Genomic DNA, 457,164 nt, shown 5'->3' on the forward strand with positions numbered 1-457,164 from the left:
TGCCAAAGCGAACATAGCTCATGGCGATCTCCCTTCCGTCGGCCAACGACCGCAGACGAGGATGGTTCAGATCGTGATCTTCAGGTTTGTCGCTCAGGAAATTGCTGGCGCCGCTTCTAGCGACTTGAACAGGACGCCTGTTAGTCTTGATCGAGCGGCGGCCAATGGCAGCTTTGGGGAAAGGGAGCAGTAGGACTTAACGACCGGTATGGGGTCGTCAGGAGACCGGCGGCGTCGGGGTGGACAGCGGACTGTCAGCTATTGGCAATCTTTCGGCAAAAGCCGCCATTAGCCTAGCCGGGCTGACAACCCGAACCGTTGTCCGAACGCTACTGAAGCTTGCAAATGCCGTTCGCGCGCCCCGGGCCGGTGTAGGAAATGTCGAGCGTACCGTCCGCCATGCTCATCACCGAAACGGTCACCTCGCCCTCCTTGGCCTCGAAATAGCTCTCACTGTAGGAAGTGAATTCAGCCTCTTTCCCGTTCAGGTAAACGGGCCCTCCTTCGTCGGCATGGACAGAGATGCCTCCGGGGCATTCAGCATTGAAGAACAGAATTTTGGCTGATCCTGTAGAGGCCGCTTGATCGCCTGCAGCCGGGCTGCAAATGCCATTCGCGCCGCCTGGACCGGTATAGGACACGCCAGCCGTCCCATCGGTGTTGATCGCGATAGAAATAGTCGTGCCATCAAGGCTCGCTTCAGAATAGTCGTCGTTGAAAACTTCGAGTTGGGCTTCTTCGCCGTCGATATAGACTGGCCCGCCCTCGTCGGCATGAACCTCTATGCCATCGGCACACGTGACATTGAGCTGCGGCACTGCTGCCATCGCCGGTGTCGCTGCGCATGCCATTCCGGCCAATCCGACTGCGAGAACGATCTTTTTCACTAAACTTTCCTTTCTTGTCGCCGCTGTGACTGCCGTCAGTCGCCGAAGACCACGTCGGCAATGGTGTAGGTCTCTTTGCCACCATCTAGGACCACGGTTGTCAGGTCATCGTTTCGGCTCGACGTCATCGTCGTGCCAGTCGGTGTCAGCGGCGCCTTCTCACGAAATTCAATGAGCCGCTCCGAGCCATCTGGCAGGGTGATAAACACGCTTGCAAGTCCCGTTGGGGCCCGAATGACGCCGAAAGGGCACTCGGTCGTGCCAGGATAGTCGATCAGGATGCATGGCAGCGTGCCGGTGGCGTTGTATCGTGTCCCAGCTACAAGGGCATCGGCATCGGGCGGTGCGCCGGACTCTCGCAAATAAGCACCGCTAACCCAGCCGGCAATCGCCAAACCGTCTGGGAATTCCACCCGACACCAACGCGCGTCGCCTTTGCCCTCGCAGCCGAGATTGCGAAGGATTGTGCCTTCGGAAATCTGCAGGGCAATATCGGTCGATGACGACGGACTCACGCGGACATTGAGGCTGCTGCCCGGCTTGAGGCCGGTCACTGCCCAAAAGTCAGGACCGGACGCGGCATCGTCCTGTGCGAACGAAACACCGGACAGAGACGCCAATAAAGACGCAATGAGAACCGGCCTTGTTGTGTAATGGCTTACCATGCATGCACCCGCTTCTCTGGCGCGAGCCACATGGGATCGCCCTCAACGATGCCGAAGGCATCGTAGAAGGCGTCCAGATGCTGAAGGGCGGCGAAGGAACGATAGTCACCTGTGGCATGCACGTCGGTGCCGACGAGATAGGCCGTGTACTGATCGGTGCTCTTGCTGGCCCACATCTGACCGAAGGCAACGAAACACAGCTGGGCAGGCGTGAGGCCATCGATCTCGACATTCTCTTCGGGATGTTCGTCGAGATAGGTCATCAAAGCATCGTAGGCCAAGGTAATGCCGCCATAGTCGGCCATGTTCTCCTTGACGTTGAGCGGGCCGTTGGCCATCAGCCCCGGCAGCACCTCATAGGCATTGGCCTGATCGACGAGTTTCTGCGCTTCGGCTTCGAAGGCTGCAGCGTCGTCGGGGGTCCACCAATCGCGCAGATTGCCATCGGCATCGAACAGGCGCCCGCCGCTGTCGAAGCCATGCGTCATTTCATGGCCAAGCACAGCGCCCAGGCGACAGAAATAGACCGGCGCTGGCTGAGTGATGTCGAACATGCCCGGCTGCAAGATCCCCGCCGGCACGTCGAAACCATTCATGGCAGGGCTATAGGCAGCGTTGATGCTCAAGGGCAGTGTGGCATCATCGGCGAAATGCTCTTCCACCACCGGTTGTCCCATCTTGGCCACTTCGACATCGATCGAGTGTCGGTTGAGCCGGGTGATATTGCCGATGAGGTCATCTGGCTTGATCTCCACATCGGTGTAGTCGAGCCATTCATCGGGATAACCGGCATAGTAGGTCAGCTTCTCAAGCTTTTGGATCGCAGCTTCGCGTGTCTCCTCGCTAAGCCACGTCCTCGTCTTGATGCGATCGAGAAACGCCGCCATGATCCGGTCCATCATGTCGAGGGCTGTCTGCCGCGTTGTCTCTTTGAAATAGGCGTCGACATATAGTCTCGACAATGGCTGCCCCAGGTTCGATTTGAGAAGCGCCTGCGCCTTTTCCTCTCGTGGCTTGGACTGTGAGATACCGAGGATGGACTGGATCAGGGCATCCGTGGGCGCTTCGAATTCAATATCAAGATAGCCGGCATAGTTTTCGATCAGCCGGAAGCGCAGGTAACTCTTGATGTCATCGAGGGAATAATCCTTGAGCACCTGCGAAAGCACACCGAGATAGCGCGGCTCCGTTTTGACCACATTTTCCTCAGGCTCGAGCCCAAGTCCGCGTGCCAGTCGCGTCAGATCGAATTCCGGGATTTCGTCTTGAAGGTCCTTAAACGAAACAGGATTGTAAACATTTCGAGGATCGACCCGCTCTACAGGTGTCGCCTTGCCGGCATGCAGCTTGGCTTCAAGTTCGAAGACGAGATCGGCGGTTTTGGTGGCGTCTTCGGAGCTATCGCCGGCAACCACGAGCATATCCCGAACGAAGGTCTTGTAGGCGATTGCCCTCGCAGAGTCTTCGCCCTCTTCGTAGATCGCGCCCAGCGCGATCCCCAGATCTCCGCTGAGAAACCACAAGACCATCTTCTTGGAATCGGCTCTATCGGCATTGGGTACGATCGCGGCGAGCACGAATGAGCCGGTGTCTCGGCCTCTTTCCCCAAGATAGGTGGAAAGGTCATCAAGGGAATCTACCGCTTCAAGTCGATCGAGAGCCGGTTGCAACGCGGCCATACCCTCGCCATTGATGCGATCAACGTCCATGTAGGAATTGTAGAGATCACCAACCTGTTGCGCTGCGGTACCAGGCTTGGCCTGATCGGCGTTGGCAGCGGCTGTAGCGATGACGGCGGCCATCTGCTTGGTGACATGGTCTCCCATGAAGCTGAAGACGTTCACTTCGGGCAGCGTCGGTGGAATGACTGTCTTGTCCAACCAGCTACCGGCCACATAGCGATAAAAGTCATCGCGCGGTGACACCGACTGGTCCATATTTTCAATGGAAAAGTTGAGTTCTTCCGGCCCGGGAGGCGGCGGTGCCAGATCCTGCGCCAGGGCCGAAACTGCCCAAGCCGAAGTCGACAAAACGAGAGCCACGCCAAGATTGAGATACATTCAGAATCTCCCGAGCCAGGCCCGTCACGCTCTTCCGACGGCCATGCAGTCTCTGTACGCTTAACCTATGATAATAGGGAAAACGCTTTGGTGGAAGCGAGATAAGGTGTTCGCGACGAGCTCCGTCCCTTCTGCTCCCGAAGCGTTCACGCCCCCGAGATGCTTGGAGACGCAGCATGGACTTCATGAAACTGCTCAAGTCGATCGAGGAATTGCTCTACGAGCTCATCACCTGGTTCGTCTTCTATCCGCTCACGCTTTGGCGCATCGACGCCATGAACCCCATGCCATCATTTCTCTTGGCCACGTCCCTCTTCCTTGGTGCGGTGACCCTCGTGATCTTAGTGACCGTGGCATCCTCTATTGCAGCGCAAGCTCTGCCAAGTTCGCCGGCAGTCTAGGGTTCAACTGTGATTGGGCAGTGCCTGAGAAGGAGCCGGGTCATGATATTGTGGGGCAGGCTGTCACAAAAGGGCCCCATCGGAGACGCTCAACCTCGTATACTCGACATATGAGTAGAAATGTCCGGGAGATGTACCTCACCCCCGGACTTTATTGGTTGTTGCCCTTTTGGATCAGTTCACCGACTGGAAGCTGCCGTCCTTGCCGAAATAGCAGTTGAAGAACTGGCTGCTGCCGTCGTCCTTATCGAAGTAACCTTGGGTGATGAAATTGGCGCCGACATCGAGCACCGGATTTACGGTGATCTCCGTGGGTCGAACTCCAAACTTCGCCGAGGCTTCACCGGCGCAGAAGCGCGGCAACTGATCAATCGAGACTGCTGCGGGAGGGGGCGTGTAGGGAACAGCAACCGGGCGAGGCTGTGAAGGCACGGGGCGCGGATTAACTGAAGGCAGCGTCGAAGGCTGGCCAAATGATTCATGCAGATAACGGCCGGCAACCCAGCCTTGCTGGCCGTTCGGAGTTTGCACCTGGCACCAGCGCGTGCTGCCGTTCATGGTGCAGCCGAAATTTCGTAACGTGTCGCCGTTTCTGACTGTGGCGATAACGGAATTGCCGGTGGAAGGGCCAGAGCGAACGTTCAGCGTATCGCTGCCCAGACCCTGAACCTGCCAGAAATCGGGGCCACCATCCATGGAGGCAACGGGCCTCGGCGCCACGGGGCCGGACGGCAATGTTGTTGGACGAGGAGCCTGGGCGGCGGTGCCATCGACATATAAGGTCAGATCGAAATCTGCGCTTTCGCCCCGCCGTGCCGCATTACGCATCAGGTAGACGCTGATGATGTAGTTGCCGGACGAGGGAATGGTCAGATTAGTCGAGTTGCCCGAGATCGAGCCGTTGAACACGGACTCCGACGCGCCAGGCGCGTTGATGTTGAAATAGTTGCTGGGATTGTCGGTATCGAGCTGCACCGACATGTTCTGACCGGCAGACACGCCAATGCGATAATTGATCGCCTCGTACCCGACGATGGTGTCGGAAATGGTGGTCCCGCTCGTCCCTCAAGGAAAACGCACATCAACAGTACGCGTTTCTTGCGCCATGACCGCTAATGGCGTCACAATAGCGGCAAGCGCAGCGAAAGCAAATGAAGCAAGTCGTAGCCTGGAAACTTGAAGCATAGAATACTCCTGAAACTCAGATTATCGGCACCCAGCAGAATTCATGGTCGCCTCAACCATCGCCGTCAATCCAGTTATCTTTTGACCTCAGGGAAAATCTGACTTCGTTCAGTGTGGAGATGACACCGATCCTGGTCTAACCCACACTATGCATGGCCGTTTCAGGATCGGGTCGCAGTGCTTCTACGACCGAAAAGGGGGCGAGTGCCGCCGGTCCGTGCTCGCAGTCCCACCTTGCCCTGCCAGCCTAGGGTAATAACCGGCCAGACAGCTTTCAGCATTGCATCGTTGAAAGTTGGCTGCCGATGACGATCAGGACCTGCGAAGGCGAGCGGCCGTGTTGCACTTCAAGTTTGCGAAAGCGAAGCGTTGGTCAGCTCGAACAGTAAACCCGGTGCAACAGCTGTCCAACGCAATTGGCTTACAGCCCGTAAGGTCGAGACGATTGGCGATGAGCCATAAAGGGCGGCTATCGGCCCCCACAGTTGCTGGGCCTGCTCAACCGTCAAAGACTGAGTATTTCCAGCCCCACCGACAGCGATGCTTACCGCCTCGGCAAGCTCTCTCATGAAGACTGTCTCACTGACCAAATTGTAGACAGTGCCTGCTTGTCCTAACTCAAGGGCAGCGACGAAAGCTTCGGCAATGTCCTCGATGTGCACGACCGAGATAGGCGTTGTTCCGTCCCCGATGTAGGAGCCTATCCCTGTCGGTTTTGCCGAAGCGATCAGCGTCCGTACAAATATGCCGCCTGTGGCTTGGCCATAGACATGCCCAGGGCGCAAAATCAGACTGCGCACGCCCCTCTTTGAAGCCGCTAAAACGGTGTTCTCGATTCGAACGCGCAGCGCCTGCATCGGAATGGCTGGGGACAATTGCGTACTCTCGTCTACATAATGTGCGGTTGTGCCAGCGTAGACACCGAGGCCACTGGTGAAAATGAGAGGTTTGCCAGTTCCCTCCAGTCCATCGATGAGCGCCTCGGCAAAAACCGCATCGGCCTCCGTCACACCACGTGGCAGTCCAACCGCCGTATGGATTACGGCATCGACCGTCGAAAGGATGCCGGGCAGATCCTGCGGCTGAGAAATATCACCGGCATAAATATCTAGCCCCTTGGCCGACATCAGCTTCGCTGACTGCTCTGATCGAGCCAATCCAACAATCTTGTGGCCCTGTGCAACAAGCTTTTGAACCACGGCACCACCTACATAGCCCGTCGCGCCCGTCACAAAAATACGCATAGCCGGCCCTTCCTCTATCGCTTCGAAAGCTGTCGCTGTTGAGCCTGGATCAGCTCATCGATGCCGTTTCAATCAAGCATTTTGCGTGTATAATGCACATATTAGATCTAAGGAGATCAAGGTCAATGGACAATGTGCAAAATACACATATTGATGCGTTTCTGCCGGAGCTCCTCCGCTCTGTCATCGACATCGTCGGCCTCTTCAACGAGCCGGAGCGTGATGCGGCAATGCTGGGCAGGGCCGGTCTTTCGCTAGAACGGGCTCTGTTTCCACTATTGGTATTGATAGACAAGTTGGGACCGGTTGGCGTGGTGGACCTTGCTGACCGTATCGGCCGCGATCACACAACAGTTAGCCGCCAAGTGGCGAGACTAGAGCAGCTGGGCCTGGTTTCGCGTCAGCCAAGCCTGGTAGATAGGCGCGTCAGAGAGGCGACCATCACCCCCTTAGGCAGGAACAGCACGGCAGGCATCGATGCCACTCGCCATGAGATGGCGCATGAACTCTTTGATGGTTGGTCGCGGCAGGACTTCGACGACTTGGTCAGACTGACCAGAATGCTTGCCGACGGGATGAGGGTAACGAAGCGACGGGCAATGCGGGATGAATCACAGCTCGACATGCCAGTATCTAAATGATCACGACTGTCAGAACTCCCTCTGACTTCAACCAATCGTTGAAGCAGATGTTCAGTTTTGAGGCTCCAAGGTGCAGTCTGGCGGTGTGATGGCGAGCAAGAGCGACCATTGGGAACAAGCAGGGAGTTATCAGGATCGTCGTTGAATCCGTTCCTCTAAGGAGCGAGTGATCGCCTCAAATTGCGCCGGCGTATCGAAATCTCGGATCACGCCGGAGTTGGACGATGCGTAGGTCCTAACAGGCGTCGTCGCGTCCCTGATCAAGACCGCGCCCCCGTTTACGCCGTTAAGGTTGCGCAGGTTCTGAAAATGGGCGCTGCCGAACAATACTGGATGGCCGGGACTTTCATTGTAGGTTGGGCGGCACAGGCTGCTTCGGTCCTGGAAAAGCGCCCCGGTTTCCCTGAAGTCCTCCGCGCCAATATCAGGCATGTCGGCTGGGCAGATGAAGACGCCGCGATGCGCTCCAAGCTGCTTGGCACCGGCCGCTATGGAGGTACCCATTCCTTGCAGCGCGTTCGGATTGAGGCATTCCTGCCATCCATGATGAGCGCATAGCAATTGCTTGACTTCATCGGCATAGGGTGGACCGGTGACAACAAGGCGCAGAACAACGTCAAGTTGTTCGACCGCGTGCAGAATATGGCTCATCAGCGGCTTGCCGCGATAGGGCTGCAATAGTTTGTTCTCGCGTCCAAACCGTCGGGAAGCGCCCGCCGCAAGAATGATGACGGCGAGGCCACGCAGAACACCAGGATGATCAACCATGCAATCGCGTGTCCGTATCGGCGTTGCGCCGGCTGATCGCGATTTCCGCGAGAACGGAGATCGCCAAAGTCGTTGGGTCGCGTGCCTGGGAAATGAGCCCGATGGGCCCGACGACGCGATCCACGAGTGCGGCATCGTGCCCGGCTGCCAAAAGTTGCTGGCGGCGCGCGGTCTGCGTTCGCTTGCTTCCCAGCGCGCCGATATAGAAACCTGGCCCGCTCAGGGCCATCTTCAGGATCGTATCCTCCCATTCCCGCTCATGAAAAAGCAGCACGGTTGCGGTCCATGGGTCGGTCGGCACGCGGCAGATGTCGGAAGTGCTCCTGAGGTGCTGGGCGTACGAGACGGTGCCTCCAATGCGATCGATGATGTGCAGATCCGGGCTCGCAACGTCGACACCAAAACCGCTCGCAACAGCCAGCCGCACAATTGCTTCCAGCTCGGGGCCCCTCCCCGCCAGCAATAGTCTGGTTGCAGGCAAATAGGGCCTGAAGAAAGTGCCGTCGACCCAGCCGAAGCGCCTCGTATCTTCAATTATGCTGACCCCTTCGTCAGCCGGCGTGATCGCGAGCGAAAAGGGCTCGCGCCGTCTATGGTGCTCCAGCGCCTGCCTCAGTATCGGAATGGAAATGCCTGGGGAAACGAGGACATCGATCCCGCCTCCGCAGGGAAACTGGATGTCGAAGATGGGCGACCCTCGACCGAAGCGCAGGACCCGACTGCTGCGCTGCTCGATGACGCTGACCACTTCACAAGCGATAGCGGCTTCGACGCATCCCCCAGACAGGTAGCCATTGAAGCTCCGAGCGCTGACGACAGCCATATGCGTACCGATTGGCCGCGGGGAACCGCCATGCAAACCGGTTATGGTCAGCAATGCCGCATCGTTTCCTGCCTCCAGTTGCTGAAGAAGCCACAGGAGTGGAGCAACCTCCGAATCCAGAGGCATTGTCTCGGAAAGGACCTGTGTTTCCATCAGGCTGCCGGTAGGACGCGGCGTGTGCGGCGTTCGCCGGTCGTTTGGGTGATTGCCAGGGGCAGCGAGCGCAGCCGTCGGCCGGTAGCGTCGTAGATCGCATTGGCCAGGGCCGCTGCAACCGGAACGATGCCCGGTTCACCGGCACCGCCGGGCGGCTCGTCGCTCCGGATTATATCAACGATGATCTCGGGTGAATCAGCGATGCGCAGCATCGGGAAGTCATGAAAATTGGACTCCTGCACCGCCCCGGCCTCGAGTGTGATCGAACTCATGAGCGCGGTCGTCAGGCCAAAGATGATCCCACCCTCCATCTGGGCGATAACGGCGTCGGGATTAATCACCATGCCGACATCGATGGCGCAGAATACTCTATCCACCCGTAGCTCGCCGTCGGCGACGACACTGACCTCAACCACCTGAGCGACCACGCTGCGATAGCAATCTTCAATTGCGACACCTCGCCCGCGGACGGGAGGCATCGGAGTGTCCCAAGCCGCCATCTCTGCCACGCGGTTCAGCACGGCGAGATGACGAGGACTATCGCGCAACAGAGCACGACGATAGGCGAGTGGATCGGTGCCGGTCGCGTGGGCACATTCGTCGACAAAGCTCTCGGTGAAAAAGGTGTTGAACGAAAAGCCGTTGGAGCGCCAGAAACCGATAGGCATATGACTGGGCACGTTCTTGCTGCGCAGGCGCCGACTGGGAATTGTGTAGTGTCCCTTGTCGAGACCCTCTGCGGTGAGCATGTCGCCATCGGGACTTGGCGTGAACGGCAGATTACGACTGGCGATCGATTGCATGGCCGATTGAGCTGCCACCAGTGCGTCGTAAGCGAGCGGCTGGCCATCGCGACCCAAGGCAATCCGCAATTGCGCAGCAGCCTGGCTACGGAAGAGACCGCGGCCGATATCTTCCTCGCGCGACCAGATAACCTTTATCGGACGGCCGCGATGACGCGCGGCCAGAAAGGCTGCTTGGGCCACCACATCCTGATCGCTGCGGCGGCCGAAGGCGCCGCCATTCATGGTCACATTGCACGTGACGGAGCCGACCTGCACATCGGCCCAGCCAGCCCCGCGCTGCACGCCCTGGCGCACGGCGATAGGCGATTGCGTTGGCACCCAGGCTTCGGCCGTGCCATCGGAGCGGATGAGTACCGTGGCGTTCATCGGCTCCATGCAGGCATGGGCGAGGAACGGAGCGGCGTATTGCGCCTCGACCACAGGACCGGCCCCGCCGGCAAACACAGCCTCGACATCGCCCTCGTCGAGGTAGGTATGCGGAGCTTCGCCGGCGAGGCCGGCCTCCAGGCGGCCTGTCATCACGGCGCTGTCGACGTCATCCGCATCGGTCGGGGTCCACTCAATGTCGAGCTGGCGTGTGGCGAAGTCGGCCTGCCACCAAGTTGAGGCCACCACGGCAACCTGGCGATCATTGATGACGACGACATCGAGAACACCTGGCTCGGCGCGCACCATGGCCAGGTTGCGAATGCCGGCCACCATGGCGCCAAAGACCGGCGCGTGAACAATGGCGGCATGGAGCATATTGGGCAGGGTGACGTCGATGCCGAAGACGGGTTCGCCCCGCACCTTGGCTGGCAGATCGACGCGGGGCTGCGAGCGACCGATCAGGCGCCATTCGCTTTCTGGCTTGAAGCTGGGATTTTGTGGCGGGGGCAGCACGGCCGCCTCGCGCGCTAGCTCGCCATAGGAGAAGGCGCGGCCGGAGGCTTCATGCCGAACAAAGCCTTCGACTGTAGTGAGCTGATCGGCAGGCACGCCCATGCGGGCGGCGCCAGCGGCGAGCAGCATCTGACGGGCGGCGGCTCCGGCGACCCGCATGGGGTGCCACATGGCCATGGTGGAGCCGGAGGCGCCGGTGGAAATGAAGCCTAACTGCCCGAGGATGCGCCGGCCGAGCCAGACGGCAGGACCGCTGGCATATTCGGGGCGGACACCGAGCACGTTGAACCAATTGGCATAGGCCGGCAGCGGTTCGGTGGGGAACACCACGCTGATGCGATCATCGAAAGGAATATCGAGCTCTTCGGCAACAACCATGGCGAGGCCGGTATGGATGCCCTGCCCCATTTCGGTGCGTGGCACATTGACGACGACCCGCCCATCCTCGCCGATGGTTACGAAAGCATTCAGCGCAGCATGATCGCCATCGACAAAGCCAAGTAGACCTTCGACATCAACTGTGGCGAGGTAGCCAACGCCGCCAACGGCGGCGACGAGGGCCGTGCCGCCGATGGCAGCACCGGTGAGCAGGAAAGTGCGACGGGACAGCAGACGTGGCATCGCGAGCTCCTCAGCTGCGGGCGCGCGAAGCTGCGGCGCGATGGATTGCGCGGCGAATACGCGGATACGTGCCGCAACGGCAGATGTTGGTGATCGAGGCATCGATATCGGCATCGGTGGGCTCTGGAACGCGTTCCAAAAGCGCCGTGGCAGCGACGAGAAATCCTGGCTGGCAGAAGCCGCATTGCGGCACCTGCTCGTCGATCCAGGCCTGCTGCACTATGGAAAGCGCACCATCGGGGCCGGCAAGTCCTTCGACCGTCACTATGCTGGTACCCTCGGCATCAGCGCAAGGCGTCACGCAGGACGGCGTCGAAACACCGTCGATGAGCACGCGGCACGCACCGCATTGGGCAACGCCACATCCGTATTTAGGTCCGAGAAGGCCAAGTTCGTCACGCAGCGCCCAGAGTAACGGCTTATCGTTCGGGACGTCGATATCGGCGGACATGCCGTTGACTATGAAGCGGACCATCATAAACTCCCGTAATGTAGTCTATACGGTGTAGTATACTTTTAGGGTTGTCAATGGCCTGCACATGCGTTCATAAGGAGCAGGATCGGGGCGCAGATGAAGACCATTGACGGAAAACCCTTGCCGCAGGTGATCGTGCGGGTGGCGATCGCCACCTTTGTCGAGCACGGCTACGAAAAGGCCTCCATGGACGAAGTAGCTGCCCGTGCTTCGACGACCAAGCGCACGGTCTATTCCCATTTCGGCAGCAAGGACGCGCTGTTTCGAAGCGCGCTGGCCAAGGCTGTGGAGATGTTCCACAGCGAATTGCCTCGGCTCGAGGATGTCAGCGATCCCGAGGCGGAACTTTCCGCCTTCGCTCTAGGCTTCAGCCAGCTTTCGACCTGGAAAGGCGCGGTCCGCCTCCAGCGGGTGATCATGAGCGAGGCAGAGCGCTTCGTCGATCTTGGCGCCATGCTGCACCGCAACGTGATCGAAAAAGCCGAAGAGCTCATTGCCGACTATCTTCGCGCGGTCGAACGACACCGTGCCCCCAAAGTGCAGCAGAGGCCGGACGAAGCTTATGTCATGCTGGCCAGCCTTTTCCTCAACATGACGACCGCCCGGCAGCGCTTCGCCACGCTAATGCAAGCACGCCAACCCCTGCCCGACCATCCGCTTGCCAAGACGCCGCCCGATCTGGATGTCCCGGAGATCCGGCATGCCGTCGCTGTGTTTCTGCGTGGCGCAGGTTTTGCCCAATCCGATGATCGCACGTGACTGGAGATTTTGATGACCTCACCGCTGCTTCGTGCCGTCACGGAATTCATCGACAGTCAGGGCGGTGGTGAGGGATATTTCCCCCTGCCCATGACTGGCGCGCATGTCATTCGCGCGTTTCGGGAGGTCGAGGCCAACCATTCGCTCTACCGCCCTTCACTCTGCGTGGTGGTGCAGGGTGAAAAGCAGTTTATGGTCGGAGACGAGAGCCTGCACTACGGCACCATGCAAGCGCTGGTTGTCAGCGTGGACCTGCCGGCCTGCGGGCGCATCATCGCGGCCAGCCCGGAGTTGCCATTTCTCGGTGTGACCGTTGAGTTCGACCCGGCAGTCCTGCGCGACGTGCTCAACAGCATCGACGATCCTCCGCGCATTTCCGATCGCGACGGGCCGGCCATGTTCATCGCCGATGTCGAGGCAGCGCTGGCCGATTGCATCGTCCGGCTCGTCGGGCTCGCCGCCAACCCGCGCGCCATTCCGGTGCTCTACCCCGCCATCCTCAGGGAAATATACTATTGGCTGCTCACCGGCCCGCATGGCAACGATATTTGCCGGCTGGCCCTGCCCGAAACGCATCTGGCCCGCGTGGCCAAGGCGATCTGGCTGCTGCGCGAGAACTTCGCGCAGGCCCTGCCGGTCGAGCGTCTGGCCTCGACGGCCGGCATGAGCTTGTCCTCTTTCCATCACCACTTCAAGACGTTGACCAGCATGAGCCCGCTGCAGTTCCAGAAGAAGCTGCGCCTGCTCGAGGCGAGGCGCCTGCTGCTTTCAGACGCCGTCACTGTCACCGATGCCGCCTACCGCGTCGGTTATGAAAGTACCTCGCAGTTCAGCCGCGAATACTCCCGGACGTTCGGCGTACCGCCCAAGCGCGACAGCATGAACCTGCGCGCAAGCGAGGTAGAACAGGCCTCAGCCTGACGGCTGGAGGATCAGGCAAGTTTTCTCGAAGTTTCGGCATGGAGAGCCGACGCTTTGCCGGTCAAGTTGTCCTCACCAACACGGCCCGGCCCATTGCGGATAGGGTCTCGCACCCCAGGAGTGAGGAAAGACAATGAGCAAGTGGACCACACAGAACATGCCCTCGCAGGCCGGCCGCACGGCAGTCGTGACCGGTACGGGCGGCATCGGCTTTGAGGATGCACTGGCCCTCGCCAAGGCCAAAGCCAATGTCATTATTGCAGGCCGCAATCCCGACAAGGGCGCTGAAGCCGTCGCCCGCATTCGGCAGACCGCGCCGGGCGCTAGAATCCGGTTTGGCCAAGTGGATCTGGGGAACCTCGTCTCGATCGCCCGCTTCGCGCAACAGCTGGCCGCCGAGGAAGACCAGGTGGATCTGCTCATAAACAACGCTGGCGTGATGATGCCTCCCAAGCGGCAGGTGACGAGCGATGGTTTCGAACTGCAGCTGGGTACCAATCACCTAGGCCATTTCGCCCTTACTGCCCACCTGCTGCCCCTGCTCAAGAAGGGTAAACGACCTCGTGTGATCAGCCTGGGCAGTGTCGCTGCCCGCAACGGCGCCATCGACTTTGCGGACCTGCAGGCCGAGCGCGCCTATAACCCGATGAAGGTCTATAGCCAGTCCAAACTCGCCTGCATCATGTTCGCTTTCGAACTCAGCCGGCGCAGCCGGCAGGCGGGCTGGGGTATAGAAAGCCTTGCCGCCCATCCGGGCATTTCCCGCACCGATCTCATCCCCAACCAGGCGAGCCGCTGGAGCTTCAACGGCATCATGCGCCACGCCATGCCCTTCTTGTTCCAGCCGGCCTCGCAGGGCGCCTTGCCGACGCTTTACGCCGCCACCGATCCGCAGGCGCAGGATGGCGGCCATTATGGACCCGACGGGCTCGGCGGCACGCGTGGCTACCCCACTCTCGAACGTCCACCCGAGCGAGCCCAGGATATCGCCGTTGCGGCCCGGCTGTGGGAGATCTCCGAACAGCTCACTAAAACAAGCTTCCGTTAAGGCGTAACCGCTTCACCAGCGCGAGACCTGGGCTTCGTGCTAGGCCCGGCCATAGCGCCGCAGCGGCATGGCGAACCAGTTCCTCCAGCGCGACACTTTGGCGCGAGCAATGTCGTTGCGGTTGCACGCGATGCGCATAGGCTCGATCCTCTCGATGGCGACGTCAAATTGCGCTCGCGACAATGCCTATGTGGTCCTGTGCAAGCACTTCGATACGGGGATCGATATCGTGATCGACTTCGTCTCGGGCGCCCTCGCCAACCACGTACTGACCGTCGCGACCAGCGAAGGAGGTTCGCGCCTAAGCGAGCCGCGCTTGCGCTATGTACAGCCTGGCACGATGCCGGGTTATGAGATCGCAATCCGGGCTCGATCCACTCCCCGCCCTTCACTCCGAGCGTCTCACCGGAGAAGAGTTTTTTCGGCCCGCTCAGTGTTTCCCCATCGATATTGGAACTGTCATATTTCCGAAACACGACTGTCACGGGGGCTACATAGCGTCCGCCCGACCCGAACCCCGGAGGCAAAATGTTTCGTCGCACCTTTACGTCAACTCTTGCTGTCGCGCTCTGCGCAAGCACGGCAATGGCCCAAGACCTGCCGCAGGCCAATTCGGAATATTTCACCGCTGCTCAGGAGCTCCTCGCCGAACGTATCGCTGCGGAAAATAACACCAGGCCCGCCAAGAACGTGATCCTGTTCGTCGCCGACGGTATGGGCGTTGGCACCAATTACGGCATCCGCCTCTTCGAGGGACAGCAGCAGGGAATGCTGGGCGAAGAGCACAATCTTCCTCACGATCTTTTCCGCCACTCGGCTCTTATCAAGACCTACAACATCAACGCCCAGACCCCTGACTCGGCCCCGACTGCCGGCGCAATGAACACCGGCGCCAAGCAGGTGTTCAACACCATCAACCTTGATGAAACCGCAGTCTTCGACGACTGCTCCAGCGAGCAGCCGCTGGCGCTGTTCTCGGAGATGATGTCGGATGCCGGGCGTTCCGTCGGCTTCGTTGCCTCGCCGTCGGTGGCTCACGCCACTCCGGCTGCTGTTTATGCCCGAACTGCGAACCGCAACTGGTTCCACGATGCGCCTGAAGGCTGCCGCGACATCGCGACCCAGCTTGTTGACCAGATGGAGGCTGGCGTCATCGACGTCGCGCTCGGTGGTGGCGCCCGCGACTTCGCCGGTGAAGGCGTAGCCGTCGAAAAGGGCACCGGCCGCCGCCCCGATGGTCAGAACCTGCTCGAGCGTATCGCAGGCCTTGACGTGCAATATGTTTTTGACGCTGAAACCCTTGCGGCGTCTGATCGCAGCCAGCCCGTGATCGGGCTTTTCGCTAATGCCGACATGGCTTACGAGCATGACCGTCCGGACACCGAGCCATCGCTGACCGACATGACGATTGCGGCCATCGAGCATCTGTCGACCAATGAAGAAGGCTACTACCTCATGGTGGAAGCTGGTCGCGTCGATCATGCGCTGCATGGCGGCAACGCCTACCGCGCTTTCGAAGACGGCGTGCAGTTCGCTGAAGCAATTCGCGCTGCCCAGGAAATGGTCGACGAGGACACCCTGATCATCGTGACCGCCGACCACGAACACGTCATCAGCTTCCAGGGCTATTGCGGCCGCGGCAGCTCGGTGGTGGGCCTTTGCATGGACATCTCTGATGATCAGATCGAGCATTCGGGTGAGCCTGTGCTTGCAGCGGACGGCCTGCCCTACACCGTCGTGACCTTCGGCAACGGCGCCGGTTCGGTTCTGATCGAACAGGAAGATGGCACCTATTCGGGTTCACGTCCGGAACTGACCCAGGAAGAAGTCACCGATCCCGATTACCTGCAGCAGGCCCTGATCCCGATGACCTCCGAAACCCACTCGGGTGTCGACGTTGCCCTTTGGGCCACCGGCCCTTGGGCGCACCTGTTCGGTGGCACCATGGATCAGGAAACCATCTTCCACGTCATGCACCATGCCGTTTTCGGTGCACAGGACGCCGCACAGTAAACTTTGTTCTCACAACGTTTAGAGGGGCCGCTTTGCCGGCCCCTTTTTCATCCAACTGTCACAAAACTCGACAGCGCTTTTGGTAGAACCCGAGCCTAAACCGGCAAAGGAGTGTTTCATGAACCGACGCGGATTTCTTGCTACCGCCAGCGGCGCGGTGCTGGCAGCCCCTTTCCTCACCAGAACAACGCTGGCTGCAGAGCCGCGAGTACGCCTGCGCGAACTCTACAATAACGATATGAGCTTCACCGAATTTGCCACTGAGAACGAGGGCATCCGCGTTGCCATCGAGGGCTTCATGGCGCCCCCTCTCAAGGCCGACTCGAGCTTCTACGTTTTGACTAACCGCCCCATGGCAGTGTGCCCCTTCTGTTCGGACGCGGCTGAATGGCCCAACGACATTCTGGCGGTTTATGCGCAGCGCGTGGTCAACGTGATCCCGTTCAACGTCAAGATCATCACCCGCGGCACCCTGTCTTTGGGGACTTACACCGATCCTGAACTGGGTTTTGTCAGCCGCGTGCGCTTGATGGATGCGGTGCAGGAACGCGCCTGACGCCAGGCCAACTCGAACCTAAGCAAATGGCGGGCGCGCTGCGATGACCCTGGGCCTCACGATCAACGCGCTTGCAGTCACCGCTGCCTCCGGGCGCATGCTGCTCGATGTGCCTAAGCTCCACCTTGCTCCCGGCTCCTGCCTTGGCGTGCGGGGCCCGTCCGGCGCCGGCAAGTCCACCTTCTTGTTCTCGCTGGCTGGCTTGATCGAGAACGCCAGTGGCGCCGTCACCTGGGGCGAAACAAACCTGCTGCAAATGCCGGCCGGAGCGCGCGCCGCCTTTCGCCGCCGATCGGTGGGCATGGTGTTCCAGGATTTTCTTCTTTTTGAGGAATTGTCTGCCTCGGCCAACGCCGCTCTTTCCGGCGCCTATTCTGACCCCGCCCACCAAAAGGCGATCGAAAGCAAAGCAGAAGAGGTGCTGACCCGGCTCGGTATCTCTCATGGCGCGCGCACCGTGGACAGTTTTTCCGGCGGCGAGCGCCAGCGCGTCGCCATCGCCCGGGCGCTTGCATCAGATCCGGCCGTTATTCTGGCCGACGAGCCGACCGCGAGCCTTGATCGCAAAACGGCTGATGCGTTGATCGACGATCTGCTTGCGCTGGTGCGCGACACCGGCAAGACGCTGGTCGCCGTCAGCCACGATCCGGCCGTCTACACCCGCATGGATCGCGTTATCGAGATCGTCGACGGACGCATCGCTACCGATGAGGCGGCCCGATGAACCCGCTTGGCCCTCTATACCGCGCTATTGAATGGATGCCCATCGCCGCCCAGGATGCGGTAGTGCTCCTTGTCCTGCTTCTGCCGGCGCTCGTGGTCGGCGGCCTGGTGATTTTTGGCTACCGCCCGTTCTCCCTCGTGCGCGCCATGCTGTGGCGCTTCCGCTGGACCAATCTGCTCTTCATCGGCCTGATTGCCGTTTCCGTCGGTATCGGAGTTGGGCTGATCGCGCAGGAGCGCGGCTTGCGCCAGGGCACCGCCCGCGCTGCCGATCCGTTTGATCTGATTGTCGCAGCCCCGGGCAGCGAAATTACCATGTTGTTTGCAGCCGTTTACCTGCAGCCTTCAGATGTGCCTTTGCTGTCCGGCGACACCTATCAAAGCATCGCCACGGCGGAAAACGTCTCGCTCGCCGCACCGATCGCCTTTGGGGACAGCTACAACGCCTATCCCATTGTGGGATCGACCCCTCAATTCGTGACGCATATGTCGCCCGCGCTGGTCGAGGGTGCGATGTTCAGGGGCCATGCCGATGCGGTGATCGGCTCGGGCGTCGATCTGACAATTGGCGCGACTTTTACGCCAGCTCATGGGGTGGGTGACGCCGTCGAACACGACGCCCATGCGCAGTTCAAATACACGGTTGTTGGCCGCATGCAACCCACCGGCAGCCCTTGGGATCGTTCCATCGTGGTGCCGGTGGAGGCCGTTTGGGAAGTCCATGGCCTTGCCAACGGCCACGCGCCCGAACGGGCCGATCAACTCGGCCCGCCGTTTGATCCGGACTATTTCCCGGGCACACCGGCGGTGCTAGTTTCCGCGGAGCAGCTTTATGCCAACTACGCGCTGCGCGCGCAGTTTCAAACCGCCGAGACAATGGCGTTCTTCCCCGGCGCAGTCCTCGCTTCCCTTCATGGCCTCATGGGCGATGTCCGCCAGGTGATGAGCGTGATGGCGGTAATCACCCAGGTACTGGTCACGACGGGCGTTCTTGTCGGGCTCGTCATTCTGATGCGCCTGTTTGCCCGGCGGCTGGCACTCTTGCGTGCTCTGGGCGCTCCGTCGCGATTCGTGTTCTCGGTGGTCTGGTCCTATGCGGCAACGCTGATCTTCATTGGCGCAGTCGCCGGCGTCGGCGTCGGCTTTCTGGCCGCTGCCATCATCTCCCGCGTCGTGACGGCGCAAACCGACATCCTGGTCAACGCCACGCTGTCATGGCCTGAATTTCACCTTGTGGCAGGATTCATCAGCCTCACGGTGCTGCTGGCCCTGGTGCCGGCCTTCATCGCCCTGTCGCGCCCGGTCATTACGGACCTGCGCAGCTGATTTCCTATTTTATATGAGACTCTACATGATCCGAGCTTGCCTGATCGTCCTCGCCTTACTCGCCACCACCATCATGGCGCAGGGTACATACGCCCATGGCGAGGCACACCAGGATCATGACGATCATGTTGTCGAGGCAGATGGCGTTCGAGCGACCCACGCCTGGGCAAATGCCACCACAGGTTCCACCGCGCTGGTCTATGTGGAGCTCGAGAACATCTCCGAAAGCGCCGTTACACTGACCGGAGCGGAGACCGAGCTTGCGGCTTCCGCGCAGCTGGTCGGACTTGAGAACACCGGTGGTGAATTGGTCTATACCGTCATTCCTCAGATGCCGATCGCTGCAGGCTCGAAAATGGTACTTTCGCCCAATGGTCTGGCGATCCGGCTGGAGGGCCTCACCGCGCCTTTGGTGCATGGCGAGCACTTTCACATCGAGATCGCGTTAGGTGACGTGCATCTCGATACGGCCGTGGAAATTGAATCGGCAACGGCCACCCAGCACAGCCATGCCGGCCACCAGCACTAAAGGCGACAGCTAAGGCGATAGGAGCTCTAGCAGGTGTGCGGCTTGATCTGGATCTCCCCAGTCCACCGCACCTTGCTTCCGAAACAACACCGCCCCATTGACGTCGACCACGAGAGTGCTTGGATAGCCAAGGATCGTCAACGCGGTGCCCACATTGCCCTTAACCTGCCGATAAGTTGGCAGATCAACGTCCAGATCGTCCAGGAAGGCGTCGATATTGATCATGCTCATGGTGTCGATGGAGACCAGCACCAGCTGTTCTTCGAGCCCATAAGCATCTGCAAATGCCTCAAGCTCGGGCAACTCCTCGCGGCACGGCCTGCACCATGTTGCCCAAAGGTGCAGAATGGTCTTTGCGCCGATCAAGCGATCCAGGCGCGTAGTCTCTGACCTATCGTTTTCAACCCTAACTGTCGACAGATCAACCTGAGTTGGCTGCGCAGATGCCCCTATGGGCAGCGTCAAGAGAGCGAAGGCGAGTGTGCTGTATCTGAGCATGCCCTTTTGTACTTCACGCGTGAGTCCCCCTCATGACAGCTTGTGCCTCAAGCGAACCCGCCATGTGCGCTCCGGAAGACGGCTCTTCTGGAGTCAATGGCGTCAGCAATAACCGGCGTTGCCATTTAGAGCAAAGATGCCCTTTTAAGAGACATTGTTGCGCGGGCGCTGGAAACGAGGGCCTCGCCGAAATTTCCACCTGACCGGGACACCTACGGCTTCGCGGCCGAGGCCGAGCGCGCAATGCGGAATGTCCTCAAGACCATCATCAACCTACCACGCTCAACGACGAATGGCAGTTTTACCGCCGCTTCACGGCGACCCGGTTTGATGGACTGAGTCCGCGAGGCGGCGCCGGCGTCGTCACCGCTTCCATCGCGGCCGCTTCTGGTGCCACGTACAATCCACAGATTAGACTTCAGAAAGTGCCGCTGGCAGCCGCCCTGTCGCAATAGAATGTAATGCTTCGATGTCCCTGCAGCGCTGAAGCCGGGGTGTCTGGGGAGACCGCATTTTTAGGGCTTTTTGACCGCTCTCGATTTGTTTTCCCCGATTGCAATCAAGGCGATCTGCTTCGCTTCGAGGGCAACTTTCCCGCACTGGGCTACAAGGAAAAGGATGTCTGACGCGCACTGGGGTGGGAGATCAAAGATGGACGAACAGCGCCCGCCAATCCTCCCTTTCACCGCTGAAACCGCAGCGCTCAAGGTACGCCGTGCTGAGGATGCCTGGAACGGGAAAAACCCGCTCCACGTATCACTGGCCTACACGCCCGATCCATGGTGGCGGAACCGCTCCGAATTCCTGATCGGCCGGAACACCACTGTTACCTTTCTCACGCGCAAATGGCCCGAGGAGCACAACTACCGGCTGATCAAGGAGGTCTGGGCCTTTACCGGCAACCAGGTCGCCGTCCGCTTCGCCTATGAGTGGCACGATGCCGATGGCAACTCGTTTCGCTCGCATGGCAATGAGCAATGGCGGTTCGACGCTCACGGACTGATGGAGCGGCGCGAAGCTTCCATCAACGATCTTCCCATCCAAGAAAGCGACCGCCGCTTCCTCTGGCAAGGAGAACGGCGACCCGACGACCACCCCGGCCTCACTGCGTTAGGCTGTAAGCTAACCATCGACGACGATGCGCCCCATCCCAGCCCTTCGCGAGCCCTTGTCGCTCCCTGAAAGCGTACAACGTGCCTGCCCAGCCGATGAGCACTAGCCGCCAAAGGTAATCCTACAATTCCGAATAGCGCAGGCGCATAGGCCGGAACGCGACTTCGAATCCGGCCACGCCAGGCGAGGGCCTCTGTCTTCCGTTTACTGCGGCACTGTAACGACTACGGGCGTCCCTACGGTTGAAAAGTTTTGCGAGACCTACATCAGCTTCGGAGAACTGGTAAAGTCTGGGGTATGCCGGTGGGGCGAAAATTTGACCGCAAAATGGAAAGTAGAGATAGTTCCGGCGTATGCGCGCCCCGCATGCATATTCTACTTCAGGAGCCATTTTTCGATCGCGGCCTGAGATTTGTGGGAGGTCGAAAAGCCTGGGGTCGCGCAGTGCGCGGCTCATGCTTTTTGTCCGATGTCAGATTTCGTGAGATTGCATATCCGGCCAATGCGCCATTTAAGTCAAACCAGATGGCAAGATCGGCAAGGCTAACACCAAGAAAACCGGGTTTTTCCTACTGACTTGGCCAAAACCAATCGGAATTCAACACCCTCCTTAGTTTTTTGAACCGATCCCGCGCCGCTATCTGCACAAACGGGTTGTGCCCATGGTTAAAATGCGGCAACTTTCTGGCAAATGGGGGACGTACCGCTGGATGTAGATCTGAAGCGACCGACCATCGTGCTGTTCGATCTCGATGGAACATTGGTGCACCACGTCAATCCGCGCGTCTTGCAGGCGCTCGAATTCCTAGACGATTGCTCGCATCGCGCGGGCCGCCTCGTGGCGCGATTCCGGCTCATGCGCCGGCAGCGTTCAGGCGTGCCGCCCAAGATGCCGAAGCTCTTGATGCACCGCGCATTGCACAAGGTGCGACGCAAGTCCGTCGAGGAAATGCTCGAGCCGTGCGAAACGTTGCGTGCCGTTCTGTCGCGGCTGCGCGAGGAAGGCGTGGTACTCGGGGTCGTCAGCAACGGGCTCGGGCGGGGCTATGGCCACGACGTTCTCGAGGCCTTCGATCTCAAGAAGTACTTTTCAGCCTTTGTGTTCCGCGAAGATGTCAGCCGCGGCAAGCCTTGGCCTGACTCGATCCTTGCGGCTCTCGATGGCATCGGACGCAACGTGCGGCAACGTGATGTGATCTGGTATATCGGGGACCAGCGCAAGGATGTCGATGCGGCCCTTGCGGCTTCGGCAAAGCTGAAGCGCCCTGTTACCCCGGTCGCCTTGGGACCTCGCGCAGCCCTGCGCACCCTAGACGGAGACTGCCCCAACCTGCAGGTGATGTGGTCTGCGTCCGATCTTGAGCGGCATGTGGCAGCGCTTTTCCCGCAACCCTGCGCAGACGAGGCATTCGGCCCCTTCCCTGTGGCTACGGCCTGAGCGCAAAGCGTCTTAGAAATCAAAGCCCATCTGATTGGCCGCCGGGACGGGTGCGGGCTGCGGCGGCGCGGGTTCGCGCGAAGGCGTGGCTTTTGCCTTCTTTATCACCAGCTTGTCACTTGCCGGCTCGCCAACGGTTTTTGGCACCGGCTTGGCCTTGACTGCTTGCGGTTCCCTCAGCGCAAGCAGGTCGATGAACGACCGCGCAGCTTCGAGCTTGGCAGGTTTGAAAGCGTAGAGGTTTTCCCTGCCCTTCTTTACTTCGGCCACAAGGCCTGCCGTCTTGAGCACGCGTAAATGCCGGGAAATGGCGGGCCGGCTGATCGAGAAGCCTTCGGTCAGAACATGCACCGGTTTGGGCCCATCACGCAAAATCTCGAGAATGCGATAGCGCGTTGCGTCGGCCAGTGCCGAGTAAAGCGAAATGGGTGGCTTGGGCTTCTTGGTCATGCTGGAACGCCTACGTAACTCGCCCGTTACAGGTCAAGCGAGGCGACCATTTCTGCACCGGAATCCTCGCTCCAAAAGAGCATGCGCGGCCTTGGCCTTGATCCGCATCTATCAGTTAATCTCGCGCCGGCAGAATGCCGGCACGCAGGAGATCAGACCATGATCGAGCAAGAGCCGAAGAGCTATTGCTGGTGGAGCCGGCAGCAGCGGCCATTCACCCCAGCCGAAGTGATCGTGGATGCGGCCGTGCATATCCTGGGTCTGGTGGTGGCTGTGGCGGCAGGAGCGGTGTTGCTGACCCTGGCTTCACTGCGCACTGCACCCGAGGCACTGCCGCATCTTCTGGTTTATGTCTCGACACTGGTGGTCGTGCTCGGCGTCTCGCTGGCCTACAATATGGCGCCGGTTTCACCCATCAAGCGGCTTCTGGCGCGCTTCGACCAGGCAGCGATTTTTCTTTTTATCGCCGGGTCCTATACCCCGTTCCTGGCCGTGTTGGGCGGCACGACGGCCGGAGCGGTGATGATGAGTCTGGTATGGGGTGCCTCGCTTGTCGGCATGGCGCTGAAGCTGATCGTCCCGCATCGGTTCGGACGGCTCGCTATCGTTCTTTATCTTGCCATTGGCTGGAGCGGCATCATGGTGTTTCAGGCGCTCGCCCAGGAACTGCCCGCCTCGACGCTCTGGTTGCTGCTCGCGGGTGGGGTGACCTATTCGGCCGGGATCATCTTCCACCTCTGGGAGAAGCTGAAGTTCCAGAATGCCTTATGGCATGTCTTCGTGGTCGCCGGCGCGAGCCTGCACCTTTGGGCCGTGATCGACTGCATGGTGATCGCGCGGCTCTAGGCGCTATTCGGCTGCCGGAATCCGGTCGTGCGAGACGGTGTCGCCCGCTTCGATGCCGAGCTCGACGCTGCGTCCGCCTGGGATTTCAAGAACGAACTGGACCGGGCCATCGGAAGGGATGGATGTCACGTCGTGCGGGCGGGCATTGACGTGGACATTGGCGATGACGCCATCGGCACGGATGAACACCATGTCGAGCGGAATGAAAGTGTTACGCATCCAGAACGAGACATCGCGCTCGGCCAGAAAATCGAACAGCATGCCGGCATCGGGCGCCAGCTCCTGACGATACATCAGGCCCTTGGCGCGGCTTTCCGGGGTGTCGACGATCTCGACGGTGAACCTGTGTTCGCCAGTGTCGCTATGGACCGTCAGCTGGCGCTCGTCGCTGCAGGCAGCGAGCGGCATGCTGACGCTGAGCACGGCAAGGGCGGCGGCAAAGCCTCGCATCATGATGGTCATCTGAGGCCTATCCGTAACATTTGGCGAACGCTTGCGCCGGTTATCTCAAATCAATGCGACGAGGGTGCGTCGCCCCAGCCATCGGGCCTGATTTCGGCGACCATCAGGCCCTTGGGGCCATTGCCGTAGCGCACGAGAACGAACTGGCCAGGCCGCAATTCAGTGATGCCGAAGCGCCGCAGCGTTTCCATATGCACGAAAATATCGGGCGTGCCCTCGCCTGCCGACAGGAAGCCGAAGCCGCGAATGCGGTTGAACCATTTCACCTCGAGCCGCACCATGGACGAGCTGGGCTCGACAGTGACGTGGGTGCGCGGGCTGGGCATCTGCGCAGGGTGACGCGCGGTCGATTCGTCCATGGAAACGATGCGAAACGCCTGCAGGCCGCCCGGGCGATTGAGCGCCTCGACGACGATACGCGCGCCTTCATAGGCCGTCTGATAACCATCGCGGCGCAGGCACGTGACATGCAACAGCACATCGGCCTTGCCATCATCGGGAACGATGAACCCGAACCCCTTGCCCGCATCGAACCACTTGATCGTGCCAGCGACTTCGATCGTATCCAGACCGGCTCCGTCCTGTCTTGGTGACAGGTTTTCGCGCTGATCCCGCTCGGATTCACGCGACGGATTGGCGGAATCACCGCTCTCGCCGTTGGTATTGACCCCCATGCCCCTACGCCTTTTTGCAACTCCCGCACGGTGCGGGTACTCCGACTAGACCGGTGCACTCTGTCCGATTCAGCATCAAAAGTTAAGAAGGTGTTGCGAATTTGTTGCCGCCGGTCCGCTTGCGGGACAGTTCAGGGCTTGTTAGGGCCACAACAGAATCATCCAAGCGGAGGCTGAATTGAAATATCTGCACACCATGGTGCGCGTCACCAATGTCGAGGAGAGCCTCAGGTTCTACTGTGAAGGCCTCGGCCTTGAAGAAGTGCGCCGCACCGAAAACGAGAAAGGCCGCTTTACGCTGATCTTCCTGCGCGCGCCGGGCGATCAGGCCGGTGAAGTCGAGCTGACCTATAACTGGGATCCGGAGGCCTATACCGGCGGTCGCAATTTCGGGCATCTCGCCTATCGGGTCAAAGACATCTATGCGCTTTGCCAGCACCTGTCGGATATGGGCGTGACGATCAACCGCCCGCCGCGCGACGGTCACATGGCGTTCGTGCGCTCGCCCGACGGAATTTCGGTCGAGCTGATCCAGGATGGCACCCTGCCCCCGCAGGAGCCTTGGGCCTCCATGCCGAATACAGGCGTTTGGTGATCCCCCGGCGCTGACCTGAGCAACGGGGCGTCCCAAGCAGGCGCTCCGGGCTAGCGTTTACCTCTCGCTAACCGTGCGGGTTAGCGGGAGGTTAGCGAAACAATTCTAATTTTAGCGACTGAATCCACCGCCCCATTGTCTGTGGCTGAACTGCCACAGTGGCCGTTCGGGAAGGTCGCCATGCTTCGCCTCATTCGCCTCTGTTTCGCTATCGTCGGTCTTGCAGGAGCGATCGCCGCCTGCGTACCCATGGCCATGTTCGCCTCCGGCAGCGGGTCGGGCTATAGCGGACTGCGCTCGGACTGGGGCACCTATGTCACCTCCAGCACCGTCAATGCCTTCTGCCTGTCGCCCAAGCTGCGATTCCTGATCTGGGAATTCGAGGGGCACTTCGGCAAGAAGGTGGTGATGAACTCAGGCTATCGCGACGCTCACCACAACAGTGCAGCGGGCGGGGCCGAACGTTCCTATCACACCAAATGCATGGCCGCGGACTTCTACATCCCCGGCGTCGACAAGCAGCGGCTGATTGCCTTTGCCATGCGCACCGGCAGCGTGGGCGGGCTCGGCTGCTATCCCGGCCGCAAGTTTATCCACGTGGACGTGCGCGACCGGCCGCGCGGCTATAATCGCCCCGTCACATTCTCAGGCTGTTGATAACTTTTGGTTTTCTGAAAAAATCTCGAAAACCGAACGAGGGGGGTTGCGCAGCTCAAAAGCTCCCTCTATACGACACCCAGCGTTGAGCGCGCCCTTCGTCTATCGGTTAGGACGGCACCCTTTCACGGTGCAGAGAGGGGTTCGATTCCCCTAGGGCGTACCACGCTTCCCCCACCTTGTAGTTGGGAAAGCAGGTTGGCTCAGGCGCTCAAACTGTTCAGGCGCCCATCGTCTAGCGGTCAGGACGACGCCCTCTCACGGCGTAAACAGGGGTTCGATTCCCCTTGGGCGTACCAACAGGTTTGGCACCAGATTTCCTTTCCCTCCAGTGTTGATCGCGGTCGGCAGAGCTTTTGCGTTGAGCGCGCGACCTGACGGGTCCCCAGCGATTCCCCTCAGACGATTCGCCTTGGTATTTCTCCGCTTGAGGACGTCTGATGCCGGAGAGGCAGATTATTTCTGCCGCCAGGCTTATCTGCCCTCTTCCGTACTAACCGCAGCCCGGCCGAGGTCGGTCAGGGTATAGATCCCACGGCTTTGGCGGGTGAACCAGCCATAGACATTGCTTTGCAGGATCGTTGGTGCCCTGGGGACGAGGATTTTGAGCTGCTTGGGGCTCTGAGGGCCGTTGAGCAAGGCGGTGGCGCAGAGAATGCAGTCCTGGCGGTAGGCGGTCATGATGGGCTTGCCGCGCCCCCCGCCCACCTGCGGGTCGCCAACGCGGCGCTTGTGCTCCTCGACAAGGCGCGAACGCTTTTTTGCGTCGCGACGCGGCGTTGCGGCAAAGGGAGCGACGACAATGTCTACGGTGCCGTTGGCCGCGACGGTCAACAGGCCAAAGCCAAGCCGCCGGCAGAGATTGCGAAAGCGGGCGTCCTGCTCGCGCCCCTTGCCGGTCTTTGACAGACGCGCAGCAAGCCAGACCTCGTCGCAGAAGGCTGCCCGTTGGACACCCTGCATGACGAGTTCGAGATTGAAGGTCAGCTTCATCTCACAGATGACTACCACCTGCGGATCACCATCCCAGACACCCACGAGATCGCAGCCATTGACCTCGCCTTTGACGGTATATCCGGCCTTTTCCATGAAAGCCTTGAGGGGAAGATAAAGGTCGGTTTCTGCCATGGGCCAAATCGGTTCTGTCGTCTCGCCTGCCCTCTTTAACCGAGTCTCGGCGCGGGCGCAGTGGCGCGCCGCGGTGGGTGATCGGATGAGAATGGAACGCGTTCAATTGGAGAACGATTCTTCAGGAGATGAGGGTGACGTGAGGCAGAATGTTCGAGCATTTTCTTGAGGCGCAGGAACCCGTCTTCGAGGCAGCACTGGCCGAACTCGCGGCCGGTCGCAAACGGAGCCACTGGATGTGGTTCGTCTTTCCCCAGATTCGCGGCCTCGGCCGCTCGCCCATAGCAGAACGTTTTGCCCTCCGTGGCAGAGGCGAGGCGACCGATTACCTCGATCATCCTGTGCTGGGCGAACGGTTGCGCAGCGCTACTCAAGCGGTGTTGCGTCATCGCGGAAAGACCGCTCACGACATATTCGGCTCGCCTGACGATCTGAAATTCCGGTCGTCGATGACGTTGTTTGCGCATGCGGCGCAGGAGGAGGCGCTTTTTCGCGATGCGCTTACAGCATTTTACGCGGGCATCGAGGACGCGGAGACTGTCCGCCGGCTTCTCTGAGGATCAGGCGAACGAAACTGCGGCCTGCGGCATTGATCTGCACCGGACGAACAAGGAGCACTTCAATGACCGAGGTCAATTACGAAATCGTCGAACACAATGGCGGCTTTGCCTATCGGGTGGGCGATGTGTTCTCGGAAACCTTTGCCACTCATCAGGACGCGCGCGACGCAGCGCAGAAGGCGGCCCAACGCCAGCAGCTGAGCGGCGAAGATGAAATGATCCAGTATCAGGATAGCGAGGGCAACTGGCACGAGGAGATCGCGTCAGGTGAAGAACGTCCCGAAGCCGAGGTGACGGACGAGCTCCCCGAAACGCTTGAGGCGCGCGACAAGAACGGCGAGATCATCGACGAGCGCTCCGTCCCCGACCTCGACCGGGCTCCGATCCACCTCTCGACCAAGAGCTAAATCCGTTGGAGAGACGATGTTGGCCGTCACGCTTTAGAGCGAAGCGGCCACCTTCGTCTGTTTCCAGCAGACCGGAATGACGTTGCGGTTGGGCCGGGCCATGGCTCTGTAGGCTGCGTCGGCGAGACGCGTCCACCGCGCCGTCCCGGCAGCAGACCGGCGTACGGCGGAAGCACATGGGCAGCTGCAAAACCAGTTTGCGAGATATTGCCGCAACAGCCGCCGAAGCGCTGGACCGGACTTAGCGAGGGCGCCGGCCCACGATCTTCATAGGCGGGCATGGCCAAGATATACCCGTTACCGTGCGGTCACTTTTGCCACATGGTGGCGGCCGACGGGAATGATGAGGGGCGTGTTGGACACGGGGTCGCGCAGGATGTGGGCGGTGAGATGGAAAACGTCGTGGACGACGGCTTCTGTTATGATCTCGTTCGGCTGACCCTCGGCGATGATGGTGCCGGATTTCATGGCCACGATGTGATCGGCATAGCGGCAGGCAAGGTTCAGGTCATGCAGGACGACGACAACCGTGCGGCCGCCAGTCTTGACCAGATCGGTGAGAAGATCGAGGACTTCGACCTGATGGTTTATGTCGAGAAAGGTCGTCGGTTCGTCCAGAAGCAGAAGATCGGTTTGCTGGGCGAGGGCCATGGCGATCCAGACGCGCTGGCGCTGGCCGCCGGATAGTTCGTCGACCGGGCGGTCGGCAAAGGCGGCCATGTCGGTGGCGGACAGGGCTTGAGCGACCGCGGCATCATCTTCAGATGTCCAGCGCCGGAACCAGCCCTGATGCGGATACCGGCCGCGCCCAACCAGATCGGCAACGGTGATCGCCTCGGGTGCGATGGGCGATTGCGGAAGGACACCGAGGAGGGTCGCGACCTCGCGGGTCGGCATCTGGTGAATGGGCTTGCCATCGAGGTACACAGCGCCCCTACTCGGCTGCAAAAGACGGGCGAGGCCGCGCAGCAGCGTGGACTTGCCGCAGGCATTGGCGCCGACAATGACGGTTAGCTTGCCCGCGGGAACGGTGAGATTGAGATCGGTGACGATTTCGCGCTCGGCATAGCCGAGGTGGAGGCCGGCGGCCATGAGCTGGTGATTGCGGGTCATATGCGTTGCACCTCTAATTCACCCGACCCGAGCGGCCGGAGGCGATCAGCAGCCAGATGAGAAATGCGGCACCGAAGCCCCCCGTAACGACGCCGGTGGGCAATTGCACCGAAGCCAGCGCGTGCTGGGCGGCAAGATCGGACGCCAGCATAACGAGTGCTCCCACGAGAGCTGCCTGCGGCACGCCCCGCCCTGCCCCGCCCATCAGGCGCCGGGCTATCGGCCCAGACACAAAAGCCACAAAACCTACCGGCCCCACCGCCGCCGTCGCAAAGGCGGCAAGCGCCACTCCGACGAGCATGAGACCGAGCCGGGTGATCTCCACACGTGTGCCCAGCGCATAAGCAGTGTCGTCGCCGAGCTCGAGGCCATCGAGTCCGCGCACCAGGGCCAGGAGAAGCGGCAGCACCAGCACCAGCATCGTGGCGAGCACGATGGAATCCTCGGGGCGAGCTGCGTTGAGGCTGCCGACAAGCCAGGCCATGGCCTGCTGAACTTCGAACAGGCGCGCGCGGGTGAAGAGATAGGAGATGACAGCGCTGAGCATGGCGGCGGTGGCGATGCCGATCAGGACCACGCGATAGGCTGTGACGCCGTTTCGCCAGGCGAGCAGATAGATTGCGAGGGCGGTGAGCATAGCCCCGGCAAAGGCGCCTAGCGATACGGACAGGCCCGACCAGCCCAGGATGATGATGCAGAAGACCGCGGCTGCGCTGGCGCCATGGGCAATGCCGATAATATCGGGACTTGCCAGAGGGTTACGGAGGAGCGTTTGGAAAATGATTCCGGATAGGCCGAAGGCTGCGCCGGACAGAAGCGCGAGGCAAAGGCGCGGCAACCGGACCTGCAGCACGATGAAATCGACGCTGCGATTGGCCGATCCGGTCAGCGGCGAAAAGAGCGACTGGACGACATCAAGCGCGGGCACCGGAAAGTCGCCGAGCAGCATGGCGGCGGTGCAGGCCAGAAGAAGCGCAGACAGCAAGCCGAAGGTAACGCGGCGTGCATGGCTCAGGCGTTGGCGGCGAACGATTGCGATGGTCTCGAGCGACAAGATCGTCATCAGAGGGCTGCCAGCTTGCGGCGCCTGACGAGGGCTATGAAAAATGGCGCGCCGAGAAACGCCGTGACGATGCCGACCTGAACTTCGCCCGGAGGCGAGATGACACGGCCGACAACATCGGCACCCAGAAGAAGGATCGGCGCCATAAGCATGGAATAGGGCAGGATCCAGCGATAGCTCGGACCCGTGATGGCGCGAGCGACATGAGGCACGGTGAGGCCGACAAAGGCGATCGGACCGGCAGCGGAGACGGCCGCCCCGGCCAGAATGACGGCGGCAAGACCAGCGAGCCCGCGAGTGAGACCGATGCGTTGCCCCAGGGAGCGGGCGACGTCTTCGCCCATGCTCAGCCCATCCAGGAGGCGCGCCGTGAGGAAGGCCAGGGCGGCGCCGGCAAGGATGAAGGGGCTGACCTGAAGCGCGATATCCATGGATCGGCCGGCAAGGGAGCCCACCTGCCAGAAGCGGACTTCATCGAGGGTGCGGGGGCTTGTGAGCAGGATGGCGTTGATGATGGCCTGCATCACGGCAGTCATGGCAGCTCCGGCAAGGGCGAGCTTGATGGGGGTCGCGCCCTCCCGGCCGAGAGCGGCGATGGAATAAACGACCAGCATGGCGGCCCCGGCGCCGATAAAGGCAAGCCAGACATAGGTGGTGAGCTGGGTTATGCCGAAAACGGCGACGCCCACAACGACGAACAGAGCGGCGCCGGAATTGATGCCGAGGATGGAGGGATCGGCCAGCGGATTGCGCGTGGCGCCCTGAAGCACGGCGCCCGCAAGGCCCAGGGCTGCACCAACAAGAAGGCCGACAAGGGTGCGCGGCAGGCGCAGATCCCAGATGATCCGATGTTCGGTGGCGGCGGGATCAAAGGAGAAAAACGCTGACCAGACCATGTCGTATGGGATGGCACGCGCGCCGGTGGTCAGCGAAAGGATAGCCACTGCGAGCAGCGCCATGGCTAATCCGGGCAGACCCAGCATGAGCCAGGCCTGCCTTGTGCGCTGATGGAGAGATGGGGTTGCCATCGGTCAGGGTACGACGGAGGCGTCAGCCGCGTCGATCACCTCCGTGAGCTTTGCGAGTTCACGCGCATAGGCGGCATAATTGCGGAGCCAGAAGGCGGGCCAATCGGCAACCTGACCGGCGGCGGCGCCAGGATTGAGCGTCCAGGTCGGCTGCGCAAGGGCTGTTTCGAGCGTTGCAGCGGAGCGATTATCGACCAAGATCAGATCAGTTGGGTACTTATCGGCATTTTCCCAAGAGACGGTCTCGAAATAGTTGTTGCCGGCGCTATCGACACCCCCGGGTGTGATCAGATCGAGACCCCAGGATTGCAGATCGAGCAGTTCGGCGGCGCCGGCAGGATCGGCGAAATAGATAGCGTCGTTGCCTGCATAAACGGCGACGGCCTTGAGATCGGGTTTGGCGGCAGTAGCCGCTTCGAACGCGGCGCGTGCGGTTTCGAATGCCGCCTTGTCCGCAGCTATCGCGGGCGCATCCAGATCGGCTCCGAGGCTGGCGGCAAGAGCTTCGTAATCCTCGATCATGCCGACGATGGAATTGCTGGCGGCAACGCCGGTGATCGGTGCAAGGGGAGAAAGCGTTCTGGCGATATCGGCGCCGCCTGACCAGGCGCTGTTGCGATCCCACCATTCCGCGACGATCAGGTCCGGCTCGAGCGCTGCGGCCTTCTCGATATCGACTTCGCTCCAAGCGGTGCCGATGATCTCGATGCCGGAGAGGTCGAGACCTTCGAGCGCCTTTGCAGCTTCTATCGCGCTGTCGGCATAGATGCCGACCGGGCGAATGCCAAGGGGAATGAGGCCTGCGGCTGCATCCTGGTGGGCGATGATCCGTTGCGGGCGTGCGTCGAGGATCACCGTTTCGCCATCACCACCGGTAAAGGTCCAGTCCTGTGCATGGGCCGGCAGTGCGCAAGCAAGGAGTACGACGAGCGCGGCGGTGGATAGACGCGTGAACATGATCTCTCCCAGGCTGAAAGCGGTTTCTGCCCGGCTAAAACTGATCGGTCAAGTCATGTTTGCTCTTCGACGGCTCGGCCGCTGCACAACAGGGCTGTCAATGCTGGGTCAGGCCATGTATTGCCTGATTATGAGTGACCAGACATCCAGCGCCGGTGCAGCAACGCAGCCGAGTGGCGATCCCGAACTGCTGCTCGGGCGGGTGGCGACTTATCGTGCCCAAGGGACGCCGATGCCTGCTCGCGCTTTCGGGCCCAGGGGCGAGGGTGTACATGCTCATGCCGGTCCCCCGGGGCGCGTGAGGCGTCCATTGCAGCCGCTGTTCGCGATCTAGAATGCGAAAGGTTGCCTGGATCATCGGTGGCGGCTCGGGCATCGGTGCGGCAGTGGCGCGGCGCCTTGCGGCGGAAGGGTTTGTCGTCGCCATTTCAGGACGGCGGGCGGACAAGCTCGATACAGTTGCGCGGGAGCATGCCGATATCCGCCCCTATGTGCTCGATGTCACTGACAGGCTAGCAACTGAAAGGGTGGCGGCGCAGGTCGTTTCCGACCTGGGGCGGATCGACGTTTTTTTGTTCGGCGCGGCGGCATGGCAACCAATGCCGGCCGGGGATTATGATTTCGACAAGTTCAACGTGATCGTCGACACCAATTATCTGGGTCTTGTGCGGCTGGCCTCGCCGGTGATCGCGCAGATGCGCCGGCAAGGCGGCGGGGATTTTGCCGTCATTTCCTCGGTAGCGGGGTATTTTGGCTTGCCTCGGTCGGGAGCCTATTCTTCCACCAAGGCCGGATTGATCAGCCTGCTCGAGACGATGCGGACCGAACTGGCGGGAGATGGCATCAAGGTGCGGATGATCGCGCCGGGTTTCGTCGTATCCGAATTGACGGACAGGAACGAGTTCCCCATGCCATTCCTGATGGCCACTGACGATGCTGCGCGCCGCATCGTCGAAGGGCTGCTGCGATCGCAAAGGTTCGAGATCGCCTTTCCCAAGCGAATGGTTTGGCTGATGAAGACAATCCGGTGGCTTCCTTACCCGGTGTTTTTTGCCCTGATGAAAAGGGTATTGCCGAAACAGTAGTCGACTTAGTTCGGCTTCCGGTATTGGTAGATACCGACGTCAATGCATCCTTCTGTGAAGCCGGCTTCGCAGTAGCTGAGATAGTAGACCCATTTGCGCTTGAAGACCTCATCATACCCGAGGGGCGCGATAACGGGCCAGCGTTCGAGGAAGCGTTCGCGCCAGAGTTTCAGGGTCTTGGCGTAGGAAAGTCGGAAGTTTTCGACGTTTTCGAGGACGAGGCCGTATTGCTCGCCAAACTCCTTCATCACTGTCTTGGTCAGCAGCATGCCGCCGGGGAAGATATAGCGCTGGATGAAATCGGGGCCAGAACGATAACCGTCGAAATCGGCTTCGTTTATGGTGATCGCCTGGATTGCGGCGGTGCCGCCGGGCTTGAGACGGTCGTGCACGGTTTGAAAGTAGCTGGGCCAGTTGTCCTCGCCCACCGCTTCGATCATTTCGATGGAGCCGATATGGTCGAACTGGCCTGCGGTGTGGCGGTAGTCTTCGAAGACCAGAGTTGCGAAGGCATCGAGGCCCTGGCGGGCAAGGCGCGCCTGTCCATATTTGAGCTGTTCGGCCGATAGGGTGATGCCCCGCAAATGGGCCTGATAGTCCCGCGCAACCGTCTCGGCGAAGCCGCCCCAGCCGCAGCCGATTTCGAGAACTGATGACCCGGGGGTAACACCGGCCATGTCGGCAACACGGCGATATTTGGCGCGCTGCGCATCTTCAAGGCTCTGATCGCCCGAGGCAAACAGGGCCGAAGAATAGGTCATCGACGGATCGAGCCACTGACCGTAGAATTCGTTGCCGAGATCATAGTGTTCGGCGATGTTCTTGCGCGAGCCCTCGAGCGTGTTGCGGCGCGAAATGTGATAGTGCAGGTCTGCTGCCGCGCGCCGGAAGAACCCCTTATTGGCGCTATCAAACATCCGGCGGTTCTGGAGGAAAAACCGGAACAGGGCGGTGAGATCATCAACCTCGATATCGCCATTCATGTAAGCGGCGGCAAAGCCGACAGTGCCGCGGCGCATGGCCTGGCTGATTACCGAGAAGTTTTTGAGCCTGAGGACGGCGTGTTCGCCGGTCTGGGCGTTGCCCAGCGTACGAGTGCGTCCATTGGGCAGGATGACCGTGACAGCGCCGAACTGGGGCTTGCCTACGAGGGCAACGCCGATCTTCTCGACTGCCATGGACGCGAAGCGAGTCCAAAGCGTTGGGCCGGTATGGGTATGTTCTACTGCTAACTTACTCATGCGCCGCTACATCCAACTATCGCGATGCTGACCGACGCAGCGCATGATCTTGCGCAAGCCGAGCGTCGGAGGCACGCCCTTGAGCTAAAGCAGCAGTGCTTCCCAGTGGATGCCTACCAATACTTTAACGGTGATTAACGGATATGCAAGCAGCACTTTGGCGGGCGCGGCAACACGGATATCGTGACGCTTGCCAGAGTATTCCGGACCACATGGAGCAACAAAAAGCTGAATTGTTTGAAAGAGATGATCCGCGAAATCTCCACCAACGATTCATGCAGTTCGAGCGCCTCCAGAACGGAAAAGATGCTTGCAAGGGCAACCGAGACGATGACCGCGCGGTAGGAGCAGGCCGAGGAGAGACAGGCCCGGAGAGCAAGCGCTGAAAAATTAGCGCGGAATGCGGGCGATGTCGGTCAGGCGAAACTGGACCTGCTCGCGGCCCTGGTAATGATCCAGCGAGAGGCTGCCCGCAAAATGCAGGGGCTGGTCGTTGTCGCGCAGGAGCATATCGCCGAGCGGCGTGCCGGCAGCGCGAAAAGCAATGGCCTTGAGCTTGGCTCCGTCTTCTGAGGCCAGCGAGAAGCTGACATGGCCTCCCTTGCCCACGACTTGCGGGAAGCGGGCGCGATGGGCGGGGAAAGCAAAGACCGGCCCTGGATTGCCTGAGCCGAAGGGCCCTGCCCGCTCGATCTTGTGCAGGAGATCGACACTAGCACCACGGGCGGTGAGTGCTGCATCGATCTTGAGAGCGGAAGCAGCACGGGCAGCCCCGACGCTTTGCGCGAGGTGTTCGGTAAGAAATGACCGGAAGCGTCCGAGATCGCCTGGGCGCAGGGAAACGCCGGCTGCCATGGCGTGCCCGCCCCCCTTGGGAACAAGTCCCGCCTCCACCGCCGCGATGACGGCGCGCCCGAGGTCGACACCGGGAACGGAGCGGCCGGAGCCGGTGCCCGTGCCATCGGGATGAAGCGCGATCGCGAAGGCGGGTCGCTCGAACCGCTCCTTGAGCCGAGCCGCTATCAGGCCGACAATGCCGGGGTGCCAATTGGCGGAAGCCAGAACCAGAACGGGCGGGCCCTCCCCGCCCCCGATCTCTGCCTCTGCCACCGCTGCCGCCTCTTGAACCGCTTCGACCTCGATGCGCTGGCGTTCGGAATTGAGTTCGTCGAGCTTGGCGGCGATCACGAGGGTCTGATGTTCATCATCAAGCGCCAGCAGCTGTGTGCCCAGCGCGGCATTGCCGATGCGCCCGCCGGCGTTGATGCGCGGTCCAATGAGAAAGCCGAGATGATAGGGATTGAGCGGCCCACTGACGCGAGCGGCAAGCGCAAGGGCGGCAATGCCCCTGTTATCGCCGCGGCGGGCGACCTCGAGCCCGCGAATGACGAAGGCGCGATTGAGCCCCACAAGGGGCACGACATCGCAAACGGTGCCGAGCGCCACGATATCGAGAAGGCGCAAAAGGTCCGGCAGGCCCGTGTCACCCCGCTGGCGCAAGGCGCGATTGACGGCGACGAGGACCATGAAGGTGACGCCGGCAGCGCAGAGATAGCCGAGGCCGGAGATATCATCGGGGCGATTGGGATTGACCAGAGCATTGGCCGGCGGCAGGTCGTGGTCGGACAGATGGTGGTCGATCACGAGCACATCGGCGCCGCGGGTGCGGGCATGGGCGATGGGATCATCGCTGGTGGTGCCGCAATCAAGCGTCACGATCAGGGTGGCGCCAGCATCGATGAGCTTGTCCATGGCGCCGATATTCGGGCCGTAGCCTTCAAAGATTCGATCAGGGATATGGACCTGCGGCACGATGCCGAAATGGCCGAGATAGCGCGCCATCAGCGCGCAGGCGCTGGCGCCATCGACGTCGTAATCGCCGAAAAGCGCGATGGATTCCTTGTCGGTTATGGCCTGGGCGAGGCGTTCGGCCAAGGCGTCCATATCCGTCAAGGTGGAAGGATCCGGCATCAAGGCGCGGATGGTGGGCTCTAGATAGGCCTCGGCCGCATCGATATCGACACCACGACCGGCGAGGATGCGGGCGAGAATATCGGGAATGCCAGTGCGCTGGGCAATGGCGGTTGCGATACGGGCGCCGGCAACATCGAGCCGATCGACCCAGGCGCGGCCTTGCACCGATTGGGTCACGTCAAGGAAGTTGCGGCGAGTTTCCAGCATGAAGGTGGTGTTAGGCGAATTCGCGGGAGGGGGGAAGAGGGTGTGACACGCTCTCGATCACGCTATGGAAAGGCCCCCTCACCCGTCTTGCCTCCTGTCTCCGAGAGGGAGAGGAACAGCACCGCATTCCTGGACGAAACCTCTACCTGGCGTGCCGCGCCTTAATCCATCTTGTGGTCTGGCTCCAGGAGCGCATGACGACGGTGGAGGTTTCGATGGAGCCGCGGCGGAGGCGAACGCCTTCGACAAGGGACCCGTCGGTGATGCCGGTGGCGGAAAAGAGGACGTCGCCGGCGGCCAATTCATGCACGGAATAGATGCGGTGTAGATCGGTGATGCCCATTTCGCGGGCCTTGGCGCGCTTGTCGGGCGTATCGAGGATCAGCTTGCCCTGCATGTGTCCGCCGATGCAGCGCAGGGCCGCTGCAGCAAGGACCCCTTCGGGCGCGCCGCCCGAGCCAAGATAGATATCGACGCCGGTATCGGCCGTGTTGACGGCGTGGATAACGCCGGCAATGTCGCCATCGCTGAGGAGCTTGACGGCCACGCCGGCGGTGCGCAGTTCTTCGATCAGACCCGCATGGCGGGGGCGGTCGAGGACGATGGCGGTAATCTCGGAGATCGGAACACCCTTCGCCTTGGCGAGCGCCCGCACATTTTCAGTGGCCGACCATTCGATGCTGACTGTCTCGGCTGCGTATTCGGCGCCGATGGCGAGCTTGTGCATGTAGACGTTGCGCGCGACGTTAAGCAGGCCCCCACGCTCGGCCATGGCGAGGACGACGAGGGAGTCGGGCTGGTTCTTGGCGCAAAGCGTGACGCCTTCGAGCGGATCGACCGCGATGTCGACTGCCGGCCCCTCCCCTACGCCGACCGGCTGACCTACGAAGAGATCATCGCACTCGAATTGCTCGCCCTCGCCGATCACGATCCGCCCGGCAATTCCGACGGTGTCGAGTTCCGCCTTCATGGCACTGACGGAGGCAAGATCGGCGGCCATTTCATCGCCCTTGCCTCGCCACTCGGCGGCAGCAATGGCCGCACGTTCAGTGACGCGGACCATTTCAAGGGTCAAGGTGCGGTGGAGGTTGGCCGGCGTTCGTGCGTCGTCGACCTTGCTGAGCTTCATGTCACCAGTCCCCAAGGGCCAGACGCCCAGGGGCGTCACAGCATTTCGATGCGTATCAACTGCGGTTCGCCAACTATGAACCCATCCTCCGCGATTTGCGCAAGCGCTTCGCGCACGTATGATTCCAAAGTCTGCTGGGTGATCATGACCACGGTGCGCGTCGCCGAGCCATCCGGAGCGACGGCTTTAGCTGTCAAATCGGAACGCTGGATGACAGAGTCGATGGAGATGCCCTTTTCGCCCATGCGCGTGGCGATCGCGGCCAGTGCACCCGGAACATCCTTGGCGGCGAGGCGGATATAAAAGCCGCCTTCATGGGCGCGGGAAGGGGCAGCGCGATAGGGTAGAAGTTCATCGCTCGGCACGCCAAGCGGGGGCACGCGAGTGCCGCGGGCGATGTCGAGAATATCGGACAGCACCGAGGAAGCGGTGGGCGGGCCGCCGGCGCCGGGGCCGGCCAGAAGCAATTCGTGCACGTGGTCGGTTTCAAGCGCCACGGCGTTCATGACGCCATCGACACCGGCAATGGCCGATCCCTTCGGCACAAAGGTGGGATGAACACGCTGCTCGACACCGTCTTCGGTGCGCTCGGCAATACCCAGAAGCTTGATCTTGTAGCCGAGGTCGGCGGCGACCTGAATATCGTGCTGGGTGATGCCGGAAATGCCTTCTACGCGCATCTTGTCCGGAGCGATCTCGTAACCGAAGCAGAGCGTGGAAAGGATCGATAGCTTGTGCGCTGTGTCGAAGCCCTCGACATCGAAGGTCGGGTCGGATTCGGCGTAGCCGAGGGCCTGCGCATCCTTGAGGCAATCGGCAAAGGTGATGCCTTCATTGCCCATGCGGGTCAGGATGTAGTTGCAGGTCCCGTTCATGATGCCGAAGACCTTGGCGATCTGGGCAGAACCCAGGCCCTCGCGCAGAGTCTTGATCACAGGGATACCACCAGCCACTGCAGCTTCGAAGCCAAGCTGGGCGCCGGACTCTTCGGCAAGCTTGGCAAGGGTCACGCCGTGTTTGGCAAGAAGGGCCTTGTTGGCGGTAACCACTGGCCGGCCGATTTCGAGAGCGGATTTGACCGCCGCATAGGCAGGACCATCCTCGCCACCGATGAGTTCGACGAAAAGATCGATGCTATCGGACTTGGCGAGCGCGACGGGATCGTCGAACCACTCGATGCCCGAAATGTCGATGCCGCGATCGCGCGAACGCGAGCGGGCCGCAACCGCCGTCACCTGAAGCTGGCGTCCCAGCTTCTTGTTGAGTTCTGCACCATCCTTCTGGAGGATGCGGACCAGTGTCGCGCCGACATTGCCGAGCCCCGCGACGCCGATACGAAGGGGGCTCTGGGCCTCGGTCTCCCCGAACTCGGCCATTGCCTTGAGAATGCGGGCACGGGTTTCACTGCGCGGCTCACGCCCGTCTCGCAGGTCAAAAACAAAGAGCGGATCACCAGCGACGATGCGCCCAAAACGGGTGGGAGTCCAACCGCGTACGGAAATGAAGGATTCGACGGACTGGCGGAAGGATTGAATATCACTCATGGAGGCGACATCTGCATAGGAATTCGCCTAGCCGTCAATAGGATTTTTGGCCACGGCACGGGGAGGAACCCTTCCGCAGAGAAATGGCTGCCCACCTCACCGCCGACCTGCCGCTATTCTGCCTTGGCAGCAGCAGCCGCCCGTCCGACCTCTGCGGCAACAGTGGGAAATCCCCAGCGCAGGGACACTGGCGTAACAGCGCCGCTGACTGCCATGGTAATGTCCTCGCCGATGATGCGCGTATAGGCACCCTTTGCCACGAGTGGCGAAAGCTTGATCAGGTCCATGGCGAAAAACTCGTCTGTGGACTGCTGATCGTTGAAGAAGCTGAGCAGCATCTTGGCGGGTATGATGTCGAAATTCTCGTAGCTGACATAGTAGGCGATGCCAGTATCGTTGAGGACAGCGCCTTCCGGCGGCGGAGCGGGAACGAGGCCAATATCGGCGAAAAGCTGCACGCGCGGATCACCCTCGAGCCGGACAGCCACTTGTCCATCATTGCGGTTGACGATGTTGGCGAACACAGTGCCCGCAGCGTCGGGATATTTGCCGATCTCCGAAACGAGGAAGGTTTCCGTCTCTTCGACCAATGCTTCGGCCTCGGTCGAAAGACCAAGCGCGCGGCCAGTGAGCGTAACGATATCCTGCCAACTCGCGAACCAGGCGCGATCGGGATAGGCAACCACAGGCGCGATATTGGAGAGCAGTGCATACTCGTCGGGGGTCAGACCGGAATATGGAGCAATGATGATATCGGGAGCAAGAGCAGCGATCGCCTCAATCGGCGGCTCAGTGGCGTTGGGGAGGATCACCGGTATGTCCATGCCCGCTTCAGCCAGCGCCTCTTCGGTCCAGGGCAGGAGACCGTCGGCGCCGCCACCATAGGCAAAAAACGGCATTCCGACCGGTGCTATCCCGAGATCGATCACTACATCCTGCGCAGACCAGCCCCAGGTGACGACGCGCTCGGGCTTGGCTTCGATCACAGTGGAGCCCAGCGCGTGTTCGACCGTCACCGGAAACACATCTTCGGCAAGAACCGGCACGACAAGCAAAGTCGAAAGCAGGACAGCCGGGGCCAAGGCATGAGCGTTCATTGTGTTTCGCTTTCGGTTCGAGTGACGGCATCGGCTGCGCCGGCAAGCACGTCGAGATAGTGCGGGAAGCCCCAGCGCAGCGAGAGTACGCTGGGCGGAGAAACGGAGGCGACCAGTTCCGTACCAACAAGCGCAGCAAGTCCGCCATTGGCAATGGACGGATGATTGGCTGCGTAGGAATTGCCCAGCCAGGCGTCGAGACTGGGCTGATCCTCGAAATAGGTGACGAAGATATCGCCCTCGAGCTCATCGAAGAGCTCATAACTTAGCGAATAGTAGAAGGCGCCGTCTTGAGAGGAGAGCGCATCCACGCTGGGGTCGAGCTTCATTCCGAGATCAGTGAGAAATTCCATGCGCGCATCGAGCGGCGCGTACACGGCCATGGCGCCATCGTAGTCATTGGCGCTGGCGAAAGTCACGTCCCCCAGCGCGGGGTGCTTGTCGAACTCGGACTGTAGCCAGGCTGTCGTTTCGTCGACCAAGGCCTGTGCCTCGGCTTGCTTACCCATCGCCCTGCCGATGGTGATCGTCACATCCTGCCAGGGTGTGGACCACGGTTGGCCCGAATAGGCGACTGTGGGCGCAATTGCGGAGAGCAGCGCGTATTGGTCTTCGGTAATGCCAGAATAAACAGCCAGGATCAGATCCGGCCGAAGCGCGGCGATCCTTTCAAAGGGGATGTCCCCGGTATCTGAAAGGATGACCGGAGGCTCAGACGCCGTTGCCAGGCTATCCTCAATCCAGGGCTGAATACCGTCTTCGCCGCCGCCATAGGACTTGAAGGGTATGCCTACGGGCATGGTGCCAAGGGCGATCACCGCATCCTCATTGCCCCAGCCCCATGTGACGATACGTTGCGGCTCCGCTTCTACGGTCGTTTTGCCCCACACGTGGGTCAGGGTGACGGGAAATTGCTGCGCAGAGGCCTCATGAGGCAGGAGCAGAACGGATGTGAGCAGCAGAAGCGAGGCGAAGCGCATGGGTCATCTTCTGAATGGATATGCCCTGTCCATACAAAAGCGGAGCGCTGCTGTCATGTAATTTTGGTCGTCCCGCATGTCGGGATCAACCCGGTGGAGTAGGCGGGGGCCAGATGCCCCCTACCCTTCCCCCTCGTCAGGCCTTGAGCGGCACGACATTGCCCTGATCGCCCTTGGTGCCGAGCAGCTTCTTGATATTGCGTGCGGCCTGGCGGATGCGCTGTTCGTTTTCGACAAAGGCGAGGCGGATATATTGGTCGCCATATTCGCCGAAGCCAACGCCCGGAGCAACGCCGACGCCGGTTTCCTGAATCAGGAGCTTGGCGAATTCGAGCGAGCCGAGATGGGCGAACTGGGGTGGGATCGGGGCCCAGGCGAACATGGTGGCCTTGGGGACCGGAATGGTCCAGCCGGAGCGACCAAAGCTTTCGACCATGACGTCGCGGCGGTGCTTATAGACCTTGCGCACTTCCTCGATGACGTCGTCGGAGCCGTTGAGGGCGGCGACCGCGGCAACCTGGATGGGCGTGAACGCACCGTAATCAAGATAGGATTTCACCCGCGCGAGGGCTGCGATCAAGCGTTCATTGCCAACGGCGAAACCGACGCGCCAGCCCGGCATGGAATAGGTCTTGGACATCGAGGTGAACTCGACGGAAATATCGATGGCGCCCGGCACCTGCAGGATCGAGGGCGGCGGATCCTTCTCATCGAAGTAGATCTCGGAATAGGCGAGATCGGAGAGGATAAGGATGTCGTTGGCCTTACAGTACTTGACGACCTCGGTGTAAAAATCGAGATCGGCCGTGTAAGCCGTGGGGTTAGCCGGATAGTTGAGCACCAGCGCGATGGGCTTGGGGATCGAGTGGCGAACGCCGCGATCGAGCGCACGCATGAAATCTTCGCCCGGATCGGCCGGCATGGAGCGGACGACGCCGCCGGACATGATGAAGCCGAAGGAATGGATCGGATAGGTCGGGTTGGGCACCAGCACCACATCGCCCGGGGCGGTGATGGCGGAGGCCATGTTAGCAAAGCCTTCCTTGGACCCCAGAGTCGCGACGACCTGGGTCTCGGGGTTGAGCTTCACGCCGAAACGGCGGCCGTAATAGCTAGCCTGTGCCTTGCGGAGGCCAGGAATGCCGCGCGAGGTGGAATAGCGATGGGTGCGCGGATCCTTCACCGTTTCCTGCAGCTTGGCCACGATATGCTCGGGCGTCGGCATATCGGGATTGCCCATGCCAAGGTCGATGATATCGACACCCTCGGCGCGCGCCTTGGCCTTGATCGGGTCGATATGGGCAAAAACATAAGGCGGCAGGCGGCGGATGCGATGGAAGACTTCGCTCATTTTATTCCTCGGAAGGTCCATTTCGGACCCTGATCTGGTCGCGACGCGCGGTGGACGCTGCGCCTCAACTGAAGCGCCGATTATCGCGGAATTATGGTTTTGAACCGGTAAATGTCCCCGGAGGGACCGCAACGATCTATTCGGCTCTTCCCGGCCACCAGGGTGGCCACGCGGGAAGAGCTATCGGGCGCTTGCCGCCGCCGCGGCAAAGGTACCGGCAACAGCAATCACCTTGCCGGCGAGCGGAGCTCCAACCAATGCAACAGTGAATGGAGACACCATGTCTCTTGCCCTTCGAAGGTCATTTTTGTAAGGAATGCAACAATCGACAGGCCGTTCATAAATCCTTCGCAGGGTCTTGTAAATGGCCCCAAGGGCAACAACCTTCGGGGTTCGCGGCGTAGTGTGAGGTTGAGTCTTGAAGCGCATTGCCCTGGTGACGATCGGCACGCAAGGCGACGTTCAGCCCTACATTTCCCTGGCTCTTGCTCTGCAGGAGCGCGGTTACGCCGTGGCGCTCGGGGCGACCGAAGAGTTTGAAGATCTCGTCTCGGGCTATGGGATCGAATTCCACTCGCTGGGCCCCTCGATCCAGTCCTTTCTCAAGGAAACGCGATTCGAAAACGCGATGAGCAGTTCGATGCTCATTAACGGGCCATGGATGCTCAAGCAGGGCCAGCAAATCATCGACACGGCGGCCCGCTCGGGCTGGCGCATGTGCCAGGGCGCCGACGCCGTCATCGTGAACATGAATACGAGCTTTGGCATCGACATCGCGGAAGCGCTCAAGGTGCCCGCGATCATGACGGCGCTGCAGCCACTCAATTCGACCAGCGAATTTCCGCTGTCGATGTATTATGTGGCCGATGATCTGGGCCCGACGCTGAACAAGCTCTCCTATACTGCCGCCACCATGCAGCAGGCCTATTGGAACCTGCCGCGCAACCGGTTGCGCCGCGAGTTGATGGGGCTCGAAGCGCGTAATATGGGCGGGGTTTTCACCAATACGGACGGATCTCCGCTGACGACGCTTTACGCCTATTCGGCGGCAGTGAGCCCGCGCCCGCGCGATTGGCCGAAAACGGCGCTGGTGACCGGCTATTGGAATCTTCGCGATCGCAGCCAATGGGAGCCGACGCCGGAATTCGAGGCGTTTCTTTCGGCAGGGGAAGCACCGGTTTATATCGGCTTTGGCTCCATGCCTTTCGGGGCGGAGCGCAATACGCGCATTCTCAAGGAAGCGGTTTCGCGCTGGGGCGGACGGGCTGTCGTGGCGCGCGGTTGGGGCGGGATCGATCCGCGCGACCTGCCGGACACGATCTTTCCAATCGAGAAAGCACCGCACGACCGGTTGTTCCGTTATGTTAGTGCGGTCGTTCATCATGGCGGCGCGGGGACGACGTCGGCGGGCCTTCATCTGGGGCGTCCGACCTTTGTCGTGCCTCAGGCCATGGACCAGCCCTATTGGGGGCGCCGGGTTTACGAACTCGGCTGCGGACCGAAGCCTGTGCGCCTGCGCAAGCTAACGGCTGAATTGCTGGCTGAGGCGCTTGCGGACCTCAACAGCAACGAATCCTATCGTCGCAGCGCCGCCCAGGTGGCGGAAAATCTGCGCAGCGAGGACGGCACGGACAAGGCCATCAAGGTCATCGAGCGCGTCATGGCCAATTTCGTGCCGCGTGCCATGGCCAAGGCGCCAAGAAAGTCGCGGGCCAAGACGAAAAAGCTTTCGCTCAAGAAGGCGGTTTAGGGGGGCGGTCGCCAGACCGTCAGTAGCCCTCATCCTGAGGAGCGAAGCCTCGAAGGACGGGGGCGTGGCACGCTGCCTCCACTCTCTCGACCTCGTGGTTCGAGGCTACGCTGCGCTGCGCACCTCACCATGAGGTCTTTTCAATAGCGACCAATAAAAGGGCAGGAGACCGGTTGGTCCCCTGCCCTTCTTACATTTCGACGCGCAATTACTGCGCTGGGACGGTCTGGGTGTCGTCAAGAGCCTCGATGCTTTCGCCGCGGTTGTAGGTGGCTTGGTCGAGGATGCCCTGGCGCTTGGCGACGATGGTGGGGATCAGGGCTTGGCCGGCGACGTTGACGGCGGTGCGGCCCATGTCGAGGATCGGGTCGATGGCAAGGAGCAGACCGACGCCTTCGAGCGGCAGGCCAAGGGTCGACAGGGTCAGCGTCAGCATGACAGTGGCGCCCGTCAGACCGGCCGTTGCGGCAGAGCCGATGACCGCGACAAAGGCGATCAGCAGATAATGCTCGAGGCCCAAGGACACGCCGAAGAACTGCGCGACGAAGATCGCCGAAATGGCCGGATAGATCGAGGCGCAGCCATCCATCTTTGTCGTGGCGCCGAGCGGCACGGCAAAGGCGGCATATTCACGCGGCACGCCGAGGTTCTGCTCGGTGATGCGCTCGGTGACCGGCAAGGTGCCGATGGAGGAACGCGATACGAAAGCAAGCTGAATGGCTGGCCAGGCACTCTGGAAATAGCGGATCGGGTTGAGGCCGTGAGCCTGCAGAAGCGCGGGATAGACCACGAACAGGACGCCCAGGAGGCCAATATAGATGGCGGCGGCGTACCAGCCAAGCTGGGCAAGGGCGTCCCAGCCATAGACGGCGACGGCATTGCCCAAGAGTCCAATGGTGCCGATTGGGGTCAGGCGGATGACCCACCAGAGGACCTTGTGGATGATCTTGAGGAAGGAGCGGTTGAAAGCAAGGAACGGGTCAGCGGCGGGGCCGACGCGCAGCGCTGCAATGCCGATCACGATCGAGACGATCAGGATCTGCAAGACGTTGAAGTTGAGGCTGGTGGTGGCGCCGCTGTCGGTGACGCGGGTCGACGCCTGGAGGCCTATGAAGTTAGACGGGATCAGGCCCTTGAGGAAGTCGAGCCAGGAGCCGGTGGAGGACGGTGCGCGGGCCGCCTCCGCTGCGACAGCGGAGTTGAGACCAGGCTGGATGATGAGCCCGAGGGCGATGCCGATGACGACAGCGATGAGCGCGGTGATGGCGAACCAAAGAAGCGTCTGCCAGACGAGCTTTGCCGCGTTGTTGAGTTCGCGCAGGTTGGCGATGGATGCAACAATGGCGGTAAAGACGAGCACCGGCACCAGGGCGCGCAGCAGCGACACGAAGGACGATCCGACGGTCGAAAGCGTTTGCGTCAGCCAATTGGCGTTGCCGGCCGCATCGGGACCCATGGACCGGGCGACGAAGCCAAGGGCGAGACCGATGACCATGGCCACCAGAACCTGGAAGCCGAAATTGGCGTAGAGCGGCTTGGGCGCCTTGGGCGGGCGCGCAGCAGATACGGAAGTGGGTGACATTTTGCGACCTTTGCACTGGCAAGGTCCGCTCAAAAAGTCAGCACCTTGCCTTCATATTGGCCACAACTTACGCCTGCAGCTCCGGTTGCGCAGCGCATGGCGTTCCATTTCCGATAGAGAGAGAAGAATTTTCTATTTCTCCGCCGGGAATTGGAGGATGGAAGTTTTCAGGCGCGAGAGACGGCCAGACTCATTAGCGCGGCAAGGACCGGTAAACCGAAGAGCGCGGCGGCGAAAGACACGGCGAGAACGCCTGCGCCGGGATCGGTCCAGGCGACGTACATCAGGGCAAAACCGGCGAGGGCCGTCATCACGCCGGTGGTCTTGTGCGCCAGTGCCCAGGCGCGGTCGGAGCGAATTGTCCATGGCAGGCGCAGGCCGCCATAGCTGTGCCGCTCGGCATAAAAGAGCACCAGACCAAGCAGCGCCAGAGTGGCGCCCAGCAGAAAACCCTCGCCACGGATGAGGTCGAGATCAGAACCGACGCCGAGAAAAAGCAGGCCGAGTTGATAGAAGGCGGGAACGGCAAGGAGGAGGCTGAGGCCTGGGTCCAGAATATGCCGGGTCTTGGCGAGGTGATTTTTGGTCAGCGCGCGGCCAAGGAGCCAGAAGGCGATGAGGACAGTTGCCTGGATGGCGGGCGCGACGGACAGCGCGATGTCGCGGGGCCAGAGCCAATCGGCATTCGAGGCGTGCCAGTGGGCCTGGAAGAGGAAGGTGGGCGGGATGCGCAGAATGGCCACGACCGTGATCGAGAGCGTCACCAGGAAGATAAGGAGGTGGAAGCGGGTGACGATAGGCATCAGACGTATTTCTCGGGTGTGTTCCGACCCATCACCAACCATCGGCAGTTACCCGGGCGAAGGCCGGCAGCTACTTGAGATCTCAAGTTGGGCCCCAGCCTTCGCCTGGGTGACAGCCGAGTGTGCGATGCACAAAGCGCATGTAGGTTTTTTCAGGCAAAAGAAAAGGGCCGGTTTCCCGGCCCTTTTGCATGATTGGTATCGAACTTAGCGCTTCGAGAACTGGAATGAGCGACGGGCCTTGGCCTTGCCGTACTTCTTGCGTTCGACGACGCGGCTGTCGCGGGTCAGGAAGCCACCCTTCTTGAGCGTCGGGCGCAGGGCCGGCTCGAAGTAGTTGAGGGCCTTGGAGATGCCGTGACGAACAGCACCGGCCTGACCAGAGAGACCACCACCGGCAACGGTGACGATCACATCATACTGGTCGAGACGCTCGACAGCCACGATCGGCTGCTTGACGATGAGCTGGAGAACCGGACGAGCGAAGTACTTGGCGAATTCGCGGCCGTTTACGGTCACAGTGCCCTTGCCCGGCTTGATCCAGACGCGAGCGACGGCGTTCTTGCGCTTGCCGGTGGCATAGGCGCGACCGAGGCTATCGAGCTTCTGCACGTGAACCGGAGCCGAGGAGGCAGCGGGAGCAGCAGCGGAAGTGCCCAGGTCTTCGAGGGAGTTGATGGTTTCAGCCATATTACTTCACCCGGACGTTCTTGGGGTTCATAGCGCCGACGTCGAGCTTGCTCGGGTTCTGCGCTTCGTGGGGGTGCTCGGAACCGGCATAGACGCGCAGGTTCTTGAGCTGGGCGCGGGTCAGCGGGCCGCCCGGCATCATGCGACGCACGGCGTTTTCGAGAACGCGGTTCGGGAAACGGCCTTCAAGCAGTTCGCGCGCGGTACGGTCCTTGATGCCACCGGGGTAGCCGGTGTGCCAGTAAAAGCGGTGCTGATCGAGCTTGCGGCCGGTCAGCTTCACCTTCTCGGCATTGATGACGATGATGTTGTCACCCATGTCCATGTGAGGGGTAAAGGTGGCCTTGTGCTTGCCGCGGAGACGCGAAGCAATGATCGAAGCGAGGCGACCCACGACAAGCCCTTCGGCGTCGATGAGGATCCACTGCTTTTCGATCTCGCTCGGTTTTGCCGAGTAAGTGGTCATGTTGAAATCCCTGGAAAACTCTTGTTTGCGACCACGCTGCGGGAGCGGATCACAGGTTTCGGAAGGGTGTGTATGGGGGATTCTGCAGTTCGTCAAGCAGGTTTAAAAACCGCTTGTTTTTCATTGGGTTGTTGAAGAGGTATAATGATACCGCATATGTGGTTCCTTGTTAGAGGCCCCTCACCCTAACCCTCTCCCCAGAGGGGCGAGGGGATTTGACTGGTGGGTTTTGGATAGATCTGGTCTCAAACTGGATGGCGTTCCCTCGCCCCTTTGGGGAGAGGGTTAGGGTGAGGGGTTGCTCAGCTCTCACCTTACCCGGCGCATGTCCGCGACGTAGGCCGCCGTTGCGCCGGCGAGCATGAACGCGAGGGACTGGTGGCCTACGGCCAGCGAGATCGGAACGCTCATCAGCAGCGTCGTGATACCGAGGACGACCTGGAGCAGCACGAGGATGCCGATGCGGGGAAGCCAGCCATGGACGCCGCCGAAGCCGCCGTCCTTGGCGCGACGCCAGATCAGATAAGCGCAATAGGCGACGATAGCATAGGCGATGCCGCGGTGAATAAACTGCACCGTCAGGGCATTTTCAAAGAAATTGCGCCAGGCGGGCTCCATGACGAGGAGACCCTTGGGGATGACGGCGCCATCCATGAGTGGCCAGGTGTTGTAGCCCATGCCTGCATCGAGCCCGGCAACGAAGGCGCCGGCTGCCAGCTGCAAAACCAGAGCCAGTCCGAGGATAATCGTTGTCGTCAGGTGAAACGGCGTGACGCGGCCAAGCACCCTGCCCGGCTCGAGACTGCGCGCGACGTAAACCAACGCGGCAAAGAGCACGGCGGCGGCAGTGAGATGGGCGGCAAGGCGATATTGGGACACCGAGGTGAGTTCGGAAAGCCCGGACGACACCATCCACCAGCCGAGGAACCCCTGAAAACCCCCGAGGATGAACAGGATGAAGAGCGGCCAGGCCAGTTCGCGCGACAGGCGCTTTCGCACGAGGAACACGACGAAGGGGACGATGAAGATCAGCCCAAGTGCACGGGCTAGCAGCCGATGGAGCCATTCCCAAAAGAAGATGTACTTGAAATCATCAAGGCTCATCCAGGAATTGAGCACGGTGTATTGCGGGATCTGCTTATAGGCCTCGAATTCGGCCTGCCATTCGGCTTCGTTGAGCGGGGGGATGGTGCCCGAGAGCGGCTTCCAGCTCGTGATCGACAATCCGGATTCGGTGAGGCGCGTGATGCCGCCAACAACGACGATCAGCAGGACGAATGCCGCCAGGCCATAAAGCCAGATGCGGACAGGCCGCAACAGATCGCTCGCATAGCTGATCTGTCCGGGTGCGGCATTCTGGTCGGTGGTCACGATGAAATTTCCGGTATCGATGGGGCTGCCGGAGTGGTAGTCCCAGCTTTCGTCCATCGCAACAGCGTAGATGCCGCACATGACTCAACGCAACCGCAAGTTGATCGGCGCTTTTCTCAGCGTCTTGTCGATCGTCGTCTGGTGCGTCCTGGCGACATCGGTCTATCTGGCGTTTCCGCCGGAGCTGCCCTGGTATGTGCTGATCGTCTATTTCATTGTTGCCGGCATGGGATGGCTCTTGCCGGCCATGGCCATCATCAAGTGGATGGCACGGCCGGACGGCGCAGCAAAGAGCTGAGGCTGCTAGTACGCGCCCGTGGTTCGAGGCTCCGCTTGCGCTTCGCGGCTCGCCATGAGGGCCACGGGAAATTTATTCAGCCCGAGAGTTTTCCCAGCATTGTCATCAGTCCACCGCTGGCGAGCACGTCCACATAGCGGCCTTGCTGGAAGAGACCGTTGAGCGAGACACGTGGCAGGGCGGTGAGCTGGTTCAGGTGACGGGGATAGAGGCCGCCAGGGCGTGTGGTAACAGCTGTTCTAAAGCCAAGATCATTGGCGAGACGAAACTCGCGGGGACCACAGGACAGCGGACCACCCAGGGGATAGGAGAAATGGGCCGGTTTGAGGCCAAACTCGGCATGGATCACATCGACCGAGCGGATCATCTCCTGCCGCGCATCGTCTTCCGAGATCTTGGCAAGTTCGTAGTGATTGACCGTGTGGGCACCAATCGTGCAGAGCGGCTCGCCGGCAAAGAGGCGCAGTTCCTGCCAGGTCATGATCAGGTCGCGACACTGCCGCTCCATGTCATAACCGTATTTGGCAGTGAATTCGGCCAGAACGGCAAGACGCTGCGGCTCAGGCAATTTGCGCAAATGCCAATATAGCCGTGAGAACGCGTCCTCCTTTTGCGCGCGGGTGGCCGTGGGGACGAATTCGACCTCGTCGTTTTCAGTGAAGGCCACGGCCTCCTGACGCGCAATAATGTCTTCGATCGCCTGCCACCAAAGCTGGCCGACGCCATCGGCAAAAGCGGTCGGCACATAGAGGGTGAACGGAGCCTCATGCTTGCGCAGGATCGGCAAGGCATAATGGAGGTTGTCGCGATAGGCGTCGTCAAAGGTCAGAACGATAAAGGGACGTGGGCGAGCAGGCGCTGCCAGACGATCGATGGCTTCGTCAAGCGTCACGATATCGGCGCCAAGCGCACGAACGCGTTCGATGACATAGTCGAGAAAGTCGGGCCGGACCTGAAGAATGGCGTTCGGGGAAAACGGCTCCGGCTCCTGAGGCAGGACGCGATGCAGGGTGAAGATCACCCCGCGCGATTGCGAGAGCATGCGAGACAGCCGCGGCAAGCCGGATAGCCAGAGCAGTTCGAACGCAGCGCGAATAGCGGTGTATTTCACTGACATGGCCGCACCTCTGCCCGATCAGGCGGCAACTGCGTCTTCCAGGGTCGAGATTTCTACGCGCGACAGGCCCGCATCGAGAAGTTTACGGCGGGTTTCCTCGGCTGCGTCGGCATCGTCGGTGTCGCGCGTGACGAGGACAACCCGGCCGCCGAGATCGGCGAAGGCAGGCAAGGATGAGGAACGACCAACGCGGCCGGTGAGCACCAGCACCACTTCGTAGATATCGCCCAGCGCTTCAACAAGCGTTGCTGGCTTGGTGGAGGCGCGGTCGATTTGATCCCCCTGCCCCCAGGCAACTTCGGCAAAATTCTGGCCGGACGCCTTTTGCACTACGTCGCCGAAACCGGCCTCGCCCGTGCTGAGATCGGAAATGCCAGGAGCCGAACCGATCCGGCCGCTGCCGGCATCCACGAGCACGACGCTCAAGCCTTTGGCGAGGGCATCGGACACAAGGCTGTCGGCAAGGCTGCGGCCGGGCTCGCCGGTGCCATGATCGGCCAGCAGCAGAAGATGGGTCTTGCCGAGCACCAGATCAGCCGACAGATCGGCGAAGCGCACGGCCCCGGTCAGTGTGCGCTGCGGCTTGGTGACGGGAGCCGGCGCTACTGCGGCGCTGATTTCCACTGCCGCACGAGCGCTGTCCCGCTGGGCGCGCCGATCTGCGAGTTCCTGCAGCAGCATGCGAGCAGACTCTGAAGCGGAGCGGACGGGTTCGCCGTTGGCCCGTACATTGGCATTTGCAGGCATGGTGAAGCCGGCCTGTGGCGCTTCAGTGGATGGCTCCGGCTCTTGCGCAAGCTCGGCATCGGGTTCGGGCTCGATTGCAACGAGTTCAGGAAAGGCCGCTGTGGGCTGTTCAGCCGCAGGAACTGGAGGTGCTGCCTGAACAGCTGGCTCTGGGCGCTCCGCTGCCGCGGGTAAAAACTCGACCGGGCGCAGAGCGCGACCCGACATGAGCTCGCCAAAAATGACGCCGCCTGCCTGAATGGCAAAGGCTACGATACCGACACCTGCAAGGATCAGCGTGGTCTTGGGGAAAGCAGGGGTGACGGAGGGCGCAGCTTCCGTCACGACGCGCACATCCGGCAAGGCAGAGTTGGAGTCGACGCGGGAGGACGCTTCGCTGTAGCGGGCGAGGTATGCCTCCAGGAGGTCGCGCTGCGCCTTCGCTTCGCGCTGCAGACTATCGAGCGTGACGGTATCCTGGGTAGCTGTCGAAGCCGACTGCTTGAACCGGCTCATGTCGGCTTGAAGCGAGGCTTCAAGATCGGCCTCCACCTGCGACTCGGCTTCAAGCGCCGCGGCGACCCGATAGCCTTCCTGGTTGATGCGCGTATCGAGTTCACCGATCTGCGCGTTGAGCGCCCGCACCGTGGGATGACCAGACAGGAGCGTGGCGGAGAGCTGGGCTAATTGCCCCTGAAGACGCGCCTTCTCCTGGCTTAGCTGCTGGATGACTGTGGAGTTGCGCACATCGGCGACGCTTTCGATCGGCTGGCCACGTTCCAGAAGTCCGCGGATCACGGCAGCCCGGGAGGCAGCAGCATTCTTCCGTTCTTGGGCAGAGGTAATCTGCGCTGCGACCGTCGACAATTGCTGGTCGAGCAAGCTTGTGTTGTTGGCACCGACAACAAACAGGTCGTTTTCGACGCGATATTGCGCTACGCGTGCTTCGGCATCGCGCACGGCAACACGGAGCCGCTGGATCTCCTGGTTAAGCCAACCAGAGGCTTCGGCGGTGTCGGAGAGCGAAAGCTGGGCGCGGCGCGCGACGTGAGCATCGGCCACCGCATTGGCGATCTCGGCGGACAATTGCGGATCGGTGGTGCGCACCAGAATGGAAATGATGCGCGAGTCGCGCTGCTGGATGACCGTCATGCGGTCATAAAGGGTATTGAGCACACGCTCTTCGACACTCACCGGGCTTGAGCCACGGCCAATCAACTGCATGACAACGCCGAGAGGCGAGGAGCCGGACTGGCTGCCGTTGAATTCAGGATTGGAGCGCAGATCCAGCCGGTCGATGACGCCGAGCAGTGTATCGCGTGACTTGATCAGCTCGATCTGGCTCGAAACAACGCTTGCATCGCCGACGAGAGCTGCGGGTGCCTGCTCATTGGCGGCACGCACATAAACATTGGAGCGCGGCTCAACGAGTATCGATGCCGATGACTCATAAAGCCGCGGCATCATCATCAAAACAAGAAAGGTCGCACCCAGGATCAGCAAGGTCACGACGATGATGCGCGGGAGCTTGCGGCCTAGCGCGCCGAAGACGGCAGCTACGTCAATTCGCGCGTCGCGCAATGTCGGGGCGTATTCGGTCACGATCTGTCCTCACGATGACCGCAGACTCGCCCATCGTGGTCAACATTCAGTTAATCGGGCGCGCAGAATGAGTTGCTGTCGTTTCTTGATAAGAGAAACTTAACCATGAGGGCTAACACTAAGACCATTCAATCGCGCGGGATCATCATGCGCTGGCTATCGCTTTTTGCTTTGACATTGCTGGTGCCGCTGGCTGGCTGCAGCACAACGACACGAACCGCGAGCTATTTCGTGGAGCCCAATCAGCCTTATGTGCTGGATACCGGCGATGCCGTGCGGGTGACCGTTTATGGCGACCAGGAGTTGAGCAACACCTATCGTGTTGCCGACAACGGAGCCATCGCCTTCCCACTCGTGGGACAGGTGCAGGTGCGCGGACAAACGACATCGGCGGCAGCATCGCGGCTGGCAGGTGCGCTTGCCAACGGCTATCTGCGCAACCCCAATGTGGCCGTGGAAGTGGCGGAGTATCGCCCCTTCTTCATCCAGGGCGCGGTGCGGACCTCGGGGCAATTTCCCTATCGGCCCTACATGACCGTGCGCGATGCGATCAGCACTGCGGGTGGTTATATCGAAACGGCCGATCGCAACCAGGCCGAGGTTTATCGCCGCCAGGGCGACGAGATGATCCGTACCAGGGTCGACCTCGACTTCGCGCTTTATCCCGGGGACACGATCGTCGTTTCCGAACGCTGGTTCTAGCCGATGACTGGTTCGCTGCGCGTCCTGCAGGTCATGCGCGCGCCTGTGGGCGGGTTATTCCGGCATGTGGCGGACCTGACCCGGGGCCTGCATGCGCGCGGCCACCATGTCGGCCTTGTGGTCGATTCGCTTGCTGGCGATGCGCAGACAGGAGATCGGCTCGCAGCGCTCAAGCAATTTGCAGATCTCGGCATACACCTCTTGCCGATGCCCCGGCTTTTGGGGTCGGGAGATCTGTCGACACCATTGGCTGTGCGGCGGCTGGCGCGTGAACTCGATGCCGATATTCTGCACGGTCATGGCGCCAAGGGCGGGCTTTACGCGCGACTTGCGCGGCTCGGCAGCAACCGGACAGCTTCCCTTTATACCCCGCATGGCGGCGTGCTGCACTTTGGCGCTGGTTCTACTAGCGGCAAGCTGTTTCACTGGCTCGAACGCCGGCTGATGGCGCAAACTGACGCGCTGATCTTCGAGAGCGAATTTGCCCGCAACACCTATGCGCGGATCATTGCCGAACCCACCTGCCGGACGGAAGTGATCTTCAATGGGCTGGACCCAGCAGAATTCGCTCCGCTCTCCCAGGGGGAGGACAAGCACGATTTTGTCTTCGTAGGCGAATTGCGCGATCTCAAGGGGATCTTTCCGCTGATCGAAGCCATGACCCGCCTTCGGCGCCCGGACGGCGATGCCGCAACGCTCGTAATGGCCGGAGACGGGCCGCAACGGAGCGCGCTCGAAGCAAGGATTGCGGAACTGTCGCTCGGCGATCGCGTCAGGCTCGTCGGTTCGCAGCCGGCGCGGAGCGTTTTTGCTCAGGCGCGCTTCGCAGTCGTGCCGTCGCTTGCAGAGTCCCTGCCCTATGTGGTGATGGAAGCCACCGCAGCGCGTCTGCCGGTTGTCGCCACCCACGTGGGCGGTATTCCAGAAATCTGCGACGGCACGACCGATACTCTGGTCACCCCGGGTGATGCAGAGGCACTGCGCCGGGCTATGCAGGCCATGCTCGACCAGCCCGAGATGGCTGAAGCCGAGATGGAGAAGCGGCTGGCACGCGTGCGTGCGCAATTCTCGGTCGAAACCATGGTGGAGCGGATCGCTGCCCTCTACCGCCAGGTGCTCAGACAAAGCTGAGGGTTCGCTTCACCGAGTTTAAACGCCTTGGAGCCGATAATCTGGCCGGGATGAGTGAGTACCCGGTGGGCGTTTCATGTTTCGTGTCGATCCTAAGCAGGCTTTTGCCGAACACGCTGCGCGTCATGGCGACGGTGGCACTGACGGTTCGAAGCTTTCCACGGCCGCACTTGAAATCGCCGGGCGTCCGGTTGAACGCACCTATTCAAGCAATGTCATCGTCGGTGTGGCGCAGGCGGCGGAGGCGCTGCTGCTGGGTCTGCTGGGCTATGGAATCCATGCCGCCTATGTGGAGCCGGGGCAGGAGTGGTTCTATCTCCTCGTCGTTCTGGGCGTTTGTCTTGCCACCAATATCGGCTTTCACCTGCTGCGGGCCCATCGGATCACCACCTATCGCAAGGTGATTGGCCAGTTCGGCCGGGTGCTCGGGGTCTGGCTGGCGGTGATGGCGGTCACGACTGCTTCCATTTTCTTTTTCAAAGCCGGCGACCTGCTTTCGCGCGTGTGGCTGCTGTCCTGGTTTTTGTCGGGTTCGGCGCTGTTGATCGCGTTCCGGCTGCTGCTGCGCCAGCTGGTGATGCACTGGACGGACCTCGGGCGCCTCAAGCGCCGCACCGTGATCGTGGGCGGCGGGCACGATGCCGAAGTGCTGATCGAGCAGATCCAGGCCGGAGCGGATCGGGATGTCGAGCTGCTGGGCCTTTTCGACGACCGATATGATGCGCGCTCGCCCGAGGAAGTAGCGGGGCTGCAAAAACTCGGCAAGGTTTCGAGCCTGCTAGAGTTTGCCCGCCTGACGCCGGTCGATCTTGTGATCGTCTCCATGCCGCTTTCGGCGGAGAAGCGGGTGCTCGACATGCTGACCCAGCTGTGGGTGCTGCCGGTCGATATCCGGCTCTCGGCGCATATGAGCAAGCTCAAGTTCACCGACCGGGCCTATTCCTATGTCGGCGGCGTGCCCGTTCTCGATATGGCCGACCGGCCGATCTCGGACTGGAACCTTGTGTTCAAATGGGTTTTCGACAAACTCGTCGCGATTACGGCACTGATCCTGCTTTCGCCTATCATGATAGCCACGGCCATTGCCATCAAGCTCGAGAGCAAGGGGCCCGTGTTCTTCGTTCAAAAGCGGCATGGCTTCAACAATCAGCTCGTGAGCATCTACAAGTTCCGCTCCATGCGGACCGATATGCTCGACGCCGGTGCCGCCAAACTGGTGACGAAGGACGACCCGCGCGTGACGCGCGTGGGCAAGTTCATCCGCAAGACCTCGATCGACGAATTGCCGCAACTCTTCAACGTGCTCAAGGGGGAGCTGTCGGTGGTAGGACCACGTCCGCATGCCATGCAGGCCAAGGCGGACAACCAGCTCTACTATGAGGCGGTCGAGGGATATTTCGCCCGGCACCGCGTCAAACCCGGCATGACGGGATGGGCGCAGATTCATGGCTGGCGCGGGGAAACCGACACGATCGACAAGATCATGCAGCGGGTGAACCACGACCTCTACTATATCGAGAACTGGAGCCTGCTGCTCGACCTCTACATCGTGGTCATGACGCCGGTCTCGCTGATCGCCAAGAACGAGAACGCATATTGAGCGTCACCGGGCAGTTCGATCCTGCCCTGGCAGGCACCAGATGGCCCGGCATGGATTTCGTGCGCCAACGGGCCACAAGGCTGCTGGACGGCGTGGTGGCGCTGTGGATCTTTTCGGGCGGCATCGTTCTGATCGAGCCATCGCCCTATGAAGTGGTGTTCCTGCTGGTGCTGCCCATCGCGATTGTCGCCGGGCTGGGCCTTTATCGCTCGACTTTCGGGCTCTTTGCCATCCTGCTTGGCTTCACACCCTTTGCGCTGATCGCGTGCCTGCAGGTGCGGGTGACGCCGGTGACCGACGCGATCATCTTTACCGCCGTTACCATCTTCCTGATGCTGACGAGCTATTTTCTCGCCAATTATCTGGCAGAGGCGACTGCGCGGCGGATGCGAATCATCATCGCCGCCTACACGGCGATTGCGGTGATCCTGGCGCTGGTGGGTACGCTTGCCTATCTGCGCCTGATGCCGGGGGCCGACTTCTTTCTGCGCTACGATCGCGCCAAGGCAACGTTCAAGGACCCAAATGTCTATGCGCCTTTTCTGATCCTGCCAGCCATGTTCGCGCTTCAGCGCGTGCTTCTGGGACGCGGATGGCAGATTGTTGTTTCAGGGGCAGTTTATGTGGTGCTGATGATCGGTGTTTTCGTCAGCTTCTCGCGCGGCGGCTGGGGGCATTTTGCAGCCTCATCGCTGATCACGCTTGTGCTGGTGTTCATGCTCGAGGCAAACGCGCGCGACAAGATCCGAATTCTGATCATGTCGCTTCTGGGGCTCGGAATGCTGGTTGTGGCGCTTGGGGGGCTGTTGTCGATCCCGACCGTTTCCGACTTCTTCGCGCACCGCACCCAGTCACAGTCCTACGATACCGGCGAAACAGGACGCTTTGGCCGGCAGGGCTATGCGGTGGAACTTGCTCTCGAAAATCCCTGGGGCATTGGCCCAGGCGAGTTTCCTACCCTGCGCATCCGCGAAGAGCCGCACAATCTCTATGTCACCGTGTTCCACGTTTATGGCTGGGGCGGAGGCTTCTTCTTCTACGTGATGATAGCGGCAACGCTGTGGAAAGGCTCGGCCATGCTGCTGCGCCCCTCCCCTTATCGCCTCATGGCGATCCCGGTCATGGCAACCTTCACAATGGTCATGGCGGAATCGATCATCATCGATTCAGACCACTGGCGGCATGTCTATCTGTTGATCGGGCTCGTTTGGGGACTATCGACGGCAATCAAAAACGAGCAGAGGATCAGCGCGCCGAGGCACGAGACGCTGATCTAACCTGCGCCCTTAAGGCTTTGGCTCGTCGTCGGGATCGGTCTGCGTCTGCGCTTCAACCTTCGGGTCCTCCTTGGGGAAGGCATAGAAGAAGTTGTAAAGCGCGTAGGCAAGTGCAGCGCCCACCAGCACCATCCAGAGTTGCTCTCCGGTCCAGAACACTTCCCAGACCAGCCAGACGGCGAGCAAGATAACGACCGCCACGCGCCGCCAGAGCGGGCGAAACCAGTTCACGTCATTTTCCTTGAGTGCCATGGACTGCTTCTCCCTTGCGTCGGGGTCCCTCTAGCAAGGCTTTCGGGCAAGGAAAAGCCCTTCTCCCGCGGCGGCACGAGAGAAGGAGCCAGTGTGTCAGGCCGCAGCCAGGGTTTTTGGCGGAGCTTCCCGGCTTTCAACCAGATAGATGAAGCAAGACGCCAGCACGATCAAGGCGGCGCCGGGCCAGAACCAGACTGAAGGGACCTGTCCCAAGGCCACCCAGCCCACAAGACCGCTCAGCGGCACCTTGAGATCGCCGAAGGGCTGAAGATAGGCTGCATCTGCAACCTTATAGGCAAAGCTGAGGAAGTACTGGGCGGCGGCAGTCAGCGCGCCAAGCAGCAGCAACAGCCAAAGTCCGTTGCCGGCCGGCAGAGCCAGAGGAAAACCGGTCGCGACACCTGACGGCAAAGCGCCAGAAAAAAGCGTAGCGACAAGCAGAATAGCCAAGTGATTGGGCGTAATCAGCACCAGAAGCGACACGGTAAGCGTTTCCGGACTGTCTCCGCGTTGCGCCAGATAGCGCGTGAGAACGTCTGTGGTGGCCCAAAGCACCGCAGCCAGGATCGGCACGAATGTCTGGGGGCTGAAGCCTTCGGCTCCCACACCTGAAATGATGATTGCCCCGACGAAGCCGACAAGAGCTGCACCTATGCGAGCGGCCGAAGCACGCTCGCCAAGAAACAGGGTCGAACCGAGAATGATGAACAAGGGGCCGGTAGCCAGAAGCGTCACCATTTGCCAGATCGGAACGCCCGAAGCGAAGCCATAAACAAAGACATGAACGCCGAGCGCAGAGGCAAAAGCCCGGACTTCGTGCGCAAGCGGATAATGGGTGCGCAGGTTCTTGACGCCGATACGCAGGATGATCGGCAGCACGAGAACCGAGGCAATCAGATATTGCCAGAATGCCATGCCAGTCGAATTGAAGCCGAAGCCGCCATATTCGAGTGGGGTGGGCAAAACAGATTGGAGAGTGTTGGTGCCTGCAAAGGCAAGGCTCGCCGCCAGCATGAAAACAGCACCCGAAGCGGCACCGACATGGGAGGAAGAGGAAATCTGGTTCATCTGTCGTCCTTTCCGTAACCAGTTTCCTCAGGGTTACGAGATGACGACACGCAGCCGGGTCCGCGCGATCTGCGGACGCCCGGTGGCGCTGATCAACTCTGTCTCTTTCATCCGGACTATGACCGTCGGCTCCGGAATCACACCGGATCTGCTGACCTTCCAGCCGAAGCCGGAAGCGCTCGCGGGCTCGACGTTGCCGCCTTACCGCCGGTGGGGAGTTCCGCCCCGCCCTGAGAACATGCGAGATCGTAATCTCACGATGAATACATAGGACGGCAGGTGGCGCCTGGCAACCATGTGAGGGACGACAAACTGTCTTTGACGAGTGAACGGCGGATTGTCTGAAGAAGGGCAAGGTTTACCCCACCCGGCCTCCCCCTGAAGGAGGGGGAGGTGTGGCATCGAGTTTGGAAGGAGAGAACGGCAAGCGCCATGCCCCGTCCCCGCCCCAGTCAGAAAGAGGTGAGGCAGGCTACCTAGAGGCTGACTGAACGGCCGGTCAGCCGGAACATCAGCCCTCGAGCCACTTGACCTGCTCCGGTGTAAGCTTGATCTCGAAGGCCTTGAGGCTGTCGTCGAGTTCGACGAGACGGCGCGGTCCGATCAGCGGTACGCTGGGGAAGTCTTGCGCCAGGACATAGGCCAAGGCGACGTGGATCGGAGAGTGTCCCAGCTGCTTTGCCAGTTCGATGGCACGGTCGCGACGGCCGAGGTTCTGTTCATTGTACCAGACGCGTACCAGTTCTTCGTTGTCGCGCTTGTCGCGGCCGGCAAGGTCGGTAAAGAAGCCCCGCGCCTGGCTCGACCAGGAGAAGTTGGTCACCTGACGATCGACCAGCCACTGCTTGAACTCGGGAGTCGAAGCGGTGACGCAGCCGGCCCAGATGGGGTCGAGCATTTCGGCGAGCGCGAAATTGTTGGAAAGCGCCTGGGGCTTGGTCTTGCCTGTGCGTTCAGCATAGGCGATCGCCTCGTCCATGCGCTCCTTGGTCCAATTCGAACCGCCGAAAGGTCCGCGGATACGGCCGGCCTTGACCTCGGCATCCATGGCATCGACGAACTCGCCCACGGGAACATCGAGATTGTCGCGGTGCATGAAGTAGACGTCGACATAGTCGGTCTGCAGCCGGTCGAGAGACTGGGTCAGCTGCTTTCCGATGACATCGGGATAAACGAGCGGGCTATGGGCGCCTTTGCCGATCACCACGGCTTCTTCGCGCACCCCGCTCCGTCTCTGCCATTCGCCGAAGAGCTTTTCAGTATAGCCGCCGGCATAGATGAAGGCGGTATCAAAGATGTTGCCGCCGCGCTCCCAGAACGCATCGAGCAAGATGGCGCCCGAAGCAAAGGTACGGAAATCTTCAAAGCCAAGAGCCACTGCGGACGCAGGCTTATCGAGACCCGGAATGGAGCGTTTGGGGATGATGCCGACATTGGACCCGAGCGGCCTGTTATCAAGCGTATTGAGGCGATTGCCTGCCTTCTCGACCGAGAACTCGATGCCCGCGTCCGCGCGCCACTTGTCAAGAACGCGCAGGTTGCCGATCGTATCAGCCCAGCTCATGCCGGGCGCGGGAAACTCCTGCTGACCGGCCGCGATGGCGCGCGATGCCGCTTCCGCTTCAAAGGAATAAACATGAGCGGGTTCGTTGACGCTGACGGTTTCGGTGTTTCCGCCCTTGATGATGTCGATCTTGCCCAGGCCCTGATCGCGATTGCCGCCGGCAAACCAGAAATCGGGCACTTCGATCCGCCCTTCGGAGCCATGGATGCGCAGCACGTTGTCGAGATTTGCCATGACGGCGCAGGATACCTGCGCGACGATGCCGCTTTCAAATGTCAGAACGGCAGCTGCCCAATCGTCGGTGCCTTCCTCGTTGAGCCTTGCAGCACCAGCGATCTTGACGGGCTCGGCGAAGGCTTTCCCGGTCGCAGCACCAGCAAGAAGGCGCGCCATGGACACGGGGTAACAGCCGACATCCATGATGCCACCGCCGGCAAGAGCCGAAGCGAAGAGCCGATGCTGGGGCTGGAACTTGCCCATCGAGAAGCCGAAGCTTGACTGGATCATCCGCACTTCGCCGATAGTGCCGGACTTGATCAGTTCGATCAGCTTGGCGGTCTGGGGGTGCAGGCGATACATGAAAGCTTCGCCAGCAAACGTGCCTGCCTTCTTGTGTGCGTGAAAGACGGCGTCGGCCTCATGCGCGGACAGCGCCAGCGGTTTTTCCACCAAGACATGCTTGCCCGCTTCAGCCGCCTTGATCGCCCATTCAGCGTGGACAGTGTGCGGCACAGCGATATAGACAGCGTCGATTTCAGGATCGGCGAGCAGGGCATCATAACCTTTGACCACGCGCACGCCCGGGAAATCGGTGGCGAGATTGGGTTTGGAAGGGTCGCGCGTGGCAATGGCGCTCAGAACGCCAGAGGCCGAGCCTTCCAGGCCCCCACGGAACGCCTTGGCGATGCTGCCCGGGCCGATAATGCCCCAGCGGATCTTGTTTTCGGTCATGTCTTCTTCCTCGCGCCTAGGCCCTTCGGCGGCGCCGGGGCATTTCGATTGGCTCGTCAAGGCAAGATCCGGCCATGCCGGGGCGAACGGCCGGACCTCAGTCTGCCGCGCCTATCCTCCCTTGCTCTTGTAACGAGCGCTGCCTAAGCTAGTGCCTGGCCACAGCACGTCGCGCTTATTGGGTATTGGAAATTGGCGGATAGTAAGATGGTGGAGCGCGGCTTCTATGAGCCGGGCCTTAACGGGGTCGAGCGCCTGCCCACCGAACTGCACATGTTTCATGCCTCGCCTAAATTGATGCGTGCAGCGCATTGGCATGCGCAGGTGGAGGTGAACTACATCGTTCGCGGGTGGGCGCATTATTCCATGAGCGGATATGACGTACGCTTTTCAGCCGGAGATCTGGCACTGTTCTGGGGCGGGCAGCCGCACCGGCTGGATGATGCGTCCGAGGACGTGATTTATGCGGGCGGACACCTGCCGCTGGTTCACTTTTTCCGCCTGCGCCTGCCCCAGGATATGCAGGCTGGCCTCATGCAGGGCGCCACATTGCTTACGCGGGCCAGCGACGGATCCGATCCCATCAATTTCTTGCGCTGGAATGACTTTGTGCGCTCCGGCGATCCGCTCAAGGTCAGCATGGCGATCGATGAACTGCTGCTGCGGATCGAACGCATTCGTTTCGCCCCCTACGAGCTCTTGTCAGGGTTGCGCACAAAGCCAGGCGCTGCGGCGGCGGATCCGTATATTTCTCCGATCGTGCTGCGCATCTGCGACTTCATTGCTGAAAATTTTCGCGAAGAGATCGACTCGGTGGATATCGCCGTAGCGGCCGACGTTCATCCCAAATATGCGATGACCGTCTTTAAGAAATGCACCGGCATGACGCTGAACGATTATGTCAGCCTGATGCGTCTGTCCTTTGCGCAGGCACTGCTGATGCGCGAGGACGCCAATGTGCTGCAGGTCGCAATGGAAAGCGGCTTCGGTTCGCTCAGCGCCTTCAACAAGCTTTTTCGCAAGCTCGCTGGCATGTCACCGAGCGATTACCGCCGCGATATGCGCTCACGCCCAGGCGCGACCATTCCCCAGCGTCCCGCCGCGCGCGAACCTTACAATTGAGCCAAGCGGAACAATGGGCTGGGCACCGAGACGAACGCCCCTGTTCACAGACCGAAAAACAGGGTTGCGCTTGCGCCTGTCATTCTCTATGTCTCCGCGCAGTCGGGGCGTAGCGCAGCCTGGTAGCGCATTTGTCTGGGGGACAAAGGGTCGTCGGTTCAAATCCGGCCGCTCCGACCATTTCACCAAATGTTTGGTTTGTAGCCGCGCGGATCATAGGTCAGGCGCGGTCTTCTTGCGTCTGCGGTAAGCCGCGTTTCCTGCGGAGCTTGCAGGCACGTTACGGTGCAAGGGTTGGTTACTGAGCAATAGCCCGAGCGCTAGAGCTCGCGTGCGCGCTCCAGGATGCGCTTGCATTCCAGCAATTCGCGAAGAACTTCGGACAGCTTGTTGCGCGATTCTTCGTCGAGTTCGGGCTCGGGCGCGGCGACGGAAACTGCTTCGGGAGCCTCGGCGCCGATGTCCTCGGCTTCATCTTCGGCAAAGTCGATCAGCCCGGCAATATCGTCGGGTGCCCTGCCCTCGCCCACGGCGATGACATAGCGCGCGCCCTGATCCTTGAGGATCTTCTGCACGCCCTTGATGGTGAAACCCTGATCGTAAAGCAGGTGACGGATGCCGCGCAGAAGCATCACGTCTTCCGGGCGATAATAGCGCCGTCCGCCACCCCGCTTCAGCGGCTTGATGGTCGCAAATCGCGTTTCCCAGAATCGGAGGACGTGCTGCGGAAGATCAAGCTCCTCGGCCGCCTCAGAAATCGTCCGGAATGCGTCTGGAGACTTGTCCAAACCGCTCGCCCCTTGAGTAAGAAATCCTTACTTTTCAGCGGCAACCATAGACTTGTTGATTTTGGACTTCAACACGTTGCTCGGTTTGAACACAAGAACCTGCCGCGGCAGGATCGGGACTTCCTCGCCAGTCTTGGGATTGCGGCCGATTCTTTCGTTTTTCGAGCGCACCTGAAACGAGCCGAAGGACGACAGCTTCACATTGGAACCGGTGATCAGGGCCTCGGTGATCAACTCGAGCACGCGCTCGACCAGCTCCGCCGACTCGGTTCGCGATAGGCCAACACTGCCATAAACAGCTTCCGCCAGGTCTGCCCGCGTTACCGTTTTCTGCGCCATTCGCACCCCCGTTGTTCAAACCGAGTTTTTCAGGTCAGGACGATCTTGATCCGGCTGATCCTGTCTGCCGCCGCAGGCAGGTAAACCCGTGTCTCTGTTGACGCGACCCGATCGTTGACCGGCCTGGTCTCGACGTCAGGCTCCTCCACCCGGAGGGACACTAACGCCTTGAAACGCTTGAGGTCAATCGCCTGCTGAGAACTACCAGCGAATGAGCGAAGCGCCCCAGGTGAAGCCCCCGCCCATCGCTTCGAGCATCACCAGATCGCCTGGCTTGATCCGTCCATCGGCGACAGCCACGCTGAGCGCGAGAGGCACGGATGCTGCCGAGGTATTGGCGTGGATATCGACGGTCGTCACTACTTTCTCGGTTGGCAGGCCAAGCTTGGCACCAGCACCATCGATGATGCGCTTGTTGGCTTGGTGCGGTACGAACCAGTCGAGATCGGCCACGGTGTAGCCGGATTTTTCCAGGGTTGCGTAGACAACGTCGGTGATCTTGCCGACGGCGTGGCGGAAGACTTCAGGGCCCTGCATGTGGACATGCCCCGCAGTGCCCGTGGAAGACGGGCCACCATCGACATACAGCTTGTCCCAGTGCTGGCCATCCGAGCGCAGGGCAGATGCAAGAATGCCGCGCTCCGGTTCGTCCTCTGCCAGTTCAACGCCTTCAAGGATCATGGCGCCAGCGCCATCGCCGAAGAGAACGCAGGTGGTGCGATCGGTCCAGTCGAGAAGCCGGGTGAAGGTCTCGGCGCCGATGACGAGCACGCGCCGTGCCAATCCATTTTTGATATGGCTATCGGCGGTGGTCACCGCATAAACAAAGCCCGAGCACACGGCCTGGAGATCGAAGGCAAAGCCGTGTCGCATGCCAAGCTTCATCTGCACCAGGGTAGCAGCGGCGGGAAAAGTATAGTCCGGTGTCGTCGTCGCAACGATGATGAGGTCGATATCGTCGGGGGTCAGGCCCGCGTTATCGAGTGCTGCCCGTGCGGCGGCGACAGCGAGATCGGAGGTGAATTCTCCCTCGGCCGCGATGTGACGCTCCTTGATCCCGACGCGCTGCTGGATCCACTCGTCGGATGTGTCGACCGTCTTGGCCAATTCGTCATTGGTCAGCACCCGTTGAGGAAGGTAGCTGCCGACACCGCGTACTATGGAACGAATTCTGGTCACGCCGACTTGGCCTCGGAATCAGGCGGCAGCGGTTCTGGCGCGGCCGTGTTGACAGGGAAGCGCTGCATTGTGTCGCCGATCTTATCGATCAGGCGGCTGCGCGCCATTTCATAGGCGAGGCCCAAGGCACTCTTGTAACCGACTTCGTCGGTGCCACCATGCGATTTTATCACGATCCCGTTGAGGCCCATGAACACGCCGCCATTGACCGTGCGGGGGTCCATCTTGCGGCGGAGAGCATTAAGCGCGCCGCGGGCAAAGAAGGCGCCGAGCATGCTGACCCAACTCGCCTTGAGGGCCGATCGCAGATAGGAAGCAACCTGGCGCGCCGTGCCTTCTGCTGTCTTGAGCGCCACATTGCCCACAAAACCTTCGGTAACGACTACGTCGACCGTGCCCTTACCGATATCGGTGCCTTCGACGAAGCCATGATAGGTGAAGCCGGCCCCGGAGGCCTGCTGCAGAATCTTGCCCGCCTCGTTGATGTAGTCGAGCCCCTTGCCTTCCTCGGTACCAATATTGAGGAGACCAACAGTGGGCGAGTCGGAATCAAAGAGCGAGCGCGCGAGCGCCGAACCCAGGATGGCGTAATCAACCAGTTGTCTGGCATCGGCACCGATGGTGGCGCCCATGTCGAGCACGATGATGTCGCTGCGGGTGGTGGGCCAGATGGCTGCGATGCCGGGCCTGGAGATACCCTCCATAGGGCGCAGGCAGAAAGTGGCCATGGCCATCAGCGCGCCGGTATTGCCACCGGAAATGGCGACATCGGCATCGCCATCCTTAACTGCCTGGAGCGCCATCCACATGGATGAAATGTTCTTGCCCTTGCGCAGGGCCTGGCTGGGTTTTTCGTCCATGGCGATCACTGCCTCGCAGTGACGCACGGTACTAACAGCCTTGAGATTGGGGAATTCGTCGAGCAAAGGAGCGATCTGCTCCTCACGCCCATGGAAGATAAAGCGGGTATTCTTCCGCTCGCGCAGGGCAAGGTCTGCCCCGTGGATCACAGCACGCGGAGCGTGGTCGCCACCCATGGCATCCACGGAAATCGTTATAGAATCGGTCATTTCAGCCCGTTTTTCGGCCCGCTGAAGCAGGCATGCCAACATATCCCATCATGGGGAGGGTGCAAGCCCTGTGGGCAGGAGTTCAGTCCTTGCTTTCGGTCTTGAGCCGCGACAGCGCAGCAAAAGGTCCAGTCGGTTCGCCGTCATCGAGGCCGCCGAGTGAGCTGGCATCTTCGCCTTCGCGGCGCGGATAAGGATCGATGGCAAGCGCCAAGGTTTCCACCAGTAGCGCACTCAGATCCACTTCTGGCCCATCGATATGGTCGGGAAAGTCGTCATCTTCCAGATCGACGTAGATTTCGGCGCCCGGTGCGACCGGCGCGCCATGATCGGTCGACGGCAGGAAGACCCGGTCGATCGTTTCCCTGATCTCCTGCTCGACAGGCTCGAAGCTGACGATGGAGGGTTGCACAATGCGCGCATCGAGCTGCCCCTGCGCGCGAAGTCCGCCACGCAGCGGCACAACGCGCAACTCGGCGACAAACCGTTCGACGGAAGTAACCTTCATCGCTTCGGCAATAGCAGCGCGCGTTTTCTCGTCCGCATCTACGCGGACCGATCTGCCCCCTATGGGCAGCTTGTCGATGCGGACAACGGCGTCGAAGAGCGGTTCGGTCTGTCTGGTCATGCGGCGGTTCCGAAATTCACTGTGCCCGCAGTAATGGCGCTGACCGGCTGGCCGGCGAGCACCTTATCCTGAGAAAGGGCATAATCGGCGAGGCGACTGGCGTTTTCCCTGTCGCCGCCTTCAAAGATATTGCGCGAAATGACGCCGATGAGCGCCTCGCGGTCATTGCGATCCATAGCATCGTTGATGGCAGCAAGAAGGCCGAAGAAGAGATTGCCCATCTTCTGGATCTTCTTGGGCACGCCGAGGTCTCCTGCCCCCATCTCGCGCAGGGAACGATCCATGTCCTTGAAGAAGAGGTCGAACACTGCCTGGCTGAAGTCCTTGGATTGGGCGCGCAGGCGCCGGAAAACCAGAGCCATATGGAGGCTGATCATGTCGAAGCGGCCGGTTACCGTATCGGGCACGCCCCACTCGGCATAGAAGACCGGCTGCCGGGATTGCGCCACAATGGAGCGATAGACGCCATAAACAGCGTCGGTCGCGGTATTTTTGCGGAACAGAGACAGGATCATGGGATTGCGCTCAGCCTCGGGATGGGTCAAACACATGCAAAGCCCGCCGGCCGGATGCCAGCTTGCCAGAGAGCCAAGTTGACAGCTACACATTCCGGCGGCCAGAGGCACGCGCCTTGGTGCCCCGCCTATAGTCGAGAGCCATCGGGAAAGTCAAATTCATGCCCAAGCGTATTGCTTCCGCTCCCTTCGCACCGATTGCCGCCGCAGCTCTTGTTGCTGTCGCGCTGACCGCCTGCACGAGCAGCACCTCGCTGACCACGAAGCGGACGCAGGGCTATGAGATTTCCGACAGTGCCATGCAGCAGATCCGCCCGGGCCAGAGCCAGCAGCTTGTGACCCTCGTACTCGGCTCACCGCAATCGACCAATACATTTGGCGATCAGTCAGCCTGGTATTACGTTCAGACCAAGGTGCAGCAGACGTCCTTCGGCTTGAACACCGGACTTGAGCGCACGGTACTCGCCATCTACTTCGATCAGAACAAGAAGGTTGTGGACAAGGCTGTCTACACTGCCGCCGATGGCCGCGTGATTACGGTGGAAAGCCGCCGCACCCAGTCCTTTGGCGAGGACCGGACGTTCATCGACCAGATTCTCAATTCCTTTGGCGGCTGAACCGGCCGGACCATTTTGCGAAGGCCCTGGCTTTGCCGGGGCCTTTTTCTTGTGCTGTCGGGCTCGCGCACGGACAGCAGAGGGTTAGTCTTTCTTTTCGAACTCCACGCCGGCAGTGCGGGCGACAGAATCAAGAGCGGCATTGACCATGCCGGAGGCGTCTTCCTCGAAGAAGGCGCGCGCGATGTCGACATATTCGGTGATAACGACGCGCGGCGGGATATCGCGGCGGTGCAGAAGCTCGAAGGCTGCGGCGCGCAGGATGGCACGAAGCGTGGAATCGATGCGCTCCATCGGCCAGTCGTCGGCCAGAGCTTTATCGATGGCAGGATCGATGCCGAGCTGGTTCTTGGTAACCCCGCGCACGATCTGGCCGAAGAAATCGGCATCGGCGGGCAGATACTGCTCGCCCTCGATCTCGCGACCGAGATGGAAAGCGCCGAACTGAGCCAGCGTATCTTCAAGAGTCTGGCGGCCCACATCCATCTGGTAGAGCGCCTGAACCGCAGCCAGGCGAGCGGCGCCGCGCTGATTGGCCGGGCGAAGGGTTTGCGGGTCGCGTTTCGGAAAATCTGTCATCTATGCGTTCAACTTTGCCTTTAGGGCGGCAAGAGCAAGGGCTGCGCGGGCAGCATCGCCACCCCGATCGCCATCGGTTCGGCGTGCGCGGGTCCAGGCCTGGCCTTCATTCTCGACCGTGAGGATACCGATGCCAAGCGGCAGAGCGTCGACCACAGCCAGTTCGGCAAGGGCCCGAGTGCTCTCATTGGCAACGGTCACGTAGTGGTTGGATTGGCCGCGGACGACGCAGCCAAGGGCAACGAAGCCATCGTATTTTTCGGATTCGAGAGCCATGGCGACGCCGACAGGAACTTCCATCGCACCGGGTACGGAAATGACCTCGTGGGTAGCGCCGGCCGCTTCCAGCGCTGCGATCGCACCCTCGCGCATTTCGTCGGCGATGGCGGGATAGGCTCGCCCCTCGACGATCAGGAAATGCAGCCCTTCGGCCGAACCCGCGGCAATGGGGAAGCGCTCGCCATACGAGTCCATGTCCGACATCCTTTGTGAGGAGCCGAAGCTCCGCTGCCTTTATCCCTCACCCCATAGTCCGCCCGGCGAATCCGCGCAACTGTGGTGGTGGGCAGATGCGTCTATTCGTCTTCGGGGAGAGATGGGGTCGCGTCAGCATCGAGTTCGGCGAGGAAAGCGCGAAAATCGTTGGCCGCGGAAAAATTCTTGTAGACCGAAGCAAAGCGGACGAATGCAACGTTGTCGAGGCTCTTGAGCCCCTCCATCACATATTCCCCGATCTGATCGGAAGTGATCTCGACCTCGCCCAGGCTCTCGAGCTGGCGCACGATTCCGGAAATCATGCGCTCCACACGCTCGGGATCGACAGAGCGCTTGCGCAACGCCGTGTTGATCGAGCGGGTGAGTTTTTCGCGATCGAACGGCACCTTGCGGCCGGATTTCTTGACCACGGTCAATTCGCGCAGCTGCACGCGTTCGAACGTGGTGAAGCGACCACCGCACGCGATGCACACGCGACGGCGCCGGATCGCGCCGGAGTCCTCGGTTGGCCGTGAATCTTTCACCTGGGTGTCGTCATTGCCGCAATAGGGGCAGCGCATCAGTTGTTTTGTCCTGAAGAGGGGAAATAAGGGGCATCCGCCGGCGCGGACGCCCCTCCAAGGCTTTATCCGTAGATCGGGAAACGGTCGGTCAGGGTTTTGACCTTTTCACGCACCGCGGCTTCGACCGCTGCGTTGTTATCGTCGCCATTGGTCTTGAGGCCATCGAGCACTTCGATGATCAGTTCGCCGACAGTCTGGAACTCGGCTTCCTTGAACCCGCGGGTCGTGCCGGCGGGGGTGCCGAGGCGGATGCCGGAGGTAATGGCCGGCTTTTCCGGATCGAAGGGCACAGCGTTCTTGTTGCAGGTGATGTGAGCGCGGCCGAGAGCAGTCTCGGTTGCCTTGCCTGTGAGCCCCTTGGGACGCAGGTCAACCAGCATGAGGTGATTGTCAGTGCCGCCGGAGACGATATCGACTCCGCCCTTGACCAGCGTTTCGGCAAGAACCTGAGCATTGCTGACGACCTGCTTGGCGTAGAGCTTGAACTCGGGCGATAGCGCTTCCTTGAAAGCCACGGCCTTGGCCGCGATCACATGCATCAGGGGGCCGCCCTGGATCCCCGGGAAGATGGCGGAGTTGATCTTCTTGGCGATATCTTCGTCATCGGTGAGGATCAGGCCGCCGCGCGGGCCGCGCAGGGTCTTGTGCGTGGTTGTAGTCGCAACGTGGGCGTGCGGGAATGGGCTCGGATAGACACCACCGGCGACGAGACCGGCAACGTGGGCCATGTCGACAAAGAGGATGGCGCCGACTTCATCGGCGATGGCACGGAACTCAGCCCAGTCCATGACGCGCGAATATGCCGAGAAACCGGCAACGATCATTTTGGGCTTATGCTCGCGCGCGAGCTGGCGGACCTGATCCATATCGACGCGGCCATCCTGCTTGCGCAGGCCGTATTGAACGGCGTTGAACCACTTGCCGGACTGATTGGGCTTGGCGCCATGCGTCAGGTGACCACCCGCATCGAGCGACATGCCAAGGATCGTGTCGCCGGGCTGCACCAGCGCCTGATAAACGCCCTGGTTGGCTTGCGAGCCGGAGTTGGGCTGTACGTTGGCAAAGCCGACGCCGAAGAGCTGCTTGGCACGCTCGATGGCGAGGCTCTCAGCGACGTCGACGAACTGGCAGCCGCCATAGTAGCGCTTGCCCGGGTAGCCTTCGGCATATTTATTGGTCAGCACCGAACCCTGCGCCTCAAGCACAGCCTGGGAAACGATGTTTTCGGAGGCGATCAGCTCGATCTCGTTCTGCTGGCGACCAAGTTCGTCCTGAATGGCCTGTGCGATTTCCGGGTCGGTCTGACCGACGGCGGCGGAAAAGAACTGGGGAAAGAGCGGGGTAGAGGTGGCTGCGCTCATGGAGAAACGTCCTCGCAAGGGATCAGGTTGACCGGCATGCGGTGCCCATATCACGCCAAATGGCGCGAAACAAAGACCGCGCTGACCGTGAAAAGGGCATAGGGCTTCCCTGATCGTGGATGGGTGCCCAGGCGAGCGGCTCTCATGATGTTCGCGTTTCCCGGTGGTTCCCCACCTTTTCTCGCCAGTCGCGCGAACAGGCCACTTATGGCGGAAAACCTGGATCACGAAAAGGGCAAAGGGGAAACCAAACCGCGAAATCTTCATTTACATGTCGATGATGAAGCGCGTCCGCCCCGTGATTTAGGATCAACTTGGACGCGGAGGAGAACACCATGACCAAGTTTGTTTCCACGATCAGCGCAGTCGCAATCAGCGGACTGACCGCACTGACATCCGTTGCGCCGGCCCAGGCCTATGACGCCCCTGCCCTGACCCTCAATCAGCGCAACCAGGTGATCCAGACCTACTGCGACCGCAACCCGAGGGATCGCGACTGCCGCAGCTTCTACCGCGGCGGCTGGAATGATCGCCAATATTACAACTTCTATTCGTCGCGCCGCTCTTCAATCGACAATATTGCAGCCGGGATCTTCGGCTTCACCTTCGGCGCAGCTCTAGGTTCGATCATCGCCAACAGCAATAACAACCGCAACGACACGCTTGTTTATCGCGGCGCACCGAGCCAGGTGAACGTAGCAGCCTGTCAGGCCCGCTATCGGTCCTACGATGTTCAGACCAACACTTTCCTGGGCTATGACGGCATTCGCCATCAGTGCCGCCTCTAGGCCCAAACGACAGGACGACGTGCGCGGCTGCCTCTCGAGGCGGCCGCGTCGTTTTTCGGCGGGGAGGTAGAGAAGATCCAGCGCCTATCGCGCCGCGTTTTTTCCGTCAGGCATAGCGTCCACTCGGCCTGCTGGGGATGGGTTGTTGCTCACCCAGTTTTCGCCTGAGCTTTGCCATGGCGACGCGCTCCATCTGCAGCCGCGTTGCGTTAACGGGTGCCACGATAAACACCTCGGTGCCGGTCGCCTCGTCGATCGCGGCGACACGCATCACTTGACCCATTTGCACGAATTCGAAAAGCACGCCGCCGGACATGGGCCCTCCATCTCTAGGATAGCATAACAGCAAAGGCAGGGGCGGCGGAGTCGGAATAAGCGTGTGGCAGACGACATAGACACTGACACAAAAATCCCCGCCGGAGCGGGGATCTAATGCACGTGGCGGCCATCAGGCGAAGCTGACCTTGCCCTGCTCGTCGAATTTATAAACGTCATCACGGAAGCTGACGGTGCCCTGACGATTGGCCCAGGCGGTGATGTAGGTGGTGTGGATCGGCACCTTCGCTTTAACCTCAACGTCGAGCCGCTGCAGCGCGTCGAAGGTGGTATCGACCTTGTTCTGGTCCCAGTCGCCATTGTCACGGAGCAGCCAATTGACGAGCTGATTAACACCGTCCACGCGGACGCAACCGGACGAGTGGAAGCGCGCGTTTTCGCCGAACAGAGCCTTGCCGGGCGTGTCGTGCAGGTAGCAGTCATAGGGATTGTAGAAGTTGATCTTGCAGTGACCCATGGAGTTGGCGGCGCCGGGCTCCTGGCGATACATGTAGTTCACTTCACGATCGCTGATATTGGCCCAGTTAATCGACTGCGGATCGACCTTGTTGCTGCCATCGTAAATGAAGATGTTTTGCTCAGTGAGATAGTTCGGGTTTTCCAGCATGTACTTGGTCAAGTCCTGACGAACCAGCGATTTGGGCACATGCCAATAGGGATTGAAATTGATCTGGTGAATATTGCTCGCCATGATCGGGGTCGCGCGATCGACGCGACCCACGACCGCAGTGTGACGCTGCTCGACCATGCCGTCATTCACCGCCTCGATCGTCGCGGCCGGGATATTGACGACCACATAGCGCGGGTTGAGCTTGGCGGCCATGTTCTGGACGCGCGTATAGTTGAGGTAAAGCTGCTGCAGGCGCTGTTGTGCGGGCACAGACATCGCATACCAGGTCGCTTCATCGACCTGACCATTGACCACGAGACCGTGGCGCGCCTGGAAGGCGCGAACGCCGGCATCGGTGGCACCATCGAAAACATCGTTGACGTTTTCAACCAGCGCCATGTCCCCCGACGAGATCAGGCGGCGCTTGAGGTTGACGACGTGCTTGGACGCCTTGCCCAGATTGAGGCCATAGGCCTCCTGCGGAATCGTTTCCCAGCCGCCAGCGGCCACGAATGGCTCGTATTGCGAGATGGCAAGCTGCAGGTTGTAGACCGTGTCATAAGACAGGATGGGCTCATTGGTCGAGATGAGCGCTTCGGCAGCTGCCGTCGCCCCGCCCTGATCGACGTCGCGCAGCACGCGGTTGCGAGCGAACATATCCCAGATCGACTCGTTTTCCTGGCCGCGCGCCAAAGTCGGCAGCGCAGCGGTAGCGCCGGCAATAGCCATGGTCTGCAGGAAGGACCGTCGATTCAACCGCATTTTCGTCACCCAGAAATCTGTCGCCACCACAGGCGCGATTACCATTGTCAACCTTTGCTCCACAACGGCGGTCAACGCCTTGTGAACCATCACAGCATGCGCAAGCATTCGTCGAGAAATGGTTTAAAGCTGGTAAGCCGCTGCGCCTGGTTTGCGGCACAAATAAGAAAACGCCGGCCACTGGCCGGCGTCTGTGCAGCGGATGTGGCGCGGAGGCAACACGTACCACCATCCGCACGCCAATTTTGTTGTTCGGGGATTGCTCCCCTGCCCCTTAGAGCTTGTAAAGGATCTGGTCGACCCAGAAGCGCTCGAGGCGAGCCAGAGACTTGTTGAGGTTGTCGAACTCCTCGTCCCCAAGGCCACCGACCTTATCGATAGACTTGAGGTGACGATCATAGAGTTCGTCGATCACTTCAGCCACTTCCTCGCCCTTGGGGGTGAGGCGGATGCGAACCGAACGGCGATCCGTGCGCGAACGCTCCTGGAAAATGTAACCAGTCTCGACCAGCTTCTTGAGATTGTACGAAACGTTGGAGCCAAGATAGTAGCCGCGCGAACGCAGTTCACCTGCGGTCAATTCGCTGTCGCCGATGTTGAACATCAGCAGCGCCTGAACCGGATTGATGTCATCCCAGCCCATGCGGTCGAACTCGTCCTTGATCAGATCGAGCAGACGACGGTGCAGACGCTCCACGCGGGAAACGGCTTCGAGATAAAGTGGCTTGAGACCTTCCGGACGGTTCGGAACAAGGGCCTCAGCTGCGTTCGACTTGGTTGCCATAGTGTGCCTCACTGTTTTTCTGCGTGCGATTTTTCGCATCTCATGAGGCCAAACTACGACGGCCGGACTAAGATCCACCTAAACAGCACGCTTAATGCCATCTTACTGGAAAGCAATGAGAATTTGGCTTAACGGATCGTCACACCGGTGCATAAAGTTGTAACCTTTCCGAGGCGTAAACAGCGCTCGGCACCAGTTGCCGGTGGACTGTTTCAACACAAGGGGCGGCTCTCCGGACGGTCCGCTGCGAGAGGACGCCTTTTCGTTATCGGTTGAGCGCTGGCACAGGGTTATTTCGACCGGCCATATTTGAGCCGAATACCAGTGGAAAAGTTCAGTCCGCTGCCTGAGCCCGCGTGAAGCGGAACGCGAGCGCGAAGATCACGACGACGGCGATCAAGAGGACGACCCGCATGGCGAAGCCAATGGCTGTCATCCTGATATCGTTGCTGCCACCGATGTAGAGCGCCAGTTCGGCAGCAGTGGCGCCCACCAAAAGCACGGCGCCCCAGCTTGCCTTGAGCCACAGGCCGACCCCGGCAAACAGCCGCGCCAGCGAGAAGATCGCCAGAAGAACAAAGCCGGCTGGCCCGAGCACAGCCAGAGGGCTCGTCTCGCCCAAGCTGATTCCCAACAGCCGTGCGGCATCGTTGAGCCCAAGCGCCAGGCTCAGGAGCGCTACGATGCGGAGATAGAGACCGAGATGAGGTGACTTGGACAGCATGCCTCTCATTACGGCAAGAGACCCCGGTGCGACAAGCGGCGGCTTGGAGACGCCAGGCGCCACTGCTATGGAGCACCCGAGTCCCGACACGCGAGCGAGGAAGATATGACGCAGAACTGGCCCAAGCACGACATGTCCTTTCTTGGCGGACGCCGGCAGCGTCGCCTGCGCCAGAGTGCGTGGAGCCGCGACATGGTTCGGGAAACCGAGTTGTTGCCGCGCGATTTGATCTGGCCGCTCTTTGTCATCGAGGGTCAGAACGAAAAGACAGCGATCAAGACGATGCCCGGCGTCGATCGCCTCTCCATCGATCTCCTCGTGAATGCCGCAAAATCCGCGCGCGATGCCGGTATCGCTGCGCTGGCACTTTTTCCCAATACGCCCGACCACCTGCGCTCGGAGAACGGTGCCGAGGCCTACAACCCCGACAATCTGATGTGCCGCGCACTTGCGGCGATCAAGTCAGCGGTTCCCGACATCGGGCTTATCGCCGATGTGGCGCTCGATGAATATTCGAGTGACGGCCAGGATGGTCTCGTGCGGGATGGAAAAATCCTCAATGACGAAACGGTGTCCGCAATGGTCCGTTCTGCTCTGGTCCAGGCTCGGGCCGGTGCGGACATCATCGCGCCATCCGACATGATGGATGGGCGCGTTGGCGCGTTGCGAGCGGCGCTCGATGCGGAAGGTTTCGAGCATGTGCAGATCATGTCCTACGCGGCCAAGTATGCGTCCTGCTTTTACGGGCCCTTCCGCGAGGCAGTAGGATCGGGCAGCCGGCTCAAGGGTGACAAGCGCACCTATCAGATGGACTATGCCAATTCCGACGAGGCCCTGCGCGAGATTGCGCAGGACATCGAAGAAGGGGCAGACAGCGTGATGATCAAGCCGGGCATGCCTTATCTCGACATCGTGCGGCGGGCAAAGGACACGTTCAACGTCCCGATCTATGTCTATCAGGTGAGCGGAGAATACGCGATGATCGAGATGGCCGGGGCGGCCGGCGCGATCAATCGCGACGCGGCCGCGCTCGAGAGCCTCTGGGCATTCAAACGCGCGGGTGCAAACGGCATCCTGACCTATTACGCACTTGAGATGGCCCGCAGGCTCGGCCGCTAGCCAGCCTCCTCGGGGGTGGCGGCCGCCTCTTCGCGCGCTGGCGGCGGCCGCTTTCGCGCCATGGTGGCGCTGACGATCCCGGCAGCCGCCACGAGCCCGATTCCTGCCATGGCGATAGGGTCCGGCGCATGGCCGAAAACCAGCCAGCCGAACAATGCTGCCCAGCCGAGGTGAAGATAGTTCATCGGAGCCAGAATGGCGGCAGGAGCATAACGATAGGACTGGGTGAAGAGGTAATGTCCAAGACCGGCGGATACCCCGAGACCGACAAAGAGGAAGACCTGAAGAGGCGTGGGCACGGCGCCATAGAGCGTCCAGGGCAATAGCAGGCCAAAGAGGATCGAGCCCACGAGGGCTGTGTAGAACAGCATGGTAATCGTATGTTCGGTGCGGGCAAGAACGCGCGAGAGCAGATTGTATCCCACCGCCAGGACCACATTGCCGAGGGCGAAGGCTATGCCCCAGGGATCGAGACCGCCACCCGGGCGCGCGATCAGCAGCACCCCTGAAAACCCGAGCGCTGCGGCAATCCAGGCGCCGGAGCCGACCTTTTCATTGAGGAGCGGCCCTGAAAGCAAAATGACCAGTACAGGCGCGAGATAAACGATAGCAGTCGCCTCGGCCACGGGCATGCGTTGCAGAGCGAAGCCCATCAGCACAGAAGCGATGGCAAGGCACCCGCCCCGCAGCAACACGAGGCGTTTGCGCGTGGCGCGCACCATCGTGCGCCCATGGAAGGGCGCGACGATGGCGATCATTAGCAGCGCATGGGTGATGTAGCGCACCGCCATGACCAGCGGCACGTTGTAGTCGGTGACCAGCAGCTTGTTGGTTGTGTCGCTATAAGCAAACAGCATCGTTGCACCAACGATCAGGGCAAGTCCGCGCAAAGGCTGATCGGACAGCGGCGCAGGGGCAGCAGAAGAGGTCGACATTTTGATCCGGGGGCAAGAGCCCAGCAACAGCCGCGACTCGCCAAAAGTGGGGGGCTTGCCCATGATAGGCGTTCATGCTCCATGCGCCCAGCCGAAATGGTCCGCGCGCCTCTTGCAGTTGGCCCAGACCATAACAATCTGTGTGCCATGACCCAGAACTATGCCAACCGCCCCTATTTGCCCGATCCGGCCACGGCACCAGAACTCTTCGAAGGCGTTCTGACGCGGCGTGTGATCGCCTATCTGATCGATCTGGCCATCATGGGCTGTCTGGTGCTCGCTGCCTTTCTCGTGGGCGGCATTCTGGGCTTTCTGACTTTCGGTCTTGCCTGGGCTGCGCTGGTCTTCGTCGTGCCGGGCGTCGTCGTGGCCTATTATGCCATAACGCTTGGGTCCTCTCGGCGGGCGACGGTAGGCATGCAGATGACTGACATTGTCCTTACCCCAACGCGCGGCCAACCGCTTGATGGCTGGATGGCGATCTTGCACGCACTGCTCTTCTGGGTGACGTTCTGGATCTCATGGCCGATTTCCCTGGCCTTTGCGCTGTTCACGCCGCGGCGGCAGATGATCCACGATCTGATCGTGGGTACGCTGATGGTCCGGCACTCGCCCATGATCCGCCACTGGCAGCACGCGCGCAGCGCCCCTTCCTATTGAAACATTGCCGCGCGGGCCGAGGAGGGGTAAGCTCTCCCGATTGCAGCAACGGGTCCTGAATGACCGACCAGTCACCAGAGACGACACAGCTTTTCCTGACCGCAGCCATGCCTTGCCCGTATTTGCCGGGGCATATGGAGAGGAAACTGTTCACCCATCTCAGCGGACGCCGTGCGTCAGCGCTGCACCATGTGCTGAGCGATAATGGCTTCCGGCGCAGCCAGAACCTGATTTATCGGCCGGCCTGTGAAGGGTGCAATGCCTGCCAATCGGTGCGGATCGTTGCTGGCGAATTTGCAGCGTCCGCACGCTTCCGGCGCGTGCTGCGCACCAACTGCGACCTCTCCATCGCCGTTCGCCCGACTACGGCGACTGTGGAGCAGTACGACCTTTTCAAGCGCTATCTCGAATCGCGCCATTCGGGCGGCGGCATGACCTCGATGTCCTACCAAGACTACGAGTACATGGTCGAGGATACGCCAGTGCAATCAGTTCTGGTGGAGTATCGCCTGCGCGATCATCCAGAGGAGCCGCTTGTGGCTGTCGCCCTCACCGACGTCATGCCGGACGGGCTTTCGATGGTCTATTCGTTCTATGATCCGGATCTTGCGCATCGCAGCCTCGGGACATTTCTGATCCTTGATCATATAGCGCAGGTGCGTTCCGCCAGCCTGAGCTATGTCTATCTCGGCTACTGGGTCAAGGAGTCGCCTAAGATGGCCTACAAAGCCCAGTTCCGCCCCCTTGAGGTCCAGAGTGGGCATGCGGGCTGGCTAAGGCTTGAGGACTGAGCTTCAGACGGAGAGGTGCCTTAGTGGCACTTATGGTAAAGTGCCTTGAAGCGCCAGGCATCGAACCACAAAGAGATGACGCTGTCAGATCCTATGGGCCGCGTCTATTCTTGGGGCTGCCCTGCGCTCCGAGCGTCAGGAAGAGCGTTCACAAGAATGAGGCCCCCCTCAAACCACGATGTCAAACACGATCAGGCCGTTCCGCCCTCCGTCCAGCGCGGCAACCAGCTTCGCGCCCGCCGCCTTATGATCGGGGTGGACAAGATAGGCATCGCGGGCGACTTCATCAGCGAAGTCCATGGTGAAGCCATCGGCAAAGCCCTGATGCAGCCCTTCTAGTGACACGTTGGGACCCGAGGACATAGCGAGGAAGCCCGGCACGACTTCACGCAGTGATTCAAGTTCGGCGTAGATGGCGGTGCGCTCCTCACCTGTCACGTCAGGACGAAAGCGAACGAAAACGCAGTGGCGGATCATTTTACGAGTCCTGTGAGCGGGTTAGGGTGAAAAGCTTAAGCTTGCACATCTCTCGGTAGCCGTCACTACCCGGCTTGTCCGGGTAGTCCATGCGGAGATGAGATGGATTGCCGGGACGAGCCCGGCCATGACGGGGGCGGCGAATCATGCCCGGTGCCACGCCGATTATCCCACAAACTTATTGTTGCGCGGGAAGCCTGTGGGGGGCTGGCGGCCGGCTGAGGCGCGGTCGCCCAGCCAGTCGGTCAGCTCTTCCGTAGGTTTGGAATAGGTGCGGCCCGAGCTATCGGTCCAGGTCAAGCCATCTGCGGCATAGAAGGTCTTGATGTCGGAAATACCGCCATCTTTGTAACGCTGCAGGCGCACGCCCTTGCCGCGCGTCATCGTTGCGAGCTGGGCCATGGGGAAAACCAGAAGTTTTCGGTTCTGCCCAATGACGGCGACACGGTCGCCGTCGCACCGCACAATCAGCCTTGCTTCCTCGGGCAAAGAAACATTGAGAATCTGCTTACCCTTGCGGGTATTGGCAACGAGATCGTCCTCGCCGACAATGAACCCATATCCGGCCGACGAGGCGATGATGCGCTTGGCGCCGGGCTTGTAGACGAAGAGCCCAACGATATCCTGGCCCTCGTCGATATCGACCATGATGCGCACGGGCTCGCCCTGGCCGCGACCGCCTGGCAGCTTGTCGGCACCGAGCGTATAGACCTTGCCACCGGTCGTGAGCATCAGGAGCTTGTCTGTGGTCTCGCAATTGATGGCGAGCTTGAGCCGGTCCCCGGCCTTGAACCCCTTTTCGTCGATCGGCGCATTGTGCCCCTTGGGCGCGCGAATCCAGCCCTTTTCCGAAAGGATGACCGTGATCGGCTCGCGCTCGATGAAGGCTTCCGAGATTTCGGCGGCGTCTGCCGTTGGTGCGTCAAAGAACACGGTCCGGCGAGCACCCAGGTGATGCGGCGTCGTGTCATCGGCTTCAAACAGCGGATAGGCCTTCTTGAGCGCTTCGACCTGCTTGGCGATCTCGCCCCACTGGCGCTTGTCCGAGGCAAGCAGCGCCTGAAGCTTGCCCTGTTCGGCGGTGAGGTTCGCGTGCTCCTTGCGCAATTCGATCTCTTCGAGTTTGCGCAAAGACCGCAGCCGCATGTTGAGGATGGCTTCGGCCTGATTGTCTGTCAGGTCGAACGTTGCCATCAGACTGGCCTTGGCGTCATCCTCTTCGCGGATGATGCGGATCACCTCGTCAAGATTGAGATAGGCAACAATATAGCCCTCGAGCACTTCGAGGCGATTGGCGATCTGCTCAAGCCTATGCTCGCTCCGGCGCACCAGCACGACCTTGCGATGGTCAAGCCAGGCACGCAGCGCATCGGCAAGGCTCATGACGCGCGGCGTCGTGCCCTTGTCGAGGAGATTGAGATTGAGCGGGAAGCGCAGTTCAAGCTCTGAAACCTTGAACAGCTGCTCCATGAGTATGACGGCGTCGACCGTGCCGGCACGCGGCTCGAGCACAAGGCGAATATCATCGGCGCTTTCGTCGCGCACGTCCTTGAGCAGCGGCAATTTCTTGGCCAGCAGCAGTTCGGCGATCTTTTCGACCAGACGCGACTTCTGCACGCCATAGGGGATTTCGGTGACGACGATCTGGTAGACGCCCCTGCCCTTTTCTTCCTTGTGCCAAACGGCCCGCAGGCGAAAGGCACCGCGGCCGGTTTCGTAGGAGTGGACGATGGACGATCGGGATTCGACCAGGTGTCCCCCGGTTGGAAAATCGGGCCCGCGCACAAGATCTTCCATGCTTGGCGGTGCCGAAAGATCGGCGTGGACCAGCTCGTCCGTCGTCGCTGCCGGATTGTGGATGAGCTTCAATGCCGCGTTGCAGAGCTCGACGATGTTGTGGGGCGGAACCGAGGTCGCCATGCCGACGGCGATGCCGGTCGAGCCATTGGCGAGGAGGTTAGGGAAATTGGACGGGAGCACAACCGGCTCCTCGTCTTCCCCGTCATAGGTGGGCTTGAAGTCGATGGCGTCTTCGGTGATGCCTTCGAGAAGACGGGTCGCCACCTCGGTCATGCGGCTTTCGGTATAGCGCATAGCCGCGGCGCTATCGCCATCGATATTGCCGAAATTGCCCTGTCCATCCACCAGCGGATAGCGCAGCGCAAAATCTTGGGCGAGGCGCACGAGGGCATCGTAGATCGACTGATCGCCGTGCGGGTGGAATTTACCGATCACGTCGCCGACGATGCGCGCGGACTTTTTATAGCCCTGCCCCGGATCGAGCCGCAGCAGGCGCATGGCGTGAATGATGCGCCGGTGGACGGGCTTGAGGCCATCGCGGGCATCGGGCAGCGCACGCTGGGTGATGGTAGACAGCGCATAGCTTAGATACCGCTCTTCGAGCGCCTGCTTGAGATCGACGATGCGCTGATCGTCTGGCGGCGGAAGGGTATCTGCGTCGTCTGACATGCGGTGCTCAGTTCAGGGGGAACGAATCAGGAAGACAGTATAGCGGCACGCGCGGAAAACGACAGGAAAGCGGCGGATTTGTTGGGGATTGCCGGGTCTGAGCCTAAAGAAAGCCCCCTCACCCTAACCCTCTCCCCAGAGGGGCGAGGGGACTGGGCCGGCGGTTGCGATCAAGTCTTGCATCAAACTGGATCTAATCCCCCTCGCCACTCTGGGGAGAGGGTTAGGGTGAGGGGCGAGCATCGCGGCCGAATCCGTTTACCAAACCCTCCGGGCCACCGTCTCCCCTCAGGGGAGAAGGGAACAGCTCAGTGGCTCTCCTTGCTTAGCAATTCTACCAGCCCATCCCTTATCGCCGGATACTCCATCTGCCGCGCGCTCCAGACATGGCGATCAAGAAAATATCCGGTGAGCCGGAAGGCGTCGCGCAAGGCGTCCGGCGAGGCGTTACCGCGCGCATGGAGGAAGCTCGGCAGCTTGAGCAGACGGTCCTTAAACGGCTCCGCCGCGGCGCGGGATACGGCACGGCCCGATTTTGGCGACACATGGGTCAGATCGGTTGTCGCGCCAGTCGATGCGCAACTTGTCAGATCGAGGCCAAAGCCGAGTTCATCAAGCAGCGCCAGTTCGAAGCGTGCGAGCGCCGCGCCATCGGGAGCATGATCAAGCAAAGACAACGCCTGGCCCAAAAGCCGATCATGGGGGTCGCGTTCCGGGAGCAGCCGCAGGTGGTCGCAAACGAGTTGCACGAGATAAAGCCGCGTCCTGTCGGCCATGAGCTCGGCTGCCCGGCTTTGCAACGGCTCGACCACGAAGGTGCCGAGATGATCTTCGAGACGCGCACGCCAGGTTACCTGGATCGTATTGCCGATCTGCAGCGCTGGCGCGAGCTTCGGCGACCGGCCGCCGCGCACAAGGCCGGCATAACGCCCACGACCTGCAACCATAGCCTCGGCGATGACGCTAGTTTCACCGTGGCGGCGCACGCCGATCAGGAGGGCTTCACCGGTCCATTCCATGCTTGCCCGGCCACGCGCTCATTTCTTCTCGTGCGGGAATTCGAGCCCCATTTCCTGATAGCGCTCGGGATCGTCGGCCCACTTTTCGCGCACCTTGACGAAGAGGAAGAGGTGAATGGGCACCTCATACATCTCCATCAGCTCCTTGCGTGCTTCTGCACCGATCGCCTTGATGGTCTGGCCGCCGGCGCCCAGCACGATCTTCTTGTGGCTCTCGCGCGCAAGATAGACCACCTGGTCGATCTTATAGGACCCGTCCTTCTGGATCTTGAAGCTCTCGGTTTCGACGGTCGAGGTGTAGGGGATCTCGTCATGAACGCGCAGGAAGAGTTTTTCGCGTGTCACTTCGGCTGCGGTGATGGCCATGGTCAGATCGGTGAGGTGATCTTCGGGGAAATGCCAGGGGCCGGGCGGCACATGCTTGACGCACCAGTCGATGAAATCCTTGACCCCGTGCCCTTTGAGCGCAGACAGCATGAAGGTTGTCTCGAAGCGCAGGCGCTCGTTGAGATCCTTGGATAGTGCAAGCAGGCTTTCATGCTTGACGGTATCGATCTTATTGATGATCAACACCTTGGGCTGGCGGATATTTTCAAGGCCCTCGATCAGCAGCTCGATATCGGGCGTGATGCCGCGGTCGGCATCGATCAGGAAAGCGACGATGTCGCTATCCCCCGCCCCGCCCCAAGCACTGTCGACCATGGCGCGATCGAGCCGGCGCTTCGGCGCGAAGACGCCCGGCGTATCGACAAAGACGAGCTGGGTCTGATCGAGCGTCAGGACGCCACGAACCTGGCTGCGCGTCGTCTGCGCCTTGTGCGTAACGATCGACACTTTGGTGCCAACTAGAGAATTGAGCAGCGTCGATTTGCCGGCATTGGGCGCGCCGACCAGAGCAATGAAGCCGCAGGCAGTGTTGGCAAGGTCAACAGGTTCGGTCATTGACGGTCCTTCCAAACCTTCTGGCGCATGAGGAATTCCTCGGCAGCCTTGTGTTCGGCAATCTTCTTGCTGGGGCCAGTCGCGGAAATCCGGTCGAAACCAACGAGATCAATGGCGATGGTGAATTCGGGGGCGTGGTCGGGGCCGGTGCGTTCGACCAGCACATAAGTTGGCGGCTCGAGGCCGCGCGCCTGTGCCCATTCCTGAAGAGTCGTCTTGGCATCGGCGCGATGGGTCTGCCCGTCGGCGATGAATTCCTCGAAGTGCTTTTCGACGAACACCCGCGCCGCTTCGAGCCCGCCATCGAGATAGATGGCCCCGATGATGGCTTCCGTCACGTCGCCGAGAATGGCTTCCTTTTCAGCGCCGCCCGTGCGTGCCTCGCTCTCGCCAAGAAACATCTCCCGGCCAAGATCAAGCTGTCGCGCGATCACTGCGCAGGTTTCCTTGCGCACCAGGGTGTTGAGCGTCCGGCTCAGTTCGCCTTCATTGGCCTTGGGAAAACGAGTATAGAGCATGTCGGCGACGACGAGACCAAGAACCCGGTCTCCGAGAAACTCGAGCCGCTGATATGAGCGATCGACGCGCTTGCCAGGGGAAACCGCACTCGAATGGGTCAGCGCCCGGGCAAGCAGATCCAGATCGGCGAAGCGATGTCCGAGCCGCGCCTGCAATGCGTCAAGATTGGGCTTGTGCCGCGCCATCAGTGCACGAGCTGGAACATACGGTCCCAGCGCACATTGGCCGGCCACTGCCAGATCTGCCAAGGCGGAATGTTGTCCTGGATCGAGAAGAAGCGCGCCTCGGCCTTAGCGATCAGATTGACCGCAGGTACATAACCGACCTGAGCAAGGACACGGCTATCTGCGGAGCGATCGCGATTGTCGCCCATCATGAAATAGTGGCCGGCGGGCACGACATATTCAGGAGTGTTGTCGAGCGGAGCGTTATCGGAAATTTCCTGGATGGTGTGGCTGGTTCCTTCCGGGAACGTCTCGCGGTACACGGTGACCTGGCGCGCATCGCCATTGCTGTCGACATCGGTCGTTGTGCCGATTTCCTCGCGCTCGACCATTGTGCCGTTGATATAAAGGCGCCCTGCCTGCATCTGGATCCGATCGCCCGGCATGCCGACAATGCGTTTGATATATTCCATGTCCTGCGGAACAGGCCGGAAAACCGCGACATCGCCGCGGTTCGGGTCGCGGCCCAGGATGCGATTGCTGATCGGCAGCTCGAAATCGAGCAAGGTGAAATTGCCGTAGCGACCAAGCGAGAATGAGTGCTTGCCGTAACCCCAAACAAACTTGTTGGCGACGAAGTAATCGCCGATCATCAGCGTCTGCTGCATGGAGGCCGTGGGAATCGAGAAGGGCTGATACAGAAAAAAGCGCAGCACGATCGCAATCAGCAGTGCTTCGACAATGACCACGAAAGTATCCCACCACTCGCTCGCAGCGGACTTCTTGACGGACTTATCGGCAGGTTGGGTCATTTAGCTTCCAGGATCAGCGCTGCGGTGAGCGTTAGACGCTCGACCGGGATGGGTCAACCGGCAGTGCCTCGATGATGACGAATGCTTGGGCAAGACCTGCATCGTCTGTGATGGTGATGTGGATATGGGGCTCGTGGCCGGGGGGGACAAGGCGCTCCAGGGCGCGCGCGGCGCCATTGGTCAGTTTCATCGTGGGCTTGCCCGAAGGCAGGTTCACCACGCCCATATCCCGCCAATAGACGCCGAAACTAAGGCCGGTTCCAAGCGCCTTGGAACACGCTTCCTTGGCGGCAAAACGCTTGGCGTATGATGCGGCGCGCTGCGCCCGGCGATCGGATTTTTTGCGCTCGATCTCGGTAAAGCAGCGATTGGTGAAACGCTCGCCATAGCGCTCGATGGTGTTGGCGACGCGATGAATCTGGATCAGGTCGGAGCCGAGGCCAATGATCATGGGCGAACTTCGAGAGTGTAACATTCATCTTTCGTCACGGCGCGCACTCCTGTCGACCTTACCATCCCATTCGAGGGTGGAAATCATTCCCGCCTCTCGAAGGCCTGCCCGCTGGACTGCGGAGAGTCCGGGGCTGCGTTTGAGCGTTGCCAGAACATCGGTGAGTTGCGCAAGATCGCGCACTTCGATTTCAAAGATCATCTGGTGGAAGTCGGGCGAAATCATTCGCATGACGAGATTGTTGATATTGGCGTCGCATGCAGCAATGGCCGATGAAATCTGGGCGAGGGAGCCTGGCCGATTGACCGATTCCATCGAAATCACAGTGGCGTAGAGTTTGTCCTCGGTCGCCGCGACATCCCAGCGCACATCGACCCAGGCGACATCCACATCGTGCTTTTCGATCAGAGCATCCGAATGAATGGGATAGACCGTGAGGGGCGCGTTCGGCTCCAGAATGCCCACCAGGCGATCGCCCGGGACAACGCCCTCACCCGAGGTCGCGACAGGCGTATGGAAATCGAGTTGTGCCAATGCCGCTTTGGCATTCACACCGGCATGCTGCCCGCCCGGCACGCGGAACTTGAACTGATCGGTCGCGCGCAGAGCAAACCAGCCGTCAGCCGTGTCAGCGACCGGCAGATCGAGCTTGCGGCGACGCTTGCGGATGCCCTTGACCTTGGCCAGGGCATTGGCAAGGTCCTCGCTGCCGATTTTACCTTCGCCCACAGCCACCAGCAGTTCCCGCCGTCCAGGCTGCGCCAGCTCTTCGGCCAGAGTCTTCGATTCGCTGTCGTCGAGCATCACGCCTTCACGCTCGAGCATCATGTTCAGCACGTGCTCGCCCAAGGCATATGCACGCTGCATGGACGATTGGCGTACAGCGCGGCGAATGGCGGCGCGGGCCTTGCCCGTTGCGGCGATGCCGATCCAGTTGCTCGGCGGGCGATGGTTCTGGTCCCGCAGAATTTCGACTTCATCTCCGGAACGAAGTTGCGTCACGAGCGGCAGGATCAGGCCATTGATCTTCGCCCCGACACAGGTATCGCCAATATCGGTGTGAAGCGCGTAGGCGAAGTCGATCGGTGTCGCGCCCCGCGGCAGGGCAATGAGGCGCCCGCGCGGCGTGAAGCAAAAGACCTGATCCTGGAAGAGTTCAAGCTTGGTATATTCGAGGAAATCTTCGGCCGAGATGCCGGAGGTGAGATGGCTGATGGTCTGGCGCAGCGAGCCATAGGCCTGCGACTCGTTCTCGATACGACCTAGATTGGCAGACGAGCCGTCCTTGTAGAGTGCGTGTGCGGCGATACCGAACTCGGCGATGCGATCCATCTCTTCAGTGCGAATCTGCAATTCGACTCGCTGCCGGCTAGGGCCGACGATGGTTGTGTGGATCGAACGGTAGTCGTTGTGCTTGGGGACAGAGATATAGTCCTTGAAGCGGCCGGGCACGACTTTCCAAGTCGTATGGATCAGCCCAACGGTCGTGTAGCATTCCGGCAGGGAACTCACGATCACGCGAAAGCCGATCATGTCGGACAGCTGCTCAAGCGCTATGGATTTGCGCTGGATTTTGGCGAAGATGGAATAGGGTGATTTCACCCGCGCCTTTACCCGCGCCGTGATGCCTGCAAGAGCAAGCCTGTCGGTCAATTCGCGCGTAATGGTGTCGATCGCCTCACGATTTTCGACCTGCAACAGGTCAAGCCGCTCGGTGATGGCCTTGTAGTGCTCGGGCTGAAGGATGCGGAAACTGAGGTCTTCCAGCTCGTTGCGCATGTCCTGCATACCCATGCGGCCGGCGAGCGGGGCATAGATATCCATGGTCTCCTGTGCGATGCGCTGCTGCTTGTCAGCGCGCATGAACTGGAGCGTGCGCATGTTATGCAGCCGGTCCGCCAGCTTGACCAAGAGAACGCGCACGTCCTGACTAATGGCGAGAAGCAGCTTCCTCAAGTTTTCGGCCTGGGCCTCCTCGCGACTGACGAGATTGAGTCGCTCGATCTTGGTGAGGCCATCAACAATGGTCGCGATCTCGCCGCCGAAGATCTGGTCGATCTCGGCCCGAGTCGCATCGGTATCTTCCACTGTGTCGTGCAAAAGTCCGACGGCAATGGAGGCATCGTCGAGCTTGAGCTCGGTCAGGATCGCGGCCACTTCGAGCGGATGGTTGAAATAGGGGTCGCCGGAGGCGCGCTTTTGCGAGCCATGCTTTTGCATGGCGTAGACATAGGCCTTATTCAACAACTGCTCGTCGGCGTTCGGGTTGTAAGCCTGAACGCGTTCGACGAGCTCATACTGACGCATCATGGAAGTCGCCGCTCTCGGATAGATCCATACTTAGCGCGTCGAATGAAAATGGGAAGAGTCGGGCTTGAACTAAGTGAGGGACGAAGGACCCAACTGAAACAAAACACCCCCGGCAATGCCGAGGGTGCTTGAAACACAGTGCCAGACGACTTAGTCGTCGCGGCGCTCTGGCGGCGCCAGGCTTTCGATGCCGCGCAAGAGTTCTTCTTCGCTGATCGTGTCGAAGTTGATCGAGTCATCGTCTCCTGCGCTCTCGATGAGCGGAGCGGCGTGGCTTTCGGGCTCGTCCACTTCGACATATTTCTGCAGCGAATGGATCAGATCTTCGTGCAGGTCGTCCGGCGAAATGGTGCCGTCACCGATCTCGCGCAAGGCAACAACCGGATTCTTGTCGTTGTCACGCGCCACAGTGATCTGAGCGCCAGAGGAAATCATGCGCGCACGATGAGCGGCCATGAGCACGAGGTCGAAGCGATTGTCGACCTTCTCGATGCAGTCTTCAACGGTGACGCGTGCCACGAACGTCTCCAAACTTGTGGGGATAAAGTCTTCGCATACACTACGCTTGCAGCCAGCGCAACCCGCAACGGGAATCAGCGCACCGGCTTGCGTAATGCGTAGGGGCTAAATATACGGAACATGAATTTATTTGACGACATACGAGGGTGCAGATTTCGCGCCCAGCTCGTGACCAATCGAGATTTGTTCGGACTATTTACTTTAGAGGATATTCAGACGATGGCCGTAGATCCCCGTGAAAAGATTGCCCTCTTTATCGATGGTGCAAACCTTTACGCGACGTCCAAGGCGATCGGGATTGATATCGATTACCGTAAACTGTTGAGCGAGTTCAGTTCCAAGGCCTATCTTCTCCGCGCAAACTACTACACCGCACTGGTGGAAGATCAGGAATATTCCTCGATCCGGCCGCTGATCGACTGGCTCGACTACAACGGCTATACGGTGGTCACCAAGCCTGCCAAGGAGTTCACCGACGCGCTTGGGCGACGCAAGATCAAGGGTAATATGGATATCGAGCTTTGCGTCGACGCACTCGAGCTCTCATCCTATTATGACCACCTGATCCTGTTTTCCGGCGACGGCGATTTCAAGGCGCTTGTGGCTGCGCTACAGCGCAAGGGTAAGCGCGTCACCGTGGTGTCGACGCTATCGACCTCTACTCCGATGATTTCGGACGACCTGCGCCGCCAGGCAGACTTCTTCATGGATGTGGCCGAACTTGCCAAAACTGTCGGTCGGCCGCAGGTGCAGAGGCCGACCGAGGCTTAGTCTGGAGTGAAGGGCTTCTGAATGAAACCCAACCCTATCCCCGCCCACCTTCCTTCATGATGCGAGCCTTGTCGCGGTTCCAATCGCGATCGCGGCTTGTTGCACGCTTGTCGTAGTTCTTCTTGCCTTTTCCGAGCCCGATCAGAAGCTTGGCACGGCCTTGGTCGTTGAAGAACAATTTGAGTGGGACAATGGTGTTGCCGGCGCGCGAAACTTCCTGATCCAGCTTTGCAAGCTGCTTCTTGGAAACGAGGAGCTTGCGCGGACGCTTTTCGGAATGATTGAAGCGATTGGCCTGCAAATATTCGGGGATGTGAGCGTTGATCAGCCAGAGTTCGCCCTGCTCCGGCGATGCGTATGATTCGGCGATCTGCGCCTTGCCGAGCCGAAGCGACTTCACTTCCGTACCTGTCAGTACAATCCCCGCTTCGATAGTTTCCCCGATCTCGTAATCGAAACGCGCACGACGGTTTTCAGCCACGAGACCGTGACTGATCCACCCATTCTTGTTCTTGTCGTTCTTTTGCTGTGCCATGGCTCTCTTGAATGCAAAACCGGTGCAGAGCACCGGCCCGCATCGCTTAGGTAAAGCTTCTAGATAAGACCCGCATGGGCCATTGCAAAGTCCATGGCGTCTTGCGTGGGCTTGCTGATCGGCGTGAGGGGCAGGCGCATCTCGTTGGCGCAAAGATTGAGCCGATTGGCCACATACTTTGCCGGAGCCGGATTAGGCTCCATGAAAAGATCCTTGTGAAGAAACGAGAGCTTGTCGTTGATCTCGCGCGCTGCCTTGAAATCGCCTGCGAGGGAAAACTCCTGCATCTGCGAGCAAAGGCGCGGTGCCACATTGGCGGTTACCGAGATACAGCCGTGACCACCATGCGCGTTAAACCCTAGGGCTGTGCTGTCGTCGCCTGAGAGAAGGATAAAGTCGGACCCGAGCTTCACGCGCTGTGCGGTCGCGCGTTCGAGATTGCCCGTGGCGTCCTTGACACCGATGATATTGTCATGGGCATCGCGTAGCCGGGCAATGGTGTCGACGCTCAGATCAACGATCGTGCGGCCCGGCACGCTATAGAGGACGACCGGGATGCCGACTGCTCTAGCCACTGCAGAGAAATGCTGAAATAGCCCTTCCTGATTGGGCTTGTTGTAATAGGGCACAACCGAAAGAACCGCATCGGCGCCGGTGGACTCAGCAAACTTGGCAAGTGAGACCGCTTCGGCCGTCGAATTCGACCCCGCGCCGGCCACGATGGGCACGCGCTTGCCGGTCACCTCGATGCAGATTTCCACAACGCGACGATGCTCTTCATGGCTGACCGTGGGGCTTTCGCCTGTGGTGCCGACAGGCACGAGGCCGTGAGTGCCCTGCGAGATCTGCCAATCGACGAAGCTGGCGAAGGCTTTCTCATCCACAACCCCGTCACGCATGGGGGTGATGAGTGCCGTAATCGAACCTCGCAGCATTTTCGTCGATATTCCCTGTTGCCGGCCTCAGCCGGGTTGTCATGTCATTTGGGCCAACCGACCCTCGCGCACCATACTTTCAACCGTTGCATGTCACAAGGCAGATGGCAGTTCTGTCGCAATCAACGCTTTGCCCGAGCCGCGGCACTATGCCTGCGCTGTTCTTCGCGCTAGCTATGATGAGACGAACAGCCAGAGGGGAAAGCCAGCGTGAGAAAGCCCAGGTTTGTACCCGACGAGCACGCTGCATTTGCGGGTTTGCCAGTGCAGTATGTTGCGACGCGCAATCCGCGTGTGCGTGCTGCAATTCACCTTACTGCACCTCTCGGGGGACACACCCTGCCGCTGATTTGCCTTTCCGGGCTTCAGCGAAACATGAGTGACTTCATCGGGCTGGCTGACTATTTCAGGCGCCGCAAAGGCGAGAACTGGCCTCTGGTGCTGGTTGACCTGCCTGGCCGCGGACGCGCCGATGACCGGGAGCGGGACGCCGATTACGGCACGCTTGCCGACGCCGAAGATGTCGCTGACATTCTTGCGGCGCTCGGCATTCGCCGATCGATCCTTCTGGCTCAGGGACACGGCGGACAGGTCAGCATGGCACTGGCAGCCAGGCACCCCCTGCTGATCGCCGGCCTGGTACTGCTGGATGCCGGACCAGTCGTGGATTCACGCGGGATCGTACGATTGCGCAACAACTTTGAGCACATTCGCACCCTGCGCGGCGCAAAGCGCGTGACTGCCGGACTGCGACGAATGCTAGCGGGCGACTATCCCGACCTTTCCGGGGAGCAACTCGATGCCCTGGCGCAACGCAGCTACACAATGGACAAACGAGGACGGCTGCGGCCGCTCTTTGACGAGCGGATTCTAGCGCCCCTTGCCAAGATCGGCCTCGGCGACGTGCTGGAGCCACAGTGGCCGCTCTTTGAGGCTTTAAAGAGCCTGCCCTTGATGATGTTGCGTACCCAACTTACCGACCAGTTGCGACGAGAAACCTTCGAGGAGATGGTCAAGCGACGACCCGACGCAGAAGCGCTGACGATCGCCGGCCAAGGCTCCCCTGCCCTGTTTGACCAGCACGAGGAAATCGAGGCGGTGGCCGATTTCGTCACGCGCGTTTCGCGCGACGCAATCAAACGCGCTGCCTAGCTCTCAGTTCGGCACGCGAAGGGACACGACGATGCGGCGATTCAGTGCCTTTCCAGCCGGAGAACCATTGTCGGCGACCGGCTGAGACTCGCCATAGCCAACGGCGTAAAGCCGGTCGGGCGCGATCCCAAGATTGATAAGTACGGAAACGACGGCCTCGGCGCGCGCAACCGAAAGAGCCAGGTTCGCACCCGCATCGCCATCAGAGTCGGTGTGACCAGCCACTTCTACGCTGGCGTCCGGACACCGGGCCAAGGCATCGGCCATCGCGCCAATGATATCTGATGCTCCTTCGAGCAACACCGCAGCGCCGGAGCGGAACAAGATCGCATTCTGGTCGGACAGCTCATCGAGCACAGCGCGGCACTGATCGAGCGCCGCAGCATCAGGAGCAGCAGCTGCAACTTGCGCGACTCCCACCAACGTTTCAGCAACAATCGGCTCGCGGTCGGGCCTTGGTTCGGCTGATGTTTCCACCACAGGCCTGACAGCCGGCTGCGGCATAGGAGCCGGAGCAGCGAGCGCCAAGCTCCAGCCGTGCTCGATCAGGCGGTGCTCGGCGAGGGTTTCACGGATGGAATCAGCGTCCGCGGCCGATTTAGGCGTGCCTGAAAGGAGCCACTGCCCCCTATCAAGCCGCATCTCGCCATCAGCGAGTCGGGACATGAGCGGCAGTGCATGATCAAGAACGGAGACAAAGTCGACAGGTTCGCCAGACCCATAGCGCAGGGCTGAAGTCGTTCCTGCCCCAGCAAGATCAATGAGGGTATTCTCGACTTCAGGCGACGGGACATAGCCACTCAGCGCCAAACCCCCGCCGGAATTAAGGCGGGCGGAAAAGGTGTAGCGCTCAATCCGTGGAGCAGAAATCTCGGCCATGGCTAAAATCGTGCCCTGAGGCACTGCAGTGCGCAGGTTCTGCCGAAGATCTATGAAGTCCGCCTGCGTGTTCGCTACGCCTGAAACGGACAGGACGGTGCCGCGGAGCGCGAAGCGGCCTTCGCTCAGCCGGTTTAAGGTGGCAAGACCAAAGGCTGTCGCGGCGTCATAAAGGGATGGCGCTCCAGATCCGAGCTTCAGCCAGGATGTATCAGCCCCGTCGGCTTGGCTGAACGTGGCACGTGTCGCTTCGTCTGGCGCGTAGCCATCGAAAACCAGGGTGCCGCCAGGCTGGCGGGAAACGCTGACCCAATAGTCGGCGACCTGCGGCGGCGGAACGGTCACCACCGATCCGGTCGCGTGACCGGGCGTGGATAGAACTGGAGCAATGGTAAGCACAACAAGGCTCGCGACCATCCGAGCGCAGGAGAGTTTCGTCATATAATGTCCGCCGCATGCAAGAAACGGCAAACTAGAGGATTTATGCGGCAGCAAAAAGCCGCCCGACAAAGACTTAGCAACGGTTTTCCGCTGTCAGAACAAGAAAAGGCCCGGCGTGAGCCGGGCCTTTCAAATTTCAGAACCGAGGCTTCGATTATTCGAAGGACTTGGCAGCCTTGAAGGTGACCTTGTAGGCTTCTTCCGAGTTGATTTCGCCCTTGATGGACGAGGTGAAACCACCGCCCGGAGCCCAAGCGAGTTCGGCAGCGCCGTAGAAGACAGAGTCTTCGGTGAAGCCGTAGGAAGTCGCGGGGTAGTTGCGAGCCGAGATGCCGTCGCCGAAGTAACCGCCGATTTCACCGGTGACCTTGATGGTTTCGGTAACAGCAGCAACTACCTGAGCAGCAACCTGCCAGGTCGAGAGGTCATCGCCGAAGATCGAGGTGTCGTCAAAGAAGTAACGAGCGCCGAGGTTGATCGACACGCCTTCAGTGATGTTTGCACCGATCGAACCGCCGAAGCCGTAATCGGTGTAGTCGACGCCAGCGCCGGAGACGTTGGCAACTTCACCCGAGATAGCGATCTTGAACAGGTCGAAGCTGGCTTCAGCCGTGGCAAGGGCGTTCAGGACGTCGACGCCGCGGAACTTGTGGTTGTCCCAGTAGGAAACAGCGCCACGGACCTTGAACATGTCGAAGCTGCCGGTTGCACCGGCATGGACTGCCCAGGATTCAACGGTACCATCGAGCACGCCGAAGGCTGCGCCGGTAACGTGAGCAGTGATGCCCTGACCAGCGTAGGACACGACACCGACGAGAGTACCCTGCTGGCTCGGAGCAACAGTGGTAGCAGCTGCGACAGTGTTGTTCAGGTCGAACGCACCGCCGAGGTTTTCAAGACCGACGCCAACGTTCACGCCATTGCCGAGATCGGAAACGACCTGGATCGAGTAGCCGCCGAGGTAGTCGGTGTCGGCATCGATACCAACGCCCTTGCCGTCGATGTCATCGGAGATGAACAGGCCGAGGAAGTTGAACGGAGCATCGTCGTCGAGGTTGGCGATCGAGCCCTTCTTACCAGCCATGATGACAGTGGTGTCACCGACCGAGACGTAAGCTTCGTCGATCACGAAACCGGCAGTGGTGTCGCCGTTAACAGTGGTCGCCGGAACAGCATTGAAGGTGGTGCCCTGACGGTTGGAACGGCCTTCGTTCCAGGTCTGGAGACGCTCAACGCTCTTGAGCTTGATCACAGCCTTGGCCGGACCGAAGTCGGAATCGGCAGTGCCAACGGCCTTGAGCCAGGCTTCAACCTTCGATTCCCAGTCGTGCTCGTAGACTTCGCCGGTGACGGGATCAACCACGCTGTTGCCAGCAGGGATCTTACGGCCGTTGGCGAGGTTGCCGCCGGTCACTTCGTCGAACGTACCAGCAACGGTGGCTTCGCGGTTCCAGTCACCCCAGATGAATTCGTACGACACGCCGCCGGTGATCTGCAGGCAGTTGTTGTCGGACGAGATGGTCAGGCCCGAAAGACCGAGAGCGTCGCAGACGTCCAGCGAGGTGAGGACGCCGAGATCGGCAGCATAGCCAGCGGTCGAGAGACCGGCGGCAGCAACAGAACCGAGGATAAGGCTCTTGAGTTTCATTAATTGACCTCCAAAGTCAGTCATTTTTGTGCCGGTTACCCAGCGGTTTGTCGAAACGCGACCACACTATTCGTGGTGCAGTGTGTTGCCGTCGCGCTGCGACCGACAAACGATCCCATGCATGGATTCGCAAGACCCACTCTACGCATGGCGAAGCTTGACGCAATCTCACAAAGCGGGATTTGCCTGTGCCACAATATGGTTGGGTTTTGGATGTTGCAGATTCAGCACACCGCCGGAAACCAATTGTTAAGAGATCTGAAGAAGCTCTTAAAATCCCAGGATTCCGGGCGTTTTCGTCAGGGGCAAGGCGGGTGGCAGAGTATGACCAAGCCCTCCATACAGTACGGACCGGACTGCCCGATCCATGGCATGAGAGTGACCGGAATATGAAAACGCCTGAGTTCGACCCTTGAGATCGAGACATTCAAACTTGGCGATGGGCCTAGGCGCGAAAAACCTCTACGCCTTCGATCCAGGTCGAAAGCACCTGTCGATGATCGGACATATGGACGAAGTTCGCATGAGCGTCACGATTGAGGTGCCCATGCGTGCCCTCCATGCCGATCGCCTGTGCGGGATAGAGCGAGGCCATGCGCACTGCTTCGTCTAGGCCCAGCCCAATCGTGTCGGCCATCAGGACCACTGCATCGATCATGTCGAGATCGGCACCGGCCAGGGTTCCGTCCGCAAGGCGCAGTGCGCCATCTGCACGGGTAATCGTGCGACCGTTGAGCGTCAGGGTGTGGAGGTCGGTTCCGGTCTGCGACATCGCGTCGGTAACAAGAAAAATCTTGCCTGGCCCCTTCTTTGCACCGAGCGCGGCTCTGATGCTGGCAGGATGGACATGGATGCCGTCTGCGATGAGACCTGCAAAGATTTCAGGCCTGTCAAGCGCTGCCCCTACAACGCCGGGTTCGCGATTGCTCAATTGGCTCATCGCGTTGAATAGATGGGTGACCATGGTGGCGCCTGCTGCAAAGGCGGCAGTGGCCTGGCTGTATCCCGCATCGGAGTGGCCAATGCTGACAATCGCGCCGGCTTGCACCAGTGATGCGATCTGCGCGGGCGACACGGTTTCTGCCGCGACGGTGCAGAGAAGATTGGGCAGGCCTGCAGCTGCCGCCTCCAGGCGTGAGAGGTCGGCCGCATCCATGGGGCGGATAAGCGAGGGGTCGTGCGTACCTTTCCGCGCGAGAGAAAGGTGCGGCCCTTCCAGGTGAAGACCCAGAAAGCCCGGCACCCGCGCTGCGGCGGCAGCTAGCCCTGCATCGATTGCGGCCTCGGTTACCGCTGCCGTATCCGTGATCAGCGTCGGCAGGAGCCCTGTCGTGCCGAACTGGGCGTGTGCCGCGCAGATGGTACGAATGGCTGCGAGCGAGCGATCGTTGTTGAACAACACGCCCCCGCCACCATTGACCTGAAGGTCAACGAAGCCCGGCACGATCGCACCGCCGTCAAGAACTACCCGGCTTGCATTGGCCGGAACCTGGCTGGCAGCAACAATGCCTGCCACATGACCGAACTCGATCAGGAGCGCTGCGTCATCATGCCATTCCTGGCTGTCGAATATGCGAGAGCCGAGAACGGCAAGGAGATCGCTCATACTGTTTCAGTCACCTTCTTGAGTGCGGGAGGCACATCAGGATTCAACCCACGGTGACGCGAAAGTGCTTCCACAAATCCGTAGAAGGAAACGATCAGCGCCAACGGGTCGGTGATCGGATGGCCAGTGGTGGCGAAGGGCAGCGCTTTTGCAGCGCCGGACTTGCTGCTTGTCAGAAACGCCAGCGCGCCCTGACGGGCAAGCTTGTGCGCCATGTCTGCGACCGAGGACTCCGCCGCATCGCGGGCGGCGAGCCCAAGAACAGGATAGCCCGGGGTCACGATAGCGACCGGACCATGCATGACTTCGGCTGCGCTATAGGATTCGGCTTGGATATTGCACGTTTCCTTGAATTTGAGCGCAGCTTCGCTGGCGATAGCAAAGCCCGGCCCGCGGCCCAGAACGTAAAGCGCATTATGGCCATCGAGCGCGGAAACCATTTCGGTCCAGTCGCAGTCCACCGCCCTAGCCAGACTCTCGGGTAGCCCGGCGATGGCCCGGGCCAGGTCGGCATCGTCGCTCCAGCGAGCGAGCAGGGCCAGACCGGCAACGACGGATGTTACGTAAGTCTTGGTTGCCGCCACGCTCTGCTCTATGCCGGCGTCGAGATCAACAGTGAAGTCGCTTGCTTCTGCAAGGGGCGAACCCTTGGTATTGGTGATGGCGATCGTGGTGGCGCCACTTCTCCGGGCCGATTGAGCCATGCCGACAATGTCGGGGCTCTTGCCCGATTGAGAAATCGCTATCGCTGCGGCCCGATCGAGGCGAAGATCCTTGCCATAAATCGAGGCGATCGAAGGGCCTACCGAGGCAACTGGGATACCGAGAACGAGTTCGATGGCGTATTTAAGATAGGCCGAGGCATGGTCGGAAGATCCGCGCGCCACTGTGACGACAACTGAAGGGTCGGTCTGTCGCAATCTCGCTGCAGCTCGGTCGATTACCGGACCAGAGCTCTGGGTGAAGCGCGCGACGACTTCAGGAATTTCATTCACTTCGCGCCGCATATGTGTTTGGGATGTCATGGCTTGGTCCCTCCATTACCAGGGGCGTCGCCCAGCCGAAGCTCGGCGACAAAATCATAGGTATCGCCCCGATAAATGGAGCGGGTGAATTCGATAACCCGCCCGGAGGCGAGATAAGATGTGCGCTCGATGTGAAGGCTTGCCGAGCCTACGGGCACCTGCAGGAGCCGGGCATCGTCCTCGCCCAGATTGGCTGCGCGGATGCGCTGGATGGCTCTGATCGGCCGATTGCCGAATGTCTCGAGATATTTGTAGAGCGAGTCCGCGACTTCTTCTGGCTTGGGCAGAACGGCGCTCGACAGGCTCGCTCGCTCGACAGCAAGCGGTACGTCGCCGCTCAAACGTAGCCGCGCGATGCGCGATGCACGCTCGCCGGGAGAAAGGCCAAGGATGACCGTCTCCTCAGGAGAAGGCAAATAGAGCCCACGGTCTAGCCACTCGGCGCGAACGGACATACCACGGCGAGCCATGTCTTCAGTAAAGGATGTCAGTTGCGATAAGGATTGCTCGACCCGTTGAGTGGCGGGTGCCACGAAGGTGCCGGAGCCATGGCGCTGGACCAGCACGCCTTCGTGAACAAGCTGAGCAACGGCCTTGCGGACAGTGACGCGCGATACATCGACCTTGATGGCAAGGTCGCGCTCCGAGGGTAGCGCGTCGCCAGGCTTTATGGCGCCGCCAGCGATCGCATCTTCGATCCAGCGCTTGAGCTGAAGATAAAGCGGGCCACCGGGAGGCAGGATTACAGGTTGATCCGAGAAAAACGTTTCCGCCGTTTCAGCCACCGTGTTTTTCTGCCCCATGTTCAGTGCGGAACGCTCTTGTATGCCGATTTGATACCAATGCGATACCATTGGTTTGCAGCAGTGTCGAGGACGGAGCCCACTACCGCCATGTACCTCAACTTGCCTATCGGATTTCGCCTTTTCTGGACAAGTGGTATTTTTTTGGCATTATCGTCAAAAAAGGAGTGATCAATGGCCGAACGTCCAACCGAGATGCGACACAGCGCGGCACAAGGGCTGGAATTGCGTCCCGCTGAAGAGATCCTGGACGTCCTCGCCTCTGCTCAGGTCGATGCGGCCAGGTGCGTGGCTAGTGCCATTCCGGAGATTGCTCACGGCGCAACCGTAGCCGCCCAGTCCATCCGGGCCGGTGGCCGGCTGATCTACGTCGCTGCCGGAAGTTCAGGGCTGATGGCGCTGGCGGATGCATTGGAACTGCCGGGGACGTATGGCATTTCGCCGGGCCAGATTGTGGTGAGGCTCGCCGGTGGATTTGATTCGCTGGTTGCCATGAAGGGCGGCCCAGAGGACGATGCAGCCATGGGCCGGCAGGAGATCGAAGCGCTTGCGCTCAACTCTGATGACTGCGTAATCGCACTGACAGCAAGCGGCGAGACACCCTACCCCGTTTCAGCGATCGAAACCGCTTGTGCCACGGGTGCGCGGACCGTCGGGCTGTCAAACAATCCCGGCACGCGCATCCTTGAGCTAGCCGAAGTAGGCATCTGCCTGCCGACACCACCCGAGGTCATCGCCGGCTCTACCCGAATGGGTGCGGGCACCGCTCAGAAGATTGCGCTCAACATGCTTTCGACGCTGATGGCAATCGAGCTGGGGCACGTGCATGACGGATTCATGGTCAATGTCATTGCCGACAACCTCAAGCTCAAACAGCGTGCCAATGGCATCGTTGCCTCGATCACAGGCACGAATGCCGAGGGCGCCGATGCCGCTTTGACCGCAAGTAATGGTGCGGTCAAGCTGGCGGTGCTGATTGCGGCCGGTGCCGATGACCTCGCGATGGCCGCTTCAGTGCTAGACCAGCATAAGGGCCATCTGCGTCCTGCCCTGGCAGCCCTGCGGATCTAACGACAAAATCTCGTGGCGTGCTGTCGAAATCTCGCACTGCGCCTCGTCTAGAGGGCGAGAGCTTCTTGTGGAGAAAAGAGATGACAAACGAACCCGATGGCGACCGCGAACTGGTTCTGACCCGGCTGATCGATGCGCCGCCCGCTGCGGTATTCCGGTGCTGGACCGAGCCGGAGTTGATCACTCGCTGGTTTGCGCCAAAGCCCTGGTCGACGCCAAGGGCCAGCGTCGATTTGCGACCTGGCGGGGCGAGCCTTGTGGTCATGGCCGATGAGGCGGGCAACGAATACCCTAACCCTGGCCAGTATCTCGAAATCGTGCCCGGCAGGAAACTCGTCTTTACCGATGCGTATGTGGGTGACTGGAAGCCTTCGGAAAAGCCGTTTTTCACCTGCACACTGACCTTCGAGGACGAGGGCGGCAAAACCCGCTACACAGCGGTCGCACGGCACTGGACGCGCGAAGACAAGGAGGCCCATGAAAAAATGGGCTTCCATGAGGGCTGGGGACTATGCGCGACGCAAATGGAAGCGGTAGCCAAAGCACTTTAAGTGCTGCGGCTCACCTTGGGAGATCCTAGTTCACCCTGCTGCGACAGCGGCGCGAGGCATTTCGGAGAAGATCTCTGCCGTGCCATTGCGGATGATCACGATCTCTTCAAGCCTCAGGCCAAAGCGGCCTTGTAGGTAAATGCCCGGCTCGATGGAAAAGACCATGCCCTCGTCCAGCACGGTTTGGCTTGTTCCAGTGATATAGGGCGCTTCATGCACGTCGATGCCGAGGCCGTGCCCGGTGCGATGGAGGAAATTGGGGCCGTAGCCTGCTTCCGTTATAACGTCGCGGGCGGCCTTATCCACATCGCTGGCCTTGACGCCTGGCTTCGCCGCCGCAAGCGCTGCCTGAACGGCTCGGTCAACGACAGCATGGATTTCTTCGTAGCCTTCGGGGGCAGACTGGAAGTAGCCCATCCGCGTCATGTCCGAAGGATAGCCATCGAGGCGGCAGCCGGTATCGATGAGCACGGCATCACCCGCCTTGAGCCTGGTAGCTCCGGTGTGGTGGTGAGGGAAGGCGCCATTTGCGCCGAAGCAGACCGAACAGAATTCCGTGGTCGCACTGTTAGACTTGTAAAAATCTGAGATGAAGGCGGCCACGTCGAGTTCGCTCATGCCGGGCTCAAGCGCCGCGAAAGCAGCTTGAACCGCCCGATCATTCAAAAGATGTGCGGCCTTCAGGCGCGCGCGCTCCTCTTCGTCCTTGCGAGAGCGCAGGTAGCCTACCGTATCCTGCGTGAACCTGCGTTTGGCGCCGGGCAGTGCATCAAGCAGCAAGAGCGCGAAGTCGGCACGCATGGTTTCGTCGAGCACGATAGAGGGGGCGACGCGAGACACGCCGGTAGCATCGATCAACTGCTCCAGGGCCGCGCCTGGACCGTCGGCATCGGTCCAGGGAAAGAAAGGCAGATCGGTGTGCTGGCGCGAGGAATCGACGTTGAGCGCTGGCATGAGAAAGCCAGCAAAGGTCTGGCTCACCAGCAGCATCACAGGCCGCTCATCGCCGTGCGGCGAAAGATCGGCAAGCCATCGCATGTGGCTCGATGGGCCGATTGCGACCAGGTCGGTCGAGGTTTCAGCCATGCGGTGGCGTAGATTGGCCATGCGGGTGGTGAGCGTGGAAGTCATTGCGCTGCTCGCTCCAATAGTCGCGGGAAAGTTTGGAGAAGAGTGCGAAGCCGGGCGGGGATGCTGCCCGGCTTCGTAGGCGGCGGCACGAGGGGCACGTTGCCGCCGCAAATGGCCGTGGAGACGTTGCTCCAGGGCCTTATGGGGGTCAGTTCTTGGTCACGAGACGGTAATAGACGAAGTCCGAATTGGACCCGTTCACATAGCCTTCGACATTGGACCCCATGCCGATCTGCAAGGCGGCCTGGAACATGATGACGATCGGGCTTTCCGCCTGAACCTTCTGCTGAAGGTCGACATACATTTCGTTACGGACGTTCTGGTCGGCTTCCGCCAGGGCGGCGTTGACTTCCGCATTCATCTCGGCCGGCACTTCCCAGGCGTTCCGCCAAGTGGTGGTCGCCGTGTAGTTGTCGTCCGAATTGTCCGAGTTATAGGCGAAAGCCTTGGCGTTGGAGTGGGGATCCATGAAGTCCGGGCCCCAATACAGCAGCATGGCCTGGTGGGTCCGCTCGCGATACTTGGTGATTACCTGCGCGCCGGTGCCGGGCAGGATTTCGAAGTTGATGCCAGCTTCGGAGAACCCGGCCTGTAGCGACTGAGCGATATCGGTGAACGGGGTCGAATTGATCACGTCGAGAGTGACGTTGATCGGGGTTTCGACACCGGCATCGGCCAGGATCTGCTTGGCCTTTTCGACGTCATAGGTGAAAGGGGTTTCGTCATAGGAGCCGGGGAACCCTTTGGGCCAGAAAGCCTGGTGCTTTTCCATCTGGCCGGCGAGGAAGGTCTCGGTCATCCCGTCATAATCGACAAGATAGCGCGCCGCTTCCCAGACGGCGGGATCGGTCAGCGATTCCGTCTTCTGGTTGAACGAAAGGAAGTGGACGGCCGCCTGTGGGAAAGTCTCGACCTTGACGTTGTCGCCGAGCCCGGCAATCTGGTCCGGGGTCAGGTTCTTGGCAAGATCCACATCGCCCGAAGTCAGGAGCAGCTGCTGGGTCGCCGCTTCCGCGACGTGGCGAATAAGAACCTGCTTCATGGCAGGCGCGCCATTCCAGTAGTTTTCGTTGGCGGTCAGGCGAACCAGTTCAGCCGGGCGGTAATCGGTGAGCGTATAGGGCCCCGAGCCTGCCGAATTGGTGTTGAGCCAGGCATTGCCCATGTCGCCATCGACTTCGTTCTCCATGACGAGAACTTCGTCGACAATAGCGCCGGGCCGGGCTGCCAGCACGTTCAGCACGAAGGCCGAGGCGAAGTCGCCGGTCCATTTGACGGTTACGGCATTGCCCTCGACCGTCACCATTTCGTCGATGTTGTCAGCCGTCCAGCCCAGCTGGGTCAGGATGAAGGCAGGCGTCAGGTTCAAGGTCACGACACGCTTGAACGAGAACAGCACGTCTTCGGCACGAACCGGATTGCCCGAAGCAAAATTCGCCCCGTCGCGCATGGTGAAGGTCAGCGACTTGGCGTCTTCGTCGGCAGTCCATTCGCTGGCCAGGCCTGGCGCGAGGACAGTGGTGTCCGCAGCGTCGTACTGGACGAGCTTGTCGTAAAGATTGGCGTTGATCTCGCCGGCTGAGAATTCATAGGCCTGCGCGGGGTCGAGCGCGACGATATCGTCGATGTTCTGAGCGATGACGAGTGCATCGGCAGGGGTGGCGGCATAAACGGCGCCCGCTGCCAATGGCAGGGTGAGCGCGGTCGCCAAGAGGGCAGCGCGGAAGAGCTTCATGTGCGTTTCTCCTTTGAATTGACTTTTTTGCGAACCGGCTTGTTGGCGCCGATCTTTGGTTTTGCGGTCAGCTGTCGCGCCGGGCGCGCGGTGGAGCGGAAAAGAGCGAGCGTGCCGCTCCACAAGAGCCGGGCAGGCTCATCGGTGTGGTTTGACCAGGAATGGGGCCGGTTGCCGCGAAAGTGCAGGCTATCGCCGGCACTCATTATCATTTCCTCGCCATCGAGGCGTTGCGTGATCGAACCCTCGAGCACGTAGAGAATCTCTTCTCCCTCATGCGCCACGATTTCCGATTTATACCCCGGGGGCACCGTCATGATGAAGCTTGAAAGCTGGCTGCCCGGAAAGTCGGCACCGAGCCGCTCATAGACGATCGAGGATCCGTCGATGGAGAACCGGCTGCGGTCCCCTGCCCTTGTCAGCGCATTGTGCGAGGCGGGGGCTGCGACGAAATAGTCGATGGATACGCCCAGCGCCTTTGCGATCTGGGCAAGCGTGCCGAGCGAGGGCGTGGCATGGTCACGCTCGACCTGGCTGAGATAACCCACCGACACGGCGGCGGCAGCGCCCAGTTCCATCAGCGTCAATTGCTGCTGGCGGCGGCGTGCACGGATCAGCGCCCCGACTTTCGGGTGCCCCTCATTCAGCTCTGCCAGAGCGGTCTCCGCCATCCATCCTCACCAAAATTTTTTTGATATAAGCAAAGTTTCTTGTATGGTGAAAGTGAAATGTGAAGGTTTTGCAATCCGCAGGAAAGCCAATCTGCGGAGGCAAATCGTTGTTTAAGTAAGAGGATTTCGTGTGACGACCGAACAGCCCACGCTGGCCTCGCCTCCACCGGATAAAATTTCAGGCAAGCGCGCACGGCGTCAGCTTTCGGCGCTGGCCGGTTTCGTCATCACACTTTTCCTCACATTTCTTGGCCTCCTGGCCATCACCTTTTTTATCGGCCGGGTAATCCCGATCGATCCGGTTCTGGCGGTTGTGGGCGATCGTGCAACCCAGGCGCAATACGATGCCGCAAAAATCGCCATGGGCCTCGACCGGCCGCTTTACGAGCAGTTCGTCTCCTATGTGGTCAACGTCTTCAGCGGAGATCTTGGACGCTCGGTGTCCACGGGCCGCGCCGTTGCCGATGATCTCAGCCGCTTTTTCCCGGCAACCTTCGAAATGGCGACGCTGGGCATCCTAATAGGCGTCGCTCTCGGCGTGCCCCTCGGGGTAACGGCTGCCGCTCGCCAGGGCTCCTGGCTCGACCAGGCCATCCGCGTGGTTGGCCTCCTCGGCTATTCAGTCCCCGCCTTTTGGCTTGGCCTTGTCGGGCTCGCGATCTTTTATGCGCGACTGCGCTGGGTGGGCGGTCCGGGCCGTCTCGATATTTTCTACGATGGTCTCGTCTCGCCGGTCACAGGCATGATCCTGATCGACAGCCTCATCCAGGGCGAGATCGACATTTTCTGGAATGCGGTCTGGCACATCGTGCTGCCCGCTTCCGTGCTGGGCTTTTTCAGCCTCGCCTATATCGCCCGCATGACCCGCAGTTTCATGCTCGATCAACTGAGCCAGGAATTCGTCACCACGGCGCGGGTCAAGGGCGTGCCTGAACGCGTCGTCATCTGGCGCCATGCGTTCAAACCCATCCGGGTGCCACTGATCACCGTCATCGGCCTCTCCTATGCTGGCCTGCTTGAAGGTTCGGTGATGATCGAAACCGTCTTCTCCTGGCCCGGCATCGGAAACTACCTGACCACAGCTCTTCTCAATGCCGACATGAACGCCGTCCTCGGCTCCACCCTCGTGATCGGATCGGTCTTCATCGTCATCAACAAAGTCTCCGACGTCCTCTACCGAGTCCTCGATCCGAGGGCCCGCTGATGGTTTTGGGCGAAATTTCGGGCTTTGCACCCCTCACCCTGACCCTCTCCCCAGAGGGGCGAGGGGAAGCAAGAGGCGAAGCATTTGCGTCGGCGTCTGAACTGCAGCCGCGCCCATCGTCCCCTCGCCCCTCTGGGGAGAGGGTTAGGGTGAGGGGCCTATCCCTTTCGAATTGTGCAGGAGCCTCCTCATGACCACCCGTGACTGGCTTCTCGCCGATTCCCCCACCTCACGCCTGCAGGCCAATGTTGGGCGCGCCTACCGCGTATTCACCGCGCTCCTCCGCAACCCGCTATCCGTGCTGGGCGGGATCATCATCCTCGTCCTCCTGCTGACAGCGCTCTTTGCCCCATTGATCGCGCCCTTTTCCCCCACCGGGCAGAATCTCAGCCAGCGCCTCCTGCCGCCATCGGGGGTCAACTGGATGGGCACGGATGAGCTTGGCCGCGATATTTTCTCCCGTGTCGTCTGGGGGTCGCAAATCACCCTCACCATCGTGGCGCTGGTCGCGCTGATCTCGGCGCCGCTCGGGCTGCTAATCGGCGCCATTGCCGGCTATTTCGGCGGTTGGATCGACAAGATCCTCATGGGCTTCACCGACATCTTCCTGTCGCTGCCCAAGCTGATCCTGGCGCTGGCCTTTGTCGCCGCCCTCGGGCCCGGCATCAACAATGCCATCATCGCCATCGCCATCACCTCCTGGCCCGCCTATGCCCGTATCGCGCGGGCGGAAACCCTCACCATCCGGAATGCCGAATACATCTCCGCCGTCCAGCTTGCCGGCGCGGGCCCGATCCGGGTGATCGTGCAGCACATCCTGCCCCTTTGCACCTCATCCATGATCGTCCGCGTCACCCTCGACATGGCCGGCGTCATCCTGACCGCGGCAGGCCTTGGCTTCATCGGCCTCGGCGCGCAGCCGCCACTCCCTGAATGGGGCGCCATGATCTCGCGCGGACGCACCTTCATTCTCGATCAGTGGTGGGTCGCCACCATGCCGGGCTTTGCCATCATCATCGTGTCCTTGGGCTTCTGCTTCCTCGGCGACGGCCTGCGCGATGTGCTCGACCCCAAAAGCGAGGGCAAATCATGAGCCCGCTTCTCGAAGTTGAAAATCTCCGCGTCAGCTTCCCCACCCATTCGGGCCGCGTCGAAGTGGTCAAGGGCCTTTCCTTCACCCTCGGCCGCGAGCGGCTGGGCATTGTGGGCGAGAGCGGGTCCGGCAAGTCGATGACCGGCCGCTCCATCCTTAAGCTGATCCGCAAGCCCGGCGAAGTGACGGCCGACAAACTGCGCTTCGACGGCATCGATATCCTCGACCAAAGCGAAAAGCAGATGCGCGCCATTCGCGGCGCCCGCATCTCCATGGTCATGCAAGACCCCAAATTCTCGCTCAACCCGGTAATGAGCGTTGGCGAGCAGATCGCTGAAGCGCTGATGACGCACCAGAAGCTGGGTCGGCGGGAGGTGCAACAGCGCATCCTCGACATGCTGACCGCGGTCCGCATCAACGATCCCGAGCGCGTGGCAAAACTTTATCCGCACGAGGTCTCGGGCGGCATGGGCCAGCGCATCATGATCGCCATGATGCTGATCCCGGAACCGGAACTCTTGATTGCCGACGAGCCCACTTCGGCGCTCGACGTTTCCGTGCAGGCTCAGGTGCTCGACATCATCGACGATCTCGTCACCCGCAAGGGCATGGGGCTGATCCTGATCAGCCATGACCTGGCTCTCGTCAGCCGCTATTGCGACCGGATTCTCGTCATGAATGCGGGCCGTGTCGTTGAAGAATGCGCTGCCGGCCAACTTGCCGAGGCCCAGCACCCCTATACCCGCGGGCTGCTCGCGGCCATGCCGGTGATCGACGAAACACGAGATGAATTGCCGGTGCTCGACCGGACACAATGGGCCGGCACATGAGCGCACTTTCCCTCAAGAATCTCGACGTTTCCTACGGCGAAACCAAAGTCGTGCACGGGGTAAACCTCGAAGTCGCCGAAGGCGAAAGCTTTGCCCTCGTCGGCGAAAGCGGCTCGGGCAAGTCGACGATCCTGCGCGCCATTGCCGGGCTCGCGCCAGAATGGACAGGCGAAATCTCCGTCCTCGGCAAACCGCGCAGCCATGGCGTCGATCGCAGCGTGTCGCGCACCGTGCAGATGGTGTTCCAGGATCCCTATGGCTCCCTCCATCCGCGCAAGACCATCGACGCGGCGCTCTCCGAGCCGCTTGCGATCCATGGCATCGGCAATCGTGGCGAGCGGGTCGAGGCGGTGCTGGCTCAGGTCGGCCTCGACCAGCGCTTCCGCTTCCGTTTTCCCCATCAGCTGTCCGGCGGCCAGCGCCAGCGCGTCGCCATCGCCAGGGCGCTGATGCTCGAGCCCAAGGTTCTCCTCCTCGACGAGCCCACCTCGGCACTCGACGTTTCGGTGCAAGCCGAAATCCTCAACCTCCTCAAGCGCCTGCGCCGCGAACAGAACCTCACCTTCCTCATGGTGACGCACAACCTGCCGGTCGTGAGCTTCCTCTGCGAGCGCCTTGCCGTGATGCGTCATGGCCGGATCGTCGAGATCGCCGATGTCGCTCAGCTCAAGCAAGGCGAACTCAACGAGCCCTATTCGCGCGAACTGCTCGCCGCGACCGCAGGCGCATAAGCCAAAATTCCAAGACCAAGGACCAGCACCATGACCGACCATTCCGCAGCGCTTGCCGCGTTCGACGCCGCCATCAGCAAGGCCAAGGGCGCCGACGAGGCTTTCGCGGCCCTCCAGACGCTGACCGAAGCGACCGTGGGCGCAAAACTTTTCACCTACATGACGGTCGATCTTGCCGCCGAAGTCGCCCGCCGCGCCTATACCAGCGACGCCGCCAACTATCCCACCTCGGGCACCAAGCCGCTGCGCTACGATTCCTGGTTCGACATCGTCCACAAGCAGCACGACTATTTCGTCGCCAACACCATCGAGGACATCGCCAAGGTATTTCCCGATCATGAGCTGATCAATTCGCTCGGCTGCCAGTCGGTGGTGAACATGCCGGTGCTGCTCGGCGGCGAACTGGTCGGCACCGTCAACATGCTGCACGAAACCGGCTACTACACCGCAGAACGCGTCGCTGACATCAAGGCCGTGCTCTCGATCCCGGCCAAACTCGCCGCGGCGGTCGCAGCGCGCTGAAGCGAACACTCAGGTAATAAACCGAAAGGCACGCGACCTTCATCGCGTGCCTTATTACTTGGTGCTTTCCCCCTCATCCGGCGCTGCGCGCCACCTTCTCCCCGAGAGGGAGAAGAACAGATCGGCGACACTTCTTATTCCTCTCCCACTCGGGGAGAGGGTGGATCGCGCGAAGCGCGAGACGGGTGAGGGGTTACCCCGCCGAAGCAATCAGCGTCGCATTACCTCCCGCTGCCGTCGTATCGATGCAGACATGGCGTTCATGCTGCAACCGCCCCACATCTGCGGCGCTGGTCAACAATGGCAGGATCGCACCATCCCGGCCCGCAAGCGTATTGCGGATCCGTGCCAGCGTGGCATCGTCGCCAAACCAGGCAACGGCATCGAAAGTGGTCGCGTTGGCCAGTTGAAAATTGTCCAGCGACGCCACCATCGGAACGCACCCGGCTTGCCCCGCCATCCCCCTTTGCGCTGAAATATCTCCTTCGCTCGGACCAAGACACAGCACTGTGCCGCGCGGCAAGACATGCAGAACATTGTTTTCGCCCGTCGGGCCAGGCAGAGTTTCGGCAGCGGATTGCAAATCCGCATACCCGTCCGTGAAGCGCGGCAGATAGTTCGGCCCGCCGGCCTTCGGTCCGGTTCCCGACAGTCCTTCGCCACCAAAAGGTTGTGACCCGACCACCGCGCCGATCTGATTGCGATTGATGTAGACATTGCCGACATGAACCGCTGCCGAGACCTTCTTGACCCGGCTCGAAATGCGCGTGTGCATCCCAAAGGTGAGGCCATAGCCCGAGGCATTGATGGCTTCGATCATCGCATCAAGCTCGTCGGCCTTGAAGGTTGCCACATGCAACACCGGCCCGAAAATCTCTTCGGGAATATCGGCAATGCCACCCACCCGCAGCACGGTCGGAGCAACGAAGTTCCCGCGCGACGGCGCAGGCAGCGCGTGGATCAAATTGGCCCGATGCGCCTCGACATAGGATGCGATCTTCTTGCGCGCCGGTTCGTCGATGATCGGCCCGACGTCGATGACAAGGTCCCATGGGTTGCCAAGGGTCAGCTCATTCATCGCGCCCTTGAGCATTTCGATGGTTCGATCGGCCGCATCCTCCTGAACATAGAGGATGCGGAGCGCCGAACATCGCTGCCCTGCCGATTGGAACGCTGACGCCAGGATATCGCGGACGGCCTGTTCGGGCAGCGCGGTCGAATCGACGATCATAGCGTTGAGCCCGCCCGTCTCGGCAATAAGCGGCGCCTTCGGATCGAGGTTTTCCGCCATGGCCCGATCGATGCGATGAGCCGTCGGGAGCGAGCCGGTGAAGGCAACGCCGGCAATGCGTGGATCGGAGGTCAGTGCCGTGCCGATTTCGGGTCCGCCGGGCATGAATTGCACCGCGTCTGCCGGGATACCGGCCTCGTGCATTAGCTGGATCGCGCGGAAGGCAATCAGCGGGGTCTGTGGTGCGGGCTTGGCCAGAACAGGGTTGCCAGCCACCAGCGCCGCAGAGATCTGGCCGGAAAAAATGGCCAGCGGAAAATTCCAGGGCGAAATGGCGGCGAATGGTCCGCGTGCCGCCCCCAGCGCCTTGGCCTCGGCTTGATCGGCGTAATAGCGCAGGAAGTCCACGGCCTCGCGCACTTCGGCCACGGCGTCGGCCCAGGACTTACCAGCTTCGCGGGCGAGAAGCGCAAAAAGTTCTGCGCTGTTGGCTTCATAAAGATCGGCAGCTTTGCGCAAGAGCGCCGCGCGCGTGGCGACAGGCGTCTTGGACCAGTCGCTTGCGGCAGCGATCGCGATGGCTGCACCGACGCCCGCAACCGAAGCTGAAACCACCTGCCCGACGATATCGCTCGGATCGGCCGGATTGATCACCGGCGTCGTTTCGGCCCCTGCGCTGTCAACGGGCAGCGGTGTTGCAAGCCATTGGGTCCGGCGAAATGCCTCGCGGGCCGCATGCATCTCACCGAAAGCGACAGGGTCGGTCAGGTCGAGACCGGCTGAATTCCGACGACCATCGAAAATCGCGTCGGGGAGCGGGATTGAGGGGTTTGCGAAACCTTCGACCGCAAGCAGCTTGCTGATCGGATCTTCGGCGACCTTGGCTGCCGGAATGTCCTCGTCGGCGATCTGGTAGACGAAGGAGCCATTGGCGCCATTTTCGAGCAATCGCCGTACGAGATAGGCGAGGAGGTCCTTATGCGCGCCGACCGGCGCATAGATGCGGGTTCTTGTGCCGTGTTCGGTGCGCAGCACCTCGTGCAGTCGTTCGCCCATGCCATGAAGCCGCTGGAACTCGAAGCTGTCCTCGGATCGTCCTGCCTCGGCTGCCAGATGGAGGACTGCCGCCGCCGTGTGGGCATTGTGCGAAGCGAATTGCGGATAGATCCGGCTCGCGCCAAAGAGCTTTCGGGCTGCAGCGATATAGCTGACATCGGTCGCAGCCTTGCGCGTATAGACGGGAAAGCCCGGCAGGCCCAAGACCTGCGCACGCTTGATCTCTGCGTCCCAATAGGCGCCCTTGACGAGGCGCACCATGATCTTTCGATCCAGCCGTTCAGCTGTTGCCTCGAGCCAGTCGATCAGAGGCAGCACCCGCTTGCCATAGGCCTGAACGACGACGCCGAAACCATCCCAGCCGGCTAGCTCGGGTGTCGCCAACACCGCTTCGATGATGTCCATCGACAGGTCGAGCCGGTCCGCTTCCTCGGCGTCTATATTGAAGCCCATATTGGCGTTCCGCGCCTCGATCGCCAGTTTCCGCGTCGCCTCGACCAGCTCGGTCAGAACGCGCTCGCGCTGTGCGAATTCGTAACGTGGATGGAGGGCCGAGAGCTTGACGGAAATGCCGGGATTGTCGCGCACGGCCGCCGACGTGCAGTGGGGCGCCAGGGTCTGGATGGCTCGCGCATAAGCGGTGAAATAACGCTCTGCGTCTTCGCCCGTACGAGCCGCCTCGCCGAGCATGTCATAGGAATAACGATAGCCAAGCGCTTCGGGCTTGCGCGCATTGCTCACCGCTTCGTCGATCGTGCGGCCGAAAACGAACTGGCTGCCAAGGAGGCGCATCGCCTGGCCGACGGCTGTGCGGATCACCGGTTCGCCAAGCCGGGCAACCGCCCGATGCAGCGCATTTCGCGGCCCGACCTCGGGATCGCCCAAGACGTCGGCGGTCAGGTTAAGCGCCCAGGACGAAAAATTGACGAGCCCATTGGACGAACCGCCGAAATGGCTAGCCCAGTCCGATCCGCCCACCTTATCGTGAATCAGCGCATCGACCGTTTCTGCATCGGGAACGCGCAACAGCGCTTCGGCAAGCGACATGAGCGCCACGCCTTCGTCTGTGGCAAGGCCATATTCAGCAAGGAAGCTTTCCATCAGCCCCAACCGGTTGCCGCTGCGCACGGCGGTGACCAATCGTTCGGCATGCGCCGAAATCTCGCCGCGCGTTTCGGGCGTCAGGCCCGTTTCCGCAATCATCTGCGGCACAATGGTGGCCTCGTCGACATAGAGGCGCGAGCGCATGGCAGTGCGATGGTTTTCGGTGCTGTTCATTTCGAGGATCCCGGACGAATAGCTGATCATGGCAGTTTCCCCATAGGATTTTTGCCTGATCTGATGGCAGAATACGCCCAAATCAGAGTATTATTGCCACTTGAGAAGACGAAAGACCCATGAAAAGCGTCATCTACGAGACTTTAGACCAAATCGATCGCAAGATTCTTGATGAACTGTCGCGTGATGGGCGCATCAGTGTCGCGGAATTGAGCCGTCGCGTGAACCTGTCGAAAACTCCGTGCCAGGCACGCATCAAGCGGCTCGAAACGGACGGCTATATTCTCGGCTATCGCGCCGTGGTCGATCCCGAGCGCCTCGGCCTGCCTCATGTTGCCTTCGTCGAGGTCAAACTTTCAGACACCCGCAAGGCCGCCCTATCCGCTTTCAACAAGGCCGTGCGCGCCCTGCCTCAGGTCGAGCAAGCGCATATGATCGCCTCGAGCTTTGACTACCTCCTCAAGGTGCGGACCAAGGACATCGCCGCCTATCGCGAGGTGCTGGGAGAAAAGATATCCGCCCTGCCCCATGTGGCGCATACCAGTACGCATGTGTCGATGGAATCGGTCAAGGATGATGCGGAGTAGATCTACAGTCCGGTGCACAACACCGGGCGCCCGCTTGCCAAGCTCGTGGTTTTTGCTCAGACAATGAGCACAGGGAAAGTCCAGATGAAGTTTTCGACACGAGGGACAAAATGACTGACAGGTTTCTGGTAGGACGCCGCTTGTTCGTTTCGGCTATGGCCGCGGGCGTAACGCTGGCGATGGCGGGCGTGAGCCTGGCGCAGGACGCGACCAGGGTTGCCGCCATCTGGACTGTTCCGGTGGAGCAGCAATGGGCAAGCCGGCTTCATCTGGCGCTGGTTGCGGCCGACGAGCGCGGCGACATCGACTACGTCTATTCCGAGAACATCACCAATACCGACTATGAGCGCGTGATGCGCGAATATGCCGAACAAGGCGTAGAGCTCATCATCGGCGAGGCGTTCGGCGTCGAACAGCCGGCACGCGCCGTGGCCTCGGAATATCCCGAAGTGTCGTTTCTCATGGGCTCGTCTCTGCCTCCGGCAGAACCGAACTTCGCAACCTTTGACAACTTCATCCATGAGCCGAGCTATCTGACCGGCATCGTGGCGGGCATGAAAACCGAAACCAATATGATCGGCATGGTGGGCGGTTATGCCATTCCCGAGGTGAACCGGCTGATGAATGCCTTCATGGCCGGGGCGCAATCCGTCAATCCAGATGTGCGCTTTTCGGTCAGCTTCATCAATTCATGGTACGATCCCCCGAAGGCCAAAGAGGCGGCATTCGCCATGGTCGATGCGGGCGCGGACATTCTCTACGCCGAGCGCTTCGGAGTCTCGGACGCAGCCAAGGAACGCGGCATTCTCGCCATCGGCAACGTCATCGACACGGCGGCGGATTATCCTGGGACCATTCTGGCTAGCGCGCTTTGGCATGGTGAGCCGATGATCGAAAAGGCAATCGAAGACGTGAAGGCGGGTGCGTTCACCGCGTCAGATTATGGCATCTATGCTTTCATGGAATATGGCGGCGGCAGCGTGATCATCGACGAAACGCTTGCTGGACCGGAAGCCGTTGCAGCCGCAAACGCCAAGGAAGAAGAAATTCTCGCCAAGACATTTACGGTCGAGATCGACGATAGCGAGCCAGCGTCGTCGCAGTGATCTTGTGGGGGATCTGCGCGATCTTATCCCCCTTCACCCCTTCTGGCGTCGCGCCTTTAGGGCATCGCCGCTCTCCCGCAGATCGTCACCACCGGGCTTGTCCCGGTGGTCCATGCTGGCGGCGAGATGGATTGCCGGGACAAGCCCGTCACTGTCGACAGAACGGGGTTAAGCGGTCATTCTCGTTGCCCGGGCAGTGTCTGATTGGATAATATGGAGCACCACCCATGACCGACACCCCAGTGCTCCTCTCTTTAAGCAATATCACCAAGCGGTTCGGCGCGCTGACGGCGAACGACTCCATATCCCTCGATTTGCACAGGGGCGAAATCCTGGCGCTCCTAGGCGAAAACGGGGCGGGCAAGACGACGCTGATGAACATCCTTTTCGGGCACTATGTGCAGGATGAGGGGGATGTGCGGGTTTTGGGTAACGGTGGGCTGAGAGCCCTGCCCCCGGGTTCACCCGGCGCGGCGCTGAGGGCCGGGATCGGCATGGTTCATCAGCATTTCACGCTGGCGGAGAACCTTTCAGGGCTTGCCAATATCCGGCTCGGGACAGAGCCGCTAGTGTCGTTCGGGCGTGAGGGCGCAGCTCGGGCAAAGGTTCAGAAGATCATTGCCGAGAGTGGGCTCGACGTGGATCTTGAGCGGCGCGTAGCCGATCTGACGGTGGGCGAGAAACAGCGGATCGAGATTTTGAAAGCGCTTTATCGCGACGCGAAAGTGCTCATTCTCGACGAACCAACCGCCGTTTTGACGCCGCAGGAAGCCGAGGGACTGTTCGCTGTGCTGCGGCGGCTGGCGGCAAATGGTTTGGGCGTCATCTTCATTTCGCACAAACTCGGTGAAGTGTTGGCGGTGTCACATCGCATTCTCGTGCTGCGCGGCGGCAAGACGGCAGGCGAACTCGAAACAGCTGTTGCAGATCGACGCGCGATCGCGGACCTGATGGTGGGCAAGGCCGTAGCTGCGGTGGTGCGGACGCCGGCCAATCCGGGGGAAGTGCTGTTCGCGCTCGAGGATGTTTCTCTCCATGGCGCGGGAGGCGGACGCGCGCTGAGCGGGGTCCATCTCACTCTGCGCGCTGGCGAAGTGGTGGGACTGGCAGGCGTTTCGGGCAATGGGCAGTCAGGTATCGCTGCACTAATTTCCGGCCTTGCCGTGCCAACGAGCGGGACCATGCGGCTCTATGGAGACACGGTGACCCGGCCCGATCCCCGGGCGCTGGTGGCCAAAGGAGTAGCGCGCATGCCGGAAGACCGGCAGCATGATGGCGTCGTGGGTACGATGAGCGTGGCTGACAATATCGCAATCGAAGAAGTGCGCAGCGGTGCCTTTTCGCGAATGGGGCTGCTCGATCGCAAGGCGATGCGCGAGAGGGCCGCGTCGGCGATTTCAGCGTATGATGTGCGCTGCCAGGGCCCGGACGCAGAAGCGCGGCTGCTCTCGGGCGGCAATGTGCAAAAGCTGATCCTCGCCCGCGTACTCGAGCGCGGGCCTCGCGTGATACTTGCTAACCAACCTACGCGTGGACTCGATGTGGGCGCGCAGGCTGAGGTGCACAGGCGCATTCTAGCGGCGCGCGACCGGGGGGCGGCGGTACTTGTGATTTCAGAAGACCTCGATGAGCTCTTTGCGCTGGCCGACCGATTCGTTGTGGTGCACGCAGGGGAACTCCAAGACGCAGGACCGAGCGATGGGCTTGATCGCGGAACGATCGGGCTGATGATGGCAGGACAAGGCCCCGCGGCAGCGGAGTTGGCGTCATGAATGTACGTCTTGAACCCCGCGAAAACGCTTCGGTGGGCCTTCGCCTCTGCGTTTCGCTGGCTGCAGGCGTTGCGGCGCTGCTGCTCGTCGCCATCCCGGTGCTCCTGGCTGGACGCTCGCCGCTCGAGGCCTATGCCTTGATGATCCAGGGCGCCTTCGGTTCGATGTTTGCGCTGAGCGAAACGCTCAACCGGGCAACGCCGCTGATCCTCACCGGGCTTGCGGCGGCTGTGGCTTTCCGGGCCAAGCTCTGGAATATCGGTGCGGAAGGGCAGCTTTATATTGGAGCGCTGGCCGCGGTTTGTGTCGGCAGTGGGCTTCTGCAATTGCCCCCTGCCCTGATGTTGCCGACCGTGATGATCGCCGGGTTTCTCGCTGGCGGACTGATGATGGTCATCCCAGCGGTGATCAAGCAACGTTTTGGCGCGGACGAGGTGGTGATCACGCTGCTGCTGAACTTCGTCGTTATTCTTTTTATCCAGATGCTGGTGGAAGGCCCCCTCAAGGATCCGCTCTCCATGGGCTGGCCACAATCGGTGCCGCTGATCGCGGAAGCCAAGCTGCCGAAGCTCTTGCCGCGTCTGCGCATGCATTGGGGTTTGATCGTCGGGGTCGTTGCCGCGCTCGCGCTTTGGCTCATGGTGCGCAAGACCGTGCTGGGCTTCGAAATCCGGGCTGTGGGCGAGAACAAGGCGGCTGCGCGGTTTGCTGGCATTCCTGTCGATGCCACCATGCTCAAGGTGGCGCTGATCTCGGGCGGACTGGCCGGCCTTGCCGGGGTTGGAGAAGTGGCGGGCGTGAAGGGCTATCTTTCTGCCGACCTGTCGCCGGGCTTTGGCTATTCGGGGATTGTCGTTGCCATGCTGGCAGGGCTTTCACCTATTGGCACGGTGCTGGCAGCGCTGTTCGTTGCCGCCGTTTTCGTCGGCGCAGATTCGATGAGCCGGGCAACAGGTATCTCGAGCTATATCGCCGATCTGGTGGTGGCACTGTCTCTGCTTTGTGTCCTGGTCGGCAGTTTCTTTCTGCGGTTCCGCCTGCGGTTCGGCCAGCAAAGCGTGGGGGCGTGACATGGACGTGGTTTTCGACATCCTAAGCTCCGCCAATTTCTGGGCCGCCGCGATCCGCATCGCCACACCCCTGATCTTCGGCGTGCTCGGCGCGCTGATCTGCGAACGTGCCGGCGTACTCAATCTAGGCATCGAGGGTATCTTCGTTGCTGGAGCGATGGCCGGCTGGATGGCAGTTTTTCTCGGAGCAGGACTGTGGGGCGGCGTGCTGATTGCAGCTGTCGCCGGCGGTCTCTTCGGATTGCTTCATGCCTTCCTGACCGTCATCTTGGGGCTATCCCAGCATGTCTCGGGCATAGGCATCACGCTGCTGGCGACAAGCGCGAGCTACTTCACCTATCGCACCGCCCTGCCCAATGTGACCACTCCGCCGCGGATCGTCCCCTTTCAGCCGGTGTCCATTCCCGGACTTTCCGATATTCCGTTTGTCGGACCTGCACTGTTCCAGCAGACGCCGATGACCTTTCTGGCGCTGTTGCTGGTTGGTGCGCTAGCCCTTGTGCTTTATCGGACGCCACTTGGGCTTGCCATCCGGGCGGTGGGCGATAATCCAGCCTCGGTCGAGGCGCAAGGGCTTTCGGTGACGGGTCTCCGTGTAGGCGCTGTAGTACTCGGTTCGGCGCTGATGGCGCTCGGCGGAGCGTTCCTGACCATGTCGGCTTTCGACGCGTTCTTTTTCGGCATGGTCAACGGGCGCGGCTGGATCTGCATCGCCTTGGTGGTTTTCGCATCATGGCAACCGGGCAAGGCGCTGTTGGGTGCGCTGCTCTTTGGCGCTTTTGACGCGTTTCAGATCCGGTTGCAGGCGCAGATCGGCCAGGTCGTGCCGGGCCAGGTCTTCCTGATGATGCCCTATTTGCTGTCGATCGTGGCCCTGATCCTTGTAGCGCGACGGGCGGATTACCCGCGTGCGCTACTGCAGCCTTGGACAAAGGGGCAGCGACATTAAGGGCTGCTTCAATCGCAGTCGCACGCACTAGCTATCGAGACGGAAGACCTAGAAATGTTCGAGCTGAAAATCACCAATGCGACATTGACCGATGGCCGCAAGGGCGTCGATATCGGCGTCAAGGACGGCAGAATCGCTGCGATCGAAGCCAATCTCGCCGGGGATGCCGGCGAGGTGATCGACGCCGATGGGCAACTTGTTTCCCCACCCTTCGTCGACTGCCACTTCCACATGGATGCCACCCTTTCGCTGGGGCAGCCGCGGTTCAACCAAAGCGGGCGCCTGCTCGAGGGCATCCAGATCTGGGGTGAGCTCAAGCCACTCTTGACCCATGAAGCGGTGGTCGAGCGGGCGCTCGACTATTGCGATCTGGCGGTCGCACAAGGGCTGCTGGCGATCCGTACGCATGTCGATATCTGCGACGAGCGGTTGCTGGGAGTGGAAGCGCTGCTTGAGGTCAAGAAGCGTGTCGCCCCCTACATAGACCTGCAACTCGTCGCGTTTCCACAGGATGGCTACTATCGCTACCCCGGTGCGGTCGAGCTTTTGAATCGAGCCCTCGACATGGGTGTCGACGTGGTCGGCGGCATTCCACATTTCGAGCGAACCATGGGCGATGGCGCGGCGAGCGTCACGGCGCTATGCGAAATCGCGGAGAAGCGCGGATTGCTGGTGGACCTTCATTGCGACGAGACGGACGACCCGCTGAGCCGGCACATTGAAACGCTAACCTACGAAACGCAGCGGCTGGGACTGCATGGCCGGGTCAACGGCTCGCACCTGACCTCGATGCATTCAATGGACAATTACTATGTTTCCAAGCTCCTGCCGCTGATGGCGGAGGCGGATGTTTCGGCGACTGCAAACCCCAACATCAATATCGGCATCCAGGGGCGGCACGACACCTATCCTAAGCGCCGCGGCATGACGCGCATTCCCGAGATGCTGACCTATGGCATCACCTGCGCCTTTGGGCAGGACTGCATGATGGACCCTTGGTACTCGCTCGGGCAGGCCGACATGCTCGACGTGGCCTCGATGGGCCTCCACGTCGCGCAGATGACAAGTCGCGATGCGATGCGGCAGTGCTTCGACGCCGTGACCACCGGACCGGCCAAGATCATGCATCTCGATGGCTATGGAGTCGAAGTCGGCAACAAGGCAGACATGGTGCTGTTGCAGGCCACCGATACGATCGAAGCTATCCGCCTGCGCGCAACCCGGCTTGCGGTAATCCGCAAAGGACGTGTTATCGCGCGAACGGCGCCACGGGAAACCGCACTTGCCTTGCCTGGACGGCCGCAGCGGCTCGATCCAGCCCGGGTGGGCCCAAGCGCCGGCGCTTAAACTCGCCGTCAAGCAATGGTGGGGAGGACGATGGCCGAGTCGCTGTCCATTCTAGTGATCGATGACAATCCGATCCGCGCCTCGATCATCGAGGCGGGATTGCGCGATGCCGGGCATGCATCGGTGCAGGTGATTGCCGATATCGATGATGTCGCGCGTCGGATCGGGGAGATCGCCCCCGATGTCGTCATCATCGATCTCGAAAACCCCAATCGCGACGTGCTGGAGCATTTCTTTGCCCTAAGCCGCACGATCAAGCGGCCCATTGCGATGTTCGTGGACAAATCTGACCCCGCCGAAATCGAGGCAGCGGTCGATGCGGGCGTCTCGGCCTACGTCGTCGATGGGCTGCGCAAGGACCGGATCAAGCCGATCCTCGATATGGCCATTGTCCGGTTTCGAGCCTATTCGCGGCTGCAGAGCGAGCTTGAGGCAGCGCGCAACGAGCTGCAGGGGCGCAAGACCATTGATAAGGCAAAGGGCATTCTGATGTCGACGCGCGGGCTTTCCGAGGATGCCGCTTATGCCCTGCTGCGCTCGACGGCGATGAACCAGAACCGCAAGATCGTTGAGATTGCGCAGGCGCTGATCACGGCTTCGGAGCTCCTGGGACCATGAAGAAGGACACTGCGCCATGGGCCTGACCCAGATCGTTGCCGGATATGTGCCGCTGCTCGACAGCGCGGTCCTGCTTGCCACCGAAGAATTTGGCTTTGCCGAAAGCGAGGGTATCGCGCTCAAGCTCGTTCGGGAAACCTCGTGGGCGAATATTCGCGATCGGATTGCCATCGGCCATCTGGACGTGGCGCACATGCTCGGACCAATGCCGATCAGCGCCAATCTGGGGCTAACACCGCTCGATGTACCCGTGATCGCGGCCATGTCGCTTGGACTGGGCGGTGCGACGATCACCGTCTCGAACGCGGTCTGGGCTGCCATGGCTGAGGCGGGTGCACCGCACGATGGTGCTCCCGGACCAACAGGTGCGGCACTGCGTAGCGTGGTCGCGGCGAGAGCCGCGCGGGGCGAGGAAAGGTTGCGCCTCGCCGTGGTGCATCCTGAGAGTGCCCATAACTATGCCCTTCGCTATTGGCTCGCGGCCAGCGGCATCGATCCCGACAAAGAGGTCGAGATCGTCATCGTGCCTCCGCCTTTTCAGGCTGATGCGCTCGAGGCGCGGCGGACGGACGGCTATTGCGTAGGCGAACCTTTTGGCTCGATTTCGGTCCACCGCGGGATTGGGCGGATCGCCACTACCAAGGGGCAGATCTGGCAGATGAGCCCCGACAAGGTGCTGGGCATGCGGGCGCAGTGGGCCCAGCGGTTTCCGGAGCAGTTGGCGGCCCTTTTGAGGGCGGCGACCCGGGCCGCGCGCTGGTGCGAAGATCCCGCCAATCATGTGGCCCTCTCGGCCATGCTGGCGCGGGAAGATCGGCTCAATGTCGACAGCACAATGCTGCTGCGCGCGATCAGTGGGAAATTGCAGTTTGAGGAAGGCGTGGTGCAGACCCTGCCAGATTTCTTCGTGCCCTATTCCCGTGCAGCCAACTTCCCCTGGGTGAGCCACGCGATGTGGTTCTATTCGCAAATGGTTCGTTGGGGGCAGATCGAGCACACGGCCGAAAATGCGGTCAAGGCAATGGGCAGCTACCGGCCGGATCTTTATCGCGCGGCGCTAACTGGCATGGGCATGGCCGTACCGGGGGCGAATAGCAAGATCGAAGGCGATCTTGCCGAACCGCTTGCCGTCGGTGCCCAGGGTGGCCAGTTGATCATAGGGCCCGACGGATTTTTCGATGGTGCCCGCTTCGATCCTGATCGGCTCGACGACTATATCGCAGCCCAGCGCGGGTGATGCGGATTTGAGCAGCTTGCTGCTCTGCCGGGCAGATCACCAGCGAAGTGTCCAGCAAAGCCTGCTTCGCTGAACTTTATCAACCGGTTGAAGCAGCATGATATTTCTTGCGCTTCATAGTCTGGCACAGTTCATGCAGAGAGTTTCGCAAGCGCTTCGGCGCATCTGAACATCGGCGTCCAAGGGTGGGCGCCACAACTTTGGCAATGCCGCCAACCTCCAGGTTTCGTCTTTGGACGTGGTCTGCTGGTTGGCGGCATTTTCGTTTTGGTCTCGGATCTCTTTGGGATCCATCGTTGAATGGGAAGAACATGACCGGAAAGCTTGTTGTTATCGGTGCGGGCATGGCGTCGGGGCGCATGCTCGAGCACCTGTTCGAGGCGGATACCAGACGTTTCGATGTGACGCTGTTCGGTGCCGAGCCGCGCGGTAATTACAACCGGATCATGCTCTCGCCAGTTTTGGCCGGTGAGAAGCGCTATGATGACATCGTGACCCATGATGCCGACTGGTACGCAGCCCAAGGGGTGAACTGTCGCTTCGGCCAGACCGTCACCAAGATCGACCGGCAGGCCAAAACTGTTTTTGCGGGTGGGGTCGAGACACCTTACGACCGGCTGGTCATCGCTACGGGATCGGCGCCGTTCATCCTGCCGGTGCCGGGCAAGGACCTTGCCGGCGTGCGCGCCTTCCGCGATCTCGATGACGTCGATGCAATGGTCGCAGCATCAGAAAAACCCGACGCTAAGGCTGTAGTGATCGGCGGCGGGCTCCTGGGCCTTGAAGCGGCAGCAGCGCTGCGCGGACGCGGCATGGACGTGGTTGTGCTGCATCTTGCAGGGCATTTGATGGAACGTCAGCTTGACCCTGCTGCAGGCTATCTGCTGCAACGTGAACTCGAAGGCCGCGGCATCCGTATCCACTGCAAGGCGCACACACGGGCAGTGCTGGGTACCGATGGTGTCGAAGCAGTGGCACTTGAAGATGGCACGGTCTATCCGGCCGATCTCGTGGTCATGGCTGCCGGCATTCGTCCAGAGACGCGGCTTGCAACCGATGCCGGCATCGAGGTCGGCCGCGGCATCGTCGTCGATGATGCGATGAGGACTTCGGACGCCGACATCCTGGCGCTTGGCGAATGCGCCGAACACAACAAAACCGTCTATGGGCTCGTGGCGCCGCTCTACGACATGGCGAAAGTAGCAGCGCAGACGCTCCTCGGCCAAGACGCCGTGTTTCGTCCAGTGCAGACGGCCACCAAGCTCAAGGTGACCGGCGTGAGCCTCTACTCGGCGGGCGATTTCGCCGAGGCGGAGGATCGCGAGGAAATCGTGCTGCGCGATGCAGCGTCCGGTGTCTACAAGCGGGTGATCATCAAGGAAAACCGGATTCTCGGCACCGTGCTCTATGGCGACACCGAAGACGGCAACTGGTTTTTCGACCTTCTCAAGCGCGGTACCGATATCGGGCAGATGCGCGATACGCTGATCTACGGTCAAAGCTTTTCAACCGGCGCACCGACCGACCCCCTGGCCGCGATGGCAGCCCTGCCAGAAGAGGCGGAAATCTGCGGCTGCAACGGGGTGTGTAAGGGAGCCATCACCAGCGCAATCAGCAGCAAGGGGCTAACCTCGCTCGACGATGTCCGCGCGCACACCAAGGCTTCCGCGTCTTGCGGCTCGTGCACCGGGCTGGTCGAGAAGCTGCTGATGGCAACTCTGGGCGACAGCTACAATCCCGCGGCCATCCAGCCCATGTGCCCGTGCACCGAACTCGGCCATGATGAAGTGCGCCGCCTGATCGTTGCCAAGGGGCTCAAATCCATACCGGCGGCGATGCAGGAGCTGGGCTGGAAAACATCCTGTGGGTGCGCCAAGTGCCGCCCTGCCCTCAACTACTACATGGTCGCGACCTGGCCGGGCGAAGCCGAGGATGACGGGCAAAGCCGGTTCATAAACGAGCGCGTGCACGCCAATATTCAGAAGGACGGCACCTATTCCGTCGTGCCTCGCATGTTCGGCGGGCTGACCACTGCTGCCGAACTGCGAGCCATTGCCGATGTCGCCGACAAGTTCGAGGTCAAGACAGTCAAGGTAACGGGCGGACAGCGCATCGACCTGCTCGGCATCAAGAAGGAGGATCTGCCTGCCGTGTGGGCCGATCTCAACAAGGCCGGCATGATGTCGGGCGCTGCTTATGCCAAGGGGCTGCGCACGGTGAAAACCTGTGTCGGATCCGACTGGTGCCGGTTTGGCACGCAGGACTCCACCGGCCTTGGCGTCCGCATCGAGAAGTTCATGTGGGGCTCGTGGACGCCGGCCAAGCTTAAGCTCGCCGTGTCAGGCTGTCCGCGCAATTGCGCGGAGGCGACATGCAAGGACATCGGGGTGATTTGCGTCGATTCCGGGTACGAGATTCATTTCGGCGGCGCCGCTGGCCTCGATATCAAAGGCACGGAAGTGCTTTGCCACGCCAGAAGCGAAGACGAGGCACTGGAGATCATCGCAGCTCTGACCCAGCTTTACCGCGAACAGGGGCGCTATCTCGAACGCATCTATAAGTGGGCCAAGCGAGTGGGCTCGGACTCGATCAAGGCCAATGTCGTAGCCGATCCCGGCAAACGCCGGCAGCTTTACGAGCGCTTTGTCTATTCCCAGAAGTTTGCCCAGGTCGACCCTTGGGAAGAACGGGTGAACGGCAAGGACGCACACGAATTTGCGGCCATGGCCGATTTCCAGATGATGCAGGCGGCGGAGTGAAGCGAGTGAACGACTGGATTGAAATCGGCAAACTGGACGATATTCCACGGCGCGGCGCACGCTGCATACAAACTGGTTCGGGCAGAATCGCGATCTTTCGCACCGCCGAAGACAGGATCTTTGCCATAGATGATCGATGTCCGCATAAGGGCGGACCGCTCAGCCAGGGGATCGTGCATGGATCACAGGTCACCTGCCCACTCCACAATTGGGTGTTTTCGCTCGATACCGGTCTTGCGCAAGGCGCAGATGAAGGGGGCGTCAGAACCTACTCCCTTCAGCTCCATGGCGACCGGATCCTGATCGATGCGCAAAGCCTTACCGCCCTGTCGGCTGCTTAGGGAGGGGACCATGAAGCCCGTTACGCTTGCAGCCAAAGCCTCCAGTGCCAACCACAGCCTCCGGCCCGGCCGGGTGACGCTGGTTGGCGCTGGTCCCGGGGATCCAGATTACCTCACCGTCAAAGCCATGCGCGTCTTACAGACGGCAGAAGTCGTATTGTTCGACGATCTGGTGTCCCCTGCAGTACTTGAGCTTGCGCCCCTAGAGGCAGAACGCATTCCGGTTGGCAAGCGTGGCGGACGGGTGAGTTGCCGACAGGACGACATCAACGCACTAATGATCGTATTAGCGAAAGGCGGGCGACACGTTGTCCGCCTCAAGTCAGGCGATCCCATGATCTTCGGACGCGCCGGCGAAGAGATCGCCGCCCTCGAACGCGAGGGAATCGCTGTCGAGGTGGTGCCGGGAATCACGGCAGGATTGGCGCTGGCCGCCGAACTCAGGACTTCGCTGACGCACCGCGATTGTGCCCAATCGGTACGGTTCGTCACCGGGCATGCACGCGACGGCAAGCTGCCGCGCAACCTGGATTGGCATGCCCTGGCTGACCCTGCGACGACCCATATCTACTACATGGCAGGGCGAACGGCAGGTGAACTGGCCCGCAGACTTCTCTTCCACGGGCTCGATGCCTCAACACCAGTCGTGGTGGCAAGCGATGTCGGACGGGTAACGCGACAGGTGACCCATATCAGGCTTGATCAACTGGCCGAGCTCGAGATCGAGCTCGAATGCCCCGTGATTATCGGGATCGGCGAGGCCATGCGGGCGGCACAGGGCGCGGAAGGAACAAGCCTGCTTCGCGCCGGGTGAGCCCTATCTAGACCCCATAGGCCGTCCAGAAGAAATAGAGCGTCATCACCACGCCATAGACGATCACGCCCCATCGGATCCAGAGCGTGGGAATGCGCTGGGCGAGCCGAGCAGCCACGTATCCGCCGACGGTGACACCCACGAGCGCAATCGAGCCATGGTACCAGTCGATCGTCCCGTTGAAGGCGAAGCGCACAACGGCAACCAGTGCGATGATCGAGGAGATGAAGAGCTTAAGCCCGTTCATGGCGTGAATGTCGGTCATGCCCGCCATGGCGAGGAACGCCAGAAGCAGAATGCCGAGACCGGCATTGAAGAAACCGCCATAGACCGAGACAGCCGCGAGCAGCGCCAGGATCAGCACGGCGCCCAGTGCCTGCATGCCGGCACGGCCACCACCGCGGGCACGCACCGCCGAGTTGATCTGATTGCCGAAGGCGAACATGGCCACCGCAAAAGCCATGAGCCAGGGCACCACCATGGCAAATTGCTGGTCGGACACGACCAGCAGGAGTTCGGCACCGATATATCCGAACACGGCCGAGATCAGCCCGTAGACGATCAGCTTGTGCTTGTGCGCCGCCATCGCCGACCAATATCCGGCCGTGCCACTGACATAGCCGGGCAAGGCCGCATAAGTGTTCGAGGCGCTCGCCAGAACCGGGGGAACGCCGGAAAACAGCAGCGCGGGAAAGACGATAAAGGATCCGCCGCCAGCCAGCGAATTAACGGCTCCGCCCAGAAGGCCGGCCAACAGAAGCAATATCTCGGTCATGGCTCAGTTCACTCGATTTCCCCTTCTCTAGCCGCAGCGGAGCAAAGCGCCTAACGCAATTGTCTGATCGGCTCCATCACCCCGATTGATCACCACGCCTTGACTTCGGATTACGCGGGGCGCATGTACCGCGCGGTTGCTGGCACCTGCCGCCCGCGGACGAAGGTCCTTGGTGAAGCCCAGCCTCGATCATGATCTTCGGTTTTCTCCGAGGCGCATCATGGCAATGCGGGCTCCCATGGACCAGTCGCCTCCCCTGGAGATGACCAGATGTCTTTTTCTCTCGATACACCTTCAGCCCAGACGCTGAAATCGGAAGCGCGCCAGCTGCGCGAAGAGCGAGCCAGAAGCGGCCAGACACTGAGCCATGGCGCCGCGCTCGAAGAAGTCGCACGCAGTCACGGCTATCGCGACTGGAATACGGCGCGAGCGGCCTTGCCCGATCGCGTTGCGGTGCCGTTCCAGGTTGGAATGCGGGTACGCGGCTTTTACCTTGAGCAGCCTTTCTCCGGGCTGCTTTTGGGTGTGCAACTGCTGTCGAGCATGCAGCACTATGCGGTGACAATTCAGTTCGATCAGCCAGTCAATGTAACGCCCAACTTCATGTTCGCAGCGTTTCGCCAGCGCGTTTCGGCAACCCTCGATATCCATGGCGTTTCCCCTGCCCTGCGCGGCAATGGGCAGCCGCAGATGCGGCTTTTGCGCGAATAGTTGGAGTGGGCGCCTGTCCGCTTGGCCGGGTGCCCACCCTTGCCATCCATCGGCAAGCGCCGATATATCTGGGACACCAATAAAAGGACGGTGCCTCATGACCACCCAGACACAACCGATCGAAGCCTTTTCTCTTCCTACGCCGAATGGACAAAAGGTGCATGTCATGCTCGAGGAACTGGGTGTGCCGTGGAATTATCGCCGCATCGATATCGGCAAAGGTGAGCAGTTCACGCCCGAATTCCTGGCAATTTCACCCAACAACAAGATCCCCGCCATCATCGATCCGGAAGGCCCAGGCGGCGAGCCGATCTCGATCTTCGAATCTGGCGCAATCCTGAAGTATCTCGGTCTCAAATTTGGCAAATTCTATCCGACCGATGCGCGCGCCCAGGTCAAGGTCGACGAATGGCTGTTCTGGCAGGTGGGTGGTTTCGGCCCCATGCTGGGTCAGAACAACCATTTTTCGGTCTATGCACCTGAAAAAGTGCCCTATGCCATCAAGCGCTATAGCGACGAGACCCATCGGCTTTTCGGCGTGCTGAACAAGCAGCTGACTGACCATGAGTATATCGCAGGCGATTACTCGATCGCCGATATCGCCTCCATCGGTTGGGCGCAGTCTTGGGAACGATATGGCATCTCCAAGGAGGAGTTCCCCCATGTCCATGCCTGGCTTGAACGCCTTGCCGCCCGCCCCGCGGTTGCCAAAGGCCTTAGCATCGGCAAGGACGAACCCACCAAGAGCCTTTCCGAGGACAAGGAAGCCCAGAAGATCCTCTTCAACCAACGCGCGCGCTGAAGGCCTTCGAGGGAGGGCCCTGCCCTCCCCAGCCACGCCTATCGCAGTGTACGTGCCTCAATTTTCATCCGGTTGCACGCGCACCCAATCTTCGCCCCTGCAGATGACGTTGTAGAGCACGCAGCCATTGAGGCGCATCGCGTCCGGGCCCGTCATCTCGACATAGCCCGAGTAGGTCTTGCCATCCTGCGGATTGTAGATCTCGCCATCGAAAATGTGCGGTTTGCCGCCGGGGCGTAGGCTGAGCATGTGGAGGCCCAGCATAGGACGGCTGCGCAGGGCCGGATCCGCGTTGCGCTCATCGAAAAATTGCTCGGGCGACATCGAGAGCGCTACCTCAGTCTCCTTTGCGCTCAAACCCTCACTGGGCACGACGATTTTGGTGAGGTATCCACAAAAGCCGGTCCCGCATGGTGCAATAGTGACTTCCGACAACAGTGCCGCCCGCCAGACCCCTTCGATCGGAGAAGAAGGGGAAATGGCCACTTGCGCCAAGGTTGGTACAACAAGCAGACAGGCTGCTATGACACCCCATCGTGCATGCCTGAAAACAGGACCACACCTCGCCATTACCGTCCCCTCGCCTGCGAAACGGCTGAGGCGATTCGTGTGCGCCAGCCATGGAGATGAGACTAGCGCCCACCAGGAGGAAGGCCAACTAGGTTCAACCTATGCCCTGCGCCCGTCGCTTTACTCATTTGCCCGTCATTCACAGCCGCATTCCAAAAACCACTTGCCATCCAAGCCTCCTCCCGCTAGACCCGACCCCGCTGGAGAGGTGGCCGAGTGGTCGAAGGCACACCCCTGCTAAGGGTGCAGGTCCGGAAGGGCCTCGAGGGTTCGAATCCCTTCCTCTCCGCCACTTTCACTAACAGTTCCAAATCTAGTTGACCGCACGGTGGGTGGCACGTCGGTTTGCCGCGGCTGAGTTAAACCGTGCTTGGCTCAATGAGTGCGGCCAGGCGAGTGGTTCGCCCGGCCAAACTGTTCAGTGGTGAGCGCCGACCATTTCGCGCAGTTGTTCGACTGAGCGGACTTCCTTACGGGCGGCGCCGTTCCAGTCGCGGGTTTTCACAGTGGATTTGGAGACGCGGTCGCGGGCGGCCGGGATGGCGTCGGCATATTGGGGCAGCCATTGGGCTTGAGCGACCACCATTTCGTCTACCATAGCCCAGACCTCGTCCGGCGTGCAGATGGCCCCCACCAGCGGATCGTGGAGCACGGCAAGCTTGAGCGTGTCGATATTGCCTGTCATGGCGGCTTCCACCGAAAGGCGCTGCACTGAAACAGATACCGAACAGGTCGCGGCGGCCGCTGTCGGCAGGGTGATGCCCTCAATCATGTTGATCCCGAAGCGGTCGACATAGCCGGGGCTTTCGATGATCGCATCATCGGGAAGATTGGTGATGATGCCGTTGTTGCGGCGGTTGAAGTGACCGCGATAAGGGCGGCCGGTCTCCATTGCTTCGATGATGTAGCTGGCGTGTTCGCTGGTGCGTTTGTGTTCCGAAAGCGGCTTGTTGGCCTCTTGCTTGAACTTGGGAAAGTCGGTCTCGAACCAGTTGCGCCGTTCGGTCGAGTAGCGGAGATAGCCGCCGGTCTCGCCATGGATCCAATTGCTCATGTCGATCCAACGGCCAATTTCCTCGGGACGCTTGCGATACCAGGGCAGGTATTCGGAAAGGTGACCATTGCTTTCTGTGGAGTAGACGCCGAAGCGCTTCAGGACGTCGATGCGCACCTTCTCCGTCCGCGAGTAGACCGGGTGGCGTTCGAAGCCCTCGATCAGTTCTTCCTTCTCGATCCTGCGGCCCTTGGCGCGGATGTCGATGTACCAGGTCTGATGATTGATACCCGAGCAGACATAGTCGAGTTCGTCGTCGCGGACCCCGAGGACCTGAGCGATCTGGTGCGCACCATGCTGCACGCCGTGGCAGAGACCCACCACATTGACATCGCCATAGAGATCGGCGGCCCAGGTGTTCATCGCCATAGGGTTGGCATAATTAAGGAAAAGCGCACCGGGCTCGGCAACTTCCCTTATATCCCGACAGAAGTCGAGGATGACGGGAATATTGCGCTGCCCATAGAGGATCCCTCCGGCGCAAATAGTGTCGCCCACGCACTGGTCGACGCCATATTTGAGAGGGATAGAGATATCGGTCGAAAACGCCTCCAGCCCCCCTACCCTGACGCATGACATGATGTAGCGCGCACCGGTGATCGCAGCGCGACGATCGGTGGTCGCTGACACCTTGGCCGGGAGCTTGTTGACGGACACGATGGTCTCGATCACCTGCTTGACCATGTCAAGATTGTGCGGGTTGATGTCGGTCAGTGCAAATTCGCAATCGACGAATTCAGGTACCTTGAGCAGATCGGAGATCAGCGTCTTGGTAAAGCCGATGGAACCGGCACCGATAACTGTAACCTTGAATGACATAGTCGTTTCCTCCCGCACGAGACTGGCGTTGTTTTCGTGCTGACATAGCTAGCGGCAGGGACTTGCATGGAGTAGAGAAGACTTGTGCGAACCCGGGTAATTTCATGCTTTCCCAGCTCCTCGCCCATGGCCATGATATCAGAGCGCTCAGCCTTATGCGCGGTGCCGCGCCGCTTCATTGCATGGCTGCAAGCGCGGGCTATGAACAGCGGCGGAATGAAGTCTATTCCTGGGACGGAATGAAGCGCGGAACTGCGCCCTTCCTTGTGATTCAACATACGACGCTGGGCGAGGGACGGCTCGATTATGCAGGCACGCGGCACCGGTTAACCCCCGGCAAAACCATGCTCGTGACCATGCCTCATGCGCATCGCTACTGGCTCGATCGGGGCGGCGAGTGGGAGTATTTCTGGCTGTTGCTCAATGGTCGAGAAGCGCTGCGCCTGGCGCGCGAAATCCTCGATAGCGCCGGACCCGTGCTGGAGCCGACACGCTTGCAGGTCGACCGCCTGGCCACGGCGTGCCTTGAACTTCTGACCATGGCAGATCCATCGCCCGGCATCGCCTCGAACGCAGCTTACGCCGCAATGACCAGTCTCCACGATGCCGTGTTCGGCAGCCGCTTGCCTCCGGAGCGCCCTCTCCCACCTGGCATTGCGCGCGTGCTCGCCTATGTGGATGCCAATATTGGGGAGAAGCTGCCTATCGATCGACTTGCCGGTATCGCCGAGATGAGCCGGGCACACTTCGTGCGCAGCTTTGCGCTCGCCGTGGGGGCCGCGCCTTCCGAGCATGTGCTGGAGCGGCGGCTCGAACGCGTGGAGCGGTTGCTACTAGCCACAGAGATGGGAGTGGGCGAGATCGCCGCTGCCACTGGATTTGCCGATGGCAACTATATGGCCAAGGTGTTGCGACGCAGGCGTGGCATGACACCGCTTGAGTTGCGCGCTGCAGGCCGGGCGACGAGCGGCGGCTAGGGCGCCCGTCCCGGCCTGCGCCGGGACCGGCGTTACGCCTGCAAGTCGTTCACGCCACGCGTTGGGACCGTGGGCCGTGCGTCCAGGCTGGCAGCATGCTGCCATGGGCGGCGAGAAGGTCGTCCACGAGGTTCCAGATCTGGTCGAGATCGAGCTCGGCCGCAGTGTGCGGATCCATCATGGCGGCATGGTAGATGTGCTCGCGGTTCTCCGTCATCAAAGCCGCAACGGTCAGCTCCTGCACATTGATATTGGTGCGAATAAGCGCGGTCAGCTGCGGCGGCAGGTCGCCGATATAGGTGGGTTGCAAGCCATTGTCGTCGACAAGGCAGGGCACTTCCACCGCGGCATTGGCCGGCAGATTGGTGATCACACCATTGTTGCGCAGGTTGCCGTAGATCACGGAGGGTTCGCCGGTCCAGACCGAGTTGACGATGGATGAGGCATATTCCTTGGACTGCTTGACCTCGATGCGGTCGGCCTTTTTGTAGTCTTCGGATGTCTTCTTCCACTTGGCGATCTGCTCGACGCAGCGCTTGGGATACTCATCGAGCGGAATGCCGAACTTTTCGATCAGGTCCTGGCGACCCTCCTTGATAAAATAGGGTGTGTATTCGGCAAAGTGCTCGGAACTCTCGGTTACGAAGTAGCCCAGCCGCGTCATCATTTCGTAGCGCACCTTATTGGGGCAACGCGGGTTCCAAGTGGGCTTGGGCGCCCTGCCCTCACGATAGGCCCGGTGCAGATCGGGATAGAGATCGCGGTAGGAGCCGTCGGGCTGGCGATGCTCGAACTTGAGGTAGAACGCCATATGGTTGATGCCGGCCGACCGGTAGCGGATCTCCTCGTATGGGATGCCGAGATCGATGGCGAGTTCATGAGCCGTGCCCTGCACCGAGTGGCAGAGGCCGACCTGCTTGATTGCGGGGTATTTTTCAGCGATGGCCCAGGTGTTGATGGCCATGGGGTTGACGTATTGGAGCATGATGGCATTGGGCGCCACCTGAAGCATGTCCTCGCAAATGCTCCACAAGTGCGGAACGGTGCGCAGGCCGCGCATGATGCCGCCGACCCCAAGCGTATCGGCGATCGTTTGGCGAAGGTTGTATTTTTTGGGGATATCGAAGTCGATGACGGTCGAGGGCTCGTAACCGCCGATCTGGAAGCAGACCACCACGAAATCGGTGTTGTCGAGGGCTTGGCGCTGATTGGCGAAGGTCTTGACGGTCGCCGGCACGCCGAGCGTGGCGATCAGCTTATTGGCGATGATCTCGCTCTCCTCGAGCCGGGTGGGATTGATGTCCATCAACCGCACTTCGGCCCCGGCAAGAGCTGGCCGCTGCAGAATATCGCCAACGATGTTTTTCATGAACACGGACGAACCGGCGCCAATGAAGGTGATTTTGGGGTTTGCCATTTTTGTGAAAGCTCCTAGGCGGCAATCTGGAACGCGGCGCGGACGAGGCGGGCCGTGTATTCGGTTTTGGGATCAGTCAAAACATCGGCCACGGGCCCCTGCTCCACGATCTTGCCGTGCTGCATGACCATGACCCTGTGACAGAGGGCGCGTACGACTTTGAGATCGTGGCTGATGAAGAGATAGGAGAGCCCCTTCTCGTCCTGCAGCTTGCGCAAAAGATCGATGATCTGCGCCTGTACCGAGAGGTCGAGCGCTGATGTCGGCTCGTCGAGCAGGATGAACTCGGGCTCGAGCGCTATGGCGCGCGCGATGGCGATGCGCTGGCGCTGCCCACCGGAAAACTCGTGCGGGAAGCGGTTGAGAATACCGTCGGGCATGCCTGCATCCTTTAGCGCCTGCCGCACGCGGTCGATGCGTTCGCGGCCATTGGCGCCGATGCCGTTAACAAGCAGACCCTCTTCGATGATCTGGCGGATCGACATGCGCGGGTTGAGGCTGGCGAATGGATCCTGAAAAACGATCTGCATGCGGCTGCGCAGAGGGCGCATGGCGGCCCGGTCCTTGCCGTCGATCCGCTCACCGTCAAAGAGGATCTCTCCGCCCTGGTTGTTGATGAGCCGGATCAAGGCGTGGCCGAAGGTCGTCTTGCCCGATCCGGATTCTCCGACGATTCCCAGCGTCTCGTGACGCTTGAGATCGATGTCGAGGCTGTCGACGGCTTTCAGTTCGAAGAAGTCGGGCTTGAAAAAGCCGCCACGCTTGAGCGTGAAACTGACCTTGACGCCGCGGCCTTCGAGCACAGTGTCGTGCATGCCCTCTTCGAGTGGGAGAGCCGTGCCTTTGGGCTCAGAGGCAAGCAGGTGCTTGGTGTAGGGGTGGGTCGGATTGGCGAAAAGCGCCTCGGTGGCGTTGTGCTCCTGCACGCGGCCGTTCTGCATGACATAGACATAGTCGCTGAATTGCCGGACCACCGTCAGGTCGTGGGTAATCAGGATGACGGCCATCCCGTATTTGCTTTTGAGATCGTTGATCAGATGCAGGATCTGAGCCTGCACCGTGACATCGAGTGCAGTCGTGGGTTCGTCGGCGATCAGGACGTCAGGCCGGTTGGCGAGCGCCATTGCGATCATCACGCGCTGGCGCTGGCCGCCCGATAACTGATGTGGGTAATTGTTTAGGCGCGCCTTGGGTTCAGGAATTTGCACCTCGGCAAGCAAAGCTTCGGCCCGGCTCATGGCTTCGGCGCGGGAGACCTTGTTGTGCAGATGGATGATCTCGCAGATCTGCTGGCCAACCGTGTAAACAGGGTTGAGCGAACTCATCGGCTCCTGGAAGATCATCGCGAGATCGTTGCCTCGCAACTTTTGCATCTGCTTTTCGCTGAGCCCGATCACGTCCTTGCCCGAAAGGGTGATCCGCGACCGCGGCAGAATGGTTGCCCGCTTAGTGAGAAGCTTCATCAGCGTACGGGCGGTGACCGATTTTCCTGAGCCGCTTTCACCCACAAGGGCGATCGTCTCGCCCTTGTGCAACTGGAACGAGACATCCCTGACTGCATGAACGATGCCGCCTTCAACCTTGAAATCGACACCGATATTGCGGGCATCCAGGATCAGCTCACGGTTGTGGACGCCGTGGTCATGGCGACGATCGGAGATAGTCTGGTGCGTTGAGTTGATCATGGCTCGCCCTCAGTAAGGATCGATCGCATCGCGCAAACCATCGCCCAGCGCATTGAATGCGAAGACGGTGATCAGCACGAAGAGAACCGGCGACAGGATCCAGGGATAGGAGCCAATCACCGAGAAGGAGCTGGTATCCTGCAGCATCAATCCCCACGAGATCAGCGGCGGCTTCACGGCAAAACCCAGGAAGCCGAGGAAACTCTCCAGCAGAACAACCGAGGGCACCGCCAGCGTCACCGCGACGATCACGTGGCTCATCACGTTTGGCAGGATATGCCTCGTGATGATGCGCGTATCGGGAGAACCCACGGCGATGGCGGCACGCACATAGTCGATTCGGGCCAGAGCAAGCGTCTTGGAGCGCACCTCGCGACTGAGCTGCGCCCAACCGAGCACCGCCATGACGCCAATGACAAATGCGATGAACACATTGGATGGCGCGGTGATCGGGATCAGAGATGTCAGGGCCAGGTAGAGCGGCAGTTGCGGGAAGGCCAGGACGAATTCAACGAACTTCTGGGTCCAACTGTCGAACCGTCCCCCGAGATAGCCCGAAGTGATGCCGACCAGCGTGCCGACCACTGTGGTGATCAGGGTGACGACAAGGGCGATGGTGAGCGAAATGCGCGAGCCGACAATGCCGCGTGAAAGAATGTCGCGACCGAACTTGTCCGTACCAAGCAGATGGACAGTCTTTCCTGGTTCGGTGGCGCCGAAAAAGTGAATGTTGGTGGGGATGACCCAGAGGAGGTTATAAGCATAGCCCTGCACGAAGAACCCTAGCTCAGTCGGGTTTTCGTAGTCCGGGCCGATGATCGGCTGGAAGGTGATCGGGTCGAATTCCTCGCCCTCTGCCAACGGATAGATGATCGGCATAAGCGAAAAGCTGCCGTCCTGCCGGCTGAACGTCAGGCTATCGGGCGGCGCGAAGCCGACATTGGCCGCCTTTGGATCGACGGGCGCAAAGAAGTCGGCAAAGACTGCAACGACGAGCAGAAGCGTAACGAGGGTAATACCGAGCATGCCCATGACTGAACGGCGCATGCGACGCCAGACGAGGCTGAGATAACTTTCGCTCTTTGCGTAGCGGGGGTCGATTGACTGGCCCGCATGCACGTCCTCATTCGCTGGGGTTGGAGCAGGACCGCCGGCATCGGGCGGCAGCGGAATAGATTGGTCCAGGGTGTCGCGGCTCATGATGCGCCTCCCAGGCGGATACGCGGATCAAGAAGCGCGAGGAGAATATCGGAGATGATGTTGCCGATGATCAGCGTTGCAGCGAGCACAAGCATGAAGGTTGCGGTGACCCAGACGTCGCCAACTGCCATAGAGCCGGTGATTGCGGGACCCACGGTTGCGAGCCCAAAGACGATGGCAACCTCGATTTCGCCTGTCAGCATATAGGGCAGCACCACGCCCTGATAAGCGATCAGCGGGTGAAGAGCATTGGGTGTTGCGTGCTTGAGCACCACCGCACCACGGCTCAAACCCTTGGCACGCGCGGTCTCAACATATTGGGCGTTGAGCACATCGAGCAGGTTGGCGCGCATGACGCGCATATTGTAGGCCAGCCCGCCAAAGGTCGCGATCGCGATGACCGGCCAGACATGCTTGATCAGATCGACAAACTTGTCCCAGCTCCAGGGCGCCCCGCCATAACGAGGCGAGAAGAAGTTGCCTACATCCTGAACCCCCATGCGGAAGACGAGGATGTAGAGAATGACGATCGCGAGGAGAAAGCGCGGGATGGTCATGCCGAGGAATGAGACGATCCCAAACAGGGTGTCGATCCAGGAATATTGACGCGTAGCGGCAATGATGCCGAGCGAAATCCCGATTATGGAAGCAAGGATATGGCAGGTCAGTGCAAGGGCGATGGTCGCCGGCAGGCGTTCAGCGACCACCGCGCCGACTGGCTTGTTGAAATAAAGCGAGTGACCGAAATCGAAACGGGTAAGAATGCCGGTAAGCCAGCGGAAATATTGGATGTGCAGCGGATCGTTCAGCCCGTGTGCCAGTCGATAGGCTTCAGCCTGGGCCTCTGCGGCTTCCACCGAAGCGCCGCCCTGGTTGATGGCCATGGAGCGAATGTAATCGGCATAGTCGCCCGGAGGCGCCTGGATGATGACGAATGTCACGACGCTCAGAAGGAGCAGGATCGGGATCGCGGATAATACGCGCGACAGGACGAAACGGATCATCTGAACAGGCCCCTTGTCTCTAGTCGTTTGGCGAGGGCGCTCCGCCCTCGCCTTGCTCGGTTCGCAGCGCTAGTTGCTGCTGACCGGGCCGTTGCCGATGCCCGGGGCGCCGGGCAGTGTGTCGGGGTGCAACTCGGCCGTGGACTGCTGATCCTCGGGAACGAAGAGCCGCTCGCGGATGAGGCCGTCTTCCGCCCAGTTGAACTGCAGGATCGGCGTACCGGCAGGCACGTTGGCAAAGCGCTTGTTGATGATCAGAGCGCCCGGATACTGGGTAAGACCCCAGCCATAAACGTTCTCGGTCGAGACGCGCTGATAGGTCTTCATCAGTTCGATGCGCTCTTCGGGATCAGCGGTGCCGACGAAGCCGTTGACGGCCGCAACCATTTCTTCTTCGAAGGGCAGAAGATCCTGCGTCCCGTCTGTGCCTGCGCGGTGACCACGCGAGATCTGTGGGCCGGTGGGCGCCAGGTTCTGCGTGTTCTGAACGACGGTGATCAGTTCGCTGTCATTGCGGCGCAGGGTCCAGTCGAACTTGCCGGCCTGCTCGTTGGCATCGCGCTGATTGCCGGCCTGCGATTGCAGCAGGATGCGCAGTCCGATCTGCTCCATCTGAGCCACGACGCCTTCGGCAAGGCTCTTGTCGGTCTGGTAGTCGCTGGTGCCGAGCATGGTGATCTGAACATCGGCGCCACCTTCGATGTCGGCTGGGAAGTTGACGAAGCCATTGCCGTCGGTGTCAATGAGGCCAGCCTTTTCTAGCAGTGCCTTAGCGTCTTCAACCGAGTGCGGGTAATAAACCGTCGATTCCTTGTCGTAGTAGCTGGTCGGGCTCATCAGGCCACCCGGATAAGGCGATGTGAAGGGCCCACGCACCAGCGCTTCCCCCAAAGCCTGTCGATTGAGGCCGTAGGTGACTGCAAGACGGAAATCGAGATTGCGGTTCAGTTCACGCACTGCCTGACCACGGGAATCCGGTTCGCCCCAGCCATTGGCGGAGAGATTGGGATAGATCGAGTAGGAAATGGTACGCGCGCCAAAAGCGAGACGAGCAGGAGCGGTTTCTTCGGCCGAACGGCGAAGCGCTTCAACGAAGCTTTCCGGCTGTTCCAGATTGGAGAGATCGCCTGAGCCTGCTACGGCTTGAACGTCACGATCGGCCCAGGTTGAGAGCCGGTACTGCATTTCATCCAGATAGGGCAACTGATTGCCGTTCTCATCGACCTTCCAATAGTAAGGATTGCGGCGCAGCACAATGATATCGTCGGCGCGGTATTCCACTGGTGCCCAGCCGCCCATGGTCGGCATGTTGAGATATTCGGGCGGGAACGCATTGCGGAACTGATCGTAGGTCGCGCCGTCCTTGTAGCTGGGGTGCTCAGACTTGAGGATGTGGCTCGGACCAGGGCAGAAATTGCCATAGGCCATCGAGTAGAGATATTGCGTCGGACGTTCTTCCTGAAACGTCCACTTGATCGTGTAGGCGTCCACGGCTTCCAGCGTCGTGCCGGTTCCAAATGTTTCCGGCGATGCGCCGTTGAGCGGGGTGACTTGTGGATTGAGAATGACATCGTTCCAATAGAACATGATGTCTTCGCTATCGAACGGGTCGCCGTCGGACCACTTGGCGCCTTCGATCAGATGCATGGTCAGTTCATGGCCGTCCTCGGACCATTCCCAGCTCTTGGCCAGGTTCGGCAGTGGCTCCAGCTCTTCAGCGCGTACCTGGAACAGGGGCCCGGTGCGGGTGAGGCATTCGGACAGCGCGATATCGATACCACCCCATCCTTGAGTCTGGCCGGCGCTATAGTTCCAGCCTTCGGGACGGCCACCGATCACATGGCGGATGACGTCGCCATAGGTGCCGATGCCGTCGGGCATGTTGCTGGTCTTGTAGACCATGGGCTCGACGGGCAGGCGCTCCTCGACAGGCGGCAATGCGCCAGCATCGACAAAGGCCTTCACATAGTCGGGTTCATGATATTCAGGCAGTGTGCGGAATTCGAGAATGTCACCAACGCCCACGAAGGTCGGTACCTGCTGGGCATCGAATTGCGGCGGATCTGGCGGGGTGGTGGGTGCAGTTTGCGCCAGAACGGCGACCATTGAGGAAGACAGCAAAAGGCCTGCCCCGCCAAGGGCATGTATATGTTTTCTCAAAAGAACCTCCCATTGCACCGGCATGCGTGGCTCGTGCCGCGGACCGAGTCTCCTCCCGGTCATGCCCTTTGTGCATGATCCAAAAACTACGCCTTGCGCGGCCCAAAGCAATCACGAATAGTAACGACTTCTTCCGGTTTCTTAAGATGAGCACGGAATAGTATGACTGATGAGATCAGCGGAGGCTCCTCGCTGCAGCGCGAGCGCGCACCTCGCCCGACTCCTCGACCCGACCGGAGCTTCTATTCGGCAGGTAAAGCCTTCGGCCGCTTCGGTATTCGCGCATTTCCGCCACAGATCATGGCCGCTTCCCATAGCCACGGACACATCGAGTTCAACTGGCTGACCAAGGGCCGCATGGACTACGTTTTTCATGGTGGGCCGGTCAGCATGGAAGCAGGCCGGCTTGTGGTTTTCTGGGCCGGTATTCCGCATCAGACTGTAGGTCTGCACGACGCAGCGGATGCACGGCAGCTCAACATCTATCTGCCGATGGATGCCTTTCTCGAAATGCCGCAGCTTGGACGCCTGACGGAAACGCTGATGGGCGGCGGGGTCATAGAACTCAAACCCGACTGCATTGGCCTTGAGACGCTGGAACGATGGCACCAGGACTATCGCAGCGGCAATGCAGTGCGCACCGATATAGCGCGTGCCGAGATCGGCACCATGTTCCGCAGGGCCGCGACTATCGGCTGGGAAACCCTGTTACCGCCTTGGGTTGAAAGCTCGGGCACCCGCACGCGCACCGGTTCATCGGTTGGCTATGTGGTGGCGATGGTCCGCCACATCGTAGAAAATCTCACCGATCCGCTCAGTCTCGAAGATATAGCGCAGGTCGCAGGTTTGCACCCCAATTATGCCGCCAACCTCTTCACCAAGGTCATGCATATCTCGGTGCAGAAGTTTGTCGTGCGGATGCGGCTCATCCGGGCTCGTTCGCTGCTTTTCGACGGCAATATCCCCATCGCAAGTGTCGCTTTTCGCGCCGGCTTTGTGTCACATACTCAGTTCTACAGCCATTTCCGCCGCGCCTATGGAATGACACCGACGGAAATGCGCCGAGATACGATTGCAAGTCTCTAGGCGGTGCGAACCTGGTGCCGCTCCTATACTGCAATCGAGTGGTCAGAAGCGACAGGTCAAAGGGGAGCGCGGTCATGGAGGGAACGGCGCTCTGGTGCGCTCGGCGGGTTTCACCCTTAAGCGGACGCGAGCGATAACATCGGCGACAGGGCTGCAGTGACCCCGTCTTTTGTGGCGTTCGCCATCCCGCAGTTTGCACTTGCCGCAAGAGTGTGCAGACTCGCCGCTTCAAAAGGCATTCGGGTCCAATGCGCATCAAGTCCAATCGCACGCTCTGGTTTCTTGCCTTGGGCACGGTGCTGGCTTGCAGCCTGATCGCCCTCTACGGCAGCTCGCACTTCTCGCGCATCTTCATTGCCGAGGCAGCAGCGCGCGGACAAAACACTCTTCGTCTCGCCATCGCTATCCTCGAGGGGGAACTCGCCCGATACGAAAAACTGCCTGAGCTTGTGGCCGACGATGAGGACATCAGAGCTCTCGTTCGCGATCCCGGGGACTCGTCGCGGATCGAACAGGCTAATGCATACCTGAAATCGATCAACACGCTGCTTGAGTCTTCCGACATCTATGTGATGGTGCCGGACGGCACGACCATTGCGGCCAGCAATGCCGATACCGACACCTCGTTCGTGGGCGAGAATTTTCAGTATCGTCCCTATTTCCGCGATGCGCTCGATGGTGGCATCGGCCGGTTCTTCGCTCTAGGGACCACATCCTTGAAGCGCGGCTATTATTTCGGAGCGCCGGTTTGGGTCGACGATGCGATCGCAGGGGTGGTCGTGTTCAAGCTGGACCTCGACAGCATCGAGCAGACTTGGCGCGGGGCAGATTACGAGATCATCGTCACCGATCCCGAAGGGATCATCTTCATGACTGGCCGGCCCGAATGGATGTACAAGGGGCTGCTGACCCTGAGCCCGGACCGCCTCTCGCGCACCGCAGCCACCCGCCGCTATGCCGACGCGATCTTGCAGGACCTGCCGGTGCAGCGCACCGCCTATGATGACGATCTCGAGCTGATGAGCATTTCGAGCGATGACGCAACCCGCGAATATCTGGTGGTTGCTCAGGAAATGCCCGAGGCGGAGTGGACCGTCAAAGTGCTGCTCGATACCGCCTCGGCGAGAGGACAAGCCGTCATTTCAACTATCGCGGCTGTGCTGATCGTCGTCCTTGGGGCCATGGCGACAGCTATTTATCTCCAGCGGCGCGCACGTTTGAGCTACCGGTTGCAGGTGCAGAAGGATGCACAGGAGCAGTTGGAGCGTCGGGTTGCCGAGCGCACCAACGACCTTGCCAGTCTTAACCGACAGCTTGAACGCGAAGTCGCAGAGCGACGCTCGACGGAAGTCCAATTGCGCCGGACCCAGTCCGATCTGGTTCAGGCCGGAAAGCTCGCCGCTCTCGGGCAAATGTCCGCAGCCCTGTCGCACGAGTTCAACCAGCCGCTAGGCGCGGCCAAGAACTACGCGGACAACGCGCGCATCCTGATCGAGCGGGACCGCATACCGGAAGCCAGCGAGAACATCGCGCGGATTTCGAGCCTGATCGACAGAATGGCATCGATCAGCCGGCATCTGCGCAACTTCTCGCGCAAACCGCACCAGAAACTTCGTCCTGTCCTGCTCAGCGACGTGCTGGACGATACGCAGGAGATCGTCGCCTGGCGCCTTGCCGCCGCGAAGGCCGAGCTCGATATCGAGTTGGGAGCAACGCCGCTTGCGGTGATGGCCGGCTCCGTCCGGTTGCAGCAGGTTCTGGTCAACATCATTTCCAACGCTGCTGATGCCGTGGATGGTTTTGGCAACCGAACCATAAAAATTCGTGCCGAGCGCGAGGATCATCAGGTCCTGCTGCATATTCGCGATCATGGACCCGGAATTGGGGAAGACATTGCGGGGCGTATCTTCGACCCATTCTTTTCGACCAAAGGTGTCGGCAAGGGGCTGGGGCTTGGTCTCTCCATCTCCTATAACATCATCAAGGATTTTGGCGGTTCGCTTTCTGCCCAGAACCATCCAGATGGCGGGGCGGAGTTCACCATTGCGCTCGATGCCACCGAGATGCCGGCTCATGCCATTCTGGAGACCTTTCAATGAGCGGCGGCCGCATTCTGCTGATCGACGACGAGGAAGACTTGCGCCGCTCCACCGCGCAGGCGCTTGACCTTGCCGGGTTCGACGTCAGCGACTTTGCCAATCCCGACCGTATTCTGGAGCGGGCCGGCTACGGCTTTCCAGGCATCGTCATCACCGATATCCGTATGCCGGGCATGGATGGCGTGACCCTGATGAACCGCATCCACGAGATCGATCGCGATGTGCCGGTCATCCTCGTCACGGGGCATGGCGACGTGCAACTGGCAGTGCGGTCTATGCGCGAAGGCGCCTACGACTTTATCGAAAAGCCCTTCGCGCCTACACAACTGATCGAGGTCGCCAATCGTGCCCTAACCTATCGTCAACTGGTCCTTGAAAACCGGGTACTCAAGGCCGCTGCAGGGCAGCGGGACGACATCGAACAGCGTCTGCTCGGTCGCGCTGCGGTGATGATCGATCTCAGACGCAAGGTTCGCACCGTTGGCCCCACAGATGCCGATGTGCTGATCGTGGGGGAAACGGGCGTCGGCAAGGAGGTCACCGCCAGGGCGCTCCACGACCTTTCCGCCCGTGCCGCCAAGCCTTTCGTTGCGATCAATTGCGCGGCATTGCCGGCAACGCTGATCGAGAGCGAGCTCTTCGGCCATGAGACTGGCGCCTTTCCGGGCGCAATGCGAGCGCGTTTCGGCAAATTCGAACTGGCACAGGGAGGCACGATCCTTCTTGACGAGATCGGCTCCATGTCGCTCGATCTGCAGGCAAAGCTTTTGCGGGTGATCGAGGAGCGGATCATCACCCGCCTCGGCTCCAACGAGCCGCTGCCCCTCGATGTCCGCTTCCTGGCAACAACCAAGGGCGACCTCGAAAGCCGGGTTGCCGATGGCCAGTTCCGGGCAGATCTGCTCTATCGGCTCAATGTCGTGACCTTGCAGGTTCCGCCCCTCGCATCCCGGCAAGAGGACGTGCCCATCCTTTTTCTGCAACTGGTGAGCGAGGCGGCCGGACGCTATCGCAAACCGGTACCTGACGTGACCCAGCAAATGCTCGCTGAACTAGGCGAACGGGACTGGCCGGGTAATGTGCGCGAACTGCGCAACGCTGCCGACCGATATGTGCTGGGGCTGCATTTCGACGATACGCTCGCCGGTAGCGATCGCATGGAGCGGCTGGCCGACCGGGTTGCTGCTTTCGAGAAATCAGCGATCGCCAGTGCGCTGAATGCTCACAATGGTGCCCTTAAGCCGGTCTATGAATCATTGGGGCTGTCGCGCAAGACGCTCTACGAGAAAATGCAGCGCTATGGTCTAGAGCGACGCTTTTTCGGGACCGACTTCGAAGCCGGTGATGAATAGTGGGCGGTTTTCCACCCACACCATAGCCGCTCTGTCACCACATCCACCCATCGCAGCCAGCCAAATGCGCGAGTGCGCTTTTTTGGCAGAAGCGGACTGTTGCAATCCCCGTTCTGCGCCGCGCCTATTGCACTATTGCTGGCGGTGGGGAGGATCTGCACGCTGGCGTTCAAACCTTGTTTAACAACGACACCTCATCTTGGGAGGATGCGCTTATGCGCGTATGGACTTTGACTGCCGCTGTCGCCACGACCCTGCTTTTGGCCGGCACTGCAGGAGCGCAGGACCGCGAAGGCTGGCCGTCGAGCCTGACCATCGGCACAGCAAGCCAGGGCGGCACGTATTTTATCTACGGAACAGGCCTTGGCGGCTTGATCACCGAAGAACTGGGCGTCAACGCTTCGGGCGAAGTAACCGGCGGGCCGGTGCAGAATGCCACGCTGGTGGAAACCGGCGACCACCAGATCGGCCTCGTCACCATGGGTCCGGCCTATGAAGCCTGGATCGGTGAATCTGAACTCGCGCCGGGAGTGGAGCACAAGAGCCTCCGCGCCCTGTTCCCCATGTACCAGACACCGTTTCAGGTGGTGGCACTGCGCTCTTCGGGCATCGAGTCGGCTGCCGACCTCGGCGGCAAGCGCGTTTCCGTGGGTCCGGCGGGCGGCACCGCCGCGACCTACTGGCCGCGTTTCTTTGAAAGCGTCGGCGTCTCGCCCGACGTTTCCTATTCCGGCGCCAATGACGCGGTCAGCCAGGTCAAGGACGGCTTGATCGATGCCTTCGCATTCGCAGCCGGCGTTCCTATTGCTGCCTTCGCTCAAATCGCTGCAGAAAACGAGGTGAACATCTTCGGCTTCTCCGAAGACGAGCGCGCCGCCATTCTCAGCGCGATGCCAGAGCTGGCCGCCTTCGACGTTCCTGGCGGGCTCTATCAGGGCTTCCCCGAGGAAGGACCGACCGTTTCGCTCTGGAACTTTGCTGTCGCCCATGCCGACATGCCCGAAAGCCTTGCCTATGAAATCACCAAGCTGGTGATGGAAAACAATGACCGCATGTTGCAGATCCATGCCACTGCTTCCGAAACGATCGCGGAAAATACGGACAAGAACACCTTCCTGCCCTATCACCCAGGCGCCAAGCGCTACTTTGAGGAAATCGGCGTCACGCTGCCAGAAGGTCTTTAAGACCCTTCGCAGACGCTCACGCGATGGCGGCCCTGGTGGCCGCCATCGGCATAGATGCCTCATGGGCAGGGAGGCCCAACACGCATGTCTCAGCACATTAATTCCACGGCCTTGTCCCATGATGATACCGGGCCGGTGATCGCCAAGGGCGTCGACGACGAACCCTTGGCCAGCAACCAGCGCGCCTTGGGTGGCCGCATCAACTATCTGCTTGCCGCCATCTGCATTGCCTACACGGCCTTCCATGTGGCGGTGCTGAACCTCTATCCGCTGGAAACCTGGACCTACCGCATGATCCACCTCTCGGGTGGGTTGTTTATCGGCTTCCTGATTTATTCGGCGCTCACCCTCAAGCCTGCAGAAGACGTGAAGGAGGCCAAGCGCACACCGCTCGAGTGGCTGTTTTTCGCGGTTGCCGTTGGCGGTATAGGCTATGGTTTCGCCATGGTCGCAACCGCCTTCGGAGGAATGTGGTTTGCGGGCATGCGCAATCCCGCGCCATTTGTGTTCCAGACTTTCGGCATCCCGCTGGTGGCCGGCACGATCGCCGCCGTTCTTGCCGGCTGGCTGTTTCCGGAGCGCTCCGGCTCCCGCGTTCACTGGAGCGACTGGGTGCTCGGCACGGCCGCAATCGCGGTGATGGGCTATATCCTGTTCAATGTCGGCCCCATCCGCCTGCGGGCGGGCACGGCCATGGCTCAAGCCCCGGATTTCCTCGCAGCGCTTGTCGGGGTCATTCTGATTCTTGAGCTGACGCGTCGTGTCGCGGGCCTTGCTCTTGTCATTATCGCCGCCGTTTTCATCGCCTATTCCTTCTTCGGACCCTGGCTGCCCGGTTTTCTGACCCATCGCGGCTATTCGCCGGAGCGGTTCTTCACCTATATCTTTACCGACCAAGGCATTCTCGGGGATCCGATCGCGGTCTCCTCCACTTACATCATCCTCTTCATCACGTTCGCCGCCTTCCTCCAGGCCTCGCGTGTGGGCGATTATTTCGTCAACTTCGCTTTCGCGCTTGCCGGCGGCTGGCGTGGCGGCCCAGCCAAGGTGGCGGTCTTTGCATCAGGCTTGATGGGCATGATCAACGGCACCTCGGCAGGCAATGTCGTGTCGACCGGCTCACTCACGATCCCGCTGATGAAAAAGGTCGGATACCCGGCCCGCAGCGCCGGCGCCATCGAAGCCACGGCGTCCTCGGGCGGGCAGATCCTGCCTCCGATCATGGGCGCAGGCGCCTTCATCATGGCGGAGGTCACCGGAATTCCCTACACCGAGATCGTCATCGCCGCGATCATCCCGGCCGTGCTCTATTTCGCGTCGGTCTACTTTATGGTGGACCTGCAGGCCACCAAGCTCGGCATGAAAGGCCTTTCCAAGGACGAGCTGCCCAAGTTCAGAGCTCTGGCGCGCCAAGCATACCTCTTCCTGCCGATCATCATCCTCGTCGTTACCCTGTTTGCCGGCTATTCGGTGATCCGCGCAGGCACCCTTGCCATGGCCTCGGCTGCCGTCGTCTCCTGGCTCACGCCTTACCGGATGGGTCCTTCCGCCATCCTCAAGGCACTCGAGCTTGCGGCCAAGATGAGCATCCAGCTGGTCGCAGTCTGTGCCGCTGCCGGCATCATCGTCGGCGTTATCGCACTCACCGGCGTCGGGGCGCGGTTCTCGACGCTGCTGCTCGGCCTTGCCGAACAGAACCAGCTCGTGGCGCTCTTTTTTGCCATGTGCATTTCCATCGTCCTTGGCATGGGCATGCCGACAACTGCTGCCTATGCGGTTTCGGCAGCGGTTGTCGCGCCGGGGCTCGTACAACTCGGCATTCCGGTGCTGATCGCCCACTTCTTCGTCTTCTACTATGCGGTGATGTCCGCCATCACCCCGCCCGTGGCACTGGCCGCCTATGCCGGTGCGGGTCTGGCGGGCGCTGATCCGATGAAGACGTCGGTCGAGGCATTCAAGTTTGGCCTCGCTGCCTTTGTCGTGCCCTTCATGTTCTTTTATTCACATGCCCTTCTCATGCAGGGCGAGTGGTACGAGATCGTTCATGTCTTTGTCACGGCTCTGATCGGGATCTATCTCCTCAGTGCCGCCGTACAGGGCTATTTCTTCGGCAACCTGAACAACATCCTTCGCGCCGTCCTGCTGGTCGGAGCCTTGGCGATGATTCAAGGCGGGTGGTTGACCGACGCTGCTGGCCTCTTGATCGGCATTGCCATCTTTCTCTACCAACGCCGCCTAGAACCAAAGCGTGCGTTGGGCGGAAGAGTCTAAATAAAACGCCCCGGCCTCTGAAAGACGGCCGGGGCGTTTACTTTTCAGGATCCGCAGTGCCTCGTCAGACGGCTTTGCGCAACCAGACGGCAGCATCGTGGAAGGGCGCCCCGCCAAATGGTGGTGCGGGCCGGGCTGTGGTCAACATGTTTATGCCCTGCCCCCCACGATGCGCTTTGTTGCGATGAAGTCCCTCCGCGATCAGCGTTCCCGTGGGAAGCCCGGCAAAGATGCGGACCGTCAGGTGCACCTCTCCCCGACGATTGCCTATAGTGACTGAATCGCCATCGACGATCCCAAGAGCGGCTGCATCGCCGGGATGCACCAGAACCGAGGGTGCCCCCTCGCGCTTGAGACTACCCGGCGTCTGGTTGAACGAAGAATTGAGAAAGCCGCGCGCCGGGCTGGTCGCCAGTTTGAATGGATGCTCCGCGTCGGTTTTTTCCGTGACGTCAAAGTGGTCGGCAAAACGAGGCATGATCTTGGGATCGCAAACCCAGCGATAGCCCTTTTTCCGGGCCACTGCAGCCCAGTCTGGAGCGAAGCGATAGCGCCCGTCGGGCCAGCCGAAGCCATGTGAAAAGCGGGCGACATCGTCGGGGCGCTCCTTGTCGACATAGCCCGTCGCCTGCACCTCCTCGATCGGCGGCAGGCCGGAACGCGCGAAGGTGTCGGCAATAACAGCGCGATCTGTGGATCGGAACACGGCATCATCGCTCCCGAGCCGCAGTGCCAGGGCGTTGATCACCTCGTGATTTGAGCGGGCTTCCGCCGGCGCCTCAACAACGGCGGGCCCGTAAAGAATGCGCGTATGGCCACCACGGGTATAGTAGTCGTGATGTTCAAGAAACATGGTGGCCGGCAAGACGATATCGGCCAGTTCCGCCGTCTCGGTCATGAACTGCTCGTGGACCACCAAAAATAGATCCTCCCGCAGAAGCCCCTGTCGCACCAGAGCCTGATCCGGCGCCACCGAGGCCGGATTGGTGTTTTGAACGATCATCGCTTGCACCGGCCCACCGCCCTGGAGCGCCTTTGCATCACCGGTCAGGATCGGCCCGATCTCAGACATGTCGAGAAGCCGGGGATCTCCCTGTTGCAGATGCGTGCCCTGGAGACGCGATTTGTCGAGCCCCCAAGTTCCCGAATTGGAGTGAAATGCGCCACCGCCGCGATGCTGCCAGGCGCCTGTCATGGCCGGAATGGAGAGCGCTGCATGCATGGCCGTGGCGCCATTGGTCTGGCGTGAAAAGCCGTAGCCCAAACGGAAAAAGCTGCGGGGAGTGGAGCCCACCAGCCGCGCAAAGCTTTCGATCTCTGCTACGGAAAGGCCGGTGATCTCGGCGGCCCATTCCGGAGTTCGCGCGGCAAGATGGGCCTCGAATTCAGGTGCGAAGTCGGTGTAGCGGGACATATAGGCGCGATCTGCGAGGCCTTCGCGCAACAGGACATGCATCACAGCAACGGCCAAGGCTCCGTCGGTGCCGGGGCGCAGCACCAGGCCCAGATCGGCCTGTTCCATGGTGGCATTGCGGTAAATGTCGATGACGACGATCTTGGCGCCCCGCGTCTTGCGCGCCTTGATTGCGTGGGTCATGACATTGACCTGGGTGTGCACCGCATTGGTGCCCCAGATCACAACGCAATCGCTCTCGGCCATCTGCTCGGGATTAACCCCTCCCAGAAGACCCGTGCCAGCAATATAGCCCGGCCAGGAAAGGCCGGTGCAGATGGTGTCATATTGGCGGGAGTAGCCGCGCACGGCCCGTAGCCGCTCTATACCGTCGCGATGCACATGCCCCATGGTCCCCGCATAGAAATAGGGCCAGACGGCCTCAGGCCCATGCCGGGTTTCGACATCAAGGAAGCGGCTGGCGATCTCGTCGAGCGCCTGGTCCCAGGAGATGCGCTGCCATTGCCCTGCCCCTTTGGCACCAACGCGGCGCAGCGGATGGGTCAGGCGCTCCGGGTGGTGGATGCGCTCGGAGTATCGCGCGACCTTTTCGCAGATGACGCCAGCGGTATAGGGGTCGTCCTTGGCCCCGCGGACCCGACCGACCTTGCCGTCGGGCAGGATATCGACATCAAGGGCGCAGGCCGAAGGGCAATCATGCGGGCAGACGGAGCGGATGGTTCGCTGGGGCGTAAGAGCGTTCATGCTGGCCAGGATATGCCGGGCGCGCAGTTTCCGACAATCGCAATGTATTCATGGCAGAGATCAGGGGAGCTGATAGGTCGAGTTCATCAGGCCCCCCGGGCTGGACGATCAGACCGCGAACGCCTTTGTCGCTGTCTCGCTATTGCGGCGGGCGCGCGTTGCCGCGTGCTTGGCAAGTTGGGCTGCACCGCCGTGGAACTGCGAGAAGGTGATGTGGGCACTGGTCCCGGTGATGGTGATACCGCGCCAATTGGGCCTGACGGAGCGCACCTCGGACCAATCCAGTACGGTCTCGCGGCCGGTCGCCGAGCGGTGACGAACCTGCCGATTGTCCCACCTGGTGTTGGTGAAAAGTCCGATCATGCCGATGCCAGCGGATCCGCCGACCAGAAGCAGCACAGCGATATAGGTGGCGATCAGTTGTACGGTATCAGCGGCGCTGCTCATGAAAATGACGGCGAAAAGCAGCACAGCTGCAAGCGCAGCGGCCCCGTAGCAGGCAAAATATTCAACGAGCGAGGGACGCAGCTCTGCCCAGCCGCCTTCAACCATGATGCCTTCTTCGGGCTGCACAAGGCGGAGGGCAAGAAAAGCCGCATAGCCAAAGGCAACCACGCCCGCAGCGCGCGCCAGCGGCAAATGATCAAAAAGCGATACGTGCTTGAGAGCAACGAGAAGGGTGATCACGAAAAGTGGCAAAGCCACTTCCTGCCAACGCAAGGGCACTGCTTGTTTCTCCAGATGTCCGGGGCCGGTGACGCAATCGGCGGTGAATGGCGTCGAAACTACAGAGATAAAGTGAATTGACCATTCACATTCTCGCCAGAAGGCATCGCTGGCATGGCTATCGAGGGAACTGTTGCAGACGAGTAACTTACGGCATTGAATCAAGTCGCTGCCGAGAAGATTCAAGTTTGTGGTCAGGCGGATCTCAAATTCCGAATAATCCCTTGTATACGTTGGCGTTTTGACCGCTGAGACTTGACCCAGGACCATGGAGCGGAATCAAGCATCTTAAGGCGCACCCTTGCAGCGAATACCCATCAGCGCGTTACGGTCGCCGGCGCGCCGACCGCAGCAGCAGTCGCAGCTTCTTCGGCATCCACTTCCGCCTCAGGTTCCCGGCGCAATGTGTTGGCGAGCGGCCGCTCCTCAAGGAAGAAGGTGAGGCAAAAGGCAAGGACTGCAGCTGCCGCAGCAGTGTAAAAGACCGGGTGGAGCGCCGAAGCAAAGGCCTCGAGCACCATGTTGCGCACCGGCTCCGGCAGGGCTGCAACAGCCTGCGGATTGAAACTGCCGGACTGCCCTGCCGGCGTGGCATCCCCGAGCCGGGCAGCGAGGCCGCTGGCAAAGATGGCGCCAAAGACGGAGACGCCGATCGATCCTCCGATCTGGCGGAAGAGCGTGGTGCCGGCAGTGGCGGCGCCCACAACTTCCAGCGGTACCGCATTTTGGGTCGCCGTCACGCTGACGCTGTTCACCGGACCGATGCCGGCGCCGACTAGAAACATGAACGCGGCAACCTGCCAGGCTGGCGTATCGAGCTGCATGTTGGCCAGCAGGACAAGTCCGACGATCAGCACGAAGGTAGAGATCTGCGGCAGGATCTTGTAGCGGCCCGTGCGCGTCATGATGAAGCCCGACAGCGTCGAGACACCGATCAACCCCACCATCATCGGCACCAGTTGCAGCGCAGACTCGGTTGGCGAAATCCCTTTGGCAAGCTGGAGATACATCGGCAGGAAGGTGATCGAACCGAACATGGCCATGCCGACCAGAAAGCCCACTGAATTGCTCACCACGAAGGTGTTGTTGCGAAAAAGCGAGAGCGGCAGGACCGGCTCCTTGGCGCGCGCTTCTGCCCAGACGAAGCCGCCTAGGGCCAGAACAGCGAAGGCGATCAGCCCGATGATCTCGATCGACCCCCAGGCGAAGGTATTGCCTCCGAGGGACGTGGCGAGAACAAAGGCCGTCAGGCCGCCCGAAAGAAGCACAAAACCGGGGTAGTCGATGCTGCGCTGGACCCGGTCTGCACGCGGCTTGAGCGCAACGGCGATAACCACGAGAGCGAGGACGCCCAGCGGCAGATTGATCAGGAAGATCCACTGCCAGGAAAAATGCTCGACAATAACGCCGCCAAGGAGCGGGCCGACAACGGTTGCAACGCCGAACACTGCGCCGAAGAGTCCTTGTATCTTGCCGCGCTGGCGTGGAGGAATGATGTCGGCCACCACCGTCATGGCCACCACCATGAGCCCGCCGCCGCCCAGGCCCTGCACAGTACGGGCAAAGATCAGGAACGTCATGCTGCTCGCCAGTGCCGAAAGCACAGCACCGACAAGGAAAATGACGATGGCGACCTGCAACACGATCTTGCGGCCGTAGAGATCGCCGAGTTTGCCATAGACGGGAGCGACGACGGTGGAACTGAGCAGATAGGCGATCACGACCCAGGTGAGGTGATCGAGCCCGCCCAACTGTCCCACGATGACCGGCAAGGCGGTCGAGACAATGGTCTGACCCAGCGAGGCGAGAAGAAGGGTGACGGCGACGGCGCCAATGACCAGCCTGGTTGACTGATGCTCAGGCGCTGTGGCGGGTTGCGAGGGTTCGGACATTGGGCGATCCTTAATGGCGAGAGCGGCTGAGCGCGCTTGCCCTTGCGAAACGAAATCGAAGAGCATACATGTGCTTCAAGCAATTACATGTCAATAGCATGTATTTGCGCAGGGCATCCGTTACTACGAGGTCAGCTATGCCGATAAGCGGCAAGTCCGAGTTCAATGCGCTGCTTCGCGAAGCAGGGATCGAACCTGAAACTATTGATGCTGTTAAAAATATCGACGCGCTGCTGCAGAACTGGCGGCGTCGTGCCATGAAGCGTGAGCTTGGCCACCGCGCCCTTGCCGATCTCAAGGTGGGCATCGATCTGGCGCAATTGGACGTGCTGACTGCCATCGCGGGACCAGTCAGCGAGTTTGGAGAAGCGGAGGGCGAGACAATGATCGCCACGGTTGCCGAGCGCCTCGGCATCGACCCGTCGCGGGCGAGCCGGTTGGTCAGCGAGATGGTTGATGCTGGGTTCGCGCGGCGGGCGGTTAGTCAGGCGGATGCGCGGCGGACGATCATCGAATTGACCGAGAGCGGCATGGCTGTCGTGGATGCGGTGCGCGCATATAAGTATCTGATAATGGGCGATTTTTTGGCCGGCTGGTCCGCCGGAGAGATCGCCGCTTTCGTGCCGATGCTGAAGCGGTTCGGGACATGGATGGACCAGATCGAGCCATCGACGGAAAAGCATGCCGAAGACATTGCAGCGCTTGCAGCCGAGATCGGGAAAGCAAAAGAGCCAGCCTGAAGGCCGGCTCTGATAGGCGGGGATTAAGCGGGCCTTAGTCTTCGGCGCGGCGCTTCTTGTGATCCTTGGCTTTGGGCTTCTTGGGCGCGGCAGAAGCGTCTTCAGGCTTGGCCCATTTGGGCTTGCCCTTGTCCTTATCCACGGGCTTATAGGCCTTCTTGGGCTTGGGCGGACGGGTCTCGGCCGGTGCGTCCTGCGGAGGCGCGAAGTCGCCCGCAGTCATCTCGGAGGAACCGTAGCGCTTTTTGCGCGGGCGCTCCTGCGGAGCAGCCATGGGGTCGTAACGATCTGACCGCTCGAACGATTTCGGTTTGCGCGGACCGCGGTCCGGACGATCGGACCGCTCGCCAGGACCATCGACCGCGGCGATGGTGACGTTGCGCTCGCCCGTGCCATTCTTCTCGACGGCCTTGACGAAACTGTCGACCTTATCGGCGGCAACCTCGAAGATGGTCTCGGTGTCGAAGATGCGGATAGAGCCGATGGCGGCCTTGGTGACATTGCCAGCCTTGCAGATCATCGGCAGGAGCCAGCGGGGCTCTGCGCGCTGTTTGCGGCCGAGAGTAACCTTGAACCAGGACCCGCCGGCAAAGCGCTCCCGAGTGCGGGGTTCGCGCGGCTCGTCGGGGGCAGCAGCGCTGACATCTTCGGGCACCGGACGGGCGGCAAGCTGCAGACGCAAATAGGCAGCGGCGAGCGCTTCAGGTGGGTGTTTTGCTAGCAGATTGCTAACACTTTCGGCCTCGTCCTCGGTGATTGGTTCACTCAAAAGCGCAGAGGTGAGAACCTGCTCGCGATAACGGGCATCGATGTCGGCCGCGCTTGGTGGAGCGGTTTGTTCCGCCTCGATTTTGGCGGTGCGCAGGATGGAGAGGGCCACGCGTTTGCGATGGCTGGGCGTGATGACGACACAGGTGCCCTTGCGGCCCGCCCGGCCGGTGCGACCGGAGCGGTGGAGAAGCGTTTCGGCATTCATCGGCAGTTCGGCATGAATGACGAGATCGAGATTGGGCAGGTCGATGCCGCGGGCCGCGACGTCGGTGGCGACGCAGATGCGGGCGCGGCCATCGCGCATGGCCTGAAGGGCGTTAGTGCGCTCGGCCTGGGTCAGCTCGCCCGAAAGGGTGACAACGGCGAAGCCGCGATTGCTGAGACGGGCAGACAGATGCTTCACCGCTTCGCGGGTCGAGGCGAAGACGATGGTGTTGGTGCTTTCGTACCAGAGGAGCGTGTTGATGACGGCGTTTTCGCGCTCGTCGGCCGGAACGACCATGAGCTTATAGTCGATATCGGCGTGCTGCTCGCCCGAGGAGGTCGCGGTGATACGCAGGGCGTCGCGCTGGAACGTCTTGGCGAGTTCGGCAATGGGGCGCGGCACGGTGGCGGAGAAAAGCAGCGTGCGGCGATCTTCGGGCGCGGCGGCGAGGATAAATTCGAGATCTTCGCGGAAACCGAGATCGAGCATTTCATCGGCTTCGTCGAGCACTACGGCGCGCAGTGCGGAGGTATCGAGCGAGCCGCGGGTGATGTGATCGCGCAAGCGGCCCGGCGTGCCGATGACAATATGGGCGCCACGTTCGAGCGCGCGGCGTTCGGTACGCGGGTCCATGCCGCCAACGCCTGCGGCGGTGACCGCGCCGAGCGGCGCATAGAGCCAGTCGAGTTCGCGGCGCACCTGCATGGCAAGCTCACGCGTGGGCGCGATGACGAGGGCGAGCGGGGCACCGGCGACGGGCAGGATATCGTCTTCGCCCAGAATGGTGGGCGCTATAGCCATGCCGAAGGCGACGGTCTTGCCCGAGCCGGTCTGGGCGGAGACGAGAAGGTCGCGATCGGCGGCATTGTCCTCGATGACGGCAGACTGAACGGGTGTCAGGGCGTCGTAGCCCTTGGCCTCGAGGGCGCGGGCGATGGGAGCGAGGATCGTTTCGGGCAGTGACATCAATGGCTTTCACAAGAGCAGCCAAAGAGCGGTCGTTCCTCACACAGTTGGAACATTCCCGGTCGAGCGGCTGGCATTTTCTGGGTGGTCCGCGATGTGGATAAAGACTTCACGGAAAGCAAAAGGCCGCCTCGCGAGGCGGCCTCGATATCGGGGCTTTTAGCCATTGCCTGTGCCTGGCGCAAGACCGGCCAGCGCATGAGGGGGACCGGCGGATCGCATGGCTGGGGTTAACGGGGGAACCAAGGACCAGTTGGGTCATGGAAGCACCCCCTCACCCGGCGCTACGCGCCGACCTCTCTCCCAAAGGGAGAGGAATAAGAGGTGCACTGTCGGTTACAAGGTGGAACCAAAGTCCCCCTCACCCGGCGCTACGCGCCGACCTCTCCCCGAGAGGGAGAGGAATAAGAGGGGCACTGTCAGTTATGAGGTGGAAGCAAAGGCCCCCTCACCCGGCGCTGCGCGCCGACCTCTCCCCCAGAGGGAGAGGTGAAGAAGCGCCGGCTGGCTTCGCCAGCCGTCGGATCTCAGCCAACCAGTTCTTCGTCCGAGAAGAAGTACTTGATTTCCTGGGCAGCGGTTTCCGGAGCGTCCGAACCGTGAACCGAGTTTTCGCCGACGGAAAGAGCGAATTCCTTGCGGATGGTGCCTTCGGCAGCGTTTTCCGGATTGGTAGCGCCCATGATTTCACGGTTCTTGAGGATCGCGCCTTCGCCTTCGAGGACCTGGACGACAACCGGGGAGGCGATCATCTGCTCAACGAGTTCACCAAAGAAGGGGCGTTCCTTGTGCACTGCGTAGAAGCCTTCGGCCTGTTCGCGGGTCATGTGGATCTTCTTGAGGGCGACCGGGCGGAGACCGGCTTCCTCGAACTTGGTCAGGATCTTGCCGATGAGGTTACGACGGACGGCATCGGGCTTGATGATGGAGAAGGTACGTTCAATCGCCATGGCGGACAGATCCTGCATTTGCTTGGAAGGTGGCGCCTTTTAGCGGGAGCTTGTGAAGGGCGCAAGACGGGGTGACCGACGCCCCGGATATTCTCGCCACCGTCACCGCCCGGGCTTGCCCGGGTGGTCCATGTCTCCCCAAGGTGGATTGCCCGGACAAGCCCGGGCAATGACGGCGGATGAAGTTCAGTGGATCAGTCGTGATCGACATCCGTCGAGGCGGTGGCGATTGTCGACCCGTCTGGAGCAGCGAGCGTGACGTCGATGCGCGAAACGATGTTTTCGGCCGGGATGGCTTGCTCGACATCGATTTCTTCGACCTGCATGGTGCAGACTTCGGCTGTCGAAATGGTAGGGAAGGTCACCGCGAGGGTACCGTCGACCAGCTCGCCTACCTCGGCGGGACCGACTTCTTCGCAGGCGCTGCCTTCATACTCGAATTCGATCAGGATCTGATTGGCATTGATGCGGGTGGCATCGAGATCGTCGATCCGCTTGTTGGTGTCCTGCGCCAGGGCAGGCGCGGAGAGAGCAAGGGCTGAAACGAGGGCGAGGGAAATGCGGGCGTCAAACATGGGGCGTCCTTTCATTCAGTCACTGATGCAGGAATGCCTGCAGGGAAGATAAGATGCATCAAATCCGGCGACAGATGGGCGCAGCGCACCGCAAGAGAGTTGCCATGTCCGAGCCTTAACTCTATCGATCGCCGAACACTTTATCGCAGGCCCCTGCCCTGTTCGGGCCGCTTGTGCCTGCGAGCCTTCCTGCTCCAGATCGATTGCCTGCCCCATGCTGACCATTTCCAACATCACCTATCGCATCCAGGGTCGCGAGCTCTTCGAAGACGCCTCGCTCGTGCTGCCGGCTGGGTCGAAGACCGGGTTCGTGGGCAAGAACGGCACGGGCAAGACGACGCTGTTCCACATCATCCAGGGCCATATCGGTGCCGATGCCGGGACGGTCGAGCTGGTGCGCAAGGCGCGGATCGGGGCGGTGGCGCAGGAGGCCCCGGCGGGGGAAGAAACTGTTCTGAGCGTGGTGTTGGCGGCCGACAAAGAACGAACGGCGCTGATGGCAGAGGCGGAGACCGCGACGGATCCGGACCGGATTGGCGAAATCTATACGCGGCTTGCCGATATCGAAGCGCATACGGCCGAAGCGCGCGCTTCGTCCATTCTGAAGGGCCTTGGTTTCGAGCAGGACCGACAGAATGCGCCGACGCGGGAACTCTCGGGCGGTTGGCGGATGCGCGTGGCGCTGGCAGCCGTGCTGTTTTCGCAACCGGACCTGTTGCTGCTCGACGAGCCGACCAACTATCTCGATCTCGAAGGCACGTTGTGGCTCGAAAAGTATCTCGCGACCTACCCGTATACGGTCTTCATGATCAGCCACGACCGTGACCTCCTCAACAAGGCAGTCAGCTCCATCGTGCATCTCGAGCACCGGAAGCTCACCTTGTATAAGGGCAATTACGACACGTTCGAAACGACGCGCCGGATGCAGATGGAGCTCAACAACAAGAGCCGCGAGAAAACGCTCGACCAGATCGCGCATCTGCAAAAGTTCGTCGATCGGTTCAAGGCCAAGGCGACCAAGGCCAAGCAGGCGCAGGCGCGCGTCAAGATGATTGAAAAGCTGCGCCCCCCCGAGGCCATGTTCGACGAATATGCCGCGCCCTTCCATTTCCAGCAGCCCAAGGTGGACCTGCCGACGCCGATGGTGAACCTTGAAAAGGTGGCGACCGGCTATGGCGACAAGGTGATCCTGCGCAACATCACCATGCGGATCGATCCGGAAGATCGCATTGCGCTGGTGGGGGTGAACGGCAACGGCAAGTCGACCTTTGCCAAGCTTCTCGCTGGCGATATTCCGGCGCTGGACGGGCATTTGCGGATGGGCAAGAAGCTCGAAATTGCCCATTTTGCCCAGCACCAGATGGACAAGCTCAAGCCCGAATGGACGCCGCTCGAGCATGTGGCGGAGATGATGCCGCTCGAGAACGAAACCAAGCGGCGCAGCCGGCTCAACCAGATGGGCCTGACGACGAGCCGCATGGATACAAAGGCCAAGCACCTTTCGGGTGGCGAGCGGGCGCGGCTCCTGATGGGGCTCATCACCTTTGGTGGGCCGGGAATGATGATCCTCGACGAGCCGACCAACCACCTCGATATCGACAGCCGCGATGCGCTGGTGCATGCGCTCAACGAATATGAAGGCGCGGTGCTGATCATCAGCCACGACCGCTATCTGATCGAAGCAACCTGCGACCGGCTCTGGATCGCCGAAGGCGGGACCATTCGCGAGCTCGACGAGGATCTCGAAAGCTATCAGCGCAGCATCACCTCCAACCGGGACAGCAAGACCAGTGCTGCCAACCAGAGCGGCGAGCGCAAGCTGTCGCGTCAGGAGGCAGCGGCGCGGCGGGCGGAGCTCGCCCCGCTCAAAGGGCGCATCAAGGACGCGGAAACCAAGATGGGCCGATTGCAGGTAGAAATCGAAAAGATCGACACCCAGCTCGCTGACCCCAAGGTCTATAACGGTTCTCCCGAACGGCTGATTGCGCTCGGGAAAGACAAGGCGCGCTTTGCCGCCGACCTGACGACCACCGAAGAGCAGTGGCTGGTGCTGAGCGCCGAGCTTGAGGACGCAGAGCGCGCATAGGCACGCTCATGGCCGGAGATGTCATCGTTATGCCCGGCCTGAAGCCGCGACCGGGTTGAAGTTGCGTTGACAGGAGAGGAGCCATGGACTCTTCTCCCCAGGGGTCAGACGGCACGAGGGCACATGATGAAACGCGTTCTGGCACTTCTTGGGAGTGCCCTGCTGATCTCGACAGCGTCACCCGCCCTTGCGCAGGACATGACAGGCTTTTCCAAAGCCCAGCGCAATGACATCATCCGCTTTGCCGCCAATAACAGCCTTTTCGTGCTTTACCACGAGATGGCGCATCTGCTGATCGACCAGCTGCGGCTGCCAGTTTTGGGCAAAGAAGAAGACGCGGCCGACCACATGGCCACCTGGACCCTACTGCGGCACCGGACGGCAGAAGCCGATACGGTGCTGGCCGATGCCGCGGAAGGCTGGATCCTTTCCGGGATCGCCTATGGCAGCGGCGAATACGAAGCCGATTTTTTCGGCGCGCACAGTCTCGACAAGCAGCGGGCCTATCAGATCGTGTGCCTGATGGTGGGGAGCGACGACACAGCGTTCCGCCCGATCGCCAACCAATATGCCATCGACCGGGACCGGCAGGACACGTGCCACTATGACTATGAGACGGTGGACCGGAGCCTGAGGGCCGTGCTCGACGAGCATCGGGTCGACTCGGGAACCGGCACAAAGGTCGACGTGACCTATCACGATGCGGGCGGGCGGTTACGGTTTGCCGCTGATGCCTTCCGCTCGAGCGGGGTCTTCGACCGGGTGGCCGAGGATCTGCGCTCGACCTACAAGCTGCGCCGCCCGGTGCGGTTCAACGCCAAGCGGTGCGGCGAGGCGAATGCCTACTATGATCCGGCGACGGTGGAGATCATCTTCTGCTACGAGCTGATGAAAGACTATATGGAGCTCTATGCCGCCGAATTGCCCGACGAGACGAGCCCCGAGCCGCGCGAAAAGGGCGCGGGAAAGGTCAAGAGCAGCGGCAGTTAGGAAGCTGGTTCATCATTTTTCCGTTGTGCAAGGCTTCAGCTGAACCCGACATAGCGGCCCGGGCGGTGGTTGAGGGCGATGATCAGATTGAGAACCAGCGCCCCAAGGATCGAATAGATGACCCGATCGAAGGGCAGAATGAAGAAAGCGGCCACAAGGATTAGAAGGTCGACGCCAAGCTGGAAGTAGCCGGCGCGGATGCCGAAATTCTCCTGCACAAAAAGCGCCAGGATATTGATGCCGCCCACGCTCGCCTTGTGCCGGAAGAGCGAAAGAATGCCGAGGCCCATCAGCCCGCCACCGATCAGCGCGGCAAAAAGCGGCTCGACATCGGAAATATCAAGCCAGACCGGGAACTGCACCGTCATCACCGACACAAGGCCGACGCAAGCAAAGGTCTTGATGGCGAAGGGCCAGCCCATGCGCAGGACCGCCAGCACGTAGAACGGCAGGTTGATCAAAAAGAACAGCACCCCGAACGGCCAGCCGGTGGCGTATTGGAGAAGGAGCGCGAGGCCGGCTGAACTGCCCGTGGTCAGCTGGACTTCGGCGTAAAAGACGATGCCGAGGGACACCAGCGTCGTGCCGATCAGCATGGCGAAAATGTCCTCGGGCAGCGAATGCCGGCTGGGGGTCGAAAGATCGGGGGTCATGCCTTTTTCACCCAGCGGCCATCGGCTTCCTGCTGCCAATAGGTGACGGTGTTGCCATCGCGCAGGGCGCGCCAGGCCTGACGGGCTTCAGCCACCGCTTCAGAATCAAGACCGGAAAACATATAGACCACGCGCTGATATCCTTGGGTCGAACGGGGCACGGCCCGATCCACGAAAAAGCGGACGGTTGCGCCATTGGGATTATCCTCTCCGGTGGTGAGCAGGACAGGTTGATGCTTGTCGGCCTCGCCACCTGCAAGGCCGTGGGCCAGAAAAGAATCATCCCGATAGGTCCAGAGATGGGTATCGAGCGCTTCGGCGCGTTCGCTCGACCCCACTTCGACGACAGCCCGCCAGCCGCGCTCCAGCGTCTTTTCAAGAAGCTGGGGCAAGACGGATTCGAGGGGGCGGACTTCGAGGTGATAGAAGAGGACTTCGGCCATGGCCCATCTTACCGGGCAGCAACGCGGCGCGCCATGGGGAGGATCGGCCCGGATCCCCCCCTTGAGGCTCTTTCCACACGCAGAGCTGAGCCATACGGATAGCGCGAGACGTCCGCCCTCCCCCCGCCGATGCTCGCTGCAACAAGGCAACAGGCGCACGGGATTTGAGGTGGAACCGCGTCAATCTGTTTGTTTCCATTGTGGAACTGGCCCATGGTGCCGCCATTCGCAGGCCATGTTTGCGGCCCGAAGGGATGATACTGCGCCTCCATGAGACGACTAACCGCCTACCTCACCCGGCTCTTTGCCACGGATGCCGTGATCCTGTTCGCGATCACCTGCTTCCTGCTCTGGCTGGTCAATTGCCTGCGGCAGTTCGAGGTGGTTTCGGTCAAGGGTCAGGGCATCGTGACGCTCGGGATCCAGGCGCTTTATACGATGCCGCCCCTGGCACTCGCCTTCTTCTATATTTGCGTCGGGATCGGGCTGGTGCGGGCATTGACCGCGATTGGGGGCAATCGCGAGCTGCATATCATTCACACCAGCCGCGGATTGCCGGGGCTCTGGCATGCTGCAGCCATCGTGATCGGCGCGGGGGCGGTGGCGGCTCTGCTTTTGTCGCACTGGCTCGAACCCATGGCCAATCGCAAGGTCAACGAACTCTCGGCCACTATCGCCGCCGATCTTGTCAGCTCGACGCTGCGGCCCGGCCGGTTCACGCAGGTGACGCCGGGCGTGGTGCTGTTGATCGGCGGACGCCAGGCCGGCGGGGAGATCATGGATTTCTTTGCCGACGATCGCCGCAATCCCGATTCGCGCCGGACCTATATTGCCGAGAGCGCTCGCGTTTCGAGCGACGGCGAAAACTACATGCTCGAATTGCGCGATGGCACGCTGCAATATGTTCAGCCGGACGGACGCTACTCGGAAGTGCGGTTTACCCGCTACGATATCAGCGTCGGCAGCCTCAGCCAGCCCCTGGCTTTCGGCGACACACTCGCCGAGCGGGACAGCTTCACCATTGTGGGTGATGCGATGGCGAGCGGGCAGCTCGAACCCGCGGCGGTGCAGAGACTGCTCGACCGGACGGCCGAGGCCTTGCGTGTCATCGGTCTCGGACTCTTCACACTTGCGATCGCAGCCTTTCCAAGCGGCAAGCGGACACGCGTCCAGATCCCGCTCGAGGCCGTGGTGCTGATCGTGGGCTTTGCAGAAAGAGGCATCGGCACCTATAGCCCACTCGGGGTCGGCACCGGTGCGATCGGGCTGATCGTTTTGTCGATTCTGATCCTCGCCTATCGCTTGTGGCCGCGCCGGCCCCAACCTCTGGTGAATGCATGACGCGAATTGACTGGCTGGTTCTCAAGCGGCTGTCGAGCCGCATCGGCGCAACCGTCTTTATCTTCTACGGCCTGATCGCGCTGGTGGAATCGCTCGACACCTGGCGCTTCAACGTGGTTTCGGAACAAAGCGGGCTGCTGATGGCGCTGGTCATGGTGGCGATGTCGGCGGTGCGCTGGACCATCAAGACCCTGCCCGTGACTGTCTTGATGGGCGCGATTCTGGGGCTTGCCGATCTCAAGGCACGGCACGAACTGACCGTGATCAAGGCGAGCGGCATTTCCATCTGGCGGGCGGTGCGGGCGCCAACCATTGCGCTGGTTGCGGTCAGTTTCGTTATTGCGCTCGGCGCGGAAACGCTGAGCACCCAGATCAATCGCGAGCTCTACCCGACTCCGCCAGGACAGGCCGCCATGCTGACGCCGCCGGGCGAGATCTGGCTCGAGCAGCGCGGAGGCGATGCCCACTACGTGCTGATGGCGCGCTACATGGCGCCCGGCGGCGCCGAACTGGGCAATGTGACCCTGTTCCACCTCGACGAGCGGGACATCAGGCGGCTCGAAGCGGAAACGGCTACGCTGCGGAACGGGGAGTGGATCATGCCGCGGGCGACGGTGCGTACTCCGAACCGCCCTGCCTACGAAATCGATGAATATCGCGTGCCCACGCAATCCTCGCCGGCCGAGATCAGCCTGACCCTAGCCTCGACCGAAGACATGACGTTTTTCGACCTGTGGACAATGCTCGAGGCGGGCGTTGCAGATCCTTCGGTTCGGACGGCTGCGACCATGCGGCTGATCAAGCTTTTGGCCCTGCCGCTGGTGTTGAGCGGCTCGCTGTTCATTGCCTTTGCGTTTACCGCAGGTTATCGAAGAAACTCTAGTCTAGGCCCTGCGGTCCTTTTCGGCATCGTGCTCGGATTTGTTGTGTTCGTGATTACCGAGATGGCCGACCGTGCAGGGTCGACCGGCGTTCTCGATCCAACTTTTGCGGCAGTCGGACCGGCATTGGTGGCCATAGTGATTGGTGCGACGGTGCTGCTGCACAAGGAAGATGGGCTGACGTGACGAAAGTGGGCCGGAGCATAACGAGAGGCCTTGCCTGCGCCCTGATGGCTGGCGCGGGTGCCCTGGCATTGCCGGGGCTCAGCCTTGCTCAAGGTTTCGTACCGCCCGACTTTTTCAGCGCAGCGATCGATCCGGACGGCGCGGCAGGCGTCGAAGCGGATGCGCTGACCTTCAACTCGCAGACCGGTGTCATCGAGGCCTCGGGCAATGTGATCCTGACCTTTGAAGGCTATACGGTGCAAGGCAGCACCCTGACCTTCGACCGCAGGTCCGGCCAGGTGCGAATGACCGGCCGCACCCGGCTGATCGACCCCTCGGGCAATGTGGCGGAAAGCGATGGCTTTGCCATCGAGGGCGACATGCGCCAGGCCGTGCTCAATGCGTTGACCATCACCTCCTATGACGGCGCGCGGATCACCGCCGACAGCGTCGACTATGACACGGCCTTGCAGACCATTCTGAACGATGCGGGCTATGCGCCCTGCGGCGAGTGCATCGACGAGGAAGGCCGGCGGATCGGCTGGTCGGTGCAGGCAGCCAAGATTACCTATAATGCCGAGGACGGATCGGTGGTGCTGGAGCAGCCATCACTTGCGCTTCTGGGCATTCCCGTCGCATGGCTTCCCTACCTCTGGCTGCCGGGCACGGATGAAGATGCGCTGCGAAACGTGCGCATGCCCCGGCTCGACTACAGCGACCAAATGGGCTTGAAGCTCGCCGTGCCGGTCAGCGTATATTCCAGCCGCTGGACCGATGTGATCCTGACCCCGACGCTGGTTTCGCGGCAGGGTTTTCTGATGGACGCCGAATGGATCCAGCGCTTCGACGCCGGATCGTTCCAGATCAGGGCTTCGGGCCTTTATCAATTCGACCCGGCGGCCTTTGCCGGCGAAGTGGGCGACCGGGACTGGCGCGGCGCGATCCAGACCTCGGGCGAGTTCACGCCCATCGAAACCTGGAAGGTGGGCTGGTCCTATAGCGTCTTCACCGATGCGGCCTATCTCGACGACTATCGCGTGTCGAACGACAAATCGACCGTCAACCAGGTCTATGCAACGCACCTGACCGATGACACCTATATCGACGCGCGGGTGCAGGAGTTCAATCTTCTGGGCAATGTCACCGAGGCGCAGCAGAGACAGCAGGGCCGCAACCTGCCGGTGGTGCGGTTTTCCCACGTGCTTGATCTGGAAGAGGACTGGGGCCGGCTGACCTTTGACGGCAAATTGCTGCATGTGAACCGGGAGGCGGATGCTGTCAGCATCGTCAATGGCGTGCCCTATGTATTCGGGCACCAGGGGAACAAGACGCATGCTACGCTGCAGGCGGGCTGGGAAACCCAATGGATCGCGCCGGGTGGCCTCGTCTTTTCGCCCTATGCCGGGGGACGCGCGGATTTCAGCTATTATGATGGCACAAGCCCACTGCTGCCTGAAGAAACCAGCCTGATCGCGGCTACCCCAATCGCCGCCATCGATGTGCGCTATCCGTTGATGGCAAGCAATGGCGCGGATGTGCATATCATCGAGCCAATCGTGCAGCTGGCCTATCGCGGCTCGGACAACAGCCTCGTGGGCATCACCAATGACGATGCACAGAGCCTGGTCTTCGACGATACCAACCTGTTCAGCTATGACCGGTTCTCCGGATATGACCGGCAGGACATTGGACTGCGTGCCAATGTGGGCGGACGTTATCAGGCCAATTTCGCCAACGGGCGCTATCTCGAGATCATTGCGGGGCAGAGCTTCCTGCTCGCCGGAGCCAATGCCTATACCGAGGCCGATCCGGTCCGTACGGGGATTGGCTCGGGGCTCGAGGACGCTGCCTCCTATGGGGTGCTCGGTGCCTATGGATCGATCGCGCCGGGGATTGATCTTGCAGGCAAGCTGCAGGTAAACACGAGCGAATGGGAAATGAGCCGGGTGATGGCGGGCGCACGCTTTGCCCAGGACGGCTACTCCGCTTCGCTCGACTATCGCTTTGTGGGTGCCGAACCGGTGCGGGGCGTGCTGCAGGACCAGCATGAAGTTGCCGGGCAATTGACGCTGCCGGTCTCCGACTACTGGAAGATCAGCGGCAATGCGGCCTGGGACCTCGGCGCCAACACCTGGCTGCAGGTGGGTGGCGGGGTGCTCTATGACGACGGTTATCTCGCCATCGGTGCCGGAGCGGTCCGCACGGGCCCGACGCATCGCTCGCCTGATGACACAAGATTTACAGCGACCTTCCAGCTCAAGACGCCGGCCGGACTTAATGCCGGATATGAAGGTAATGTGCTCGGCGCCGGGTTCTGAGCGGTATCGCGCCCTGATTTTGGCCGCAATGGTTCGGCAATTGACAGGGCGCTTTGTGGGCCGCATTGATGCGGCACGAGCTCTAAGATGATTGTTGCGGCCGTCTGCCCATCAGCCGGCCGCTATCCAACACCGGACCTGACCATGACGTTTGCTTGTTTGCAGCGCGCCATCGGCGCCCTCCTTGTCGGCCTTACCCTTGTCGTGGCCTCTGCCGCCCCGAGTGCTGCAGCCACTGTGGTGACCGTGAACGGCACGGCCATTTCCGACATGCAGGTGGATCAGCGCATCCGGCTGCTGCGCATGGAAGGCAATAATGGGGGGCGCAATGCCGCCCTCGAGCAGCTGATCAACGAAGCGGTGCAGATCACGGAAGCCAACAAGCTCAATGTCAGTGTGTCCAACGCGCAGGTGGACGAGGCATTCTTGGGCGTGGCGCGCAATCTCAAGGTCAGCCAGGACCGGCTGGTGCAGATCCTGGGTCAGGGCGGGGTCAATCCAGACACGCTCAAGGACCGGTTGCGCGCAGCCATCGCCTGGAGCGGGGTGACGCAGGCGGCCGTCGTGCCCAATGTGCAGATTTCCGATCTCGACCTCGACCAGCAGGCGGCCGGGCGCGTCGCGGACTACCAGAACTTCGATTACATCCTCAAGGAAATCATCTTTGTGGGTGCAGGCGCCAGCGGGCGCACGGCGCAGGCGTCGCGCTACCGCTCGAGCTTCAACGGCTGCGATGGGGCGGTGAACCTGTCGCTGGCCTATACCGATGCGGCCGTGGTCGATATCGGCCGCCGCCACGCCACCCAGTTGCCCGAAGCCATGGCGCGGGAACTGGCGGGCATGAATGTCGGTGGAATCACCAAGCCGCGCGTCGTAGAGAACGGGGTATCGATGCTGGCTATCTGCGAAAAGACGCAGGCGCAGGACCTGACCTTCGTCAAGGACGACCTGCGGGCCGAGGTCGGCAACGAGACGCTTGCCAAGCAGGCCGACGAATATCTGGTCCAGCTGCGCAGCCAGGCCAAGATTATCTACAACTGAACAATTGGCGCCCTAGCCGGCCGATCGCGGCCCCTCACCCTAACCCTCTCCCCGAAGGGGCGAGGGGACTGGGTTGGTGGTTGCGAACAGATCAAGCATCAAACTCGATGACATCCCTTCACCCCTGCGGCGAGGGGGTTTGGCTGAGGGGGCTTTCCCCCAGCATCAGACTTCCCGGGACCTCCATATGACCCCTTTGGCGATCAGCATGGGCGAGCCGGCGGGGATCGGGCCGGATGTCATTCTGGCTCTGTTTGCGCGCCGGGCGGAGCTGCGATTGCCGCCTTTTATCGTTTTCGGGCACACAGCGTTTCTCGAGGCGCGGGCGCAAAGACTGGGACTCGCCATCGATGTAGTGGCCGCACAGCCTGGGAATGCGGCGGCGCTGTTCGGCAGTGCCCTGCCCGTCTTCAACATCGGAGGGATGGTGGAGGATCGTCCGGGCGAACCCGACACCGGTGCTGCAGGCGTCGTGATCGCGGCGATCGAGCAGGCCGTCTCGGCTGTCAGAATGGGCGCGTGCCGTGGGCTCGTGACCGCGCCGATCCACAAGGGCGTGCTCTACGGAGCCGGGTTCACGCATCCCGGACATACCGAGTTTCTGGCAGCGCTCTGCGCCGAAAACGGAGTCGAGCCCTTGCCGGTGATGATGCTGGCGCATGAGGATCTGCGCACGGTACCGCTGACCATTCATGTGCCGATCAAGGACGTTCCGCAGCTGATCACCGGCAGGTTGATCCTTGAAACGTTGCGGGTGATTGCGCGGGATCTCCGGGCGCGGTTCGGGCTTGCGGCGCCGCGCATCGCGGTCGCGGGGCTCAATCCGCATGCGGGCGAAGGCGGAACGATCGGGCGCGAAGAGATCGAGATCATCATTCCGGCGCTTGAAAGGGCGCGGGCGGAAGGCATCGACGCCGTTGGGCCCCTCCCCGGCGATACGCTCTTTTTCCCAAGGCATTGGCGACAGTTCGATGCGGTGCTCGCCATGTATCACGATCAGGCGCTGATCCCGATTAAGACCGTCGCGTTCGATGCCGGGGTGAACGTGACATTGGGCCTGCCCATCGTGCGAACCTCGCCCGATCACGGCACGGCCTTCGACCTGGCGGGCACCGGAAAAGCCTCGACATCGAGCTTTTTGGCAGCCATAGCCATGGCAGACCAGATGACGACGAAGAGCGCATGAGCCAGATCGACAACCTTCCGCCGCTTCGCGAGGTGATTGCTGCCCATGGCCTGAGGGCCAAGAAAGAACTGGGACAGAATTTTCTGCTGGACCTCAATCTGACCGCGCGCATCGCGCGGGTCGGCGGCTCGCTCGAGGGTGTGCGGGTGATCGAGGTGGGGCCCGGTCCGGGCGGGTTGACGCGGGCGCTGCTTGCCGAAGGCGCGCGGGAAGTGATCGCCATCGAGCGCGATGCGCGGGCGCTCCCGGCGCTGGCGGAAATTTCGGCGGCTTATCCCGGGCGGCTGACCGTAATCAGCGGCGATGCCATGGAAATGGATTACCGGCTCCTCGCCGATGGGCCGACGCGGATGGTGGCCAACCTGCCCTATAATATCGGCACGCAGCTGCTGACGGGCTGGCTGACCATGGAGCCCTGGCCGCCGTTTTTCGAGAGCATGACGCTGATGTTCCAGCGCGAAGTAGCCGAGCGTATCGTTGCCCGTCCGGGCGATGACGCCTATGGGCGGCTGGGCGTGCTGGCGGGTTGGCGCACCGAGGCGCGGATTGCCTTCAATGTCGGCCGTCAGGCCTTCGTGCCGCCGCCCAATGTTACTTCGGCAGTCGTGCATCTGGTGCCCAAGCCCGTGGAAGAAGGGCTCCCCGTCCGCCAACTCGAGAACGTGACCAAGGCCGCCTTCGGTCAGCGGCGCAAGATGGTGCGGCAATCGCTGAAGTCCCTTGGGGTGCCGGTGGAGGGTTTGCTGGCCGCAGCCGAACTCAAGGGCGACGAGCGCGCCGAAGAGCTGCCGATCGAGGCGTTTTTGGCCATGGCGAGGGCGCTGCCAGGATTGCGGGTTTAGCGGATTTTATCGCTTCGCAGGACGGCACACCACATGACAAGCGTCACCACCTAAATTGTTCGGGTGGTCATTGCGTCGGCAAGATGGATTGCCCGGACGAGCCGGGCAATGACGGGCCGAAAATTGCGTTTTCAGATGACAGTGCCTGATCAGGCCGGGCCGATCTGGTTTTGCAGGTCGCGCACGAAGCTGTCGAGGTTGAGCTGGCGCTTACGGTCGAGACGGGCGGAAGCAAGGATTGCGCGGACGCGGGCGACCGAGAGCTCGAGGTCTTCGTTGACGAGCACGTAGTCGTATTCGGAATAATGCTCCATCTCGTGGCGCGCGTTCCTGAGGCGCTTGTCGATGGTGCCGACGCTATCCTGGGCGCGGCGCTCGAGGCGGGCCCGCAGCTCCTTGATGGAAGGCGGCAGGATGAACACCGTGACCATGTCGGGCCGGCACTTTTCGTAAAGCTGCAGCGTGCCCTGATAGTCGATGTCGAAGAGGATATCGTTGCCGGCGGCCAGCTGCTCTTCGACGCGGGCGCGGGGCGTGCCGTAGAAATTGCCGTGCACTTCGGCCGATTCGAGAAGGCCGCCATCGCGCTGCATCTGCTCAAAGGTGGGCACGTCGATGAAGTGGTAGTGCTTGCCGTCGATCTCGTCGGTGCGGCGGGCCCGGGTCGTGACCGAAACCGAGAGCTTGATATTGGGATCGGCGCCGAACAAGGAGCGCGAAATCGAGGATTTGCCGGCGCCCGAAGGCGAGGCAAGAACAAGCATGACGCCGCGACGCTGGAAATCCATTGGTTAGGCCACTCTATTCGATGTTCTGAACTTGCTCGCGTAGTTGATCGATCGCCGCCTTGAGGTCAAGACCGATGGCGGTGAGCTCCACGGCGTTCGATTTGGAACAGAGCGTATTGGCTTCGCGATTGAATTCCTGCGCGAGGAAATCAAGACGCCGGCCGACTGGACCCGCGGAACCAAGCAGAGACCGAGCACTCGCAATGTGGGCGCGGAGGCGATCGATCTCTTCCTGAATATCGGCCTTGGTGACGAGAAGCAGGGCTTCCTGCGCCAGACGCTCGGGCGCGATATCAGGCTCAAGGCGAAGGGCGGCGATCTGCTGGCTAAGGCGGCTGGATATGGCCTCGCGCGTGCGGCTCGGATGGGCGTCTGCGCGCTCGACGAGCTCGGCAATGGTATCGAGCTGGCGGACAAGGATGCCGCTGATGCGGGCGCCTTCATCCAGACGCGATATCTGGAGGTTTGAAATGGCCTCACGCAAAGCGGCCATCAGGACGGGTTCGAGACCCTCTTCGTCGAATTCCCTGGCCTCGTCGAGGACAAGAACGCCCGGGAGCGCGAGAATTCCGTCAGCACTGGACCGTCGCACATCAATGCGGCTTCCAATGCTCTCGATGGCGGAAAGGACGACCTCGAGAGCGGCCGGATCGACCGAAACCGCGCCCGACCGCGCTTCGCGATCAAACGTGACGGACGCGGTGATCGACCCACGGGACAAGGATTGGCTCAAGAGCTGGCGCAGCGGGATATCAAAACGATCAAGCCCAGATCCCATCCGGGTACGGATATCGAGGCCCCGGCCATTGACGGACTTGAGCTCCACTCGCAGCCGCGCCGCGCCAAAGCCTGCTTCGGCACGGGCGTAACCGGTCATGCTGGCGATTTGAGCGCTCACTGCTGCGCCTCGCCCTCGGCCTCTCCTGCCTCCTCTGCTTCAAGCTCCTGGCGGGCAGCTTCTGCTTCGGTTGCGGCCTGCTCGGCGGCTTCACGCTCGATCTCGCGATAGCGCGCAACGTTCTGCTGATGCTCGGCATAGGTTTCGGCGAAGACGTGGCCATCGCGCGGCGATGCACCCTTGGCAACGAAGTAGAGGTAGTCGTGGCTGTCGGGATGGGCGACCGCGTTGAGCGCCTCTATGCCCGGATTGGCGATCGGGGTCGGGGGCAGGCCATCGATCTGATAGGTGTTGTAGTCCGTGCGTTCCTGGATTTCGGAACGGCGGAGGCCCCGGTCGAGCGTCGATTGACCAAGCGTGATGCCATAGATGATGGTCGGATCGGACTGGAGGCGCATGCCGGTGCGCAGACGATTGACGAAGACGGCAGCTACCTGCGGGCGCTCTTCGGCGACGCCGGTTTCGCGCTCGACGATGGAGGCCAGAATCAGCAGCTCGGCAGGCGAAGCGAGCGGCAGATCCGCCTCGCGGCCTTCCCAGACTTCGGCGAGCGCCGCAGTCATCGCCGCCTGCATGCGATCGATCACCGTCTGGCGCGTATCGCCCGGGATATAGTCGTAGGAGCCGGGAAGGATCGAGCCTTCGGGCGGCAGGGTGTCGATGGAGCCGGTCAGGCGCTCGTCGGCATTGACGCGCTGCACGACCTGCCAGGAGGTCCAGCCTTCGGGAATGGTGACGGCATAACGGATAGGCGTGCCGGTGGTGAGTTCATGGAGAATATCGGCCATGCTGGCGTTGGCGGGAATGGTGAAGTCCCCTGCCCTGATGGTGGTGTTATCTTCCACGCGGCTGCCGAACTGGCTGAAGATCAGCGAATTGGTGATGAAGCCCTGCTCCTCAAGCCGGCTGGCCGTAGTCGAAAGGGCATTGCCGCTTTCGACCCGGAACACGCGCTCTTCGGGCAGCGGCCCATCGCCATAATATTGAGAGGCGACGAAGATGAAGCCGCCACCCACAACCACGAGACCGATCACCAGCAGCGTCAAAAAGGCATTGAGAACGTCGACAAGGCCATTCGACGAGCGGCGGCGGCGTTTGCGTCGGTCGTTCATAGGGAATCACCTCTGCCCGTCCAAGCGGGGATCTTATTGGTCTTGTGGCGCCCAAACGTGGCGCGGCGGCGGCATTGTTGGCAAGCGTCCGTGACAAAGACAAGGGCACATTGCGTGTGTGCGCAATGTGCCCCTGCAAAGCTTGTCTGGATCAGGCGACCTTGCGCATGACCAGCGTGGCATTGGTGCCGCCAAAGCCGAAGCTGTTGGACAGCGCCACGTTGATGTCCTTTTGGATCGCCACCTTGGGCACGAGATTGATCGTGGTCTCGACGGAGGGATTGTCGAGATTAAGGGTCGGCGGGACCATGCTGTCGCGCATGGCAAGGAGGCAGAAGATCGCCTCGACGGAACCAGCGGCACCCAGCAGGTGCCCGATGGCCGATTTGGTGGAGCTCATCACCCGGCCTTCGGCGGCATCGCCGAGAACACGCGTGACGGCGCCCAATTCGATCTCGTCGCCGAGCGGGGTCGAGGTGCCGTGGGCATTGATATAGTCGATTTCGGAGGGCGCAATACCGGCGCGCTTGACCGCCGCACTCATGGCGCGGAAGCCGCCATCGCCATCGGGCGAAGGAGCGGTGATGTGATAAGCATCGCCCGAAAGGCCATAGCCGATCACTTCGCCATAGATCTTGGCGCCGCGCGCCTTGGCGCGCTCATATTCTTCGAGCACGACGATGCCGGCGCCCTCGCCCATCACGAAACCGTCGCGATCCTTGTCATAGGGGCGCGAGGCGGCGACGGGATCGTCATTGAAGCCGGTCGAAAGGGCGCGGGCTGCGGCAAAGCCGGCCAGCGACAGACGATTGACGCAGCTTTCGGCGCCGCCGGCCACCATAACGTCGGCATCGCCGAGCGAAATCAGACGCGCTGCGTCGCCGATGGCGTGAGCGCCGGTCGAGCAGGCGGTGACCACTGAATGGTTGGGACCCTTGAGACCGAACCGGATCGAGACATGGCCGGAAGCAAGATTGATCAGGCGCCCCGGAATAAAGAAGGGGCTGATGCGGCGCGGACCTTTTTCGTGCAGCGTCACGGAGGCATCATAGATGCCGCCGATGCCGCCGATGCCCGAGCCGATCAGGACGCCTGTGCGCTCCTGCTCTTCCTGGGTCTTGGGTTCCACCCCGGCATCCTGGATGGCCTGGGTAGCAGCGGCCATGGCATAGACGATGAAATCGTCGACCTTGCGCTGCTCCTTGGATTCCATCCACTCGTCGGGATTGTACATGCCATCGGCATAATCCCCACGCGGAATGCGGTGGGCAATCTGGCAGGCGATATCATCGACCTGGAAGTCGTCGATACGCTTGGCTCCGCTCTTGCCTGCGAGAAGGTTGGCCCAGGTGGCCTCCACTCCGCAACCAAGGGGCGTGACAAGCCCCATTCCGGTGACGACGACTCGGCGCAGTTCCATGTCTATACCTGCCCGTCCAGCTTAGCTGGTGGCCTTGGTGAGGAACGAGACTGCATCACCGAAGGTCTGGATCGACTCGGCGGCATCATCGGGGATCTCGACCGAGAATTCTTCCTCGAAAGCCATCACCAGCTCGACCTGATCGAGCGAGTCAGCGCCCAGATCGTCGATGAAGCTGGCCTTTTCGGTGACCTTCTCGGCGTCCACATTGAGGTGTTCCACAACGATCTTGCGGACCCGATCAGCGACATCGCTCATATTTGACTTCCCTTTTCAGAAATCGACGTTTCGTTTCGCTTCTTATTGGCGCCAGGCCAATTCATCAAGCGCGGTTTTGACTTGCTCGGCGGCAATGTAAGCGGCCTTATCGGCGCTCGCAAGGGAACCGGCAAGAGTTAACGCGGCGGCGAGTAACATGTTTCACCGCCCATTGCCAGCAGCCGCGCCAGTGGTTTCCAATGGTTTAAGCCATTGTTAACGAGGTCGGTAGCTGGAATTGTGCTACTTCTGGCCGGAAGACCCCTCACCCTGACCCTCTCCCCGAAGGTGCGAGGGTATCCTATCGAGTTTGCCGCGCGGTCAACTCCAGAACACCGGCTCACTCCCCTCGCCCCCTTGGCGAGAGGGTTACGGTGAGGGGCCCGGCAGCACAACTCGGACCGTCAGATCATCGCCATGCCGCCATTGACGTTAAGCGTGTGGCCCGTGACATAGGCGGCGGCGTCGCTGGCCAAAAACACGGTACAGGCCGCTACTTCCTCGGCGCTACCGAGCCGGTTGGCAGGAACCTGGGCGAGGATAGCCTCGCGCTGCTTCTCGTTGAGCTCTTCGGTCATAGCGGAGGCAATGAAGCCGGGCGCGATGGAATTGACCGTGATATTGCGCGAGGCGACTTCGTGTGCCAGCGCCTTGTTCATGCCGATGAGACCCGCCTTCGAGGCGGCGTAATTGCCCTGGCCGGGATTACCCATGACGCCGACCACCGAGGAAATGCCGATGATGCGGCCCCAGCGCTGCTTCATCATCCCGCGCAACACGGCGCGGTTGAGGTGGAAAGCGGCGGTGAGGTTAACGGCGATGACGTCGTCCCACTCTTCATTCTTCATGCGCATGAAAAGGTTGTCGCGGGTCATGCCGGCATTGTTGACGAGAATGTCGACCCCGCCCATCACCGCTTCGGCATCGGGCACGAGTGTATCGACATCGTCCATCTTGGAGAGGTTGCACGGCAGTATCGGACATTCCTTGCCAATCTGCTGGGCGGTCTCCTCGAGCGCGCCGACACGGGTGCCAGAAAGGGCGACGGTGGCGCCGGCGGCAGCCAGAGCCTTGGCGATCTCACGGCCGATGCCGCCGCTGGCGCCGGTGACAAGGGCACGCTTGCCGGTCAAATCAAACATATTGTCCTCCCCGATGGGATGCGAATTCGGTGTGAGACGGATCAGGCCGTCAGCTGAGCGATGATGCCATCGACATCGGCGGGCAGGCCAACCGATATTGCTGCAACATCGGGAGCGATGCGCTTGGCAAGACCCGACAAGACCTTGCCGGTGCCCAGCTCGACCAGTTGGCTGACGCCACCTTCGCCCGCGAGCCAGGTCACGCTCTCGGTCCAGCGGACGACACCGGTGACCTGCTCGACAAGGCGCTGGCGGATTTCGGCGGGGTCGGTGATGGGAGCGGCAAGTACATTGGCCACAAGGGGGACGACCGGCGCCTGCATTTCTACTTCGCCCAAGGCGGCAGCCATGGCTTCGGCCGCCGGCTGCATGAGCGAGCAATGGAACGGCGCACTGACCGGCAACATAAGGGCGCGCTTGGCACCCCGGCCCTTGGCGATCTCGAGCGCGCGTTCGATGGCGGCGTGACCGCCCGAGACGACGACCTGGCCCGGCGCATTGTCGTTGGCGACCTGGCACACATCGCCCTGCGCGGCTTCTTCGGCAACGGCGCGGGCCGTTTCAAGATCAAGCCCGAGCAATGCGGCCATGGCGCCGTGGCCGACCGGGACGGCTTTCTGCATGGCCTGGCCGCGGGTGCGCAACAGGCGCGCCGTGTCGGAGAGCGAGAAGGTGCCGGCCGCGCAAAGCGCAGAATATTCGCCCAGCGAGTGACCGGCGACATAGGAGGCGTGGGTCGCCAGATCGAGACCGCGCGACTGGAGCACACGCAGGACGGCGATGGACGAAGCCATCAGCGCAGGCTGGGCGTTCTCAGTGAGACGCAAGACGTCTTCGGGACCCTCGAACATGGTGGAGGAGAGCTTTTCACCGAGGGCTGCATCAACTTCGTCGAAGACGGCGCGCGCTTCGGGATAGGCATCGGCCAGCTCCTTGCCCATGCCGACGGCCTGGCTACCTTGGCCGGGGAAGGTGAACGCAGTGCTGGACATGATGGTCTTCCCTCTTCTGTCGCAATGGAGCAGCCCATGAAGGAACCCTCCCACTCTGCCGGGTTTGAGCGAGAGTGTGCGGCAGAGTCAAGGCAGACCGGGCATTCCGTTTAATAAGCCGCCTGCCGATGCGATATTTGGTGTGGAATATGGAGGTCGGAATGAAGGCCACTGTGCAGATAGACGCACTGCTGCTGGAGCGCGCCAAAGAGTCGCTTGGGATCGCTGATGCTGAGCAGCTTGTGGAGTTCGCATTGAAGGACGCTATTCATGGCAAAGCATCGGAACGCCTCGCCGCTCTCGGCGGCACGATGCCGGATCTCGAGTATCCCGCCCGGTACCGACGAGGTTTCGAAGAGGAATGATCCTCGCAGACACTTCGGTCTGGACAAATCACTGGGTGGTGACCGATCTCGGCTTCGCCCGACTGCTGGTCGAGCGACAGATCCTCATGCATCCTTTTGTGCTGGGCGAGCTGGCCATGGGGAGTCTGAAAAATAGACGCAGCACGCTTGCTGGCCTACGCGACCTTCACGTAGTCCCAACTGCACCGGATGAGGACGTCTTGATGCTGGTCGAGGCACATTCGCTCTTCAGTCGTGGTATCGCTACGTCGATGCGCATCTGCTGGCGGCATGCAAATCTCACGGCACTTGCAAACTGCTGACGCGCGATCGACGCCTCTATCGGGCGGCTGTGGAGCTCGGGATAGCAGGGTAAACTGCCATCCCTCTGCCCTTATCCTTCAAGGATATGAAGCGACGGCTCAAAGACCGAGTGCGTCGCGGGCGGAGCGCTCGGCGACATCGCCGGCCTGGGCGATTTCCGCTTCGGTCTGGCCAAGGGCGCGCGCGCCGGCTTCGGCCGCACGGCGGGCATTGACGACGGCATCCTGCTTGGCCTGTTCGCTCATTTCACCAGCCCTTTGGCGCAGGGCATCATAGGTGGCGCCGGGATTGCTCAACGCATCGACGGCGGGCGCCATGGATTCGGGAAGGGTCAGTTCGATGGTGCGCGATCCGTCCGCACCGCTCTCCACATTGACGCTGGCGCCCCGATTTTGCTCGACGGCCGTGCCCTGCGCGGCATTCTCAGGCGGGCTGTCGCAGGCAGCAAGCGACAGAGCGGAAACGGCGAAAAGAGGCAGCAGGAACCTGGTCACGGGATCGTCCTTGTTGTTCTTGAATCAGGTGTTTGTTTCCCTCGCTCGTGACCAAGTTATGACGGCGGGCACGCGGAGCGGGCCTTGCTCTTGTGTTTACCGGTCATGTTGAGTATATGCCGCGCAGCAATTCGTTTGGCCGGGGGCTGAACGGAGGGTTTTTGCTTTGGCAAGAACAGGGCCCTGAACAAGCCCGGCCTCCCGTGTTCCCGCTCTTTGCAAGACTGCTTTGACGCCTTTCCGGCTTCAGAGGGGCTCCGCGCCAGACATTGCTCGAACAACTGAAAGGAAGGCGCATTCATGGCCCTTTACGAACACATCTTCCTGGCTCGCCAGGACGTTTCCCAGCAGCAGGTCGAAGAACTGACCGCTCAGCTGACCGAAATCCTGTCCCAGGGTGGCGGCAAGGTTACCAAGAACGAATATTGGGGCCTCAAGGGTCTCTCTTACCGCATCCGCAAGAACCGCAAGGCGCACTACACGCTGCTGAACATCGAGGCTTCGGCTCCTGCCGTCGCTGAAATGGAACGCCAGATGCGCATCAATGAAGACATCCTGCGCTTCATGACCGTTCGCGTCGACGAACTCGAAGAAGGCCCCTCGGCCATGATGCAGAAGCGCGACCGTGACGATCGCGATGGTGGCCGTGGCGACCGTGGTGGCCCCTCGGGCGACCGTCGTCCCCGCCGCTTCTAAGATAAGGAACGCATAGCCATGGCTATCAAAGACCTCACCACTTCCCAGGCCCGTCGTCCGTTCCAGCGCCGTCGCAAGACCTGCCCGTTCTCGGGTGAAGGCGCGCCGAAGATCGACTACAAGGACGTTCGCCTGCTCTCGCGCTACGTGTCCGAGCGCGGCAAGATCGTGCCGAGCCGCATCACTGCCGTTTCTGCCAAGAAGCAGCGTGAACTGGCTCGCGCCATCAAGCGGGCCCGCTTTATCGGCATCATGCCTTACGCCGTTCAGTAAGCTCGCTGGGAAGGCGATCTGCTGGCGTTCACCTGCGCTTCCGGTGCTCACGTACGAAGGTACGCTCCGCTCCGGTTCTCGGCGAACACCAGCATCTCATCCTTCCCAACGGCTTCTTTCGACGACTGCGACACCGTTCAGGGGTCGGAGTTGCTGGGGTCGCAAAATGGTTTGCGGCCTCTAACCGTCACTTCGACGGGACAGCCCAAGGAAAAGAAAATGAAAGTCATTCTGCTCGAGCGCATTGGCCGCACCGGCACTATCGGCGACGAAGTCAATGTCAAGGACGGCTTTGCCCGTAACTTCCTCCTGCCCCAGGGCAAGGCGCTCCGCGCCACGGAAGCCAATCGCAAGCGCTTCGAAAATGAACGCGCTCACATCGAACAGCGCAATGAAGAACGCCGCAACGCTGCTGCCGGGATCGCCGAAGGCCTCAATGGCCGCACCGTGGTGATCATCCGCCAGGCCGGCGAAACCGGCCAGCTCTATGGTTCGGTTGCCGCTCGCGACATCGTCGAAGCTCTCGCTGTCGACGGCTTCACTGTGCAGCGCAACCAGGTCGATCTTGCCGATCCGATCAAGTCGGTCGGCGTGCACTCCGTGCCGCTGGCTCTTCACCCAGAAGTCGCCGTTTCGATCACGGTCAACGTTGCCCGTTCCAACGACGAAGCCGAGCGTCAGGCTCAGGGTGAAGACGTCACCGTCCACACCTTCGAAGAAGAAGACGACAGCGACTTCGCCGCCGGCCAGGCCGACGCTGCCAACGACGACCGTTTCGAAGAGTAGTTTTTTCGATACATCAACTTGCAGAGGCCGGACCATAGCGTCCGGCCTTTTGCTTTGAGCATTGCTATTCGGCGCTTGTTCTTGCATTGTTCCCGTGCCAGCGCTAAACTCGGTTTTCCACGCTGTTCACAGAGTTCACACCTCACAAAGCTTAATTAACCATCGTGCCGCTAGGTCGGGAGACTCTTGCCACTGGGCCGTGGTTAAGAAAGGTTAACACTCCCGAGGATCACGATGGCTGAGATCGCGCGGCTCCACCCTGCCGAAGACAAGTCGTTTCGCGTTGCACCGCACAATGTGGAGGCGGAGCAGGCGCTTTTAGGCGCTATACTGCTCAACAACGAAGCCTTCTACCGCGTATCGGATTTTCTCGAGCCCGAGCATTTTTATGAGCCCGTGCATCGGGACATCTACGATGTGACGAGCAAGATCATTCGCGCCGGCAAATCGGCGGATCCCACCACCATCAAAACCCACCTGCCCGATCAGCTGCTGCCGGAAATGACCATGGCGCAGTATCTGGCGCGGCTGGCTGCGGAAGCGACCACCGTGATCAATGCCGGCGACTATGGGCAGGCGATCTACGATCTCTCCATCCGCCGCAACCTGATCCTGGTGGGCGAAGAGATGGTTTCGGTCGCTTATGAGTCCGAGGTCGAAATGACCCCGACCAAGCAGATCGAAAAAGTCGAGGGCGAGCTTTTCCAGCTGGCCGAGAAGGGGCGCTACGATGGCGGCTTCCAGGCTTTCGGTTCGGCGCTCAATGCCTCGATCCGCATGGCGGGTGAAGCCTTTCAGCGCGATGGCGGGCTGTCCGGCATCGCTACGGCACTGCACGATCTCGATCGGCAGATGGGTGGTCTTCAGCGCTCGGACTTGATCGTGCTGGCAGGGCGTCCGGCCATGGGCAAGACCTCGCTCGTGACCAATATCGCTTATAATGTCGCCAAAGCCTGGCGCGGCGATGTGACGCCAGATGGACACAACAAGACGGTCGAGGGCGGGGTCGTTGGGTTCTTCAGCCTCGAAATGAGCTCCGAACAGCTCGCAACGCGTATTCTTGCAGAACAGGCGGAGATTTCGTCCTCGGACATTCGCCGCGGTCGCATTCACGACAGCCAGTTTTCCAAACTGGTCGACGTCTCCAATGTCATGAGCAAGGTACCACTTTATATCGACGATACCGGCGGCATTTCGGTGGCCCAGCTGGCGGCGCGCGCGCGGCGGCTCAAGCGCCAAAAGGGGCTCGACCTCCTGATCGTGGACTATTTGCAGCTGCTTTCAGGCTCCTCGAAAGCCTCGAGCCAGAACCGCGTGCAGGAGCTGACCGAAATCACGACGACGCTCAAGGCGCTGGCCAAGGAACTGGAATGTCCGGTGATCGCGCTGTCCCAGCTGTCGCGTCAGGTCGAGTCGCGGGACGACAAGCATCCGCAGCTGGCAGACTTGCGCGAATCGGGTTCTATCGAGCAGGACGCCGACGTGGTGCTTTTCGTTTATCGCGAGGAGTACTATCTCAAGAATAAGGAGCCCAAAGAGGGCACGCCCGAGCACATCGCCTGGCAGGGAGAAATGGAGCAGGTGCATGGCAAGGCGGAAGTCATCATCGCCAAGCAGCGCCACGGCCCTACCGGAACGGTGCAGCTCAGCTTCGAAGCGCAATTTACACGCTTCGGCAATCTCGCACGGGCAGACTACCTGCCTGAACGCATGGAATAGGCATGAAGCTGACATCTGGCCTTGGTGGCCAACTGACGATCGACCTCGGCGCTCTGGCGCGCAACTGGAGCGCCCTCGACAAGGTGAGCCAGGGCGCGCTGACGGCCGCCGTGGTGAAGGCTGACGCCTACGGAACGGGCATCGAAATGGCGTCCAAGGCGCTCCATGCCGCCGGCGCCCGGTTCTTTTTCGTGGCAACGCCCGATGAAGGCGTGGCGGTGCGCACCGCCCTGCCCGATGCCCATATCTTCGTGCTCAACGGGCTCTATCCGGGCGCAGCCAACCTCTATATCCGGCAGAACCTGATGCCGGTGCTCTCTTCGATGGAGATGCTCGAAGAGTGGCTCACCAAATGCGTCGAGCGCAACGAGGCTTATCCCAGCGCCTTTCATTTCGACACCGGCATGAACCGGCTCGGTTTCCGCCTCAATGAGGCGGTGGTGGTGCGCGAGCGGATCGGGCGGCTGGGCTATGCGCCGCAGATGGTGATGAGCCATCTCGCCTGCGCCGATATTCCCAATCACGAGAAGAATCGCACACAGCTGGCCCTGTTCAGCTCGGTGATGAACCAGTTCCCCGGCATTCCTGCTTCGCTCGCCAATTCGGCGGGTCTGATGACCGGGCGCGCCTACCACTTCCAGATGGTGCGGCCCGGCATCGCGCTTTATGGCGGACGGGCCGTCGTTGGGCGCAAAAATCCGATGGCGCCGGTTGTGACGCTGCATGCGCCGGTGCTGCAGGTGCGCGAAGCACGGACAGGCGAAACGGTGGGCTATGGCGCCTCCTACTCGCTCTCCCGCGACAGCCGATTGGCGGTGATCGGGCATGGCTATGCCGATGGCTTTCTCCGCTCGCTGTCCTCGACCAATTCGCGCCCCGGTGCCAAGGTCTTTCTCCATGGCAAGCTGTGCCCGGTCGTCGGTAAGATTTCGATGGATCAGAGCATCGTCGATATCACCGAGCTTGGCGCCAACCTGCCGCGGCCGGGAGAAGGCGTGGAAGTGCTCGGGCCCAATGTGAGCCTTGACGAACAGGCCGACGCAGCGGGCACGATCGGCTATGAGCTGCTGACTTCGCTCAAGGGCCGGTATAACCGGGTCTATGTCGGCAATGGCTATATGCCAGGCGAATAGGTTCTCTTTTTGTTCTTGCGCTGCCGATTGTGCCTTGTTAGCTTTGCCACGATTTTCCGGCGCAAGAGGCGAGTTGTTTGGCCAAGCAGAGATCGAACTTTGTCTGTCAATCCTGCGGCGCCGTTACGACGCGGTGGCAGGGCCGGTGCGATGCCTGCGGCGAGTGGAATTCCATAGTTGAGGAATTGGTCGATAGCGGGATCGGTGCGGGACCAAAGGCTGCCAAATCCGGTGGCCGCCCGACCAATCTCCTGCCGCTGGCCGGAGAAACCGAAAGCGCGGCCCGTGTCGTAACCGGCATCGCCGAGCTGGATCGGGTGACGGGCGGCGGCTTCGTCAAGGGATCGGCACTGCTGGTGGGCGGGGATCCGGGTATCGGCAAATCGACGCTGCTGCTGCAGTCGGCGGCAGCTCTGGCCAACCAGGGCAAGCGCGTCATCTATGTTTCGGGCGAAGAAGCGGTGGCACAGGTGCGATTGCGCGCCCAGCGCCTGGGACTCGGGGAAGCCGGAGTGCTGCTGGCAGCCGAAACCAATGTCGAGATCATCCTCGCAACGCTTGAAAGTGGTCCGCCGCCCGATCTCGTGATCATCGATTCGATCCAGACGCTGTGGACCGACCGGGTGGAGAGCGCGCCGGGGACGGTCACACAGGTGCGCACCTCGGCACAGGCGCTGACGCGATTGGCCAAGAAAACCGGGGCCGCGGTGGTACTGGTCGGGCATGTGACCAAGGATGGACAAATCGCGGGGCCTCGCGTTGTCGAACACATGGTCGATGCGGTTCTCTATTTCGAGGGCGATTCGAGCCACACATTCCGCATTCTTCGCGGGGTGAAGAATCGCTATGGCGCGACCGATGAAATCGGGGTCTTCGCCATGACCGAGCGCGGGCTGGAACAGGTCGCTAATCCGTCGGCATTGTTTTTGGATCAACGCGACGAGGACGCGGCGGGCTCAGCGGTGTTTGCAGGAATGGAGGGCACGCGACCGCTGCTGATAGAAATCCAGGCGCTGGTGGCGCCCTCCCCGCTCGGCACGCCGCGACGGGCCGTGGTCGGTTGGGATTCTTCGCGCCTCTCGATGGTGCTCGCCGTGCTCGAAACGCGCTGCGGGGTGCGGATCGGGGCCAATGACATCTATCTCAATGTTGCCGGCGGCCTCAAGATTACGGAACCGGCGGCCGACCTTGCCGTGGCGGCGGCGCTGATTTCGTCTTTGACAGGGGCGCCCTTGCCCAAGGAAGCGGTTTATTTTGGAGAAATTTCGCTGGCCGGCGGCGTGCGGCCGGTGGCCCATTCGGGATTGCGCCTGCGCGAAGCGCAGAAGCTCGGCTTTCAATCGGTGATGACCGGACGGGTCAATTCGGTCGACAAGACCTCGGGCTTCGACATTTCTGAATTTTCCCAGCTTTCCGAAATGGTGGGCCGAATAGCGGCCAATGGCAAGAAGCCGGTGGCGGAGCCGGAAGGATGGTGAGTTAACAAACTCTAAAAGTTCACCGCCGAGCGCCGCCGCGGCCTTGGCAGGGGCGATCAAAGCCGCTAATGGTCGCGGCAACGGGCCCGGGCGGCCAGCGGAGACAGGCGAAACATATGCTGACAGCGTTTGACGTTGGTGTGGGCGTGCTGGTGTTGATCTCGGCGATTCTGGCGACTGCCAGAGGCCTGACGCGCGAGGTGCTGTCGCTGGCGACATGGGCGGGTTCGGCGGCCATCGCCATCTACATGTATCTCTATCATCCCGACATTGCGCAGCAATATATCGCTGAAGAGATTGTCGCCAACATCGCAACCGTTGTCGTCAGCTTCATCGTTTCGCTAATCGTGCTGCATCTTCTGACCATGCGCATCGCCGATTTTGTCGTGGATAGCCGCATCGGGCCGATCGACCGGACGCTGGGCTTCGTGTTCGGCGTGCTGCGCGGGGTTCTGATCGCCATTGTCATCACCATTTTCGGGGTGTGGCTCCTGGGCACGAACTTGCCTGAATGGGCGCGCAACTCACAGTCGCTCCCCTACTTGCAGAATATGGGCTCGACGCTTATCTCCATGCTGCCCGAAGGGCTTGAGCAGCAGGTCAACGATATTCTGCGCGGCGGTGGCGCCGATCTGACCGCCGACCCCGAGGCGCCGGCTGCCCCGCTCGACAACGCACCGGCACCGGGCACACCGGTCGACCCCACGATCGATGGAACCGTGGATCCGACAGAAGCACCGGTGGATGGGGAAACCCAGATCTGATGCGGAGCGGGTGTACGCACCCGCTTCAGGCCTGACGCCCGATTTCGTCATTGGTCGGTGGCCGCAAAATGCGCTAATGGCGTGCATTCAAGAAACCGGCCCAGCCGGCGCTGACCTATCGGGGCCAGCGAACCCTAGTTCATGGAGAGCCCCCGTGACCCACAGGAACGACGACGATTTCGATCTTGAAGGCGACACGCTGCATGAAGAGTGCGGCGTGTTTGGCATTTTGGGGCATAGTGATGCTTCCACATTAACTGCGCTGGGCCTGCATGCGCTGCAGCATCGCGGCCAGGAAGCGGCCGGGATCGTCAGTTTCGATGGCCGCCAGTTCTATCAGGAAAAGCGCATGGGCCTGGTGGGGGACCATTATACCGACCCTGCCCTTCTCGCCAGACTGCCGGGCGATATGGCCATCGGGCACACGCGCTATTCGACAACCGGCGAAGTGGCCCTGCGCAATGTGCAGCCGCTTTTCGCCGAACTTGAAGCGGGCGGCATCGCCATCGCGCATAATGGCAATTTCACCAATGGCCTAACCCTGCGCAAGCAGATCATCGCCACGGGCGCCATTTGCCAATCCACATCTGACAGCGAGGTGGTGTTGCACCTCATCGCCCGTTCGCGCCACTCTTCGACCACCGATCGCTTCATCGACGCCATCCGGCAGATGGAAGGTGGCTATGCCATGTTGGCGCTGACGCGCACCAAGCTGATCGCCGCGCGCGATCCGGTGGGCATCCGGCCGTTGGTCATGGGTGAACTGGACGGCAAGCCGATCTTCTGCTCGGAAACGTGTGCGCTCGACATCATCGGTGCCAAATATATCCGCGATGTGGAAAACGGCGAAGTGATCATCTGCGAGATCCAGCCGGACGGTTCGATCTCGATCGAAGAGCGAAAGCCCGCCCGCAAAGTGCCGGAGCGGCCGTGCCTGTTTGAATATGTCTATTTCGCCCGCCCCGATTCCATGGTTTCCGGCCGCAGCGTCTACAAGGCACGCAAGCAGATGGGCATCAACCTAGCCCAGGAGGCACCGGTTGAGGCCGATGTGGTGGTGCCCGTGCCCGATGGTGGCACGCCGGCGGCCATCGGCTATGCACAGCAGAGCGGCATCCCCTTCGAGCTCGGCATCATCCGCAACCACTATGTGGGCCGCACCTTTATCGAGCCGACTCAGCAGATCCGCGCCTTTGGCGTGCGCCTCAAGCACTCGGCCAATCGCGCCGAGATCGCCGGCAAGCGCGTGGTGCTGATCGACGATTCGATCGTGCGCGGCACGACCTCGGTCAAGATCGTGCAGATGATCCGCGATGCCGGAGCCACGGAAGTGCATATCCGCGTTGCGAGCCCGATGATTTTCCATTCGGACTATTATGGCATCGACACGCCCGATCCGGACAAGCTGCTGGCCAATCAGTATCACGACATCGAGGCGATGTGCCGCTATATCGGCGCCGACTCGCTGGCATTCCTGTCGATCGACGGGCTGTACCAGGCCGTGGGTGGGGAAAAACGCAACGCCGCAGAGCCGCAATTTACCGACCATTATTTCACCGGCGATTATCCCACGATCCTGACCGACCTCAACGGTCACTCATCCAATGGTCCCAAGCAGGTGTCGCTGCTCAAGGAAGCGGGTTAATGACTGAACATACGGACCTGACCGGCAAGGTCGTGCTGGTCACCGGGGCATCGCGGGGTATCGGCTATGCCGCGGCCCTCGAGGCGGCGCGTCGCGGAGCCCATGTCGTGGCTGTGGCGCGTACGGTGGGCGGGCTCGAAGAGCTCGACGACGCCATCCAGGAAGCGGACGGCTCGTCCACGCTCGTGCCGTTCGACCTGCGCGATGGCGATGCCATCGACCGGCTGGGCGCAGCGATCTTCGAGCGCTGGGGACATCTCGATGGCCTTGTGGCCAATGCGGGCATGCTGGGCACGCTAAGCCCGGTGCCGCATCTGAAACCCGATGAGTTCGATAAGGTCATGGCAATCAACGTGACGGCCAATTTTCGGCTGTTGCGCTCGCTCGATCTGTTGCTGCGTCAATCCGAAGCGGGACGCGCAGTGTTCGTGTCCTCCGGGGCGGCGCGTTCGGCAAAGCCTTTCTGGGGCCTTTATGCGGCCAGCAAGGCGGCGCTCGATGCTCTGGTGAAATCCTATGCCGGGGAAATGAGCACGACCAATGTGAAGACCAATGTCTTCTATCCCGGTGTGGTGCGAACCGCGATGCGGGCCAAGGCCATGCCCGGCGAAGATCCGGAAACGCTGCCGACCCCGGCCGATATCGCACCCAAGCTCGTCGATCTTCTCAGCCCCACGCTGACGGAAAACGGACGGCTTTTCGACGTTACCAAGGGTGTATTCGAGGACCTTTGAGGTCTCTCATGCGTTTACACCAAAAGGCCCGGATCGCTCCGGGCCTTTGCTTTATGCGCCTTCGCTCGGCTGAAGCGGCACGAGCAACACCTTGTCGATGCGGTGCCCATCAAGATCGACCACCTCGATGCGCCAGTTGTCGCGCTCGAAGGCCTCACCGGTCTTGGGCAGGTGATTGAGGGCGGCCAGGATGTAGCCGGCCACGGTTTCGTAGCGCGCGTCCTTGGGCACGCTGATCTTGAAGCGCTCGGCGAAATCATCGACCGGCATCCAGCCGGCCACAAGCCAGGAGCCATCATGGCGCTCGACCAGGGCAGGATCATCGCCCGGCTCTTCGTTGTAGATGCCGGTGATCACCTCGAGCACGTCGCCGAAGGTGACGATGCCTTCGAAGTGTCCGTATTCGTCGACGACCAGCACCATCTTGACGCTCGACTGGTAGATTGCCTGCACCACGTCGAAGGCATCGGCGTGTTCCATCACGACCGGGAGCGGCTTGACCAGCTTGCGCAGGTCAGGTTGCTGGCCAGTGGCAAGAGCGGGAAGCAGATCGGCGAGGGCAAGGACGCCGAGAATGGAGTCGGCATCGCCCTCCTGCACCAGAACCTGAGAGTGGGAACTGGCAAGGATGGTCTTGAGACTGTCCTCGAAACTGTCTTCGACATCGACCAGAACCACATCGAGACGCGGGGTCATAAGGCCGCGGGCGGAGCGATCGGCAAGGCGCATGACGCCCGAGATCATCGAGTGCTCCTCGGTCTCGAGAACGCCGGCAGAGGTCGCCTCGGCGATGATCGTACGCACCTCTTCCTCGGTCACCGATTCCTCGGCCTGCCCGCTCTGCCCCAGAAGGCGCAGCACGAACTTGCCCGAGATATCGAGAATGAAGACGATTGGCGTGCCGATCAGGGCAAGGATCGACATGGGGCCAGCAACCCGGGAGGCAACCGCCTCGGGGCTGCGCAGAGCGATCTGCTTGGGCACGAGCTCGCCCAGGATAAGCGAGCCATAGGTGATGAGGACCACCACAAGGCCGACGCCGCCGATATCGGCGATGTTGGCGGGCACGCCGACTTGTTTGAGCCATTCGGTCAGGCGCAAGCCGAGCGTTGCGCCCGAGAAGGCGCCCGACAAAATACCGACAAGGGTGATGCCGATCTGGACGGAGGAGAGGAACCTGCCGGGGTCCTCGGCCAGTTTGATGGCGGTGGCAGCCCCCTGATTGCCTTGGTCGGCCATGACTTTCAAGCGAGCGGGGCGGGCTGAGACGACGGCCAGTTCGGACATGGCCAGAGCGCCGTTCACGAAAAACAGAACGACGACGATAAGGATCTCTTGGAGCAACAAAGTGCAATGTTGACACGCCGCGACCAATGGCGGGGTGCTACGACCCGCGCACTATACGGCAGCTCGAGAGATTGTGAAGTGGGCCCAGCTGCGAATAAATCGCTCCTCCCCCTCTTGAACTGGGAAGAAGCGAGACGGGTCAGGGGATTGCGCCAGGCGCAATCGCCCGGCGCGAACGGGACTGGCGCTCAGTCCTTCTTGTCGGCGTAGGGATTTTTGCCGCCGCGCAGCCACAGGCGGATAGGCGTGCCGGTCATGTCGAAGGCTTCGCGCAGGCCATTGATCAGGTAGCGCTGATAGGATGCCGGCACCACATCAGGGCGGGACGCGAAGACGATGAAGCTCGGCGGACGCGTCTTGGCCTGGGTCATGTAGCGCATCTTGAGCCGGCGGCCGGACACGGCCGGAGGCGGATGGCTCTCGATCATCCCGGCGAGCCAGCGATTGAGGCGAGAGGTCGAGACGTGGGCGTTCCATGTGCGCTCGACTTCAAAGATCGCATCCATGAGCCGGTCGATATTGCGGCCGGTCAGCCCGGAAAGGGTGACGAGCGGAATGCCGCGCAGCTGCGGCAGGAGGCGCTCGCAGGCTTCGCGCAGTTCGCTCAGCGTCTTGTTCTTGTCCTCGATCAGGTCCCACTTGTTGAGTGCGATGACCATGGCCCGGCCTTCGCGCTCCACAAGATCGGCAAGCGCCAGATCCTGCTTTTCGAACGGAATGGTGGCGTCGAGCATGAGCACGACAACCTCGGCATATTGGATCGAGCGAAGGCTATCGCCAACTGCGAGCTTTTCGAGCTTTTCGGTAACGCGGGAGCGGCGGCGAATACCGGCCGTATCGACCAGATTGATGGTCCGGCCTTCCCACTCCCAGGGAACGAGAATGGAATCGCGCGTGATGCCGGCTTCGGGTCCGACCAAAACGCGGTCCTCGCCCACCATACGGTTGACCAGGGTCGACTTGCCCGCATTCGGGCGGCCGACGATGGCGACGTTGAGATAGCGCTTGGGGTTCCAGCGCAGCGTTGCCTCTTCGCCCTCGCCTTCGAGCATATCGGGGGTGATATCGACATCGACCTCGGGCAATTGGTCGAGATCATCCACATGCTCGCCCTCGGCGGCGGCTTCGGCCTGCTTGGCTTCGGCCTTGTCGATGGCGGCGGAAACGATGGAGTAAAGCTCAGACAGGCCCAGACCGTGTTCGGCCGAAAGCGGAATGGGTTCGCCGAAGCCGAGCTTGAAGGCTTCGACCAGCCCCGCTTCGGCAGAGCTGCTTTCGGCCTTGTTGCCGACCAGGTGCACGTCCTTGCCGGCTTTGCGCAGCACCTGGGCGAAACGCTGATCGAGCGGCACGACGCCGGCGCGGGCATCGATCATGAACAGGATCACGTCGGCTTCGCGGATCGCCAGCTCCGTCTGCTGGCGCATGCGATCCTCGAGCGAGCCGTCCTTGACGTCCTCGTAGCCTGCCGTATCGAGCACGCGGAAACTGAGATCGGCGATGCGCCCCTCGGCCTCGCGTCGGTCCCGCGTGACGCCGGGCGTATCGTCGACAAGAGCGATCTTGCGGCCGACGAGACGATTGAAAAGGGTCGACTTGCCGACGTTAGGGCGACCGACAATGGCTACGGTGACCGTCATGGCCGCTCCTTTTGGGGTGCTCAGGGCTGCGCCGCAGGTGCTGCTTCATCGCCATCGACAAGGGCGTCAATGGCATCTGCGGCGACTTCGGCGTCGGTTGTGGTGTCTTCGACAATCAATCCGGCCGAGGTCATCTGCGCAAGGTAGAAGGCGACGCGATTGCGAATGCCTTCCTGGGCCAAGGGATCGTTAAGCACGTCTTCGAAGCTGGTCCTGGCGGCTTCGTTGTCGCCCGCCTTGAACTGAGCGAGGCCGATCAGCTCGCGCGCGACCCTGCGCATGGGATTGTCGTCCGAGGCGATGGTGCCGATGCGCGATTCGACGTCAGCCAGGGTTCCGGTATCGACGAGGATCCGCGCTGACTGCAAGAGGGCCAGCTCGCGCAGGCGCACATTGGATTGATCATTGGCGAGGGCATCGTATGCGGCCACTGCGCCTTCGGTGTCGCCCTGACGGGCGAGAAGCGAGGCCTTGGCAAATTCAGCCAGAACTGGATAACCGCCGGAGCCATCAGCTGCGAGAGCATCGAACTCGGCCTGGGCGGCGGCAAGATCATCGCCGTCGGCCGTCTGGAGCGCGGCATAAAGTTCATCGGAAGAGCGGGCAGCCTGGGAGGAGGCATACCAGGACCAGCCTTCGTTGACAGCGACAACGGCGACAATGGCCACAGCCGCGCCAATGACGAAGGGGCCGACGCGACGCCAAAGGGCGCGCATGCGGTCGGAGCGGAGCTCCTCGTCAACTTCGCGGAAAATATTGTCCTCGGCCATCTCGTTCTCTTGTCACGTGCGGTTTGCGCGCGTGTTTAGCACGTGGCCTATGGAATGCAAATTGCGGGCGGGGAGCAAAGGCTCGTTAACCCCACCACGAATTCAGGTCTTTGAGCGCGTTCATTTATCCCAATCTAACTAGAGACCGAGAAGGGGATGTGGTTTGAGCGAGCTGCGCCAAGTGCCGTCATGACCAAGGCAACATATCCAGGAAGTGCCTGCACCCCTATCGAGCTTGTGAACTTGGCTGTTGAATTCGAGACAGCGGCGATGGAGGTTCTCAAGAATTATAAGCACGGTCGCACGATCTCTGCTGCGCCGTTCCGGCTGCTGTGCATCCATGCCATAGAGCTTTATCTCAATGCATTCCTGCGCCAGTGCGGCGAACCTTCATCTGACATTCGCAGCTTGCAGCATAATCTGTCGGCTAGACTAGCGCTAACGGACAAGCACGGCCTAGTGCTGAAAGCCAAGACTAAGCAGCACCTCGAAAGCATGTCCACGAACCGCGAATATCTCACCAGCCGCTATGCGCCGGATGCTCAAATGCTCTCGCAGTTGAACCGCCTTCAGGCGACGCTTCTGGAAGTCCGGGGTAAAGTGACTAGCCGGCTAAAGCGAGCCGGCCAGATCCTCGACGCCTAGTGAGCGCCTCGCGTGGTTACTCCCACTCGATCGTGCCGGGCGGCTTGCTGGTGACGTCGTAGACCACACGGTTGATGCCGCGCACTTCGTTGATGATGCGGGTGGCTGTCCTGCCGAGAAAGTTCATGTCGAACTGGTAGAAATCGGCGGTCATGCCATCGACCGAAGTAACGGCGCGCAGGGCGCAGACAAATTCATAGGTACGGCCATCGCCCATGACGCCGACGGTCTGGACCGGAAGCAGGACGGCAAAGGCCTGCCAGATCTTGTCATATTGGCCCGACTTGCGGATCTCATCGAGATAGATGGCGTCGGCCTGGCGCAGGATGTCGAGTTTTTCAGGCGTGATGCCGCCGGGGCAGCGGATGGCGAGGCCCGGGCCTGGGAAGGGGTGGCGTCCGATAAAGCTGTCCGGAATGCCGAGTTCACGGCCAAGGACGCGCACTTCGTCCTTGAAGAGTTCGCGTAGCGGCTCGACGAGCTGCATATTCATGCGCTCGGGCAGCCCACCGACGTTGTGATGGCTTTTGATGGTAACGGAGGGGCCGCCAGTGAACGACACGGATTCGATGACGTCGGGATAGAGCGTGCCCTGGGCAAGGAACTGGGCGCCGCCGAGCTTCTTGGCTTCGGCTTCGAACACTTCGATGAAGAGGCGTCCGATGATCTTGCGCTTGGTTTCGGGGTCAGACTGACCCTCGAGTTCGCCGAGAAAAAGCTTTGAGGCATCGACATGGACCAGCGGAATATTGAACTGGTCGCGGAACATGGTGACGACCTGCTCGCTCTCGTTTAGCCGCATCAGTCCGTGGTCGACATAGATGCAGGTGAGCTGGTCGCCGATGGCTTCGTGGATGAGAACGGCTGCAACCGAGGAATCGACGCCGCCGGAAAGACCGCAGATGACCTTGCCCGTACCGACCTGAGCACGGATCTTTTCGATCATCTTCTGGCGATAGGCCGACATGGTCCAATTGGATTCTATGCCGCAGATCTTGTGCACGAAATTGGCGTAGAGCTTGGCGCCGTCGGGCGTGTGCACGACTTCAGGGTGGAACTGCACGGCCCAGATGCGGCGCGCCTCATCGGCGATCATGGCGAAAGGTGCGTTGGGCGAAGTGCCGACAACTTCGAAACCTTCGGGGATCGAGGTGACGCGGTCGCCATGGCTCATCCAGACCTGGTGATCGGTGCCGACCGCCCAGACGTCCTCGTAGAGCGCGCTGGCCTTTTGCACCTCAACCTGGGCGCGGCCGAACTCGCGGTGATGGCCCGCTTCGACCTTGCCGCCGAGCGCCATGCACAGAGCCTGCTGGCCATAGCAGATGCCGAGGATCGGCACATTGGCTGCAAAGACCGCGGGATCGATGGTGGGCGCGTTCTCGTCGAGCGTCGAGGCGGGCCCGCCTGAAAGGACGATACCTTTCGGCTTGAGCGCTACTACGGCTTCTGCGGCCGACTGAAAGGGGTGAATCTCGCAATAGACCCCGGTCTCGCGGATGCGTCGCGCAATGAGCTGAGTAACCTGAGAGCCGAAGTCGACGATCAGGATGGTTTCTTGTTCGGAGGCGGGGTCTGGGAGCTGCATGGCGAGGCTTTAGCGCCGCCACGCAGATTTCGCAAGCATTGCCGCTGCAAGGCTGGACTGCCTTTGCAGCACGGGGCAAGCTGAGCCAAGGGATCGCGTGCGGCGCTCAGGCGTTAGGGCCGCATCCCGGCGCTGGACCCAAGACCATGAACCAATACGATCGACTGCTCGGCGCCGACTTTTTACGCGCCACCGCCTGCCTCGGCGTGCTCCTGCACCATCTCGCCTTTCGCATGGATATGAACCAAGTGCCAGAGGCTCTGCAGCCGGTGATGCGGTTTCTCGTTTATGGCAGTTTCGGGGTCAGCGTGTTTTTTGTCCTGAGCGGATTTCTGCTCGCGCGGCCTTTCTGGCTGGCACTCGACAGGGGGCTCCCCATGCCGGATATGCGCATCTATGCGCTGCGCCGCCTGGCCCGCATCGTGCCCGGCTTCTGGCTGGCGCTGCTGGTGAGCCTGCTGCTCGATCTTGGGCTCGGCGGGGCCGTGCTCGATGGGGAGCGCACGCTGCGGTTTGTGGCAGGCCTGCTGCTGGTGAGCGACTGGCATTGGGTGACGCTCTTCCCGGTGGATAACAACGGCCCGCTCTGGTCCATCGGTTTCGAGGTGACGGCCTATCTCCTTCTGCCGCTCGGCATGGCTGCGCTTTTCGCGCTGGCGGTGCGCAACTGGGGCGCGCGGCTGGTTTGGCTCGGGGTGATCGGAATCGCACTTCTGATGCACTGGCTGGCGCTCCACTGGACGCCTATTGACGAGGTCGAGCGCGGTTGGGACCATGGGCTGGTGGGTGGCGCCAAGGCCTGGATGCCGCGCTTCAACCCCATCGGCTTCTTCGCAATCTTTGCGCTGGGCGCACTGGCCGCAGGCATCCAGGTGCTGCTCGAAAAGCAGCGCGGCCTCATCATGGACGTCGCCGGGGGGATCGCCCTTGTCTCCACAGTCGTGATCATGGCCGCAAGCATGGGCGACCTGACTGAGGGCTTCGGTCTCCTCGGCATTCCCTATGCTTTTCCATGGATGCCGCTTGCCGTCGGGGTGGCGTTGATCGCCTTACCCTCTTCCCTCAGGCTCGGGCAGATCCTCGACATTGCGCCGGTGCGCTTTATCGCTCGGATCTCGTTCGGGATCTATGTATGGCACTTCCTGATCATGTGGGTGATCGGGCGAGTGTTTCCGGAGTCGTTCGCCACCGCTGGGTCGAATGGATTTGCGATCTGGCTGGGCACCAGCGCAGCGGTGATCGCGATCACGTTTGTGGTTGCTACGCTGAGCTTTTATCTGGTCGAGCAGCCTGTCGTGCGATGGGCGCGCCGGCTCGAAAGAGCAGGCGAGCCGCGGGTGCGGCCCGCCGGAGCCTCGGCTAATTGAGAATACCGATCGAGAGGTTGAGCAGCGTGGCGAAGCTTACCCAGGCCAGATAGGGAATAAAGAGGATCGCGGCCAGCCGATCCCGACGCCAGTTTGCCGCGATGAAACCAACGATCATCAGCCACATGGCAACGATGATGGCAAAGGCCGGCCAGATCATTTCGCCGGCAAACCAGACCGGCGACCAGGCCCAGTTGAGCAGCATCTGGGCGTACCAGAACTTCATCGGCGTGCCGGTGGGACTCTCCATGAAGGAGCGCCAGCCGGCAATGGCAATCATGACATAGAGCGTGAACCAAACGGGCCCGAAGATCCAGTTGGGTGGATTAAAAGGCGGTTTGGTCAGCGATTCATACCAGGTGCCGGGTTGGGTCTGGGTGCCGATCAGGGCGCCGACGCCGACGACGACAACAAGAAAAGCGACCAGGACGATCCAGGATCGTGGTGTGTGGTGATCGGTTGTGGTGGCTGACATTGCTGCATCCTCTGCTGCGTTTGAGCCTTGAACGCAGCAGGAGGATCGTCAGTTCACCCTTTCCTTCTCCCCTGAGGGCAGAAGGTGGTCCGAAGGACCGGATGAGGGGTTGAGTACCGATGGTCTCCACCCCTCACCCTAACCCGTTCCCCTGAGGGGAGAGGGGACGAACGCGCCGAGGTTCAGCTTTTGCGCATCAGGTGGCAGTAGAAGCCGTCCGTCCCTGTGCGGTGGGGCGTCAGGAGCACGCCGCCGGCGGGTGTAGCAAGACTTGTGGGCATGTCGGTGACGAGAGCCTTGCGCCAGGCGGAAGCAATGTCGAGGCTCGATAGCTCGGGATGCGCGGCAAGAAGCGCTTGGACGCGGTCGTCGTTTTCCTCGGGCAGGATCGAACAGGTGATGTAGACGAGCGTGCCGCCGGGCCTGAGGTATCGCACGGCTTCTTCGAGGATAGCGGCTTGGTCGGCCTGGCGCTGCTCGAGCAGTTCCGGGGTCAGCTTCCATTTGGTATCGGGGCGGCGGCGCCAGGTGCCGGTGCCGGTACAAGGGGCATCAACGACAACGCGGTCCATCTTGCCGGCCAGATCGTCGAGAGCGCCCGGCTCGGGAGCGCGGACCTGGGCATTGCGCACACCGTTGCGCTTGAGGCGCTCGTAGATGGGGGCCAGGCGATTGCGATCGCTGTCATAGGCAAAGATCTGACCCTTGTTGCCCATGGCCGAAGCCAGGGCCAGCGTCTTGCCCCCTGCTCCGGCGCAAAGATCGAGCACCTGCTCGCCCGGCTGGGCGCCGGCGAGTGCGGCAACGATCTGGCTGCCCTGATCCTGAACCTCGAACCAGCCCTTCTGATAGCCCTCGTCGGTCGTTACATTGGGCGTGCGGGCATCGCGCGGGCCGGCAGGCATGGTGAGCCCGAGCAGCGCATAAGCGGTGGGTTCGGGCGAGAAGCGCGCGAGCGACTTCTGAACGCGTTCGGGCGTCGACTTGAGGGCATTGACGCGCAGATCGAGCGAGGGGCGAGCGGCCATGGCTTCGCCTTCGGCAACCAGATCGGCGCCAAAGGCCCGCTCGAGCGAAGGAGCGAGCCATTCAGGCATATCGGCCTGGACGATCTTGGGGGCAGCTTCGATTTCGGCTCCAGCCGCGGATATTTCCTCGGGAGTCAAAGCTTCGGGCACATGCGTATCCCCAGCGAAAGCGGCGTTCAGCGTTTCCGGCGTTTCGCCCCAGGCCCGCAGCACAGCACCGAGCACAAGGGCGCGCGGACTGTGGCTGCCCATGATGAAAGCCGTCGATGCGCGGCGGCGCAGAGCGTCATAGACTAGATTGCCGATGGCGGCGCGATCGCCGGCACCGGCAAAGCGATTGTTGAGCCCCCAGGCCTTGAGCGCCTCGGAAACCGGCCGCTTGCGGTTTTCCACATCGGCAAGAACATCAATGGCGGCGGCGATACGGCCGGGAAGGCGCATGGATCAAATACCCGGAACGAGAATGATGCGAAGGGTGAGCCATAGCCAGAAGAGAGCCAGAACCGCAAGGCCGACAGTGTAGGCGGCGAAGCGCTGATGCACATTGTTCGTGGTGGTGTGGATCAGCGCGTGCACAAGGCGCAGAGCAACGAAAAGCCAGGCAAGCATGGCCTCGACCCAACTGATGGTGCCCAGATGCAGCGCGGCCAGGGCGCCGACAAAGAACAGGACCGGCAGCTGGAACTGATTGTCGAAATTGTTGGACAATAGCCGCGCCCGGTGCGGATAGGCAGAACGGTCGATCGCGATATCGGCAACCGCGATCTCGCCGCTGAGGACGCGTGGCACGCGCTCGCGGCCCATCAGCAACAGGATCACGATCGTCAGCCCGACCTGGGCCGCCATGGCAAGAAGCAGCAATTTTTCCATGAGTGGCATGGGGGCTCCGCTGGGTGAAGCTGGCGCGGCAGCCCTATGGGTCCCGCGCTAGATGGCCTGATTGTCACCGCGTGACCGCCAAACGATTTCGGCTGAGGTTTCCGGATCCTGCACGATAACGGCGGCATCGGGATCACCGGAGGTGCGCGCTTCCTCGATCGCGGCCTCGATGGCGGATTCGCGGCTCTTGAACGGGGCAGATGTGGTGCCCCGATTGGAGTGCTGCCACGATCCTTCCCGCAGCGCGACGATGTAGTGACTCTCGCTCATGGTTATTCCTCCCTCTGGCCCCACAACGTAGCAGATATCGCCACGTTGCAGGCAGAGAAGAAGTTTAAGCGGTCATCGCCCGCGATAGTTCGGCGCTTCACGGGTGATGGTCACGTCGTGGACATGGCTTTCGCTGAGCGCAGCGCCGGAAATCTTCACGAAAGTCGAGTTTTCGCGGAAATCCTTGAGCGTGTGCGCGCCGGTATAGCCCATGGAGGCACGCAGGCCGCCGGCGAGCTGATGAAGCACGGCACCGACCGGTCCCTTGTAGGGCACCTGACCCTCGATGCCTTCGGGCACGAGCTTCATCTGGTCGCGCACATCCTGCTGGAAGTAGCGGTCAGCCGAGCCTGCACCCATGGCGCCGACCGAACCCATGCCGCGATAGGACTTGTAGGAGCGCCCCTGATAAAGGAACACCTCGCCCGGAGCCTCGTCGGTACCGGCCAGCAGCGAACCGACCATGACGCAGGAGGCGCCCCCGGCCAGGGCTTTCGCCATGTCGCCGGAGAATTTAATGCCGCCGTCCGCAATCACCGGCACACCAGCCTTGTGGCCTTCTTCGGCGCAGCCCATGACCGCGGCAAGCTGGGGCACGCCGACGCCGGCGACGACCCGCGTCGTGCAGATCGAACCGGGGCCGATCCCGACCTTGACCGCATCGGCGCCCGCATCGATCAGCGCCTTGGTGGCTTCGGCGGTGGCGACATTGCCGGCGACAATGCGGGTGGAATTGCTCTCGCGCTTGACGCGCTCCACCGCCTCGGCAACACGCACCGAGTGGCCATGCGCGGTATCGATAACGAGGAGATCGACACCGGCATCGATCAGCGCCAGGGAGCGCTCAAAACCATTGTCGCCGACAGTGGACGCAGCGGCAACGCGCAGGCGCCCCTGCTCGTCCTTGACGGCGTTGGGGTGGAGCTGAGCTTTTTCGATATCCTTGACCGTGATGAGACCGATGCAGCGATAGTCCTCATCCACCACCAGCAGCTTTTCGATGCGGTGCCGATGAAGAAGCACCTTGGCCTCTTCCTTGGATACGCCTTCACGCACCGTGATCAGGTTCTGGTGCGTCATCAGCTCGGAGATCGGCTGAGCCGGATTGGACGCGAAGCGCACGTCGCGATTGGTGAGAATGCCGACGAGCTTGCCGATGGCGCGACCGCCCGATCCGCCATTCTCCACCACCGGAATGCCGGAAATGCGGCTGCGCTGCATCAGCGCGAGCGCATCGGACAGGGTGGCATCGGGGCCGATAGTAATGGGATTGACCACCATGCCGGATTCGAATGACTTGACCTGGCGGACCTGTTCGGCCTGTTCGGCGGCGGTCAGGTTCTTGTGGATGACACCGAGCCCTCCGGCCTGGGCCATGGCAATAGCCATATTGGCTTCGGTCACCGTATCCATGGCCGAGGAAATGATCGGCAGGTTCAGCGCTATGTCCTTGGTGACATAGGTGGAGATATCGGTCTCGGTGGGCAGGATATCGGAACGCGCGGGCTGAAGAAGGACATCGTCGAATGTCAGCGCCGCTTCGCCGGTGATGGTGGTAATAATCTTCGCCAAGGCCAGACCCTTCCTGCCTTCTGAATGCAATCAGAGATGATGGAATATGAACCGGCGGACGTGAGCCGCGGGTTCAGGTTGGCGAGGGTCAATAGCATCGCCCTTCACGCTTGCATAGGGCCGCGGGGGGACGCAGGGATGCGTCTGGACCTCTAGCTCAACGGCTTGACCAGTGTTAGGAAGAAAAGGTTTGGGCGGGGCTGAAGCCCGACCAACGATCGACGTCAGTCTCGCCTTCGGGACACTATTGACTGGCGCAGCCCGGCACATCGGCCCATAGTCCTGCCGTCGCGTCCGCGACTATGCTCCGATTCCACCGGATTGGTCTCTTGATCCGCGTTACTCCGCTCATCCTGGCGGTCGCCCTGTTCATGGAACAGATGGATTCGACCGTGATCGCCACATCGCTGCCGGCAATCGCGGCCGATATCGGAACCGACCCGATCGCGCTCAAGCTGGCGCTGACAGCCTATTTCGTGGCGCTCGCGATCTTCATTCCGCTTAGCGGATGGATGGCGGACCGGTTCGGCGCCAAGACCATCTTCAGGCTCGCCATTCTCGTCTTCATGCTAGGCTCGCTCGCCTGTTCCTTTGCCTTCTCGCTCGAAAGCTTTGTCCTGTCGCGCTTCTTCCAAGGCATCGGGTCCTCGATGATGACGCCGGTTGGGCGATTATTGCTCGTGCGCTCGACGCCGCGTACGGAACTGGTTTCGGCCATGGCGTGGCTGACCGTACCGGCGCTGGTGGCGCCCGTAACCGGCCCCCTGATCGGCGGGTTCCTGACCACTTATCTCTCCTGGCATTGGATCTTCTGGATCAACATTCCTATCGGGGTCGCCGGCATTATCCTGGCCGGCATTTTCCTCGACGTGCCGGACCAGCGCACGCCCCGGCCGGTCGACTTGCCCGGCTTTCTGATCGCGGCAGTCGCCTTTTCAGGCACCGTGTTCGGCCTTTCGGTGATCAGCCTGCCGGCCTTGCCGATCCTTTATGGCTACATGACCATTGCAGTCGGGGTAACAGCCGGCATCCTTTACCTGCTTCACGCCCGGCATACGCCGCATCCGCTGCTCGATCCGCGCCTTTTCCGGCACAAGCTCTTCCGTTCATCGGTGACGGGGGGATCGCTGTTTCGCATCGGGGTTGGGGCGATGCCCTTTCTTCTACCGCTGATGCTACAGCTCGGCTTCGGCCTCAATCCCTTCCAGTCGGGCGCCATAACCTTTGTTTCGGCGATCGGCGCGATCATGAGCAAGTTCCTGGCCGAACGTATCTTTGCCCGCTTCGGCTTTCCGCGCGTTCTCGGTTTTGCCGCGATCTTTGGCGGTGTGCTGATCGCAGCGCAGGGTTTCTTCACCACCGAAACCCCGGTGCCGGTGATGATGGCCGTGCTTCTTGCAGGCGGCGTGCTGCGCTCGGTGTTCTTCACCGGCTCCAATGCCATCGGCTATGCCGATATCAGCGACGAGGAAGCAAGCCAGGCGACCGCCATTGTGGCCGTTTGCCAGCAGCTCTCCGTCGCTTTCGGCGTCGCAGTGGCCGGGGCGATCCTGGAACTCACCAGTCACCTGACCGGCGGACATTTGTCCCTGCTGAACTTTCAGATTGCTTTTTTCGTTGTCGGCGGGCTCAGCGCCCTTGCGAGCCTTATCTATCTGACCCTGCCGAGAAATGCCGGAGCCGACGTCTCCGGTCACCACGCCCACAAGGAGTAGCGGAGCCACGATGCGCCCCGCAATAGTGCCGTGTCCAGAACAACACCCCTTATCCTTGCGACGGCCCTGTTCATGGAAAACATGGACTCAACGGTCATCGCCACTTCGCTCGCTGCCATCGCGCAGGATATCGGCACCGATCCGATCTCGCTCAAGCTGGCGCTGACCGCCTATCTTGTGGCGCTCGCGATCTTTATTCCGATCTCAAGCTGGATGGCGGACCGGTTTGGAGCGAGGCGCGTGTTTCGCATCGCCATGCTCGTGTTCATGATCGGCTCGATCTGCTGCGCCTTTTCCGCCTCGCTGCAGCAATTTGTGGGCGCCCGCTTCATTCAGGGCATGGGCGGGGCGATGATGGGACCGGTGGCGCGGCTGGTGCTGGTGCGTGCGACGCCGCGCCATCAACTGGTCGACGCCATGGCCTGGCTCACCATCCCGGCCCTGATCGGGCCGATCGTCGGTCCACCCTTTGGCGGGTTCCTGACCACCTACTTCTCCTGGCACTGGATCTTCATCATCAACGTGCCGATCGGCATTCTGGGGATCGTGCTTGTCGGCTTCGCCCTGCCCAACGAGCACCGCAACCAGCCACGCAAGATCGACGGGCCCGGTTTCGTGCTCGCCGGGCTCGCCTTTGCCCTTTTCGCCTTCGGCTGCTCGGTTGTCAGCCTGCCCGCCCTGCCCCCGGTCTATGGCGCGCTGGCTGCCTTTGCCGGCATGATCATCGGCGCCTTCTATGTGCGCCATGCGCTGCGGACCGAATTTCCACTGCTCGACCTGCGCCTGCTCAAGGTACGGACCTTCCGCGTGGCGATCGTTGCCGGCACCTTCTTCCGGCTTGGCCAGGGCGCCACGCCGTTTCTCTTTCCTCTGATGCTGCAGCTCGGCTTCGGCCTATCCCCTTTCGAAAGCGGCATGGTGACGTTTGTCGGGGCCATCGGCGCGCTGGCAGCCAAGTTCGTCGCCAATTGGATGTTTGCCCATTGGGGGTTCAAGCATCCGCTCGTGTGGTCGACGCTGATCTCCGCACTGGGCATATGGGCCATGGGCCTTTATGTCCCGGAAACGCCGATGCCGCTGATCCTTGCCATCCTGACCTTTACCGGCTTCTGGCAATCGACCTTCTGGACCGGCTCGAATGCCTTCACCTTTGCCGATATCGAAGACAAAGATGCGGGCCAGGCCAATGTGATCAGCCAGGTCTGGGGGCAGCTGATGTTTGCCATGGGCGTGGCGCTTGGCGGGGGCACACTGGAACTGGTGCACCGGCTGCGGGGCGGCGGAGACCTGGCGCTCGTGGATTTCCACATCGCCTTCTATGTCGTGGGCGCTGTGGGGCTTGTGGCAACCGCGCTCTTTTTGACGCTACCCAGAAATGCCGGACATCAGTTGCTGGGCAAGCCGCGCGCGCACTGAAGTTACGCGCGCGTGCCTGGGCTGCCCGAAGCTAGCCCTCGTCGTCGCCGCGCGGCGCGGCGTCCACCTCGCCCTTGAACCCTTTGGCCACAAGATAGGCCTCCGCCGAATCCTTGCGGCTTGCGGGGGGTTTGACGTGATAGGTGGAGCGGAAGTGGCGTTTGAGCATATGGAGCAATTCGTGCTCGGTTCCGCCCTGGAACACTTTGGCGACGAAGGAGCCATTGGGATTGAGCACCTGAATGGCGAAATCGGCCGCAATCTCGATCAGGTGAACGATACGCAGGTGATCCGTCGGCCGGTGACCCGTGGTGGGCCAGGCCATGTCGCTGATTACCACATCGGCCTTTTTTCCGCCCATGGCGGCAAACAACATGTCCGGCGCGTCCTCTTCAGTGAAATCCTTCTTGAGCAGGACAACACCGGCGATGGGGTCCATATCGAGATAGTCGATGCCCACGACGAGCGGGTTTTCCGCAGTCGAGCCCACGGCGCGCGCCGCCACCTGAGACCAGCCTCCGGGTGCCGCACCCAGATCGACCACACGCTGCCCCTTCTTGAACAGCTTATGCTTTTCGTCGATTTCCTTGATCTTGAACGCGGCCCGCGAGCGATAGCCCTCGGCCCGGGCGCGGGCCACATAGGGATCGTTGAGTTGGCGCTGCAGCCACTTGGTCGAAGACGTGGTGCGCCCCTTGGCCGTCTTGAGACGGATCTTGAGGTCTTTGTCGGACTTGCGGCCACCTGTGCCGAGAGCCTTATCCACCATGTGCCTGTCTCCACTTGGGGCGGCCGGGCCGCTTGTGAACCTTGTCTGCATCCATCAACGAAATCAGGATGCCTTCGCGCAGGCCGCGATCGGCCACGCGCACGCGCTCAGTCGGCCATTCGCGACGGATCGCCTCGAATATGGCGCAACCGGGCAGAACGAGATCGGCGCGATCGCGGCCGATGCAGGGATGCGCCACCCGGCGATCGAACGGCATGGCAAGCAGGACGCGCATGATGTCGTCCACTTCGAGGTTCTTGAGCCAGAGTCCGTCGACTTTTTGCCGCTCGTAGCGCTCGAGCCCCAGATGAAGCCCGGCCAGCGTCGTCACCGTACCCGAGGTGCCGATCAGATGCATGGGATGATCGGCAATCATCTGGCGCAGCTTTTCGCGGCCGCGAAACTGCTTGAGGTGCTCGGACACGAAGGCGACCATGGCCTCGAAGGTTTCGGGCGTCACATCGACACCGCCGAACCGCTCGGCAATCGAGACCACGCCTACCGGCAGAGACTGCCAGGAGCGGATCGAAGCGGACATGCGCCCCTGCGAACGCGGACGGCCGCCGCGAAAATCGAGCCAGGCTAGTTCCGAGGACCCCCCGCCGATATCGAACATCAAGGCACCCTGAGCCTGATCCTCGATCAGGTCGGCGCAGCCGGTCACGGCCAGCTCGGCTTCGGTACGCCGATCCACGATTTCGAGCTCGAGGCCGAGGTCGGCTTTGACGCGCGAAAGAAACTCCGGTCCGTTTTCGGCGGCGCGGCAGGCTTCTGTGGCAATCAGGCGCATGCGGGTAGGCTGATGGTCCCGCAGCTTGTTGCGGCACTGCTTGAGCGCCTCCATGGTCCGGTCCATGGCGGCTTCGCCGAGGCGGCCGGTCACCGAGACCCCCTCGCCCAGCCGCACGATGCGGGTGAAGCCATCGAGAACGCGGAAGCCGTGATCGTGCGGGCGCGCAATCAGGAGACGGCAATTATTGGTCCCAAGATCAAGCGCGGCGTAGAGAGGTCCTCGCCCCCTTCGAGAGGCATGACCTGTCCGCTGCTCCGCAGGCGGGGACGCGGGTGCGCCTCCGGCAGCCTTGCGGACCGAGCCGGAAGGCGTGCGGAGTGCCGTGCCGGCGCGAGGCGCGGCCACGGCAGCGGACCGATTCGAATCGGTCACTTTTTACTCCTGTTCGCCGCGCGGTCGCAGGCCGGTTCACGGCGCGCCCGAAGCACGGCTCTGGTGTTGCATTGTCGAAAAAGAGGGTAGTGCAGGAAAGCCCGGAGCGCAATGCACAGCTTGGTTGAGTAAAGTCGCACGCTAGGTGCTTGCAATCAGCTTCGTCTTTGTCTAATGAGACCCCGCGCCGCCAGTGAAGCCCCGCTCCACCGCGGCGCCCCGCCAGCAGGCGATGCTGGGGAATAGTTCAATGGTAGAACAGCGGACTCTGACTCCGTCGATCTTGGTTCGAATCCAGGTTCCCCAGCCAATTCTTCCTTCCCGACTGCGACAGCTTGGGTTCGAGGCCATTTTACCCTGGCATGCGCTGGCGTAACGATCTGTTGCGTTTTTGCTTGGCTCGCCCTGCGTTCGAGGCAGCGAGCTTGCTGGTCAGGTGGCGGACAGTCTAAGCGTTGAAAGGGATGGGGCAGCGATAGCCTCGCGGCTTACTTCCGGCGGGGTGGGTGCAGGCCTTCACCCGCGGAAACCCGGCGACCCTGGCGCTTGAGTTTGACCGCTTCGGCAAGGGTTGCAGCGACGTTGCGGACTTCGCCCTGCATCGCCAGATCTTTGTCGAGCGCTTCGTGGCTTGTGGCATAGGGTTCCCAATAGCCGATATAGCGATCGAGCTCCGCCTTGTTACCGGCTGCTTCAAGGCCCATGAAGGCGAGCCAATCGCTGACCGACCGGCGCACATTTTCTGCGCCTTCCACATCGCCATGCGCCACGACGCCAAAAAGCCTGCCGGACAGGTGCTGAGGATAATCCCAGCCGTCAAGTTCCACCTTCTTGGCCAGCGCCGCGTCCTTGCCTTGCGTCGAGGTCGGATCCGGATTGCCGCCATCGGCACAGACGAGGCGGTCCATCATGGCCTTGAACGGCGCGCTGACCTGATACCAATGCACGGGGGTGATCACCATGACCCCATCTGCATCGACCCATTTGGGATAGATCTCGTTCATCCAGTCCTGCGACTGGCCCAGCGAATAGTTGGGATAGCAGGAACATGGCCAGTGGCAGAGTGCGGCTGCGGTGGAAAAGCACGCCTTGCACGGATGGATCTGCCGTCCATATTCGGATGTGGTCCGCGACAGGTCGAGGATTTCGACCTCCACTCCTGCGCCCTCGAATACCTCGCGTGACATATCCGCCAGGCGCCAGCTCTTGGAGCTTTCGCCGGGGCATGTGTGTTCCGAGCGGGGAGACGCATTGACGATCAGCACCCGCGGCGCGCGGCCCCTTTCCCGGTACCGGTCCTGCGCCGCATCGATCGCTGCCTTTGCCGCTAGCCAATCGAGGCTGATATCGTAGTCGGGATCGTCAAAGCCTTGCCCGGCCTTTGTCGTATTCGGTGCCTTGCGCGAGTTGTCATAGGCGTCCCACGCCGCATCGGCCGCGCGCGACAACTCGGCACGCATGCTGTCAAAGGCAGGGTCGATAAACTGGCTCAGAAACCGTTCGGTAAAAGCAGCCCGGTCCAGTTTGACCGGCGGCATTTGTTTGCGTGGAGCAGGAACGTCGAGCGGGAGGGGGGCCATCTGTGTCTCCTCTAGGCTGACACAGAACCGGGTGGCCCCGCCTCCCGTTCCACTAACCCGAGTTCACACTGGAGCGCGATGCCGTGATCGGCAAAAGAGCGCCCGGAGAATGGAACCAAAGATAGAGGGCTGCATTGAAGATTGATTGTCCCCGGGCCGGGCTGCCGGGGATGAGGCTCTCAAAGGAAATCCAATGCGTCACGTCACATCCGTCCTCGGTGCGCTCGCTGCACTTGCTCTTCTGTCAGGCGCGGCGTCCGCGCAGGTCGTCGTCTCCTCCAAGATCGACACCGAAGGTGGCGTTCTGGGCAATATCATCAAGCAGGTGCTCGAGGACAACGACATCGCCGTGGAAGATCGCATCCAGCTCGGGGCAACCCCGATCATGCGCGAAGCCATCACCGCCGGGGAGATCGACATCTATCCCGAATATACCGGCAATGGCGCCTTTTTCTTCGAGGGGACCGATGCCTCCATCTGGAACGATGCTGCGGCCGCCTACGATGAAGTCGCAAGGCTTGATTTCGATGCCAATAAGATTGTCTGGCTAACCCCCTCCCCGGCCAATAATACCTGGGCGATCGCCCTGCGCGGCGATGTTGCAGAAGCCAATGGTCTCCAGACCTTCAGCCAGTTCGGCGAGTGGGTTGCCGGCGGCGGCGAGGTGAAGCTGGCCGCATCGGCCGAATTCGTCAATTCCGAAGCCGCCCTGCCCAAGTTCCAGGAAGTTTATGGCTTCACTCTTTCATCCGATCAGCTGGTGGTCCTGTCCGGCGGGGATACCGCGGCAACCATCGCCGCTGCCGCCCAGCAAACCAATGGCGTCAATGCAGCCATGGTTTATGGCACCGATGGCGGCATCGCGCCCTCCGGCCTCGTCGTTCTCGAAGACGATCAGGGTGTGCAGCCCGTTTACCAGCCCGCGCCGATCATTCGCGAGGAAGTGCTGAACGAATATCCGCAGATCGAGGAATTGCTGAAGCCGGTCTTTGAGGCGCTCACGCTTGAGGTCCTGCAGGATCTTAATGGCCGCGTGCAGATCGGCGGCGAGCCGGCGGCGGCTGTCGCGACCGATTTCCTCACCCAGAACGGCTTTTTGGGCTAAGCTCTATCGCCTAGCTAATGCCTGAGGGATCACGGCATGTCCGTGATCCCTCGCGCCGTCACGGGGCACGGATGACCACTGCATATCTGACTGACGCCCCCCGCAGCACCCGGCTCACGCTGGATCCGATGGGCATACTCGTGGCTTTGGTCGCGCTTGCAGGGCTCGTCCTGCCCTTTGCCATTTTCAAGGCCAATCGGATCGTACCCGGCGAAGGCGTGCTCTTTTGGGACGCCCTGCCCCTGCCCCCGGCTGCCATTGGCCTCGCCTGGATCGGGCTTGCCGCGGTTCTTGCCCTCCTCCGGATCCACCCCGTTATCAAGTTGGCTGCGAGCACGTCATCCTTTCTCGTGATGGCGCTTCTTATCGGCATGTCTTCGGCCCATCTGACGCCGCCCGACAATGCCTATGCGCGCATCGGGGTCGGCGCCGGGTTCTGGCTTCTTGCCTTCGCCCTGATGCTGATGCTGACCGATGCGCTCGCCCGTCTGCGGCTAGGACCCAGCTGGCGCATCGGGCTTTTGGCGCTTGCCGCCGTGGTGCTCGGCGCCCTTCTCTGGAGCGGCGCCTGGGACGGGCTGTCCATCCTCAAGGAATATGGATCACGCGCCCCCGCCTTCTGGCAGGAAGCACGAACCCATGTCCTGCTCGCCTTCGGCTCGGTATTCCTGGCATGGGCTATCGGGGTGCCGCTCGGGATCGTCTGCTACAAGATCACCGGCCTTCGGGCGGGCGCGCTCAACCTCCTCAATGTAGTGCAAACCATCCCATCCATCGCGCTTTTCGGGGTTCTGATTGCCCCGCTCGCCTGGGTGGCCGCCAATGTGCCGGGCGCAAGCGCCATCGGTATATCCGGCATCGGCATTGCACCAGCCATGGTGGCCCTTGTCGCCTACGCGCTCCTGCCCATCGTTGCCAACACGCTGGTGGGGCTGACGGGGCTTCCCGAGGCAACTGTCGAGGCTGCCCGCGGCATGGGCATGACTTGGTGGCAGCGACTTATGAGGGTCGAACTGCCCCTCGCTTTCCCCGTAATCCTGACCGGCATCCGCATCGTCCTTGTGCAGAATATCGGGCTTGCAACCATCGCGGCACTCATCGGGGGCGGCGGCTTCGGCGTCTTCGTGTTCCAGGGCGTAGGACAGACGGCGATCGACCTGGTGCTGCTCGGCGCTGCGCCCACCGTTGCTCTGGCCTTTGCCGCCGCCGTGCTGCTCGACAGCCTCATCGAACTTAGCTCGCGAAGGGGCAAAGCATGATCGAGATCGACAATATCGTGAAGAGCTTTCGCGATGCCCGGGCGGTCGATCAGGTCAGCATGGTCATCGAACCGCACACGATCTGCGCACTTGTGGGCACTTCGGGCTCGGGCAAGACCACCCTGTTGCGGATGATCAACCGCCTTGTGCAGCCCACGAGCGGGCAGATCCGGGTTGATGGCAAGGATGTGCTGAACGCACCGGCCTACGAATTACGGCGGCAAATGGGCTATGTTATCCAGGGGCATGGGCTTTTCCCACACTGGACCATTGCGCAGAATGTCGGCACCGTCCCAAGCCTGCTCGGCTGGAGCCGGGCGGACACAGACCGCCGCGTCGATGAATTACTGGAACTGTTCCAGCTCAATCCCGCCACTTACCGGCATCGCATGCCGCATCAGCTCTCTGGCGGGCAGCGCCAGCGCGTGGGCGTGGCGCGCGCCCTGGCTGCGAAGCCCAATATTCTCCTTATGGACGAGCCCTTCGGCGCCCTGGATCCCGTGACGCGAAAAAAGGCGCAGGAGGAGCTGCGCATCATTCAGCAAAAGTTCGGCACGACCATCGTGCTCGTCACCCACGACATGGAAGAAGCCATCGAACTGGGCGACCGGATTGCGGTGATGGACAAGGGGCATCTGTTGCAGCATGCCAAGCCTGCCGAGATCATCGCGGCGCCCGCAACCGAGTTCGTGCGCGAGCTGGTCGGCACGACCGATCGCGCCTTTCGCCTGCTTTCTCTGGCACCCGTCGGCGATCATCTGGAAGCGGGTACGGCCGAAGGCGAACCGCTCGATGCAAGCTGCACCCTGCGCACAGCCTATTCGGAACTGCTCTGGTCCGGCCGCCGCGCCGCTCCCGTAACGCGCGACGGGCAGGTGATCGGCATCGTCACACTTGAAGGCCTCGGCAGATTGGCAGCGCGTCCGTGATCCGCACCGGAACAATGCTGCGGCTTCTGGCGCTTGCTCTGCTTGTGTGGCTGGTGCTGCAGCCGTCTGCCTTTGCTGCGTTTTTCGGTCTTTTCACGCGGCCGGGCCAGCCGGCCATCTATAATCAGGGGAGCCTACTATCGATCACGCTCAGCCACCTGCTGATCGTCCTCGTCGCGATCGCCGCCTCGGCGTTCTTGGCGGTAAGCCTTGCCATCCTCGTAACCCGGCGCTTCGGCACCGACTTCCTGCCGGTTTCGCGCGCCGTGGCCAATATCGGCCAGACCTTTCCCCCTGTCGCGGTGCTGGCGCTCTGCGTGCCACTTTTTGGCTTCGGCACCACTCCGACACTGGTGGCGCTGTTTCTCTACGGTCTCCTGCCCATCTTCGAAAACACACTTGCCGGATTGTCGAGCGTGCCGCCCACCGTCACAGAAGCGGCCAAGGGCATGGGGATGACGCCGCTGCAAAGGCTGATGCATGTGGAACTGCCCCTCTCCCTGCCGCTTATTCTTGCCGGGCTGCGCCTTTCCACCACCATTGCCCTATCCACCGCAACGATCGGTTCAACCGTAGCAGCGCGCACCCTGGGTGAGGTCATCATCGCCGGTCTCCAGGCCGGCAACACCGCCTTTGTGGTTCAGGGCGGCTTGATAGTGGGCTTGATGGCGCTGCTGATCCACGATGGTTTTGTGGCGCTCGAGCGCTGGCAGCAGGCGCGCATCGGCCGCTGAGCGCCCCTCCTGTTTCAGTGGGCAAATGCCGGGCTTGCTGGTCAGCCTCGCCGATATTGCCTAACCTGGTGCACGTCGCCTAGGGGAGCAGGTTCATGCAGACGCAAGGTCGAGATCTCTATGGCGCGCTGTTCGACACCACTGACGATTCCGTGGTGGTGATCGAACGCCTCCCGCTGCGTGCCGATGGGTTGCGGGACTTCCGTTATGTAGCGCTCAACGCCCGCTCGCGCGCTCTTTTCGGGGTCGGCCACATAGAGGGGCTCTCGATTCGCGACCATTTCCCGGATGAGGACGAAAGCTGGTACGACCTTTACGAGCAGGCCATCGAAGAGGGCGAGGTGCCGCGCTTCGAACGGGAGGCCAAGTTCGGCGGCATGATCCTCCAAACCCATCTCGTGCGGGTGGGCCCGCGTGAAGATGGCCGCCTGATGGTCACCATGCGCGATGTCACGGCGCGGCGGCGCGCCGAGACGCTCCTTCGGGAAAGCGAAGTACAGCAGCGCTTCCTGCTCCAGTTGAGCGATCTCTTGCAGACCCTGACGACAGAGCGGGATCTAAAAGCTGCGGCCATGAACCTGCTTGGTCAGCACCTTGGGGTCAGCCGCGCGCAATATCACGAGTGTGACAGCAGCGGATTTTACGATGCCGATGGCGTGGGCTATGCCAACGGCATTCCGCTGATCAGCGAGAGGTACCGGATCGACGATGCCGGATCGTTCGTCGACGTGGACTTTGCCGCCGGCCGCTTCTTCCGCAGCGACGATCTCCATGTCGACACCCGCGTAAGCCCTGAAGAAGTCGAGTTCTACCGCGCCTATAATATCCGCGCCGGAGCCGGCATTCCGCTGATCCGCGGCGGGCGCCTTGTCGCGATCCTTGCCGTGCACGACGTCGTTCCGCACTATTGGACCGACCACGAAATGGAGCTGATGCGGGAAACCGCCGAGCGCACCTGGACCTCTGTCGAACGCCTGCGCGCCGAAGCGGCCCTGCGCAGCAGCGAAGAACGGCACACTTTCCTGCTCAAGCTCTCCGATGGGCTCCGAGCCATGTCCGAAGTCTCGGCAATCAAGACCACGGCCATGCAGCTTCTTGCCGAGACCCTTTCGGCCGACCGCATCGAACTCTACGAATTCAGTGCCGAGGAAGATCGTTTCATCGTGGATGCGCTCGAAGGCGGCGTTGCGAAGGCTGCAGCCGCAGCCTGGCGTGCGGATCTCGGCGCCTATCTCGATAGGGTATTTCTGTCCGGCGACACCGTGTCAGTGCGGGATCTGCGAGCGGATCGCCGTGTCCACGCGGCGCAGGACCTGCCTTTCCGCGCCTTTCTTGGTGCGCCTATCCTGCGCAGCGGCCGCTGCGCGGGCGGTATCGGTCTCTTTCGCAAGGAGCCGGGTGAATGGACGCAGGACCAGGTGACGCTTCTGGAGGAAGCTGCGCAGCGAACATGGTCTTCGCTCGAGCGCGCTGGAGCCGAATGCGCCCTTCGCAGCAGCGAAGGGCGGTTCCAGCAGTTCGCCCAGGCGTCTTCGGACGTGTTGTGGATGCGCGACGCGTCCACCATGGTGCTTGACTTCGTCAGCCCCGCGGCAGAAGCGATCTATGGGCTTCCCCGCGAGGATCTCGTCGGAGACATCCGCAAGTGGGCGGCTCTGATCGTTCCGGATGATCGCGCTGAAGCGCTGGCAAAGATCGACGCGGTGCGCCGGGGCGAGTCCGTCATGCACGAGTTCCGGATACAAAGACGATCCGACAAGGCATTTCGCTGGATCCGCAACACCGACTTCCCGCTCCTGGGCCCTGGCGGCACTGTCGAGCATATCGCGGGCATCGCCACTGACGTAACCGATGAGCGCCTTTCGGTGCAGCATCAGGCGATCCTGCTCGCCGAGTTGCAGCATCGGGTGCGCAATATCATGGCCATGATCCGGTCGGTCACCGCGCGCACCGCAGACACGGCCGACAGCGTCGCGGATTATGCCGAATTGATGAGCGGGCGCCTCTCTGCCATGGCACGGACGCAGTCGCTCCTCACCCATGCGGTCACCGACGGGGTGGACCTGCGGCGGCTCCTTCTCACCGAGTTGGAGGCACAGGCGGCGAGTTCGGGACAATACGAGCTGACCGGCCCTGCCGTCGTCGTGCAGCCCAAGGCTGCGGAAGTGCTGGCCCTTGCCGTGCACGAGCTGACGACCAATGCCCTCAAATATGGCGCGCTGGCGGTACCCGACGGACGGGTGAAGGTTGAGTGGCGCGTCATTCCCTCCGCAGCCGAACCCTCGCTTAATCTTACCTGGACCGAAGAGCGGCCGCGGCCGCAACAGTGGTCGCCGCCCACCCGCCGCGGGTTTGGTACGACGCTGATCGAAAAGCGCGTGCCCTATGAGTTGCGCGGCCAGGGCAGGGTCGACTTCCGGCCCGAGGGCGCACGGGCATTTCTCGAATTTCCCCTGTTGCCCGGCGCCAGCATTCTCGAGACCGAGGCACCTGTCCTGACAACCGTTCATGGCGGCGCGATCGACGTCACCACCATACCATCCCTCAGCGGCAAGCGCGTTCTGATCGTCGAGGACGACTTTTATCTTGCCACGGACCTGCAAGCAGTCCTCCGCAATGCCGGTGCCGAGGTCGTCGGCCCCTGGGGCAGCGAGGCAGAGGTGCTGACCCAGATCGATGATGCCGAAATTCATGCTGCGATCATGGATATCAATCTAGGGTCGGGGCCGTCTTTCATCCCGTCCCATGCGCTGCGGAGAAAGCAGGTGCCGTTTCTGTTTCTGACCGGCTACGACGCTGCCCGGATCCCATCCGATTTCGCCGATGTCTTCTACATGCAGAAGCCTGCAGATCTACGCCAGGTTGTGCAGGAATTGGCGCGGCTGGTGCAAGCCGATCAGTGAAAAAGCGAGGCGAGCATGGCGGCCACATCCTGCGGCAGACACGGCTTGGTGCAGCATTTGACGCCGCTGAAGCGCTCCGGGATCATCGCGCATTCATAGCCTGTTGCAAATACGAAGGGCACGCCATGCCGGGCGAGATTGTCGGCAAGACCGAATGACATCTCGCCTCGCACATTGATGTCGAGCACGGCACAATCAATGCCGCTGCGCACGAGCTGTTCGGCTTCGTTGAGCGAGGCGACAGGTCCAAAGACCTCCGCGCCAAGCCGGCTGACATGCTCGACAAGATCCATGGCCAGCATATATTCGTCCTCGACAATCAGGACGCGTCTTCCCCCAAGCCCGGACATCGCAACTCCGGCGCTAGTCAGGGCCAACATCGGTTTCTGCATCTTGGGCGTCCGGCAAGGAGCCAGTGCCTGGCGTTTTCTCACGATCGGTCAAACGCTCCTCTGCGTGAGGGCCCGCTGGAGAGATATCCGGCTTCTTGCTATCGGGCTTTTGCTCTGTCGATCCGTGCTTGTTCGGCTCGGTCATGCTTGGCCTCCACTCGTTGTCTCATCTCCATGAGAAGCCCCGGGCGATCCAATTCGTTGCTGCGCGCACTCAGGTTAGCGGGGGAACTGCGCGGGGCGCCGGCGCTTCTGCCTGACCGATCGGAGAAACTGCCATGAACAAGCGCAAGCCTGCATTTTCAGTTGTGACCGGCGCCTCGTCCGGCATCGGGCTCGAACTGGCCCGCATTGCTGCAAAGGAAGGCTCGAACCTGCTTATTGCCGCGTCAGGGCCAACTATCCACGATTCTGCCGCCGAGCTGCGCGGCTACGGGGTCGAGGTGGATGCGATCCAGGTCGATCTCGCCACGACTGAAGGCGTCGATGCGCTCTGGGAGAGGGCCATGGCATCACCCCGGCCAGTCGATGTTCTCTACGCCAATGCCGGACGTGGGCTCGGCCACGGATTTATCGACCAGGATTTTGCTGACATCCAGCGCGTGATCGACACCAACGTGACAGGCACGACATACCTTCTTCACCGCTTCCTGCGCACCATGCGCGATCGCAACGAAGGGCGTGTGCTGATCACTGGGTCCATCGCCGGCCTCATGCCGGGGAGTTTCCAGGCGGTCTACAACGCGACCAAGGCTTATATCGATTCCTTCGCCTATGCGCTGCGCAACGAGCTTCAGGACACCGAGATCGTCATTACCGTGCTGATGCCGGGGCCGACCGACACGGAATTCTTTGAAACGGCCGATATGACCGACACCAAGGTGGGCCAGCAGAAAAAGGACGATCCCGCAGATGTGGCCCGCCAAGGCTATGACGCGCTGATGCGCGGCGATGCGCACGAGGTTGCGGGCTGGGCAAATAAGCTGCAGGCCATGATGACGCGCTTCATGCCCGAGGGCAGACTGGCTGCGATGCACCGGAGCATGGCGGAGCCCGGCTCCGGTAAGGATCACTGATGGGTGCCGCGGGCGCCGCAGCGCCCATCGGCAGCAAGGATCAGTTGACGAGCCCGGCGGCGCGACAATCCTCAAGCGTTATGGCTTCGACATCGACTTCGGGTGCATCGTCCGGGCCCACTGTCGAACCGTCGCCGCCACTGCCCCCGGTATTCATCGGCAGTCCGACGCTGCCGGCAGGGTCACCGGCCACCTGACCACCCTCGGGTCCGGTGGCGCCGCCCGAAGACGAGAAGTTCGGCGTGCCCGTCGCCGCACTTGCGCTGTCTGCCTCGCTGGTCACAAGGTCATTGCAGTGGATCTGGACGACGATCATGTTTTCGTCGCTGATCGTTTGCGCACCCACCTGCGTGTCGGCGAGACTGGCCGATGTGCCCACGGCAAAAAGTGCTGTGACAGCGAGCGTACGGGCGGTGATGTGAATCCGGCGCATGGGTTTCCTCCTGAATCAGTGATGCGGCACTCCTTGGGCAACGCGAACGAGCTTAAGGTGCCCCCGTCATAACCCAGGGCAAGTCCTGTGAGAGGCTTAGCTGCAGATCAGTTGCCCCAGCTTCCGGTCATATCGGCCCAGAAGCTGTTCGATCCGCACCGCTTCGTCCCGCCCATTGCGATCCCGCGCCATGGTCCAAAGGCCGGTCTGAAAACCGAGATAAGCGATAAAGTGCGCCCGGATGAAACGGGTCCCAAAACTGCGGCCCAGGCGCGTTCCGAGCTCACCTGCGGCAATTGCTATATCCTCATCAGACCAATCGAGCTCCACGGCTGCGCCGACAAGATCCCAAGCGATGTCCTGGCACCCGACGAGGTCGTGGGCCGCATGGTGGTCGATCCCATCATGTTTTTGCCAGCCACTTCCCCCATGCATCCATTCCCATCGGTGCATGCGGTTGTCGGTGCAGCAGGGCTCCGTCCGAATGTCGGCGGCATCGCCCAGGGCGAGAGCGACCGCCTCCGCCATGTCAGGCCCGTGCCGCTCACCGAGATTGTAGCGGGCCATTGAAAAGAGTTCCGCCAGATCTGCGCCCTGCCCCCTCGGCGCAAGACCAGCGCGAAAGGCAAGATAATCCAGCACGACGCACTGCGGAGGATACGAAGGGGCCGAAGGGGAAGCGTCCAGCCATCGTGTGATCAGGAAGCCATGCCGCAGACCCAGTGGCCGTGGGGCAAAGCCTGCAGCGGCCACTCGTTCGGCAAGGGCGCGCTTGCCTTCCCCCTCCTCTCCCAGCCCCACAAACTTGGCGAGATAGGTCAGGCCGTCGCTTTGCGCGATGAATTTACGCTTTTCCATAGCGGCATCGACGGGTGGCCACGCCCCAGTGGCACGCGCTCTCCAGGCGCCGCCCGAAACATCCTCAAGCGGCTGATCCAGTGGCCCGGTCACCGCCTCAAGCCAGTTCTCCAGTGTCGGCTGCCGCTCGCTCGCCCCGAGCAGCAGATCCTCGAAGCTGAAGACGTGCTTGTGGGCCGCATCCCAACGCTCACAATGGTGCGGCTTTGCTTGCTGCCCCAGCCCGCCCGAATGGCTGGGAAAGAAATGGATTCGCCCCTCGGCAACCCCGTTCTCGACCAGCCAATCGGCAATGCCATTAAAGGAACTGCCCGAAAGCCCTGGCCCTTCATCGACAATGGCATAGGCTCCCGTCCCCTTGAGGATCTCTTCGGCAAGCCGCGCGCCGATCCGGGGCTGGCGGTCGAACGGGTGACCGGAAGGCCGCAGGTTGAAAGCAGGCGCCGCCCCCAGCCCCGCGCTGACCATGGCTGCGAGGCCCACACCGATGCTTCGAATGCCGATGACGGTCGTATCTGGGCCAAGGCCGGAACGCTGCGCAGCAACGAAATAGCTTTCGGGATAAAGAGCGTAGAAGCCATATCCCTCCGCTCTTTTGCTTGTGACCCGGCCACATCCGGACATGAGCTCGAGTGCCGGATCGATGAATGGAACCGGCACCTGGTAAAAACCGCTCTGCCAGGAGGCCGCAACCGCATTGGCAAGGCAGAGCAGCATGCTTGCACCCGCGCTCTGCACAGCGCCGAGACCATCCTCATGGGTCTCGAACATTGCCGCATCTTCAACGCCCTGAACCAATTCGCTGGCGCGAATGAACACGGACACAAGGGCAGCGTGGCGATCCAAGCCGGCAGCTAATCCATGGCATCGCTCAAGCCCTCGCCTGATCTCTTCGGCGATCGAGCTGGTCTCTTCATTGCGAACGGCGTCTCCGAAAACGTGCATAGTTCAGCCCTGCTCAAATCATGAGCAGGAACAAAGCTTGTGACCTGCCGTTGGCTTCACAGAAGCGTGTGGCGGGAGCATTGCGATGACAGGACGGAAAGTGCGTGTGGGCATTGTAGGCGTGGGAAACTGCGCCTCTTCGCTGGTTCAGGGGCTGACTTACTATAGGGACGCCGATGGCAACGAACCCGTGCCGGGATTGATGCATGTTAATCTTGCAGGCTATCACGTCAGCGATGTCGAAATCGCTGCGGCCTTCGATGTGGCGGGTTCAAAGGTTGGCCGCGATGTGGCCGAGGCGATCTTTGCAGAGCCCAACAACACCCATCGCTTCGCCGAAGTTGCTCCTACCGGGGTGATCGTCCAGCGCGGGGAAACCCACGATGGCATCGGCAAATATCTCGCCGACGAAATTGAGGAAGCCGACGTGCCTGCGGTCGATGTTGCGGCCGCGTTGCGCGATGCCGGCGTAGATGTGCTTGTGTCCTACCTGCCGGTCGGTTCGGAACTGGCAACACAATTTTACGCGGAACAGGCGCTCAAGGCCGGATGCGGTTTCGTCAATTGCATTCCCGCCTTCATCGCCTCCAAACCCGAATGGGAAGAGCGGTTCGCCGCCGCTGGCTTGCCGATCATCGGAGACGACATCAAGAGCCAAGTTGGCGCAACCATCATCCACCGCATGCTGGCCAATCTGTTCCGCGAGCGCGGCGTGCGCCTCGATCGCACCTACCAGCTCAATTTCGGCGGCAATACCGACTTTCTCAACATGCTCGAACGCGAGCGGCTGCAATCGAAAAAGATCAGCAAGACCCAGGCCGTGACTAGCCAGATCGATGTGCCGCTGCCGGCCAACGATATCCATGTCGGCCCCAGCGACCATGTGCCGTGGCTGACCGACCGCAAATGGGCCTATATCCGGCTCGAGGGCACCACGTTCGGAGGTGTGCCGCTTAATGCCGAACTCAAGCTCGAGGTCTGGGATTCGCCCAATTCGGCTGGCGTCGTGATCGATGCCGTGCGCTGCGCCAAGCTGGCGCTTGACCGGGGCATCGGCGGCGCGCTGGTCGGGCCATCGAGCTATTTCATGAAATCGCCGCCCCGGCAGTTCACCGATGCCGAAGCCCGCCAAAGAACCGAAGACTTCATCGCCGGCGTTGAAGAACAGATGCTTGGTGCCGCCGAGTGACCGCAACGGTGTTTCTGCTGCGGCACGCCGCGCATGACAATGTGGGCGGTTTCCTTGCAGGGCGAATGCCCGATATCAGGCTTGGCGTCGAGGGACTGGCACAGGCCAAGAGACTCGGCGAGCGCATGGCGCGGGAGCGTTTCGATGCGCTCTATGCCAGTCCCCAGCCCCGAACGCAGGAGACGGCCCGCGCCGTGGCCGATGCCCGCGGCGGCATGCCGATCGAGACCACCGAGGCTCTCGACGAAATCGACTTCGGCTCATGGGCGGGATCGCGCTTCGACGAACTCAACAGCCAGGAGGACTGGCGCCAGTGGAACGCCCAGAGAAGCTTAGGCGCCACCCCTGCCGGCGAAACCATGCTCGATGTTCAGCAGCGCGTCTTCGCCTTCCTTCGTCCCTTCATCGCACAACCCAACGATAGCCGAATTGCCCTCGTGAGCCATGCTGATGTGATCCGCGCCATTGTCGGCCACGTGCTCGGCATGTCGATCGATAGCTTGCAGCGCTTCGAAATCAGCCCCGCCTCCATCACCACCATGGTGCTGGGCCCTTGGGGCGGCAAGCTCATCACCATCAACGAAACCACCCCATAGCCAGCAGCGAGATTGCCCATGACGCTCTCAACCGCAGAAATCCGGCAGCAGGTCGAAGCCCTCGGCCCGTGGTTTCACAACATAGATCTCGGTGGCGTCAGCACGGCGCCCAACCATTTCCTCGGTGATTATCCGCGCCAGAAATATCGCAAGTTTGCCGATGCCATCCCTGCCGATCTCTCGGGCAAGACGGTGCTCGATATCGGCTGCAATGCCGGCTTCTATTCCATCGAGATGAAGCGGCGTGGGGCGGATCGCGTGGTCGGGATTGACTTCGACGATGTTTATCTCAACCAGGCCCGGTTTGCCGCCGAAGTGGCTGAGGCCGAGATCGAGTTCCACAAGCTCTCGGTCTATGATGTCGGTGCACTCGGCGAGCAGTTCGACGTGGTGATCTTCATGGGCGTGCTCTACCACCTGCGCCACCCCCTCCTCGCGCTCGACCTGATCCGCGAGCATGTGGCGAGGGACATGCTCGTCTTTCAGTCCATGCAGCGCGGCAGTCAGGATGTGCCGGCGCTCAAGGAGAACTACCCCTTCTCCGAAACCGCTCTATTTGACGAGCCGAGCTATCCCAAGCTGCACTTCATCGAAAAGCGCTACGCAGACGATCCGACCAATTGGTGGGTGCCCAATGCCGCCTGTGCTGAAGCCATGCTGCGCAGTTCAGGCTTCGAAATCGCCGCCCATCCTGAAGCCGAAGTCTATATCTGCCGGGCCGCAACGCGCTCCGGCGACGCTACGCCCATTTATCCGAGCAAGGGAGCACCCGCATGATCGACGCGGCGATGATCTGGAACGAGCCGAACAACAAGTCGCATTGGGACCCGGAGGTGGATCCGGAATGGGTGCGTTTCGGCCAGATGGTGAACCTTGCCGCCGATGCCATTGCCCAAGCCAATCCCGACGTCACCCGCGTTCTCGGGGGCATCTCGCCGATCGATCCCGCCTTCATGCTCCGGATGAAGAAATATGGCGTTCTCGACCGCGTCGATGCAGTCGCCGTTCATGGGTTTCCACTCGACTGGAACCTGTGGCAGATCCACGACTGGCCGCAGAAGATCGATGAGATCCGTGCCGTGACGGACCTGCCCATCTGGGTCAGCGAGGTCGGCATTTCTACATTCGGGGCCGAGGAAGTGCAGCTTTGGGGTCTGCAGCGCACGGCCGAATTACTCAAGGGCCGGGTGGCACGCATCCAGTGGTACAGCCTCTACGATCTGCCGCGCGAGTGGGAAGCGACGACGCGCCATCGCGAGGCCGAAGGTTCCTCCTATTATCGGCACTTCTATATGGGCATCCTGCGCGAAGATGGATCGCCCAAGCCCTCTCTAGAGGAGTTCGCCAAACACACGCCCGAATTGGGTCTTGTGCAGTGGTTTCACTATCAGGACCATCGGCTCGATGACGCCGTGGCCTGGATGAAGCGCCTCGGGGTCACTCATCTGCGCACCGGCCTTTCATGGGCCGACAGTTTCCGTCCCGATGCGCTGGCCTGGTTCGACCGGCAGATGGAAGCGCTGGCGGACTTCAACGTCACCGTCACGTTCTGCTTCACGCCCGAACATCGCGGCATCGCACCCCATCACACCAGTGCGCCGCAGGTACCCGAGGAGTTCGCAGCCTTTTGCGCGCAGATGATCGAGCGCTATGCGCCGCGCTCTGGAGTGACACTGGCGAGCAACAATGACGCAGTGCTAGCGGTCTAGTCGTTCCGGTCGGTGAGCCTTAGCCTACGCGCCAAGGCACCCGCCCGCCCCCGTCCATAGGCGAGCCCCTGATAAAGGCCGAGCGACATGCGGGCCCAACTCAGGTAGAGCTTGGGCTGTGCCAAATGCCGTGCGAGGCTGAACATGCGATGGCTCCAGGCGCTGATGCCGTAGCGCAGGCGATAGATGAACTTGCGGTCGATCGGCAGATCCGTGCTGGGTTCGACCCGCTTGCGCGGCCGCAAGCCGCCCCGCCGCCAGGTGAGCCGATAGCCAAGGCCTTCCCGGCGCTGACGGAGCCCAGCCGCCTGCGTGTTGGCGATATAATCGGCATCAACAGTTCGGAGATCGAGCCGCTCGTCCGCGATGGCCCTGCCAACAACGTCACGCAGCAGGCGGTCTCGGATCACCACGACATTGGTGCCGCGCCAGTCGGACGAATAGGGCTCGACCCAGGCATCGCCGAAGGCGATATCGGCGGTTTCGGCCAGTACATCGTCGCACCAGTTGCAGGCCGAGTTCTGGAAAAAACCAGCGCCCCAGTCGCCATCGGCAAGATAGAACCAGTCCTTCTGCCTGGTATCGCCGGACCTGAGCGTGAGATGGGCCGTGTACCAGTTGGCGGGGCGCTCGGGTCCCTTGATCCGGAATTCTGGCCGCTCCACCGCCTCGACCGCGGTATCCATTTGCCAGGCAAAGCTCTCCACCAGCCTGGCGCTCTTCATGTGCCCGCAAAAAAGACCCAGCGTATAGCTTATCCGCTCGGCAAGCACCGGATCAGTCTCACGCTGGAGGTGAATGGCCTTGATGAAACATGGCACGCCCACAACCGCATAGCGGCCCGGCACGCGCCGGATCTTGTCCAACACGCCGGAAAGCTCGACCGGATAATAACGCGACTTCGCACCTTCATGGAGCGCCTCTGCCGTGCGGGAGATGGTGTAGCGGAAAAACCCGCTTCCTGCGGAGGGCGCGACATGGGCCACACCGTCCACAAGGCCCAGCCGCAGCAGTTCTGCCGCAACCCAGGTGACCATGCCGCCCGAACTGCCGCTGCCCCGGAAACCGGCCTCCCGCACGGCTCCGACATAGGCGGTCTCGTAGTGTCCAAGCCGCCCGTCTCGCTCTGGAGCCTCGCTGAAGCGTTCGGCAGCAATCGCGTCCTCGTTGCGGGCATGGGGAGAAAAGGGACACATCCGGGCAAGTTGGGCGCTCTTTTCACGGAGGCTTTCCGTAGGCCCCACCGGTTTGAACTGACCATAGCGGTCAAGCGCCATGGTCAGGGGCTCAGAACCAAGAGACGCGCAGGAGCCACAGCCGATGCAAAGGCCGGAGGCGGCAATTTGATGCCGGCTGAGCGCCGGTTCAGTCGAGGACGCCATCGAGATAACTTTCCCCAGCGTGTCTCAACTGCGCGATACGCTGTCCGATCACTCCATCGAGCCTCTGCCCAAGGAGGCGATCATAGGCGTCCGGCCCGGTCGCCTCGGTCACTAGGTGCGGCTCCGCGCCAAGAGCATCGACCAGGTCACGCACCTTGTTGGACCGGTAATCGGACGGCGCGGTCGCAAAGGGCTTGCCGTAAACGAGCGCAAAGACGCAGCCATGAAAGAAGTTGGTCACCACGGTATCGGCCTTGGCCATGAAGGCGGCGAACTCAGCCGGTCCGGCCGCGATCCAGTTCTCGTCCGCCCACCAGTTGCGGTAGCCTATGCTGACGATACGGCGTCCCGTCCGGTCGGCCCATCTCCGCACGGCCTGCTGGAACCATTCGGGCATGCCATGGCCGTAAAGCGCCACATAGCCTGCGGGGATATCGATGCTTTCCGGCGCGATCACATGGGGAAACTGCAGCACCGGATCGAGCACCAGAGGCGGAGCGCTGTCGCGTGCAGCCGATACGATGCGCTGGGAATTGGCATCGCGAACCGACACATGATCGAACTGGCGCAAATGCTCGATCCAGCGCTTTTCGAGCCCATCTTCCCAGGACTGATTGCCAAAGCTGGCAGCATAGGACGCACGCCGGGCAGCCGGCAGATCGTTGCCATAAAACAGTGCCTTGCCTCCATACCAGGGATGGCAAAGGTTCCAGACCTCGTCGCTGCCGACAAGCGCGATATCCACGGGCCGGGCTTGTGCGGGATCGTCGAGATCGAACGGCGCCGACAGCGGCAAGGCGTCGAACGCGGCAAAGAACTTGCGCGCCTTTTCCGCGTAAGCCGCCCGATCCTCCCGCTCGCCCCAATTGCCCGGCACCGGCCGCAAGGCACAGCGCCATTCGGCCATATCGACCCGGCTTGATCGATGATCCAGCAGCACCGCGTCATGCCCACGCTGCATCAATCCTTCGACGAGGCACCGCGCTTGCCAGTAAGACCCGTAATTGATGCAGCGGTGAAAGGTCAGCACGCCGATGGACGAAGTTGGTTGAGCCACTCTCGATCCTTCAGCGCGCATAGATGCGATCGAGCACCGTCGATACGGTGGTGAAATCATGTGCTGCCGGATCGAAGCGCTGGCCCTGGGCCAGCTTGCGCGCCCAGTCCAACGCTGCCCCACCGGGCCAGTCCGCCTCGGGCTCGGCCAGCACCTGGCTCGATGTGCCCGTATGATGCACCGCGCGGAAATCGAAGAAGGATCCATCGACATTGCGCAGGCTCGCGCCGCCCGCCGTGCCATAGAAATCGGCCTCGATCACGGCGTCACGCCCGGCATGGAGGTGCCAGGAGCAGGTCAGTCGTACCACCGTACCCGACGCCAGGGTCATCGTGGCGGTGGCATAATCCTCGACCGTTTCGCTGTCGCGATCGATCGGCCGCCCCTTGCTGAACAGATGTCCCGTCGTTTCCACGACCTCAGGGTAACCCAGCGCCCACAGCGCCAGGTCCACCATGTGAACCCCGAGATCCATGACGCAACCGCCACCCGAGAGGCGCTTGTCGAAGAACCACGGCTTGTCCGGCCCATAGGCGTTGTGGAACACCAGATCGACGCCGAACACCTCGCCCAGCGTTCCCTGCCCCAGCAACTCTCTGATCTTCACCATGCCGGCGGTATGGCGGTAGGAGAGATCGACGCCCAGAAGACGATCCGCCTTCTGGCTTGCCGCAACGACAGCGCCCACTTCCTCGGCGGTTCGCCCGAGCGGCTTTTGGCAGAAGACGGCCAAGCCCGCTTCGAGCGCAGCAATCGACTGCTCGGCATGAAGCGCACTCGGGGTTGCGATGACGATCCCGTCGAGATCGCTCGCCAGCAATGCGTCGAGATCGGGGAGGACTGCGGCTTCCGGTGCCAGCGCGCGGGCAGCATCGACCATCTCCGCACTCGGGTCCGACAGCGCTGCCGCTTTGATCAATCCGCTCTGGAGCAGGGACTGCATCCGGCGAATGCCGATGCGTCCAGTGCCCAGAAAGCCAATGCGTGGCCGTTTCGTCGCGGTCATGGACAACGCGCTCACGGATACATCACCAGGGCTTTGAGAAAGCCATCGGGCCGGTCGCGGGTGGCGTTGAGGGCGGTATCGAGTTCATTCAGCCCATAGCGATGCGTATAAAGAGGGGCTGGATCGAGCCGCCCTTCGCGCACCGCCTCGACCGCGTCGCGAATGCCTTGCATATAGATGGCGGGGTCACGTTCATGGGCGTTGATGACATCAAGGCCGCGCCAGTTCCACATCTGCATGTTCACCTGCCGCGGACCATCCTGATGATAGCCGGCAATGATCAGGCGCCCGCGCTCGCGCGTCAGTTCGGCGGCCAGATCGAGCGGCCATTGCTTGCCCACCGCTTCGATGACGCGGTCACAGAACATGCCGCCAGTCAGTTGCTTGACCTCTTCGATGATCCGCCAATGATCGTCCATCGCAATGGTCTGGGCGGCGCCGAGGCTTTTGGCGAGGTCGAGAGCAAAGGGCCGGCGTGCGATGGCAATCACCCGCGCTCCTGCTGCCACGGCAAGCTGGGTCAGAAGCGCCCCGAGAAAGCCGATGCCGATAATGGCGACGGTCTGGCCCGCCTCGATCTCGGAGCGCTTGAAAATGTTCATGGCACAGCCGAGCGGCTCGCCCGGAAACGGCACACCGGCAAGCTCGTCCGGCAGTTTGACGACGGCGCTGGCATCGGCCACATCGTGGGTTGCGTAGCTATGATAGGAGAGCGCCGCGACGCGATCGCCCGCTTGCAACCCCTCGACGCCCTCGCCCACCGCGTCGATCACGCCCCAGCCTTCGTGGCCGAGGCCACCGGGCTCTGTCGGGAACTTCATCCATTCCGGGCCCGACCAGGGGGTCAGGTTCGAGGCACAGACGCCGCACCCTTCAAGCTTGATGCGCACCTGCCCCTTGCCGGGCTGCGGCAAGGGCTGGGACTGAAGTTCGATGGCGCCGGGTCCGGTGACCACGGCTGCCTGCATTTGCCCCTGGGAAGGAAAGGCCATGTTCATTGCGTGTCCCTAGCCGTCGCGATTGATGAATTTGTTGAAACGGCTCTCTTTGCCGTCGGCGGTCTTGTCCTGGTAGAGAAAGGCCAGCTTGTTCTCGTCGAAGATGTCGAAGAACTCTTCCCAGCTGATCGCCTCGAGGTTCTCCTCGGGCTTGCCGAAATCGATGCGCAGGATGCCGCCCTCCCCGCCCGTATCCACCTTAGACGGATGCCCGTCGCGGGCCTCGGCCCATTCGCGGATTTCGTCGTGGTCCGTTGTGGTGTTGGAACTGCTCATGGTGGTTCTCCTCTTTCGCTCAGGCGGGCGAAGCCGCAATGGTGAGGCCTGCTGGCGTGCCCTGGCCGCGCGCGGCTCGCTTTGGCACGACGGATGGACGGCCAAGGCTGTGATAATGAAGGCCAGCCGAGGCCACTTTCTCGCCGGCGAGCACATTGCGGAAATCGAGCACAGTCCTGCCGCGCATAGCAGCAGCAAGGCGGTTCGGCTCAAGGCTCCGGTACTCGTCCCATTCGGTCAGGATCACCGTCACATCTGCGCTGCGAACCGCACCGATCGGGGTCTCGTGCCAGCTGATGCCATCGAGAAGCCGCTTTGCAGCACCGGGTTGCGGATCATGGGCATGCACGTCGAGCCCGGCCGCCAGCAGCGCAGGTACGATAGTGAGGGACGCCGCTTCGCGCACATCGTCGGTATTGGCCTTGAAGCTCGTGCCGAGAATGGCGACGCGCCCTCCATCGGGGGTTGCATCGATAATGCGCTGGGCCAGGCTGCGCTTGCGCCGGTCATTGCCATCGATCAGGGCTTCGATCAGCGGCTGGGGCGCTCCATGTTGCCGTCCGGTGCTCGCGAAGGCCCTGGTGTCCTTGGGAAAGCACGAACCGCCAAAGCCGGGTCCGGCCGCAAGAAATCCGGGGCCGATCCGGCTGTCGCGACCGATCCCATCGGCCACTGCCGTGACATCTCCGCCGACGGCCTCGCAAAGGTCGGCCACATCGTTGATGAAGCCGATCTTGAGGGCCAGAAGCGCATTGGCCGCATATTTGATCAGTTCCGCATTGACCGTCCTGGTGGAAACCAGCGGAATGCCGGTCCGTACCAGCGGCTTGTAGATCTCGCGCAGCACGGCCTCGGTGCGCGGGTCGTCGGCGCCGATGACGATCCGGTCGGCATGCATGAAGTCACCGATCGCCGAGCCTTCACGCAGAAATTCGGGGTTGGAGCCCACCGGAATATCGCTGTTGCCGCGCGTCTTGTCGACGAGCGCCTTGATCTGCTGCGCCGTACCCGCCACGACGGTCGACTTGACGATCAGGACCGCCTGCTTGCGCAGATGCGGCGCAATGCCAGCCGCCGCGGCCATGACAAAGCTCAGATCGATGCCGCCCCCTTGGTCCGAAGGCGTGCCGACAGCAAGAAACACAGCGTCGGCGCTGCGTACTGCGTCTTCGGCGTTGGCGGAAAACTCCAGACGCCCTGCCGTCATCTGGGCGGAAACCAGTTCGGCAAGTCCAGGCTCATAGATCGGGATTTCCGCCTGTCTGAGCGCGGCCACGCGAGCATGATCTATGTCGCAACAGGTAAGGTGATGGCCGAGTTCGGCGAGGCAGGCACCGGTGGTCAGACCGACATAGCCTGCACCCAACACAACGATCTTCATATGATCCGCCCTTCTGATCTGTGGCGGACCAATCGAGCAGTGCCAAGCTTTGTTCCTGCCTCACATGATGCCGCAGGCAACATGCGACGGGATGGGAACCAAAAAAGCGGGATTCCGCTATGGTCTGCGCCGCTTGGAAAACTTTGTCTATTTCCTGAAAGACAACCGGAGAAACTAACACAGGATAGGTACTCCCAATAACCTGCGCTAAAGCTGAGCTTTAACCCAGGATAAGACTTCGTCAGTGTGGCTATAAATTTATCGTGCGGTGACGAGCATCTATTTACCGGCGGAATCCGTGGCCTTGCGCCTGCTCGCTTGCAGCCACGCCCATGACCCTGCTCCGCCCTGCCGGAACTGGACCCCCCAGCCGATTATTGGCTGGCGAAGGTACTTACCTCCAAGGGCATCATGGAAAAGATCTTGATCACCGGCGGCTGCGGCTTCATCGGGCGCCACGTCACCCAGGAATTGCAGGAACAAGGCTATAAGGTTCGGCTGCTGGATAGCCTTATTGACCAGGTCCATGGCGATACCGCCGCGGCGCAGGCCGAGGGCGTCGAGCTGATCCGAGCCGATATCCGGGACAAGGCTGCGGTTTCCGAAGCGCTCGACGGAGTCGAGGGGGTCGTGCATCTCGCCGCCGAAGTGGGCGTGGGCCAATCGATGTACGAAATCGCCCGCTATGTCGGGGGCAACGATCTGGGCACGGCCGTGCTGCTTGAAGCCATGATCGACCGCCCCATCAAGCGCATCGTGGTGGCATCGTCCATGAGCGTTTATGGCGAAGGCCTCTACAAGGGCCCGGACGGTGCCACGGCCAATGCCGTTCGCCGCCGCAGCGCCGATATCAAGTCCGGCAAGTGGGATCCGACGGATGCGAGCGGCGCGTCGCTGGTGCCGGTGCCGACCGACGAGCAGAAGCCGGTGGATCTGGCATCCATCTACGCGCTGACCAAATACGCCCAGGAACGGGCGGTGCTGATCTTCGGGGAAGCCTACAATATCGATGCCGTCGCGCTGCGGCTCTTCAACGTCTTCGGTCCAGGCCAGGCGCTGTCAAACCCCTATACCGGCGTTCTCGCCAATTTCGCCTCGCGCCTGATCAACGGCCAGCCGCCCATGATCTTCGAGGATGGACGGCAGAAGCGCGACTTCGTCCATGTGCGCGATGTCGCCCGCGCCTTCCGCCTGGCGCTCGAGCAGCGCTCCGCCTCCGGTCACGTCATCAATGTGGGTAGCGGCAATGCCTATGCCATCGCCGATATCGCCACCATGCTCGCCAAGGCCATGGGCGTGCCGGAACTCGGCCCCGAAATCATGAACAAGGCGCGTTCAGGCGATATCCGCAATTGCTTTGCCGACATTTCCAAGGCGCGCGACCTCCTTGGCTTTGAGCCGCGTTTCCGGCTCGAGGATTCCCTTGACGAGCTGGCCGAATGGGTGCGCGAAGCCCAGGCTGTCGACCGCGGCGCCGAGATGCGGCGGCAGCTGGAAGAGCGGGGACTGGTTTCATGAGTGGCACGATCGTCATCACCGGCGGCGCGGGCTTCATTGGCAGCAACCTCGCCGATGCACTCCTCAGCGATGGCGAGAAGGTCATCGTCATCGACAATCTTAGCCGCGCTGGCGTGACCCAGAATATCGACTGGCTCCGCGACCGCTATTCCGGTCAGCTTGAAGTGGCCGTGGCCGACATTCGCGATCCCGCTGCAATCGAGCCGGTGATTGCCAGGGCCGACGCCGTCTTTCACCTTGCCGCACAAACCGCCGTCACCACGAGCCTGACCGAACCTCTCGAGGATTTCGACGTCAATGCCCGCGGCACCATCAATGTGCTCGAAGCTGTCCGTAAAGCCGGCCGGCGCACGCCCGTGATCTTTTCGAGCACCAACAAGGTCTATGGCGGCCTAGACGATCTGCGCCTTTTCGAGCGCAATGGCCAACATACCCCGGCCGACGAGCTGATCCGCGATCGCGGCATCAACGAAGACCGGCGGCTCGACTTCTGCACCCCCTATGGCTGCTCCAAGGGCGTCGCTGACCAGTATGTGCTCGACTATCATCGCTCCTATGGCATCCCGAGCGCCGTCCTGCGCATGAGCTGCATCTATGGACCACGCCAGTTCGGCACCGAGGACCAGGGCTGGCTCGCCCACTTCCTGATCCGTGCCATCCGCGGCGAAGGCATCACCATCTATGGCGATGGCAAGCAGGTGCGCGACGTGCTCCATGTCAGCGATGCCATCGCGGCCTATAAGGCAGCCCTCGCCAATATCGGCAAGGTGCGTGGCCGGGCCTTCAACCTCGGCGGCGGCCCCCGCAATGCCGTCAGCCTCAACCAGGTTCTGGCCGAGATCGAAACGCTGCTCGGACGCAAGGTCGAGCTCCGCCATGAAGCCTGGCGCGAGGGCGACCAGCTCTATTTCGTCGCCGAAACCAGCCGCCTCAAGGCCGAGCTCGGCTGGCGCGCCCGCGTCAACTGGCGCGATGGGCTACAGGACCTTGCCGAGTGGCTGATGAACCGCGAACGGCCGGGGCAAGCGGCGCTGCAGAAGGTGCAGGCATGAACGCGGCCGCCTTGTCCCAGCTCCGCGCGTCCCGTCCCGCCCCACATATCCTGATGACCGTCGATGCTGTGGGTGGCGTCTGGCGCTATGCCATGGACCTCAGCCAGCACCTAGCCCAGCACGGATTTCGTCTCACCTTCGCCGGCTTCGGCCCCGCGCCTTCCGCCGCACAGCGCATCGAGGCGGAGAGCCTCGGCCGCCTCTTCTGGCACGACGATGCGCCGCTCGACTGGCTGACGGAGGATGAAACGCGGCTCGACGCCATCCCCGCCATTCTCGAAGACATCGTGGTGGCCGACGGGATCGATCTCGTTCACCTCAATCTACCTTCTCAGGCCGCGGGGCTGAAGCTGCCCGTGCCCGTACTGGCCGTTTCCCATTCCTGCGTCGTCACCTGGTTTGCCGCTGTGCGCGGCACAGCCGTGCCGCCCGATTGGCAGTGGCAATATCGGCGTAACCGCGCGGGCTTCGATGCCGCCGATGCGGTACTGGCGCCAAGCCACTCCCATGCCGAAATGTTGCTTGCAAGCTATGGCCCCATTCCGGGCCTCGGCGTGGTGCTCAATGGCTCCTCCATCGAACCGCACCTTCAGCCCAAGCAGGACCTGGTCTTTGCAGCAGGCCGCTGGTGGGACGATGGCAAGAACGGCGCCGTGCTCGACAGTGCCGCCGCACAGATCGCCTGGCCGGTGAAAATGGCTGGCCCTCAGACTGGCCCCAACGGCCAGTTCCTGCCGATCCGTCATGCCGAAGCACTCGGCACCCTGCCCCATGGCGAGGTAGCGAACTGGATGTCCCGGGCCGCCATCGTGGCCTCCCCCTCGCGCTACGAGCCATTCGGGCTGGCCCCACTCGAGGCGGCTCGCGCCGGTGCGGCCCTCGTCCTTTCGGATATACCCACCTATCGCGAATTATGGGATGGCGCTGCGCTCTTTGCGTCGCCCGATGATCCCGCCGCCTTTGCACAAGCCATCGACCACCTGTCGAACGACGCAGGCATGAGGCAGGACTATGCCGAGCGCGCGAGGGAACGGTCGCTCCGCTACACGCTGGATGCTCAAGCCTCCGCCATCCAGGCCATCTACGAAGCCTTGCTCCACCCTGCCCTTGTGCGGGAGGCCTAGATGCGCTTCGTTTTTTACACACACTCCCTCGTGTCGGACTGGAACCATGGCAATGCGCATTTTCTGCGCGGCGTCATGCGCGATCTCGAGCGGCGCGGCCACGACACACTGGCGCTGGAGCCCCAGGATGCCTGGAGCCGCCAGAATCTGCTCGAAAGTCAGGGGGAAGCGGCGATCGCCCGCTTTGGGGAGGATTTTCCAGGCCTGACCGCGCAGCAATATGGCCCCGGCTTTGATCACGCGGCAGCGCTGGCCGATGCGGACGTCGTGATCGTCCATGAGTGGACAGATCCGGCACTCGTTGCAGCCATTGGCCAGATTCGCGGCAATGGCGCTGCCTTTACCCTCCTCTTTCACGACACCCACCATCGGGCCGTCTCGTCCGAGGGCGACATCGCCGGCCTCAACCTCGATCATTACGACGGCGTTCTCGCCTTTGGCGAAACGCTGCGCGAACGCTATCTCGATGCAGGCTGGGGCCGTCAGGTCTTCACCTGGCACGAGGCAGCCGACGACGCGCTGTTCCGACCCATCCCCGAAATCGCCCGAGAACACGATCTGATCTGGATCGGCAATTGGGGCGACGATGAACGCACTGCCGAAATCAGGGAATTTCTGATCGGGCCTGCAGCAGCGCTTGGCCTCTCCGGCACGATCCGCGGCGTACGTTATCCCGAGGCCGCGATCAGGGCCATCGAAGCGGCCGGACTCAGCTATGGCGGCTGGATCGCCAATGCTGATGCACCCGCTGCTTTTGCCGCGCACAAGGCAACGGTTCACATCCCACGCCGCCCCTATGTCCAGTCCCTGCCGGGCATCCCTACCATCCGCGTCTTCGAGGCGCTCGCCTGCGGCATTCCGCTGGTCTCCGCGCCTTGGGAGGACCGGGAAGGTCTTTTCCGCCCAGGCTCGGATTTCCTTTTCGCCCGCAACGGCGAAGATATGAAGCGTCTCCTTGGCGAGATCATCGCTGATCCCGCCCGGGGCGCCGCACTTGCGGCAAGCGGGCTCGAAACGATCCGCGCGCGCCACACCTGCCGCCACCGCGTCGATGAACTGCTCGGCATTCTTGCCGAAGTCGGCAGCGCACGCGTCACTCAACACCTAGATGTCCTGGAGCCCGTATCGTGAAAATCGCCTTTTACGGATCGAGCCTGCTGTCCGCCTACTGGAACGGCGCCGCAACCTATTATCGCGGCATGCTGCGGGCCCTCAGCGCGCGGGGCTATGACATCACCTTCTATGAGCCCGATGTCTACGATCGCCAGAAAAACCGCGACATCGATCCCCCCGATTGGTGCCGTGTCGTCGTCTATGAGGGCACGATCGAAGCGCTCAAGGCCGTGGCAGAAGAAGCACGCCATGCCGATATCGTCATCAAGGCGAGCGGGGTTGGCTTCGAAGACAATCTGCTTTTGACCGAAGTGCTGCGCCATGCGCCCGAGCATGCCCTGCGCATCTTCTGGGATGTCGATGCCCCGGCAACGCTTGCAGAGCTGCGGGCCGACCCCGGCCATCCCCTGCGGCAGGCACTCGATACGCTCGATCTGGTGCTCACCTATGGCGGCGGCGATCCCGTCATCCGTGCGTATCGCGAGCTCGGCGCTGTCGATTGCGTGCCGATCTACAATGCGCTCGACCCACAAACGCACCACCCTGTTGCCCCCGATCAGCGCTTTGCGGGCGATCTGGGCTTTCTCGGCAATCGACTGCCAGACAGGGAAGCGCGGGTCGACGAGTTCTTCCTGATCCCGGCCATCCGCAACCCCTACCAGAAATTCCTTCTCGGCGGCTCGGGCTGGGGAGACAAGGTGATGGCCACCAATGTCAACTATATAGGCCATGTCGGCACGGCGGACCACAATGCCTTCAATGTGACGCCCAAGGCCGTGCTCAACATCTCCCGCTCCAACATGGCAGAAACCGGTTTTTCCCCGGCTACCCGCGTCTTCGAGGCGGCCGGTGCCGGAGCGTGCCTCATCACCGACTATTGGGAAGGGATCCCGCAGTTCTTTGCGCCCGACCTCGAAATTCTCGTCGCGCGCGATGGTCACGATGTCAGCGATATCCTTGATAGCCTCACCACGGAACGCGCTCGCGAAATCGGCGCCGCAGCCCTCCGGCGCGTCCTTGCCGAACACACCTACGATCACCGCGCCGAGGAAGCCGATCGCGTTTTCCGCTCTGCCCGCCGCCGCCAGGTGGAGGCTGCGGAATGAGCGCGCCATATGATCTCGTGATTGTTGGTCTCTCGCTTTCTTCTGCCTGGGGCAATGGTCACGCAACCACCTTTCGAGCTCTGATCCGCGGCCTCAAGACGCACGGACGCAATGTCCTTTTTTTGGAGCGCAACGTTCCCTGGTACGCCGGCAACCGCGACCTGCCCGAGCCGGACTTCTGCACCCTTGCCTACTACGACAGTGTCGAGGAACTGACCGCGCACTATGGTGCTGCGCTCCAGAGCGCGGAAGCAGTGATCGTCGGCTCCTATGTACCCGAAGGCGTCGCCGTCATCGATGCGCTGGACCAGTTGCAGCTCCGCAATTGGCATTTCTACGATATCGACACGCCAGTTACCCTCGGCAAACTCGGCAGGGGTGACGAGGAATATATCGCCCGCCGGCAGATCCCGCTGTTTGACAGCTATCTGTCGTTTTCCGGCGGCCCCACGCTTGCGCGGCTCGAAAGCGAATTCGGCGCGCGCCTTGCCCAGGCGCTTTACTGCTCGGTGGATGCCGAGCGCTATGGCCCCACCGGAGACACCCACAAGTGGGACCTGGGCTATCTCGGCACGTATAGTCCCGATCGGCAGCCTGTGCTGGAGCGGCTCTTGATCGAGCCTGCGCGCCGCCTGCCGCACATGCGCTTCGTCGTTGCGGGAGCCCAGTTCCCGGCAGATATCGTATGGCCCGACAATGTCGAGCGCATCGAGCATGTGGCCCCCGCAGACCATCCCGGCTTCTACAATCAACAGCGCTTCACCCTGAACGTGACACGAGCCGACATGGTGGCGGCCGGCTGGTCGCCCAGCGTTCGCCTCTTTGAAGCCGGGGCGTGCGGAACCCCGGTGATCAGCGACATTTGGATGGGTATCGACCGGATCTTTCCAGCCGATGCAATCGTTCTTGCTCGCGATAGCGACGACGTCGTCCGCGCATTGAGCGAAGTCTCGCCTGCCCAGCGCAATGCCATGGCCGCTTCGGCGCGGCGGCATGTTCTGGCCGAACACAGCGGTTCTGCCCGGGCGGGCGAACTCATCGCCATGCTCGAGCCTGGGCGTCGCAACCTCGATCTTTCAACTGGGAAGGCAGCTTCATGATGTCCTCGGATCGCAGCAGCAAGACCATCCTGGTTGCAGGTGGCGCCGGATTTGTCGGCTCGCACCTGTGCGATGCACTCCTGGCTCAAGGTCACAGCGTCATTTGCCTCGACAGCTTCCAGACCGGCTCGCGCCGGAATGTGCAGGCGCTCGACAATCATCCGCGCTTCAGCCTTGTCGAAGCCGATATCTGCGAAAGCTTCGACCCACGGGTTCACATCGACCAGATCTATAATCTGGCCTGCCCCGCCTCGCCGCCGCATTATCAGGCCGATCCCGTGCGCACGATGATGACCAGCGTCCTTGGCACCGGCAATCTGTTGCACCTCGCCGAACGCCATGGCGCGCAATTCCTGCAGGCTTCGACCAGCGAAGTCTATGGCGATCCCCAACAGCATCCTCAAAGGGAAGACTATTGGGGCAACGTCAATTGCACGGGTCCGCGCGCCTGCTATGACGAAGGCAAGCGGGCTGCTGAAACGCTGTGCTTTGACATGCTGCGTGCTGACCGGGTCGATGCGCGTGTCGTGCGCATCTTCAATACCTATGGTCCCCGCATGAGCCCCGATGACGGGCGCATTGTCTCCAACCTGATCGTCCAGGCGCTGCGCGGCGCCCCCCTGACCATTTACGGGTCGGGCGAGCAGACGCGCTCCTTCTGCTATGTCAGCGATCTCGTCTCGGGCCTCATCGCACTGATGAATGTCAATCCCAATCCCGGCATGCCGGTCAATATCGGCAATCCCGGCGAGTTCACCATCGCCGAACTGGCTGATCTCGTGCTCGAGATGACCGGCAGCGCCTCGAAGCTCGTTTACCGCCCCCTGCCGGTCGATGATCCGCAGCGGCGCCGGCCCGATATCACCCGCGCAAAGGAGTTATTAGGCTGGGAGCCGCGCCTCCCGCTTCACGAAGGATTGGCGATGACCATCCCCTATTTTGCCGAACTCTTGCGGCGCAAGCCGCTCAAAGGCAGCGGCCGAGCCCAAGCCAGCGGCACGGCGGCAGCTGCAGCACCGGCGTGACCTCCAATGTCCGGGCGCGAGGCCGAAACGGGCAGGACCGAAGTTCCAGAGCCCGTTTCGCGCAATATAGACGTGATCAACGCCTGGAAGCGCAAGCGCGCAGCCGAGCGCTCGCTCAGCGATAAGGTCGCTGATGGGGTGAGCGCCTTTGCCGGCAGCATGCCCTTCGTCTACACGCACCTTGCCGTTTTCGGCTTCTGGATCGTTGCCAATCTCAACCTCGTTCCCGGGCTGCGGCCCTGGGACCCGACGCTGGTGGTGCTGGCGATGATCGCTTCGGTGGAAGCGATCTTCCTGTCAACGTTCGTTCTGATCAATCAGAACCACATGACCGCTGCGTCCGAACAGCGCGCTGAGCTCGACCTCCAGGTCGGGCTGCTCAACGAGCGGGAAACCACAAGGCTTCTCACCCTCACCCAGGCCATTGCCGATCACCTGGGCGTCGAGGTTCCCGCTGATAGCGAGGTCGACCAGCTCAAGCAGGACACCCAGCCGGACGCCATCCTCCGGGCGGTCGACGAAAAGCGGCAGCAGGGCGACTAGCGCCTCGCATTGCGCATCACACCGGTTCGGTCGCCCGGTCCCGCGTCCGCCAGGCGTCATCGCGCCATTCGCGCACCGTCACGGCGATACGCTCGGGCGTGATGTCGATGAGGTTATAGGCATTGGGCTCGCCACGCAGCCGTGTCGAGATCGCCGAAGATGCCTGCGCCACCAGGATCTTGGCAGACGCAGCCTCGCTGATCCCCATTGGCTGGCCTTCGCGCGCTGCCGATTTGGGCTCGTGCTTGCGCACATAGGAAAGGTGGAAGTGGCCCGAGAGCACCAGCCGCACCCCGAGGCTGGCAAAGGTTGCCAGCGCATCGTCGGCGCGTTTGACGCGCTTGGTCTTCTGCATCATCGGCTCGGTGGGAAACAGCAGCGGATGATGCGCCACGATGACGCGAATGGCGTCCGGCGACGCCTTGCTGAAACGTTCGTCGAGGTCCTCGAGCTGGCCGCGCGAAATCGTGCCGTGCCCCCAGTTCCATTCGAGGCGCGCACGGCGCGAGGTGCGCATGCCCGCAATTGCCACACCATCCATTTCGAGAAACGGCTCGAGATCGGGCGAGATATAGCGGCGATAAAGGCCATAGGGATCGAGGAAACGGCGAAAGATGTTGATCGCCGGCACGTCGTGATTGCCCGGCACGGCAAAGACCGGAGCCTTCAACGTATCTAGAAATTCGCGCGCCTGCTCGAATTCTTCCTTGGTCCCCACCTGCGTGAAGTCGCCGCTGGCAACGATCAGGTCTGGCGCCTGTCCGTTGATGTCGTTGGCAAAGCCGGCCGCCAGGGCCGGGTCGTGGTGACCGAAGTGAAGGTCGGAGATATGGAGTATTTTCATGCAGCTACCGCAGGCTCGTCAGCAGAGGCCGGCACCAGAACCGAAAGGGCTCGGGGCCGGATGGAAAAGACCAGAGGGGTGTTGAGCGACTCGACCTCGCCATCGAGCATGACCTTGATCAGCGGATGGTGCGAAGTGATGGTGACGCCGTCGATGGATTCGGTGGAAAGGGCCTCGTCGTTCTGCCACCGGCCCAGCAACATTCCGAATGTGAGCCGGAAAAAGTCCCGCGCCCGCAGTTTTTTGAGGATGTAGAGCGTCAGCGTTCCCTGGTCGAGACTGCCCCGCGAGAAGAACTGGCCCAGCCCCTCGTCATAGGAATTGCTCGCAACCGCCAGCGCCTGCACACGCTCCACCCGGCGATCCCCGGAGGCGGTTTCGATCGCGACGGCCATGCGGCGTGCGCGGGCGAGCCGGCGGAAAAGGTAGCGCACAAAACCGATCTTGGCGGCGATGTCACGCCGTTTGCGGATATGCTCGCGCCCGGCTGCGAGCGCCGGAATAACGCCCACCACTACCTTATGGAGAAAGACCCGGCCATTGACCTCCCCCACATCGATCTGCCGCACCGTACCATTGGCAAGGGCAGCGACGGCGGCCGGGGTATCGAGAGGCACAAGCAGATCCTTGGCCAGGGCGTTGACCGTGCCGAGCGGCAGGATCGCGAGGGTCTGCGGCCCATCGACCAATGCTTCGGCCAGCGCAGTGATAGTACCATCCCCGCCCGCGGCAACGATGGTGTCGACGCCGCTCGCCTTGGCGTCGGCTATGCGCTCGCTCATCGGCAGATCGCTGCGCGCGTCGATTTCGGCCTCTAGACCATGCGTCCAGAACATGTCGGCAAGCGCTTCCGGCGTGACACCGGTTGCCAGCGCCGTGCCCGCATTGGCATTGAGGATGACATAGAATTTCGTGCCAGCCATTGGTCCCGTCCCACTCAGGTGCTGGGACGGAACGCAGACTAAAGGCGGACGTTGCTAGGCGGCAGGAAAAAGTGTCCAGCGCTTGGGCCGAAAACTGATGCGGCTGCTTTCGGCGGCCGGATGGTCGAAGGGCAGGTCGATCTCGACCCGATGGTTCGACCCAACATCGAGTTCCACGCGCCGCGTACCGCCCACGCGCCGGCTGCCAGCCACAGTGCCGTGAAGCGCGGCATCGCCCTCGACCAGTTCCACATCGTGCGGCCGGAAATAGAGCCGCGAGGCGCCCGCCTCGGCATCCGAGGCAATGCCGATCGGCTGATCGTCAAGGCGCAAACCGCCATTCACCGCCTCGACCGGCAGGGTGCTGGATTCGCCGATAAAGCCGAAAACAAAGGGCGACTGAGGATGATCGTAAACCGCATCGGGCGTGCCGACCTGCTCGATCTTGCCCTGGCTCATCACGCAAAGCCGATCGGCCAGTTCCAGCGCTTCTTCCTGGTCGTGCGTCACAAAGACCGTTGTGTGCCCGGTGCGATCGTGGATCTCACGCAGCCATTTGCGCAATTCACGCCGCACCTGGGCATCGAGCGCACCGAAGGGCTCGTCGAGCAAAAGCACGCGGGGTTCGATGGCCAGCGCGCGGGCCAGCGCCACGCGCTGCCGCTGACCGCCCGAGAGCTGGCTCGGATAGCGTTTTTCAAGGCCGGACAATTGCACGAGATCGAGCAATTCGAGCGCCCGCCGGCGGATTTCCCCGCTCGCCGGACGCGTACTGCGTGGACGGACGCGCAGGCCGAAAGCGACGTTCTCAAGGATCGTCATATGCCGGAACAGCGCATAATGCTGGAAAACGAAGCCGATATTACGCTCCTGAACGCTTTTTTCGGAGGCGTCTTCATCGCCAAAGAAGATCCGCCCGGCGGTCGGGCGTTCGAGCCCTGCAATCAGTCGCAGCAGCGTGGTCTTGCCCGAGCCCGAAGGCCCGAGAAGCGCGATCAACTCCCCCGAGGTGATATCGAGGGACACTTCGTGCAGCGCCGGGAAACGATCGAATTCCTTGCGGACGTTTTGAACGCGTACTTCCATGGACAGTCCAGTTGCGGCCGGCATGCGGCGGTCGAAAGTGCCAAGACTTTATCCGGACGGAGGCCTGAAGCAAGGGCGCGGAAAAGCAAGTTGCATGCGCTTTTTAGATTATTGTTCTTCGTTGCCGCTCACGCGCTTGAATAACAGCGTTGAACCGGCCCCAACTGCGCTCGACCGAGCAAATGATACCAACACGGTCTGACAGCTCTCTTCCACCTCGAATGCACTTCCTCGCCATCCACTGAACCTTGCTTGCCTCGCTGAAGGCGACGCCACCATGGTGCGTCAAGGATGTGGACCCGTCGTCCCCTCTCCCCTGCGGGGAGAGCGCCAGGGTGAGGGCTTTACCTCAAGGCAGCCCCGAGTTCTTGCTTCACGCGGGCGCTACTACGGCGACCATTGCCCATCGAGGGAGAGGTGAAGGCGCCTGATCGTGGTTGAACCCCCACTTGCAGGCCAACTCTCCAGCAGATCAGTCATAGACCTTGCCATGGCGCCAATAGCCCATGAGATTGAGCTGGGCACGATCGATGCCGCGTTCCTTGATCAGGATCCGGCGGATCGCCATGATCGCCTCGGATTCCCCAGCGATCCAGGCGTAGAACTCGCCCTCGCCCGCTTTCGCCAGCTCCCAGGGCACAGTCTCGTCGATATCGATGGGGGCAAGTTCGACACCCCCGGCCGATCCACCCCCGGAAGGCAGCCGAGCGCGGTCAAGCGCCTTTACCAGCAATGTGCCCGGACGCGGATCGCCATGGTTCTCGCGGAGAAGCCAATCAAGGTCCAGTTGCGGCCAGGCGGGCAAAGGGATCGTGTCGGCTCTGCCCGCAACTTCCGCAAAAACCTGGCACGGGGGAGGATCCTCGCGCGCGGCGAGTTGTTCGAGAATGCCGACAAGCGCAGGCAGCGCTGTTTCGTCGGCCATCAGCAGCACCTGGCGTGGAGCCCGTGGCGGCTTCCACTCGAAACCACCCCCGATCTCTGTGGCCTGCCGGTTCGGTCCGGAAATCTGCACCCGGTCGCCGGGCTTTGCACGTGTCGCCCAGCGCGATGCCGGCCCGGTTTCTCCATGCAGCACAAAGTCGACATCCACCTCTTGCCGCTCCGCGCGTAACCGGCGGATCGTATAGGTGCGCATGGGAACGCGCTCCTTGACCGGAACGGCCTTGTAGGTTGCGTACCAATCCTCTTCATCCGGCATCTGTGGAAGGCGCCCATCTTCGTGCGGGAAAAAGATCTTGATGCGCTGGTCGGGTGCCCAGGTGTTCATCCCGGCGATCTCGGGACCGGCAAAGGTGACGCGGCGCAGATGCGGCGTGATATCCTCAAGACGAGCGCAGGCGGCGTTGAAGATGCGGTATGGACGAGTATGCGGCATGGATGAGGTTAAAGCGCCTGCTTCTAATATGACTTTGACGATCACATTATAGGCGCAAGCCCGGCTCGGCAAGGCCGAGCCGGTTGCCTCGGGTTGCAGCGTTATCGCAGCCGCTTGCCGTCCTTGTCGAAGACCAGCAGGACGCCAGGATCGAAGCGCGCCGTGTAGCGATCGCCTGCCTTGAGCGTCCGGTCATTGTCCGTTGCCAGCGTCAGGAGGGTAGGCCCATCGCCTCGGGCATAGGCATAGGTTTCCCCGCCTAAATGCTCGATGATTTCCACGGCAACATCGAGAGTGGCCGTGCCGGTGGAACTGAAATGTTCCGGGCGAATACCGACGGTGACCGGGGTACCCGCATCGAGGGAAACGGGCGAGGGAACCAGCTGACCGGGAAAATCGGACAGCCTGATGCCGCCCTCTTCTGCAACGCCGCCGAGGAAGTTCATCTTGGGCGAACCGATAAAGCCGGCAACGAAGTGGTTGCTGGGATCGTCATACAGTTCAAGCGGAGTGCCGTCCTGTTCCACGAGCCCATCGCGCAACACCACGATCTTGTCGGCCAGGGTCATCGCCTCGACCTGGTCGTGGGTGACGTAGATGATGGTTGTTTGCAATTCCTTGTGGAGGCGCGCCAGCTCGATACGCATATGCACGCGCAGTTCGGCATCGAGATTGGACAACGGCTCGTCAAACAGGAACACGTCCGGGTGCCGGACGATGGCGCGTCCGATGGCGACGCGCTGGCGCTGCCCGCCCGAAAGCTGGCCCGGCTTGCGGTCGAGCAAGGCCCCCAGTTCGAGAATGCGGGCGGCCTCCTCGACGCGGCGGGCGATCTCATCCTTGGGCTTGCCGGCAAAGCGCAGGGCGAAGCCCATGTTCTCGCGCACTGTCATGTGTGGGTAAAGCGCATAGGATTGAAACACCATGGCGATGCCGCGCTGGGCGGGATCGACATCGTTCATGCGTTTCTCGCCGATGGTGAGTTCGCCCGAGGTGATCTCCTCGAGCCCGGCAATCATGCGCAGAAGCGTTGACTTGCCGCAGCCCGAGGGGCCGACAAAGACCACGAACTGCTTGTCCTCGATGTCGAGATCGACGCCCTTGATCACCTCGAGGGTGCCAAAGGACTTGCGGACGTTACGAAGCTTCAAGCCAGACATGAGTTCCCCTATTTCACCGCGCCCAGCATGCCTTCGACGAAGCGGCGCTGGAGCAGGAAGAAGATGACGAGAGTGGGCAAGGTCGCGATGATCGCGCCGACCATGATGACGCCGAAGTCGGGCGTGTACCCGGCATTGAGTGCGGCAATGGCCAGCGTCATGGTGAACATGTCATTGGTTTGCAGCACGATCAGCGGCCAAAGATAATTGTTCCAGTTGGCCATGAAGACGATGATGGTCGCGGCCGCATAGGTGGAGCGCATCACCGGCATATAGACGTAAAAAAAGATCTGCCACTCCTTGAGCCCGTCGATGCGGGCAGCATCGCGCAATTCGTGCGGAAAGGCTTTCGTCGCCTGCCTGAAGTAGAAGATGATGAAGATCGAGGCGATCGAGGGCAGGATGATCGCCTGGTAGGTGTTGATGAGCTTGAGGTTCGCCATCATGATGAAGAGCGGGATCATCAGGGCGGCGAAGGGGATCGAGAGCATCAGCAACAGCAGGCTGAAGACGCGCTCCCGGACCCGCGAGCGGAACATCTCGAACCCGTAGCCGGCCATCGAGGCGACGATCAGGGTCAGCGCCGATCCGACGCCGGCGATGAACAAGGAATTGAACAACACCCGAGGCAAGTCGATCTGCGTCAGAAACTTGCCGATGTTGTCAAAGAGCGCCGTGCCCGGCGCAATTCTACCGCGAATGATGTCGGGCGAGGTGTTGGTCGCACCCAGCACCATCCAGAAAAACGGAAACACCGACACGAAGGCGGCGATCGAGAGCAGCACATATTGCGCCGTCCGGCCGAGAAAGGCGACGGGATTGCTCATGTGCGGCGCTCCCGGACAGCGAAGAACTGAAGGATGCTGAGCAGCGCCACCAGGATGACGATCACATAGCTCACCGTCGCCGCATATCCGAAACTGGGCATGAACTTGAAGCTCAGGTTGTAGATGTAGAGCGACAGGGTCAGCGTCGAATCCGATGGACCGCCCAGGGTGATGAGATTGGGCTCGTCGAACAGCTGCAGCGTGCCGATGGTTGAGATGATGCTGGTGAAAAGGATGACCGGCTTGAGCATGGGCACGGTGAGGTACCAGAACCGCGCCCAGGCCGGCACGCCGTCGATGCGGGCCGCTTCATAGATCGAGCGGTCGATGTTCTGCATCGCGGCGAGATAAAAGATCATGTTGTACCCGGTCCAGCGCCAGGTGATCGCGGTGACGATCACGACCTTGGCCCAGAAGGGATCGGCCAGCCAGGCAATGGGCACATCGATCAGATTGAGCGCTAAGAGCGTCTGGTTGACGATACCGTCGCCGGCGAACATGGACTTGAAGATGACCGAATAGGCCACGAGCGAGGTCACACAGGGCAAAAAGATCGCAGTGCGGAAAAACCCCCTGCCCCAGAGCTTGCTGTCGTTGAGCGCATTGGCAAACAGCAGCGCCAGCACCAGCATGACCGGCACCTGGATGGCGAGGAAAATCAGCGTGTTCGTCAGCGCCCGGATAAAGATCGGATCCTGCGTCAGGCGCGTTATGTTGGCGAGGCCGCCAAAGCTCAGTTGCATGCCCCGGCCCGTCTGAAAGCTCATCCAGAGCGACCAGACGATGGGATAGATCATGAAGATGCCGATCAGCACGAGCGCGGGCATGACAAAGCCCCAGCCGTTGATCTTTTCGCTGCGTGCGAGATGCGAATGCGCCACGCTCAAACCCTCTGACGGAAACAGTGACCATCGATGACCCCCGCGCGAACGCGGGGGCCCCGGGGAGGCCGGAAAGGCAGAGCCGTTCCGGTTATCCGGTGTTACTGGGCCATCTGCCGGACTTGGGCATCGATCGTGGTGATGATCTCGTCGATATTGCCGCCATTGGTGATGGCAGGGATCTGGGCCACCACGGCGGAGTCGGCTTCCTCGGTGAAGATGCCGTACTTGACCGGCGGAATTTCGCCCAGCCAGTCGGACCAGTTCTGCCACACCGGTTCGCCACCGAAGAAGTCGTCGGCAGCCTGATAGGCTTCGCCCTCGCGCGCCGCCAGCAGCGAACCGACAGCGCCTTGGTTCACAAGGATTTCCTGGTAGAAGTCCACATCCTGCGCCCAGATGGTGGAGAGGAAATCGATGGCCTTTTCCTTTTCCGGCGCAGCGGCCAGCACATACCAGCTCGATCCGCCCAGATTGGTGGCGTTGATGGATTCGGGAACATCGGCCAGACGCGGCGGCGGAGCGACGGCCCACATGCCGGCCTGGTCGGGATTGGCCTTGATGGTCGCGGTCATCCACACGCCCGTGGTTGTGGCAAGCGTATCGCCCGAGGTGAAGCTGCCGGTATATTCGTTCCAGCCGTTTTTGGGCTTGCTGATGCCGGCCTGGAGAATACGCTGATAGGTCGACAAGGCGCTCTTGAGCGCGGCGTTGTCGGCGATGGTCACATTGCCATCGGCATCGAAATACCAGGCGCCGGCGGACTGCATCGCCATGCGGAAGAAGTCCGACGCGTTCGGGTCGATCGGCAACAGCGTTTCGCCGGTCTTTTCCTTGACGTCCACTCCGATCTCGATCAGGCGATCCCAGGTGATGTCCTCAAGGTCGGCAGCCTCATAGCCGGCTTCGGCGAGTTTGTCGGAGCGATAAAAGAGGCCCGCAACGCCGGAATCGAAGGGCACGGAATAGGTCTGTCCGTCGACCGTTGAAACTTCCACCTTGTATGGGGCAAAGCCGGAATAATCGATGCGGTCGGTCAGCGGCTCGAAAGCGCCGGGGAAAGAGAGAAGGTATTTCTGGGCGCGATAATCTTCGACGAGCACGATATCAGGCAGGCCCTGGGTTTGCCCTGAGGCCAGCTGCGCCTGCAGCTTTTGCTCCATAGCTGCCTTGTCGAAGATCTGGATGTCGATCGTGTCGTCGGGATTGTTGGCCTTGTAACGATCGAAAGCCTGCTGCATCGTTGCGCCATTGAAGTTGGCGTCCCATGCCCAAACGGTCAGGTTGGCAGCCGATGCGGCCGAAATGCCGAACATGCTGGTGCCGGCCAGCGCCACGACAAGCGCGCGCTTCCACCCCGTAGTAATACGAGTCATTGCAATTCCTCCCTAGCGGGTGTTTCCTCTTCACCCGAAAGTCGAGCCTAGTATGACTTTTGAAGCACTGCAAGAATTTCAGTAAATATTTACTGGGAACACTTCAGGGCGCGGCTTTTCCCGCCGGCGCCCGCGTACTGCCGCGCCAGACCAGCTTGGAGGCCAGCGTAATATGTTTGGCCAGATCCCGCCCGCCGACGCGTTCCAGCAATAGCTCGACGGCAGCTTCTCCGATTTCCTCGGCCGGCAGGCGCACCGTGGTCAGCGGCGGGCTGAGAAATTGGGCCACCGAAATATCGTTGAAGCTGGCGACGCTCACGTCGCCGGGGATCGACAATCCCATTTCGCTTACGGCCCGATAGACGCCGATGGCCATGGAATCGTTGAAGGTAATGATCACCTCGGGCGGACGGCTCTCACTCAGGAGGTCGCGAGCAAGGCGATAGCCGCCCTCTTCGGTCTTGTCGCCCGAGCGCAGGAGCCGGTCGTCGAACCATCCTGCCTTGGTCAGCCACTCGACAAAGCACTGGGCGCGCCGGTCAAAGAGCCCGATATAGGCCATGCGGCGATAACCGAGATTGGCGAGGGATTGTAGCAGCCGCTCCATTGCGATGCGCAGGTCCGCATGAACGCTGTCGATCTGCTCGTCGGCGGGCACGAAATCGGCAAGCACCAGTTGGCGCGCATGGGTGCGGAGCCAGTCGATTTCGTCTTCGTCGTGCCGGCCGATTGCGATGACGCCGGTAGCGCTTTGCAGCAGCGTCGCATCAGGCTTGGCGTCGGTGTGATAAACCTTCACCGTCTCGATCTTGAGTGCCGCGCAGCGGCTTTCGATGCCAAGGCGGAGAGCGACATAATAGGGGTCGATCAGTTCCTGCTCCGGCCGCAAAAAGTGCACCAGCGCCAGCTTGGTCAACCCCTGCATGTTGGCGCGCTGCCGATTGCGGGGTGTCGCATAGTTGAGCTGCTCGGCAGTTTCGATGATGGCCTGCCGCTTGCGCTTGGAAATCGAGAGCGTCGTATCGTAGTTCAAGACGCGTGAAACCGTGGCGCTCGACACCCCGACAGCTGCAGCGATTTCCTTGATTGTGACCATGATGTGGCAAGCTATGCCTCGCCAGTCCCGCGGTCAACCGAAGGAAGATCGGCTCAAGGAGAAGGCCTGACCAGCACCCGGCCGCGCACCTGCCCCTGCAGGATTCGCTCCGCTGCATCGGGCAGTTGCGCCAGGCCAATTTCCTCGACAAGCCCGCCATAAGCAGTGAAATCGAACAGCTCGGCCAGCCGGTCCCAGGCCGCAACGCGCCGCTCGAAGGGTTGCATGACGCTGTCGATGCCGAGCAGGTTCACCCCGCGCAAAAGGAAGGGCAGCACATTGGTTTCAAGGGCAATGCCGGCCGTATTGCCGAGTGCCGCGACGGAGCTGCCATAGGCCACCTGCTTGAGGAGCTTGCCGAGGATATTTCCGCCCACGCAATCGACAACGCCGGCCCAGCGCGCCTGTTCGAGCGGCTTTTCGGGTTCTGCAAGAAACGCCGAGCGTTCGAGAAGGCGCGAAGCACCAAGGGCTAAAAGCGCATCTTCATGCTGAGGGCGGCCCGAGAGCGCAACCACTTGGTAGCCGAGCCGGCTCAAAAGCGAGACCGCGATAGAGCCCACGCCGCCAGCAGCCCCGGTGACCAGCACCTCGCCGCACTCCGGCGTCAGCCCCTCCGCTTCCAGCCGGTCGATGGCCAGCATGGCCGTCAGTCCGGCTGTTCCGGCGATCATGGCGTTGCGCGTCGTCAGCCCCTTGGGCAAAGGCACGAGCCAGTCGGCATCGAGCCGCGCGCGGGTCGCGTAGCCACCCCAATGGGTTTCGCCCACGCGCCAGCCCGTGAGCACCACCGGATCGCCCGCAGAATAGCGCGCGTCAGCGCTGTAGCGCACCGTGCCGGAGAAATCGATGCCCGCGACATGCGGAAAATTGCGCACGAGACCGCCCTGCCCTGTCAGGCACAAGCCATCCTTGTAGTTGAGCCCTGCCCAGTCGATGTCGACCGTGACATTGCCTTGGGGCAAGCGAGCATCGTTGAGTTCTTCGACCCTATTTTCGATTTCGCCAGCATCGGTTTTGCTGGTGACCAGTGCGCGAAAGCTCATGCCCATCTCCTTGACCTTGCGATCAGACTAAACGGGGCGAGTTGCCTGTCGCAACAGCCGGGCTGAAGAGTGCCCGTTGTGCTAGCGGCCGAGTTCGCGCTGGCGCCTCAAAAACTCGAGGACGCTCGAGAACCGGTCGTGCAGTTTGCCAAAACGCGCCAGCGTGTCCTTGGGCGTATCGAGACGCGCAAGTTCTTCGTGCATATCCTTGAATGTGCGCTCCATCGCGTCAGCATCGGCGAGCAGCTGCTCGATCTGCTCTTCGCTCAGTCGTACAACGGTTGCCATGGCGTGATCTCCTTCCCATCCGTCAAAGGGTGGCAAGGCGTATGGTTCCAGCCGTGTCGGACGGCAATTTAGCCTGTAGGCGACCAGGGTGGGGTTTCCCGCTCGAGGGACCCAAGGCGGGTGATATCCCGGCCCCGGCGCATGGCGATGTTCATGCGGAAGGAATTGCCGATGCGTTCGGAGCGCTCGATGAAGATCTCGGCGATCTCGGGCGAGCAGATCCGCGTCACCGTCTCGCGAAACAGACGCAGCCAGCGCATGAAATGCTCGTCGTCGAGTTCGGGAATGGCCATGTGCTTGGGCATGGGCCGCCCGCCATACTTGCCGGTGCCGAGCAGCATCGAGCTCCAGAAATCGGCAATGGTAGCAAGATGGGCCGGCCAATGCTCTTCGGGAATGACCCGGTTGAAGATCGGGCCGATCAGCGGATCCTGGCGCGCTTCGGCATAGAACGCATTGACGACGCGGCTGATCAGCGCCTCGTCGAGCCCCTCCGGCGTTTCCCAGCCGATACGGGTGAGGCGTGTGCCCACAGGTGGGCGATCGTTCGTCATGTCGATTGTGCCTCGGTGATGCGATAGGAGCAGCGACGGCCGCCCCCGATAATATGGTCTTCCCGCTCCACCTTGGCGTCAGGCCCCAAAACAGCACGGAACACGTCCAGTTCGGCGCGGCAAAATCCCTGGCATGCGGCTGCAGCGGCACAGATCGGGCAGTGGTTTTCAACGAGGAGCAGCGAGCCATCCGGCTCTTCGTGCCAGCCTGCCATATAGCCTTCGGCGCTGCGCAGATCGGCAAGGGCCGCCACGCGATCACGCATCCCCTCACGTTCTGCAACTGCAGCCTCGTAGTTTTTGCGCGTCACGGCTTCGCGGGCTGCGATGATGGCGTCGAGCGCCTCGTCCCCCAGGTTCTGCCGGATCAAGTCGAGCAGTTGCAGCGTCAGACCGGCATGGGTATCGGGGAACCGTGCCTGACCCGCCTCCGTCAGCCGCCAGGCTTGGCTCGGCCGCCCGACCCCTTGAGAAATCGACTGCGCTTCGACCAGGCCTTCCTGAGCAAGGCGCAGCAATTGCTGGCGCGCAGCCTCGCCGCTGATCCCGAGTTTCCCCCCGAGCCCTGCCGCCGTCATCCCCGGCTGCATCTTGAGCGCCATCAGCGTGCGCTCGGCCGGATTGCGGGGAGACCAGCCGGTATTTTCCGCGCTTGCGCTTGACTTCTGGGCTGTGAGGGTTTTCAAAGGCATGGCTTGGAAAATACAACGCTCGCCTGCAATACGCAAGTCGGACGGAACGCCGCAGGATTTCCTCAGGTTATACCGGCGCGGATTTTCCATAAGATCGCTTTCAAGAGGAGCCCCAAGATGGCCTTTGAGCTGCCCACCCTGCCCTACTCCGTTAATGCGCTGGCCGGTGCCGGCATGAGCCAGGAAACCCTGGAACTGCATCACGGCAAGCACCACCAGGCCTATGTGACTGCCCTCAACGGCTTTGTCGAAAAGAACCCGGACCTGCAGGGCAAGAGCCTTGAAGAGATCGTTCTGTTCGCCAAGGACAAGGCCGATCTCGCACCGGTGTTCAACAATGCCGGTCAGCACTGGAATCACATTCACTTCTGGAATGCCCTGTCTCCCAATGGCGGCAAGCTGCCGGGCAAACTCGAAAGCAAGATCGTTGAAGACTTCGGCTCGGTCGATGCGTTCAAGGATGCATTCAAGACTGCTGCCACCACCCAGTTCGGCTCGGGCTGGGCATGGCTCGTTCAGGGCAATGACGGCAAGCTCAAGACTGCCAAGACCCCCAACGGTTCGAACCCGCTCGCGACCGGCGAAGGCAAGCCGCTGCTCGGCCTCGATGTGTGGGAGCACAGCTACTACATCGACTTCCGCAATCGCCGCCCCGATTATGTGACCAACTTCCTCGACAAGCTGGCCAATTACGAATTCGCCGAATCCAATCTCGGCTGATGCCCTCAGGGGCGGCATCGAACAAGGTGCCGCCCACTCTTTCATGACCGCGTGACCGGGCACCTTGTCCGGCAGAATTCCTGAACGACCTGGACCAGACATGCAGCACGGCAAGTGGATGGCGCTTCTTTCGACGTCCGGCACGGCGGGCCAACAGCGCGCCGGAGCAGAGGGGCGGCCGGCATGGACACTATGATGGCAGATTTCGACCTGCCCGATAGCATGCACTTGCGCCCGACCCGCCGTCCGGTCGTCAATACCGCCGATTTCCGCTCTGCCATGTCCTCGATGGCATCGAGCGTGTGCGTCGTGACCGCCAGGCGGGGCGACGAGCAGGTGGGGCGCACGGTTACCGCCGTTCTGTCCCTGTCCGCTAATCCCCCGTCCGTGCTTGTGTCCATCGATATGATGAGCCGGCTCGCCGACATCATAGCCAAAACGGGCGGCTTCTCCCTTGCCGTCCTCGCCGACGGACAATCCGACATTGCCGATGCCTTTGCAGGCAAGGTTCCCGCCGACCTGCGCTTTGCCCTTGGCGAGTGGTCGGAGTGGCCTTCGCATCATCCCAAGTTGTCCGGCGCCGTTTCGGTGCTCGATTGCGAGGTGATCGGCTCGATCGAGACCGGCAGCCACGTGCTGTTCGCCGGCGCCATCGTCGATACCGAGAGCGAGGATAACCGCGAACCCCTCCTCTGGCAGCGCCATGGGTATCACGGGCTTTCGGACATCGACTGATCTGGCCGCAAGTGCCACACTGGCCCGAAACATCCCAGCTCAGGCTGATGGGGCAACCGTTGCCTTTCCCGCTGCGTTGACCCGGACCAGGAGGCGAACGTGCCGCGTTACTATTTTCACTACCGCACCGAAGATGAACTGATCCGCGACGAGGCCGGCAGCGACCTGGCGGATCTGGAAGCCGCCGAACACCAGGCCGCCGAGATCGGCAAAGCCATCATCGATAAGGTTGCCGGCGAAGGCGGCGAAATGGATGCGCCGCGCAGCATCGAGATCACCGACGATGACGGCGAAGAGCTGCTTTATGTGGTGTTCTGGGCCGGGCCCAAGATAGGCGACGGGACAGCGAGCCCGATCAATCCGGCTACAGTTCACTGAGCCATCTTCGCCAGCCGCTGGAAATCAGAAAAACAGCGGCCCGCCATGGGCGGTCACCACGAATCCCAGGATCAGGGCTGCGGCAAGTGCTGCGTAGGAAGCCATCATATAGACGTTGGGCATAGGGGCCTCTTCCAGTGTCTGCATCAAAGACTACCAGTTCCATCGACATTAACAAGTCGTAAACATGCCGTTTAGCGTGCGGGATTGGAAATGCTTTGCCCAGGTATGATGTTCCATTGAAATGGCGTCATCGTCATCATCCCGTATAAGATGTGCAGCAGGGAGAGTGGGACGGCCGCTAAAGGCCATTCCGGTCACTGCACTGACAGGACAAACCAGCAAGAGGAGCAGTCATGGCAGACGAGCGTAGCCGGCCATTTATCGAGGCAGCACGGGAATTTGCAGGCGAGAACAGGAGCCTTCTGACCTTTCTGGTCGAGGCCATCAAGGCCGCCGATCCCGATGACCTCGTCCGGCAGAGTTCCGATGTCCTGCTGCCCGCCCTCGCTCGCAGCCACCAGGCGCTGATCGAAGGCCCGCTGACCGAAACGCGCATCCTGATGAGCCCGCCTGAAAGGCCCGGCGCGCCGCTTATCATCGACGTCATCTCGCCCGACATGCCATTTATCGTCGATTCGACGCTCGCCGCCCTGCGCGCGGTTGGCGGCGTGGTCCGGCTTTTCGCTCACCCGGTCCTGCACGTGGCGCAAGGGCAGGTCGTCGAGACAGGCGGCGCGGCGCTCAGCGTCCTCCATATCCACAGCGAGTCGGTGGCCGACGTCGACGCCCTGCGCGCCGAGATCGCTTCGACCCTCAACGATGTCACGCTTGCGGTGGGCGATTGGCGCGCCATGCTGGAGCGCACCCGCAGCGCCATGGCAGGTCTTTCGGAGGTTCGCGCCAGCCTGCGCGACGAGCCGCTGCGATTCCTCGAATGGCTGACCGAGCACAATTTCACCTTTCTCGGCATGCGCGAATATGGCCTCGATGGCCAAGAGCTGAACGCCGTTGACGGCTCCGGGCTCGGCATCATGCGCGATCCCGCCTTCAAAGTGCTGCGCATCGGTCAGGACTATGTGGAATCGACCCCCGAACTGGTCGCCTTTCTCAAGTCCGACGAACCCGTTTTGGTGACCAAGGCCAATGTGCGCTCCCGCGTCCACCGCCGGGCGCATCTCGACTATGTCGGCGTCAAGCTCTATGGCGCCGATGGCCTCGTGCGTGGCGAGCTGCGGATCGTCGGCCTCTACACGGCCCAGGCTCAGGCCACCCCCCATACCGAGGTGCCCATCATCCGGCGCAAGATTGCCGAAGTGATGCGCAAGAGCGGGCTTGATCCGCTCGGCCATGCCGGCCGTGCCCTCCTGAGCGCGCTCGATTCTTATCCGCGCGACGAGATGTTCCAGATCGATACCGCGCTTCTTGCCGAATTTGCCGAGGCCATCGCCGGTCTTTACGACCGTCCCCGCGTCCGCGTCCTGCCGCGCATCGACCGGTTCGACAATTTCGTTTCCATCCTCGTCTTCGTGCCCCGCGACCGCTATGACAGCGACATCCGCGCCCGGATCACGCGCTATCTTGCCCAGGTCTACGATGGGCGCGTTTCCGCCTATTACCCGCACTTCCCCGAGGGAGAGCTGGTGCGGGTTCACGTCATCATCGGCCGCGTCAGCGGTCCCACGCCACGCCCCACCCGCGCCGAGCTGGAGGCGCGCGTCGATGCGCTGACCCAGGACTTTTCGGACCTGCTGGTCGCCACTGCTTCCGATCCGGCATCGATCAGCGATTATCGCTCGGCTTTTTCTCCGGCCTATCAGTCGCGCACCACGGCTGAGGATGCTCTCGTCGATATCGATATGCTCAAGGGTCTGGGCGAAGGCGCCATAGCGCTCAAGCTGCGCAAGCTTGAGGATTCCGAAGGCGCTCTCGGGCTGAAATTCTATTCGATGGGCAATGCCATCCCCTTGAGCGACCGCGTGCCCATGCTTGAGCATTTCGGCTTCAAGGTCATCGACGAGCGGACCTATACCGTGGTGCCGCGGGACGGGCTTGAGCGCTTCATCCACGATATGGTGCTGACCCCCCGCAATGGCGCCGAACTCGATCTCGGCGACCGCGCCGGAGCGATCGAGGCCGGCATCATGGCCGTCTGGTCCGGGGAAGCGGAAAGCGACCAGATCAACACTCTTGTCACAGAGGCTGGCATCTCCTGGACCGACGCGGCGCTTCTGCGTGCCCTGTCGCGTTATCTGCGCCAGATCGGCATTTCATATTCCCAGCGCTACATCGCCCAGGTTCTGGTGACCCAGTCGACTGCGGCGCGGGCCCTTGTCCGCCTCTTTGCCGCCCTTCACGATCCTGCGCTCACCTCCCGCGGCATGAGCGAAGCGGATGCGCGCGATACGCTCGCCGCCGAACTCGACGCCATGACCTCGCTCGATGAAGACACGATCATCCGGCGATACATCAACCTCCTGGATGCCTCGCTGCGCACCAATGCCTTCCAGCGCGACGAAGCTGGCATGCGCCGGCCTGCGCTTGCCATCAAATATGACAGCTCCAAGGTCGAAGGCATGGCCGCTCCCCGGCCCTATCGCGAGATCTCGGTCTATTCCCCGCGCGTTGAAGGCGTGCATCTGCGCTTCGGCGCCATCGCGCGTGGCGGCCTGCGCTGGTCGGATCGCCCGGAAGATTTCCGCACCGAGGTGCTGGGGCTGGTCAAGGCGCAGCAGGTCAAGAACGCCGTCATCGTTCCGGTCGGGGCCAAGGGTGGCTTCGTGCCCAAGCGGCTCGTTGCCGGCATGCCGCGCGATGCCTTCATGGCCGAGGGCACCGAGAGCTACAAGATCTTCATCGGTTCGCTTCTCGACATCACCGACAATCTGGTCGAAGGCGTCGTCGTGCCCCCTGCCGGCGTGATGCGGCGCGATGGCGACGATCCCTATCTTGTGGTCGCCGCCGACAAGGGCACGGCCAGTTTCTCCGACACGGCCAATGCGATCGCCGTCAGCCGCGGCTTCTGGCTGGGCGATGCTTTCGCATCGGGTGGCTCGGCCGGTTACGACCACAAGAAGATGGGCATTACCGCTCGTGGCGCGTGGGAAGCGGTCAAGCGGCACTTCCGCGAACTCAATCGCGATATTCAGAGCGAACCCTTCACCGTTGCCGGCATCGGCGACATGAGCGGCGACGTCTTCGGCAATGGCATGCTGTTGTCGCGCGAGATTCGCCTCGTTGCAGCCTTCGACCACCGCGACATCTTCATCGATCCCACGCCCGATCCAGCAACCAGCTTTGCCGAGCGCGAACGGCTTTTCGCCATGCCCCGCTCGAGCTGGCAGGATTACCGCAAGGAGCTGATCTCGTCAGGCGGAGGCGTCTTCTCCCGCGGGCTCAAGATCATCCCGCTCAGCGAAGAAATGCAGTCTCTCCTCGGGCTCAAGAAGGCGAGCGCGACGCCCAACGAGGTGATGCGCGCCATCCTCTGTGCGCCGGTGGACCTGATGTGGTTCGGCGGCATCGGCACCTATATCCGGGCCACCGAGGAAGATGACGCTGCGGTCGGGGATCGCGCCAATGACGCGATCCGGGTCACCGCAGCCGATGTGCGGGCCAAGGTGGTGGGCGAAGGTGCGAACCTGGGCGTCACCCAGCGCGGCCGGATCGCTTATGCGCTCAATGGCGGGCGCATCAATACCGACGCCATCGACAATTCAGCCGGGGTGAATTCCTCGGATCTTGAGGTCAATATCAAGATCGCACTTGCCCCTGTAGTGGCCAGTGGCGCCCTGCCGCTCGAACATCGTACCGAGTTCCTTGCCAGCATGACCGACGAGGTCGCCCAGCTTTGCCTGAGGAACAACTACCTTCAGGGCCTTGCCATTTCGCTGGCTGAAAATGCTGGCGCCGCGGACCTGCCCAATCATCGCGTGCTGATCGAACAGCTCGAAAGCCGGGGCCTTCTCGACCGGGCTGTCGAATACCTGCCCACCGACAGCGTGCTCGACCAGCGTGCCTCCAATGGCAAGGGCCTGACGCGGCCGGAAATCGCCGTCATCCTGGCCTATGCCAAGCTGACCCTATTCGACGATCTCGTGGCCGGCTCGGCCATCGACGATCCCTATCTTGCCAAGGAGCTGTTCCGCTATTTCCCGGACACGCTCTATGAACGTTTCCCCGAGGCGATCGAGAACCACCGCCTTCGCCGCGAAGTGATCGCCACGGTTCTGGCCAATGCTGTGATCAACCGCGGCGGCCCGGCTTTCGTGTGCGAATTGATGGCTGCAACTAGCGCCAGCGCAGGTGATGTCGCACTCGCTTATGCGGCCGTGCGCGACGTCTATGGCTTGCCCGCGCTCAATGCGGCGATCGACGCGCTCGACACGCGCGTGCCCGGCGCGGTTCAGCTGGCCCTCTACGCTCAGGTCGCTGCGCTCCTGCGGCGCGAGACCCTGTGGTTCCTCCGAAACGGCAATATCGGCAGCGGCGATGTCGCAGGAACCGTCAGGCGCTTTTCGGCCGGGGTTACGACCCTCCGGCAGATGGCCTCCGATCTCTTGCCGCAAGGCGAACACAAGGCTGCGGCAGCGCGCAGCTCCGGGCTCGTCACCCATGGCGTCGACGAGGATCTGGCGATGCGCATCGCTGAGCTGCCCGTCATCGGCAATGCCAGCGACATCGTGCTGATCGCCGAGCGCTCGGGCGTATCGGTGGAAGATGCCGCCCGCGCCTTCTTCGGCGTTGCCGGACAGTTCGATCTCTTCCGCATCCTGGAAGAAGGCCGGGCCATTCGCCTTGCCGATCGGTTCGACCGCATGGCGCTTGACCGGGCGCTCGCCAATCTCATGCGCGCCCTGCGTGACCTGACGGCCGACGTTCTGGCCGCCGGCGATATCGAGGCCTGGAAGCAGCAGCGGGAAGCAGGTCTTGCCCGCACCGCCCGAGCCGTCGGCGAACTCACCAGCGGCGCCGCCACCGTCTCCCGCCTCAGCGTCGCCGCCGGCCTCCTGGCCGACCTCGCCCGCGAGGGATGAAGATGCCCAGTTACCCGAAAGTTGGTCTTGCCCCCTGCCCCGCGATGGCGACAGTTGCGGCACATGCAAGGAGTTGCCTATGACCACGCTGGCCCAATGGCTGACGACTGAGACTGAGGATGCGGCGCTGCGGGGCGTGATCGGCTCCATGGCTGCCGCAAGCGCGGAACTGGCTGGCGTCCTGCGCCAGGCGCCAATCGCCGGACAGACGGGGCTCGCCGGTGCGACCAATGTGCAGGGCGAGGCGCAAAAGGCGCTCGACGTCATTTCCAACGACATCGTCCTGCGTCATCTCAAGGCCGATAACGCCGTGGCCGTTTTGATCTCCGAAGAGCTCGACGAAGCGCTGACCCTGTCTGAGACTGGCAAATACATCGTGGCGACCGATCCGCTCGATGGGTCGTCCAATCTCGACGTCAACGTCACGGTGGGCACGATTTTCTCTATTCTGCCCAGCGCTGGAGGCCTCCTGCAAAAAGGCCGCGCGCAACTCGCCGCCGGCTATGTCGCCTATGGCCCCGCTGCCAGCCTCGTCTTGCGGATCGCCGGCGACGTTGCGGTGTTCACGCTCGATCCGGCCGGCGCGTGGATCGTCACCGCAACGGCTGCCAAAGTGCCCGAGGCCTCCGGCGAGTTCGCCATCAACACGGCACGCGAACGCTTCTGGGACGAAGCGACCACGGGCTATGTCCGGGACAGCGTTGCCGGAGAAACCGGTCCGGCCGGCAAGCGCTACAACATGCGCTGGGTTGGTTCGATGGTGGCCGATATCCACCGCATCCTCATGCGCGGCGGCATCTTCCTTTATCCGCTCGACAGCGAAACCGTGAGCAAGGGGGGGCGGCTGCGGCTGCTCTATGAAGCAAATCCCATGTCCTGGCTCGTCGAGGGTGCAGGGGGGCTCTCGACAACGGGACACCAGAGCATCCTCGATGTGGAACCGACCGGCATCCACCAGCGCGTGCCAGTAATCCTGGGGTCGACAGAGGAAGTTCGGCGTGTCGAAAAGTGGTACGCGAGGGGTTGACGCCAATGCGTTAGCACTTGCGCGGTTTTCTCCCGCAAAGTGCTAACCAGATGCTAGCGGGAGAGAAATTGCAACGTTGCTAAAGTGTCGCTAGAAGGCACGGACATACCCGGCAAGTGAATGTGCCGGATAGGAGCCACGATGAGCGAGCCGACCCTTCCCCTTCCCCGAACCAATGCCACCGCCTGGCAGAAGCGGCCTTTCCACCGCCAGTATCTGATGCGGCAGGCCAATGATCTTTTCGACTTCTTCGAAGCCGCCTCGATCAACCCGAAGGGCGGCTTCTACGAGCTGGATGACGAGGGTCTGCCGCCCAATGAAAACAACAGCTTGCGCCAGATCCATGTCACTACCCGCATGATCCACTGTGCCGTGATCGGTAGCCTCATCGGGCGGCCGGGATCGGATGAAATCATTGATCACGGCATGGATTTCCTTTGGAACAAGCACCGCGACCAGACCCATGGCGGCTATGTCTGGTCGATCGACGACGATGGCAATGGCGACACCGCCAAGCAGGCCTATGGCCACGCCTTCGTGCTGCTTGCCGGCTCGAGCGCCAAACTCGTCGGCCATCCCCTTGCAGATAAAGTGATTTCCGACGTCACCGAGGTGATCAACACCCGCTTCTGGGACGATGGGGTTGGCGCCGTTCGCGAAGAATTTGCCGATGACTGGTCGGAGATTTCGACCTATCGCGGCCAAAACTCCAATATGCACCTGACCGAAGCCTTGATGGCAGCCTTCGAAGCCACGGGAGACAGAGCCTACCTCACCAAGGCCGAGCGCATCGCTCAACTGATCATCCAGAAAAACGCCATACCCCTGGGTCACCGCGTAGCCGAACACTTCGATCGGAACTGGACGGTCGATAAGGATTATCGCCACGAAAACGAGATGTTCCGCCCCTCCGGAACGACGCCGGGACACTGGCTGGAATGGTCGCGGCTGCTCTACCAGCTCTGGGTGCTTGGCCGCAAAGAGCATAGCTGGATGACGGACGCGGCGCGCAACCTCTTCCGCAGTTCCATCGATCTGGGATGGGACAAGGTCCATGGCGGCTTTTTCTATACGCTCGATTGGGACGACAAGCCGGCCTTGCGTGAAAAGCTCTGGTGGCCAGTGGCGGAAGCCATTGGCGCTGCTGCCTTTATCTCCGCACACGACAATGAAGATTATTTCCAGGCCTGGTACCGCAAGCTCTGGGATTACGCGGAAAACCACGTCATCGACCATGCCCGTGGCGGCTGGCTGAGCGAACTCGAGGAAGATCTTACGCCTGCCTCGCGCCTCTTTGTCGGCAAGCCAGACATCTACCATGCCCTCCAGGCTTGCCTGATCCCGCTTTATCCGGCCACCGGCAGCTTGACGCATGGGATCATCGAGCAGGATCACATCGGCCGCTGACTTCTCTGCAGCGCTGAACGAGGAAAGGGCGGCCCGGGGGAAAACCTCTGGCCGCCTTTTGCGTTGTGCTCCCAAGAAGGAGAATTGCATGCAGGATCTCAAGGGCAAGACGGCGCTCGTGACGGGCGCAGGTTCGGGAATAGGCAAGGCAGCGGCCCTGCTTCTCGCCAAGGCAGGCGCCAATGTTGCGGTACTGAGCCGCACGCAGGAAGAAATAGACGAAACCGCTGCGGAAATAGAAGCACTTGGCGCCAAGGCAATCGCGGTGACAGCCGACACGTCCGAAGACGCGGATATGCGCGACGCCGTTGCCAAGACAATCGAGCGGTTCGGCAAGCTCGACATCGTGGTCGCCAATGCCGGGATCAACGGGGTGTGGGCGCCGATCGAAGACATCAAGCCCGACGAATGGGATCAGACAATTACCGTCAACCTGCGGGGCACTTACCTGACCATCCACCACGCGGTACCGCATCTCGAAGCGGCAGGTGGCGGCGCTATCGTCATCATATCCTCGATCAATGGTACGCGCACCTTCACGACACCGGGCGCCAGCGCGTATTCCGCAACCAAGGCGGCTCAGGTGGCCATGGCGCAGCAGCTGGCACTTGAGCTCGGGCCGCGCAAGATCCGGGTAAACGCTATCTGCCCTGGTGCTATCGAAAGCGAAATTTCGGACAACACCCAGTCGCGCGGCACCGAAAAGACAAAGATTCCGGTGGATTTCCCCAAAGGGGACATCCCGATCACCGATGGGAAGCCTGGCAAGGCCGACGATGTCGCCGAGGCTATCCTGTTCCTTGTCTCCGACGCTTCGCGCCACATCACCGGCTCGCCGTTGTGGATCGACGGCGGCCAAGGCCTGCTGCGCTGATCAGGGCGGCGAGAGTTCCTCTTTCGTCTGTCAGATCAATCGGGGCACGAGGCATCGGGCCCCGATTGTCAATATCAGCCAGGGGCAGTAAACACGCAGCACCGTTTCCGGAAGTGCTGCTCCATGTCCGATGCCCTCGTGCGCGCCGAAAGCCAGAGCCTGACCGATCTGGCCGTCCAGGCAGCCATCGCGGCGGCATCCGTCATTCTGGACGTCTATTCGCGCCCGATCCTCGCGGTGACCAAGTCCGATGGTTCGCCGGTCACCGAGGCGGATGCGGCAGCTGAAAAGGTCATCATTTCCCACCTGGCTTCCACGGGCATTCCGCTCCTGGGCGAAGAGAGCGTTGCCGCTGGAATCATCCCGCTTCTGGGTGAGCGCTATTTCGTTGTCGATCCGCTGGATGGCACCAAGGAATTCATCAAGCGGAACGGCGAGTTCACCGTCAATATCGGCCTGATCTCGGAGGGACGGCCATCCATGGGCGTCGTCCTCGCGCCCGTAACTGGCGAAATCTTTGTTGGCGACCAATCCGGCGCCTGGACGGGCCTTGTGGTCGATGGCCGCGTTACCGAACAGCGTCCAATCCGCATCGGATGGTTGCCACGCCTGCGGATCGTGGCAAGCCGCTCGCACGGCCATGAAGCGCTTGAAAAACTCTGCCAAACCCTTGATGTCGAGAGCGATGTTTCGGTCGGCTCCTCGCTCAAGTTCTGCCTCTTGGCCCGGGGCGATGCCCAGCTCTATCCGCGATTTACCCCCACCTGCGAATGGGACACGGCAGCGGGCCAGGCAGTGCTGGAAGCTGCGGGCGGAAGCGTGGTAACACTCGACGGCGAGCCTATGCGTTACGGCAAGCACGAGCTGAGCTTTCTCAATCCCTACTTCGTTGCGGCCGCCAGCCACGATCTGGCGCTGAAGGCCGCGCGCGAAATGCAGGCTCTTCTGGCGTAACGCTGCCGCGATCGAGGCGTCTCATGCGCTCTCCTGAGCAGAAGAGGCCGCGCCATGCAAGAGGCGCTTAACTGATCTGCGTAATCGCGTATGCGGTAAATCTTGTTCGCCAGCCCTTGTAGCTATATAGCGCGAGCATATATCGAACCAGCATATTGCTGGCAGGATCATCTACATGAACGTTCGGACCCTGTGTCTATCCGTCCTCTACGAATGCGACGCCACTGGCTATGACATTCGGCGCATGTGCGTCGAAGGCGAATGCGCCTACTTCGTCGAGGCCAGTTTCGGTTCGATCTACCCTGCCTTGGCGCGGCTTGAAAAAGAGCAGCTTGTTACGAGCCGCACCGTGCCGCAGGAAGGCAAGCCCGCGCGCAAGGTCTATTCTATCACCGATGCGGGACGGAAGGAATTTGCAGAGGAATTGTCGGCTCCTCTCAGCCCCGACACCTTCCATAGTCCTTTTCTGTTGCTGGCACGTTTTGTCAGCATCCTGCCGCAGGATCTGGTTGCCGCTCGCGTTCAAGAACAGCTGGAGCGGCTGGCCGGCGAACGGAAGGCTCTGGAACAGCTGAAGTCCGACCATCCGGACAACCCGGCCGATTGCTGGGTCATCAATTACGGCCGTGAAGTATTGGGCGTTGCGGAAAAGTATGTGCGCACCCATATGCACGAGCTGATCACGTTATCGCGAGCCGACGAGCGCAAGGACGCGGCGGAATAAAGGGGCGAATGTTCTATGCGTGCACTGTTTTCATACGGCCTGGCGCTGCTCATCCTTCTGGGTGCAGGCGCTTGGCTCGCAACCGGCACCTTGGTCGTGGGCGGCAATGGTCCGGGCAATGGTGAAACTCCCATCGTTTCGGTAATCGAAGGTCAGGATCACGGCCCACTTGCTACAACGCTGGGCGATGCCGGTCTTTTGGCATCCCATCATGAGCCGGAATTTGACCCTGCCCTGACGATCGCGCAGCGCAACGAGACCACCACAGGCGCCAACGCGCCGCTGCCCAGCGTGCGTACCCAGCAATTTACCGCCCAGCCCATGCCCATCGAAGTGCCGTTGCGTGGCCGCACCCAGGCAAGGGCGACCGTCTCCGCCGTTGCAGAGACCGCCGGTGCAGTTGATGTCGTCCATGTCACCAAGGGACAGCGCGTCGAAGCGGGCGATCTGCTTTGCACGCTTGACCAGGGCACACGCGCAGCTGCCGTGGCCCAGGCCGAAGCAGCTATCGCCCAAGCCAATGCTGCACTTGCTCAGGCGCGCCTCAACTCTGAAACCAATGCCGATCTGCGCTCGCGCGGCCTTGCGGCCGCAAACACTGCCAATGCCGCCGACGTTGCCCTGACCCAGGCAGAAGCGGGCGTGAGCCAAGCAGAGGCCGGCTTGCAGAATGCACGCGCGGAACTCGACCGCACGGAGATCACAGCCAAGGTGGCAGGTCTCGTTCAGGATCCAGTTGCCAATGTGGGCTCGATGCTCAATGCCGGCAGCCCCTGCGCCACCATCGTGCAGCTCGACCCGATCGTCTTTGCAGGCATGGTGCCAGAGCGCCACATCGGGCTCGCCAAACTGGGGCTCGAAGCCAAGGTCCAGACCGTCACGGGGCAGACTGTTGAAGGCAAGGTCACCTATATCGCTTCGCAGGCTGACGGTGCGACCCGCGCCTTCCCTGTCGAGATCGAACTGCCCAATGAAGATTTCGCTATCCGCGATGGCGTCACGGCGCAGGCAATTGTCGATGTCGGCACTGCGCCTGGCCATCTCCTGCCCCAATCGGTCCTGACGCTCGACGATGACGGCGTTCTGGGCGTGCGCACCGTGGAAGACGGCCAGGTCGCCTTCCATCCGATCACCATCGTCAGCGACACCCGAGAGGGTGTCTGGGTGACGGGCCTGCCGCCCGTCTCGGAGGTGATTACCGTCGGACAAGAAAGCGTAACGGCCGGTCAGGCCGTCAATGCCAGCCCCGCCACGGCCGCGACCGAAACCGCTGCCAGCTAAGGACGAGTTCCATGCTCGACTTCATCGAAAAAATCCTGAGGATGCCCAGGGTCGTCCTCACCGTCATGGTGATCGTCCTGACGGCTGGTACCGCGGCCTATGTCTCCATGCCCAAGGAGAGCTTCCCGGCCATCGACGTGCCCTATCTCTACGTCTCGATCACGCAGACCGGCGTTTCGCCGCGCGACGCGGAAAACCTGCTCGCCAAGCCGACAGAGGAAGAGCTGGCGAACCTGCCGGGGCTGCAGAACATCTCCTCAACCTCGACCACCGGGCACGCTTCGGTGTTCCTCGAGTTCGACATCAATACCGACAAGGACCAGGCGCTGCAGGATACGCGCGCGCGTATGGACGCGGTCAAGGCCAAACTCCCAGCCGACGCCGATGACCCGGTTGTCGCCGAGATCGACCTTGTCGGGCAGCCCATCATCTCCGTGGGTGTTTATGGCACCGCTCCGGAAAAGGAACTGGTGCGCCGCGCCGAGGACCTGCAGGACAAGCTCGAGGCCATTCCCGAGGTGCGCGAAGCCGTCTTGTCGGGTGCTCGCACCGAACAGCTCGAAATCAAGATCGACCTGTTGCGGCTCGAAGCCTATGGCCTGACGGCGGGCGAACTGCTCGATGCCCTTGCACGCAACAACATGGTGGTTCCCGGCGGCACGCTCAACACCGGGCAAGGCTCGTTCAACATCGAGGTCCCCGGGCTCATCACCAATGCCGACGACGTCTACAACCTGCCGCTCAAGACCGACGGCAATACGGTTGTTACCTTTGGCGATGTCGCCACCATTACGCGCAATCTGGCCGATGCCACCGAATATACCCAGGTCAACGGCTCCCCTGCACTGATCCTTGGTATTTCAAAGAAGATCGGCACCAATATCATCGACGTTTCGGACAAAGTCCGTGCCGTCACCGAAGAAGCGGCGCGGGATTGGCCCGGTGGCGTCAGCTATTCGTTCTTCCTTGATCAGGCCGAGACGACCACGAACCTCTTCCGCTCGCTCGAGGCTGCGGTTCTGACGGCGGTGGCGCTGGTGCTGATCACCTGTATTGCAACGCTGGGCGTTCGCCCCGCGCTGATGATCGGCCTTTCGATCCCGCTCTCGTTCATGATGGCGTTTCTGGTGGCTGAAATGATGGGCATGACCATCAACATGATGGTGATGTTCGGCCTCGTGATTGCCGTTGGCGTGCTCGTCGACGATCCCGTGGTGGTGGTCGAATATGCCGAACGCAAGCTGCAGGAGGGTGTGCCCAAGCGCGAGGCCTTCATCATGGCCATGCGCAAGATGTTCGTGCCCGTGGTCGGTGCGACCGCAACGACGCTTGGCGCCTTCATCCCGCTGCTGTTCTGGCCCGGCATCATCGGCAAGTTCATGAGCTATCTGCCGACGATCGTGATCATCGTCATGATCGCCTCGTTCATCTCGGCCTTGATCTTCATGCCTGTTATCGGCGCAGTGATTGCCTCCACACATGTGGATGAAAAAGAAAAGGCCAAGGCGGACATCGTCATGTATCCCGACAAGTTCGACTCCAAGAAGGTCGGTGGCTTGACGGGCTTTTATGTGCGGCTGATGGAGAAGTTGATCTCCTGGCCCATTCCGACCCTCGCAGTGGGTTTCGGTGTTATCGTTGCGATCTTCGTCGCCTATTCCACCAACCCCACGGGGTCGGAAGCTTTCCCGGCATCCGAACCGGAATATGCAACGGTCGCCGTCGTGGGTCAGGGCAACTATTCGCCTGAAGAAATCCGCGACATGCTGATCGAGGTCGAGGACCAACTGCTTCAGGTCCAGGGCATCAAGGACGTGATCATGCAGTTCGGCACGACGGGTGCATTCGGCACGATGCCGCCGGATACGATCGGCAATTTCCAGCTCCAGCTCATCAACTGGAACCAGCGCATTCCTGCCGAGCAGATCTTTGCCGATATCCGCAGCCGCGTTGCAGATATCGCCGGACTCGATATCCAGGTGCTGGCAGCGGAAAACGGTCCGCCGGCGGGCAAGGACATCAACATGCGCGTCGAAAGCGACAATTACGATGACCTCGTGCCTGTCGTGACCGCGATCCACAATCATCTCGCCAGCTGGCCGGAAGTGGTGGACCTCGAAGATGGCCGCCCATCGCCTGGTATTGACTGGCAGATCCGTGTGGACCGCGCGGAAGCTGGCAAGTACGGCCTCGGCGTGCGCGAACTCGTACCCTATGTCCAGCTCATCACCTCGGGCGTCAAACTCGGCACCTATCGTGACGGCCAGACCGGTGACGAACTCGATATTCGCGTCCGCCTGCCTGAAGACGAGCGCACGTTTGACGCGCTCGACTCCATGCGCATCGCTACGCCCAACGGCATGGTGCCCGTATCCAACTTCATCGAGCGCACGCCTGTGCCCAAGGTCGCCAACATCCAGCGCCGCAACCAGGTCTATACGATGAGTGTCGCGGCCGGGCTCGTGAACCTGCCTGAAGGTGTCTATGCCGCCGATAAGGTGCAGGAACTGCAGGGCTGGATTGCCGAACAGAATTTCCCCGAAACAGTCAACGTCGCCTTTTCGGGTGCCGAAGAACAGATGGGCGATGCCAATGCCTTCATCGTCCAGGCGATGGGCATGGCCATGGCGCTGATCTTCTTTATCCTGCTGCTTGAATATAACAGCTTCTACCAGGTGGCGGTGACCCTCACCACGGTGGTGATGTCGGTGGCCGGTGTGCTCCTTGGCATGCTGATCACGGGCATGACCTTCTCGGCCATCATGACTGGTCTCGGGATCGTGGCGCTGGCAGGCATCGTGGTGAAGAACGGTATCGTGCTGATTGATACCTATAACGACTATAACCGCCACCAGGCCGTTGAGCCGGTCAAGGCCATGTTGCTCACCGTGAGCCAGCGTGTCCGCCCGGTCCTGCTCACCGCCTTCCTCACCGCGCTCGGCGTCATCCCGATGTGGGCCAATGTCGAGTTCGACTTCATCCGCCGCGAGATCGTGGTGGGTGGCCTTGCCGGGTCGTGGTTCATCCACCTGTCGGCGGCGCTGGTTTCGGGCCTCTTCTTCTCGACCGCGCTGACGCTCGTGATGGTGCCGGTCATGGTCACTGCGCCCAGCGTCGTGTGGCGCCAGATGAAGGGCACGGGAGCCGCCCTTTCTCGCTTCGGTGGTTGGGCAGCAAGCCTGTTCCGCCGGAAGACGGCGACGGCGGCTCCGGCGGGCTTCGATGGCATGGCTGTCGAGATCCCCGCCGACGCTGATGGCGCCAAGCGCTATATCGTCTCCAAGGAGGCTGGCCTTGGTGAAGACAAGGACCATCCTGAACGCAAGGACGCTGCAGAATAATCGGCAGCTTCCCTGAACCTCCAGGAGCCCGCAGCGATGCGGGCCCTTTTTGCTGAGACGTCAGCAACAAGCCATCTCGTCTAGGACGCCCTAACTATCCCCTGAAGCCCTTTCGGAGACGCCGCTACCCGCAGCCCTGACTAAGCAGCAACAGTGAACTCGTTCAGCAGCCAGGCATCATCCTCGAAGGTAATGTTGCGGCTATGCACGAACTGTCTGGTCAGCGCTTTTGACCAGAAGGCCTGCGCAACAGGGTTTGCATGCGGAACCGCAATGTGCCACTGGCCTGGATGGTTGGCGAGCGCCAGGTTGACGGCTGCCGTTGCAAGCCCCTTCCCCCGATAAGCCCTGAGCAAAAAGAACTCGGCCATGAACCAACAGGGGGCGCGGCCAGTCAGCGGGCATTCGTCGACGACGAGTGCAAACCCGGCGATCTCGTCTGCGTGTGTGATCAGGTAAGGGTAGCGCCAGAAGCGGTCGAGAAAGCCGTATTCGAACCGCCCATCTGACCCGACGGGGAACGGCAAGAATTCGGTCATGTCGTGGAGATAGAGCTGTATTAGGTTGGCGACGACAGATCGCTGATCGTCGCTGGCGGGAACGAGACTTATCGGGGTCATGCGCGGATGCTAGCCTGCATCCGCGCTGACGCATAGCGTCTACTCTGCAGCGGGAGTGCCGCGCTTAACGAAACCGTCGGGATCTTCCTGGGTACGGGCCAAGGCTTCTTCAGCTTCGGTGGCTTCGCGCTGGCGGCTCCACATCTGGGCGTAGAGCCCGTTCTGCGCCAGAAGCTCGGAATGGCTGCCCCGTTCGGCCACTTGTCCTTCGCGCAGCACCAGAATTTCGTCGGCATTGATGACGGTCGACAGACGATGCGCGATCACGACTGAAGTGCGGTTGCGCGACACCACGTCAAGCGCGGCTTGGATATCGCGCTCGGTTTTGGTGTCGAGTGCAGAGGTCGCCTCATCAAGAATGAGGATGGATGGCGCCTTGAGAATGGTGCGGGCAATGGCGACGCGCTGCTTCTCGCCCCCGGAAAGCTTGAGGCCACGTTCGCCGACAGGCGTATCAAAACCCTTGGGCAACGCTTCGATGAACGCACCGACCTGAGCCATCTGTGCCGCTTCGCGGATCTCTTCGGCAGATGCACCCGGCCGGCCATATTCGATATTGTAGCCAATCGTATCGTTGAAGAGCACCGTGTCCTGCGGCACCATGCCGATGGTCGAGCGCAGGCTTTCCTGCGTCACGTCGCGCAGATCCTGCCCGTCGATAGTGATGCTGCCGCCTGTGACATCGTAAAAGCGATAAAGGAGGCGCGAAATCGTCGACTTGCCCGCCCCGGTAGGACCGACGATCGCGACCGTCTTGCCAGCAGGCACTTCGAAGCTGACGCCCTTCAGGATCGGCCGCTCCGGATCGTAATGGAAGCTGACATTGTCGAAGCGGATTACGGGACCCGTCACCGCCAAAGGCTTGGCATCGGCCTTGTCTTCGATTTCCGGATCCTTATCGAGCAGCTTGAACATCTCTTCGATATCAGTGAGCCCCTGACGAAGCTCGCGATAGACGAAGCCGATGAAATTGAGCGGACGGTAGATCTGCATCAGGAATGTGTTGAGCAGAACGAAATCACCGAGAGTGAGTCTGCCCTCCATGACGCCGGAGATGGCCATGATGGAGATGATCAGGAAGCCGCCGTAGAAGATGACGGCCTGTCCGAAATTGAGCCAGCCAAGTGAGGTCCATATCCGGATCGCGGAGCGCTCGTAATTGGCCATGGCCGCGTCGTAGCGCTGCGCTTCCATCCGTTCGTTGGCGAAATATTTCACCGTCTCATAATTGAGGAGGCTGTCGATCGCCTTGCCATTGGCGTCCGTGTCGGAATCGTTCATCGACCGGCGAATGGAGATTCGCCAGTTCGAGGCCTTGATGGTGAAATAAAGATAGGCCCAGATCATCACCACCAGCACGCCGAGATAGCTGACGCCAAAGAGCCACACGAAGATGATGGCGACGACGACAAACTCGACAATCGTCGGCGCGATATTGAGCATAGCGAAACGAACGACCGTTTCGATCCCTTTGGTCCCGCGTTCGATGACGCGCGAAAGACCGCCCGTCCGGCGAGCCAGATGGAACCTGAGCGACAGGCGGTGCACATGATGAAAGGTTTCGAGCGCCAGCTTGCGCACGGCATGCTGGCCAACCCCGGCAAACAGCACATCGCGCAATTGTTGAAACCCTGCATCGAAGATATTGCCGAGCACATAGGCGATCACAAGCGCGATCGGGACGGCAAGCCCGAGGATCAGCTCACCATTGGGCGCGCTGCCATCAAGACTATCGATGATGCCCTTGTAAGCGAAGGGAATGAGAGTGGTCGCAACCTTGCTCAGCAGCAGGGCGCCGATAGCCAGTGCAACCTGAAGACGGAGATCAGGGCGGCCTTCGGGCCACATGTAGGGCCACAGATTGCGGATCGTAGAGAATACAGAGCCTTCATCCGCGCTAACGGACGGCTTCTTTTCAACGCTGTTCTGAGCCATCAGGCGGGTTCCGCTTCCTTTTGGGGCGCTCGGAAGGATAGTCCATCGAGCAGACCGCCAAAGGCGCTGCTCACCTCTTCCAGTCGATCATGCCGGATGGTGTAGCGGTTGCGCGTGCCATGGGCCTTACGCTCGATGAGCCCGGCATCGAGCAGCACCTTGATATGCTGACTGACGGTGGACTGGGCGAGCGGCAAGGATTCGGTGACATCGCCACAACAACATTCTCCCTGTTGCTGGCTTGCCAGAAACCGCAGGATGTTGAGCCGCACTGGATGACCTAGGGCGCGCATGATGTTGGCGATATCGTCGTCGTGCATGGGGCCGGCCGGAATGATCGGTGAATTGCGATGAACATGGGGAGGATTAGTGCCAAGGTCAATCCCCGAGGCAGGTTCCAGCCAGAAATCGCGCTGAGAGCACAGACATGCTCCTCCCAAAGGGAGACAAATGGCAGCCTCGCCGCCATCTGCCAACTTAGCGTCAGTTCGGCAGATCGAAGACCTGACCGGGATAGATCCGGTTGGGGTCGCTGATCCGGCCGGAATTGGCCTGGTAGATCGTGGTATATCTGATCCCTTCGCCATAGGTGCGCCGGGCGATGGTCCAGAGATTATCGCCGCGACGGATAATGGCCTTACCCGCAGCAAATCGCTGCGCATCCGGGCCACCGACTGAAACTGCAACCATGCGTGGGACTGCTGGTTCAGCGCTGGCGGGCTCGGTTGCTGGCGGCGCTGATGTTGTCGACGTCTCCTCAGGAGCATCATCCGGTGCCAAAGCCGCTGGAACGGACTCCTGCGGCGTTGCCGGGACAGGCGGCGAGGAAGCGGGTTCGGACGGAGCGGGATCCCCGACCGGTGCCCCTGATCTGGCGACTTGCTGCTCTGGTTGAGGGTCGATGTTCGGTAGAGGTGCCTCAGCGACGTCAGACGTCACCTCTGGCATATCCAGAACAAAGTCCACTTCCGCGCGCGCGGCTACCTCAGACGAGCCCGGTGCCAAAAGGTCGGCCCGCACCCGCTGGGCTGCGGCATCGAGAACGGCGCCCGCTTCCACCAGCCAGCGTCCTCCGTCGATAATCGCATCGGCAATGAACTGGTCGTCGACATAGAGCCGAACGACACCGTCTTCCGGTCCGGCACCGGCAAAAAAGGTCCGCTCTCCTTCAATCTCGATGGCATCGATGGTGGGCGGCGGGCTGGCTGCTGCGGCTTTTGCGCCGGCCGGGGCAGTTTGCGCCTCGACCGTGGCACTTGCCGCATCAGGGGCGGTTTCGTCAGGAGACTCCTCCGCAGCGACTACGGGCTCAGCCGGTGCAACGGGCGTTTCCGCATTCTGCGCAAGCTGCTGAGATGGGGCGGTGGCAGTCGCAACGCTTTGGTCAGCCTCGTCTTGTGCCAGGCTGGAGGGCTGTGGCTGAACAGGAGTTATAGGCGAAGGTTCCAGGTCGGCTGTCGCCCCGGGCTGCGGCTCGGCCAGATCAGGCCTTTCTGCGGGTTCGGCAAGCGCGACTTCCACACTCGTCGCCTCTTCGCTTGATAGCACAACCGGCTCGGTTTCAGCGACTGTTTCGATCGAAGCGGCTTCAGTCGTTGTTTCGGCAACAGGCCGTTCCAACCCTTGCAGGATTTCCGTCGCTTGCCCCGGTGCGCTCGCAACCACCAGGGGTTGTGTCGCGCGATCCTCGTCGATCACGACCACAAAGGACTGCTCGGCCTCGCCATCCTTGCCCGCTTCAGCAAGGGTGATCTCGACCCCACCCGGGGGCAGCGGCGCTTCGGGCACCAAAACCCAGTCGCCACTGCGCTCCACGGTTGCCCGCCCCAGCAGGGCACCATCGGAATAGACCTCAACTTCGCTTCCAGGCGTGCCGCTGCCGGCGATCACGACCGAGCCATCCGGCTCGGCGCGCAAAAGGCCGAAGCTGGCTGCAACGAAGCTGTCCCGCGCCTCGCTTGCCGTGGTGCCGATTGCCGGTGACGGCAGCTCTGCCTCAGGGGTGGCTGCCGGCGCGGCTTCGGGCTCGGCAACCGCCGGGGACACTTCTGCGGGCGGAGGAGCTTCCGTTTCGGCCACAGCCGTGGCGGGTGGCGTGGGGAACAATCCTGCCTCGGTGAACTTGCCCCTGATGCACTGGCCCATGCCATCGGGACTGTTGAAGCAGTTGACGACAGTGGGGGCTGCAAACAGACCCGCGATAACGAGAATGGTAACGGCTGCTGCTCCGATCGTCAGAGCAAGAGGTCGTTTTGGAGCAGTTTCGGCCAGTTTGTCCTCCACGGACGTTGTCAGCCCACCGCTGTGGCGTGCTGAAGTGTCTCCTCCGCTGCCGAAACCGATGCCGCCTCGGTCTTCAACAGCTTGTATGTGATTGATTCATACAGAGCTTCAAAGGACGCATCAATGATATTGGACGACACGCCAATCGTGCTCCAGCGCTCGCCCGAGCCGTCGCGACTTTCCACCAGTACACGGGTGACCGCGCCCGTGCCGCCGTCGAGGATACGCACTTTGAAATCGGCTAGCTCGAGATCCTCGATCCGCTTGGAATAAACGCCGAGGTCCTTGCGCAAAGCCTGATCCAGTGCGTTGACCGGACCATTGCCTTCGGCCACCGACATCAGCAATTCGCCCTCTACGCGAACTTTAACCACCGCCTCGGTCACGGTGACCTCTTCGCCCTGTGCATTGTGACGCCGTTCGACCATTGCGCGATAATGCTCGACATCGAAAAAGCTGGGTAATGTGCCGAGCACGGAGTGCGCCAGAACTGCGAAGGACGCATCGGCGCCATCGTAGGAATAGCCGCGCGCTTCGCGTTCCTTGACCGTCGCCAGCAGTTTTTCGAGCCGCGGATCGTCCTTTTCGAGCACGATGCCGTGCCGTGAAAGCGCTGTCAGCAGGTTCGACTTGCCGGCTTGCTGGCTGACCATGATCGAGCGCTCATTGCCGACGCTTTCGGGCGGCACGTGCTCATAGGTCGAGAAATCCTTAAGCAGCGCCGAGGCGTGGATACCGGCCTTTGTGGCAAATGCCGATGCGCCGACATAGGGTGCCTGCCGGGCCGGTGCGCGATTGAGCCGATCATCGAACGCGCGCGAGATGTGCGTCAATCGTTCGAGATGGGCTTCGGTCACGCCTGTCTCGAAACGCTCAGCATAATAGGGCTTCAGGACCAGCGTCGGGATCAACGTGATGAGATTGGCATTGCCGCACCGTTCGCCAAGCCCGTTGAGCGTGCCCTGAATCTGGCGCACGCCTGCATCCACAGCAGCCAGCGCATTTGCGACGGCTTGGCCTGTATCGTCGTGGGGGTGGATGCCGAGCTTGTCGCCGGGGGCAAATTTCAGCACCGTACCCACGATCTGGCGCACTTCGGCAGGCATGGTGCCGCCATTGGTGTCACACAGAACTACCCAGCGTGCGCCCGCTTCGATAGCCCTGGTCACGCAGGACAAAGCATATTCAGGATTGGCCTTGAAGCCGTCGAAGAAGTGCTCGAGATCGACGAGAACTTCCTTGCCCGCCCCAGAGGCGGTCCGCACGGTGTCGCCAAGGCCTTCGATATGCTCCTCCGTCGTTGAGCCGAGCGCCAGTTTGACCTGATAGTCCCAAGCCTTGGCAACGAAACACGTGGCTGTAGCGGCAGAGTTGAGGAGGCCCTGGACGCCGGGATCATTGGCAGCAGAGCGCCCTGCCCGCTTGGTCATGCCGAATGCCGTAAATGTTGCGCTCTTGGTCCGCTTCTCTTCGAAAAAAGCGGTATCGACGGGGTTGGCCCCAGGGTACCCCCCTTCCACATAGTCGACGCCGAGCTCCTCGATGAGCCGGGTAATGGCGATCTTGTCCTCGAGCGAGAATTCCACGCCGGCCGTCTGCGCGCCGTCGCGCAGGGTCGTGTCGAAAAGATAAAGGCGGTCTCGGGACATTGGGGGCCTGTCGGTCTGTTATTTCAGCGGCCAATCGGCCGTGTCGTGGTCGGGATGCTGGTTGTTGCTGGCTTTGATGGCCGCAGCCCAATCGGCATCATCCTCGCCGCGGCTGCCGGTGGTGCCGCCATGCGGCAAGGTGGGCAAGCTATCGAACCAAACGACGCGCGATTCATTGCCGTCGTTGATCTGCGGCGGAAAGAGCTCGGGATGATCGAGCGAACCGATCGTGAAGTTGACGCGGTTTCCGGTCACGTCTTCATAGAATAGCGGGGTGCCGCATCTGCTGCAAAATCCGCGATCCACGTGCTCGGAACTGCGGAAACGGGCCGGCGTGCCCCGCGTCCAGGTGATTGCTTCGCGCGGTGCTGCAACGAGTGAGATGAAAATATTTCCGACTGCTTTCTGGCACATGCGGCAGTGGCAGACATGCGCATTGTCGAACATCTCGGTGGCACGATAGCGCACTGCGCCGCACTGGCAGCCGCCGCTGACCTCCATCGCATATCGGTCCATCACTCTGCTCCCGCAGGCGGCCAATCGGCCGTGTCGTGGTCGGGATGCTGGTTGGAGTGGATGCCGGCCATGAAATCGCGCCACTCGTCGCTCTCTTCGTCGCGCACGGGCAAGCTCGTCAGCTGCTGGAAGAAGGGTTGCCTGTCACGCGGATTGACCTGGATTTCGGGCGCTGCAACCGTAGGATCGTCAAACGTGCCGATGGCCAGTTCAAGCCCAAACCGCGTCTCGTAAGCAAGGGGTGTCCCGCATTCGCCGCAGAAAGCGCGGCGCGCGGCATTGGAGCTTTGAAACCATTTCGGCTCGCCGCGGGTCCAAATGGCGTTATGCGCCGTCACCAGAGGGCCGAAGAAGCCTCCGAATGCCTTTTGGCACATGCGGCAATGGCAAATGGATGGACGGCCTAGTCGTGTGACGCGGAACCGGACCGCGCCACACTGGCAGCCACCTGTATGGGCTTCACTCTGGGGCATGACAAACCGCTTCGACATTGTTGCCATCGGGATCGACGACAAACGCTCCGTAGTAATTGGGGTGGTACTGCGGGCGCAGACCTGGTGTGCCATTGTCTACCCCACCATTGGCCATGGCCGCGGCATAGAACGCATCGACTGCAGCCCGCGAGGATGCCTGGAACGCATAGTGCCGCCCCGGCCCTGTGTCCTTGCTCTCGGTCAGCCAGAAGTCAGGCTTGTTCGCACCGTATCCACCGACCTTGACACCACCAGTAAATTGCTCCGGAATTTCCTGGATCAGGCTAAAGCCAAGCGGGGCAAAGGCGGCATCATAAAATGCCTTGGCCCTGGTCCAGTCCGCGACAAGAATTCCCACGTGATCAAGCATGCTTTGCACTCCTCTGTTGAGACAAGGAGCAGAGTACGGCGGCAGCGTCAGAGGCTGGCAGCATCATGATCGCTCCTCGTGAAGAGCTGTCCACAGTGCGTCCATCACCTCATCGGGGCGAGCGAGGATGTCGTTGTTCCAGAAGCGAATAAGGTGAAAGCCGCGGCGTCGCAGCTCGGCATCACGCACGCTGTCGGCAGCACTCTCTGCGTGTTGGCTGCCATCAGCCTCGACGATGAGCTTGGCACCATAGCAAACAAAATCGGCGATGAAGGGGCCAATTGGCACCTGACGCCGGAACTTGAATTCATCGAACCGGCGATCACGCAGCATTAGCCAAAGCCTGGCTTCAGCCTCGGTCGGCTCCCGACGCATTTCTCGCGCATGATGCAGAAGCTTCGAAGACGCAGATAGGGCCCCCTCATCCGCCCGTTGGGCACCTTCTCCCACGAGGGGAGAAGGGGGGCCGGTGAATGAGGTGACATTCTTGGCAAATACCGCTGCACCCTTCTCCCCTCGTGGGAGAAGGAGGCGCGCAGCGTCGGATGAGGGGGTTTCCTGGTCAGCCATTAAACCTCACCGCTTCACTTCCCACTTCGTTTGCCGCTGGCCGGTTTCGTCCTTGTAGTCGAGAAGTGCCACGCCTTGGGCGGCGAGGTCGGTACGGATGGCGTCGGCCTTGGCGAAGTCCTTGGCGTTGAGTGCGTCGAGGCGTTCGGCGATGGCCTTGGCTATATAAGGCGGGGCTTCCCAGCCATCGTTGGAATCAATGAGGCTATCGAGGCTGAAGCCAAGGAAACGCAGCGTCGCGGCGAGGCATTGCTTGGCGTTGCCTTCCTCGCGATTGGCTTTTTTCGCGATATAGTCGAGCGCGACGCTGGCCCGATGGAAGTTGAGATCGTCGGCCAGTTCGGTGATGACCGAAGCATCGGGGCCATCTTCGGCAGAAAGCGTTGCGCCGCGAGCGGCCCGCTGCCAGTCGCGCAGTTTTGCCTCGGCCTCCTCGAGCCGCTTGACTGAAAAGTCGATCGGCTCGCGGTAGTGCGTCATCAGCATGGCGAGGCGCAGCACGTCCCCGATCCAGGCGCGACCACCCATGGCGCCGGTTTCCAGCAGCTCGTTGATGGTGACGAAGTTCCCCAAGCTCTTGGACATCTTCTGTCCCTCGACCTGAAGAAATCCGTTGTGCATCCAGACATTGGCCATGGCATGGGTGCCGTGAGCGCAACGGGACTGGGCGATCTCATTTTCGTGGTGCGGAAAGATCAGATCGAGCCCGCCGCCGTGGATGTCGAAGGTCTTGCCCAGATAGCGCTCGGACATGGCGGAGCATTCGATATGCCAGCCAGGGCGGCCGCGCCCCCATGGACTCTCCCAACCCGGTTCGGTTTCGGAGGACAGCTTCCAGAGAACGAAGTCGGCGGGGTCTTCCTTGTGAGCGTCTACAGCCACGCGGGCGCCGGCAAGGTTGTCTTCAAGATTGCGCCCCGACAACTGACCGTAGTCATTCATCGAGCGTGTGCGGAACAGCACTTCTCCACCCGCGTCATAGGCGTGGTTCTTCTCGATCAGAGCCGAGATGATGGTCTGCATCTCCGCGATATTCTCTGTGGCACGGGGCTGATGCGTCGGCTCGAGCGTGCCGAGCGATTTCACATCGGCAAGAAATTGCGCCTCGGTTTTCTGGGTCACCCGGCGGATGGCCTCGTTGAGAGGCAAGTCCGGAAAATCCTTGAGCGCCCGCGCGTTGATCTTGTCATCGACATCGGTGATGTTGCGCACATAGGTCACGTGGCTCTCGCCATAAACGTGGCGCAGCAGGCGGAACAGCACATCGAAGACGATGACCGGCCGCGCATTGCCGATATGGGCAAAATCGTAGACCGTAGGTCCGCAGACATACATGCGCACATTTTTCGCATCCATCGGCGCGAACGGCGCCTTGGTGCGATTGAGCGTATTGTAGAGATGGATCTGCGGCGTTGCCGTGGTCATCGAGAGGTCCTGTGGGCCAGACGGTATGGTGCTCTGGCGGGGAGCCTCTATCCTTTGATATCTATCGGGATGAAGAAGACCGCTCCGCCAACGCTTGGGTTAGCAGGTAATAATGCAGGCGGTAATGGTGCACTTGGTCTTCATGAGGCCAGAGATTGGCCGGAGCAGGACAAGAAAGCAAGCGCAAAAGAAAAGAGGGCGACCCGAAGGCCGCCCATTTCGCTTTGGAGGCGAATATCATCCCGAAGGACGATCGAAAGCGCGGCCGGTTTCAGCCGCGGAACTGTTGGTGACATTGGCCACACGTGGCGCCGATCGTCTGCAAGGCTGCTGCATAGGCAGAAGCGTCGCCACTTTCGGCGGCAGTGAGGCCGCTTTCGGCAGCCGCTAAGCCCGTATCGACAATCGCGGTGAAGGCGTCCCAATTCTCCCAAATGGCGGGAAGTGCTTCAGATTCGCCAACATTAGAGCCCTCGGGAAAGAGCTCGGCCATGTGGCTATAGTTGTCGCGCAGCGTAGTCATAGCGGCAACAGCATCGGCGCCGGTCAGGCTGCCGGCGCTGCGCAGCGTCGCGCCATTTTCGCGCATGGTCTGTTCACGCAGAGCCACCGCCTCTTCCGGCGTTGCAGGCGCCACAAAGGCATCCTGAGCAAAGGCGGCGATCGTGCCGGCTGCGAGGAGACCTGCAATCGCGATCGAAGAGAACTTCGAAAATCCCATTGAATACACCCTCAACGTGTTGTGCATGTCCAGCGATTCCATCACCGGTATCGTGCTGCCGCTCTCCCCCAACGGTCGAGGCAGACTGCCACGGGGCAACGGCATGCCCAACGCCAACACGGGAATGTTACCGAATTACGATGGAGGGCTCAAAACCACAACAGACTGATCAATTTCGCCAAATGGCGGACGCTGACCGGACTGCACCGCGAAGATCCTGAGCCTGTCTCCAGCCTTGAGGAACTGGGTTCGCGCCCGGCCGAATCGTGCCTTTTCCGCAGTGCGCGCTTCGGCGATGCAGGCAAAGCCGATCCCGTCCTCTTTTATCGGCAACACCTCGTCGTGGTGATTGGCGATGGTGCCCGACCCCACGATCGTACCCGCGCCCAGCTGACGGGTGCGCGCTGCTTCCACGATCAGGTCGACCAGGTCGAAGTGGACGTCGCGCCCGGCATTGGGCTGGCCATATAGTGTTCCGTTGACCTCGATGCGGACCTTGAGGTGGAGCTTGTTGTCGCGGAAGGCGTCGCCCAGCCCTTCCGGAGTGATCGCTACAGGAGCGAAGGTGGTCGAGGGTTTGGAGTGAAAAAAACCGAACCCGTTCTGCAGATCGTCAGCCACGAGACGCCGTAGCGAAACGTCATTGCAGATCGTGACGAGCCGGATTGCCGCGGCGGCCTGCTCGCGACTGGGCCGCATGGGTACAGGGCCGGTGATCACTGCCACTTCCGCTTCGAAGTCAAGCGCCAGGTCCTCCTCCGGCACTACGATCGGATCAGATGCGGCTGAAAGGGAATCGGAGCCGCCTTGGTAAAGCAGCGGCCGAATCGACTGCAGCTCCTCGTCCTTGCTGCCCTTAAGGGAGCGGACGCGTTCAAGATGCCCCATATAGCCCGCCCCATCGATCCACTGATAGGCGCGGGGCAAAGGTGCAAGAGCCGCGCTTGGCTCGAACGCCTGCCCTGCTATTGCTCCCCCCTCGAGATGCCCAGCAAGCTCGGCTAGCAGGGGCGCGCATCGCTCCCAATCGTCGAGCGCGGCCTGGAGGCTGGGCGCAATGCGCCCGGCAGAAACGCAGCGGGCAAGATCTTTGGAGACGACTACCAATTGCCCGTCGGGACGGTTGGAACGCAGCGTGGCGAGTTTCATGGGATCGACGATCTCCTCAAAAGTGTTGCCCGGCGGCGCTATCGACCGGAAGCTTGGGTGCTATAGTGTTGCATCGCCCCCTCACGATATCTTAAGGGCGGTGACGGGCTGCAGGTTGCGGCCGACAACAGGACGACTTCGTGCACATTTTTACCTCCGGCCTTCGCGTTCCGTTTCTGCTGCTGCTCGCCGCGTTTGTTTTCGCGCTGGATGTGCAGACTGTCTATGCCCAGTCGAGTCAGTGCCGACAGCTTGAAAATGCACTGCGCCAGTTTGATCGGAACGGCGATTTCCGTCAGATGCAGAACAATTCCGGCGCCGCACGGCAGTTGGCGCGCGACGTACAGAACGCGGAAAGCCAGTATATCCGCCAGGGCTGCAATGACGATGCGCGTGCCGGCCGGCAACTGACCCAACAGTGCCAGCAGATTGCACGAACCGTTTTGCGCCTGCGCGCCGATTACGCCGAAGTCGCCCAATCGGTTGAAACGGCGACAGCCGTGGCCAGCCAGCGCGAAGCGATCCTTCAGGAAATGGCGCGCTTTGGGTGCAATGCCGGCTCAAGCGCCAATTTCAGCCAGGACCGTCAGAGCGTTTTCGACCGTGTCTTCGGCACAACGTCCGAGGGCGATTTCACCAATGGCGACTTCGTGGATGGCGGCGATTACTGGGGCTATCAGGGCTATGCGACAGTGCGCACCGTTTGCGTGCGTCTCTCGGACGGCTACTTCTGGCCCATCAGCTATTCCACCCTGCCCGACTATGTCGGCAATGATGCGCAGCAGTGCCAGGCCATGTGCCCCAATACGCAGGTGGATCTTTATTATTACGACAATCCCGGGCAGGAACCCGAGCAGATGCGCAACATGTCGGGCTCGCCCTACACGTCTCTGCCGACAGCCTTCGCCTATCGCAATAAGTTCGATACCAGCGCTTCATGCCGGGCAGCGCCACAGGCCGATGGGTCGGTCACGGTTGCGGCCTCAGGCGATGAAAACGGACGATCGATGCTGACCATCGGCAACGCCACCTTTCCCATGCCGTTGCGCGATCCGCGCGGTGTAACTCCGGTGGCGGTTGCCGCGGCTACTGCAGAGGAAGTCAGCACTGTCGCCATGGTCGATGTGCCCCTGCCGCGCCGCCGGCCTGCCGGACCCGGCGAAGTTGCAGCGCGCCCCGCCAGCAATCAGACGCCGGCAGAGGCCGAGTTGCGGATCGTGCACTTCGGGGAAAAGACGGTCAGGGTAGTCGGTCCAGACACGCCCTACGCCCAAGCAGGACGAGCAGGGACTTAAGCTCCGGCCCATCCTGCCGTCCGGTCAGCGCCAGTCTAAGCGGCATGAAGAGGGCCCTGCCCTTGCGCCCCGTTGCTGTCTTGAGCGCGCCGGTCCACTGGCCCCATGTATTTTCGTCCCATGGCTCAGGTGGCAGCAAGGCTTTGGCAAGCGCGAGGAACTCCCGATCTTCCTCAGCAACCACGGGCTCGACAGGACCTGTCAGAAGTTTGGACAATTCTGCGATATCTGCAAAACGCACAAGGTTCTCGCGCAACAAGAGCCAGATCGCCTCGCCCTCAAGGCCCATAGACGTCAATCGCGGCAGCGCTTCCTCGTAGCTCATGGCATGGAGCAGGCGTGCATTGAGCCCATTGAGCTCGGTGGGATCAAAACGTGCCGCACCATGCGAAATCATCGATAGCTCGAGCTTTTCAGCAATCGCGTCCAGGCTCTCAAAGGGCTCGATCGGCAGGCTCGTGCCGGTCAGCGTCGCCATGATGGCCACGGCCAGGGGCTCGTAGCCCTGATCGCGAAAATCGGCAATCGACTGGGACCCCAGGCGCTTGGAAAAGCCCTGCCCTTCCGCATCGGTCAGCAGGTTGTGGTGGGCGAAAGTGGGCACGGTGCCGCCCAGCGCCTCAATGATTTCAATCTGCGTGCCGGTGTTGGAAACGTGATCTTCGCCGCGGATGACATGGGTGACGGCGAGGTCGATATCGTCCACCACCGAGGGGAGCGTATAGAGGTAGGAGCCGTCAGCGCGGATCAGCACCGGGTCAGACATCGAAGCGGTATTGACCGTCTGCGGACCCTTGATGAGATCGTCGAACTGCACAGGCCGCCCATCGAGCTTGAAGCGCCAGTGAGGCTGACGCCCCTCCGCTTCATACTTGGCCCGGTCTTCCTCGCTCAGGCTCAGCGCCGCCCGGTCGTAGATCGGCGGCTTGCCCAGAAGACGCGCACGGGCGCGCTTGCGATCGAGCTCTTCCTCCGTTTCGTAGCAGGGATAGAGCCGACCCGCAGCAATCAGCCGGTCGCGCGCCGTGTCGTAAAGCGCTGTGCGTTCGGACTGCCGGACGAGCAGGTCGGGCTTGACACCAAGCCAGTCCAGATCAACCTCGATGCCATCGGCGAATTCTCGGGTCGATCGCGCCAGGTCCGTATCGTCCATGCGCAGGATGTAGCGACCGCCAGTGCGGCGGGCGAAGAACCAGTTGAGCAGCGCAGGTCGCGCATTGCCCAGATGGATGCGCCCTGTAGGAGAAGGCGCCCAGCGAACCACGGTCATCCGACGGTTATGTCCTTGTAGCCATTGGTGATGGGATATTTGCGGCCGAGGCCAAAAGCGCGAGGGGTCAATTTCGGTCCGGGCGCTGCCTGGCGACGCTTGTATTCGGCAATGTTGAGCAGACGCTCGATGCGCTTGACCAGCGCCGGATCGTGACCACGCTCGACGACTTCGCCCAGGCTGAGCTCGTCTTCGACAATCGCGCGCAAAATATCGTCGAGAACAGGATAAGGGGGAAGGCTATCCTGGTCGGTCTGGTCGGGACGCAGTTCGGCCGAGGGCGCTTTGTCGATGATGGAGCGGGGAATGACTTCGCCCGAAGGACCAAGACTATCACCCGGCACATGCTTGTTGCGCCAGTCGGCGAGTTTATAGACCTCCATCTTGAACATGTCTTTGAGCGGATTGTAGCCGCCGTTCATGTCCCCATAGATGGTGGCGTAGCCCACGCCCATCTCGCTTTTGTTGCCAGTGGTCAGCAGCATCGAGCCCAATTTATTGGACACCGCCATCAGTACCACGCCGCGCATGCGAGATTGTATGTTTTCTTCGGCAAGATCGGCAGGGCGATCTCCAAAAATCGGGGCAAGTCCGGCAAGCGCGCCATCAACTGGATCGCCGATCGCCACCACATCATAACGCACGCCCAGCCGCTCGGCACAGTCCTTTGCGTCGCGCAAGCTTCCTTCGGACGTGTAGCGATAGGGCAGCATGATGCAGTGGACCTTTTCGGGACCAAAGGCATCGACCGCCATGGCAGCAACGACGGCGCTGTCGATCCCGCCCGAAAGGCCAAGAACGACGTGGCTGAAGCCGTTTTTGTGCACGTAATCGCGCAGGCCAAGGACGGCCGCCCGCCACGGCGCTTCCTCGATAGAGGTCAGTTCCTCGATTCGAGCGCCAGTGCTCGTCCAGGTGTCCCTGTCCCGGTGCCAGTCCGACAGGATAAAGTCGGCTTCGAAACTCTTGCCCTGCAGCACCAGCTTGTCGCCAGGGGCGATGGCAAAGGAGGAGCCGTCAAAAACCAGTTCGTCCTGCCCACCCACCTGATTGAGATAGATAAGCGGCACGTCGTGCTCGACGGCGTGCTTGCGCACCAGTTCCTTGCGGATATGTTGCTTGTCGGTCCAATAGGGTGAGCCATTGGGGCAGAGCAGGATTTCAGCGCCCTCCCGCACTAGATGCTCGCACACCCAGGGGTGCCAGATATCCTCGCAGATCGGTATGCCAACAGAGACGCCCTTGATGATGACGGGCAGTGGCAACGGTCCCGCTACGAAATAGCGTTTTTCGAAGAAGACGTCGGTGTTAGGCAGTTCGCGCTTGAGGCGCACGGCGACTATCTCGCCCCTTTCCGCAACCAGAACGGCATTGTGGAGCCCGGCCTTGTCGTTCCAGATTGTGGGCAGGATGAGCACCACATCAGTACCGGCAGTGTCGGTCACAAGTGAGTGCGCCGCAGCCATGGCATCGGCGACAAACTGAGGCTTGAACAACAAATCGTCGGGGAAATAACCGGTCAGAAACAGCTCGGAGAACATCAGGATGTCGGCCTTAACGGCCACAGCATCGGCCAATGCCTTTCGCGCCAATGCCAGGTTGCCGGGCAGATCACCCACTTTGGGATTGAGCTGGGCAAGCGCAATTCTAAGCTGGTCGGTCACGAACGAGGTCCTGATCTAGATGGACCGCCCAGCCATGGCCGGACGCGCGCCAGACTTAGCCTCTGGCCCAAAGGAGGGCAAGCGCCCGCGGATGCAGGGCGCCGATTGGCCTGCGGCCGTTAGAAACGCCCGGTCAATTCAACAAGGCCGCCGTAACGGAACATGGCGAAGCTGTCGAGCAGAGTGCCCACGGTGGTACTCTGGTCGGGATTAGCTGAAGACGTATAGATAAGGTTGGCGTTCGTGGGGCCTGTCAGATACCAGGCACGGCCACCGACACGGAGGGTCAGGTTCTCTGTGGGGTGGATTCCAAGCATCAGCTCGCCACTAGCGCCATAAGCCGCACTGTCGATGGTCCCGGTCACCCGATCAGCATTGATCAGGCCCGGTGCTGGAATGACGTAGGTGGGCGTGCTGCCAGTCACCCAGGCGTAAGGAATACCTGCGACCTCCGCTGTAATATCAGCGAAGGTGCCAAGATCAGCCTTTGCAGTTACGCCGAGGCGCAGGGCATGAACGTGCAACCCGTCGAACTGCAAAATGTCAGCCCGAGCTTTATCAGGCGATTCCTTGAGGTACTGGTAGCCGACGAGGCCACCAATCCGGAAAGCATCATTCCCGAAGGGCATATAGCCGAAATCCGCACCGACATGGCCGATCTGACCTCCGGAAAAACGCAGGTCACCGGGAGCAACGTTTGTCGAGTAGGTACCATCCGTTGCAAGGGCATAGCCGCCAGAGGCTTTAACGTAGGAGCTGGTATGCTCGTCCACGATGCGACCGTGCACTTCGAGGATGTGGCTCGTATCCTCTGCCCGTGCATAGTCGTTGCCTACCGATATCTCCTGGCTACCCCTTGAGTAAAAGTAGCGCAGGCCAAGCTCGAACTTGAGCGGGTTCTCCGGCTCACCTTCCCAGTGAGTGGGATAGGACGGACGGAGTTCAGGGATCTGCGCGTAGTCGGCAGCCAGAACAGGCGCGAATGCGGTACTGGAAACAAGTGCCAAAGCACCAAGGGCTAGCGGCTTCATCCACAAACTCCGGGCCAATTCCTGCCATGATTGCTGGAACGAAAGTGAATGATTAGGGTTAATGTTCTGCTAAGTGGCGATGGGGGGAGTTGGCGCTTTGGTAACTTGATTAGTTCAGGATAGCGATCACGAACGCGGATGCAGGGCTGGGTTGATGCAACCGGGCGCCTTAGTTCCGAGTTTGTCGGTCAAATTGAAGCTGCAGTCCGAAGTCTAGTGCCTATGCCCAGTCGCATTCTCATAGTTGAAGACGAGATATTCGTCGCCTCCGAGATCGAACAGATCGTCGCAGAGATGGGTCATGCACCTATTGCGATCGCGGCTGACCGGGCTTCGGCGTTGCGCCATGCCAGCAACACCGATATCGCGCTTGTGGACCTGAACCTTCGCGATGGGCCAACAGGGCTCGATATCGGCAAGATCCTGGCGCAAACCCATGGGGTCAGCGTTGTCTATCTGACCGCCAATCCCAGCCAGCTGGGCGATGGCGTACCCGGGACGATCGGCGTCGTCTCTAAGCCCGTGGCCGAGCGCGACTTGCGCGATATTGTCAATTATGCCGTTGCCCGGCGCGCCGCAGCCGATGCGGCCCCGCCGCGCCGTCTCAAGCTTTTTAGCTGGTCGGGCGGCAACGCAATCCATACCTGACAGCCACTTTTGATTATCGCCGTCCGCCAATGCCCGCTTCTGCGGGCCTTTTGCATGGGTGGATCAGCTTCTCCTCACGGGGCGCTCGTCTCAGACGCCTGGAGTCGGGAGGAGCGGAGAAGGGACGCCATGGGCAGTGCGAGATCGACCCGCAGGCCATCGCTTTCCCAAAGTCGCTCGATCTGACCGCGCATTTGCCCTGCTACCGACAACTCGATCAGTTTCGACCCGAAGCCGGACGGCGTCTCCGGGGCTGCGGTCGCCGGCCCGCCATGCTCTTTCCAGATCAGATGCAGGGAATCCCCGTCGCGGCGGCCAGTTACTTCCACCCAGCCTTCCTCGGCGTGAAGCGCACCATATTTGGCCGCATTGGTGGCCAGTTCATGAAAAAGGAGAGCGAGAGGGGTTGCCGAGGCATCGTCAATGATCGTGTCGTCGCCACTATAGCGCACGCGCGTCGCGTCTGATGCGTCCTCATAGGGGCGCATCAGACGCGCCAGAAGCTGCGAAAGTGTTCCCTGCCCGTCCGGATGATCGGATAAATGGCTGTGCGGGCGCACGAAGTCGTGCGCCTCTCCAAGCGCATAGATTCGTTGCCGCAACTGGTCGGCAAACTCGCGCATCTCTGGCCGCCCACGGGCTGAAAGCGAGATGATTCCGGTAAGGACCGCAAAGATGTTCTTGATACGGTGGCTGAGTTCCTGGGCCACGAGCTCACGCTCTTCTGCCGCCTTGCGCGTATCGTGGATATCTGTGCAGGTCCCGATCCAACGCAGGACCTCGCCCGAGGCATCGCGGATCGGCAGAGCCCTTCCCAGGGTCCAGCGATATTCACCAGAATGGTGGCGCAACCGATATTCAATCTGGTAGGGCTCGCCGGTTTCCAGCGAATGGCGCCAAACGCCCCAGGCTCGTTCCTGGTCATCGGGGTGGAACACGCCGTTCCAGCCTGCTCCGTCGGTCGAGCCTGGCTCCATGCCGGTAAATTCGTACCATCGTGCATTGTAGTAGTCGTGGAAGCCGTCTGGACGGGTCGCCCAAATCATCTGGGGCATGGTGTCGGCGAGCGTGCGAAACTCGAGCTCGCTCTTTGCCAGTGCCTGGGCCGCCCGGCGCTGGTCGGTGATATCGATGGCCACTCCAGGGAAGCGGTGGACGCGGCCTTCCGCATTTCGCCGCGGCCGACCGGAAACCATCAGCCAGCGTCGCTCGCCAGAACTATCGACCACGCGATATTCGCTGCGGAACTCCTCGCCGGCTTCGATGGCCTTTTGCAGCTCCGCGTGCACGCGTGGCAAGTCCTCGTGGTCGATTGCGAGCAGATATTGTTCGATCGGCACGCCCAGCCCGGCCGATTGCACATCGACATTGTACATGGCGGCAAACTGATCGTCAGAGGTGACGATGTTGCTGATCAGGTCCCAGTCCCATGTGCCGACCAGGGCGGAACTGGCCAAGGCCAGGCTCAAGCGCTCTTCAGAGCGCGCCAGAGCTTTTTCGGTGAGCACGCGATCCGTCGTTTCATGAACGATGCACAGCGTGCCCATGGGCAGACCATCTTCGCCGACAAGGGGGCTGTAGTGCAGGTCCATCCAGCTTGCTTCGGGGCGGCCGTGGCGATTGAGCACCAGTTCCTGGTCTTGGAGGATCCAGGATTCGCCATTCAATCCACGCTTGATATTGTCCCGGTTGAAGTCGGCTATCTCCGGCCAAGCAATAAGCGCCGGCATGCCGAAAATCTGCGGGTGCCGCTGACCGGCAAACTGGGCATAAGCATTGTTGTAGATGAGAATGCCGTCTTCCCCGACCAGCATTACCATGGGGGTTGAGGCCACCATCATCACACGAACGGCGCCTTTGAGGCTTTCGGTCCAGTCCGGGATGATGCCAAGTGGATTTTGGGACCAGTCGTAATCGTTGAGCAGTTTGATCGTAGGGTCAAGTTCAAGCGCGGCTCGAACGTCGGGCGCAGCATTGGGGAACAAAGACCTGGGCATTATCTACTCACTCTTGAACGCGACCGATCTTGGCCCGGCTTACGAGCAAAGAAAAGGCCGCGCGACTGGCAAAGAACGCGCGGCACTCCAAACCGGTTCAGCAATATCCCTTATTCACCGGCTAGGCGCCGCGTAACAGGCGGCTTTTGCGCCTGCACTTCTTCGGCTACGAGAAATGCCAGTTCAAGCGCCTGGCTCGCGTTAAGGCGCGGGTCGCAATAAGTGTTGTAGCGATCCGACAGCGTGGTTTCAGTTACGGCCGAAACACCGCCCACGCACTCCGTCACATCGTCGCCCGTCATCTCGATATGAACGCCACCGGCATAGGTGCCCATTTCGCGGTGCACGTCGAAGAAGTTGCGCACTTCGGTCAAGACGCGGTCGAAGGGTCGGGTCTTGTAACCGGTCGAGGCCTTGATCGTGTTGCCATGCATGGGGTCGCAGCACCAGACCACGGTGCGGCCAGCCTTTTGCACCGTCTCGATCAGACGCGGGAGATGTTCATGCACCTTATCGGCACCGAACCGTGCGATCAGAGTGATACGGCCCGCCTCGTCGGTGGGGTTGAGCCGGTCGAGCAAGCGCAGCAGATCCTCGCTGGCAAGGCTCGGCCCGCACTTGATGCCGATCGGATTGTGGATGCCCGCGAAATATTCGACATGGGCACCATCGGGCTGGCGCGTGCGATCGCCAATCCAAAGCATATGGCCCGAGGTCGCGTACCAGTCGTTGGTGATCGAATCCCGCCGGGTCAACGATTCCTCGTAGCCGAGCAACAGGGCTTCGTGGCTCGTATAGAAGCTCGTCTGCCTAAGCGCTGGAGTGTTGTCGGGATTGATGCCGAGCGCCGACATGAAGGTAATGGCGTCATCGATCTTGCGCGCCACTTCCTCGAAGCGGACATTCCAGTTGGACCCCTTCATAAAGCCCATGGTCCATTCGTGAATGCGCGTCAGCTCCGCGTATCCACCCATGGAAAAGGCCCGCAGCAGGTTCAGCGTCGCGGCGGACTGCCGATAGGCTTGCAGCATGCGATCGGGATTTGGAACGCGCGCGCCCTCGGTAAACTCGATCGAGTTGATGATGTCTCCGCGATAGCTGGGCAGCTCGAGCCCGTCTATCGTTTCGGTGTCGGCCGAGCGGGGCTTGGCAAATTGCCCGGCGACGCGCCCGACCTTGACCACAGGCTTGCTGGCGCCATGGGTCAGCACAACCGCCATCTGCAGAAACACGCGGAAGAAGTCGCGGATGTGATCCGCGCCATGCTCGGCGAAGCTTTCCGCGCAGTCTCCACCCTGCAGAAGGAACGCCTCACCCCGCGCCACAGCGGCAAGACGCGTTTTGAGATCGCGCGCTTCACCGGCAAAGACCAGCGGCGGGAACGTTGCGAGCTGCCGCTCGGCCTCGGCCAAAGCGGCCGGGTCGGGATAGGCAGGAACCTGCAGGATCGGCTTTTCACGCCAACTGGTCGGGGTCCAGGTCGTCATGTCGGTTCTCACTCGCGCGCGGATTTCTGCGTGCGGGCGGTCTAGCAAGCGCACGACGCCCTGCCAAGAACAAAGCCGTCGGCTAGGCGACCTTCTTGCAGTCCCGATAGGTGTAGCTCGGGGTTTTGAACGTCACCAGTTCCTCGGCCGCCGTGGGGTGAAGCGCGATGGTGCGATCGAAATCGGCCTTCGTTGCCCCCATGGAGACAGCGATGCCGACGAGCTGGATCATCTCGGCCGCGCCGGGCCCAAGAATATGGACGCCGAGCACCTTGCCTTCGTCCTTCTCGGTAATCAGCTTGAGCACCATGCGGCTGGTACGGGTCGAGAGGGTGTTCTGCATAGGCCGAAAACGGGCAAGATAAACATCGACATCGCCATGGGTTGCAGCTTCCGCTTCCGTAAGGCCTACCACGCCAATTTCGGGTTCGCTGAACACGGCAGTCGGGATCAGCGAGTGATCCACGGCGAGCTTGTTGTCGTTGTAGACGGTTTCTGCGAAATACCAGCCTTCGCGGATGGCGACCGGCGTGAGCTGTGCGCGCCCTGTGACATCGCCCACCGCATAGATCGAGGCAACCGAGCTTTGCGAATAGGCATCGACTGCGATGCTGCCATCCTCTGCCAGCTGAACCCCTGCACTTTCGAGACCAAGCCCGCTGGTGTTAGCGCGGCGGCCAGTGGCAAACATCACCGCGTCAAACGGCGCCGAAACGCCATCGCTGAACATGGCCTGCACGGCGTTGCCAGTCTTGGAAAGGGAGGTAATCGTCGTCTGGTAAATGAGCCGTACGCCGCGGTCGATCAAGCCTGCCTCGAGCCCGATCCGCATATCCTCGTCGAATCCGCGCAGGATGCGATCGCCACGGTAGATCAGCGTCGTATCGACCCCCAGTCCGGCAAAGATGGTGGCAAACTCGACTGCGATGTAACCGCCGCCCTCGATCAGAATGGTCTTTGGCAATTGGGGAAGATCGAAAGCCTCGTTGGAGGTGATGCCGTATTCGGCGCCCGGAATATCAGGGATAAAGGGATGTCCGCCTGTTGCAATCAGAAGGCGCTCCGCAGTCAGCTCGCGCTCGGCTCCAAGCAGGCGAATGGAATTGGGTCCGGTTACCACCGCGCGATCGCGGATGATTTCGACGCCAGGTTTTTCGAGATTTGCCGTATAGCCGGCCTCGAGCCGGGTGATTTCCTTTTCCTTGGCTGCAACCAGGGTGGGCCAATCGAAACTGGCATCGACCTGCCAACCAAAACTGCTGGCAAGATCAAACTGGTCGGCAAAGCGCGAAGCATAGACGTAGAGTTTTTTGGGTACGCATCCGCGGATCACACAGGTTCCGCCCACGCGGAACTCTTCGATGATCGCCACCTTTGCCCCGTACGTCGCCGCCATGCGCGCAGCGCGAACGCCGCCAGAGCCTGCGCCAATCACCAGAAGATCGTAGTCGTATGCCATGGAGGTCTCCTGGTGTTCATCGTCAACCGACGATACATCTAGGCGCAAGCCGCAGCTAAAAAAAGACCCCGCAAGGCGGGGTCAACATGTTCGTTTTGGTCCGTGATCAGATCTCGATGCCCTGGCCGCGCAGTTCGGCACGCACCTTGGCGAAGAACTCGCGCTTGAGATTGCCGGTGAACACCTGCATCACGCGCTGCAGGTCGGTGTTGATCTCGCTATTGGCCTGGGCCAGCTTCTGACCGGTTGGGGACTCGTAGAAGGCAACGATCTGCTGGAGCTCTTCGAGCGAGAAGCGCAGGGCATAAACACGTGCGAACTGGTTCATCAGGTCGCCCTTCCGGCCGTTATAATCCTGGATCACCTTGGTGATCGCATCATTGGTCTGGTCGATGATTTCCGGGTTCTGCTGCACAATCTGCTGCATTGTCTCGACGCCGGTCTCGACGACTGTCACTTCGTAAACGGCACCGCGGTCGGTCAGATCGATATACTTGCGCGCCAGGGCAAGTTGTTCGGGAGCCACTTCCTGGGCCAGAACAGGGGCAGAGAGCCCGATCATGCTTGCAGTCACCACAGCGGCAAAGATCGCCTTGGCGCCGCGCATCATATTGGAAGTCATCCAGTTCCCCATCATGTTCGATCCAAGCCTGGTCAGTTGGTCTTGAGAAGTGTTCTTACGCCATCCGGCGCCGCCACATAAGCCTTGCTGCACATTCCAAGAAAAAGTCCATGCTGGACGACCCCCGGAATGTCCAATAGCTCGCGTGAAAGCGCTTCTGGCTGCGAAATGCGGCCAAAAAACGCATCGAGAATAAGATGGCCACCGTCTGTCAGAAAGGGTTCACGTCCATCGGCTCCGCGCAGCCGGATCTCGCCCTCTGCGCCATGTTTCTTCAGCACGCCATCAAGTGCATGGCGCGTGGCGCCCAGACCGAAGCGGTTAACCTCGATGGGCAGCGGAAAGCGCCCCAGTGTTTCCACCACTTTGGAGCTATCGGCAATCACGATCATGCTGGCGGAAGCTGCAGCAACAATCTTTTCCCGCAGGAGTGCGCCACCACCCCCTTTGATAAGGTTGAGTGCGCTATCGAGTTCGTCCGCACCATCCACCGTCAGATCAAGAGCGCCGAGCGTATCAAGATCGGAGATGGGAATACTGAGGTCCCGCGCCTGCCGGTCAGTGGCTTCAGACGTGGGCACGCAGATCACTTCCAAGCCTTCGCGCACACGAGCGCCCAAGAGATCGACGAAATGCCAGGCTGTCGAGCCGGTCCCCAGCCCCAGCCGCATGCCTGGACGCACATCTTCAAGAGCCTTGGCAGCGGCTTCGCGCTTGAGAGTGTCGGACATCAGCTCCCCCTTTTTCGTGCCTGATGCCGGGTTGTGCGCTCTTCTGTCAAGCCTCTCGTACAAGCCAGGATACGCAGCGCTCACCATCCACTGTCACTAGAGAGCAACACAATGTGGCACAGCAGCCATTCTTGTGGCGGAAACGTGACTGTTAACACTTCTCCGTTATGTTGAGCCTCGATAAATAGCGCAAATGAAAGCGGACGCAGAATCAGTCGTCCGCACGCTGAGCAAAGGGCCTGGTGGAAACGATGAAGTTCTTGAAAGCGATAATGGCAATCGGGCTCTCGGCCCTGTTGATGATTGGCATGGCTGCTCCGAGCCAAGCCGCCCGCGTCTACAATCCCGACACCAATACCTGGGAAGAACCTTCTGCTGTATCGACCCGCAGCCGCGGCGGCAGCGCGATCAAGAAGCAGGTCGTCGATTATGCGACCAACCACAAGCCGGGCACCATTGTTGTCGAAACCGGCGAGCGCCGGCTTTATCTCGTTCTCGAGGGCGGCAAGGCCATGCGCTACGGCATTGGGGTCGGCCGGGAAGGCTTCACCTTTGCCGGCACCCACCGCATCACCCGCAAGGCCGAGTGGCCCGGCTGGACCCCGCCCCCGGCCATGCGCAAGCGTGTTCCCGATCTGCCAGCCTATATGCCTGGTGGTCCTGAGAACCCGCTCGGTGCCCGCGCCCTTTATATTGGCTCGACGCTTTATCGCGTTCACGGCACTTCCGAACCTTGGTCCATTGGGCAGGCCGTGTCCTCGGGTTGCATCCGCTTGACCAATGAAGACGTCACGGACCTTTATGAACGCGTCAAGGTCGGCGCAACCATCGTCGTCAACCATTAAGCCTGGTTGACTGCACGAATTTCAGGGGGTCGCTGATGCGGCCCCTTTTGTTTTGAGCCGGCATCGCCCCGCCTCACGATAACATGTCTCAACCCCAATTCCATTCCTGCACGCAAGCGCCTACACTGTGCGCATGAACGCCCTTAACGTCCCACAGAAGCCGCTCGTCGACCGCTATGGGCGAACCGTGAGTTACCTGCGCATCTCAGTCACCGACCGCTGCGACTTCCGCTGTGTTTACTGCATGGCCGAAGACATGACCTTTCTGCCTAAAAAGGACGTGCTCAGCTTTGAGGAGATCGAGGCGATCGCAGGCGCCTTTATCGCCCGGGGGACCACCAAGATCCGTCTCACCGGCGGCGAACCGCTTGTGCGGCGCGACATCATGGAGCTTGTCACCACGCTCGGCGGGCGCATCGGTCATGGTCTCGACGAGTTGACCCTCACCACAAATGGCAGTCAGCTCAGGCGCCATGCGGAAGGGCTTTTCGCAGCCGGAGTACGGCGCATCAACGTGTCGCTCGATACGCTCGATTCTCAGCGATTTGCCCAGGTTACGCGGCGCGGACGCCTTGCCGATGTCGAGGCCGGTATAGAGGCGGCGCAGGCTGCAGGCCTTGCCATCAAGATCAATATGGTGGCGATGCGCGGCGTCAACGAAGACGAGATCGAGCCGATGATGGCCTGGGCTCATGGCCGGGGCATGGGCCTGACCCTGATCGAAGGCATGCCGCTTGGCGAGGTCGGCATCGACCGGGTGGACAGCTACCTGCCCCTGTGCGAACTGCACGACCGTTTGGCGCGCCGTTATACTCTGACCCGGCTCGGCACACGCACGGGCGGTCCGGCACGTTACGTCCATGTCGCCGAGACTGGCGGCACGCTGGGCTTCATCACGCCCATGAGCCACAATTTCTGCGAGAGCTGCAATCGCGTGCGGCTGACCGCAACCGGCCAGCTCTTTTTGTGCCTCGGGCAAGACGATCAGGTCAACCTGCGCGATGCGCTGCGCGAAGGTGGGCCGCAAGGCCTCGATGAAGCGCTCGACCGCGCCATGCTCATCAAGCCCAAGGGCCACGATTTCGTGCTCGAACGCGGCAAGGACACTCCCGCCGTTGCCCGCCACATGAGCGTCACCGGTGGCTAGGCACGATGCGCTGCGGTAAGTCGTGAAGGAACATGCGCAGCCGCGCTCCGTTTGCCAGAAACGCAAGTGAGGTTTGGCAAATGCGACAGATCGTATTCGTGCACGGCATGTTTCAAAATCCGAGAAGTTGGGAAGAGTGGACCCGTTTCTTCACCGAGCGCGGATATGAATGCATCGTGCCGGCCTGGCCGCTGCATGAGGACGAGCCGGCAACGCTGCGCGCCAACCCGCCCGAAGAACTAGGCGACCTCCACCTATGCGAGATCCTCGCCCGGGTGGAGCAATCGCTTGCCGACCTCGATGCGCCCATCATGATCGGCCATTCGGTAGGCGGCCTGATCACACAGATCATGCTCAATCGCGGACTTGTCAGCGCCGGGGTCGCCATCAGTTCCGTTGCGCCCAATGACATGATCGATTTCGACTGGGGCTTCATCAAGAACAGCGCGCTGATCGCCAATCCATTCAAGGGCAATGAGCCCATCTTCATGGACGAGAAGACCTTTCACCGCTCTTTTGCCAATACTCTGACCCGTGAGCAGGCGGGGCGTGCCTATGCCGAGTATGCAACCCATGACAGCCGTAATGTGCTGCGCGATTGCCTGGGTTCGGATGGGCGTATCGATCTTGCCCATTCGCACGGGCCCCTGCTGTTGATCGGCGGCGAGAAGGACGAGATCATTCCCGCCGACCTCGTGCGCAAGAATGCAGCGGCTTACGACGATCGCGTGGGCATTGTCGAGCACAAGGAATTTTCCGGCCGCAGCCACTTCATCTGCGGCGAACCGGGTTGGGAGGAAGTGGCGCTTTATGTCGCTGACTGGCTCGAACAGGTCGCCATTCACCCCAGCGGAAGCTTTTATGGAGAGGGCTTCAGCGCCTTCCGTTAGCATCAGGGCGATCGGGTGAGCGCTCGATCAGTTCCACCAGAATGCCGTCTGGGTCACGCACAAAGGCAACTCGCCGGACCATTTCGCGGTTGTGAGCATCGCGCGGACGCTCGGCGATCTCGACGCCTGCGGATTCGAGCTCAGCGAAGGCTGCATCGACATCATCGACTGCGAAGGTCATGTGCCGCATGCCAGCTTCGCCGACCGGCACATCGCGGAAGCGCTGTACCGGACGCCTTTCGGAAAACACTTCCAGCATGCCTGAGCCGGTATCGAGGAATGCCACTTCGCCAGTGCCCGATGGCTTGCGCAAGGCAAGGCGGAGGCCAAGCAGATCACAGTAGAAGTGAATGGCGCGGTCCATATCCGAGACCGTAATCCCAATATGTTCGAAGCCAACCAGCATTTACTTGTCGTCGTCCACGACAAGGGCGAAGTCGAGCGGCAAAGCCGTGGTATATTTGATCTGCCCCATGGCAAAAGCGGAGCTGACATCGGTCAGGTTGATCTTGCTGATCAGGCGCTTGTAGAAGGTGTCATAGGCTTGGATATCGGGCACCACGACGCGCATCAAGTAGTCGACATCCCCGCTCATACGGTAAAACTCGACGACTTCGGGAAACTCGTCGATGACACCGGAAAATTTGCGCATCCAGGCTTCGTTGTGCTCGTTGGTCTTGACCGATACGAATACGGTCACCCCCACATTGACCTTGGATGGATCGAGCACGGCGACGCGGCGCTGGATGACACCGTCTTCTTCCATCTTCTGGATGCGCCGCCAGCAGGGGGTGGTAGAAAGGCCCACCTTGCGCCCAATCTCCGCCACCGGCACGGTGGCATCTTTTTGAAGCAACGTCAGTATCTTGCGGTCGATCTTATCCAGCGCCATTCAGCTCTCTTGGGAAATCTGATTTTCGTTATTCGAGTTTTTGGGGGCACTCACGCACGCGAGATTGGCATATCAGCTCTATCGACGCAATAAATTTGCTTCACCGCTCCCCTCTTGGCAGCGCAAAAGAAAATTAACCAAGCTCCGTCGCACAGTGCGAATGTCGCCCGATCTCGACCGAACGACTTCACCCCCTATTAACCCTAGCTCCCCTAATCTCGAACGGTGCGTAAGCAATGGCCGTTGTCATTGCATGAGTTAGTAATGAGTACCCGCCATGCCGTCCGAGCCGGCCACCAACGCGGACGTTCGCGCCCAGATGGGGCGCGACGGCAAGCGTGCAGCCCAGAAAACCGTTCTTGAAGCGCGCCAGCGGCTAACCTCGAGCTCTGGCACACGCTCGGATTTCGATTTCGAGATGATGCATGACTATGCCGCGTCTCGCCGCGGCACGGCTCTGCCTATCGCCGCAATCGTCGTGATCGTCGCCATCATCTCGAGTTTCTGGGTTCCGGTGATCTTCTCGGCTCTCTGGGCGGGGCTGGTGATCGCGGGACTTCTGGTGATCTTGCTGGTTGCCAGCCGCTTCAGCACCCACGACCCCGCCAAGTTCAATGCAGGCCAGTGGACCACGAGCTTTGTGGCGGCGGAGACGCTTTATGGCGTCACGCTCTCGCTTTTGGCTGTTGCCACCTGGCTCGGCAATAACGGCGAAGTCGCGCCAGTCATGTTTGCCATGGCGCTGGTGAGCATCGGCGCCAATGCCGTGGTGACGCGCACCCTGCCCCAGGCCTCATTGATGAGCACGCTGCCGGTCACGATGACAGTGGCCCTCAGCCTTGCAGTCCTCGGCGGAACGCTCAATTACACGCTTGCAGCGGTCGTCGCAGCCGGCGAGATATTCTTTCTCTTCCTCTCGCGCCAGCTCTATCGGGGCAAGCTCGAGGAACTGTCGCATCAGGCCGAAAAGGATTCCTTGATCGCCGAACTGGAAGAAGCACGCCAGATGTCGGACGAAGCGCGCCGTCATGCCGAGCAGGCCAATATCGCCAAGAGCCAGTTCCTGGCCACCATGAGCCACGAGCTGCGCACTCCGCTCAACGCCATAATCGGTTTTTCCGAGGTGCTCAAATCCGAACTGCTCGGTACCCATCAGGTGCCTCAGTACAAGGAATATGCCGGCGACATCCATTCGAGCGGCCAGCATCTGCTGAACCTGATCAACGAACTGCTCGACCTTAGCCGCATCGAAGCAGGCAAGTACGAGCTGCACGAGGAAGCGGTGTCGATTGTCGACATTGCCGATGACTGCCAGCGCATGATGCAGCTGCGCGCCAAGTCCAAGGGCATCGATCTGGTCTTCAGCGTCAATGATAATCTGCCCAAGATCTGGGGCGATGAGCGCGCCATTCGTCAGGTCGTCCTCAACCTCTTGAGCAATGCCATAAAGTTCACCCCGCAACAGGGCAAGGTGATCCTTGTTGTTACTCGCAGCGCCGATGGCGGTCAGCTGATCTCGGTCAAGGACAACGGCCCCGGCATCCCTGAAAACGAGATCGAAACGGTGCTGTCCTCCTTCGGCCAGGGCTCGCTGGCCCAGAAGACGGCCGAACAGGGCGCGGGCCTTGGCCTACCGATCGTGCAGCGCATCATGGACTTGCACCAGGGCCGGTTCGACCTGTTCTCAAAGCTCCGTTTCGGCACCGAGGTAATCGCCACCTTCCCGCGCGCCCGGGTCATGGACGCCCTCGCTCCTGTCACCGCGCGCCGCAACAAGCTTGAAATCTATTCGCAGGCCGGCTGATTGCCCCATGCCGCGAAATCGTCGAGATCCTTTTCCTCGATAAAAAAGACCGGGGAGTTATCCATGAGATCGATTCTGCTGGCCGGGATGCTGTTGGCCACCTTACCTGCAGCCACGTTCGCGCAGCTGATGCCAATACCTGAGCACGCCGCTGCTGGGAGAGAAACCTTCGACACCAGCTATCGCGCTTCCGCCATGGCGAGCGCCCGTATCCAGCGCAGCTTTCTCGATTCCATACGGTGGAGCATCGGTGCTGAAGTACGCGACAATATCCGCACCGTTTTCGGCGAAAAACCTCCACTCGAAACCTGGCAGGAACTCGTCGCCGCGGATGGACTTGCGTTGGGCAATGTTGCCGATGCCTTGACCGCCTATTGGGTGCTCAACTGGATCACCGCCAATGCGCGCTACACGATCGAGATCGATAACGAACCTATCCGCCGCCAGCTCGCCGCAGCAATGGAGGCTGACACCAACTTTCGGCGCTTCGATGACCTGCAAAAGCAGGATATGGCGGAGGGCTATATCCTCAAATTCCTTGTCGAGCACACAGCACTCCAAGATGCACTTGCCAAGAACGATATCAGGGCGCTGAGCCGGCTGGCACTAGCATCTGCGACCCGCTTTCGTCAGCAAATGGGCGTCAACCTCCTTGCACTCGAGCCCGGCCCCGAGGGGCTGGTTCCCAAGGCGGCTGGTGGACAGTAGCAGTGGTTTACGCCGTCGCCATATTGGCGTGAAGATGCAGAGCTGTCTTGATCATGACGATGCCGAGCGCAGCTCCTGCGCCCTCCCCCAGATGGAGGCCAAGATCAAGCAGTGGCCGTTGACCCAGATGGGCTATCACGCGGCCATGCGGGCCTGCATCCGACACATGGGCGAAGAGGCAGTGTTCTATAGCTTGTGGATTAACCGCATGGGCGATCGCCGCAGCGGCGGTTGCGACATAGCCATCAATGACGACCGGCACTTTCTGGTGTCGTGCCGCAATAAGGGCGCCGAGCATGGCCGCCACTTCCCGCCCACCAAGCCGCGCCAGCACTTCGAGTGGATGGTTCAGCGCACCGGCATGGACAGAAAGCGCCTGGTCGATTACCCCAGCCTTGCGTACCAAGCCCGCATCGTCCAGACCGGAGCCGCGCGCCGCCCAGTCGGCACCGGTGCCACCATAAAGCGCCGCAAAGACTGCGGCCGCCGACGTCGTGCTGCCAACACCGACATCTCCGAGGCCGATCACGTCGGGCTTGCCGGCCACCGCTTCCATGCCATAGGCGATCGTTGCGGCGGCCATCTTGTCTTCGAATGCCGCTTCCGTTGCGATATCACCCGTGGGCATTTCGAGGGCAAGCTCAAAGACCCGAAGATTGATCTCGTGCAGCCCGCAGATCTGAGAAACCGCGGAACCACCATTGGTCATATTGGCGACCATCTGCGCTGTCGCCTCGGGAGCGTAGGCCGAAACTGCGTGGGCGGCGAGGCCGTGATTACCGGCAAAGATCGTCACCATTGGATTGTCCAGACGCGGCGCACTCCGGTGCTGCCAACGGGCTAGGAACTCGACGAGTTGCTCGAGTTTACCAAGGGAGCCGACCGGCTTTGCAAGGGCAGCATTGCGTTGGCGCACGGCCGCAACGGCTGCTTCGTCTCCGTCGGGAACGGCAGTGAGCAATTCCACGATATCGGCGAAGGCGGGATTGAGGGCGGTCATGGCAGGTCCGGCACGATTTGAGCTGCGGACTTGTTGCCCAGAATGGCAGCAATTGCAAACAAGAGCTGGAGCCGCACCGCTGCATCGGCGTTATGCTCCACCAAGGGCGCGGCAGGACTTGAAATTGCCGCCTTGGGCCCCTTAATCTTTTAGACGACAGTGAGAGGCGAACCCAACAGCATGATTTTCATCGGCCTTGCGCTGCTCGTTGCTATCGGCATCGCGTTCATGATCAGCGCTGATGCCGGCAGTTTGGTCGGGCTCACCCAGGCTCAGACAGCGCAGCTCGTGCCGCTTCTCGTAATCCTCATCGTTTTTGCTGGCGGTGCATTTGCCCGACCGCGGAAAGCCTCCGAACTTTTGACCAGCCTTGCCCTATGGGTCGGCATTTTTGCGCTGGTCGGGGTCGGCTATGCATATCGCGACGAACTCACCAGCGTTCTCGATCGCGTCACCGGCGAATTGCAGCCCGGCGTAGCGGTCGTCGACAGCAGCCGTGGCACCGCGGTTTTCCGTCGTGGGCTAGGCGGCCATTTCGAGATCGCCGCCACTATCAACGGCCATACGACCCCGATGATCTTCGATACCGGCGCCAGCGCCGTCGTCCTCACGCGCCAAGATGCAGCCGCTGCCGGCATAGATCTGGATGGCCTGCGCTACGTCATCCCGGTTTCCACCGCGAATGGCACAGGCATGGCTGCACGCACCCGCCTTCAGTCCATCGAGGTCGGCGGTATCGCGCGCCGCAACGTCACGGCCTTTGTCACAGAACAGGGTGCGTTGGAAACTAGCCTCCTTGGCATGACCTTCCTCGAAACCCTCTCCCGCTACAGCGTCACCCAGAACTCGCTGGAACTGCAGGACTAACGAGAGACGTTCCTCAGCTCGCGGCGGCCTCGGCGCGATCTTCTACGACCGCGAGAGCATGGATGAAGACTTCTGGACCCGCCTTGGGCTTGCAGGCATCGACGCTCAGGATCTGGCGGAACTGGCGGGCTCCGGGTCGACCATTGGCAAGGCCCAGCATGTGCCGTGCGATGTTGTTGAGCCGCGTTCCCTCACTGAGCTGGGTCTCGGCATAGTCGGCCATGGCGCGCATGACCTCTGCGAGTGTCAGGCCCGAGGGCGCTTGCCCGAAGAGACGCTCGTCCACTTCAGCCAGCATCATGGGATTATGATAGACAGCCCGGCCGAGCATCACGCCATCCATATGCTCGAGGTGATTGCCGATCTCGTGAAAAGTCTCGATCCCGCCATTGATCATCATGGGCAAGTGCGAGAGGCGCCGCTTGAGGCGGTAGACGCGCTCGTAGTTGAGCGGCGGAATGGTGCGGTTTTCCTTGGGGCTGAGGCCCTGTAGCCAGGCCTTCCGCGCATGGACATAAAGCGCAGCGATACCCGCCTCGACCACTGTATCGGCGAACCGATCGAGGCTCTCCTCGATATCCTGGTCATCGATGCCGATGCGGCACTTGACCGTTACCGGCTTGTCAGTTGCCGCGCGCATGGCGCGGACGCAATCGGCCACGAGATCCGGCTCGGCCATCAGACAGGCGCCGAACCGGCCCGACTGCACCCTGTCCGAAGGGCAACCGACATTGAGGTTGATCTCGTCATAGCCATAGGCTTCGCCCAGCCGCGTCGCTGCAGCCAGATCGGCGGGGTCGGAGCCCCCCAACTGCAGCGCTACCGGCTGCTCCACCGGGTCGAAGCGCAGGTGCCGCGCCGCGTCGCCATGCAACACCGCGCCGGTCGTGATCATCTCGGTGAACAGCAGCCCGTGCCTGGTCAGCAGGCGATGCAGATAACGGCAATGCCGATCGGTCCAGTCAATCATCGGTGCCACGGAAAAGCGGCGGGCGGCTTGGAGCGGAACGGCCGTGCCGCGCGGTGCCTCGGTCATGGGCGCAGGGTCCGTATGGTCTAAGAGGGCTCCCCATATCGCTTTTGCCGCCCCTGTGCAACGAGGCCCTGATCTGGATCAAAGCCGGCCAAGGCGCGTTGGCCTAGCATCAGAACAGCTACTCACCCGGGGAGAAAACCATGTATTCACGCATCGTCTGCGCCATAGACGGATCCGAACTGAGCACCAAGGCCCTCAATCACGCTTTCGTCCTAGCGAGCCGCCTGGGCGCCACGCTTATTGCCGTGAACGTCACCGACCCCTCTGTCGTCATGTCGCCAGGCGCAGAAATGATGATGGTCGACACCTCCAACGTCATCGCTGAACTCGACAAGGCCAAGCGTGAAGGCGCAAGGAGTGTGCTGGCTGACGCCTCGGCCAAGGCCAGCGCAGCCGGCATCAACCTTGAAACACTCCATGTCCCCGATCTGCCTGCAGCTGAAGGCATTCTTAAAGGTGCTCGGGACACGGGCGCGGATCTGATCGTCATGGGATCTCATGGCCGTCGAGGGCTCGGACGGCTTCTGCTCGGCAGCCAGGCGGCGGAAGTTCTGGCGCATGCGGAGGTACCGGTGCTGATCATCAAGTAGCACTAACATGTCAGCTCTGGCGTGGCTGACCGTTTCCCGCTAAGAGGCGGTGAGCCCATAAAGAGTGCCGCGCCATGACACAGATCCCGCCCCGCCACGTCGCCGTCATCGATATCGGCAAGACCAATGCAAAAGTGGTCCTGATCGATACCGAGACGGAGGCGCAACTGGCGGCGCGGAGCCGTCCCAACACAGTGCTGCGGGAAGCGCCCTATCCGCATGCTGATGTCGACGGCCTCTGGGACTTCATTCTCGAAGCGCTGCGAACGATCCATCTCGAGCACCGTGTCGACGGCATCTCCATCACCACCCATGGCGCTACCGCTGCCTTGATGGCAGGCGAGCAACTGGCTTTGCCTGTGCTTGATTACGAGCATGATGGCCCCGAGACTTCAGAAGAGGCCTATGCCCGGGTTCGTCCGCCTTTCAACGAAACCCTATCCCCGCCCCTGCCCAATGGGCTCAATCTCGCGGCCCAGATCTACTGGCAGTCTCGTGCTTTCCCTGAGGACTTTTCGAGGGTAACCGCGATCCTGACCTATCCCCAGTACTGGGCGTGGAGGCTGACAGGCATGCTTGCGAGTGAATTGACCTCGCTCGGGTGCCATACGGATCTTTGGGCTCCCGCGAGGGGTGATTTTTCATCCTTGGTCGAGGGTCAGGGCTGGCGCGCACTCTTTCCACCGGTGCATGAGGCGGCATCCGTCCTCGGCCCAATCCTCAACAGGATAGCAGACCTGACAGGCCTTGCCCCGGGAACACCCGTCACCTGCGGCATTCACGATTCGAACGCCTCTCTGGTGCCCCACCTCGGCCGGGACGAAACGCCGTTCACCATCCTGTCGACCGGCACTTGGGCCATCGCCATGACGGTTGGCGGCGACACGCGCCATCTTGATCAGACGAGAGACAGTCTTGCCAATGTCGATGCTTTCGGTCGCCCTGTACCCACGGCCCGATTCATGGGTGGGCGCGAGTTCGATGCTTTGGTACCCGAGCTTGTGGAGCCGAGCGCGGAGGACGTGGATTACGTTCTCGGAAACGACGTGCAGGCTATTCCCAGCTTCACGCCCGGAGTGGGGCCGTTCCCCGCCCGCAAGGGACACTGGACGATCGATCCGGACACTCTGAGCCCTGGGCAACGCACGGCCGCTGCATCCATCTATCTGGCCCTGATGGCAGTGACCTGCTTTGAAATATGCGGGCTTGGCCGGTCGGTAACGCTCGAAGGACCACTCTCACGAAATGCGCTCTTTGCTTCGGTTCTTGCCCACGTGACCAAGGTACCGGTCTATGCCTCGGGCGACAGCACCGGAACCAGCCTCGGCGCTAGCCTGTTGTTCGGAAGGACATTGCCCGAGCGCGACAGCGGCCATGCCATTGTGCCACTGCAATCGGATCACATCGACGCCTATATCGCAAAATGGCGCCAGCGCGTGGCGTCCTAGTTCAGGAGACGTTTTATGCCAGATCGCAAGCACCGCGTCGTTGTTGTCGGCGGTGGCTTTGGCGGTCTGATCGCCACACGGTCCCTCGCGAAGGAAGATGTCGAGGTGGTGCTGATCGACAGGCGCAACCACCACCTGTTCCAGCCCCTGCTTTATCAGGTTGCTACCGCAGCGCTGAACCCTTCCGAAATTGCTTGGCCCATACGCCATCTGTTGCGCCGGCAGCGCAATGTTCGCGTTCTTATGGCAACCGTGGTGGGCGTTGATACCGACCAGCGCCGTGTGTTGCTCGAGGACGGATCGCACGAACCGTTCGATAGTCTGGTGCTGGCTACGGGGGCACAACACGCCTATTTCGGCAATGACCAGTGGGCCCGCTTTGCGCCCGGACTCAAGACTGTGGAGGACGCAACTGCGATCCGGCGCAAGCTCCTGCTCGCTTTCGAGGCTGCAGAGCGTGAAAACGATCCGGAACGGCGACGGGCCCTTCTGACCTTCGGGATCATCGGCGCAGGTCCGACCGGGGTCGAGATGGCCGGTGCGATCGTCGAGTTGGCGCGGGCAAGCCTCAGAGGTCAGTTTCAGACTATCGATCCTGCCGAACTGCGCGTCGTGATCATCGAGGGTGGAGAAAGAGTTCTCGGTAACTTCGACGAGGAGCTCTCGGAATACACTTTACACTCGCTGCGCAAGATGGGCGTCGAGGTGGAGCTTGGCGATGTCGTGACCGATATCGATGCCGAAGGGATCACCTATGGCGACAAGCACCTGCCGGCAAAAACAATCATCTGGGGCGCCGGTGTTGCGGCCTCTCCCGTTGCCGAATGGCTCGGGATCGAGGGCGACAAGGCCGGACGCGTTGCGGTGGCGCCGGATTTATCCGTGCCCAGTCTGGCCGATATCTATGTGATCGGCGATGCTTCAAACCTCAAGCAGGAGAATGGCAAGCCCGTTCCCGGTATTGCACCGGCGGCAAAACAGGAAGGCAAGCATGTGGCTCACGTCATCGCTCGGCGGCGTGCGGGCGATACGTCGCCTCTGCCGTTCCATTACGAGCACGCCGGCGATCTCGCTACCATTGGCAAGCAGTCTGCGGTGATCGATTTCGGCTGGATCAAGCTCAAGGGCTGGATCGCCTGGTGGATGTGGGGGCTGTCGCACATTTACTTCCTGGTCGAGACCAAGACGCGCATCCTGGTCACCATCAGCTGGCTTTGGATCTATCTGACCGGACAGCGCAGCGCCCGCCTTATTACGCATGGCGAGGCCAATAGTGTAGCCCCGCTTGCCGAAGTCGACGAGGACCCTGTGGCCGATACGCCTAGCGCAAGTTCACCTCACCAGTGACGGGCCGGGAGAGCTGCCGCTCGCGCAACCATATGTAGAGCCCACTGGAAATGATGATGCCGACTCCCAGGATGAACCACTCATCGGGCGGTTCATTGAAGATCAGCCAACTGGCAATCGAGAGATAAACAAGGCTGAGATAGCTGAAGGGCGCGAGAGTTGCCGGTGTCGCGAAGCGATGGGCGACCGAATTGAGAAAGTGCCCGCCCAGTCCGGCTGCGCCCATGACAAAGAATGCCACCCACGAGATTGGCTGGCTTGGCCAGACCCAGTCAGTGAAGGCCACCGGCAGGAGCAGGATCACGGGCGTTGCGCCAGCAAAGAACTGCTGGGTCTGCGCACTATCAACCCCTGCCAGCTTTCGGGTCAGGATCGAAAACAGTGCCAGAAAGAAAGCGCAGGCCAGGCTGAGAAACGCTGCGGGCTGAAACGCCTCGGATCCGGGACGCACGATGATGAGTATGCCGACAAATCCGCAACCGATCGCAAGCCATCTGCGCCATCCCACCTTATCGCCCAGCAGCGGTCCGGAGAGTGCGCAGATGATCAATGGTGAGGTGAACTGAATGGCGGCTGTAACCGTGAGCGGCAGGAATTTCATGGCCAGGAAGTTCAGCCCCGTAGTGATCAGCAGGCAAGCGCCGCGAAGAATTTCGAGTTTGAGGTTACCAGTCTGGAAAAGCCGGGCGCCGCTCACAGGCAGGAACAACAACAGCAGCAATGCCAGATGCATCCCGTAGCGCACGAAGACGATTTCGGTAGTCGGCATGCCTTCGACGGACAGCCACTTGGCCGAGATATCAAGCATGAGCAGGACAATTTGGGACGTCAGCACCAGGGCGATGCCAAGATTGGCACGGCTCTCGATCGGGGAAACGGCAGCAGACATGAAGATACGGTGGTGGCGCCGCCTGCGACGGTGCGGCTGGGAAGAGAGTGTGCGTTGCCTGAGCAACGTACACTCTCCCATAAACACAAAGATCGGCCAAATCTAGTATGGTAGCTCGTGTGCCAGTCCAGGCTTACGAGCTCAGCAACTAGAATGTCTCAGCAAGATGTCGCAGCTTGAGGCTGGCTCTTAGGTCGTCCGACACAACTTCTGCACCGTGCCTCGCGATGAAGCTCAGCTCCAATGGCCGGCCGGGTAAGAGGGTGACGGCATTGTCCGAAAAATAGCCGGGCGCATCGACTGTCGCCGTGACGAAAAAGGCTGGTGCGTCCGCCTCGATCGTCAGGACAGCCGTTCCGTCTCGATCGGTCCAGGCGCTGGATAGTGTGGGCTGGGCAAGATCATACGCTTTGTACGGCTTCGGGAAGTAGTCGTTTTCACCCAAGACCTGCCCAGACGCGTCCTTCCAGGAGAAGTAGAGGAACTCACCGTCATTGAGGTCGGCGCCTGCGAGTGTCGTTATCGTCAACGCTGCGTCAGCGCCAACGGCGGTATTGCCGGCAAAGAGCGTCCGTGTCGTCCCTTCGACCGAAACAGCGAGAATCTCAAGACTGATCGACAGGGCGCGTCCGGTGTCATTGATGCCACGCAGCGCGATTTCTGATCCGTCGGCATTGGGTACGGCGACGACATTGACGGGGCGAAAGAAGCGCTTGGCCATGTGGTGCATCAGCTTCCACTGTCCGCCATAGTCAAGGCTGGACCAGCTTGCCACCGGCCAAATGTCGTTGAGCTGCCAATAGAGCGTGCCCATGCAGCGCGGCTTGGTGGAGCGCCAGTATTCGATGGCGGTCTTGATGGCGAGACCCTGCTGGATCTGGCTCAAGAACACCATCTGGTCGAAATCACGCGGAAAGCGGAAATAGCGCGTCATGGTTTCGAGGATGCGGGCATTGCCGCCATTGTTGCGCTGGTGGTTTTCCATGACCGGGGAAGAGGGATTGCGGTCCTTTTCCTCGGCAAAGGTCTCGATGACGTTCATCGAGGTGAAGCTCTGGAAGCCGAATTCGGAGGCGAAGCGCGGATTGACCGAGCGGTAGGCATCAAAGCTTTTGGCCGAGTGCCAGACGTCCCAATAGTGTAAGTCGCCGCGGGTGTCGGAATGCCAGCCATCGGAGAAATCCATGTAGCCCAACGAGGGCGAGGATGGCCAGAAGCGGCGGGTCGGGTCTTCGTCCTCGACGATCCGGTGCAGCATGGAATTGAGCCGGTCGTAATTGGCGATGTAGCGCTCTTTGTCGGCGCGCGTTTCCGGATACCAGTTGAGCGAACCGATGACTTCATTGTCGCCGCACCAGAGGGCGATCGAGGCATGGTGGCTGAGCCGGCGGACCTGCTGGGTGATTTCGGTTTCGACTGAAGAGAGGAACTCGCGATTGGACGGATAGCTCATGCAGGAAAACATGAAATCGTGCCAGAGGAGGATCCCGAGCTCGTCGCAGAGATCGTAGAAATAATCCGGCTCGTACTGACCACCGCCCCAGATGCGGAGCATGTTCATGTTGGCCGCTTTCGCGCTTTCGAGGAGGTCGCGGATGACGGCAGGGGTGATGCGCGAGGGGATGGCGTCGGCCGGGATCCAGTTGGCGCCCATCATGGTGATATCGCGGCCATTGATCCGGCACTTGAAGGAGTGGTCGATCTCGTCCTTCTCGATGATCCATTCGAGCTTGCGCAGGCCGATCTTGCGGGTGGTGACTTCGCCTTCGAGGTCGGTCGTCAGATCATAGAGCGGTTGAGCGCCCTGCCCTGCCGGCCACCAGATTTTTGGGTTCGTGATCGTCACGTTATGCGTGAAGACGTTCTCGCCCTTTTGGACCGAAAGCTTATCGGCAATGGTTTGGCCGTCGATTGCATGTTCGAGCTCGACCTCGCCATGAGCGAAGGCGAAGAGACGGGTCTTGATCGAAAGCTCGACCGAATGGGAGCCATGAGTTTGGGTGACCTCGACGCTGTCCTGGCGCGCAAGGCGCGATTTGCGAAGGGCCATCGTGCCATAAACGCCGACGGGCATGGTGCAGATCCCCCAGTCCCAACCCGCATGGCAGGCGGCCTTGCGGATGAAGTTCATGTGGATGCCCTTCAACCCGTTGGTCTGGTAATTGTAGGTGAAGGGGATCGGGAACGGGTGCGCGTCCGAACGTGCCTTTGCCACGTCAGGCGCAATGCCAAATACGATGCGAAGCGTGTTTTCGCCCGCATGCACCTTGCCTGTGACGTCGATGTCGTGACGGATAAAGCTGTTGTCGGTGCGCGCGATTTCCTCGCCATTGAGAAAGATCGTGGCGATGCAATCGACTTCCGACAGCGTCAGGGTCAGGTAGCCATCGATGTCGGCGGCCGAGGCTTCGAATTGGCGCTCTACGGTCCAGGCCGTTTCGCCGACCCAGAGGACGCTTTTTTCGTTCTCGCCAAAATAGGGATCGGGGATGAGATGTGCGGCAAGAAGAGCGCCATGGACGTCGCCGGGCAAAGCGATCTCGGTCTCTATGTCGCGCGTCGGAGCGCTGAGGGCAAAAGTGCCGCGCAGATCGAGCGCGGAATTGTGGCGTGCAATGGTCAAGGCTTCCTCCCGCCGGCCAAACCGGCACCCGGAGCCGATGGCTCCGAAATCGATTTCGGAACGGTTGTAACGGGAAGACGCTGCGGTTCCAATGGGGTGCGGGCTTTTGACGATGTGCTTATACGGAAAGCACATTGCCCCTCCTCCCATAAGGGGAGAAGGGGCATAGCACAACCTATTGCGCCGCGTCTTCAGCCTGGTCCATCTCGAGGAACCCACCGGACTGCCGAGCCCAGAGCTGGCTGTAGATGCCGCCCGAATCGACAAGTTCGGCATGGGTGCCCTGCTCGACGATCTCGCCCTTATCGAGCACGACAAGACGATCCATCATGGCGATGGTCGAGAGGCGGTGGGCGATGGCGATCACAGTCTTGCCGCGCATCAAGAGCTCGAACTGGCTCTGGATTGCCGCTTCGACCTCGGAATCGAGCGCCGACGTTGCTTCATCGAGGACGAGGATGGGCGCATTCTTGAGCAGCACCCGCGCGATGGCGATGCGCTGGCGCTGGCCGCCCGAAAGCTTGACGCCCCGCTCGCCCACATGGGCGTCATAGCCCTTGCGACCCTTGAAATCGGAAAGGGTGAGGATGAAGTCATGCGCCTCGGCAAGCTTTGCCGCTTCTATCATTTCCTCTTCGGTGGCATCGGGCCGGCCATAAACGATGTTTTCGCGCACCGACCGATGCAAGAGCGAGGTGTCCTGGGTCACGACGCCGATATTGGCGCGCAGACTATCCTGCTGGATCTGGGCGATGTCGTTTCCGTCGACGAGAATACGCCCGTCCTGACGGTCGTAAAAACGCAGGAGGAGATTGACGATGGTCGACTTGCCTGCGCCCGAGCGGCCGACAAGGCCGATCTTCTCGCCCGGACGAATGTTGAGGTTGAGCCCTTCGATGACGCCGGATGACTTGCCATAGTGGAAGGACACGTCCTCGAAGCGTATATCGCCTTCGACCCGTCCAACAGGCTTGGCCTCGGGCTTGTCAGCGACGACTCGTGGCAGGGAGATGGAATTTATGCCATCGCGCACGACGCCGATATTTTCGAACAGGGCCGACATTTCCCACATGACCCACTGGCTCATGCCTTGGAAGCGCAGGACGAGTGCGGCGGCCACAGCGATCGCACCGGGCATCATATTGCCGTTGAGCCACTGCCAGATCCCGACGCCGAAGACAGAGAACAACAGCAGGCAATTCATCAACGTGATCGTTGCCTGCAACCATGTCACAAGGCGCATCTGCTTGTAGACGGTGCCCAGAAACCCATCCATGGCCTCGCGGGCATAGGTTTCTTCTCGCATCGAATGGGAGAACAGTTTCACCGTTGCGATATTGGTATAGCTGTCGACGATCCGGCCGGTCATCATCGAGCGGGCATCGGCTTGCAATTCGGAAATCTTGCCAAGCCGGGGGATGAAATAGCGCAACAGGGCAACATAGGCGACGAGCCAGACAACGAATGGCGCGGCCAGCCAGATATCGCTCATGGCCGCAAGGACAACGGCGCCGAGGAAGTAGACGATCACATAGACCGTCACATCGAGCACCTTCATCATCACTTCGCGCACGGCGAGCGAGGTCTGCATGAGCTTGGCGCCGATGCGTCCGGCGAATTCGTCCTGGAAATAGCTCATGGACTGGCGGATGAGATAGCGGTGCGCCATCCAGCGGATGCGCTGGGGGAAATTGCCCAGCAGGGTCTGGTGAATGATGAGAGCGTCGACGATCTGCAGTGTCGGAATGACGAGCAGCAGCACCACCGCCATGCCGGCAAGCTTCCAGCCTTCGGTGGCAAGGAACGTTTCGCGATCCGCCGCGCTCAACCAATCGACAATCGACCCCATGAAGCCGAAAAGCGAGATTTCAAGGAGAGCGATCGCTGCGCCCAGCACCGTCATGGCCGCAAGCCACTTCTTTGCGCCGTGGCTATAGTGCAGGCAAAACGCGAGCAGGCCCTTTGGCGGCTCTGTCGGCTCATTCAACGGATAGGCATTGAGCCGCTTCTCGAACCAGCTAAACATCATCATCACCATCGGGTCGTGGGACAGAACGTGACCATGACAAAAGCCTGAGTGAGAACGATGACAGCGTCCGTCAGCAGGCGTCGATGGCGTTCCATCCAGGGAGAACTAATAGACCGCGCTCGATACGCTTCGAGTGAAACGCAGAGGAGCAGCGTGGCGTTAAGCCCAAAGCCTCCTCCCGATGCCGCATCGTTCGACACCGAAGAATTGGGCTATGCAGCCAAGAGCGGGGTAGCATACACATTTGGCAGGAGTCGGCTGTTGCCACTTGGCCACATTCGAGCCTCAGAAAACAACGTTGCACTGGACCGTTCATGCGCACCGAGACCGAGCACACCATCTTCCTCAAGGACTATGCCGAAACGCCCTATAGCGTTGTCAGCGTCGACATGGACTTCAAGATCGAGGAAGCCAGTACGCGGGTGCGGACGCAGATTACATTCGAGCCGCGCCCGACCACGGAACCGGGCACCCCGCTCGTGCTCGATGGAGACGGTCTGACGCTAAGCTCGATCGCTGTTGATGGCTACCCGGTGATGCTGGCCGATTATGCGGCCAATGAGACCGGATTGACCCTGGCCGAGCCGCCGCATCGCCGCTTCGTGCTCGAAACCGAAGTTCACCTTAAGCCTGAGGACAACAAGAAGCTGATGGGGCTTTATCGCTCGGGCGGCACCTGGTGCACCCAGTGCGAGCCAGAAGGCTTTCGCCGCATCACCTATTATCTCGACCGCCCGGACATTCTTGCCCCGTTCAAGGTGCGCATCACCGCGCCGCGCGAGGTCGCGCCGGTGCTGCTCTCCAACGGCAACCTCATCGACAAGGGCGATGCCGGCGACGGGCTCCACTATGCGCTCTGGGAAGATCCGTCTCCGAAGCCTGCCTATCTTTTTGCGCTGGTGGCGGGCGATCTTGGCTCGATCACCGATAGTTTCACCACCATGGGCGGGCGCAAGGTCGACCTTGCCATTTATTGCACCCATGGCAAGCAGGCTGAATGCGCCTACGCCATGGATAGTCTCAAGCGCTCCATGGCCTGGGACGAAAAGCGGTTCGGACGCGAATATGATCTCGACGTCTTCAACATCGTTGCCGTGTCCGACTTCAATTTCGGCGCGATGGAGAACAAGGGGCTCAATATCTTCAACGACAAGTTGGTGTTCGCCCTGCCCGAGACGGCGAGTGACGCCAACTACGCCAATATCGAACGCGTCATCGCGCACGAATATTTCCACAACTGGACCGGCAATCGCATCACCTGCCGCGACTGGTTCCAGCTTTGCCTCAAGGAAGGGCTGACGGTTTATCGCGATCAGGAATTTTCCTCCGACGAGCGCAGCCGCCCGGTGCAACGCATCCACGATGTGGAAAATCTGCGTATCACGCAGTTTCCGGAAGATGGCGGACCGCTGGCCCATCCGCCGCGTCCAGACCACTATCGCGAGATCAACAACTTTTATACGACGACCGTCTACCAGAAAGGCTCGGAAGTCGTGCGCATGCTCGCAACGCTTCTGGGCGAAGCGGGCTTCCGCAAAGGGATGGACCTTTATTTCGAGCGGCATGACGGAGAGGCAACGACCATCGAGGCCTTCCTCAAGGTTTTCGAGGATGCTGCCGGCATTGACCTGAGCCAATTCGGCCAGTGGTACACACAGGCAGGCACCCCTCAGGTTACCGCGAGCGACAGTTACGATGCCGCAAGCCAAACCTATACGCTCACTCTTGCGCAGAACACCCTGCCGACCCCGAACCAACCGGAAAAGCCGCCTTTCGTCATTCCGGTAAAGTTCGGCCTTCTTGGCCCCAATGGCAGCCCCATGGGCTGGGCCTCCGTACGGGGCGGAACAGTCCAGGACGATCTGATCGTCCTCGACAGCGAGAGCGTGACGCTGACTTTCGAAGGGGTGGCCAACAAGCCAGTGCCATCCCTCTTTCGAGGCTTCTCGGCCCCCATCAAGCTCAGCACATCGCTCAGCCAGCAAGACCTTCTGTTTCTTGCCCGCCATGACAGCGATCCATTCAACCGCTGGGATGCCCTCCAGACCGTCGCGACAGGGCTGATGGCCCGATCCGCAACTGGCGTGAGCCTTGATGCTGGCGATGTCGATGCCCTGCGCGAAGCGATCATGGACACGCTGGCCAATCCCGATCTCGACGACGCGTTCAAGGCGCTCGTCATCTCGATGCCCGACGAAACCGTCATTGCGCGCCAGATCGGCAAGGATGTGGACCCCGGCGCTGTTGCAGTGGCGCGCCGCAATCTGATCCGGACCCTTGTGGAGCCCGTATCAGAACGGCTCGAAGCCTACTACGGCAGGCTTGCCGATACTGCGCCCTATAGCCCCGACGCCCGCCAAGCCGGGCGCCGGTCTCTGCGCAATGGACTCTTGTCCCTGCTGACTGCCGGTTCGTCCCGCGGAGCGGCACTGGCAGAGGCGCAGTATAAGGACGCCTCCAACATGACGGACCGCTATGCTGCCCTCGCCATTTCCGTGCACAACTGGACTGCGGCCGCTCCCGCCCTCTTGGGGGATTTCCGCACCCGCTTTGCCGGCGATCCGCTGGTTTTCGACAAGTGGCTCATGGCCAGTTCGCAGGCTCCCGACGACGGCGTGATCGAACGCATGAGCGCTGTTCTGGCGGCGCCAGACTTCCCGCGCACCAATCCCAACCGGCTTCGTTCTTTGCTGGGCGGCTTCGTCATGGCCAATCCTGCTCAGTTCGCCCGCGAGGATGGACTGGGGTTCCGCTTCGTTACCGAGGCTGCAGCGGAGATCGACCAGGTCAATCCCCAAGTGGCCGCCCGCATTCTGACCGGCTTCCGCATCTTGCCGCTTCTCGAAGCCAAGCGCCGGGCCAGCGGGCAAGCTGCGCTCGAATCACTGCGCAGCCAGCATCAACTGAGTCGGAACACCGGCGACATCGTCGACCGAATCCTTGCTGGCTAAGGCGTTACCTGCTTCACGAGTTGAAGGCTCCTCCTAGTCCCGCGCTGGAGGAGCCTTTGGCTTATTCACACTCTATCCACAGAGTTCACAGGGTGTTCCACGAAGCCATATGGGCGGGATTAATTTTCTTTCCCGCTAAGTGACTCCAATGACTCCGTTTTTGGAGCAAAGCCCACGGAAGCGTGAGGACCCCTATGGACAGCGCATCGCCGCTGATTCATTAGTTGTTAACGGACAAGTCGCCTCGAAACTAAACCCTTAGCAGGATGGAGCATTTCATGCGGACGTCGGAGGCATCCGACGCTGGCGCCGATGGATTCGGCACCGGCAACGGAAAACCAGATGGCGGCCTCCGCCAGCTTCGCTCCACACTGTGGCGCCAGCTGTGTGCTCAACTCGGGTCGCCGCTGACCCTCGCCGTCGCATTGACCGCCTTCGCCTCGGCATCCATCTTCGTGGTCTATGACACTGCCTCGACCCTTGGTGGGGTCAAGCGGGAACTGGGACTGGTCAGTTCCGCTCTTTCCGCCCGCATCGCCGATGTCGCCACTGCCGAGGTGACGACAGCGCTCGACACCACTCTTGGTGAGTTTCCAGGCATCGTTAGCGCCAGCCTCATCACCGAACGGCCGATGGCGGGTGACCAGCCCTTTTCCATGATAGTTCCAGCCGGCAGCCATGGCCTGCTCAGCGTAGAAGCCGAACATGCCAGCGCAGTCTCGGGCATCGCAGGCCGCGCAGGGGCCGCCTTTGCTCTTGCCGGCCTTTTCACCGCGCTGACGATGCGCCGCCGTCGCGACGCCGACATGCCGGACCCGATCCAGCGTCACAACTACCAGACCTTGGCCTCGGCGATCCCCATGGGGGTCGCCTGCTGGACCAGTGCCGGCGAGATGATCGTCTGCAACGACAGCTACAAGGCCAGACTCCGCCTCGATGGCGGCCGCGTAAGCTATTCGGAAGCCTTAGTGCGGCTGATTGCAGGCGGCTACATGAAGATGGTGCGGGAGGACGAGAATACCCGCCTCATCGAACTGCATCAGAAGGACGGCGCGTGCCTGCTGATCGACGAACGACCCATGCCGGACGGCGGCTTGATGACCATGGTTTCTGATGTGACCGAGCGCAAGCGCACCGATCTTCTTCTGACCACGATCCGCGAAGAACAGCGCCAGCTGGCCCGGCGCTACCACGAGGAAAAGATCAAGGCCGAGGCTGCCAATCGCGCCAAGACCAACTTCCTCGCTCATCTCAGCCACGATATCCGCACCCCGCTCAATCACATCATCGGCTTTGCCGAATTGATGGGGCACCAGACCTATGGAGCGCTCGGCGATCCGCGCTATGTCGACTATGTTCAGTCGATCAAGATTTCCGGAGAGCACCTGCTCAATTCCTTTGCCGCGATTCTGGACCTCGCCGAACTCGAAAACGGGCAAAAAGTGCTTCGCACCGATCCTGTGCCGGTGGACGAAGTCATCGATTCAGTGGAGCGGCGCTTCCGCGGCCAGGTCAAGCGCGCCGGGCTCAAGCTCAGCGTCAGCGCCGATTGCGGAGCCGTGCTTCGCGGTGACCGGCTGGCGCTGGTGCGCATGGTCAGCAACATCGTGGAGAACGCCATACGCTTCACGCCCGCCGGCGGCTCGCTGACCCTTGCGACCTTTGCTGCCGAAGATGGGGTCGTAATCGAGGTCTCCGATACCGGCGTCGGGATGGATCAGGACCGGCTTTCCAGCCTGAGCCACCCCTTCGCCCTAGGTGATGCGAGCTTTGCGCGCGACGGTATTGGCCCGGGACTTGGCGTCTCCATCTCGCGCGCCATTGCCGAACTCAGCGGCGGGCATCTGGTCATCGACTCAACGCCCTCGATCGGCACCACGGTTGCCATTTCCCTTCCGCTTGAGGCCGCTCACGGTGGCATAGTGGCCGCAGAATGATCTAGCCTTGGCGCATCTGCGCCGCCTTCGCATACCATAAGGCTGCAGCTTCAGAGACTTCCGCCCGCATCTGTTCGATATCGAGCGACAAGCGCTCGAAATCCGGATAGTTCGCCAGCTGCGCCAAAAGATCCTTGAAAGCAGAGGACCAGTTTTCGTTCTTGAGCGGATCGACCAGGGCTGAACTCATCACCTGCAGTACCGTGGAATAAAGCGTGTGGATCTTCGCAAGCCGCCTACCCTGCGGCATGAGGCCGACTTCGCCCAGCCTATGAAGAACCAGCCCAGTCGGTGCCTGCGGCAGGCTTATCGTGTCCGCTGCGACCAGTTGTGCGGATTGGGCAATGAACTCAAGATCGACCAGTCCGCCATCGGCGAGCTTGAGGTCGAAACTGTGCCGGGGTTTGCGCTCCCGTGCCATGAGCGCTCGCATGGACACGACATCCTCGATAGTCTTGGCGATATCGCGGGGGCGCTGCATTACTTCCGAAAGAGCCTCATCGACAGCAGCAGGCAAGCTGCCCGACCCTGCAACGACGCGGGCACGGCTCAGCGCCAGATGTTCCCATGTCCAGGCATTATCCCGATGGTAAGCCTTGAAACCGCTCAAGCTAGTCGCGAGCGGACCGGCATTGCCGGAGGGACGCAGGCGCATGTCGGCCTCGTAGAGCACCCCTTCTGCCGTCGGCGCTGAAATGGCTGCAACCAGCCGCTGGGTGAGGCGAGCGAAATAGTGGGAGGTAGCAAGAGGGCGCTCGCCGTCCGACTCCGTGTTGGGCGCATCGTAAAGCAGGATGAAATCGAGATCCGAGGTGTAGGTCATTTCCCGGCTCGCCATTTTCCCGAAGGCAAGAAGCGCCGTAGATGCCCCCTCGATGTTTCCATGCCGGCGCGCAAATTCTGTCTGCGCACTGGCAAAGAGGCGGTTGAGCAGTGTCTCAGCCAGAGCCGTGAACTGCTCGCCGGCCACGCTGGCGCTGACCGTCCCAGATAAAAGACCGGCAGCCACCAAGAACTTCTGCTCCTGCCCAATGATCCGGGCGCGATCGATCAGCTCCTCATAGGTGCGGCCCTCTGCGAGAAACGCGTCCACCTTGGCGACGAGTACATCCTTGTGCGTGACGTCATTGGCAAAGGCCGGGTCGATCAGAGCGTCCATGACATGGGCGCGATGGATGACGGCTTCGGCCATCCGCGGTGCCGATGCCATGAACTGCACCACCAGCGTGCGCAATTGGGCGTGATTGCGCAGAAGTGCAAAAAGCTGCACCCCTGCCGGAAGGCGGGAGAGGAAGTCATCCATTCGCGCCAGCGCGAGGTCGGCATTGCCGGAGCCGGCAAGCGTTGCCAGAAGCGCGGGCAGCAATTCAGTCAGATGAGCCCTTGCTGCCGATGTACGGGTCGCGGCGTAGCTGCCATAGTGCCATTTGCGCACCGTCTCGATGGCCTTGTGCGCATCGGCAAAACCCATGCCCGTGAGAGTCTCGAGCGTATCAGGGTCATCGTCGCTGCCCGTGAACACCAGATTGCCGTCTACCGTTCCAAGCGTCTCGCCTTCAGTGAAGAGCTCGGCATAATATTTCGCCACAAGTTCGAGCGCACTGCGATAGCGCGTTTCAAACGCTGCCCGCTCGCTCTCACCCATCAGCCGGCCGATGACGGCTATGGCGTCAGCCGTGTCCGGCATGGTGTGGGTTTGCTCGTCGCGCAGCATTTGCAGGCGATTTTCCACTGCCCGGAGGAACCAGTAGGTTTCCGTCAGCTCGGCCGCTGTGGTGTCGCTGATCCAGTTCGCGGCAGCCAGAGCTGCCAATGCGGCCGATGTCGGGCGCACCCGCAGGGTCTTGTCGCGTCCGCCGGCGATCAATTGCTGGGTCTGGGCAAAAAACTCGATCTCGCGGATCCCGCCCCGGCCGAGCTTGACATTGTGTCCTTCGACCCTGATGTCGCCGACCTTTTTGGAGACGTTGATCTGGCGCTTCATCGCCTGGATGTCGGCGATGGTGGCGAAGTCCAGATGTTTGCGCCAGACATAAGGCGCCAGCTCCTTGATGAAGGCCTCGCCTACGGCCTTATCTCCCGCACAAGGTCGCGCCTTGATCCAGGCGGCCCGTTCCCAGTTCTGTCCGCGCACCTCGTAATAGGCGATTGCAGCATCGACCGAGAGCGCTACAGGTGTCGAACCGGGATCCGGCCGCAGGCGGAGATCGGTCCTGAAGACGTAGCCATTAGCCTGGTGGTCCTCCATCAGGCCAACCAGACGCTGCACCATGCGCGAGTAAACTTTGGTTGCTTCAGAGGGATCGGCAAGCACCGGCTTCTGAGGATCAAAGAACGCGACGATGTCTATGTCGGAGGAATAGTTGAGTTCGCGTCCGCCATGTTTGCCAAGGGCAAAGAGCGCCAGCCCCGAATTGGCTGCGCGCGCCTCATCCACCGGTATGGTTAGCTGCCCCTTGGCCGCGGCCTGCCGCATCAGGAAGTCGAGAGCGGCTTCCAACGCGGCGTCTGCGAGGTCTGACAATGCCTCTGTTGCGCGCGCCGTAGTCCAGGCGCCGCCGGTTTCCACGACAGCGGCGAGAAGCGCCGTACGACCCTTGGCAATGCGCAGCGCCTGCCCAAGCGTCGCTTCATCGTCTCCGAGCCCGGCTACGCGCACGCTGCCGATCAGATCCGAAAAGGCTGCATCTGCACCTTGCGTGAGCGCATCGGCCAGCCAATCCGAATGAATCCGCGTCAGTTCAAGCAGATAGGGCGCAGCCTCGAGTAATGGCCCGAGAAGCCCTGATGTCGCAGCAAGGCTTGCAGATTTCTCCTCTCCCAACTCGCGTAAAAGCGCGTCGAAAGCAGGTGTTGAAACAGGCGGCAAAGGGTGCAGGATCATGCTCATGAAAAAGGCATATCGCGCCGCATCTGCACCAGCAAGTCGTCCTCAGGACTTGCCGTCCTGCCTTCGCAAATCCTCGAGGACCGACTTCTCGGTGTCCGAAAGGCCCAGCCGGTCCGCGCTGGGCTTGCGGCGGCGCGCTGCCCACCAAAGGGTTGCAAGCCCAATAAGCAGCAGCACCGGCGCGGCAATCCAAAGCAGTACGGTATGCATGCTCAGCCGTGGATTGAGCAGCACATATTCCCCATAACGATCGACAAGATATTGCTCAACTTCAGCATTGCTGTCGCCCTCTACCAGCCGCTCCCGCACCAGAATGCGCAGGTCTCGCGCCAGATCGGCGTCACTGTCGTCGATCGACTGGTTCTGGCAGACCAGGCAGCGAAGGCCAGACGAGATATCGCGCGCGCGCTGTTCCAATGCGGGATCGGACAGCATCTCTGCGGGCGAGACAGCAAGGACTGGCGCAGCTAAGCCGAGAACCAGCAGCAAACTCGTCATCAGCCTTTTCATTCCGCCGCCTCGATGGAGTGCCGCCTCGCCTGTTTTGGAGCACCGAACCGCAAGCGCCGGTCGGTCAGCGACAGCACCCCTGCTCCAGACATGACCAATGTGCCGATCCAGATCAGAAGGATGTAAGGCTTGTGCCAGACACGCAGCACATGCGTGTCGGCAAGCGGTTCGCCCAGCTGCAGGTAAAGCTGCGACAGTCCATAGGTCTCGATAGCCGCTTCCGTCGTCGGCATGCCGCTGGCGACATAGGACCGCCGCTCGGCATGCAGATGCGCAACCTGGCCACCCGGAGCGGTAACTGCGAAAATGCCCGTATCGGCCATGTAGTTTGGACCCGGCACCTGCGCAAAATCCTCGAAGGTGATCTCGTATCCGGCAAGCTCGGCGCTTTCTCCTGGATTGAGGGTGGTCACCAGCTCAGTCTCCCAGGCGGTGACGGATACGATCCCGAGCACGGTCAGACCAAGCCCCATATGGCCTAAGGCCGTCGCCCAGATCGAGCGGGGCAGGCCCATGAGCCGCCGGACGCTCTCGCGGGCGGGGATGCGGCCGATGCGAGCGCGTTCGATGATTTCGGCAAAGGAGCCGAACAGTACCCAGAACCCGAGCAACAACCCGACTGGTGCAAGCGAGATCGATATACCGCCCAGCGCCGAGATCAGAATGGTCAGAAACACCGCCAGAGCCGCCGCCCCCATAAGGCGCTGTCCAGCGGCAACAAGATCGGCCCGCTTCCACGGCAAAAGCGGCCCAAAGGGCAGAACCAGCAGAAGCGGCGCCATCAGGGCGCCAAAGGTCAGATCGAAAAAGGGCGCCCCGACAGAAATACTCGTTCCGACCAGTGCATCGAGCAGAAGCGGATAAAGTGTGCCCACAAGGATCGCCCCGATCGCGGTCGCGAGAAACAGGTTGTTCAGGATCAGCGCACCTTCGCGGCTGATCGGCGCGAAAAGCCCGCCCTGGCGCAGGGCGCTTGCCCGCATGGCAAAAAGCAGGAATGCTCCGCCGATCAGCACGGCAAGCATGGTGAGGATAACAAGGCCCCGGGTCGGATCGCTAGCAAAGGTATGGACTGAGGTCAGAACACCCGAACGAACAAGGAAAGTGCCCAGGAGTGAAAGCGAGAACGTAATGATCGAAAGAAAGATCGTCCAGATCTTGAGTGCATTCCGCTTTTCCATCACGAGCGCCGAATGGAGCAGTGCCGTGCCGGCCAGCCACGGCATGAAGCTGGCATTTTCCACCGGATCCCAGAACCACCAGCCGCCCCAGCCGAGTTCGTAATAGGCCCAGTAGGATCCCATGGCGATGCCGAGCGTCAGGAAGATCCAGCTCAGCATGGTCCAGGGCCGCACCCATCGCGCCCAGGCCTGATCGATGCGCCCGGAGACGAGTGCTGCAATGGCAAAGGAAAAGCAGATCGAAAAACCGACATAACCTGCATAAAGCAGCGGCGGATGAATAGCGAGGCCGATATCCTGAAGCACCGGATTGAGATCGGCCCCCTCGAGCGGCGGCTGCGTCAGGCGTTCGAAGGGATTGGACGTGAAAAGCGTGAAGGCACCGAATGCGGCAACCAGCAGGCTCTGCGTCCCTTGCACGAGATTGAAGAGATCATCCGGCAAGCGCCGGCCGAAGGCCGCGACAAGCGCGCCGAACAGCACGAGAATCAGGATCCAAAGAACCAGAGATCCCTCGTGATTGCCCCAAACGCCGGAGATCTTGTAGATCAGCGGCTTGAGCGAATGCGAATTATTCGCCGCCAGCGCAAGGCTGAAGTCGGACACCACGAAAGCCTGCACGAGCGCTGCGAACGCAATCCCCACCAACAGAAATTGCAGCAGCGCTGATTGCGCAAGGATCGCCGCCAGCCGTTCGCCACGCCGCCATAGGACAAGCCCGCCGAATGCGGAAACCAGCGCCAGCGCAGAGGCCAGGATAAGCGAAAAGTGGCCGATTTCGATTGTCACGAAGGATCACCCTCCGGCCGCCACTCGCCCTGTGCCTTGAGCGCATCCACAACTTCGCGCGGCAGATAGTTTTCATCGTGTTTGGCGAGGACATTGGACGCGGTGAAACCACCATCAGGCCCGATCGCACCTTCAGCGACAACGCCCTGCCCTTCGCGGAAGAGATCGGGCAGAATGCCACGATATTGGGCCGTGATCTCGCTGGCGCCGTCGGTAACGATGAAGGTGTTTTCCTGTCCTTCCCGTGTCCAGCTCCCTTCCTTGACAAGCCCCCCCAGACGAATGGATTGACCTGGCTCGACACCGCGGGCCGCAATTTCTGTTGGCGAATAGAAAAACACGATCTGATCGCGCAACGCGGTCAGCACGAGCGCTGCTGCAAGCGCCAGAACAAGCCCGAGCCCGGCAATGATGGCAAGGCGCTTCTGCTTGCGCGACCAGCCTTTGCGGCGAACGGCACCAGACATGCTCATGGCTCAACTCCATTCAGTTCAAGGCCGGCTGACAGGGCGATCGTGTCAAGTTCGCCCCGGTCGAAAGCTTGCGGATAGGCGGAAACGGCCCGGTCATATGCCAGTTGCGCCTCGGAGAGATCGCCGAGGACAATGTAGGATCGCACCAATTGCGTCCACTCTTCCACCGAGCCTCCAGACTCATAAAGTCGGCTCGACAGGCTCGACACCATCGCTCCGATCATTTCCGCTTGCTGCTCGGCGCTGGTGTCCACCCCGTTGTTCTGGGCCACGGCAAGGCCCTGGCGTGCAGCCTCGAGCCACGGCTCGCCTCCCTCTGCCAGCGCAAGAGCGGCTTGCCAGAACTGCGCGGCTTCCTGGTATTGACCCATGCGCGTCAGTTCGGCAGCAAGGTAGAGCCTTGATTGCACATGTCTGCCGTCGAGCGCCGCAGCGGTGCGCAGATGGGCCATCGCTGTTTCCGAGCCCTGTCCACCCGCTTCGAGCAGGAGCGCTTCGGCCAGATCGGTTTCGAGTTGAGCGGTCGCGCCGGAAAGATCGATGATCCGCTGATAAGCCCCTGCCGCATCGGCATAGCGCCCGAGTTCCACCAGCGCCGGCGCAACGACGGTCCAGCCGCGCAGGTCATCAGGCTCTCGGGCGAGACGCGCCTCGATCCGCGCGACAGCATCAACTAGGTTCATCTGCTGGGCTGCCACTTCCGGCCGTGCGGCGAGAGGCTGCCCGCCCATTCCGGGATTCCCGAGCACGGCATAGGTGGCAAAGCTCAGCAGCGCCACCCCAGCCAGGCCGGCCGCAATCGTGCCAAGTCCCAACTGGCCGGCGCGTCGGTCCCCGTCTTCGGCGCGCAGGCGCAGGATTTCGCGCGCCAGTTCACCCTTCGCGCCCTCGGCCTGATCAGGGCTGATCTTGCCTGCAGCAAGATCCGCTTCGATGCCAGCCAGCACCATGCGGAAATGATCATCCTTTTCCGTGCTTTCACGCCGGCCCGCGTTGACCGTGCGGCCACGCCCCGCGTACAACAACGCGGCGCAAGCAATGGCGGTCAGTGCTATGGCTACAAACCAGAAAATGTTGATCCCCTTGCGTTTTGGGCCGGGCAAGGCATGGCCCTGTATAGTTCCATTGCGGCGAAAAACCACCAAAACCCGCATGTTCGGCAGGGACCCTTTGCCACAGGGTCTGACTCTCCGGTGTGGCGAGCCCGTATGAACAGTCGCGTAGCGGACTTCGCCGTATTTGGGTCCACCCCACTTGCGCAGCTTCTCGCGGGCCTTTTGGCCTCCCGGCATGGCAAGAGCGTGGTGCTTGTCGGGGAACCGAGCGCGCGCTACCGCTTGCCGCGCGCGGCCGATATATCACTTGGGCCGATCACCCGACCCGAAACCTGGGCCCTCCTCAAATCCACGACACCGGATACGACGCGGCTGATTGGCCGGATTGGCGGCCGTCATGCCCAAAACCATGTTGACCCCATCTTCTTCGCAGAATCGGAAGCGGCGCGCGAAGCCCTGGGGCACGTCTGCAATATGGCGCGCAGCTTCGGCGTGATCGTAGAGCCGCTGCCTACAAGGCTGATGGGCGCTGACCGCCTCGCCGTCCGTGTAGGCGATGCCGTAGCGCTCAACCGGCCTGTTCTCGAGAACGCACTTGTTCCCTGGCACGAGCAGTGCGGCGTCGAACGTCTGCCTTCGACCGTGTATTGGGCTCAGGACGGCGCAGCGGCAAGGCTCACCCACGGTGACACCGAGATCATCGCACAACAAACGATTCTCGCCGACGATGCGGCAATTGAAGCCGCCCTGCCCGTGACGAGCCGCTCATCGGTCCTCGTCGAGCACCTCCACTCGACGATCCTGACGCGCTCGGGCCAGCATCTGCTCGGTCCGGCGATGTTGCACCTTGATAGCGGCACATGGCTCATGGGGCATGAGGAGGGCGGGATGGCTGCATTCGGCCCGGGCGGGATCGGGCATTTCGCGCGCAATCTCGTTACCTTGCTCCGAGAACCCGATCCACTCCAGCAGGCTGGCCAGGTCTCCTTCTCGACATTCGCCTCCGCAGATGGCGCGCCGATCATTGGCCGCATGGGACGAAATGGCGCCACCATTTTGACAGGATTCGGGGGCTGGGGGACGTTCGCGGTTCCCGCTCTTGCCCGCTGGTTTGCCGGCGAAGCCAGTGCCGCAGAAGCTGACTGGTTTGCTGCCCACGCCCCAGAGCGCATCCGGCCGGTCGCCGAGTTCAGCCCTCTTACCGATGAGCTTCCGGCATGAAGGCACAGAACCATCGCTTGCCACAAGCCTCTCCGCGCGGTCTCTCGGGCTCAGCCATCGACCGGTCTCGCCCCATCCGCTTCACTCTCAACGGCCGTGTGTTCCATGGCTTTGCCGGTGATACGGTTCTCAGCGCCCTGCTTGCATCCGGCGTCGACACATTGGGCACCCTGGACGGCCATCCGATGGGCCTGCGTGCAGCTGCCGCTCCCTCGATTGCCGCCGCACGGGTCCCCGGATCTGCCCTCCCGATGGAGCGGACCTTTGCCCAGGACGAAGCCGAATATGTCACGTGGGGCAACAAGCCTTTGCCCGGCATGTTCTCCCGCCTCTTTCACGCTGGCCGTTCGCTCGGGTTGAACTTGACCCGCGACGGCTCGGCTCTCGATCAGCCGTGGAGAAGCCAGGCCGGCATTGTCAGTCAAGCCTCTGATCTCCTGGTCATCGGCGGTGGCGTTGCCGGCATGTCTGCGGCTCTGGCAGGGGCCCGCACCGGGCTCACGGTGACGCTTGTCGAGGCGAGCCTGCGCCTGGGCGGCAGTTCGGGTCTATTTGGCACACAGGATGGCGAAAGCACACCCGAAGACCACGTTGCCCAACTGACCGCCGAGATCGCGGCCAGCGACGCGATCACCATCCTGACCGCAACCGAGGTGTTTGCCCTCACCCAGGGCCTTGCCCGTGCGCATAGGGTCCAAACTGAAGATAGTGAAGCAAGGGCAGAAGTTGTCGATCTCCCGGCGCGCCAGATCGTCATCGCCACCGGCAGCCTCGAGCGACTCCCGCTCTTTGCCGGCAACCGGCTGCCGGGAGTTTGCGGCGCGCTGGAGGCCTACGAACTCGCCAGCCGTTTCGGCATCTGGCCCGGCGCCTCCTGGCTTCTGGCGACCGCCAGCAACCCGGCCTATCGTTTGCCGATCCTGATGCATGAAACAAGGATCAAGCTCGACCGTATCCTTGAAGGTCGCGATCACGCCAACTCCCGCTTCATCGAATTTTGCAAAGCCTATGGCATACGCCAGTTCCCCGGCACCTTGCCCCACTCGGCTACTCCCTCGCGGCGCGGGGAGATCGAGGTCCATCCCAGCCATGGCGAGCCCGTAACTGTCGATCGCCTCATCGTCTGCGGCGGCTGGCAGCCTGATCTGACACTCTGGCACATGGCCGGGGGCTTGAGCCGATGGAGCCGCGAGCGCCAGCGTCTCGAACCCACGGGAAGCTTCCCATCGATCGCTCTGGCAGGCTCGGCAGCGGGCTTTCTCACCCGCCGTGGCTGCCAAGCGAGCGGGATCGATGCGGTAGAGCGTCTTCTTGGCCGCAATGGCTCCGGCGTCGATGATCCAGTGATCGATGCCGTGCATGAAACGCCTGATGGCTGGATAGTCTCACCTGAAACGGACCCTCGCGGCACACCAGGCTATCTCGACAGCAACCGCACCCTGTTGCGGCGTCCCGCTCCGGTCAACCCGGGCTGGGCTGCGCGTATTTTCGAAAGAGGGCCCACTCGCCCGCAGATCCTTTCCCAGAACCCTCAGCCGGTCAATATCGGATCGATCTGCGCCGGCGTCGTCCTCGGGCTCATTCCAGAAGAGGCAGCCGGCATCGCCGCCCAGGAGCGCGTTGCCCTCGTTCCATTGGCTGGGGAAGAGCCTTCCCCGTCAGGCACATCGACAAGCGTTGTCAACCCAGTACCCGCCTATCTCCAGGGACGTTTCGGTCCGGACGAGCGCATGGTCGCCATCACGCACGAGAGTGGCCGCACCCTTGGCCCGGGCTGTCTCATCTTTGCCGGCGAAGACGACCTTGACCCTCTGCACGCGGTCGGGGTGATCCTGCGCACGATTCAAGGAGAAACGGCGGCACTCGTTTCCGCCCACACACCCGCACGGGTGATCGTGCGCGACAGCGGCCAAAATGTGCCTGCCGAAACGGTGCCGCTCTCGCCGAAGTCTTAGCTGCGCCGCTCCACCGCCTGGCGCGCCCGCTTCAGCGTTTCCGCATATTCAGGCGAGAACCGCACCTGCGCCATCTGGATCACGGCATCGAGCCGCGCCATGGTGTTTGTATCCTCGGGATTGGCCTTGAACAGTTCCATATTGCGCTGGATGTGAATTTCGAGCGCCTGCCCCGACTGGTTCCAGGCCTGTTCAAACACGGTATTAAGCGCCAGCGAATCCCGGCAATCGCGCACCGCCGCCAGAAGGTAGATCCCCCCGACTGCCGTCAGCAATTTGTCGGTGTCGAGCCGGTCGGTGTTCTCACGCCTGCGCATGGCCTGGTTGAGGTCGGTCACGACCTCTTTGAGCCGCGGCTCCAGCCGGTCCGAAACATTCTTGGTGATCGTCGAAAGAACCGCCGTGGCATGGCTGCCGCGCTGGAATTCGAGATAGCCGGTCAGCGCCCGCACCAAGCGGTTGAACCGTTCGAGCGAGCGGCACACGAGATCAACATCGGCAAAGGGGCCATTTACCTGGAAGTGGCGCAACTGGTTTTGCGCATGCGCGATATAGGCGTCGATCAGCGGCCCAAGACCCACCCGCCGCACCGACACTTCCGTTGCCGCACCAGCGAGCTTGATCGCAGCCATGGTCAAACGGGCCGGATGAGCCACCTGCCCCACGGCTGCATGAAACACCAGCGCCGCAACTGGCGGATCCTGCAGCGGCATGGCCTGCATGGCGGTGCCGAGCGCTGTTTCATCGGTGATGGAATTGGTCGCCTTGCCGAAAGCCTGGGCCTTGGCCAACAGTGCCCGGTTGCGCAACGCCAGCAGCACGGTGGGTAGTTGCTCGCGCGCCGCGTCTTTGCCCAGTTGCGCCGAAAGACGCCGCTGCCCTTCGGCATCTGCTTGCCCCTGGGCCATTCCTGCCTTCATGCGCGCCAGGATCTCCGGCATCGCCGCTTCGACGTCGGCCGCCGCCGGCACGCCGTTGGCCAGTGCCTCCGGCGCAAAGATGTCGGGGCACAGGTCGCGTCTGACCCATGTCCAGATCGCATTGGCGATGTCGATGCTGACGGCGCCGGGCAGGATTTCGAGCACTGGCTCATGCACCAGCACGGCATCGATCAAGCCGCAGAACGGACCGGAGGCGCGGGCGGCAGCGGCCGGCTTGGGAGAAGCCGGCGCTGCACTGTCAATGCGATTGGCAAGCTGTGTCATCTAGGCTGATCGGTCAGGAGGATAGAGCTGCCAGCCTAAGCCGTGCAGGTAAACAATCCTTATCTGCCGATCGCGAAGTTGGACCTATGCGGCGCCCTGCACCACGTTCCAGTTGCCGGTCTGCTCGCGACAAGCGGTGCCCTTGCGCACATAGTCCTGGCCGCTGATCTTGACCGTATGGGTAAAGTCGCGACAATCGAGATTGTTGACGCGCACATAGGGACCGACGGAAACGGATCCCGTCGTGCCGCGATCGCCTGCCCATTGGCGCGGCGCGCCCGGCCGGCCGAACTGCAGTGCATAGAACTGCGCCGAATTGGCCTCGGTTGAATCCTTTGCGGTCATCAGCCCCAGCGCGGCGGGATCGACGAACCCGCTTGAAACGCTGGTCGTCAGACGAGCCGTCTGCACAGCCTGTGCCGAGCTTGGCACCATGGGCTGAGCCACGACCGGCGCTGCGGCAACAGGTGCCTGGACCACCGGGGTCGTCGTTGTTCCAGTGCTCGAGCAACCGGCAAGCAATACGGCGAGAAGAGGGGTGGCGATCAGGACGAAACGATTCATATTTTTGGCCTTTGCAGCAATCGATCGGTTCTTGTGAAGCCAATACGGCAAAAGTGCGTCATGCCGATACTGGCCGGACCAGCCCGCCCAGGCGCGCCGTGGGCAAGCGAAGTTCCACCAGAAGCCCGCCAAGCCTGGAGCGCTTGAGTTCAAGACTTCCGCCGTACACATCGACCAGTTCTTTGACGATATCCAGCCCCAGACCCGTTCCCGGTGTTTTCTCGTCCAGCCTGACACCGCGGCGCAACACTTTGCGCGCATCTTCCTCGGACAATCCAGGACCATCGTCCTCGATACGAATCAAAAGGTTCGCCCCTTTGGCGCTCCGCTCGCCCCGGAGCTGAACGCCGACCACCCCTTTGGACCATTTGCAGGCATTATCGAGCAGATTGCCCGCCATCTCCTCGAGATCCGCCTCGTCGCCGCGGAACCAGGGCAGTGCTGCCTCGGCTTGCTCGAGTTCGATGGCAATGTCGGGATGAATCTTGCGCATGACGCGCGTCAGCCTGAGCATGATGGCGGAGGCATCCGCCTTCTTGCCAACCACCGATGTTCGCGCAGCGAGCCGGGCCCGTTCGAGATAGGTCGAAACCATCGCGCTCATCTTGTTGGTTTCTGTCTGCACCACCTCGGCCAAAGCCCCCTGACCTGCACCCGCTTCGTTGCGCAGCACGGCAATGGGCGTTTTCAACCCATGCGCCAGATTGCCCACCTGATTGCGGGCGCGTTCGATGATCTGGGCGTTGGAGCGCAGAAGCTCGTTCACCTCTTCGGCCAGGGGCGCGATCTCGGTTGGATAGTCGCCGGTGATTTCGGTATTTTCGCCTTCACGCACCCGCTCGATAGCGGCGCTGAGCCGGCCGATGGGACGCAGTGCAAAACGTGCCACGATCACGCTCATGATGGCGAGCATGGCGCCCACCGCCCCAAGGACGATAAAAGCCTGCCCACGGAAATCGCGCACAAGTCCGAGAATTTCCGTGAGGTTTCCGGCGACCTCGATCCGGTAGATTTCACCACCTAGCGTGACGCTACGCTCGATCACCCGCAATTGGGTATCAAAAGCGTCGGTCAAGACGCCCGTGCGCCTGCCGTCGCTGTCGAGGGGGCCACTCAGGCTCGGAAGGTCGATGCCCACCACGGAAAGCGAGAGGTTGACGAGGTTGCCGTCGCCGTCGCGGATGATCCAGTACCAGCCCGAGCGTGGACGATCGAAACGCGGATCGGCCAGCGCAATACCGGGATCGCGCGGATCGCCTGCCTCGAGCAGGATACCCGCCAGTCCCTCGACGTGGAAATCGAGCGTCTGGGACAGGGTTGTGTCGAGAGCGCGCGAATAAAGGTCTGTCAGCAAAAATCCCGTAGCCAGCAGCGCCACCACCAGCCAGCCCGCCGTCAGCCAGAAGAGGGAAGCCGCAATAGAGCCCTTGCGCAGCCAGGGCGAGCCGGGCTGCGCCTCGGCGGTGGAGTGGCTTTCCTCGTCCGGCAGCGCCATGCCTAGTCGCCGGTGATCTGGTAACCCAGACCGCGGACGGTCTGAATGCAATCTTCGGGCAATTTCTTGCGCAGCCGGCCGACAAAGACTTCGATCGTATTGCTGTCTCGGTCGAAGTCCTGGTCGTAGAGATGCTCGGTCAGTTCCGTACGCGAGACGACCTTGCCCTTGTGGTGCATCAGATAGCTCAGGAGCCGCAATTCGTGGCTCGTCAGCTTGACTGCCTGGCCATCCACCGTGACGCGTCCAGAGCGCGCGTCGAGGCGCACCGGGCCGCAGGTAATCTCGTTGCTCGCGTGACCGGCGGCACGGCGCACAAGCGCCCTCAACCGCGCAAGAACTTCTTCCATGTGAAAGGGCTTGGCGACATAATCGTCGGCGCCGGCGTCGATCCCCTGCACCTTGTCGCTCCAGCGGTCGCGCGCGGTCAGCAGCAGCACCGGCATAGTCTTGCCGGCGCGCCGCCATTCTTCGAGCACCGAAAGCCCATCCATCTGCGGCAGACCGATATCGAGCACGATGGCGTCATAGGGTTCGGTTTCCCCGAGGAAGTGCCCTTCTTCCCCGTCAAACGCCACATCCACCACATAGCCGGCCTCGGTCAGCGCATCCTTGAGCTGACGATTGAGATTGGCATCGTCCTCGACGACCAGAATTCGCATGCACTACCCCGTCCGACAGACGCCTATTGTGCGTCAAGCACCAGATTCTGCGCCTGTCCGTCTGCCGTCAAGACGCCGATCACATAGACCAGCCGTCCGCCCTGGTCGCACACTTGGACGTTCAGCACTTCGGCGCCCCGGTCCACACCCGCCATGGCAAGGACCGCATCGAGCGACATGATCTGGCCGCTGGTCACGGCCTCCTGGATCTGACGCCGATCAAGACAAGCCTGGGCCTGGCTCGTGCTGGTGCCGCTCAGGGCAAGTGCAAGCGCAAGCGCCAGGGCAGCTGCGGCGGGGGGTTTGGGGGCTTTCATGGTCATGGCGCCAAACTAGTCGCACCTTGCTGAATGGGACATGAATAAGGCACGCGCGCTTCCACTTCAGGGGTTGCCCACAGTTCTGCTCGTGAGGCCCTTTCTCAGAAAGATGATCGCCAGGGCCTCGAGGATCAGGTTTCCGCCCGCTCCGCCATCGAGGTTGGGCAATTCTATGCCCAGGACTTGCATCAGCCCCGCGATCAGCATGAAGGCTGCCACGATATAGGTTCTATACCCGGAAAGAATGTCCATCGCCGTTCTCCGTTGCATGGATGAAGTGGTTTTCGTGGCGGCAAGGGCTGCCGCGCGCACTGCTGCGACGCGCCTGGTCCAGCCGCGTCCAAATGTGGCAAAGGTCTTAAGCCGGCCGAGAAATCCGAGACGGCGATCGCAGAGCGCGTTGATGGTTTTGGCCACATCCGCATTTTCAAGCGCTGCGAGGGTCACCGGTCCGACCACGCCATCGGCGGCGACGCCAAGCACCGTCTGCAACATGCGCAAGGCCCGGTCGACGCCGGAATTGACCGCAAGATCGAAAAGCGCGAGGTCGAGCCCGGCCGGCATGCTGCCCGCCTTCGTTGCCGACCAATAAAGCGCCCGGTAGATCGCCGCCGCCTCTTCGCGGGACAAAGCCGCGACCTCACTCTTGGGCAAGGCGGACCAGGGGCTCACCCGCCGCCATCGCGCCAGCGTCTTGCGCGTGATCCCCAGATTGGTTGCCCCGCCCGGATCATCGGGATGATCGACATATCCCCCCTCATGCATCAGCACGTGATCGAGGCAGGCACTGAACCGATCCTCAGCCATGATAGCTCCCCCCTGCGCTTTGTCCTTGCCCCAGCACCGGGCTCACTTGCGCCACGGTCCAGGTGAAATCCGGCGCCGCAGCACCGAAATCGGTGATCTGATCGGCAAGCCCATAGACGCTCTCCGATGCCGGAACCTCCATCGTGCGGATCAGCGTCCCGCCCTGGAAAATTGCCACGCGATAGGGCGCCGGGGCGTCTTGCTCCCCTGCCTCCAGCACGCCCCAGCCATCCGCTTCGACCCGGCCGCGTCCCTTCCAGGAAAGCCGGATATCTCCCGAAGGCTCGGCGTCGGCCCGCAGATGCACCGGCGCGAGCGGCAACACAGCGGCCCTTGTGGGCGTCACGCTCATCTCCTCGCCCACGAGATCGTTGGGCCCCGCATAGATTTTGATCGCCAGCGGCTCATCGAGCCGTCCCCTATCGAGCGGCAGGCTGACCGTCTTGCCGTCCGGGATCAGCACCCGCCCACCCGCAGCGATAGCGCGGCTGCCGGAGCCGCCCAGCCCGCGCAGCAGGCGGCGCAAGCGATACCGCCCCGCCGCCACAAGCTCCGCCTCGGCAAACCCGATGAGTTCCCAGGTGCCCGCACCGGTCTCGATCACCATCCGGTTGCTGCCCGCCAGCACCGCCGCGTCACCGGCATCGGCCACATGCCCGCCGCGCAGGACGATTTCGAGGATAGAGCCCTCGTCCCAAACCGTCTCCGGCACCTCACCGATCCCGCCGGCCACTTCGCCCAGCACAGCCGGTCGCTGCAACTCGGCAAGGCTCGCGCCGGTCACCGCCTCGGCGATCCGCACACGTCCGGGCCAGGGCCTGGCGAAGCCGCCGATCACGAGGCGCCCGCCCCCTTTCTCGCTGCCGAGCGGCGGCAGATGGGCCACCACCACATCGGGCGGCACGGCCACCCCCTGGACCGGCATCACCGACGCGGGACGATCCACCTCGGTTGCCACCGCATCGCCTGCCGTCACGCCCCGCGCCGTGATCCGCCGGGCCAAGCCGTCACGGATCTCCGTGATCTCAAACGGCCCCTCGGCGATCCCCGAAAGGTTGATCCGGTCCCCAGGCTCGAGTGTCAGCAGGTTTGGCGGCAGGGTCAGTTCCACCGTGTCGCCACCCGCGGCGCGGCTATTGAGCAGACGCTCCGCGGCAAGGCGCGCGCCTGCCCCGTCAAGCACCATCTGCGCACTTTCGCTGACAAGCGGCCCCATCCCGGGCCGCAGCGCCGTCGCCGTTGCACTGAGATAATCGCGCGGCCGGTCGATATAGCCGAGCGCCAGGCGCGCCGGCCGCTCGGCCGCAGCCGCACGTCGCCGCGACACCACCGGCCCGTCGAGCCGCGCCAGCGCTTCGCCGTTGATGGACTGCCCCGCTCCTCGTTGTGGTGAAATCGCATGGAGCACGCCATCGCGCGCCACCAGCCGCTGCCCGGTGATGTCCAGCACCGGCTCCATGGCATCGCGCGCCCGCGCTGGTCCGCTGAGAGCAAAGCCGCCCACGAGCGGCCCATCGGCATCGGAAAGGAGGTGGCACCCATGATCGGCCGCGATGGCGCCAAGCAATTCGTCGCTCGCCGCGGCTCCAAGCCGCCCTGTCAGCCAGTGCCCCGTGGCGTGATTGGCGCCGTCCGACCACACATCGTCGCGTGCCGGAAACGCGGGATAAGGCCGCGCGTCCCAGGTCCAGCAATAGATCCGCTCGGGATCCACCATCCCGGGCGGGTTTCGGACCTCGTCAGTCCAATGCCGATGATGCGCCCGCAGGAACTGCCGCTGCATCAACAGGTCCGGCGTGCCCGCGGAAAAATGCGGCCGCCCGCTTTCCCCGCTTTTCGGGTCTCCGAAGATATTGGGCTGGTTCGCCCCCTTATCGACCGCGCCGCAACCGAGTTCGGTCAGCCAGATCGGCTTGCTGCGCGGTACCCATGGTGTCGGCGCCCCGCTCCTGACGCCGCCGGGCCGGTCGAAATGGCGCTGGCTCCAGAATGCGAAGAGATCCTTGTAGCGCCAGATCCAGGCTTCCCCATAGGCGCCATCGGTGATTGGCGTGCGCCTCTGCGCTACCCTGTCCGCATCGTTTGCGTAGAACCATTCGAACCCTTCGCCGCCCGCGATATTGGCGCCGAGATAGGCAAGGTCATGCGGCCCCCGCGCCACCGCTTCGTCGAGATGCCCCTCGCCATCCCGCCAATCGGCCGCCGGCATATAGCAGTCGATCCCTACCGCGTCGATGGCGGGCGAAGCCCAGAGCGGATCGAGGTGGAAGAACTTCTCGCCGTTCGGCTGATGACCCGAATATTCGCTCCAGTCGGCGGCATAGGTCAGCTTCGTGCCTTGCCCGACAATGGCGCGAACATCGGCCGCCAGCGCCACCAGCGCATCGACAAAGGGAAAGCTGTCGCTCGCGTCGCGCACCGTCGTCAACCCACGCATCTCCGAGCCGATCACCAGCGCCTCGACCCCAGTCTCCGCCGAGAGCTGCGCATAGTGCAGCACCATGGCGCGATAATCGGGAACGAAGCTGTCGACCTGAGCCCTGGCCGCCGCCGTACCGTCCACCAAAGCGGGATAGCAGGTAATGCGCCCGCGCCAGGGATAGCTGTCCTGCTCCGTGCCGCCATAGGGGTCCGGCAGATCGTTCCCTGCCGGAATATCCATCATGATCAGCGGGTAGAGCGTCACCGCATAGCCGCGCGCCCGGAGGTCCGCGATCGCCGCCTTGACCGATGCATCTGATGGCGTTCCCCCATAGGCGGGCCCACCCCCGTGAACCGAAACGACCGGCACCTCCGTGCGCGACCGTCCGGCAACGCTCCACGCGACGCCCTCGACCATCCTGCCCTGCGCCTCGACACGCGGTTCGATCCGGCAATGCCCGCATCTGAGATCGTCGCCGAACCAGCTGACCACCAGCGCCACATGCTTGAGGTTGGGGCAGAGATCCGCCAATTCGTCGATCGAGGCCGTCCAGTTGCTGACGCCCGGCAGGAGATGGGCGTTTTCCGCCGCCCCCTCGCCCCGCCCGATAACGCGCAGCCTCGGCTCCGGGTCGTAACCGAACTCTGTCGCCCCGGGGATCACCGTGATAGCGCGGATCGCTCCTTCGAGCTCCCCCACCACCCGGCACAACTCGGCTGAAATCTGCGGAATGCGATTGCCGAAGCGCGACAGCGGCAGGTTCTCGAAAACAATGTAGCAAACCCCACGATAGGCCGGAGCATTGTCCGGTCCCTGTGTTGCTTCGATAAGGCTATCGGGCATCTGTTCTTCGCTGCCACTGTAAAACCGGAGCGCCAGCCCACGCGTATCGAGCGATTGTCCATCGGCCCAGATCCGGCCGAGCCGCGCTACCTCGCCCTCGCAAAAGCCGATGGCAAAGCTTGCGCCGATCTCCTCGCCTTCCTCGGCACCCATGGCCTTGGCGCCAGCCGTTTCCCCACCCAGCCGCTCCAGTTCCCGCGCCCAGATGATGTTGCCCGCCATGCGCCCCCAGCCATAGAGCCTGGGGATCGGCGCACCTTCCGCCGAGCCGACAAGCCGCACGTCGAAGGCCTGCGCCTCGCGCTTTTCCCCGAACAGCCAGCCATCGACGGCACTGCCCGCCAGTGCCCCGAGCGCGCGCCCGATCGTTGCTCCGATCGGTCCCCCCACCAGCGCTCCGGCAAACTGCCCCGCCAATGAAAGTGCCAAAGTCGCCATGGGTTGGTCCTTTGCCTAACAGGATAAAGTGGGATGTATTCGGTCCATCATCAGCGGACCGGTCTACCCATCACGGAAACCCGAACCGCCCGCTCACCCGCCGCGCCCAACCATCGGTCAGGTTCGCCTCGACCACACCGAGCTTTTCCTGCGCATGAATGAAGCGCTTCGGCGAAATCAGGATCGCGCAATGCTTGGCCTCGGCGAGCCCTGCGAGCCGGAACAACACAACCTGACCGCCCGCGAGCACGCCCGTTTCGGGCACCAGAAAGCGCTCCGCCGCCTCGCGCAGCGCGCCGGCATATTCGCTGTCCCGCGGGCTCGCGCGATAGGGCGGCACGTCCATCGGCTCGACCCCGTAAAGCGTTCGCCACACCCCGCGCACCAGCCCCAGGCAATCGCAACCCGCACCCAGCGTTGAGGCGCGGTGCCGATAGGGCGTGCCGAGCCAGAGACGGGCTGCCGCCACCACGGCTTCGCCCTTCACCTGACCACCGCCCGCCCATCGAGCGCATCGCCCTCGCGCGGATGACGCAAAATGAAATCGCTGCCCGGCACATGCGGAAAACCGCGAAAGTTGACTGCATTGGCAAACTTCTGCCTACAGGTGACGAAGCGCCGGTCGCAGCCTGCAGTGATCGAAAAACCGTCGCCCGGCGCAAGCCAGTCACCGACGCGCTGGCCGAAGCCGAGCAGATCGCCCTCTGCGCTTTTGCGATGGGTCATCACCGCGTCGGCCAGCCCCTCGCGCTGGCCTGTGCTCCAGCGCACCATGCCGAAGGCGAACCAGTCTTCGCTGTAATCGCCAAGGCCGGAGACAAGAAGGCGAAAGGGGTCCTCTATCGCTGCAACCGTGGCTTCGCTAGAAAAAGCCGGATCATCGAGCACCACGCCGCAGCGCCTGTCGCCCACGAGCGCATCGCAAAGCCCTTGGTAGAGGCGTCCGCGCGTCGTGTTGAGGCTTTCCTGAGCCGAACGCAGCTCAGCCCTGAAAATGCCGTACTCGCGCACGATCTCGCCGACAGTATCGACCCGCAATCGCAAGCGCTGCTCCGGCGCTGTCCAGTTGACGCGCCAGGTTTCCACCACTGCCCCGTCATAGCGGCCAAGAAGAATATCGCTTTCGCTGATCGCCTCGGCACGCAGAATGCCAAGTACTTCTCCCGTATCCACCTGAGCACCGAGCTTGAGCGGCACCTCGCCGCCATCGAGGCCATGCATGGGCGAGCAGATCGTGCCCTCGACCGCCAACGCCCGATCATGGTCCGTAAAGCCCAGCACGACCCCGTCCGTTCGCAAAACGCGCCAGCAATGGCTCAGCGTCGTCTCGCTTTGCTGCAAATGGGCAGCAAAGCCGGGTTCAAGACTTCTCATGGTACGATCTCCACCAGCGGAATGCTGGGCGCTTCCGCTCCATCGAAACTGGTCCATTCGATATCGAGCCGGTCAGTGTCGAAGCGCACCGGCACGTCGAACAGGAACCCGGCCGTCACAGCCTGCCCCGCCGCTGGCGCCACGGCAAAGCTGACAATGCCGGTGGTCACATCGACCGCCCAGCCGCTCGGCACCTCCACCCCGCCCACCGCGACCCGCACGGAGCCCAACACCGGCTTTTCGATGGGACGCAGATAAGGATCGAACTGGGCGCCATAGCGCTTGCACAGGGCAAAAGTCACTCGCGCGCCATCGCCCGTCCCGATCGGCTGGTCGAGCGGACTCGGTACCGGCCGGCCCGAGGAGTGATCGAGCCCGTCCCGCCACAAAAAGCCATGCAGCCGGCCCCGCCGCTCCTCGAAAAAAGCGAGCACCGCCTGCATGTCGGCCCGCGATTTGACGCCATAGCCGGCATTATAGCGCCGCCGCGAATGGGCCCAGCGCCCATTGCGATGCTCGCCCCCGCCCGCCAGCGTCACGACATCGGTTCGCCGCTCCGGCCCACCCCGCGCTCCGAGCGCAATGTCGAGCGGAAAACGGATATGATGAAAGGCCATTTTGTCCTCACACGCCGGCCTCTTCCCTTCTCCCCTGAGAGGAGAAGGTGGCGCAACGCGCCGGATGAGGGGTTCAGCGCCAAAGCTTCCTGAGGGGTCTTCACCCCTCACCCTAACCCCTCCCCTGAGCGGAGAGGGGAACAAATCGGGTGCCATCAGCTCCCCCGCGAGCCTCGCCTGACCGCCCTCAACAGCATCGCGCTCACCTCCGCCTCGCTTGCCGCAAAGCTGCGGGCGTCCGTCGCGCTGACATTGAACGTCACATGCACCCCGCCCCCGCCACCAGCAACGCCGAGGCGTCCGTCGGGTCCCCGCGCCAGTGGCATGATCGCCTCGGGCCCGGCTTCGCCAGCGAGCCCCAGCCCCGCCCCAAGCGGAAAATAGCTCGGGCTCGCGATCACCCCGCCCTTGGCAAAGGGCGTCACCGCCGGATTCGCAGCCGTGAAGAGATTTTCGACAAGACCACCCACAAGCGTGCCGAGCGGTTTGAGCGCCGCCTTGAGCGCGATGTCGGCAAAGGCGCTGGCAATATCGCCCAGCACCGAGCGGAAACTCTTGCCCTCCGTCAGGGCGCCGCGAAACGCACTCGTCACCGAGCGCGCCACCCCATCGGCGAGATCGCCGATCCGTTCGAGTTCAAGCGACACGCTGCTCAGTTCATCGCCAAAATCGTCGCCAAAGAGATTACCGGCCATCGGGAAAGCGCTCCATCATCGCGTCAAGACCCGCCCGGTCGAGCGGCCCGGTTCGTTCACCCACGACCGCACTCCAGGCCGCGGCAAGTTCGCGGGGGCTCATCTTCCAAAAGGCGTCGGGCGGGAGTTTAAGAACACCCAGCCCGAAGCGCATGGCCTCCTTCCACGGAAAAGGCGTCATTCCCGCTCTCCGAACGTCGCCTGCAAGAGTCGGACAGCGATCTCCGCTGCCCCGCGCAAGCCGCCCTCGACGCTCATCTGCGCCAGTTGATCATCGGTGATCGCACTGCCCCCGCCGCGCAGCCCCGCACCCAGAATGGCCGTCAGGTCGCGCGCCGAAACCCGCCCTCCGGCAAAGCGTTCGCCCAGACCCGCCAAATCGCCCGCACCCAGCCGCCCTTCGAGCTCAGCCAGAGCGCCCAGCGTCAGGCAAAGCACCCTTTCCTCGCCACCGATCTCGGCCGCGATCTCACCCCGATGAATATTTGTCATTTTTATACACCTCGCGTGACCCTCTCCCGACAAGTGCGGGAGGTCGATACATTGAGTTTGTGGAAAGAACCGGCCCCAAGCCCATCGTCCCCTCGCCCCGCTGGGGAGAGGGCTAGGGTGAGGGGCCGGCCACCACCGGCTAAGCCGCCACAAACGTCACTTCCCCCGCGCTTTCGAGCGCCAGGTCGAACGTCACTTCGCCAGCATGATCGGCGGAAAACTCCAGCGCCACGATCTGGAACGGCCCTGCCACCGTGCCGAAATCGGGCAGGATCAGCTGCCAGTTGCGGATGGTCCCGCTAAAGAAAAGGCTCCGGATGATCCCATCCGAAGCCTGGTCCTTGAACACCCCCGCTCCCGAAACCGAAGCGCGCTTGACCCCGCCTCCGGCCAGAAGCTCTCGCCAGCGCCCCGCGCTTTCCTGGTCGGTCGTATCGACGCTCGCCGCGTTGAACGAAAGGCTCCGCGTCCGCAGACCCGCAACCGTCAGAAAACTCCCCGACCCATCACGGTCGAGTTTCAAAAGCATATCCTTGCCGCTCTGCGCCGCCATACTTTTGGTCCTTCTCCATTCCGCCCCCGGCACCGCTCGGTCCCTCCCCCTTCCTCAGGGGGAGGCTAGGTGGGGGTCACTCATTCCGTAAAAAACCTCAAAAGCACCGCCGCCCGCGCGAGCCCCGTCTTCCCGTCGATCACCGTTTCGGTGCGCACATGCTCGGCATGCGTCACGACCAGCCCCGCAGGCACCAGCCCGTCCTTGGCCGCCGCCACCCGCTCGGCAATCTCGAGCGCGCCGCGTCGGCTCGGCCGTCCCGCCCAGCAATGGATCAGCACCCGGTGTTCCTGCCCCGGCGTCGTATCGCCATCGGCCTGGCGTACGTCGTGCCGGTCGATCACCACATAAGGCGCCGGCTTCTGCTTGGGCGGCGCATCGAACACCGCCCCTGCCCCGATCTGCGCCGTCAGCGCCGCGTCCGCTTCGAGCGCAGCAACCAAAGCGGCCTGCAAGATCACGATTGGATGGGTCATCCCGTCACCTGTCTTTCGCTGCAGGCACAGGCGAGGTAAGCCCGCCTGCCGTTGATGTCGGCCGCACTCACCACATCGAGGCTCCGTCCCCGATAAAGGATGCAATCCCCCGGCCCCAGATCGGTGCGAAACCGCAGCACCACGGCATGCGAGATCGCCACGGTGCGCCCGTCGGCGTCGCTGCCCTGCCGCCCGCTGAGGCTGCGCACCCGCGCCCACGCGTTGCCGAGCGGCACGAACAGGTGCTCGTGTCCGCCCTCTGCTTCGGCCAGGCTTTCGCGCCTTTGCAGTTGCACCCGGTCGGTCAGCGTGCCGATGGGCGGAACCTTCTCGCTCATAGCCGCACCCTTTTGTGCCGTGCCACCATGCGATCGAACCCGGACGGCACCACCGCGCCCGAGCCGGCCACGATCACCGCGTCGCGATGCTCGTGCCAATGCGCCACAAGCCCCAGGATCGCCTGGCGCAGATCCGGTGGCACATCGGCGGGCTCGGCGCCGGAGCCGGCGGTAAAATCGATTTCAATCCCTTGCCGTTCCTGCATTCGCGGCATGCCGACGACAACTCGCGGCACGATCAGCCGGTCCGGCTCGGACCTGAACTGATCGAGCGGCAGATCGTGGCTCGCGCCGTTCCCGTCCGTTACCGAGATCGCGATGATAGCAATCAGCGGCGCCACCGGCAGCTTGACGACGCCATCGTCTGGCCAGTCGTCGAGCACCATCCGCCAGTTCTGCGCCAGAAGCGCCTTGCCGGTAATGCCTTCGACATGCAGCCGCGCCGCCCCGATCAGCGTCGTGATCAGCCCGTCTTCCGCGCCATCGTCGACTTTGAGGAACCCCTTCGCCTCGGCAAGCGAAACCGGCTCCTCGGCGGGTCCCGCCAGGAGATAGGACGTCATTTTTTCAATCCTTATTGGGAAGTCCGCGGCACCCCCATTCCTCCTCCCCCCTTGACAGGGGGAGGAGTACTGCGGTGGTTCTCCGCCGTTGTTGCGAACTTGATAGGTCCCTCCCCCTATGAGAGGGAGGCCAGGTGGGGGTCAGCTGGCGCCGAACTTGAGAAGCTTGATGGCGTCATAGTCGGCAATGCCGCCGCCAACCCGCTTGGTCGTATAGAACAAGACATAGGGTTTGCTCGAATAGGGGTCGCGCAACACGTTCACCCCCTGGCGATCGACGATCAGATAGCCGCGGCGGAAATCGCCAAATGCTACCGAGAGCGAATTCGCGCCGATATTAGGCATATCCTCGGCCTCGACGAGCGGAAAGCCCATGAAGCTGGCGCGCCCATCGGCCGTGGCCGCCGGCTGCCAGAGATAGTTCCCGTCCGCATCGCGCAGCTTGCGCAGCGAGCCTTGCGTCTTGCGGTTCATCACCCAGGAAGCGTTCTGGCGATACCCGGCCTTGAGGGCGTAAACGAGATCGATCAGCACATCGCTCGGATTGCTCGAGGGCAGCGCGCCGGAGGTTCCCGTTGCCACATAACCGAGATTGCCCCAGCTCCAGCTCGTCTCGTCGACCATTGGCGCGGCAAGGAAGCCGGTTGGCTTGTTGACGCCGTTACCCGAAACAAAGGCGGTCGTTTCCTGCGCGGCAAAAGCAGCATTGACCTCGTCGGCGATCCAATGGCCGACATCCACCGCCGCATCTTCGAGAAATGCCGAAGTCGCTGCCGGCATCGCATAGAGTTCGGTCGTGGGATAATTCAGCTCCGCCAGCACCTGGCTATCGGTGGTCGGCCGGCTTGCGGTTTCCCCGACCCAGCCCGTCACCGGCCCCGTCACCGTGATCGGGCGCTTGTAAATCGCGCTCGACACCTGCCGCACCCCGGCAATGGCGCGGATCGGCGAGATCGCCGTCATCAGCCGGGTGATGGTGGTTTCGACCTCTCCCGGCACGAGGTAACCGCCGTCCGAGCCGACCCCGACCTGCAGCGCCTTTTCCTCGCCCCGCTTCACATAGGCTGAAAACGCCTCCTTGTGCTCGTTCGTCCCCAGCGCACCCTTGCCCTCGAGCGCGGGACGGGCCCGTTCGGCACTGGCGCGATCGAGCGCCGCCTTGTGCCCGTCGAGCACGGCATTGAGCCGCTCGAGCTTGCCCTCGATCAGCCCGTCGGCGGCGCCGCGCTTTTCGATGTCCTTGAGGCGATCGTCATTGGTGCGCTTGAATTCCTCGAACGCGCTCGAGAATTCGGCAAAAAGCGCGGCAACGTCAGTGCCTGCGCCGGCCTTGATTTCAAAGCCGTCGTTGTTCCGATCCATGTCGGCATCCTCTTATCGGTTGCGGATAGTTCTGGTGGCGGCCGCAATGGCGGCGCCGGCCGAGATGGGGGAAGTGATCCGCGCTGCCTCCATCATCGGAAAGGTCACGATCGACACTTCAAAAAGGTCGATCTCGTGCAGCAGCCGGTTGCCCGCCTGCCGGCTGGCCTTCACGGTGCGAAAGCCAATGGAAAGTCCGTCGAGCGCCCGCGCCTCGATCAGCCGCTTGAGCGCATCTGCCCGAGCCACGCCCGGCACGAGTTTTCCGCGCGCAAACAGCCCATGAGCATCCTCGCGCAGCTCTTCCCAAATGCCCACCGGCTCTTTGGGGTCGTGCTGGAACAACAGCCGAATGCGCCCTGCCCTGGCGCTGAGGCTCTTGGCAAAAGCTCCAGGCATGACAATGTCGCCGCCGCTGTCGAGTCGATTAAAGACGCTGGCATAGCCGGCAAAGCGCCCATCGGCATCGACGGGAATGGGGTTTTGCATCAGCGCTTCGTCCCTACCCGGCTCTGTGGGCGAATGCCAGGCTTTGTCCCCGGCCTGCCCTTGTCGGCCAGCGTGCCCGCCAGGTTCCAGGCAAATTGCCGAAACGTCTGTTGCGCGGTCTCCCGCCCCTGCTTGTCCGCCATTATTCGTCCCCCTTGCGAAAGAGCCTGTTGAGGCTCGCAATCTCGCTCACGAAATCATTGAACCGCTTGTTGCCCGCCGCCATCTCCTTGAGGCTCCACACCAGCAGCGCACTCGCCCCGCTCGCCCACAAAAACAGCGCCAGATGCGCGAGATCCCCGCGCTCGACGATGGTCTTGGTCAGCTCGTCCATGCGGGTTCTCCTGGGCAATAAAAAACCCGCCAGAGGCGGGCTTGGGTGAGGCAGGTTTCACGTCGTTCGTTCGACCAACTTTGATCTTGGCTAGCATTGGAAAGGCTGGCCGTTGGCATCAACCACCCACACCAACCATCTCCCGCTTCTCCGCATCGCTGAGAAAATCCGCGCTGCCCACCCGCGCCCACAGCGCCGCCCGATCTTCTGCCAGCGCCTCGACCCCGTCGAAATCCGGCACCACTTCCGCGCCCTCGAATGCCGGCCCGAGCCATTGGCTCAGTTCCTGGCCTACCCGCACCACCAGTGGCACCAGCGTTTGCCGCCAAAGCGCCCGGTTAGCCTCGGCCATGTTGGCATAAGTATTGTCGCCGGGAATGCCGAGCAGCATGGGCGGCACCCCGAAAGCCAGGGCGATGTCTCGCGCTGCCGCGTGCCGGGCTTCGATGAAATCCATCTCGCGCGGGCTCATGGCGATGGCCTTCCAGTCGATCCCGCCATCGAGCACCATGGGCCGCCCGGCATTGGCCGAGCCGGAAAAATTCTCCTCGAGCTCTTCCTTGAGGCGTCGGAACTGCTCTTCGGTCAGATTGCCGCCGCCCGCCGAATAAACCAGCGCCCCGCTTGGCCGCGCCGCATTGTCGAGCAATGCCTTGTTCCACTGGGCCGAGGCATTGTGAATATCAAGGCTTGTCTGCGCCGCCTCGAGCGGCCCCATGCCATAATGGTCGTCCATGGGGTGAAACAGCGCCATATGCAGCACGCCCGGCACCGGCGCGCTTTCCTGCGATATCCGCACAGTGCGCCCGCCGGCGGAATAGTCATAGCCGATCGGCCAGCCATCGCTGCCAGAAACCACGGCCATGCGATCGGGCCGAAGCACGAACAGCGCCTTCACCCCGCCATCGACGATCCCGGCCTGCAGATAGGCATTCCCCGCAGTCTGGAGATAGGCATAGACCGCTTCCAGCAATTCAGCGCCCGATTGCCGTCCATTGGGCCTTTGCAACAAAGCCTGCAGCGGATGTTCGCTCACCACCTGGCCATCGACCCGCACCACCAGCGGCACCCGGTTCGCCGCCTCGGCGATCAGCCGCACGCAACGATAAACCACCGGATTGCGCATGAAACCCTGATTGACGAGGCTCCCATAGCCTCGCCCGCTCCACTGCGCCGGCCCCAGCGCACTGAGCGTCATCACCGTATGTCCGGCAAAATTCTTGGTTTCCGCAGGCGTGTTCATGCGACCGCCAAAAAAGCGGTTGATCCAGTTCGGCATTCTTTTGATCCTTATCTATCCACGCCCGCCGACGAGGCTAGAGCATCCGCACCCTCGGCCCCTGCCCGCCCATCAGCAATTCCGTCAGCGCCCAGACCAGCGCATCCACCCGGTCCGGGGAATGACCGTCCGCCTTGCCGTCGGGCCCAAAGGCGCAGAGCTCGTCCTCAAGCGCCGTCAGCCCTGCAACATGGCCCACGAGCCCCCGCCCATAAAGCGCGGCCACCGGTTCCGCGCGCAGCCATTTCCCCCGATTGGCCCGCACCGGCACCACCGGCACGGACGCATCCACCTGGGCGATGAGGTTGATCACGAGATCCCCGCCCTGATTGACCTCGACGACGATCGCATCCGCCCGGTGCGCCGCGAATGCCGCCACCGCCCGCCGTGCCCGGACCAGCGGAGCCACGCCCTTGAGCGTTGCATCCTCGAGCACCACCGCCCCCTCGCCGCTTCGTCCGGCCACCACGATGCCACAGGCATCCGAGCGCGTCGTCCCCGTCACCGGCGGGTCGACTGCAACCACGATCCGCCCGTTCACCGGCTCCGCCGGCCTGAACATGCTCCGCTGCCACAGCGCATCGGGCCGATCTTCGATCAGTTCGCCCTCAAGCTCCTGCCGTCCCAAAAGTGTGCCGCGATAGCGCGCCACGACCGCGTCGAAAAATTGTGGCGCCAGAAACCGGTAATTATCCGAGGTGGTCATCCGCACTACGCGTGTCTGCTCGTCGCCCAAGAGACGCCGGATCAGCTTAGTCGGCTTGGGCGTGGTCGTTGCCAGCTGCCGGGGCCGAACTCCCAGCCGCAGGCCAAATTGCAGCATGTCCCACGCCTCTTCGGCATTGGGCCATTTCGCGACCTCATCGCACCACGCCGCCGCAAACTGCGGACCGCGAAACCGCTCCGGATCGGACGCCGTCAAAATGGACGCTTCGACCCCATTGGGCCAGACCAGCCGGTTCTTGCCTTTGAGCACGGGTCGCTCGTGGTCGGGATGCACGGCAAGTAACCCGCTTTCCCCGCGCACCATGATATCGATTGCCTCGGTCATCGTCTCGCCGACCAGCGCAATCGGGGTCACACCCCGCCGCGCCAGCCGTCGTACCCATTCCGAACCGGCCCGCGTTTTGCCTGAACCGCGCCCGCCCATCAAAAGCCAGGTCGTCCAGTCTCCCGCCGGCGGCTTCTGTTGCCGTCGCGCCCAGGCCGGCCAGCAGAAGTAATGTTTCTCGGCCCGGTCGTTGGACATGGCCGCAACTTCGGCGACGATCTCAGCGCGAGGCCTGCTCAAGGCGCCTCACCAATTTGGCCCGCAACTCAGTCATGTCCCGCCGCGTCGCCGGCTCCACATTGGGCTTGGTCGCGCCATTCTTGATCAGCGTATCGAGGGTCTTGACGCTTTCGCTCAATGCTTTCACCTGTTTGTCTATCGGCTCGTCCACCGCCGCCTCCAATCGCATCACTTGGACTTCCAGAACCTTGAGCATCCGCGAAACGAGATGAGCCTGCGATGGCACATGCGTCACGGCGCTCAGCCAGCCTTCCACCTCGCGCCGGTAGCGCAACTGCGCGGGGCTGATCCCATGCCGTTTGCAGATCATGGACGGCCGAAACAGCCGCTCCTCGTACTCTTCGCGCACGGCGGACCAGTCCGGCCCCGCTTGCTTGTCTTCCATGGCATTGACTCGATTGTGAATCCGGGGCCGGAACCGCCGGGAATCTGCGCGGATTCGTCTTTGCGGAGTCTTCACGGGAGCAACCCGATGTCCACCGCCATTCGCCACCTGCACTACAAGCTCGAGACCGAGGAACTGTCCGTCTGGTTCGCGCCCGATTTCCGCCGCTACACTTATTCCGGCGTGCCGCAGACGCTTTATGAAGCACTCAGCGAAGCGGAAAGTCGCGGCCGGTTCTTCAACCAGCACATTCGCGGCCGCTTTGCCTGCCGCCTCGTTGATCCATCAAAGATGCGCAGCAAACGCTGGCAGGCGATCCGCTCGGCCTCGTGACCCAATTTCCCGACCATAGCTGAACTATAAGGGACCACCGTCACGCGGGGATTAGTTGGATAAGTTTTTGCCCACCTGGCTCACCGCGGCCGCAAGGGCTTCCCGATCCGATCGCGCGCTCAGCGCCGCCATTCCACGAGTGAGCACGTCCTGTTCAAGCCTTTCCGCGCCTTCCGCAAAGACTGGATTGCACGCGGCAATGGTCTCGAGTCCCCGCAAAAGCCGGATCATCACCTCGATTACCCCGGCCCCGTCACGGGCGATGGGGCGGAACACGTCTTCGAGCACATCCCTGGGGTCGAGCGCCGCCATCCTGACCCGGTCAAAACCCTCCCCGTCCGCCTCTTCGCCCCAGCCGAGAAAAAGCCGCGTCGCTGTATCGATCACGTCGATCGCCGTGCCCGGATCGTTTACGCCCGGCGAAAGCGCCTTGTCGGCAATCTCGCCCAGCACCACAAAGCCAAAGCGCGGATCGGAATCGAAGGTCCGCTTGTCGCCTACAACGAAGCAATCGCGCAGCTTGGCTTCGGTATCCTCGTCGATTTCCCCCTGCACAAGCAGCAGCGGCCGCACCGGTGTCGCATAGGCCCCCGGGCGGGAGCGCACCAGCAGCTGCAGGTCGTGCTTTTCGGCGAGCTTTTGCAGGTCCTCGGCGTCGCAATGCTGCACATAGCCGGGCGAGAGCGGCGTTATGGGCCGGCCTTCGAATTGCCCTTCGGCCGCCCTGCACCCGAGCCGCGGAGTGGCGGCCAGGATCTCGATGGCCTGCTGTGTCTGCTTTTCCACCGCGTCGATCGTATTGGCCACCCGGCCGATGGCCGAGATCTGTCCAATCCAACGGATAAGCGCGGTCACCACCAGCACCACCACGATCAACGTCACGCCAAACAGAAACAGGCGGCTCGCCTCGCTATAAAATCCGGCTGAAAGCCCGATAATCCCGACAATGGAAAACAGAAACGCACCGATAAACACCGAGATCGAGGTCTGTGCCCGCAGGTCTCCTGCGATCAGCGGCACGGCCCGCGGGGTCGTTGCGCTCGATGCCGAGGACAAAGCGCTGACAACCGTTGAAAGCGCGAAAACCGCCACGGTGAGAAGGCTCGAAGCCAGGATTTCGAGGATCGACTGCACCGCATCGGACGACAGGGTAAAAGGCAGATTGTCCGGCGCAAAGCCGGCCAGCATATAGGCGATCACGACCGTGAGCACGGCCACTGCCGAGAAAGCGGCCGGCAGAAACCACATGCGTTGCAAGAGCTGGCGCAGCTGAAAGCGAAGATAACTCATCGGACCCCCTGACCCTGCTAATGCGCAAGCGCCGCACTTGGATGCGGCGGGGAGCCCAGGTTCAGCCGAAAACCCGCTTGGCCTCGAGCGCCAGCCCTAGCCCAACGCTGCCCAGAACATCGGTGCGAACCACGTCCGCTTCAGGGAACATGGCCTCGAGCCGCCCCGCCACCGCCGGAACCAGCGTCGAGCCGCCGGTCAGGATCAGGCTGTCGACCGTATCGGGAGCAATGCCGGCGCGCTTGAGCACTTCGCTTATCGTTGCCTCCAGCCGTCCGATGGAATCGGCCAGCGCTGCACCCAAATCGCTTGTCGTGATGGTCGTCGCGATCTGCCGGTCCCGTACCGGGAAATCGAACCGGGTCTCGTCGTGCTCGGAGAGCGCGATCTTGGCTTCTTCCACCCGCCCGATCAAGCGGTGCCCGAGCCTGTCCTCAACCAGCATGACCATGGTTTCAACCCGATCCGCCTCCCGCGCTTCCCGCACGGTCGAGCGCAGGTCGCGCAGCGCCTTGGCGTCATAGAGCCGGTTGATCCGGTGCCAGGTCGAAAGATCCACATAGGGCGCAACAGGCAGAAAGCGCTTGCCGTCCCGCGTCTCGCTGCCGAGCCCCAGTTCGGGCATGACCCTGGCCATCGACAAAAGCCGGTCGAAGTCCGTTCCGCCGATATGAACGCCCGCTGTTGACAGGATATCGCTGCTGCGATCGGCCAGTCCGCTGCGATCCGGAGCAACCCGCACCACCGAGAAGTCCGAGGTGCCTCCGCCCAGATCGACGATCAGCGCCAGCCGCTCGCGATTGACGTGACGCTCATAGTCGAGCGCGGCGGCAATCGGCTCGTACTGAAAAACAATGTCCTCGAAGCCCTGCGCCGCGACCGCCGCTTCAAGCTGGCTCTGCGCCTCGGCATCGGCCACCGGATCGTCATCGACAAAGTGCACGGGCCGCCCCATCACCACCTGGGTCAGTTCCGATCCCAGCTGCGTTTCGGCCCGCTGCTTGAGTTCGCGCACGAAGCTGCCGATGATCTCCCCAAATTCCAGACGCTGCCCCTTGATCCGGGTCGTGTCCTGATAGAGCGTGGTACCCAAGACGCTCTTGAGCGAGCGCATCAGCCGTCCATCCGCCCCGCTCACATATTCGGCCACTGCCTGCCGGCCGAAGTGCAGCCGGTCGTCCTCGAAGCCGAAAAACAGCACGCTCGGTATTGTCCGCTGCGCCCCTTCGAGCGCCACCAGGTCGGGAACCCCGCCTTTGCCCACTCGGCCAAGCGTTGAGTTGGAAGTGCCAAAATCAAGGCCGCAGGAAAGCGCCATGCCAAACCGTCCATCTCTGGGGAAACGCGCGACTGCGCGGGGACGGGGGCTATAGGGGATTAGCAGTGAATTGGCAACTCGGGACCCAGGGCCCCTCACCCGCCAGCCAGGCTGTCGACGTCGTCCCTAAGGGGGAGGTGAAGAAAGAGCGTTCAGTCGCGGAGAGACACCTCTCCCGCTTGGGGAGAGGCCGGACTGCAAGACAATCCGGGTGAGGGGGTCTTCCCCTCAACCTTGAACCATTGGCTAAGCAGCGACCAGTTTCCGGTCCTCGACATTGCGCAGATCCGCGATATCGAGCCGCGAAAGCCCACGGCGCTGGGCCCGGCGCAGTGCAGCGCGGGCCGTTTCCAGCACGTCGCGGCTATAGGGAGGCTGGGGATTGACCACGGCCATCCCGGCCCCGAGCGTGACCGCACCGGCATGGCTTTCCTTGTTGGCGAGCCCGGCGCGCCGAACCGCCTGATTGATCTTGCTAACGAGGTCGCGACCAAGCGCAAGCGGCATGTCGGGCAGGATGACGACGAAGCCCGATTGCGGCGTTCGCAGGCAGCGGTCGGTGTCGCGCGAAAGAAGTGGCGCAATGGCCTGGTCGAGCGTTTCGAGACATTCCTCGAGAGCATCGCGGCCGTAGGCGGCAAGATAATCGTTGAAGCAGTCGATCTCGAGCAGGATGACGCACATCGAGACGCCGCGTTCGGCAGCCAGCATCCAGGCGACCTGCAGTTCCTCCTCGATCGGGCGCACGGCGCTTGGCCGGCGAGCACCGTCCTTGAGGAGCATGGCCCCACTCTCGGTCCGGCCCGCCATGCTCTTGCCCAGCAAGGCCCTGACCCGGTTCCAGAAACCGTCTCTGCTGTCGATCGCGATCATGCTCATCGTGCCTGTCTCCGGGCGCGGTTTGGTGCGCGCCGATCTGGCCATATCATGGTTAACGAGAAGTTACTGTTCGCACCGATTTGGCAACTGGCTGATTAGCGATAGAGCAAGAAACTGTCACAAAATGGGACTTGTGTGTCAAAATAGACTCAGCAAGCCGCCAAGTAAAAAGCGTCAAAGAACTTCCGGCGGCTCCCATTCGGGCCAGTCGACGGCATGTTCTTCCCACTCGTCCGGATCGATCTCGGTTTCCAGAAATGTGCGTCCCTTCACCGAAACGCCTACATCGATCACCGTCTGCGGGTCGCCCGAAACCAGCGGGTGCCACCAGGCCAGGCCCTTGCCTTCCGCCAGACGCCGGTAGGCGCAGGTGGTGGGGATCCATTTGATCTCCGGGACATTCTGGGGTGTGAGCTTGATGCAGTCGGGCACCTGTTTTTGCCGGTTCGGATAATCGGTGCAGCTACAGGCATCACCATCGAGCAGTTTGCAGCGCACATCCGAGGTAATCAGCGTGCCCGTATCCTCGTCCTCGAGCTTGATCAGGCAGCAGCGTCCGCAGCCGTCGCACAGCGCCTCCCACTCGGCGGGAGTCATTTGGTCGAGCGTTTTTTCTTCCCAGAAGGACATTGGTAGGCTTGTCTCGTTAAATCTGTTGCCGGTTTGCGCTTGCTGACGCTCAAGCGCAATCATATTCCAGCGATGCGATTGCTTTGGCCCTGCGTCGCAGACACAATCCAGCGGCGCAGTCCATGGGGTTAAGGGTGCAGGATCCATTCTATAGCAAGCAAAAACGGCAAAAGCGCGCCGGTGGCATGCTCGCCGCAGATGCCTGGCTCGATTCATCGCTTTACGAGTTCTGGCAGGCTCTTGGGCGCTGGTACACCCGCTTTCAGGATTTCATGAGCCGGTTCCACGTCACCGGCATCAAGCGCTTTTTCGTGGAGATCCTTTCCGACGCCTTCACCTTCGGCGCCATCGGCGCGGTTCTGGTGACGGCGCTCGCCATGCCCGCGTTCAACATCATCGACCGCGGCGCCTTCAACAAGGCGGAAGACTATTCCATCGTGTTCCTTGACCGGTTCGGCACAGAGATCGGCCGGCGCGGCATCCGCTCGGATGACAGCGTCGCCCTCGACCAGATGCCCGACTTTCTGATCAAGGCGACCCTGGCCACCGAAGACCGGCGCTTTTACGAGCATTTCGGCATAGACATCATCGGCACGCTGCGCGCCCTGATGACCAACGCCTCGGGCAATTCCAGCCTTCATGGCGGCTCATCGCTCACCCAGCAGCTGGCCAAGCAGCTCTTCTTGTCCTCCGAGCGCACCATCGAGCGCAAGATCGTCGAGGCGTTTCTCGCCGTTTGGCTCGAGTGGAACTATTCCAAGGACGAGATCCTCAAGCTTTATCTTGATCGCGCCTATATGGGCGGGGGCAATTTCGGCGTCACCGCCGCGGCCGACTATTATTTCGGCAAGCGCATTCAGGACATCAACCTGGCCGAAGCGGCCATGCTGGCCGGGCTCTACAAGGCTCCCGGCCGCTGGGCGCCCCATGTCGATCTCGCCGCAGCGCGTGGCCGCGCCAATGTGGTGCTGAGCAATCTCGTCGCCTCGGGCTTTCTGACCGAAGGCCAGGTGACCGCCGCCCGCCGCCACCCCGCCTCCCCCATCGATCGCACCGCCGACGTTAATTCCCCCAACTACTTCCTTGATTGGGCCTTCGAGGAAGCCAAGCTGCTGATCGACCAGACCGGGGCGCCGGGCAATAATTTCACCGTCCGCACCACCATCGACACCACGCTCCAGCAATATGCCGAGGAAGCTGTGGTTTCGGTCGTGCGCGAACAGGGCGAACAGTTCCGCGTCACCCAGGCCGCTATGGTCGTCACCGACACCAAGGGCGCCATCCGCGCCATGGTCGGGGGCACCGACTACGGCAAGAGCCAGTTCAACCGCGCCATCGTCTCGACCCGCCAGCCCGGCTCGGCCTACAAGGTCTTCGTTTATGCCGAAGCCTTCGAGCAGCTGGGGCTGAAACCCTCCGACCCCATCACCGATCGCCCCGTCTGCATCGGCGATTGGTGCCCGCAAAATTACGGCCGCAGCTACAAGGGGACTGTGAGCCTGCAAAGCGCCTTCGCCCAGTCGCTCAACACCGTTCCCGTGACCCTCTCGATCAAGACCGGCCGCGAGCCGATCGCCGAACTGAGCCACCGCATGGGCCTGCGCGCCGATTACCCGGTCACCCGTTCGCTCGCGCTCGGCGTCGCCTCGGTTTCTGTTCTCGACATGACCTCGTCCTATGCCGTCTTTGCCAATCACGGCTACAAGACCCCGGCCTTCGGCATTACCCGCATGACGACGCTGACCGGCCAGCCGGTCTGGGAATATGATCCAGAGGCCAATCGCGAGCGCGTGCTCTCCGAGCAGACCGTGGCCTATATGAACCAGATGATGTACGGCGTCACGCAAAGCGGCACCGGCACCCGCGCCCGCATCGAGGGCGTGCCGACCCTTGGCAAGACCGGCACCACCACCTCCTATCGCGATGCCTGGTTCGCCGGCTTCACCGGCAATTACGTGGCCGCCGTCTGGTTCGGCAATGACGATTATCGCCCCACCAACAATCTGACCGGCGGGTCCCTTCCCACCATCGCCTGGCAGAAGTTCATGGCCTATGCGCACACGAACATTCCCATCGCTTCGGTTTATGGGATCGACTTCGTGCCCCCCGAAACCGCCGTCGCGGAAGCGGAAACCGAGGCCGAGGAGGCGGCCGAGCGCCCGCCCAGCCTCACGCCTGCGGCCGCGCGCAAGCTCATGGATCTGGCCGACCGGCTCGATGCCAGCATAGCCAACCTCACCCCGATCACCGATCAGGCCAGCGCCCCGCGCATCACCACCGGCCTCTAGCGGGCTGGGGCTTTCCCGCCCCGCCCATGATTGCTATAGGCTTTGAGCCCATGCCAGCGCTGCCGGTTCAGCACGTCATGCCGATCCACAAGGGAAGCTGAACCAAGTGCGTTTCGTCCTTCTGCTCCTGTCGACCATCCTGGTGGCGCTCGCCACCGGTTTCGGCCTCAGCTATTACGCGCTGAACGATGGCCGGCTGGTCGGCGCGGTGCAGATCGGCGCCTGGACCTCGTGGCCCGATCTCGGCGCCGCCTCGCCCAATCCCTATAGCCGGGGACACCTGGCGCGCGAGGCCGCCCTGCAGCTGGGGCGCTCGGAGGGCCTGCGCTTTACCGCCACCACCGACAGCGCCGGCGAGCCGCTTGATCTGCGCTGCACCTATGTGCTTGAAGGCCACGTCCCCGTCTCGACCTTCTGGACGCTGGTTGCGCTTGATCCCGCCGGCAGAAATCTTGCCGCACCCGAGACTGATCTCGCCCTGCGCTCGAGCGAAATCGCGCGCGACAATAGCGGCGCCATGGTTGTCAGCGTCGGCACCGCTCTCCGGCCGGGCAACTGGCTCGAGCTTGCCGGCCGCGGCCCCTTCGGCCTTGCCCTGACGCTATACGACACCACTGCCTTTTCCGGCTTCGGCGCTGACAACGACACCATGCCCACCATTACCCGCGGAGCATGCGCATGATCCGCGTCATTCTCTGGCTCCTTGGCGGCGTGCTGCTGGGTGGCATCATCCATGTCATTGTCATCCTGACCCTGCCCCATCTGGCCGATGAAACCACCTGGACGCGCATCGAGGCCATCGGCGCCCGCAACGTCATGACCATCCTGCCGCCTATCGAGCCCGGAGAGCCCAATCCGCTGCAGCTCGATCCCGAACTGGTTTACGGCCTCTGCCAGGTCGATCTCGAAGAGGGTCCGGCCTATCTCAGCGGCACCCTGCCCGATGCGTTCTGGTCCCTTGCAATTTTCGATGCAGCCGGGGTCGTCACCTATTCCACCACCAATCGCGATGGCATCGGCCAAACGGTCGAGCTCGGCATTTTCAACGCCGCCCAGACCAGGCTGCTGGCCCAGCAGCAGCTCGATATCGCCGAGGGCCTGCTGGTGGTCGAAGCCGAGACCGATCAGCTGGCAGTCCTCGTCCGCCTTGCCCCACCGCATGAAGTCATGCGCGAGCGGTTCACGGAGCGCCTCTCGGCCATCCGCTGCGGGCCGCGCGGTTGATCATGCCGCAGGTTTCGACCCTTGCGATCTATGCCCTTGCAGCGCTCGCCGAAATTGTCGGCTGTTTTGCCTTCTGGGCCTGGCTTCGCCTTGGCCGCTCCGCCCTCTGGATCGCGCCGGGCGTTCTGGCGCTCGTTGCCTTTGCCTGGCTGCTCACCCTTGCGCCAGCCGATCAAGCCGGGCGAGCCTATGCGGCCTATGGCGGTATCTATATCTGCGCGTCTCTGGTGTGGCTGTGGCTGGTCGAACACCGCCCGCCCGATCAGTGGGATCTTGCGGGAGGCGCACTGGCGCTTCTCGGGGCCGGGATCATCCTTTTTGCCCCGCGCGGCTAAGCCAGCAACGGCTCGCTCTGCCAAAGCGGGGGAATGCTCATGCGGCGCGCCGCATCAGGAGGCAGGTTGGCCAGCGCCGCGCTCAGCATGGCATGGTTGGGCTGAGCGATGCGCGCATAGATATCGAAGCCGGCGGGGGTAAAAAGCGTCTTTTCAAACGCCGTCACCGCCCAGCCCTGCCGCAGGTTGCCGGCCAGAAAACGCCATCGGCTGCGGGTCAGAAGCGTCAGGGGCTCGACCCCGCGCCATTCCCACTGCCAGCCATCTTCGCTGATCGGGCGGTCGATGCCCACCACGCGCCCCATCCGCTCGCCCTTGCGCCAGGAAACGACATCGGCAAGCTCCCCGCCCGGCAGAGGCGCGTAGCTGACGGTGCCGGAGCGCGCGCGCCACAGCGGCAGGTCCGACATCACGATATGCCAGGTCCCGCTCGCAAGCTCGCGCAATTCACTGTCACAAGTCGGTATAGGCAGGTCCATTCCCGCCAACCGGGCGAGAAGCCAATTGGTTCCGGTCTGGCACAAATTCTCCGGACGCCGTAAAAGCGCCTCATGACACCGGAAACCTTCGCTCTTGCGCTATCGGATCGTCTCGCCCGCTATCGGGCAGAGGTTGCGTCCCCCGATGAATATCTCTCGCTGCTTGCCTGGCAGATCGGCGCGGGCCATCGCCTCGACCTGCGCGAAACCATGCCGGGCCATGTCACCACCAGCGCTATCATCGTCTCGCCCGATCACCGCCAGGTGCTCCTGATCGACCATATCACCATCGGCCGCTGGCTGCAGCCCGGCGGGCATTACGAGCCCGCCCCTGCCTTCGCTCTGTCTGCCGAGCGGGAAGCCGTCGAGGAAACCGGCGTCACCGGCCTTGCGCTCCACCCCTGGCACCGGGAAGGCGACCTGCCCTTCGTCATCGACAGCCACGACGTCCCCGGCAAGGCCGCGCGCCAGGAACCGCCGCATGTCCACCACGATCTCCAATACCTCTTCACCGCCGACCCGGGCACACCTCTTGTCGCCCAACTCGACGAAGTCCACGCCACCCGCTGGGCGCCCATCGCCGCGCTGACTGACTTCGCCCCCAAAGCCGCCCACCGCCTCGCCCAGCTCACATAACTACAAGTTGGTCCCCCAGCCCGTGAGCCACCGCACCGTCCCTCCCCCTTCTGGAGGGGGAGGCTAGGTGGGGGTTCTGTCCCCAACCTCAAGCGCCCGCAACAAATCCCAAAAGCCCACCCACCATGGCGAGGGCGATCACCACCGCCAGCGGCGGCGCTTTCCAGGCGACCAGCGCGACGAAGCCGGCAAGCGCCAGCGCGAAGTCCGCCGGCGAGAGCACGGCGCTGGTGAACACCGGATCGTAAAGCGCGAGCCCCAAAATCCCCACCACGGCGGCATTGGCGCCCCGCATCCCGGCCTGCACCTCTGGCACCGCGCGCAACTGGCTCCAGAACGGCAGGGCCGCAAGCAGGATCAGCAGACCCGGCACGAACACCGCCACAAGCGCAATGGCGCCACCGAAAATCCCATTCGGCGCGGGTCCCGCCGCTGCACCGAGATAGGCGGCAAAGGTGAAGAGCGGTCCCGGCACCGCCTGCGCCGCGCCATAGCCGGCAAGGAATGTGTCCGGGCTCAACCAGCCCTGTTCGACCGTTCCGGCTTCGAGCAGCGGCAAGACCACGTGCCCGCCGCCGAACACCAGTGCACCGGCACGGTAAAATGTGTCGATGACCGCCAGGGTCTGGCTGAGCCCCGCCACCAGCGGCAAAAACACTAGCAGCGCTCCGAACGTGACAAGCGCCCCGATCCCGAAACCCCGGGACACCGGCATGTGCAGATCGTCTGCCCCGACCGCATCGACATGGCGGCAAAGAACCAGACCCAGCAGGCCACCAGCAAGGATCGCGCCTACCTGCCCGAACGCTCCGCCGATCGCGACGACGAGAACCACGGCCAGAACCGCGATTGCCGCCCGCCACCTGTCGGGCGTCAGGCTGCGGGCCATACCCAGAACCGCCTGCGCCACCACGGCCACCGCAACGAGCTTGAGCCCATGCAAGACGCCCTCGGCAGCCGGTCCGTCAAGAACGCTCGCACCGAAGGCAAAAAGCACAAGAAGGATCGCAGAGGGGAGCGTGAACGCCGTCCAGGCCGCGGCTGCCCCGAGCGCGCCCGCACGGCTCAGGCCAATGGCGAACCCCACTTGGCTTGACGCTGGTCCGGGCAGAAACTGGGAGAGCGCCACGAGATCGGCATAGGATTTGTCGTCGAACCAGCCGCGGCGGATGACGAACTCTTCGCGGAAATATCCAAGGTGAGCGATCGGCCCGCCGAAACTGGTCAATCCGAGTTTGAGAAAAGCGGCAAACACCTCGAGGGCCGAACCTGCCGGCCGCTCCATCTCTCTGCTTGCCGTCATCCCCAACCTATTTCGGCGCAATCACTTCGTTGTCCCGGACCATGGTCTGAAAGCGTGACGGTACGATGACACCCGCCTTGCCCCCCTCGCCGGACACACCGGAGCAGAAGTCGTAGCGTCTGGCTCGCTCAGCCCAGACACCCAGTTGCCGCAAGGCGGCGTCGACAGCAACGGACTGCTCGTGCGGCGTTTCCACAAGAAGATTGTCGAGCGCATAGGAATAGCTGTCCAACCGGTAGTTCACGGCCCGGACGAACCACTCGATATGCCAGAGGTTCTCGGTTTTCCGCATCTCGACGTCATGGGCCGCATTGGGTTCGAGATCGCTCAGGTTCGCAAGGGCAATGGCGCGGTTGCGATCGACCTCCTGCACGGCGCAGATTGCCGCAAAGGTTGTGGGCAAGGTGTCGATATCGGCCAGGATATGCCGCTCGAGCGTTGCATAGCGCACGCGGGATGACTGGTAATGCGTTTTCTTGAGCCAGCCATAGTAGCGCTCCCGCGTGAAGGTCCAGTCCTTGGCGCGGGTGATCCGGGTGCGCTGCAGCTCGCTCTCGCTGTCGAACATCCAGTCCTTGGCATGGGCTGCAACGAGGAACCGCCAGGTGCGATCGTGCATCTCGCGTTCCTGGTCGGTCTGGTTGAACTCGGACACCGGCTCGCGCCGCTGCCGCGCCATGAAGGTGCCGACGCTGGGCATGACCTGGTCGTGCAGCACGCCCGGCTGCGCACGGCCGAAATCGCCTACGGGTCGCGCAGCGCAAGCCACGACGATCCCGGCCAGGCACACCACGCCCAGCAGACGGAAGATGGACGGCATTCGGCTAGCCGCGTTTGCGACGACGCCGTGAAGGGTCGAGCCGGTCAGTGGGTGGCGGCGTCGGACCGCGTTCATAACGTACCCCGGTAAAAATAAATATCTGAGCGTCTCCGGGCTGAGGTGCTCCGGATCGGGCGGGGCGATCCCGCTTTACGAATTTCAGCAGCTTTCCCAAGCTGACCTCCATTGGCGCGCCGCTCCCCCGTCCCTAGTGGAGGCAGCGAGTTGATATGATTCTCCCAGCGCGACGACGCCCCTCGCGCTTGTTCCCATTAAGAGATCGTTTAGGTTAACGGACTGCTAACGAATTGACGGCAAAGTGGGGACCAGAACGCGCAATTGGCGCAAAAAGAGTCGATGGTCCTGCCCGCTATGCTTGGTTTTCAACCCTACGAAACCTTTCAGCTTCTCATTGAAACCGGGGGCGTTGACCGCACCAATACGCTGCTGATCGCGGCTTGCGACGCCTATGCCCGGCGCGGCCGTCCGACCGTTCCCGAAATGGAACAATTCGAGACTTTGGCCAGCCGCCTCTTCCAGTCCGCAAGCCCTCAGGCCAAGGCAAAAGCCGCAGCAATCCTGGGCCGGAGCGAGCTTTTGTCCTCTGCGCTCGAGCAGCTCGTGGTCGAAAATATTGGGGAAGATCTCAACGCCTTTCTCGCCGGGGCGAGCGAGCTTTCCGACCGCACCATGCTCGAGGTTCTCGGCCGCTACGATGTCGGCGCAGCGGCCATCATCGCGGGACGAAAAAATCTATCCAACGTCGTCCTTGCCAAACTCTTCCAGATGAACTCGCGCAAGGTCTATCGCGCTCTTGCGACCAATCTCGACATCCAGCCCCGCGGCGCTTATCTCAGCGCCCTCGCCCGCTCGGCACAGATGGATCATGTAGTCGCCGAATCGCTCGGCGAACGGAAGGATTTCGACGCAGCTCTCCTCGCCCCCGCGTTCTTTGACCTGTCCGATGCGTACCGGATCAAGGTCATTCAGGCCTTTGCCAATCGCGAGACCCCGGCCGCACCGATTTCGCGAACGATCGAGCAGCTCTCGGTCGCAACCCCGGAACTGACCAAGGCCCTTATGAAGCTCTTCTCGGAAAACCGCCGCCCCGAGGTGACGCGGCTTCTGAGCCAGATCACCGGCCTTGACGAAGTGCGCTGCGGCCAGATCGCCCACGACGTCACCGGCGCCTCGACCTTCGTGGTGCTGCGCGGCTTCGGTGTTTCCGCCTATGACGGGCTCAAGGTGCTGATCCACGCCACGAGTCACGACAGCGAACGCTCGCGGGCTCTTGCCGACTTCGCCTCGCTCTTTGCTACTGTTTCCGCCGATTCAATGGCTTACCTGATGAGCGCCTGGCGTGGCGAGGTGAACCTGCTCGATCTCGCCAAGCCTGAATACCGGCCAATCGCCATGGTCAGTCGCCGCACGCCGCAGGCAGCCAGCTCGGGCAATGCCGTGGTGGAACAAGCCATGGTTGCCCTTTCCCGTATCGGCGCCCGCCGGGCCAGCTGAGACGCCCATCGTCCATGTAGCCCTCACCCTGAGGCGCCGCGAAGCGGCCTCGAAGGGCGGGGGAAGTGCCCAGACGCGTCCTGCCAAGCTCGTGGTTCGAGGCTGCGCTGAGCTGCGCGCCTCACCAAGAGACTACTGAAGCAGTCGTGGCAACTAAGTAGATGCCTTCACCAGATCGATCCCCGGATCATCATCCCGCAGATCGAGACTGATCACCCACAGGTCCGGATCGAATCGCTGTTCCTGCAAAATGCGGTCGCGAACCTTGTCCGGTTCAGCCCGCCGAAAGCGGGCCTGGAAGACCAGCCCTGCGTCATCGGGGCGACTGATCACCGGCGCCGGGGTAAAGAGGGAGCGAGTGCCGTCGAGATGATCGACTTCGATGAACACCTGCCCGGCAATGGGGTCGCCGCGCTTGGCAACGACGCACATATTGCCCCGGTCATTGTGGCGCCGGACAAAGGCCATGCACCACAGATCGCTGCGGAGGTTCCCGGCCACTAGATGGCAGCGCCAGCCTGTCGCAGCAGATCGACGAGGTCCGGCTGGACCTGACCTGTGATCCTGTAGCGATTGAAATTTTCAAACTCGCGAATGGCGCGCGAGGTTTCGGGCCCAGGATTGCCATCAATGGCGCCATGGAAAAAGCCCAGGCTGGCCAAGCCGCGCTGGATGTCGGAAACCAAAGTCTTGTCGGTCGCCGGACGCAGGGCGCGGGGCTGGCTCGATTGAGTAGCCTGCCCGGCAATCTGAACCTGCGGCGCTGCTTCAGCGACAGGTGCTGGCATGGGCTGGCTCGGCACAGTGGCCGTTGGAATAGGCGGGTTCGCAACGGGGGCCGGAGCGGAGGTCTCGCGCGGGCCACCCACGGCGGCGATAATGGAATCGATGGAACTGGCGGCAGCCGTGCCAACCGTATCGACTGCCTGCTCGACGGGCCCGAGCGGCGGGAGCTGAGCAACAACGCGGTCCTGCTCCGCAGCAGGCTGCTGAGGCGCAGGCTGGGTTTCGACGCGAGCGACGGCAATTGCCGCAACCGGCAGCGTTGCAGCGGCCGGTTCGGGAGCGGCGGCGACCTGCTGCTGCGGTGCCGGTGCGGCGGCAGGGGCCATGGACATCCGCCCCGAGCCATCAGAGTTTAGGATCGCGGCAACGACATTGGCCGACAGGGCGCCCATCGGCACCAGGCCATTGCGCTCCTCGAATGCACGGATGGCACGAGCGGTCATGGGGCCGTAATAGCCATCGACCTTGCCTTCAAAAAGGCCAAGCTGCGCGAGCTTTTTCTGCACGGCAAAGACTTCGGAATTGCCGACCGGTTCAGCGGGCACCGCTACAGGTGCACTCTGCACGCTGCCGGTCGTCTCCGGAGAAGCTGTGGGCAGAACGATATCGTCTGCCTCGGCAGCCTGCTCGCGCTGGCTGAGGGGCGCGGGCATGGGCGCATCGGCGGGTGCCGTGACAACCGGCTGCGGAACGCCTCGCACAGGTCCGAAGAAAGGCGAAGGGTGCATGCTCGTCTGCATATAAAGCGCGTTCGACCCCGCCATGGCACTGAGCGTCACAAGGACCAGCAAGCCGGTCGATGCCAGCGGCGTGCGCATGTAGCGGGCGAAAGCCCACTGCGCTCCCTTGCTGAGGTGCGCCAGCAAAACGCTGCCGGCCATCAGGGGAATCTGAGACAGTGTTGAAGCGGTCATTGCGCTTTTCTTTTTTCGTTTTGCCATGAAGGTGTTGGCGCCGGCGCAGGCTCACGATGAAGAGGAAGGACTTCGGCAGTCTCGCCCAACTTGGTTGCCGGACCGTTTATGGGCAGAAGAACCGTCATGGTTGTCCCCGCTCCGATTTCGGACATGGCGCGCAGGGTGCCGCCATGCAACTCGGCCAGGCCCTTGACGATCGACAGGCCGAGCCCCGTACCTTCATATTGCCGGTTGAGCCCGTCCTGCGCCTGGAAGAAAGGTTCCCCGATCCGCGCCAGCGCAACCGGTGCCATGCCTATGCCGTGATCGCGAACGGAAAAACTCAATGATTGTCCCTGCCGCTTGACCACAAGCGTGACCACATCGCCATCGTGGCTAAACTTGATGGCATTGGAGAGAAGATTGATCAGGATCTGGCGGCAGGCGCGCTCGTCGGCCAGGATCGCCGGCAGATCAGGTTCGATCTCGCTCTGAAGTTTGATGGACCGCCCCCGCGCCATCGCGTCCAGCATGGAAAAGCAGGCGGGAACGATTTCGTCGGGCTGGAACCGCGCGGTTGCGATTTCGAACTTGCCGGCCTCGATTCGGGACATGTCGAGCAGCATGCCGACCACGTCGAGCAGATGCCTCCCACTCTGGTGAATGAGGCTCGCATATTCGCGATGGGTCGGGGACAGTTCACCACCAATGCCCGTGGTCATCATTTCCGAAAAGCCGACAACAGCATTGAGGGGGGTGCGTAATTCATGACCGATGGTCGCCAGGAACCGGGACTTGGCCTGTGAGGCTTCTTCGGCCACGCGGCGCGACTCGGCCATCGCGGCTTCGCTCGCCTTGCGCTCGGTCACATCGCGCAGGAGCGCGATGACCTCGCAACGCTGTCCACCGGCCGCTTCCTGGTCCTTGACGGGCGAGAAGCGCACTTCGACCCAGATAAACTGCGGCACACGACCAACGGCATGGGGATCGTCCTGACGCATGCGCACTTCGATGGTGCGGCTGCGCCCCCCCTGATTGGCGTCAGCAAAGGCCGTGAGATAGGCCGGGCGATCCATGACATGGAGTCGCTCACCGAGAGCTTGCGAGGTCACCTGATAGCGCGGGCAGCCGAACAGCGTCTCGGCCGAAAGCGAGACGGTCAGAAGCTCGCCCTCGCTGGAAAAGCAGAGGACCGTGTCCTGCACGTGATCGACCAGATGCCTGTAGACATTGAGCTGCGCCTTATCGTGGACGACATAGCCGGCATTGATCTTGTGGGTCGAGTGAGCAACGAGGCAGATGGCGGCGGCAAAAACGAAGGCGCCTGCCCAGGTCGCTTCGGCGGCCAGACCAGGCTGAAGCGGCAGGCCCAGCAAGGACAGAGCCGCAGCAAAGCCAAGGGCGATGGCAACCACGGCCCAGCTCACCAGCCGAGCCTGCGCATCGAGCAGCAGCGCCGTCAGGATAGGGGCCATCAACATGATGACAAGGCCCATATCGGCCAGTTGCGGATCGGCCAGGGTCAGCACCAGGCCCGCGGCAAGAAGGCTCGCTACCTGCACCTTGGCGCTTGCATCGTGATTGCCGCGATGGTGCAGCGAAAGGCTGATCATGCCGCTGGCAAGCCCGAGACAAGCGAGCGCGAAGCCAAGCATGGCCTTGCCGACCAGCGCCCACATGGCAAAGGGCATCAGGAGAACGGACAGCGCAATCAGAAGACGCGCATTGTTCGCAATGGTCTTGCGGCGCAACACATCGACGCGCTGACCGGCGGAGGCGGAAACAGTGCGCCCCCTCGCGGTTACGCTAAAAATGTCTAGGCTGCGCATCATCTTACTCATCGTCGAGACGTCACTCTCCGCCGTCCCCTGGAACCGCTTTTGCCAGCGCGAATCTGCGCTGGCGGTCTGATTGGCCATCAGATCTTGTGCGGCCAACACTCGCGCCGCACACCCTAAGAGGGGCTTAAATGGACCTCTGCCCACCGGGCTTTCACCGGATAGCGTAAACAAGGCGTTGCCCATGCTCCGAAACTGCAAGTGCGATTTGTTTCAAATTTTAACGGCCTGGCCCAGCCCGGCTTAACACGCGACGCCTAGCCTTAACCTTCAGGGGCGAAACCATCCGTTCGGAAGATTTTGCAATGATGTTTCTTATGCGCTCAGCGTTTTGGCTTACCGCGGCTTTTCTGGTCATCAAGCCGGAAGCGGATATCCGCGATTCTGCCGAAGCGGTTGCCAATCAGGCGCTGGCCTCGGGCAGTCAATTCATTTCCGAACAGATCGAGGCGATCGAATGCGACAGCCTTCACTGTTTCGGCGGCAAGGCCGTCGTGGCTGCCGCCCTGCCCGCGATCCCACCTGCTGAACCAACAGCGGCCGCGGTGGCGGCGGAGCAGGGCGTTCCCCTGCCCCGGCCCCGACCAGATCGCGCTGGCTGATGCGGCTTTTGCCGCTGCGGCGCACTGGAATTGGCTGTGTGCATGCCATAGATAGGGGCATGACCCAGCCCCAGCCTTTTCAAGAAATCGCCGAAAATCTCTCCTTCCTGGACGATTGGGAGGACCGGTATCGCTATATCATCGAGCTTGGTCAGGGATTGCCCAAACTCGAAGACAGCGAGCGTAACGACGCAAACAAGGTCAATGGCTGCGTTTCTCAGGTGTGGCTCGTATCCGAGCCTCGGGGTGGCGACACTGCACCAGCGCTGAGGATCCGCGGGGAAAGCGACGCGATGATCGTGCAGGGATTGGTGGCAATTCTCCTTGCGCTCTATTCGGATCGTCCTGCCGCCGAGATCGCCGAGACCGATGCGATCGCCATCTTCGACGAGCTGGGGCTGCGAGAGCATCTGACCGCACAGCGATCCAATGGCTTGGTGGCTATGGTCAACCGCATCCGCGGCGAGGCCAAGGCGCTGGCGGCGTGAGCTAACGCTTCTGTAGCCTCTGCATCAGCGGCTTTTCGACGAAGCGATAAAGCAGCAGCCCCGCCCATAGCCCGCAGGCTACGGCCAGAACCGTCAGGATCGGCACGATGCCCGGCAAATCCTTGCCAAGAAGCCGCAAACCGATGCCCGCCATCAGGGCAACCGCAAAGATGTGCACGAGGTAGATCGAATAGGATGCGTTGCCGAGCGTTTCGAGCCAGGCGATCCGCGGCAACCGTGCTTCGCAGCGTAAAGCAATCAGCATCAGAGCCACGGAAAAGGCGAGGAAGCCCACAAAGGCGCTCCAGTCTTCCATCAGCCCCCGGTCCCAGACAAAACCCTCTACAATCCCGATGAGACCAATTCCGGCAAACGCGATCAACGCACGCCTCGACAAATGGGCCAGCCGACATTCGATATGGGCCAGCCCGATCCAGCAGCCAGCGACGAAAGCGAGCGGCAGGAAACTCGTGTAGAATTGCGGGATCGCTGACGTCGGCGACAGCACAAAGCCCAGAGCCGCAAGGCCGCCAAAGGCTATCGTCAGTCCCACTACCCGGCTGCGTGCCGTAAACATCGCCAGCAACGCGAAGCAGGCATAGAAGAAGATCTCGTAGTTGAGCGTCCAGCCGAGCTTGTAGAGAGGGTGAAGACCTTCGCTGGCCGGATTGTAAAAGGGGATGAAAGCCAGCGACAGCGCCAGCTGGCTGCCATCGAATGTCGTGGTCTTGAAGAGCTGCGGCGCTAGAAGCGCGAGGAGCGCCGCAACGAGGGTGAAACCCCAATAAAGTGGCGCCACGCGCATCATCCGCCGGCGCATGAACTGCCGTCCGTCAAATTGGCCAGCATCGGTGACGCTGACCATGATGAACCCGGATATGACGAAAAAGAGGATCACTCCCAGCCAGCCGAGCCGGCCATAGGCCAGGTTCTCCGTAGCAAGCGGGTAAAGCAAGGCATGTGAGACCAGCACAAAGAAGGCGGCCATGGCACGCAGATACTGAACCGAAACTATCTTGCCGTTCATGATGCGCGAACCGGAGACTGATTTCCTTCCATATCACTGCTGCCGGGAAATGCGCGCACAGCCTGCGGAAAAGGTTAAGATCGCGGTGCAGGGCCGAACATGGGTGCCCGCTGTTCGAGCCATGAGCGTTGCTCGGCTCGCTCCCGCCCCTCTGCGATTGCAGTTATCCCATAGAGCGCTGCAAGATGGGAAAGCGCTATGCGCAAGACCAGCTTGCCGCTGCGCCTCGGCCAGCCCCGCGCCGCCTCAAGCTCCTGCAGGCCCAGGTCAAGCCCACAGATATCAAAGAGTATGTCCCAGCATTCCCTCGGCACCTGCCGCCCCAGCCCGGCCAATTGCTCGCGTGCATCTGCTGCGCTGGCGGAAATATCTGACTGGGCACTCGCGCCTTTGCTGCTCCGCGCCACTCGCGCGGCATCGTAGGACATGGTCACGCGCTGACTAAGCCGGGCGCGCTCGAATGTACGAGTCAGACGGCGCGCAGCTTCGAGTTGGTGCGGTTCAAGAAAAGCCGCCTCCCCACCCCGCGCCAGACCGAGGCGAGATATGGCCTCGGGCAGGCCATTGTGCTCAACCATGATCGCCTCCTGCCATGGCGATCAGCTGGGCCTCAAGCGCGTCCAGTTCGGCATCGAGCGCCGGATCATCGCGCAAATCTTCAATAAGGCTGCAGGCGTAGGAGACCGTGGTCCTATCCCGACCGAAGGCCTCGCCGATCGCAGTGAGGCTGAGGCCCTGGACCACATGAGCCAGATACATGGCAACCTGCCGGGCCCGCGCCGCCTGCGCCCGGCAACGCGATGCATGAACAAGGATACGGATAGGGACATTACGCTCCCGTGCGACGAGAGAGAGTACGGCGCCCAAGTCGCCGCTTGCCCGAGGAGGCGACACACGCAAGGCTGGCGTAGTGGCGGACGGAACATCGATTCGCATTAGTCATCTCCAAAGGTAATAGGACTATATTCCTATACCCTCGCAGACGCTACTCCCCCCGGGGATAAGTCGGAGGTGCGATCCTAAAAATAAAGAGGCCGCCCTGAAGGCGGCCACTGACGCTTGTAAAATCGGGAAGGCCTTAGCCAGCCTTGCGACCCAGGCCGTTGTCCTTGGCCAGCTTGGAACGCGTTGCCGAATAACTCGGCGCGACCATCGGGTAATCGGACGGCAGGCCCCACTTCTCCCGATATTCTTCGGGCGAGAGATTGTAGTGGGTGCGCAGGTGACGCTTGAGCGACTTGAACTTCTTGCCGTCTTCGAGACAGATAATGTAGTCGGGCGCCACGGACTTGCGCACCGGCACAGCCGGCTTCAAGTCTTCGACGGGAGCGGGAGCCTCGGCACCGCGCAGACCCCGAAGCGCACCATGCACATCGGCAATCAAACGGGGCAAGTCGGCAGGGCTGACGACATTATTGCTCACGTATGCAGAGACAATATCGGCACTGAGTTCGACAAGCTCGAACTCCCCCACATCCGCCGGGGCGGTGTTGTCGTTCATGTTTTCAAACCTTTATTTATTTTTTGATGGACAGCAACAAGGGCAGTTGCAGCCATTCTGTATTCCTAGTTCTGTTCCGGATCAGGTGCAACCGGCAGCAGACAATTATTCGGTTTCATTGCATGTTATTCATGCAGGCCGATTTTGTTCCAAACGTGTCTTCAAATCGTCCCGGTGCGTACTTTCGCTTGGCTTATAACCGGTCAAATAACTGGCGCGGGCAAGAAGATGCGCAGAAATAGGCGTGGTGAGGAGCAGAAACAAAATACCGACGATCGCTCGTAAAAAGACCCCTGTGTCAAAGCAGGTCACGGCAACCGCGAGAAGAATCAATCCACCGCCAACTGCACCCGCCTTGGATGCTGCATGCATGCGCGTGTAGAGATCGGGCAGCCGGATCACCCCGACTGCTGCAAGAAGACAAAACAGGGCACCGAAGACGAGCAGCACGCCGCCAAGGTAAAGTGCGAGGTCAACGATCATGGCTGGACCTCCGGGTCCGCATTTTCAGCCTTAAGCCCACGCCGCATGATGTAGCGCGCAAGGGCCACCGTGGCGAGAAACCCCAGCAAGGCGAGGGCGATCGCTATATCGAGATAAAGCATGAGCCCCGTCCGGATAGCGATGGCTCCGATAAAGCCCATCGCGACGACGGTCATCAGATCGAGCGCGAGAACCCGATCGGCAAGACTGGGGCCAATGACGATCCGGACGATCGATGCAATGAGGGCCGCCGCCAGGATGACGAGCGCGACCAAGCTGGCGAGGTCGATGAAAGCGGCCGCGTTCAATTGAACACCTCCTTGATCCTGGCTTCGAACCCGTTGGCGATGTCGGCGATCAGCGCCTTGTCGTCCTCCATGCTCAAGGCATGGACATAGAGTACCGAGCGGTCCTTGGAGACATCGATGCTCAGCGTACCAGGGGTCAAGGTGATCATATTGGCCAGAAGCGTGATCTCGGCGTCGGACTTGACCGTCAGCGGCACTGCAACAATGGCAGGCTTGACGACAGCCTTGAGGTTGGGATGCAGGACCACATAGGCAACGCGCAAGGCGCTGGCCATCAGCTCCCGGAAAAACAGAGCCGTCAATGCCAGAACTTTGGCAGCCTTGCGCAAGGAGCCACGCTGCCTGATCGAGTAGCGCAGCATTACTATCGCCATCCCGCCGATGAGGGCGCCGAAAAGCAGATTGAGTCCCGAGAAGTTATTGGTGATGCCGGCCCAAAGGATAGCAAGAACGACCGTCAGAAAGGCACTGCTCATGGCGTAACCTCCGCAAGCCCGACGGCCTCGACGTAGCGGGTGGGATCCACCAGGTCAGCGGCTGCCCGCTGGCCGCCTTCGATCAAGGGATTGGGCCAGAGCCCGCCGGCAACGATCGCGACCACCAGCACTGCCGTGGCGCCGAAGGCAAGGGATCGCGTTGATTTCGGCGCAAGCGCCGGTCTTGGCGCCCCTGTGTCCGCAGGCAGATTGCGCCAGAACACATGCGCCCAGAGCCGGGAACCGGCAATCAGGGTCAAGATGGCATTGACAAGCAGCGCCACGACCAGCGCCGTTCCCCACCAGCCCAGACCTGCTTCGGCCACCCCGCCCTCGAGCAAAAGCAGTTTGGGCCAGAAGCCCAAAAAGGGCGGCACCCCGGCAACGGACAGTACCAGAGCGAAAAAGAAGACCGACAGTGGCGCATTGGCAGCATAGAGCCCGCCCATACGCCGAGTATCGGTCTCGCCCGTCTCGATCTCAACTAGGCCGGCGACCAGATAAAGGGCCGTAATGCTCAGGATGGCGTGGAAGATATAAACACCGGCCCCGGCAACACCCAAGAGGTTCGGCAGCGCCACCCCGGCGAGAACCGCACCTATGCCGCCGATGACGAGGAAGCCGATGGCGCGGCGCAGCTGGGTCTCGGCGATGGCCCCTAGCGGGGCGGTCACCAGCGTTGCAATCGCAAGAACAGCAAGAACCGGCTCGAGAAGATCGCGGCTTGCGGGCAGCACCGCCACAAGCGAGCGCAAAAGCGCGTAAGCGCCCACCTTGGTGAGCAAGCCGGCGAACAGGGCGGACACTGCCGATGCAGGCGTATGGTACGAGGCTGGCAGCCATGCATTAACCGGGAAAGCTGCCGCTTTCATGCCGAAGGCCAGCAGCAGCAGCGCAGCGATGCCCGTCATGGCTGCCGTGTTGGCGAGCGGGGCAACACGCATGATGTCGGCCATGTTGAGCGTGCCGAGCAGACCATAGGTCAGGCCCAGGGCGAGCAGGAACAGGGTCGTCGCCAGGAAGTTGAGAAAACCATACTTGATGGCGCCATCGAGCTGCATCGGCCGACCGCCCGAAACAATCAACCCGAAGGAGGCGATCAGCATGACCTCGAACCAAACGTAGAGGTTGAAGAGGTCTCCGGTCAGAAAGGAGCCGGTCACCCCTGCGAGCAGCAGCAGCACCATGGGGTGAAAGCCGTCTCGGGGATCTGCCTCCGCCCGCTCAAGCTGGGCATAGAGCACGACGATCAGTGTCACGACCGACGCAGCGAGAGCAAAGGCTGCTCCAAAGATATCAGCGGTAAAGCTGATGCCGAAAGGCGGCAGCCACTTGCCCATGGTCATGCTCAGCGGCCCCTCCACCGCGATGCGCATGATCAGGCTCACTTCACAAGCGATGATGGCGAGAAGAACGAGTACGGCGCCAATGACCGGCATGCCATTGGAGCGCCGCACCACCATCAGGCCGGCCGCACCCACGAGCGCCAGCACGACAGGCAAGACGATGACCCAGTCGGTAGCTGGGGTCAGCCCCGCAATCATGGCCGCGGGCAGGTCGTTCGATGCAGTTGGAGTGGCCATTTCAATAGCTCAGGGGCGGCTGGGGTGCCTTTTCGGGCTCGGCCAGGCGCATGTTGTCGGTATTGTCGGCGTCCATGCTCTGATAGGCGCGATAAGCCAGCACCAGCAAAAACGCGAACATGGAAAAGCCGATGACGATCGCCGTCAGGATCAGCGCCTGCGGCAGCGGATTGGCGATCGGCCCTGGGGGCACTTCGAGCCCGGATGGAACGATTGGGGCAATCTCGCGCGTCACGCGGCCTGCGGTAAAGATCAGGAGGTTCACGCCATTGCCGAGAATGGTCATGCCGATCAGCATGCGGATCACGGAGCGTGACAGCAGCAGATAAATGCCGAGCGCGATGAAGACGCCCACGAGCCCTGCGAGGATGAAGTCCATCAAAGATCCTCCTCGCGATCGCTTTCCAGCGCCAGCGCTATGGCCGAAAGCGTGCCGAACACCACGAAATAGACCCCAAGATCGAAAAACAGGGGCGTGGAAAGCGGCACCGTCGTGTTGCCCAGCTCGAGATAGAGCCAGATGCTGGTCATATAGGGAGATTGGGTGAGAAGGCTCAAAAGCCCGGAAAACCCTGCAAGAACAACGCCGAACCCGGCGATTGCCATCGGGTCCACCTTGAGCGCCCGCCGCACTTCCGGCACACCCGCAGCCATGCCGAAGACGGCAATGGATGCGGCGGCGATCAGTCCCCCGATGAAACCACCGCCCGGCTCGTTGTGCCCGCGCAAACAGACGTAAAAGGAAAACACCAGCATAGTGGCAACGATCAAGGGCGCGGCGGTGCGGAAGATGATCGTGTTCATACTTCTTGTCCTTTTTCCCCGCCGCGACCTGCCTCTACTGGTGGAGTAGCAACGCTTCCCTTGCGCCGCCGTAGAAGTGCGAGGATGGCGATGCCGGCGCCCATGACGACCGAGATTTCACCTAGGGTATCGAAGCCGCGATAGTCGACCAGGATGACGTTGACGATGTTGGCGCCATGGGCGATCGGCACGCTGGTTTGGGTAAAGAAGTCGGAAAGCCGCGTGTCGAGCGTTCCGGTCAGCACCAGCATCAGCAACAGGCTCACCCCTGCCCCGCAGACTATCGCCAGGGTACCATCGCGTGCCCAGTCCTCGAACGGACGGTGATCACGAGCGTCGAGACGCAGGTTGGTCATGACGATGGTCAAGATGATAACCGACAGGATTTCCACCATCAGCTGGGTAAAGGCGAGATCCGGCGCACCGAAGAGCAGGAAGATCAGCGCCAGTGCCGTACCTTGGACACCGAGCGAGAGAATGGCGATAAGCCTGCTCGAGGCAATAAGCACCGCCAGAAGCCCGACCACGGCAAGCAGCAAAACTGCCCATTCATAAGGCAGGAGATCAGGCAGAACGAGACGCTGCGACCAGTCGCCGAGTTCGGCCGTCGGCGTGATCCAGTCGAGACCACCAAGGCTCACGAGCGGCCAGAACAAGGCGATGCCTAGCGCGAGGAAGACCACGACAAGATAATATTCGAGATTGCCGTGATGGAGGAACCGCGTCACCGCACCGGCGAAGCGCACGAGAGCGAAGTAGCAGACATCGAACACCTTATCGGCAGACCAGCCGAGCGCGGCATCGAAACGGCGCAGGGCGCCCCGAATACGCGTGGCCTGCCGGAACACCACCACGCCGAGTAGCCAGGTGAGAATCGACAGCCAAAGCAAGGGGCTCGCGAGATTGATGGCTAGGCTGAGATGGGACTCGACCGCCTGCCCGAGAATTGCGCTGGCACCCGGCACCAGCACATCATGGCCGAACCAGTCGGGCAGAATGCCGGCAAGGAATCCCAAACCGCCCAGCACGATCGGACCGGCCAGCATGGCAACGGGGGCTTCGTGCGGCTTTTTCGGGGTCGGCAATTCGTCGCCCAGAAAGGGCCGCGTCATAACGAGCAGGCCTACCCCGGCGAGCAGCGCATTGCCCAGGACGAGGACGGCGAGAACCAGAAAGGCCGACCACTCGCCGCTTACGAGACCGAGATACATCTCTTCCTTGGCAAAATACCCGACGGTCAAGGGAAGCCCGATCATCGAAAGCGCTGCAAGAGCGGCGCCGATAAAGGTGACAGGCATCTTGTCTGCAAGGCCACCAAGTGCGGTGATTTCACGCGTGCCCGCTTCATGGTCGACAGCGCCCGCGACCATGAAGAGTGCAGCCTTGTAGAAGGCGTGCGCAACGAAATAGACCACGACGGCCGCAATGGCAGCCGTACTGCCAAGCCCGATCAGCAACACCAGAAGGCCGAGCGAGGCGATTGTGGTTTGCGCCAGGATCTGTTTGAGATCGGTTTGCTTGAGCGCTCCCAAGCCGCCCCAGATCAGCGTCAGCGCCCCAAAGGTGACGAGCAGACCCGTCCAGACTTCCGTGCCCCCTAGAACCGGCGTCATGCGCGAGAGAAGATAAACGCCAGCCTGGACCATGGTCGCCGAGTGGAGGAAAGCGGACACTGGGGTGGGGGCTTCCATGGCATTGGGTAGCCAGAAATGCAGCGGAAACTGCGCGGACTTGGTGAAGGCTGCCCCGAGGAAGAGCGCCAGCACCAAACCATAAAGTGCGGATTGGCGGACCAGATCCTCCATGCCGCGCAGCTCGCTGAGCAGCCAGGTTCCGGATAGCTGATGTGCGACAACCGCTCCGGCGAGCAGGCACATGCCGCCAATGTTGGTGAGGACCAGCGCCTGGATGGCGCCCCGGCGCGCCGCCTGCCGGGAGTGATCGAAGCCGATCAGCAGGAAGGAGGTGATCGAGGTCAACTCCCAGAACATGAAGAGGCCGATCATGTTGTCCGAAAGGACAAGACCCAGCATTGCGCCCATGAAGGCGAGCATGAAGCCGAGGAAACGGCCAAGATGGTGGTGCCCGGCAAGATAGGCACCGGCATAAAGGATGACGAGGGTGCCGACGCCAAGAATGGTCAAGGCAAAGATCAGACTCAGCCCATCCACATAAAAGGCCAGATCGAGGCCATGCGAAGGAACCCAGCCGATGGCGAGCGCAAGCGTCTCGCCATGGGTCATAGGCGCGACGAAGTTGACCAGCAGCAGCACAAAGAGCGCTGCCGGCACCAGGGCCAGAACCCACCCGGTCACCGGGCCGGCCAATCTATGCACGAGTGGCGCCAGGAGAGCGGCTACAAACGGCGCGATTGGCACCAGGGCTATGCTTGCATCCAGGGACAGCCCCAACGGCCTCTCCTTATGCGCTAAACGAACACAGGATTTTGTGCCGCGTGACCATACTCATTGGAAGACCGGCGACAAGCCAAATCGCGTGCGCTTTCGCCTTCTTCCGGAGTTAGCTGTGGTTTGTGATCAAGGACTGGCAATCCGGGACTGCGGGCCCTATGTCCTAAATCAACTTTGCGGCCCAGCCGCAGCTTTTCAAGGCGGTAAGACCATGTCCGAGACCTCTCCTCCTCAAGCCAAGCGCATACCCCATAGCCACACCCATCATGGTGTCACCCGCGAAGACCCCTGGGCATGGCTACGCGCCGGCAATTGGCAGGAGGTGATGCAGAGCCCGGAAATGCTTGACCCTGAAATTCGCGCCTATCTCGACGCCGAAAACGCCTATTACGAAGACCAGTTCGGCAAACCCACGTCCGAGCTTCAGGACAAGATCTACCGGGAAATCCGCGGCCGCATAAAGGAAGACGATTCAGGAGTCCCTTCGCCCGATGGGCCCTACGCCTATAACTCGCGCATGCTCGAGGGCAAGCAGTATCCGCTGATCGTTCGCACGCCGCGCGATGGCGGACCCGAGACTGTGCTGCTCGACTGCAATGCCGAAGCGGGCGACGGCTATTTCGGCTTTGCCGGGGCAGACCACGACGCAAGCCACCGCTACCTTGCCTGGGCGGCCGATCGTGCCGGATCGGAATACTATGACATAGTGATCCGCGATCTCGAAACCGGCATCGACAGCCCCGAACTCATCCGGGAGACCGCCGGCTCCTATGTCTGGTCCAATGACAGCCGCTCGATCTACTATACCGAGTACGACGACAATCACCGACCCTTCCGCGTCCGCCGGCATGATATCGGCACCGATCAATCGTCCGACCCGATCATCTACGAGGAAGCCGATCCGGGCTTTTTCGTCGGTGTAGACAAGACGCAGAACGACAAGTTCATCATCATCGACGCGCACGACCATCAGACCTCGGAAGTCTATCTGATTGAAGATGGATCTGGTGGCGAACCGCGCATCGTGGCGCCACGTCTGACTGATCGCGAATATGATGTAGAAGAACGCGATGGCCTTCTCTACATCCGCACCAATGCCGGGGGCGCCGAAGACTACAAGATTGTCACCGCGCCGCTCGACAACCCGGCGCCGGAGAACTGGACGGATCTGGTGCCCCACCGTCCGGGCATTCTCGTGCTCGACACCATTGTGCTCAAGAACCATCTCCTTCGCCTCGAACGTCAGGACGGCCTGCCGCGCATCGTCGTGCGCGACTTGACGAGCGGCAAGGAAGACATCGTCCACTTTGCCGAGGAAGCCTATGCGCTCGGCATGTCGGTGGGCTACGAGTTCGACACCACCGTTTTCCGTCTGTCCTATTCGTCGCCGACGACACCCAACCAGGTCTACGACGTCGATCTGGCGACGGGCGAACGCACGCTCCTCAAGACCCAGGAAGTGCCTTCCGGGCACGATCCAGCCGTCTATGAGACCCGTCGCATCTTCGCCAAGGCGGACGATGGAGCCGAGGTGCCAGTGACCTTGCTCTACAAGAAGGGGGTGGCGCTCGATGGCACAAATCCGACGCTCCTTTACGGCTACGGCGCCTATGGCATGTCGATGCCAGCGTCTTTTTCGGTCTCGGTGCTGTCCCTCGTCGATCGGGGCTTTGTTTACGCCATCGCTCATATCCGCGGGGGCATGGACAAGGGCTATGCCTGGTACAAGCAGGGGCGCCGCGAGCACAAGACAAACACCTTCACCGATTTCATCGCCGCGGCCGAAGCCCTGATCGCGGCCGGCTACACGCAAAAGGGCAAGATCATCGCCCAGGGCGGATCGGCCGGCGGCATGCTCATGGGTGCCATCGCCAATATGCGGCCCGACCTTTGGGGCGGCGTCATCGCCCAGGTGCCGTTTGTCGATGTGCTCAACACCATGCTCGACGAGACCCTGCCGCTCACCCCGCCCGAATGGCCCGAATGGGGCAATCCCATCACCTCGGCCGAGGATTACGCGCGCATCGCCGCCTATGCGCCCTATGAAGCGGTCAGCGCCCAAGCCTATCCGCCCATCTTTGCCCTCGCTGGCCTGACCGATCCGCGGGTGACTTATTGGGAGCCGGCCAAATGGGTGGCAAAACTGCGGGCAACAGCCACTGGCTCGGCTCCGCTTTACCTCAAAACCAATATGGGAGCAGGCCATGCCGGGGCCTCGGGACGCTTCGATCGGCTCAAGGAAACCGCCCAATGTTACGCCTTTGCCATCCGCTCCGCGGGGTTGGAGGGGTAGGTCTTTTCAAGGCCTCTCAACCGCGCCCTGCCTTTCGACCACTTACGCTGAGGGTCTCTCTGGCCACAACGACAATGCCCTCGGACTCGATCCGAGGGCCTTTGTCAGGGCGCCGGCTCCGTTGTGAGTCTCGCGTGAACTCTAGGGAAAACTTTCCCCACCAACTCGCCTCTCTTTCGGAACTGAGCTCTTCAAACTCCCTTTAGGGCATGTTAACGATCCGTTTACTACCCGGGGAAGCGTCTTGATCATACGGCCGAAAACTGTCGCCATTCTGGCCGCCAACACGGCGCTCACTGCGGTTTTGACCATGGTTCTGGCAGGCGACACACGTTTGCGCGTTCGCGCATTCGAGAGCGAATCAGAACTCTTCGCCTATATGCGCATCGCTCCGCTCGACATGTTGGTGGTGGATTTCGATCGTGAAGGCCGCCCCGCTTACGAGATGGTGGAGGCCATTCGGCTCGACCCAAGCTTTGTTTCGCGCGAGCTTCCCGTCGTCGCTCTGACGCGGCTCATCACCGCACCCATGCGGCATCAGGCCATCAGCGCCGGTATCGACGAAGTTCTGGTCAAACCCATGTCGCCGCGTCATCTCCTGCAGCGCGTCCAGGCGCGCCTTATCAATCGCAGCGTCGTCGGCCTACTCGGCTCCGGCTATCGCGGCCCCGAACGCCGCGACCGCGTCCCCCTGCCCCGGCCCACAACGCGGCCCACCCGTCGCGCCACCGACAACGTCGTCCCCCTCTTCCCCGACCGCCGCAAACCCATGCATCCGGGCTTGGAGCCTTAGGCGCTTTTCGACCTTGCATGCGCGGGTTGTTAAGCCCTCACTTCGCACGCCCCTAACGCGCCACTTCTTCACCTCGCCCCTGAGGGGAGAGGTCGACGCGCAGCGTCGGGTGAGGGGTTCAGCGCTCGTGGTGGGTACACAGGCTTCACAACCCCTGAACCCCTCACCCTGACCCTCTCCCCTCAGGGGCGAGGGAACGCAGGAGCCGAGAATTTTGTGAGACACCGGCAGATCCCTCCCCCTACCAGGGGGAGGCTAGGACGGGGTATTTCTCACCCTCTCACCGCCGCTGCTCCAGAACCCACCCGATCTTGTTCCACAGATCCTCGACCCCATCTGCGAACTGCACGCGTTTGTCGTGCCCGCTGATCGCATGCGAGAGCACGTCACCAGCAAAGCCCTTCACTACCTCGAAGGCCTTGTGGCGATTGAGCATGACGACGGGACGTCCCTTGCCCTTGCCCGCCGCCCAACTGCCGAAAAGCGCGGTCGCCGAACCCAGAGAGCCGGGCAAGGCGACGAAAACCTCGGCCTCGGCGCTCATCGTTTCATGCCGCGCCGCGCGATCGGGGATAACCCGAACTGGCACTCCGGCCAGGGTCGGCGGCAGGACAATGTCTTCATCGGCAAGGATCGACACCGAACCACCCACCTGCCGCGCCGCAGCCATCAGCGGCAACGGAGCAACGCCCGCTTCCCAAAGGCACAATACCTGGGCGCCGCGTCGCGCTAATAGCGTGCCGGTCTGGCTCATCAGGCTTGCCCGTTCCGGATCGCCCGGCCCGCGGTCCGAGGCGAAAATGCCGATCACCGGGCTGGTTTTGCTGATTTCTGCCGTGTTCATCGCCGTCCCTTCAACCCACCGAGAATGCCCCGCACGATGGCGTTGCCCAGCCTGTTGGCGACCGTGCGGGCAAACGAGTTCATCGCCGCTTCCGCCGGCGTTTGCCGGCTCGATGCTCGCCGCGGGCGCTCGGGCTGCACTTCGTCTTTCGCCTGCCGCTCGGCGGCAAGTCGATCCGCCGCATCGAGCCGCTGGCGCTCTTCGGCCAGTTGCCGGTCGCGCGCCCGTCGCTCCAGAATTTCGAAGGCCGATTCCCGGTCGATCGCAGTGTCATAAAGCCCACCGACCGGTGAGTTGGCCATGGTGGCGTCCCGCTCGGCCAGATTGAGCGCCCCACCTGCGCCGAAGGCGGCCGGATCAGCGTGCGTCCGACAACCGACGGAACGCCCTTGTCCTCGAGCACCGAAACCAGCGCTTCTCCGGTGCCAAGCTGGGTGATGACCTCTTCGGTCGAAAAATCGGGATTTAGGCGGAAGGTTTCCGCCGCCACCTTCACCGCCTTCTGCTCGCGCGGGGTATAGGCGCGAAGCGCATGCTGGACGCGGTTGGCCAGCTGCGCGAGAACGGATTCGGGAATGTCGACCGGGTTCTGCGTCACAAAGTAGACCCCGACGCCCTTGGAGCGGATCAGCTTGACCACCTGCTCGACCTTATCGGTCAGCGCCTTGGGCGCATCATCGAACAACAGGTGCGCCTCATCGAAGAAGAACACCATACGGGGCTTTTCGCCATCGCCCACCTCCGGCAATTCCTCGAAAAGCTCCGAGAGGAGCCACAACAAAAACGTCGCATAAAGCCTTGGCGCGCGCATCAGCTGATCGGCGGCGAGGATCGAGACGAAACCCCGGCCATCGGTATCGGTGCGCATCAGGTCGGCGATTTCGAGCGCCCGTTCGCCGAAGAAATCGTTTGCGCCCTGTTGCTCCAGCACCAGCAAGGCACGCTGGATCGCTCCGATCGAGGCGGTCGTCACATTGCCGTAGCGCGCCGAGATTTCGCGGGCGCGCCCCTGCACATCGGCGAGCGCAGCCCGCAGATCCTTGAGATCGAGCAACAGGAGCCCATCGTCGTCCGCGACACGGAAGGTGATGTTCAGAACCCCCTCCTGCGTGTCGTTGAGGTCCAGAATGCGGCTCAGAAGCACAGGCCCCATCTGCGAGATGGTCGCGCGCACCGGATGGCCCTGCTTGCCGAACAGATCCCAGAACATGACTGGAAAAGCATCGTTGGCGTAATCGGAAAAGCCGATTTCCTCGGCCCGTTTGGTCTGCCAGGGCTGGATCGGCTGGCCCTTGGCGATCCCAGACAAATCGCCCTTGATGTCGGCAGCAAAGACCGGCACGCCGGCAGCGGAAAATCCTTCGGCCAGCGCTTGCAGCGTCACGGTCTTGCCGGTGCCCGTAGCGCCGGTCACAAGCCCGTGGCGATTAGCGTATTTGAGGCTAAGATATTCGGGCCGGGTGCTCGTGCCGAGATAAATCTTGCCGTCGACGAGCATGGGTCACCTGCCTTGAACATATTGCCTCCGTTATAGCCATCTCGTGCTGCGCCAAACAAGGCAGGCATGAAGACGCGTTCACCAAGACTTGGGGAATTGCTCGCGCCGCGCGCCGAAACTGGCACTATGCCCCTATGCGCCATGATCTCCAGCCGACCCGTCGCCATGTTCTTGCCGGTCTCGCCGGCCTTTCCCTTGCCCTGCCCGCTGCGGCCCACGCGCAAGTGGCGGCGCTCGCCCCAGATAGCGAGGCCGATCAGAGTGCCGCCTTGCAGGCTGCGCTCGATGGCGCCACTGGGCGACTTGCCCTGCCCGCCGGCCGCTTTCGCGTCAGCAATATCCGCTTTGCGCCTAATCTCGTCGTCGAGGGCGTTCCCGGCGCGACCTGGCTCGTCGCCAATGGTGCAGCTATCGGCGGTTTCCTACACCAATCGGGCCTCGTGCTGCGGGATGTCGGTTTTACGGGCAATTCGGGCAGCGATCCGCTTTTCGGCCTTCAGGGCGCCGACACCGTCACGCTCGAGCGTTGCCACTTCTCCGACAGCCCAGGCATCGCCCTGTCGATCTTCCAAAGCGCGGCGACCGTACGTGATTGCACGTTCACGAACCATGGCGATGCTGCAATCCATGCTCTTGACGGCAAGGGGTTCCTCGCCACCGGCAATGTCATCTCGGCCTGCGCCAATGCCGGCATAAGGGTTTGGCGCAGCGAACAGGGGCCGGACGGTTCCATCCTCGTCAACAACCGGATTTCCGACATCGAGTGGGTCGGCGGCGGCAACGGCCAGAACGGTAACGGTATCAATGTTTACCTGGCCGACGAGGTGATCGTGGCGGACAACCATATTTCCGACTGCGCCTTTACCGCCGTGCGTCTCAACACGACCAGCAATTGCCAGGTCACGGGCAATATCTGTCACACCTCCGGCGAGGTCGCGATCTTCTCCGAGTTCGGCTATTCAGGTTCGGTCATTTCCAACAATGTCATCGACGGTGCCGCCACGGGCATCTCGATCACCAATCTCGACTCTGGTGGCCATATCGCGGTCTGCTCGGGCAATATCGTGCGCAACATCTCGCCGCGCTCCGAGGTCAATCCCGATACCGTGCCCGTCGGCATCTATGCCGAGGCGGAAGTGGCCGTCACGGGAAATGTCGTCACCAACGTGCCAGGCGTCGCCATTGCTGCAGGGTTCGGCAGCTTCATGCGGGCGGTCGCGATAACAGGCAATGTCGTTTATGCCAGCGACATCGGCATCGGCATCACCGTTGCCGATGACCCCGGGCCGGTTCTGATCGCCGACAACCTCATTCACGACCCGCGCGTGGGCGAAATCGTCGGCTTTCGCTGGACCGAAATCGCCGAACCCGACCTCCGCGCCGTCGCGGACCGATATCCGCATGTGACGATTAGATAATAAAGTAGCCCCTCACCCTAACCCTCTCCCCTAAGGGGCGAGGGGACTGGTCTGGTGAGTGTCGCAGCACTCGGTCAAGAACTCGATGTTATCCCCTCGCCCCTTCGGGGAGAGGGTTAGGGTGAGGGGTCTTTGTGATCATAGAACCGCCCTCACCTCCCCCACCACAGCCTTGCGCACATTCAGCGTGGGCTGCCGCGCAAATCCTTCCAGCACCTGCCGCTGCGCTTCATCGGGATCGGCATATTTGAGCAGCAGTCCCGCGACCATAGCCTGGCTCGCAGCCATGTTGCCGTCGTCGCATTTGAGCGCGTAGCCCCAGCCCTTGTCGCGAATTGCGCCGCACTGCACACCTTCAGCACCGCCCTTTTGCATGACGCGGCCAGCAAAGGCGTCCATCACCAGAGTGTCGAAATGTCCCGTGCCTGCCACAAGCAGCGGGTGCTCCGTTGCTGCATCAAAGAGAGCCTCTGCCGCGGCCGCATGCCCGGCATCGAGACCCCGCCCGGTGGCCATTCGCGCAAAGCCCAGCGCCCAGGCGCGCAATGGCGCGGCCCAGGTGGGGATCGAACAGCCATCGGTGCCGCAGCGATCTTCGGTGAGGCTCTCGCCGATCACCAGTTCCACGGCGGCCCGCACGGCGCGTTGCACCTCATGCTCCCGGCTGACATATCCGGCGGTGGGCACACCCATGGCCAAAGCGACGCTGAGCATGCCGGCATGCTTGCCTGAGCAGTTGTTGTGGAGCGCGCTTGGCGTGGCATGGGTTTCACGCAGCCGCTCGCGCGCAACCCCGTTTGTGGGCTGATGTGCCCCGCATTCGAGATGTTCGATTGATAAACCCACGCGGTCGAGAAAGGCGCCGACGGCATTGACATGCACCTCTTCCCCATGGTGCGAGGCACAGGCCAATGCCAGTTCCTCGCTCGTATGGTGAAAACGATCGAACGCATGACGGTCAAAGATTGCAAGGGCCTGCATGGACTTGATTGCGGAGCGCGGAAAAACCGGTCGGTCCATATCGCCAGCCGAGGCGATGACCGTTCCCTCTGCGTCGAGCACGGCAAAGGCTCCGCGATGTCGATTTTCGATCCAGTTGCCGCGCAAGGCCTCGGCAAGAACAGGATTGGCATCCATTACAAAAAACTCCGGCTCCGACTGTTCTTGAGGAACAGTCAGGAGCCGGAAAAGTCAATGCATGGGGGAGGTACGCAATTACTCAGGGGGCCGGCCGGAGCCGGATGAATTCAAATGTCCCAGTCTTCCATCGGTGTCAGGAAGCGCGAGTTGACCCAACCGCGCGTGTCCTGCCGCTCAACGAGGCACCAATCGGCGCCGCCTGCGACCTCGATGCAACGTTCCACCCAGACTGGTGTTCCCGAACGGAACTCGCCGACTTTTTGCGAATAGCTCGCTGGCCACTTGCGCACGTTAAGCGTGTCCCAGCGCGCGACATTGCTGACGCGGGCGAGTTGATCGACGTGATAACCCGCGGCGATCGCCGGCTGCACGGCAAAACCGGCTGCGGCAGTGACCACGAGGCCGCACAGCGTGGCGACCAGAACCTTTTCCTGTGACTTGTTCATCTTGGGCATTCCAATCAGGCGTTTCGTTCTTGTGCCTAACTTGCTTTGGCCGGTTTGAACCCACCCTGATGGGCGGGTTCAGGTTCGGTTCATCAAAATTCTCGTCCGAGTGCCCCTCGCGTGCCGGTTGGCAGCGCTCCAAAACGCGCTTACCCTCAGAAGCATGACGCGGAATGGCGCAGAAACGGAGGAACTCGGGATGAAAAAAGTGCTCGTGACAGGCGGGAGCGGCAAACTCGGGCGCGCCGTATTGCGGGATCTCGTTGCCCATGGCTATGACGTTCTCAATCTCGACCAGACAGCCCTCCTCGAACCGATCTGCCGCTCGGTGCGGATCGATCTCACCAATTTCGGGGAGGTCGCTTCGGCAATTTTGGGGAAGATCGACGAACGTGGCGGGCCATTTGATGCCGTCGTGCACCTTGCCGCCATCCCGGCGCCGGGCCTTGCATCCAATCCCCGGACCTTGGCCAACAACGTCACGAGCAGCTACAATGTGTTCGAGGCCTCCCGGCTGGCTGGGATCAAGAACGTCGTGTTCGCATCGAGCGAAACGGTTCTGGGTCTGCCCTTCGATACTCCGCCGCCCTACGCGCCAGTTGACGAAGATTATTTTCCGCGTCCCGAGAGCGCCTACTCGCTCGGCAAGCTGCTCGACGAGACCATGGCGGCTCAGTTCTGCCGCTGGGATCCGGACCTGCGCATGGTCGGCCTACGGTTCTCCAATGTCATGAATCCGGAAGATTACGCCGCCTTCCCCAAGTTCGACAGCGATCCTACTGCGCGCAAGTGGAACCTGTGGGCCTATATCGATGCGCGCGATGGCGCCCAGGCTGTCCGGCGTGCCATTCAAGCCGACTTCAAGGGCTTTGAAGCTTTCATCATTGCCAATGCCGATTCGGTGATGACCCGATCCAACATCTCGCTTCTGGCCGAAGTTTTTCCTGACGTTCCGCACAAGGGGAACATCTCCACCAATTCGACCCTGCTCTCCATCGAGAAAGCAAAACGGATGCTGGGCTATTCCCCGCAATATTCGTGGCGAAACGAGGTAGGGAAATAGCGCGAGGCTTTTGACGGCACCGGCAGCCGGGCGCACCTGATTTGGGAAGCGTGGGCCAGCAGAGCGAAGTGTGAGCTTTCCAAGCTCTTATTTCATCCAGAACACCGGCGTCAGATCCACCGAAACGGGCTCGTTCTTCTCGTTGGTCGCCATGATGTCGGCCATATGCGCCCACCAGCGCTTCATGACTTCGGTGTTGGGCAGATCGCCCATCGTGTGATTCACGCGACGCCAAAGCACGCCGAACAGCGTGTTGGTTTCCTCGTCGAGATGGATCGAATAGTCCTTCACCCCCGCCTCGTGCAGCAGGTCGACGAGTTCGGGAAATATCTCGTCATGGCGTCTTTTATATTCAGCCGCCATGCCCTCGTTGAGATGCATCTTGAAAGCGTGCTTTTCGTAAGTTCCGTCGGTGATCATGCTCGTCTTTGCCTCCACATGCGGAACAGGATCGGCAGCGCAATGACCACGATCAGGAGCGCGCCGATGAAGATGGACATCACGATGCCCGGAATATTGAGCAGCCCAAGGCCAAAGGTCACAAGGCCCATGATCAGTGCCGCAAGGACCACGCCGAGGATCGACCCCGAGCCACCCAGGATCGAAACGCCCCCGAGAACGACCATGGTCACCACCTCGAGCTCGAACCCCTGCGCGATCGAGGGCCGGGTCGAACCAAGACGCGCCGTCAGCAGGACGGCGGCAAGCCCGCTCATCAGCCCCGTCAGGCAGAAGAGGATGAATTTGATCCGGTCGACACGCACGCCCGAAAACCGCGCGGCGGTCGCGTTGTTGCCGATGGCAAAGACACGCCGGCCGAAATTGGTGTGGTGCAGAACGACATAGAAGATCACTGCCGCCAGAAGGAACAGCACCAGCTCGAACGAGATCACCCAGAACACATAGCCCTGTCCGAACCACGAGAAGCTTGCCGGATAGCCGCGGAAGCTCTGGTCCCCCAGAACGATATAGGCGATGCCGCGAAACAGGCTCATTGTGCCGATGGTCACAACGATCGAGGGCAGCTTGAGCCCGGTGATCAGGGCGCCGTTGAATGCACCGCACAAGATGCCGACGCCAACGCCAACCGCGACCAGCGTCGGCGTGTCGGCTCCATATTGAAGCGCAAGCCCCATCATGGTCGAGGCGAGCGCAATGATCGAAGCCACCGAAAGGTCGATCTCGCCGGTAATAATGACGAGCGCCATGGCGAGCGCGATCAGCGCTTTTTCAGTGAAGTTGAACGTCATGTCGCTCAAGCTCCACTCGTTAAGGAAGTAGGGCGAGGCAAACGAATTGGCGATGAAGATCGCCAGAGCCACAAGCACCAAGAGGCTTTCCCAGCTCAGCACCGCGGATTTCACCGGGTTGTCGAGACGATCCGGAAGCTGGCGGCCGGTTGCGGTTGTGTCGGTCATGAAGAAGCTCCCGGCGCTGAGACGGAGAATGGGTTGGTGGGAGCACAACCCCCCACCCAACCTCTCCCTGCGAGGGGGAGGAGCTGGGCTGGCGGTTGAGTAAGGATCTCGCCCCTGCCCCGATGCGGTCCCTCCCCCTCCCAGGGGGAGGCTAGGTGGGGGTTCGGCAGGCCCAGATGCACAAAGCTCATCACGCCCCCGCCTCCGCTTTCTTGAGAATAATCCGGCCCTTGGATTTTTCGCTGCGCCCGTTGAGGACCACGGCAACAAGGATCGCCGTGCCGGAAATTGCCATCTGCCAGAAGGGCGAAACGCCGATCACCGGCAGGGCATTGTTGACGACGCCGAGGAAAAGGGCGCCGAGCAGGGCGCCGGCCACCGTGCCGATGCCTCCGGCGATGGACACACCGCCGATGACGCAGGCCGCGATGATGGTCAGTTCATAGCCGCCCGCCACTTCCACCGAGGCGATCACATAGCGCGAGATCCAGAGATAGCCGCAAAGCCCGGAAATGGCGCCGGCAAGAACGAAGGCGAGGAATTTGGTGCGTCCCACATCGATGCCGGTATAGACCGCCGCGGTCGGATTGACGCCGATGGCATAAAAGGCCCGGCCCTGAGGCGTGCGCGTCATCAGGAGATAAACGAGCCCGGCAACGACGATCGCGAACCAGCTCAAGATCGGCAGGCCGAGGAAGGAGCCGCGCTGGAGCTGGATGAACTCCTGACTCATCTGCGCCGCGTTGACCCAGGCACCGCCCGAAATCACGAAGACAAGGCCGCGGAAAATGGTCAGCGTCCCAAGCGTCACGACGATGGGCGGTATATCGAGCTTCCAGACGAGAATGCCGTTGAAGGCCCCCAGCGCCGCGCCGGCCAGAACTGCCCCCGCGATCAAAAGCGGGATCGGCACGCCCGGCATCGCCGCATTGATCATGGCGACGATCATACCCGTCAACGCCAGATTCGAAGCCATGGAGAGATCAATAGATCGCGTCAGGATGACGGCCATCTGGCCTAGCGCCAGCATCATCAGGATCGAGGTGTCATTGAAGATGGTGAGAAGATTTCCCGGCTGCGAGAAGCGCGGGAACCGCAGCGTCACGAGCCCGACGACGGCGACGATGCCGACAGCGAGCCAGAGTTCGCGGGATTTGAGAAGCCGGTTCATGCAGCTTTCCCTTCGGCAATGCCAGCGGCAAGACGCACCAGCGTCTCGGGCTGCAGATTCTTGTTTTCAAGCGTTTCGATCATCAGCCCTTCGCGCATCACCACCACCCGGTCGCTCATGCCGAGGATTTCGGGCAGTTCCGAAGACACCATGATGACCGAAAGCCCCTGCGCCACGAGCTCGGCCATGAAACCATGGACGGCGGCCTTGGAGCCGATGTCGATGCCCTTGGTGGGCTCGTCGAGAATGATGACCTTGGGCAGCGTTGCGAGCCACTTGGCGATCACCACCTTCTGCTGGTTTCCGCCGGAAAGCGTCGAAACGTTCTGGCTCAGGGACGAAGCCCGCAGATCGAGCCTTTCGGTATAAGTCCGCGCGAGCGCGAATTCCTCAGCCATGCGGATGAAGCCGCCCCGGCTGGTCTTGTCGAGACTGGGGAGGGATACGTTCTTGAAAATCGTCTCGCCGGTGATCACGCCCTGCTTGCCGCGCTCTTCGGGCACATAGACGATGCCGGCCTCGACCGCATCGGCAGGCGAGCGCGGCGCAATGGTCTTGCCGTCGAGGACGATCGTCCCACCCGACACCGACGTCATCCCAAACACGGCCTGCATGACCTCGCTTCGGCCTGCGCCCACAAGGCCATAAAAGCCCAGGATCTCGCCCTTTCTGACCGAAAAGGAGATGTTCTCGAATTCGGTCGGGTGGCTCAAACCTTTCACCTCGAGCAGCGTCTCGCCGATCGCGGCCTCGCGCGCGGGAAAGATATGGTCCACGGACCGGCCAACCATGAGCTTGACGATCTCGCTTTCCGGCGTGTCCTTGATAAGGCCCTTGCCCACCATTTCGCCGTCGCGGAACACGGTGAACCGGTCGCAGATGCGATAGATCTCGTCGAATTTGTGCGAGATGAAGAGGATCGCTTTGCCCTCTTTTTTCAGCAGCTCGACAAGAACGTAGAGTTCCTCGATTTCCTTCTGGGAGAGCGCTGCCGTCGGCTCGTCCATGATGACGACCTGCGCATCGACCGACAGCGCCCGTGCCACCGCAACGAGGTGCTTCTTGGCAATGCCGAGTTCCTTCAAGGGAATGCCCGCATCGATCCCTGCCGCCATGGAATCGAGCGTCTCCTGCGCCTCGGTGCGCATCGTCTTCCAGTCGATCATGCCGAACCGGTTGCGTGGCGCATGGCCGAGATAGATGTTCTCGGCGACACTCAATTCGTCGAACAGCACGGTTTCCTGATGGATAGCCGTGATGCCCGCATTGGTCGCCGAAATCGCCGTCGGCAGGCTCACTGCCTGCCCCTTGACGCGAATTTCGCCCTCGTCGGCCTGGTAGATCCCGGTCATGGTCTTGACCAGTGTCGACTTGCCCGCGCCGTTTTCCCCGATCAGCGCCGTCACCTGCCCCGGATAAAGTTCAAGGGACACATTGTGCAGCGCCCGCACGCCGGGAAAACTTTTCGATATGCCCGTCAGGGTCAGGATTGGGTCTGTCATAGTTCATGCTCACAATGGGACTTCCGTCCCTGTTCCTCTCCCACTCGGGGAGAGGGTGGATCGCCCGAAGGGCGAGACGGGTGAGGGGGATTCTCCTCGCATCTGCACACGAGACAAATCCCCCTCATCCGACGCTACGCGCCACCTTCTCCCCAAGCGGGAGAAGAATAGCGCAGAGCCTCAGTAGATCTGCGAGAACTCTTCGATGTTGCTCGCGTCGAACTGGAACGGCGCCGACATTGCTGCCGAATTGGTGTCATCGAGCGTTACTTCGCCCACCTTGCCGATCGAGAAGGTGGCGCCGGGCGCAGCTTCCTCGCCATCGACGAGGGCCTTGGCCAGGAACACGGCCGAGTAGCCGAGATCGATCGGGTTCCACAGCGCCACGGCCTGGGAAGCGCCGTTGTCGATGAACTGCTTGAATTCGGACGGCAGGGCGAGCCCGGTGACGTTGATCTGGCCGATCAAGTTCTGGTCGGTCACGACTTGGGCGGCAGCAACGACGCCGACAGTGGTCGGAGCGATGATGGCCTTGAGGTCAGGGTAAGCAGCGATCAGGCCACGAGCTTCTTCGGTCGACTTTACCGAATCGTCATCGCCATAGACAGTGGCCACGATGTTGATGTTCGGGAACTTCTCGGGCTGAACAGCCTTGGCCGCTTCGATCCAGGCATTCTGGTTGGTCGCGGTGGACGCGGCCGAGAGAATGGCAACGTCGCCGCCCTCGGGCAGGTAGTCGGCAGCCAGCTTGATGATGGTTTCGCCGATCAGCGCGTTTTCAGACGGGTTGAGGTGGATCTGGCGGCCTTCGGGAGCAACCCCGGAATCCCAAGAGATCACCTTGATGCCGCGCTGCTGGGCGCGCTGCAGAACCGGCACGAGCGCATCCGGATCGTTGGCCGAGATGGCGATGGCGTCGACCTGCTGGGCGATCAGCGAGTTGACGACTTCGATCTGGGCTTCGGCGGTTGCAGCGGTCGGGCCGGTATAGATCAGCTCGATGTCGCCGATTTCGGCGGCAGCTTCTTCGGCGCCCTTGGCGGCGGCGTCGAAAAAGCCGTTGCCGAGCGATTTCACGACAAGCGCAATGCGCGTCTGCGCATAGGCCGGGGTAGCCAAGAGGATCGCTGCAGCAGCGGTTGCTGCCATCAGATTAAACAGTTTCATGAATTCCCTCCCTGGGATGATCTGAAGTTCATTCTCAAGCCACCTGGGCGGCTTGAGCCGTTAAGTCCGCCACGATGAGTCTGACGCCTGCCGTTTCCAGCATTTGACGATCTTCGTCGCGGATACCGCTATCGGTGATGACAGCGGCAATTCGGTCGAGGCCACACAGGATCAGACTGCTGCGGCCCTGGAATTTGGAAGAATCGGCCAGCACGATCAATTCGTCCGCCTGCCCGATCAGGCCAAGCTCGGATTGGACGACCATCGGGTCGGCCTCCATCAGTCCATGGGCACCGATCCCCTGGCAGCCGATGAACATGCGCTTGGCATAAAAATGGCTCGCCACCACGCCGCCAAAGGGCGAAAGGATGACGTTCTGCTCGCGATAGACCGTGCCGCCGGGAATGACGACGGAATTGCGCGAATTGTGCAGGAGAAATTCGGCGATGGCGAAGGAATTGGTGAACACGTTCAGCCGCCGCGCCGTCAGGTGATGCACCATCTGGTAGGTCGTCGTTCCGCCATTGATGATCACTGGTTCGCCATCACGGCAAAGATCGGCCGCGGCGCGCGCGATTGAGCGCTTCTGCGCGATATTGATCGTTTCGTTGACTGAAAAGGGTCGCCCCACGAGGCCGCCCTGCGCCGGCGGGTTGATCGCCTCGGCGCCACCGCGCACCCGGCGCAGCCTGCCCTGCTCGTCGAGCGAGGCAATGTCCCGGCGAATAGTGGCTTCCGAAGAGCCTGTCACTTCGCACAATTCGGCCACTGTCACCACCGGGTGTGACTGTGCAGCGGCCAATATAACGCGATGACGTTCCGTTTCGTGCAAGGCTGATACTCCCTGAACGCACTGCTTCCACTCTTTCCCACCAGAGTCAATCAGGTTTTTGCCATTTTCAATCAGTTTCGCGCAGAGATGATGAAACCTGATCGTTTCTGATTGACATTGTCAGTGGTTCTGTGGCCATCTCCGCGCCAAACGAGGCTGCGATCCATGCTCAGCCGTCGCCTTACCATTCGGTTGTCACCCCGGCGAAGGCCGGGGCCCATCCTGAGATCTGGAGATGGATCCCGGCCTTCGCCGGGATGACAGCCAGCGGAAAGCCTAAGACCAACCCCGCGCCGTCCCTGGCCGGCGCTTCTACCTCTGGGAGGAAACTTCATGTCCACCGCGCCAAAACGCCTTGAAAACAAGTGGGACGACGCCAAGGCCGCGTCCATGACCGAGCCCGAACGCCTCGTCTACCGCTCGAACCTGCTTGGCTCCGACAAGCGCGTCACCAATTATGGCGGCGGCAACACCTCCTCGAAAATCATGCAGAAGGATCCCCTGACCGGCCAGGAGGTCGAAGTCCTCTGGGTCAAGGGCTCGGGCGGCGACAATGCCTCGATCAAGCTCGATGGCTTTGCCACCCTCTACATGGACAAGCTTCGCGCCCTGAAGGGTCTTTATCGCGGCGTCGAGTTCGAAGACGAAATGGTGGGCTACCTCCCCCACGCGACCTTCAACCTTAATCCGCGCGCGTCCTCGATCGATACCCCGCTCCATGCCTATGTGAACCGTCCCTACGTCGATCACATGCACCCGGACGCGATCATCGCCATTGCGGCGTCAAAGAATTCCAAGGAACTGACGAACCAGATCTTTGGCGACAAGATCGGCTGGCTCCCCTGGAAAAAGCCGGGCTTCGAACTCGGCCTGTGGCTTGAGAAGTTCGCGCTGGAAAATCCAGGCGCCGAGGGCGTGATCCTCGAATCCCACGGCCTTTTCACCTGGGGCAACACGCCCAAGGAATGCTACGAGACCACGATCCGCATCATCAATCAGGCGATCGAGTGGTTTGAGAACCAGACTGCAGGCAAGACCATTTTCGGCGGCGCTGCCAAGCAATCGCTCCCAGCCGAAGAGCGCCGCGCCATTGCTGCCAAGCTGATGCCAAAAATCCGCGGCTTCATCTCCGAAGATTCGCACAAGCTCGGCCACTTCGATGACAGCGACGCCGTCCTCGAATTCGTCAATTCCAACAACCTCCGTCCGTTGGCGGCTCTCGGCACTTCCTGCCCCGACCATTTCCTGCGCACCAAGATTCGCCCTCTGGTGATCGACTTCGATCCGGCGAACCCCGACATCGACGCCGTCATTGCCGGCCTTGATAGCCAGATCGCCGACTATCGTGCCGATTACGCCGCCTATTACGAGCGGTCCAAGCATGACAATTCCCCGGCGATCCGCGATCCCAACGCCGTCGTCTACCTGATCCCGGGCGTCGGCATGATCACCTTTGCCAAGGACAAGGCCACCGCCCGCATTTCCGGCGAGTTCTATGTCAACGCCATCAACGTGATGCGCGGCGCCTCGACCGTTTCGGAATATCAGGGCCTGCCCGAGCAGGAAGCCTTCGACATCGAATATTGGCTGCTTGAAGAAGCCAAGCTCCAGCGCATGCCCAAGCCAAAGTCCCTTGCCGGTAAGATCGCGCTGGTCACCGGCGGCGCCGGCGGCATCGGCAAGGCTACCGCCGCCCGGCTCCTGCGCGAAGGCGCCTGCGTCGTCATCGCCGATATCGACCAAACCGCGCTCGACAATGCGACGACCGAGCTGTCCGATGTGTTCGGCAAGGATTTCGTCCGCCCGGTCAACATCAACGTCACCAAGGAAGAGCAGGTCCTTTCAGGCTTCGCCCATGCCGTGGTCGAATTTGGTGGCCTCGACATCCTGGTGTCGAACGCTGGCCTCGCCTCCTCCGCGCCGATCGAAGACACCTCGCTCGAACTCTGGAACAAAAACATGGACATCCTGTCCACGGGCTATTTCCTTGTGTCGCGCGAAGCCTTCCGCCTGTTCCGGAGCCAGAAGATCGGCGGCAACGTCATTTTCGTCGCCTCCAAGAATGGCCTCGCTGCCTCCCCCAACGCCTCGGCCTATTGCACCGCCAAGGCCGCCGAAATCCACCTGGCTCGTTGCCTTGCTCTCGAAGGCGCCGAAGCTCAGATCCGCGTCAACGTCGTCAATCCTGACGCTGTGCTGCGTGGCTCGAAAATCTGGGCCGGCGAATGGCTTGAGCAGCGTGCATCGACCTACAAGACCGACAAGGACGGCCTTGAGGAAATGTACCGCCAGCGCTCCATGCTGAAGCGTTCCGTGTTCCCCGAAGACATCGCCGAAGCCATCTACTTCTTCGCCTCGGAAGCCTCGGCCAAGTCCACCGGCAACATCATCAACGTCGACGCCGGCAACGCCCAGTCGTTCCCGCGGTAATCGGAGAAAGACCCCTCACCCTGACCCTCTCCCCATAGGGGCGAGGGGACGCAGGAGCCGATACAGCAGTTTTGGCTCCTGCACTGCAACTGCCCCCATCGTCCCCTCGCCCCTCCGGGGAGAGGGTTAGGGTGAGGGGCCGGCAGGCGGAGGCGGTCGGGAGAGCAAAAAAATGACCGAACACATCATCGACCTATCCACTGTCGAAGCCGACAATTCCAAGCGCGAGGCTGACCTCCGCCGCGATTACGAAACCCTAGGCGAACGCCTCGACCGTCGCGGTATCGCCATCGATGCGATCAAAGCAAAAGTCGCAAAATTCTCCGTGGCCGTCCCCTCCTGGGGCGTCGGCACCGGCGGCACACGCTTTGCCAAATTCCCCGGCGCCGGCGAGCCGCGCGATATCTTCGACAAGATCGAAGACTGCGCCGTCATCGCCCAACTGACCCAGGCGACAAAAACCATCTCGCTCCACATTCCGTGGGACAAGGCCGATCCGAACCGATTGAAGCAGGCCGCGAGCCGCTTCGATCTCGGCTTCGACGCGATGAACTCGAACACCTTCTCGGACGCCAAGGGCCAGATGCAGAGCTACAAGTTCGGCTCGCTCTCGGCATATGACAAGGCGACCCGCGACCAGGCGATCGAGCATAATCTGGAATGCATCGAGATCGGCAAGACCATCGGTTCCAAGGCCCTGACCATCTGGATCGGCGACGGCTCCAACTTCCCCGGCCAGGTCAACTTCGCCGACCAGTTCGCCAACTATCTCGAGAGCGCCAAGGCGATCTACGCCGCCCTGCCCGACGATTGGCGCGTCTATACCGAACACAAGATGTATGAGCCGGCCTTCTATTCGACGGTCGTGCAGGACTGGGGCACCAATTACATCATTGCCAAGGAACTGGGCGACAAGGCCCTGTGCCTCGTCGATCTCGGCCACCATGCGCCGAACGTCAATATCGAAATGATCGTTTCCCGCCTTGCCCAGTTCGGCAAGCTTGGCGGCTTCCATTTCAATGACTCAAAGTATGGCGATGACGATCTCGATGCCGGTTCGGTCGATCCCTATCGCCTGTTCCTCGTTTTCAACGAACTCGTCGATATCGAGAACCGCGACAGCGATTTCCACCCGGCCCACATGCTCGATCAGAGCCACAACGTCACCGACCCGATCGAGTCGCTGATGCTGTCGGCCTCGGACGTGCAGCGCTCCTACGCCCAGGCGCTTCTGGTTGACCGAAAGACGCTCAAGTCGGCACAAAACGATAACGATGCGCTAACGGCAACGCAGCAATTGCGCCACGCATTCCGCACCGATGTCGAGCCGATCCTGGCCCTTGCCCGCCTCGAACAGGGCGGTGCCATCGACCCGCTCTCCGCCTATCGCGCCTCGGGCTACCGGGCAAAAATCGCCGATATCCGCCCCGCGGTCGAAGGCGGTTCGGGCGGTATCGTCTAGCCTTTTCAGTATGTTGAACGATGAGGGCTCGGGATATTCCCGGGCCCTTTTTTCTCCTAGACTTGCCTCATGTCCAAAACCACAACCGCCACCGCTGCGCTCACCAAAGCCGGCATCGCCTTTACCCTCGCCAATTACGACTACGATCCCAACGCCGAGCGCGTCGGGCTGCAAGCCGCTGAATCATTGGGAGTTTCGCCGGGCGAAGTGTTCAAGACGCTGATGGCCGAACTCGACGGCAAGCCCATCTGCGCCATCGTGCCTTCGGACGAAGAGGTCAACATGAAAAAGCTAGCCTCTGCCCTTGGCGGCAAGTCCGCGCACATGATGAAGCCCGCCGACGCCGAGCGCCTGACGGGCTATAAAGTGGGCGGCATCAGCCCTTTAGGTCAGCGAAAGCTGGTTCCCACCGCGCTTGACGAACTCGCCCTCCTCCACGACGAAATCTTCCTCAACGGCGGCCAGCGCGGCCTGCAGATCCGGATGAAGCCGGCAGATCTGGTTTCGGTACTTGATTGCTCGGTGGCGGATTTGACGCGATGACGGGAAGGCCCCTCACCCAGCCCTCTCCCCAGAGGGGCGAGGGGATGGCATCGAGTTCGGAACGCATTCTGTTCAGAGCCACCAGCCCAGTCCCCTCGCCCCTCGGGGGAGAGGGTTAGGGTGAGGGGGTGTTCAACGGTCTTCGAGCCCCCAGCCACCCCAGAAACGACAAAAGGCGCCCGATCGGACGCCTTCATCATCGTAGTTTTGTCGCTAAAACTTAGGCGACGTAGGTACCGCGAGCGATGTTCTTGATATCACCCTTGGTGATGCCGAGGTCGTTCAGCTGGCGCGTGTCGAGCGCGTTGAGCTCGCGCAGGGTGCGCTGGTAGCGGGCGTAGTCGGCGATCTTCTTTGCAATGTTCATTTCGGTTCCCCTTCGTTTGATGACCCTTATCTAGAGGGAACCGGTCGTGATTAGTAGATGGCCCTTGTGCACATCCGTTATGCACTGAACGCACACAAAAGAGGCATATGGTTCATCTTTGGTTTATGGGCGGGAGTTCAATGACACAAGCGCCACAGGGTAAGTCTCTGCCAACACATCGAAAACCGGGATCCACATGCGCAGATCCCGGCTTGATTGAACCAACCGGCGAAGTTTGAGCCATGCGCTAAAGGACGGTCGGCTCCCGCCCTGCTTCCCGCGCAATGCGCCTGTCTTCGCGCATTTCAAACCACATCGCGTTGAGAATGCCGAAAGTACAGGCAAGGCCGAGGCCAAGGATCCAGGCGAAGTACCACATGATGCACCTCAGTATGCGTTGGGGTTTTTGGTGATGCTCTGGGGCGAAACCGTGCCGCGCATGACGCGGAAGACCCAGGCCGTGTAAGCGAGAATAAGAGGCAGGAAGATCACCGTCGCCACTAGCATGATGAATAAGGTCATCTGGCTCGATGACGAGTCCCACAGCGTCAATCCCGCCTGCGGCACAGTCGAAGAGGGCAGGAGAAACGGGTAGAGCGAAAGGCCAGCCGAGCCAATGATGCCCGTTATGCCGATGCTTGTCGCCAAGAGGGCCGGCACCCTCCAGCGCGTCCAGAAACTGAGCACGGCAAGCGCCATGCCGCCAAAACCAAGCGCCGGGGCCGTCAACATCCAGGGATAGGTGGTATAATTGCTTAACCACCCACCGCGCACGAGATCGACCGTCTTGGCGAGCGGATTGATCGGGGCATTGGGGGCGGTGACGCTGCTGATCACGTGACCATCAAGAAAGCCCACCCAGATCCCACCGATCGCAAACAGCGCGATGGTGGCAAGGCCTGTTCCCATGCCGATGCGCCGGGCCCGCTCTGCCAGCACTCCTTCTGTACGTCCCGCGATCACCGCTGCCCCTTGTGTGGCGATCATGGCGAGGCTCACGAGCCCGCACAGCAGAGCAAAGGGCATGAGCAGCTGAAAGAAATTGCCGGTATAGAATGCCCGCATGGACCCATCGAGGTGGAAGGGCGCACCCAGCAGCACATTGCCAACCGCCACCCCGAAGATGAGGGCTGGCACGGCGCCCCCGACGAACAGTGCCCAGTCCCAAGCATCGCGCCAGCGCTTGTCCGTGATTTTGCCGCGGAACTTGAACCCCACCGGCCGGAGGATCAGGGCGAGGAGGATCACGATCATGGCAAGATAAAAGCCGGAAAAGCTTACCGCATAAAGCGGCGGGAAGGCTGCAAAGATCGCCCCGCCACCAAGCACGAGCCAGACCTGATTGCCTTCCCATGTGGGGCCGACAACGTTGAGCAGCACGCGCCGCTCGTCGTCGGTGCGGGCGGCAAAGGGCAGCAGGGCCCCTACCCCCATATCCCGGCCGCCCATGATGGCGAACCCGATCAGCAATATGCCCAGCAGCAGCCACCAGATGAGCCGCAACGCTTCATAGTCGAGTGGAATGGTGCTCATGCGCCGAGCTCCTTAGTCATGGGAGTAACGGGCAGGGCGGCGACGACAAAGTCGTCCTCATCCTGCGGTTCGTGGAAGACGTGGTCCTTCGGGCCTGCTTTGACGATGCGCACCATGAGCCAGATCATGATCACGAAAAGCACCGTATAAAGGAGGGTGAAGAAGGTCAGCGAAATGACTAGGTCCCAGAAGTTGAGGCCCGAGGCCGCGTAGAAGGTGGGAAGAACGCCTTCCACCACCCAGGGCTGCCGGCCGAATTCGGCAATGAACCAGCCTGCCTCGATGGCAATCCAAGGGGTGGGCAGCAGGAAGAAGCTAAGCCACAGCAAGTTCTTGTTGGTCTCGAGTTTGCCGGTCGAGGCTTTCCAGAACCAGAAGGCGAAGAAGGCGATAAAGAAAAAGCCCAGACCCATCATGATCCGGAAGGTCCAAAAGAGCGGCCAGACGTCGGGGACCGTGTCTTCTGCCGCCATAGCAATTTCCGTATCGGTAGCGTTGCCGACATCCTCGCGATATCTCTTGAGCAACAGACCGTAGCCTAGATCCGCCCAGTGTTGGTCGAAGGTGGCGCGGGCAGACTGATCGGCTGCATCGGCGCGAATGGCTTGAAGCGCCTCATAGGCGATCATGCCCGAGCGAATGCGCTCTTCGGCCCGATCGACAAGCGGGTGAATGCCTTCGAGTTCCTCCTCGAGTGAGCGTGTCGTGATCAGCCCGCCAAGCCATGGCAACTGGATCTGCCAGATGGGTTCGCCGTCGCTGCCCGGAAAAGCCAGCACGGTCCATGGTGCGGGCGCGGGTTCGGTGTGAAAGCTCGCTTCGATCGCCGCGATCTTCATCTTCTGATGTTCGGTTGCGACATAACCGCTCTCATCGCCCAGCACCACGACCGAAAGGGATGCCGCAAGGCCAAAGCTGGCCGCAACGACCATCGAACGTTTGGCGATTTCGACATGCTTGCCGCGCGCCAGGTAAAAAGCTGAAATGGCGAAGATAAATACTGCGCCGCACACATAACCCGCGCTGACGGTGTGCACGAACTTGGCCTGCGCAACCGAATTGAACAGCACGGCGACAAAGTCGGTGACCTCCATGCGCATGGTGTCGGGGTTGAACTTGGAGCCGACCGGGTTCTGCATCCAGCCATTGGCGATCAGGATCCAGAGCGCGGACAGGTTCGTGCCGAGCGCCACAAGCCAGGTGACGACGAGGTGTCCTACCTTGCTCAGCCGGTCCCAGCCGAAAAAGAACAGGCCGATGAACGAAGCTTCGAGGAAGAAGGCCATCAATCCTTCGATGGCGAGCGGGGCGCCAAAGACGTCGCCGACATAGTGGCTATAATAGCTCCAGTTCATGCCAAACTGGAATTCCATGACGATGCCTGTTGCCACCCCCATGGCGAAATTGACACCAAACAGGGTGCCCCAGAAGAGCGTCGCCTTGCGCCAGATTTCCCGGCCGGTCATCACATAGACGCTTTCCATGATGGCCATCAGGAAACTGAGGCCAAGCGTCAGCGGAACGAATATGAAGTGATACATCGCGGTGGCGGCAAATTGCCACCGCGAGAGTTCTACGACCGTCATGTCGATCATGGCCGGCTTTGCCTCTCTGGTGCTGCGGATGGCCGAGAGTAGCCATCACCCGGCATTCCAATGCCCGCAGAAAAGCATTGCGGCATTGACATGGATCAAGGATGCCGCCGCTGCCTCGATTTAGGCTGCAGATGAAGGCGCAACATGCTGTCCGCCTTGGCAAGCATTGACCAAGAAGACCAACGTGACACCCCAAGACAAAGCTGCCGGCAAGGCTCTCGCACGATTGCAGCGTGATGGCGGCCGGGCCATCTGGTTCGCCATTGCCCTTCCCCTGCTCTCGGGAGGATTGCTCGTTTGGCAGGCATCGACGCTCGCTCATATCATTGGCCAAGCCATAGAGGGCGGCGAAACTCTTCCCCTGCTGCTTCCCGCTTTGGGGCTGGTGCTGGCGCTGCTCACCGTACGCTCGGGGCTTTCGGCTCTGGGGGACTGGTTTGGAACTCTCGCGGCCGAAACGATCAAACGCAATCTGCGCGAGGCGCTGTTCTCGACGCTGCTCGCCCGTTCGCCACGCGATCAGAACCTGCCGCCCTCGGGCGCTGCCGTGACCGCAATCGTAGACCAAGTGGAGGCACTTGATGGGTACTTCGCCAGATACTTGCCGGCATCGGCTCAGGCCGCATTGCTGCCGCTCGTATTCGGCGCCATCATCTTGCCGCTCGATTGGGTGGCCGGCCTGCTGTTTCTCTTCAGCGCGCCACTGATTCCCGCTTTCATGGCGCTGGTGGGCTGGGGCGCTCAGGCAGCGACCGACCGGCAGGCACAGGCTCTCACGCGCCTCACGGGACGTTTTGCGGATCGGCTGCGGGGTCTTCTCACGCTCAAGCTCTTCGGCCGTGAAGCTGCCGAGATAGAGGGCATCGTTTCGGCAAGCGAAGCGCTACGCCGCAGAACGCTCAGCGTTCTTGCAATTGCGTTCCTGTCTTCGGCAGTCCTCGAATTTTTTGCAGCCCTTGGCGTTGCCGGTGTCGCACTTTATCTCGGGCTCACCTTCATAGACTATCTGCACCTGCGCACCTCGCCGCTGACGCTGGAGCTGGCGCTGTTTCTTCTTTTGATGGCGCCGGAGGTCTACAATCCGTTGCGCCTCCTCGCCGCTCATTACCATGATCGCGCGAGCGCCAGAGCCGCCATCGCCGAGATCGAGCGCCAACTTGGAGAGCTGCCCCATGCAGCCACCCCGCTCGCTGATGTCGTGCCGCGCGGCGGCCGCGCCCTTGGCCTTGCACTTTGCGATGTGACACTGCGCACGCCGGATGGTCAGCGCCTCGTGCTCGATCGAATTTGTTGCCATGTCGCGCCCGGGCAACATGCCGCGCTCCTGGGCCCGAGCGGCCAGGGCAAGTCGACCCTTCTCGAGGCGATAGCTGGTTTGCGCTCGAGCGCCGGCGAGATCTGTCTCGATGGCGTCGGCATCAAGGCCTGGAGCGAACAGGACCTGCGCGCGCGCACATTCCTGATGACCCAAAAGCCGAAGCTCCTTCATGCCAGCATCGCCGAGAACATCGCGCTTGCCCGCCCGGGCGCGAGCCGGCGAGAGATCGAAACGGCAGCCGAACGGGCCGGCGTAGCCCGGTTTGCCGCAGCCCTGCCGGCCGGACTCGATACCCCTATCGGGGAGGACGGGATCGGTCTTTCTGGCGGGCAGGCTCAGCGTGTTGCTCTGGGGCGCCTTTTTCTGCGCGATGCTGGTCTTATTCTCCTTGATGAACCGACCGCCCATCTCGATGCCGAACTCGAGGCCGAACTGATCGGCTCGATCCTCGACTATGCGCGCGGGCGCACGCTCATCATCGCCACTCACTCGCTTGTCGTTGCCCGCCGCCTCGACAAGGCTTGGCGCATCGCCGGCCAAAGTCTTCACCCGCTCGCCCTTCCCCAGGCACGAAAGGGTGTCGCATGAGTGTCTTCGCTATGCTCTTTCCCCTGTTTCGCCGGCGCTTTGGCGCGCTGGCGCTGACCCTCTTGCTGTCAGCCATCGCCCTTGCCGCCGGTACCGCCCTTCTCGGCACATCGGGCTGGTTCATCACCGCGACGGCCCTGACCACACTGGGCCTCGGGTTCAATCTCTTTGTGCCCTCGGCCCTCGTGCGCGCCTTCTCCTTTATCCGCATTCTAGCCCGTTATGGCGAGCGGTTCGTGGGCCACAATGCGACCTTGCGACTGCTTTCGGATCTGCGGGGTTGGCTTTTCGCGGCCTTGTTCCCGCGCTTGCCGCTGAGCGATCGCTCCATTCGCCACGGCGATCTCGTCAGCCGGCTTACGGCCGATGTGGATGCGCTCGATGTCGCTTTCCTCGTTGCCATAGGCCCAATGCTCGGCGCCGTCATTATCGGTACCGGAATGACCGCTGTGCTTGCCTGGTTTCTTCCCGAGGCCGCGATCATCTACGCACTGGCTCTCGGCTGCGCAATTCTCCTCGTTCCCGCCGCACTCATCGTCGTGTCGCGACGCTTTGGACGGGCTGCCATCAGCGCCGCGGCAGACACCCGTGTCGCCATCTATGACGCCATAGGCGGCCACGCTGACCTGACCCTGCTCGGCATTTTGGGCACCACGCATCGGCGTTTTGCGGGCGGGGCACAAAATCTTCTCGATAGGCGTCTGACCTTGGCCGCGTTGACCACTGCTGCTACCGCCGCTGTTCAAATTCTCGCCGCTATCGCACTCACCGGCACGCTTTGGCAGGGCCTCGTCGCCTACACTGACGGAACGATCGATGCCGCCGTTTTGGTGGGGCTTGTTCTTGCCGTGATAGGGAGTTTTGAAGCCACCACCGTCATCGTGCGTAGCGTAAGCAAGGCGGCGGCGGCGCTCGCCGCGGCAGAGCGCCTGACGAACCTTGCCAATCTTCCGGCTGCAATCGTCGAACCGCGGCAGCCAATCAGCTTCCCGCTCGATCAGCCGATCGCCTTCTCGGATGTCCACTTTTCCTACAAGGGGGGCGCACCAGTACTCCGCGGCGTTTCACTGACGATCCGGCCCGGAGAGCGCATTGCCATCACCGGACCCAGTGGAGGGGGCAAATCGACGCTGCTGCGTCTGCTTCTGCGCCTCAATGAAGCGCAAAGCGGCACGCTTCGGCTGGGCAAGGTGCCGCTCGAACGGATCGCCAGTGCGGACCTGCATGCCCATGTTGCGCTGCTCAGTCAGGACAGCCCCGTCTTTATCGACACGGTCCGCAACAATCTGCGTATCGCCCAGCCTCTGGCGGATGATGCCGCGCTCTGGGCCGCGCTTGAAGCTGCTCGTCTCGACACGTTTGTCGCTAGCCTACCAGAGGGATTGGATACGCTGATTGGCGAGGCGGGCCGCACATTGTCTGCCGGGCAGATGCGCCGCCTCAGTCTTGCTCGCACCCTGTTGTCGAATGCCCCGGTGATCCTTCTCGACGAGCCCACGAACGCGCTTGACCGTGCCAACGAGCTTGGCTTTTTCGAGACGCTTGCCGCCGCCACGGCAGGTCGCACGCTCATCATGGTCACCCATGCCGACATTCCGGAGGGGACAGTCGATCGTGTGATGGAAATGCGAGATGGCCGGCTGGTATAGCAGCAACACCTCCTAGGGGAGAGCGTACGCCAAAATCGCTGTGCTGATTAGTGAGCGGCCTTCTACCGTTACCCGCACCGCAGCCGCAATTGGGCCAGGTCCCGCACCGTGACATGCCGATAATTGGCAATTTCGATCACCTTGTCGGCCTTGAGCTTGCTGATCTGCCGGCTCACAGTTTCGATCGTAAGGCCCAGGAAATCGGCGATATCGGCCCGGCTCAGCGGCAGATCGAACGTCGTTATCGCCTCATCCTCGCTGGGGTCGATATGCGTGGCGATGAGATAAAGAAAGCTCGCCACCTTTTCGCCGGCTGTCTTGCGGCCAAGGGTCACCATCCAGTCACGTGCCTCGTCCAACTCGCGAAGGGCCTGCATCATCACCCGGTGCTCCAGCGCGCCGCTATCACGCATCATGGCTTCGAGCGCTGGCTTGGGAATCATGCACAGATCGACATCGGAAGCCGTCTCCACGCTGACGCGGCTTTCCTGCGCGAAAGGCCGGCCGAGCAGATCCGGCGCAAATTGCAGCCCCACCACCTGCTGGCGTCCATCTTCGAGCACCTTGGTCAGCTTAACCACCCCGCGCAAGACGTTGGCATAGCCCGTGATCGGCATGGCATCGCCTAGCAGCTCCTCGCCTTCGCTCCGATGCACCCGCCGGGACTGTTTGGACAAGGTCACCAGCTGCTCGGCCGAGAGAGCACCACAAATGCCTTGATGCCGCGCCTCGCAGCTCTGGCACAAAACAGGCACTTCCGAATTGTGAATGTCCTTGCGAACCGTTTGCATGGATCGAGCTCCCGACTGTCCTGGAAATAAGCTCACGCCGTCCAAGTTATAAGCCGAAGTTTTGTCGCTGTGCCAACGGGTCGCATGGGCGCATAGCAACACGCACAACAGACAGCTCTTGACCTTCCCACCATGGGAAGGATTACTTATCTAAGGACGGAGCATCGCCATGAACACCAACGTCCACCCTCACTCCCCTGCCACGCCCCTGGTACTCGACATCGAAGGCATGAGCTGCGCCTCCTGCGTGTCGCGCGTCGAAAAGGCCCTTCTCAGGGTTCCCGGCGTCGAAACCGCCTCGGTGAACCTTGCGACCGAACGTGCCACCGTCTCGGGTGGTGAGACTGAAGCTCTGCTCCAGGCTATCGAGAAGGTGGGATATAGGGGCACCCTGCGTCAGCCCGACCATGACGGGTACGGCGGAGCCCACCATCATCACCACGACCAAGACGCGGCCATTCTCAGGCGCGACGTCATCATGGCCGCTATCCCAACTGCGCCGCTCTTTGCCCTTGAGATGCTCGGGCACCTCCATATGCCTTTCCACATGTGGTTGATGTCCGTTGCCTCAATGGAAGCGCTCTACTTCGCTTACTTTATCCTAGCGAGCTTCGTTCTTTTCGTGCCCGGCCTACGTTTCTTCAGGCATGGCATTCCGGCCCTTCTTCGTGGCGCGCCCGAGATGAACTCGCTCGTTGCTCTTGGTGCGGGCGCCGCCTGGCTCTTTTCCAGTGTCGTTACCTTCGCGCCCCAGCTTGTGCCGGCCGAAACGCGCTATGTCTATTTCGAAGCCGCCGCTGTCATCGTCACCCTGATCCTCGTTGGCCGCTGGCTCGAGGCGATTGCCAAGGGTCGCACCGGCGAAGCCATTCAGCGCCTCGTGCAGGAACAGGCCAAGACCGCCCGCGTCGAACGCGATGGGCACGTCACAGAATTACCCATCGAAGCGGTTCGCGTCGGTGATGTCCTCGTCGTGCGTCCGGGCGAAAAGATCGCCGTCGATGGTGAGGTTCTGGACGGCACGAGCCATGTCAACGAGGCCATGATCTCGGGCGAGCCGCTTCCGGTGTCAAAATCTGCAGGAGACACGGTGATCGGCGGCACGCTCAATACTTTGGGCAGCTTCCGTTTTCGCGCCACCAAGGTCGGCGGTGACACTTTGCTGGCCCAGATCATCCGCATGGTCGAGGAAGCGCAGGGTGGCAAGCTGCCGATTCAGCAGACCGTCGACAAGATTACCGCCTGGTTTGTGCCTGCAGTCATGGCGCTCGCCGCCCTGACCTTTGCGGTCTGGTTCGTCTGGGGTCCTGATCCCGCCCTGTCCTTTGGCTTCGTCAATGCCGTTGCTGTGCTGATCATAGCATGCCCCTGTGCCATGGGCCTTGCGACCCCAACCTCGATCATGGTTGGCAGTGGCCGCGCAGCCGAACTCGGCGTGCTCTTCCGCCAGAGTGAAGCGCTGCAGCGCTTGCGTGATGCCGATGTCGTCGCCTTCGACAAGACCGGCACCCTCACTGAAGGAAAGCCCGCCCTCACGGACCTCATCCTCGACGATGATTTCAGTCATGACGAGGTGCTTGCGCTTGTCGCTGCCGCCGAGAGCCGTTCGGAACACCCGATTGCTCTTGCCATACTTGCTGCGGCCGAAAAAGCTGGTCTGACGCTGCCGGCTGTCGACCATTTCGTTTCCGATCCCGGACATGGCGTCACCGCCACCATTGGTGAACGCCGGGTGCAAGTGGGCTCGGCCCGCATGATGAGGGACTTTGACCTCTCCGACTTCGCACCAACACTTGAGCAACTGGCCGACCAGGGCAAGACGCCCGTCATCGCGGCTGTCGATAGCAAGATCGCCGCCGCCCTTGTCGTAGCCGACGTGGTCAAACCGACGAGCAAGGCCGTCATCGCGCGGCTCCACGCCATGGGGGTCAGGACAGCCATGATCTCGGGCGACAACAAGCGCACCGCTGCTGCCATCGCAGCCCAGCTGGGCATCGATGAAGTGCACGCTGAAGTGCTCCCGGCCGATAAGGTTTCCGCAATCAAGGCTCTGCGCCAGAGGAACCGCGTCGTTGCCTATGTCGGGGATGGCATCAACGACGCCCCTGCCCTTGCGGAGGCTGATATCGGCATTGCCGTCGGCACCGGCACGGATGCAGCCATCGAAAGCGCCGATGTGGTTCTGCTTGGAGGCGATCTCAAGGGCGTGCTCGATGCACTCACGATCAGCCGCGCCACCATGCGCAATATCTGGCAAAACTTGTTTTGGGCTTTTGGCTACAATGTGGTGCTGATCCCGGTTGCTGCCGGCATCCTTTATCCTGCTTTCGCGATCCTGCTTTCTCCCATGCTCGGCGCCGGCGCCATGGCACTGTCCTCTGTGTTCGTGGTGGGCAACGCGCAGCGCCTGCGCACAGTCAAGGGAGAACGAACATGAATATCGGCCAGGCTTCCGACGCTTCGGGCGTATCGGCCAAGATGATCCGGTATTACGAGGAAATCGGCCTCGTCCGCCCGCCCTTGCGCACCGAAAGCAATTATCGCGTCTATGGCAGCGATGAGGTGCATGTTCTGAGGTTCATCCGGCGCGCACGCACTTTTGGCTTTTCCATCGATGAAACGCGTGCCCTTCTAGCTCTCTGGCAGGACAAGAGCCGCGCCAGCGCCGAGGTGCGCGACATCGCCTCAGACCATATTGCCACACTCGAAACCAAGATCGCCGAGCTTCAATCCATGGTCGGCACCCTCAGGCATCTGGTCCATCGCTGCCATGGCGACAACCGCCCCGATTGCCCCATTCTCGATGATCTCGCAGGCCCAAAAGGACACTGACATGACCGATAAGACCGTTCTCACCGTAAGCGACATGACATGCAACCATTGTGTCGGCACCGTGCGAAAGGCGCTGGGAGACGCTTTATCCGGCGCCGAAATCAGCGTCGATCTGCCGACCCATCGTGTTGCTTTCACCGGTGACCGGACCAGGGGCGAAGAGGCGATCAGAGAGGCCGGTTACACGCCGGAACAGGCTTGATCCGCTCAAGGCAACCGAGACGCCGTCTTGTCGTTGTCAGCTAAAGGAGAAACGACATGCCAACCACTGTCTGGCTCTTGCTGTTGACCGTCGGCGTTATCGCACTCGGCCTCGCCATGGCCTGGGGGATGAACCGGAACCGGCAAAGGACGCCGCTTGAGCGGCAGGTGACCGAGGCCGCTACCCGTCAGGAATATCGCGCCGAGGACAAGGACGCGTCCTGATTGCTAGCGCACGCGCGCCACGGAATTGCGGACGATGAGCTCGGCGCGAAACAACACCTTCTGCTGGCTTGGCGCCTCTCCCGAGAGGAGTCCCAACAACATCTCCATCGCCGCCTCGCCGATCTTGTGGCGAGGCTGCTTCATGGTTGTAAGCGACGGCGACACGAAGCTGGCAAAGGAAATGTCGTCGAACCCCATGATCGAAAACTGTCGCGGCAGATCGTAGTGCCGGGCGCTCAACGCGATGATCACCCCGAGCGCTGTTGCGTCGTTGACGCATAAGAAGGCAGTAGGCAGTGCGTCGCGAACAAACATCAGCTCTGCGGCCGCCCGCCCGCTTTCCGTAGTTCCCTCCCCATCGATCACCAGCCGCGCATCGAGATCGATGCCGGCACCAGCAAGTGCCCGGCGATAGCCTTCCTCGCGCAGGCGGTTGACCTCGCGACCGGGCGCGCGCCCCAGAAAGGCGATACGCCTGTGCCCCTGCGAGATCAGGTGTTCGGTTGCAACACGTGCACCTTCGAGATTGTCGACACCCACATAGGGCACGCTGGCATCCGGCACGGGTTCGTTGACCGCCACCATGGGCGGCAAGCGGGTTTCTCCATCCTGGCGGAAACCGAACGGCAGGTGACCGGTAAAAAGGATCAGCCCATCGGCCTGGTTGGAACTGATGAACCGCAGATAATCGGCCTCGCGGCTGGCATCGTTCTGCGTATTGCCGATCAAAACGCCATAGCCGCGCTTGCTCGCTTCGGTTTCGAGTCCCACGAGAATGTTGGAAAAGTTTGGGTCACCTACATCGGGTGCTAGAATCAGGATCATATTGGAGCGGCGCATGCGCAACGAGCGCGCCATGGCATTGGTGGTGTAGCCGGTGCGCGCGATGGCATCCGTCACCTTCCTGCGCGTCGCATCGGCCACCTTGGTGGGCTCGTTTATGGCCCGGCTGACCGTGGCGATGGAGACACCGGCCAAGGCGGCAACGTCCTCTATCGTAGCCAGTTTCTGCTGCTGCAATCGGCGCTCCGCCCCTCGCGCCTTGCCGACGAACGGGGCGCGCTTATGCCTTTAGCAGATGCCGTGGCTTGCGCCACAGCTTCCTCCACGGCTTATACAGTTTTGCCGCACTGTAAACCTTTACACGATTGATGAAAACCTTTACATCAATGATCAGGCACGAAGCTGGCACCAAGCCCGCCGGGCTCTTAAGGGGGAGGGATGCGCATGTCCGATGGGACAAGTGCGCCAATGCAGCCGGTTCTCGCGGCGCATCGCATTTCGAAATCGTTTGGCGAGATCCCGGTGCTGTTCAGCATCGATTTCGACATCAGGCCGGGTGAGGTTCACGCCATTATCGGCGAGAACGGCGCTGGCAAATCCACGCTCATCAAAATCCTTTCGGGCATAGAACAGCCCACCTCCGGCACCATCACCTATGATGGGCAAACCATTGTTTTGCCTGCTGATGGCAAGGCTGAAGCAATGGGCATCGTCCTGATCCACCAGGAGCTCAACCTGGCCGAGCACCTGACCGTCGCCGATTCCATCTTCCTTGGCCGCGAGCTCAAGCGCGGCCCATTTCTCGATACGTCAGAAATGCGCCGCCGGGCCTCGGCCGTCATGGAAACGCTGCACGTCCGGGTCGATCCCAATGCGCGTATCTCGAGCCTCTCGGTTGCCGACAAGCAGATGGTCGAGATCGCAAAGGCCATTAGCCGCGACGCGCGCGTTCTGATCATGGACGAGCCCACAGCCGTGCTTTCGGTGGGGGAAACTCAAACGCTGTTCGAGCAGATCCGGCGCCTGACCGCGCGTGGCGTTGCCGTTGTCTTCATCTCGCACAAGCTCGACGAGATCATGGAACTGGCCGACCGGGTTACTGTGCTGCGCGATGGGCAATTGATCGCAACTGTCGGCACCCAATCTCTGACGCCTGATTCCATTGCCCAGATGATGGTCGGGCGCGAGTTGTCCAATCTCTATCCGCCCAAGCACGAGCCTGATGTCGATGCCCCGGTCGTGCTCAGCGTCAACAAGCTTGATGCGCCCACCGTCCGCAACATCTCATTCGATCTGCGACGCGGGGAAATTCTGGGGTTTGCCGGACTGATCGGTTCGGGCCGCACCGCCGTCGCCGAAGCCATCGTGGGGCTCGCGCCAAGATCCGCCGGAGAGATCCGCCTCAACGGCAAGGTGGTCGAGTTCACCCGCGTCGCCCAGTCCGTCGAGGCGGGCCTTGCCTATATGACCAAGGATCGCAAGGGCAAAGGGCTCCTGCTCAATATGGGGCTGCGTCCGAATCTGACCCTTTTGACGCTCGACAAGCACTTGCGGGCTGGCTTCCTCGATCCTGCAAGCGAAGAGCGGGCGCTCGAACGCGCCACCCGCCGTTTCGACATCCGCGCCCGCGATCCCTCCGTAGCAGTCGGTCGCCTTTCGGGAGGCAACCAGCAAAAGCTGATGCTGGGCAAGACCATGGAAAGCGAGCCGGACATCATCATCATGGATGAGCCGACCCGCGGCATCGATGTCGGCACCAAGCAGCAGATCTATCACATCATCGCTGCGCTGGCGGCCGAGGGAAAATCGGTGATCGTCATTTCCTCCGAACTCCAGGAGGTGATCGGTCTCAGCCACCGCGTCGTGGTGATGCGCAATGGACAGATCGCCGGCGTCCTCGAAGGCGCCGAGATCACCGAAGAAGAAATCATGCGGTACGCCGCGGGCATCAAGCAGAGTGGACACGATGAGCGTATCAGCGCCTGACATTGCGCCAAAGACCAAACCGGGCCTGAAGCTGGACCTCAAGACCGTAGGCCCGCTCGTGGCGCTCGCCCTGCTGGTCCTCCTCGGCATTTCGCTCAACGAGAATTTCCTCAGCTACAACAACCTGACCAATGTGCTGGCGCGGTCGAGTTTTATCGGGATCATCGCTATCGGTGCGACATTCGTGATCACCGCCGGCGGGCTCGATCTTTCCGTCGGCTCGATGGCCGCGGTCATTGCTGGCGTCATGATCATGGTCATGAACTGGTTGATCCCCACTTTCGGTGTCAGCTGGAGCGTGGTTCTAGCCGGCATGGCGGCAGGCATTCTGCTGGGAGGGGTCGCTGGTGTCGGCAATGGATTGATGATCACGCGCGGCCGCATCGAGGCCTTTATCGTCACGCTCGGCACCATGGGAATTTTCCGCTCGCTCGTAACCTTTCTTGCCAATGGCGGCACGCTGAGCCTCAATTTCCAGGTCGCTGACGTTTATCGCCCCGTCTACTACGATGGTCTGTTGGGCATCCCCTACCCCATCCTCGTCTTCGCCCTCGTGGCCATCGGCGGGGAACTGATCATGCGCCGCACCGCCTTCGGGCGCCATTGCGCCGCCATCGGCTCCAACGAACAGGTCGCGCGCTACTCCTCTATCAATGTCGATAATGTCCGGCTGATCACCTACATTCTCCAGGGTGTGCTCGTCGCCGTCGCCGTGCTCCTTTACGTGCCGCGCCTGGGTTCGGCATCAAGCACCACGGGTGTTCTCTGGGAACTCGAAGCCATTGCAGCCGTGATCATCGGTGGCACGACCCTCAAGGGCGGCTATGGCCGGGTTTGGGGTACCGTCGTGGGGGTGATCATCCTCGGGTTGATCGGCAATATCCTCAACCTGCAAAGCTTTATCAGCCCCTATCTCAATGGAGCGTTCCAGGGCGTCATCATCATTCTAGCCGTGCTGCTGCAGCGTCCACGCCGCGCCAGCTAGGATCCCGGCACGGCCTGCGGGGCGTGCGCGAACAACAGCTTTAACTCGCCCACATTGGGCAAATTGGGAGGACTACAATGAAACTGGCAAAAACCCTCTTGGCATCGGTGGTGATCGCCGGCGGCATGGGCGGCGTTGCGCTCGCCCAGGACGATACCGTAACCATCGGCGTGTCGGTTCCTGCCGCGACCCACGGCTGGACTGGTGGCGTCAACTACTTCGCCCAGCAGGCTATCGACCGCCTGAGCGAGACCTACCCGAATGTTGAATTCGTGTTCGCCTCCTCGCCGGACTCGCCCAAGCAGATCGCCGATATCGAGGACATGGTCTCCACCCGTGGGATCGACGCCCTCGTCATCCTGCCCGGTGATCCCGATGCCATGACTTCGGCCATCAAGCAGGTCAAGGATGCCGGCAAGTTCGTTACCGTGGTCGATCGTCAGCTTTCGATCGAAGGTGTCGAAAACCTCTATGTCGCTGGCGACAATCCCGGCCTTGGCGCTAATGCGGCCGAATATATCAAGCAGGCGCTTCCCGATGGCGGCAATATCGTCATCCTGCGCGGTCTGCCGATCCCCATCGACCAGCAGCGCTTCGATGCGTTCATGGGCAGTGTCGAAGGCTCCAACATTACCGTTCTGGGCGACGAATTCGCCAACTGGAACCGCGATGACGGCTTCCGCGTGATGCAGGACTTCCTCACCCGCTATCCAGAGATCGACGCTGTCTGGACGCAGGATGACGATATCTCGCTGGGCGCTATCGAAGCGATCAGGCAGGCTGGCCGCGAAGACGAGATGTTCGTGGTTGGCGGCGCCGGAATGCAGCAGATCCTTCAGGCCGTTGCAGCAGGCGATGCCCTGACCCCGGTCGACGTCAGCTACAGCCCGGCCATGATCGCGACAGCGATCGAGCTGACCACGTCGCACTTCACAGGCGGCATCCAGGTTGCCGGCCGCTACATCCTCGACTCCACGCTGATCACCCAGGACAATGTCGAGGGCTTCCTGGACGCCGAAAGCCCGTTCTGAGCTCGGGTTGAATTCAATGGAAAGGGGCGCCTCGGCGCCCCTTTTTTGTGCTTTTACGCCAGCGGCAATGCTTGCCTTTAGGCAAACATGAGCATGTCTGCTTCCGGCCAGTTCATGCGGCCGGGTCGCCCGAGGAGGAAGCCTTGTGCTTCGGTGCAGCCTTCCACCCGCAGCACATCAAGCTGCTCCTGCGTTTCGACGCCTTCGGCCAGAACCGGTACCGAAAGGCTGCGGCCCAGCGCAAGAATAGCGCGCACGATGGCCTTGGACTGTTCGGAGGTCTCGACCTCGGCCATGAAAGAGCGATCGAGCTTGATCTTGTCGAAGGGGAAGCTGCGAAGCGTTTCAAGGGAAGAATAGCCGGTTCCGAAATCGTCGATGGCAATGGACACGCCCATGTCGCGGATCTGGCGCAAGGTAGCCAATGCCCGCTTCTTGTCCGCGATGATCGCAGTTTCGGTAACTTCCAGCTCCAGCCGCTCTGGGGCGAGCCCCGACTGGAACAGAACCATCTTGACGAGATCGACAAGTTCCACCTGCGACAATTGCAGACCTGACACGTTGACAGCGATCTTGTGCGGTTCGGGCCAGCTGGCCGCCTCGATACAGGCGGTCTTCAGCACCCAGGCGCCAATGGCGCCGATTGCCCCGCACTCTTCGGCAATAGGAATGAAATCGGCGGGCGAGACCCTGCCATGACCGGGCCGATCCCAGCGCAGGAGAACTTCGTAACCCGTGACGGCACCGCTCGCGACATTCTTCTGCACCTGATAGGCGAGCTCGAACGACCCCTGCTCCACCGCTTCCCACAGGTCATGAGCCATGGAGCGGCGCTCGCGGGCATGGTCATCCATCTCGCTTTCGAAGTAGCAGATGCGGGTTTCGAACTCGGCCTTGGCTCGATAAAGCGCCATATCGGCATTGCTGAGCAGCTTCGACCGGTCCACGCCATCCTGCGGATAGATCGACACGCCGATGCTCGCTCCTGTTGTCACCAGCACGCCCTGGAAAGACACGGCGCCGAACAGCACGTTTTCGAGCCGTTGCAGGAAGTCGTGCATGCTTTCAAAGGCATCGAAGCGCTTGAGTGCTGCGAATTCGTCTCCCCCGAGCCGCGCCACCGTTTCGCCGGGCTTCAACACCTTGGCGATCCGCTCGGCAAGCACGTGCAAGACGTGGTCTCCGGTGGCATGACCATACGAATCGTTGATGTCCTTGAAGCGGTCGAGATCGATGGCGACGACACCGAGTTTGCCGCCGGCGATTTCGGCGTCGATGAGGTTCTTGTCGAAAATCTCGTCGAACCGCGCGCGGTTGGGCAGGCCGGTCAGATTGTCATGCTGCGCCATATGGGCAATGGCAGCCTCGCTGCGCTTGGTGGCCGAAATATCTTCCACCAGAGTTACCCAGCGCCCATCGCCGACAGGATTGTGCTGGACGCGCAGATAGGTGCGCCCGTCAAAGCTATGCACGGCCTGTCCGCCGCGCGCCGACATATGGGTATGCTGGGCAACAAGATCCCGGACGATTCCAGCGCGCTTGTCGCCGTCGAGCCTGACCTGATCAAGCGCTGCAACGCAAACCTCCTCCAGCGTTTTACCTTCAAGGTGGCCTTCGGGATTGCGCAGCAGCAGCTCGGCAAGGCGCTGATTGTGCAGGATAAGCTTGCCTTCGGCAGAGAATAGCCCGAGCCCCTGCCCCATATGGGTCAGCGCCAGTTCCAGTCGTTGGCTTACCGAGGCGATCCGGGCTGCGTCGGCCTGCTGGCGTCGCCTTTCGTTTGCTGTCCGGCGGCGATCGGCTTCGTCGAGCACGATGCTGACCAGCGCTGCGGCAAGGATGAAAAGCGTGATCATCGCCACAAAGACCGACATCAGCCCGCCATCGACCTCGACGCCTTGACCGCTCAAGGGCAAGCAGTTGCTGAAGTCGGCAGCGCCCATGGCGGTGAAATGCATGGCGCAGATGGCCAGTGTCAGAAGTCCGGCGCCGCCGAAAAGGCGCTTCGGTCCTTCGCCCATGGCAACCGGCACGGCTACGCCGCCGATGACGATGCCGGCAAGGACCGAAAGGCTGACGAGTTCGCCGTTCCAGACCAGCTGCCCCTCGAGCAGCAGCGCGGCGATGCCCACATAGTGCATGGAGGAAATTCCGACACCGAGAAGGGCCCCCCCCAAAACACGGTCGCCCCGCCCCGCGCCCCGGATAGCCATGGCGATCCCCGCGCCACAAACGCCAATGGCGATCAGCAGCGAAAGCGCCGTCATCACGAGATCGTATTGCAAGGCAAAGCCGGGCCGGAAGGCAAGCATGGCGACAAAGTGGGTCGACCATATGCCCAAGCCCACGGACAGCGCCGACACGCCCGTCCAAATCCACCGCATCCGCCCAACCATGCGCATGGCATGGCGCAACAGGCTCACACAGGCATAGGCCGACAATAAACAGACCGCAGCAGCGAGCGCCACGAACCACAGGTCATGGTCTCTAAAAAAGAAATCGATGATGGGGGACAAGATAGAACATCCGGATAAATACGGATGCGACGCTAGGCTCGGCTCCTTTCGAAGATGCTAAGGCCCACTCACGACTGGGCATATGCTGAATCCCACGTAAAGGTTTCAGATCGCGGTGTCGAAGGCGATCAGGGAACCGCTTTGGCCTCTCACGATGCTCGCACGAACGCCGTAGACGGAGGCAATGAGATCCTGAGTCAAAATGGCTTCCGGTGTCCCTTCGGCCACCACTTGGCCGCCCCCCATCACCACCAGCCAGTCGCATCGCGACAGCGCCAGATTGAGATCGTGCAACACCACGAGCACAGTCATGCCGCTAGCCGCTTCTGCGCGCAGCAGATCGAGTGCTTGTAACTGCCCGCGGATATCGAGGTGGCTTGTCGGTTCGTCGAGCAGCAAAAGCCTGGGCTCCTGCGCCAAGGCTCGTGCCAATTGCACGCGCTGCTGTTCCCCACCGGACAGGCTCGCATAGGGCCTTCGCGAAAACGTCGTCATGCCCACCCGCTCGAGCGCTGCCGCAACGATGCGATCATCCTGCTCATCAGGTTCGGGCGACCATAGGCGCGCATGGGGAATGCGCCCCAGAGCCACCACATCCGCCACGCTCACCCGCTCGTCTGTGCTGGCGGACTGCTCAAGATAGGCGGCAAGGCGGGCGCGCTCGCGCCTGCCCAGCGCGACGAGGTCCCTGCCCCCGAAGCTGATCGTTCCGGTTTCGGGCCGGTGGAGGCCCATGATGGCCGAAACGAGAGTCGATTTGCCCGCCCCGTTTGGACCGACGAGACCCGTGACGCGCCCCGCCGGCGCTGCAAAACCCACATCGCGCACGACAGGCACGCCCCCGCGGCGAATGGTGATCCCGCAAGCAACAAGTCCCTCGCTCATGTCACCCGCCGATAGCGCAGGAGAACGAGAAGAAAACCGGGCGCACCCACAAGGGCGGTCACGATGCCCACCGGCAATTCGCGCGGATCAAACAGCGTCCGCGCCATCGTATCTGCCCAAAGCATGAATATTGCCCCGACCAGCATCGCCACCGGCAGGAGACGCCGGTGCTGCGGCCCGAGCGCAAACCGCACCACGTGGGGTACCACGAGACCAACAAAGCCGATAGCGCCGCCAACTGCCACCATGATCCCGGTCAGCAGCGCCGAAGCCGCCAGCATGGTCCAGCGCAGTCGCGCGACATCGACGCCCAGGCTTGTCGCTGCAGCCTCACCAAAGGCAAAGGCATCAAGCGATCGGGCCATGACCAGTATGACGGGTGCGCAAAGGACGAGACTTCCGACCACAAGGCCAGCATCAGCCCAATTCGCCCCACTCAACGTGCCCAGCAACCAACTCAGAATTTCGCGATATGAGTCGCCCGTTGCCGACCAGAAGATAACGAAGGAAGTCGCGGCAGAAGCCAGCGCCGAGATGGAGATACCAGCAAGGATTGCCCGGACCGGTGTTGTCCCGCCCAGCACATGGGCAATCAGCAGCGCCAGCGCCAGGGCGCCAAGAGAACCAAAAAATGCACCAACTGGCACAAGAAGCGCATGTCCCATCACCACCAGCGTCACAGCGCCCAACGCCGCCCCGGAAGACAGGCCGAGGAGATAGGGATCGGCAAGGGGGTTCCGCGTCAGCGCCTGCATCACCGCCCCCGCCAACGCCAGCCCTGCCCCCACCCCCGTCGCGGCAAGTACGCGCGGCAGACGCAAGTCCCAGACGATAGCGTCACGCAACCGCGACAAGGGGCTTTCGGGAACGATGCCAAGGTGATGGAGGATAGAGGTCCAGACTTCGCCGGGGGTGATATCCGCCGGCCCCAAAGTGACGGCAAGAACACCACTGGCGATAAGAAGAAGCCAGAGGGCAAGCATGGCAACTCTGGTCATCTTGCTTGCAACCCCCAACTCAATCTCCTCTCAAGAGGAGGAGGAGTTCTTCCGTAGCTCCGTGAATGCGCGGTATACACCTGATCCTCGCCTCAAGAGGGGAGGCCAAGTGGGGGCCCTCAGACCCCGAACCCATGCTCAAAAACTCAGCTCTGCCAACTGCCCCGCCAGATCCACCACCGCCGGCACATTGCGCACTCCTGCCTCCGAGGCGGGAAACGGAACAACGAGATATCGCCCATTGATTACCGCATCGAGCTTGGAGGTGATCGGGTTTTCCGCCAGGAGCTGCTTCTTGGCTTCTGCGGAATTCCAGGCAGAACCGACAAGGACGATCACATCGGGATTGGCATCGACGATCGCTTCCCAGCTCGCCTGCGTCCACCCCTCATCGACGCTTGCGAAAATGTTCTCAAGCCCCAGCGCCTCCATGATCATCGCAGGCGCATTGCTTCCGGCGCCGACATAGGGGGTCTTGGTGCCCGAGGAATACCACAGGGCGCTCAGCCCCCGCACGTCGGCCGCAACGCTATCGAGAAGAGCCTTCTGCTCCCCGATCACGTCCGCAGCCCTTCCTTCGACATCGAAGATCGCGCCCATTTCGGCGATCTCCTCAAAAAGCTGGTCAAAGCTGAGTTTGACTGGCTTCACCGACCGGCACGCGGCCGGGGCAACATAGGCAACGACGCCCAACTGGTCCAGCATGGGCCGCTCTCCGGCTCCTTCGCCGCTGAAATTGCTTTCCCAGCCACCATAGATAAAGTCGGGCTCGGTCTCGAGCACCACTTCCTGCGATGGGAGTTTGTCCGAAAGCACTGCTATATCTGCCGCTTCAGTGCTGACCTCCTGAGGCAGGGGACCATCGAGAAACGCCATGCCCACCATGCGGTCGGCAAGACCCAGCGTCAGCAGCAGTTCTGCTGCGCTCGACTTGATGGCAACGGCGCGCTGGGGCGGGGCTTCGACCCGCAGCGACATGCCGCAATTGTCGAGCACCAAAGGATAGTCGGTCGCCGCGGCAGGCGTTGCCGAAAGCCCGGTTGCGATGGCGAAAACAAGCCATGGGTGTCGCATGGGTTCAGTCCTGCTTCTGCGCCTTAGCGCGCTTCCTCGATTGCGCTCTTGCCTTCATTTCCGCCATCGCGGCCTCGTAGCCCAGGCGATAGGCCTCGGCCGAGCCGAAGCGGAACATGTCGTCGTCGCCAGTGCGCACCAGGGTGCGCGCGCCCGGCGCATCGATCCCGGTGACCAGCCGCCCCACCCCACGCACCACCGCCACGGGGATACCCGAAGTCTTGCCCTTGACCAGATCAGCCGCCCCCGCGATTTCGTCTGCCACCACGGCCATGGTCACATGCAACGGGCGGCCGTTGGCGTCATTGGCCCCACGCAGGTCGTCGGTCAGCTGCAGGCCCGCGGCCCCAATGGCGAGATCGGTCTGTCCCACCCGCCAGGGCCGCCCCACCGTATCGGTGACGACGACACCCAGATCGATGCCGAAGCGCCTCCGCAATCCCAAGCACAGCGCGCGGGCCGATCGATCCGGGTCTTCGGGCAGCTTGAGCGCGAACCCCTCTGGCACGTTGGACATGTCGAGCCCAGCGGCCGCCATGATCATTCCCTGCCTGGTCTCGACGATCCGCGTCACCCCGCCCGGATGCACCCGTTCGGCGACGACCCGCACGGTATCGTCGGCGATCGCCTTCTCCCGATCTGCCGCCGGCACCTGCCGGCCCTCGGCCTTCGAAACAATCTTGCTGGTGACAACGAGGATGTCACCGTCGGCCAACGCATGCTCCGGCCCCATCCCGACGATTGCGGAACCGATCGAGCCAACAAGATCGTCACCCGCCGCAATCTCGGGAATGCCGGTCACGCCCCACACGCTGATCGCTGGTACCGACATCATTGTCTCCCTTAGACGAGCGCCCTGAGCCGCGGCAGGATTTCCCTGGCGTAAAGGCTCAAGAACCGGCTCTGGTCCGTCCCCGGCGCATGAAAAACCAGATGGTCGAACCCATAATCGATATAGGTCTTGATCTGAGCCACATGCTCGTCCGGATCGCTCGACACGATCCAGCGTTTTGCGACACGCTCAATGGGCAGTTGATCGGCCAGTTTCTCCATCTCTTCGGCATCCTGCACCGAGTGCTTCTCCTCAGCCGACAACGACAGCGCCGCCCAGTTGCGCGTATCGTTGAGCGCCCGCTCGGCATCGGTATCAAACGATACCTTCACCTCGATCATCCGCTCGAAGGGCTTATCGGCACGCGCCGAGTCCTGCCGCCCCACCGCTACGTTGGGCAGCAATTCATCGACATAGAGCGACGCGCCCTTGCCCGAGGTGCATATGAACCCGTCGCCCTCACGCCCGGCAAATTTGGCGTTGAGCGGTCCACCCGCCGCGATATAGATCGGCACCATTTCTTCGGGCCGATCGTAGATCGTGGCGTTGACAGTCTTGTAATACTGCCCCTCGAAGCTGACCCGATCCTCGCTCCAAAGCTGGCGAATGAGCTTGATCGCCTCGCGCAGGCGGGCCGAACGTTCCTTCAATTCAGGCCATTCGATCCCGGTCGCGGGCACTTCATTGAGGCCCTCCCCCGTCCCGACGCCGAGGATGACCCGCCCTGGGAACATCGCCCCCAGAGTGCCGAAGGCGTGCGCCACGACCGAAGGATGCAGCCGAAAAGTCGGCGTCAGCACCGAAGTGCCGAGCACGATCCGCTCCGTCCGCGCCAAAACCGCCGCCATCCACGCCGGCGCAAACGGCGCGTGGCCATCGGTATGCTTCCAGGGCTGGAAGTGATCGCTGACAAAAACCGAGTCGAACCCGCCCTCTTCCGCCTCCATGGCGAACTGCATCAAGGTGCTGGGCGAAAACTGTTCGGCCGAAGCCTTGTATCCAAAGCGCATATTCTTGGTCTCCTCTCGGGAGTTTTGTAGGGTACATCACCCCCACCTAACCTCCCCCTCCAGAAGGGGGAGGAACCGATCGAGCGTGCTGCGATGCTAGTGCACCACCGGCAGATCCCTCCCCCTTCTGGAGGGGGAGGTCAGGTGGGGGTGCGACAAGCGCCGGACTCTCCTAACGAAACGCCGGGATCACATGCCGCCCATAACCGGCAATGATCTCTTCCTCGTCGCCGCTATCGAGATAGATGTTGAACTGAGTCACCCCCGCCGCCTCGAGTTCGCGCACCTTGGCAATGTGGTCTTCTGGCTCCCCGAGCACGCAGAAGCTCTCCACCACATCGTCGGTGATGAAATCGAGGAACGGGTTATCGGCCTGCCCGTGTTTGGAATAATCATAGCCCCGGCGCTTCTCAATATAGCTCGTTAAGCTCGCGGGCACCTTGCCGCTCTCGGTGCCGTATTTTTCGACGATGTCGGCGACATGATTGCCCACCATTGCTGGAAACCACTTCACCCGTTCGATCGCGCGCTTCCGGTCCCCGAAATAGGCTGGAGCCGCCGCCATCGAGCGATAGTTGGACATGTCCTTGCCCGCTGCGGTACCGGCCTCGATGCACTGGTCGGTGAACCATTTGCATAGGCCCGGATCGGCGATCTGCAACACGACGCCTTCCGCGCTCTCGCCTGCGGTCTTCAGGGCCAGCGGACCATAGGCGGCGATCCAGCTGGGCATTTCGTGTCCCACAGCCCAGGGAAACTTCACGGGGGCCGGGATCTCGCCATAGGACACTTCTTCGCCCCGCACCATGGCCTTGGTCTTGTCGATGAATTCGGCTACGCGCTTTAGCGTCGCCGGCTTCTTGCCCATGACGCGCATGGAACTGTCCCCGCGCCCGACCGCCAGGTCGAACCGTCCGCCGCTTTGCTTGGAGAGCGACCCGAAGATCGAGGCCGCCACCGACCAGTCGCGCACGTCGGGATTGGTGACGAGCGGCCCGAACCGCATTGTGGTGGTGTGCTCCATGCACATGGCGATCGCTGCATAGCAATCCCGCCAGAGAATGTGTGAATCGTAGAACCAGCAATAGTCGAAGCCGGCATATTCGGCCGCACGAACCAGATATCGCGCCCGTTCGGCCTCGATGAAGCCCTTGAAGGTAATGCCGAATTCCATAATCCCCGTCCCCACGTTCCCCTCGGCCAAGAAATTTGACCAGACGATCAAATTTTGACCGCGCCGCCGCGATTGTCAACTGGGCTTGATGCGGCCGGAACGCGGGGCCTGCATCGACGTTGAGTCGAGCAAAATCAACATGTCAGGATGCGTTCCATGCCTGCCTCCCGTCCCATCTGGAAAGGCCAGATCCGCCTCTCCTTGGTCTCGATCCCCGTCGAATTGTTCAGTGCCGCCCGCACGGGCGCCAAGCCCAGCTTCCGCCAGATCCACGAGCCCACCGGCAAGCCTATTCACTACGAAAAGGTGGTGGCTGGCGTCGGTCCCGTCGACAAGGAGGAAATCATCAAGGGGTTCGAATACGAGAAGGGCGACTATGTGCTCCTGACCGACGATGAGATCGACGCGGTTCGGCTCGACACCCGCAAGACGCTGGAACTCACTCAATTCGTCGGCGCCTGCGAAATCGATCCCATCTATTACGACAAGTCCTATTTCGTCGTGCCGACCGATGAACTGGCCGAAGACGCTTTTCGTGTTCTGCGCGATGCCCTACGCAAAACCCAGAAAGTGGGCCTCGGTCAGTTGGCGATGCGCGGCAAGGAATATCTGGCAGCCATCAAGCCCACCGGTACGGGTCTGATGCTCGAAACGCTGCACTACGAGGACGAAATCCGCAAGGCGGACCCGTTTTTTGCGCAGATATCTGCCAAAAAAGCCGAGGCAGACCTGCTCGAAGTGGCTGAAGCCTTGATCGAGAAAAAGACGGCCGCGTTCGACGCGAGTGCCTTCAAGGATCACTATCAGGCTGCGCTTCACGATCTCATCCAGCGCAAGATGAAGAACAAGGGCCGCAAGATCACCGCCGACGATGACACTGACGCCAAGCGACCCTCCGGCGCCAATGTCGTCGACCTCATGTCGGCGCTCAAGGAAAGCCTCGAAGGTGGCAGCAAGCCGACTGCGCGGCGCAAACCTGCGGCCAAAAAGGCTCCGGCAAAGCCCGCAGCAAAAAAGCCGGCGACGACGAGCCGCAAGAAGGCGAGCTAGCCATGGCTGGCCCGATCCGCTTTCAGCTCCGGCGCGAATACCGGTTTGCCGGGCAATATGCACTTGAGCCCGTGGGGGACTGCTCATGAAATCCACCCCCGACGATCTCCTGAGGGACTACAAGGCCAAGCGCAACTTCGCCAAAACGCAGGAGCCCTCTGGCGATACGCCCCGGGCGCAGAGGGATAAGCGAGGCAGCTTCGTCATTCAAAAGCACGATGCGACCCGGCTTCATTATGACTTCCGGATCGAGCTCGACGGGGTTCTCAAGAGCTGGGCCGTGACCAAGGGCCCCTCCAACAACCCCGCCGACAAGCGGCTTGCCGTTCGTGTCGAGGATCATCCGCTCGAATATGGAGGTTTCGAGGGCACCATTCCCGAAGGCGAATATGGCGGCGGCACCGTCATGCTGTGGGATCAGGGCACCTGGGAGCCAATTGGCGATCCGCATGAGGGTCTTGAGAGTGGCGATCTCAAGATGCGCATCTATGGCGAGCGCCTCAAGGGCGAATATGTGCTCGTCCATATGAAGGGCCGCGACACCAAGCGCCGCTCCGGTCCTCCGCGCGAAAACTGGCTGCTCATCAAGCACCGCGATTCCTATGCGCGCGACAAGGACACGCTGACCACCCGCTTCACACGATCGGTAGCGTCTGGCCGCGACTTCAAGCAGATCGCGAGCGGGGCAGCGCCGAGCAAGAAGACCACGCTTGAGCCTGATGCCGTCTGGCACTCGGATGCGGAAAAGGCGGAAGAGGCTGATCAAAAGACGCGGACGCCGTCCAAAGTCAAAGCCGGCAAGACCCCAGACTTCCGTCCTCTGCAATTGGCAACGCTGGTCGACACGGTGCCTTCGGGTGCCGATTGGCTCTTTGAAATGAAATATGACGGCTATCGCTGTCTCGCCTCGATCGCCGGCGACAGCGTGCGCCTTTTCACCCGCAGCGGGCTCGACTGGACCGATAAGTTCGGCGCGCTCGTCGAGCCGCTGCAAAAACTCAAGATCGGCTCTGCCCTGATCGATGGGGAAATCTGTGCCTTCGACAGCAAGGGCCGCACCGATTTCTCGACCCTCAAGAATGTTCTGTCCAATGGCGGACGGCTTGAATATTTCGCCTTCGATCTGATTGAAGCCGATGGCGAGGATCTAACCAGGCTCCCCCTTCTCGAGCGCAAGGCGCGGCTCGAAAAGCTGCTTGCCAAATCCGGGCGGCAGGATCCCGTGCAATATTCCTCCCATGTGCGCGGCCACGGGCAGAAGGTCCTTGATGCCCTTTGCCGGGATGGCCACGAGGGGGTTATCGCGAAGCAAGCCAATGCGCCTTACCGCGGCGAGCGCACCCGCTCCTGGCTCAAGATCAAATGCCTGAAACGCCAGGAATTCGTCATCGGCGGCTGGTCTCCGTCCACCAAGCGGCGCGGCTTTGCCTCTCTGCTTCTCGGCACCTGGGAAAACGGCAAGCTTCTTTATCGCGGACGCGTCGGCACCGGTTTCAGCCAGGACATGCTGCAGGAGCTGGATCAAAAGCTTGCCAGGCTTGAGCAGAAAACCAGACCCTTCGAAGCGGTACCGCGTGATCGCGCCCGCGGCGTTCACTGGGTCAAGCCCGAGCTCGTCGCCGAGATTGCCTATACAGAGCTGACCGAGGACGAGGTGCTGCGGCACCCAAGTTTCATCGGCCTGCGCGGCGACAAGCCGGCCAAGGAGGTCGGAATGGAAAAGCCTGCTGCCCCCGTCGCCATCGAGCACGACGGCGAAGACATTGCCGAACGGCTTGGCGTTCGTCTCACCTCCCCCAGCCGCGTCGTCTTTCCGGGCCAGGGCATCACCAAAGCCGATCTCGTCGCCTATTACGAAGCGGTCGCCGAGGTCATGCTCCCCCACATCAAGGACCGTCCCCTTAGCCTTGTGCGCTGTCCACAGGGGCGGGCCAAGGCGTGCTTTTTCCAAAAGCACGATACCGGCGGCTTTCCCGAACAGCTCAAGTCCACGACCATCACCGAGAAGGATGGCTCGAAGGAAGACTACTTCTACCTCGATGATCTTGCCGGCATCATCGCCGGAACGCAGATGAACACGCTCGAATGGCACATCTGGGGATCGCGGCGGGAGAGCGTGGAAAAGCCTGACCGCCTGGTTTTCGACATCGATCCCGATGAAGGGCTCGACTTCGGTTCGGTCATCAAGGCTGCCGAGGATATCGGCGAGCGGCTCAGAGCCCTCAAGCTCAAGTCCTACCCCATGGTTTCCGGCGGCAAGGGCGTACACGTCATCGTTCCCATTCGTCCCGAAGTCGAGTGGCCCGACGCCAAGGCCTTCTGCAAGGATTTTGCGCAATGCCTGGCCGAAGACGAACCCGGCCGCTTCACCGCCAATCTCTCGAAAGCCAAACGCAAGGGCCGTCTCTTTATCGACTATCTGCGCAACGAGCGCGGCTCCACCGCCATCTCCCCCTGGTCCGCCCGCTCCCGCCAAGGCGCTCCCGTCGCCGTCCCCATCGCCTGGGACGAACTCTCAGACCTTCCCGCCGCCAACACCTTCTCCCTCCAATCCGCCGCCGCCCGCGCCAAAAACGAGAACCCGTGGCCGGATTATTTCAAGACAAGGCAGAGTCTGAAGGGGAAGTCGGTGTCCCGCTGAACCCACGAGAGAACATGATATCGACACTCATGTTCACCTGTGGCATCCTGGCCTTTCGGCACGTCTTCCTGCCGATCAGCGAGTTGGCAGGGCTACGTGTTCCACCCCAATATGCAGTCGATTGTCGAGGGCTTCGCGCCCAGTGGTGGGCCGAAATGGCGGAGCTGGAACGGCATGCTGGCCGATGTCTGGGCGGTCACCGGGGCAGCGGGCGCGAGCGGGGAATATGTTTCGCCCCATGCCCGCCTGTTCTGTGTGCTTGAGGAGGACCAGCCCGGCTCCATCGTGCTTGCCGATGGCAGGAAAACGGCGAGCGCATCTTCGGGGCGGCTGAGCTATGTTCCGCCCGGGATGCGAACCTGGTCCCGCGCCGCGGGAGAGACAAGGCTCAGGCATCTCGATCTTCATGTCGATCTGCGCCATTTCGCTCAGCGCCTTGGCCTTTCGCCGCGCGACGAACGACTGCTCCGCCCACGGCTCATGTTTGCCAATGCGCGCATCGAAGCACTGGCCGGGCTTCTGGCCGAAGACTGCATATCAGGCGCGCGGCACGATCGTTATGGCGAGAGCCTTGCCATGGCGCTGCTTGTCGAGCTGTTCGAGATCCCGCTACCGGCTGAGGAGGCACGCGGGGGGCTGTCTCAAAGACGCTTGCGCCTCGCGACCGATTATCTCGCCGACAATTGCCTGGTCACCGTGCGCCTGGACGATGTTGCTGCCCTGACCGGTCTTTCGCCGTCCTATTTTGCCTCGGCTTTCAAGGCCTCGACGGGGCTGACGCCACACCAATGGCAGATGCAGCAGCGCATCGCCCGGGTCAAGGAGCGGCTCTCGGCCGGCAGGTCGAGCATCAGCGACATCGCCTCGGCCTGCGGCTTTGCCGATCAGGCGCACCTCACGCGGGTTTTCAAACGCCATAGCGGTTTGACGCCGGCGGCCTGGCTGCGCTCTTTTGAACTTTGAACGACCGCTGAATCGTTCAAAGCGCCATCAACATGGACAATCCGGCACAGCAAAGGTGATTTATACATTCACCTTAATTCGAACAGAGCTGCGACCAAACCTTGGCCGCAGAACCCGCAAGGACTGAACCCATGCGTCTTCGCGCAAAGCCGGTTTTCACCCATCTGCTTCTTCTTTCCACCGCGCTTGCCGCAGGCCCGGTCTTGGCTCAAGGCACGACACAGCTCGATGCGCTGGTTGTCGATGGCGGCGGCACGCCAGGCGGCTATGCCCAGGTGCAGACAAGCGCCGGCTCCAAGCTCTCCGTGGCGGTCACCAAGATCCCTCAGTCCGTCTCCGTCGTCACCCGCGACCAGCTCGACCAATATCCCAACGCCAGCGCGGCTCAGGTCTTGCGCAACACGGCAGGCGTCAGCACGGAAACCTACGGCACCGATGCGGATACCGACTGGTTCTATATCCGCGGCTTCCAGGCTGAACAGACCGGCGTCTTCATGGATGGATTGCCGCTCTATCAAACCGGCTTTGGCACCTTCCTTGTCGATCCATTCCTGCTGGAGCAGGTCGAGGTGCTCAAGGGCCCGGCCTCGGTGCTCTATGGTGGCGCCAGCGTCGGTGGCATCGTTAATTTCACCGGCAAGCGCCCACGCGATGAACGCTTCCTGCGCACCGAAACGGGCATCAACAATTTCGGCAATGCCTATATCGGCGTAGATGGCGGCGATGTGCTGGCCGATGGGGATCTCGCCTATCGCGTCACCGGCAAGCTGTCCGGGGGTGGCTGGGAAACCGACAAGGCGCGTGACCTGCGTGGCGTCATTCAGGGCAGTGCAACCTGGTCGCCCAGCGAGCAGACCGAACTGACCGTCTACGGCTCCTACCAGAATGTGGGTCTGGTTCACACCAGTTCAGGCTTCCTGCCCTATGTCGGCACAGCCATTGACGCCCCTGGCGGCGTTCGGATTCCGCGCGATCTTTATTATGGCGAAGAGGGTTTCGACCGTTACGATCGCCAGCAGGTCATGCTTGGATATGAACTCGAACACGACATCAATGGCGATTGGTCTGTCCGGCAGAATGCCCGCTATGCCGGGGTCAACCTGATCGAGGATTATATTTATTCCGGTGGGGTCCTGACGGGCTCGGAGCTGAACCGTTTCGCTTTCGGCCACGAGACTCAGGTCGGCACGGTAAGCATCGACACCCAGCTTGAAGGGCATTTCACCACCGGAGCCCTCGACCACGCCTTGCTCCTCGGTTTCGACTACAAGCATTACGGCATCGACGAGCGCCAGGGGTTTGCTGCCGTTGACGGGCTCGATGTGCTCAATCCCGTCTATGGCGCTGCCATTCCGCCGCTCTTTTACTACCGCGACGACGTCATCACGATGAACCAGGCGGGCTTTTACGTGCAGGATCAGATCGCATTCGACAGTCTTATCCTGACATTGAACGGCCGCTACGACCATGTCTGGACTGCCATAGACAACCGCATGACGCCCGCAAACTCTGCCAGCCGGGAAGAAGGCAATTTCTCAGGCCGCGTCGGTCTCGCCTATGAGTTCGACAATGGCATCACGCCCTATGTCAGCTATGCCACTTCGTTCAATCCTTCGCTCAACACCGATGCTGCCGGCAATCTCTTCCGCAGCGAGACGGGTGAGCAGTGGGAAGCTGGCATCAAGTATGATCCTGCCTTCTTTGATGGTCTGATCACTGCTTCGATCTTCAACATCAATCGCAACAATGTCGTTGGTCCTGATCCGTCCAATCCGCTGGTGCAGGCAGCGGTTGGCCAGGTCAATGTGCGTGGCGCTGAACTGGAAGCGCTCGCCAATGTCAGCGATTTCACCCTGCGTGGCGCGCTGACCTATCTTGAGGCGGAGGTTCTGCAGTCCGCCGGCGCGACACCGGCCGGCAATTCCCCGGTACAGGTTCCGACCCTGACGGCTTCGCTCGGCATCGACTATACTTTCGCCGATGGTGCTTTCGAGGGCCTCACGATCGGAGCGGGCATGCGCTATCTCGGCGAGTCCTGGGCAGATCCGGCCAATACGGCCAAAGTGCCTGATGCTGCCCTGTTTGATGCAAGCCTGCGCTATGAAAAGGACGATTGGGGCGTTGCCCTCAATATCAACAACATCTTTGACACGTCCTATGTGTCTAGCTGCCAGTCGCTCACCTCTTGCGGCTATGGCGCGGGCCGTACAGCGACGGTCAGCCTTCACAAGAGCTGGTAACACCCTGAAGGCTGCTGCTGCTCACAAGTTGAGTGTTTCCATGTTCCCCCGCGCCAACGGCGCGGGGTTCAAAACGGAGCTGGCTCGCCAGTCCGCCCCCAGCCGCAGGCATTCCACACCGGGAGGCTGTTGCCGCTTATCCCCGCGCCCTCGCCCACCCCTATCTTTCTCTCCATTGCCAAAACAATGGAGACAATCATGTCAGATCGTTTCGAAGGCTCGGTTGCCGGGCTCAGTTCGCCTGCAAGTCACGCTTTTGCCGTTACGCCCAGCGATGGGGTAGATCTGCCTGAGTTGACCCGGGCGGTTTATGTCGGGGGAAGCGGGAGCCTCGTTGCCACGCTATCTTCGGGCAGTACGGCGACATTTTCGGGGCTGATCGGGGGCACGATACTGCCCATGCGCATCCGCCGCATACACGCTTCGGGCACGACAGCTACGGCGCTGGTCGGCCTCGTTTAAAGGCGCGCTGTCTGCCCTGTGCGGTGGGTTTCCCGAATGCGAAAACGGGAGTGCTCGTGGTGAGCACTTCCGATGTCAGCGCAGGAAGGTCAAGCGGGGGAATTCCCCCGCCGCCTAGTAGTGAACCGACTTGGAATCCATCGGGTTCGACGAAGTCGAGGGCGCGAACTTGGTCAGGTCGATGCCCTCAACTGCAGACTTGTATTCGTCCGCGCTCGGCGTGCGGCCGAGAATTGCGGAGAGCACGACGACCGGGGTCGAGGCGAGGAGCGACTCGCCCTTCTTTTCAGCGGAATCTTCCACAACGCGGCCCTGGAACAGGCGGGTCGAGGTGGCCAGAACCGTGTCACCCTTTTCAGCCTTTTCCTGGTTGCCCATGCAGAGGTTGCAGCCGGGACGCTCGAGATAGAGGATGTTCTCGTATTCGGTGCGATTGGCCGTCTTGGGGTTCAGGTCGTCGAATTCGAAGCCGGAATAGCGCTGCAGGATTTCCCAGTCGCCCTCTTCCTTGAGTTCGTCGATGATGTTGTAGGTTGGTGCGGCAACGACGAGCGGCGCCTTGAACTCGACCTTGCCCGTGTCCTTCTCGAGGTTCTTGAGCATCTGGGCGACGATCTTCATGTCGCCCTTGTGCACCATGCACGAGCCGACAAAGCCGAGGTCCACCTTCTTGGTGCCGCCATAATAGGATACCGGGCGGATGGTGTCGTGGGTGTAGCGGCGCGACACGTCCGAATTGTTGACGTCGGGGTCGGCAATCATCGGCTCGTCGATGAGGTCGAGATCGACGACGACTTCGGCGAAGTACTTGGCATTAGCGTCGGGCTTGAGCGCAGGCTTTTCGCCCGAGCGGATTTCGGCGATGCGGCGATCGGCCTTGGCGATCAGGCCCTTCAGGGTCTCAGCCGCATTGTCCATGCCCTTGTCGATCATGATCTGCATGCGCGACTTGGCGATTTCGAGCGACTCGATCAGCGTCTCGTCTTCCGAGATACAGATCGAGGCCTTGGCCTTCATCTCGGCCGTCCAGTCGGTGAAGGTGAAGGCTTGGTCGGCGAGGAGCGTGCCGATATGCACTTCGATGATACGGCCTTGGAAGACGTTGTCGCCATGCTGGGCGAGCATCTGTGCCTGGGTTGCATGCACCACGTCGCGGAAGTCCATATGCGGCTGCATCTGGCCCTTGAAGGTCACCTTGACCGACTGCGGGATCGGCATGGTGGCTTCGCCCGTCGCAAGAGCCAGAGCCACGGTACCACTATCTGCGCCAAAGGCTACGCCCTTGGACATACGCGTATGGCTGTCACCACCGATGATGATGTCCCAATCGTCCACGGTGATATCGTTGAGCACCTTGTGGATCACGTCGGTCATGGCGTGGTAGCCGCCCTGCGGGTCGCGCGCCGTGATGACGCCGAAATTGTTCATGAAAGCCATGAGCTTGGGGATATTGGCCTGAGCCTTCTTGTCCCACACGGAAGCAGTGTGACAGCCCGACTGATAGGCGCCATCGACGAGCGGCGAGATCACCGTCGCCGCCATGGCTTCGAGTTCCTGGGCAGTCATCAGACCCGTCGTGTCCTGCGAGCCAACGATGTTGACCTTGACGCGAACGTCGGAGCCGGCATGCAGCACCTTGCCCGGCGTCACGCCCACCGCGTTGCGATTGAAGATTTTTTCGACCGCCGTCAGCCCCTGGCCTTCAACCGTAGTTTCCTTGTTCGGCGCAAAAACCTGCGGCGCCTCGACACCCAGCGTCTCGGCCGCAAAGGTCTGCAGCTTCTTGCCGAAGACCACAGCATAAGACGAGCCGGCCTTCATGAACTCCACCTTTTGCGGGGTGAAGGCCGAAGCGATATCGACCAGCTCATTACCGGCTTCGTCGCGCAGCGTCTTGGTCTTGGTGTCGATGGTGAGCACGGTACCGGTCTCGACCGAATACTTCTGCTCGAGGATCGGGTTGCCTTCGTTGTTGAGGATCGGCTTGCCGTCCTCGCCGAGCTTTTTCACCCAGTTCTTGAGGTTGAGGCCGATGCCACCGGTCACATCGACCGTGGTCGCAAAGATCGGGGAAATGCCGTTGGTTCCGGCGACGATCGGCGCCACGTTGACGAAGGGCACATAGGGGCTGGCCGGCTTGCCGGTCCAGAGCGCCACGTTGTTGACGCCCGACATGCGCGAGGAGCCGACGCCCATCGTGCCCTTTTCGGCAATCATCATCACGCGCTTGTCCGGGTGCTGGGCTTGCAGCGCCACGATCTCGGCCTGTCCGGCCGGCGAGATCATGCACTTGCCGTGCAGCTCGCGGTCGGCGCGCGAATGTGCCTGGTTGCCGGGCGAAAGGAGGTCGGTCGAGATATCGCCTTCGGCGGCGATATAGGTGACAACCTTGATCTCGTCCGACACGTCGGGAAGCTTGGTGAAGAATTCAGCCTTGCTGTAGCTCTCGAGCACGTCCTTGGCGACGGCGTTGCCGGCCTTATAGGCATCGCGCAGGCGGAACATATCGGCGTCGTAAAGGAAGACCTGAGTCTTGAGCACTTCGCCGGCTTCACGCGCGTTGCTGGAGGAGCCGAGCGCGACGTCGAGCAGCACGTCGATCGAGGGGCCGCCCTTCATGTGCGAGAGCAGCTCGAGCGCATAGGCCGGGGTGATTTCAGGAACGATGGTTTCGCCCAGCACGATCTCCTTGAGGAAAGCGGCCTTGACCCCTGCGGCGCTCGTCGTGCCGGGAAGCGTGTTGTAGATAAAGAATTTCAAGGCATCGGAGCGCTGCGGATTGGCGGCATCGCGGATGATCGCGATGATCTCGGCAGTCAATCCACCCGCATCGATCGGCTTAGGAGCGAGCCCCTGCTCTTTTCTGCTTTCGATTTCGGCGAGGTAATCGGAGTAGAGGGTCATCGCTTGTCTCAACGTGATGCGGTCCATGGGGCCAGATTAGAGCGCCACCGACCATGCTTGTTCTTGGGCCTGGGTCTTGGACGTTTCGAGTACGTCAGCAAGGGTCGGCTAGCAAGCTATCCTATCGGCACAAAAGGCGGACCCTATGTTTGGGCAAGGGCAGGTCCGGAAAAAGCAATGCAGTGCTTGATAGGCCGGGCCCGTCCTGCCGCTCGGAACACTCGTTGCCCGGCATGCGTTGGCGAAGCGAACTTGGAGATATGCCATGACCGATAGATTCACCCGCCAGGACCCACGACACCAATATCCCGCCCCGCCGTTTCCCCAGCAGCCGCAGGAGCCGCCTGGCCTTGTGCAGAAGATGACTCCCGCGCCCGACCACGGCGAGGAGAGCTATTCCGGGTTCGGCCGTCTGCTTGGCCGCAAGGCCCTTATTACCGGAGGCGATTCCGGCATCGGCCGCGCCGCCGCCATCGCCTTTGCCCGCGAAGGCGCTGACGTTGCGATCAACTATCTTCCCTCCGAGGAGAGCGACGCCGAAGAGGTTCTGAACTATGTCACGAAGGCCGGGACCCAGGGTTTCGGCCTGCCCGGCGATATCTCGGAGGAAGAGGTGTGCCGCAAGCTGATCGCCGATGCGGTCGAAAAGCTCGGCGGGCTTGATATCCTCGTCATCAATGCTGCCCGCCAGCAGGCGCGGGAAACTGTCGCTGATGTGTCGAGCGACGATTTCGACCGCACCATGAAGACCAATCTCTACGCGCTCCACTGGCTTGCCCAGGCCGCTGTGCCGCATTTGCCGCCGGGCGCATCGATCATCACGACGACCTCGATCCAGGCCTATGAACCGTCGGCGCATCTGCTCGATTATGCGACCACCAAGGCCGGCATCGCTGCGTACACCAAGGCCCTTGCCACCCAGCTCATCGAAAAGGGCATTCGTGTCAACGGCGTAGCGCCGGGGCCGTTCTGGACCGTGCTGCAGCCGAGCGGCGGCCAGTTCCAGGAAAAGGTCGAAACCTTTGGTCAAGACAGCGCATTCGGCCGCCCCGGCCAGCCTGTCGAACTCGCACCGATCTATGTGCTTCTGGCCTCTCAGGAGGGGAGCTACATTACCGGCGAGATTTTTGGCGTCACCGGCGGCAAGGGGATCGCTTGAGCCATTACTTTCCCGTGCGGAGCGGCTGCGTCCAGTGGTCGTGCCCGCATCGGGAACAGTGATCTTCACTGGCATCGTCCGACAGATGCCCGCAGCGCCGGCACACCAATGTGCCGGCGTCGTCTTTTCGGCGAAGGCTCACGGGAGCTTCGACCTCCCACGGTGGCATCACGGGAAGACCCGGGCGATCATTGGGCTCGCGACGGAAAACCGTCAGCACACCGTCGCTTTCCATATAGGCGTGCTCGACCTCCCCGACATGGCGTACGCCCTTTTCCCGCAGTTTCTGAAACAGCTCGGCCGTGCTGAAACTGTCGCGCTCAATAAATGTCCGGCAGATCACGCCATCGCGGATCGCCTCCTGCGGCTTGCCGTCGAAAATGATCTGCATGGTTCGCGTGCGCGCCATGATTACATCGATACCCTTGTTGGCCAGCACCACGAGGGTGATCACCAATATCGCGTGGAGCAGCGGCACGTCGGGATAGAACATCGCATCGCCCACTGCCGAGCCGAGCGCAATGACGAGGAGAAATTCAACGGTCGAGAGCTGACCAATCGCCCTGCCCCCGAGCCAGCGCAGCAGCGCTAGCGTATAGGCATAGATGATGAAGGTCCTGATGACGATTTCGAGGAGAAAAATGGGGGGCTCGTCGCCGATCAACATTGCCTGCCAATCGATCCCGGACATCGAACCACCTCGCACTGATACCATCGAATGCAGGATTGAACGGTCTCGTCATGGGGCAGTTCCAGCGGGCACATTGCGGCTGAAAAGCGGCGGAACGATTCACAGCGTCAGGCAGTTGAGGAGACACAACTAAACTGCCGGAGGGCTTTATCATGAATTCGATCATTTACCTCGTTGGCCTCGTGGTCATCGTCATTGCCATCCTGTCCTTTATCGGCCTTGCTTGAAGGAGGCCCCAATGAGCATGGTCCAACCGACCGAAGTAGCGGTCGTTGACGCATCGTCCGCCCGCGAGGGATCAAGCTATGTGGATTGGTCGGCCATCATTGCCGGCGTTATATTTGCAAGCGCCATCTCGCTTTTGTTTATCGCTTTCGGCTCCGCCGTCGGCCTCAACTTCGTTGACTTCAACTCGCGCGAAGGTGCCCCTGGCATCCTGATCGGCGTTGCAGCTGCCAGCTGGTTTCTTTGGGTCCAGGTGTCGAGCCTGATGGCCGGCGGCTATCTGACCGGTCGCCTGCGCCGTCGTCATTTTGACGCCACCGAAGACGAGAGCGACATGCGTGATGGTGCGCACGGTCTCATTGTGTGGGCTGGTGCCACGGTTCTGGGCGCGGTCATCGCTCTTGGCGGCATCGGTGCCGCGGCAAGCACGGCAGGTGCAGCCCTGTCGACTGCTACCACGGCCGCATCCAATGTTGCTGAAGGCGCTGCCGACAGCATGGATCCGAACGCCTATTTCACCGACATGCTGTTCCGCACCAATCAGCCTGCGACTGCGGACAGCGATGCGAGCCGCGCGGAAGCGGGCCGGATCTTTGCTCAGGCGGCCCTTGGTGACGGCACCGTTCCAGAAGCCGATCGCACCTACCTTGCTTCGGTCGTTGCGGCCAATACCGGCCTCACCCCCGAGGAATCGGCCTCCCGCGTCGATCAGGTGATCGTTGCTGTAGAAGATGCCCGTCAGCAGGCTCTTGAGGCTGCCCGCATCGCTCGCAACACAGCCATCATCGCCGCCTTCCTGATCGCTGCCACCACTCTTGTTTCTGCCATCGGCGCCTTCTGGGCCGCGCAGAAGGGCGGTAACCACCGCGACAAGAACACCGTCATGACCGACGTCTTCCGTCGTTTCTAAGCACAGAGAAAGGAGAACCAAATGTTCAAGGGACTTGCACTCTGGCTGCTTGGCGTGCCGATCTGGCTGATCATCATCATCTTCCTCGTCACCTGACGATATCAACGGGGCCCTCGCGGCCCCGTTTTCTTTTGCCTGCCGCAGTAAAACCGGCTTTGGCTTTGTCACACCGCCGGTCTATTGAAGGCCAGCGGAGCGGGGCAAAATCATGCGCATCACAATGGTCGGCAGCGGATATGTGGGGCTGGTGAGCGGCGCTTGCCTTGCCGATTTCGGACACACGGTGACTTGCGTCGATAGCGATAGCGGAAAGATCGAAGCGCTCAACGCGGGCGCGATCCCGATCTACGAGCCGGGCCTTGACCAGCTCGTTGCCGATAACGCCCGCGCCGGTCGCCTCACCTTCACGACCCGCCTCCCCGCCGCCGTTGCTGCAGCCGATGTGGTGTTCATTGCCGTTGGCACCCCCTCGCGGCGCGGCGACGGGCATGCCGACCTGACCTTCGTTCATGCTGCCGCCCAGGAGATCGCCCGCCATATCGAGGGCTTCACCGTCGTTGCAATCAAATCCACCGTTCCCGTCGGCACGGGCGATAGCGTCGAGCAGATCATGCGCGAGGCCAATCCATCTGCCGATGCCGTCGTGGTTTCCAATCCCGAGTTCTTGCGCGAGGGCGCAGCCATCGAGGATTTCAAGCGCCCCGACCGCATTGTCGTGGGGCTCGAGGACGAGCGCGCCCGCGATGTCATGACCGAGGTCTATCGCCCGCTCTATCTCAACCACTCCCCCCTGATGTTCACCGGCCGCCGCACCGCCGAACTCATCAAATATGCCGGCAACAGCTTTCTGGCCATGAAGATCACCTTCATCAACGAGATGGCCGACCTGTGCGAGCGTACCGGCGCCAATGTGCAGGATGTTGCCCGCGGCATCGGGCTCGACAATCGTATCGGTGCCAAATTCCTCAATGCCGGGCCGGGCTATGGCGGCTCCTGTTTCCCCAAGGATACATTGGCGCTAGCGAGAATCGGCCATGATCACGGCGCGCCGCAGCGCCTTGTCGAAACCACCCTATCCGTCAACGAGAACCGCAAGCGCGCTATGGCCGAAAAGATCATCGCAGCCATGGGCGGCGCTGTTGGCGGCAAGACCATTGGCATTCTCGGCCTCACCTTCAAGCCCAACACCGATGACATGCGCGAGGCTCCTTCCCTCGTCATCATCGAAGCTCTCCAAGCCGCGGGCGCCCGGATCAGGGCCTTCGATCCTGCGGGCATGGACATGGCCCGCCAGCAGGTCGAGGGCATCACCTATGCCGAAGACGCCTACGATGTTGCCAGAGGGAGCGATGCCGTTGCCCTCGTCACCGAGTGGAACGAATTCCGTGGCCTGGATCTCGCCCTTCTTCGAAGCCTTATGGCCGGCAATACCTTGATCGACCTGCGCAATGTCTATCGCCGCAAGGAGGCTGAAGCCGCGGGCCTTCGCTATTTCAGCATCGGTCGCCCTTGACGCATGCAGCAACGGAAAGTTCAAATTTTATCGTTAGTGGCAGGCCGGCCCTAACGCGACGGTGGCAACGTCGCGCCTTTCTCTTGGCATAGGAAGCAGCTCATGCGTGGTGTTGTTGAAGCGGTCAAAGGCTCCCTTGTAGCCAAGGTCTTCATCATCTGCTTCCTCGCCATTCACCTGCCGCTGATCGCCCTTATGTTTTATCTCGGGCTTGGCCGCCCTGCGGACCCGGTGCCGATCCTTGTCGTTGCGCTGCTCGCCACACTCCTTGGCGCAGTGCTCTCCTATCTCGCCGTTTTCCAGCTGGTCAGCCCCATCGATCGCCTCGTCAGCGCCATGGACCGTTATCAGACCGAGGGCATCGAACCCTTTGTCGATGTCAAGGGAACCGACGGCGTCAAGCGGCTTGCCGACAAGATTCTCGATCTCGTCCGCTCACAGGAAAAGTCGCTGAGCGTCCTCAGGCGCCAGGCCAATAGCGATCCGCTGACGGGCCTCGGGAACCGCCGCTGGCTCCAGAATGCCGTCTCGATCGAGATCAACCGCGCTGCCCGGCGCAGTCAGTGGGTGTGGGTCATTGCCTTCGACCTCGACCGCTTCAAGGAGATCAACGATCGCTATGGCCATGCGGCGGGCGATGAAGTGCTGATGATCATCGCTGAAGCAACGCAGCGGCAATTGCGGCCCTATGACCTTATTGCCCGCATCGGAGGCGAGGAATTCTGCGTCGTTTCCACAGATGACAGCGACGATTTCGGCCTCAAGGCCGCCGAGCGCATTCGCAGCGCCATTGAAGCCTGGAGGCCCCGCCTCGGCAACGACACCATCACCATCACCGCCAGCTTCGGCGTCCATAAGGGCGATCCGGTCCTGCAGAGCTTTTCCGAAATGCTCCGCCTTGCCGATGAGAACCTTTACCAAGCCAAGGCCAAGGGGAGAAACCAGGTGGTGGGGTTGCAGCGATAGCAGGGCGGCTGTAGAGACCTCTAACTCCGGAATGCGCTGCGCAACACTGCCTTGGCTGTCCAGTGTGCCGAAGAGTCGCGTCCTCCGCCTCCCCCATCAGCCTCCCGCGACGACCGGCTCACTATCGACATGCACCCTCGTCAAGGGGAACACCCGGTGCCGTCGGCCGTACCGGCATCGTCCGCTTCTCGCTTGAGTGCTCCCAAGCTTGGAAACACGCACATTGTTTCTCTCACCACCTAGGGCGGGCGCCTGCCCGCCATATCGACCCAACATGGCAGGCTGCGCTTCACGCCCGCCCTCAGGCGGGCTTTGCCTGCGTTTTGGGGATGCCGGGCTGGTCCCAGCTCCGGCGGCGCCATTGCAGAAGGCCGACAAACCCGATCAGCAGCAGGGCCGGAATATAAACAAGCTCATTGGCCGGGCTCGATGGGTTCTGCACGAAGACGCGGCTGATGGTCTGGCCCGGACGGATGCCGAGGCGCTCCGCCTGGCTGCCGAAGCCGGCACCCAGCACCTGCACTTCTCCACCAAAGGGCACGATCTGCATGCCCACTGCCGCAAGTCGCTCGGCGCCAGGTCCCGGCTCGCCCATGGGCAGGCGCATGACGCGGGTTTCCTCGACGCCAGTGATGATATCGGTACCCGTCACCTCGACGCGCAGGAAACCATCCTCGGGCACCTGCTCGGCCCTTTCGATCACCTCGCTTCCGGGCACGCCCATATATTCGGGCACGACCTTGTCCATGAACCATCCCGGCTGGAACAGCATGGCGGCGGCAAGCAGCAACATCGCCGATTCCCAGATCCGGCTGCGGGTCACAAATATCTGCTGGGTCACCGACACGAAAATCAGCATGCCGATCAGCGCCGCACCCACCACCAGCACCAGCTGCACCCAGCTACCGATGCCGATCATCAGCAATTGGTGGTTGAAGATAAACAGCAGCGGCAGGATGGCGGTGCGCATCTCGTAGCGGAACGCCTGGACGCCGGTCTTGACCGGGTCGGCCCGGCTGATTGCGGAGGCGGCAAAGGAGGCGAGCCCCACCGGTGGCGTCACGTCCGCCATCAGGCCGAAGTAAAAGACGTAAAGGTGCACCGCCACCAGCGCCACGGCCACCCCGTTGAGCGTTGCAACATCGACGATAACCGGCGCGATCAGGGTCGCGACCACGACGTAATTGGCCGTCGTCGGCATCCCTAGTCCCAAAATCATGCAGATCAGCGCCGTCAGCAGCAGCATGATAATGAGGTTCCCAGCGGAAATCGCGATCACGATCTCGGTGAGCACAAGGCCGATACCGGTCAGCGACACGGTACCCACGATGATGCCCGCCGCGCCCGTCGCGATGGCGATGCCGATCATGTTGCGCGCTCCGGTCGCCAGCCCGTCGACGAGATCGTCGAACCCCTCCCGCAGGCGGGCTGCCACGTCGCCTGCCCCACGGAACAGCGCGATCAGCGGCTTCTGCGTAATCACGAGGAAGATCAGCGCCATTGTCCCGTAAAAGGCGGAAAGCCCGGGAGAAAGTTCTTCCACCATCAGGCACCAGACGAGGATAAAGACGGGCATCAGATAGTGAATGCCGGTCGGCGCCACCTTGGCGGTGTCGGGCAGAACCACATGGGGATTGTTGGGATCATCAAGCTCGAGATCGGGAAAGCGCGAGCGGATACCGAGCGAGACGATGTAGATGGCCAGGGCACCTAGGCCCGCAGCCCAGCTCGCGCCCGCGCCGAACACTTCGCGTGTCCAGCCCAGACCGATCCCAACCAGCCAACAGAAGATCACGAAGCCTGCAGCGGTCATGCCGAGCAGCGCCGCGCTCATCAGCGGCGAGCGGTGCGTTTCACGCGGCAAGCCCTTGAGATTGGCTTTGCGCGCTTCGATGTCGACCACATAGAACAGCGAGATATAGGTCAGCAGCGCCGGTATGATGGCGTGCTGGACCACCTGGCTATAGGAAATGCCCACATATTCAGCGATCAGAAAGGCGGCGGCGCCCATCACCGGCGGCATGATCTGGCCGTTGACCGAGGCTGAAACCTCGATGGCGCCTGCTTTGACCGGCGAATAGCCGACCCGTTTCATCAGCGGGATGGTGAAGGTGCCCGTCGTCACCACATTGGCCACGGAAGACCCGGAGATCAATCCCGTCGCGCCCGAACCGAGCACGGCAGCCTTGGCCGGCCCGCCGCGGAAATGGCCGAGCAGCGCAAAGGCCACCTGAATGAAATAGTTGCCGGCCCCAGCCTTTTCGAGCAGCGAGCCGAACAGCACGAACAGAAACACAAAGGAGGTGGAAACCCCCAGCGCCACGCCGAATACGCCTTCCGTGGTCAGCCAATATTGCGTTGCAGCCCGCGGGATAGACGCGCCGCGGTGGGCAAATAGATCGGGCATGTAGGGCCCGAAAAACGCATAGGCGAGAAAAAGGCTCGCAACGATCGGCAGCGCCAGGCCCAGCGAGCGGCGCGCCGCTTCAAGCAGGAAGAGGACGCCGGCCACGCCAACGACGATATCCATCGTGGTCGGCAGGCCGGGGCGGCGTGCAAGCTCGGCCTGGAAAACGAAGAGATAGAGCGAACATCCCGCGGCAAGGATGGCAAACACCCAGTCCTGAAGGGGAATCTTGTTGCGCGGCGAAGATTTGAGTGCGGGGTAAGCGGTAAACACCAGCACCAGCGCAAAGGCGAGATGGATGGCGCGCGCCTCGCTGGCATTGAAAACGCCGAAGCCAAGCGAATAGGGAAAGGGCGAAGCATACCAGAGCTGAAACAGGCTCCAGCAGAGCGGCACCAGCAGCAACAGCCAGCGCGAGATGCGTCCGTCCGGTTGCCGCCCACCCATATCGGCTTCCGCCACCATCTTGGCAGCCGATTCCAGATCGGCATTTTCTTTGAGTTCGATGGGCTGGCTGTCGGAGGTCATGGCGCGTTTACCGGCTGGAGGACGAACGAGCGGCCCGCCAGAATGACGGGCCGCCCTCAGAATGCGTCAGGACTCGGTTAGAGCCAACCCTGCTCGTTGTAGTACTTCTCGGCACCCGGATGGAGCGGGGCTTCGAGGCCATCGACGATCATGTTCTCGGGGCTGAGATTGGCAAGAGCCGGGTGCAGCGACTTGAATGCGTCGAAGTTCTCGAACACAGCGCTGACCAGGGCATAGACCGCTTCGTCCGGCGTATCGGCGCCGACGGCCAGAGCTGCGAGAACGCCGAAGGTTTCCACATCGGCTTCGTTGTTGGCATAGGTGCCGCCCGGAATGGTCGCGGTGGCGTAGAACGGACGCTCGGCGATGATCGCGTCGATTGCTTCACCGGTGATCGGAACGATCTGGGCGCCGCATGTGGTGGTGGGATCGGCGATGTTGGCTGAGGGGTGGCCGACGCCGTAGAAGAAGGCATCGATCTGGTTGTCGCACAGAGCCGGGCCATGCTCGTCCGGACGCAGTTCGGAAACGAGGGCGAAGTCCGAGCGGCTCATGTCCATGCCATCGAGAATGATGTCGATCGAGGTCTGGGTGCCCGAACCGGGTGCGCCAACGTTGACGCGCTTGCCGGCGAGATCAGCGAAGCTTTCGATGCCGGCATCGGCGCGTGCCACGAGCGTGAAGGGCTCGGGATGGAGCGAGAACACGGCGCGCAGGTTTTCCTGCGGACCGGCATCGGCAAAATCCTGCTCGCCATTGACGGCATAGGACATGACGTCGGTCTGGGTCACGCCGAAGGTCAGCTCACCGGTTCCGATGGCGTTGACGTTGTAAACCGAAGCGGCAGTCGATTCGACCGAACAGCGGAAGCCGTGCTCGGCGCGGGTCTGATTCATCAGGCGGCAAATGGCGCCTCCAACCGGATAGTAGACGCCCGTCACCCCGCCCGTGCCAATGGTGACGAATTGATCCTGGGCCTGCGCTGCACCTGCGCTCGCCAGAATCGTGGCGGACAGCAGCCCGAGAAGCGTTTTGTTCATTGCGTTTCCTTCCGTTTCCCAAACCTCGCGTTCAAGTCGATCGCCCCCAGGGACGAGCAAGACCGACACGAGAAAGCACTATTAAGGAGAAGAAAATTTCAAAGGGCAACCATCTCCTTGCATTATCGACATTTGCCTTTGGGAAGCGCAACGCGTACTGCCCTCGTGCTGCAGTAAAGGGGCCACCCTCATGAGAATTATTGTTATCGGCGCGGGCATTATCGGACTGGCTACCGCGTGGCGCCTGCAAAAGGCAGGCCATGCGGTGACGGTGATCGATGAGGCTTCCGGCAGCGGCCATGGCACGAGCTATGCCAATGGCGCTCAGCTGAGCTATTCCTATGTGGCGCCCCTGGCCGATCCAAGCGTCTGGAAACAGTTGCCGAAGCTGCTGACCGACCCGCACTCGCCGGTGCAGTTCCGGCCCGGTTTCGATCTGTTTCAGTATCGCTGGCTTCTCCAGTTCCTCGCCGCCTGCACGGCACGTCAGGCGAGCGAAACCATAGACCGGCTCGGCGCCCTTGCCGATCTCAGCCGTCAGATTCTCCACGCCTCGCCCGAACTGATGGCGGCCCATTTCGATTGGAGCGCCAGCGGCAAGCTCGTCGTTTACAGTTCGGAGCAGAGTTTTGCTTCAGCCCGCCACCACAGCGAGCAGCAACTCGCCAGCGGCACCGACAAGCGCATTCTCGAGCGCGACGCGTGCCTGGCGTTGGAGCCCGCGCTCGGCGCGATCGCTCATCGGCTGATCGGCGGCATCTTTGCGCCCAATGATGAAACCGCCGACGCCTTCCTGATGTGCCGCGAACTCGAACGGCTGATGCGCGAGGCACCAGAGCCCGCGCGCTTCATCTATGGCACGAGAGTAACCGGCTTTGTTCGGGACGGCAGCCGCATCCGGCACCTTGAAACGACCGCCGGCCCCCAAGAGGCCGATCTTTACGTTCTTGCAGCGGGCCTGACATCGCGCACTCTGGGCCGGCAGATCGACCTCGATCTCCCGCTTTATCCGATCAAGGGTTATTCGCTGTCCGCTCCCGTCATCGACGCCGGCGCCGCCCCCCGCGTCAGTGTCACCGACGCAGCCCGCAAGATCGTTATCGCGCGCCTCGGCGAAACCCTGCGCCTTGCCGGGGCCGCCGATATCGTGGGCGACACGCTCGACATCGATACGCGCCGCACCGGCAAGCTGATCGCCGACGCTAAAACCGATTTTCCCGGTGCGGCCGACTGGCAAAATGCAACCCTTTGGGCCGGCCTGCGCCCCGCCACCCCCACGGGCCAGCCGATCATCGGCGCCACAAGGCTCGACAATCTCATGCTCAATGTTGGCCACGGCGCCCTGGGGTTCACCCTCGCCCTTGGCTCCGGCCAGCGCCTCGCCGACGCGATTGCTGGCCGCTAGGGGACGATCACCCTCTTGAAGGGCCGCTACGCTCAGCCTACCCTCATGGCGCCCCAAGCCTTGAGGAGAGCAGCGGTGGCACACGATATCCGGCGCCTCGCCCCCCATGATCTCGCCACGATGCGCGAGCTGAACGCGCTTTTTGCTTGCGTCTTCGAGGACTCGGCAAGCTACGCCTCCGCACCGCCCGACGATAACTACCTCTCGCGTCTCCTGGGCAAGGACAGCGTCTTCGCTCTCGCAGCACTTCGTGATGGCAGCGTTATCGGCGGCCTCGTCGCCTATGAACTTAAGAAGTTCGAACAGGCCCGCTCCGAAATCTACATCTACGATCTGGCCGTTTCCGCGCCACACCGTCGCCAGGGGGTCGCCCGCGCCTTGATCGAAAATCTCCAGAACCTGGCGGCAACCCGCGGCACCTGGGTCATCTATGTCCAGGCCGATTACGGCGACGAACCGGCCATCGCCCTCTACACCGCCTTAGGGCAGCGCGAGGAGATCCTGCACTTCGACATTCCGGTACCGCCCAGGTAACGGGGCGGCACGGAGGCAGGCCGCTCTGCCCGCCCGTCACCAGTTGGTGGTGAGCGCCTCCCGCACCTGATCGTCTGTCCAGTCCGCCGGCGCCCAGACGCTGACCTGCTGACCGTCCTGCTCGACCGTCACAAACCGCATCGTGGTTTCGTCATTGTCGAATTCGGCAGCATCGTGGCTGAATTCGCTTCCGCGCCGGTCTCCATCCTGCAGCCACTTGCCCGTAAATCTCTGCTCGTTATCGTTCATGGTTTCCTCGTGGTTCGGAAACCAACGCCAGCCGACGCCCGAAGCTCCACGATCTCCTGATCCTGATCAAAAGCTTTTAATGCGACTTCGGCGAGTGGTAGAATTTGCCGGTCCCATCGAGGAGCAAAGCCATGTCCACCATGTCTGTTCGCCTCCGCACCCTTCCCCAGACGCAGGCCACCATCGGCCATGCCGGCGCCCACACGGTGGTTGTCGATCGCCCCGCCGGCAAGGCAGGTGGGCAAGGCCTGGGCTTCAATGGCGGCGAGTTGCTGGCTCTTGCCATCGGCGGATGCCTTTGCAACGACCTGCACTATGTCGCCCACGGCATGGGTATTGCGCTGTCATCCGTCGCGGTCGATGTGGACCTGACCTTCGACGGCTCCCCTGGCCTTGCCACAGCGGCAATCGTCAAGGTCCAGGCCACAGCCACCGATCCACATGCCGACACGGGCGAACTCATCCGCCGCGCTGTCGAGACCTCCACCGTCAGCAACTCCCTTCAGCGTGGCTTTCCCATCCGCACGGGCGTTTCAATTGAGACTGGCTCGAAAGACGATACAAACCCAGCTGAAACGCATTTTCTGAACTAGCCAGCTGCCGGTTACAGTTCTCAACGCGCTCTGTTTCGGAGCAGTTTCTTTCCGCCTGCGCGCCGGAATTCCGGCGCGCCATCAGGTATCCGGCTCAGCTCGCCAATGCTACTGCGTCGGCTCCTGCCGGGGTTTGCATAGATACCGAGGATGGATCATTGGCGATGCGCCAGACGGCTTCGGCAACGTCTCCTGATGTCGTCCTGAGACCGCCGGGCTGCCGCATCGCAGCAATCACCCCACCGGCATATTCGCCATACGCTTCGGGAAATCCGCCATTCTCCTCAAGGCGCGACAGAGCCGTGCTGCCGAAGCTTGTTCCGGGCGCAGCACCAGGCAGCACGATCCGGACGGCAATGCCCCAGGATTCGAGTTCGAGGGCCAGCGACTCAGTAAAGGCATTCACCGCAGCCTTGCTCGCGGAATAGACTGAGAGCAGCGGCAGCGGCTTCATCGTCACGCTTGAAGTCACGTTGATGATAAGACCAGCCCTGCGCGCGCGGAACTGCGGCAGCACGGCCTGGACCATCCGGATGGTGCCGATCGTGTTGGTTTCAAAAATCGCGCGGGTCATGTCGATGGGTGTTCCCTCGAGCGCATTTAGCCAGCCGATTCCTGCATTGTTGACAAGCACATCGATGGGACCGGCGGCCTCGACAGCGGCTCGCACGCTCTGGTCGTCGGTCACATCGAGCGGCAGCACGGTCAGCCGATCGGATGCCGGAAAAAGGTCCGGCTGCGGCGTACGCATGGTGGCGATGACCTTCCAGCCCTGCGCGAGGAAATATTTGGCGGTGTCGAGGCCGAAGCCGGATGAGCAGCCAGTGATGAGCACAGTATTCATGCCTGAAGTCCTTTCGTGATCCAACATGGGCAATGTGGACCAGGTGATCCAGACGCGCTATAATGGTTCATCCTGAATGCATTAGAGATCGTCCGAATGAGCGACCCCTTGGCAGAGATCGTTTCCCTATTGCAGCCGAGTTTACCCTTTTCCAAGACGGCGAGCGGGTCCGGCCATTGGCGCGTCGATGGCGCGGGCGATGGCAGTCCTTTCTTCGCAGTTATCCTTGAAGGCTCGGCCAGGCTCTCGATCAATGGCGAACCCGACGTCATTCTCGAAGAAAACGACTTCATTCTGATTCCAGCTGCCGACCGGTTCAACATGGCAAGCACGGACGATGTGCCCGATGATGGTGCCGACCCGCTGCGGGTCACCAGGATCGGGGACGAAACGCGCCACGGCGACCCCCTGGGCCTGCCCAATATGCGCGTGCTCGTTGGCCGGCTGGCATTCGAATCCCCCGATCCGACGCTGGTTTTCGCTCTGCTGCCCTGCCTTCTGCTTGTGCGCGGACAACCCCGGCTTACACATTTGGTTCAGATGATCCGCAGCGAGGCTCAGGCCATGCGTCCTGCCAAGCAGGTGGTGCTGGAGCGATTGCTGCAATTGCTGCTGATCGAGGCCATGCGTTCAGGGGCAGCGTGCCTGGATACGCCGGGGCTTCTGCGCGGCCTTGCGGACCGGCATCTGGGTCCCGCAATTCGGCTGATGCATGAAGCACCCTCGCGCGTCCTCAGCGTCGAAGAGCTGGCGTCCATGGCGGGGCTTTCCCGTTCGGTGTTCTTTGAAAGATTCCAGAAGAAGACCGGAATGGCGCCGATGGAATATTTGCTGTCCTGGCGCATGGCACTCGCAAAGGACATGCTGCGCCGTCGCGACGGTGGGATCAAGGAGATTGCCCAGCGCGTCGGCTATGGCTCGGCCAGCGCCTTCAGCGTCGCCTTTTCCCGTTTCGTCGGCATGCCGCCCAGCCTCTACGCCCAACCGGCACGCGCAAGAGAGCGTGACGCTGCTGCGTAAAGTATGAGCCAGCCTCTGCCTCAAGGGCCAGTCACGCGCGAGCAGCGAAGCGGGAAATCTGGCTGGGGTGCTAGGATTCGAACCTAGGAATGCCGGTACCAAAAACCGGTGCCTTACCACTTGGCGACACCCCAACTAGCGCGGTTCCTACACGGTTTGCTTGGAGCGCGCAACAGAGGCAAGCAGGTTGTGCAAAGCCTTGTCATGGCCTCGTCCCATGCCGTCAGATCATCACATGCGCATCACTGGTTCGCGAGAGCGGAACCGGCAGCCCCGGCAGATCATTGGGGCGAACATCGAGGAGGCACTCATGTTCGTGGTCAGGCCTTGCTGGGACAGAATGCGCGCAGACGAGATGATCGGCGCGTCCGGCCTCATATTTTCGTCCGACCATGAACCGGGCTGGCAACGCCGCCGCCGGGGCAAATCCTATTCCTATTTCGACAGCGAGGGCCAATCGCCCGCGCCCGAGCGCCGGGCCGAAATAAATGCCCTCGCTATCCCGCCGGCTTGGAGCCAAGTCTGGATCTGCAAGGATTGCAATGGCCATATCCAGGCCACTGGCCGGGACGAGCGCGGGCGCAAGCAATATCGTTATCACCCCGATTGGACCACCCATCGCGCCAGCACCAAGTTCGATGGCCTTGTCAGTTTCGCTACCGCTCTACCCGCCTTGCGCAACCAGGTGGACGAGGACCTGCGCCGGCGCGGGTTGAGCCTCGATCGGGTCGCCGCATCCGTCGTCTGGCTGCTCGACAACAGCCTCATCCGCGTCGGCAATCCCACCTACGCCCGGGAAAACAAGAGTTTTGGGCTCACGACACTGCGCAATCGCCATGTCGCCATCAACGGCCAGAGCATCCGTTTCAAGTTCAAGGGCAAGTCCGGCAAGGACTGGAACCTGCAGCTCGTCGACCGCCGCATGGCGCGCATCGTCAAATCCTTGCAGGACCTGCCGGGACAGGATCTTTTCCAGTACGAGGACGAGACCGGTTATCACGCCATCAGCTCACGCGACGTCAACGACTATATCGCTGGCTTTGCCGGGCCCGGCTACAGTTCCAAGCACTTTCGGACCTGGGCCGGCACAGTGCGCGCATTTGGGCTGCTGGCCGGACAACCGATTCCCGAAAGCCAGAGGGCACAGACCAAACTCCTGACCGGCATCGTCGATGTGGTGGCCAACCGTCTGGGCAATACCCGCGCCGTGTGCCGGCAGAGCTATATCCATCCGGCTGTGTTCGAAAACTGGCAGGCGGGCACACTGATCCGCTCCAACCGCCTGCGCCCCATCGAAGGGCTCGATGAAGACGAGCGCGCGACCCTGGCCTTCCTGAAAAAGCTCGCCGCATGAGAAAGGGCTGACCCGAAAGTCAGCCCTTTTAAACTTTATTCGTCAGGCGCTCAGCGCTTGCGAAGCATGGCCCAGCCACCGGTGACGGTAAGAGCGGCGAGCGCCATCTTGAGCACATCCCAGACGAGGAAGGGCTGAACCGCACCGGCCCAGGCCGAAGCCAGAACATTGGTCTGGTCGATCCACTGGGCATGGCCCGAGAGCAGCAGCAACCAGCTAAAGCCGAGCGCGAGAAGGGCAACTTCGCCCACCAGCATTGCGCCGAAAAGGGTCAGCGGCTTGGCCGAAGCGCCGCGATCGGCCGCATAGCCGATGATCGCTGCCATGAAAAGGAAACCGAAAAGGAACCCGCCGCTCGGACCGATCAGGTAAGGCAAGCCACCGCCGGTTGCGAAAACCGGAAGCCCGGCCGCACCTTCCAGCAGATAAAGGGCAACAGTGGCAACGCCGATACGCGCGCCGAAAGCAGCTGCAAGACCCGCAACAGCAAGGCTCTGCAGGGTCACCGCAATCGGCCAGACCGGCACGTTGATCTTGGCGGCCATGGTGATCACCAGCGTGCCCAGCACGACGGTCACGAGATTGGTCGCCAGCTTGGCAGCATCCGATTTGGGCTGGAACATGCCGAGCAGCGTATTGGGCGTGGTCAAAGTGACAGCCATTTCATACCTTTCCTGCAGGTCGTACGGAGGCGCTGCATCAGCGTCCGCATTCGATCGCCACTTTCTAGTCTGTCACGAATGTCGAAGCAATGGCCGCGCAATCTACCCCCACATTTGACACGGACTTCCGTCCCGTTCCCGGCGAGCGCGTCGATCTCGCCCCAGGTCTCGCGCGCATCACCGCGCCCAATACCTCGCCCTATACCTTCACCGGCACCAACACATTCCTGCTTGGAACCCAGACCATCGCCATCCTCGATCCAGGGCCTGAGGACGAATCGCATCTTTCAGCTATCGAAAAAGTCCGCGCGGGCCGCCCGGTCTCGGCGATCCTTCTCACCCATACCCATCGCGATCATAGCGCCAGCGCCGCCCGTCTCGCGCGTCACTACCGGGTTCCGCTCTGGTTCGGTGGTCCGCATCGCCTGTCGCGCCCGCTGCGGCGTTTCGAGGTCAATCCGATTAAGCGCTCCTGCGACTGGAGCCTTGTGCCCGATCGGACCCTGGTGGATGGCCAAACCATTGTTGCAGGCGATCTCACGCTCAGCGTCCATGCAACCCCGGGCCACTGCGCCAATCATCTCGCCTTCGGCCTCACCGATGCCGGCATGCTGCTGTCGGGAGACCACGTCATGGGCTGGAACTCGACCCTTGTCTCGGTGCCCGATGGCGCGATGGCGGACTATTTTGCCTCGCTCGACAAGGTCATGGCCCTGCCCTACCGCACCTATCATCCAGCTCACGGCGCTCCGATCGCCGATGGTCCCCGACAAGCCCGGATGCTCAAAGCACACCGCCAGATGCGCAATCAACAAGTGCTAGATGCGGTACGCACTGGCACCAAAACGCTCGGCGCCCTAGTCCGGTCGGTCTATCCAAGCCAGCCCGCCAAAATCCGCCTCGCAGCCCGGATGACCATGATGGCCCATATCGAATTTCTCGAAAGGCGGGGAGAACTCGTTGTCAAGCGCGGCCTGTTCGGTACGCGGCTCGCCCTTCCCTGACCCCACCCATCCGGATTGATCTCAGTTCCGCTCGAAACCCACCGCGCCGTTCCGCCCGGTCTGGCCGCGATGGCGCAGCATGTGATCGGCGAGCACGAGCGCCATCATGGCCTCGCCCACCGGTACGGCGCGAATGCCGACGCATGGATCATGGCGCCCCTTTGTGACGATGTCCGCATCCTCGTTAGCCGTTGTCACCGTCTGGCGCGGCGTGATGATGGAAGAGGTCGGCTTCACCGCAAAGCGGCACACGATAGGGTCGCCATTGGAAATCCCGCCCAGGATGCCACCGGCATGGTTTGAGAGGAAATGGGGGCCGCCCTCGCCCGCGCGCATCTGGTCGGCATTTTCAACACCCGTCAGCGCCGCAGCATCGAAGCCATCGCCGATCTCGACGGCCTTGACTGCATTGATGCTCATCATGGCCGAGGCAAGGTCCGCGCTCAATTTCCCATAGATCGGCGCGCCCCAGCCCGCCGGCACGCCTTCGGCGACAACCTCGATGACAGCGCCGACAGAATTGCCGTCCCTTCGAATGCCGTCGAGATAGTCAGCCCAAAACGCGGCTGCCTTGGCGTCAGCGCAGAAGAAGGGGTTCTGGTCCACTTGGCTCCAGTCGAAATTGACATAGTCGATCTTGTGCGGCCCGACCTGCACTAAACTCGCCCTGATCGTCACGCCTTCGAGCACCTGCCGCGCCACCGCGCCTGCCGCCACGCGGGCAGCCGTTTCGCGCGCCGAGGTGCGCCCGCCGCCGCGATAGTCGCGGATGCCGTATTTCTGGTCATAGGTGAAATCGGCGTGGCCCGGCCGATACTTATCGCGGATATCGCCATAGTCCTTGGAGCGCTGATCGGTGTTTTCGATCATGAGCGAAATCGGCGTGCCGGTCGTGCGGGGGCCGCCTGTGCGCTCGTCCTCGAACACGCCGGAAAGGATCTTTACCGCATCGTCCTCGCGGCGCTGCGTCGTGAACTTGGATTGCCCCGGCTTGCGGCGATCAAGGTCGCGCTGGATGATCTCGGGGGTCAGGGTGATGCCCGGCGGACAACCATCCACCACCACGCCCAGCGCCGGCCCATGGCTCTCGCCCCAGGTGGTGATACGGAATAGATGCCCGAACGTATTGAAAGACATGGCCTGGTCCCTTGATTGGCTGTGTTCTAGGCAGGCCGGCCCCTGAGGTCAATCGAGCCAGTTCTCGACAGCCAGACCGGGCACGCGGGAAAATTCGCGCACATTGGCCGTCACAAGCACAAGATCGAGCGCCCTCGCATGTGCGGCGATAAACAGGTCGTTCGGTCCGATGACGCGCCCCGTGCGCGAAAGCGCCCAGCGTATCGAAGCATAGTGCTCGTCCGCCGGCGCGTCGAATGGCACGATGTCAATGGCGTTGAGGATCAGATCGAGATTGGTGGCGAGTTTGACCGAAGGATTTTTTTCGAGCCCAAACCGCAGCTCCGACGCTGTAACGATGCTAATGCAAACACGGTCGGTGCCATAAGCGAAGAGTTTATCCCTGACCGGTCCCGAGTGCGGTTCCTTGACTAGAGCCGAAGCGATATTGGTGTCCAGCATCGCCTTGAGAAGGCTCAAAGCTCAATATCTCGCAGCGGTCCGAGATCGCTGTCGTCGATATCGGGCCATTCCTCCTCGCAAAGCGGCACCATCTGCGCGAGCGCTTCTTCGAGCGTGAGCCTGCGCTTGACCGGCTCGAACGTCAATCGATCGCCATCCTGCTGCACCAGGAGCTTGCCCTTCGGGAGTTTAAATCCCTCGGGCAGCTGAAAAGTCTGCCGGCCGTCCTCGGTATGCTTGATCTCGACTACGGCGGCTTTGATGGTCTTGATCTCGTTCACGGGCGCCTCCTCTTGGCGGCTCATGTCTGCAACATAAGCCCGAACCGCGCCCGCAACAACTCCGCCCGCTATTGGGCCGCTTCGTCCCAGATGTTCTCTGCCGCATGCAGGCTCATCTTCCGGTCGACGAAATGGGCAATGACGCCCTGCGGCGGCGGCCAATTTATCACTCTTTGCCGCGGCGTACCTTCAACGAGGTGCCAGAGCACGCGCAGCACGCCGCCATGGGCGACCACGACTGCATGGTGGGTCAGCTCACGGGCGAAATCGAGCAGGCGCCCGGCTACGTCGTCGTAGTTCTCGCCCCCCTTGGGACGAAAATGCCAGTAGCTCTCGTTGCGTTCGCCGGGTGCGAGCGCCGCGTTTTCGCGCGAGATTTCGGCATGCAGCCGGCCTTCGAATTCGCCGAAGGAGATCTCGATCAGCCGCGGATCATGGATCACAGGCGGCAGATCGATGTCGAAAGCCGCGCGCATGCGGTCCATGGTTTCCGCCGCACGGCTGAGGGGCGAAGCGAACCAGTTCAGGCTCGCCGGGTTCGTCCCGTTTTCTTCCAGCAATCGCCGAAGCAGAACGCCATTGGCGTCTGCCTGCTTCTGGCCCCGCTTATTGAGCGGAATGTCCCTGCTCCCCTGATAGCGATGTTCGGCATTCCAGTCGGTTTCGCCGTGTCGGGCGAAGTAGAAGTCCGGCCAATCAGGGGTCGTCATGGTCACTCACGCGCCGTCCGGCGCGGCCTTTTGCAGAATCGGTGCAGGACGGGCGTTATTCGCCAGCTTCGGTCGCATCGTCGAGCAATTTCATGCCCACGACATTGAACCCGGCATCGACATAGTGGATCTCGCCGGAAACCCCTGCTGCCAGATCGGACAGGAGATAAGTCGCAGCGCCGCCGACATCGTCGATATCGACATTCTTGCGCAGGGCCGAATTGGCCTCCTGCCAGTGCAGCATGTCCCTCAGGCCCGAAATGCCGGATGCGGCGAGCGTCTTGATGGCACCGGCCGAGATGGCATTGACGCGAATGCCTTTCTTGCCAAGATCGACGGCGAGATAGCGCACCGATGCTTCGAGCGCGGCCTTGGCAACGCCCATGACATTGTAGTTCGGCACATATTTGACGGCGCCATAATAGGTCAGGGTCAGAAGCGCCCCGCCCGGGTTCATCAGCGGCTCGGCGCGCTTGGCAACAGCGGTAAACGAATAAACCGAGATATCCATGGTCAGCGCGAAATTATCGCGGCTCGTTTCGATATAGCGCCCCTCAAGCTCTTCCTTGTTGGAAAAGCCGATGGCGTGCACGACGAAGTCGAGGCTCCCCCACTTGTCCTTGATCTGGGCAAAGGTTTCGTCCATCGCCGCTTCGTTGGACACGTCGCATTCAACGAGAAAATCGGAGCCGACTTCGGCCGCCAGCGGTTCGACGCGGCGCTTGAGCGCTTCGCCCTGATAGGAGAAGGCGAGCTCGGCGCCCTGTGCGTGCAACTGCTTGGCAATGCCCCAGGCGATCGAGCGGTTGTTCGCCAGGCCCATGATCAGACCGCGCTTGCCTGCCATCAATCCAGTGGACATTTCTGCTTTTCCTTGTCTGGAGTCGTTTGCTCGCTTGTGGCACATGCAGGCCAGCACGGGCAAGTTGCAAGCCTTGTTCCGCCAGCAGTTTCCGGGGTTAATCATGCCGCTTTCCGCCGCCGAAGCCGTCTCCGCCCTTGCCGCCATTGCCGGCAGCGAGGCCGTGATCGCAGACACTTCCCGCATGGGCGCCTATCTCAACGAGCCTCGAAAGCGCTTTCACCAGACCGCTGCCGCCGTCGTCCTGCCCGCCGGGGTCGAAACGCTGCAAGCGATCGTGCGCTGGGCCAACGAGAACCGCGTCGGCCTCATTCCTCAAGGCGGCAATACCGGCCTTGTGGGCGCACAGGTGCCGCTGACCGGCACCGAAGTCATCGTCAGCCTTTCCCGATTTGATCGTATCCGCGCCATCGACACCGCAGCCGGAGTGATGACGGCTGAGGCCGGCGTCATCCTTGAAAACGCCCATCGTGCAGCCGAAGCGCAAGGCGCCATGTTCCCGCTCTGGCTTGCTTCGCAGGGCTCGGCCCGTATCGGCGGCGTTCTGTCGTCCAATGCCGGTGGCGTTAATGTCCTCGCCTATGGCAATGCGCGCGAACTGACCATGGGCGTCGAGGCCGTGCTTGCCGATGGCCGGCTTTATCGAGGGCTCAATGCCCTCAAGAAGGACAATACCGGCTACGACCTCAAAGACCTCCTTGTCGGGGCCGAAGGCACGCTCGCCATCATCACAGCGGCCAGCCTTAAAATCTTCCCCCTGCCCGAGGATCACGAAACGGCTCTCGTCAATGTCGCCTCTCCCGAGGCTGCACTCGAGCTGTTCCAGTTCATGCGCCAGCGCGCCGGCAGCCGCCTCAACGCCTTCGAGCTCATCCCCGCCATAGGCCTCGAGTTCCAGCTCCGCCATGGCATGCTCGATGCCGATCCCACCGCCAGCCCCTCGCCCTGGTATGCGCTGATCGAGCTGACGCGCATGGCCGGCACCGCTCCCGGCGCCTTGCAGCAGGCGCTCGAAACCGCGTTGGAAGGAGGGCTTGCGAGCGATGCCGTGATCGCCGAAAGCCTCGCCGATCGCACGCGCATGTGGGCGTTCCGCGAACAGATGAGCGAGTGCCAGTCCAAGGAAGGGGCATCGATCAAGCATGACGTATCCGTGCCCATCGCCGCCATTCCGCGCCTCATAGCCGAAGGCAGCGCCGCTGCCGAGCGGCTGTCCCCCGGTATCCGTCCCGTGCCGTTCGGGCACATGGGGGATGGCAATATCCACTTCAATTTCTCCCAGCCACCGGGCGCCGACGCCAGGAGTTTCATGGCTCGATATGACGAGGCGATCCACACCGCGATCTACGATGTCGTACTCAGGCTCGGCGGTTCCGTCTCGGCCGAACACGGCATCGGCCAGCTCAAGGTCGATCTCCTCAGGCAGGTAAAAGACCCGGTCGCCCTCGACATGATGCGCGCGATCAAGACCGCGCTCGATCCCAACGGGATTTTGAACCCAGGCAAGATGCTGGCCTGATCCTCTCGAATTCGGCATGTGCCCCAGTCACCCCCGTGTGCGTTCTTGCGCCGGAGGTGCCCAGAGCCCATCTCTCATCCATGCTTCTCGACATCAGCTTTCTCGACGACGCGACGCGTCCACCCATCCCCCGGCTCGAAGGCCTGACCCCGGCCCAGCGCGCGGCCGGCGATCACCTGCGCATGATCCACGATCATCTGCGCGACAACATGAAGACGCTCGGCAGCCTCCTGCAACGCGCCCGGCACGGCCAGGCCAGCGCCGAAGAAATCACGGCCGAAACCGCTGACATGGCGATGATCGCCAACTACCGGCGCTTCGGCAATCTTTGCGGCCGGCATTGCGCCATCGTCCACCAGCACCATTCGATCGAAGACTATCACCTCTTCCCCGTACTTGCCGCCCAAGGCCCACAATTTCAGGCAATCGCCGAACGGCTCGGGGCCGAGCACGTCGTTATCCACGAATTGCTGGAACGCCTCGTCGCTGCCCTCGGAACGCTCGCCGCAGACCCCAGCGAGCCTCACTTCGAAACCGCGCGAGACCTCTATCAAGCCCTCGAACGCGTGCTGCTCTCTCACCTCGGCTGGGAGGAAGACGCGATGGGCGATGCATTGGGTTATTTCGGGATCATGTAAGAACCCCCTCACCCGTCTCGGGCTGAGCCCGATCCACCCTCTCCCCAAGCGGGAGAGGAATGGTGGCCCCCTCTTGTTCTTCTCCCTCTCGGGGAGAAGGTGGCGCACAGCGCCGGATGAGGGGGACCTAGAACAAATCCATCTGCCCACCGCCGCCCGCGACCTTTTTGGGCTTGGCCACCACCGGCTCGGGCTTTTCCACCGTCACCGCCTCGATCAACCCCGGATCATCGTCCCGCGCCGAATTGACGCGCGTCGACACCGGGTGAAACCGCAACACCCCATCCTCGAGCGGCAGCGTCATCTGCGCTGCCTCCTCAGCCCGCACCTCCCGCACATTGAGCCAGGCGTCGATCTGCCGCTCGTCCATCAGAATCGCCGGCATCCGGTCATGGATCACCGACAGCTGTTGATTGGCCGCAACTGTGATGGTTGCAACGCTGTCGATCTCCTCCCCTTCCGGTCCGCTCCAGGTGGCATAAAGGCCTGCCAGCGCCATGGGCCGACCATCGGCGCGCGTGAAGTAATAAGGCTGCTTTTTCTTGTCCGGCCCCGTGTGCCATTCGTAATATCCGCTTGCCGGCACGACGCACCGCCCATGCTTGAGCGGATCGCGAAACGCCGCCTTTTCGCGCATGGTTTCGGCCCGTGCATTGACAAGGAGCGGAAATTCGCGCGGATCCTTGACCCAGCGCGGGACCAATCCCCAGCGCGCGAAATGCCCTTCGCGCCGCCCGCCTTCTTCCCAGATCGCCGCGATCGGCTGGGTCGGCGCGATATTGTAGCGCGGCACCATGTCGAGCCCCTTGAGAAGGCGAAAGAGCTCGACCATCATTTCCGGCGGCAGCGTCGCCGCATAGCGTCCACACATGACGTGTCTCCTTTACCTCTGTCGAGGTAATGTGTCGGCAAGCGAATCGCAAACCGTCCGGGCCATGACCGATCTTCCCAACGCCGCCAGCGTCGGCATCATACGCCACGGCAAGATCCTGCTGATCAAGCGCGCGCTGGCGCCCTATCAGAATCTGTGGACCTTTCCGGGCGGCCGCATGGAGCCGAACGAAACCATCGAGCAATGCGCCATTCGCGAGGTGCAGGAAGAACTCGGCCTGACGGTGCGCAATCCGCGCCATGTCGTCACCCAATCGCTCGGGCGCGACGGCACCTACCGGCTCGCTGTTTATACCACCACCGACTATGTCGGCACGGTCAAGCCATCGAGCGAAGTCCTCGACCACAAATGGATCGATCCCGGCACGCTGATCGCGCTGCGCACCACGTCCCGCCTAGATGATGTGATCCGCGAGTGCTTCAAGGTTCTGGGACAAACTTGGTAAGGTGATCGCATGACCCCTCGCCTGCCGCTCCTTTTCGCCCTCATGCTGCTTGCCACCCCGGCCCTTGCCATAGATCCGCCCTATCAGCGGCAGATGGAGCGGCTCGCCGAGGTCATGGGCAGCCTCTATTATCTTCAGCCCCTGTGCAAAACCGGTTCCGAGGATTGGCGCGCGCAGATGTCCGAGCTCATCGCGCTCGACGAGCCCGAGGAAGACCGCCGCCAGCGCCTCGCCGGGGCCTTCAACACCGGCTACACCGGCTATGCCCGCATGCACACCCATTGCACGCCCGCCTCGCGTGAAGCGCTGACGCGCCTCCTGGGGGAAGCACTGCAATTGGCTCGCTCCATACATACGCGGTTTGCCGAATAGGCTTTGTCCGCGATTTCTGCAATTGCGTACTTCCCGTTAACCTTCGGGTTACTTCTGCCGCGCCAAACCCCTTCGGTGCGTGCTAACGGACGTCTTATGAGCACCACCAAGTCTATCTTTTCGCCAACTCTTGGACGCGGCCCTTCGGATCAGGGACAGGTCGAGCGGCAGATCGCCCTCGAATATCTTGCCGAAGCCTGGAACAGCGCTGAAGAAGATGGCCTCGAAAAAGCCGCCCTGGCTCATGCTGCCCTCTTTGCGGCCCTTGCCACCTTCGTCAATCTGCATGGCGATGAAGCCACCGCGGACCTGATCGCCCAACTCCCCGACCGCATCCGCACCGGCGAATATAATCTCGATCGCGTGCTGCAGTAGCCTCAAGCTAGGCTTGGGGTAGGACCGTTCACGACTCCATTGCGGCTACAGGAAACCTCGAGCGAGCCACCTGAACCCGACATTCGCCGCTGCGCGGCGGCCAGGGTCACTTCTCGGTGGAAATCAACACGCCGAATGATGTGGCGACAATAGTCCGGTGAACCCAGCTCGGATTGAGTAGGCGGCGACGCCAAGGTCCGTGATCCCGTAAGCGTCAAACCATAAATGGTTTAAAGGGGGTGTCATGAACTTGCGCAGGTTGGCCGGAGGTGGGTTAGCGCTCTTGATCTCTGCCGGTGTGGCAGGCGGATACTTTTATTGGGTCCATGAGGAGCCACGCGCAGCCGGTCCACTCGCGCAGGCTCTTGTTGAGCGCTTCGACCCAGACGAGCGTCGGCCAGACCTGAATGATCTTTTCGCTGCCTATGTCGATCCCGCCCTGCCACTCACCGAGCAGCAGACGATCTTGCAGGCGAACGGGTTTGATTGCTTTATCAGCCAGGATCGGGTCAACAGCAGCGCCTACCTGTCCTGTCGCAGGCCCATAGAAGGCCGCCGGTATTGCGACCGGCACTTCTACTTCAATTATCAGACTGCCGCCGGCGAAACCATCGAGCGCCTGACGACGGTGCAGACCACTGCCACGCGGGATGCGATTTTTGGTCGCTGTCCCTACGAGCCGTTTCCGGCTGACGAGGACGTTCTACTCTTTCCTCACGATGGGTGATGTCTGGCAGCGCCTGCTCGTCCGGCCGACCTGGACCTGCAAAGCGGCCCGGCAGCGAGCCGGTGGACGCGCCCATCAACACCTTGGTCGCCGCGGCTCGTCGTCAGCGGATTGGTGTTGGGCATTTTGAACACACCGATGGCACCCCCATCACCGCGCCGAGCGAGCCGCGTTCGAGATCTCCTTGTGCGTCAGGCCGGGCTCGCGAAAATGCACCTGCGTGTCGATCACGCCCGGCAGGATATGCAGCCCCTTGCAATCGACGACTTGGGCAGCATCACCGGCGATGGTGCCGATGGCGGCGATACGGCCACCGCGCACCGCGATATCGGCCAAGCCCTCCCCGTCATGGTTGACCACCGTGGCGTTCTTGAAAATCGTATCATACTGCGCCATGTCTGCGGTCTCCGGTGGGGGCTGTCGCACCCGGTTCCAAGAGCGAGCGGGTCCGCCTGCCCATCCCGTCCGGATCATTCCTGCAAAAGCGGGGATCCTTGTTTCTGGAGTGCCTGATGGCCAATGTCTTGCGTGCCGACCGCGTCGTCTTCCGTTTCTCCGGCCCCGATGCGCATCGCCTCCTCAACGATGTCGTGACCGGCCGCATACCCGATGGCCCCATCGAGACAGCCAGCGCCTGGGCCTTGCTTTCCCCGCAGGGCAAGATCCTTGCCGAAGGTCTTGCCGGGTTTGCCGAGGACGCGCTCTGGCTCGACGTGCACCAGTCCGTGGCCGATGACTTTTACAAACGCATGCGCATGTATCGGCTGCGGGCCAAGGTCGAGATCGAGGATCTGCGCGACAGCCACCGTGTCGGCTTCGCCACAGAGCCGTCGGCGATCGCCCACCGGGATCGTCTCGGCCCCGTGGCGCTCGGCTATCGCATCATCGCCCCGGTCGAAGCGAGCACTGGCTGGGCCGTAGACGACACGCCCTACCAGAGCGCCCGCATTGCCGCGGGCATCGTGCACCAGGGCAATGACTTTCCCGCCAACGACGCGTTCGCCCACGACATCGGCTTGGACATTCTCGATGGCATCGACTTCGCCAAAGGCTGCTATGTCGGCCAGGAGGTCGTTTCCCGCATGAAGCATCGCGGCACCGCCCGCCGCCGCCCCGTCATCGTCTCGGGGATTGAAGCCTCGTCCGGCTCGCCCGTTATCGCCGGCGGCCGGGAAGCGGGAAAGCTGGGCCAGGTCGTCAACGGCACCGCCGTTGCCATCCTGCGCCTCGACCGCATCACCGACCCGAAGGCCGTGACCGTCGAGGGCGCCCCGGTGACCGTCACATTGCCGTCCTGGGCCGCTTACAAATTCGGCGAGGCTGTGGTCGAAGAAGGCGAGTGAACTGCCCTTCCACCAATTCTTTTCGAATCGGGTGCATCTGCTATGGCTTGTGCTCACCAGATGCTAACCAAACCACAACCAATACCAAACAATGGCACGCACAAATGCCCGTGCCTGGCAGCGTATGCTGTCGGGTCGCCGCCTTGATATCCTCGATCCTTCCCCCGTAGATGTGGAGCTGACCGACATCGCCCATGGGCTGGCCCGCGTCGCCCGCTGGAACGGGCAAACCACCGGCGATTACCCGTTCTCGGTCGCCCAGCATTCGGTTCTGGTTTTCGAGCTTTTCCGCGCCGGTAATCCCGATTGCACCGCCCATAGCCAGATGCAGGCCCTGCTGCACGATGCGCCCGAATATGTCATGGGCGACATCATTTCTCCGTTCAAGGCGGTGATGGGCGGCAACTACAAGGACATAGAAAACCGTCTCCTATCAGCCATTTACCTGCGCTTCTCCCTGCCCGCCACAGTCAGTGCCGCCGTCCGCAAGCAGATGAAGCGCGCCGATCAGGAAGCGGCCTATTTCGAAGCGACCCACCTGGCCGGCTTTGATCCCGATGAGGCCATAAAACTTTTCGGCGAGCCAGGCCATGCTGCCTTCGAAGTAGAACAGTTCGACCGGCTCATTCAGCCCTGGCCGACGCGGCAAGCCTATGACCGTTTCATCGCCACGTTCGAATCTATCAACGCCCTTGTCCCCGCCCGCTGAATGGGCGCGACAATTAACCATCAGTTAAGGAAACTCTGGCCCGGCATCGACCTTATGGTTACTGATCCGTTAACATCGCATCTTCGCTCTGGATCAGAATGGGACGTTTGCTATGACCTCTACCATCCCTGCCCTGCGTCTCGCCTCTGTCGTCGCAGCGGCGATGCTTGCGGTGGCTCCGGCTGCTGGCGATGGGATCGATCCGGGCAAGCTGGTGCGCTTCAGCGAGATTGCAGGCGTAACGCATGAGGACTGGGTTTCAACCGATCCGATCAGTACGGCACTCGTCAAGAAGATCGAGGCCGGCCGGGTCAGCTATGTCACCGTAACCACTACGGCTACCGGCACCTATTCAAGCGACGGCATCGCCTCGCCCAATGTTCTCTACCCAGGCGTAAACACAGCTAAGTCTCAGAGATCGTTCAGCTTTTCAAGCTGGAGCAATGGAGGCTGGACCAGTTTCGGCACCTATCGGGGCAATTCCTACGTTTCGGTCGCGACCTATAAAAGGCTGCCCTCCCGCGCCAGCACCCGCGGCTGCACTGCGAGCGCCAGCTTCCTTTATTGCTAGCCGAACATCCAGCCGCGCTTGAATTTATAGAAGACGTGCAGCCCGATCTGGGTGACCTTGTCCATGCGCGGGGCCCAGGCGGGACGCACATAGGTTGCGTGGTAATGCGTCGCATCGCCCACTTCGGTCAGGTAGAGCTCGCCCTGCAGGTAGCGGCTGGCGATATCGTCGGCCTGAGCCCAGGATTCCCGCTCGGTCACGACTTCCGGAATGCCATCGCAGGCAAAGGAGAACTGGCAGGCATTTCGCCGATGCTGGTTCTGGAACACGACGCCGCAGATCGTATCGGGATAACGATGATCCTTCACCCGGTTCATCACCACCTGGGCGACGGCAACCTGGCCCCGGTAAACCTCTCCACGCGCTTCGAAATAGATTGCCGTCGCGAGACACCATTGTTCCTTGTCGGAAACCTGCTGCGCTTCCGTTGTGGAATAGGCGCCGGTCACCGGCGCATTGGCCCGTGCATAGGCCAGCTGCTCCGACGCCAGGGCCGGCAATGGATTGCCCGGTGCGCCGCCGAGCGAGGCGGTCTGCGGAGCAATGCCGGCAATCGCATCAAGGGCGGCGGCGGTCGAAGGACTGATCGAGGCGACGGACATGCGCGGCCCGTCCGTGCGGTCTTCCGCATCAAGCGAAGCGATGCGCGATTGTCCAAGCGTTTCCGGATCGATCTCGGTCCCGCGCAGCGCCGCGATGCGGATGCGCGCTTCCTCGAAATTCTGCGAGAAGGCGACGACGTCGACTTCCGGCTTGTAGCGATCGGTCTTTTCGGAGCGATTGGGCCCGGTGAAGCTGGCCGAAGCAAAAAGGTGATCGACCGATCCGGTGATCACCGGATCGACGCCAAAATAGCTCAGGCTTGCCAGGGATGGGTCCGGAGCCGAAAGACTGGCTTCAACAACAGGCAGATCCGACGGCGGACCGAAGGCGCCGGCAGCAAGGCCCAGATAGGCAAGGGAAGCGACAAGACCTGCGGCCATCGTCCTGGCGACAGGCGCTCCCCGGCGAACCGCTCTGACCGCGTGCGACTGCACGTCCGGCCGGTGTGGATGGGCCATTTACAATACTCAACGCTACACAACACGAACTAGATCGACAAAAGTGACGCTAAAATGCCGATGTTTGTGATGATCTCTGATTAGGGTTAGCGCCGAGTAAATGCGCAGCTTGGCGTGCGCGGGGTCAAACCGCGGCAGAGCGGCGGCAGAATTATGACTGGCGGATTTGTCGCAGCCGCGTCAGCTACAGGCTGCTCGAACCGGCTCCACCGCCTCGAGCACTCCGGCAAGATTGAAGCGCACGGACAGGGAGCGAGAATTAACCGGCGTCACGCGGGTCGTCAGATTGTTTCCACCCACGAGCATGCCTAGAAAGTCCAAGGAATCTGGGGTGTTGTCGAGAAGTAGCGCGGTATTGGTGTCGTTGACCGGCAGGGTGCGGCTGCGCGCGGCTTGCAGATCGACCTGCCAGGTGATGCCAGCATCCCTGCCAAGCGCCGACATGGTATTTCCCGCATAAGCGAAAGCGACGCCCAGGGTTCCGGCGGAACACGATATTGTCATCGTCGCCGGAGCGCGACCGCTGGGTCGAGCAGGGATCAACTGCTCGGATTCGAAGGAGACCGACAAGGCTTCGCTCGCTGCGGCGCCGTCGCGGAAAACGCGGTCATAGCAGGCGAGTCGCTCGGTATCACTGCCGATTGCAGCGCACTGCCCGCCGGTCTGCCCCATGGCTGGGATCACCATCGTCATGCACGTCAGTGCCAGTGCCGCCAGAGCCTTTGCCTTGTTCACCCGCGCAATCCTCCATTCCGATCAATGTTCGTCACGTTCTATATCGTGACCTATGGCCGACATGTGAATGGGGCAAACGGATTTCACGTTGAAGCCTGCGCCAGGGTCAACCGCGCAACCGGCACGCGATAGGGCGAGCAGCTGACGTAATCGACACCCAGGCCCGAGAAGAATTTGAGCGAGCCGGGATCTCCGGCATGCTCGCCGCAGATGCCGATCTTGAGGCGCGGATTGGCTGCCCTGCCGCGTTCGATCGCAATCGCGATCATCTCGCCAACGCCTTTTTCGTCAATGGTAACAAAGGGATCGCGCTCGTAGATGCCTTTGCGTTGGTAGACCGCAAGGAAGGTCGGGGCGTCGTCGCGCGAGATTCCAAACGTCGTCTGCGTCAAGTCATTGGTGCCAAAGGAAATGAAGTCCACCATGCCGGCAATGTCCCCTGCCCTGAGGCAGGCGCGCGGCAATTCGATCATGGTACCAAACGAAAATTTGACCCTGTCGGACCGGTCGAGCCCCGCATTGGCAACGATGGCCATGGCGCGGTCGCGCACCCATGCGACTTCGCTGGCCGTCGAAACAAAAGGCACCATGACTTCGACGGGCACGGGCTTGCTGGTCTTTTCGCTCGCAGCACGCGCGCCCGCGATTACGGCCTGCATCTGCATCTGCAGAATCTCGGGATAGGTGATCGCAAGTCGCACTCCGCGATGCCCAAGCATGGGGTTGATCTCGGCGATTCGATCCAATCGCATCTTGAGCGCCCGCACTGCAACGCCGAGGGAAGCTGCTGTTTCCTCAATTTCCTCATCGGTGCGCGGCAAGAATTCATGCAAGGGCGGATCGAAGAGACGCACCGTTACGGGCAATCCTCCCATGACCGAAAACAGCGCCTCATAGTCGCCGGTCTGGAAATCCACGAGCCCGTTTACGGCAAGGCTGCGCGCTTCCTCGTCTTCCGAAAGGATCATCCGGCGCAGCGCCACCATGCGCTCGGGCGAAAAGAACATGTGTTCGGATCGGGCAAGGCCAATGCCTTCCGCCCCAAAACTGAGGGCCGTTGCCGCCGATTCAACAGTTTCCACATTGGTGCGCACCGAGATCGAGCGGCTCGCATCAGACCATCCGAGCAACGTGCCGATGGCGCCCCCGATATGGGGCTGTGCCAGGGGCAACGTACCGAGGTAAACCGAGCCGTCGCTGCCGTCGATAGTCAGCCGATCGCCGGGCCGGAACTCGCGCGCCCCGATCCGGCACACCATTTCGACCGTATCCACCGAAAGCGTACGAACGCCGGCAACACAGGGCTTGCCGGTGATGCGCGCAATAACGCCAGCATGGCTCGACATGCCGCCGCGGGCGGTCAGGATGCCGGTTGCCGCCTTCATGCCTTCGATGTCGGCAGGGCCGGTTTCGTTGACCACCAGAATGCAGTGCTTGCCCCGGGCCCGCAGCCGCGCCGCGTCTTCGGCCGAAAAGGTGATGATGCCGCTCGCCGCACCCGGCGCAACGCCGAGCCCAGTCGCAATCGGGTTCACCTCGTCGGTGGATTTGATGCGCGGATGCAGCAATTGGGAAAGCCGATTGGGATCGACGCGACTGACAGCATTGTGCGGTGACCAGACCTTGTGCTGAACCCGGTCGACCGCAGCTTCGAGCTCTGCGGCAGCAGAGGCTTGCACCGGCCGCGCCGATAAAAACTGCAGCTTGCCGCGATGGCTCGATACGAGGCACGCCATATGCCGGCCCGCCTTGCTATCGAGCAGGGAAATCAGGGAACCGACGCTTTCCGGCGATCGGGGGAGTGGCGCCCCGTTAAGCGCGGCGGGTCCAATGGCGCCGGTTGTCGCATTGCGGGTCAGAAACTGCTCGATCTCGCCTTCCGCTTCTGCCTGCACTAGAACGATCTGGCGGGCGCGGTCATCCTCCTGCCGGAAACTCCAGCCTTTCGGAGAAAACCCGTAGCTGTCAAACGCCTGCTTGATGGCTTTGGCGAGCGCCCGCGTGGGATCAACCGAATCTTCGGGCGCTGCCGGAGCGGCAATCCCGGTGCGCGCCGGTTGCAGCCCGCTATTGTGGGTTGCTGCCGAGGTGCGCACCACAAGGGCCGGCGGCTTACCATCCTTGCTCACAAGTTTGAAAAGGCAGGACACCCAATGGGTGCGCAGGCGAATATCCTGGCGGGTGCGTTCGGCCTGCAGCGCCTCCCAGGCAGCGCGCGTGATGGCAATGGTGGGCACAGTCGGAAACCCCGCCTCGCCCACGCGAAAGATCCACCGCGCCTTGCCCGCCAGGAGCTTAAGCTGTGCGGCGGTGAGATTTGCCTTTCCCTGCGCAGGGGCGATTGCAAACATTTCCTGCGCAAGACTCACCGGCCGACCGTCCATGATTTCATTGTCGCCTCATATTGCCTCAGGCCCCCGCCCGGCTGCAACAGCACTTGACTTGAGGGGGCGCGGAAAGCATCTGATCTCTCATGGAAAAGCGGCCACACCTCGACATAGTTCTTTGCGCGCCACGCGGTTTTTGTGCCGGCGTCGATCGCGCCATCCAGATCGTCGAGCTTGCGCTCGAAAAATATGGCGCGCCCGTCTATGTGCGCCATGCCATTGTTCACAACAAATATGTTGTGGAAGGCCTCAAGGCCAAGGGCGCGGTGTTTGTCGAAGAACTCGACGAGATCCCCGAAACCGAGTCGCCGGTGGTGTTTTCCGCCCACGGCGTGCCCAAGAGCGTGCCGGCGGACGCCAGGAGCCGCAACATGTTCTTTCTCGATGCGACCTGCCCGCTGGTGAGCAAGGTGCATGTGGAAGCGCAGCGCCATTTCGAGGAAGGGCACGAGATCGTGCTGATCGGCCACGAAGGACATCCCGAAGTGGTCGGTACGATGGGCCAGTTACCGCCCGGCGCAGTGACGCTGATCGAAACGGTCGAGGATGCCAATCGCTTCGTGCCCAAGAACCCTGATACTCTGGCTTTCGTTACGCAGACGACGCTGAGCGTCGACGACACGCGCGAGATCGTTGCCGCGCTCAAGGCGCGTTTCCCGGCCATCAACGGGCCGCACAAGGAAGATATCTGCTACGCCACGACCAATCGCCAGGAAGCCATCAAGGCGGTGGCGCCCATGGTCGAGGCCATGATTGTCGTGGGCTCGCCGAATTCGTCCAACTCGCAGCGTCTTGTCGAGGTCGCCTTGCGCGCCGGCTGCAGAATCGCGACCCTTGTCGATCGCGCCAGCGAAATCGACTGGTCGGTTTATGGCGACATCAAATCGCTTGGGGTCAGCGCCGGCGCGTCCGCCCCGGAAAGCCTCGTTGTCGAGGTGCTCGACGCCTTTGCGGCGCGCTATGACGTGAAGGTCGAAACCAAGACTACGGCGGAAGAGCGGATCGCCTTCAATATCCCCAAGGTGCTGCGGACGCTGGAAACGGCCTCGGGACGATGAGCGAACCGGTCATCATCCACACGGACGGTGCCTGCTCGGGCAATCCGGGTCCGGGCGGCTGGGGCGCGATCCTGCAGTTTGGCCAGCATCGCAAGGAACTCAAGGGCGGCGAAGCGCTCACGACCAACAACAAGATGGAATTGACCGCCGCGATCATGGCGCTCAACGCCCTGACACGCGCCTGCACCGTCGAGATCCATACCGATAGCCAATATGTCAAAAATGGCGTGCAGGGCTGGATTCACGGCTGGAAGAAAAACGGCTGGCGCACAGCCGACAAGAAGCCTGTCAAGAATGTCGAACTCTGGCAGGCGCTCGACGAGGCCACCAAGCGTCACGACATCTCCTGGCACTGGGTCAAGGGCCATGCGGGCGACGAACTCAACGAACGCGCCGACGAGCTGGCCCGCGAAGGCATGGCGCCCTTCAAGCAGAAAAAGGCGGTACCGCTGACCCCGCCGGTATAGCTTGAGCTTTGAAGCCTCTTATGCCCGCTTCGGCAACATGCTCTTGAGCGCCTTCCAGGCGGGGCTGATGACATATCCTGCGACCGGGATCAGCAGCGCACCCAAGCCCAGACCGATAACGAAGTCGACAAGCGCAGTGGCAAACCAGCCGGCGACGGCAGCAATGGGCGCGAAGGTAAGTTCGGCCCAGTGCGCGGCGGCTTCGATGATGTGTTCTGGCCCGTCGACGCCGAACTCGTAGAGCCCGTGCGCGATGATACTGCCGCCAACCCAGGTCATGGCCGCGGTACCCACAAGGCTCAGTGCCTGCATGAAAAAGGGCATAAACCTGACAATGCTGCGCCCGAAGCCGCGACCGGCGCCGGTGCGGGCATTGCGCGCCAGCCACAGCCCGATATCGTCGGCCTTCACGATCAGCGCCACGGCTCCATATACGATGACGGTGATGCCGATCCCGGCAATGGCCAGAATAGCCGCACGGGCCCAGAAATCAGGCACGTCGATTGCAGCCAGGATGATGGTCATGATCTCGGCGGAGAGGATGAAATCGGTCTTGATCGCGCCGGCAACTTTCTGCTCTTCAAGCGAGCTGGGCTCGAGCGCGGTATGCTCGAGGCTTGCCTCGTGGTGCTCGGCCTGGTGCGGCGCAAAAAGGTGGAAGACCTTTTCGGCTCCCTCATAGCAGAGGTAGGCCCCGCCGATCATCAGGAGCGGGGTGATCAGCCAGGGCAAAAACAGCGAAAGCAGCAAGGCCGCGGGCAAGAGGAACAACAGCTTGTTCTTGACCGAACCCCAGGCGATGCGCCCGATGATCGGCAACTCGCGATCCGCGCTAAAGCCGGACACATAGCTTGGGGTCACCGCCGCATCGTCGATCACCGCGCCGGCAGCCTTGACGCCGGCACGGGCCGCCTGGCCCGCGATGTCATCTAGGGAAGCTGCCGCGACCTTGGCCAGGCTGACGACGTCGTCAAGAAGCGCGATCAGTCCGACAGCCATGGCAAGCTCCCCCCAGAAGTGGCGAGATACCAAACTGCCGCGATGCGGGGCGGTTCCTCCCTAGCCTGCAACTTTTCCGAAGTCGGCCACCAGGTGCATGGTGTCGCGCAGGCGCGCGAGCAGATTGAGGCGGTTGGCGCGGACGGCCGGATCCGTATCGTTGACGAGCACGGCGGTGAAGAACGCATCGACCGGCCCGCGCAAGGTGGCCAATTCGGCCATGGCGCCCTTGTAGTCGTCCTTGCCGACATGGCTTGCAACCGACGCATGAACCGCATCGACGGCAAAGGCCAGCGCTTCTTCCTCGGGCAGCTTCAGCGCTGTCTGGTCGACTGTGCCTGAATACGCCTTGCCGTCCTTCTTTTCTTCGGCCGCAAGGATGTTGGCAGCGCGGCGATAACCGGCGAGCAGGTTCTTGCCATCATCGCTCGAAAGCAGCGACGACAGTGCCTCGGCGCGCTGGGTGATCTGCAGCATATCGTTGCTGTCGGCAGAGATCACGGCATCGACAAGGTCATGCCGGGCGCCAGCATCGCGCAACGACACCTTGAGCCGATCGTGGAAGAAGGCCAGAAGGTCTGCCTCCACCGAAAGCGGGAATTTGAGCCCATTCTCGGTCACGATGCGGATAACGCCGAGCGCGGCACGGCGCAGGGCAAAGGGGTCGCGCGAGCCGGTGGGCTTTTCGTCGATCGACCAGAATCCGGACAGGACGTTGAGCTTATCGGCCAGCGCGACAGCGATCGACACCGGCTCATGGGGCACGCGATCGGAAGGGCCGACAGGCTTGTAGTGCATCTCGATCGCGTTGGCGATTTCAGCCGGTTCGCCCTGGGCAGTGGCGTAATACCGTCCCATCAAACCCTGCAGCTCTGGGAATTCGCCGACCATGCCGGTAACGAGATCGGCTTTGGCGAGCATGGCCGCGCGTCTGGTTTTCTCGACATCGGCGCCGACGAGCGGGGCGATCCCGGCGGCGAGCGCGACGAGGCGCTCGACCATGGCGAATTGCGAGCCGAGCTTGGCGTGGAACACCATGTCTTCGAGCTTGGGAAGGCCATGCTCGAGCGGGATGGCGAGGTCGCCCTGGTAGAAGAAGGCGGCGTCGGAAAGACGCGCCCGGATGACGCGCTCATTACCGGCAATCACCACGGCTCCACCATCGGCGGGGATGGTGTTGGCGGTGATGATAAAATTGGGCGCGAGCTTGCCGCTGGCGTCACGCAGGCAGAAGCATTTCTGATTGGCGCGGATGGTGGCGATGATGACTTCTTCGGGAAGCTTCAGAAATTCCGGATCGAAGGAGCCCAGCATCACATTCGGCCATTCGACGAGACCGGCGACTTCTTCGAGAAGGCCCTCGTCGTGAATGACCGTCAGGCCCTGGGCAAAGGCAAGCTGGTCCGCATCGCCCTTGATGATCTCCTTGCGGCGGTCGATATCGAGCACGACCTTGGCGCGTTCGAGAGCGGTCACGTAGTCATCAAACCGTTTGACGCGAATGGCGTCCGGGGCAAGGAAACGATGTCCGAAGCTCGTCTGCCCGGCGGCGATGCCTGCCGTTTCAAATGGCACAACGACCGGCTCGTCATTTTCGGTGCCGAAGGTCGCGGTGATTGCGCGCAGGGGACGCACCCAGGCAAAGCTGCTCGAGCCCCAGCGCATGGACTTCGCCCAGGAAAAATCGGCAAGGATCTTGGGCAGAATGCCGGAAAGCAGCGCTACGGCATCGGCGCCCGGCCTTTCGATCACGGCAATGTAGAAGTCACCCTTTTTCGGGTCGCTTTCCACCTTCGCCTCGTCGATCGAGGTCAGTCCTGCCGAACGCAGGAAGCCATCGATTGCCGGCTGCGGCGCACCCACTTTGGGGCCCTTTTTTTCCTCGCGTGTATCGGGCGAGCGCACCGGCAGGCCGGAAACGGTCAACGCCAGGCGGCGCGGGGTCGCAAAGGCGCGGGCACCCTCGTAAACCAGACCCGCATCGACCAGGGCATTGGTCACGGCTTTCTTGAGGTCTTCGGCGGCGCGGCGCTGGAAGCGGGCGGGGATTTCCTCGGAGAAGAGTTCGAGCAGCAGTTCGGGCATTTGGGGCAACCGGAATGAAAGGCGTCAGGGTGATTAGCGTGGCAGGGCTAGCCTGTCCACAGAGGGTGCGGGTTTGGCGGCGATTTTGGCTGCTGGGTCTACCACCCGCCTCCCCCGCCGCCGCCACCGCCACCGCCCGAAAAGCCGCCGCCCCCACCGCCTATGCTGCTGGACCCGGACGAACTGGCCTGAACAGGCTGAGCCGCGATCATCGCAGCGGCCATGCCCGAAGACGCCGCACTGACCGTGCTTGTGATATTGCCAGCGGAAAAATTGCGTCCCGAATACCAGCGGGGATTATAATCTGTGCCCACCCGGTCAGCGACGGCATTGCGCGACAGCTCGCCTTCGAAGTGTTCGGTCCAGGGCTTTTCAACGCCCAGGGCGATGGCATAGGGCAAAATGCGCTCGAACCTGTCGACCGTCATCGGCGGCTCGCCTGAGATGTTGAGCCGGTTCTTTTCGGCCGTGTCGAGATAGAGCTTGAAGCCATCGATCTCATCCATGACCTTGCGCCCCTGAATGGTCGGAGCGCGCATGAGCACGGCAAAGATCACGCTGATCAGGATCAGTGAAGCGGCGGCCAGGGCTGCGGAATTGACCGTCAACGAAGAGAAGATTTCGAGCATGCCGCCGCCGGAATTGAAGGCAACGACGACGACCCAGATCAGCACGATGAAGAGGCGCAAGCCGCCTTTGCTGAGCGCGGAAAAGATCAGCGAGCCGATTACGGCGGCAAAGATGCCACCCACGAAGGCAGCAAACAGCCAGAAGATTTCGAGCACGTCGAAAGACACCATCGCCCCTATCATGACAAAGGCGAGCAGGAAACTGACGACCACGAAGCCGAAATTGTGGTTGAACCAGACCTTGCGGTTTTCCCGCTCGATCGCGGCAGTGAATTCACCGCGCTTGCTGTTGAGCTTGGGCCCGGTGGATTTATCGACAGTGACCGTGCCTTCACCCTCAAGATAGCGGAAGATCACCTCTTCGCCGACGGGAAGGCTGGTTTGAGGTGATTTGCCGGTCGTTTTTACCGAAAGCGCGTCGCCGGAATTGCTGATGGCAACGAGCCCGCGCACACCTAGATTGAAGATGGCGGCGGTGAACGCTGTCCAGCCGCTTTGCTGAAATCCCCAGCTGTGGACGAAGTGGGTCAGCGCCGGTGAGAAATCCTTGGGTGGATGGAACAGGGGAATGATCGTGCCCTTTGGCGGATCACGACCGACATGCCACCATGCGGTCATGTTATAGGCGAGCAGAATCAGCACCGAGAAGACGGGGAGCCAGATTTCCCTGAGGTCCGAAGCCGATTGCAGCAACGCATCCAACCCTTCGGGATAGGCGATAACGCCCTTTTCAAACGAGACGGCAAAGGTCATCCCCTCGCCTGCGTCCAGGATGCGCTGGGTCCGAAAGCTCGCCTCGGTGTCCGACGTCCGGGTGACGCTCACCGCCTGCTCTGTGGAACCGGGCGCGCCAGTATAGGCCGAGAGCTTGGTAATGGTGGCGCCTTGCGGCAGCGTGACACGCGCTACCGAGCGCAGGATCGGAAAATTCCAGTAATTGCCGGTGGCGTTCCAGTAAAGTTCGTCATGTTCCTCGAAGGGGCGCGCCATGCGGGCCATGGTATAGGTGATGACGTAGCGATGGTCGCCCGCGCCGATGAACCCTCTGGAATCACCAATCCAGATGCGCTGGAAATTGCCCATGCGCTCGACGCGGTATGCTTCTGGTGCGCCGTTGCGCGTCACCGAGTGCACATCGAAGTCCACCCGGATCTTGTTGCCTGAAGGGCCCAGCAGCACAGTCGGTATGTCACGATAGATGCCGCGCCGGATCTCGATCATCTCGGACCTGACATCGACGGTTTCAACGACGGCGACCGATCCATCCACCCGCAACGTTACATCGCTGGCAAAGGACAGGATTTCTTCGCGCGCCTGCGTCGGCAAGGCCAGCACAAGCACAACAAGGGCGGCAAGCAGAAAGCGGACGGCAAAGGGCATCTGGATCAGAACTTTACGTTCGGAACCTGGCGGTCGGACGGGTTCTCAAGCTCGAAATATTGTGCCTTGGTGAATTTGAATGTGTTCGCCACGACATTGGAGGGGAAGGACTCCACCTGGATGTTGAGGTTGCGCACAGCCCCGTTGTAGTAGCGGCGCGACATCTGGATCTCGTCTTCTACGCTTTGCAGCGCCTCCTGAAACTCGAGGAATGTCGTATTGGCCTTGAGGTCCGGATAAGCTTCGGCGGTGGCGATCAGCCGACCTAGAGCTGAAGACAATTGCCCTTCGGCGGCGGCACGCTGTTCCGGTGTTCCGTTGGTGGCTGCGGTCGCTGCGGCGCGGGCATTGGTGACGGCCTCGAGCGTTTCGCGCTCATGGCTCATATAGCCTGTGACGGTTTCCATCAGGTTGGGGATGACGTCCGTGCGGCGCTTGAGCTGCACATCGATGCCGGACCATCCTTCCTGCACCATCTGCCGCTTCGAGACGAGGCTGTTGTAGATGATGATGGCATAACCGGCAGCCGCAACCACCAGTGCCAGGATGAGCCATTCCATTGCGCATTCCCTCAAGGCTTTCGGCCGGACACTGGCAGTTTGCCCTGTAGTTTGCAACGGGCGGCGGGGAGCGGGGTTGACTTCGGCGCGCCAATCCCTAGCTTTTGAGTCATGAACAAGCGCCCGAGCCATAACAGCACCTTCATCCCCGAAGGATCGATGCCCTAGGCATGCTCACGCCGGAGCCTGCTTAGGGGCTCAAGGCCGATCGCGCTCTGCGATCACGGCGACTTTCATTTTCCCTCGACGACATGATGCCTTGCGCCCCGCGTGAGGCATGCTCTTTTTTGCATTGGACACACCATGACCGAAATCCGGCGCGACCTGACGCCTCCCCTCACTCTGACCCAATCGGACCACCGCACGCTCCAAGCGCTGGGCGAAGCGGGTCTCGACCGCAATCCGGATCTGGCCGAGGTGTTGCTGACCGAACTGGACCGCGCCAAGGTCGTTGCCGATGACAAGTTGCCTGCAGGTGTGGTCCGCATGGGCTCGCGCGTCAGCTACGAGACAGCGACGGGTCAGGAACAGACAGTGACACTGGTTTACCCTGTGAACGCAGATATCGAGCAGGGCCGTATTTCGGTGATGACGCCGATCGGGGTGGCGCTGATCGGGCTCAAGACCGGCCAGTCCATCACCTGGCGCGACCGGGCCGACAAGCGGCACAAGTTGACGGTCGTTTCGGTAGAAGCGCCAGAGTTGGTTTAGCAGCCAACCAATGCTGCGGTCCGTCCGGGTGCCCATCCGTTCTCTGGGTGGATCCCCCGGACACACCGGGCGATGGTTATGAGGGTGCGATAACGGCGCTTACTCGGCGCCGCCACCCGCCGTCTGCAACCAGGCTTCGCCGCACGCCTTGGCCAATTCGCGGATGCGCAGGATATAGCTCTGCCGCTCGGTGACCGAGATCACGCCGCGCGCATCGAGCATGTTGAAATTATGCGACGCCTTGACGACCTGCTCATAGGCGGGAATAGCCATAGTCTGGCGGTTGCCAGCGGCGCCCTTGGCCAGGATCGCGCGACATTCCTTTTCCGCGTCTTCGAAGTGGCGGAACAGGATTTCGGTGTCCGCCGCCTCGAAATTGTACTTGGACGATTCCTGCTCGTTTTGCAGGAATACATCCCCATAAGTCACCTTATCAGCGCCTTCGCGACCATTGAAATTGAGGTCGTAGACGTTCTCAACCCCCTGGACATACATGGCGAGACGTTCGAGCCCGTAGGTGATTTCGCCCGGAACCGGCGAGCATTCGAAGCCGGCGACCTGCTGGAAGTAGGTGAACTGGCTCACTTCCATGCCATCGCACCAGCATTCCCAGCCCAGTCCCCAGGCGCCCAAGGTGGGGCTTTCCCAATCGTCCTCGACAAAGCGCACGTCGTGAACCGATTGATCGAGCCCGATGGCGGCGAGCGAGTCGAGATAGAGCTGCTGGATATTGTCCGGCGACGGCTTGAGGATCACCTGGAACTGATAATAGTGCTGCAGGCGATTTGGGTTTTCGCCATAGCGGCCATCATTTGGCCGGCGCGAGGGCTGCACATAGGCAGCCTTCCATGGCTTGGGTCCGAGGGCGCGCAGCGTGGTCGCGGTATGGAACGTGCCCGCGCCCATCTGCATGTCATAGGGCTGAAGAACCACACAACCCTGCTCCGCCCAGAAATTCTGCAGCGTCAGGATCAGACCCTGGAAGGAATTCTTCGGGTCCATGTGAGCGGGTCGAGTGGTCATGGCAAAGTCCTGCAAAGATGCGGGACAAACCTCTAGTTTGACCGCCCCCAACGGTCAATGGCTGTGTGGCCCAAGGCGGTTGCCTACGTTAGGTGCACTGGGGGAACAGTGCCTACTTGCCTGATCGATCCTTCGGTTCAGGCCGATCCCCCGGCCGGAACGTGCCGTCGTCGTCGCGCTTGAGGTCGATGACGTCGGGGCGCTGGCGCTCCTCGAGGTCGCGCTGGCGGCGCAGGAGCTTGGCGTCCTCCGCGTCCCGATCGAATTTCCTGGTCCAGTCCTTCCAGATGCGGCGGAT

At 61.5% G+C, this 457,164-nt stretch carries 427 protein-coding genes, 6 tRNA genes, 4 pseudogenes and 2 riboswitches (1 of these 439 only partly in view); of the genes and pseudogenes, 184 read left to right on the top strand and 253 right to left on the bottom strand.

The genetic code is table 11. The features are described 5' to 3' along the window. Positions 1–193 (top strand): hypothetical protein (locus tag BM364_RS18600; RefSeq protein ID WP_210186419.1); only part of this gene is annotated, 193 nt, incomplete at its 5' end. Positions 194–329: 136 nt separating this feature from the next. Here BM364_RS18600 and BM364_RS18605 read toward each other — a convergent pair. The 3 genes from BM364_RS18605 to BM364_RS09660 are packed head-to-tail and all read right to left on the bottom strand — an operon-like array spanning position 330 to position 3,612. Further along, on the bottom strand, positions 330–887 hold the full coding sequence (locus tag BM364_RS18605) for a hypothetical protein (protein WP_210186420.1): 558 nt from the start codon (positions 885–887) through the stop codon (positions 330–332). A 35-nt stretch (positions 888–922) separates the two neighbouring features. Beyond that, positions 923–1,552, bottom strand: coding sequence for an SH3 domain-containing protein (locus tag BM364_RS09655; RefSeq protein WP_092424044.1), 630 nt, complete (start codon positions 1,550–1,552; stop codon positions 923–925). Further along, positions 1,546–3,612: a M13 family metallopeptidase gene (locus BM364_RS09660; RefSeq protein WP_092424046.1), complete on the bottom strand. Its 2,067-nt coding sequence runs from the start codon at positions 3,610–3,612 to the stop codon at positions 1,546–1,548. The genes BM364_RS09655 and BM364_RS09660 overlap by 7 nt, the downstream gene beginning before the upstream one ends. 176 nt (positions 3,613–3,788) lie before the next feature. On the opposite strand from BM364_RS09660, the gene BM364_RS18485 reads away from it, so the two are divergent. Next, positions 3,789–4,013, top strand: a complete 225-nt coding sequence (locus BM364_RS18485) for a hypothetical protein (protein WP_092424048.1) — start codon at positions 3,789–3,791, stop codon at positions 4,011–4,013. A 174-nt stretch (positions 4,014–4,187) separates the two neighbouring features. Here BM364_RS18485 and BM364_RS09670 read toward each other — a convergent pair whose 3' ends face one another. After that, positions 4,188–4,988, bottom strand: a complete 801-nt coding sequence (locus BM364_RS09670) for an SH3 domain-containing protein (protein WP_139232565.1) — start codon at positions 4,986–4,988, stop codon at positions 4,188–4,190. 557 nt (positions 4,989–5,545) lie between these two features. Beyond that, on the bottom strand, positions 5,546–6,442 hold the full coding sequence (locus BM364_RS09675) for an NAD-dependent epimerase/dehydratase family protein (RefSeq protein WP_092424052.1): 897 nt from the start codon (positions 6,440–6,442) through the stop codon (positions 5,546–5,548). 125 nt (positions 6,443–6,567) lie between these two features. Between BM364_RS09675 and BM364_RS09680 the strand changes: the two genes are divergently transcribed. Further along, positions 6,568–7,083 carry a MarR family winged helix-turn-helix transcriptional regulator gene (locus BM364_RS09680; protein ID WP_092425266.1) on the top strand — a complete coding sequence of 172 codons (516 nt, stop codon included), beginning with the start codon at positions 6,568–6,570 and terminating at the stop codon, positions 7,081–7,083. 129 nt (positions 7,084–7,212) lie between these two features. Here the strand turns inward: BM364_RS09680 and BM364_RS09685 are convergent, their stop codons facing one another. The 4 genes from BM364_RS09685 to BM364_RS09700 are packed head-to-tail and all read right to left on the bottom strand — an operon-like array spanning position 7,213 to position 11,614. Beyond that, positions 7,213–7,851: a nucleotidyltransferase family protein gene (locus BM364_RS09685; protein WP_175528550.1), complete on the bottom strand. Its 639-nt coding sequence runs from the start codon at positions 7,849–7,851 to the stop codon at positions 7,213–7,215. After that, positions 7,844–8,827: an XdhC family protein gene (locus BM364_RS09690; protein WP_092424056.1), complete on the bottom strand. Its 984-nt coding sequence runs from the start codon at positions 8,825–8,827 to the stop codon at positions 7,844–7,846. Before BM364_RS09690 ends, BM364_RS09685 begins: the two co-directional genes overlap by 8 nt. Next, the gene (locus BM364_RS09695; RefSeq protein ID WP_092424058.1) at positions 8,827–11,139 is read right to left on the bottom strand and encodes a xanthine dehydrogenase family protein molybdopterin-binding subunit; all 2,313 of its coding nucleotides are present in this window, start codon (positions 11,137–11,139) and stop codon (positions 8,827–8,829) included. Before BM364_RS09695 ends, BM364_RS09690 begins: the two co-directional genes overlap by 1 nt. A 10-nt stretch (positions 11,140–11,149) precedes the next feature. After that, a complete protein-coding gene (locus BM364_RS09700; RefSeq protein ID WP_092424060.1) occupies positions 11,150–11,614 on the bottom strand; it encodes a (2Fe-2S)-binding protein in 465 nt (154 codons plus the stop codon). Positions 11,615–11,710: 96 nt separating this feature from the next. Between BM364_RS09700 and BM364_RS09705 the strand changes: the two genes are divergently transcribed. The 3 genes from BM364_RS09705 to BM364_RS09715 all read left to right on the top strand — a co-directional run bounded on the left by BM364_RS09705 (position 11,711) and on the right by BM364_RS09715 (position 14,342). Beyond that, complete coding sequence (locus tag BM364_RS09705; RefSeq protein ID WP_092424062.1) at positions 11,711–12,373, top strand: TetR/AcrR family transcriptional regulator; 663 nt, start codon at positions 11,711–11,713, stop codon at positions 12,371–12,373. Positions 12,374–12,385: 12 nt separating this feature from the next. Beyond that, positions 12,386–13,294, top strand: coding sequence for an AraC family transcriptional regulator (locus BM364_RS09710; RefSeq protein ID WP_092424064.1), 909 nt, complete (start codon positions 12,386–12,388; stop codon positions 13,292–13,294). Positions 13,295–13,427: 133 nt separating this feature from the next. Continuing rightward, positions 13,428–14,342: an SDR family oxidoreductase gene (locus BM364_RS09715; protein ID WP_092424066.1), complete on the top strand. Its 915-nt coding sequence runs from the start codon at positions 13,428–13,430 to the stop codon at positions 14,340–14,342. Positions 14,343–14,381: 39 nt separating this feature from the next. On the opposite strand, the gene BM364_RS18490 is transcribed toward BM364_RS09715, so the two are convergent. Next, positions 14,382–14,525 (bottom strand): hypothetical protein, encoded by a 144-nt coding sequence (locus BM364_RS18490; RefSeq protein ID WP_175528552.1) that lies wholly within the window; start codon positions 14,523–14,525, stop codon positions 14,382–14,384. 345 nt (positions 14,526–14,870) lie between these two features. On the opposite strand from BM364_RS18490, the gene BM364_RS09720 reads away from it, so the two are divergent. From BM364_RS09720 to BM364_RS09740, 5 genes are all read left to right on the top strand, one after another. Next, positions 14,871–16,355 carry an alkaline phosphatase gene (locus BM364_RS09720; RefSeq protein WP_092424068.1) on the top strand — a complete coding sequence of 495 codons (1,485 nt, stop codon included), beginning with the start codon at positions 14,871–14,873 and terminating at the stop codon, positions 16,353–16,355. Positions 16,356–16,473: 118 nt separating this feature from the next. Further along, on the top strand, positions 16,474–16,911 hold the full coding sequence (locus BM364_RS09725) for a hypothetical protein (RefSeq protein ID WP_092424070.1): 438 nt from the start codon (positions 16,474–16,476) through the stop codon (positions 16,909–16,911). 43 nt (positions 16,912–16,954) lie between these two features. Then, on the top strand, positions 16,955–17,635 hold the full coding sequence (locus tag BM364_RS09730) for an ABC transporter ATP-binding protein (RefSeq protein ID WP_092424072.1): 681 nt from the start codon (positions 16,955–16,957) through the stop codon (positions 17,633–17,635). Next, positions 17,632–18,960 carry an FtsX-like permease family protein gene (locus BM364_RS09735; RefSeq protein WP_092424074.1) on the top strand — a complete coding sequence of 443 codons (1,329 nt, stop codon included), beginning with the start codon at positions 17,632–17,634 and terminating at the stop codon, positions 18,958–18,960. The genes BM364_RS09730 and BM364_RS09735 overlap by 4 nt, the downstream gene beginning before the upstream one ends. 25 nt (positions 18,961–18,985) lie before the next feature. Next, the gene (locus tag BM364_RS09740) at positions 18,986–19,489 is read left to right on the top strand and encodes a copper chaperone PCu(A)C (protein WP_175528553.1); all 504 of its coding nucleotides are present in this window, start codon (positions 18,986–18,988) and stop codon (positions 19,487–19,489) included. A 9-nt stretch (positions 19,490–19,498) separates the two neighbouring features. Here the strand turns inward: BM364_RS09740 and BM364_RS09745 are convergent, their stop codons facing one another. Further along, entirely contained in the window at positions 19,499–19,987 is a 489-nt protein-coding gene (locus BM364_RS09745; RefSeq protein WP_092424078.1) for a TlpA disulfide reductase family protein, read from the bottom strand. Between the two features lie 651 nt (positions 19,988–20,638). On the opposite strand from BM364_RS09745, the gene BM364_RS09750 reads away from it, so the two are divergent. Then, positions 20,639–21,169 carry a nuclear transport factor 2 family protein gene (locus tag BM364_RS09750; RefSeq protein WP_092424080.1) on the top strand — a complete coding sequence of 177 codons (531 nt, stop codon included), beginning with the start codon at positions 20,639–20,641 and terminating at the stop codon, positions 21,167–21,169. A gap of 622 nt (positions 21,170–21,791) precedes the next feature. Continuing rightward, a complete protein-coding gene (locus tag BM364_RS09755) occupies positions 21,792–22,538 on the top strand; it encodes an HAD hydrolase-like protein (RefSeq protein WP_092424082.1) in 747 nt (248 codons plus the stop codon). 12 nt (positions 22,539–22,550) lie between these two features. Here BM364_RS09755 and BM364_RS09760 read toward each other — a convergent pair whose 3' ends face one another. Then, positions 22,551–22,988 (bottom strand): ArsR/SmtB family transcription factor, encoded by a 438-nt coding sequence (locus BM364_RS09760; RefSeq protein WP_092424084.1) that lies wholly within the window; start codon positions 22,986–22,988, stop codon positions 22,551–22,553. 159 nt (positions 22,989–23,147) lie between these two features. Here BM364_RS09760 and trhA point away from each other — a divergent pair, with 159 nt between their 5' ends. Beyond that, positions 23,148–23,834 (top strand): PAQR family membrane homeostasis protein TrhA, encoded by a 687-nt coding sequence (gene trhA / locus BM364_RS09765; protein WP_092425268.1) that lies wholly within the window; start codon positions 23,148–23,150, stop codon positions 23,832–23,834. Positions 23,835–23,837: 3 nt separating this feature from the next. Here the strand turns inward: trhA and BM364_RS09770 are convergent, their stop codons facing one another. After that, positions 23,838–24,296 (bottom strand): DUF192 domain-containing protein, encoded by a 459-nt coding sequence (locus BM364_RS09770; RefSeq protein ID WP_092424086.1) that lies wholly within the window; start codon positions 24,294–24,296, stop codon positions 23,838–23,840. Between the two features lie 50 nt (positions 24,297–24,346). Continuing rightward, positions 24,347–24,970, bottom strand: coding sequence for a cold-shock protein (locus tag BM364_RS09775; RefSeq protein ID WP_092424088.1), 624 nt, complete (start codon positions 24,968–24,970; stop codon positions 24,347–24,349). 178 nt (positions 24,971–25,148) lie between these two features. Between BM364_RS09775 and BM364_RS09780 the strand changes: the two genes are divergently transcribed. From BM364_RS09780 to BM364_RS09795, 4 genes are all read left to right on the top strand, one after another. Then, positions 25,149–25,565 carry a VOC family protein gene (locus BM364_RS09780; protein ID WP_092424090.1) on the top strand — a complete coding sequence of 139 codons (417 nt, stop codon included), beginning with the start codon at positions 25,149–25,151 and terminating at the stop codon, positions 25,563–25,565. A 180-nt stretch (positions 25,566–25,745) separates the two neighbouring features. Beyond that, positions 25,746–26,222, top strand: a complete 477-nt coding sequence (locus BM364_RS09785) for a YcbK family protein (protein WP_092424091.1) — start codon at positions 25,746–25,748, stop codon at positions 26,220–26,222. A gap of 91 nt (positions 26,223–26,313) precedes the next feature. Beyond that, positions 26,314–26,388 (top strand) — tRNA-Glu (locus BM364_RS09790). Between the two features lie 58 nt (positions 26,389–26,446). Then, positions 26,447–26,521: transfer RNA gene (locus BM364_RS09795), tRNA-Glu, on the top strand. A 175-nt stretch (positions 26,522–26,696) separates the two neighbouring features. Here the strand turns inward: BM364_RS09795 and BM364_RS09800 are convergent. After that, positions 26,697–27,350 (bottom strand): DUF2161 domain-containing phosphodiesterase, encoded by a 654-nt coding sequence (locus BM364_RS09800; protein ID WP_092424092.1) that lies wholly within the window; start codon positions 27,348–27,350, stop codon positions 26,697–26,699. A gap of 149 nt (positions 27,351–27,499) precedes the next feature. Between BM364_RS09800 and BM364_RS09805 the strand changes: the two genes are divergently transcribed. Together BM364_RS09805 and BM364_RS09810 are read left to right on the top strand one after the other, a co-directional pair. After that, a complete protein-coding gene (locus tag BM364_RS09805; RefSeq protein ID WP_092424093.1) occupies positions 27,500–27,907 on the top strand; it encodes a DUF1810 domain-containing protein in 408 nt (135 codons plus the stop codon). A 65-nt stretch (positions 27,908–27,972) separates the two neighbouring features. Then, positions 27,973–28,209, top strand: a pseudogene (locus tag BM364_RS09810) (hypothetical protein); the annotation flags it as partial. Between the two features lie 405 nt (positions 28,210–28,614). Here BM364_RS09810 and BM364_RS09815 read toward each other — a convergent pair. The 4 genes from BM364_RS09815 to BM364_RS09830 all read right to left on the bottom strand — a co-directional run bounded on the left by BM364_RS09815 (position 28,615) and on the right by BM364_RS09830 (position 32,478). Beyond that, the gene (locus tag BM364_RS09815) at positions 28,615–29,430 is read right to left on the bottom strand and encodes an ABC transporter ATP-binding protein (RefSeq protein WP_092424094.1); all 816 of its coding nucleotides are present in this window, start codon (positions 29,428–29,430) and stop codon (positions 28,615–28,617) included. Positions 29,431–29,443: 13 nt separating this feature from the next. Then, positions 29,444–30,493 (bottom strand): FecCD family ABC transporter permease, encoded by a 1,050-nt coding sequence (locus BM364_RS09820; protein WP_210186421.1) that lies wholly within the window; start codon positions 30,491–30,493, stop codon positions 29,444–29,446. Continuing rightward, positions 30,493–31,452, bottom strand: a complete 960-nt coding sequence (locus BM364_RS09825) for a FecCD family ABC transporter permease (protein WP_210186422.1) — start codon at positions 31,450–31,452, stop codon at positions 30,493–30,495. The genes BM364_RS09820 and BM364_RS09825 overlap by 1 nt, the downstream gene beginning before the upstream one ends. Positions 31,453–31,524: 72 nt before the next feature. Continuing rightward, entirely contained in the window at positions 31,525–32,478 is a 954-nt protein-coding gene (locus BM364_RS09830; protein WP_092424097.1) for an ABC transporter substrate-binding protein, read from the bottom strand. A gap of 335 nt (positions 32,479–32,813) precedes the next feature. Between BM364_RS09830 and BM364_RS09840 the strand changes: the two genes are divergently transcribed. Further along, positions 32,814–33,563 carry an SDR family NAD(P)-dependent oxidoreductase gene (locus BM364_RS09840; protein WP_092424101.1) on the top strand — a complete coding sequence of 250 codons (750 nt, stop codon included), beginning with the start codon at positions 32,814–32,816 and terminating at the stop codon, positions 33,561–33,563. Positions 33,564–33,568: 5 nt separating this feature from the next. Here BM364_RS09840 and BM364_RS09845 read toward each other — a convergent pair whose 3' ends face one another. From BM364_RS09845 to BM364_RS09875, 7 genes are all read right to left on the bottom strand, one after another. Beyond that, positions 33,569–34,804 carry an SAM-dependent methyltransferase gene (locus BM364_RS09845; protein WP_244542843.1) on the bottom strand — a complete coding sequence of 412 codons (1,236 nt, stop codon included), beginning with the start codon at positions 34,802–34,804 and terminating at the stop codon, positions 33,569–33,571. Positions 34,805–35,194: 390 nt separating this feature from the next. Beyond that, positions 35,195–36,985 carry a single-stranded-DNA-specific exonuclease RecJ gene (gene recJ, locus BM364_RS09850; RefSeq protein WP_092424105.1) on the bottom strand — a complete coding sequence of 597 codons (1,791 nt, stop codon included), beginning with the start codon at positions 36,983–36,985 and terminating at the stop codon, positions 35,195–35,197. A gap of 142 nt (positions 36,986–37,127) precedes the next feature. Continuing rightward, positions 37,128–38,114 carry a class II fructose-bisphosphatase gene (gene glpX / locus BM364_RS09855; protein WP_092424107.1) on the bottom strand — a complete coding sequence of 329 codons (987 nt, stop codon included), beginning with the start codon at positions 38,112–38,114 and terminating at the stop codon, positions 37,128–37,130. 35 nt (positions 38,115–38,149) lie between these two features. Next, positions 38,150–39,490: a homoserine dehydrogenase gene (locus tag BM364_RS09860; RefSeq protein WP_244542866.1), complete on the bottom strand. Its 1,341-nt coding sequence runs from the start codon at positions 39,488–39,490 to the stop codon at positions 38,150–38,152. 281 nt (positions 39,491–39,771) lie between these two features. Beyond that, positions 39,772–40,755, bottom strand: coding sequence for an ABC transporter substrate-binding protein (locus tag BM364_RS09865; RefSeq protein WP_092424111.1), 984 nt, complete (start codon positions 40,753–40,755; stop codon positions 39,772–39,774). Continuing rightward, a complete protein-coding gene (locus BM364_RS09870) occupies positions 40,752–41,735 on the bottom strand; it encodes an iron-siderophore ABC transporter substrate-binding protein (RefSeq protein WP_092424113.1) in 984 nt (327 codons plus the stop codon). Before BM364_RS09870 ends, BM364_RS09865 begins: the two co-directional genes overlap by 4 nt. A 136-nt stretch (positions 41,736–41,871) precedes the next feature. Beyond that, positions 41,872–43,086 (bottom strand): LL-diaminopimelate aminotransferase, encoded by a 1,215-nt coding sequence (locus BM364_RS09875; RefSeq protein ID WP_092424115.1) that lies wholly within the window; start codon positions 43,084–43,086, stop codon positions 41,872–41,874. Positions 43,087–43,504: 418 nt separating this feature from the next. Here BM364_RS09875 and BM364_RS09880 point away from each other — a divergent pair, with 418 nt between their 5' ends. Next, entirely contained in the window at positions 43,505–44,836 is a 1,332-nt protein-coding gene (locus BM364_RS09880) for a glycosyltransferase (RefSeq protein WP_092424117.1), read from the top strand. A 208-nt stretch (positions 44,837–45,044) separates the two neighbouring features. Here the strand turns inward: BM364_RS09880 and BM364_RS09885 are convergent, their stop codons facing one another. The 5 genes from BM364_RS09885 to BM364_RS09905 all read right to left on the bottom strand — a co-directional run bounded on the left by BM364_RS09885 (position 45,045) and on the right by BM364_RS09905 (position 49,829). Next, positions 45,045–46,418: a dicarboxylate/amino acid:cation symporter gene (locus BM364_RS09885; RefSeq protein ID WP_092424119.1), complete on the bottom strand. Its 1,374-nt coding sequence runs from the start codon at positions 46,416–46,418 to the stop codon at positions 45,045–45,047. A gap of 167 nt (positions 46,419–46,585) precedes the next feature. Continuing rightward, positions 46,586–47,221 (bottom strand): SdpI family protein, encoded by a 636-nt coding sequence (locus BM364_RS09890; RefSeq protein ID WP_175528555.1) that lies wholly within the window; start codon positions 47,219–47,221, stop codon positions 46,586–46,588. A 207-nt stretch (positions 47,222–47,428) separates the two neighbouring features. Continuing rightward, positions 47,429–47,911, bottom strand: coding sequence for a 30S ribosomal protein S9 (gene rpsI, locus BM364_RS09895; protein ID WP_092424123.1), 483 nt, complete (start codon positions 47,909–47,911; stop codon positions 47,429–47,431). 1 nt (position 47,912) lies between these two features. Beyond that, positions 47,913–48,377, bottom strand: coding sequence for a 50S ribosomal protein L13 (rplM, locus tag BM364_RS09900; RefSeq protein WP_092424125.1), 465 nt, complete (start codon positions 48,375–48,377; stop codon positions 47,913–47,915). 309 nt (positions 48,378–48,686) lie between these two features. Next, a complete protein-coding gene (locus BM364_RS09905; protein ID WP_092424127.1) occupies positions 48,687–49,829 on the bottom strand; it encodes a COX15/CtaA family protein in 1,143 nt (380 codons plus the stop codon). Here BM364_RS09905 and BM364_RS09910 point away from each other — a divergent pair. Next, on the top strand, positions 49,828–50,046 hold the full coding sequence (locus BM364_RS09910) for a DUF2842 domain-containing protein (protein ID WP_175528556.1): 219 nt from the start codon (positions 49,828–49,830) through the stop codon (positions 50,044–50,046). The genes BM364_RS09905 and BM364_RS09910 overlap by 2 nt on opposite strands. Positions 50,047–50,122: 76 nt before the next feature. Here the strand turns inward: BM364_RS09910 and BM364_RS09915 are convergent, their stop codons facing one another. Beyond that, the gene (locus BM364_RS09915; RefSeq protein ID WP_092424129.1) at positions 50,123–51,163 is read right to left on the bottom strand and encodes a polysaccharide deacetylase family protein; all 1,041 of its coding nucleotides are present in this window, start codon (positions 51,161–51,163) and stop codon (positions 50,123–50,125) included. Positions 51,164–51,181: 18 nt separating this feature from the next. Next, complete coding sequence (locus tag BM364_RS09920; RefSeq protein ID WP_175528557.1) at positions 51,182–53,491, bottom strand: GumC family protein; 2,310 nt, start codon at positions 53,489–53,491, stop codon at positions 51,182–51,184. 105 nt (positions 53,492–53,596) lie between these two features. On the opposite strand from BM364_RS09920, the gene BM364_RS09925 reads away from it, so the two are divergent. The 4 genes from BM364_RS09925 (at position 53,597) to BM364_RS09940 (ending at position 58,201) form a co-directional block, all read left to right on the top strand. Beyond that, positions 53,597–54,193, top strand: coding sequence for a polysaccharide biosynthesis/export family protein (locus BM364_RS09925; protein ID WP_092424134.1), 597 nt, complete (start codon positions 53,597–53,599; stop codon positions 54,191–54,193). Between the two features lie 3 nt (positions 54,194–54,196). Further along, the gene (locus BM364_RS09930; protein WP_092424136.1) at positions 54,197–55,324 is read left to right on the top strand and encodes a glycosyltransferase; all 1,128 of its coding nucleotides are present in this window, start codon (positions 54,197–54,199) and stop codon (positions 55,322–55,324) included. A 76-nt stretch (positions 55,325–55,400) separates the two neighbouring features. After that, positions 55,401–56,924 carry an undecaprenyl-phosphate glucose phosphotransferase gene (locus BM364_RS09935; RefSeq protein WP_092424138.1) on the top strand — a complete coding sequence of 508 codons (1,524 nt, stop codon included), beginning with the start codon at positions 55,401–55,403 and terminating at the stop codon, positions 56,922–56,924. Then, positions 56,921–58,201 (top strand): O-antigen ligase family protein, encoded by a 1,281-nt coding sequence (locus BM364_RS09940; protein WP_139232566.1) that lies wholly within the window; start codon positions 56,921–56,923, stop codon positions 58,199–58,201. The genes BM364_RS09935 and BM364_RS09940 overlap by 4 nt, the downstream gene beginning before the upstream one ends. Before the next feature lie 9 nt (positions 58,202–58,210). Here the strand turns inward: BM364_RS09940 and BM364_RS09945 are convergent, their stop codons facing one another. The 3 genes from BM364_RS09945 to BM364_RS09955 all read right to left on the bottom strand — a co-directional run bounded on the left by BM364_RS09945 (position 58,211) and on the right by BM364_RS09955 (position 62,039). After that, positions 58,211–58,453 (bottom strand): hypothetical protein, encoded by a 243-nt coding sequence (locus BM364_RS09945; protein ID WP_092424142.1) that lies wholly within the window; start codon positions 58,451–58,453, stop codon positions 58,211–58,213. A gap of 96 nt (positions 58,454–58,549) precedes the next feature. Further along, a complete protein-coding gene (locus tag BM364_RS09950) occupies positions 58,550–59,524 on the bottom strand; it encodes a DMT family transporter (protein WP_092424144.1) in 975 nt (324 codons plus the stop codon). Between the two features lie 96 nt (positions 59,525–59,620). Beyond that, a riboswitch (FMN riboswitch) is annotated at positions 59,621–59,766 on the bottom strand. A gap of 269 nt (positions 59,767–60,035) precedes the next feature. After that, positions 60,036–62,039: an aldo/keto reductase gene (locus BM364_RS09955; protein ID WP_092425274.1), complete on the bottom strand. Its 2,004-nt coding sequence runs from the start codon at positions 62,037–62,039 to the stop codon at positions 60,036–60,038. A 207-nt stretch (positions 62,040–62,246) separates the two neighbouring features. On the opposite strand from BM364_RS09955, the gene BM364_RS09960 reads away from it, so the two are divergent. Both BM364_RS09960 and BM364_RS09965 read left to right on the top strand, forming a co-directional pair. Continuing rightward, positions 62,247–63,161, top strand: coding sequence for a helix-turn-helix domain-containing protein (locus BM364_RS09960; protein ID WP_092424146.1), 915 nt, complete (start codon positions 62,247–62,249; stop codon positions 63,159–63,161). 103 nt (positions 63,162–63,264) lie between these two features. Next, positions 63,265–63,341: transfer RNA gene (locus BM364_RS09965), tRNA-Pro, on the top strand. 140 nt (positions 63,342–63,481) lie between these two features. On the opposite strand, the gene BM364_RS09970 is transcribed toward BM364_RS09965, so the two are convergent. The 6 genes from BM364_RS09970 to BM364_RS09995 all read right to left on the bottom strand — a co-directional run bounded on the left by BM364_RS09970 (position 63,482) and on the right by BM364_RS09995 (position 67,680). Next, positions 63,482–63,949 carry a MerR family transcriptional regulator gene (locus tag BM364_RS09970; protein ID WP_092424148.1) on the bottom strand — a complete coding sequence of 156 codons (468 nt, stop codon included), beginning with the start codon at positions 63,947–63,949 and terminating at the stop codon, positions 63,482–63,484. A 27-nt stretch (positions 63,950–63,976) separates the two neighbouring features. Further along, positions 63,977–64,288, bottom strand: coding sequence for an integration host factor subunit alpha (locus tag BM364_RS09975; RefSeq protein ID WP_092424150.1), 312 nt, complete (start codon positions 64,286–64,288; stop codon positions 63,977–63,979). 201 nt (positions 64,289–64,489) lie between these two features. Further along, positions 64,490–65,458, bottom strand: a complete 969-nt coding sequence (locus BM364_RS09980) for a beta-ketoacyl-ACP synthase III (RefSeq protein ID WP_244542867.1) — start codon at positions 65,456–65,458, stop codon at positions 64,490–64,492. Positions 65,459–65,463: 5 nt separating this feature from the next. Further along, a complete protein-coding gene (gene plsX, locus BM364_RS09985; RefSeq protein WP_092425276.1) occupies positions 65,464–66,537 on the bottom strand; it encodes a phosphate acyltransferase PlsX in 1,074 nt (357 codons plus the stop codon). Between the two features lie 82 nt (positions 66,538–66,619). Further along, the gene (locus BM364_RS09990) at positions 66,620–67,165 is read right to left on the bottom strand and encodes a YceD family protein (protein ID WP_092424154.1); all 546 of its coding nucleotides are present in this window, start codon (positions 67,163–67,165) and stop codon (positions 66,620–66,622) included. Further along, a complete protein-coding gene (locus BM364_RS09995; protein ID WP_092425278.1) occupies positions 67,162–67,680 on the bottom strand; it encodes a ubiquinol-cytochrome C chaperone family protein in 519 nt (172 codons plus the stop codon). The genes BM364_RS09990 and BM364_RS09995 overlap by 4 nt, the downstream gene beginning before the upstream one ends. Positions 67,681–67,841: 161 nt before the next feature. Here BM364_RS09995 and BM364_RS10000 point away from each other — a divergent pair, with 161 nt between their 5' ends. Then, positions 67,842–68,297 (top strand): outer membrane protein assembly factor BamE, encoded by a 456-nt coding sequence (locus BM364_RS10000; RefSeq protein ID WP_092424156.1) that lies wholly within the window; start codon positions 67,842–67,844, stop codon positions 68,295–68,297. An 84-nt stretch (positions 68,298–68,381) separates the two neighbouring features. Here the strand turns inward: BM364_RS10000 and nusB are convergent, their stop codons facing one another. The 4 genes from nusB to glyA form a co-directional block, all read right to left on the bottom strand. Further along, a complete protein-coding gene (nusB, locus tag BM364_RS10005) occupies positions 68,382–68,876 on the bottom strand; it encodes a transcription antitermination factor NusB (RefSeq protein WP_092424158.1) in 495 nt (164 codons plus the stop codon). Continuing rightward, positions 68,877–69,350, bottom strand: coding sequence for a 6,7-dimethyl-8-ribityllumazine synthase (ribH, locus tag BM364_RS10010; RefSeq protein WP_092425280.1), 474 nt, complete (start codon positions 69,348–69,350; stop codon positions 68,877–68,879). It abuts the gene before it with no gap. Positions 69,351–69,451: 101 nt separating this feature from the next. Then, positions 69,452–69,931: a transcriptional regulator NrdR gene (gene nrdR / locus BM364_RS10015; RefSeq protein WP_092424160.1), complete on the bottom strand. Its 480-nt coding sequence runs from the start codon at positions 69,929–69,931 to the stop codon at positions 69,452–69,454. A gap of 65 nt (positions 69,932–69,996) precedes the next feature. After that, positions 69,997–71,295 carry a serine hydroxymethyltransferase gene (gene glyA, locus BM364_RS10020; RefSeq protein ID WP_092424162.1) on the bottom strand — a complete coding sequence of 433 codons (1,299 nt, stop codon included), beginning with the start codon at positions 71,293–71,295 and terminating at the stop codon, positions 69,997–69,999. Between the two features lie 118 nt (positions 71,296–71,413). Next, a riboswitch (ZMP/ZTP riboswitch) is annotated at positions 71,414–71,497 on the bottom strand. Positions 71,498–71,630: 133 nt separating this feature from the next. On the opposite strand from glyA, the gene BM364_RS18610 reads away from it, so the two are divergent. Further along, positions 71,631–72,083, top strand: coding sequence for a BA14K family protein (locus tag BM364_RS18610; protein WP_092424164.1), 453 nt, complete (start codon positions 71,631–71,633; stop codon positions 72,081–72,083). A gap of 106 nt (positions 72,084–72,189) precedes the next feature. Here the strand turns inward: BM364_RS18610 and BM364_RS10030 are convergent, their stop codons facing one another. From BM364_RS10030 to BM364_RS10045, 4 genes are all read right to left on the bottom strand, one after another. Next, entirely contained in the window at positions 72,190–72,399 is a 210-nt protein-coding gene (locus BM364_RS10030) for a DUF6898 family protein (protein ID WP_092424166.1), read from the bottom strand. A gap of 132 nt (positions 72,400–72,531) precedes the next feature. Then, the gene (locus BM364_RS10035) at positions 72,532–73,791 is read right to left on the bottom strand and encodes a L,D-transpeptidase family protein (RefSeq protein ID WP_175528558.1); all 1,260 of its coding nucleotides are present in this window, start codon (positions 73,789–73,791) and stop codon (positions 72,532–72,534) included. Positions 73,792–74,065: 274 nt separating this feature from the next. Then, entirely contained in the window at positions 74,066–74,575 is a 510-nt protein-coding gene (gene ldtR / locus BM364_RS10040; protein ID WP_092424170.1) for a transcriptional regulator LdtR, read from the bottom strand. A gap of 334 nt (positions 74,576–74,909) precedes the next feature. Then, a complete protein-coding gene (locus BM364_RS10045; protein WP_092424172.1) occupies positions 74,910–75,299 on the bottom strand; it encodes a DUF6163 family protein in 390 nt (129 codons plus the stop codon). Between the two features lie 105 nt (positions 75,300–75,404). Between BM364_RS10045 and hemB the strand changes: the two genes are divergently transcribed. Then, positions 75,405–76,418, top strand: coding sequence for a porphobilinogen synthase (gene hemB / locus BM364_RS10050; protein WP_210186423.1), 1,014 nt, complete (start codon positions 75,405–75,407; stop codon positions 76,416–76,418). On the opposite strand, the gene BM364_RS10055 is transcribed toward hemB, so the two are convergent. After that, a complete protein-coding gene (locus BM364_RS10055; protein WP_092425281.1) occupies positions 76,415–77,353 on the bottom strand; it encodes a DMT family transporter in 939 nt (312 codons plus the stop codon). The two genes, hemB and BM364_RS10055, sit on opposite strands and share 4 nt — an antisense overlap. Positions 77,354–77,500: 147 nt before the next feature. On the opposite strand from BM364_RS10055, the gene BM364_RS10060 reads away from it, so the two are divergent. Both BM364_RS10060 and BM364_RS10065 read left to right on the top strand, forming a co-directional pair. Then, positions 77,501–78,013, top strand: coding sequence for an RDD family protein (locus BM364_RS10060; RefSeq protein ID WP_175528559.1), 513 nt, complete (start codon positions 77,501–77,503; stop codon positions 78,011–78,013). 59 nt (positions 78,014–78,072) lie between these two features. Beyond that, positions 78,073–78,804, top strand: a complete 732-nt coding sequence (locus tag BM364_RS10065) for an arginyltransferase (protein ID WP_092424178.1) — start codon at positions 78,073–78,075, stop codon at positions 78,802–78,804. Between the two features lie 168 nt (positions 78,805–78,972). On the opposite strand, the gene BM364_RS10070 is transcribed toward BM364_RS10065, so the two are convergent. The 9 genes from BM364_RS10070 to rpoZ all read right to left on the bottom strand — a co-directional run bounded on the left by BM364_RS10070 (position 78,973) and on the right by rpoZ (position 88,486). Next, positions 78,973–79,281: a Dabb family protein gene (locus BM364_RS10070; protein ID WP_092424180.1), complete on the bottom strand. Its 309-nt coding sequence runs from the start codon at positions 79,279–79,281 to the stop codon at positions 78,973–78,975. A gap of 165 nt (positions 79,282–79,446) precedes the next feature. Then, positions 79,447–81,750 (bottom strand): DNA topoisomerase IV subunit A, encoded by a 2,304-nt coding sequence (gene parC, locus BM364_RS10075; protein ID WP_092424182.1) that lies wholly within the window; start codon positions 81,748–81,750, stop codon positions 79,447–79,449. Between the two features lie 308 nt (positions 81,751–82,058). Then, positions 82,059–82,769 (bottom strand): DNA repair protein RecO, encoded by a 711-nt coding sequence (gene recO, locus BM364_RS10080; protein WP_092424184.1) that lies wholly within the window; start codon positions 82,767–82,769, stop codon positions 82,059–82,061. Between the two features lie 18 nt (positions 82,770–82,787). Continuing rightward, positions 82,788–83,711 (bottom strand): GTPase Era, encoded by a 924-nt coding sequence (gene era / locus BM364_RS10085; RefSeq protein ID WP_092424186.1) that lies wholly within the window; start codon positions 83,709–83,711, stop codon positions 82,788–82,790. Beyond that, entirely contained in the window at positions 83,708–84,415 is a 708-nt protein-coding gene (gene rnc / locus BM364_RS10090; protein WP_092424188.1) for a ribonuclease III, read from the bottom strand. The genes era and rnc overlap by 4 nt, the downstream gene beginning before the upstream one ends. After that, a complete protein-coding gene (gene lepB, locus BM364_RS10095) occupies positions 84,415–85,206 on the bottom strand; it encodes a signal peptidase I (RefSeq protein ID WP_092424190.1) in 792 nt (263 codons plus the stop codon). The genes rnc and lepB overlap by 1 nt, the downstream gene beginning before the upstream one ends. Before the next feature lie 31 nt (positions 85,207–85,237). Continuing rightward, positions 85,238–85,657, bottom strand: a complete 420-nt coding sequence (acpS, locus tag BM364_RS10100) for a holo-ACP synthase (RefSeq protein ID WP_092424192.1) — start codon at positions 85,655–85,657, stop codon at positions 85,238–85,240. A gap of 24 nt (positions 85,658–85,681) precedes the next feature. Continuing rightward, positions 85,682–87,967 carry a RelA/SpoT family protein gene (locus BM364_RS10105; protein ID WP_092424194.1) on the bottom strand — a complete coding sequence of 762 codons (2,286 nt, stop codon included), beginning with the start codon at positions 87,965–87,967 and terminating at the stop codon, positions 85,682–85,684. Positions 87,968–88,117: 150 nt separating this feature from the next. After that, complete coding sequence (gene rpoZ, locus BM364_RS10110) at positions 88,118–88,486, bottom strand: DNA-directed RNA polymerase subunit omega (RefSeq protein ID WP_035081556.1); 369 nt, start codon at positions 88,484–88,486, stop codon at positions 88,118–88,120. A gap of 219 nt (positions 88,487–88,705) precedes the next feature. On the opposite strand from rpoZ, the gene BM364_RS10115 reads away from it, so the two are divergent. Next, complete coding sequence (locus BM364_RS10115; protein ID WP_092424196.1) at positions 88,706–89,257, top strand: LabA-like NYN domain-containing protein; 552 nt, start codon at positions 88,706–88,708, stop codon at positions 89,255–89,257. Between the two features lie 34 nt (positions 89,258–89,291). Here the strand turns inward: BM364_RS10115 and smpB are convergent, their stop codons facing one another. After that, on the bottom strand, positions 89,292–89,792 hold the full coding sequence (gene smpB / locus BM364_RS10120; protein ID WP_092424197.1) for an SsrA-binding protein SmpB: 501 nt from the start codon (positions 89,790–89,792) through the stop codon (positions 89,292–89,294). Positions 89,793–89,851: 59 nt separating this feature from the next. Next, the gene (gene dapA, locus BM364_RS10125) at positions 89,852–90,727 is read right to left on the bottom strand and encodes a 4-hydroxy-tetrahydrodipicolinate synthase (RefSeq protein WP_092424199.1); all 876 of its coding nucleotides are present in this window, start codon (positions 90,725–90,727) and stop codon (positions 89,852–89,854) included. Positions 90,728–90,937: 210 nt separating this feature from the next. Between dapA and BM364_RS10130 the strand changes: the two genes are divergently transcribed. Beyond that, positions 90,938–91,879, top strand: coding sequence for an alpha/beta fold hydrolase (locus BM364_RS10130; RefSeq protein WP_139232567.1), 942 nt, complete (start codon positions 90,938–90,940; stop codon positions 91,877–91,879). Positions 91,880–91,882: 3 nt separating this feature from the next. Here the strand turns inward: BM364_RS10130 and BM364_RS10135 are convergent, their stop codons facing one another. The 5 genes from BM364_RS10135 to BM364_RS10160 all read right to left on the bottom strand — a co-directional run bounded on the left by BM364_RS10135 (position 91,883) and on the right by BM364_RS10160 (position 98,263). Next, the gene (locus BM364_RS10135) at positions 91,883–93,199 is read right to left on the bottom strand and encodes an OmpA family protein (RefSeq protein WP_092424203.1); all 1,317 of its coding nucleotides are present in this window, start codon (positions 93,197–93,199) and stop codon (positions 91,883–91,885) included. Positions 93,200–93,353: 154 nt separating this feature from the next. Next, a complete protein-coding gene (locus BM364_RS10140; protein ID WP_092424205.1) occupies positions 93,354–94,847 on the bottom strand; it encodes a hypothetical protein in 1,494 nt (497 codons plus the stop codon). A 445-nt stretch (positions 94,848–95,292) separates the two neighbouring features. Continuing rightward, positions 95,293–96,453 (bottom strand): N-acetylglucosamine-6-phosphate deacetylase, encoded by a 1,161-nt coding sequence (nagA, locus tag BM364_RS10150; protein WP_092424209.1) that lies wholly within the window; start codon positions 96,451–96,453, stop codon positions 95,293–95,295. Beyond that, a complete protein-coding gene (locus BM364_RS10155) occupies positions 96,450–97,478 on the bottom strand; it encodes an SIS domain-containing protein (protein ID WP_092424211.1) in 1,029 nt (342 codons plus the stop codon). Before BM364_RS10155 ends, nagA begins: the two co-directional genes overlap by 4 nt. Further along, on the bottom strand, positions 97,475–98,263 hold the full coding sequence (locus tag BM364_RS10160) for a GntR family transcriptional regulator (protein ID WP_244542844.1): 789 nt from the start codon (positions 98,261–98,263) through the stop codon (positions 97,475–97,477). The genes BM364_RS10155 and BM364_RS10160 overlap by 4 nt, the downstream gene beginning before the upstream one ends. A 192-nt stretch (positions 98,264–98,455) precedes the next feature. Here BM364_RS10160 and BM364_RS10165 point away from each other — a divergent pair, with 192 nt between their 5' ends. Continuing rightward, positions 98,456–99,352, top strand: coding sequence for an N-acetylmuramic acid 6-phosphate etherase (locus BM364_RS10165; RefSeq protein ID WP_092424215.1), 897 nt, complete (start codon positions 98,456–98,458; stop codon positions 99,350–99,352). 80 nt (positions 99,353–99,432) lie between these two features. After that, positions 99,433–99,903 (top strand): SRPBCC family protein, encoded by a 471-nt coding sequence (locus tag BM364_RS10170; RefSeq protein WP_092424217.1) that lies wholly within the window; start codon positions 99,433–99,435, stop codon positions 99,901–99,903. 30 nt (positions 99,904–99,933) lie between these two features. Here BM364_RS10170 and BM364_RS10175 read toward each other — a convergent pair whose 3' ends face one another. The 3 genes from BM364_RS10175 to BM364_RS10185 all read right to left on the bottom strand — a co-directional run bounded on the left by BM364_RS10175 (position 99,934) and on the right by BM364_RS10185 (position 103,440). Continuing rightward, positions 99,934–101,034 carry a M24 family metallopeptidase gene (locus BM364_RS10175; RefSeq protein WP_092424219.1) on the bottom strand — a complete coding sequence of 367 codons (1,101 nt, stop codon included), beginning with the start codon at positions 101,032–101,034 and terminating at the stop codon, positions 99,934–99,936. 148 nt (positions 101,035–101,182) lie between these two features. Continuing rightward, positions 101,183–102,769, bottom strand: coding sequence for an ABC transporter substrate-binding protein (locus tag BM364_RS10180; RefSeq protein ID WP_092424221.1), 1,587 nt, complete (start codon positions 102,767–102,769; stop codon positions 101,183–101,185). Beyond that, a complete protein-coding gene (locus BM364_RS10185) occupies positions 102,766–103,440 on the bottom strand; it encodes a helix-turn-helix domain-containing protein (RefSeq protein WP_092424223.1) in 675 nt (224 codons plus the stop codon). Before BM364_RS10185 ends, BM364_RS10180 begins: the two co-directional genes overlap by 4 nt. Before the next feature lie 211 nt (positions 103,441–103,651). On the opposite strand from BM364_RS10185, the gene BM364_RS10190 reads away from it, so the two are divergent. The 5 genes from BM364_RS10190 to BM364_RS10210 all read left to right on the top strand — a co-directional run bounded on the left by BM364_RS10190 (position 103,652) and on the right by BM364_RS10210 (position 107,820). Beyond that, on the top strand, positions 103,652–104,644 hold the full coding sequence (locus tag BM364_RS10190; RefSeq protein ID WP_244542868.1) for an ABC transporter permease: 993 nt from the start codon (positions 103,652–103,654) through the stop codon (positions 104,642–104,644). A 190-nt stretch (positions 104,645–104,834) separates the two neighbouring features. After that, positions 104,835–105,737: an ABC transporter permease gene (locus BM364_RS10195; protein ID WP_092424227.1), complete on the top strand. Its 903-nt coding sequence runs from the start codon at positions 104,835–104,837 to the stop codon at positions 105,735–105,737. Then, positions 105,734–106,567 (top strand): ABC transporter ATP-binding protein, encoded by an 834-nt coding sequence (locus BM364_RS10200; protein WP_175528560.1) that lies wholly within the window; start codon positions 105,734–105,736, stop codon positions 106,565–106,567. The genes BM364_RS10195 and BM364_RS10200 overlap by 4 nt, the downstream gene beginning before the upstream one ends. Continuing rightward, positions 106,564–107,298: an ABC transporter ATP-binding protein gene (locus BM364_RS10205; RefSeq protein ID WP_092425285.1), complete on the top strand. Its 735-nt coding sequence runs from the start codon at positions 106,564–106,566 to the stop codon at positions 107,296–107,298. Before BM364_RS10200 ends, BM364_RS10205 begins: the two co-directional genes overlap by 4 nt. Positions 107,299–107,328: 30 nt before the next feature. Further along, entirely contained in the window at positions 107,329–107,820 is a 492-nt protein-coding gene (locus BM364_RS10210; protein WP_092424229.1) for a GAF domain-containing protein, read from the top strand. A 193-nt stretch (positions 107,821–108,013) separates the two neighbouring features. Here the strand turns inward: BM364_RS10210 and putA are convergent, their stop codons facing one another. After that, positions 108,014–111,415 carry a bifunctional proline dehydrogenase/L-glutamate gamma-semialdehyde dehydrogenase PutA gene (gene putA, locus BM364_RS10215; protein WP_244542845.1) on the bottom strand — a complete coding sequence of 1,134 codons (3,402 nt, stop codon included), beginning with the start codon at positions 111,413–111,415 and terminating at the stop codon, positions 108,014–108,016. A gap of 89 nt (positions 111,416–111,504) precedes the next feature. Between putA and BM364_RS10220 the strand changes: the two genes are divergently transcribed. From BM364_RS10220 to cobA, 11 genes are all read left to right on the top strand, one after another. Continuing rightward, positions 111,505–111,972 carry an Lrp/AsnC family transcriptional regulator gene (locus BM364_RS10220; protein WP_092424231.1) on the top strand — a complete coding sequence of 156 codons (468 nt, stop codon included), beginning with the start codon at positions 111,505–111,507 and terminating at the stop codon, positions 111,970–111,972. Between the two features lie 110 nt (positions 111,973–112,082). Continuing rightward, on the top strand, positions 112,083–113,078 hold the full coding sequence (locus BM364_RS10225; protein WP_092424233.1) for a BMP family protein: 996 nt from the start codon (positions 112,083–112,085) through the stop codon (positions 113,076–113,078). A 227-nt stretch (positions 113,079–113,305) separates the two neighbouring features. After that, positions 113,306–114,850: an ABC transporter ATP-binding protein gene (locus BM364_RS10230; protein WP_092424235.1), complete on the top strand. Its 1,545-nt coding sequence runs from the start codon at positions 113,306–113,308 to the stop codon at positions 114,848–114,850. Then, the gene (locus BM364_RS10235) at positions 114,847–115,920 is read left to right on the top strand and encodes an ABC transporter permease (RefSeq protein ID WP_092424237.1); all 1,074 of its coding nucleotides are present in this window, start codon (positions 114,847–114,849) and stop codon (positions 115,918–115,920) included. The genes BM364_RS10230 and BM364_RS10235 overlap by 4 nt, the downstream gene beginning before the upstream one ends. 1 nt (position 115,921) lies before the next feature. Continuing rightward, positions 115,922–116,869 (top strand): ABC transporter permease, encoded by a 948-nt coding sequence (locus tag BM364_RS10240; RefSeq protein ID WP_092424239.1) that lies wholly within the window; start codon positions 115,922–115,924, stop codon positions 116,867–116,869. Between the two features lie 54 nt (positions 116,870–116,923). Further along, positions 116,924–118,216 (top strand): amidohydrolase family protein, encoded by a 1,293-nt coding sequence (locus BM364_RS10245; protein WP_092424241.1) that lies wholly within the window; start codon positions 116,924–116,926, stop codon positions 118,214–118,216. 30 nt (positions 118,217–118,246) lie between these two features. Beyond that, on the top strand, positions 118,247–118,834 hold the full coding sequence (locus tag BM364_RS10250; protein ID WP_092424243.1) for an ANTAR domain-containing response regulator: 588 nt from the start codon (positions 118,247–118,249) through the stop codon (positions 118,832–118,834). Between the two features lie 16 nt (positions 118,835–118,850). Beyond that, on the top strand, positions 118,851–120,071 hold the full coding sequence (locus BM364_RS10255; protein WP_092424244.1) for a CmpA/NrtA family ABC transporter substrate-binding protein: 1,221 nt from the start codon (positions 118,851–118,853) through the stop codon (positions 120,069–120,071). Positions 120,072–120,382: 311 nt separating this feature from the next. Beyond that, positions 120,383–122,830, top strand: coding sequence for a nitrite reductase large subunit NirB (nirB, locus tag BM364_RS10265; protein WP_092425288.1), 2,448 nt, complete (start codon positions 120,383–120,385; stop codon positions 122,828–122,830). A gap of 5 nt (positions 122,831–122,835) precedes the next feature. Then, entirely contained in the window at positions 122,836–123,171 is a 336-nt protein-coding gene (gene nirD, locus BM364_RS10270) for a nitrite reductase small subunit NirD (RefSeq protein ID WP_092424247.1), read from the top strand. A gap of 10 nt (positions 123,172–123,181) precedes the next feature. Next, on the top strand, positions 123,182–123,985 hold the full coding sequence (cobA, locus tag BM364_RS10275; RefSeq protein ID WP_425284880.1) for a uroporphyrinogen-III C-methyltransferase: 804 nt from the start codon (positions 123,182–123,184) through the stop codon (positions 123,983–123,985). Between the two features lie 7 nt (positions 123,986–123,992). Here cobA and BM364_RS10280 read toward each other — a convergent pair whose 3' ends face one another. After that, positions 123,993–124,760, bottom strand: coding sequence for a sulfite exporter TauE/SafE family protein (locus BM364_RS10280; RefSeq protein ID WP_092424251.1), 768 nt, complete (start codon positions 124,758–124,760; stop codon positions 123,993–123,995). 270 nt (positions 124,761–125,030) lie between these two features. Here BM364_RS10280 and BM364_RS10285 point away from each other — a divergent pair, with 270 nt between their 5' ends. Continuing rightward, positions 125,031–125,471: a glyoxalase superfamily protein gene (locus BM364_RS10285; protein ID WP_092424253.1), complete on the top strand. Its 441-nt coding sequence runs from the start codon at positions 125,031–125,033 to the stop codon at positions 125,469–125,471. Between the two features lie 97 nt (positions 125,472–125,568). Continuing rightward, positions 125,569–126,273 carry a glutathione binding-like protein gene (locus BM364_RS10290; RefSeq protein ID WP_092424255.1) on the top strand — a complete coding sequence of 235 codons (705 nt, stop codon included), beginning with the start codon at positions 125,569–125,571 and terminating at the stop codon, positions 126,271–126,273. 57 nt (positions 126,274–126,330) lie between these two features. Here the strand turns inward: BM364_RS10290 and BM364_RS10295 are convergent, their stop codons facing one another. Then, entirely contained in the window at positions 126,331–126,843 is a 513-nt protein-coding gene (locus BM364_RS10295; RefSeq protein ID WP_092424257.1) for a DUF2147 domain-containing protein, read from the bottom strand. A gap of 202 nt (positions 126,844–127,045) precedes the next feature. Between BM364_RS10295 and BM364_RS10300 the strand changes: the two genes are divergently transcribed. Then, positions 127,046–127,135 (top strand) — tRNA-Ser (locus BM364_RS10300). Between the two features lie 126 nt (positions 127,136–127,261). On the opposite strand, the gene melA (BM364_RS10305) is transcribed toward BM364_RS10300, so the two are convergent. After that, positions 127,262–128,716, bottom strand: a complete 1,455-nt coding sequence (gene melA / locus BM364_RS10305; protein WP_092424259.1) for an alpha-glucosidase/alpha-galactosidase — start codon at positions 128,714–128,716, stop codon at positions 127,262–127,264. A 104-nt stretch (positions 128,717–128,820) separates the two neighbouring features. On the opposite strand from melA (BM364_RS10305), the gene BM364_RS10310 reads away from it, so the two are divergent. Continuing rightward, positions 128,821–129,693 carry an AraC family transcriptional regulator gene (locus BM364_RS10310; protein WP_092424261.1) on the top strand — a complete coding sequence of 291 codons (873 nt, stop codon included), beginning with the start codon at positions 128,821–128,823 and terminating at the stop codon, positions 129,691–129,693. A gap of 49 nt (positions 129,694–129,742) precedes the next feature. Here BM364_RS10310 and melA (BM364_RS10315) read toward each other — a convergent pair whose 3' ends face one another. The 5 genes from melA (BM364_RS10315) to BM364_RS10335 all read right to left on the bottom strand — a co-directional run bounded on the left by melA (BM364_RS10315) (position 129,743) and on the right by BM364_RS10335 (position 137,183). Beyond that, on the bottom strand, positions 129,743–131,110 hold the full coding sequence (gene melA, locus BM364_RS10315; protein WP_092424263.1) for an alpha-glucosidase/alpha-galactosidase: 1,368 nt from the start codon (positions 131,108–131,110) through the stop codon (positions 129,743–129,745). Between the two features lie 14 nt (positions 131,111–131,124). After that, entirely contained in the window at positions 131,125–132,795 is a 1,671-nt protein-coding gene (locus BM364_RS10320; RefSeq protein WP_092424265.1) for an ABC transporter ATP-binding protein, read from the bottom strand. Between the two features lie 9 nt (positions 132,796–132,804). Next, positions 132,805–133,995 carry an ABC transporter permease gene (locus tag BM364_RS10325; RefSeq protein WP_092424267.1) on the bottom strand — a complete coding sequence of 397 codons (1,191 nt, stop codon included), beginning with the start codon at positions 133,993–133,995 and terminating at the stop codon, positions 132,805–132,807. Then, complete coding sequence (locus tag BM364_RS10330) at positions 133,992–134,999, bottom strand: ABC transporter permease (protein WP_092424269.1); 1,008 nt, start codon at positions 134,997–134,999, stop codon at positions 133,992–133,994. Before BM364_RS10330 ends, BM364_RS10325 begins: the two co-directional genes overlap by 4 nt. A 69-nt stretch (positions 135,000–135,068) precedes the next feature. Then, positions 135,069–137,183 (bottom strand): ABC transporter substrate-binding protein, encoded by a 2,115-nt coding sequence (locus BM364_RS10335; protein ID WP_092424271.1) that lies wholly within the window; start codon positions 137,181–137,183, stop codon positions 135,069–135,071. A gap of 138 nt (positions 137,184–137,321) precedes the next feature. Here BM364_RS10335 and BM364_RS10340 point away from each other — a divergent pair, with 138 nt between their 5' ends. From BM364_RS10340 to BM364_RS10360, 5 genes are all read left to right on the top strand, one after another. Beyond that, positions 137,322–138,245, top strand: coding sequence for a helix-turn-helix domain-containing protein (locus BM364_RS10340; protein WP_092424273.1), 924 nt, complete (start codon positions 137,322–137,324; stop codon positions 138,243–138,245). A gap of 248 nt (positions 138,246–138,493) precedes the next feature. Next, complete coding sequence (locus BM364_RS10345) at positions 138,494–140,344, top strand: sensor histidine kinase (protein WP_092424275.1); 1,851 nt, start codon at positions 138,494–138,496, stop codon at positions 140,342–140,344. Beyond that, positions 140,341–141,696: a sigma-54-dependent transcriptional regulator gene (locus BM364_RS10350; RefSeq protein WP_092424277.1), complete on the top strand. Its 1,356-nt coding sequence runs from the start codon at positions 140,341–140,343 to the stop codon at positions 141,694–141,696. The genes BM364_RS10345 and BM364_RS10350 overlap by 4 nt, the downstream gene beginning before the upstream one ends. Before the next feature lie 215 nt (positions 141,697–141,911). Beyond that, entirely contained in the window at positions 141,912–142,880 is a 969-nt protein-coding gene (locus BM364_RS10355; RefSeq protein ID WP_092424279.1) for a TAXI family TRAP transporter solute-binding subunit, read from the top strand. Between the two features lie 84 nt (positions 142,881–142,964). After that, positions 142,965–145,151 carry a TRAP transporter permease gene (locus tag BM364_RS10360; RefSeq protein WP_092424281.1) on the top strand — a complete coding sequence of 729 codons (2,187 nt, stop codon included), beginning with the start codon at positions 142,965–142,967 and terminating at the stop codon, positions 145,149–145,151. A gap of 64 nt (positions 145,152–145,215) precedes the next feature. Here BM364_RS10360 and BM364_RS10365 read toward each other — a convergent pair whose 3' ends face one another. From BM364_RS10365 to BM364_RS10375, 3 genes are all read right to left on the bottom strand, one after another. Next, positions 145,216–147,309, bottom strand: coding sequence for a molybdopterin-containing oxidoreductase family protein (locus BM364_RS10365; RefSeq protein ID WP_092424283.1), 2,094 nt, complete (start codon positions 147,307–147,309; stop codon positions 145,216–145,218). 108 nt (positions 147,310–147,417) lie between these two features. Then, the gene (locus BM364_RS10370) at positions 147,418–148,305 is read right to left on the bottom strand and encodes a hypothetical protein (protein WP_139232568.1); all 888 of its coding nucleotides are present in this window, start codon (positions 148,303–148,305) and stop codon (positions 147,418–147,420) included. 47 nt (positions 148,306–148,352) lie between these two features. After that, positions 148,353–149,927, bottom strand: coding sequence for an MDR family MFS transporter (locus BM364_RS10375; RefSeq protein WP_092425290.1), 1,575 nt, complete (start codon positions 149,925–149,927; stop codon positions 148,353–148,355). Positions 149,928–149,995: 68 nt separating this feature from the next. Between BM364_RS10375 and BM364_RS10380 the strand changes: the two genes are divergently transcribed. Then, on the top strand, positions 149,996–150,667 hold the full coding sequence (locus BM364_RS10380; protein ID WP_092424287.1) for a MarR family winged helix-turn-helix transcriptional regulator: 672 nt from the start codon (positions 149,996–149,998) through the stop codon (positions 150,665–150,667). 34 nt (positions 150,668–150,701) lie between these two features. On the opposite strand, the gene BM364_RS10385 is transcribed toward BM364_RS10380, so the two are convergent. From BM364_RS10385 to BM364_RS10395, 3 genes are all read right to left on the bottom strand, one after another. Continuing rightward, positions 150,702–152,609 carry a DEAD/DEAH box helicase gene (locus tag BM364_RS10385; protein WP_092424289.1) on the bottom strand — a complete coding sequence of 636 codons (1,908 nt, stop codon included), beginning with the start codon at positions 152,607–152,609 and terminating at the stop codon, positions 150,702–150,704. 527 nt (positions 152,610–153,136) lie between these two features. Further along, positions 153,137–153,559: a nucleoside-diphosphate kinase gene (gene ndk / locus BM364_RS10390; protein ID WP_092425292.1), complete on the bottom strand. Its 423-nt coding sequence runs from the start codon at positions 153,557–153,559 to the stop codon at positions 153,137–153,139. 194 nt (positions 153,560–153,753) lie between these two features. Then, the gene (locus BM364_RS10395) at positions 153,754–154,134 is read right to left on the bottom strand and encodes a hypothetical protein (RefSeq protein ID WP_092424291.1); all 381 of its coding nucleotides are present in this window, start codon (positions 154,132–154,134) and stop codon (positions 153,754–153,756) included. A 214-nt stretch (positions 154,135–154,348) separates the two neighbouring features. Here BM364_RS10395 and BM364_RS10400 point away from each other — a divergent pair, with 214 nt between their 5' ends. Both BM364_RS10400 and BM364_RS10405 read left to right on the top strand, forming a co-directional pair. Continuing rightward, positions 154,349–156,220, top strand: coding sequence for an ABC-F family ATP-binding cassette domain-containing protein (locus BM364_RS10400; RefSeq protein ID WP_092424293.1), 1,872 nt, complete (start codon positions 154,349–154,351; stop codon positions 156,218–156,220). Between the two features lie 123 nt (positions 156,221–156,343). Next, positions 156,344–157,210, top strand: a complete 867-nt coding sequence (locus tag BM364_RS10405; RefSeq protein ID WP_092424295.1) for a DUF4344 domain-containing metallopeptidase — start codon at positions 156,344–156,346, stop codon at positions 157,208–157,210. 35 nt (positions 157,211–157,245) lie between these two features. Here BM364_RS10405 and BM364_RS10410 read toward each other — a convergent pair whose 3' ends face one another. Further along, a complete protein-coding gene (locus BM364_RS10410) occupies positions 157,246–157,863 on the bottom strand; it encodes a YitT family protein (protein ID WP_092424297.1) in 618 nt (205 codons plus the stop codon). After that, positions 157,860–158,306: a DNA polymerase III subunit chi gene (locus tag BM364_RS10415; protein WP_092424299.1), complete on the bottom strand. Its 447-nt coding sequence runs from the start codon at positions 158,304–158,306 to the stop codon at positions 157,860–157,862. Before BM364_RS10415 ends, BM364_RS10410 begins: the two co-directional genes overlap by 4 nt. Before the next feature lie 270 nt (positions 158,307–158,576). On the opposite strand from BM364_RS10415, the gene BM364_RS10420 reads away from it, so the two are divergent. The 6 genes from BM364_RS10420 to rsmA all read left to right on the top strand — a co-directional run bounded on the left by BM364_RS10420 (position 158,577) and on the right by rsmA (position 166,080). After that, positions 158,577–159,647: an LptF/LptG family permease gene (locus BM364_RS10420; protein ID WP_092424301.1), complete on the top strand. Its 1,071-nt coding sequence runs from the start codon at positions 158,577–158,579 to the stop codon at positions 159,645–159,647. Beyond that, positions 159,644–160,714, top strand: a complete 1,071-nt coding sequence (locus tag BM364_RS10425; protein WP_092424303.1) for an LptF/LptG family permease — start codon at positions 159,644–159,646, stop codon at positions 160,712–160,714. The genes BM364_RS10420 and BM364_RS10425 overlap by 4 nt, the downstream gene beginning before the upstream one ends. Further along, positions 160,711–163,011, top strand: coding sequence for an LPS-assembly protein LptD (locus BM364_RS10430; RefSeq protein WP_139232569.1), 2,301 nt, complete (start codon positions 160,711–160,713; stop codon positions 163,009–163,011). The genes BM364_RS10425 and BM364_RS10430 overlap by 4 nt, the downstream gene beginning before the upstream one ends. 144 nt (positions 163,012–163,155) lie before the next feature. Beyond that, positions 163,156–164,052, top strand: coding sequence for a peptidylprolyl isomerase (locus BM364_RS10435; RefSeq protein ID WP_175528562.1), 897 nt, complete (start codon positions 163,156–163,158; stop codon positions 164,050–164,052). 187 nt (positions 164,053–164,239) lie between these two features. Next, positions 164,240–165,238, top strand: coding sequence for a 4-hydroxythreonine-4-phosphate dehydrogenase PdxA (pdxA, locus tag BM364_RS10440; RefSeq protein WP_092424310.1), 999 nt, complete (start codon positions 164,240–164,242; stop codon positions 165,236–165,238). Then, a complete protein-coding gene (gene rsmA, locus BM364_RS10445) occupies positions 165,235–166,080 on the top strand; it encodes a 16S rRNA (adenine(1518)-N(6)/adenine(1519)-N(6))-dimethyltransferase RsmA (protein WP_092424312.1) in 846 nt (281 codons plus the stop codon). Before pdxA ends, rsmA begins: the two co-directional genes overlap by 4 nt. 149 nt (positions 166,081–166,229) lie before the next feature. Here the strand turns inward: rsmA and gmk are convergent, their stop codons facing one another. The 7 genes from gmk to fabD all read right to left on the bottom strand — a co-directional run bounded on the left by gmk (position 166,230) and on the right by fabD (position 172,690). Further along, positions 166,230–166,868 carry a guanylate kinase gene (gene gmk, locus BM364_RS10450; RefSeq protein ID WP_244542846.1) on the bottom strand — a complete coding sequence of 213 codons (639 nt, stop codon included), beginning with the start codon at positions 166,866–166,868 and terminating at the stop codon, positions 166,230–166,232. Positions 166,869–166,881: 13 nt separating this feature from the next. Further along, the gene (locus BM364_RS10455) at positions 166,882–167,766 is read right to left on the bottom strand and encodes a YicC/YloC family endoribonuclease (RefSeq protein ID WP_210186424.1); all 885 of its coding nucleotides are present in this window, start codon (positions 167,764–167,766) and stop codon (positions 166,882–166,884) included. Next, positions 167,763–168,878 carry an endolytic transglycosylase MltG gene (gene mltG, locus BM364_RS10460; RefSeq protein WP_092424316.1) on the bottom strand — a complete coding sequence of 372 codons (1,116 nt, stop codon included), beginning with the start codon at positions 168,876–168,878 and terminating at the stop codon, positions 167,763–167,765. Before mltG ends, BM364_RS10455 begins: the two co-directional genes overlap by 4 nt. Before the next feature lie 151 nt (positions 168,879–169,029). Next, positions 169,030–170,292, bottom strand: coding sequence for a beta-ketoacyl-ACP synthase II (gene fabF / locus BM364_RS10465; RefSeq protein WP_092425296.1), 1,263 nt, complete (start codon positions 170,290–170,292; stop codon positions 169,030–169,032). A 27-nt stretch (positions 170,293–170,319) separates the two neighbouring features. After that, the gene (locus tag BM364_RS10470; protein ID WP_092424318.1) at positions 170,320–170,556 is read right to left on the bottom strand and encodes an acyl carrier protein; all 237 of its coding nucleotides are present in this window, start codon (positions 170,554–170,556) and stop codon (positions 170,320–170,322) included. A gap of 404 nt (positions 170,557–170,960) precedes the next feature. After that, positions 170,961–171,698 (bottom strand): 3-oxoacyl-[acyl-carrier-protein] reductase, encoded by a 738-nt coding sequence (gene fabG, locus BM364_RS10475; RefSeq protein WP_092424321.1) that lies wholly within the window; start codon positions 171,696–171,698, stop codon positions 170,961–170,963. A gap of 41 nt (positions 171,699–171,739) precedes the next feature. Further along, positions 171,740–172,690: an ACP S-malonyltransferase gene (gene fabD, locus BM364_RS10480; RefSeq protein WP_092424323.1), complete on the bottom strand. Its 951-nt coding sequence runs from the start codon at positions 172,688–172,690 to the stop codon at positions 171,740–171,742. A 161-nt stretch (positions 172,691–172,851) separates the two neighbouring features. On the opposite strand from fabD, the gene BM364_RS10485 reads away from it, so the two are divergent. After that, entirely contained in the window at positions 172,852–173,055 is a 204-nt protein-coding gene (locus tag BM364_RS10485) for a type II toxin-antitoxin system VapB family antitoxin (RefSeq protein WP_139232570.1), read from the top strand. Further along, positions 173,052–173,357, top strand: a complete 306-nt coding sequence (locus BM364_RS10490; protein ID WP_210186425.1) for a hypothetical protein — start codon at positions 173,052–173,054, stop codon at positions 173,355–173,357. Before BM364_RS10485 ends, BM364_RS10490 begins: the two co-directional genes overlap by 4 nt. 99 nt (positions 173,358–173,456) lie before the next feature. Here the strand turns inward: BM364_RS10490 and BM364_RS10495 are convergent, their stop codons facing one another. Next, positions 173,457–173,852, bottom strand: a complete 396-nt coding sequence (locus BM364_RS10495; protein ID WP_092424327.1) for a hypothetical protein — start codon at positions 173,850–173,852, stop codon at positions 173,457–173,459. 300 nt (positions 173,853–174,152) lie between these two features. Here BM364_RS10495 and rpsF point away from each other — a divergent pair, with 300 nt between their 5' ends. The 9 genes from rpsF (at position 174,153) to BM364_RS10540 (ending at position 183,080) form a co-directional block, all read left to right on the top strand. Beyond that, the gene (rpsF, locus tag BM364_RS10500; RefSeq protein ID WP_092424329.1) at positions 174,153–174,548 is read left to right on the top strand and encodes a 30S ribosomal protein S6; all 396 of its coding nucleotides are present in this window, start codon (positions 174,153–174,155) and stop codon (positions 174,546–174,548) included. Between the two features lie 18 nt (positions 174,549–174,566). Next, on the top strand, positions 174,567–174,821 hold the full coding sequence (gene rpsR / locus BM364_RS10505) for a 30S ribosomal protein S18 (protein WP_425284883.1): 255 nt from the start codon (positions 174,567–174,569) through the stop codon (positions 174,819–174,821). A gap of 219 nt (positions 174,822–175,040) precedes the next feature. Then, the gene (rplI, locus tag BM364_RS10510) at positions 175,041–175,607 is read left to right on the top strand and encodes a 50S ribosomal protein L9 (RefSeq protein WP_092424331.1); all 567 of its coding nucleotides are present in this window, start codon (positions 175,041–175,043) and stop codon (positions 175,605–175,607) included. Between the two features lie 234 nt (positions 175,608–175,841). Beyond that, positions 175,842–177,326 (top strand): replicative DNA helicase, encoded by a 1,485-nt coding sequence (locus BM364_RS10515; RefSeq protein ID WP_092424333.1) that lies wholly within the window; start codon positions 175,842–175,844, stop codon positions 177,324–177,326. Between the two features lie 2 nt (positions 177,327–177,328). After that, positions 177,329–178,459 carry an alanine racemase gene (alr, locus tag BM364_RS10520; RefSeq protein WP_092424335.1) on the top strand — a complete coding sequence of 377 codons (1,131 nt, stop codon included), beginning with the start codon at positions 177,329–177,331 and terminating at the stop codon, positions 178,457–178,459. Between the two features lie 77 nt (positions 178,460–178,536). Beyond that, a complete protein-coding gene (gene radA, locus BM364_RS10525; RefSeq protein WP_092424337.1) occupies positions 178,537–179,937 on the top strand; it encodes a DNA repair protein RadA in 1,401 nt (466 codons plus the stop codon). A 116-nt stretch (positions 179,938–180,053) separates the two neighbouring features. Beyond that, on the top strand, positions 180,054–180,701 hold the full coding sequence (locus BM364_RS10530) for a CvpA family protein (RefSeq protein ID WP_175528563.1): 648 nt from the start codon (positions 180,054–180,056) through the stop codon (positions 180,699–180,701). A 154-nt stretch (positions 180,702–180,855) separates the two neighbouring features. Further along, positions 180,856–182,346, top strand: a complete 1,491-nt coding sequence (gene purF / locus BM364_RS10535) for an amidophosphoribosyltransferase (protein WP_244542847.1) — start codon at positions 180,856–180,858, stop codon at positions 182,344–182,346. Further along, positions 182,346–183,080, top strand: coding sequence for an SDR family NAD(P)-dependent oxidoreductase (locus tag BM364_RS10540; protein ID WP_092424343.1), 735 nt, complete (start codon positions 182,346–182,348; stop codon positions 183,078–183,080). The genes purF and BM364_RS10540 overlap by 1 nt, the downstream gene beginning before the upstream one ends. 51 nt (positions 183,081–183,131) lie before the next feature. On the opposite strand, the gene BM364_RS10545 is transcribed toward BM364_RS10540, so the two are convergent. The 3 genes from BM364_RS10545 to BM364_RS10555 form a co-directional block, all read right to left on the bottom strand. Then, entirely contained in the window at positions 183,132–184,424 is a 1,293-nt protein-coding gene (locus BM364_RS10545) for a hemolysin family protein (protein WP_092424345.1), read from the bottom strand. 191 nt (positions 184,425–184,615) lie between these two features. After that, positions 184,616–186,067: a ribosome biogenesis GTPase Der gene (gene der, locus BM364_RS10550; protein ID WP_092424347.1), complete on the bottom strand. Its 1,452-nt coding sequence runs from the start codon at positions 186,065–186,067 to the stop codon at positions 184,616–184,618. A gap of 20 nt (positions 186,068–186,087) precedes the next feature. Then, a complete protein-coding gene (locus BM364_RS10555) occupies positions 186,088–186,837 on the bottom strand; it encodes a tetratricopeptide repeat protein (RefSeq protein WP_092424349.1) in 750 nt (249 codons plus the stop codon). A 189-nt stretch (positions 186,838–187,026) separates the two neighbouring features. Here BM364_RS10555 and BM364_RS10560 point away from each other — a divergent pair, with 189 nt between their 5' ends. Further along, on the top strand, positions 187,027–187,482 hold the full coding sequence (locus BM364_RS10560) for a hypothetical protein (RefSeq protein ID WP_092424351.1): 456 nt from the start codon (positions 187,027–187,029) through the stop codon (positions 187,480–187,482). Between the two features lie 16 nt (positions 187,483–187,498). Here the strand turns inward: BM364_RS10560 and guaA are convergent, their stop codons facing one another. Then, positions 187,499–189,070 (bottom strand): glutamine-hydrolyzing GMP synthase, encoded by a 1,572-nt coding sequence (gene guaA / locus BM364_RS10565; RefSeq protein WP_092424353.1) that lies wholly within the window; start codon positions 189,068–189,070, stop codon positions 187,499–187,501. A 146-nt stretch (positions 189,071–189,216) separates the two neighbouring features. On the opposite strand from guaA, the gene BM364_RS10570 reads away from it, so the two are divergent. Beyond that, positions 189,217–190,437, top strand: a complete 1,221-nt coding sequence (locus tag BM364_RS10570; protein ID WP_092425299.1) for an acyltransferase family protein — start codon at positions 189,217–189,219, stop codon at positions 190,435–190,437. On the opposite strand, the gene BM364_RS10575 is transcribed toward BM364_RS10570, so the two are convergent. The 5 genes from BM364_RS10575 to guaB all read right to left on the bottom strand — a co-directional run bounded on the left by BM364_RS10575 (position 190,430) and on the right by guaB (position 194,661). Continuing rightward, entirely contained in the window at positions 190,430–190,912 is a 483-nt protein-coding gene (locus BM364_RS10575) for a TspO/MBR family protein (protein WP_092424355.1), read from the bottom strand. The genes BM364_RS10570 and BM364_RS10575 overlap by 8 nt on opposite strands. 182 nt (positions 190,913–191,094) lie before the next feature. After that, entirely contained in the window at positions 191,095–192,381 is a 1,287-nt protein-coding gene (locus BM364_RS10580; protein ID WP_092424357.1) for an RsmB/NOP family class I SAM-dependent RNA methyltransferase, read from the bottom strand. Positions 192,382–192,384: 3 nt separating this feature from the next. Continuing rightward, positions 192,385–192,819, bottom strand: a complete 435-nt coding sequence (locus BM364_RS10585; protein WP_092424359.1) for an MAPEG family protein — start codon at positions 192,817–192,819, stop codon at positions 192,385–192,387. A gap of 48 nt (positions 192,820–192,867) precedes the next feature. Then, a complete protein-coding gene (locus BM364_RS10590; RefSeq protein WP_092424361.1) occupies positions 192,868–193,089 on the bottom strand; it encodes a hypothetical protein in 222 nt (73 codons plus the stop codon). A gap of 72 nt (positions 193,090–193,161) precedes the next feature. After that, on the bottom strand, positions 193,162–194,661 hold the full coding sequence (gene guaB, locus BM364_RS10595) for an IMP dehydrogenase (protein WP_092425301.1): 1,500 nt from the start codon (positions 194,659–194,661) through the stop codon (positions 193,162–193,164). 329 nt (positions 194,662–194,990) lie between these two features. On the opposite strand from guaB, the gene BM364_RS10600 reads away from it, so the two are divergent. Further along, positions 194,991–196,376, top strand: a complete 1,386-nt coding sequence (locus BM364_RS10600) for an MFS transporter (RefSeq protein ID WP_425284884.1) — start codon at positions 194,991–194,993, stop codon at positions 196,374–196,376. A 30-nt stretch (positions 196,377–196,406) separates the two neighbouring features. After that, positions 196,407–197,792 carry an MDR family MFS transporter gene (locus BM364_RS10605; protein ID WP_092424365.1) on the top strand — a complete coding sequence of 462 codons (1,386 nt, stop codon included), beginning with the start codon at positions 196,407–196,409 and terminating at the stop codon, positions 197,790–197,792. 31 nt (positions 197,793–197,823) lie between these two features. On the opposite strand, the gene BM364_RS10610 is transcribed toward BM364_RS10605, so the two are convergent. Together BM364_RS10610 and BM364_RS10615 are read right to left on the bottom strand one after the other, a co-directional pair. After that, positions 197,824–198,561 carry an RlmE family RNA methyltransferase gene (locus BM364_RS10610; RefSeq protein ID WP_092424367.1) on the bottom strand — a complete coding sequence of 246 codons (738 nt, stop codon included), beginning with the start codon at positions 198,559–198,561 and terminating at the stop codon, positions 197,824–197,826. Further along, the gene (locus BM364_RS10615) at positions 198,551–199,726 is read right to left on the bottom strand and encodes a Ppx/GppA phosphatase family protein (protein WP_092424369.1); all 1,176 of its coding nucleotides are present in this window, start codon (positions 199,724–199,726) and stop codon (positions 198,551–198,553) included. Before BM364_RS10615 ends, BM364_RS10610 begins: the two co-directional genes overlap by 11 nt. A gap of 236 nt (positions 199,727–199,962) precedes the next feature. Between BM364_RS10615 and BM364_RS10620 the strand changes: the two genes are divergently transcribed. Continuing rightward, positions 199,963–200,036 (top strand) — tRNA-Gln (locus BM364_RS10620). 178 nt (positions 200,037–200,214) lie between these two features. Here the strand turns inward: BM364_RS10620 and BM364_RS10625 are convergent. Then, a complete protein-coding gene (locus BM364_RS10625) occupies positions 200,215–201,306 on the bottom strand; it encodes a flavodoxin family protein (RefSeq protein WP_092424371.1) in 1,092 nt (363 codons plus the stop codon). Positions 201,307–201,499: 193 nt separating this feature from the next. Here BM364_RS10625 and osmF point away from each other — a divergent pair, with 193 nt between their 5' ends. From osmF to BM364_RS10650, 5 genes are all read left to right on the top strand, one after another. Beyond that, the gene (osmF, locus tag BM364_RS10630; RefSeq protein WP_092424373.1) at positions 201,500–202,411 is read left to right on the top strand and encodes a glycine betaine ABC transporter substrate-binding protein OsmF; all 912 of its coding nucleotides are present in this window, start codon (positions 201,500–201,502) and stop codon (positions 202,409–202,411) included. A 71-nt stretch (positions 202,412–202,482) separates the two neighbouring features. Then, entirely contained in the window at positions 202,483–203,670 is a 1,188-nt protein-coding gene (locus BM364_RS10635) for an ABC transporter permease (protein ID WP_092424375.1), read from the top strand. Then, positions 203,667–204,599, top strand: a complete 933-nt coding sequence (locus tag BM364_RS10640; RefSeq protein WP_092424377.1) for an ABC transporter ATP-binding protein — start codon at positions 203,667–203,669, stop codon at positions 204,597–204,599. Before BM364_RS10635 ends, BM364_RS10640 begins: the two co-directional genes overlap by 4 nt. 14 nt (positions 204,600–204,613) lie before the next feature. After that, positions 204,614–205,333, top strand: coding sequence for an ABC transporter permease (locus tag BM364_RS10645; protein ID WP_092424379.1), 720 nt, complete (start codon positions 204,614–204,616; stop codon positions 205,331–205,333). 95 nt (positions 205,334–205,428) lie between these two features. Next, positions 205,429–208,236 (top strand): GAF domain-containing protein, encoded by a 2,808-nt coding sequence (locus BM364_RS10650; RefSeq protein ID WP_092424381.1) that lies wholly within the window; start codon positions 205,429–205,431, stop codon positions 208,234–208,236. Here BM364_RS10650 and BM364_RS10655 read toward each other — a convergent pair. Continuing rightward, entirely contained in the window at positions 208,230–208,616 is a 387-nt protein-coding gene (locus BM364_RS10655) for a response regulator (protein ID WP_092424383.1), read from the bottom strand. The genes BM364_RS10650 and BM364_RS10655 overlap by 7 nt on opposite strands. A 290-nt stretch (positions 208,617–208,906) precedes the next feature. On the opposite strand from BM364_RS10655, the gene BM364_RS10660 reads away from it, so the two are divergent. Further along, positions 208,907–209,704 carry an SDR family NAD(P)-dependent oxidoreductase gene (locus tag BM364_RS10660; RefSeq protein ID WP_092424385.1) on the top strand — a complete coding sequence of 266 codons (798 nt, stop codon included), beginning with the start codon at positions 208,907–208,909 and terminating at the stop codon, positions 209,702–209,704. A gap of 40 nt (positions 209,705–209,744) precedes the next feature. Here the strand turns inward: BM364_RS10660 and BM364_RS10665 are convergent, their stop codons facing one another. Continuing rightward, entirely contained in the window at positions 209,745–210,137 is a 393-nt protein-coding gene (locus BM364_RS10665; RefSeq protein ID WP_092424387.1) for a hypothetical protein, read from the bottom strand. Positions 210,138–210,233: 96 nt separating this feature from the next. After that, the gene (locus BM364_RS10670; protein ID WP_092424389.1) at positions 210,234–211,940 is read right to left on the bottom strand and encodes a hypothetical protein; all 1,707 of its coding nucleotides are present in this window, start codon (positions 211,938–211,940) and stop codon (positions 210,234–210,236) included. 85 nt (positions 211,941–212,025) lie between these two features. Here BM364_RS10670 and BM364_RS10675 point away from each other — a divergent pair, with 85 nt between their 5' ends. Genes BM364_RS10675 through BM364_RS10690 form a run of 4 tightly spaced genes read left to right on the top strand, consistent with a single transcriptional unit; the run spans position 212,026 to position 215,434 of the window. Beyond that, the gene (locus BM364_RS10675; protein WP_092424391.1) at positions 212,026–213,129 is read left to right on the top strand and encodes an inositol-3-phosphate synthase; all 1,104 of its coding nucleotides are present in this window, start codon (positions 212,026–212,028) and stop codon (positions 213,127–213,129) included. Beyond that, positions 213,126–213,725 carry a histidine phosphatase family protein gene (locus BM364_RS10680; RefSeq protein WP_092424393.1) on the top strand — a complete coding sequence of 200 codons (600 nt, stop codon included), beginning with the start codon at positions 213,126–213,128 and terminating at the stop codon, positions 213,723–213,725. Before BM364_RS10675 ends, BM364_RS10680 begins: the two co-directional genes overlap by 4 nt. 18 nt (positions 213,726–213,743) lie before the next feature. Then, the gene (locus BM364_RS10685) at positions 213,744–214,502 is read left to right on the top strand and encodes a TIGR04290 family methyltransferase (protein WP_092424395.1); all 759 of its coding nucleotides are present in this window, start codon (positions 213,744–213,746) and stop codon (positions 214,500–214,502) included. Then, on the top strand, positions 214,499–215,434 hold the full coding sequence (locus BM364_RS10690; protein ID WP_092424397.1) for a glycoside hydrolase 5 family protein: 936 nt from the start codon (positions 214,499–214,501) through the stop codon (positions 215,432–215,434). The genes BM364_RS10685 and BM364_RS10690 overlap by 4 nt, the downstream gene beginning before the upstream one ends. Here the strand turns inward: BM364_RS10690 and BM364_RS10695 are convergent. The 6 genes from BM364_RS10695 to BM364_RS10720 all read right to left on the bottom strand — a co-directional run bounded on the left by BM364_RS10695 (position 215,431) and on the right by BM364_RS10720 (position 221,534). After that, complete coding sequence (locus BM364_RS10695) at positions 215,431–216,711, bottom strand: Coenzyme F420 hydrogenase/dehydrogenase, beta subunit C-terminal domain (protein ID WP_210186426.1); 1,281 nt, start codon at positions 216,709–216,711, stop codon at positions 215,431–215,433. The two genes, BM364_RS10690 and BM364_RS10695, sit on opposite strands and share 4 nt — an antisense overlap. Before the next feature lie 88 nt (positions 216,712–216,799). Then, entirely contained in the window at positions 216,800–217,873 is a 1,074-nt protein-coding gene (locus BM364_RS10700; protein WP_244542848.1) for a polysaccharide pyruvyl transferase family protein, read from the bottom strand. A gap of 10 nt (positions 217,874–217,883) precedes the next feature. Then, positions 217,884–218,879, bottom strand: coding sequence for a Gfo/Idh/MocA family protein (locus BM364_RS10705; protein ID WP_092424403.1), 996 nt, complete (start codon positions 218,877–218,879; stop codon positions 217,884–217,886). Between the two features lie 11 nt (positions 218,880–218,890). After that, on the bottom strand, positions 218,891–219,877 hold the full coding sequence (locus tag BM364_RS10710) for an MDR/zinc-dependent alcohol dehydrogenase-like family protein (protein WP_175528564.1): 987 nt from the start codon (positions 219,875–219,877) through the stop codon (positions 218,891–218,893). 9 nt (positions 219,878–219,886) lie between these two features. After that, positions 219,887–220,153 (bottom strand): hypothetical protein, encoded by a 267-nt coding sequence (locus BM364_RS10715; protein WP_092424405.1) that lies wholly within the window; start codon positions 220,151–220,153, stop codon positions 219,887–219,889. A 19-nt stretch (positions 220,154–220,172) separates the two neighbouring features. Further along, positions 220,173–221,534 carry a UDP-glucose dehydrogenase family protein gene (locus BM364_RS10720; RefSeq protein ID WP_092424407.1) on the bottom strand — a complete coding sequence of 454 codons (1,362 nt, stop codon included), beginning with the start codon at positions 221,532–221,534 and terminating at the stop codon, positions 220,173–220,175. Between the two features lie 411 nt (positions 221,535–221,945). Between BM364_RS10720 and BM364_RS10725 the strand changes: the two genes are divergently transcribed. The 8 genes from BM364_RS10725 to BM364_RS10760 are packed head-to-tail and all read left to right on the top strand — an operon-like array spanning position 221,946 to position 230,115. Beyond that, complete coding sequence (locus BM364_RS10725; RefSeq protein WP_092424409.1) at positions 221,946–223,052, top strand: NAD-dependent epimerase/dehydratase family protein; 1,107 nt, start codon at positions 221,946–221,948, stop codon at positions 223,050–223,052. Further along, positions 223,049–224,104 carry an SDR family NAD(P)-dependent oxidoreductase gene (locus BM364_RS10730; RefSeq protein WP_244542849.1) on the top strand — a complete coding sequence of 352 codons (1,056 nt, stop codon included), beginning with the start codon at positions 223,049–223,051 and terminating at the stop codon, positions 224,102–224,104. The genes BM364_RS10725 and BM364_RS10730 overlap by 4 nt, the downstream gene beginning before the upstream one ends. Beyond that, the gene (locus BM364_RS10735) at positions 224,101–225,228 is read left to right on the top strand and encodes a glycosyltransferase family 4 protein (protein ID WP_092424413.1); all 1,128 of its coding nucleotides are present in this window, start codon (positions 224,101–224,103) and stop codon (positions 225,226–225,228) included. The genes BM364_RS10730 and BM364_RS10735 overlap by 4 nt, the downstream gene beginning before the upstream one ends. Continuing rightward, a complete protein-coding gene (locus BM364_RS10740) occupies positions 225,229–226,359 on the top strand; it encodes a CgeB family protein (RefSeq protein WP_092424415.1) in 1,131 nt (376 codons plus the stop codon). Next, on the top strand, positions 226,356–227,447 hold the full coding sequence (locus BM364_RS10745; RefSeq protein ID WP_092424417.1) for a CgeB family protein: 1,092 nt from the start codon (positions 226,356–226,358) through the stop codon (positions 227,445–227,447). The genes BM364_RS10740 and BM364_RS10745 overlap by 4 nt, the downstream gene beginning before the upstream one ends. Beyond that, complete coding sequence (locus BM364_RS10750) at positions 227,444–228,547, top strand: CgeB family protein (RefSeq protein ID WP_092424419.1); 1,104 nt, start codon at positions 227,444–227,446, stop codon at positions 228,545–228,547. The genes BM364_RS10745 and BM364_RS10750 overlap by 4 nt, the downstream gene beginning before the upstream one ends. Beyond that, positions 228,544–229,572 (top strand): UDP-glucuronic acid decarboxylase family protein, encoded by a 1,029-nt coding sequence (locus BM364_RS10755; protein WP_092424421.1) that lies wholly within the window; start codon positions 228,544–228,546, stop codon positions 229,570–229,572. Before BM364_RS10750 ends, BM364_RS10755 begins: the two co-directional genes overlap by 4 nt. Before the next feature lie 6 nt (positions 229,573–229,578). Beyond that, positions 229,579–230,115 (top strand): DUF1003 domain-containing protein, encoded by a 537-nt coding sequence (locus BM364_RS10760; RefSeq protein ID WP_092424423.1) that lies wholly within the window; start codon positions 229,579–229,581, stop codon positions 230,113–230,115. 16 nt (positions 230,116–230,131) lie between these two features. Here the strand turns inward: BM364_RS10760 and BM364_RS10765 are convergent, their stop codons facing one another. The 13 genes from BM364_RS10765 to BM364_RS10825 all read right to left on the bottom strand — a co-directional run bounded on the left by BM364_RS10765 (position 230,132) and on the right by BM364_RS10825 (position 242,176). After that, a complete protein-coding gene (locus BM364_RS10765; protein WP_092424425.1) occupies positions 230,132–230,959 on the bottom strand; it encodes a metallophosphoesterase family protein in 828 nt (275 codons plus the stop codon). Then, a complete protein-coding gene (locus BM364_RS10770; RefSeq protein WP_092424427.1) occupies positions 230,956–231,882 on the bottom strand; it encodes a diacylglycerol/lipid kinase family protein in 927 nt (308 codons plus the stop codon). The genes BM364_RS10765 and BM364_RS10770 overlap by 4 nt, the downstream gene beginning before the upstream one ends. A gap of 54 nt (positions 231,883–231,936) precedes the next feature. Next, entirely contained in the window at positions 231,937–232,968 is a 1,032-nt protein-coding gene (locus BM364_RS10775; RefSeq protein WP_092424429.1) for a sulfate/molybdate ABC transporter ATP-binding protein, read from the bottom strand. 472 nt (positions 232,969–233,440) lie between these two features. Next, on the bottom strand, positions 233,441–234,346 hold the full coding sequence (locus tag BM364_RS10780) for a siderophore-interacting protein (RefSeq protein ID WP_092424431.1): 906 nt from the start codon (positions 234,344–234,346) through the stop codon (positions 233,441–233,443). A 101-nt stretch (positions 234,347–234,447) separates the two neighbouring features. Then, positions 234,448–235,506 carry an ABC transporter ATP-binding protein gene (locus BM364_RS10785; RefSeq protein ID WP_092424433.1) on the bottom strand — a complete coding sequence of 353 codons (1,059 nt, stop codon included), beginning with the start codon at positions 235,504–235,506 and terminating at the stop codon, positions 234,448–234,450. 8 nt (positions 235,507–235,514) lie between these two features. Further along, on the bottom strand, positions 235,515–236,333 hold the full coding sequence (locus BM364_RS10790; RefSeq protein WP_092424435.1) for a carbohydrate ABC transporter permease: 819 nt from the start codon (positions 236,331–236,333) through the stop codon (positions 235,515–235,517). Continuing rightward, the gene (locus tag BM364_RS10795) at positions 236,330–237,160 is read right to left on the bottom strand and encodes a carbohydrate ABC transporter permease (RefSeq protein WP_092425304.1); all 831 of its coding nucleotides are present in this window, start codon (positions 237,158–237,160) and stop codon (positions 236,330–236,332) included. The genes BM364_RS10790 and BM364_RS10795 overlap by 4 nt, the downstream gene beginning before the upstream one ends. Positions 237,161–237,315: 155 nt before the next feature. Beyond that, positions 237,316–238,590: an ABC transporter substrate-binding protein gene (locus BM364_RS10800; RefSeq protein ID WP_092424437.1), complete on the bottom strand. Its 1,275-nt coding sequence runs from the start codon at positions 238,588–238,590 to the stop codon at positions 237,316–237,318. A 103-nt stretch (positions 238,591–238,693) separates the two neighbouring features. Beyond that, on the bottom strand, positions 238,694–239,686 hold the full coding sequence (locus BM364_RS10805) for a LacI family DNA-binding transcriptional regulator (protein ID WP_092424439.1): 993 nt from the start codon (positions 239,684–239,686) through the stop codon (positions 238,694–238,696). Between the two features lie 53 nt (positions 239,687–239,739). Then, entirely contained in the window at positions 239,740–240,732 is a 993-nt protein-coding gene (locus BM364_RS10810) for an MDR family oxidoreductase (protein ID WP_092425306.1), read from the bottom strand. A gap of 81 nt (positions 240,733–240,813) precedes the next feature. Further along, positions 240,814–241,020, bottom strand: a complete 207-nt coding sequence (locus BM364_RS10815; RefSeq protein WP_092424441.1) for a hypothetical protein — start codon at positions 241,018–241,020, stop codon at positions 240,814–240,816. Positions 241,021–241,088: 68 nt separating this feature from the next. Next, a complete protein-coding gene (locus BM364_RS10820; RefSeq protein WP_092424442.1) occupies positions 241,089–241,574 on the bottom strand; it encodes a group III truncated hemoglobin in 486 nt (161 codons plus the stop codon). Then, positions 241,571–242,176, bottom strand: a complete 606-nt coding sequence (locus BM364_RS10825; RefSeq protein ID WP_210186435.1) for a helix-turn-helix transcriptional regulator — start codon at positions 242,174–242,176, stop codon at positions 241,571–241,573. The genes BM364_RS10820 and BM364_RS10825 overlap by 4 nt, the downstream gene beginning before the upstream one ends. A 207-nt stretch (positions 242,177–242,383) precedes the next feature. Between BM364_RS10825 and BM364_RS10830 the strand changes: the two genes are divergently transcribed. The 11 genes from BM364_RS10830 to BM364_RS10880 all read left to right on the top strand — a co-directional run bounded on the left by BM364_RS10830 (position 242,384) and on the right by BM364_RS10880 (position 258,743). After that, positions 242,384–242,986 (top strand): superoxide dismutase, encoded by a 603-nt coding sequence (locus BM364_RS10830; RefSeq protein WP_092424443.1) that lies wholly within the window; start codon positions 242,384–242,386, stop codon positions 242,984–242,986. A 183-nt stretch (positions 242,987–243,169) separates the two neighbouring features. Further along, the gene (locus tag BM364_RS10835) at positions 243,170–243,721 is read left to right on the top strand and encodes a flavin reductase family protein (RefSeq protein ID WP_244542850.1); all 552 of its coding nucleotides are present in this window, start codon (positions 243,170–243,172) and stop codon (positions 243,719–243,721) included. 99 nt (positions 243,722–243,820) lie between these two features. Beyond that, positions 243,821–244,099: a DUF6894 family protein gene (locus BM364_RS10840; RefSeq protein ID WP_092424444.1), complete on the top strand. Its 279-nt coding sequence runs from the start codon at positions 243,821–243,823 to the stop codon at positions 244,097–244,099. 356 nt (positions 244,100–244,455) lie between these two features. Further along, positions 244,456–249,135 carry an NAD-glutamate dehydrogenase gene (locus BM364_RS10845; protein WP_092424446.1) on the top strand — a complete coding sequence of 1,560 codons (4,680 nt, stop codon included), beginning with the start codon at positions 244,456–244,458 and terminating at the stop codon, positions 249,133–249,135. A gap of 79 nt (positions 249,136–249,214) precedes the next feature. Next, a complete protein-coding gene (locus BM364_RS10850; RefSeq protein ID WP_092424448.1) occupies positions 249,215–250,162 on the top strand; it encodes a class 1 fructose-bisphosphatase in 948 nt (315 codons plus the stop codon). A gap of 141 nt (positions 250,163–250,303) precedes the next feature. Beyond that, positions 250,304–251,569, top strand: a complete 1,266-nt coding sequence (locus BM364_RS10855) for an AGE family epimerase/isomerase (RefSeq protein WP_092424461.1) — start codon at positions 250,304–250,306, stop codon at positions 251,567–251,569. Positions 251,570–251,657: 88 nt separating this feature from the next. Next, positions 251,658–252,443, top strand: coding sequence for an SDR family oxidoreductase (locus BM364_RS10860; RefSeq protein ID WP_092424463.1), 786 nt, complete (start codon positions 251,658–251,660; stop codon positions 252,441–252,443). A 123-nt stretch (positions 252,444–252,566) separates the two neighbouring features. Then, positions 252,567–253,397, top strand: a complete 831-nt coding sequence (gene cysQ / locus BM364_RS10865) for a 3'(2'),5'-bisphosphate nucleotidase CysQ (RefSeq protein WP_092424465.1) — start codon at positions 252,567–252,569, stop codon at positions 253,395–253,397. 175 nt (positions 253,398–253,572) lie between these two features. Then, positions 253,573–254,121: a PadR family transcriptional regulator gene (locus tag BM364_RS10870; protein ID WP_092424467.1), complete on the top strand. Its 549-nt coding sequence runs from the start codon at positions 253,573–253,575 to the stop codon at positions 254,119–254,121. Positions 254,122–254,136: 15 nt separating this feature from the next. Further along, positions 254,137–255,402, top strand: a complete 1,266-nt coding sequence (locus BM364_RS10875; RefSeq protein WP_092424469.1) for an efflux RND transporter periplasmic adaptor subunit — start codon at positions 254,137–254,139, stop codon at positions 255,400–255,402. Positions 255,403–255,413: 11 nt separating this feature from the next. Continuing rightward, positions 255,414–258,743, top strand: coding sequence for an efflux RND transporter permease subunit (locus BM364_RS10880; protein WP_092424471.1), 3,330 nt, complete (start codon positions 255,414–255,416; stop codon positions 258,741–258,743). 140 nt (positions 258,744–258,883) lie between these two features. On the opposite strand, the gene BM364_RS10885 is transcribed toward BM364_RS10880, so the two are convergent. From BM364_RS10885 to BM364_RS10940, 12 genes are all read right to left on the bottom strand, one after another. Further along, a complete protein-coding gene (locus tag BM364_RS10885; RefSeq protein ID WP_092424473.1) occupies positions 258,884–259,363 on the bottom strand; it encodes a GNAT family N-acetyltransferase in 480 nt (159 codons plus the stop codon). Positions 259,364–259,402: 39 nt separating this feature from the next. Next, positions 259,403–261,298 carry an ABCB family ABC transporter ATP-binding protein/permease gene (locus tag BM364_RS10890; RefSeq protein ID WP_092424475.1) on the bottom strand — a complete coding sequence of 632 codons (1,896 nt, stop codon included), beginning with the start codon at positions 261,296–261,298 and terminating at the stop codon, positions 259,403–259,405. Then, a complete protein-coding gene (locus tag BM364_RS10895; protein WP_092424477.1) occupies positions 261,298–261,618 on the bottom strand; it encodes an ArsR/SmtB family transcription factor in 321 nt (106 codons plus the stop codon). Before BM364_RS10895 ends, BM364_RS10890 begins: the two co-directional genes overlap by 1 nt. Before the next feature lie 163 nt (positions 261,619–261,781). Beyond that, positions 261,782–263,581: a LysM peptidoglycan-binding domain-containing protein gene (locus BM364_RS10900; RefSeq protein ID WP_092424479.1), complete on the bottom strand. Its 1,800-nt coding sequence runs from the start codon at positions 263,579–263,581 to the stop codon at positions 261,782–261,784. 8 nt (positions 263,582–263,589) lie between these two features. Then, positions 263,590–265,230 carry a citramalate synthase gene (cimA, locus tag BM364_RS10905; RefSeq protein ID WP_092424481.1) on the bottom strand — a complete coding sequence of 547 codons (1,641 nt, stop codon included), beginning with the start codon at positions 265,228–265,230 and terminating at the stop codon, positions 263,590–263,592. An 18-nt stretch (positions 265,231–265,248) separates the two neighbouring features. Next, complete coding sequence (locus tag BM364_RS10910) at positions 265,249–265,746, bottom strand: GFA family protein (RefSeq protein ID WP_092424483.1); 498 nt, start codon at positions 265,744–265,746, stop codon at positions 265,249–265,251. Beyond that, positions 265,746–266,246 carry a GFA family protein gene (locus BM364_RS10915; protein WP_342028853.1) on the bottom strand — a complete coding sequence of 167 codons (501 nt, stop codon included), beginning with the start codon at positions 266,244–266,246 and terminating at the stop codon, positions 265,746–265,748. Before BM364_RS10915 ends, BM364_RS10910 begins: the two co-directional genes overlap by 1 nt. Beyond that, positions 266,206–266,589: a VOC family protein gene (locus BM364_RS10920; protein ID WP_092424487.1), complete on the bottom strand. Its 384-nt coding sequence runs from the start codon at positions 266,587–266,589 to the stop codon at positions 266,206–266,208. Before BM364_RS10920 ends, BM364_RS10915 begins: the two co-directional genes overlap by 41 nt. A gap of 63 nt (positions 266,590–266,652) precedes the next feature. After that, the gene (locus BM364_RS18785) at positions 266,653–267,159 is read right to left on the bottom strand and encodes an endonuclease domain-containing protein (protein WP_092424489.1); all 507 of its coding nucleotides are present in this window, start codon (positions 267,157–267,159) and stop codon (positions 266,653–266,655) included. A 6-nt stretch (positions 267,160–267,165) separates the two neighbouring features. Further along, positions 267,166–268,584, bottom strand: coding sequence for a cysteine--tRNA ligase (gene cysS, locus BM364_RS10930; protein WP_092424491.1), 1,419 nt, complete (start codon positions 268,582–268,584; stop codon positions 267,166–267,168). A gap of 271 nt (positions 268,585–268,855) precedes the next feature. Beyond that, the gene (locus BM364_RS10935; protein WP_175528565.1) at positions 268,856–269,305 is read right to left on the bottom strand and encodes a c-type cytochrome; all 450 of its coding nucleotides are present in this window, start codon (positions 269,303–269,305) and stop codon (positions 268,856–268,858) included. Positions 269,306–269,440: 135 nt separating this feature from the next. Then, positions 269,441–270,454 carry a fumarylacetoacetate hydrolase family protein gene (locus BM364_RS10940; protein WP_092424495.1) on the bottom strand — a complete coding sequence of 338 codons (1,014 nt, stop codon included), beginning with the start codon at positions 270,452–270,454 and terminating at the stop codon, positions 269,441–269,443. 140 nt (positions 270,455–270,594) lie between these two features. Here BM364_RS10940 and BM364_RS10945 point away from each other — a divergent pair, with 140 nt between their 5' ends. After that, positions 270,595–271,749 carry a DUF2865 domain-containing protein gene (locus BM364_RS10945; protein WP_092424497.1) on the top strand — a complete coding sequence of 385 codons (1,155 nt, stop codon included), beginning with the start codon at positions 270,595–270,597 and terminating at the stop codon, positions 271,747–271,749. On the opposite strand, the gene gltX is transcribed toward BM364_RS10945, so the two are convergent. The 3 genes from gltX to BM364_RS10960 form a co-directional block, all read right to left on the bottom strand. After that, positions 271,694–273,019, bottom strand: a complete 1,326-nt coding sequence (gene gltX / locus BM364_RS10950; protein WP_092424499.1) for a glutamate--tRNA ligase — start codon at positions 273,017–273,019, stop codon at positions 271,694–271,696. The two genes, BM364_RS10945 and gltX, sit on opposite strands and share 56 nt — an antisense overlap. Further along, positions 273,016–274,683: an NAD+ synthase gene (locus BM364_RS10955; RefSeq protein ID WP_092424501.1), complete on the bottom strand. Its 1,668-nt coding sequence runs from the start codon at positions 274,681–274,683 to the stop codon at positions 273,016–273,018. The genes gltX and BM364_RS10955 overlap by 4 nt, the downstream gene beginning before the upstream one ends. A 119-nt stretch (positions 274,684–274,802) precedes the next feature. Further along, positions 274,803–275,714 (bottom strand): hypothetical protein, encoded by a 912-nt coding sequence (locus tag BM364_RS10960; protein WP_092424503.1) that lies wholly within the window; start codon positions 275,712–275,714, stop codon positions 274,803–274,805. A gap of 222 nt (positions 275,715–275,936) precedes the next feature. On the opposite strand from BM364_RS10960, the gene BM364_RS10965 reads away from it, so the two are divergent. Then, positions 275,937–276,362, top strand: a complete 426-nt coding sequence (locus BM364_RS10965; RefSeq protein ID WP_092424505.1) for a response regulator — start codon at positions 275,937–275,939, stop codon at positions 276,360–276,362. A 74-nt stretch (positions 276,363–276,436) separates the two neighbouring features. Here BM364_RS10965 and BM364_RS10970 read toward each other — a convergent pair whose 3' ends face one another. From BM364_RS10970 to rpiA, 5 genes are all read right to left on the bottom strand, one after another. After that, complete coding sequence (locus BM364_RS10970; RefSeq protein WP_139232571.1) at positions 276,437–278,359, bottom strand: PAS domain-containing sensor histidine kinase; 1,923 nt, start codon at positions 278,357–278,359, stop codon at positions 276,437–276,439. 110 nt (positions 278,360–278,469) lie between these two features. After that, the gene (locus tag BM364_RS10975; RefSeq protein WP_092424507.1) at positions 278,470–279,846 is read right to left on the bottom strand and encodes a class II 3-deoxy-7-phosphoheptulonate synthase; all 1,377 of its coding nucleotides are present in this window, start codon (positions 279,844–279,846) and stop codon (positions 278,470–278,472) included. An 82-nt stretch (positions 279,847–279,928) separates the two neighbouring features. Next, the gene (gor, locus tag BM364_RS10980) at positions 279,929–281,305 is read right to left on the bottom strand and encodes a glutathione-disulfide reductase (RefSeq protein WP_092424509.1); all 1,377 of its coding nucleotides are present in this window, start codon (positions 281,303–281,305) and stop codon (positions 279,929–279,931) included. 106 nt (positions 281,306–281,411) lie between these two features. Further along, positions 281,412–281,927 carry a DUF2059 domain-containing protein gene (locus tag BM364_RS10985; RefSeq protein WP_175528566.1) on the bottom strand — a complete coding sequence of 172 codons (516 nt, stop codon included), beginning with the start codon at positions 281,925–281,927 and terminating at the stop codon, positions 281,412–281,414. A 32-nt stretch (positions 281,928–281,959) separates the two neighbouring features. Next, positions 281,960–282,661, bottom strand: a complete 702-nt coding sequence (gene rpiA, locus BM364_RS10990; RefSeq protein ID WP_092425313.1) for a ribose-5-phosphate isomerase RpiA — start codon at positions 282,659–282,661, stop codon at positions 281,960–281,962. A gap of 248 nt (positions 282,662–282,909) precedes the next feature. Between rpiA and BM364_RS10995 the strand changes: the two genes are divergently transcribed. The 3 genes from BM364_RS10995 (at position 282,910) to BM364_RS11005 (ending at position 285,540) form a co-directional block, all read left to right on the top strand. After that, entirely contained in the window at positions 282,910–283,503 is a 594-nt protein-coding gene (locus BM364_RS10995) for a L,D-transpeptidase (protein WP_244542852.1), read from the top strand. Positions 283,504–283,636: 133 nt separating this feature from the next. Further along, positions 283,637–284,650, top strand: coding sequence for a GTP 3',8-cyclase MoaA (gene moaA, locus BM364_RS11000; RefSeq protein ID WP_092424515.1), 1,014 nt, complete (start codon positions 283,637–283,639; stop codon positions 284,648–284,650). A gap of 80 nt (positions 284,651–284,730) precedes the next feature. Next, complete coding sequence (locus BM364_RS11005) at positions 284,731–285,540, top strand: alpha/beta hydrolase (protein ID WP_092424517.1); 810 nt, start codon at positions 284,731–284,733, stop codon at positions 285,538–285,540. Here BM364_RS11005 and BM364_RS11010 read toward each other — a convergent pair. Continuing rightward, complete coding sequence (locus BM364_RS11010) at positions 285,524–285,946, bottom strand: VOC family protein (protein WP_092424519.1); 423 nt, start codon at positions 285,944–285,946, stop codon at positions 285,524–285,526. The genes BM364_RS11005 and BM364_RS11010 overlap by 17 nt on opposite strands. After that, the gene (locus BM364_RS11015; RefSeq protein ID WP_092425314.1) at positions 285,947–286,426 is read right to left on the bottom strand and encodes an Lrp/AsnC family transcriptional regulator; all 480 of its coding nucleotides are present in this window, start codon (positions 286,424–286,426) and stop codon (positions 285,947–285,949) included. Between the two features lie 283 nt (positions 286,427–286,709). Here BM364_RS11015 and BM364_RS11020 point away from each other — a divergent pair, with 283 nt between their 5' ends. Beyond that, positions 286,710–288,236, top strand: a complete 1,527-nt coding sequence (locus BM364_RS11020; protein ID WP_092424521.1) for a sensor histidine kinase — start codon at positions 286,710–286,712, stop codon at positions 288,234–288,236. A gap of 63 nt (positions 288,237–288,299) precedes the next feature. Next, on the top strand, positions 288,300–288,944 hold the full coding sequence (locus BM364_RS11025) for a DUF6683 family protein (protein ID WP_092424523.1): 645 nt from the start codon (positions 288,300–288,302) through the stop codon (positions 288,942–288,944). 7 nt (positions 288,945–288,951) lie between these two features. On the opposite strand, the gene BM364_RS11030 is transcribed toward BM364_RS11025, so the two are convergent. After that, positions 288,952–289,944 (bottom strand): nicotinate-nucleotide--dimethylbenzimidazole phosphoribosyltransferase, encoded by a 993-nt coding sequence (locus BM364_RS11030; RefSeq protein WP_092424525.1) that lies wholly within the window; start codon positions 289,942–289,944, stop codon positions 288,952–288,954. A 180-nt stretch (positions 289,945–290,124) separates the two neighbouring features. Between BM364_RS11030 and BM364_RS11035 the strand changes: the two genes are divergently transcribed. After that, on the top strand, positions 290,125–290,811 hold the full coding sequence (locus BM364_RS11035; protein ID WP_092424527.1) for a retropepsin-like aspartic protease family protein: 687 nt from the start codon (positions 290,125–290,127) through the stop codon (positions 290,809–290,811). A gap of 13 nt (positions 290,812–290,824) precedes the next feature. On the opposite strand, the gene dusA is transcribed toward BM364_RS11035, so the two are convergent. Next, positions 290,825–291,847 (bottom strand): tRNA dihydrouridine(20/20a) synthase DusA, encoded by a 1,023-nt coding sequence (gene dusA / locus BM364_RS11040; RefSeq protein WP_092424529.1) that lies wholly within the window; start codon positions 291,845–291,847, stop codon positions 290,825–290,827. Between the two features lie 140 nt (positions 291,848–291,987). Between dusA and BM364_RS11045 the strand changes: the two genes are divergently transcribed. From BM364_RS11045 to BM364_RS11055, 3 genes are all read left to right on the top strand, one after another. Continuing rightward, positions 291,988–292,437 carry a universal stress protein gene (locus BM364_RS11045; RefSeq protein ID WP_092424531.1) on the top strand — a complete coding sequence of 150 codons (450 nt, stop codon included), beginning with the start codon at positions 291,988–291,990 and terminating at the stop codon, positions 292,435–292,437. An 83-nt stretch (positions 292,438–292,520) separates the two neighbouring features. Further along, complete coding sequence (locus BM364_RS11050; RefSeq protein WP_425284890.1) at positions 292,521–293,885, top strand: FGGY-family carbohydrate kinase; 1,365 nt, start codon at positions 292,521–292,523, stop codon at positions 293,883–293,885. Between the two features lie 15 nt (positions 293,886–293,900). Next, complete coding sequence (locus BM364_RS11055; RefSeq protein WP_092424535.1) at positions 293,901–295,232, top strand: NAD(P)/FAD-dependent oxidoreductase; 1,332 nt, start codon at positions 293,901–293,903, stop codon at positions 295,230–295,232. Here the strand turns inward: BM364_RS11055 and BM364_RS11060 are convergent. The 3 genes from BM364_RS11060 to BM364_RS11070 form a co-directional block, all read right to left on the bottom strand. Continuing rightward, on the bottom strand, positions 295,207–296,121 hold the full coding sequence (locus tag BM364_RS11060) for a DMT family transporter (RefSeq protein WP_175528567.1): 915 nt from the start codon (positions 296,119–296,121) through the stop codon (positions 295,207–295,209). The genes BM364_RS11055 and BM364_RS11060 overlap by 26 nt on opposite strands. Positions 296,122–296,269: 148 nt before the next feature. After that, positions 296,270–298,744, bottom strand: a complete 2,475-nt coding sequence (locus BM364_RS11065; RefSeq protein WP_175528568.1) for a beta-mannosidase — start codon at positions 298,742–298,744, stop codon at positions 296,270–296,272. A gap of 175 nt (positions 298,745–298,919) precedes the next feature. After that, positions 298,920–300,776, bottom strand: coding sequence for an ABC transporter ATP-binding protein (locus tag BM364_RS11070; RefSeq protein ID WP_280140645.1), 1,857 nt, complete (start codon positions 300,774–300,776; stop codon positions 298,920–298,922). A 311-nt stretch (positions 300,777–301,087) separates the two neighbouring features. Between BM364_RS11070 and pepN the strand changes: the two genes are divergently transcribed. Further along, positions 301,088–303,724, top strand: a complete 2,637-nt coding sequence (pepN, locus tag BM364_RS11075) for an aminopeptidase N (RefSeq protein WP_092424541.1) — start codon at positions 301,088–301,090, stop codon at positions 303,722–303,724. A gap of 278 nt (positions 303,725–304,002) precedes the next feature. Next, a complete protein-coding gene (locus tag BM364_RS11080; RefSeq protein WP_175528569.1) occupies positions 304,003–305,661 on the top strand; it encodes a sensor histidine kinase in 1,659 nt (552 codons plus the stop codon). Position 305,662: 1 nt separating this feature from the next. Here BM364_RS11080 and BM364_RS11085 read toward each other — a convergent pair whose 3' ends face one another. The 5 genes from BM364_RS11085 to ccmI are packed head-to-tail and all read right to left on the bottom strand — an operon-like array spanning position 305,663 to position 312,607. After that, entirely contained in the window at positions 305,663–308,551 is a 2,889-nt protein-coding gene (locus BM364_RS11085) for a bifunctional [glutamine synthetase] adenylyltransferase/[glutamine synthetase]-adenylyl-L-tyrosine phosphorylase (protein WP_092424545.1), read from the bottom strand. A gap of 42 nt (positions 308,552–308,593) precedes the next feature. Beyond that, positions 308,594–309,061: a cytochrome c-type biogenesis protein gene (locus tag BM364_RS11090; RefSeq protein ID WP_092424547.1), complete on the bottom strand. Its 468-nt coding sequence runs from the start codon at positions 309,059–309,061 to the stop codon at positions 308,594–308,596. Continuing rightward, positions 309,058–311,031: a heme lyase CcmF/NrfE family subunit gene (locus BM364_RS11095; RefSeq protein WP_092424549.1), complete on the bottom strand. Its 1,974-nt coding sequence runs from the start codon at positions 311,029–311,031 to the stop codon at positions 309,058–309,060. Before BM364_RS11095 ends, BM364_RS11090 begins: the two co-directional genes overlap by 4 nt. Then, entirely contained in the window at positions 311,028–311,504 is a 477-nt protein-coding gene (gene ccmE, locus BM364_RS11100) for a cytochrome c maturation protein CcmE (protein ID WP_244542853.1), read from the bottom strand. Before ccmE ends, BM364_RS11095 begins: the two co-directional genes overlap by 4 nt. Then, a complete protein-coding gene (gene ccmI / locus BM364_RS11105) occupies positions 311,501–312,607 on the bottom strand; it encodes a c-type cytochrome biogenesis protein CcmI (RefSeq protein WP_175528570.1) in 1,107 nt (368 codons plus the stop codon). Before ccmI ends, ccmE begins: the two co-directional genes overlap by 4 nt. A 105-nt stretch (positions 312,608–312,712) precedes the next feature. On the opposite strand from ccmI, the gene BM364_RS11110 reads away from it, so the two are divergent. Further along, on the top strand, positions 312,713–313,780 hold the full coding sequence (locus BM364_RS11110; RefSeq protein WP_175528571.1) for a hypothetical protein: 1,068 nt from the start codon (positions 312,713–312,715) through the stop codon (positions 313,778–313,780). Beyond that, positions 313,777–315,735, top strand: a complete 1,959-nt coding sequence (locus BM364_RS11115; RefSeq protein ID WP_092424557.1) for an FAD-dependent oxidoreductase — start codon at positions 313,777–313,779, stop codon at positions 315,733–315,735. Before BM364_RS11110 ends, BM364_RS11115 begins: the two co-directional genes overlap by 4 nt. Here BM364_RS11115 and BM364_RS11120 read toward each other — a convergent pair. The 23 genes from BM364_RS11120 to BM364_RS11230 all read right to left on the bottom strand — a co-directional run bounded on the left by BM364_RS11120 (position 315,732) and on the right by BM364_RS11230 (position 334,739). Next, the gene (locus BM364_RS11120) at positions 315,732–316,940 is read right to left on the bottom strand and encodes a hypothetical protein (RefSeq protein ID WP_092424559.1); all 1,209 of its coding nucleotides are present in this window, start codon (positions 316,938–316,940) and stop codon (positions 315,732–315,734) included. The two genes, BM364_RS11115 and BM364_RS11120, sit on opposite strands and share 4 nt — an antisense overlap. A gap of 84 nt (positions 316,941–317,024) precedes the next feature. Continuing rightward, positions 317,025–317,504 carry a hypothetical protein gene (locus BM364_RS11125; protein WP_092424561.1) on the bottom strand — a complete coding sequence of 160 codons (480 nt, stop codon included), beginning with the start codon at positions 317,502–317,504 and terminating at the stop codon, positions 317,025–317,027. Positions 317,505–317,562: 58 nt separating this feature from the next. Beyond that, positions 317,563–318,999, bottom strand: coding sequence for a sensor histidine kinase (locus BM364_RS11130; protein ID WP_092424563.1), 1,437 nt, complete (start codon positions 318,997–318,999; stop codon positions 317,563–317,565). A gap of 2 nt (positions 319,000–319,001) precedes the next feature. Next, complete coding sequence (locus BM364_RS11135) at positions 319,002–319,661, bottom strand: response regulator transcription factor (protein ID WP_092424565.1); 660 nt, start codon at positions 319,659–319,661, stop codon at positions 319,002–319,004. A gap of 23 nt (positions 319,662–319,684) precedes the next feature. Continuing rightward, positions 319,685–319,984: a PepSY domain-containing protein gene (locus BM364_RS11140; RefSeq protein WP_092424567.1), complete on the bottom strand. Its 300-nt coding sequence runs from the start codon at positions 319,982–319,984 to the stop codon at positions 319,685–319,687. A 60-nt stretch (positions 319,985–320,044) separates the two neighbouring features. Beyond that, complete coding sequence (locus tag BM364_RS11145; RefSeq protein ID WP_092424569.1) at positions 320,045–320,788, bottom strand: glycoside hydrolase family 108 protein; 744 nt, start codon at positions 320,786–320,788, stop codon at positions 320,045–320,047. Continuing rightward, a complete protein-coding gene (locus BM364_RS11150) occupies positions 320,781–324,491 on the bottom strand; it encodes a baseplate multidomain protein megatron (protein ID WP_092424571.1) in 3,711 nt (1,236 codons plus the stop codon). The genes BM364_RS11145 and BM364_RS11150 overlap by 8 nt, the downstream gene beginning before the upstream one ends. Before the next feature lie 70 nt (positions 324,492–324,561). Continuing rightward, positions 324,562–324,978, bottom strand: coding sequence for an NlpC/P60 family protein (locus tag BM364_RS11155; protein WP_092424573.1), 417 nt, complete (start codon positions 324,976–324,978; stop codon positions 324,562–324,564). Next, positions 324,975–325,865, bottom strand: coding sequence for a DUF2163 domain-containing protein (locus BM364_RS11160; RefSeq protein ID WP_175528572.1), 891 nt, complete (start codon positions 325,863–325,865; stop codon positions 324,975–324,977). Before BM364_RS11160 ends, BM364_RS11155 begins: the two co-directional genes overlap by 4 nt. Next, positions 325,862–326,482 (bottom strand): DUF2460 domain-containing protein, encoded by a 621-nt coding sequence (locus BM364_RS11165; RefSeq protein WP_092424577.1) that lies wholly within the window; start codon positions 326,480–326,482, stop codon positions 325,862–325,864. Before BM364_RS11165 ends, BM364_RS11160 begins: the two co-directional genes overlap by 4 nt. 155 nt (positions 326,483–326,637) lie before the next feature. Beyond that, complete coding sequence (locus BM364_RS11170) at positions 326,638–327,177, bottom strand: phage tail tape measure protein (protein WP_092424579.1); 540 nt, start codon at positions 327,175–327,177, stop codon at positions 326,638–326,640. Then, a complete protein-coding gene (locus tag BM364_RS11175; RefSeq protein WP_092424581.1) occupies positions 327,167–327,358 on the bottom strand; it encodes a rcc01693 family protein in 192 nt (63 codons plus the stop codon). The genes BM364_RS11170 and BM364_RS11175 overlap by 11 nt, the downstream gene beginning before the upstream one ends. Then, entirely contained in the window at positions 327,355–327,669 is a 315-nt protein-coding gene (locus BM364_RS11180) for a gene transfer agent family protein (protein WP_092424583.1), read from the bottom strand. The genes BM364_RS11175 and BM364_RS11180 overlap by 4 nt, the downstream gene beginning before the upstream one ends. Before the next feature lie 139 nt (positions 327,670–327,808). Beyond that, positions 327,809–328,222: a phage major tail protein, TP901-1 family gene (locus tag BM364_RS11185; RefSeq protein WP_092424585.1), complete on the bottom strand. Its 414-nt coding sequence runs from the start codon at positions 328,220–328,222 to the stop codon at positions 327,809–327,811. Positions 328,223–328,302: 80 nt separating this feature from the next. Further along, positions 328,303–328,698: a DUF3168 domain-containing protein gene (locus tag BM364_RS11190; RefSeq protein WP_092424587.1), complete on the bottom strand. Its 396-nt coding sequence runs from the start codon at positions 328,696–328,698 to the stop codon at positions 328,303–328,305. After that, a complete protein-coding gene (locus BM364_RS11195; protein WP_092424589.1) occupies positions 328,695–329,036 on the bottom strand; it encodes a phage head closure protein in 342 nt (113 codons plus the stop codon). Before BM364_RS11195 ends, BM364_RS11190 begins: the two co-directional genes overlap by 4 nt. Next, on the bottom strand, positions 329,033–329,599 hold the full coding sequence (locus BM364_RS11200) for a head-tail connector protein (protein ID WP_092424591.1): 567 nt from the start codon (positions 329,597–329,599) through the stop codon (positions 329,033–329,035). The genes BM364_RS11195 and BM364_RS11200 overlap by 4 nt, the downstream gene beginning before the upstream one ends. Positions 329,600–329,740: 141 nt before the next feature. Continuing rightward, on the bottom strand, positions 329,741–330,961 hold the full coding sequence (locus BM364_RS11205; protein WP_092424594.1) for a phage major capsid protein: 1,221 nt from the start codon (positions 330,959–330,961) through the stop codon (positions 329,741–329,743). Positions 330,962–330,973: 12 nt separating this feature from the next. Next, the gene (locus tag BM364_RS11210; protein WP_092424596.1) at positions 330,974–331,450 is read right to left on the bottom strand and encodes an HK97 family phage prohead protease; all 477 of its coding nucleotides are present in this window, start codon (positions 331,448–331,450) and stop codon (positions 330,974–330,976) included. Between the two features lie 142 nt (positions 331,451–331,592). Continuing rightward, entirely contained in the window at positions 331,593–331,784 is a 192-nt protein-coding gene (locus BM364_RS11215) for a hypothetical protein (protein WP_092424598.1), read from the bottom strand. A gap of 118 nt (positions 331,785–331,902) precedes the next feature. After that, positions 331,903–333,063 carry a phage portal protein gene (locus tag BM364_RS11220; protein WP_092424600.1) on the bottom strand — a complete coding sequence of 387 codons (1,161 nt, stop codon included), beginning with the start codon at positions 333,061–333,063 and terminating at the stop codon, positions 331,903–331,905. A 37-nt stretch (positions 333,064–333,100) separates the two neighbouring features. Beyond that, positions 333,101–334,354 (bottom strand): DNA-packaging protein, encoded by a 1,254-nt coding sequence (locus tag BM364_RS11225; protein ID WP_244542854.1) that lies wholly within the window; start codon positions 334,352–334,354, stop codon positions 333,101–333,103. After that, complete coding sequence (locus tag BM364_RS11230; RefSeq protein ID WP_092424602.1) at positions 334,335–334,739, bottom strand: hypothetical protein; 405 nt, start codon at positions 334,737–334,739, stop codon at positions 334,335–334,337. The genes BM364_RS11225 and BM364_RS11230 overlap by 20 nt, the downstream gene beginning before the upstream one ends. An 87-nt stretch (positions 334,740–334,826) precedes the next feature. Between BM364_RS11230 and BM364_RS11235 the strand changes: the two genes are divergently transcribed. Continuing rightward, entirely contained in the window at positions 334,827–335,072 is a 246-nt protein-coding gene (locus BM364_RS11235; RefSeq protein ID WP_092424604.1) for a KTSC domain-containing protein, read from the top strand. Between the two features lie 51 nt (positions 335,073–335,123). Here the strand turns inward: BM364_RS11235 and BM364_RS11240 are convergent, their stop codons facing one another. From BM364_RS11240 to BM364_RS11255, 4 genes are all read right to left on the bottom strand, one after another. Continuing rightward, positions 335,124–336,362, bottom strand: a complete 1,239-nt coding sequence (locus BM364_RS11240; protein ID WP_092424606.1) for a DUF2254 domain-containing protein — start codon at positions 336,360–336,362, stop codon at positions 335,124–335,126. Between the two features lie 61 nt (positions 336,363–336,423). Then, positions 336,424–337,680: an Hsp70 family protein gene (locus BM364_RS11245; protein ID WP_092424608.1), complete on the bottom strand. Its 1,257-nt coding sequence runs from the start codon at positions 337,678–337,680 to the stop codon at positions 336,424–336,426. A gap of 246 nt (positions 337,681–337,926) precedes the next feature. Next, the gene (locus BM364_RS11250) at positions 337,927–338,559 is read right to left on the bottom strand and encodes a diguanylate cyclase domain-containing protein (protein WP_175528573.1); all 633 of its coding nucleotides are present in this window, start codon (positions 338,557–338,559) and stop codon (positions 337,927–337,929) included. Between the two features lie 174 nt (positions 338,560–338,733). Next, entirely contained in the window at positions 338,734–339,189 is a 456-nt protein-coding gene (locus BM364_RS11255; protein ID WP_092424612.1) for a YcgN family cysteine cluster protein, read from the bottom strand. Positions 339,190–339,323: 134 nt separating this feature from the next. Here BM364_RS11255 and BM364_RS11260 point away from each other — a divergent pair, with 134 nt between their 5' ends. The 4 genes from BM364_RS11260 to BM364_RS11275 all read left to right on the top strand — a co-directional run bounded on the left by BM364_RS11260 (position 339,324) and on the right by BM364_RS11275 (position 343,036). Further along, on the top strand, positions 339,324–341,477 hold the full coding sequence (locus BM364_RS11260) for a transglycosylase domain-containing protein (protein WP_092424614.1): 2,154 nt from the start codon (positions 339,324–339,326) through the stop codon (positions 341,475–341,477). A gap of 106 nt (positions 341,478–341,583) precedes the next feature. Next, positions 341,584–342,159 carry a DUF1214 domain-containing protein gene (locus BM364_RS11265; protein ID WP_175528574.1) on the top strand — a complete coding sequence of 192 codons (576 nt, stop codon included), beginning with the start codon at positions 341,584–341,586 and terminating at the stop codon, positions 342,157–342,159. Continuing rightward, complete coding sequence (locus BM364_RS11270) at positions 342,156–342,701, top strand: DUF1254 domain-containing protein (protein ID WP_139232573.1); 546 nt, start codon at positions 342,156–342,158, stop codon at positions 342,699–342,701. The genes BM364_RS11265 and BM364_RS11270 overlap by 4 nt, the downstream gene beginning before the upstream one ends. A 2-nt stretch (positions 342,702–342,703) precedes the next feature. Next, positions 342,704–343,036, top strand: a complete 333-nt coding sequence (locus BM364_RS11275) for a YnfA family protein (RefSeq protein ID WP_092424620.1) — start codon at positions 342,704–342,706, stop codon at positions 343,034–343,036. Here BM364_RS11275 and BM364_RS11280 read toward each other — a convergent pair. Then, positions 343,033–343,482 carry a hypothetical protein gene (locus tag BM364_RS11280; RefSeq protein WP_092424622.1) on the bottom strand — a complete coding sequence of 150 codons (450 nt, stop codon included), beginning with the start codon at positions 343,480–343,482 and terminating at the stop codon, positions 343,033–343,035. The two genes, BM364_RS11275 and BM364_RS11280, sit on opposite strands and share 4 nt — an antisense overlap. Before the next feature lie 105 nt (positions 343,483–343,587). On the opposite strand from BM364_RS11280, the gene BM364_RS11285 reads away from it, so the two are divergent. After that, positions 343,588–344,151, top strand: coding sequence for an NUDIX hydrolase (locus tag BM364_RS11285; protein ID WP_092424624.1), 564 nt, complete (start codon positions 343,588–343,590; stop codon positions 344,149–344,151). Between the two features lie 88 nt (positions 344,152–344,239). Here BM364_RS11285 and chrA read toward each other — a convergent pair whose 3' ends face one another. After that, entirely contained in the window at positions 344,240–345,454 is a 1,215-nt protein-coding gene (gene chrA, locus BM364_RS11290) for a chromate efflux transporter (RefSeq protein WP_092424626.1), read from the bottom strand. A 7-nt stretch (positions 345,455–345,461) separates the two neighbouring features. Then, positions 345,462–346,349: a hypothetical protein gene (locus BM364_RS11295; RefSeq protein ID WP_139232574.1), complete on the bottom strand. Its 888-nt coding sequence runs from the start codon at positions 346,347–346,349 to the stop codon at positions 345,462–345,464. A gap of 282 nt (positions 346,350–346,631) precedes the next feature. Between BM364_RS11295 and BM364_RS11300 the strand changes: the two genes are divergently transcribed. Further along, complete coding sequence (locus BM364_RS11300) at positions 346,632–347,789, top strand: DUF2336 domain-containing protein (protein ID WP_092424630.1); 1,158 nt, start codon at positions 346,632–346,634, stop codon at positions 347,787–347,789. 153 nt (positions 347,790–347,942) lie between these two features. Here BM364_RS11300 and BM364_RS11305 read toward each other — a convergent pair whose 3' ends face one another. The 3 genes from BM364_RS11305 to BM364_RS11315 are packed head-to-tail and all read right to left on the bottom strand — an operon-like array spanning position 347,943 to position 351,390. Next, positions 347,943–348,290 carry a DUF1491 family protein gene (locus BM364_RS11305; protein WP_092424632.1) on the bottom strand — a complete coding sequence of 116 codons (348 nt, stop codon included), beginning with the start codon at positions 348,288–348,290 and terminating at the stop codon, positions 347,943–347,945. Next, the gene (locus BM364_RS11310; RefSeq protein WP_175528575.1) at positions 348,290–349,489 is read right to left on the bottom strand and encodes a peptidoglycan-binding domain-containing protein; all 1,200 of its coding nucleotides are present in this window, start codon (positions 349,487–349,489) and stop codon (positions 348,290–348,292) included. Before BM364_RS11310 ends, BM364_RS11305 begins: the two co-directional genes overlap by 1 nt. Next, positions 349,486–351,390, bottom strand: a complete 1,905-nt coding sequence (locus BM364_RS11315; protein ID WP_175528576.1) for a PAS domain-containing sensor histidine kinase — start codon at positions 351,388–351,390, stop codon at positions 349,486–349,488. The genes BM364_RS11310 and BM364_RS11315 overlap by 4 nt, the downstream gene beginning before the upstream one ends. A gap of 224 nt (positions 351,391–351,614) precedes the next feature. On the opposite strand from BM364_RS11315, the gene BM364_RS11320 reads away from it, so the two are divergent. Both BM364_RS11320 and BM364_RS11325 read left to right on the top strand, forming a co-directional pair. Further along, positions 351,615–351,911 carry a hypothetical protein gene (locus BM364_RS11320; RefSeq protein ID WP_092424638.1) on the top strand — a complete coding sequence of 99 codons (297 nt, stop codon included), beginning with the start codon at positions 351,615–351,617 and terminating at the stop codon, positions 351,909–351,911. A gap of 59 nt (positions 351,912–351,970) precedes the next feature. Continuing rightward, a complete protein-coding gene (locus tag BM364_RS11325) occupies positions 351,971–352,399 on the top strand; it encodes a SufE family protein (RefSeq protein ID WP_092424640.1) in 429 nt (142 codons plus the stop codon). A 1-nt stretch (position 352,400) separates the two neighbouring features. Here the strand turns inward: BM364_RS11325 and BM364_RS11330 are convergent, their stop codons facing one another. From BM364_RS11330 to mbhE, 11 genes are all read right to left on the bottom strand, one after another. After that, complete coding sequence (locus tag BM364_RS11330; RefSeq protein WP_092424642.1) at positions 352,401–353,426, bottom strand: acyltransferase family protein; 1,026 nt, start codon at positions 353,424–353,426, stop codon at positions 352,401–352,403. Positions 353,427–353,500: 74 nt separating this feature from the next. After that, on the bottom strand, positions 353,501–354,004 hold the full coding sequence (locus BM364_RS11335) for a DUF6456 domain-containing protein (protein WP_092424644.1): 504 nt from the start codon (positions 354,002–354,004) through the stop codon (positions 353,501–353,503). After that, the gene (locus BM364_RS11340; RefSeq protein WP_092424646.1) at positions 353,997–354,362 is read right to left on the bottom strand and encodes a helix-turn-helix domain-containing protein; all 366 of its coding nucleotides are present in this window, start codon (positions 354,360–354,362) and stop codon (positions 353,997–353,999) included. Before BM364_RS11340 ends, BM364_RS11335 begins: the two co-directional genes overlap by 8 nt. 142 nt (positions 354,363–354,504) lie before the next feature. After that, a complete protein-coding gene (locus BM364_RS11345; protein ID WP_092424648.1) occupies positions 354,505–354,927 on the bottom strand; it encodes a Ros/MucR family transcriptional regulator in 423 nt (140 codons plus the stop codon). A gap of 129 nt (positions 354,928–355,056) precedes the next feature. Then, a complete protein-coding gene (gene mnhG / locus BM364_RS11350) occupies positions 355,057–355,410 on the bottom strand; it encodes a monovalent cation/H(+) antiporter subunit G (RefSeq protein ID WP_092424650.1) in 354 nt (117 codons plus the stop codon). After that, positions 355,407–355,718, bottom strand: coding sequence for a cation:proton antiporter (locus tag BM364_RS11355; protein ID WP_092424652.1), 312 nt, complete (start codon positions 355,716–355,718; stop codon positions 355,407–355,409). The genes mnhG and BM364_RS11355 overlap by 4 nt, the downstream gene beginning before the upstream one ends. Next, a complete protein-coding gene (locus BM364_RS11360) occupies positions 355,715–356,194 on the bottom strand; it encodes a Na+/H+ antiporter subunit E (RefSeq protein WP_092424654.1) in 480 nt (159 codons plus the stop codon). The genes BM364_RS11355 and BM364_RS11360 overlap by 4 nt, the downstream gene beginning before the upstream one ends. Continuing rightward, positions 356,191–357,777: a proton-conducting transporter transmembrane domain-containing protein gene (locus tag BM364_RS11365; protein WP_092424656.1), complete on the bottom strand. Its 1,587-nt coding sequence runs from the start codon at positions 357,775–357,777 to the stop codon at positions 356,191–356,193. The genes BM364_RS11360 and BM364_RS11365 overlap by 4 nt, the downstream gene beginning before the upstream one ends. Position 357,778: 1 nt before the next feature. Further along, positions 357,779–358,156 carry a Na+/H+ antiporter subunit C gene (locus BM364_RS11370; protein WP_092424658.1) on the bottom strand — a complete coding sequence of 126 codons (378 nt, stop codon included), beginning with the start codon at positions 358,154–358,156 and terminating at the stop codon, positions 357,779–357,781. Then, on the bottom strand, positions 358,156–358,581 hold the full coding sequence (locus BM364_RS11375; protein WP_092424660.1) for an MnhB domain-containing protein: 426 nt from the start codon (positions 358,579–358,581) through the stop codon (positions 358,156–358,158). Before BM364_RS11375 ends, BM364_RS11370 begins: the two co-directional genes overlap by 1 nt. Then, positions 358,578–360,986, bottom strand: a complete 2,409-nt coding sequence (mbhE, locus tag BM364_RS11380) for a hydrogen gas-evolving membrane-bound hydrogenase subunit E (RefSeq protein WP_244542872.1) — start codon at positions 360,984–360,986, stop codon at positions 358,578–358,580. The genes BM364_RS11375 and mbhE overlap by 4 nt, the downstream gene beginning before the upstream one ends. Before the next feature lie 217 nt (positions 360,987–361,203). On the opposite strand from mbhE, the gene BM364_RS11385 reads away from it, so the two are divergent. Both BM364_RS11385 and BM364_RS11390 read left to right on the top strand, forming a co-directional pair. Beyond that, positions 361,204–363,285 carry a S9 family peptidase gene (locus BM364_RS11385; RefSeq protein WP_092424662.1) on the top strand — a complete coding sequence of 694 codons (2,082 nt, stop codon included), beginning with the start codon at positions 361,204–361,206 and terminating at the stop codon, positions 363,283–363,285. Between the two features lie 244 nt (positions 363,286–363,529). After that, entirely contained in the window at positions 363,530–364,078 is a 549-nt protein-coding gene (locus BM364_RS11390) for a response regulator (protein ID WP_092424664.1), read from the top strand. A gap of 280 nt (positions 364,079–364,358) precedes the next feature. On the opposite strand, the gene BM364_RS11395 is transcribed toward BM364_RS11390, so the two are convergent. Both BM364_RS11395 and BM364_RS11400 read right to left on the bottom strand, forming a co-directional pair. Continuing rightward, positions 364,359–364,922, bottom strand: a complete 564-nt coding sequence (locus tag BM364_RS11395; RefSeq protein ID WP_092424666.1) for an LOG family protein — start codon at positions 364,920–364,922, stop codon at positions 364,359–364,361. Continuing rightward, a pseudogene (locus BM364_RS11400) lies at positions 364,919–366,420 on the bottom strand (helicase HerA-like domain-containing protein). The gene BM364_RS11395 and the pseudogene BM364_RS11400 overlap by 4 nt, the downstream one beginning before the upstream one ends. Before the next feature lie 134 nt (positions 366,421–366,554). Between BM364_RS11400 and BM364_RS11405 the strand changes: the two are divergent. Then, positions 366,555–367,838, top strand: a complete 1,284-nt coding sequence (locus BM364_RS11405) for a TIGR03808 family TAT-translocated repetitive protein (RefSeq protein ID WP_092424668.1) — start codon at positions 366,555–366,557, stop codon at positions 367,836–367,838. Positions 367,839–367,976: 138 nt separating this feature from the next. On the opposite strand, the gene BM364_RS11410 is transcribed toward BM364_RS11405, so the two are convergent. Both BM364_RS11410 and BM364_RS11415 read right to left on the bottom strand, forming a co-directional pair. Then, positions 367,977–368,975: an asparaginase gene (locus BM364_RS11410; protein WP_092424670.1), complete on the bottom strand. Its 999-nt coding sequence runs from the start codon at positions 368,973–368,975 to the stop codon at positions 367,977–367,979. A gap of 110 nt (positions 368,976–369,085) precedes the next feature. Next, a complete protein-coding gene (locus BM364_RS11415) occupies positions 369,086–369,424 on the bottom strand; it encodes an SH3 domain-containing protein (protein WP_175528577.1) in 339 nt (112 codons plus the stop codon). A gap of 199 nt (positions 369,425–369,623) precedes the next feature. Between BM364_RS11415 and BM364_RS11420 the strand changes: the two genes are divergently transcribed. Next, the gene (locus BM364_RS11420; protein WP_092425321.1) at positions 369,624–370,487 is read left to right on the top strand and encodes an NAD-dependent epimerase/dehydratase family protein; all 864 of its coding nucleotides are present in this window, start codon (positions 369,624–369,626) and stop codon (positions 370,485–370,487) included. 87 nt (positions 370,488–370,574) lie between these two features. Here the strand turns inward: BM364_RS11420 and rhaM are convergent, their stop codons facing one another. From rhaM to BM364_RS11450, 6 genes are all read right to left on the bottom strand, one after another. Beyond that, positions 370,575–370,907, bottom strand: coding sequence for an L-rhamnose mutarotase (rhaM, locus tag BM364_RS11425; RefSeq protein WP_092424674.1), 333 nt, complete (start codon positions 370,905–370,907; stop codon positions 370,575–370,577). Beyond that, complete coding sequence (locus BM364_RS11430; protein ID WP_092424676.1) at positions 370,904–371,905, bottom strand: ABC transporter permease; 1,002 nt, start codon at positions 371,903–371,905, stop codon at positions 370,904–370,906. The genes rhaM and BM364_RS11430 overlap by 4 nt, the downstream gene beginning before the upstream one ends. Positions 371,906–372,095: 190 nt before the next feature. Then, positions 372,096–373,076, bottom strand: coding sequence for an ABC transporter permease (locus BM364_RS11435; RefSeq protein WP_092424678.1), 981 nt, complete (start codon positions 373,074–373,076; stop codon positions 372,096–372,098). After that, a complete protein-coding gene (locus BM364_RS11440) occupies positions 373,073–374,578 on the bottom strand; it encodes a sugar ABC transporter ATP-binding protein (protein WP_092424680.1) in 1,506 nt (501 codons plus the stop codon). The genes BM364_RS11435 and BM364_RS11440 overlap by 4 nt, the downstream gene beginning before the upstream one ends. A gap of 180 nt (positions 374,579–374,758) precedes the next feature. Beyond that, the gene (gene rhaS / locus BM364_RS11445) at positions 374,759–375,745 is read right to left on the bottom strand and encodes a rhamnose ABC transporter substrate-binding protein (RefSeq protein ID WP_092424682.1); all 987 of its coding nucleotides are present in this window, start codon (positions 375,743–375,745) and stop codon (positions 374,759–374,761) included. A gap of 34 nt (positions 375,746–375,779) precedes the next feature. Next, positions 375,780–376,577 carry a DeoR/GlpR family DNA-binding transcription regulator gene (locus BM364_RS11450; RefSeq protein WP_092424684.1) on the bottom strand — a complete coding sequence of 266 codons (798 nt, stop codon included), beginning with the start codon at positions 376,575–376,577 and terminating at the stop codon, positions 375,780–375,782. Between the two features lie 333 nt (positions 376,578–376,910). Between BM364_RS11450 and BM364_RS11455 the strand changes: the two genes are divergently transcribed. From BM364_RS11455 to ybaK, 3 genes are all read left to right on the top strand, one after another. Then, the gene (locus BM364_RS11455) at positions 376,911–379,007 is read left to right on the top strand and encodes a bifunctional rhamnulose-1-phosphate aldolase/short-chain dehydrogenase (RefSeq protein ID WP_092424686.1); all 2,097 of its coding nucleotides are present in this window, start codon (positions 376,911–376,913) and stop codon (positions 379,005–379,007) included. Between the two features lie 172 nt (positions 379,008–379,179). Further along, entirely contained in the window at positions 379,180–380,469 is a 1,290-nt protein-coding gene (gene rhaI, locus BM364_RS11460) for an L-rhamnose catabolism isomerase (protein WP_092424688.1), read from the top strand. 69 nt (positions 380,470–380,538) lie between these two features. After that, entirely contained in the window at positions 380,539–381,012 is a 474-nt protein-coding gene (gene ybaK / locus BM364_RS11465) for a Cys-tRNA(Pro) deacylase (RefSeq protein ID WP_092424690.1), read from the top strand. Positions 381,013–381,232: 220 nt separating this feature from the next. Here the strand turns inward: ybaK and BM364_RS11470 are convergent, their stop codons facing one another. The 4 genes from BM364_RS11470 to BM364_RS11485 form a co-directional block, all read right to left on the bottom strand. Continuing rightward, positions 381,233–381,379, bottom strand: coding sequence for a DUF1127 domain-containing protein (locus tag BM364_RS11470; RefSeq protein ID WP_092424692.1), 147 nt, complete (start codon positions 381,377–381,379; stop codon positions 381,233–381,235). Positions 381,380–381,626: 247 nt separating this feature from the next. Further along, entirely contained in the window at positions 381,627–381,758 is a 132-nt protein-coding gene (gene cydX / locus BM364_RS11475; protein ID WP_092424694.1) for a cytochrome bd-I oxidase subunit CydX, read from the bottom strand. Between the two features lie 8 nt (positions 381,759–381,766). Beyond that, a complete protein-coding gene (gene cydB, locus BM364_RS11480) occupies positions 381,767–382,912 on the bottom strand; it encodes a cytochrome d ubiquinol oxidase subunit II (RefSeq protein WP_092424696.1) in 1,146 nt (381 codons plus the stop codon). Next, the gene (locus tag BM364_RS11485; RefSeq protein ID WP_210186437.1) at positions 382,909–384,504 is read right to left on the bottom strand and encodes a cytochrome ubiquinol oxidase subunit I; all 1,596 of its coding nucleotides are present in this window, start codon (positions 384,502–384,504) and stop codon (positions 382,909–382,911) included. Before BM364_RS11485 ends, cydB begins: the two co-directional genes overlap by 4 nt. A 187-nt stretch (positions 384,505–384,691) precedes the next feature. Between BM364_RS11485 and cydD the strand changes: the two genes are divergently transcribed. Further along, on the top strand, positions 384,692–386,413 hold the full coding sequence (gene cydD / locus BM364_RS11490; protein WP_210186428.1) for a thiol reductant ABC exporter subunit CydD: 1,722 nt from the start codon (positions 384,692–384,694) through the stop codon (positions 386,411–386,413). Next, entirely contained in the window at positions 386,410–388,062 is a 1,653-nt protein-coding gene (gene cydC, locus BM364_RS11495) for a thiol reductant ABC exporter subunit CydC (protein ID WP_092424700.1), read from the top strand. Before cydD ends, cydC begins: the two co-directional genes overlap by 4 nt. A gap of 68 nt (positions 388,063–388,130) precedes the next feature. On the opposite strand, the gene BM364_RS11500 is transcribed toward cydC, so the two are convergent. Then, positions 388,131–388,853 carry a Crp/Fnr family transcriptional regulator gene (locus BM364_RS11500; protein ID WP_092424702.1) on the bottom strand — a complete coding sequence of 241 codons (723 nt, stop codon included), beginning with the start codon at positions 388,851–388,853 and terminating at the stop codon, positions 388,131–388,133. A gap of 169 nt (positions 388,854–389,022) precedes the next feature. Here BM364_RS11500 and BM364_RS11505 point away from each other — a divergent pair, with 169 nt between their 5' ends. From BM364_RS11505 to BM364_RS18505, 4 genes are read left to right on the top strand one after another with little or no spacing between them, the layout of a single operon-like run. Then, on the top strand, positions 389,023–391,290 hold the full coding sequence (locus BM364_RS11505; RefSeq protein WP_092424704.1) for a heavy metal translocating P-type ATPase: 2,268 nt from the start codon (positions 389,023–389,025) through the stop codon (positions 391,288–391,290). Next, the gene (gene cueR / locus BM364_RS11510) at positions 391,287–391,685 is read left to right on the top strand and encodes a Cu(I)-responsive transcriptional regulator (RefSeq protein WP_092424706.1); all 399 of its coding nucleotides are present in this window, start codon (positions 391,287–391,289) and stop codon (positions 391,683–391,685) included. Before BM364_RS11505 ends, cueR begins: the two co-directional genes overlap by 4 nt. A 1-nt stretch (position 391,686) precedes the next feature. Further along, positions 391,687–391,887: a heavy-metal-associated domain-containing protein gene (locus tag BM364_RS11515; RefSeq protein ID WP_092424708.1), complete on the top strand. Its 201-nt coding sequence runs from the start codon at positions 391,687–391,689 to the stop codon at positions 391,885–391,887. Between the two features lie 56 nt (positions 391,888–391,943). Further along, positions 391,944–392,111: a hypothetical protein gene (locus BM364_RS18505; RefSeq protein ID WP_175528578.1), complete on the top strand. Its 168-nt coding sequence runs from the start codon at positions 391,944–391,946 to the stop codon at positions 392,109–392,111. Positions 392,112–392,114: 3 nt separating this feature from the next. Here BM364_RS18505 and BM364_RS11520 read toward each other — a convergent pair whose 3' ends face one another. Beyond that, positions 392,115–393,131: a LacI family DNA-binding transcriptional regulator gene (locus BM364_RS11520; protein ID WP_092424710.1), complete on the bottom strand. Its 1,017-nt coding sequence runs from the start codon at positions 393,129–393,131 to the stop codon at positions 392,115–392,117. 207 nt (positions 393,132–393,338) lie between these two features. On the opposite strand from BM364_RS11520, the gene BM364_RS11525 reads away from it, so the two are divergent. The 3 genes from BM364_RS11525 (at position 393,339) to BM364_RS11535 (ending at position 396,896) form a co-directional block, all read left to right on the top strand. Further along, a complete protein-coding gene (locus BM364_RS11525) occupies positions 393,339–394,880 on the top strand; it encodes a sugar ABC transporter ATP-binding protein (protein WP_092425325.1) in 1,542 nt (513 codons plus the stop codon). Next, positions 394,861–395,865, top strand: coding sequence for an ABC transporter permease (locus BM364_RS11530; protein WP_092424712.1), 1,005 nt, complete (start codon positions 394,861–394,863; stop codon positions 395,863–395,865). The genes BM364_RS11525 and BM364_RS11530 overlap by 20 nt, the downstream gene beginning before the upstream one ends. Before the next feature lie 62 nt (positions 395,866–395,927). Then, a complete protein-coding gene (locus BM364_RS11535; RefSeq protein ID WP_425284891.1) occupies positions 395,928–396,896 on the top strand; it encodes a substrate-binding domain-containing protein in 969 nt (322 codons plus the stop codon). 77 nt (positions 396,897–396,973) lie between these two features. Here BM364_RS11535 and BM364_RS11540 read toward each other — a convergent pair whose 3' ends face one another. From BM364_RS11540 to BM364_RS11570, 7 genes are all read right to left on the bottom strand, one after another. Next, positions 396,974–399,412 carry an EAL domain-containing protein gene (locus BM364_RS11540; protein WP_092424716.1) on the bottom strand — a complete coding sequence of 813 codons (2,439 nt, stop codon included), beginning with the start codon at positions 399,410–399,412 and terminating at the stop codon, positions 396,974–396,976. A gap of 105 nt (positions 399,413–399,517) precedes the next feature. Next, positions 399,518–400,297, bottom strand: a complete 780-nt coding sequence (locus BM364_RS11545) for an ABC transporter ATP-binding protein (protein ID WP_092424718.1) — start codon at positions 400,295–400,297, stop codon at positions 399,518–399,520. Further along, positions 400,294–401,295 carry a putative F420-0 ABC transporter permease subunit gene (locus BM364_RS11550; protein WP_210186429.1) on the bottom strand — a complete coding sequence of 334 codons (1,002 nt, stop codon included), beginning with the start codon at positions 401,293–401,295 and terminating at the stop codon, positions 400,294–400,296. The genes BM364_RS11545 and BM364_RS11550 overlap by 4 nt, the downstream gene beginning before the upstream one ends. A gap of 138 nt (positions 401,296–401,433) precedes the next feature. Further along, a complete protein-coding gene (locus tag BM364_RS11555; protein WP_092424720.1) occupies positions 401,434–402,369 on the bottom strand; it encodes a putative F420-0 ABC transporter substrate-binding protein in 936 nt (311 codons plus the stop codon). 4 nt (positions 402,370–402,373) lie between these two features. Then, complete coding sequence (gene cofE, locus BM364_RS11560) at positions 402,374–403,201, bottom strand: coenzyme F420-0:L-glutamate ligase (RefSeq protein WP_092425329.1); 828 nt, start codon at positions 403,199–403,201, stop codon at positions 402,374–402,376. Between the two features lie 11 nt (positions 403,202–403,212). Beyond that, positions 403,213–404,211: a glucose-6-phosphate dehydrogenase (coenzyme-F420) gene (fgd, locus tag BM364_RS11565; RefSeq protein WP_092424722.1), complete on the bottom strand. Its 999-nt coding sequence runs from the start codon at positions 404,209–404,211 to the stop codon at positions 403,213–403,215. Positions 404,212–404,383: 172 nt separating this feature from the next. Then, on the bottom strand, positions 404,384–405,385 hold the full coding sequence (locus BM364_RS11570; protein ID WP_092424724.1) for a TIGR03842 family LLM class F420-dependent oxidoreductase: 1,002 nt from the start codon (positions 405,383–405,385) through the stop codon (positions 404,384–404,386). Positions 405,386–405,541: 156 nt separating this feature from the next. Between BM364_RS11570 and ku the strand changes: the two genes are divergently transcribed. The 5 genes from ku to BM364_RS11595 all read left to right on the top strand — a co-directional run bounded on the left by ku (position 405,542) and on the right by BM364_RS11595 (position 412,741). Next, complete coding sequence (gene ku / locus BM364_RS11575; protein ID WP_092425331.1) at positions 405,542–406,435, top strand: non-homologous end joining protein Ku; 894 nt, start codon at positions 405,542–405,544, stop codon at positions 406,433–406,435. Positions 406,436–406,520: 85 nt separating this feature from the next. Beyond that, positions 406,521–409,076, top strand: a complete 2,556-nt coding sequence (gene ligD, locus BM364_RS11580) for a DNA ligase D (RefSeq protein ID WP_092424726.1) — start codon at positions 406,521–406,523, stop codon at positions 409,074–409,076. 96 nt (positions 409,077–409,172) lie between these two features. Beyond that, positions 409,173–410,039 carry a helix-turn-helix domain-containing protein gene (locus tag BM364_RS11585; protein ID WP_139232576.1) on the top strand — a complete coding sequence of 289 codons (867 nt, stop codon included), beginning with the start codon at positions 409,173–409,175 and terminating at the stop codon, positions 410,037–410,039. Positions 410,040–410,170: 131 nt separating this feature from the next. Next, positions 410,171–412,279: a TonB-dependent siderophore receptor gene (locus BM364_RS11590; RefSeq protein ID WP_092424730.1), complete on the top strand. Its 2,109-nt coding sequence runs from the start codon at positions 410,171–410,173 to the stop codon at positions 412,277–412,279. 198 nt (positions 412,280–412,477) lie between these two features. Next, on the top strand, positions 412,478–412,741 hold the full coding sequence (locus BM364_RS11595) for a spike base protein, RCAP_Rcc01079 family (protein ID WP_092425333.1): 264 nt from the start codon (positions 412,478–412,480) through the stop codon (positions 412,739–412,741). A gap of 114 nt (positions 412,742–412,855) precedes the next feature. On the opposite strand, the gene BM364_RS11600 is transcribed toward BM364_RS11595, so the two are convergent. Then, positions 412,856–415,645: a bifunctional aconitate hydratase 2/2-methylisocitrate dehydratase gene (locus tag BM364_RS11600; protein WP_092424732.1), complete on the bottom strand. Its 2,790-nt coding sequence runs from the start codon at positions 415,643–415,645 to the stop codon at positions 412,856–412,858. Positions 415,646–415,910: 265 nt separating this feature from the next. On the opposite strand from BM364_RS11600, the gene BM364_RS11605 reads away from it, so the two are divergent. Then, positions 415,911–416,804 carry an SDR family oxidoreductase gene (locus BM364_RS11605; protein WP_092424734.1) on the top strand — a complete coding sequence of 298 codons (894 nt, stop codon included), beginning with the start codon at positions 415,911–415,913 and terminating at the stop codon, positions 416,802–416,804. Positions 416,805–416,808: 4 nt separating this feature from the next. Here BM364_RS11605 and BM364_RS11610 read toward each other — a convergent pair whose 3' ends face one another. Then, on the bottom strand, positions 416,809–417,495 hold the full coding sequence (locus tag BM364_RS11610; protein WP_175528579.1) for a DUF421 domain-containing protein: 687 nt from the start codon (positions 417,493–417,495) through the stop codon (positions 416,809–416,811). A gap of 238 nt (positions 417,496–417,733) precedes the next feature. Between BM364_RS11610 and BM364_RS11615 the strand changes: the two genes are divergently transcribed. Then, on the top strand, positions 417,734–418,630 hold the full coding sequence (locus BM364_RS11615) for a hypothetical protein (RefSeq protein ID WP_092424738.1): 897 nt from the start codon (positions 417,734–417,736) through the stop codon (positions 418,628–418,630). Between the two features lie 208 nt (positions 418,631–418,838). Next, complete coding sequence (locus tag BM364_RS11620; RefSeq protein ID WP_092424740.1) at positions 418,839–420,143, top strand: UDP-glucose dehydrogenase family protein; 1,305 nt, start codon at positions 418,839–418,841, stop codon at positions 420,141–420,143. On the opposite strand, the pseudogene BM364_RS18920 reads toward BM364_RS11620, so the two are convergent. Next, positions 420,124–420,192, bottom strand: a pseudogene (locus BM364_RS18920) (hypothetical protein); the annotation flags it as partial. The gene BM364_RS11620 and the pseudogene BM364_RS18920 sit on opposite strands and share 20 nt — an antisense overlap. Positions 420,193–420,245: 53 nt before the next feature. On the opposite strand from BM364_RS18920, the gene BM364_RS11625 reads away from it, so the two are divergent. Then, positions 420,246–421,109 carry a GGDEF domain-containing protein gene (locus BM364_RS11625; RefSeq protein ID WP_092424742.1) on the top strand — a complete coding sequence of 288 codons (864 nt, stop codon included), beginning with the start codon at positions 420,246–420,248 and terminating at the stop codon, positions 421,107–421,109. 301 nt (positions 421,110–421,410) lie between these two features. On the opposite strand, the gene BM364_RS11630 is transcribed toward BM364_RS11625, so the two are convergent. Beyond that, positions 421,411–423,963, bottom strand: coding sequence for a TRAP transporter permease (locus BM364_RS11630; RefSeq protein ID WP_483088807.1), 2,553 nt, complete (start codon positions 423,961–423,963; stop codon positions 421,411–421,413). Positions 423,964–424,121: 158 nt separating this feature from the next. Then, entirely contained in the window at positions 424,122–425,084 is a 963-nt protein-coding gene (locus BM364_RS11635) for a TAXI family TRAP transporter solute-binding subunit (protein WP_092424746.1), read from the bottom strand. Positions 425,085–425,274: 190 nt separating this feature from the next. On the opposite strand from BM364_RS11635, the gene BM364_RS11640 reads away from it, so the two are divergent. Further along, on the top strand, positions 425,275–426,489 hold the full coding sequence (locus BM364_RS11640; protein ID WP_092424748.1) for a D-amino acid dehydrogenase: 1,215 nt from the start codon (positions 425,275–425,277) through the stop codon (positions 426,487–426,489). Positions 426,490–426,534: 45 nt separating this feature from the next. Then, positions 426,535–427,023 (top strand): AAC(3)-I family aminoglycoside N-acetyltransferase, encoded by a 489-nt coding sequence (locus BM364_RS11645; protein ID WP_092424750.1) that lies wholly within the window; start codon positions 426,535–426,537, stop codon positions 427,021–427,023. 36 nt (positions 427,024–427,059) lie between these two features. Here the strand turns inward: BM364_RS11645 and BM364_RS11650 are convergent, their stop codons facing one another. Further along, complete coding sequence (locus tag BM364_RS11650; RefSeq protein WP_092424752.1) at positions 427,060–427,272, bottom strand: hypothetical protein; 213 nt, start codon at positions 427,270–427,272, stop codon at positions 427,060–427,062. A 131-nt stretch (positions 427,273–427,403) separates the two neighbouring features. Between BM364_RS11650 and BM364_RS11655 the strand changes: the two genes are divergently transcribed. Beyond that, positions 427,404–427,865, top strand: a complete 462-nt coding sequence (locus BM364_RS11655; RefSeq protein WP_092424754.1) for an OsmC family protein — start codon at positions 427,404–427,406, stop codon at positions 427,863–427,865. A 94-nt stretch (positions 427,866–427,959) separates the two neighbouring features. Here BM364_RS11655 and BM364_RS11660 read toward each other — a convergent pair whose 3' ends face one another. Continuing rightward, positions 427,960–428,709, bottom strand: a complete 750-nt coding sequence (locus BM364_RS11660; protein ID WP_092424756.1) for an SDR family oxidoreductase — start codon at positions 428,707–428,709, stop codon at positions 427,960–427,962. Positions 428,710–428,805: 96 nt separating this feature from the next. Between BM364_RS11660 and BM364_RS11665 the strand changes: the two genes are divergently transcribed. After that, positions 428,806–429,729 (top strand): AraC family transcriptional regulator, encoded by a 924-nt coding sequence (locus tag BM364_RS11665; RefSeq protein ID WP_092424758.1) that lies wholly within the window; start codon positions 428,806–428,808, stop codon positions 429,727–429,729. A 59-nt stretch (positions 429,730–429,788) separates the two neighbouring features. On the opposite strand, the gene BM364_RS11670 is transcribed toward BM364_RS11665, so the two are convergent. After that, positions 429,789–429,863 (bottom strand) — tRNA-Gln (locus BM364_RS11670). A gap of 176 nt (positions 429,864–430,039) precedes the next feature. Here BM364_RS11670 and BM364_RS11675 point away from each other — a divergent pair. After that, the gene (locus tag BM364_RS11675) at positions 430,040–431,083 is read left to right on the top strand and encodes a DNA topoisomerase IB (protein ID WP_244542855.1); all 1,044 of its coding nucleotides are present in this window, start codon (positions 430,040–430,042) and stop codon (positions 431,081–431,083) included. Positions 431,084–431,133: 50 nt separating this feature from the next. On the opposite strand, the gene BM364_RS11680 is transcribed toward BM364_RS11675, so the two are convergent. Further along, positions 431,134–431,745 (bottom strand): biotin transporter BioY, encoded by a 612-nt coding sequence (locus BM364_RS11680; RefSeq protein WP_092424760.1) that lies wholly within the window; start codon positions 431,743–431,745, stop codon positions 431,134–431,136. An 89-nt stretch (positions 431,746–431,834) separates the two neighbouring features. On the opposite strand from BM364_RS11680, the gene BM364_RS11685 reads away from it, so the two are divergent. Then, positions 431,835–432,749 carry an MBL fold metallo-hydrolase gene (locus BM364_RS11685; RefSeq protein ID WP_092424761.1) on the top strand — a complete coding sequence of 305 codons (915 nt, stop codon included), beginning with the start codon at positions 431,835–431,837 and terminating at the stop codon, positions 432,747–432,749. A gap of 21 nt (positions 432,750–432,770) precedes the next feature. Here BM364_RS11685 and aroC read toward each other — a convergent pair whose 3' ends face one another. The 5 genes from aroC to BM364_RS11710 all read right to left on the bottom strand — a co-directional run bounded on the left by aroC (position 432,771) and on the right by BM364_RS11710 (position 436,180). Beyond that, positions 432,771–433,886, bottom strand: coding sequence for a chorismate synthase (aroC, locus tag BM364_RS11690; RefSeq protein WP_092424763.1), 1,116 nt, complete (start codon positions 433,884–433,886; stop codon positions 432,771–432,773). 48 nt (positions 433,887–433,934) lie between these two features. Then, the gene (locus tag BM364_RS11695; protein ID WP_425284892.1) at positions 433,935–434,327 is read right to left on the bottom strand and encodes a type II toxin-antitoxin system VapC family toxin; all 393 of its coding nucleotides are present in this window, start codon (positions 434,325–434,327) and stop codon (positions 433,935–433,937) included. 14 nt (positions 434,328–434,341) lie between these two features. Next, positions 434,342–434,608, bottom strand: a complete 267-nt coding sequence (locus tag BM364_RS11700) for an AbrB/MazE/SpoVT family DNA-binding domain-containing protein (protein ID WP_139232577.1) — start codon at positions 434,606–434,608, stop codon at positions 434,342–434,344. 68 nt (positions 434,609–434,676) lie between these two features. Next, a complete protein-coding gene (locus BM364_RS11705) occupies positions 434,677–435,318 on the bottom strand; it encodes a histidine phosphatase family protein (RefSeq protein WP_092424769.1) in 642 nt (213 codons plus the stop codon). Between the two features lie 55 nt (positions 435,319–435,373). Further along, complete coding sequence (locus BM364_RS11710) at positions 435,374–436,180, bottom strand: enoyl-ACP reductase FabI (RefSeq protein ID WP_092424771.1); 807 nt, start codon at positions 436,178–436,180, stop codon at positions 435,374–435,376. A 103-nt stretch (positions 436,181–436,283) separates the two neighbouring features. Here BM364_RS11710 and BM364_RS11715 point away from each other — a divergent pair, with 103 nt between their 5' ends. Beyond that, positions 436,284–437,699 (top strand): FAD-binding oxidoreductase, encoded by a 1,416-nt coding sequence (locus BM364_RS11715; protein WP_092425335.1) that lies wholly within the window; start codon positions 436,284–436,286, stop codon positions 437,697–437,699. Positions 437,700–437,779: 80 nt separating this feature from the next. After that, complete coding sequence (locus tag BM364_RS11720) at positions 437,780–438,337, top strand: hemerythrin domain-containing protein (RefSeq protein ID WP_092424773.1); 558 nt, start codon at positions 437,780–437,782, stop codon at positions 438,335–438,337. 127 nt (positions 438,338–438,464) lie between these two features. On the opposite strand, the gene BM364_RS11725 is transcribed toward BM364_RS11720, so the two are convergent. Continuing rightward, complete coding sequence (locus BM364_RS11725) at positions 438,465–439,208, bottom strand: SOS response-associated peptidase (RefSeq protein WP_092424775.1); 744 nt, start codon at positions 439,206–439,208, stop codon at positions 438,465–438,467. A gap of 64 nt (positions 439,209–439,272) precedes the next feature. On the opposite strand from BM364_RS11725, the gene BM364_RS11730 reads away from it, so the two are divergent. The 4 genes from BM364_RS11730 (at position 439,273) to BM364_RS11745 (ending at position 441,148) form a co-directional block, all read left to right on the top strand. Further along, on the top strand, positions 439,273–439,674 hold the full coding sequence (locus BM364_RS11730) for an NUDIX hydrolase (RefSeq protein WP_175528580.1): 402 nt from the start codon (positions 439,273–439,275) through the stop codon (positions 439,672–439,674). 9 nt (positions 439,675–439,683) lie between these two features. After that, on the top strand, positions 439,684–440,046 hold the full coding sequence (locus BM364_RS11735) for a TIGR02301 family protein (RefSeq protein WP_092424779.1): 363 nt from the start codon (positions 439,684–439,686) through the stop codon (positions 440,044–440,046). Positions 440,047–440,142: 96 nt separating this feature from the next. Next, positions 440,143–440,421, top strand: a complete 279-nt coding sequence (locus tag BM364_RS11740; RefSeq protein ID WP_092424781.1) for a hypothetical protein — start codon at positions 440,143–440,145, stop codon at positions 440,419–440,421. Between the two features lie 244 nt (positions 440,422–440,665). Further along, positions 440,666–441,148 carry a hypothetical protein gene (locus tag BM364_RS11745; protein WP_139232578.1) on the top strand — a complete coding sequence of 161 codons (483 nt, stop codon included), beginning with the start codon at positions 440,666–440,668 and terminating at the stop codon, positions 441,146–441,148. Positions 441,149–441,243: 95 nt separating this feature from the next. Here BM364_RS11745 and BM364_RS18230 read toward each other — a convergent pair. Continuing rightward, positions 441,244–441,544 (bottom strand): annotated as a pseudogene (locus BM364_RS18230) (dihydroorotase); the annotation flags it as partial. A 116-nt stretch (positions 441,545–441,660) separates the two neighbouring features. On the opposite strand from BM364_RS18230, the gene ygfZ reads away from it, so the two are divergent. The 3 genes from ygfZ (at position 441,661) to BM364_RS11765 (ending at position 443,771) form a co-directional block, all read left to right on the top strand. Further along, a complete protein-coding gene (gene ygfZ / locus BM364_RS11755; RefSeq protein WP_092424787.1) occupies positions 441,661–442,491 on the top strand; it encodes a CAF17-like 4Fe-4S cluster assembly/insertion protein YgfZ in 831 nt (276 codons plus the stop codon). 91 nt (positions 442,492–442,582) lie between these two features. After that, positions 442,583–443,200 carry an HD domain-containing protein gene (locus tag BM364_RS11760; RefSeq protein WP_092424789.1) on the top strand — a complete coding sequence of 206 codons (618 nt, stop codon included), beginning with the start codon at positions 442,583–442,585 and terminating at the stop codon, positions 443,198–443,200. A gap of 112 nt (positions 443,201–443,312) precedes the next feature. Then, a complete protein-coding gene (locus BM364_RS11765) occupies positions 443,313–443,771 on the top strand; it encodes a hypothetical protein (RefSeq protein WP_092424791.1) in 459 nt (152 codons plus the stop codon). Here the strand turns inward: BM364_RS11765 and BM364_RS18880 are convergent. From BM364_RS18880 to BM364_RS11780, 3 genes are all read right to left on the bottom strand, one after another. Next, positions 443,768–444,832: a cell wall hydrolase gene (locus BM364_RS18880; protein ID WP_092424793.1), complete on the bottom strand. Its 1,065-nt coding sequence runs from the start codon at positions 444,830–444,832 to the stop codon at positions 443,768–443,770. The genes BM364_RS11765 and BM364_RS18880 overlap by 4 nt on opposite strands. 180 nt (positions 444,833–445,012) lie before the next feature. After that, the gene (locus tag BM364_RS11775; protein ID WP_092424795.1) at positions 445,013–445,567 is read right to left on the bottom strand and encodes a hypothetical protein; all 555 of its coding nucleotides are present in this window, start codon (positions 445,565–445,567) and stop codon (positions 445,013–445,015) included. 83 nt (positions 445,568–445,650) lie between these two features. Continuing rightward, positions 445,651–447,951 (bottom strand): putative PEP-binding protein, encoded by a 2,301-nt coding sequence (locus BM364_RS11780; protein WP_092424797.1) that lies wholly within the window; start codon positions 447,949–447,951, stop codon positions 445,651–445,653. Between the two features lie 89 nt (positions 447,952–448,040). Here BM364_RS11780 and ispH point away from each other — a divergent pair, with 89 nt between their 5' ends. After that, positions 448,041–449,012, top strand: coding sequence for a 4-hydroxy-3-methylbut-2-enyl diphosphate reductase (gene ispH, locus BM364_RS11785; protein ID WP_092424799.1), 972 nt, complete (start codon positions 448,041–448,043; stop codon positions 449,010–449,012). Next, positions 449,009–449,479 carry a ribonuclease HI gene (gene rnhA, locus BM364_RS11790; RefSeq protein WP_092424801.1) on the top strand — a complete coding sequence of 157 codons (471 nt, stop codon included), beginning with the start codon at positions 449,009–449,011 and terminating at the stop codon, positions 449,477–449,479. Before ispH ends, rnhA begins: the two co-directional genes overlap by 4 nt. Positions 449,480–449,497: 18 nt before the next feature. Here rnhA and BM364_RS11795 read toward each other — a convergent pair whose 3' ends face one another. From BM364_RS11795 to BM364_RS11810, 4 genes are all read right to left on the bottom strand, one after another. Continuing rightward, entirely contained in the window at positions 449,498–450,478 is a 981-nt protein-coding gene (locus tag BM364_RS11795; protein ID WP_092424803.1) for a DUF808 domain-containing protein, read from the bottom strand. A gap of 60 nt (positions 450,479–450,538) precedes the next feature. Then, positions 450,539–452,563, bottom strand: a complete 2,025-nt coding sequence (gene glyS, locus BM364_RS11800) for a glycine--tRNA ligase subunit beta (protein WP_092424805.1) — start codon at positions 452,561–452,563, stop codon at positions 450,539–450,541. A gap of 98 nt (positions 452,564–452,661) precedes the next feature. Continuing rightward, positions 452,662–454,572, bottom strand: a complete 1,911-nt coding sequence (locus BM364_RS11805) for a DUF2207 domain-containing protein (RefSeq protein ID WP_092424807.1) — start codon at positions 454,570–454,572, stop codon at positions 452,662–452,664. Positions 454,573–454,577: 5 nt separating this feature from the next. Then, positions 454,578–455,132, bottom strand: coding sequence for a LemA family protein (locus BM364_RS11810; RefSeq protein WP_092424809.1), 555 nt, complete (start codon positions 455,130–455,132; stop codon positions 454,578–454,580). Positions 455,133–455,435: 303 nt separating this feature from the next. Here BM364_RS11810 and rnk point away from each other — a divergent pair, with 303 nt between their 5' ends. Beyond that, positions 455,436–455,843 (top strand): nucleoside diphosphate kinase regulator, encoded by a 408-nt coding sequence (rnk, locus tag BM364_RS11815; protein ID WP_092424811.1) that lies wholly within the window; start codon positions 455,436–455,438, stop codon positions 455,841–455,843. A gap of 99 nt (positions 455,844–455,942) precedes the next feature. Here rnk and BM364_RS11820 read toward each other — a convergent pair whose 3' ends face one another. Both BM364_RS11820 and BM364_RS11825 read right to left on the bottom strand, forming a co-directional pair. Continuing rightward, a complete protein-coding gene (locus BM364_RS11820) occupies positions 455,943–456,866 on the bottom strand; it encodes a glycine--tRNA ligase subunit alpha (protein ID WP_244542856.1) in 924 nt (307 codons plus the stop codon). Between the two features lie 112 nt (positions 456,867–456,978). Continuing rightward, positions 456,979–457,164: the 3' portion of a hypothetical protein gene (locus BM364_RS11825; protein ID WP_092424815.1), read on the bottom strand. It continues 54 nt past the right edge of the window; only the last 186 of its 240 coding nucleotides appear in the window; its start codon lies off the right edge, out of view — the gene reads right to left on this strand; it ends in the stop codon at positions 456,979–456,981.

The sequence above is a fragment of the Devosia crocina genome, assembly GCF_900116545.1.
GTDB classification, from domain to species: Bacteria; Pseudomonadota; Alphaproteobacteria; order Rhizobiales; family Devosiaceae; genus Devosia; species Devosia crocina.

Excerpts from the sequence above, each read along its gene's own strand:
- BM364_RS09655 (WP_092424044.1), bottom strand. The coding sequence starts at position 1,552 with ATGGTAAGCCATTACACAACAAGGCCGGTTCTCATTGCGTCTTTATTG.
- BM364_RS09660 (WP_092424046.1), bottom strand. The coding sequence starts at position 3,612 with ATGTATCTCAATCTTGGCGTGGCTCTCGTTTTGTCGACTTCGGCTTGG.
- BM364_RS18485 (WP_092424048.1), top strand. The coding sequence starts at position 3,789 with ATGGACTTCATGAAACTGCTCAAGTCGATCGAGGAATTGCTCTACGAG.
- BM364_RS09675 (WP_092424052.1), bottom strand. The coding sequence starts at position 6,442 with ATGCGTATTTTTGTGACGGGCGCGACGGGCTATGTAGGTGGTGCCGTG.
- BM364_RS09680 (WP_092425266.1), top strand. The coding sequence starts at position 6,568 with ATGGACAATGTGCAAAATACACATATTGATGCGTTTCTGCCGGAGCTC.
- BM364_RS09685 (WP_175528550.1), bottom strand. The coding sequence starts at position 7,851 with ATGGTTGATCATCCTGGTGTTCTGCGTGGCCTCGCCGTCATCATTCTT.
- BM364_RS09690 (WP_092424056.1), bottom strand. The coding sequence starts at position 8,827 with ATGGAAACACAGGTCCTTTCCGAGACAATGCCTCTGGATTCGGAGGTT.
- BM364_RS09695 (WP_092424058.1), bottom strand. The coding sequence starts at position 11,139 with ATGCCACGTCTGCTGTCCCGTCGCACTTTCCTGCTCACCGGTGCTGCC.
- BM364_RS09700 (WP_092424060.1), bottom strand. The coding sequence starts at position 11,614 with ATGGTCCGCTTCATAGTCAACGGCATGTCCGCCGATATCGACGTCCCG.
- BM364_RS09705 (WP_092424062.1), top strand. The coding sequence starts at position 11,711 with ATGAAGACCATTGACGGAAAACCCTTGCCGCAGGTGATCGTGCGGGTG.
- BM364_RS09710 (WP_092424064.1), top strand. The coding sequence starts at position 12,386 with ATGACCTCACCGCTGCTTCGTGCCGTCACGGAATTCATCGACAGTCAG.
- BM364_RS09715 (WP_092424066.1), top strand. The coding sequence starts at position 13,428 with ATGAGCAAGTGGACCACACAGAACATGCCCTCGCAGGCCGGCCGCACG.
- BM364_RS09720 (WP_092424068.1), top strand. The coding sequence starts at position 14,871 with ATGTTTCGTCGCACCTTTACGTCAACTCTTGCTGTCGCGCTCTGCGCA.
- BM364_RS09725 (WP_092424070.1), top strand. The coding sequence starts at position 16,474 with ATGAACCGACGCGGATTTCTTGCTACCGCCAGCGGCGCGGTGCTGGCA.
- BM364_RS09730 (WP_092424072.1), top strand. The coding sequence starts at position 16,955 with ATGACCCTGGGCCTCACGATCAACGCGCTTGCAGTCACCGCTGCCTCC.
- BM364_RS09735 (WP_092424074.1), top strand. The coding sequence starts at position 17,632 with ATGAACCCGCTTGGCCCTCTATACCGCGCTATTGAATGGATGCCCATC.
- BM364_RS09740 (WP_175528553.1), top strand. The coding sequence starts at position 18,986 with ATGATCCGAGCTTGCCTGATCGTCCTCGCCTTACTCGCCACCACCATC.
- BM364_RS09745 (WP_092424078.1), bottom strand. The coding sequence starts at position 19,987 with ATGCTCAGATACAGCACACTCGCCTTCGCTCTCTTGACGCTGCCCATA.
- BM364_RS09750 (WP_092424080.1), top strand. The coding sequence starts at position 20,639 with ATGGACGAACAGCGCCCGCCAATCCTCCCTTTCACCGCTGAAACCGCA.
- BM364_RS09755 (WP_092424082.1), top strand. The coding sequence starts at position 21,792 with ATGGGGGACGTACCGCTGGATGTAGATCTGAAGCGACCGACCATCGTG.
- BM364_RS09760 (WP_092424084.1), bottom strand. The coding sequence starts at position 22,988 with ATGACCAAGAAGCCCAAGCCACCCATTTCGCTTTACTCGGCACTGGCC.
- trhA (WP_092425268.1), top strand. The coding sequence starts at position 23,148 with ATGATCGAGCAAGAGCCGAAGAGCTATTGCTGGTGGAGCCGGCAGCAG.
- BM364_RS09770 (WP_092424086.1), bottom strand. The coding sequence starts at position 24,296 with ATGACCATCATGATGCGAGGCTTTGCCGCCGCCCTTGCCGTGCTCAGC.
- BM364_RS09775 (WP_092424088.1), bottom strand. The coding sequence starts at position 24,970 with ATGGGGGTCAATACCAACGGCGAGAGCGGTGATTCCGCCAATCCGTCG.
- BM364_RS09785 (WP_092424091.1), top strand. The coding sequence starts at position 25,746 with ATGCTTCGCCTCATTCGCCTCTGTTTCGCTATCGTCGGTCTTGCAGGA.
- BM364_RS09800 (WP_092424092.1), bottom strand. The coding sequence starts at position 27,350 with ATGGCAGAAACCGACCTTTATCTTCCCCTCAAGGCTTTCATGGAAAAG.
- BM364_RS09805 (WP_092424093.1), top strand. The coding sequence starts at position 27,500 with ATGTTCGAGCATTTTCTTGAGGCGCAGGAACCCGTCTTCGAGGCAGCA.
- BM364_RS09815 (WP_092424094.1), bottom strand. The coding sequence starts at position 29,430 with ATGACCCGCAATCACCAGCTCATGGCCGCCGGCCTCCACCTCGGCTAT.
- BM364_RS09820 (WP_210186421.1), bottom strand. The coding sequence starts at position 30,493 with ATGACGATCTTGTCGCTCGAGACCATCGCAATCGTTCGCCGCCAACGC.
- BM364_RS09825 (WP_210186422.1), bottom strand. The coding sequence starts at position 31,452 with ATGGCGCTGCTCGCAGTGGCTATCCTTTCGCTGACCACCGGCGCGCGT.
- BM364_RS09830 (WP_092424097.1), bottom strand. The coding sequence starts at position 32,478 with ATGTTCACGCGTCTATCCACCGCCGCGCTCGTCGTACTCCTTGCTTGC.
- BM364_RS09840 (WP_092424101.1), top strand. The coding sequence starts at position 32,814 with ATGCGAAAGGTTGCCTGGATCATCGGTGGCGGCTCGGGCATCGGTGCG.
- BM364_RS09845 (WP_244542843.1), bottom strand. The coding sequence starts at position 34,804 with ATGAGTAAGTTAGCAGTAGAACATACCCATACCGGCCCAACGCTTTGG.
- recJ (WP_092424105.1), bottom strand. The coding sequence starts at position 36,985 with ATGCTGGAAACTCGCCGCAACTTCCTTGACGTGACCCAATCGGTGCAA.
- glpX (WP_092424107.1), bottom strand. The coding sequence starts at position 38,114 with ATGAAGCTCAGCAAGGTCGACGACGCACGAACGCCGGCCAACCTCCAC.
- BM364_RS09860 (WP_244542866.1), bottom strand. The coding sequence starts at position 39,490 with ATGGCCGAGTTCGGGGAGACCGAGGCCCAGAGCCCCCTTCGTATCGGC.
- BM364_RS09865 (WP_092424111.1), bottom strand. The coding sequence starts at position 40,755 with ATGAACGCTCATGCCTTGGCCCCGGCTGTCCTGCTTTCGACTTTGCTT.
- BM364_RS09870 (WP_092424113.1), bottom strand. The coding sequence starts at position 41,735 with ATGCGCTTCGCCTCGCTTCTGCTGCTCACATCCGTTCTGCTCCTGCCT.
- BM364_RS09875 (WP_092424115.1), bottom strand. The coding sequence starts at position 43,086 with ATGAGCGAAGTCTTCCATCGCATCCGCCGCCTGCCGCCTTATGTTTTT.
- BM364_RS09885 (WP_092424119.1), bottom strand. The coding sequence starts at position 46,418 with ATGTCACCCACTTCCGTATCTGCTGCGCGCCCGCCCAAGGCGCCCAAG.
- BM364_RS09890 (WP_175528555.1), bottom strand. The coding sequence starts at position 47,221 with ATGCCTATCGTCACCCGCTTCCACCTCCTTATCTTCCTGGTGACGCTC.
- rpsI (WP_092424123.1), bottom strand. The coding sequence starts at position 47,911 with ATGGCTGAAACCATCAACTCCCTCGAAGACCTGGGCACTTCCGCTGCT.
- rplM (WP_092424125.1), bottom strand. The coding sequence starts at position 48,377 with ATGACCACTTACTCGGCAAAACCGAGCGAGATCGAAAAGCAGTGGATC.
- BM364_RS09910 (WP_175528556.1), top strand. The coding sequence starts at position 49,828 with ATGACTCAACGCAACCGCAAGTTGATCGGCGCTTTTCTCAGCGTCTTG.
- BM364_RS09905 (WP_092424127.1), bottom strand. The coding sequence starts at position 49,829 with ATGTGCGGCATCTACGCTGTTGCGATGGACGAAAGCTGGGACTACCAC.
- BM364_RS09915 (WP_092424129.1), bottom strand. The coding sequence starts at position 51,163 with ATGTCAGTGAAATACACCGCTATTCGCGCTGCGTTCGAACTGCTCTGG.
- BM364_RS09925 (WP_092424134.1), top strand. The coding sequence starts at position 53,597 with ATGAGGGCTAACACTAAGACCATTCAATCGCGCGGGATCATCATGCGC.
- BM364_RS09930 (WP_092424136.1), top strand. The coding sequence starts at position 54,197 with ATGACTGGTTCGCTGCGCGTCCTGCAGGTCATGCGCGCGCCTGTGGGC.
- BM364_RS09935 (WP_092424138.1), top strand. The coding sequence starts at position 55,401 with ATGTTTCGTGTCGATCCTAAGCAGGCTTTTGCCGAACACGCTGCGCGT.
- BM364_RS09945 (WP_092424142.1), bottom strand. The coding sequence starts at position 58,453 with ATGGCACTCAAGGAAAATGACGTGAACTGGTTTCGCCCGCTCTGGCGG.
- BM364_RS09950 (WP_092424144.1), bottom strand. The coding sequence starts at position 59,524 with ATGAACCAGATTTCCTCTTCCTCCCATGTCGGTGCCGCTTCGGGTGCT.
- BM364_RS09955 (WP_092425274.1), bottom strand. The coding sequence starts at position 62,039 with ATGACCGAAAACAAGATCCGCTGGGGCATTATCGGCCCGGGCAGCATC.
- BM364_RS09960 (WP_092424146.1), top strand. The coding sequence starts at position 62,247 with ATGGTGGAGCGCGGCTTCTATGAGCCGGGCCTTAACGGGGTCGAGCGC.
- BM364_RS09975 (WP_092424150.1), bottom strand. The coding sequence starts at position 64,288 with ATGGCGCAGAAAACGGTAACGCGGGCAGACCTGGCGGAAGCTGTTTAT.
- plsX (WP_092425276.1), bottom strand. The coding sequence starts at position 66,537 with ATGACCGATTCTATAACGATTTCCGTGGATGCCATGGGTGGCGACCAC.
- BM364_RS09990 (WP_092424154.1), bottom strand. The coding sequence starts at position 67,165 with ATGACCAGACAGACCGAACCGCTCTTCGACGCCGTTGTCCGCATCGAC.
- BM364_RS09995 (WP_092425278.1), bottom strand. The coding sequence starts at position 67,680 with ATGATCCTGTCTCTGTTCCGCAAAAATACCGCGACCGACGCTGTTTAT.
- BM364_RS10000 (WP_092424156.1), top strand. The coding sequence starts at position 67,842 with ATGCCCAAGCGTATTGCTTCCGCTCCCTTCGCACCGATTGCCGCCGCA.
- nusB (WP_092424158.1), bottom strand. The coding sequence starts at position 68,876 with ATGACAGATTTTCCGAAACGCGACCCGCAAACCCTTCGCCCGGCCAAT.
- ribH (WP_092425280.1), bottom strand. The coding sequence starts at position 69,350 with ATGGACTCGTATGGCGAGCGCTTCCCCATTGCCGCGGGTTCGGCCGAA.
- nrdR (WP_092424160.1), bottom strand. The coding sequence starts at position 69,931 with ATGCGCTGCCCCTATTGCGGCAATGACGACACCCAGGTGAAAGATTCA.
- glyA (WP_092424162.1), bottom strand. The coding sequence starts at position 71,295 with ATGAGCGCAGCCACCTCTACCCCGCTCTTTCCCCAGTTCTTTTCCGCC.
- BM364_RS18610 (WP_092424164.1), top strand. The coding sequence starts at position 71,631 with ATGACCAAGTTTGTTTCCACGATCAGCGCAGTCGCAATCAGCGGACTG.
- BM364_RS10030 (WP_092424166.1), bottom strand. The coding sequence starts at position 72,399 with ATGTCCGGCGGCGTGCTTTTCGAATTCGTGCAAATGGGTCAAGTGATG.
- BM364_RS10035 (WP_175528558.1), bottom strand. The coding sequence starts at position 73,791 with ATGCGGTTGAATCGACGGTCCTTCCTGCAGACCATGGCTATTGCCGGC.
- ldtR (WP_092424170.1), bottom strand. The coding sequence starts at position 74,575 with ATGGCAACCAAGTCGAACGCAGCTGAGGCCCTTGTTCCGAACCGTCCG.
- BM364_RS10045 (WP_092424172.1), bottom strand. The coding sequence starts at position 75,299 with ATGCTGTCCAAGTCACCTCATCTCGGTCTCTATCTCCGCATCGTAGCG.
- hemB (WP_210186423.1), top strand. The coding sequence starts at position 75,405 with ATGACGCAGAACTGGCCCAAGCACGACATGTCCTTTCTTGGCGGACGC.
- BM364_RS10055 (WP_092425281.1), bottom strand. The coding sequence starts at position 77,353 with ATGTCGACCTCTTCTGCTGCCCCTGCGCCGCTGTCCGATCAGCCTTTG.
- BM364_RS10060 (WP_175528559.1), top strand. The coding sequence starts at position 77,501 with ATGACCCAGAACTATGCCAACCGCCCCTATTTGCCCGATCCGGCCACG.
- BM364_RS10065 (WP_092424178.1), top strand. The coding sequence starts at position 78,073 with ATGACCGACCAGTCACCAGAGACGACACAGCTTTTCCTGACCGCAGCC.
- BM364_RS10070 (WP_092424180.1), bottom strand. The coding sequence starts at position 79,281 with ATGATCCGCCACTGCGTTTTCGTTCGCTTTCGTCCTGACGTGACAGGT.
- parC (WP_092424182.1), bottom strand. The coding sequence starts at position 81,750 with ATGTCAGACGACGCAGATACCCTTCCGCCGCCAGACGATCAGCGCATC.
- recO (WP_092424184.1), bottom strand. The coding sequence starts at position 82,769 with ATGGAATGGACCGGTGAAGCCCTCCTGATCGGCGTGCGCCGCCACGGT.
- era (WP_092424186.1), bottom strand. The coding sequence starts at position 83,711 with ATGACCGAACCTGTTGACCTTGCCAACACTGCCTGCGGCTTCATTGCT.
- rnc (WP_092424188.1), bottom strand. The coding sequence starts at position 84,415 with ATGGCGCGGCACAAGCCCAATCTTGACGCATTGCAGGCGCGGCTCGGA.
- lepB (WP_092424190.1), bottom strand. The coding sequence starts at position 85,206 with ATGACCCAACCTGCCGATAAGTCCGTCAAGAAGTCCGCTGCGAGCGAG.
- acpS (WP_092424192.1), bottom strand. The coding sequence starts at position 85,657 with ATGATCATTGGCCTCGGCTCCGACCTGATCCAGATTCATCGCGTCGCC.
- BM364_RS10105 (WP_092424194.1), bottom strand. The coding sequence starts at position 87,967 with ATGATGCGTCAGTATGAGCTCGTCGAACGCGTTCAGGCTTACAACCCG.
- BM364_RS10115 (WP_092424196.1), top strand. The coding sequence starts at position 88,706 with ATGGCCGTAGATCCCCGTGAAAAGATTGCCCTCTTTATCGATGGTGCA.
- smpB (WP_092424197.1), bottom strand. The coding sequence starts at position 89,792 with ATGGCACAGCAAAAGAACGACAAGAACAAGAATGGGTGGATCAGTCAC.
- dapA (WP_092424199.1), bottom strand. The coding sequence starts at position 90,727 with ATGCTGCGAGGTTCGATTACGGCACTCATCACCCCCATGCGTGACGGG.
- BM364_RS10135 (WP_092424203.1), bottom strand. The coding sequence starts at position 93,199 with ATGACGAAACTCTCCTGCGCTCGGATGGTCGCGAGCCTTGTTGTGCTT.
- BM364_RS10140 (WP_092424205.1), bottom strand. The coding sequence starts at position 94,847 with ATGAAACTCAAGAGCCTTATCCTCGGTTCTGTTGCTGCCGCCGGTCTC.
- nagA (WP_092424209.1), bottom strand. The coding sequence starts at position 96,453 with ATGAGCGATCTCCTTGCCGTTCTCGGCTCTCGCATATTCGACAGCCAG.
- BM364_RS10155 (WP_092424211.1), bottom strand. The coding sequence starts at position 97,478 with ATGACATCCCAAACACATATGCGGCGCGAAGTGAATGAAATTCCTGAA.
- BM364_RS10165 (WP_092424215.1), top strand. The coding sequence starts at position 98,456 with ATGGCCGAACGTCCAACCGAGATGCGACACAGCGCGGCACAAGGGCTG.
- BM364_RS10170 (WP_092424217.1), top strand. The coding sequence starts at position 99,433 with ATGACAAACGAACCCGATGGCGACCGCGAACTGGTTCTGACCCGGCTG.
- BM364_RS10175 (WP_092424219.1), bottom strand. The coding sequence starts at position 101,034 with ATGACTTCCACGCTCACCACCCGCATGGCCAATCTACGCCACCGCATG.
- BM364_RS10180 (WP_092424221.1), bottom strand. The coding sequence starts at position 102,769 with ATGAAGCTCTTCCGCGCTGCCCTCTTGGCGACCGCGCTCACCCTGCCA.
- BM364_RS10185 (WP_092424223.1), bottom strand. The coding sequence starts at position 103,440 with ATGGCGGAGACCGCTCTGGCAGAGCTGAATGAGGGGCACCCGAAAGTC.
- BM364_RS10195 (WP_092424227.1), top strand. The coding sequence starts at position 104,835 with ATGACCACCCGTGACTGGCTTCTCGCCGATTCCCCCACCTCACGCCTG.
- BM364_RS10200 (WP_175528560.1), top strand. The coding sequence starts at position 105,734 with ATGAGCCCGCTTCTCGAAGTTGAAAATCTCCGCGTCAGCTTCCCCACC.
- BM364_RS10205 (WP_092425285.1), top strand. The coding sequence starts at position 106,564 with ATGAGCGCACTTTCCCTCAAGAATCTCGACGTTTCCTACGGCGAAACC.
- BM364_RS10210 (WP_092424229.1), top strand. The coding sequence starts at position 107,329 with ATGACCGACCATTCCGCAGCGCTTGCCGCGTTCGACGCCGCCATCAGC.
- putA (WP_244542845.1), bottom strand. The coding sequence starts at position 111,415 with ATGATCAGCTATTCGTCCGGGATCCTCGAAATGAACAGCACCGAAAAC.
- BM364_RS10220 (WP_092424231.1), top strand. The coding sequence starts at position 111,505 with ATGAAAAGCGTCATCTACGAGACTTTAGACCAAATCGATCGCAAGATT.
- BM364_RS10225 (WP_092424233.1), top strand. The coding sequence starts at position 112,083 with ATGACTGACAGGTTTCTGGTAGGACGCCGCTTGTTCGTTTCGGCTATG.
- BM364_RS10230 (WP_092424235.1), top strand. The coding sequence starts at position 113,306 with ATGACCGACACCCCAGTGCTCCTCTCTTTAAGCAATATCACCAAGCGG.
- BM364_RS10235 (WP_092424237.1), top strand. The coding sequence starts at position 114,847 with ATGAATGTACGTCTTGAACCCCGCGAAAACGCTTCGGTGGGCCTTCGC.
- BM364_RS10240 (WP_092424239.1), top strand. The coding sequence starts at position 115,922 with ATGGACGTGGTTTTCGACATCCTAAGCTCCGCCAATTTCTGGGCCGCC.
- BM364_RS10245 (WP_092424241.1), top strand. The coding sequence starts at position 116,924 with ATGTTCGAGCTGAAAATCACCAATGCGACATTGACCGATGGCCGCAAG.
- BM364_RS10250 (WP_092424243.1), top strand. The coding sequence starts at position 118,247 with ATGGCCGAGTCGCTGTCCATTCTAGTGATCGATGACAATCCGATCCGC.
- BM364_RS10255 (WP_092424244.1), top strand. The coding sequence starts at position 118,851 with ATGGGCCTGACCCAGATCGTTGCCGGATATGTGCCGCTGCTCGACAGC.
- nirB (WP_092425288.1), top strand. The coding sequence starts at position 120,383 with ATGACCGGAAAGCTTGTTGTTATCGGTGCGGGCATGGCGTCGGGGCGC.
- cobA (WP_425284880.1), top strand. The coding sequence starts at position 123,182 with ATGAAGCCCGTTACGCTTGCAGCCAAAGCCTCCAGTGCCAACCACAGC.
- BM364_RS10280 (WP_092424251.1), bottom strand. The coding sequence starts at position 124,760 with ATGACCGAGATATTGCTTCTGTTGGCCGGCCTTCTGGGCGGAGCCGTT.
- BM364_RS10285 (WP_092424253.1), top strand. The coding sequence starts at position 125,031 with ATGTCTTTTTCTCTCGATACACCTTCAGCCCAGACGCTGAAATCGGAA.
- BM364_RS10290 (WP_092424255.1), top strand. The coding sequence starts at position 125,569 with ATGACCACCCAGACACAACCGATCGAAGCCTTTTCTCTTCCTACGCCG.
- BM364_RS10295 (WP_092424257.1), bottom strand. The coding sequence starts at position 126,843 with ATGGCGAGGTGTGGTCCTGTTTTCAGGCATGCACGATGGGGTGTCATA.
- melA (WP_092424259.1), bottom strand. The coding sequence starts at position 128,716 with ATGTCATTCAAGGTTACAGTTATCGGTGCCGGTTCCATCGGCTTTACC.
- BM364_RS10310 (WP_092424261.1), top strand. The coding sequence starts at position 128,821 with ATGCTTTCCCAGCTCCTCGCCCATGGCCATGATATCAGAGCGCTCAGC.
- melA (WP_092424263.1), bottom strand. The coding sequence starts at position 131,110 with ATGGCAAACCCCAAAATCACCTTCATTGGCGCCGGTTCGTCCGTGTTC.
- BM364_RS10320 (WP_092424265.1), bottom strand. The coding sequence starts at position 132,795 with ATGATCAACTCAACGCACCAGACTATCTCCGATCGTCGCCATGACCAC.
- BM364_RS10325 (WP_092424267.1), bottom strand. The coding sequence starts at position 133,995 with ATGAGCCGCGACACCCTGGACCAATCTATTCCGCTGCCGCCCGATGCC.
- BM364_RS10330 (WP_092424269.1), bottom strand. The coding sequence starts at position 134,999 with ATGATCCGTTTCGTCCTGTCGCGCGTATTATCCGCGATCCCGATCCTG.
- BM364_RS10335 (WP_092424271.1), bottom strand. The coding sequence starts at position 137,183 with ATGCCGGTGCAATGGGAGGTTCTTTTGAGAAAACATATACATGCCCTT.
- BM364_RS10340 (WP_092424273.1), top strand. The coding sequence starts at position 137,322 with ATGACTGATGAGATCAGCGGAGGCTCCTCGCTGCAGCGCGAGCGCGCA.
- BM364_RS10345 (WP_092424275.1), top strand. The coding sequence starts at position 138,494 with ATGCGCATCAAGTCCAATCGCACGCTCTGGTTTCTTGCCTTGGGCACG.
- BM364_RS10350 (WP_092424277.1), top strand. The coding sequence starts at position 140,341 with ATGAGCGGCGGCCGCATTCTGCTGATCGACGACGAGGAAGACTTGCGC.
- BM364_RS10355 (WP_092424279.1), top strand. The coding sequence starts at position 141,912 with ATGCGCGTATGGACTTTGACTGCCGCTGTCGCCACGACCCTGCTTTTG.
- BM364_RS10360 (WP_092424281.1), top strand. The coding sequence starts at position 142,965 with ATGTCTCAGCACATTAATTCCACGGCCTTGTCCCATGATGATACCGGG.
- BM364_RS10365 (WP_092424283.1), bottom strand. The coding sequence starts at position 147,309 with ATGAACGCTCTTACGCCCCAGCGAACCATCCGCTCCGTCTGCCCGCAT.
- BM364_RS10370 (WP_139232568.1), bottom strand. The coding sequence starts at position 148,305 with ATGGTCCTGGGTCAAGTCTCAGCGGTCAAAACGCCAACGTATACAAGG.
- BM364_RS10375 (WP_092425290.1), bottom strand. The coding sequence starts at position 149,927 with ATGTCCGAACCCTCGCAACCCGCCACAGCGCCTGAGCATCAGTCAACC.
- BM364_RS10380 (WP_092424287.1), top strand. The coding sequence starts at position 149,996 with ATGTGCTTCAAGCAATTACATGTCAATAGCATGTATTTGCGCAGGGCA.
- BM364_RS10385 (WP_092424289.1), bottom strand. The coding sequence starts at position 152,609 with ATGTCACTGCCCGAAACGATCCTCGCTCCCATCGCCCGCGCCCTCGAG.
- ndk (WP_092425292.1), bottom strand. The coding sequence starts at position 153,559 with ATGGCGATTGAACGTACCTTCTCCATCATCAAGCCCGATGCCGTCCGT.
- BM364_RS10395 (WP_092424291.1), bottom strand. The coding sequence starts at position 154,134 with ATGTTTGACGCCCGCATTTCCCTCGCCCTCGTTTCAGCCCTTGCTCTC.
- BM364_RS10400 (WP_092424293.1), top strand. The coding sequence starts at position 154,349 with ATGCTGACCATTTCCAACATCACCTATCGCATCCAGGGTCGCGAGCTC.
- BM364_RS10405 (WP_092424295.1), top strand. The coding sequence starts at position 156,344 with ATGATGAAACGCGTTCTGGCACTTCTTGGGAGTGCCCTGCTGATCTCG.
- BM364_RS10410 (WP_092424297.1), bottom strand. The coding sequence starts at position 157,863 with ATGACCCCCGATCTTTCGACCCCCAGCCGGCATTCGCTGCCCGAGGAC.
- BM364_RS10415 (WP_092424299.1), bottom strand. The coding sequence starts at position 158,306 with ATGGCCGAAGTCCTCTTCTATCACCTCGAAGTCCGCCCCCTCGAATCC.
- BM364_RS10420 (WP_092424301.1), top strand. The coding sequence starts at position 158,577 with ATGAGACGACTAACCGCCTACCTCACCCGGCTCTTTGCCACGGATGCC.
- BM364_RS10425 (WP_092424303.1), top strand. The coding sequence starts at position 159,644 with ATGACGCGAATTGACTGGCTGGTTCTCAAGCGGCTGTCGAGCCGCATC.
- BM364_RS10435 (WP_175528562.1), top strand. The coding sequence starts at position 163,156 with ATGACGTTTGCTTGTTTGCAGCGCGCCATCGGCGCCCTCCTTGTCGGC.
- pdxA (WP_092424310.1), top strand. The coding sequence starts at position 164,240 with ATGACCCCTTTGGCGATCAGCATGGGCGAGCCGGCGGGGATCGGGCCG.
- rsmA (WP_092424312.1), top strand. The coding sequence starts at position 165,235 with ATGAGCCAGATCGACAACCTTCCGCCGCTTCGCGAGGTGATTGCTGCC.
- gmk (WP_244542846.1), bottom strand. The coding sequence starts at position 166,868 with ATGGATTTCCAGCGTCGCGGCGTCATGCTTGTTCTTGCCTCGCCTTCG.
- mltG (WP_092424316.1), bottom strand. The coding sequence starts at position 168,878 with ATGAACGACCGACGCAAACGCCGCCGCCGCTCGTCGAATGGCCTTGTC.
- BM364_RS10470 (WP_092424318.1), bottom strand. The coding sequence starts at position 170,556 with ATGAGCGATGTCGCTGATCGGGTCCGCAAGATCGTTGTGGAACACCTC.
- fabG (WP_092424321.1), bottom strand. The coding sequence starts at position 171,698 with ATGTTTGATTTGACCGGCAAGCGTGCCCTTGTCACCGGCGCCAGCGGC.
- fabD (WP_092424323.1), bottom strand. The coding sequence starts at position 172,690 with ATGTCCAGCACTGCGTTCACCTTCCCCGGCCAAGGTAGCCAGGCCGTC.
- BM364_RS10485 (WP_139232570.1), top strand. The coding sequence starts at position 172,852 with ATGAAGGCCACTGTGCAGATAGACGCACTGCTGCTGGAGCGCGCCAAA.
- BM364_RS10490 (WP_210186425.1), top strand. The coding sequence starts at position 173,052 with ATGATCCTCGCAGACACTTCGGTCTGGACAAATCACTGGGTGGTGACC.
- rpsF (WP_092424329.1), top strand. The coding sequence starts at position 174,153 with ATGGCCCTTTACGAACACATCTTCCTGGCTCGCCAGGACGTTTCCCAG.
- rpsR (WP_425284883.1), top strand. The coding sequence starts at position 174,567 with ATGGCTATCAAAGACCTCACCACTTCCCAGGCCCGTCGTCCGTTCCAG.
- rplI (WP_092424331.1), top strand. The coding sequence starts at position 175,041 with ATGAAAGTCATTCTGCTCGAGCGCATTGGCCGCACCGGCACTATCGGC.
- BM364_RS10515 (WP_092424333.1), top strand. The coding sequence starts at position 175,842 with ATGGCTGAGATCGCGCGGCTCCACCCTGCCGAAGACAAGTCGTTTCGC.
- alr (WP_092424335.1), top strand. The coding sequence starts at position 177,329 with ATGAAGCTGACATCTGGCCTTGGTGGCCAACTGACGATCGACCTCGGC.
- BM364_RS10530 (WP_175528563.1), top strand. The coding sequence starts at position 180,054 with ATGCTGACAGCGTTTGACGTTGGTGTGGGCGTGCTGGTGTTGATCTCG.
- BM364_RS10540 (WP_092424343.1), top strand. The coding sequence starts at position 182,346 with ATGACTGAACATACGGACCTGACCGGCAAGGTCGTGCTGGTCACCGGG.
- der (WP_092424347.1), bottom strand. The coding sequence starts at position 186,067 with ATGACGGTCACCGTAGCCATTGTCGGTCGCCCTAACGTCGGCAAGTCG.
- BM364_RS10555 (WP_092424349.1), bottom strand. The coding sequence starts at position 186,837 with ATGGCCGAGGACAATATTTTCCGCGAAGTTGACGAGGAGCTCCGCTCC.
- BM364_RS10560 (WP_092424351.1), top strand. The coding sequence starts at position 187,027 with ATGACCAAGGCAACATATCCAGGAAGTGCCTGCACCCCTATCGAGCTT.
- guaA (WP_092424353.1), bottom strand. The coding sequence starts at position 189,070 with ATGCAGCTCCCAGACCCCGCCTCCGAACAAGAAACCATCCTGATCGTC.
- BM364_RS10570 (WP_092425299.1), top strand. The coding sequence starts at position 189,217 with ATGAACCAATACGATCGACTGCTCGGCGCCGACTTTTTACGCGCCACC.
- BM364_RS10575 (WP_092424355.1), bottom strand. The coding sequence starts at position 190,912 with ATGTCAGCCACCACAACCGATCACCACACACCACGATCCTGGATCGTC.
- BM364_RS10580 (WP_092424357.1), bottom strand. The coding sequence starts at position 192,381 with ATGCGCCTTCCCGGCCGTATCGCCGCCGCCATTGATGTTCTTGCCGAT.
- BM364_RS10585 (WP_092424359.1), bottom strand. The coding sequence starts at position 192,819 with ATGCCACTCATGGAAAAATTGCTGCTTCTTGCCATGGCGGCCCAGGTC.
- BM364_RS10590 (WP_092424361.1), bottom strand. The coding sequence starts at position 193,089 with ATGAGCGAGAGTCACTACATCGTCGCGCTGCGGGAAGGATCGTGGCAG.
- BM364_RS10610 (WP_092424367.1), bottom strand. The coding sequence starts at position 198,561 with ATGGTGGATAAGGCTCTCGGCACAGGTGGCCGCAAGTCCGACAAAGAC.
- BM364_RS10625 (WP_092424371.1), bottom strand. The coding sequence starts at position 201,306 with ATGGCCCCCCTCCCGCTCGACGTTCCTGCTCCACGCAAACAAATGCCG.
- osmF (WP_092424373.1), top strand. The coding sequence starts at position 201,500 with ATGCGTCACGTCACATCCGTCCTCGGTGCGCTCGCTGCACTTGCTCTT.
- BM364_RS10635 (WP_092424375.1), top strand. The coding sequence starts at position 202,483 with ATGACCACTGCATATCTGACTGACGCCCCCCGCAGCACCCGGCTCACG.
- BM364_RS10640 (WP_092424377.1), top strand. The coding sequence starts at position 203,667 with ATGATCGAGATCGACAATATCGTGAAGAGCTTTCGCGATGCCCGGGCG.
- BM364_RS10645 (WP_092424379.1), top strand. The coding sequence starts at position 204,614 with ATGCTGCGGCTTCTGGCGCTTGCTCTGCTTGTGTGGCTGGTGCTGCAG.
- BM364_RS10650 (WP_092424381.1), top strand. The coding sequence starts at position 205,429 with ATGCAGACGCAAGGTCGAGATCTCTATGGCGCGCTGTTCGACACCACT.
- BM364_RS10655 (WP_092424383.1), bottom strand. The coding sequence starts at position 208,616 with ATGTTGGCCCTGACTAGCGCCGGAGTTGCGATGTCCGGGCTTGGGGGA.
- BM364_RS10660 (WP_092424385.1), top strand. The coding sequence starts at position 208,907 with ATGAACAAGCGCAAGCCTGCATTTTCAGTTGTGACCGGCGCCTCGTCC.
- BM364_RS10665 (WP_092424387.1), bottom strand. The coding sequence starts at position 210,137 with ATGCGCCGGATTCACATCACCGCCCGTACGCTCGCTGTCACAGCACTT.
- BM364_RS10670 (WP_092424389.1), bottom strand. The coding sequence starts at position 211,940 with ATGCACGTTTTCGGAGACGCCGTTCGCAATGAAGAGACCAGCTCGATC.
- BM364_RS10675 (WP_092424391.1), top strand. The coding sequence starts at position 212,026 with ATGACAGGACGGAAAGTGCGTGTGGGCATTGTAGGCGTGGGAAACTGC.
- BM364_RS10685 (WP_092424395.1), top strand. The coding sequence starts at position 213,744 with ATGACGCTCTCAACCGCAGAAATCCGGCAGCAGGTCGAAGCCCTCGGC.
- BM364_RS10690 (WP_092424397.1), top strand. The coding sequence starts at position 214,499 with ATGATCGACGCGGCGATGATCTGGAACGAGCCGAACAACAAGTCGCAT.
- BM364_RS10695 (WP_210186426.1), bottom strand. The coding sequence starts at position 216,711 with ATGGCGCTTGACCGCTATGGTCAGTTCAAACCGGTGGGGCCTACGGAA.
- BM364_RS10705 (WP_092424403.1), bottom strand. The coding sequence starts at position 218,879 with ATGACCGCGACGAAACGGCCACGCATTGGCTTTCTGGGCACTGGACGC.
- BM364_RS10710 (WP_175528564.1), bottom strand. The coding sequence starts at position 219,877 with ATGAACATGGCCTTTCCTTCCCAGGGGCAAATGCAGGCAGCCGTGGTC.
- BM364_RS10715 (WP_092424405.1), bottom strand. The coding sequence starts at position 220,153 with ATGAGCAGTTCCAACACCACAACGGACCACGACGAAATCCGCGAATGG.
- BM364_RS10720 (WP_092424407.1), bottom strand. The coding sequence starts at position 221,534 with ATGAAGATCGTTGTGTTGGGTGCAGGCTATGTCGGTCTGACCACCGGT.
- BM364_RS10725 (WP_092424409.1), top strand. The coding sequence starts at position 221,946 with ATGGAAAAGATCTTGATCACCGGCGGCTGCGGCTTCATCGGGCGCCAC.
- BM364_RS10730 (WP_244542849.1), top strand. The coding sequence starts at position 223,049 with ATGAGTGGCACGATCGTCATCACCGGCGGCGCGGGCTTCATTGGCAGC.
- BM364_RS10735 (WP_092424413.1), top strand. The coding sequence starts at position 224,101 with ATGAACGCGGCCGCCTTGTCCCAGCTCCGCGCGTCCCGTCCCGCCCCA.
- BM364_RS10740 (WP_092424415.1), top strand. The coding sequence starts at position 225,229 with ATGCGCTTCGTTTTTTACACACACTCCCTCGTGTCGGACTGGAACCAT.
- BM364_RS10750 (WP_092424419.1), top strand. The coding sequence starts at position 227,444 with ATGAGCGCGCCATATGATCTCGTGATTGTTGGTCTCTCGCTTTCTTCT.
- BM364_RS10755 (WP_092424421.1), top strand. The coding sequence starts at position 228,544 with ATGATGTCCTCGGATCGCAGCAGCAAGACCATCCTGGTTGCAGGTGGC.
- BM364_RS10760 (WP_092424423.1), top strand. The coding sequence starts at position 229,579 with ATGTCCGGGCGCGAGGCCGAAACGGGCAGGACCGAAGTTCCAGAGCCC.
- BM364_RS10765 (WP_092424425.1), bottom strand. The coding sequence starts at position 230,959 with ATGAAAATACTCCATATCTCCGACCTTCACTTCGGTCACCACGACCCG.
- BM364_RS10770 (WP_092424427.1), bottom strand. The coding sequence starts at position 231,882 with ATGGCTGGCACGAAATTCTATGTCATCCTCAATGCCAATGCGGGCACG.
- BM364_RS10775 (WP_092424429.1), bottom strand. The coding sequence starts at position 232,968 with ATGGAAGTACGCGTTCAAAACGTCCGCAAGGAATTCGATCGTTTCCCG.
- BM364_RS10780 (WP_092424431.1), bottom strand. The coding sequence starts at position 234,346 with ATGCCGCATACTCGTCCATACCGCATCTTCAACGCCGCCTGCGCTCGT.
- BM364_RS10785 (WP_092424433.1), bottom strand. The coding sequence starts at position 235,506 with ATGTCTGGCTTGAAGCTTCGTAACGTCCGCAAGTCCTTTGGCACCCTC.
- BM364_RS10790 (WP_092424435.1), bottom strand. The coding sequence starts at position 236,333 with ATGAGCAATCCCGTCGCCTTTCTCGGCCGGACGGCGCAATATGTGCTG.
- BM364_RS10795 (WP_092425304.1), bottom strand. The coding sequence starts at position 237,160 with ATGCCCGCGCTCGTGCTGATCGGCATCTTCATGATCTATCCCATCGTC.
- BM364_RS10800 (WP_092424437.1), bottom strand. The coding sequence starts at position 238,590 with ATGACTCGTATTACTACGGGGTGGAAGCGCGCGCTTGTCGTGGCGCTG.
- BM364_RS10805 (WP_092424439.1), bottom strand. The coding sequence starts at position 239,686 with ATGGTCACAATCAAGGAAATCGCTGCAGCTGTCGGGGTGTCGAGCGCC.
- BM364_RS10810 (WP_092425306.1), bottom strand. The coding sequence starts at position 240,732 with ATGAGCTTTCGCGCACTGGTCACCAGCAAAACCGATGCTGGCGAAATC.
- BM364_RS10815 (WP_092424441.1), bottom strand. The coding sequence starts at position 241,020 with ATGGCAACCGTTGTACGACTGAGCGAAGAGCAGATCGAGCAGCTGCTC.
- BM364_RS10820 (WP_092424442.1), bottom strand. The coding sequence starts at position 241,574 with ATGACGAACGATCGCCCACCTGTGGGCACACGCCTCACCCGTATCGGC.
- BM364_RS10825 (WP_210186435.1), bottom strand. The coding sequence starts at position 242,176 with ATGGCGCTCAAGATGCAGCCGGGGATGACGGCGGCAGGGCTCGGGGGG.
- BM364_RS10830 (WP_092424443.1), top strand. The coding sequence starts at position 242,384 with ATGGCCTTTGAGCTGCCCACCCTGCCCTACTCCGTTAATGCGCTGGCC.
- BM364_RS10835 (WP_244542850.1), top strand. The coding sequence starts at position 243,170 with ATGGACACTATGATGGCAGATTTCGACCTGCCCGATAGCATGCACTTG.
- BM364_RS10845 (WP_092424446.1), top strand. The coding sequence starts at position 244,456 with ATGGCAGACGAGCGTAGCCGGCCATTTATCGAGGCAGCACGGGAATTT.
- BM364_RS10850 (WP_092424448.1), top strand. The coding sequence starts at position 249,215 with ATGACCACGCTGGCCCAATGGCTGACGACTGAGACTGAGGATGCGGCG.
- BM364_RS10855 (WP_092424461.1), top strand. The coding sequence starts at position 250,304 with ATGAGCGAGCCGACCCTTCCCCTTCCCCGAACCAATGCCACCGCCTGG.
- BM364_RS10860 (WP_092424463.1), top strand. The coding sequence starts at position 251,658 with ATGCAGGATCTCAAGGGCAAGACGGCGCTCGTGACGGGCGCAGGTTCG.
- cysQ (WP_092424465.1), top strand. The coding sequence starts at position 252,567 with ATGTCCGATGCCCTCGTGCGCGCCGAAAGCCAGAGCCTGACCGATCTG.
- BM364_RS10870 (WP_092424467.1), top strand. The coding sequence starts at position 253,573 with ATGAACGTTCGGACCCTGTGTCTATCCGTCCTCTACGAATGCGACGCC.
- BM364_RS10875 (WP_092424469.1), top strand. The coding sequence starts at position 254,137 with ATGCGTGCACTGTTTTCATACGGCCTGGCGCTGCTCATCCTTCTGGGT.
- BM364_RS10880 (WP_092424471.1), top strand. The coding sequence starts at position 255,414 with ATGCTCGACTTCATCGAAAAAATCCTGAGGATGCCCAGGGTCGTCCTC.
- BM364_RS10885 (WP_092424473.1), bottom strand. The coding sequence starts at position 259,363 with ATGACCCCGATAAGTCTCGTTCCCGCCAGCGACGATCAGCGATCTGTC.
- BM364_RS10890 (WP_092424475.1), bottom strand. The coding sequence starts at position 261,298 with ATGGCTCAGAACAGCGTTGAAAAGAAGCCGTCCGTTAGCGCGGATGAA.
- BM364_RS10895 (WP_092424477.1), bottom strand. The coding sequence starts at position 261,618 with ATGCACGACGACGATATCGCCAACATCATGCGCGCCCTAGGTCATCCA.
- cimA (WP_092424481.1), bottom strand. The coding sequence starts at position 265,230 with ATGTCCCGAGACCGCCTTTATCTTTTCGACACGACCCTGCGCGACGGC.
- BM364_RS10910 (WP_092424483.1), bottom strand. The coding sequence starts at position 265,746 with ATGGACCGATATGCGATGGAGGTCAGCGGCGGCTGCCAGTGCGGCGCA.
- BM364_RS10915 (WP_342028853.1), bottom strand. The coding sequence starts at position 266,246 with ATGGCAACAATGTCGAAGCGGTTTGTCATGCCCCAGAGTGAAGCCCAT.
- BM364_RS10920 (WP_092424487.1), bottom strand. The coding sequence starts at position 266,589 with ATGCTTGATCACGTGGGAATTCTTGTCGCGGACTGGACCAGGGCCAAG.
- BM364_RS18785 (WP_092424489.1), bottom strand. The coding sequence starts at position 267,159 with ATGGCTGACCAGGAAACCCCCTCATCCGACGCTGCGCGCCTCCTTCTC.
- cysS (WP_092424491.1), bottom strand. The coding sequence starts at position 268,584 with ATGACCACGGCAACGCCGCAGATCCATCTCTACAATACGCTCAATCGC.
- BM364_RS10935 (WP_175528565.1), bottom strand. The coding sequence starts at position 269,305 with ATGGGATTTTCGAAGTTCTCTTCGATCGCGATTGCAGGTCTCCTCGCA.
- BM364_RS10940 (WP_092424495.1), bottom strand. The coding sequence starts at position 270,454 with ATGAAACTCGCCACGCTGCGTTCCAACCGTCCCGACGGGCAATTGGTA.
- gltX (WP_092424499.1), bottom strand. The coding sequence starts at position 273,019 with ATGACCGTGGTTCGCTGGGCGCCTTCTCCTACAGGGCGCATCCATCTG.
- BM364_RS10960 (WP_092424503.1), bottom strand. The coding sequence starts at position 275,714 with ATGAAGCCGCTAGCCCTTGGTGCTTTGGCACTTGTTTCCAGTACCGCA.
- BM364_RS10965 (WP_092424505.1), top strand. The coding sequence starts at position 275,937 with ATGCCCAGTCGCATTCTCATAGTTGAAGACGAGATATTCGTCGCCTCC.
- BM364_RS10970 (WP_139232571.1), bottom strand. The coding sequence starts at position 278,359 with ATGCCCAGGTCTTTGTTCCCCAATGCTGCGCCCGACGTTCGAGCCGCG.
- BM364_RS10975 (WP_092424507.1), bottom strand. The coding sequence starts at position 279,846 with ATGACGACCTGGACCCCGACCAGTTGGCGTGAAAAGCCGATCCTGCAG.
- gor (WP_092424509.1), bottom strand. The coding sequence starts at position 281,305 with ATGGCATACGACTACGATCTTCTGGTGATTGGCGCAGGCTCTGGCGGC.
- BM364_RS10985 (WP_175528566.1), bottom strand. The coding sequence starts at position 281,927 with ATGACTTCCAATATGATGCGCGGCGCCAAGGCGATCTTTGCCGCTGTG.
- BM364_RS10995 (WP_244542852.1), top strand. The coding sequence starts at position 282,910 with ATGAAGTTCTTGAAAGCGATAATGGCAATCGGGCTCTCGGCCCTGTTG.
- moaA (WP_092424515.1), top strand. The coding sequence starts at position 283,637 with ATGAACGCCCTTAACGTCCCACAGAAGCCGCTCGTCGACCGCTATGGG.
- BM364_RS11005 (WP_092424517.1), top strand. The coding sequence starts at position 284,731 with ATGCGACAGATCGTATTCGTGCACGGCATGTTTCAAAATCCGAGAAGT.
- BM364_RS11010 (WP_092424519.1), bottom strand. The coding sequence starts at position 285,946 with ATGCTGGTTGGCTTCGAACATATTGGGATTACGGTCTCGGATATGGAC.
- BM364_RS11020 (WP_092424521.1), top strand. The coding sequence starts at position 286,710 with ATGCCGTCCGAGCCGGCCACCAACGCGGACGTTCGCGCCCAGATGGGG.
- BM364_RS11025 (WP_092424523.1), top strand. The coding sequence starts at position 288,300 with ATGAGATCGATTCTGCTGGCCGGGATGCTGTTGGCCACCTTACCTGCA.
- BM364_RS11030 (WP_092424525.1), bottom strand. The coding sequence starts at position 289,944 with ATGACCGCCCTCAATCCCGCCTTCGCCGATATCGTGGAATTGCTCACT.
- BM364_RS11035 (WP_092424527.1), top strand. The coding sequence starts at position 290,125 with ATGATTTTCATCGGCCTTGCGCTGCTCGTTGCTATCGGCATCGCGTTC.
- dusA (WP_092424529.1), bottom strand. The coding sequence starts at position 291,847 with ATGACCGAGGCACCGCGCGGCACGGCCGTTCCGCTCCAAGCCGCCCGC.
- BM364_RS11045 (WP_092424531.1), top strand. The coding sequence starts at position 291,988 with ATGTATTCACGCATCGTCTGCGCCATAGACGGATCCGAACTGAGCACC.
- BM364_RS11055 (WP_092424535.1), top strand. The coding sequence starts at position 293,901 with ATGCCAGATCGCAAGCACCGCGTCGTTGTTGTCGGCGGTGGCTTTGGC.
- BM364_RS11060 (WP_175528567.1), bottom strand. The coding sequence starts at position 296,121 with ATGTCTGCTGCCGTTTCCCCGATCGAGAGCCGTGCCAATCTTGGCATC.
- BM364_RS11070 (WP_280140645.1), bottom strand. The coding sequence starts at position 300,776 with ATGATGATGTTTAGCTGGTTCGAGAAGCGGCTCAATGCCTATCCGTTG.
- pepN (WP_092424541.1), top strand. The coding sequence starts at position 301,088 with ATGCGCACCGAGACCGAGCACACCATCTTCCTCAAGGACTATGCCGAA.
- BM364_RS11080 (WP_175528569.1), top strand. The coding sequence starts at position 304,003 with ATGCGGACGTCGGAGGCATCCGACGCTGGCGCCGATGGATTCGGCACC.
- BM364_RS11085 (WP_092424545.1), bottom strand. The coding sequence starts at position 308,551 with ATGAGCATGATCCTGCACCCTTTGCCGCCTGTTTCAACACCTGCTTTC.
- BM364_RS11090 (WP_092424547.1), bottom strand. The coding sequence starts at position 309,061 with ATGAAAAGGCTGATGACGAGTTTGCTGCTGGTTCTCGGCTTAGCTGCG.
- ccmE (WP_244542853.1), bottom strand. The coding sequence starts at position 311,504 with ATGAGCATGTCTGGTGCCGTTCGCCGCAAAGGCTGGTCGCGCAAGCAG.
- BM364_RS11110 (WP_175528571.1), top strand. The coding sequence starts at position 312,713 with ATGAACAGTCGCGTAGCGGACTTCGCCGTATTTGGGTCCACCCCACTT.
- BM364_RS11115 (WP_092424557.1), top strand. The coding sequence starts at position 313,777 with ATGAAGGCACAGAACCATCGCTTGCCACAAGCCTCTCCGCGCGGTCTC.
- BM364_RS11120 (WP_092424559.1), bottom strand. The coding sequence starts at position 316,940 with ATGACACAGCTTGCCAATCGCATTGACAGTGCAGCGCCGGCTTCTCCC.
- BM364_RS11125 (WP_092424561.1), bottom strand. The coding sequence starts at position 317,504 with ATGAATCGTTTCGTCCTGATCGCCACCCCTCTTCTCGCCGTATTGCTT.
- BM364_RS11130 (WP_092424563.1), bottom strand. The coding sequence starts at position 318,999 with ATGGCGCTGCCGGACGAGGAAAGCCACTCCACCGCCGAGGCGCAGCCC.
- BM364_RS11135 (WP_092424565.1), bottom strand. The coding sequence starts at position 319,661 with ATGCGAATTCTGGTCGTCGAGGACGATGCCAATCTCAATCGTCAGCTC.
- BM364_RS11140 (WP_092424567.1), bottom strand. The coding sequence starts at position 319,984 with ATGACCATGAAAGCCCCCAAACCCCCCGCCGCAGCTGCCCTGGCGCTT.
- BM364_RS11145 (WP_092424569.1), bottom strand. The coding sequence starts at position 320,788 with ATGGCTGAGGATCGGTTCAGTGCCTGCCTCGATCACGTGCTGATGCAT.
- BM364_RS11150 (WP_092424571.1), bottom strand. The coding sequence starts at position 324,491 with ATGGCGACTTTGGCACTTTCATTGGCGGGGCAGTTTGCCGGAGCGCTG.
- BM364_RS11160 (WP_175528572.1), bottom strand. The coding sequence starts at position 325,865 with ATGAGAAGTCTTGAACCCGGCTTTGCTGCCCATTTGCAGCAAAGCGAG.
- BM364_RS11165 (WP_092424577.1), bottom strand. The coding sequence starts at position 326,482 with ATGGCCTTTCATCATATCCGTTTTCCGCTCGACATTGCGCTCGGAGCG.
- BM364_RS11170 (WP_092424579.1), bottom strand. The coding sequence starts at position 327,177 with ATGGCCGGTAATCTCTTTGGCGACGATTTTGGCGATGAACTGAGCAGC.
- BM364_RS11175 (WP_092424581.1), bottom strand. The coding sequence starts at position 327,358 with ATGACGCCTTTTCCGTGGAAGGAGGCCATGCGCTTCGGGCTGGGTGTT.
- BM364_RS11180 (WP_092424583.1), bottom strand. The coding sequence starts at position 327,669 with ATGACAAATATTCATCGGGGTGAGATCGCGGCCGAGATCGGTGGCGAG.
- BM364_RS11185 (WP_092424585.1), bottom strand. The coding sequence starts at position 328,222 with ATGGCGGCGCAGAGCGGCAAGGATATGCTTTTGAAACTCGACCGTGAT.
- BM364_RS11190 (WP_092424587.1), bottom strand. The coding sequence starts at position 328,698 with ATGACCCATCCAATCGTGATCTTGCAGGCCGCTTTGGTTGCTGCGCTC.
- BM364_RS11195 (WP_092424589.1), bottom strand. The coding sequence starts at position 329,036 with ATGAGCGAGAAGGTTCCGCCCATCGGCACGCTGACCGACCGGGTGCAA.
- BM364_RS11200 (WP_092424591.1), bottom strand. The coding sequence starts at position 329,599 with ATGACGTCCTATCTCCTGGCGGGACCCGCCGAGGAGCCGGTTTCGCTT.
- BM364_RS11205 (WP_092424594.1), bottom strand. The coding sequence starts at position 330,961 with ATGGATCGGAACAACGACGGCTTTGAAATCAAGGCCGGCGCAGGCACT.
- BM364_RS11210 (WP_092424596.1), bottom strand. The coding sequence starts at position 331,450 with ATGCAAAACCCCATTCCCGTCGATGCCGATGGGCGCTTTGCCGGCTAT.
- BM364_RS11215 (WP_092424598.1), bottom strand. The coding sequence starts at position 331,784 with ATGGACGAGCTGACCAAGACCATCGTCGAGCGCGGGGATCTCGCGCAT.
- BM364_RS11220 (WP_092424600.1), bottom strand. The coding sequence starts at position 333,063 with ATGCCGAACTGGATCAACCGCTTTTTTGGCGGTCGCATGAACACGCCT.
- BM364_RS11230 (WP_092424602.1), bottom strand. The coding sequence starts at position 334,739 with ATGGAAGACAAGCAAGCGGGGCCGGACTGGTCCGCCGTGCGCGAAGAG.
- BM364_RS11235 (WP_092424604.1), top strand. The coding sequence starts at position 334,827 with ATGTCCACCGCCATTCGCCACCTGCACTACAAGCTCGAGACCGAGGAA.
- BM364_RS11240 (WP_092424606.1), bottom strand. The coding sequence starts at position 336,362 with ATGAGTTATCTTCGCTTTCAGCTGCGCCAGCTCTTGCAACGCATGTGG.
- BM364_RS11245 (WP_092424608.1), bottom strand. The coding sequence starts at position 337,680 with ATGGCGCTTTCCTGCGGCCTTGATTTTGGCACTTCCAACTCAACGCTT.
- BM364_RS11250 (WP_175528573.1), bottom strand. The coding sequence starts at position 338,559 with ATGAGCATGATCGCGATCGACAGCAGAGACGGTTTCTGGAACCGGGTC.
- BM364_RS11255 (WP_092424612.1), bottom strand. The coding sequence starts at position 339,189 with ATGTCCTTCTGGGAAGAAAAAACGCTCGACCAAATGACTCCCGCCGAG.
- BM364_RS11270 (WP_139232573.1), top strand. The coding sequence starts at position 342,156 with ATGATCCGCGTCATTCTCTGGCTCCTTGGCGGCGTGCTGCTGGGTGGC.
- BM364_RS11275 (WP_092424620.1), top strand. The coding sequence starts at position 342,704 with ATGCCGCAGGTTTCGACCCTTGCGATCTATGCCCTTGCAGCGCTCGCC.
- BM364_RS11285 (WP_092424624.1), top strand. The coding sequence starts at position 343,588 with ATGACACCGGAAACCTTCGCTCTTGCGCTATCGGATCGTCTCGCCCGC.
- chrA (WP_092424626.1), bottom strand. The coding sequence starts at position 345,454 with ATGACGGCAAGCAGAGAGATGGAGCGGCCGGCAGGTTCGGCCCTCGAG.
- BM364_RS11295 (WP_139232574.1), bottom strand. The coding sequence starts at position 346,349 with ATGAACGCGGTCCGACGCCGCCACCCACTGACCGGCTCGACCCTTCAC.
- BM364_RS11300 (WP_092424630.1), top strand. The coding sequence starts at position 346,632 with ATGGTCCTGCCCGCTATGCTTGGTTTTCAACCCTACGAAACCTTTCAG.
- BM364_RS11310 (WP_175528575.1), bottom strand. The coding sequence starts at position 349,489 with ATGACCGCTTCAACACTGTCTCAGATTCCCCTGATGGCCGGCAGCGTT.
- BM364_RS11315 (WP_175528576.1), bottom strand. The coding sequence starts at position 351,390 with ATGGCCAATCAGACCGCCAGCGCAGATTCGCGCTGGCAAAAGCGGTTC.
- BM364_RS11320 (WP_092424638.1), top strand. The coding sequence starts at position 351,615 with ATGATGTTTCTTATGCGCTCAGCGTTTTGGCTTACCGCGGCTTTTCTG.
- BM364_RS11325 (WP_092424640.1), top strand. The coding sequence starts at position 351,971 with ATGACCCAGCCCCAGCCTTTTCAAGAAATCGCCGAAAATCTCTCCTTC.
- BM364_RS11330 (WP_092424642.1), bottom strand. The coding sequence starts at position 353,426 with ATGAACGGCAAGATAGTTTCGGTTCAGTATCTGCGTGCCATGGCCGCC.
- BM364_RS11335 (WP_092424644.1), bottom strand. The coding sequence starts at position 354,004 with ATGGTTGAGCACAATGGCCTGCCCGAGGCCATATCTCGCCTCGGTCTG.
- BM364_RS11340 (WP_092424646.1), bottom strand. The coding sequence starts at position 354,362 with ATGCGAATCGATGTTCCGTCCGCCACTACGCCAGCCTTGCGTGTGTCG.
- BM364_RS11345 (WP_092424648.1), bottom strand. The coding sequence starts at position 354,927 with ATGAACGACAACACCGCCCCGGCGGATGTGGGGGAGTTCGAGCTTGTC.
- mnhG (WP_092424650.1), bottom strand. The coding sequence starts at position 355,410 with ATGATCGTTGACCTCGCACTTTACCTTGGCGGCGTGCTGCTCGTCTTC.
- BM364_RS11360 (WP_092424654.1), bottom strand. The coding sequence starts at position 356,194 with ATGAGCAGTGCCTTTCTGACGGTCGTTCTTGCTATCCTTTGGGCCGGC.
- BM364_RS11365 (WP_092424656.1), bottom strand. The coding sequence starts at position 357,777 with ATGGCCACTCCAACTGCATCGAACGACCTGCCCGCGGCCATGATTGCG.
- BM364_RS11370 (WP_092424658.1), bottom strand. The coding sequence starts at position 358,156 with ATGGACTTCATCCTCGCAGGGCTCGTGGGCGTCTTCATCGCGCTCGGC.
- BM364_RS11375 (WP_092424660.1), bottom strand. The coding sequence starts at position 358,581 with ATGAACACGATCATCTTCCGCACCGCCGCGCCCTTGATCGTTGCCACT.
- BM364_RS11385 (WP_092424662.1), top strand. The coding sequence starts at position 361,204 with ATGTCCGAGACCTCTCCTCCTCAAGCCAAGCGCATACCCCATAGCCAC.
- BM364_RS11395 (WP_092424666.1), bottom strand. The coding sequence starts at position 364,922 with ATGAACACGGCAGAAATCAGCAAAACCAGCCCGGTGATCGGCATTTTC.
- BM364_RS11405 (WP_092424668.1), top strand. The coding sequence starts at position 366,555 with ATGCGCCATGATCTCCAGCCGACCCGTCGCCATGTTCTTGCCGGTCTC.
- BM364_RS11410 (WP_092424670.1), bottom strand. The coding sequence starts at position 368,975 with ATGGATGCCAATCCTGTTCTTGCCGAGGCCTTGCGCGGCAACTGGATC.
- BM364_RS11415 (WP_175528577.1), bottom strand. The coding sequence starts at position 369,424 with ATGAACAAGTCACAGGAAAAGGTTCTGGTCGCCACGCTGTGCGGCCTC.
- BM364_RS11420 (WP_092425321.1), top strand. The coding sequence starts at position 369,624 with ATGAAAAAAGTGCTCGTGACAGGCGGGAGCGGCAAACTCGGGCGCGCC.
- rhaM (WP_092424674.1), bottom strand. The coding sequence starts at position 370,907 with ATGATCACCGACGGAACTTACGAAAAGCACGCTTTCAAGATGCATCTC.
- BM364_RS11430 (WP_092424676.1), bottom strand. The coding sequence starts at position 371,905 with ATGACCGACACAACCGCAACCGGCCGCCAGCTTCCGGATCGTCTCGAC.
- BM364_RS11435 (WP_092424678.1), bottom strand. The coding sequence starts at position 373,076 with ATGAACCGGCTTCTCAAATCCCGCGAACTCTGGCTCGCTGTCGGCATC.
- BM364_RS11440 (WP_092424680.1), bottom strand. The coding sequence starts at position 374,578 with ATGACAGACCCAATCCTGACCCTGACGGGCATATCGAAAAGTTTTCCC.
- rhaS (WP_092424682.1), bottom strand. The coding sequence starts at position 375,745 with ATGAAACTGTTTAATCTGATGGCAGCAACCGCTGCTGCAGCGATCCTC.
- BM364_RS11455 (WP_092424686.1), top strand. The coding sequence starts at position 376,911 with ATGTCCACCGCGCCAAAACGCCTTGAAAACAAGTGGGACGACGCCAAG.
- rhaI (WP_092424688.1), top strand. The coding sequence starts at position 379,180 with ATGACCGAACACATCATCGACCTATCCACTGTCGAAGCCGACAATTCC.
- ybaK (WP_092424690.1), top strand. The coding sequence starts at position 380,539 with ATGTCCAAAACCACAACCGCCACCGCTGCGCTCACCAAAGCCGGCATC.
- BM364_RS11470 (WP_092424692.1), bottom strand. The coding sequence starts at position 381,379 with ATGAACATTGCAAAGAAGATCGCCGACTACGCCCGCTACCAGCGCACC.
- cydX (WP_092424694.1), bottom strand. The coding sequence starts at position 381,758 with ATGTGGTACTTCGCCTGGATCCTTGGCCTCGGCCTTGCCTGTACTTTC.
- cydB (WP_092424696.1), bottom strand. The coding sequence starts at position 382,912 with ATGAGCACCATTCCACTCGACTATGAAGCGTTGCGGCTCATCTGGTGG.
- cydC (WP_092424700.1), top strand. The coding sequence starts at position 386,410 with ATGAGTGTCTTCGCTATGCTCTTTCCCCTGTTTCGCCGGCGCTTTGGC.
- BM364_RS11500 (WP_092424702.1), bottom strand. The coding sequence starts at position 388,853 with ATGCAAACGGTTCGCAAGGACATTCACAATTCGGAAGTGCCTGTTTTG.
- BM364_RS11505 (WP_092424704.1), top strand. The coding sequence starts at position 389,023 with ATGAACACCAACGTCCACCCTCACTCCCCTGCCACGCCCCTGGTACTC.
- cueR (WP_092424706.1), top strand. The coding sequence starts at position 391,287 with ATGAATATCGGCCAGGCTTCCGACGCTTCGGGCGTATCGGCCAAGATG.
- BM364_RS11515 (WP_092424708.1), top strand. The coding sequence starts at position 391,687 with ATGACCGATAAGACCGTTCTCACCGTAAGCGACATGACATGCAACCAT.
- BM364_RS18505 (WP_175528578.1), top strand. The coding sequence starts at position 391,944 with ATGCCAACCACTGTCTGGCTCTTGCTGTTGACCGTCGGCGTTATCGCA.
- BM364_RS11525 (WP_092425325.1), top strand. The coding sequence starts at position 393,339 with ATGTCCGATGGGACAAGTGCGCCAATGCAGCCGGTTCTCGCGGCGCAT.
- BM364_RS11530 (WP_092424712.1), top strand. The coding sequence starts at position 394,861 with ATGAGCGTATCAGCGCCTGACATTGCGCCAAAGACCAAACCGGGCCTG.
- BM364_RS11545 (WP_092424718.1), bottom strand. The coding sequence starts at position 400,297 with ATGAGCGAGGGACTTGTTGCTTGCGGGATCACCATTCGCCGCGGGGGC.
- BM364_RS11550 (WP_210186429.1), bottom strand. The coding sequence starts at position 401,295 with ATGACCAGAGTTGCCATGCTTGCCCTCTGGCTTCTTCTTATCGCCAGT.
- BM364_RS11555 (WP_092424720.1), bottom strand. The coding sequence starts at position 402,369 with ATGCGACACCCATGGCTTGTTTTCGCCATCGCAACCGGGCTTTCGGCA.
- cofE (WP_092425329.1), bottom strand. The coding sequence starts at position 403,201 with ATGTCGGTACCAGCGATCAGCGTGTGGGGCGTGACCGGCATTCCCGAG.
- fgd (WP_092424722.1), bottom strand. The coding sequence starts at position 404,211 with ATGCGCTTTGGATACAAGGCTTCGGCCGAACAGTTTTCGCCCAGCACC.
- BM364_RS11570 (WP_092424724.1), bottom strand. The coding sequence starts at position 405,385 with ATGGAATTCGGCATTACCTTCAAGGGCTTCATCGAGGCCGAACGGGCG.
- ku (WP_092425331.1), top strand. The coding sequence starts at position 405,542 with ATGCCTGCCTCCCGTCCCATCTGGAAAGGCCAGATCCGCCTCTCCTTG.
- ligD (WP_092424726.1), top strand. The coding sequence starts at position 406,521 with ATGAAATCCACCCCCGACGATCTCCTGAGGGACTACAAGGCCAAGCGC.
- BM364_RS11590 (WP_092424730.1), top strand. The coding sequence starts at position 410,171 with ATGCGTCTTCGCGCAAAGCCGGTTTTCACCCATCTGCTTCTTCTTTCC.
- BM364_RS11595 (WP_092425333.1), top strand. The coding sequence starts at position 412,478 with ATGTCAGATCGTTTCGAAGGCTCGGTTGCCGGGCTCAGTTCGCCTGCA.
- BM364_RS11600 (WP_092424732.1), bottom strand. The coding sequence starts at position 415,645 with ATGACCCTCTACTCCGATTACCTCGCCGAAATCGAAAGCAGAAAAGAG.
- BM364_RS11605 (WP_092424734.1), top strand. The coding sequence starts at position 415,911 with ATGACCGATAGATTCACCCGCCAGGACCCACGACACCAATATCCCGCC.
- BM364_RS11610 (WP_175528579.1), bottom strand. The coding sequence starts at position 417,495 with ATGTCCGGGATCGATTGGCAGGCAATGTTGATCGGCGACGAGCCCCCC.
- BM364_RS11615 (WP_092424738.1), top strand. The coding sequence starts at position 417,734 with ATGAGCATGGTCCAACCGACCGAAGTAGCGGTCGTTGACGCATCGTCC.
- BM364_RS11620 (WP_092424740.1), top strand. The coding sequence starts at position 418,839 with ATGCGCATCACAATGGTCGGCAGCGGATATGTGGGGCTGGTGAGCGGC.
- BM364_RS11625 (WP_092424742.1), top strand. The coding sequence starts at position 420,246 with ATGCGTGGTGTTGTTGAAGCGGTCAAAGGCTCCCTTGTAGCCAAGGTC.
- BM364_RS11630 (WP_483088807.1), bottom strand. The coding sequence starts at position 423,963 with ATGGGTGGGCGGCAACCGGACGGACGCATCTCGCGCTGGCTGTTGCTG.
- BM364_RS11635 (WP_092424746.1), bottom strand. The coding sequence starts at position 425,084 with ATGAACAAAACGCTTCTCGGGCTGCTGTCCGCCACGATTCTGGCGAGC.
- BM364_RS11640 (WP_092424748.1), top strand. The coding sequence starts at position 425,275 with ATGAGAATTATTGTTATCGGCGCGGGCATTATCGGACTGGCTACCGCG.
- BM364_RS11645 (WP_092424750.1), top strand. The coding sequence starts at position 426,535 with ATGGCGCCCCAAGCCTTGAGGAGAGCAGCGGTGGCACACGATATCCGG.
- BM364_RS11650 (WP_092424752.1), bottom strand. The coding sequence starts at position 427,272 with ATGAACGATAACGAGCAGAGATTTACGGGCAAGTGGCTGCAGGATGGA.
- BM364_RS11655 (WP_092424754.1), top strand. The coding sequence starts at position 427,404 with ATGTCCACCATGTCTGTTCGCCTCCGCACCCTTCCCCAGACGCAGGCC.
- BM364_RS11660 (WP_092424756.1), bottom strand. The coding sequence starts at position 428,709 with ATGAATACTGTGCTCATCACTGGCTGCTCATCCGGCTTCGGCCTCGAC.
- BM364_RS11665 (WP_092424758.1), top strand. The coding sequence starts at position 428,806 with ATGAGCGACCCCTTGGCAGAGATCGTTTCCCTATTGCAGCCGAGTTTA.
- BM364_RS11675 (WP_244542855.1), top strand. The coding sequence starts at position 430,040 with ATGTTCGTGGTCAGGCCTTGCTGGGACAGAATGCGCGCAGACGAGATG.
- BM364_RS11680 (WP_092424760.1), bottom strand. The coding sequence starts at position 431,745 with ATGGCTGTCACTTTGACCACGCCCAATACGCTGCTCGGCATGTTCCAG.
- BM364_RS11685 (WP_092424761.1), top strand. The coding sequence starts at position 431,835 with ATGGCCGCGCAATCTACCCCCACATTTGACACGGACTTCCGTCCCGTT.
- aroC (WP_092424763.1), bottom strand. The coding sequence starts at position 433,886 with ATGTCTTTCAATACGTTCGGGCATCTATTCCGTATCACCACCTGGGGC.
- BM364_RS11695 (WP_425284892.1), bottom strand. The coding sequence starts at position 434,327 with ATGCTGGACACCAATATCGCTTCGGCTCTAGTCAAGGAACCGCACTCG.
- BM364_RS11705 (WP_092424769.1), bottom strand. The coding sequence starts at position 435,318 with ATGACGACCCCTGATTGGCCGGACTTCTACTTCGCCCGACACGGCGAA.
- BM364_RS11710 (WP_092424771.1), bottom strand. The coding sequence starts at position 436,180 with ATGTCCACTGGATTGATGGCAGGCAAGCGCGGTCTGATCATGGGCCTG.
- BM364_RS11715 (WP_092425335.1), top strand. The coding sequence starts at position 436,284 with ATGCCGCTTTCCGCCGCCGAAGCCGTCTCCGCCCTTGCCGCCATTGCC.
- BM364_RS11720 (WP_092424773.1), top strand. The coding sequence starts at position 437,780 with ATGCTTCTCGACATCAGCTTTCTCGACGACGCGACGCGTCCACCCATC.
- BM364_RS11725 (WP_092424775.1), bottom strand. The coding sequence starts at position 439,208 with ATGTGTGGACGCTATGCGGCGACGCTGCCGCCGGAAATGATGGTCGAG.
- BM364_RS11730 (WP_175528580.1), top strand. The coding sequence starts at position 439,273 with ATGACCGATCTTCCCAACGCCGCCAGCGTCGGCATCATACGCCACGGC.
- BM364_RS11735 (WP_092424779.1), top strand. The coding sequence starts at position 439,684 with ATGACCCCTCGCCTGCCGCTCCTTTTCGCCCTCATGCTGCTTGCCACC.
- BM364_RS11740 (WP_092424781.1), top strand. The coding sequence starts at position 440,143 with ATGAGCACCACCAAGTCTATCTTTTCGCCAACTCTTGGACGCGGCCCT.
- BM364_RS11745 (WP_139232578.1), top strand. The coding sequence starts at position 440,666 with ATGAACTTGCGCAGGTTGGCCGGAGGTGGGTTAGCGCTCTTGATCTCT.
- ygfZ (WP_092424787.1), top strand. The coding sequence starts at position 441,661 with ATGGCCAATGTCTTGCGTGCCGACCGCGTCGTCTTCCGTTTCTCCGGC.
- BM364_RS11760 (WP_092424789.1), top strand. The coding sequence starts at position 442,583 with ATGGCACGCACAAATGCCCGTGCCTGGCAGCGTATGCTGTCGGGTCGC.
- BM364_RS11765 (WP_092424791.1), top strand. The coding sequence starts at position 443,313 with ATGACCTCTACCATCCCTGCCCTGCGTCTCGCCTCTGTCGTCGCAGCG.
- BM364_RS18880 (WP_092424793.1), bottom strand. The coding sequence starts at position 444,832 with ATGGCCCATCCACACCGGCCGGACGTGCAGTCGCACGCGGTCAGAGCG.
- BM364_RS11780 (WP_092424797.1), bottom strand. The coding sequence starts at position 447,951 with ATGGACGGTCGGCCGGTGAGTCTTGCGCAGGAAATGTTTGCAATCGCC.
- ispH (WP_092424799.1), top strand. The coding sequence starts at position 448,041 with ATGGAAAAGCGGCCACACCTCGACATAGTTCTTTGCGCGCCACGCGGT.
- rnhA (WP_092424801.1), top strand. The coding sequence starts at position 449,009 with ATGAGCGAACCGGTCATCATCCACACGGACGGTGCCTGCTCGGGCAAT.
- BM364_RS11795 (WP_092424803.1), bottom strand. The coding sequence starts at position 450,478 with ATGGCTGTCGGACTGATCGCGCTTCTTGACGACGTCGTCAGCCTGGCC.
- glyS (WP_092424805.1), bottom strand. The coding sequence starts at position 452,563 with ATGCCCGAACTGCTGCTCGAACTCTTCTCCGAGGAAATCCCCGCCCGC.
- BM364_RS11805 (WP_092424807.1), bottom strand. The coding sequence starts at position 454,572 with ATGCCCTTTGCCGTCCGCTTTCTGCTTGCCGCCCTTGTTGTGCTTGTG.
- BM364_RS11810 (WP_092424809.1), bottom strand. The coding sequence starts at position 455,132 with ATGGAATGGCTCATCCTGGCACTGGTGGTTGCGGCTGCCGGTTATGCC.
- rnk (WP_092424811.1), top strand. The coding sequence starts at position 455,436 with ATGACCGAAATCCGGCGCGACCTGACGCCTCCCCTCACTCTGACCCAA.
- BM364_RS11820 (WP_244542856.1), bottom strand. The coding sequence starts at position 456,866 with ATGACCACTCGACCCGCTCACATGGACCCGAAGAATTCCTTCCAGGGT.